Source organism: Glutamicibacter sp. B1 (genome assembly GCF_039602135.1).
Lineage (GTDB): Bacteria > Actinomycetota > Actinomycetes > Actinomycetales > Micrococcaceae > Glutamicibacter > Glutamicibacter ectropisis.
The window spans coordinates 574,666-1,036,038 of record NZ_CP125942.1 but is presented as its reverse complement, the minus strand read 5'-3'; the positions used below and the strand labels follow the sequence as shown (position 1 = coordinate 1,036,038).

At 55.8% G+C, this 461,373-nt stretch carries 409 protein-coding genes, 8 tRNA genes, 3 rRNA genes, 6 pseudogenes and 5 riboswitches (2 of these 431 cut by a window edge); of the genes and pseudogenes, 167 read left to right on the top strand and 259 right to left on the bottom strand.

What is annotated here, in order from left to right; genetic code table 11:
- Positions 1-60, top strand: the end of a protein-coding gene (locus tag QMQ05_RS04825; RefSeq protein ID WP_345473463.1) for a universal stress protein. It extends 342 nt beyond the left edge of the window; only the last 60 of its 402 coding nucleotides appear in the window; its start codon lies beyond the left edge, outside the window; the stop codon is at positions 58-60.
- Between the two features lie 78 nt (positions 61-138).
- On the opposite strand, the gene QMQ05_RS04820 is transcribed toward QMQ05_RS04825, so the two are convergent.
- Entirely contained in the window at positions 139-576 is a 438-nt protein-coding gene (locus QMQ05_RS04820) for a DUF4282 domain-containing protein (RefSeq protein ID WP_345473461.1), read from the bottom strand.
- Between the two features lie 528 nt (positions 577-1,104).
- On the opposite strand from QMQ05_RS04820, the gene QMQ05_RS04815 reads away from it, so the two are divergent.
- On the top strand, positions 1,105-1,830 hold the full coding sequence (locus QMQ05_RS04815; RefSeq protein WP_345473459.1) for a type 1 glutamine amidotransferase domain-containing protein: 726 nt from the start codon (positions 1,105-1,107) through the stop codon (positions 1,828-1,830).
- A 124-nt stretch (positions 1,831-1,954) separates the two neighbouring features.
- Here the strand turns inward: QMQ05_RS04815 and QMQ05_RS04810 are convergent, their stop codons facing one another.
- The 5 genes from QMQ05_RS04810 to QMQ05_RS04790 form a co-directional block, all read right to left on the bottom strand.
- Positions 1,955-3,283, bottom strand: coding sequence for an LLM class flavin-dependent oxidoreductase (locus QMQ05_RS04810; protein WP_345473457.1), 1,329 nt, complete (start codon positions 3,281-3,283; stop codon positions 1,955-1,957).
- A 31-nt stretch (positions 3,284-3,314) separates the two neighbouring features.
- Entirely contained in the window at positions 3,315-4,157 is an 843-nt protein-coding gene (locus tag QMQ05_RS04805) for an ABC transporter permease (protein WP_345473455.1), read from the bottom strand.
- Entirely contained in the window at positions 4,154-5,002 is an 849-nt protein-coding gene (locus QMQ05_RS04800; protein WP_345474639.1) for an ABC transporter ATP-binding protein, read from the bottom strand. Before QMQ05_RS04800 ends, QMQ05_RS04805 begins: the two co-directional genes overlap by 4 nt.
- Before the next feature lie 6 nt (positions 5,003-5,008).
- Entirely contained in the window at positions 5,009-6,043 is a 1,035-nt protein-coding gene (locus tag QMQ05_RS04795; protein ID WP_345473453.1) for an ABC transporter substrate-binding protein, read from the bottom strand.
- Between the two features lie 439 nt (positions 6,044-6,482).
- Positions 6,483-6,986, bottom strand: a complete 504-nt coding sequence (locus QMQ05_RS04790) for a DUF2127 domain-containing protein (protein ID WP_345473451.1) — start codon at positions 6,984-6,986, stop codon at positions 6,483-6,485.
- A 127-nt stretch (positions 6,987-7,113) separates the two neighbouring features.
- Between QMQ05_RS04790 and QMQ05_RS04785 the strand changes: the two genes are divergently transcribed.
- Both QMQ05_RS04785 and QMQ05_RS04780 read left to right on the top strand, forming a co-directional pair.
- A complete protein-coding gene (locus tag QMQ05_RS04785) occupies positions 7,114-7,659 on the top strand; it encodes a Chromate resistance protein ChrB (protein WP_345473449.1) in 546 nt (181 codons plus the stop codon).
- Positions 7,659-8,843, top strand: a complete 1,185-nt coding sequence (locus tag QMQ05_RS04780) for an MFS transporter (RefSeq protein WP_345473447.1) — start codon at positions 7,659-7,661, stop codon at positions 8,841-8,843. The genes QMQ05_RS04785 and QMQ05_RS04780 overlap by 1 nt, the downstream gene beginning before the upstream one ends.
- Positions 8,844-8,909: 66 nt before the next feature.
- On the opposite strand, the gene rpsO is transcribed toward QMQ05_RS04780, so the two are convergent.
- From rpsO to truB, 6 genes are all read right to left on the bottom strand, one after another.
- The gene (rpsO, locus tag QMQ05_RS04775; protein ID WP_013348393.1) at positions 8,910-9,179 is read right to left on the bottom strand and encodes a 30S ribosomal protein S15; all 270 of its coding nucleotides are present in this window, start codon (positions 9,177-9,179) and stop codon (positions 8,910-8,912) included.
- A gap of 107 nt (positions 9,180-9,286) precedes the next feature.
- Positions 9,287-10,072, bottom strand: a complete 786-nt coding sequence (locus QMQ05_RS04770) for a class I SAM-dependent methyltransferase (protein ID WP_345473445.1) — start codon at positions 10,070-10,072, stop codon at positions 9,287-9,289.
- Positions 10,073-10,075: 3 nt separating this feature from the next.
- Entirely contained in the window at positions 10,076-11,029 is a 954-nt protein-coding gene (locus QMQ05_RS04765) for a bifunctional riboflavin kinase/FAD synthetase (protein ID WP_345473442.1), read from the bottom strand.
- Between the two features lie 64 nt (positions 11,030-11,093).
- The gene (locus QMQ05_RS04760; RefSeq protein ID WP_334121711.1) at positions 11,094-11,561 is read right to left on the bottom strand and encodes a hypothetical protein; all 468 of its coding nucleotides are present in this window, start codon (positions 11,559-11,561) and stop codon (positions 11,094-11,096) included.
- Positions 11,562-11,573: 12 nt separating this feature from the next.
- Complete coding sequence (locus tag QMQ05_RS04755; RefSeq protein WP_345473440.1) at positions 11,574-11,936, bottom strand: hypothetical protein; 363 nt, start codon at positions 11,934-11,936, stop codon at positions 11,574-11,576.
- Between the two features lie 18 nt (positions 11,937-11,954).
- Positions 11,955-12,809: a tRNA pseudouridine(55) synthase TruB gene (truB, locus tag QMQ05_RS04750; protein WP_345474637.1), complete on the bottom strand. Its 855-nt coding sequence runs from the start codon at positions 12,807-12,809 to the stop codon at positions 11,955-11,957.
- A 372-nt stretch (positions 12,810-13,181) separates the two neighbouring features.
- On the opposite strand from truB, the gene QMQ05_RS04745 reads away from it, so the two are divergent.
- From QMQ05_RS04745 to QMQ05_RS04730, 4 genes are all read left to right on the top strand, one after another.
- Positions 13,182-13,844 carry a fasciclin domain-containing protein gene (locus QMQ05_RS04745; protein WP_038989659.1) on the top strand — a complete coding sequence of 221 codons (663 nt, stop codon included), beginning with the start codon at positions 13,182-13,184 and terminating at the stop codon, positions 13,842-13,844.
- A 170-nt stretch (positions 13,845-14,014) separates the two neighbouring features.
- The gene (sigK, locus tag QMQ05_RS04740; protein ID WP_239543236.1) at positions 14,015-14,596 is read left to right on the top strand and encodes an ECF RNA polymerase sigma factor SigK; all 582 of its coding nucleotides are present in this window, start codon (positions 14,015-14,017) and stop codon (positions 14,594-14,596) included.
- Positions 14,596-15,420, top strand: a complete 825-nt coding sequence (locus QMQ05_RS04735; protein WP_345473437.1) for an anti-sigma factor — start codon at positions 14,596-14,598, stop codon at positions 15,418-15,420. The genes sigK and QMQ05_RS04735 overlap by 1 nt, the downstream gene beginning before the upstream one ends.
- A 198-nt stretch (positions 15,421-15,618) precedes the next feature.
- Positions 15,619-17,103 (top strand): molybdopterin-dependent oxidoreductase, encoded by a 1,485-nt coding sequence (locus tag QMQ05_RS04730; RefSeq protein WP_345474636.1) that lies wholly within the window; start codon positions 15,619-15,621, stop codon positions 17,101-17,103.
- Between the two features lie 14 nt (positions 17,104-17,117).
- Here QMQ05_RS04730 and QMQ05_RS04725 read toward each other — a convergent pair whose 3' ends face one another.
- Together QMQ05_RS04725 and QMQ05_RS04720 are read right to left on the bottom strand one after the other, a co-directional pair.
- Complete coding sequence (locus tag QMQ05_RS04725; protein ID WP_334121706.1) at positions 17,118-17,564, bottom strand: YdeI/OmpD-associated family protein; 447 nt, start codon at positions 17,562-17,564, stop codon at positions 17,118-17,120.
- A gap of 97 nt (positions 17,565-17,661) precedes the next feature.
- Positions 17,662-18,321 (bottom strand): maleylpyruvate isomerase family mycothiol-dependent enzyme, encoded by a 660-nt coding sequence (locus QMQ05_RS04720; RefSeq protein ID WP_345473435.1) that lies wholly within the window; start codon positions 18,319-18,321, stop codon positions 17,662-17,664.
- A gap of 57 nt (positions 18,322-18,378) precedes the next feature.
- Here QMQ05_RS04720 and QMQ05_RS04715 point away from each other — a divergent pair, with 57 nt between their 5' ends.
- Positions 18,379-18,831 (top strand): MarR family winged helix-turn-helix transcriptional regulator, encoded by a 453-nt coding sequence (locus QMQ05_RS04715; RefSeq protein ID WP_334121704.1) that lies wholly within the window; start codon positions 18,379-18,381, stop codon positions 18,829-18,831.
- Between the two features lie 87 nt (positions 18,832-18,918).
- On the opposite strand, the gene rbfA is transcribed toward QMQ05_RS04715, so the two are convergent.
- The 5 genes from rbfA to rimP form a co-directional block, all read right to left on the bottom strand.
- Entirely contained in the window at positions 18,919-19,353 is a 435-nt protein-coding gene (gene rbfA, locus QMQ05_RS04710) for a 30S ribosome-binding factor RbfA (RefSeq protein ID WP_345473432.1), read from the bottom strand.
- Between the two features lie 101 nt (positions 19,354-19,454).
- Positions 19,455-22,397, bottom strand: coding sequence for a translation initiation factor IF-2 (gene infB, locus QMQ05_RS04705; RefSeq protein ID WP_345473430.1), 2,943 nt, complete (start codon positions 22,395-22,397; stop codon positions 19,455-19,457).
- 176 nt (positions 22,398-22,573) lie between these two features.
- Positions 22,574-22,894: a YlxR family protein gene (locus QMQ05_RS04700; protein ID WP_345473428.1), complete on the bottom strand. Its 321-nt coding sequence runs from the start codon at positions 22,892-22,894 to the stop codon at positions 22,574-22,576.
- 140 nt (positions 22,895-23,034) lie between these two features.
- On the bottom strand, positions 23,035-24,018 hold the full coding sequence (nusA, locus tag QMQ05_RS04695) for a transcription termination factor NusA (protein WP_345473426.1): 984 nt from the start codon (positions 24,016-24,018) through the stop codon (positions 23,035-23,037).
- 2 nt (positions 24,019-24,020) lie between these two features.
- Positions 24,021-24,587: a ribosome maturation factor RimP gene (gene rimP / locus QMQ05_RS04690; protein WP_058255237.1), complete on the bottom strand. Its 567-nt coding sequence runs from the start codon at positions 24,585-24,587 to the stop codon at positions 24,021-24,023.
- Between the two features lie 174 nt (positions 24,588-24,761).
- Here rimP and QMQ05_RS04685 point away from each other — a divergent pair, with 174 nt between their 5' ends.
- Together QMQ05_RS04685 and QMQ05_RS04680 are read left to right on the top strand one after the other, a co-directional pair.
- On the top strand, positions 24,762-25,832 hold the full coding sequence (locus QMQ05_RS04685; protein WP_345473423.1) for a hypothetical protein: 1,071 nt from the start codon (positions 24,762-24,764) through the stop codon (positions 25,830-25,832).
- Between the two features lie 470 nt (positions 25,833-26,302).
- On the top strand, positions 26,303-26,749 hold the full coding sequence (locus tag QMQ05_RS04680; protein ID WP_345473421.1) for a hypothetical protein: 447 nt from the start codon (positions 26,303-26,305) through the stop codon (positions 26,747-26,749).
- An 18-nt stretch (positions 26,750-26,767) separates the two neighbouring features.
- Here the strand turns inward: QMQ05_RS04680 and QMQ05_RS04675 are convergent, their stop codons facing one another.
- From QMQ05_RS04675 to QMQ05_RS04635, 10 genes are all read right to left on the bottom strand, one after another.
- The gene (locus QMQ05_RS04675) at positions 26,768-27,559 is read right to left on the bottom strand and encodes a sulfite exporter TauE/SafE family protein (RefSeq protein WP_434063191.1); all 792 of its coding nucleotides are present in this window, start codon (positions 27,557-27,559) and stop codon (positions 26,768-26,770) included.
- Between the two features lie 56 nt (positions 27,560-27,615).
- The gene (locus QMQ05_RS04670) at positions 27,616-29,403 is read right to left on the bottom strand and encodes a proline--tRNA ligase (protein ID WP_345473417.1); all 1,788 of its coding nucleotides are present in this window, start codon (positions 29,401-29,403) and stop codon (positions 27,616-27,618) included.
- Positions 29,404-29,655: 252 nt separating this feature from the next.
- Positions 29,656-31,446, bottom strand: coding sequence for a flavin-containing monooxygenase (locus QMQ05_RS04665; RefSeq protein WP_345473415.1), 1,791 nt, complete (start codon positions 31,444-31,446; stop codon positions 29,656-29,658).
- A gap of 129 nt (positions 31,447-31,575) precedes the next feature.
- A complete protein-coding gene (locus QMQ05_RS04660) occupies positions 31,576-32,748 on the bottom strand; it encodes a helix-turn-helix domain-containing protein (RefSeq protein ID WP_345473413.1) in 1,173 nt (390 codons plus the stop codon).
- A gap of 119 nt (positions 32,749-32,867) precedes the next feature.
- A complete protein-coding gene (locus QMQ05_RS04655; RefSeq protein WP_345473411.1) occupies positions 32,868-33,611 on the bottom strand; it encodes a hypothetical protein in 744 nt (247 codons plus the stop codon).
- Between the two features lie 77 nt (positions 33,612-33,688).
- Entirely contained in the window at positions 33,689-34,438 is a 750-nt protein-coding gene (locus QMQ05_RS04650; protein ID WP_345473409.1) for a hypothetical protein, read from the bottom strand.
- A gap of 53 nt (positions 34,439-34,491) precedes the next feature.
- Positions 34,492-35,181 (bottom strand): hypothetical protein, encoded by a 690-nt coding sequence (locus tag QMQ05_RS04645; protein ID WP_345473408.1) that lies wholly within the window; start codon positions 35,179-35,181, stop codon positions 34,492-34,494.
- Positions 35,182-35,333: 152 nt separating this feature from the next.
- On the bottom strand, positions 35,334-36,002 hold the full coding sequence (locus tag QMQ05_RS16940) for a siderophore-interacting protein (protein WP_350340393.1): 669 nt from the start codon (positions 36,000-36,002) through the stop codon (positions 35,334-35,336).
- Between the two features lie 79 nt (positions 36,003-36,081).
- Positions 36,082-37,074 carry a FecCD family ABC transporter permease gene (locus tag QMQ05_RS04640; protein ID WP_345473407.1) on the bottom strand — a complete coding sequence of 331 codons (993 nt, stop codon included), beginning with the start codon at positions 37,072-37,074 and terminating at the stop codon, positions 36,082-36,084.
- A complete protein-coding gene (locus QMQ05_RS04635; RefSeq protein WP_345473406.1) occupies positions 37,071-38,138 on the bottom strand; it encodes a FecCD family ABC transporter permease in 1,068 nt (355 codons plus the stop codon). Before QMQ05_RS04635 ends, QMQ05_RS04640 begins: the two co-directional genes overlap by 4 nt.
- Positions 38,139-38,199: 61 nt before the next feature.
- Here QMQ05_RS04635 and QMQ05_RS04630 point away from each other — a divergent pair, with 61 nt between their 5' ends.
- Entirely contained in the window at positions 38,200-39,150 is a 951-nt protein-coding gene (locus QMQ05_RS04630; protein ID WP_345473405.1) for an ABC transporter substrate-binding protein, read from the top strand.
- Positions 39,151-39,242: 92 nt separating this feature from the next.
- Here QMQ05_RS04630 and QMQ05_RS04625 read toward each other — a convergent pair whose 3' ends face one another.
- From QMQ05_RS04625 to QMQ05_RS04590, 8 genes are all read right to left on the bottom strand, one after another.
- Positions 39,243-40,055 carry a GNAT family N-acetyltransferase gene (locus QMQ05_RS04625; protein WP_345473404.1) on the bottom strand — a complete coding sequence of 271 codons (813 nt, stop codon included), beginning with the start codon at positions 40,053-40,055 and terminating at the stop codon, positions 39,243-39,245.
- A gap of 37 nt (positions 40,056-40,092) precedes the next feature.
- Entirely contained in the window at positions 40,093-41,259 is a 1,167-nt protein-coding gene (gene ispG, locus QMQ05_RS04620; RefSeq protein ID WP_058255251.1) for a flavodoxin-dependent (E)-4-hydroxy-3-methylbut-2-enyl-diphosphate synthase, read from the bottom strand.
- Between the two features lie 142 nt (positions 41,260-41,401).
- A complete protein-coding gene (locus QMQ05_RS04615) occupies positions 41,402-41,956 on the bottom strand; it encodes an NAD(P)H-dependent oxidoreductase (protein ID WP_345473401.1) in 555 nt (184 codons plus the stop codon).
- Positions 41,957-42,074: 118 nt separating this feature from the next.
- Positions 42,075-42,497 (bottom strand): alternative ribosome rescue aminoacyl-tRNA hydrolase ArfB, encoded by a 423-nt coding sequence (gene arfB / locus QMQ05_RS04610; protein WP_334121683.1) that lies wholly within the window; start codon positions 42,495-42,497, stop codon positions 42,075-42,077.
- A 109-nt stretch (positions 42,498-42,606) separates the two neighbouring features.
- Positions 42,607-42,906, bottom strand: a complete 300-nt coding sequence (locus tag QMQ05_RS04605) for a YciI family protein (RefSeq protein WP_334121682.1) — start codon at positions 42,904-42,906, stop codon at positions 42,607-42,609.
- Positions 42,907-42,929: 23 nt separating this feature from the next.
- Positions 42,930-44,279, bottom strand: a complete 1,350-nt coding sequence (locus QMQ05_RS04600; protein ID WP_345473399.1) for a M50 family metallopeptidase — start codon at positions 44,277-44,279, stop codon at positions 42,930-42,932.
- A complete protein-coding gene (gene dxr / locus QMQ05_RS04595) occupies positions 44,276-45,490 on the bottom strand; it encodes a 1-deoxy-D-xylulose-5-phosphate reductoisomerase (protein WP_345473397.1) in 1,215 nt (404 codons plus the stop codon). The genes QMQ05_RS04600 and dxr overlap by 4 nt, the downstream gene beginning before the upstream one ends.
- A gap of 83 nt (positions 45,491-45,573) precedes the next feature.
- Positions 45,574-46,728: an acyl-CoA dehydrogenase family protein gene (locus QMQ05_RS04590; protein ID WP_345473396.1), complete on the bottom strand. Its 1,155-nt coding sequence runs from the start codon at positions 46,726-46,728 to the stop codon at positions 45,574-45,576.
- A gap of 242 nt (positions 46,729-46,970) precedes the next feature.
- Between QMQ05_RS04590 and QMQ05_RS04585 the strand changes: the two genes are divergently transcribed.
- On the top strand, positions 46,971-47,588 hold the full coding sequence (locus QMQ05_RS04585; protein WP_231733526.1) for a TetR/AcrR family transcriptional regulator: 618 nt from the start codon (positions 46,971-46,973) through the stop codon (positions 47,586-47,588).
- Between the two features lie 69 nt (positions 47,589-47,657).
- Entirely contained in the window at positions 47,658-48,119 is a 462-nt protein-coding gene (locus QMQ05_RS04580; RefSeq protein ID WP_058255259.1) for a GNAT family N-acetyltransferase, read from the top strand.
- A gap of 69 nt (positions 48,120-48,188) precedes the next feature.
- Here QMQ05_RS04580 and QMQ05_RS04575 read toward each other — a convergent pair whose 3' ends face one another.
- The 12 genes from QMQ05_RS04575 to pdhA all read right to left on the bottom strand — a co-directional run bounded on the left by QMQ05_RS04575 (position 48,189) and on the right by pdhA (position 64,160).
- On the bottom strand, positions 48,189-48,383 hold the full coding sequence (locus QMQ05_RS04575) for a hypothetical protein (protein WP_058255260.1): 195 nt from the start codon (positions 48,381-48,383) through the stop codon (positions 48,189-48,191).
- A gap of 101 nt (positions 48,384-48,484) precedes the next feature.
- On the bottom strand, positions 48,485-50,176 hold the full coding sequence (locus QMQ05_RS04570; RefSeq protein WP_345473392.1) for an ABC transporter ATP-binding protein: 1,692 nt from the start codon (positions 50,174-50,176) through the stop codon (positions 48,485-48,487).
- On the bottom strand, positions 50,173-51,231 hold the full coding sequence (locus tag QMQ05_RS04565; RefSeq protein WP_345473390.1) for an ABC transporter permease: 1,059 nt from the start codon (positions 51,229-51,231) through the stop codon (positions 50,173-50,175). The genes QMQ05_RS04570 and QMQ05_RS04565 overlap by 4 nt, the downstream gene beginning before the upstream one ends.
- 17 nt (positions 51,232-51,248) lie before the next feature.
- Complete coding sequence (locus tag QMQ05_RS04560; RefSeq protein WP_345473388.1) at positions 51,249-52,766, bottom strand: ABC transporter permease; 1,518 nt, start codon at positions 52,764-52,766, stop codon at positions 51,249-51,251.
- Between the two features lie 139 nt (positions 52,767-52,905).
- A complete protein-coding gene (locus QMQ05_RS04555) occupies positions 52,906-54,705 on the bottom strand; it encodes an ABC transporter family substrate-binding protein (protein WP_345473386.1) in 1,800 nt (599 codons plus the stop codon).
- A 440-nt stretch (positions 54,706-55,145) separates the two neighbouring features.
- A complete protein-coding gene (locus tag QMQ05_RS04550; RefSeq protein WP_334121674.1) occupies positions 55,146-56,789 on the bottom strand; it encodes an ABC transporter ATP-binding protein in 1,644 nt (547 codons plus the stop codon).
- Between the two features lie 3 nt (positions 56,790-56,792).
- The gene (locus tag QMQ05_RS04545; protein WP_334121673.1) at positions 56,793-57,806 is read right to left on the bottom strand and encodes an ABC transporter permease; all 1,014 of its coding nucleotides are present in this window, start codon (positions 57,804-57,806) and stop codon (positions 56,793-56,795) included.
- The gene (locus QMQ05_RS04540; RefSeq protein WP_334121672.1) at positions 57,799-58,725 is read right to left on the bottom strand and encodes an ABC transporter permease; all 927 of its coding nucleotides are present in this window, start codon (positions 58,723-58,725) and stop codon (positions 57,799-57,801) included. Before QMQ05_RS04540 ends, QMQ05_RS04545 begins: the two co-directional genes overlap by 8 nt.
- Before the next feature lie 189 nt (positions 58,726-58,914).
- Positions 58,915-60,546, bottom strand: a complete 1,632-nt coding sequence (locus tag QMQ05_RS04535) for a peptide ABC transporter substrate-binding protein (protein ID WP_345473382.1) — start codon at positions 60,544-60,546, stop codon at positions 58,915-58,917.
- 196 nt (positions 60,547-60,742) lie between these two features.
- Entirely contained in the window at positions 60,743-62,041 is a 1,299-nt protein-coding gene (locus QMQ05_RS04530; protein WP_345473380.1) for a dihydrolipoamide acetyltransferase family protein, read from the bottom strand.
- Complete coding sequence (locus tag QMQ05_RS04525) at positions 62,041-63,030, bottom strand: alpha-ketoacid dehydrogenase subunit beta (protein ID WP_334121743.1); 990 nt, start codon at positions 63,028-63,030, stop codon at positions 62,041-62,043. Before QMQ05_RS04525 ends, QMQ05_RS04530 begins: the two co-directional genes overlap by 1 nt.
- Before the next feature lie 14 nt (positions 63,031-63,044).
- Entirely contained in the window at positions 63,045-64,160 is a 1,116-nt protein-coding gene (gene pdhA, locus QMQ05_RS04520) for a pyruvate dehydrogenase (acetyl-transferring) E1 component subunit alpha (protein ID WP_345474634.1), read from the bottom strand.
- Positions 64,161-64,324: 164 nt separating this feature from the next.
- Between pdhA and QMQ05_RS04515 the strand changes: the two genes are divergently transcribed.
- Positions 64,325-64,786 carry an Lrp/AsnC family transcriptional regulator gene (locus tag QMQ05_RS04515; RefSeq protein WP_334121670.1) on the top strand — a complete coding sequence of 154 codons (462 nt, stop codon included), beginning with the start codon at positions 64,325-64,327 and terminating at the stop codon, positions 64,784-64,786.
- A 91-nt stretch (positions 64,787-64,877) separates the two neighbouring features.
- Here the strand turns inward: QMQ05_RS04515 and QMQ05_RS04510 are convergent, their stop codons facing one another.
- A complete protein-coding gene (locus QMQ05_RS04510) occupies positions 64,878-66,503 on the bottom strand; it encodes a solute symporter family protein (RefSeq protein WP_345473378.1) in 1,626 nt (541 codons plus the stop codon).
- On the bottom strand, positions 66,504-66,848 hold the full coding sequence (locus QMQ05_RS04505; protein WP_345473376.1) for a DUF485 domain-containing protein: 345 nt from the start codon (positions 66,846-66,848) through the stop codon (positions 66,504-66,506).
- Positions 66,849-67,043: 195 nt separating this feature from the next.
- Here QMQ05_RS04505 and QMQ05_RS04500 point away from each other — a divergent pair, with 195 nt between their 5' ends.
- The 4 genes from QMQ05_RS04500 to QMQ05_RS04485 are packed head-to-tail and all read left to right on the top strand — an operon-like array spanning position 67,044 to position 70,868.
- On the top strand, positions 67,044-68,225 hold the full coding sequence (locus tag QMQ05_RS04500; RefSeq protein WP_345473374.1) for a sensor histidine kinase: 1,182 nt from the start codon (positions 67,044-67,046) through the stop codon (positions 68,223-68,225).
- A gap of 29 nt (positions 68,226-68,254) precedes the next feature.
- Positions 68,255-68,971 (top strand): LytR/AlgR family response regulator transcription factor, encoded by a 717-nt coding sequence (locus tag QMQ05_RS04495; protein WP_334121666.1) that lies wholly within the window; start codon positions 68,255-68,257, stop codon positions 68,969-68,971.
- A 15-nt stretch (positions 68,972-68,986) separates the two neighbouring features.
- The gene (locus QMQ05_RS04490; RefSeq protein WP_334121665.1) at positions 68,987-69,394 is read left to right on the top strand and encodes a hypothetical protein; all 408 of its coding nucleotides are present in this window, start codon (positions 68,987-68,989) and stop codon (positions 69,392-69,394) included.
- The gene (locus tag QMQ05_RS04485) at positions 69,387-70,868 is read left to right on the top strand and encodes a cation acetate symporter (protein WP_434063171.1); all 1,482 of its coding nucleotides are present in this window, start codon (positions 69,387-69,389) and stop codon (positions 70,866-70,868) included. The genes QMQ05_RS04490 and QMQ05_RS04485 overlap by 8 nt, the downstream gene beginning before the upstream one ends.
- Here QMQ05_RS04485 and QMQ05_RS04480 read toward each other — a convergent pair.
- Positions 70,819-71,745 (bottom strand): EamA family transporter, encoded by a 927-nt coding sequence (locus tag QMQ05_RS04480; RefSeq protein WP_345473371.1) that lies wholly within the window; start codon positions 71,743-71,745, stop codon positions 70,819-70,821. The genes QMQ05_RS04485 and QMQ05_RS04480 overlap by 50 nt on opposite strands.
- Positions 71,746-71,784: 39 nt before the next feature.
- Here QMQ05_RS04480 and QMQ05_RS04475 point away from each other — a divergent pair, with 39 nt between their 5' ends.
- A complete protein-coding gene (locus tag QMQ05_RS04475) occupies positions 71,785-72,288 on the top strand; it encodes a MarR family winged helix-turn-helix transcriptional regulator (protein WP_345473369.1) in 504 nt (167 codons plus the stop codon).
- 97 nt (positions 72,289-72,385) lie between these two features.
- On the opposite strand, the gene QMQ05_RS04470 is transcribed toward QMQ05_RS04475, so the two are convergent.
- From QMQ05_RS04470 to rpsB, 6 genes are all read right to left on the bottom strand, one after another.
- Positions 72,386-72,958, bottom strand: coding sequence for a DivIVA domain-containing protein (locus QMQ05_RS04470; protein ID WP_345473367.1), 573 nt, complete (start codon positions 72,956-72,958; stop codon positions 72,386-72,388).
- A 123-nt stretch (positions 72,959-73,081) separates the two neighbouring features.
- Positions 73,082-74,347 carry a phosphatidate cytidylyltransferase gene (locus QMQ05_RS04465; RefSeq protein WP_345473365.1) on the bottom strand — a complete coding sequence of 422 codons (1,266 nt, stop codon included), beginning with the start codon at positions 74,345-74,347 and terminating at the stop codon, positions 73,082-73,084.
- Positions 74,347-74,904 carry a ribosome recycling factor gene (frr, locus tag QMQ05_RS04460; RefSeq protein WP_334121660.1) on the bottom strand — a complete coding sequence of 186 codons (558 nt, stop codon included), beginning with the start codon at positions 74,902-74,904 and terminating at the stop codon, positions 74,347-74,349. Before frr ends, QMQ05_RS04465 begins: the two co-directional genes overlap by 1 nt.
- A gap of 77 nt (positions 74,905-74,981) precedes the next feature.
- Positions 74,982-75,704: a UMP kinase gene (gene pyrH, locus QMQ05_RS04455; RefSeq protein WP_013348327.1), complete on the bottom strand. Its 723-nt coding sequence runs from the start codon at positions 75,702-75,704 to the stop codon at positions 74,982-74,984.
- 203 nt (positions 75,705-75,907) lie between these two features.
- A complete protein-coding gene (gene tsf / locus QMQ05_RS04450) occupies positions 75,908-76,744 on the bottom strand; it encodes a translation elongation factor Ts (protein ID WP_058255614.1) in 837 nt (278 codons plus the stop codon).
- Between the two features lie 145 nt (positions 76,745-76,889).
- Positions 76,890-77,714 (bottom strand): 30S ribosomal protein S2, encoded by an 825-nt coding sequence (rpsB, locus tag QMQ05_RS04445; protein ID WP_013348325.1) that lies wholly within the window; start codon positions 77,712-77,714, stop codon positions 76,890-76,892.
- Between the two features lie 394 nt (positions 77,715-78,108).
- On the opposite strand from rpsB, the gene QMQ05_RS04440 reads away from it, so the two are divergent.
- Together QMQ05_RS04440 and QMQ05_RS04435 are read left to right on the top strand one after the other, a co-directional pair.
- Positions 78,109-78,651 (top strand): M23 family metallopeptidase, encoded by a 543-nt coding sequence (locus QMQ05_RS04440; RefSeq protein ID WP_345473360.1) that lies wholly within the window; start codon positions 78,109-78,111, stop codon positions 78,649-78,651.
- Positions 78,652-78,732: 81 nt separating this feature from the next.
- Positions 78,733-79,044, top strand: a complete 312-nt coding sequence (locus QMQ05_RS04435; protein ID WP_345473358.1) for a hypothetical protein — start codon at positions 78,733-78,735, stop codon at positions 79,042-79,044.
- Between the two features lie 52 nt (positions 79,045-79,096).
- Here the strand turns inward: QMQ05_RS04435 and QMQ05_RS04430 are convergent.
- The 4 genes from QMQ05_RS04430 to QMQ05_RS04415 form a co-directional block, all read right to left on the bottom strand.
- Positions 79,097-79,170 (bottom strand) — tRNA-Ile (locus QMQ05_RS04430).
- Positions 79,171-79,269: 99 nt separating this feature from the next.
- Positions 79,270-80,457 (bottom strand): glycosyltransferase, encoded by a 1,188-nt coding sequence (locus tag QMQ05_RS04425; protein WP_345473355.1) that lies wholly within the window; start codon positions 80,455-80,457, stop codon positions 79,270-79,272.
- 51 nt (positions 80,458-80,508) lie between these two features.
- Entirely contained in the window at positions 80,509-81,420 is a 912-nt protein-coding gene (locus QMQ05_RS04420; RefSeq protein WP_345473352.1) for a DMT family transporter, read from the bottom strand.
- 90 nt (positions 81,421-81,510) lie between these two features.
- Positions 81,511-82,350: a phage holin family protein gene (locus QMQ05_RS04415; protein WP_058255280.1), complete on the bottom strand. Its 840-nt coding sequence runs from the start codon at positions 82,348-82,350 to the stop codon at positions 81,511-81,513.
- Positions 82,351-82,693: 343 nt separating this feature from the next.
- Between QMQ05_RS04415 and QMQ05_RS04410 the strand changes: the two genes are divergently transcribed.
- Complete coding sequence (locus tag QMQ05_RS04410) at positions 82,694-83,656, top strand: methyltransferase family protein (RefSeq protein WP_345473349.1); 963 nt, start codon at positions 82,694-82,696, stop codon at positions 83,654-83,656.
- Between the two features lie 192 nt (positions 83,657-83,848).
- Here QMQ05_RS04410 and QMQ05_RS04405 read toward each other — a convergent pair.
- The 3 genes from QMQ05_RS04405 to QMQ05_RS04395 all read right to left on the bottom strand — a co-directional run bounded on the left by QMQ05_RS04405 (position 83,849) and on the right by QMQ05_RS04395 (position 86,425).
- A tRNA-Asn gene (locus QMQ05_RS04405) sits at positions 83,849-83,921 on the bottom strand.
- Positions 83,922-84,060: 139 nt separating this feature from the next.
- The gene (locus tag QMQ05_RS04400; RefSeq protein WP_345473347.1) at positions 84,061-85,134 is read right to left on the bottom strand and encodes a glycosyltransferase family 4 protein; all 1,074 of its coding nucleotides are present in this window, start codon (positions 85,132-85,134) and stop codon (positions 84,061-84,063) included.
- Between the two features lie 43 nt (positions 85,135-85,177).
- Positions 85,178-86,425, bottom strand: a complete 1,248-nt coding sequence (locus QMQ05_RS04395) for an MFS transporter (protein WP_345473345.1) — start codon at positions 86,423-86,425, stop codon at positions 85,178-85,180.
- A gap of 328 nt (positions 86,426-86,753) precedes the next feature.
- On the opposite strand from QMQ05_RS04395, the gene QMQ05_RS04390 reads away from it, so the two are divergent.
- The 4 genes from QMQ05_RS04390 (at position 86,754) to bioB (ending at position 93,375) form a co-directional block, all read left to right on the top strand.
- Positions 86,754-88,277 carry a pyridoxal phosphate-dependent decarboxylase family protein gene (locus QMQ05_RS04390; protein ID WP_345473342.1) on the top strand — a complete coding sequence of 508 codons (1,524 nt, stop codon included), beginning with the start codon at positions 86,754-86,756 and terminating at the stop codon, positions 88,275-88,277.
- Positions 88,277-89,620, top strand: a complete 1,344-nt coding sequence (locus QMQ05_RS04385) for a lysine N(6)-hydroxylase/L-ornithine N(5)-oxygenase family protein (RefSeq protein ID WP_345473340.1) — start codon at positions 88,277-88,279, stop codon at positions 89,618-89,620. Before QMQ05_RS04390 ends, QMQ05_RS04385 begins: the two co-directional genes overlap by 1 nt.
- Positions 89,621-89,631: 11 nt before the next feature.
- Positions 89,632-91,980 (top strand): GNAT family N-acetyltransferase, encoded by a 2,349-nt coding sequence (locus QMQ05_RS04380; RefSeq protein ID WP_345473338.1) that lies wholly within the window; start codon positions 89,632-89,634, stop codon positions 91,978-91,980.
- Between the two features lie 228 nt (positions 91,981-92,208).
- Positions 92,209-93,375 carry a biotin synthase BioB gene (gene bioB, locus QMQ05_RS04375; RefSeq protein ID WP_345473337.1) on the top strand — a complete coding sequence of 389 codons (1,167 nt, stop codon included), beginning with the start codon at positions 92,209-92,211 and terminating at the stop codon, positions 93,373-93,375.
- A gap of 5 nt (positions 93,376-93,380) precedes the next feature.
- Here the strand turns inward: bioB and map are convergent, their stop codons facing one another.
- Positions 93,381-94,154, bottom strand: a complete 774-nt coding sequence (gene map, locus QMQ05_RS04370) for a type I methionyl aminopeptidase (RefSeq protein ID WP_345474630.1) — start codon at positions 94,152-94,154, stop codon at positions 93,381-93,383.
- Positions 94,155-94,200: 46 nt separating this feature from the next.
- Between map and QMQ05_RS04365 the strand changes: the two genes are divergently transcribed.
- From QMQ05_RS04365 to QMQ05_RS04355, 3 genes are all read left to right on the top strand, one after another.
- Entirely contained in the window at positions 94,201-94,494 is a 294-nt protein-coding gene (locus tag QMQ05_RS04365) for a helix-turn-helix transcriptional regulator (protein WP_345473336.1), read from the top strand.
- 39 nt (positions 94,495-94,533) lie between these two features.
- Positions 94,534-95,556, top strand: coding sequence for an LLM class flavin-dependent oxidoreductase (locus tag QMQ05_RS04360; protein WP_345473334.1), 1,023 nt, complete (start codon positions 94,534-94,536; stop codon positions 95,554-95,556).
- A 109-nt stretch (positions 95,557-95,665) separates the two neighbouring features.
- Positions 95,666-96,103, top strand: a complete 438-nt coding sequence (locus tag QMQ05_RS04355; protein ID WP_345473332.1) for a 6,7-dimethyl-8-ribityllumazine synthase — start codon at positions 95,666-95,668, stop codon at positions 96,101-96,103.
- 93 nt (positions 96,104-96,196) lie between these two features.
- Here the strand turns inward: QMQ05_RS04355 and QMQ05_RS04350 are convergent, their stop codons facing one another.
- Positions 96,197-97,006 (bottom strand): DUF4352 domain-containing protein, encoded by an 810-nt coding sequence (locus QMQ05_RS04350; RefSeq protein ID WP_345473330.1) that lies wholly within the window; start codon positions 97,004-97,006, stop codon positions 96,197-96,199.
- A 287-nt stretch (positions 97,007-97,293) separates the two neighbouring features.
- On the opposite strand from QMQ05_RS04350, the gene QMQ05_RS04345 reads away from it, so the two are divergent.
- Complete coding sequence (locus QMQ05_RS04345) at positions 97,294-98,145, top strand: hypothetical protein (RefSeq protein WP_345473328.1); 852 nt, start codon at positions 97,294-97,296, stop codon at positions 98,143-98,145.
- Between the two features lie 57 nt (positions 98,146-98,202).
- Here QMQ05_RS04345 and QMQ05_RS04340 read toward each other — a convergent pair whose 3' ends face one another.
- From QMQ05_RS04340 to dusB, 5 genes are all read right to left on the bottom strand, one after another.
- Entirely contained in the window at positions 98,203-99,639 is a 1,437-nt protein-coding gene (locus QMQ05_RS04340; RefSeq protein WP_345473326.1) for a purine-cytosine permease family protein, read from the bottom strand.
- Between the two features lie 433 nt (positions 99,640-100,072).
- Positions 100,073-100,145: transfer RNA gene (locus QMQ05_RS04335), tRNA-Asn, on the bottom strand.
- A 53-nt stretch (positions 100,146-100,198) separates the two neighbouring features.
- Complete coding sequence (gene dnaG, locus QMQ05_RS04330) at positions 100,199-102,076, bottom strand: DNA primase (RefSeq protein ID WP_345473324.1); 1,878 nt, start codon at positions 102,074-102,076, stop codon at positions 100,199-100,201.
- A gap of 9 nt (positions 102,077-102,085) precedes the next feature.
- Positions 102,086-103,369 carry a deoxyguanosinetriphosphate triphosphohydrolase gene (locus QMQ05_RS04325; RefSeq protein ID WP_345473322.1) on the bottom strand — a complete coding sequence of 428 codons (1,284 nt, stop codon included), beginning with the start codon at positions 103,367-103,369 and terminating at the stop codon, positions 102,086-102,088.
- A 54-nt stretch (positions 103,370-103,423) separates the two neighbouring features.
- On the bottom strand, positions 103,424-104,608 hold the full coding sequence (gene dusB / locus QMQ05_RS04320; RefSeq protein ID WP_345473320.1) for a tRNA dihydrouridine synthase DusB: 1,185 nt from the start codon (positions 104,606-104,608) through the stop codon (positions 103,424-103,426).
- 103 nt (positions 104,609-104,711) lie between these two features.
- Between dusB and QMQ05_RS04315 the strand changes: the two genes are divergently transcribed.
- From QMQ05_RS04315 to QMQ05_RS04305, 3 genes are read left to right on the top strand one after another with little or no spacing between them, the layout of a single operon-like run.
- On the top strand, positions 104,712-105,179 hold the full coding sequence (locus QMQ05_RS04315; RefSeq protein ID WP_345473318.1) for a hypothetical protein: 468 nt from the start codon (positions 104,712-104,714) through the stop codon (positions 105,177-105,179).
- Positions 105,176-106,771, top strand: coding sequence for a DUF5671 domain-containing protein (locus QMQ05_RS04310; RefSeq protein ID WP_345473316.1), 1,596 nt, complete (start codon positions 105,176-105,178; stop codon positions 106,769-106,771). Before QMQ05_RS04315 ends, QMQ05_RS04310 begins: the two co-directional genes overlap by 4 nt.
- Before the next feature lie 56 nt (positions 106,772-106,827).
- Positions 106,828-107,334: an RDD family protein gene (locus QMQ05_RS04305; RefSeq protein ID WP_345473314.1), complete on the top strand. Its 507-nt coding sequence runs from the start codon at positions 106,828-106,830 to the stop codon at positions 107,332-107,334.
- Here the strand turns inward: QMQ05_RS04305 and chrA are convergent.
- From chrA to QMQ05_RS04290, 3 genes are all read right to left on the bottom strand, one after another.
- Entirely contained in the window at positions 107,312-108,535 is a 1,224-nt protein-coding gene (chrA, locus tag QMQ05_RS04300) for a chromate efflux transporter (protein WP_345473312.1), read from the bottom strand. The genes QMQ05_RS04305 and chrA overlap by 23 nt on opposite strands.
- Before the next feature lie 85 nt (positions 108,536-108,620).
- Positions 108,621-109,550, bottom strand: a complete 930-nt coding sequence (locus tag QMQ05_RS04295) for a GNAT family N-acetyltransferase (RefSeq protein WP_345473310.1) — start codon at positions 109,548-109,550, stop codon at positions 108,621-108,623.
- A gap of 6 nt (positions 109,551-109,556) precedes the next feature.
- Positions 109,557-110,942, bottom strand: a complete 1,386-nt coding sequence (locus QMQ05_RS04290; RefSeq protein WP_058255309.1) for a glycine--tRNA ligase — start codon at positions 110,940-110,942, stop codon at positions 109,557-109,559.
- A gap of 180 nt (positions 110,943-111,122) precedes the next feature.
- Between QMQ05_RS04290 and QMQ05_RS04285 the strand changes: the two genes are divergently transcribed.
- Positions 111,123-111,353: an RNA-binding S4 domain-containing protein gene (locus QMQ05_RS04285; protein ID WP_334121625.1), complete on the top strand. Its 231-nt coding sequence runs from the start codon at positions 111,123-111,125 to the stop codon at positions 111,351-111,353.
- On the opposite strand, the gene QMQ05_RS04280 is transcribed toward QMQ05_RS04285, so the two are convergent.
- From QMQ05_RS04280 to QMQ05_RS04265, 4 genes are all read right to left on the bottom strand, one after another.
- Entirely contained in the window at positions 111,354-112,004 is a 651-nt protein-coding gene (locus QMQ05_RS04280; RefSeq protein WP_345473307.1) for an alpha/beta hydrolase, read from the bottom strand.
- A 361-nt stretch (positions 112,005-112,365) separates the two neighbouring features.
- A complete protein-coding gene (locus tag QMQ05_RS04275; RefSeq protein ID WP_345473305.1) occupies positions 112,366-113,925 on the bottom strand; it encodes an HNH endonuclease signature motif containing protein in 1,560 nt (519 codons plus the stop codon).
- A gap of 86 nt (positions 113,926-114,011) precedes the next feature.
- Complete coding sequence (locus tag QMQ05_RS04270; RefSeq protein ID WP_345473303.1) at positions 114,012-114,389, bottom strand: GntR family transcriptional regulator; 378 nt, start codon at positions 114,387-114,389, stop codon at positions 114,012-114,014.
- Positions 114,386-115,450, bottom strand: coding sequence for a hypothetical protein (locus tag QMQ05_RS04265; protein WP_345473301.1), 1,065 nt, complete (start codon positions 115,448-115,450; stop codon positions 114,386-114,388). Before QMQ05_RS04265 ends, QMQ05_RS04270 begins: the two co-directional genes overlap by 4 nt.
- Before the next feature lie 268 nt (positions 115,451-115,718).
- Between QMQ05_RS04265 and QMQ05_RS04260 the strand changes: the two genes are divergently transcribed.
- Both QMQ05_RS04260 and QMQ05_RS04255 read left to right on the top strand, forming a co-directional pair.
- Complete coding sequence (locus QMQ05_RS04260; RefSeq protein WP_345473299.1) at positions 115,719-116,129, top strand: SHOCT domain-containing protein; 411 nt, start codon at positions 115,719-115,721, stop codon at positions 116,127-116,129.
- Positions 116,130-116,187: 58 nt separating this feature from the next.
- The gene (locus QMQ05_RS04255) at positions 116,188-117,045 is read left to right on the top strand and encodes an SGNH/GDSL hydrolase family protein (protein ID WP_345473297.1); all 858 of its coding nucleotides are present in this window, start codon (positions 116,188-116,190) and stop codon (positions 117,043-117,045) included.
- A gap of 95 nt (positions 117,046-117,140) precedes the next feature.
- Here the strand turns inward: QMQ05_RS04255 and metX are convergent, their stop codons facing one another.
- Entirely contained in the window at positions 117,141-118,274 is a 1,134-nt protein-coding gene (gene metX / locus QMQ05_RS04250) for a homoserine O-acetyltransferase MetX (protein ID WP_345473295.1), read from the bottom strand.
- 2 nt (positions 118,275-118,276) lie between these two features.
- Complete coding sequence (locus QMQ05_RS04245; protein WP_345473294.1) at positions 118,277-119,647, bottom strand: bifunctional o-acetylhomoserine/o-acetylserine sulfhydrylase; 1,371 nt, start codon at positions 119,645-119,647, stop codon at positions 118,277-118,279.
- An 88-nt stretch (positions 119,648-119,735) separates the two neighbouring features.
- Positions 119,736-119,856, bottom strand: a riboswitch (SAM riboswitch).
- 173 nt (positions 119,857-120,029) lie between these two features.
- On the opposite strand from QMQ05_RS04245, the gene QMQ05_RS04240 reads away from it, so the two are divergent.
- Complete coding sequence (locus tag QMQ05_RS04240; RefSeq protein WP_345473292.1) at positions 120,030-120,674, top strand: VOC family protein; 645 nt, start codon at positions 120,030-120,032, stop codon at positions 120,672-120,674.
- Between the two features lie 99 nt (positions 120,675-120,773).
- Here QMQ05_RS04240 and QMQ05_RS04235 read toward each other — a convergent pair whose 3' ends face one another.
- On the bottom strand, positions 120,774-121,529 hold the full coding sequence (locus QMQ05_RS04235; RefSeq protein ID WP_434063170.1) for a CPBP family intramembrane glutamic endopeptidase: 756 nt from the start codon (positions 121,527-121,529) through the stop codon (positions 120,774-120,776).
- A gap of 61 nt (positions 121,530-121,590) precedes the next feature.
- Here QMQ05_RS04235 and QMQ05_RS04230 point away from each other — a divergent pair, with 61 nt between their 5' ends.
- Positions 121,591-122,436, top strand: a complete 846-nt coding sequence (locus QMQ05_RS04230) for a phosphotransferase family protein (protein ID WP_345473290.1) — start codon at positions 121,591-121,593, stop codon at positions 122,434-122,436.
- A gap of 1 nt (position 122,437) precedes the next feature.
- Positions 122,438-122,857 (top strand): hypothetical protein, encoded by a 420-nt coding sequence (locus QMQ05_RS04225; protein ID WP_345473288.1) that lies wholly within the window; start codon positions 122,438-122,440, stop codon positions 122,855-122,857.
- A gap of 108 nt (positions 122,858-122,965) precedes the next feature.
- On the opposite strand, the gene tpx is transcribed toward QMQ05_RS04225, so the two are convergent.
- The 8 genes from tpx to tdh form a co-directional block, all read right to left on the bottom strand.
- Positions 122,966-123,463, bottom strand: coding sequence for a thiol peroxidase (gene tpx / locus QMQ05_RS04220; RefSeq protein ID WP_334123803.1), 498 nt, complete (start codon positions 123,461-123,463; stop codon positions 122,966-122,968).
- An 81-nt stretch (positions 123,464-123,544) separates the two neighbouring features.
- Entirely contained in the window at positions 123,545-124,735 is a 1,191-nt protein-coding gene (gene hutI, locus QMQ05_RS04215) for an imidazolonepropionase (RefSeq protein WP_345473285.1), read from the bottom strand.
- Positions 124,736-124,890: 155 nt separating this feature from the next.
- Complete coding sequence (locus tag QMQ05_RS04210) at positions 124,891-125,838, bottom strand: carbohydrate ABC transporter permease (RefSeq protein ID WP_345473283.1); 948 nt, start codon at positions 125,836-125,838, stop codon at positions 124,891-124,893.
- Positions 125,835-126,974 carry a carbohydrate ABC transporter permease gene (locus QMQ05_RS04205; RefSeq protein WP_345473281.1) on the bottom strand — a complete coding sequence of 380 codons (1,140 nt, stop codon included), beginning with the start codon at positions 126,972-126,974 and terminating at the stop codon, positions 125,835-125,837. Before QMQ05_RS04205 ends, QMQ05_RS04210 begins: the two co-directional genes overlap by 4 nt.
- Positions 126,975-127,042: 68 nt before the next feature.
- Positions 127,043-128,404, bottom strand: coding sequence for an ABC transporter substrate-binding protein (locus QMQ05_RS04200; RefSeq protein WP_345473279.1), 1,362 nt, complete (start codon positions 128,402-128,404; stop codon positions 127,043-127,045).
- A gap of 129 nt (positions 128,405-128,533) precedes the next feature.
- On the bottom strand, positions 128,534-129,553 hold the full coding sequence (locus QMQ05_RS04195) for a LacI family DNA-binding transcriptional regulator (protein ID WP_345473277.1): 1,020 nt from the start codon (positions 129,551-129,553) through the stop codon (positions 128,534-128,536).
- Positions 129,554-129,621: 68 nt separating this feature from the next.
- Positions 129,622-130,821: a glycine C-acetyltransferase gene (locus tag QMQ05_RS04190; RefSeq protein ID WP_345473274.1), complete on the bottom strand. Its 1,200-nt coding sequence runs from the start codon at positions 130,819-130,821 to the stop codon at positions 129,622-129,624.
- A 44-nt stretch (positions 130,822-130,865) separates the two neighbouring features.
- Positions 130,866-131,918, bottom strand: a complete 1,053-nt coding sequence (gene tdh / locus QMQ05_RS04185; protein WP_345473273.1) for an L-threonine 3-dehydrogenase — start codon at positions 131,916-131,918, stop codon at positions 130,866-130,868.
- Positions 131,919-132,051: 133 nt separating this feature from the next.
- Here tdh and QMQ05_RS04180 point away from each other — a divergent pair, with 133 nt between their 5' ends.
- The gene (locus QMQ05_RS04180; protein ID WP_345473271.1) at positions 132,052-132,957 is read left to right on the top strand and encodes a LysR family transcriptional regulator; all 906 of its coding nucleotides are present in this window, start codon (positions 132,052-132,054) and stop codon (positions 132,955-132,957) included.
- A 59-nt stretch (positions 132,958-133,016) separates the two neighbouring features.
- Here the strand turns inward: QMQ05_RS04180 and QMQ05_RS04175 are convergent, their stop codons facing one another.
- Complete coding sequence (locus QMQ05_RS04175; RefSeq protein WP_345473269.1) at positions 133,017-133,847, bottom strand: aldo/keto reductase; 831 nt, start codon at positions 133,845-133,847, stop codon at positions 133,017-133,019.
- A gap of 46 nt (positions 133,848-133,893) precedes the next feature.
- On the bottom strand, positions 133,894-135,072 hold the full coding sequence (locus QMQ05_RS04170) for an MFS transporter (RefSeq protein ID WP_345473267.1): 1,179 nt from the start codon (positions 135,070-135,072) through the stop codon (positions 133,894-133,896).
- 114 nt (positions 135,073-135,186) lie between these two features.
- On the opposite strand from QMQ05_RS04170, the gene QMQ05_RS04165 reads away from it, so the two are divergent.
- Together QMQ05_RS04165 and QMQ05_RS04160 are read left to right on the top strand one after the other, a co-directional pair.
- Complete coding sequence (locus tag QMQ05_RS04165) at positions 135,187-135,633, top strand: MarR family winged helix-turn-helix transcriptional regulator (protein WP_345473265.1); 447 nt, start codon at positions 135,187-135,189, stop codon at positions 135,631-135,633.
- Between the two features lie 31 nt (positions 135,634-135,664).
- Entirely contained in the window at positions 135,665-136,339 is a 675-nt protein-coding gene (locus QMQ05_RS04160; RefSeq protein ID WP_345473263.1) for an HAD family hydrolase, read from the top strand.
- A 2-nt stretch (positions 136,340-136,341) separates the two neighbouring features.
- On the opposite strand, the gene QMQ05_RS04155 is transcribed toward QMQ05_RS04160, so the two are convergent.
- Entirely contained in the window at positions 136,342-137,316 is a 975-nt protein-coding gene (locus tag QMQ05_RS04155; RefSeq protein ID WP_345473261.1) for an aminoglycoside phosphotransferase family protein, read from the bottom strand.
- Between the two features lie 73 nt (positions 137,317-137,389).
- Here QMQ05_RS04155 and QMQ05_RS04150 point away from each other — a divergent pair, with 73 nt between their 5' ends.
- Entirely contained in the window at positions 137,390-137,962 is a 573-nt protein-coding gene (locus tag QMQ05_RS04150) for a HutD family protein (protein ID WP_345473259.1), read from the top strand.
- Here the strand turns inward: QMQ05_RS04150 and QMQ05_RS04145 are convergent, their stop codons facing one another.
- Positions 137,963-138,580, bottom strand: coding sequence for a TetR/AcrR family transcriptional regulator (locus QMQ05_RS04145; RefSeq protein WP_345473257.1), 618 nt, complete (start codon positions 138,578-138,580; stop codon positions 137,963-137,965).
- 119 nt (positions 138,581-138,699) lie between these two features.
- Here QMQ05_RS04145 and QMQ05_RS04140 point away from each other — a divergent pair, with 119 nt between their 5' ends.
- Together QMQ05_RS04140 and QMQ05_RS04135 are read left to right on the top strand one after the other, a co-directional pair.
- Positions 138,700-139,764, top strand: a complete 1,065-nt coding sequence (locus QMQ05_RS04140) for a hypothetical protein (protein ID WP_345473255.1) — start codon at positions 138,700-138,702, stop codon at positions 139,762-139,764.
- 73 nt (positions 139,765-139,837) lie between these two features.
- A complete protein-coding gene (locus QMQ05_RS04135) occupies positions 139,838-140,311 on the top strand; it encodes a DUF664 domain-containing protein (RefSeq protein ID WP_345473253.1) in 474 nt (157 codons plus the stop codon).
- Between the two features lie 229 nt (positions 140,312-140,540).
- Here the strand turns inward: QMQ05_RS04135 and QMQ05_RS04130 are convergent, their stop codons facing one another.
- Positions 140,541-141,116 carry a cysteine hydrolase family protein gene (locus QMQ05_RS04130; RefSeq protein ID WP_345473251.1) on the bottom strand — a complete coding sequence of 192 codons (576 nt, stop codon included), beginning with the start codon at positions 141,114-141,116 and terminating at the stop codon, positions 140,541-140,543.
- A 70-nt stretch (positions 141,117-141,186) separates the two neighbouring features.
- On the opposite strand from QMQ05_RS04130, the gene QMQ05_RS04125 reads away from it, so the two are divergent.
- Positions 141,187-142,134 (top strand): GlxA family transcriptional regulator, encoded by a 948-nt coding sequence (locus tag QMQ05_RS04125; RefSeq protein WP_345473249.1) that lies wholly within the window; start codon positions 141,187-141,189, stop codon positions 142,132-142,134.
- Here the strand turns inward: QMQ05_RS04125 and QMQ05_RS04120 are convergent.
- Entirely contained in the window at positions 142,088-142,645 is a 558-nt protein-coding gene (locus QMQ05_RS04120; RefSeq protein ID WP_345474626.1) for a GrpB family protein, read from the bottom strand. The genes QMQ05_RS04125 and QMQ05_RS04120 overlap by 47 nt on opposite strands.
- Before the next feature lie 155 nt (positions 142,646-142,800).
- On the opposite strand from QMQ05_RS04120, the gene QMQ05_RS04115 reads away from it, so the two are divergent.
- Together QMQ05_RS04115 and QMQ05_RS04110 are read left to right on the top strand one after the other, a co-directional pair.
- Positions 142,801-143,049: a type II toxin-antitoxin system Phd/YefM family antitoxin gene (locus QMQ05_RS04115; RefSeq protein ID WP_345473247.1), complete on the top strand. Its 249-nt coding sequence runs from the start codon at positions 142,801-142,803 to the stop codon at positions 143,047-143,049.
- A complete protein-coding gene (locus QMQ05_RS04110; protein WP_345473245.1) occupies positions 143,046-143,453 on the top strand; it encodes a type II toxin-antitoxin system VapC family toxin in 408 nt (135 codons plus the stop codon). Before QMQ05_RS04115 ends, QMQ05_RS04110 begins: the two co-directional genes overlap by 4 nt.
- A 73-nt stretch (positions 143,454-143,526) precedes the next feature.
- On the opposite strand, the gene QMQ05_RS04105 is transcribed toward QMQ05_RS04110, so the two are convergent.
- Both QMQ05_RS04105 and QMQ05_RS04100 read right to left on the bottom strand, forming a co-directional pair.
- Positions 143,527-144,459: a hypothetical protein gene (locus tag QMQ05_RS04105; RefSeq protein ID WP_345473243.1), complete on the bottom strand. Its 933-nt coding sequence runs from the start codon at positions 144,457-144,459 to the stop codon at positions 143,527-143,529.
- A 223-nt stretch (positions 144,460-144,682) separates the two neighbouring features.
- Positions 144,683-145,210 (bottom strand): GNAT family N-acetyltransferase, encoded by a 528-nt coding sequence (locus tag QMQ05_RS04100; protein WP_345473241.1) that lies wholly within the window; start codon positions 145,208-145,210, stop codon positions 144,683-144,685.
- Between the two features lie 153 nt (positions 145,211-145,363).
- Here QMQ05_RS04100 and QMQ05_RS04095 point away from each other — a divergent pair, with 153 nt between their 5' ends.
- Complete coding sequence (locus tag QMQ05_RS04095) at positions 145,364-145,909, top strand: HutD family protein (protein ID WP_345473239.1); 546 nt, start codon at positions 145,364-145,366, stop codon at positions 145,907-145,909.
- 83 nt (positions 145,910-145,992) lie between these two features.
- Here QMQ05_RS04095 and QMQ05_RS04090 read toward each other — a convergent pair whose 3' ends face one another.
- Positions 145,993-146,163 carry a hypothetical protein gene (locus QMQ05_RS04090; RefSeq protein ID WP_345473237.1) on the bottom strand — a complete coding sequence of 57 codons (171 nt, stop codon included), beginning with the start codon at positions 146,161-146,163 and terminating at the stop codon, positions 145,993-145,995.
- A 357-nt stretch (positions 146,164-146,520) separates the two neighbouring features.
- Between QMQ05_RS04090 and QMQ05_RS04085 the strand changes: the two genes are divergently transcribed.
- Complete coding sequence (locus tag QMQ05_RS04085) at positions 146,521-147,060, top strand: RNA polymerase sigma factor (protein WP_345473235.1); 540 nt, start codon at positions 146,521-146,523, stop codon at positions 147,058-147,060.
- Positions 147,050-148,156 carry a hypothetical protein gene (locus QMQ05_RS04080; protein WP_345473233.1) on the top strand — a complete coding sequence of 369 codons (1,107 nt, stop codon included), beginning with the start codon at positions 147,050-147,052 and terminating at the stop codon, positions 148,154-148,156. The genes QMQ05_RS04085 and QMQ05_RS04080 overlap by 11 nt, the downstream gene beginning before the upstream one ends.
- A gap of 80 nt (positions 148,157-148,236) precedes the next feature.
- On the opposite strand, the gene gatB is transcribed toward QMQ05_RS04080, so the two are convergent.
- The 6 genes from gatB to QMQ05_RS04050 all read right to left on the bottom strand — a co-directional run bounded on the left by gatB (position 148,237) and on the right by QMQ05_RS04050 (position 154,816).
- Entirely contained in the window at positions 148,237-149,745 is a 1,509-nt protein-coding gene (gatB, locus tag QMQ05_RS04075; RefSeq protein WP_345473231.1) for an Asp-tRNA(Asn)/Glu-tRNA(Gln) amidotransferase subunit GatB, read from the bottom strand.
- A gap of 5 nt (positions 149,746-149,750) precedes the next feature.
- Positions 149,751-151,289, bottom strand: coding sequence for an Asp-tRNA(Asn)/Glu-tRNA(Gln) amidotransferase subunit GatA (gene gatA / locus QMQ05_RS04070; protein WP_345473229.1), 1,539 nt, complete (start codon positions 151,287-151,289; stop codon positions 149,751-149,753).
- Positions 151,290-151,293: 4 nt separating this feature from the next.
- A complete protein-coding gene (gene gatC, locus QMQ05_RS04065) occupies positions 151,294-151,590 on the bottom strand; it encodes an Asp-tRNA(Asn)/Glu-tRNA(Gln) amidotransferase subunit GatC (RefSeq protein ID WP_022875011.1) in 297 nt (98 codons plus the stop codon).
- Between the two features lie 86 nt (positions 151,591-151,676).
- Positions 151,677-152,228, bottom strand: coding sequence for a maltokinase N-terminal cap-like domain-containing protein (locus QMQ05_RS04060; protein WP_345473225.1), 552 nt, complete (start codon positions 152,226-152,228; stop codon positions 151,677-151,679).
- A 38-nt stretch (positions 152,229-152,266) separates the two neighbouring features.
- Entirely contained in the window at positions 152,267-154,180 is a 1,914-nt protein-coding gene (locus QMQ05_RS04055; RefSeq protein ID WP_345473223.1) for a penicillin-binding transpeptidase domain-containing protein, read from the bottom strand.
- Positions 154,181-154,285: 105 nt separating this feature from the next.
- On the bottom strand, positions 154,286-154,816 hold the full coding sequence (locus QMQ05_RS04050; protein ID WP_345473221.1) for a GNAT family N-acetyltransferase: 531 nt from the start codon (positions 154,814-154,816) through the stop codon (positions 154,286-154,288).
- A 134-nt stretch (positions 154,817-154,950) separates the two neighbouring features.
- Here QMQ05_RS04050 and QMQ05_RS04045 point away from each other — a divergent pair, with 134 nt between their 5' ends.
- From QMQ05_RS04045 to QMQ05_RS04030, 4 genes are read left to right on the top strand one after another with little or no spacing between them, the layout of a single operon-like run.
- Entirely contained in the window at positions 154,951-156,087 is a 1,137-nt protein-coding gene (locus tag QMQ05_RS04045) for an ROK family transcriptional regulator (protein ID WP_345473219.1), read from the top strand.
- 57 nt (positions 156,088-156,144) lie between these two features.
- On the top strand, positions 156,145-156,951 hold the full coding sequence (gene nagB, locus QMQ05_RS04040) for a glucosamine-6-phosphate deaminase (RefSeq protein WP_345473217.1): 807 nt from the start codon (positions 156,145-156,147) through the stop codon (positions 156,949-156,951).
- A gap of 38 nt (positions 156,952-156,989) precedes the next feature.
- Positions 156,990-157,442: an SRPBCC family protein gene (locus tag QMQ05_RS04035; protein ID WP_345473215.1), complete on the top strand. Its 453-nt coding sequence runs from the start codon at positions 156,990-156,992 to the stop codon at positions 157,440-157,442.
- Between the two features lie 19 nt (positions 157,443-157,461).
- Complete coding sequence (locus QMQ05_RS04030; RefSeq protein WP_345473213.1) at positions 157,462-158,073, top strand: hypothetical protein; 612 nt, start codon at positions 157,462-157,464, stop codon at positions 158,071-158,073.
- On the opposite strand, the gene QMQ05_RS04025 is transcribed toward QMQ05_RS04030, so the two are convergent.
- The 7 genes from QMQ05_RS04025 to QMQ05_RS03995 form a co-directional block, all read right to left on the bottom strand.
- Positions 158,070-158,870 (bottom strand): inositol monophosphatase family protein, encoded by an 801-nt coding sequence (locus QMQ05_RS04025; RefSeq protein WP_334122454.1) that lies wholly within the window; start codon positions 158,868-158,870, stop codon positions 158,070-158,072. The genes QMQ05_RS04030 and QMQ05_RS04025 overlap by 4 nt on opposite strands.
- A gap of 3 nt (positions 158,871-158,873) precedes the next feature.
- The gene (gene ligA / locus QMQ05_RS04020) at positions 158,874-161,180 is read right to left on the bottom strand and encodes an NAD-dependent DNA ligase LigA (protein ID WP_434063190.1); all 2,307 of its coding nucleotides are present in this window, start codon (positions 161,178-161,180) and stop codon (positions 158,874-158,876) included.
- An 18-nt stretch (positions 161,181-161,198) separates the two neighbouring features.
- A complete protein-coding gene (locus QMQ05_RS04015) occupies positions 161,199-162,155 on the bottom strand; it encodes a PP2C family protein-serine/threonine phosphatase (protein ID WP_345473208.1) in 957 nt (318 codons plus the stop codon).
- Positions 162,155-163,366, bottom strand: coding sequence for an adenylate/guanylate cyclase domain-containing protein (locus QMQ05_RS04010; RefSeq protein WP_345473206.1), 1,212 nt, complete (start codon positions 163,364-163,366; stop codon positions 162,155-162,157). Before QMQ05_RS04010 ends, QMQ05_RS04015 begins: the two co-directional genes overlap by 1 nt.
- Positions 163,363-163,911: a hypothetical protein gene (locus QMQ05_RS04005; protein WP_345473204.1), complete on the bottom strand. Its 549-nt coding sequence runs from the start codon at positions 163,909-163,911 to the stop codon at positions 163,363-163,365. Before QMQ05_RS04005 ends, QMQ05_RS04010 begins: the two co-directional genes overlap by 4 nt.
- A gap of 85 nt (positions 163,912-163,996) precedes the next feature.
- Complete coding sequence (locus tag QMQ05_RS04000; RefSeq protein ID WP_345473202.1) at positions 163,997-164,863, bottom strand: biotin--[acetyl-CoA-carboxylase] ligase; 867 nt, start codon at positions 164,861-164,863, stop codon at positions 163,997-163,999.
- 51 nt (positions 164,864-164,914) lie between these two features.
- Positions 164,915-165,772 carry an SDR family oxidoreductase gene (locus tag QMQ05_RS03995; protein WP_345473200.1) on the bottom strand — a complete coding sequence of 286 codons (858 nt, stop codon included), beginning with the start codon at positions 165,770-165,772 and terminating at the stop codon, positions 164,915-164,917.
- A gap of 195 nt (positions 165,773-165,967) precedes the next feature.
- Between QMQ05_RS03995 and QMQ05_RS03990 the strand changes: the two genes are divergently transcribed.
- The 3 genes from QMQ05_RS03990 to QMQ05_RS03980 all read left to right on the top strand — a co-directional run bounded on the left by QMQ05_RS03990 (position 165,968) and on the right by QMQ05_RS03980 (position 169,820).
- On the top strand, positions 165,968-167,578 hold the full coding sequence (locus tag QMQ05_RS03990; protein WP_345473198.1) for an acyl-CoA carboxylase subunit beta: 1,611 nt from the start codon (positions 165,968-165,970) through the stop codon (positions 167,576-167,578).
- Positions 167,579-167,627: 49 nt separating this feature from the next.
- Positions 167,628-167,849: an acyl-CoA carboxylase subunit epsilon gene (locus QMQ05_RS03985; protein WP_345473196.1), complete on the top strand. Its 222-nt coding sequence runs from the start codon at positions 167,628-167,630 to the stop codon at positions 167,847-167,849.
- A 303-nt stretch (positions 167,850-168,152) separates the two neighbouring features.
- Entirely contained in the window at positions 168,153-169,820 is a 1,668-nt protein-coding gene (locus QMQ05_RS03980; protein WP_345473194.1) for a DUF885 domain-containing protein, read from the top strand.
- Between the two features lie 57 nt (positions 169,821-169,877).
- Here QMQ05_RS03980 and QMQ05_RS03975 read toward each other — a convergent pair whose 3' ends face one another.
- Positions 169,878-170,267: a VOC family protein gene (locus QMQ05_RS03975; RefSeq protein ID WP_345474624.1), complete on the bottom strand. Its 390-nt coding sequence runs from the start codon at positions 170,265-170,267 to the stop codon at positions 169,878-169,880.
- A gap of 179 nt (positions 170,268-170,446) precedes the next feature.
- On the opposite strand from QMQ05_RS03975, the gene QMQ05_RS03970 reads away from it, so the two are divergent.
- From QMQ05_RS03970 to QMQ05_RS03950, 5 genes are all read left to right on the top strand, one after another.
- Positions 170,447-170,926 (top strand): DUF2975 domain-containing protein, encoded by a 480-nt coding sequence (locus tag QMQ05_RS03970; protein WP_345473192.1) that lies wholly within the window; start codon positions 170,447-170,449, stop codon positions 170,924-170,926.
- Between the two features lie 254 nt (positions 170,927-171,180).
- Entirely contained in the window at positions 171,181-172,557 is a 1,377-nt protein-coding gene (locus QMQ05_RS03965; protein WP_345473190.1) for a dicarboxylate/amino acid:cation symporter, read from the top strand.
- Between the two features lie 120 nt (positions 172,558-172,677).
- Positions 172,678-173,349 (top strand): TetR/AcrR family transcriptional regulator, encoded by a 672-nt coding sequence (locus tag QMQ05_RS03960; protein ID WP_345473188.1) that lies wholly within the window; start codon positions 172,678-172,680, stop codon positions 173,347-173,349.
- A gap of 4 nt (positions 173,350-173,353) precedes the next feature.
- The gene (locus QMQ05_RS03955) at positions 173,354-176,857 is read left to right on the top strand and encodes an MMPL family transporter (protein WP_345473186.1); all 3,504 of its coding nucleotides are present in this window, start codon (positions 173,354-173,356) and stop codon (positions 176,855-176,857) included.
- On the top strand, positions 176,854-177,495 hold the full coding sequence (locus QMQ05_RS03950) for a Maf family protein (protein WP_345473184.1): 642 nt from the start codon (positions 176,854-176,856) through the stop codon (positions 177,493-177,495). Before QMQ05_RS03955 ends, QMQ05_RS03950 begins: the two co-directional genes overlap by 4 nt.
- Positions 177,496-177,526: 31 nt before the next feature.
- On the opposite strand, the gene QMQ05_RS03945 is transcribed toward QMQ05_RS03950, so the two are convergent.
- On the bottom strand, positions 177,527-177,730 hold the full coding sequence (locus QMQ05_RS03945; protein WP_334122469.1) for a hypothetical protein: 204 nt from the start codon (positions 177,728-177,730) through the stop codon (positions 177,527-177,529).
- A gap of 25 nt (positions 177,731-177,755) precedes the next feature.
- On the opposite strand from QMQ05_RS03945, the gene QMQ05_RS03940 reads away from it, so the two are divergent.
- Positions 177,756-178,274 carry a CGNR zinc finger domain-containing protein gene (locus tag QMQ05_RS03940; protein ID WP_345473181.1) on the top strand — a complete coding sequence of 173 codons (519 nt, stop codon included), beginning with the start codon at positions 177,756-177,758 and terminating at the stop codon, positions 178,272-178,274.
- Between the two features lie 206 nt (positions 178,275-178,480).
- The gene (locus QMQ05_RS03935; protein WP_345473179.1) at positions 178,481-180,262 is read left to right on the top strand and encodes an acetyl/propionyl/methylcrotonyl-CoA carboxylase subunit alpha; all 1,782 of its coding nucleotides are present in this window, start codon (positions 178,481-178,483) and stop codon (positions 180,260-180,262) included.
- Between the two features lie 91 nt (positions 180,263-180,353).
- Here QMQ05_RS03935 and QMQ05_RS03930 read toward each other — a convergent pair whose 3' ends face one another.
- The 3 genes from QMQ05_RS03930 to QMQ05_RS03920 form a co-directional block, all read right to left on the bottom strand.
- On the bottom strand, positions 180,354-181,094 hold the full coding sequence (locus QMQ05_RS03930) for an SDR family oxidoreductase (RefSeq protein ID WP_345473177.1): 741 nt from the start codon (positions 181,092-181,094) through the stop codon (positions 180,354-180,356).
- 130 nt (positions 181,095-181,224) lie between these two features.
- Positions 181,225-182,613 (bottom strand): MFS transporter, encoded by a 1,389-nt coding sequence (locus QMQ05_RS03925; protein WP_345473175.1) that lies wholly within the window; start codon positions 182,611-182,613, stop codon positions 181,225-181,227.
- 333 nt (positions 182,614-182,946) lie between these two features.
- Entirely contained in the window at positions 182,947-184,350 is a 1,404-nt protein-coding gene (locus QMQ05_RS03920; protein WP_058255371.1) for an NAD(P)H-quinone dehydrogenase, read from the bottom strand.
- A gap of 132 nt (positions 184,351-184,482) precedes the next feature.
- Here QMQ05_RS03920 and QMQ05_RS03915 point away from each other — a divergent pair, with 132 nt between their 5' ends.
- The 5 genes from QMQ05_RS03915 (at position 184,483) to QMQ05_RS03895 (ending at position 188,698) form a co-directional block, all read left to right on the top strand.
- On the top strand, positions 184,483-185,283 hold the full coding sequence (locus tag QMQ05_RS03915; protein WP_058255372.1) for a purine-nucleoside phosphorylase: 801 nt from the start codon (positions 184,483-184,485) through the stop codon (positions 185,281-185,283).
- A gap of 50 nt (positions 185,284-185,333) precedes the next feature.
- Positions 185,334-187,064: a phospho-sugar mutase gene (locus QMQ05_RS03910; RefSeq protein ID WP_345473171.1), complete on the top strand. Its 1,731-nt coding sequence runs from the start codon at positions 185,334-185,336 to the stop codon at positions 187,062-187,064.
- 59 nt (positions 187,065-187,123) lie between these two features.
- Positions 187,124-187,810 (top strand): deoxyribose-phosphate aldolase, encoded by a 687-nt coding sequence (gene deoC, locus QMQ05_RS03905; RefSeq protein WP_345473169.1) that lies wholly within the window; start codon positions 187,124-187,126, stop codon positions 187,808-187,810.
- Positions 187,811-187,845: 35 nt separating this feature from the next.
- Complete coding sequence (locus QMQ05_RS03900; RefSeq protein WP_345473168.1) at positions 187,846-188,103, top strand: hypothetical protein; 258 nt, start codon at positions 187,846-187,848, stop codon at positions 188,101-188,103.
- A gap of 100 nt (positions 188,104-188,203) precedes the next feature.
- Entirely contained in the window at positions 188,204-188,698 is a 495-nt protein-coding gene (locus tag QMQ05_RS03895) for a tetratricopeptide repeat protein (protein WP_334122477.1), read from the top strand.
- A gap of 16 nt (positions 188,699-188,714) precedes the next feature.
- On the opposite strand, the gene mfd is transcribed toward QMQ05_RS03895, so the two are convergent.
- Positions 188,715-192,326, bottom strand: coding sequence for a transcription-repair coupling factor (gene mfd, locus QMQ05_RS03890; protein WP_345473165.1), 3,612 nt, complete (start codon positions 192,324-192,326; stop codon positions 188,715-188,717).
- A gap of 247 nt (positions 192,327-192,573) precedes the next feature.
- On the opposite strand from mfd, the gene QMQ05_RS03885 reads away from it, so the two are divergent.
- Both QMQ05_RS03885 and nhaA read left to right on the top strand, forming a co-directional pair.
- Positions 192,574-193,068, top strand: a complete 495-nt coding sequence (locus tag QMQ05_RS03885; RefSeq protein WP_345473164.1) for a DUF2505 domain-containing protein — start codon at positions 192,574-192,576, stop codon at positions 193,066-193,068.
- 172 nt (positions 193,069-193,240) lie between these two features.
- Positions 193,241-194,587 carry a Na+/H+ antiporter NhaA gene (gene nhaA / locus QMQ05_RS03880; RefSeq protein WP_345473162.1) on the top strand — a complete coding sequence of 449 codons (1,347 nt, stop codon included), beginning with the start codon at positions 193,241-193,243 and terminating at the stop codon, positions 194,585-194,587.
- 100 nt (positions 194,588-194,687) lie between these two features.
- Here the strand turns inward: nhaA and sufU are convergent, their stop codons facing one another.
- The 5 genes and pseudogenes from sufU to QMQ05_RS03855 all read right to left on the bottom strand — a co-directional run bounded on the left by sufU (position 194,688) and on the right by QMQ05_RS03855 (position 198,298).
- The gene (sufU, locus tag QMQ05_RS03875; RefSeq protein ID WP_334122481.1) at positions 194,688-195,140 is read right to left on the bottom strand and encodes a Fe-S cluster assembly sulfur transfer protein SufU; all 453 of its coding nucleotides are present in this window, start codon (positions 195,138-195,140) and stop codon (positions 194,688-194,690) included.
- On the bottom strand, positions 195,141-196,433 hold the full coding sequence (locus QMQ05_RS03870; RefSeq protein WP_345474621.1) for a SufS family cysteine desulfurase: 1,293 nt from the start codon (positions 196,431-196,433) through the stop codon (positions 195,141-195,143).
- 258 nt (positions 196,434-196,691) lie between these two features.
- Entirely contained in the window at positions 196,692-197,273 is a 582-nt protein-coding gene (gene pth, locus QMQ05_RS03865; RefSeq protein ID WP_345473160.1) for an aminoacyl-tRNA hydrolase, read from the bottom strand.
- Positions 197,274-197,315: 42 nt separating this feature from the next.
- A pseudogene (locus QMQ05_RS03860) lies at positions 197,316-197,588 on the bottom strand (50S ribosomal protein L25); the annotation flags it as partial.
- Between the two features lie 212 nt (positions 197,589-197,800).
- Positions 197,801-198,298: a hypothetical protein gene (locus QMQ05_RS03855; RefSeq protein ID WP_345473158.1), complete on the bottom strand. Its 498-nt coding sequence runs from the start codon at positions 198,296-198,298 to the stop codon at positions 197,801-197,803.
- A 50-nt stretch (positions 198,299-198,348) separates the two neighbouring features.
- On the opposite strand from QMQ05_RS03855, the gene QMQ05_RS03850 reads away from it, so the two are divergent.
- Complete coding sequence (locus QMQ05_RS03850) at positions 198,349-198,945, top strand: shikimate kinase (RefSeq protein ID WP_345473157.1); 597 nt, start codon at positions 198,349-198,351, stop codon at positions 198,943-198,945.
- 69 nt (positions 198,946-199,014) lie between these two features.
- Here the strand turns inward: QMQ05_RS03850 and QMQ05_RS03845 are convergent, their stop codons facing one another.
- The 3 genes from QMQ05_RS03845 to QMQ05_RS03835 form a co-directional block, all read right to left on the bottom strand.
- Positions 199,015-199,995, bottom strand: a complete 981-nt coding sequence (locus tag QMQ05_RS03845) for a ribose-phosphate diphosphokinase (RefSeq protein ID WP_058255387.1) — start codon at positions 199,993-199,995, stop codon at positions 199,015-199,017.
- A gap of 72 nt (positions 199,996-200,067) precedes the next feature.
- Positions 200,068-201,519: a bifunctional UDP-N-acetylglucosamine diphosphorylase/glucosamine-1-phosphate N-acetyltransferase GlmU gene (gene glmU, locus QMQ05_RS03840; protein WP_345473154.1), complete on the bottom strand. Its 1,452-nt coding sequence runs from the start codon at positions 201,517-201,519 to the stop codon at positions 200,068-200,070.
- Positions 201,520-201,651: 132 nt separating this feature from the next.
- A tRNA-Gln gene (locus QMQ05_RS03835) sits at positions 201,652-201,726 on the bottom strand.
- 164 nt (positions 201,727-201,890) lie between these two features.
- Between QMQ05_RS03835 and QMQ05_RS03830 the strand changes: the two genes are divergently transcribed.
- Positions 201,891-203,684, top strand: coding sequence for an ABC-F family ATP-binding cassette domain-containing protein (locus QMQ05_RS03830; RefSeq protein WP_345473152.1), 1,794 nt, complete (start codon positions 201,891-201,893; stop codon positions 203,682-203,684).
- Positions 203,685-203,799: 115 nt separating this feature from the next.
- Positions 203,800-204,078 (top strand): putative quinol monooxygenase, encoded by a 279-nt coding sequence (locus tag QMQ05_RS03825; protein WP_345473150.1) that lies wholly within the window; start codon positions 203,800-203,802, stop codon positions 204,076-204,078.
- A 25-nt stretch (positions 204,079-204,103) separates the two neighbouring features.
- Here QMQ05_RS03825 and QMQ05_RS03820 read toward each other — a convergent pair whose 3' ends face one another.
- From QMQ05_RS03820 to QMQ05_RS03800, 5 genes are all read right to left on the bottom strand, one after another.
- Positions 204,104-205,474, bottom strand: coding sequence for an NAD(P)/FAD-dependent oxidoreductase (locus tag QMQ05_RS03820; protein WP_345474619.1), 1,371 nt, complete (start codon positions 205,472-205,474; stop codon positions 204,104-204,106).
- 147 nt (positions 205,475-205,621) lie between these two features.
- Entirely contained in the window at positions 205,622-206,554 is a 933-nt protein-coding gene (locus tag QMQ05_RS03815) for a 4-(cytidine 5'-diphospho)-2-C-methyl-D-erythritol kinase (RefSeq protein WP_345473148.1), read from the bottom strand.
- A 2-nt stretch (positions 206,555-206,556) separates the two neighbouring features.
- On the bottom strand, positions 206,557-207,441 hold the full coding sequence (gene rsmA / locus QMQ05_RS03810) for a 16S rRNA (adenine(1518)-N(6)/adenine(1519)-N(6))-dimethyltransferase RsmA (protein WP_345473146.1): 885 nt from the start codon (positions 207,439-207,441) through the stop codon (positions 206,557-206,559).
- Between the two features lie 99 nt (positions 207,442-207,540).
- Positions 207,541-208,737 carry a transglycosylase family protein gene (locus QMQ05_RS03805; protein WP_345473144.1) on the bottom strand — a complete coding sequence of 399 codons (1,197 nt, stop codon included), beginning with the start codon at positions 208,735-208,737 and terminating at the stop codon, positions 207,541-207,543.
- 261 nt (positions 208,738-208,998) lie between these two features.
- Positions 208,999-209,958 carry a TatD family hydrolase gene (locus QMQ05_RS03800; RefSeq protein WP_345473142.1) on the bottom strand — a complete coding sequence of 320 codons (960 nt, stop codon included), beginning with the start codon at positions 209,956-209,958 and terminating at the stop codon, positions 208,999-209,001.
- 210 nt (positions 209,959-210,168) lie between these two features.
- On the opposite strand from QMQ05_RS03800, the gene QMQ05_RS03795 reads away from it, so the two are divergent.
- The 4 genes from QMQ05_RS03795 (at position 210,169) to QMQ05_RS03780 (ending at position 214,891) form a co-directional block, all read left to right on the top strand.
- On the top strand, positions 210,169-211,131 hold the full coding sequence (locus QMQ05_RS03795; RefSeq protein ID WP_345473140.1) for an AAA family ATPase: 963 nt from the start codon (positions 210,169-210,171) through the stop codon (positions 211,129-211,131).
- Positions 211,132-211,141: 10 nt separating this feature from the next.
- Positions 211,142-212,461 (top strand): DUF58 domain-containing protein, encoded by a 1,320-nt coding sequence (locus QMQ05_RS03790; protein WP_345473138.1) that lies wholly within the window; start codon positions 211,142-211,144, stop codon positions 212,459-212,461.
- A complete protein-coding gene (locus tag QMQ05_RS03785; RefSeq protein WP_345473136.1) occupies positions 212,461-213,144 on the top strand; it encodes a transglutaminaseTgpA domain-containing protein in 684 nt (227 codons plus the stop codon). Before QMQ05_RS03790 ends, QMQ05_RS03785 begins: the two co-directional genes overlap by 1 nt.
- Positions 213,145-213,217: 73 nt before the next feature.
- Positions 213,218-214,891: a transglutaminaseTgpA domain-containing protein gene (locus QMQ05_RS03780; RefSeq protein WP_434063169.1), complete on the top strand. Its 1,674-nt coding sequence runs from the start codon at positions 213,218-213,220 to the stop codon at positions 214,889-214,891.
- A gap of 75 nt (positions 214,892-214,966) precedes the next feature.
- Here QMQ05_RS03780 and QMQ05_RS03775 read toward each other — a convergent pair whose 3' ends face one another.
- On the bottom strand, positions 214,967-216,454 hold the full coding sequence (locus QMQ05_RS03775; protein WP_345473132.1) for an NAD-dependent succinate-semialdehyde dehydrogenase: 1,488 nt from the start codon (positions 216,452-216,454) through the stop codon (positions 214,967-214,969).
- A gap of 139 nt (positions 216,455-216,593) precedes the next feature.
- Positions 216,594-217,451, bottom strand: a complete 858-nt coding sequence (gene rsmI / locus QMQ05_RS03770; RefSeq protein ID WP_345473130.1) for a 16S rRNA (cytidine(1402)-2'-O)-methyltransferase — start codon at positions 217,449-217,451, stop codon at positions 216,594-216,596.
- A 68-nt stretch (positions 217,452-217,519) separates the two neighbouring features.
- Here rsmI and QMQ05_RS03765 point away from each other — a divergent pair, with 68 nt between their 5' ends.
- Together QMQ05_RS03765 and QMQ05_RS03760 are read left to right on the top strand one after the other, a co-directional pair.
- Entirely contained in the window at positions 217,520-219,130 is a 1,611-nt protein-coding gene (locus tag QMQ05_RS03765; RefSeq protein WP_345473128.1) for a dolichyl-phosphate-mannose--protein mannosyltransferase, read from the top strand.
- 77 nt (positions 219,131-219,207) lie between these two features.
- On the top strand, positions 219,208-221,049 hold the full coding sequence (locus QMQ05_RS03760) for an AMP-dependent synthetase/ligase (RefSeq protein WP_345473126.1): 1,842 nt from the start codon (positions 219,208-219,210) through the stop codon (positions 221,047-221,049).
- A gap of 88 nt (positions 221,050-221,137) precedes the next feature.
- On the opposite strand, the gene QMQ05_RS03755 is transcribed toward QMQ05_RS03760, so the two are convergent.
- Both QMQ05_RS03755 and QMQ05_RS03750 read right to left on the bottom strand, forming a co-directional pair.
- On the bottom strand, positions 221,138-222,658 hold the full coding sequence (locus tag QMQ05_RS03755; RefSeq protein WP_345473124.1) for a TIGR01906 family membrane protein: 1,521 nt from the start codon (positions 222,656-222,658) through the stop codon (positions 221,138-221,140).
- A gap of 181 nt (positions 222,659-222,839) precedes the next feature.
- Entirely contained in the window at positions 222,840-223,226 is a 387-nt protein-coding gene (locus QMQ05_RS03750) for a DUF3499 domain-containing protein (RefSeq protein WP_345473122.1), read from the bottom strand.
- Positions 223,227-223,326: 100 nt separating this feature from the next.
- Between QMQ05_RS03750 and QMQ05_RS03745 the strand changes: the two genes are divergently transcribed.
- Positions 223,327-223,788 (top strand): metallopeptidase family protein, encoded by a 462-nt coding sequence (locus tag QMQ05_RS03745; RefSeq protein WP_345473120.1) that lies wholly within the window; start codon positions 223,327-223,329, stop codon positions 223,786-223,788.
- Here the strand turns inward: QMQ05_RS03745 and QMQ05_RS03740 are convergent.
- Genes QMQ05_RS03740 through QMQ05_RS03725 form a run of 4 tightly spaced genes read right to left on the bottom strand, consistent with a single transcriptional unit; the run spans position 223,779 to position 231,242 of the window.
- Positions 223,779-224,711, bottom strand: coding sequence for a COX15/CtaA family protein (locus tag QMQ05_RS03740; protein ID WP_345473118.1), 933 nt, complete (start codon positions 224,709-224,711; stop codon positions 223,779-223,781). The two genes, QMQ05_RS03745 and QMQ05_RS03740, sit on opposite strands and share 10 nt — an antisense overlap.
- Positions 224,712-224,737: 26 nt before the next feature.
- Complete coding sequence (locus QMQ05_RS03735; RefSeq protein ID WP_345473116.1) at positions 224,738-227,242, bottom strand: DUF5719 family protein; 2,505 nt, start codon at positions 227,240-227,242, stop codon at positions 224,738-224,740.
- Positions 227,242-230,772: a glycosyltransferase family 2 protein gene (locus tag QMQ05_RS03730; protein WP_345473114.1), complete on the bottom strand. Its 3,531-nt coding sequence runs from the start codon at positions 230,770-230,772 to the stop codon at positions 227,242-227,244. Before QMQ05_RS03730 ends, QMQ05_RS03735 begins: the two co-directional genes overlap by 1 nt.
- Positions 230,718-231,242, bottom strand: coding sequence for a WhiB family transcriptional regulator (locus tag QMQ05_RS03725; protein ID WP_345474617.1), 525 nt, complete (start codon positions 231,240-231,242; stop codon positions 230,718-230,720). The genes QMQ05_RS03730 and QMQ05_RS03725 overlap by 55 nt, the downstream gene beginning before the upstream one ends.
- 288 nt (positions 231,243-231,530) lie before the next feature.
- Between QMQ05_RS03725 and QMQ05_RS03720 the strand changes: the two genes are divergently transcribed.
- A complete protein-coding gene (locus QMQ05_RS03720; RefSeq protein WP_345473112.1) occupies positions 231,531-232,259 on the top strand; it encodes a TIGR03089 family protein in 729 nt (242 codons plus the stop codon).
- Here QMQ05_RS03720 and QMQ05_RS03715 read toward each other — a convergent pair.
- Complete coding sequence (locus QMQ05_RS03715; RefSeq protein WP_345473110.1) at positions 232,256-232,825, bottom strand: GtrA family protein; 570 nt, start codon at positions 232,823-232,825, stop codon at positions 232,256-232,258. The genes QMQ05_RS03720 and QMQ05_RS03715 overlap by 4 nt on opposite strands.
- A 175-nt stretch (positions 232,826-233,000) precedes the next feature.
- Here QMQ05_RS03715 and QMQ05_RS03710 point away from each other — a divergent pair, with 175 nt between their 5' ends.
- The 4 genes from QMQ05_RS03710 to manA all read left to right on the top strand — a co-directional run bounded on the left by QMQ05_RS03710 (position 233,001) and on the right by manA (position 237,691).
- Positions 233,001-234,161 carry a 5-(carboxyamino)imidazole ribonucleotide synthase gene (locus QMQ05_RS03710; protein WP_345473108.1) on the top strand — a complete coding sequence of 387 codons (1,161 nt, stop codon included), beginning with the start codon at positions 233,001-233,003 and terminating at the stop codon, positions 234,159-234,161.
- A 75-nt stretch (positions 234,162-234,236) separates the two neighbouring features.
- Entirely contained in the window at positions 234,237-234,767 is a 531-nt protein-coding gene (gene purE, locus QMQ05_RS03705; protein WP_345473106.1) for a 5-(carboxyamino)imidazole ribonucleotide mutase, read from the top strand.
- Positions 234,768-234,785: 18 nt separating this feature from the next.
- Positions 234,786-236,417, top strand: coding sequence for an LCP family protein (locus tag QMQ05_RS03700; protein ID WP_345473104.1), 1,632 nt, complete (start codon positions 234,786-234,788; stop codon positions 236,415-236,417).
- A gap of 65 nt (positions 236,418-236,482) precedes the next feature.
- Positions 236,483-237,691, top strand: a complete 1,209-nt coding sequence (gene manA, locus QMQ05_RS03695) for a mannose-6-phosphate isomerase, class I (protein ID WP_345473102.1) — start codon at positions 236,483-236,485, stop codon at positions 237,689-237,691.
- 99 nt (positions 237,692-237,790) lie between these two features.
- On the opposite strand, the gene glpX is transcribed toward manA, so the two are convergent.
- Entirely contained in the window at positions 237,791-238,825 is a 1,035-nt protein-coding gene (gene glpX, locus QMQ05_RS03690; RefSeq protein WP_345473100.1) for a class II fructose-bisphosphatase, read from the bottom strand.
- Positions 238,826-238,970: 145 nt separating this feature from the next.
- Here glpX and QMQ05_RS03685 point away from each other — a divergent pair, with 145 nt between their 5' ends.
- The 3 genes from QMQ05_RS03685 (at position 238,971) to QMQ05_RS03675 (ending at position 241,895) form a co-directional block, all read left to right on the top strand.
- A complete protein-coding gene (locus tag QMQ05_RS03685; protein ID WP_345473098.1) occupies positions 238,971-239,654 on the top strand; it encodes a DUF4245 domain-containing protein in 684 nt (227 codons plus the stop codon).
- Between the two features lie 67 nt (positions 239,655-239,721).
- On the top strand, positions 239,722-240,351 hold the full coding sequence (locus QMQ05_RS03680; protein WP_345473096.1) for a carbonic anhydrase: 630 nt from the start codon (positions 239,722-239,724) through the stop codon (positions 240,349-240,351).
- A 131-nt stretch (positions 240,352-240,482) separates the two neighbouring features.
- The gene (locus QMQ05_RS03675; RefSeq protein ID WP_345473094.1) at positions 240,483-241,895 is read left to right on the top strand and encodes a class II fumarate hydratase; all 1,413 of its coding nucleotides are present in this window, start codon (positions 240,483-240,485) and stop codon (positions 241,893-241,895) included.
- 74 nt (positions 241,896-241,969) lie between these two features.
- On the opposite strand, the gene QMQ05_RS03670 is transcribed toward QMQ05_RS03675, so the two are convergent.
- Complete coding sequence (locus tag QMQ05_RS03670) at positions 241,970-242,542, bottom strand: GNAT family N-acetyltransferase (protein ID WP_345473093.1); 573 nt, start codon at positions 242,540-242,542, stop codon at positions 241,970-241,972.
- 173 nt (positions 242,543-242,715) lie between these two features.
- Here QMQ05_RS03670 and QMQ05_RS03665 point away from each other — a divergent pair, with 173 nt between their 5' ends.
- Together QMQ05_RS03665 and QMQ05_RS03660 are read left to right on the top strand one after the other, a co-directional pair.
- Entirely contained in the window at positions 242,716-243,321 is a 606-nt protein-coding gene (locus QMQ05_RS03665; protein WP_345473092.1) for a TetR/AcrR family transcriptional regulator, read from the top strand.
- A 33-nt stretch (positions 243,322-243,354) separates the two neighbouring features.
- Positions 243,355-245,070: an MDR family MFS transporter gene (locus QMQ05_RS03660; RefSeq protein WP_345473091.1), complete on the top strand. Its 1,716-nt coding sequence runs from the start codon at positions 243,355-243,357 to the stop codon at positions 245,068-245,070.
- An 86-nt stretch (positions 245,071-245,156) separates the two neighbouring features.
- On the opposite strand, the gene QMQ05_RS03655 is transcribed toward QMQ05_RS03660, so the two are convergent.
- Together QMQ05_RS03655 and QMQ05_RS03650 are read right to left on the bottom strand one after the other, a co-directional pair.
- The gene (locus QMQ05_RS03655; protein ID WP_345473089.1) at positions 245,157-245,621 is read right to left on the bottom strand and encodes an NUDIX hydrolase; all 465 of its coding nucleotides are present in this window, start codon (positions 245,619-245,621) and stop codon (positions 245,157-245,159) included.
- A 4-nt stretch (positions 245,622-245,625) separates the two neighbouring features.
- Positions 245,626-246,129 (bottom strand): A24 family peptidase, encoded by a 504-nt coding sequence (locus QMQ05_RS03650; RefSeq protein ID WP_345473087.1) that lies wholly within the window; start codon positions 246,127-246,129, stop codon positions 245,626-245,628.
- Between the two features lie 83 nt (positions 246,130-246,212).
- On the opposite strand from QMQ05_RS03650, the gene QMQ05_RS03645 reads away from it, so the two are divergent.
- Positions 246,213-246,998 (top strand): hypothetical protein, encoded by a 786-nt coding sequence (locus QMQ05_RS03645; protein WP_345473085.1) that lies wholly within the window; start codon positions 246,213-246,215, stop codon positions 246,996-246,998.
- A 125-nt stretch (positions 246,999-247,123) separates the two neighbouring features.
- Here the strand turns inward: QMQ05_RS03645 and QMQ05_RS03640 are convergent, their stop codons facing one another.
- The 5 genes from QMQ05_RS03640 to mca form a co-directional block, all read right to left on the bottom strand.
- Positions 247,124-248,440: a PhoH family protein gene (locus tag QMQ05_RS03640; RefSeq protein ID WP_345473083.1), complete on the bottom strand. Its 1,317-nt coding sequence runs from the start codon at positions 248,438-248,440 to the stop codon at positions 247,124-247,126.
- A 249-nt stretch (positions 248,441-248,689) separates the two neighbouring features.
- Positions 248,690-249,451 carry an isoprenyl transferase gene (locus QMQ05_RS03635; protein ID WP_345474615.1) on the bottom strand — a complete coding sequence of 254 codons (762 nt, stop codon included), beginning with the start codon at positions 249,449-249,451 and terminating at the stop codon, positions 248,690-248,692.
- A 116-nt stretch (positions 249,452-249,567) separates the two neighbouring features.
- On the bottom strand, positions 249,568-251,691 hold the full coding sequence (locus QMQ05_RS03630) for a thioredoxin domain-containing protein (protein WP_345473081.1): 2,124 nt from the start codon (positions 251,689-251,691) through the stop codon (positions 249,568-249,570).
- Positions 251,692-251,723: 32 nt separating this feature from the next.
- Positions 251,724-252,005 (bottom strand): hypothetical protein, encoded by a 282-nt coding sequence (locus QMQ05_RS03625; protein ID WP_058255423.1) that lies wholly within the window; start codon positions 252,003-252,005, stop codon positions 251,724-251,726.
- 43 nt (positions 252,006-252,048) lie between these two features.
- The gene (gene mca, locus QMQ05_RS03620; RefSeq protein ID WP_345474613.1) at positions 252,049-252,915 is read right to left on the bottom strand and encodes a mycothiol conjugate amidase Mca; all 867 of its coding nucleotides are present in this window, start codon (positions 252,913-252,915) and stop codon (positions 252,049-252,051) included.
- A 240-nt stretch (positions 252,916-253,155) separates the two neighbouring features.
- Here mca and QMQ05_RS03615 point away from each other — a divergent pair, with 240 nt between their 5' ends.
- Together QMQ05_RS03615 and greA are read left to right on the top strand one after the other, a co-directional pair.
- The gene (locus tag QMQ05_RS03615; RefSeq protein ID WP_334122202.1) at positions 253,156-253,575 is read left to right on the top strand and encodes a DUF4307 domain-containing protein; all 420 of its coding nucleotides are present in this window, start codon (positions 253,156-253,158) and stop codon (positions 253,573-253,575) included.
- Between the two features lie 291 nt (positions 253,576-253,866).
- Complete coding sequence (greA, locus tag QMQ05_RS03610) at positions 253,867-254,364, top strand: transcription elongation factor GreA (protein WP_058255425.1); 498 nt, start codon at positions 253,867-253,869, stop codon at positions 254,362-254,364.
- Positions 254,365-254,441: 77 nt separating this feature from the next.
- Here the strand turns inward: greA and ilvA are convergent, their stop codons facing one another.
- The 25 genes from ilvA to QMQ05_RS03485 all read right to left on the bottom strand — a co-directional run bounded on the left by ilvA (position 254,442) and on the right by QMQ05_RS03485 (position 286,300).
- On the bottom strand, positions 254,442-255,713 hold the full coding sequence (gene ilvA / locus QMQ05_RS03605) for a threonine ammonia-lyase (protein ID WP_334122201.1): 1,272 nt from the start codon (positions 255,711-255,713) through the stop codon (positions 254,442-254,444).
- Positions 255,714-255,716: 3 nt separating this feature from the next.
- Complete coding sequence (locus QMQ05_RS03600) at positions 255,717-257,024, bottom strand: AI-2E family transporter (protein ID WP_345473077.1); 1,308 nt, start codon at positions 257,022-257,024, stop codon at positions 255,717-255,719.
- Positions 257,025-257,139: 115 nt separating this feature from the next.
- Positions 257,140-257,952: a Bax inhibitor-1/YccA family protein gene (locus tag QMQ05_RS03595; protein WP_345473076.1), complete on the bottom strand. Its 813-nt coding sequence runs from the start codon at positions 257,950-257,952 to the stop codon at positions 257,140-257,142.
- Between the two features lie 504 nt (positions 257,953-258,456).
- A complete protein-coding gene (locus QMQ05_RS03590) occupies positions 258,457-259,389 on the bottom strand; it encodes an Abi family protein (protein ID WP_345473075.1) in 933 nt (310 codons plus the stop codon).
- Between the two features lie 1,200 nt (positions 259,390-260,589).
- Positions 260,590-260,671, bottom strand: a tRNA-Leu gene (locus QMQ05_RS03585).
- 117 nt (positions 260,672-260,788) lie between these two features.
- Positions 260,789-262,156: an NAD(P)/FAD-dependent oxidoreductase gene (locus QMQ05_RS03580; RefSeq protein WP_345473074.1), complete on the bottom strand. Its 1,368-nt coding sequence runs from the start codon at positions 262,154-262,156 to the stop codon at positions 260,789-260,791.
- Positions 262,157-262,362: 206 nt separating this feature from the next.
- Positions 262,363-263,895 (bottom strand): S8 family serine peptidase, encoded by a 1,533-nt coding sequence (locus tag QMQ05_RS03575; RefSeq protein ID WP_434063168.1) that lies wholly within the window; start codon positions 263,893-263,895, stop codon positions 262,363-262,365.
- A gap of 32 nt (positions 263,896-263,927) precedes the next feature.
- Entirely contained in the window at positions 263,928-264,866 is a 939-nt protein-coding gene (locus tag QMQ05_RS03570) for a Ppx/GppA phosphatase family protein (RefSeq protein ID WP_345473072.1), read from the bottom strand.
- The gene (locus QMQ05_RS03565; RefSeq protein ID WP_345473070.1) at positions 264,866-265,567 is read right to left on the bottom strand and encodes a DUF501 domain-containing protein; all 702 of its coding nucleotides are present in this window, start codon (positions 265,565-265,567) and stop codon (positions 264,866-264,868) included. Before QMQ05_RS03565 ends, QMQ05_RS03570 begins: the two co-directional genes overlap by 1 nt.
- A 30-nt stretch (positions 265,568-265,597) precedes the next feature.
- Positions 265,598-266,437: a septum formation initiator family protein gene (locus tag QMQ05_RS03560; RefSeq protein ID WP_334122195.1), complete on the bottom strand. Its 840-nt coding sequence runs from the start codon at positions 266,435-266,437 to the stop codon at positions 265,598-265,600.
- 124 nt (positions 266,438-266,561) lie between these two features.
- A complete protein-coding gene (eno, locus tag QMQ05_RS03555) occupies positions 266,562-267,842 on the bottom strand; it encodes a phosphopyruvate hydratase (protein ID WP_058255435.1) in 1,281 nt (426 codons plus the stop codon).
- A 91-nt stretch (positions 267,843-267,933) separates the two neighbouring features.
- Positions 267,934-268,632, bottom strand: coding sequence for a MazG nucleotide pyrophosphohydrolase domain-containing protein (locus tag QMQ05_RS03550; protein ID WP_345473066.1), 699 nt, complete (start codon positions 268,630-268,632; stop codon positions 267,934-267,936).
- Between the two features lie 104 nt (positions 268,633-268,736).
- The gene (locus QMQ05_RS03545; RefSeq protein ID WP_345473064.1) at positions 268,737-269,939 is read right to left on the bottom strand and encodes an adenosine deaminase; all 1,203 of its coding nucleotides are present in this window, start codon (positions 269,937-269,939) and stop codon (positions 268,737-268,739) included.
- Between the two features lie 91 nt (positions 269,940-270,030).
- A complete protein-coding gene (locus QMQ05_RS03540) occupies positions 270,031-270,705 on the bottom strand; it encodes a DedA family protein (protein ID WP_345473063.1) in 675 nt (224 codons plus the stop codon).
- 280 nt (positions 270,706-270,985) lie between these two features.
- Positions 270,986-272,299, bottom strand: a complete 1,314-nt coding sequence (locus tag QMQ05_RS03535; RefSeq protein WP_345473062.1) for a thymidine phosphorylase — start codon at positions 272,297-272,299, stop codon at positions 270,986-270,988.
- Positions 272,300-272,342: 43 nt separating this feature from the next.
- A complete protein-coding gene (locus QMQ05_RS03530) occupies positions 272,343-272,753 on the bottom strand; it encodes a cytidine deaminase (RefSeq protein WP_334122190.1) in 411 nt (136 codons plus the stop codon).
- A gap of 9 nt (positions 272,754-272,762) precedes the next feature.
- Entirely contained in the window at positions 272,763-274,034 is a 1,272-nt protein-coding gene (locus QMQ05_RS03525; protein ID WP_345473060.1) for an ABC transporter permease, read from the bottom strand.
- Entirely contained in the window at positions 274,031-275,239 is a 1,209-nt protein-coding gene (locus QMQ05_RS03520; protein WP_345473058.1) for an ABC transporter permease, read from the bottom strand. The genes QMQ05_RS03525 and QMQ05_RS03520 overlap by 4 nt, the downstream gene beginning before the upstream one ends.
- Positions 275,236-276,837, bottom strand: a complete 1,602-nt coding sequence (locus QMQ05_RS03515; RefSeq protein ID WP_345473056.1) for an ABC transporter ATP-binding protein — start codon at positions 276,835-276,837, stop codon at positions 275,236-275,238. Before QMQ05_RS03515 ends, QMQ05_RS03520 begins: the two co-directional genes overlap by 4 nt.
- A gap of 140 nt (positions 276,838-276,977) precedes the next feature.
- Entirely contained in the window at positions 276,978-278,066 is a 1,089-nt protein-coding gene (locus tag QMQ05_RS03510) for a BMP family lipoprotein (RefSeq protein WP_345473054.1), read from the bottom strand.
- Between the two features lie 287 nt (positions 278,067-278,353).
- Positions 278,354-279,550 carry an amidohydrolase gene (locus QMQ05_RS03505; protein ID WP_345473052.1) on the bottom strand — a complete coding sequence of 399 codons (1,197 nt, stop codon included), beginning with the start codon at positions 279,548-279,550 and terminating at the stop codon, positions 278,354-278,356.
- 141 nt (positions 279,551-279,691) lie between these two features.
- A complete protein-coding gene (locus QMQ05_RS03500) occupies positions 279,692-281,251 on the bottom strand; it encodes a GMC family oxidoreductase (protein ID WP_345473050.1) in 1,560 nt (519 codons plus the stop codon).
- A gap of 11 nt (positions 281,252-281,262) precedes the next feature.
- Entirely contained in the window at positions 281,263-282,777 is a 1,515-nt protein-coding gene (locus QMQ05_RS03495) for an aldehyde dehydrogenase family protein (protein WP_345473048.1), read from the bottom strand.
- A complete protein-coding gene (gene betT, locus QMQ05_RS03490; RefSeq protein WP_345473046.1) occupies positions 282,774-284,960 on the bottom strand; it encodes a choline BCCT transporter BetT in 2,187 nt (728 codons plus the stop codon). Before betT ends, QMQ05_RS03495 begins: the two co-directional genes overlap by 4 nt.
- A gap of 224 nt (positions 284,961-285,184) precedes the next feature.
- Entirely contained in the window at positions 285,185-286,300 is a 1,116-nt protein-coding gene (locus tag QMQ05_RS03485) for a mannose-1-phosphate guanylyltransferase (protein ID WP_345473044.1), read from the bottom strand.
- A 246-nt stretch (positions 286,301-286,546) separates the two neighbouring features.
- On the opposite strand from QMQ05_RS03485, the gene sdhC reads away from it, so the two are divergent.
- The 5 genes from sdhC to QMQ05_RS03460 all read left to right on the top strand — a co-directional run bounded on the left by sdhC (position 286,547) and on the right by QMQ05_RS03460 (position 291,619).
- On the top strand, positions 286,547-286,960 hold the full coding sequence (sdhC, locus tag QMQ05_RS03480; protein ID WP_370736825.1) for a succinate dehydrogenase, cytochrome b556 subunit: 414 nt from the start codon (positions 286,547-286,549) through the stop codon (positions 286,958-286,960).
- Positions 286,961-286,963: 3 nt separating this feature from the next.
- Complete coding sequence (locus QMQ05_RS03475; protein ID WP_345473040.1) at positions 286,964-287,410, top strand: succinate dehydrogenase hydrophobic membrane anchor subunit; 447 nt, start codon at positions 286,964-286,966, stop codon at positions 287,408-287,410.
- A 57-nt stretch (positions 287,411-287,467) separates the two neighbouring features.
- Entirely contained in the window at positions 287,468-289,255 is a 1,788-nt protein-coding gene (gene sdhA / locus QMQ05_RS03470) for a succinate dehydrogenase flavoprotein subunit (protein ID WP_058255449.1), read from the top strand.
- Positions 289,255-290,037: a succinate dehydrogenase iron-sulfur subunit gene (locus QMQ05_RS03465; protein ID WP_345473038.1), complete on the top strand. Its 783-nt coding sequence runs from the start codon at positions 289,255-289,257 to the stop codon at positions 290,035-290,037. The genes sdhA and QMQ05_RS03465 overlap by 1 nt, the downstream gene beginning before the upstream one ends.
- Before the next feature lie 127 nt (positions 290,038-290,164).
- A complete protein-coding gene (locus QMQ05_RS03460) occupies positions 290,165-291,619 on the top strand; it encodes a catalase (RefSeq protein WP_345473037.1) in 1,455 nt (484 codons plus the stop codon).
- A gap of 128 nt (positions 291,620-291,747) precedes the next feature.
- On the opposite strand, the gene QMQ05_RS03455 is transcribed toward QMQ05_RS03460, so the two are convergent.
- The 7 genes from QMQ05_RS03455 to QMQ05_RS03425 form a co-directional block, all read right to left on the bottom strand.
- A complete protein-coding gene (locus tag QMQ05_RS03455) occupies positions 291,748-292,344 on the bottom strand; it encodes a hypothetical protein (protein WP_345473036.1) in 597 nt (198 codons plus the stop codon).
- A 16-nt stretch (positions 292,345-292,360) separates the two neighbouring features.
- Complete coding sequence (locus tag QMQ05_RS03450; RefSeq protein WP_345473034.1) at positions 292,361-293,008, bottom strand: hypothetical protein; 648 nt, start codon at positions 293,006-293,008, stop codon at positions 292,361-292,363.
- Between the two features lie 757 nt (positions 293,009-293,765).
- Positions 293,766-294,284 (bottom strand): 2'-5' RNA ligase family protein, encoded by a 519-nt coding sequence (locus tag QMQ05_RS03445; RefSeq protein ID WP_345473032.1) that lies wholly within the window; start codon positions 294,282-294,284, stop codon positions 293,766-293,768.
- 1 nt (position 294,285) lies between these two features.
- The gene (gene trpS / locus QMQ05_RS03440; protein WP_345473030.1) at positions 294,286-295,293 is read right to left on the bottom strand and encodes a tryptophan--tRNA ligase; all 1,008 of its coding nucleotides are present in this window, start codon (positions 295,291-295,293) and stop codon (positions 294,286-294,288) included.
- A gap of 9 nt (positions 295,294-295,302) precedes the next feature.
- Positions 295,303-296,142: an exodeoxyribonuclease III gene (locus tag QMQ05_RS03435; RefSeq protein WP_345473028.1), complete on the bottom strand. Its 840-nt coding sequence runs from the start codon at positions 296,140-296,142 to the stop codon at positions 295,303-295,305.
- Between the two features lie 89 nt (positions 296,143-296,231).
- Positions 296,232-296,729, bottom strand: a complete 498-nt coding sequence (locus QMQ05_RS03430; RefSeq protein ID WP_334122172.1) for a hypothetical protein — start codon at positions 296,727-296,729, stop codon at positions 296,232-296,234.
- 80 nt (positions 296,730-296,809) lie between these two features.
- On the bottom strand, positions 296,810-297,571 hold the full coding sequence (locus QMQ05_RS03425; protein WP_345473027.1) for a GAP family protein: 762 nt from the start codon (positions 297,569-297,571) through the stop codon (positions 296,810-296,812).
- Positions 297,572-297,689: 118 nt separating this feature from the next.
- On the opposite strand from QMQ05_RS03425, the gene QMQ05_RS03420 reads away from it, so the two are divergent.
- Together QMQ05_RS03420 and QMQ05_RS03415 are read left to right on the top strand one after the other, a co-directional pair.
- Entirely contained in the window at positions 297,690-298,844 is a 1,155-nt protein-coding gene (locus QMQ05_RS03420) for a sensor histidine kinase (protein WP_345473025.1), read from the top strand.
- Positions 298,841-299,515, top strand: coding sequence for a response regulator transcription factor (locus tag QMQ05_RS03415; RefSeq protein WP_345473023.1), 675 nt, complete (start codon positions 298,841-298,843; stop codon positions 299,513-299,515). Before QMQ05_RS03420 ends, QMQ05_RS03415 begins: the two co-directional genes overlap by 4 nt.
- On the opposite strand, the gene QMQ05_RS03410 is transcribed toward QMQ05_RS03415, so the two are convergent.
- Both QMQ05_RS03410 and QMQ05_RS03405 read right to left on the bottom strand, forming a co-directional pair.
- The gene (locus tag QMQ05_RS03410; protein ID WP_345473022.1) at positions 299,463-299,819 is read right to left on the bottom strand and encodes a VOC family protein; all 357 of its coding nucleotides are present in this window, start codon (positions 299,817-299,819) and stop codon (positions 299,463-299,465) included. The genes QMQ05_RS03415 and QMQ05_RS03410 overlap by 53 nt on opposite strands.
- A 32-nt stretch (positions 299,820-299,851) precedes the next feature.
- Positions 299,852-300,724 carry a LysR substrate-binding domain-containing protein gene (locus QMQ05_RS03405; RefSeq protein ID WP_345473020.1) on the bottom strand — a complete coding sequence of 291 codons (873 nt, stop codon included), beginning with the start codon at positions 300,722-300,724 and terminating at the stop codon, positions 299,852-299,854.
- Positions 300,725-300,857: 133 nt separating this feature from the next.
- Here QMQ05_RS03405 and QMQ05_RS03400 point away from each other — a divergent pair, with 133 nt between their 5' ends.
- A complete protein-coding gene (locus QMQ05_RS03400; RefSeq protein ID WP_334122166.1) occupies positions 300,858-302,243 on the top strand; it encodes an MFS transporter in 1,386 nt (461 codons plus the stop codon).
- 60 nt (positions 302,244-302,303) lie between these two features.
- Here QMQ05_RS03400 and QMQ05_RS03395 read toward each other — a convergent pair whose 3' ends face one another.
- Both QMQ05_RS03395 and QMQ05_RS03390 read right to left on the bottom strand, forming a co-directional pair.
- A complete protein-coding gene (locus tag QMQ05_RS03395) occupies positions 302,304-302,621 on the bottom strand; it encodes a TM2 domain-containing protein (protein ID WP_058255460.1) in 318 nt (105 codons plus the stop codon).
- Between the two features lie 131 nt (positions 302,622-302,752).
- The gene (locus QMQ05_RS03390) at positions 302,753-303,616 is read right to left on the bottom strand and encodes a bifunctional methylenetetrahydrofolate dehydrogenase/methenyltetrahydrofolate cyclohydrolase (RefSeq protein WP_345473015.1); all 864 of its coding nucleotides are present in this window, start codon (positions 303,614-303,616) and stop codon (positions 302,753-302,755) included.
- 149 nt (positions 303,617-303,765) lie between these two features.
- On the opposite strand from QMQ05_RS03390, the gene QMQ05_RS03385 reads away from it, so the two are divergent.
- Positions 303,766-304,818: a flavin-containing monooxygenase gene (locus QMQ05_RS03385; protein WP_345473013.1), complete on the top strand. Its 1,053-nt coding sequence runs from the start codon at positions 303,766-303,768 to the stop codon at positions 304,816-304,818.
- Between the two features lie 444 nt (positions 304,819-305,262).
- Here the strand turns inward: QMQ05_RS03385 and QMQ05_RS03380 are convergent, their stop codons facing one another.
- Positions 305,263-305,436, bottom strand: coding sequence for a hypothetical protein (locus QMQ05_RS03380; protein ID WP_345473011.1), 174 nt, complete (start codon positions 305,434-305,436; stop codon positions 305,263-305,265).
- Between the two features lie 206 nt (positions 305,437-305,642).
- Here QMQ05_RS03380 and purU point away from each other — a divergent pair, with 206 nt between their 5' ends.
- Together purU and QMQ05_RS03370 are read left to right on the top strand one after the other, a co-directional pair.
- Positions 305,643-306,485 (top strand): formyltetrahydrofolate deformylase, encoded by an 843-nt coding sequence (gene purU, locus QMQ05_RS03375; RefSeq protein ID WP_345473008.1) that lies wholly within the window; start codon positions 305,643-305,645, stop codon positions 306,483-306,485.
- A 37-nt stretch (positions 306,486-306,522) separates the two neighbouring features.
- On the top strand, positions 306,523-307,041 hold the full coding sequence (locus tag QMQ05_RS03370; RefSeq protein WP_345473006.1) for a gamma carbonic anhydrase family protein: 519 nt from the start codon (positions 306,523-306,525) through the stop codon (positions 307,039-307,041).
- Here QMQ05_RS03370 and QMQ05_RS03365 read toward each other — a convergent pair.
- The 5 genes from QMQ05_RS03365 to QMQ05_RS03345 form a co-directional block, all read right to left on the bottom strand.
- Positions 307,038-308,693 (bottom strand): HNH endonuclease signature motif containing protein, encoded by a 1,656-nt coding sequence (locus tag QMQ05_RS03365; protein ID WP_345473004.1) that lies wholly within the window; start codon positions 308,691-308,693, stop codon positions 307,038-307,040. The genes QMQ05_RS03370 and QMQ05_RS03365 overlap by 4 nt on opposite strands.
- A gap of 63 nt (positions 308,694-308,756) precedes the next feature.
- On the bottom strand, positions 308,757-309,620 hold the full coding sequence (locus QMQ05_RS03360) for an AraC family transcriptional regulator (RefSeq protein ID WP_345473002.1): 864 nt from the start codon (positions 309,618-309,620) through the stop codon (positions 308,757-308,759).
- Between the two features lie 71 nt (positions 309,621-309,691).
- On the bottom strand, positions 309,692-310,921 hold the full coding sequence (locus QMQ05_RS03355; RefSeq protein ID WP_345473000.1) for a cystathionine gamma-synthase: 1,230 nt from the start codon (positions 310,919-310,921) through the stop codon (positions 309,692-309,694).
- A gap of 1 nt (position 310,922) precedes the next feature.
- Positions 310,923-312,218 carry an O-acetylhomoserine aminocarboxypropyltransferase/cysteine synthase family protein gene (locus QMQ05_RS03350; protein WP_345472999.1) on the bottom strand — a complete coding sequence of 432 codons (1,296 nt, stop codon included), beginning with the start codon at positions 312,216-312,218 and terminating at the stop codon, positions 310,923-310,925.
- 86 nt (positions 312,219-312,304) lie between these two features.
- Positions 312,305-312,395: riboswitch (SAM riboswitch) on the bottom strand.
- 228 nt (positions 312,396-312,623) lie between these two features.
- The gene (locus QMQ05_RS03345) at positions 312,624-313,565 is read right to left on the bottom strand and encodes a LysR family transcriptional regulator (RefSeq protein WP_345472998.1); all 942 of its coding nucleotides are present in this window, start codon (positions 313,563-313,565) and stop codon (positions 312,624-312,626) included.
- 122 nt (positions 313,566-313,687) lie between these two features.
- On the opposite strand from QMQ05_RS03345, the gene QMQ05_RS03340 reads away from it, so the two are divergent.
- The 3 genes from QMQ05_RS03340 to QMQ05_RS03330 are packed head-to-tail and all read left to right on the top strand — an operon-like array spanning position 313,688 to position 316,274.
- Positions 313,688-314,680: a DUF1852 domain-containing protein gene (locus QMQ05_RS03340; protein ID WP_345472997.1), complete on the top strand. Its 993-nt coding sequence runs from the start codon at positions 313,688-313,690 to the stop codon at positions 314,678-314,680.
- A gap of 18 nt (positions 314,681-314,698) precedes the next feature.
- Positions 314,699-315,739 carry a methionine synthase gene (locus QMQ05_RS03335; RefSeq protein ID WP_345472995.1) on the top strand — a complete coding sequence of 347 codons (1,041 nt, stop codon included), beginning with the start codon at positions 314,699-314,701 and terminating at the stop codon, positions 315,737-315,739.
- Complete coding sequence (locus QMQ05_RS03330; protein ID WP_345472994.1) at positions 315,726-316,274, top strand: flavin reductase family protein; 549 nt, start codon at positions 315,726-315,728, stop codon at positions 316,272-316,274. The genes QMQ05_RS03335 and QMQ05_RS03330 overlap by 14 nt, the downstream gene beginning before the upstream one ends.
- Positions 316,275-316,350: 76 nt before the next feature.
- On the opposite strand, the gene QMQ05_RS03325 is transcribed toward QMQ05_RS03330, so the two are convergent.
- The gene (locus QMQ05_RS03325; RefSeq protein WP_345472993.1) at positions 316,351-317,517 is read right to left on the bottom strand and encodes a hypothetical protein; all 1,167 of its coding nucleotides are present in this window, start codon (positions 317,515-317,517) and stop codon (positions 316,351-316,353) included.
- A 529-nt stretch (positions 317,518-318,046) separates the two neighbouring features.
- Between QMQ05_RS03325 and QMQ05_RS03320 the strand changes: the two are divergent.
- The 6 genes and pseudogenes from QMQ05_RS03320 to QMQ05_RS03295 all read left to right on the top strand — a co-directional run bounded on the left by QMQ05_RS03320 (position 318,047) and on the right by QMQ05_RS03295 (position 324,537).
- A pseudogene (locus QMQ05_RS03320) lies at positions 318,047-318,984 on the top strand (methionine synthase).
- A 35-nt stretch (positions 318,985-319,019) separates the two neighbouring features.
- Positions 319,020-319,268, top strand: coding sequence for a flavin reductase family protein (locus tag QMQ05_RS03315; protein ID WP_345472992.1), 249 nt, complete (start codon positions 319,020-319,022; stop codon positions 319,266-319,268).
- A gap of 402 nt (positions 319,269-319,670) precedes the next feature.
- On the top strand, positions 319,671-321,533 hold the full coding sequence (locus tag QMQ05_RS03310; RefSeq protein WP_345472990.1) for a hypothetical protein: 1,863 nt from the start codon (positions 319,671-319,673) through the stop codon (positions 321,531-321,533).
- Positions 321,534-322,332: 799 nt separating this feature from the next.
- Positions 322,333-322,672, top strand: a pseudogene (locus QMQ05_RS03305) (IS110 family transposase).
- Between the two features lie 343 nt (positions 322,673-323,015).
- Positions 323,016-323,417: a helix-turn-helix domain-containing protein gene (locus QMQ05_RS03300; protein ID WP_345472988.1), complete on the top strand. Its 402-nt coding sequence runs from the start codon at positions 323,016-323,018 to the stop codon at positions 323,415-323,417.
- 34 nt (positions 323,418-323,451) lie between these two features.
- Positions 323,452-324,537 (top strand): DUF3039 domain-containing protein, encoded by a 1,086-nt coding sequence (locus QMQ05_RS03295; protein WP_345472986.1) that lies wholly within the window; start codon positions 323,452-323,454, stop codon positions 324,535-324,537.
- A 1,214-nt stretch (positions 324,538-325,751) separates the two neighbouring features.
- Here the strand turns inward: QMQ05_RS03295 and QMQ05_RS03290 are convergent.
- Positions 325,752-326,794 (bottom strand): annotated as a pseudogene (locus QMQ05_RS03290) (IS3 family transposase); the annotation flags it as partial.
- 78 nt (positions 326,795-326,872) lie between these two features.
- Here QMQ05_RS03290 and QMQ05_RS03285 point away from each other — a divergent pair.
- Positions 326,873-328,011: pseudogene (locus QMQ05_RS03285) on the top strand (IS3 family transposase).
- A gap of 473 nt (positions 328,012-328,484) precedes the next feature.
- Here QMQ05_RS03285 and drt3b read toward each other — a convergent pair.
- From drt3b to QMQ05_RS03255, 6 genes are read right to left on the bottom strand one after another with little or no spacing between them, the layout of a single operon-like run.
- The gene (gene drt3b / locus QMQ05_RS03280; protein ID WP_345472984.1) at positions 328,485-330,461 is read right to left on the bottom strand and encodes an antiviral reverse transcriptase Drt3b; all 1,977 of its coding nucleotides are present in this window, start codon (positions 330,459-330,461) and stop codon (positions 328,485-328,487) included.
- A 57-nt stretch (positions 330,462-330,518) separates the two neighbouring features.
- Positions 330,519-331,907, bottom strand: a complete 1,389-nt coding sequence (gene drt3a / locus QMQ05_RS03275; protein WP_345472982.1) for an antiviral reverse transcriptase Drt3a — start codon at positions 331,905-331,907, stop codon at positions 330,519-330,521.
- Positions 331,907-334,951 carry a type I restriction endonuclease subunit R gene (locus tag QMQ05_RS03270; protein WP_345472980.1) on the bottom strand — a complete coding sequence of 1,015 codons (3,045 nt, stop codon included), beginning with the start codon at positions 334,949-334,951 and terminating at the stop codon, positions 331,907-331,909. Before QMQ05_RS03270 ends, drt3a begins: the two co-directional genes overlap by 1 nt.
- Positions 334,948-335,790, bottom strand: coding sequence for a GIY-YIG nuclease family protein (locus QMQ05_RS03265; protein WP_345472978.1), 843 nt, complete (start codon positions 335,788-335,790; stop codon positions 334,948-334,950). Before QMQ05_RS03265 ends, QMQ05_RS03270 begins: the two co-directional genes overlap by 4 nt.
- A complete protein-coding gene (locus tag QMQ05_RS03260; protein WP_345472976.1) occupies positions 335,787-336,971 on the bottom strand; it encodes a restriction endonuclease subunit S in 1,185 nt (394 codons plus the stop codon). The genes QMQ05_RS03265 and QMQ05_RS03260 overlap by 4 nt, the downstream gene beginning before the upstream one ends.
- A complete protein-coding gene (locus tag QMQ05_RS03255; RefSeq protein WP_345472974.1) occupies positions 336,968-338,536 on the bottom strand; it encodes a type I restriction-modification system subunit M in 1,569 nt (522 codons plus the stop codon). The genes QMQ05_RS03260 and QMQ05_RS03255 overlap by 4 nt, the downstream gene beginning before the upstream one ends.
- Before the next feature lie 292 nt (positions 338,537-338,828).
- Here QMQ05_RS03255 and QMQ05_RS03250 point away from each other — a divergent pair, with 292 nt between their 5' ends.
- Complete coding sequence (locus QMQ05_RS03250) at positions 338,829-339,395, top strand: YdeI/OmpD-associated family protein (protein ID WP_345472972.1); 567 nt, start codon at positions 338,829-338,831, stop codon at positions 339,393-339,395.
- 281 nt (positions 339,396-339,676) lie between these two features.
- Here QMQ05_RS03250 and QMQ05_RS03245 read toward each other — a convergent pair whose 3' ends face one another.
- Positions 339,677-339,907, bottom strand: a complete 231-nt coding sequence (locus QMQ05_RS03245) for a hypothetical protein (protein ID WP_345472970.1) — start codon at positions 339,905-339,907, stop codon at positions 339,677-339,679.
- Between the two features lie 132 nt (positions 339,908-340,039).
- Between QMQ05_RS03245 and QMQ05_RS03240 the strand changes: the two genes are divergently transcribed.
- Together QMQ05_RS03240 and QMQ05_RS03235 are read left to right on the top strand one after the other, a co-directional pair.
- Positions 340,040-340,960, top strand: coding sequence for a 2-hydroxyacid dehydrogenase (locus tag QMQ05_RS03240; RefSeq protein ID WP_345472968.1), 921 nt, complete (start codon positions 340,040-340,042; stop codon positions 340,958-340,960).
- A gap of 40 nt (positions 340,961-341,000) precedes the next feature.
- Positions 341,001-342,533: a deoxyguanosinetriphosphate triphosphohydrolase family protein gene (locus QMQ05_RS03235; protein ID WP_345472966.1), complete on the top strand. Its 1,533-nt coding sequence runs from the start codon at positions 341,001-341,003 to the stop codon at positions 342,531-342,533.
- 22 nt (positions 342,534-342,555) lie between these two features.
- On the opposite strand, the gene QMQ05_RS03230 is transcribed toward QMQ05_RS03235, so the two are convergent.
- On the bottom strand, positions 342,556-343,575 hold the full coding sequence (locus QMQ05_RS03230) for an RNase H family protein (protein WP_345472964.1): 1,020 nt from the start codon (positions 343,573-343,575) through the stop codon (positions 342,556-342,558).
- A 233-nt stretch (positions 343,576-343,808) separates the two neighbouring features.
- Here QMQ05_RS03230 and QMQ05_RS03225 point away from each other — a divergent pair, with 233 nt between their 5' ends.
- Positions 343,809-344,315, top strand: a complete 507-nt coding sequence (locus QMQ05_RS03225) for a hypothetical protein (protein ID WP_345472963.1) — start codon at positions 343,809-343,811, stop codon at positions 344,313-344,315.
- 214 nt (positions 344,316-344,529) lie between these two features.
- Positions 344,530-345,240 carry an esterase/lipase family protein gene (locus QMQ05_RS03220; protein WP_345472961.1) on the top strand — a complete coding sequence of 237 codons (711 nt, stop codon included), beginning with the start codon at positions 344,530-344,532 and terminating at the stop codon, positions 345,238-345,240.
- 78 nt (positions 345,241-345,318) lie between these two features.
- Here QMQ05_RS03220 and QMQ05_RS03215 read toward each other — a convergent pair.
- Positions 345,319-345,501: pseudogene (locus QMQ05_RS03215) on the bottom strand (NADP-dependent isocitrate dehydrogenase); the annotation flags it as partial.
- A gap of 259 nt (positions 345,502-345,760) precedes the next feature.
- On the opposite strand from QMQ05_RS03215, the gene QMQ05_RS03210 reads away from it, so the two are divergent.
- Complete coding sequence (locus QMQ05_RS03210; RefSeq protein ID WP_345472957.1) at positions 345,761-346,876, top strand: hypothetical protein; 1,116 nt, start codon at positions 345,761-345,763, stop codon at positions 346,874-346,876.
- A 236-nt stretch (positions 346,877-347,112) separates the two neighbouring features.
- On the opposite strand, the gene QMQ05_RS03205 is transcribed toward QMQ05_RS03210, so the two are convergent.
- The gene (locus QMQ05_RS03205) at positions 347,113-349,335 is read right to left on the bottom strand and encodes an NADP-dependent isocitrate dehydrogenase (protein WP_345472955.1); all 2,223 of its coding nucleotides are present in this window, start codon (positions 349,333-349,335) and stop codon (positions 347,113-347,115) included.
- A gap of 215 nt (positions 349,336-349,550) precedes the next feature.
- Entirely contained in the window at positions 349,551-350,153 is a 603-nt protein-coding gene (locus tag QMQ05_RS03200) for a TetR/AcrR family transcriptional regulator (RefSeq protein ID WP_345472953.1), read from the bottom strand.
- Between the two features lie 149 nt (positions 350,154-350,302).
- Between QMQ05_RS03200 and QMQ05_RS03195 the strand changes: the two genes are divergently transcribed.
- The 7 genes from QMQ05_RS03195 (at position 350,303) to QMQ05_RS03165 (ending at position 359,919) form a co-directional block, all read left to right on the top strand.
- On the top strand, positions 350,303-351,751 hold the full coding sequence (locus QMQ05_RS03195) for an MDR family MFS transporter (RefSeq protein WP_345472951.1): 1,449 nt from the start codon (positions 350,303-350,305) through the stop codon (positions 351,749-351,751).
- Between the two features lie 159 nt (positions 351,752-351,910).
- Positions 351,911-353,596: a formate--tetrahydrofolate ligase gene (locus QMQ05_RS03190; protein WP_345472949.1), complete on the top strand. Its 1,686-nt coding sequence runs from the start codon at positions 351,911-351,913 to the stop codon at positions 353,594-353,596.
- Positions 353,597-353,705: 109 nt separating this feature from the next.
- Complete coding sequence (locus QMQ05_RS03185; RefSeq protein ID WP_345472947.1) at positions 353,706-354,464, top strand: LamB/YcsF family protein; 759 nt, start codon at positions 353,706-353,708, stop codon at positions 354,462-354,464.
- Positions 354,461-356,059 carry a carboxyltransferase domain-containing protein gene (locus tag QMQ05_RS03180; protein ID WP_345472945.1) on the top strand — a complete coding sequence of 533 codons (1,599 nt, stop codon included), beginning with the start codon at positions 354,461-354,463 and terminating at the stop codon, positions 356,057-356,059. Before QMQ05_RS03185 ends, QMQ05_RS03180 begins: the two co-directional genes overlap by 4 nt.
- A gap of 15 nt (positions 356,060-356,074) precedes the next feature.
- Positions 356,075-357,814: an acetyl/propionyl/methylcrotonyl-CoA carboxylase subunit alpha gene (locus tag QMQ05_RS03175; protein WP_345472943.1), complete on the top strand. Its 1,740-nt coding sequence runs from the start codon at positions 356,075-356,077 to the stop codon at positions 357,812-357,814.
- Positions 357,815-357,866: 52 nt separating this feature from the next.
- Positions 357,867-358,544 carry a GntR family transcriptional regulator gene (locus QMQ05_RS03170; RefSeq protein ID WP_345472941.1) on the top strand — a complete coding sequence of 226 codons (678 nt, stop codon included), beginning with the start codon at positions 357,867-357,869 and terminating at the stop codon, positions 358,542-358,544.
- Positions 358,545-358,929: 385 nt separating this feature from the next.
- Positions 358,930-359,919 carry an adenosine deaminase gene (locus QMQ05_RS03165; protein WP_345472940.1) on the top strand — a complete coding sequence of 330 codons (990 nt, stop codon included), beginning with the start codon at positions 358,930-358,932 and terminating at the stop codon, positions 359,917-359,919.
- 70 nt (positions 359,920-359,989) lie between these two features.
- Here the strand turns inward: QMQ05_RS03165 and QMQ05_RS03160 are convergent, their stop codons facing one another.
- The 4 genes from QMQ05_RS03160 to QMQ05_RS03145 all read right to left on the bottom strand — a co-directional run bounded on the left by QMQ05_RS03160 (position 359,990) and on the right by QMQ05_RS03145 (position 364,873).
- Positions 359,990-360,799: a putative hydro-lyase gene (locus tag QMQ05_RS03160; RefSeq protein ID WP_345472938.1), complete on the bottom strand. Its 810-nt coding sequence runs from the start codon at positions 360,797-360,799 to the stop codon at positions 359,990-359,992.
- Between the two features lie 12 nt (positions 360,800-360,811).
- Positions 360,812-362,032 (bottom strand): NRAMP family divalent metal transporter, encoded by a 1,221-nt coding sequence (locus tag QMQ05_RS03155; protein WP_345472936.1) that lies wholly within the window; start codon positions 362,030-362,032, stop codon positions 360,812-360,814.
- Between the two features lie 293 nt (positions 362,033-362,325).
- Positions 362,326-363,996, bottom strand: a complete 1,671-nt coding sequence (purH, locus tag QMQ05_RS03150; RefSeq protein ID WP_345472934.1) for a bifunctional phosphoribosylaminoimidazolecarboxamide formyltransferase/IMP cyclohydrolase — start codon at positions 363,994-363,996, stop codon at positions 362,326-362,328.
- 97 nt (positions 363,997-364,093) lie between these two features.
- Positions 364,094-364,873 (bottom strand): hypothetical protein, encoded by a 780-nt coding sequence (locus QMQ05_RS03145; protein ID WP_345472932.1) that lies wholly within the window; start codon positions 364,871-364,873, stop codon positions 364,094-364,096.
- Between the two features lie 149 nt (positions 364,874-365,022).
- On the opposite strand from QMQ05_RS03145, the gene QMQ05_RS03140 reads away from it, so the two are divergent.
- Positions 365,023-366,360: an MFS transporter gene (locus QMQ05_RS03140; RefSeq protein WP_345472930.1), complete on the top strand. Its 1,338-nt coding sequence runs from the start codon at positions 365,023-365,025 to the stop codon at positions 366,358-366,360.
- Between the two features lie 150 nt (positions 366,361-366,510).
- Here QMQ05_RS03140 and QMQ05_RS03135 read toward each other — a convergent pair whose 3' ends face one another.
- Positions 366,511-367,083: a TetR/AcrR family transcriptional regulator gene (locus QMQ05_RS03135; RefSeq protein WP_345472928.1), complete on the bottom strand. Its 573-nt coding sequence runs from the start codon at positions 367,081-367,083 to the stop codon at positions 366,511-366,513.
- A gap of 267 nt (positions 367,084-367,350) precedes the next feature.
- Here QMQ05_RS03135 and QMQ05_RS03130 point away from each other — a divergent pair, with 267 nt between their 5' ends.
- Positions 367,351-370,371: an alpha-mannosidase gene (locus tag QMQ05_RS03130; RefSeq protein WP_345472926.1), complete on the top strand. Its 3,021-nt coding sequence runs from the start codon at positions 367,351-367,353 to the stop codon at positions 370,369-370,371.
- 18 nt (positions 370,372-370,389) lie between these two features.
- On the opposite strand, the gene QMQ05_RS03125 is transcribed toward QMQ05_RS03130, so the two are convergent.
- Together QMQ05_RS03125 and purN are read right to left on the bottom strand one after the other, a co-directional pair.
- The gene (locus QMQ05_RS03125) at positions 370,390-371,904 is read right to left on the bottom strand and encodes an SDR family NAD(P)-dependent oxidoreductase (RefSeq protein ID WP_345472924.1); all 1,515 of its coding nucleotides are present in this window, start codon (positions 371,902-371,904) and stop codon (positions 370,390-370,392) included.
- Between the two features lie 59 nt (positions 371,905-371,963).
- Positions 371,964-372,533: a phosphoribosylglycinamide formyltransferase gene (purN, locus tag QMQ05_RS03120; protein ID WP_345472923.1), complete on the bottom strand. Its 570-nt coding sequence runs from the start codon at positions 372,531-372,533 to the stop codon at positions 371,964-371,966.
- A 108-nt stretch (positions 372,534-372,641) separates the two neighbouring features.
- Between purN and QMQ05_RS03115 the strand changes: the two genes are divergently transcribed.
- Positions 372,642-373,172: a DinB family protein gene (locus tag QMQ05_RS03115; protein WP_345472921.1), complete on the top strand. Its 531-nt coding sequence runs from the start codon at positions 372,642-372,644 to the stop codon at positions 373,170-373,172.
- Here QMQ05_RS03115 and QMQ05_RS03110 read toward each other — a convergent pair.
- The 4 genes from QMQ05_RS03110 to QMQ05_RS03095 form a co-directional block, all read right to left on the bottom strand.
- Positions 373,169-374,497, bottom strand: coding sequence for a cell division protein PerM (locus QMQ05_RS03110; protein WP_345472919.1), 1,329 nt, complete (start codon positions 374,495-374,497; stop codon positions 373,169-373,171). The genes QMQ05_RS03115 and QMQ05_RS03110 overlap by 4 nt on opposite strands.
- Before the next feature lie 66 nt (positions 374,498-374,563).
- Positions 374,564-375,373, bottom strand: a complete 810-nt coding sequence (locus QMQ05_RS03105) for an aldolase/citrate lyase family protein (protein WP_345472916.1) — start codon at positions 375,371-375,373, stop codon at positions 374,564-374,566.
- On the bottom strand, positions 375,358-376,143 hold the full coding sequence (gene hpaH / locus QMQ05_RS03100; protein ID WP_334122328.1) for a 2-oxo-hept-4-ene-1,7-dioate hydratase: 786 nt from the start codon (positions 376,141-376,143) through the stop codon (positions 375,358-375,360). The genes QMQ05_RS03105 and hpaH overlap by 16 nt, the downstream gene beginning before the upstream one ends.
- 132 nt (positions 376,144-376,275) lie before the next feature.
- Entirely contained in the window at positions 376,276-376,962 is a 687-nt protein-coding gene (locus QMQ05_RS03095; protein WP_345472913.1) for a CE1759 family FMN reductase, read from the bottom strand.
- A 121-nt stretch (positions 376,963-377,083) separates the two neighbouring features.
- On the opposite strand from QMQ05_RS03095, the gene kynA reads away from it, so the two are divergent.
- Both kynA and QMQ05_RS03085 read left to right on the top strand, forming a co-directional pair.
- The gene (kynA, locus tag QMQ05_RS03090) at positions 377,084-377,950 is read left to right on the top strand and encodes a tryptophan 2,3-dioxygenase (RefSeq protein ID WP_345472911.1); all 867 of its coding nucleotides are present in this window, start codon (positions 377,084-377,086) and stop codon (positions 377,948-377,950) included.
- Positions 377,940-378,779 carry a PaaX family transcriptional regulator gene (locus QMQ05_RS03085; protein ID WP_345472910.1) on the top strand — a complete coding sequence of 280 codons (840 nt, stop codon included), beginning with the start codon at positions 377,940-377,942 and terminating at the stop codon, positions 378,777-378,779. Before kynA ends, QMQ05_RS03085 begins: the two co-directional genes overlap by 11 nt.
- On the opposite strand, the gene QMQ05_RS03080 is transcribed toward QMQ05_RS03085, so the two are convergent.
- Positions 378,776-380,146: a CoA transferase gene (locus QMQ05_RS03080; protein WP_345472909.1), complete on the bottom strand. Its 1,371-nt coding sequence runs from the start codon at positions 380,144-380,146 to the stop codon at positions 378,776-378,778. The two genes, QMQ05_RS03085 and QMQ05_RS03080, sit on opposite strands and share 4 nt — an antisense overlap.
- 112 nt (positions 380,147-380,258) lie before the next feature.
- Positions 380,259-381,047: a transglycosylase family protein gene (locus QMQ05_RS03075; protein WP_345472908.1), complete on the bottom strand. Its 789-nt coding sequence runs from the start codon at positions 381,045-381,047 to the stop codon at positions 380,259-380,261.
- A 639-nt stretch (positions 381,048-381,686) separates the two neighbouring features.
- Between QMQ05_RS03075 and QMQ05_RS03070 the strand changes: the two genes are divergently transcribed.
- The gene (locus QMQ05_RS03070; RefSeq protein ID WP_345472906.1) at positions 381,687-382,874 is read left to right on the top strand and encodes a YihY/virulence factor BrkB family protein; all 1,188 of its coding nucleotides are present in this window, start codon (positions 381,687-381,689) and stop codon (positions 382,872-382,874) included.
- Here QMQ05_RS03070 and QMQ05_RS03065 read toward each other — a convergent pair.
- A complete protein-coding gene (locus QMQ05_RS03065; RefSeq protein WP_345472904.1) occupies positions 382,857-383,576 on the bottom strand; it encodes a M50 family metallopeptidase in 720 nt (239 codons plus the stop codon). The two genes, QMQ05_RS03070 and QMQ05_RS03065, sit on opposite strands and share 18 nt — an antisense overlap.
- Positions 383,577-383,735: 159 nt before the next feature.
- Here QMQ05_RS03065 and QMQ05_RS03060 point away from each other — a divergent pair, with 159 nt between their 5' ends.
- The 3 genes from QMQ05_RS03060 to QMQ05_RS03050 all read left to right on the top strand — a co-directional run bounded on the left by QMQ05_RS03060 (position 383,736) and on the right by QMQ05_RS03050 (position 387,623).
- Entirely contained in the window at positions 383,736-384,056 is a 321-nt protein-coding gene (locus tag QMQ05_RS03060) for a hypothetical protein (protein ID WP_345472902.1), read from the top strand.
- Between the two features lie 110 nt (positions 384,057-384,166).
- Entirely contained in the window at positions 384,167-386,917 is a 2,751-nt protein-coding gene (locus QMQ05_RS03055; RefSeq protein ID WP_345472900.1) for a TM0106 family RecB-like putative nuclease, read from the top strand.
- The gene (locus QMQ05_RS03050) at positions 386,874-387,623 is read left to right on the top strand and encodes a DEAD/DEAH box helicase (protein WP_345472898.1); all 750 of its coding nucleotides are present in this window, start codon (positions 386,874-386,876) and stop codon (positions 387,621-387,623) included. Before QMQ05_RS03055 ends, QMQ05_RS03050 begins: the two co-directional genes overlap by 44 nt.
- A 21-nt stretch (positions 387,624-387,644) precedes the next feature.
- Here the strand turns inward: QMQ05_RS03050 and QMQ05_RS03045 are convergent, their stop codons facing one another.
- On the bottom strand, positions 387,645-388,901 hold the full coding sequence (locus QMQ05_RS03045; RefSeq protein ID WP_345472896.1) for a polysaccharide deacetylase: 1,257 nt from the start codon (positions 388,899-388,901) through the stop codon (positions 387,645-387,647).
- 224 nt (positions 388,902-389,125) lie between these two features.
- Between QMQ05_RS03045 and QMQ05_RS03040 the strand changes: the two genes are divergently transcribed.
- The 3 genes from QMQ05_RS03040 to QMQ05_RS03030 are packed head-to-tail and all read left to right on the top strand — an operon-like array spanning position 389,126 to position 394,599.
- Positions 389,126-390,586: a DUF3375 domain-containing protein gene (locus tag QMQ05_RS03040; protein WP_345472894.1), complete on the top strand. Its 1,461-nt coding sequence runs from the start codon at positions 389,126-389,128 to the stop codon at positions 390,584-390,586.
- Complete coding sequence (locus QMQ05_RS03035; protein ID WP_345472893.1) at positions 390,583-391,269, top strand: DUF4194 domain-containing protein; 687 nt, start codon at positions 390,583-390,585, stop codon at positions 391,267-391,269. The genes QMQ05_RS03040 and QMQ05_RS03035 overlap by 4 nt, the downstream gene beginning before the upstream one ends.
- Before the next feature lie 3 nt (positions 391,270-391,272).
- The gene (locus QMQ05_RS03030) at positions 391,273-394,599 is read left to right on the top strand and encodes an ATP-binding protein (protein WP_345472891.1); all 3,327 of its coding nucleotides are present in this window, start codon (positions 391,273-391,275) and stop codon (positions 394,597-394,599) included.
- Between the two features lie 92 nt (positions 394,600-394,691).
- Here the strand turns inward: QMQ05_RS03030 and QMQ05_RS03025 are convergent, their stop codons facing one another.
- The 4 genes from QMQ05_RS03025 to QMQ05_RS03010 form a co-directional block, all read right to left on the bottom strand.
- Complete coding sequence (locus QMQ05_RS03025) at positions 394,692-397,187, bottom strand: ABC transporter permease (protein ID WP_345472890.1); 2,496 nt, start codon at positions 397,185-397,187, stop codon at positions 394,692-394,694.
- Between the two features lie 3 nt (positions 397,188-397,190).
- On the bottom strand, positions 397,191-397,940 hold the full coding sequence (locus QMQ05_RS03020) for an ABC transporter ATP-binding protein (protein WP_345472889.1): 750 nt from the start codon (positions 397,938-397,940) through the stop codon (positions 397,191-397,193).
- Positions 397,941-398,084: 144 nt separating this feature from the next.
- Positions 398,085-399,011, bottom strand: a complete 927-nt coding sequence (locus tag QMQ05_RS03015) for a cation diffusion facilitator family transporter (protein ID WP_345472887.1) — start codon at positions 399,009-399,011, stop codon at positions 398,085-398,087.
- Between the two features lie 2 nt (positions 399,012-399,013).
- Positions 399,014-399,385 (bottom strand): ArsR/SmtB family transcription factor, encoded by a 372-nt coding sequence (locus tag QMQ05_RS03010; RefSeq protein ID WP_345472885.1) that lies wholly within the window; start codon positions 399,383-399,385, stop codon positions 399,014-399,016.
- Positions 399,386-399,704: 319 nt separating this feature from the next.
- Here QMQ05_RS03010 and QMQ05_RS03005 point away from each other — a divergent pair, with 319 nt between their 5' ends.
- Together QMQ05_RS03005 and QMQ05_RS03000 are read left to right on the top strand one after the other, a co-directional pair.
- On the top strand, positions 399,705-400,298 hold the full coding sequence (locus tag QMQ05_RS03005) for a DNA-3-methyladenine glycosylase I (RefSeq protein WP_058255545.1): 594 nt from the start codon (positions 399,705-399,707) through the stop codon (positions 400,296-400,298).
- Between the two features lie 6 nt (positions 400,299-400,304).
- On the top strand, positions 400,305-401,150 hold the full coding sequence (locus QMQ05_RS03000) for a DNA-3-methyladenine glycosylase family protein (protein ID WP_345472881.1): 846 nt from the start codon (positions 400,305-400,307) through the stop codon (positions 401,148-401,150).
- 337 nt (positions 401,151-401,487) lie between these two features.
- Here QMQ05_RS03000 and QMQ05_RS02995 read toward each other — a convergent pair whose 3' ends face one another.
- The 7 genes from QMQ05_RS02995 to QMQ05_RS02965 form a co-directional block, all read right to left on the bottom strand.
- Complete coding sequence (locus tag QMQ05_RS02995) at positions 401,488-402,342, bottom strand: siderophore-interacting protein (protein ID WP_345472879.1); 855 nt, start codon at positions 402,340-402,342, stop codon at positions 401,488-401,490.
- Positions 402,343-402,405: 63 nt separating this feature from the next.
- Positions 402,406-402,873 (bottom strand): acyl-CoA thioesterase, encoded by a 468-nt coding sequence (locus QMQ05_RS02990; RefSeq protein WP_345472877.1) that lies wholly within the window; start codon positions 402,871-402,873, stop codon positions 402,406-402,408.
- A gap of 14 nt (positions 402,874-402,887) precedes the next feature.
- Positions 402,888-403,961 carry an App1 family protein gene (locus tag QMQ05_RS02985; protein ID WP_345472875.1) on the bottom strand — a complete coding sequence of 358 codons (1,074 nt, stop codon included), beginning with the start codon at positions 403,959-403,961 and terminating at the stop codon, positions 402,888-402,890.
- 90 nt (positions 403,962-404,051) lie between these two features.
- Positions 404,052-404,909 (bottom strand): 3-hydroxyacyl-CoA dehydrogenase family protein, encoded by an 858-nt coding sequence (locus QMQ05_RS02980; protein WP_345472873.1) that lies wholly within the window; start codon positions 404,907-404,909, stop codon positions 404,052-404,054.
- Positions 404,910-405,113: 204 nt separating this feature from the next.
- Positions 405,114-406,292 (bottom strand): acyl-CoA dehydrogenase family protein, encoded by a 1,179-nt coding sequence (locus QMQ05_RS02975; RefSeq protein WP_345472871.1) that lies wholly within the window; start codon positions 406,290-406,292, stop codon positions 405,114-405,116.
- A 17-nt stretch (positions 406,293-406,309) separates the two neighbouring features.
- On the bottom strand, positions 406,310-407,455 hold the full coding sequence (locus QMQ05_RS02970; protein ID WP_345472869.1) for a CaiB/BaiF CoA transferase family protein: 1,146 nt from the start codon (positions 407,453-407,455) through the stop codon (positions 406,310-406,312).
- 103 nt (positions 407,456-407,558) lie between these two features.
- Positions 407,559-408,278 carry a GntR family transcriptional regulator gene (locus tag QMQ05_RS02965; protein WP_345472867.1) on the bottom strand — a complete coding sequence of 240 codons (720 nt, stop codon included), beginning with the start codon at positions 408,276-408,278 and terminating at the stop codon, positions 407,559-407,561.
- A 198-nt stretch (positions 408,279-408,476) separates the two neighbouring features.
- Here QMQ05_RS02965 and QMQ05_RS02960 point away from each other — a divergent pair, with 198 nt between their 5' ends.
- Both QMQ05_RS02960 and QMQ05_RS02955 read left to right on the top strand, forming a co-directional pair.
- Positions 408,477-409,352 (top strand): inositol monophosphatase family protein, encoded by an 876-nt coding sequence (locus tag QMQ05_RS02960; protein WP_345472866.1) that lies wholly within the window; start codon positions 408,477-408,479, stop codon positions 409,350-409,352.
- A gap of 61 nt (positions 409,353-409,413) precedes the next feature.
- Positions 409,414-409,626 (top strand): hypothetical protein, encoded by a 213-nt coding sequence (locus QMQ05_RS02955; RefSeq protein WP_141686298.1) that lies wholly within the window; start codon positions 409,414-409,416, stop codon positions 409,624-409,626.
- A gap of 92 nt (positions 409,627-409,718) precedes the next feature.
- Here the strand turns inward: QMQ05_RS02955 and QMQ05_RS02950 are convergent, their stop codons facing one another.
- The 4 genes from QMQ05_RS02950 to QMQ05_RS02935 all read right to left on the bottom strand — a co-directional run bounded on the left by QMQ05_RS02950 (position 409,719) and on the right by QMQ05_RS02935 (position 413,688).
- Positions 409,719-411,362 (bottom strand): thiamine pyrophosphate-binding protein, encoded by a 1,644-nt coding sequence (locus QMQ05_RS02950; RefSeq protein ID WP_345472865.1) that lies wholly within the window; start codon positions 411,360-411,362, stop codon positions 409,719-409,721.
- On the bottom strand, positions 411,362-412,348 hold the full coding sequence (gene speB, locus QMQ05_RS02945; protein ID WP_345472864.1) for an agmatinase: 987 nt from the start codon (positions 412,346-412,348) through the stop codon (positions 411,362-411,364). The genes QMQ05_RS02950 and speB overlap by 1 nt, the downstream gene beginning before the upstream one ends.
- A 254-nt stretch (positions 412,349-412,602) precedes the next feature.
- Positions 412,603-413,028, bottom strand: coding sequence for a hypothetical protein (locus QMQ05_RS02940; RefSeq protein ID WP_345472863.1), 426 nt, complete (start codon positions 413,026-413,028; stop codon positions 412,603-412,605).
- 96 nt (positions 413,029-413,124) lie between these two features.
- A complete protein-coding gene (locus tag QMQ05_RS02935; protein ID WP_345472862.1) occupies positions 413,125-413,688 on the bottom strand; it encodes a helix-turn-helix domain-containing protein in 564 nt (187 codons plus the stop codon).
- A 175-nt stretch (positions 413,689-413,863) separates the two neighbouring features.
- On the opposite strand from QMQ05_RS02935, the gene QMQ05_RS02930 reads away from it, so the two are divergent.
- The 3 genes from QMQ05_RS02930 (at position 413,864) to QMQ05_RS02920 (ending at position 416,073) form a co-directional block, all read left to right on the top strand.
- On the top strand, positions 413,864-414,448 hold the full coding sequence (locus QMQ05_RS02930) for a DinB family protein (protein ID WP_345472861.1): 585 nt from the start codon (positions 413,864-413,866) through the stop codon (positions 414,446-414,448).
- A gap of 73 nt (positions 414,449-414,521) precedes the next feature.
- Positions 414,522-414,634: riboswitch (SAM riboswitch) on the top strand.
- A 13-nt stretch (positions 414,635-414,647) separates the two neighbouring features.
- Positions 414,648-414,914: a hypothetical protein gene (locus QMQ05_RS02925; protein WP_345472860.1), complete on the top strand. Its 267-nt coding sequence runs from the start codon at positions 414,648-414,650 to the stop codon at positions 414,912-414,914.
- A gap of 55 nt (positions 414,915-414,969) precedes the next feature.
- A complete protein-coding gene (locus tag QMQ05_RS02920; RefSeq protein WP_345474607.1) occupies positions 414,970-416,073 on the top strand; it encodes a VIT1/CCC1 transporter family protein in 1,104 nt (367 codons plus the stop codon).
- Between the two features lie 74 nt (positions 416,074-416,147).
- Here the strand turns inward: QMQ05_RS02920 and QMQ05_RS02915 are convergent, their stop codons facing one another.
- Positions 416,148-417,326, bottom strand: a complete 1,179-nt coding sequence (locus tag QMQ05_RS02915; protein WP_345472859.1) for an LOG family protein — start codon at positions 417,324-417,326, stop codon at positions 416,148-416,150.
- An 86-nt stretch (positions 417,327-417,412) separates the two neighbouring features.
- Between QMQ05_RS02915 and QMQ05_RS02910 the strand changes: the two genes are divergently transcribed.
- The 3 genes from QMQ05_RS02910 to QMQ05_RS02900 all read left to right on the top strand — a co-directional run bounded on the left by QMQ05_RS02910 (position 417,413) and on the right by QMQ05_RS02900 (position 423,326).
- Entirely contained in the window at positions 417,413-420,760 is a 3,348-nt protein-coding gene (locus tag QMQ05_RS02910) for an SNF2-related protein (RefSeq protein ID WP_345472858.1), read from the top strand.
- A gap of 162 nt (positions 420,761-420,922) precedes the next feature.
- Positions 420,923-421,207 carry a hypothetical protein gene (locus QMQ05_RS02905; RefSeq protein ID WP_345472857.1) on the top strand — a complete coding sequence of 95 codons (285 nt, stop codon included), beginning with the start codon at positions 420,923-420,925 and terminating at the stop codon, positions 421,205-421,207.
- Positions 421,208-421,775: 568 nt separating this feature from the next.
- Entirely contained in the window at positions 421,776-423,326 is a 1,551-nt protein-coding gene (locus QMQ05_RS02900) for an MFS transporter (RefSeq protein ID WP_345472855.1), read from the top strand.
- 163 nt (positions 423,327-423,489) lie between these two features.
- Here the strand turns inward: QMQ05_RS02900 and sucD are convergent, their stop codons facing one another.
- The 3 genes from sucD to pcrA form a co-directional block, all read right to left on the bottom strand.
- A complete protein-coding gene (sucD, locus tag QMQ05_RS02895) occupies positions 423,490-424,392 on the bottom strand; it encodes a succinate--CoA ligase subunit alpha (protein ID WP_058255566.1) in 903 nt (300 codons plus the stop codon).
- Between the two features lie 16 nt (positions 424,393-424,408).
- Positions 424,409-425,581: an ADP-forming succinate--CoA ligase subunit beta gene (sucC, locus tag QMQ05_RS02890; protein WP_345472852.1), complete on the bottom strand. Its 1,173-nt coding sequence runs from the start codon at positions 425,579-425,581 to the stop codon at positions 424,409-424,411.
- Positions 425,582-425,822: 241 nt separating this feature from the next.
- Positions 425,823-428,198 (bottom strand): DNA helicase PcrA, encoded by a 2,376-nt coding sequence (gene pcrA, locus QMQ05_RS02885; RefSeq protein WP_345472850.1) that lies wholly within the window; start codon positions 428,196-428,198, stop codon positions 425,823-425,825.
- A gap of 218 nt (positions 428,199-428,416) precedes the next feature.
- Here pcrA and QMQ05_RS02880 point away from each other — a divergent pair, with 218 nt between their 5' ends.
- Together QMQ05_RS02880 and QMQ05_RS02875 are read left to right on the top strand one after the other, a co-directional pair.
- Positions 428,417-428,944, top strand: a complete 528-nt coding sequence (locus QMQ05_RS02880) for a hypothetical protein (protein ID WP_345472848.1) — start codon at positions 428,417-428,419, stop codon at positions 428,942-428,944.
- Positions 428,945-429,009: 65 nt separating this feature from the next.
- Positions 429,010-429,083, top strand: a tRNA-Arg gene (locus QMQ05_RS02875).
- 138 nt (positions 429,084-429,221) lie between these two features.
- Here QMQ05_RS02875 and QMQ05_RS02870 read toward each other — a convergent pair.
- On the bottom strand, positions 429,222-430,451 hold the full coding sequence (locus QMQ05_RS02870; RefSeq protein ID WP_345472846.1) for an ROK family transcriptional regulator: 1,230 nt from the start codon (positions 430,449-430,451) through the stop codon (positions 429,222-429,224).
- Positions 430,452-430,637: 186 nt separating this feature from the next.
- On the opposite strand from QMQ05_RS02870, the gene QMQ05_RS02865 reads away from it, so the two are divergent.
- Complete coding sequence (locus QMQ05_RS02865; RefSeq protein ID WP_345472845.1) at positions 430,638-431,048, top strand: NUDIX hydrolase; 411 nt, start codon at positions 430,638-430,640, stop codon at positions 431,046-431,048.
- 41 nt (positions 431,049-431,089) lie between these two features.
- On the opposite strand, the gene QMQ05_RS02860 is transcribed toward QMQ05_RS02865, so the two are convergent.
- The 4 genes from QMQ05_RS02860 to QMQ05_RS02845 all read right to left on the bottom strand — a co-directional run bounded on the left by QMQ05_RS02860 (position 431,090) and on the right by QMQ05_RS02845 (position 434,991).
- Positions 431,090-431,584: an HNH endonuclease gene (locus tag QMQ05_RS02860; protein ID WP_345472843.1), complete on the bottom strand. Its 495-nt coding sequence runs from the start codon at positions 431,582-431,584 to the stop codon at positions 431,090-431,092.
- Positions 431,585-431,815: 231 nt separating this feature from the next.
- Positions 431,816-432,682 (bottom strand): C40 family peptidase, encoded by an 867-nt coding sequence (locus QMQ05_RS02855; protein ID WP_345472841.1) that lies wholly within the window; start codon positions 432,680-432,682, stop codon positions 431,816-431,818.
- Positions 432,683-432,686: 4 nt separating this feature from the next.
- A riboswitch (cyclic di-AMP (ydaO/yuaA leader) is annotated at positions 432,687-432,857 on the bottom strand.
- Between the two features lie 123 nt (positions 432,858-432,980).
- Complete coding sequence (locus QMQ05_RS02850; RefSeq protein WP_345472840.1) at positions 432,981-434,030, bottom strand: M23 family metallopeptidase; 1,050 nt, start codon at positions 434,028-434,030, stop codon at positions 432,981-432,983.
- Positions 434,031-434,034: 4 nt separating this feature from the next.
- Positions 434,035-434,187: riboswitch (cyclic di-AMP (ydaO/yuaA leader) on the bottom strand.
- A gap of 105 nt (positions 434,188-434,292) precedes the next feature.
- The gene (locus QMQ05_RS02845) at positions 434,293-434,991 is read right to left on the bottom strand and encodes a metal-dependent transcriptional regulator (protein WP_345472838.1); all 699 of its coding nucleotides are present in this window, start codon (positions 434,989-434,991) and stop codon (positions 434,293-434,295) included.
- Between the two features lie 261 nt (positions 434,992-435,252).
- Between QMQ05_RS02845 and serC the strand changes: the two genes are divergently transcribed.
- Complete coding sequence (gene serC, locus QMQ05_RS02840; protein WP_345472836.1) at positions 435,253-436,374, top strand: phosphoserine transaminase; 1,122 nt, start codon at positions 435,253-435,255, stop codon at positions 436,372-436,374.
- Between the two features lie 81 nt (positions 436,375-436,455).
- On the opposite strand, the gene QMQ05_RS02835 is transcribed toward serC, so the two are convergent.
- Both QMQ05_RS02835 and QMQ05_RS02830 read right to left on the bottom strand, forming a co-directional pair.
- Positions 436,456-437,055 (bottom strand): DUF3027 domain-containing protein, encoded by a 600-nt coding sequence (locus QMQ05_RS02835; protein ID WP_345472834.1) that lies wholly within the window; start codon positions 437,053-437,055, stop codon positions 436,456-436,458.
- Positions 437,056-437,058: 3 nt separating this feature from the next.
- Positions 437,059-437,442, bottom strand: a complete 384-nt coding sequence (locus QMQ05_RS02830) for a cold-shock protein (protein WP_058255630.1) — start codon at positions 437,440-437,442, stop codon at positions 437,059-437,061.
- A gap of 251 nt (positions 437,443-437,693) precedes the next feature.
- Here QMQ05_RS02830 and QMQ05_RS02825 point away from each other — a divergent pair, with 251 nt between their 5' ends.
- The 5 genes from QMQ05_RS02825 to QMQ05_RS02805 all read left to right on the top strand — a co-directional run bounded on the left by QMQ05_RS02825 (position 437,694) and on the right by QMQ05_RS02805 (position 441,598).
- On the top strand, positions 437,694-437,912 hold the full coding sequence (locus QMQ05_RS02825) for a hypothetical protein (protein ID WP_345472831.1): 219 nt from the start codon (positions 437,694-437,696) through the stop codon (positions 437,910-437,912).
- 59 nt (positions 437,913-437,971) lie between these two features.
- Complete coding sequence (locus tag QMQ05_RS02820; protein WP_058255578.1) at positions 437,972-438,679, top strand: response regulator transcription factor; 708 nt, start codon at positions 437,972-437,974, stop codon at positions 438,677-438,679.
- Positions 438,680-438,756: 77 nt separating this feature from the next.
- Positions 438,757-440,250, top strand: coding sequence for a sensor histidine kinase (locus QMQ05_RS02815; RefSeq protein ID WP_345472829.1), 1,494 nt, complete (start codon positions 438,757-438,759; stop codon positions 440,248-440,250).
- A gap of 124 nt (positions 440,251-440,374) precedes the next feature.
- On the top strand, positions 440,375-440,665 hold the full coding sequence (locus QMQ05_RS02810; protein WP_022874761.1) for a WXG100 family type VII secretion target: 291 nt from the start codon (positions 440,375-440,377) through the stop codon (positions 440,663-440,665).
- A gap of 42 nt (positions 440,666-440,707) precedes the next feature.
- The gene (locus QMQ05_RS02805) at positions 440,708-441,598 is read left to right on the top strand and encodes a DUF4031 domain-containing protein (protein ID WP_334122785.1); all 891 of its coding nucleotides are present in this window, start codon (positions 440,708-440,710) and stop codon (positions 441,596-441,598) included.
- A 90-nt stretch (positions 441,599-441,688) separates the two neighbouring features.
- Here QMQ05_RS02805 and groL read toward each other — a convergent pair whose 3' ends face one another.
- The 3 genes from groL to QMQ05_RS02790 all read right to left on the bottom strand — a co-directional run bounded on the left by groL (position 441,689) and on the right by QMQ05_RS02790 (position 444,572).
- Positions 441,689-443,326 (bottom strand): chaperonin GroEL, encoded by a 1,638-nt coding sequence (groL, locus tag QMQ05_RS02800; protein WP_058255582.1) that lies wholly within the window; start codon positions 443,324-443,326, stop codon positions 441,689-441,691.
- Positions 443,327-443,621: 295 nt separating this feature from the next.
- Positions 443,622-444,239: a LytR C-terminal domain-containing protein gene (locus QMQ05_RS02795; RefSeq protein ID WP_058255583.1), complete on the bottom strand. Its 618-nt coding sequence runs from the start codon at positions 444,237-444,239 to the stop codon at positions 443,622-443,624.
- 42 nt (positions 444,240-444,281) lie between these two features.
- Positions 444,282-444,572, bottom strand: coding sequence for a DUF3263 domain-containing protein (locus QMQ05_RS02790; RefSeq protein WP_058255584.1), 291 nt, complete (start codon positions 444,570-444,572; stop codon positions 444,282-444,284).
- A gap of 164 nt (positions 444,573-444,736) precedes the next feature.
- Between QMQ05_RS02790 and QMQ05_RS02785 the strand changes: the two genes are divergently transcribed.
- A complete protein-coding gene (locus QMQ05_RS02785) occupies positions 444,737-445,501 on the top strand; it encodes a uracil-DNA glycosylase (RefSeq protein WP_345472826.1) in 765 nt (254 codons plus the stop codon).
- Here QMQ05_RS02785 and QMQ05_RS02780 read toward each other — a convergent pair.
- Complete coding sequence (locus QMQ05_RS02780; protein WP_345472824.1) at positions 445,498-447,168, bottom strand: threonine/serine ThrE exporter family protein; 1,671 nt, start codon at positions 447,166-447,168, stop codon at positions 445,498-445,500. The two genes, QMQ05_RS02785 and QMQ05_RS02780, sit on opposite strands and share 4 nt — an antisense overlap.
- 201 nt (positions 447,169-447,369) lie before the next feature.
- On the opposite strand from QMQ05_RS02780, the gene QMQ05_RS02775 reads away from it, so the two are divergent.
- Positions 447,370-448,422 (top strand): Atu2307/SP_0267 family LLM class monooxygenase, encoded by a 1,053-nt coding sequence (locus QMQ05_RS02775; RefSeq protein WP_345472822.1) that lies wholly within the window; start codon positions 447,370-447,372, stop codon positions 448,420-448,422.
- Positions 448,423-448,482: 60 nt separating this feature from the next.
- Here QMQ05_RS02775 and QMQ05_RS02770 read toward each other — a convergent pair.
- A tRNA-Val gene (locus QMQ05_RS02770) sits at positions 448,483-448,556 on the bottom strand.
- A gap of 412 nt (positions 448,557-448,968) precedes the next feature.
- Here QMQ05_RS02770 and QMQ05_RS02765 point away from each other — a divergent pair.
- Positions 448,969-449,586, top strand: a complete 618-nt coding sequence (locus QMQ05_RS02765; protein ID WP_345472820.1) for a GNAT family N-acetyltransferase — start codon at positions 448,969-448,971, stop codon at positions 449,584-449,586.
- A 3-nt stretch (positions 449,587-449,589) separates the two neighbouring features.
- On the opposite strand, the gene QMQ05_RS02760 is transcribed toward QMQ05_RS02765, so the two are convergent.
- The 6 genes from QMQ05_RS02760 to QMQ05_RS02735 form a co-directional block, all read right to left on the bottom strand.
- Complete coding sequence (locus tag QMQ05_RS02760) at positions 449,590-450,516, bottom strand: hypothetical protein (protein WP_334122790.1); 927 nt, start codon at positions 450,514-450,516, stop codon at positions 449,590-449,592.
- A gap of 2 nt (positions 450,517-450,518) precedes the next feature.
- Complete coding sequence (locus QMQ05_RS02755; RefSeq protein ID WP_345472817.1) at positions 450,519-452,168, bottom strand: HsdM family class I SAM-dependent methyltransferase; 1,650 nt, start codon at positions 452,166-452,168, stop codon at positions 450,519-450,521.
- Between the two features lie 106 nt (positions 452,169-452,274).
- Positions 452,275-453,225: a DUF808 domain-containing protein gene (locus QMQ05_RS02750; RefSeq protein ID WP_345472815.1), complete on the bottom strand. Its 951-nt coding sequence runs from the start codon at positions 453,223-453,225 to the stop codon at positions 452,275-452,277.
- A 237-nt stretch (positions 453,226-453,462) separates the two neighbouring features.
- On the bottom strand, positions 453,463-454,014 hold the full coding sequence (locus QMQ05_RS02745; RefSeq protein WP_345472813.1) for a hypothetical protein: 552 nt from the start codon (positions 454,012-454,014) through the stop codon (positions 453,463-453,465).
- Between the two features lie 226 nt (positions 454,015-454,240).
- Positions 454,241-454,317 (bottom strand) — tRNA-Thr (locus QMQ05_RS02740).
- Positions 454,318-454,488: 171 nt separating this feature from the next.
- Positions 454,489-455,355, bottom strand: coding sequence for a DsbA family protein (locus tag QMQ05_RS02735; RefSeq protein ID WP_345472811.1), 867 nt, complete (start codon positions 455,353-455,355; stop codon positions 454,489-454,491).
- 404 nt (positions 455,356-455,759) lie between these two features.
- Between QMQ05_RS02735 and QMQ05_RS02730 the strand changes: the two genes are divergently transcribed.
- From QMQ05_RS02730 to QMQ05_RS02720, 3 genes are all read left to right on the top strand, one after another.
- The gene (locus QMQ05_RS02730) at positions 455,760-457,223 is read left to right on the top strand and encodes an alpha,alpha-trehalose-phosphate synthase (UDP-forming) (protein ID WP_345472809.1); all 1,464 of its coding nucleotides are present in this window, start codon (positions 455,760-455,762) and stop codon (positions 457,221-457,223) included.
- A 36-nt stretch (positions 457,224-457,259) separates the two neighbouring features.
- Positions 457,260-458,039 (top strand): trehalose-phosphatase, encoded by a 780-nt coding sequence (otsB, locus tag QMQ05_RS02725; RefSeq protein WP_345472807.1) that lies wholly within the window; start codon positions 457,260-457,262, stop codon positions 458,037-458,039.
- A gap of 65 nt (positions 458,040-458,104) precedes the next feature.
- Positions 458,105-459,172, top strand: a complete 1,068-nt coding sequence (locus tag QMQ05_RS02720; RefSeq protein ID WP_345472805.1) for an ABC transporter ATP-binding protein — start codon at positions 458,105-458,107, stop codon at positions 459,170-459,172.
- A 113-nt stretch (positions 459,173-459,285) separates the two neighbouring features.
- Here QMQ05_RS02720 and rrf (QMQ05_RS02715) read toward each other — a convergent pair.
- From rrf (QMQ05_RS02715) to QMQ05_RS02705, 3 genes are all read right to left on the bottom strand, one after another.
- A 5S ribosomal RNA gene (rrf, locus tag QMQ05_RS02715) occupies positions 459,286-459,402 on the bottom strand.
- A 568-nt stretch (positions 459,403-459,970) separates the two neighbouring features.
- Positions 459,971-460,087 (bottom strand): 5S ribosomal RNA (rrf, locus tag QMQ05_RS02710).
- Positions 460,088-460,239: 152 nt separating this feature from the next.
- Positions 460,240-461,373 (bottom strand): 23S ribosomal RNA (locus tag QMQ05_RS02705) (it continues 1,992 nt past the right edge of the window).

Sequence of the window (461,373 nt, the reverse complement as noted above, 5' to 3'; positions counted from 1 at the left end):
CGGGTCCTGCTCCAAGCAGGATGTCCCGTGCTTTCGCTCAAGTCAAGCAACGACTGGTAAAGCACCGCTGTTTCTTCAGCGACAACGTAGAGCTGGCCCGCACCATTTGGTGCGGGCCAGCTCTACGTTGTCTACGTGTTACTTCTGGTAGGGGTTGGTTGGCGGAGTGTTACCGCCATCAGCTGGTCCGGTCTGCGGGCCACGCTGCGATGGGTACTGAGTGGTTGGGCTGGTGTAGCTCTGTGGCCCTGAAGGGTTTGAAGGGAACGGTCCGTTTCCAGCTTCAAATGGTGGGGTTCCACCTGCCAAACGCACCAATTCTGCAGTGTTTTCTGCAGTACGGATCGAAGCAATTAAGGATTCAAGCCCCGCACGGACTAATACCAGGTAAACCAGAACGAAGAGCGGGCCAATAATGATGAGTACCAGGAACCCGAGCATGGTGTCAGCGGCGAACGCGCTGACCACCATTCCGATATAACAAACAACCAGCATAACCATGATCAAGATGTAGACAATCTTGATGATGGATGGTGTCACAAACTTTCTGAAATCAAAATCGAATAGTGCTTTCATCCTGCAACCTACTTTCTGAAGAAGAAACGAATGACATAGCCGACACTATCGGACTGATCCTCCGAGCGAAAGAGGATCTAGATAATATTGCCTAATCGGTAGCCCGATTTAATCGAAAGTTAGGGTTTGTCTAGACTTGGCATGGTCCGTCTTTATCGTGGGAAGTAGAAGTGTTAACGATCCGGAGCCTACAGCGGTACGCATTCACTAGATCTCTCGGACAATGCTGATATACGCCCCAGCTCGCCGATATTTTCGTCCTCGACGCAATCAACCAGCTAACTTCGACCCTTACCAGCGCCAAAGTTTGTGTTCCGTTGAGGGCACCCAGGCACGTTAATCGGAGTCATCACTGCACGAGGCATTCAATGGGCAGGAATGCTCCCTTTGTTACTTGTGGCTTTGCCTTAACAATCCCTCATCCAAAACCGGGAGCCCTCGCAAAGAACCCTGAAAACGGTCTAGTTTCGGTTGATGATCAACGCATTTTGTATAAGGCTGAAAAGACAAATGCGAAAGGAGCACTCCGTGAAGAAAATCCTCATGGTCCTAACCAGCGTTTCAGAACTCGGTGCGGGAGGAGAACCCACCGGTTACAACGTCGCCGAAGCAGCTCATCCGTGGAAGGTCTTCCGAGATTCCGGGCACTTCGTCGACTTCGCCTCAATCAAGGGCGGACAGCCACCACGCGATACGGTCGATACCGACGACCCCATCCAAGTGCAATTCACGCAAGATGAAACAACCCGAGCTGGCCTCTACAACACCGCCAGAGTCGAAGTAGTTAATCCAGAACAGTACGATGCCCTCTATTTGGTGGGTGGCCACGGCACTATGTGGGACTTCCCTAACAACGAAGGCTTGCAAAAGCTCGTTGCGGAAATCTATAACAAGGGCGGCGTTGTTGGTGCCGTATGTCATGGGCCGGCAGGATTACTCGACGTGGAACTTCACCACGGCATCAAACTGCTCAGTGGCAAAAACGTCGCGGCATTTACCAATGATGAAGAAGTCGCCGTGGACAAAGACAAGATCATCCCTTTCTTCCTAGCGGACAAGCTGGTGGAACAGGGCGCCAACCATATCGCCGCAGACAATTTTGAGGAGAATGTGCAAGTCTCCGAACGATTGGTCACTGGTCAAAATCCAGCCTCGGCCGCTGGTGTCGCCAAGGAAATGGAAAAGCTGCTGGCCGAGGTGATCCATCAAGAAAAGGCTGAAGAACAGGCTGCTGAAGAAGTCGAAGCAGACTAAAGATCGGCTCAGCCAAAGTTGAAGCGATCAAAGAATTGGCTTGAATCCGTGCGCTGGCACGGGTTCAAGCCAATTCTTTTGTACTCCGCGTTAGTTCCTCCAGCCCGCACATGTGCACGGATCTCTATCGGACAACCCCGACCTGGTGATCTGTCGGTTCTTCCAGCCCGTAATGTCCCCGTAAGGTCCTCTGGTCATACTCAGTACGGAAGAGATTGCGTTGCTGTAGCAACGGAACAACGTGTTCAGTGAATGTTTCCAGACCCGACGGTAAAACCGGAGCCATAATATTGAACCCGTCGGCGGCACCGGCTTTGAACCAATATTCAATTCGGTCAGCTAATTGTTCGGGTGTTCCAGTAAATGTTTGGTGCCCACGCCCGGAGCCGAGTTCTCGAATAATTTGGCGGACCGTCAGATTTCTCCCGTACCCCAGTTTCAATATCAGATCACGCCGCGACGTTGACTTTTCCTTAGACGCCGCGCTCTCTAGCCCTTCGGGGAGCACCTCATCGAGTTCCAAGACTTCTGGATCCACATGTAACTGTTGGGCCAAGGTCTTCTTTGCATATTCAGGAAGAATCAGTTCGTCCAAAGTATCCGCAAGTTCTATCGCCTCGGATTCTGAAGACCCAAGGATAGGGACAATGCCGGGCAAGACCTTGACTGACTGTTCTGTTCGGCCGTAGGCGGTAGCCCGGTTTTTGATCTCTTGATAGAAATCCCGGGCTGATTCGAAGGACTGATGTGCGGTGAATATTGCTTCAGCCCATTGCGCAGCAAATTCTTTGCCCGCAGCTGAAGCGCCGGCCTGAATAATCACCGGGTGTCCCTGGTGTGAGCGTGGGACATTCAGTGCACCAGCAATCTGGAAGTGTTCGCCCACATGATCCGCTGGATGGACTCGACTCGGATCTGCCCACGTGCCGCTGTCCTTGTCAGCAATGATCGCGTCTGGATCCCACGAGTTCCACAATTTCTGTACCACGCTCAAGAATTCATGAGCTCGAAGATAACGTTGAGAACTATCAAGCTGCCCCAGCTGAGAAAAATTCTGTGCGGCGGCATCGCCAGCAGTAGTGACGACATTCCAGCCCGCTCGCCCATGACTGATGAGGTCCAGTGTTGCGAAGCGTCGTGCGAGGTTGTACGGATCGTTGTAGCTGGTAGAAGCCGTAGCGATCAGTCCAATATTTTTCGTCACCGGTGCAATGGCCGAAAGTAGAGTTATCGGGTCAAGGATTCCGGCTGGCCGTTGAGCCACGGATCCTTGAATGACCGGTGCATCAGCGAAGAAGATCGCGTCGAGTTTGGCCTTTTCCGCTAGTTGTGCCAAGCGAATATAGTGCTCAACTTCTGTCCCTGCGTGGGGATCACTCTCGGGCAGTCTCCACGACGATTCGTGGTGACCCGTAGTCATCAAGAAGGCGTTGAGTGTAAGTTTGCGCGTCATGTTAAAAATCCTTTGTAGGAGAAGATTAGGGTTAGGCGCGAGCCCAACGTGAGAAGTGCTGTTCCAACGCAACCAAGGCTGCGTTGACGACGAATCCGAGAACCGCGACCGTGAGGATGGCCGCGTACATTTTGGGGATCAAAAAACTTGCTTGAGAATTGGTGATCAGATATCCGAGACCGGCTTTTGCACCGATCATTTCAGCTGCTATCAGTACCAGCACGGCGGATGTTCCAGCCATTCGGATGCCAGTAAAAATAATGGGTACCGAGGCAGGTAAAACTACCTTTGAAAAGATCTCAAAGTTATTCAGTCCCAGGGTTTTTCCTGCACGAATCAGTAGTGGATCTACGCTGCGTGCTCCCAAAATAGTGTTGAGCAAAACTGGGAAAAATGCTGCATAGAGCACGATGGAGACCTTGGACAGTTCACCAATGCCGAGAAGCAAGGTGAACACCGGTAGTAAAGCCAAGGCGGCAGTGTTTCGGAAGACTTCCAAAAGAGGATTCAAGAAATCGCCGACTTTAGCGAACCAAGCCACCACTAGCCCTACTGGGACTCCGATGATCACAGCGAGAATGAAACCGATGGCTGAGCGTCCCAAACTTGCCACAATGTGAGTACCGAGGTCACCGCTGATAATCATCTTCCACAGTTGCTGCAGAACTTCATGTAATGGTGGCAAAAAGACTCTTGATGCCGGTTCTAGGACAAATTGTGGAACCAGTTCCCAGACCAGTAGAAAACCAATAATTGCTCCGGAACGGTACAGTGTTTTCCGCAGCGCTGCTCCGAAGCGTCGAGTTGGCCTAACGCGGCGAACCGTAGTGTTTTCTACTCGTACCTGCTGATCCGGTAATACTAGTGTGCTCATGCTGAAGCCCCTGAAGTAATCAGAGTTTTATCGATAGTCGCCTCTACACCCTGTCTGCCGTGGCGATGCAACAGAGTCCAGAGGTAATGCCGGTATTCGCCGAATTGACGTGTTGAACGAATGTCGTCTACGGCTTGGCGATCTTGAAGTTCGATATCCACGATCTCCGTGATTTTCCCTGGCTTTGCGGACATGACGGCAACTTTCTGCCCCAGATAGACTGCTTCTTCTATGCCGTGTGTAATGAAAACGATGGTGGTCTTCGTACGTTTCCAGATATCCAGTAGCAAATCTTGAAGCTGTTCGCGCGTTTGTGCATCAAGCGCGGCGAACGGCTCATCCATCAGGAGCACCTTTGGCTCATGGGCCAGTGCTCGGGCGATGGCCACTCGTTGCCGCATTCCGCCGGAGAGTTCATGTGGGTATTTATCTTCCACACCTTCTAATCCAACTAAGCGTAGGTATTCATGGGCTCGGGCTCGCCGATCGGCTTTGTTGAGCCCCTGCCCGTGCCGGGCTTGGCTTTCCAAGCCCACCAGAACATTCGCGGCTGCCGTAAGCCACGGGAATAGTGCGTATTGTTGGAAAACTACCGAGCGTTCCAAGCTGGGGCCGGAAATTGGCTCGCCATCTACCAGGACCTCGCCATGACTTGGTGTGCTCAGGCCAGCCAGGATGTCTAACAACGTGGATTTTCCGCATCCGCTCGGTCCCACCAGGGTGAAAAATTCTCCGTCCTCAATTCGAAGATCTAGTGACTCAATGGCGGTAACTGCAGTACTTTCGTTGGCACCGCTACGCAAGAATTTTTTAGTCAGATTCTTGATTTCGATCGTTGACATGATTGATGCTTATCCTTCGCTCGCGAGATCATTAAATTCATTGGTGTAGTAATCGCTGGGTGTTATCTCGCCGTCAATGATGCCGGTGTCCTTCAACCATTCGGACCATCGGCTGAAGTCCTCGTCTTTGATGGGCGCATTCTTGCCGACGCCATACCCGTTGAAATACTGCAGTGCTTCAACGTCCTCGCCACGACCCCTTGATTCAATGACGCAGGTCATTTTCTCGATGATTTCTTCGCGAGAATGCGATAGAACCCAGTTCGAAGCTTTCGCCGTACCAGTGGCCAGGGAATGTGCTGCTTCGGGATATTCAGCGATGAAGTCGTCACGTAAGACGTATTCACCCCCGTTGAAATTGTCAAAGACCTCGGTATCTCTAAATACTTCTGTCAGATCTCCTTGCTTCACTGCGTGGACTTGGGCAGCTCCTGAAAGTGCACCGACATCTACCTGATGAGTTCTGATCGCCTGCTCTGTATCGGTTGGTGGAAGAACTACCAGCTGGACCTGGTCAATTTCCTCCGGGCTTAGTCCTTCTGCCGTCAGATAAGTTCGGATCACTGCTTCAGAATGTGCGCCAAGGGTGTTGACCGCCACGGTTTTACCGATCAGGTCCCGAACATTTTTGATTCCGCTGTCTTTCCTGGAATAAAAACCAACAAAATAGTCATCGTTTGATCCGTAGTAGGAGACCACCGCCGTCACTGGGGATCCTGCTTCTTGTAGCTTGACCACTGCCCCGGCGAAAGCGCCGCCAATGTCGGTTTCGCCAGTCGCCGTATTTTGAATGGATAAGGGACCACTGGAATTGTTGCCGACCCACTCTAATTTGATGCCATCGAGGTAGCCGAGCGCTTCAGCCAGTTCGATCAGGGTCACGGTGTTGGCCGCGCCTTCGTAGCGAACGTTGATGGTGCCGTCAGGGTTCTTCAGATCGGTTCCATGTGCGGAGGCAGTGCAGGAAGCCAACAGCAGTGCCGGCGCCATGAGCAGGACCGCTGCGCCAAGTCGCCGTCGTCGTGTATGTACGTTCGTGGACATCTTCGGTTTCCATTTCCTTTGGTGGTGCGGGATGTTGCTAGCCATCCAAACACTTGGGGAAAGGGGTAGAAAAGGGGGTCTGCAACCTGATGAAACTGAAAGAAACCAGAAGTCAAAGTCTCTATAAGATGACTTGAAAAGTCGTGAATCACTACGTCTCGGGTAGCTAGAAGCAACGAAACGCCATGAAAATATCCCTAGGTTCAACTTCAGTTCAGAAGGCGCACGAGATAGCACTAAATGATCAGCGGTGCCGCGCTGGCAAGCTACCGATACTCGTCGCTAGATAAAAAGAGATACCCACCTGAATTCATTGCGCAGCCTGTCACCCGTCAGAGACCTCGACGTAGGCTGGTCGCCTGAGACTAGTGCTGATGGATGAATCGTTCAGGACCGAGAATCAAGCCCACAAGAATCTTCACGGCCTTGATTTTTAGATTTACCGTGCGGATTCTTGGCTGACTCGATGCCTATGGATCCGATACTCCCTGACGGTCAGCCACACGATGAATAGGTCAAAGAGAGTCAGCAACAACATTCCGAGGCTGAAGACGGTAATCAATTGGTAGCTCTGGTATCCGATGAAGATGAGTAGGAATGCGATCATCCAGGGGTAAGCCCACAGCTTGTCTTTGAGTACCGCCCACACCAGCACGACCTTCACCAAACCATGAAGCAGCAGGTAGGCGGCTGCGAACCAGGAAGAGGAAACGGTTAACGTTCCGCTGGCTTTGAGCAGAGCATTGGCAATGAAGTCTCCGGGGTCTTCGCTCAGTTCATGCTGAGTCAAGATTCTCACCAAGCTGTCCAATTGCTCGGGTCTAACTACGATAAAGAGCACTCCGCCGAGGATTTCAAGTAGCCCATCAAGTCCTTTGAGGACGAGGGATACGCGAAAGAGACGTTCGAGGGCCAAAGTTCTGCGACCTTGTTTTCCACTCATGACCTCTCCCCTCGACAGCCGATATCACCATCTGCTTCTTCGGATTCTTCCACAACTTTGCCCCGGTGATGGCCGAGGGTAAAACAGCAGGTTCCCTTAAACTGTAACAGCTGTTACTTTTAAAATTGTGACTAATCAGATCAACTGGCTCCTCATCCTCGTTCAGGTACCTTCGGAACCTTCGCGCCACCGGGTGGCGGTGTGGCGCCAACTTCGTAAGATCGGTGCTGTCCCCGTTATTTCTGGTGCCTGGGCTCTGGCCGAAGCGCCCCAATTTGCCGAGGGACTGGAAAAGGCCAAGGACTTGTGCCGTTCGGCCGGTGGCACTTTTGCCGTGCTCAAGGTCAAGGGCGAAGACGAACAATCTCAGATAGTGCTTGAACAGGCTTTTAGCGACGCACGCGCCGATGAATGGAAGGAATTCCTAGCCGACTGCGCAAAATTCGATGCCGAAATCGCCAAGGAAAGCTCCACAAAGAAGTTCACCTTCGCTGAACTGGAGGAAGAAGAACAGAGCTTGGACCGGTTGCGTCGCTGGTATCGCGATCTGAAGAAGCGTGACGTGCTTGGTCTTCAGTTAGCCGAAGACGCCGAATCAGCACTGAATGAGTGCATCACCAATCTCGATGCCTACGCCCAGCTGGTGTATGCAGCACACAATGGGGGCGCATAATGGCTCAACGAACTTCATCAGGCTCCGTGGCCCCGCTCTACGCAGCCGGGTTCACCACCGCATTCGGCGCCCACAGTATTGCCGCGGGTCTCGGCGCGGAGCAGTCTGCGCTGGGCGGAAGCCTACTTACCCTCGGCCTCCTACTCGCCGTCTATGACGTAGCCGAAGTAATCCTCAAACCAATCTTCGGAACCCTCAGCGACCGGATCGGCGCCAAACCCGTGATTATCGGTGGCCTGCTCGGCTTCTGCCTGTTTTCCGCCATCGGCATTTTCATGGCCACTCCCCTGGGATTGGGTCTCGTCCGATTAGGCCAAGGTGCGGCCGCCTCAGCATTTTCCCCAGCCTCGTCCGCGGCGGTAGCCCGGCTGGCCGGCTCCAAGAACACCGGTAAATTCTTCGGACGCTATGGATCGTGGAAAACTTTGGGATATGTTCTGGGCCCGCTACTGGGTGCAGCTCTGATTTGGGCTGGCGGATTTGCGGCCCTCTTTGCCACCATGAGCATTGTTTCAGCTGCCGCTGCTTTGTGGGTGGCGCGTGCAATGCCTCGCTTGCCGATCATGCCTAAGCAGCGTTATACGCTCAAGGACTTGGCGGCTCAAAGTACCCATCCATCTTTCTTGGTACCAACCCTTGCACTGGCCTGCGCCACCGGCGCGCTGGGCACCGCCATTGGGTTCATCCCCTTGGTTGCCACCGATATGCAACTGGACAGTTCGCAGGCCATGATCCTGGTTTCGGTCCTCGCCCTAGCTTCCGCGCTGATCCAGCCAAGGGTGGGAAAGCTGCGCGACCAAGGCAAAATATCAACTCGTCGGGGTATGAGCGTTGGCTTGCTGGCCTCCGCCTGTGGCCTGTTCGTGGTGGCACTATCCCCAGGTTTGCTGGTGCTGATCCTCGGCGCAATACTCATTGGTGTTGGCATCGGTATCACCACACCGCTGGGGTTTTCACACTTGGCCTCAACTACCCCGCAAGAGCGCATGGGTCGAACCATGGGATCAGCGGAGCTTGGCCGCGAAGCCGGTGATGCAGGCGGCCCGCTGCTCGTCGGTGCGGTGGCAACAGCCTTCGGTGTTGGCATGGGTTTGAGTGTCTTGGCTGTAGTTTTGGTTGTTGCGGCACTGATCAGTCTCATCTGGCTCAAGGCCCTGTCCTCGCAGCCCGTTGAGAACGTCTAAGCCCTGAACAGCACAAAACCCCGGTTCCTATGAAGGGAACCGGGGTTTTAGCTGAACTGCGAGAGACTACTTACGCAGACCCAGGCGCTCGATCAGCGAACGGTAACGCTCGATGTCGGTGTTCTTCAAGTAGCCGAGCATACGACGACGACGACCAACCAGAGCCATCAGGCCACGGCGGGTGTGGTGATCGTGCTTGTGCATCTTCAGGTGCTCGGTCAGGTCCGAAATACGGCGGGACATGACGGCAATCTGAACCTCAGGCGAACCGGTGTCACCCTCGTGGGTAGCGTAAGCCTTGATGATTTCGTTCTTGATAGTGGCATCCAATGCCATAACAAACTCCTAGAGTTGGACCGCGTTCATAAGTCAGTGCAAACGCCGAAGCGTCTGCGGTAGATGCTCGCAACCGCGGACTGCAGCGAGAACCATCGTCAATCATATCACCGACGGGTACGTCGGCGGGACCTCCAGGCATGGGTGAGATAGGGCACCTGCACCTTTTCTGCCGGTGCGTGTCCAAGGTGCTCGGTCCAGTACCATTCCAGATTGGCTTCAACTTTCGCCTGTGTCATGGCCGTTGCTTTACGGTAATAGCTGCGCGATTTTGTTAGCTCAATGATTTCTTCAAAATCTAGAGGCATCGCCCAGTGCCAGATCCCGTGCTCCGGTTTGCTGAATTCTGGACCCAAAGGTGGCTGCAGCTCGGGACGGTGCACATCACCAGCATGCATGATGCGGGCCAGGCGGTGTACCCAGGCGATGGAGACATCCAGTTGGTTCCATAAGAGGGTGAGCCAGCCCTGATCATGCAGTAGGCGCGCAGCCTCTGCACTGGCCTTGGGATGATCAACCCAATGCCAGGCTTGAGCGTAGGTCACCAGATCAAAACTATTTTCGGCCAGGCCGGTAGCTTCGCCGGCCGCACAGACAGTTCGCACTTCTGGCAAACGCTTCGCGAGTACCGACAGCATGTCTTGCGAAGGGTCCACCGCCGTGACTTCCTGACACCGGGCCGCAAGTTGCTCAGTAAAAATTCCCGACCCACACCCAATATCAACGGCAGTGCCCGGATGATGTTGCACGGTAAAGTCCAGGGCAGCATCGGGATAGGACGGGCGAATCTTGTCATAGCTTTCGGCTCCCGACTGGAATGCGGAAGCCAACTCATCACGCCGTTGTGCGCTCACCACGAAGGCACGCTGCGGTAGGGAAGGAATTTCTGCCATAACTCAATGACGTTCGGAGGCTAAAACAGTGCGAGCCTGTTCTACGTCTTCTCTCATTTGTTCAATCAGCGCTTCGATGCCGCGGTAGGCAACCATAGGACGCAGGTGAGCGATAAACTCCACGACGATCTGCTGACCATACAGGTCAAAATCTTCCACGCCTTCTTCAGGGCGATCAATGACGTGGGCCTCGACCACGCGTGACACCCCATCAAAGGTTGGGTTAGAACCCACAGAGATGGCTGCCGGCCACCGAACTTCAGCCTCGTCGATCACCCAACCGGCATACACGCCATCGGCAGGGATGATGCCCGTGGCTTCAGGATCCAAATTCGCCGTAGGGAATCCCAATTCACGTCCACGAGCATGCCCATGGACCACTTCACCGCGCATCCGGTGCGGACGACCGAGAATCTGGGCGGCGGCCTCGACATTGCCGGCAGCAAGTTCCTCACGAACCCAGGTGGATGACAGACGGCGCTTATCTCCCACGTCCTCCACACCAATCACATCAAAGTTGTATTTTTGGCCCAGCTCCTGCATGTAGCTGAAGTCGCCAGAATTGTTCCGACCGAAACGTACGTCGTGGCCTACGACGACCGCTACCGCGTGCAATTTCTCCACGATAATGGAGCGAACAAATTCCTCGGCGCTTTGATCAGCAAAGTCCAAGGTGTAGTGAATCATCAAGGTGGCGTCGAGACCAACACCAGCTAGGGTGTCGATTCGGTCGGCAAGTCCCATGATCAGTTCTGGGGCGTCATCCGGACGGTGCACCAAAGCCGGGTGCGGGTCAAAGGTGATGACCACGGATTGAGCAGAGCGCGCTTTAGCTTGTGTAACGGCGGCATCTAGCACTTCACAATGCCCTAAATGAACACCGTCAAAGTTGCCAATGGTCACGACAGTGGGAGCCATTTCCGCGGGGACGGCATCCAAGCCCTTCCAATAGTGCACTTTGCTCCTTCAAAAATTCTGCTGTGGCAAGTAGAAAACCCACCGAGGCAATTCTTACACGTCTTTAAGCGTGACGCTCACTGCGGTTACGGTAAAGCCACCACAAACCGATCAATGGCAGCACCAATGGAATGTATCCGTAGCCTTCGCCAAAACCACTCCATACCGAAGGGTGGGCAAAGATCTCGGGATGTGTCAGGGACAAGATGCCCACAACAATCACACCGACCAGCTCAATACTGACTGCCCACAACGACATCATCCAGGCCTTCGGCTTAGCCGAGGACAGTGAGAACGTCGCCAAAATATAGATCAAACCGGAGATCAAGGAGAGCGTGTAGGCCACTGGGGCTTCATCAAATTTGCTCAAGATCTGGTACACACCGCGCACCGTGGCGGCCAGGGCCAAGATGCCGTACACCGCGATGATCACTCGACCAAGGCCGGTAGACCGGCTCGGCTTGGGTCCTTTGTCCTTCGAGCGTGCTTGAGCCGCCTGAAGGATCCGTGAGTTCTGTGGATTTTCGCCCATGGCTTTAAACTCCTAGTGCCAGATCTGTTCCATGCGGAACAGCATGATAAAGGTGACCAACGCTGAAGCGGCCAGTACTGCATTGGACCAACGACTCTTTTCGCTGATCGCCCAGAAGAACGCTATCGGCGGCATGATCAATGCCGTAATAAGGTATCCCCAGAATTCCCAAGGGTCCCCCTGTACCGAGTTCCCGGAAGCCTGCCGGATCGCTGCAGCAATACCGTAGGCAACTAGAAAGGCTTCGGTGGCTGCGGCACCAATCAGCGCCCAGTCATCTGGGTGCTTGCGAATGATGGTCGCGATGACGGCCACCAGCAAGGCCACAGCACAAATCACTGTGCCGGCAATAAAAAATCCGTTCAAGGCAAACAACGCTGCGTCCTTTCGGGATTACTTCGCGGTGAAGACAAGGGCGGTGCGAGCTTTATCGCCCTTGTCTTCCAGCAAAGCAACCAGCACACCGTTAGGTGCGAATGCTGCCACGGTCTGCCCCGGTTCGATGTCCATGCTCAAATGCGATGCGGGAATTGTGCGACCGAAGGAAAGTTCAATGGCCTCATCAACGCTGACAGTTCGATTAGGGAACAGCGCTGCAGCGGCCTTCTCGATGGGCAACATGGTGAATTCTTCAGCCAGTTGCTCCAGCGTGCGGGTGAGATCAATCTTGTAGGGGCCGACCTCGGTGCGACGCAAGGCGGTCAGGTGACCGCCGACGTCCAGAGCTTCGCCGAGGTCGCGAGCTAAAGCACGGATATAGGTTCCTGAGGAGCAAGAAACGGTGACGTCCACGTCGAGAATCTTGCCACCGTTTTCGCGGCGAATTTCGTGAATCTCGAAGCGTGAAATGGTGACCGGGCGGGACTTGAGTTCTACCTGTTCGCCGGCACGGACTCGCGCATAGGAGCGTTTGCCGTCAACCTTGATCGCCGAGACCTGGCTGGGCACCTGTTCGATGTCTCCGCGGAGTTTGGCGACTTCACGCTCGATGTCTTCGTCCATGACGGCAGCGGCAATGCGCTCCGAAATGATTTCACCTTCGGCATCATCGGTGACGGTGTTCTGTCCTAGACGGATGGTCGCTGTGTAGGTCTTGTCGTGACCAACGATATAGGTGAGCAAGCGGGTGGCCTTATTAACCCCAACCACCAAAACACCGGTTGCCATAGGGTCAAGGGTTCCAGCGTGGCCCACTTTACGGGTGCCTGCCAGTCGGCGAATGCGCCCCACCACATCATGGGAGGTCATTCCCTGATCTTTGTCGACTAGTACCAGGCCCGAGGCCTGCTCTTGCGTGTTCTGCCCGGCTTTACTCACGCCTTCCAGTATATGGGCTGCGCAGAAAATTAGCCTGCCGCAGGTTCCAAGCGTGGCAGATCCCACGTACAGGCCAAGCCCCGTCCCGGCACTGATCCCGGTTCCGTGATCGTGGCCTGCGACTGCCCCGGCAGCGTGGCAGCCGTAGGCCCGCCAAGATGCCGCTTCGCGGCAGGCCTGGGAAAAATTCTGCTGGGTGTCCAATCCGTCGAGCTTTCGGCACCGAATGCTCCATGACAGCTTGCCTAACACGGGCAGGGCAGACACCGCTGGCACTAGCCACGGCGAAGCAAGGAGAAAATCATGAAGCGCACATACAGCAAAGCCGCTGGAGTCTTCGGGCTCATCGCAGTCGCCGCCATGGGACTGAGCGCCTGCTCGACAGGTTCGGAAACCATGGAATCGCCCACCGCTTCTGCTTCGGAAAGCAGCTCTCCGATGGCCAGCGAGTCGGCCATGGATCCAGCCGGAAATCTCGTTGGCCCAGGCTGCGCAGCCTACGCCGAAGCAGTCCCGACCGGTGATGGCTCGGTAGAAGGCATGGCGCAGGATCCAGTAGCCGTCGCCGCCTCGAATAACCCGCTGCTGACCACGCTGACCTCGGCAGTCTCCGGTGAGCTGAACCCGGACGTGGACCTGGTCGATACGCTCAACGGCGGCGAATTCACCGTCTTCGCACCGGTGGATGACGCCTTCGCCGAGATTCCGAAGGATGACTTGGCAGCAGTGGCCAAGGACGCCGACACCCTGACCAGCGTGCTGACCTACCATGTGGTTTCCGGCCAGATCGCACCGGCTGATCTTCCCGGAACCCACAAAACGGTCCAGGGCGAGGATCTTGAAGTCACCGGCAGCGGTGATGATCTGGAAGTCAACGGGGCCTCGGTCATCTGCGGCGGCGTGCAAACCGCCAACGCCACCGTGTACCTGGTGGACACCGTCCTGATGCCGCCGGCCAAGAAGTAGCACCCCCGGAAACAGCAGGTCCGCCGGAATCGAGGTGGTGCGTGGAATACCTTCCATGCACCACCTTCGCCGGTGATGCGAGAACGTGGTTCCCGCAGCCCAGCTATTCCCCGAACGCCACGCCACCGCAGTGCGCCGCTGAGGCACAAATGCATGAGACTCTAGGATTCATGAGTTCCAATAGACTCGACGCCATGGAAGACGATTCCGTGCAAACGCCAGACGACTTGTTGCGACAGGTCGCGCTGGGGGCCGAATCTGCCTTCGAATCGCTCTATGATGCCATGGCATCGCGGGTCTTCGGCCTCGTGCTGCGGGTGCTTCGCGACCAGGCGCAGAGCGAAGAGGTCACCCAGGAAGTATTCGTCGAAGCGTGGCAGCAGGCCAAGCGCTTCGATCCGTCCCGCGGAACCGCTGCATCCTGGCTGCTGACCATAGCCCACCGCCGAGCAGTGGACCGGGTGCGCTCCAGCCAAGCGAGCCAAGCCCGGGATCTGCGCATTGGAATCAAGGAATTCCAGGACAGCTACGAAGACGTGGAAGAGAACGCCATCTTGCACGACGAGACCGTACGCGTTGCCCGGGCACTGCAACAGCTCAGCGCACCGCAACGCGAAGCCATACAGCTGGCCTACTTCGGCGGATACACCCACCTGGAAGTCGCTGAGCTGCTGAAAGTACCGGTGGGAACCGCTAAAACGCGAATACGCGATGGCATGGGCAAGCTTCGAGAACTGATGGGAGTGGCGTAATGGAAAAGCATGAGAACGAGCGGACCGACAGCTTCGCCCTGGAAGCTCTGGGAGACGAGGACCGCGGCAAGCTCGCGCACCAGGACTCAGATGCCGCCCAGGCCCGCCACGAGCTGGATGCTTTGCAGGAAACTGCTGGACTGCTCGGCTTGGCAGCGCAGCCGGTTGCTCCCCCAGCACGGCTCAAGAACGATGTCATGGCAGCTATCCGCGCCACCGAGCAGCTGCCGCCCGTCCAAGACCAGGAGCCTGCCTCGGGCAGCTCCCCCGCCAGTGGCTCCACGGCTGGTGCGGAACGTGAATCCGATGCCCCGGCTACGCCCCCGGCGCCGCAGCCCGGGGCACCGCGCGGCAACCAGCGCTTCTTCGCCTTGGCCGCCGGCGTCCTGCTACTGGCAGCGGCGGCGTTGGGCGGCTTGGCCATCCAGCAGAATTCCGAGCAGCGCGAGCTGGAAAGCAAAATGGCAGCCATGGCCGAACATCAGGAAGAGCTCGCCCGGATCCTGGGGGCTCCCGATGCCAAGTCCAAGACGCAGACCTTGGATGACGGGGCAACGATCACGCTGTCCTATTCCGCGGCCGAAGGACTGATGGCGGTTTCCACCTCGGGCATGCCGGAGCTGTCCAGCGAGAAAGGGTACGAGCTGTGGCTGATTTCCGCCGACGGCGCAGTCCCGGCAGGAATGCTCACGGGCAGCGATGCCAACGGCATGATCATGCTTTCCGATCCGATGCAGGGGATCACTCATTTCGGGATCACCGTCGAGCCGGCCACCGGCTCCCCCGCCCCGACGACGGATCCCATCATGCTGCAGTCGCTATGAGATCGCAGAAAATCTTGTAGCCGGTTCCAATCTGCTGTGCGTCCCGTTCCGAAAACACTGTGAGTGGTTGTTCCCCCGCATTAGGGAGGGGAACATGGAACGAAACGCATGAGGTGAGTGGCAGTGGGCTTCAAGAACAAGCGCGGCAGCAGGGTTTACGTTTTCCACGCGGTAGCCGGAATATGTTCGGCAGCGCTCATGTTTGCCGTCGCCCAGTTGGCCTCGGCATTTTTCAATAGTGCTTCCTCGCCGTTTTTCGCACTGGGGTCTGCCATCATCGACTTGACGCCTCCATGGCTCAAGGACTTCGCCATCGCCACCTTCGGGACCAATGACAAGCTGGCGCTGTTCATTTCCATCGGCGTGGCGGCAGCGGTGCTCTCTGCCCTGATCGGCCTGCTGGCCAAGCGGAGTTTCGCGTTGGCCTGCACCGCCATCATTGCTTTGGCGCTGGTGCTTGCCAGCGCTGTGGCCGCCCGCGCGTCCACCAGCCTGCTGGATGTTGTCCCTACGGTGCTGGGTGCAGTCGCCGGAATCGGAGCTCTTCATTGGCTGGCCCGGCTGGCTACAGCCACCGTCGCCGAACCCGGCCAGGGCACGGCAGCTGCCGGCCCAAGCCGAAGAATATTCTTGCGCGGCGCGGTCCTGTCCTTCGCGGCCGCGGCACTGGCCACCGCGGTGTCGACCTCCGTCTCCGCTACACGCAATATGGCTGTCGCCGCCCGCAACGCCCTGCGCCTGCCAGCGGCCCGGACGAAGGCCAAGGCCCTGCCCGAAGGAGTGCAAATAGAGGAGGCGAATATGCCCCGCTTCGTTACTCCCAACCAGGATTTCTACCGCATCGACACCGCGCTGTCGGTGCCGCAGATCGACCCGAACCAGTGGTCCTTGCGCGTGCACGGCATGGTGGAGAATGAATTCACCATCGGCTTCGACGAGCTGCTGGGCGAGGAACTCGTGGAAACGTATTTGACCCTGACCTGCGTATCGAATCCTGTCGGAGGAGATCTGGTAGGCAACGCGAAGTGGCTGGGCTACCCGCTGCGCAAGGTGCTGGAGCGCGCGGTTCCCCAGGCCGGCGCCGATATGGTGCTTTCGACGTCTCATGACGGTTTCAGCGCTTCCACACCGCTACAAGCGCTGACCGATGACCGGATGGCCTTGCTGGCTATCGGCATGAACGGCGAGCCACTGCCCTTCGACCACGGATTCCCCGTGCGGATGGTGGTTCCCGGCCTCTACGGCTATGTCTCGGCCACCAAATGGGTGATTGATTTGGAGGTGACGCGTTTCGAGGACAAGGCCGCCTATTGGACTACCCGCGGCTGGTCTGAACGCGGTCCCATCAAGATGTCGTCCAGGATCGATACGCCTCGGCCTTTCGCCGAGGTCCCTGCAGGGGAAGTTGTCTTGGGCGGAACTGCTTGGGCGCAGACCCGGGGCATTTCACGCGTGCAGGTGCAGATCGATGACGGCCCCTGGGAGGATGCGCAGCTGGCCGCCGAAGCGTCGCTGGATACATGGCGGCAGTGGCGCTTCGTCTGGAAGGACGCGGCACCGGGCATGCATGCGGCGTCGGTGCGAGCCTATGATGCGCAGGGCAAGATGCAGACCCGCGAGAAAGCCAACCCTGTGCCCAATGGCGCCAGTGGTTGGCAGCGCCTGCAATTCACCGTGCAATAGGCACCGCCAGCTGCCTACTGGCTGCGCAACGCCCTAATCACTTTTTCAACCCGGCGAGCTCTGGTGTCCTCGCCCCGTGCAGCGATGATGGGTTCAGCGTGTCCGCGTTGTTTGCTGTAGGAGAGCTTGTTCCATGCCTCAAGCAACTCTGGTTCAGCCGAGAGCAGCACCGCTAGTGGCTCGGGGATCTCCACGGTTCGTGGTTCCTCATCCAGTTCAACCTTGACGGCGACTTCATCTCCGGCATCTTTTTTGGTCTCTGCCCGAGTCTGCGCATTAAATCCAATAAGAAACTGTCCACCCATAGATGCGATGCTGCTGTGGAAGGTGTAATCGCCATCAACCTGAACTGTTACTGGGACCCGTTTTCCACGCTCAAACCCGTACACGATGTCATCGGGCACAACTATGGCGACGTTTTTACCCGTGGTAGGAATCAGTGTGGTGGTGAATTCTGGCATTTTCTTGCACCTTCGTTCTTCAGCGTCCTTGGGGTTCACGCTAGCGCAAAAACTAGTCCGCGACTAGGGCGTTGTACCACGTGGAATGAAGTGAGACTCAGCTGGATTTTTTCGCTTCACGCCGTGTCAGCAAGGTTTGAACGACACCAACGCCGCTTCCTTCGAACAGCTCCCACTGCGGGCTTCTTCCGGCCCTGAGCATCGCCAGTTCGTCGATGGGGCCGATAAGGGGATCGCCTTTTCCTGATTCGAAGTCTGTGTCACTGGCAATCATCTTCACCGCTCGATTCACCTTATAACTGCCGAGCATCATGCCGGTGCCTTCCAGCCGGTGGGCTACTTCCACGGCTGCCTCTTGTGGCATCTTGTGCTTAATCCCTAGCGGCCGGGCGAGATCTTGGAAGTGTACGAGCGTGTCAGTCAGCGTCTCTTTGACATTCACTAGTGCCGGGCCACGCCTGCAAGTGGCAAATTGCTCGTATTGTTGAAGAATAGCCTTGGCGCCTGCCCTGCCACGTTGTTGCCCATCTCGCAGGGTCATGCCGTTATATCCGTGAATGATCATGGAGGGCATGAGTTTGAGCATTGCTCTGGCATCAAGTTGTGGGGCACTGATCAGGTGGGCGGCAACATCTTGGACGCTCCATCCTTGGCATAGTGATGGTGTGCTCCACTGTTGTGGGCTGAGCTCACGAAGTATGTTGCACAGTTTTAGACGTTCTTCGACGATGACATCCCACATTTTTTCGGTCAACATCTTCCCCACCCCAAGTAGTAAGAGTCTCTGACTAAATGGTGAGATATTCTGACTAACATGTCAATAGATCAGTCCGATGAAATGTCCATTGGGACTCTGCTATTTATCGCCCAGCGCGCTTTTGAAGAAGACATCGTCGCGGCCCTGCACGCTTCAGGCTTTGAATTCACGCTGGCGCAGGGGCGACTGGCCGCGCGCATCGCCGAGAACGGCAGTCGGCTCACCGACCTAGCAAGTGCTGCGGGGATCACCAAACAAAGTGCTGCGTATCTGGTCAATCAGTTGGAAACCGCAGGTCTGATATCCCGCCACGATGATCCGCACGATGCCAGAGCACAACTGGTGTTGCTCACCGAACACGGGATCCACGCGCAGCAGGCGGCAAGGAAAATCGAAGCAGACATCGAAGCTAGGTGGCAGAAATTCTTGGGCGAGCACGAATTTTCTGCCCTCAAAAAACAATTAGTCACCCTTCGTGAGCAGGTCGACCGCCATGATCCGACCCACTAGATCCGCGAAGAAAAAGAAACTCCCCGGAGGCCACCAACAGGTGATCTCCGGGGAATCAGGGGTCATCACCCCACGAGTCAAAGAAGCTTAGGCTTCTTCATCCTCTTCGTCCTTCTTATATGGATCCTGGTCTCCAGCGAATTCCTTGCCTTCGCGCAGAGCTGCAACCTCGGCATCCTTCTCGCGGGCCTTGGCCAACAATTCCTCCAGGTGCGAAGCACCCTCAGGGATTTCGTCGGCAACAAAAGCCAGCGTTGGAGTCAGACGAATGGTCAGGTTACGACCCAGTTCCTTGCGCAGTGCGCCACCGCGCTTTTCAAGTAGCTCGGCAACTTCCTGCTTCATCTGGTCATCGCCAAAGACGGTGTAGTACACGGTAGCGTGCTGCAGGTCGCTGGTGACGCGAGCATCGGTCACGGTGACATTATCGATGCGCTCGTCCTTGATGACATTACGCAGCGACTGGGCCATGAGGACCTGCACGCGCTTGGCTAGGCGTGCGGCGCGGGCTGAATCAGCCATGGTTTTCTCCTAATGGTTCAAAACTCGTGGGCGCTTGACCAAAGCTTATCGGTCAAACGCCCACGAATCAGTGAGTCACACTGCTAACTGCTGGGAAGCAATTAGTCGCGTGGCTTTTCGCGCATCTCGAAGGTCTCGATGATGTCGCCTTCCTTGATGTCGTTGAACGACCCCAGGCCGATACCACATTCGAAGCCCTCGCGGACCTCGGTGACATCGTCCTTTTCGCGGCGCAGCGAGTCAATGGACAGGTTGTCCCCGACCACGTTGCCATCGCGAACCAGGCGTGCCTTGGTGTTGCGCTTGATGGTGCCCGAGCGGATGATCGAACCGGCAATGTTGCCGAACTTCGAGGAACGGAAGACCATGCGGATCTCGGCGGTACCGAGGGCCACTTCTTCGTATTCCGGCTTGAGCATGCCCTTGAGCGCTGCTTCGATGTCGTCGATCGCGGAGTAAATGACCGAGTAGAAGCGCATATCCACGCCTTCTTTATCAGCCAGTTCAGACACGCGCTCGGCTGGGCGAACGTTGAAGCCAATGATGATGGCGTTGTCCACGGTAGCCAGGTTGACGTCGTTCTGGGTGATAGCACCCACGCCGCGGTGGATCACGCGCAGCTGAACATCGTCGCCAACCTCGATCTTCATCAGCGAGTCTTCCAGTGCTTCAACAGCACCCGAAGCGTCACCCTTCAGGATCAGGTTCAAGGTATCGATCTTGCCGTCTGCAACAGCCTTATCGAAGTCTTCCAGCGTGATGCGCTTACGACGCTTAGCCAGCATCGCGTTACGCTCTGCGGTTTCGCGCTTGTCAGCGATCTGACGGGCGGTGCGCTCGTCTTCGGTGATCAAGAATCCGTCACCGGCGCGAGGCACCGAGGACATACCCAAGACCTGAACCGGACGCGATGGCAGTGCCACGTCGAGGTTTTCGCCGTTTTCGTTGAACATTGCACGCACACGGCCGTGGGCGGTGCCCACAACCATGGTGTCGCCAACGCACAGGGTACCGGACTGAACCAGAACGGTAACCACGGAACCGCGACCCTTATCCAGGTTCGCTTCAATGGCTACACCACGAGCGGACTTGTCTGGGTTAGCCTTCAGTTCCAGCACGTCGGAGGTCAACAGAACAGCGTCGAGCAACTCGTCGATACCCTGCTTCTGCAGTGCGGATACCTTCACGAACATGGTGTCGCCACCGTATTCTTCAGGAACCAGGCCGTATTCGGTGAGCTGACCCATGACCTTGTCAGGGTTAGCGCCTTCCTTATCCACCTTGTTCACTGCGACGATGATCGGCACGCCAGCTGCCTGTGCGTGGTTCAATGCTTCCACGGTCTGCGGCATGACGCCGTCATCCGCTGCAACAACCAGCACGGCAACGTCGGTAACCTCGGCACCACGAGCACGCATGGCGGTGAACGCCTCGTGACCCGGGGTATCGATGAAGGTCATGGCACGATCGCGACCTTCGTGTGGGTGAACGATCTGGTAAGCACCGATGTGCTGGGTGATGCCACCGTGCTCGCCCTCAATCACGTTGGACTGACGGATCGCATCAAGCAGTCGAGTCTTACCGTGGTCAACGTGACCCATGATGGTGATCACTGGTGCACGTTCTTCGAGAACGTCTTCGCCTTCAGCCTCAAGCTCAGCATCCAGGTCAAGACCGAAGCCTTCGAGCAGCTCCTTGTCCTCATCCTCTGGGGAAACAACCAGAACCTTGTAGCCCAGCTCTTCGCCGAGTACTTCGAAGGTTGCCTCATCCAGTGACTGGGTGGCCGTAGCCATTTCGCCAAGGTGGAACAGTACGGTGACCAGTGCAGCTGGGTTTGCGCCAATCTTGTCGGCGAAGTCGGTGATCGAAGCACCACGACGCAGACGGATCTCGGTGTCGCCGGTACCGCGAGGTACGTTCACACCACCCAAGCTTGGAACACTCATCTGCTCCAATTCCTGGCGCTTTGCGCGCTTGGACTTGCGCTGCTTGCCGCGACCGGCGCCTCCCTTACCGAAAGCACCGCCAACGCCACCGCGACCGCGTGGTGCACCTGGGCGGAAGCCGCCACCGGTACCGCCACCGTTGCCGCCGCCTGGGCGACCGCGTCCGCCGCCACCGGCACCTGGACGTCCGCCACCTGCTGGGGCTGGACGATCGGTGCGGTTAGGCATCATGCGAGGAGTTGCAGTGGTTCCTGCACCGGCACCTGCGCCCGGGCGTGGACCGCCGGCGCCTGCACCAGCTGGGCGTGGACCACCCTGGCCGGCTGGGCGTGGGCCGCCCTGACCTGCTGGGCGTGGGCTACGCTGGCCGTCACGTGCTGGACGTGGACCGCCCTGACCGTCGCGTGGTGGACGCGGGCCACCCTGGCCTTGACCACCTGGGCGTGGACCGCGCTGGCCGTCACGTGGTGGACGTGGGCCACCCTGACCGCCTTCGCCGCGCATTCCCTGTTGGGAAGAGAACGGGTTGTTGCCCGGACGTGGGCCGCCTGGGCGTGGAGCGCCCGGACGTGGTGCACGGTTGCCGTCACGGTTCTGGCCGCCACGACGTTCGCCGGAGTCAGAAGAGCGCATGCCCTGCTGCGAGGAGAACGGGTTGTTGCCTGGACGTGGAGCACCTGGCTTTGGTGCTGGCTTGCTGCCTGGCTTTGGTGCTGCCCCTGGCAGTGGTGCACCCGGGGTTGCCTTTGGTGCTGGTGCTGCTGGAGTAGCTGGCGCGGCTGGCGCTGGGGTTGCGGCTGCTGGCTTTGGAGCAGGCTTGGCGCCTGGCTTTGGAGCAGCTTTGGCACCCGGGGTGGCAGCTGGCTTGGCAGCTGGCTTTGGTGCACCCGGGGTCGCTGGCTTAGCTGCAGCCGGCTTGGCGGCAGCAGCGTTGTTGGAACCTGGGAACGCATCGCGCAGCTTGCGCGCTACTGGAGGTTCAACGGTCGAGGATGCCGAGCGAACGAATTCGCCCATATCCTGCAATTTAGTTAGTGCTTCTTTTGAAGTGATTCCGAGCTCTTTAGCGAGCTCGTGAACGCGGGGTTTAGCCACATCTCTCCTGTATTGATGTGATTTGCTCAAACCCCAGCTTCAAAGAAAAAATCTTTAATCAGGAGGTCTGGCAAATCAGCTGTGTAATTCGTGAAATTCTTCCGTCGCACGGTGGATCACGCAGAACTGATTGGTCATCGTTGTGCGCTCAACATTGCCGACTCATCGGGTTGCCATCAGATTTCTGACCCGCTTTCATCATGTTTGCCAGATTGCTGGCTTGCTGCCAGCTGATCTTCGTATGCGGTAAATGCCTGTGCTACCTGCGAATCGTCCACTGCAGACCTGAAGGTCCGCGCGAACGCCTTACGCTGCACAGCTTGCCGCACACACTTTTGTGTTGCGTGGGTCCAGGTTCCACGCCCGAAGGCAGAACCTTCTAGATCCAGGCTCACCACTTTTAGCGGTGCACCATCGGTAAGGACCCATCGAAGTAACTCGTTTTTACTGGTGACAGTTCGACAGCCAATGCACGTTCGTTGCTGATGCAGCTTCATGCGAGCGCCGTCGCCACCTTCCCTAGTAAATACGAGCCAACTACTAGTCTAGCGCGTTTGGAAGCCATAGCGCGCATGAGTTGTGACTCACACAGCGTTAGGCGACCGCGTCACTAGCTAGTAGTTGGTGCACCACAGGCTTAGAGCTGTGGTTCCTTGCCGCCAGAAGCAGCCAAGATATCGATGCGCCAGCCGGTGAGCTTTGCTGCTAGACGGGCGTTCTGTCCTTCCTTGCCAATGGCCAGGGACAGCTGAGAATCGGGAACTACCACCCGAGCACGTCGTTCTTCTTCGTCCAAGATCTCGACCGAGACCACCTTGGATGGGGAGAGTGCGGCGGCAATGAACTTCGCTGGATCTTCGTTGTAGTCAACGATGTCGATCTTTTCGTCGTTCAGCTCGTTCATCACGGCGCGGACGCGAGTACCCATTTCACCGATGCATGCGCCCTTGGCATTAACGCCTGGCTTGGTGGCGCGTACAGCGATCTTGGTACGGTGACCGGCTTCGCGGGCCAACGCCTCAACAACTACGGTGCCGTCAGCAATTTCTGGTACTTCCATTCCGAACAGCAGGCGCACCATGCCCGGGTGCGAACGCGACAGGGTCACTGCTGGGCCCTTGTTGCCGCGCTCGGCCGAAACCACGTAGGCACGCAGACGGTTACCGTGAATGTATTTTTCGCCTGGGGACTGCTCAACTGGAGGCAAAAGTGCTTCCAGATCGCCGACCTTCACCTGGACCATATGTGCGGAGTAGCCCTGCTGGATGACACCGGAAATCAGGGTGCCAACACGAGCGGAGTACTCGCCAACAACCTGAGCATCCTCGGCTTCACGCAGACGCTGCATGATGACCTGACGAGCGGTCGAAGCGGCAATACGGCCGAAACCGTGTGGGGTGTCATCAAATTCGCCCAACAGCACGCCGGCATTGTCGCGGTCTTCAACCAAGATGGCCACGTGGCCGGTGCTGCGCTCAATGTGCGCGCGGGCGCCAGGCATGGCACCTTCGGTCTTGTTGTAGGCCAGCAGCAGGGCCGACTCGATGGTTGGGATCAGCACATCCATGGGGATGTCGCGGTCTTTTTCCAGAATACGCAGAGCGTTGAGATCGATATCCACGCTTAGCCCTCCAAATCTTCAGAATCAACGGTGTCTAATAGTGCGTCATCGAAGTTCAGTTCTGGATCGACAACAGCTTTACGGATATTTTCAAAAGCATGCAGTTCCGGTTCAAGAACCTTGGTCTTCATGCCTTTTTTGGCTGGCTCGCGGTGTTCGGCGACCAGGACGTCAGCGTCGTTGACTTCAAGCAGGCGTCCGCGCAGCTTGGTTCCGTCGCTGAGGGAGATTTTGACCATGCGGTTGAGCGCTCGCACCCAGTGGCGCTGAGCGGTCAGTGGTCGAGAAAGACCCGGTGAGCTGACCTCAAGTTCGTATGGATCAGCAGAGGCAAAAGCAACATCTTTATCCAGGGCGTTAGAGATCGTGGTGGTAACTTCACCAAGCTCATCAAGATTCACCGAATCGTGGCCGTCGGCTTTGTCGACAATGACCTGAACGATGATCTGCTTGCCGGACGGGCGTAAAGTCACTTCTTCTAAGAGAAGCCCGTGGGATTCTACTTCCTTGGAAAGCAATGCAGTCAGTCGCTGTGCTTCCTGTTCGGTATCGGCCGGCATTCCGGTCATGGATATCCTCCCACGCTATTCGATGTTGTCCTTTAAGCCTATAGTGCCTTTGGCTCGTTGAGAACTGCCAAACCGTCTCAGGTGAAAGAACTCACGCACTTTTTCTCGCTGAGGTGGCGCGCAACACGGCTATTGCCCGAAAACACCGGTAAATCATGGCATGATCGAATCGCTATGACTGAAAAATCTCCCCACTCCACCAACCGCAAAACGGCTCCCACACGCCGAGCACCAGGTTGGATTGCTCCTACACTGGCCGGGGTTCTTGCGGTGGCAGTGACGTGGGGAATCGGAAGTACCGTGTTTCATAACGTGCTGGTCGCTCACGGGCTTCCAGAAGAGGTCAAAGACGCTTCCGCAGACGAACGGGCCTTACTGGTTCACGGGGCCGAGCTGGCTGACTTGGCAGCGCGAGCCAACAAACTGGCCGGGCTGGCCCAGGGTGAGGAATCCGAAGCACTGGCGAACCTGGGCACCTCTTTGTCCCAAGGCGCCGCATTGTTGGGAGAACTGCAATTCGCTCAAGAGTCCGCACCGGCCGAACCTTCGGCCTACAACCCTGAGATCGTAAAATCTTTGTTGCAAGATGTCGCGACTTTTTCCGCTTCCACGCCTGCGCTAGAAAAACCGTCGCTGGAAAGCAACGAGTTGCTCTCGCAAATCGCGTTCCAAACAAACCTTGATGCCAATACTGCATTGGATGCCCTCAAGGAAAAATCATCGCCTGCACTTGCTCTGCCACTGAGTGCTTCAGCGGGCAATGAAAACACAGATCCTGTGAGCTGTTTACCGTCGACTGAACTGCTCGATCCGGCTTCGAAAGTCACCGATCCAAACGAACTTGAGGCTGTAACTGTAGCCCGTGCACTAGATCGTGGCTATGCCCTTGATTTCGTCCTCCAGCTCCAGGCTGCCCGCGGTGCGTCATCGCAGGCCGAAGGCATTGAAGCGCAACGTACGCAATTGGGAAAGCAGTTACAAACCCTCCGCGCAGTGGTTGATCCGCAGTGCGGGGATTTGCGACAACCCGCCTATGCTCTGCCCGATAAGGGTCTGGAAAATCTGAAGACAGTGGTCACTGATGCCTATTCAGACTTTGACGAGGCATTAGTTCTTGCCGCGGGGAACGCTCAAGGCGAGGCGAGGACGAAAGTTGCCGCCCTGGCATTTGACGTACTCAGCGACGATTCTGTTGCTAATCCAAATCATCGCGTATTGGAAACCGGAACCAGTGTGAACCAGTGATAAGCCGCGGAAGAAATTCACTCTCGAATATTCACCGCACCCGTATCACGAACTAATCACAACAGAATTTTTTGTTGCAATGATCAACAATTCCCTCACCTGAATTCTGCATCCACTTATCCATTTGCAGGATAACCAATTACACACATTTCAAGGCCCAGCATGAACCACGCCTGAGTTTAATTGTTCAGGTCAAACCGAGGTTTCTCGGACTCCTACTTGCGGATCAACTCAAGGGCAGCCTCATCCAGCCCATATTTATGCCAGTAGACTAAACGTTGCAATTACATTAGCGCCTATCTCCCTCTCGCTATTCACTGCCATAACGGCTATGGTGAGGGGAAGAGTCAACGATTAGTGATTAGATCTCAGAATTATCCGGCGCATTATCCGGAGAGAATCAGTCCGAATCATAGCGCTCACAGGGGATCCAGACACTCGTTACAACTTCGTACACAGGAGGATGGATAATGCCAGGTCGATTTGTCCGATCTAAAATAGCGGAACTAGTCAGCGAGATCATTAATTCCAGACAAGGCCGTGCCCAACTCAGCGCCCATGGGTGGACCCAAGGAATGCCCATCGTCATCGCCCAGCCAGATGAACGGCTCAGTGACGTCATGTCTCTGGTCGCTGCACATCAGCCTCCGGTACTTGTCACGACCATTGACCCAGTGCATGGTCACCTGTGGTTCATGCACGTTTCCATTGGTTGCACGGCCTTGCAAGTGGTTGAACCTTTGCCGCAGGAAACCAGTATCGGGGAACTGTACCGCTTGGCATCACGGACGAGTTTTCTCACCTTCCGTATTGACCAGATGTCCTCTAGCTCCGTAGTGCACGCTATTGCCCCACAACAGGTGAAGCACCACGCGGGCTACACAACAGTGGAGGCCTCCAGCGCAAAAACCTTTTAGGGTTGAAACTGCGAAAATTTACCGATCGGCCAAAATCATGTCTGCGCCGAGCTTGATGATGAGCGCGCTGACGACAACAACAAATACGATTCGGATGAAAGCGTTGCCCTTAGAGATGGCCATGCGCGCTCCAAGGTAGCCACCGATCATGTTCATAACGCCCATGGCCAGCCCTAGTCCGATGAGCACGTGGCCAGTAGGAACAAAAAGTAATAGTGCACCAAGGTTCGTGCACAGATTAACGATCTTAGCCTTCGCCGATGACTGCAAGAAGTTGTAACCAAGCACGGTGACCATGGCGATGATCAAGAATGATCCAGTGCCCGGGCCGACCATGCCGTCGTAGCCACCAATGATTAAACCGATCATGATGGCCCTGAGGTAATGCTGGTGGCCGGTGTAGCGCAGGCGGGAGAGCTCCCCTGCCTTGGGTTTAAAGATCGTAAAAAGCAATACTGCAATCAACGCTGCAATGATGATCGGCTTGATCGCTTCGGACGGTAACACAGTTGCTAGTGCTGCGCCGCTAAAGGCCCCGACTAGCGCCGTCAGCGCCATAGGTATGGCCGTCTTCAAGTCTGGGCTAGTTCGCCGATAATACGTGATGGCACTGGTAGTGGTGCCAAAAATTGACCCCAACTTATTGGTAGCCAGCGCTTGCACCGGCGTGATGCCAGGGAAAAGAAGTAGCGCGGGCAACTGAATCAGTCCTCCGCCGCCAACAACAGCATCGATCCATCCTGCGCCCAACGCTGCTAGCAACAGCAGGACCAAGGGCCAGATTGATACGGGTTCACCGTTGACGGACAGGAATTCCAGAATTTCTTGCACCGCGCTACTCCCCTATTTAGTTATTCTTGTTGCCCTTAGGCAGTCAGTTCAGCAACAACATCTTCGACCTTCACGTCACGACGTTCGCCAGTTGCCCGGTCCTTGACCTCAACTACGCCATCAGCCAAGCCACGGCCAACAACAACGATGGTTGGAATGCCAATCAGCTCAGCATCGGAGAACTTCACGCCAGCAGAGAGCTTTGGACGGTCATCCAGGATGACTTCCTGACCAGCTGCTTCAAGTTCTGAAGCCAGCTTCAGTGCGGCTTCAAGCATTTCTTCGCCCTTGCCGGTGACCACAATGTGTACGTCCGCAGGAGCGATCTGCTTAGGCCAAGCCAGACCGTTTTCGTCATGGTAGGCCTCTGCCAAAGCGGCCACGGCTCGGGTAACACCGATACCGTAGGAGCCCATGGTGACAACCTGCAGTTTGCCATTCTGGTCTAGGACCTTCAGATCCAGCGCCTCAGCGTATTTACGGCCGAGCTGGAAGATGTGACCCATTTCGATGCCGCGCTCGGTGCGCAATGGACCGGAGCCATCCGGTGCTGGATCACCTTCGAGAACGTTGACCGCTTCAATCGTGCCGTCAAAGGTGAAGTCGCGACCGGCGACCAGACCAAAGACGTGCTTGCCCTGTTCGTTTGCGCCGGTAATCCAAGTGCTTCCGGAAACGATCCGTGGATCAACCAGGTAGGTAATACCACCCTCGGTGTCCTTGCCCAGTAGCTGCTGGTCTAGGCCAAGAGCCGGGCCGAGGTATCCGGTCACAATCTCAGGGTGGCTCTTCAGGTCTTCCGCGGTAGCCTGCTCCACGGCAACTTCACCATTGATGCCCAGCGCAACACCGATGGTGGCTTCGAGACGCTTCTCATCTACCTGTCGGTCGCCTGGAACACCCAGGATCACCAGGTGGCGGTTGCCTTCTGGATCAATGATCGCCAGCACCACGTTTTTCAGGGTGTCCTTGGCTTCCCAAGCACGGTCCTGACGTGGACGCAGTTCGTTAGCGGCCGCAACCAGGGAATCGATGGTTGGGGTGTTCGGGGTTTCGACAACCTCGAAAGCCGGAGCATCGGTGTAATCGATGTCGTCCGGAACCACGGTGGTGACAGCTTCAACGTTGGCAGCGTACCCGCCTGGCGAACGAACGAAGGTGTCCTCACCAATGGCGGTAGGGTGCAAGAACTCTTCGGACTTCGAGCCACCCATGGCACCTGCCTGTGCGAATACCGGAACAACTTCCAGTCCCAGGCGCTCAAAGATCTTCAGGTAGGCACCGCGGTGAGCCATGTAGGCTTCGTCCAGGCCGGCGTCATCAATGTTGAAGGAGTAGGAATCCTTCATGATGAATTCGCGGCCACGTAGCAGGCCAGCGCGCGGGCGTGCTTCGTCACGGTACTTGTTCTGGATCTGGTAAAGGTAAACCGGTAGATCCTTGTACGAGTTGTACAAGTCCTTGACCAGAAGAGTGAACATTTCCTCGTGGGTCGGTGCCAAGAGGTAGTCGGCCTCTTTACGGTCCTTCAGACGGAACAGGCCTTCACCGTACTCAGTCCAACGGCCTGTCTGCTCATATGGTTCACGTGGCAGCAGCGCCGGGAAGTGCACTTCCTGACCACCGATGGCGTTCATTTCCTCACGCACAATAGCTTCAACGCGCGCAAGGACCTTCAAACCCAGCGGCAACCAAGTGTAAATACCTGGGGCTGCACGGCGGATGTAACCGGCGCGTACCAACAGCTTGTGGCTGGCGACTTCGGCGTCAACCGGATCTTCACGCAAGGTGCGCAAGAAGGTAGTGGAAAGCTTCAAAACCACTCGGGGGCGTCCTATTCCGTCCGTCGGACTCCGAAAGTGTTTTTCGGTGCCGACTAGCTATGCAAAATCAAAAGGGTTTTTGGCCGAAAAGTCGACCAATTCCAATGCTACCGCTTCGGGCCACTTCCCAATAAATTCAAGGGCTATGAGCTAGCCCGTGTTGCAAAATAGAGCAAATAAAATTCGGTCGGGAAGATCAGCATAATTGATCTTCCCGACCCGATGCGGATTGAAAGCTACACTACCGTGATTTTAGGACTGATGATAGGTCTCGGCGAGCGCGTACACCGGTGTCTCCAATCCTTCGTAACGAGCCTTGAGCTGCAGGCCCAGATACTTTGAGTAGTGCCGTGACTGGTGCAGGTTTCCACCATGGAACCAGAGGTTCTTCACCTTGGTCGGCTTCCACATGTTGCGCAGTTCGCCCTGCCATGGTCCTGGGTCTTTCGTAGTTTCAGAGCCAAGGCCCCAGCATTTACCCACAGCGTCAGCAACTTCTTGGGAGATGAGTTTGGCGGCCCAGCCATTCATCGATCCGTAGCCGGTAGCGTATACCACCGCATCGGCGGGAAGTTCAGTACCATCGGCCAAGACGACCGAATTCTTTGTCAGATGAGAAACTTCGCCTTTGGCCAGCGCGATAGAGCCATCGGCAACCAGTTCACTGGCGCCAATATTGATGTAGTAGCCAGAGCCGCGGCGTAGATACTTCAGGAACAGGCCGGAATCATCATCACCGAAGTCCAGGTCAAATCCCGCATCTTCTAAGGACTTGTAGAAGTCTGCATCAAGTTCTCGAATCTTGGCGAAGGCTGGTTTATGGAATTCGGGCAACACTTTGTATGGGATTGAAGCGAAAATCAGATCTGCCTTGTTATGGTCGATGCCTGCGGCCAAGGCTTCTTCTGAGTACAGCCCACCGAGCACGTGTTTCATTAGCGATTCTGACTTCACGATATGAGTGCTTGAACGCTGAATCATCGTTGGGTTGGCGCCATTTTGCACTAGGTCCGCGCAGATATCGTGGGCAGAGTTATTGGCGCCAATCACCACTACCTTTTTCCCGGCATAGTGTTCTCCGCCAGGGTGAGTCGACGAGTGGTTTTGTTCCCCCTCAAAAATGTCGGCACCTGGATACTTCGGAATGTTCGGAATACCTGACATTCCAGTGGCCAGCACTAATTGGGTCGGACGCAAAGTCAACGGCACGCCATCACGAACTACTTCAACAACCCACCCCTCACCGTCTGGGTCTTGGCGTGCGCTGGTGGCTTCGGTCAAGGACCAATAGTCCAGCTCCATGAGTTTGGTGTAGCTTTCCAGCCAGTCGCCCATTTTGTCTTTTGGTGTGAAAACTGGCCAGTGATCAGGGAAGTCGATATATGGCATGTGGTCGTACCAGACCGGGTCATGCAACGCTAGGGAGTGATAGCGTGAGCGCCATTGGTCTCCGGGACGGGGATGCTTGTCAATCACGAGCCCTGGCACGCCCATGCGCTTGAGCCGCGCAGCGAGTCCGATGCCACCCTGGCCTCCACCGATGATCAGGGTATACGGCTGTTCGGTGATGCCTAGGGACTGCTGCTGGGCCACGCGACGGTCCAACCAATTTTCTTTGCTCATTGATGAGCCGTGTTCAGCGCCCAGTTCACGCAGCCTTCCCGCCGGTTCAGGGAATTCACGCAGTGACTGTGCAGTGCTGAGTATTGTCCAGCACAGTCCGTCACGGAGGCGAAAGAGCCCCAGACCTTGAATCGCGTCGTTCTCGAAAGTGTACCAAGCCTCGATGACTCCGTCGACTTCATTGGCGCTGGTGACGTTGATGTTGCGTGGCCATGCTCCACGGTCCACACCAAGGAGCATGTTGCCAATGTCTTCCCGCCCCTCACTGGTGTGCAGGTTCCATGTCAGCGCGGTGAGGTCACGCCAGAAAGATTCTTCCCCAAACAGTTGCATGGCGCTTGGGATATCCCCTTCGCTCAGCGCCTGTTCTAGGGCCTGGCTCCATTGCTGGGCTTGAGTCAGTGCTTCATTGCTTGACATACTCATCACTTCATTTCATCGGAAGTCCTGAAAATGCGGTTCTGATGGCCGCCGTGAAACAAGAATATGACTTGGATCACAAAATGAAACCGTTGCAAAAGGTTGCATCGGTGAACGCTAGATCGCGGCCTAATTGCCCCGGAATACTGGGACGACGAGTCGATATGGTCGCGATGCAATCATTCCAGGTAACTTGGAACGCAGGCGTGAAAGTTCAGCGCGAATTGTCACCTGTGGAGTCATTGCTGGCCAAAGTGATCTCAGTTCATCGGTCGTTAGTCCCGCTGGATGCTCAACCAGTAACTCAAGAATCTGCCAATGCTTTTCGCTCAATGCGATCTGCGTGGTTTCGCCAGCCGAGTGCACCATGATCTGACGCAAGGAACCGGAGGTTACCTCCAATTTCAGGTGCTCATGAGTTCTCGTGAGTATCCAACCACCAGGGACTTGCCGAACATTAAAGGAACCGAAGCCACTAATCCATGAGCGACCTTCTTCTAGGCCCACAGGAAGGCTGATTCGCTCGCTCACGCTGAACCCTCGACTGGCAGCCACCGATCCTTGTGAATCCACTAAGATGAACTCTTCTTCTGGCAGTTGGTTCGTCAGTTCCAAGCGTTGCATCCTCAACGCATGATTAGCGCGTAGGTGTGTTTCGGCTTCACGGGCCACTGATGAGACCAGCGCAAGAGAATGAGGGTGGGCTGTTCTAAAGGAGCCGGCCAAAGTGATTGCCCCGATCAAGGAAGCTGTCGCCGGATTAATGACTGGAGCGGAGGTACATACCCACGAATGTTGTTCTTCACGAGCGTGTTCGGGGCCGAAGATTTGCACCGGGACTTTCTCAGCCATCGCCGCGCCAATTCCGTTAGTTCCAACGTCACTTTCTCGCCAGCGCGCGCCAGTCACGAAACCTATGCCATCGCTTCGACGTCGAACAGTTGAAGGTCCCAGAACCCACAAAACGTATCCTTGCGCATCAGATATGACTAACTGGTTCCCTGCTTGCGTTGCCAAGGACAACAGCCGATCCTTAAACAAATCAACGAGGTTGCTCAGTTCCTGATTCGACTCACGCAACTCTCGTATGGAGGACGCGTCAAGTGGGACGATATCTTTTTCCAAAGCACCTGCACGAGACCAAGACCGAGCTACAACAGGGCGGACCACGGTGGGAATACGAGTTCCTTGCGCCCAACTTTGATGTAGCGCTTTGAGACTACGCGCCTTGGCCGAGGGATCTTCCCCCGCGGTCAAAGCGGCCTGAATCAATGCCTCGGGGCCACGGTACTCCACAGTCATTTACTGAGGATGCCATGCTTCGTGTCGAGTTGGGAACCCTTCATCAAACTTTTAAATATTGATGGCTCTCCACCGGTCCGCAATTCGGGTCGGTGAAGAGCCAGCAACGCTGCCGGAATTTACTTGGCGGCAGACTTGACCTCAGCAACAGCCTTGTTCAGTTCTTCAATGAGCTGATCAATGACTTCGCCTTCAGCTTTTTCTTCAGTTCCACCGGTGTAGGCAACCACCACAGCGTTAGAACCTACCAGTCCCTGGACCTGGTACGACCCACCAGGAACATCAGTTCCGTTCACGGTCATGCTGGTCTGGGTAGCGACGGTCGAATCAGCGTCGGAGTTCGCGTCCAAGATCTTGGCTGATGCCGAGATTTCCTGCCCTGACATCGACATCGAGAATTTGTCGCAGCCCTGTAGGTCCTTCTTTTCGATCGCAGTTTTGGCCTTCTCAAGCTTTGCCGAATCTTCGTATCCGACAACCGAGTAGGTTGTCGTTTCTAGGCTGTCACCCGGCACGACTGCTACTGCCATGTTGGTACCGTCGAGGTCCTCAGTCCCCTGCTGCGTGACTAGCTCGGCGCACTTTTCAGGCTTGATTTCCATCTGCTCAAGCACCTTCTTCGATTCAGGCAGCGATGCCTTGATCGTGTCACCGTCGAGAACCTGCGCCTTGGAGTCATCGCCGACCAGCGACTTCACTACCGAAGCGGCCTGCTCCGCCGTGAGAGCCGGGGTTCCCGCGGACTGTTCTTGTGCAGCACCCGAATTCTCGGAAGCGCCAGTGGTTTCATTTCCGGAACTGCCACAACCGCTCAGGGCCAGTGCGGCTGCGATGGGCAGTACCCAAAAAGCTTGCTTCTTCATGATGTAATCCTCAGATCGGTGATGAAAGACTAATCTAGTATTACACAACACGTTCGAAATAAAAGCTCATACAAGAACTATTGCGCCGATTTGATTTCATCAAACGCTTTATCCGTAAGCTCCACAGCCTGAGCTGCCAATTCGGCAGGTTCCAGTGAGCCGGTCTGCAAGGTGACTAATACGAAGTTGTTTCCATCCAGGGCTTGCACCGCCACAGAGCTTAAGTTTTGTCCGCCGCCCGCGTCCATGATGGTGGACATAGTCAATGCCTTTTCGGCTTTGACGTCCAGTGGCAAGATCTGACGCTGCGCTTTAATGTCCGTATCACCTTGCTCTATGGTGACCGTCTCGCACCCTTCAAGGTCATCAAGTCCCAAGGCATCCTGAACTTTCTTTCGAGTGCCTTCATCAGTCAATGAGAAAATTTGCACGACTTTACCCATTTGGTCAGAACTACTCGTCGAGGTGGCAGCGACCGAGCCAGTCAGGTCAGAAACCGTGTACTTTTCGTTCAGTTCCGCACACTTCTCGGGCTTGATCCCTTGGGGCAACTGCGCATCTTTCGCAGCGGAAAGTTGAGGCTGCATCTGCTCATTGTTGATGACTTGCACTGAGGGTTCTCCCTCGAGCAAATTCGCAGCAATGCTTTCCACTTGTTCCGCCGAAAGAGTTTTTCCAGTGATTTGCTCGGCGGTGCCACTTTGGTTCTGTGACACGTTCTCAGACTCGGAAGAAGTTGGAACTGGATCGGTCGTTTGTGCAGAGCAGCCAGCTAGCGCCAGCGATGCCATCAACGGCAACGCCCAAAGAAGTGGACGCTTGGTCATGAAGGTTTCCTTAATTGTCGCTGAAGCAGATAGCCGAGAATCAGACCGCAAATCTAACCGTGCAACTTGTTGAATAGCTCATCGATCTTCGCTGTGGCCTCTTTGACTTGTTCCTGCGTTTGTCCGTTTGATGTGGTTCCTTGAACACTTACCAACACGTTTGAACTGGCGGATCGTGTCACAAGTTGTTGTTGTGTCGTTTTCCCATCACTACTAGTGACAACATAGCTTTCGTTCTTGTCAGCTACCGAGTCCATTGGCTGTTTGGCAAGGTGGTAAGCCCGTGATTCGTTGCCCGTAGTCACTGAATAACGGGAGCATTGGTCGTTGGCCGAAGCCTTGGCATCCCATTGTTTGTCTAAAAGTTGCGAGTCTTTGTATATAGCGACGGTGATGTAATTGTTCTGAGATTCAATGGCACCCATAGTGGAGTTTTGTAGCTGGTCCGCCACCGGTTCAGCAAAGGTAACTCCACATTTGCTCGGGTTGACCTTCGCATTTTCAAGCCATTCTTGAGCTTTCGGGATGGTGGAGCGCAGCTTCTTATCGCTGATGACCTTGGCGTTCGCATCCTCTTGTGAAAAATCTTCAAGAATTTTTTGCAGCTGGTCTGCTGAGATGTTCACCTGCGACGCTGACGTTGGTTCAGGTGCAGGTTCGTCAGCGCTGCAGCCTGCCAAACTCGCTGCGCCGAGGCAAAATACGGCAGCTAGATACAACCTGGAAGCATTGCCTTGAGCCACAAAATTTCCTATCCCGTTTGGCTTTACTCTCTTGAGTCTAAGAGATCAACGGAGCCAGCGATAAGATTACGACCTACGAGTTGCGGATAACTTGTCATGATCAGGTCGTTTAGTACCGACAGTTTCACTCGTACTTACGCTGAACGAAAAGGTTACCCAAACTTCCAATAGCCAGTGAACTGAATATTTTCTTTGTTCACTGCGTAGTCTTGAACCAGTGCTCTGCGTAGCCCAGAGACCCAATGGGCTTCGCCTGCAATCCAAATGAACGACGATTCAGGCTCAGACGAACCACCCAGCCCGCTGGCCTCAATCAGTCGATCCGCTGGCGTCTGAATGTCGAGGAAAGTAAGTCCCCTCCGAGGGGAGCTTTTCAAAGTTCCCTTTGCGAATTGAGCATCAACAAGGACAGTGTGTCCTGGAGTCTCACGGGCTTCACTATGAAATCTGCTTACCGCGGGCAGCGCACTTGGATCCGCAAACAAATATGTGGCTGATGCTTCTGCAAACCCTTTGCACATTCGCGGCGGTATACACCAAAGCCTTTGGTTTGGTCTCGCATTTTGTGCCCATCGTGTGGCCACCCCGTGTTGGTGTACCAAAAAATCGACAGTCACCAAATGATTTTTCGTATCCAGGCATTGAACAGAATACTCACGCGTCGCGTAGTCATGCACTCCGTCCGACTCAGTTGGTTTTGCTCCGGTGCTAAGAACTAAGGGAAAACATAAGACCAATACGTCATCGAATCCATGGGATTCGATCTCCTCAGATCCATAGTCAAATTCGATTCGAACAAACTGGTCATGGATTCTGCGCACCGAATGCACCCGAAGCTGTTGCCATCGTTTCTCGTGACGGTGCTGATCGCGCAACTTGGTCCGTCGTCGCTCTTGGATTTCAGACACTGACCCTCCCCTGCTTGAACAACATCCAGAGGAAGAAGCCACCACCAAAAACGATCGTCACCACGCCAACGGGCAGTACAACGGGCAGCAGGTATTGGGCTGCGAGATCACTGAGCATCAGTAAGATTCCTCCGCTCAGTGCACACACCAGTAGGTTTCGTGAGCCGGTCATCGATTGGCTGATATGCGGTGCTACCAAGGCAATAAAGCCAATAGGACCCGCACAGAGCACAGCTAGGGCTGCCAAAATGGCGGCAACGGCGAAGAGCAGTGCACGGACTTTCCCCACCGATACCCCAAGCGCTGAGGCAAGGTCATCGCCCATCTGAAGCATTCGAAGTTCTCTGTCGAAACCACAATGAACCACGATGAGAAGTACTACGCCGGCGCTCAGCCATGGAACTTCTTCCCAGCCTCGACCTTGCAAGGACCCGACCAACCACGTCTGTGCAATTTGTGCTGACGGGACAAAGACTTGAGTCAGCAGGTAGTTGATCAGTGCCGTCGACAAGGCCGCTAACCCAACACCCAACAGGATCAGTTTTGTTCCGCTCAAGCGAAAAACACGCACTGCCACCAGCAATGCTACCGAGACACAAGCAGCTCCGATGAGCGCGCCACCTGATGCATCAGCCAGCGATCCACCAAAAATGAGGATCACCAAGCAACCGCCTAGGGACGCACCATTGGTGATACCAATGATGTCAGGGCTTGCTAAGGGATTGCGTAGTAGTTGTTGCAAAAGGCTGCCACTGGCAGCCAGCATCATTCCTGCCAGTAATGCGACCAAGGCCCGCGGAATACGGCGTTGCATGATGAAAAATTCTGTTAGTGGTGCCGGCGGATTACCCAGCAAAGTGTTGCCGAAATCAGCCAGACTCACGCGATATTCCCCAAAGAACGCTGATCCAGCCACCAGAACCAACGAAACTGCACCAAGTAATGGCAGCCATTTGGCACTTTTGTCCACGCGACTATTTTTCATGAAAGCTTCTTCGTACTAGGGCGCAAGATCAGCACGATAAGCATGACCGAGCCGATGATTGCGGTCATGATCCCCACTTGAACTTCGGCACCATTGCCCACTAGACGGCCGGCAATATCGCATAGCAGTAGTAGCACAGGCGCGAGTAACGCAGAAAAACGTATGACCTGTTTCGTGTTGTTCCCATATACAAGTCTGACTAAGTGTGGGACCGCGAATCCGACAAACGCGACCGGTCCTGCCAGCGCTGTTGCAGGTCCGCACAGCAGTGCAACCACGATCAATGCACTAGCTCGGCTCCATGATGCTGATGCTCCTAGCGCGTTTGAGCTTTCATCGCCAAGGTCGAGAATGTTCAGTCGCTGCCCAATAAGCCATGCGAGCAAGGTTCCAAACAAAATTATTGGCCCCACCCACAGCGCTGCTTCAATTGGTCTGGCGGTCAAAGAACCTACCTGCCAAAAACGGAACTGATCTAGCAAATGTTCATCTGAGAGGATCAGCATCTGTGTGATTCCTGCAAGAACAGCGGAGAACGCGACACCACAGAGGGTGATGCGCACCGCAGAATCTCGGAAGCTAGGCATGGAAGCGCAAGCAAACAAGAACAAAGCCGCTATGGCTGCACCGCCCAATGAAAAAGCGATGCTTGCCAACATTCCTGCCGAGCCAAGCACAAGTATGCCAATGGCTACACCGAGCGCCGCACCTGCATTGATGCCTAAAATTCCTGGGTCAGCAATCGGGTTCCGGATCACGCTTTGCATGATTGCCCCGCTGGCTCCTAATGCCAGGCCAACGAGTACTCCGTTGATGCTGCGTGCCAAGCGAAGCCCGAAAACTATCTGTTGATCCCCCGTACTTGCTGTGCCGTTGATGACTTGCAACAGATCTGAAATCGATAGGGATTTAGACCCCAAACAAAGGCTCAGCAGGAAAACTACGGCCAAGGCGAGCACGGTGCACAGATAGCCTGCCGTCAACGAAAGCGTCTTAGGTTTCGCGGTGTTGGCCTTGCCTGCTTGGCTTACGTTCAATTGTGACGCTACTGCATCGTGATTCACTCGATGTGCATTTCTTGTATTAGGGTTGTCTTACTCACTCTCAAATAATAAGGGAACCTCCTTGATTACTAAAAGAATCCGCAATGTCGCGGCATTGACAGCTCTTTCGCTCGCCAGCATTGTTGCGCTCAGTGGTTGCGCTAGTTCCGCAACGACTGCGACCCCAACTTCTTCAGCCAACGACTCCGCCCCATACACGGTGGAACACGCCATGGGAACGACGAAGATCGATGGTAAACCCGAACGAATCGTGGTCATCGACTCCCCACATCTTGATGCACTGGCCGCCTTGGATATCGTCCCCGTTGGCGCCACAGAATCAGGAGCCTCGCAGGGCTTCCCTGAATACTTGGATCTGCCAGAAGGCGAGACTACTAGCGTTGGATTGACCATGGAACCTTCCATGGACGAGATCGCCAATCTGAAGCCCGACTTGATCATTGGCGCGAAAGTACGTCATGAAGCGATCTACGATGAACTCTCCAACATTGCCCCTACCGTGTTCTCTGAGGATTCAGGAACTAACTGGCAAGAGCAAGCTCGCATTACTGCTGCTGCCGTGGGTGAGAGCGAAAAAATGGAAGGCTTGATCAGCGCACTGGATGAGCGCGCTGCCAAAGTCGGAGAAGAAGTCGATGCAAAGAACACTAGTGTCTCCATCGTGCGCTTCCGCCCCGATAACTTCAGGCTTTACGGTCCGGACTCTTTCTCAGGTTCAATTTTGAAGAGCGTCGGTTTTGATTTGGGTTCCGAAGGCTGGAATGAGTATTCCATGAAGGAATTGAGTCCTGAACAATACGAACAGATCGATGGGGACCTTGTATTCTTCACCAATCCAGGCGGGGATCCAAAGGCAACAACGATGGAAAAAGTCACCGGACTCTGGACTTCCCTTGATTCCGTGAAGAACTCCAAAGTGCACGAAGTGGCCGATGAAACTTGGATGGTTGGCATTGGCGTAGTTGGTGCTAACAAGATCTTGGACGACGTAGAAACGATACTGTCGAACTAAAAGAGTGAAAAATACACGTGTGGGGGCGGGACCAAGTCATTTGGTCCCGCCCCACACTTGTATTCTGACTTCTTTTACTTAGAACATGATCTTTAGAACAGGATCGTCGCGAAAGTTCCGACCTGTTCAAAACCAATGCGCTCATAGGTCTTCACCGCGGCGACGTTAAAATCGTTTACGTACAAGCTGACAACCGGAGCGAATTGCAGGGCATAATCAACCGTGCTGCTCATGTATCCGGAGGCCAGTCCGAGGCCCCGGTACTTTGGGTTGACCCATACACCCTGAATCTGAACAACTTCTTCAGTCACAGTACCCAGATCAGCTTTGAAGATGACCTCGCCATTTTCATCGCAGTCGATCACAGTGTGTGCGTCACGGATCAATTGACGAACTCGACTACGGTAAAAACTTCCGCCATTTTCCAAAGGAGAGTATCCAAGCTCTTCTTCAAACATGGCCGCACTAGCTGGAAGTACCAAGTCGAATTCGTGAATTCGCGCCGGACGAAGTCTGTTGCGCGCAATGCCCGTTGGCTGGTGTGAAATCGTTAGCAGTGGCTGATTCCCACGCACGTCAAAAATCGCTTGTGGTCCCTCGCGCAGCACTTCATGCATGGCTAGGACCGACTGCGCTGGCCCAAAAACCGAGGCAAATCGTTGCCGAGATTCTAGGGCATGCTGCGCAAAATTCTTCGCTTCTTCCTCGGACATGAGGGTAGGCGCCACATTCGCGCCCACCCAGCATGCCGATTCGAGGCCAGCTTCACCGTCGATCCCCGCAATATGGGCAAACCCATCTGGCGCGGCCGATCGGTGCAGATTCACCTGAGAACGGGTGAAAATATTGGCGACAGGGTCACGGTCGAGCAACTCGATCAGAGCCGTCGTATCGCGACGACTCAAAGTCCGTGGCACCCCTTTGTCGCTTCGTCGGCTATCTTTAGCTGACGGAGACCACGGGAGAACCCGAGGCAGGATTCTCGTCATCGGTCAGTCCCATTTCCTCAGCCAAACGGTTAGCTTCTTCGATCAGCGTTTCAACAATCTGATCTTCTGGCACCGTCTTGATCACTTCGCCCTTGACGAAGATCTGTCCCTTGCCGTTACCCGAGGCCACGCCGAGATCAGCGTCGCGGGCCTCGCCTGGGCCATTAACAACACAGCCCATGACAGCCACACGCAGTGGAGCCTTCATTCCTTCAAGACCCTCGGTGACCTGTTCTGCCAAGGTGTAAACATCCACCTGTGCGCGACCACACGAAGGGCAAGAAACAATGTCCAGCTTACGCGGACGCAAGTTCAGCGATTCAAGAATCTGGTTGCCGACCTTGACCTCTTCAACTGGAGGTGCCGAAAGCGAGACACGAATGGTGTCGCCAATACCCTGCGAAAGTAGGGCACCAAAGGCGGTGGCAGACTTGATGGTTCCCTGGAAAGCTGGACCGGCTTCGGTGACACCCAGGTGCAATGGCCAGTCGCCACGTTCTGCCAGCAGTTCGTAGGCACGAACCATGACTACTGGGTCATTGTGCTTGACGGAAATCTTGAAGTCGTGGAAGCCGTGTTCTTCGAACAACGATGCTTCCCAGACAGCCGATTCAACCAAAGCCTCTGGCGTTGCCTTACCGTACTTCTTCAGCAAACGGCGGTCCAAGGATCCGGCATTCACACCGATGCGAATGGAGGTTCCGTGGTCCTTGGCGGCCTGGGCAATTTCCTTGACCTGGTCATCAAACTGACGGATGTTGCCCGGGTTCACACGAACCGCGCCACAACCGGCTTCGATGGCAGCAAAGACATACTTCGGCTGGAAATGAATATCTGCAATCACTGGGATCTGCGATTTCATCGCAATGATCTTCAGTGCATCCGCGTCCTTGTCGGTAGGGCAGGCGACGCGCACGATGTCACAACCAGCAGCGGTCAACTCAGCAATTTGCTGTAGCGTCGCGTTGATGTCGTGAGTTTTGGTGGTGGTCATCGACTGGACCGAAATCGGCGAATCAGAACCGACCCCGACAGACCCAACTTGGAATTGGCGGGTCTTACGACGTGGTGTGAGTACCGGCGGTGGACCTGCCGGCATACCTAGGCTGACCGAAGTCAATGGACGCCTCCGAGTAAATTGTGGGTAAATCTCTTAGTCCAAGTATGTCACCGTATCGCGGTGAGCGGGTACTCATGCGAGAAAGGCCACGGGGTCGCCGTGGCCTTTCTCGCAATTTCAAAGCTGTTGGGCTGATAACAGCTTAGTTAGCTTCAGCAATTTCCTTGATGCTGTTGAGCACCGAGGTAACCTGCTCAACAACCTCAGCGTCATCCTTTGGGTGCAATTCAGCGAAGCGAACAACGGAGTTAGGGATTGCGAGCTTGACGTTTTCCAGAACGTTAGCGCCAGCGATGTTCAGTGCCTTACGGGCTTCATCCTGAGCCCAAACGCCACCGTACTGTCCAAACGCGGTGCCAACGACCACGGTTGGCATGCCCGAGACAACGCCTGCGCCAAATGGGCGGGACAGCCAGTCAATGGCATTCTTCAGAACCGCTGGCATGGTGCCGTTGTATTCAGGGGTCACCAGCATCAGAGCGTCGGCATCTGCAGCTGCGTCGCGAAGTGCCTGAGCAGCCCCTGGAACACCGCCCTCAACGTCAGTGTCTTCGTTGTAGAAAGGAATGTTTTCCAGGCCGCTGAAAACAGCTACCTCCACACCTTCGGGTGCATTGTGCGAACTAGCTTCTGCCAGCTGCTGGTTTGTTGAACCATTACGCAGCGATCCAACGAGGGTGAGGACCTTGGTAGCCATGGGCAAACTCCTAAATTAGAAAATAAAAACAAGCTGACGCTTCATCTACTTTCAACTATCGACGATCATCGCCAATTCCCGGAAGATTTATGACTTGAATCACTTAACCTGAGTACATTTAATCTCGGGTAGGTTTTCTTCGAAGCTCTTTGGTCATGGACCTGTTGGATTTGGCGTTGAGCCGTCTTCGCTGTGATCCCTTTGTCGGCTTGGTGGCTTTTCGCCGCGGCGCATCGGGAGCCAACGCCTGATTGATCAGCCGCACCATCTTCTCCATGGCGAGTTGGCGATTCCTCCACTGGGATCGCTCTTCCGATGATCTCACCACCAGTGCACCTGAGATGAGGCGGGAACCTAACTTCTCTAACAACCGTTGTCGTTGCCAAGCAGATAGTGAGCGGGATGCGCTAACTGGCCACGAGAGTTCAGCCTTCGAGTCCGAGGTATTCACATGTTGACCACCGGGACCAGCGGATCGACTGAAGTTCCAAGTGAGCTCAGCTGAAGGGATGATCAGGCTCTCATTGACATGCAAATCCATAATTTCGCCTCCAACTCCTATGGTTTCAGGGTGTGCATCCACCGAACTGTTAAATTACTAAGCTCCCGCATTCTATGAAAGAAATGCGGGAGCTTATCTCGCTGTTGCTCTAGGCTGCGAATTCCTGCAGCAGTCCGATGACTGGGTTCCATTCGGAGATGGTGGTCTGGGCAATCGCACCAGCCTTTTTGAATGGGTCATTGGCCAGTACTTCGTTCAGTGCTGCCTCGGACTCAGCGGCCAGGATTAGTAACGCGCCGTCGGTGGCAGGGGTCGGTCCTGATGCCAAAACTCGCACTGGGCCCTCGTTTACAAAACCGATGAGGTACTCGCGGTGCGCCGGACGGTGTTCATTACGCAGTTCTACAGAGTCATCAGCGTAAACGTATTCAACAGCAAAAACAGTCATAGCTACAGCATATTTCTCTTGGCTCAGAACAACTGTATTGGCTTAAAAATGTCTGCGTATATTAAGAGACCACCCATTACCAACATGGCCACCACAACAACATAGGTCAGTGGCAACAATTTGACGGTGTCCACCGGCTTGATGTTTTTCAGGTTAAAGATTCGGGCGAACATTCGCTTGATGCCGTCATAAAGCGCGCCGACCACATGCCCACCGTCTAGTGGCAATAGCGGGATCAGGTTGAAGGCGAATAACGCGAGGTTCAGTCCACCAACCAAAGACAGCAAGGTTGCAAACTTATCGCTGACTGAAATTGAGTCTTCGGCGCTGATTTCACCAGCAATTCGCCCGACCCCGACAATAGACACTGGACCGTTTGGATCACGCTGACCGTCACCAAACGCTGCCTGGGCAACGTCCACCATGCGCTGCGGCAGATGCAAGATAACGTTTCCAATCGTGAGCAGCTGGTTTCCGATCACTCCCGGCACTGCGCTCAGTGGCTGGGTCAGATCCTCTTGCAAGGAGCTCATCCCCACAAAGCCAACCTTGGTCATGATGTAGTTGCCTTGGTCATCGGTAAGCACATAACCGTTGTCGTCGGTGGCCGGCCGATCGGTGAGATACGGGGTCAATGTGGTCGTGTGGTTTTGGCCGTCCCGCTGGTAATCGAGGGTGATCGATTGCCCTGGATTCACCCGAATAACATCGGTAAGTTTGTTCCACTCACCCTGTTCCACGGCGGCGCCATTAACTGCAGTAATGGTGTCACCGGGACGGAGCCCCGCTTCATAGGCTGGAGCGGGAACGTCTTTGTCGGTGCACTCTGTTTGATTAGCGTTCTCTGCGCTGGCGATGCACTGATACACCTCGGAGATCGTTGTTGTCGGCGTTGCTTGCCCAAAACTGGTCAGAACAATAGCAATGACAACAAAACCGATCACCAAGTTCATGAACGGGCCACCGAGCATGATGATCACGCGTTTGTAGACCGGCAGCTGGTAGAACAAGCGACCTTCGTCGCTCGGCAAAACATTTTCGTTTGCTTGAGACCGAGCATCATCAACCATCTGCCCAAACACTTTTTGGAACAGGCTAGGTTTCTTTGCTGGCTTGTCGTCTTCAGTTTCTGGTCGTGGCGGATACATGCCAACCATCGAGATGTAGCCGCCCAGAGGAAGCGCCTTGATTCCGTACTGAGTTTCTCCTCGTTTAAACGAAACAAGGGTTTTGCCGAAGCCGATCATGTATTGCGGCACGCGCAGCTTAAAAAGCTTCGCTGGTACGAGGTGACCTATTTCGTGCAGTGCAATAGATAGACCAACAGCAACAACCATAAAGAGGATGCCGGCAATGAAAAGGATGACGCTCATGCTTTGGCTCCCAGAATCTTCGCAGCGTGCGCTCTGGCCCAACGGTCCGTTTCCAGAACGGTTTCTACACTAAGTTCGGCGTTCACTGGCGTGTAGTCATCGAGTACGTGTTCGATGGTCTCGACGATGTCAGTGAATCGAATTTTTCCTTCGTGGAAAGCATCCACAGCGACTTCATTTGAGGCGTTGTAGACAGCCATGTGTGTCCCGGAAGAAGCTGCTGCTTGCTTCGCTAACTTCACTGCGAAGAACACTTCTTCATCCAATGGTTCAAAGGTCCAGCTGGCTGACTTTGAGAAATCACAGGCGTTGGCGGCACCTGCAACACGATGCGGCCAGTTGATTCCCAAGGCAATGGGCAATCGCATATCCGGCGGCGAGGCCTGAGCGATTACCGAACCATCAATGAACTCGACCATGGAGTGAATGATCGATTGGCGGTGCACCACAGGTTCGATTCTTTCCAATGGCACATCAAAAAGCAGATGAGCTTCGATGACTTCCAAAGCCTTGTTGACCATGGTTGCCGAGTTCGTCGTCACCATGCGCCCCATATCCCACGTGGGGTGCGCCAACGCCTGTGCTGGTGTCACTTCGCGCAACTGGTCATAGGTGTATCCAAAGAATGGGCCTCCCGAAGCAGTCACCAGCAACTTGGAAACTTCTTCTGGCGCGCCTGAACGCAAAGCCTGTGCCAAAGCAGAATGTTCAGAATCAACCGGGGAAATCTGTCCTGGTGCGGCAATCTGCTTGACTACCTGTCCACCGATAATCAGGGATTCTTTATTCGCCAGGGCCAACAGGTGCCCAGCTTCTAGAGCTGCAATGGTAGGAGCAAGCCCGATGGCGCCGGTAATGCCGTTAAGCACAACGTCCGCTTCGCCAAAGGCAGCAACCGCAGTTGCCGCGTGCTCCCCAGCGACGAGTTCAGGTTCGTATCCACTAACCGAAGCCTGGCTCGCAGCATCTTTGATCGCTGAAGCGAGTTCGTCGACAGAGTCTCCGGCGAATCCAACCAAAGCTGGGCGGTATTCAACAGCCTGCTGAGCAAGCAATTCCACGTTGTAGCCGCCTGAAAGAGCAGCCACCGAGAATTTGTCCGATGCCTTTGAAATGACGTCCAAGCCTTGGGTACCGATGGATCCGGTAGAACCAATCAGGGATACCCGGCGTGGGTGACCAGTTGGCGTAAAAGTTTTTTGGGAGCTCACCCATCCATTATGGTTCTTCTAACTGTGAGCACCCAAAGTGCGCCACGCCCTGTGCAAGCCGTGGCGCACCACCAAATCAATGACTACAGCCCAAGGCTGCGCGCAATCAACATCTGTTGCACCTGGGTAGTTCCTTCACCGATTTCCAGGATCTTCGAGTCGCGGTAGTGGCGGGCCACCAGCGATTCATTCATGAATCCGTAGCCACCAAAGATTTGCGTCGCGTCTCGGGCATTGTCCATGGCTGCCTCACTGGCAATCAGCTTCGCGTGGGCGGCTTCAATTTTGAAGTCTTTACCAGCCAGCATTTTTGCCGCAGCTGCGTAGTAGGCCAAGCGTGCTGTGTGCGCGCGTGAGGCCATGCGAGCGATCATAAATGAGACACCCTGATTCTTGCCGATGGCAGTGCCAAAGGTTGTACGAGTCTTGGCGTACTTAACCGCCTCGTCAAGGCAGCCTTGCGCGGCACCCGTGGCCAACGCAGCAATGGCGATGCGCCCTTCATCAAGGATTTCAAGGAAGTAAGCATAACCGCGCCCGCGCTCCCCCAAGAGGTTTTCTTCCGGCACCTGAACCGCGTTAAAGCTCAGCGGGTGAGTGTCGCTGGCTCGCCAACCCACCTTGTCGTAGGCTTTCTCGGCGGTAAACCCAGGAGTACCGGTAGGCACAATAATGGCCGAAATTTCTTTCTTCCCCGTTGCCTCGTCCGTGCCCGTCACCGCGGTGGCAGTGACATGTGAAGTGATGTCCGTTCCTGAGTTGGTGATGAATTCTTTCGCGCCGTCTATTATCCAATTCCCGTTTTCAAGCTTCGCCTTGGTCAACGCTGCTGAAGCATCGGAACCGGCTCCTGGCTCGGTTAACCCAAATCCGGCCAAACGTTCACCAGTTGCCAACGGTTCCAGCCACCGTTGCTTTTGGGCTTCGTTGCCGAAACGGTAAATGGGCATGGCACCGAGCGACACGCCAGCTTCGAGGGTGATGGCCACCGATTGATCAACCTTGCCCAATTCCTCCAGCGCCAAGGCTAGGTGGAAGTAGTCGCCCCCTGAACCGCCGTATTCCTCCGAAATTGGCAGACCAAACAGTCCCATCTGGCCCATTTGCTTGACGATGTCATATGGAAAAGAATGGTTGGCGTCATTGGCCGCGCTCTGCGGTGCTACAACTTCTTGGGCGAATTCTCGGACCATGTTGACCAGGTCTTGGTACTGTTCGTCGAGATCGAGGTTAATCATCAGTTTCTCTCTTCGTTGAGGGATGAACCGATATCGAGATACTGGATCGGCAGTATGTCGATATAGGTCTTTTTCTGCGATCGGCGTGTGAGCGTCTTGGAAGCAACGGTCACGACGCGTATGGTTAATTATTATTAACTGATTACCGCCTACTGATGGGTAAACAGCTTTATTTTTGACAGTAGTGGCACCGGTCACACTTGTCCAGAGTTCAGACTGGCCGTTGTAAGGAGATGATGGTGATGGCGAGCAGGTATCAGACCCTCAACGAACCAACTGACCGCGAACGCGCCAAAGCGGAACGGCGTGAGGCACTATTACGGGAAGCCACCAGGCTCTTCGCCCAGCACGGCTATGCCGGTGTGTCTTTGGAAGATCTCGGGGCTGCCTGCGGCATTTCTGGGCCCGCTGTCTACCGACACTTTGCGGGAAAACAAGCTGTACTCATCGCTTTGCTGGTCGACATGTCCAAGGATATTTACGCCGGCGGTCAAGAGGCTTGCCAAGAAGGCGGCTCGCCGCTGGAAGTCCTCTCGCGATTAGTTGACTTTCATACTGATTTTTCGCTCTCGCGCCCTGACATCCTGCAGGTGCAGGACCGGGATCTCAAGTCTTTGCCTAAGGCTGAACTAGCGTTGGTGCGAAAGCTTCAGAACTCATATATCGGCTTATGGACCCATGAATTAGAAAAATTGCACCCTTCAGGTAGCAAGCAGTCACATCGTTTCCGGGCCCACGCAGTCTTCGGTTTGCTTAACTCCACCGCCCATTCTGCGCACTCGCCTAGAACGAAAAAATCAGGCTTAAAACCACTATTGTCGAATATGGCTCTCGCAGCTCTAACTTCCCCGGTAGTGTAGTTCTCAAGCCAATGTTCCGCAGCGTTCCGAAAACGGCATGCTGACCCACCCGATTGAAAGGCCTTTATCGTGCAGCTACGTGAAGTCCGCCCTTCCGACTTGGACGCATTCTTTGCTCACCAGCAAGAACCCGAGGCGAACCTCATGGCCGCTTATCAGGCGCGTAACCCAGCCGATCGCGCGGTATTCGACCACCACTGGAACTCGATCCTGAATGATCCAAATGTTCTGGTTCGCACCATCGAACACGAGGGCGACGTGGTTGGTTCCATTCTGGTATTCGACGGTGAGACCCCAGAGATTAATTTCTGGACCTCCACCAAGTATTGGGGCAAGGGAATCACTACCAGCGCCGTGGATGCCTTCTTGGCCGAATACACTAAGCGTCCACTGACCGCACACGTCGTTCAAGACAACCTCGGTTCTATCAAGGTTTTGGAACGCCGTGGTTTCAAGACTGTAGGTACCGAGCAGATTTTCTCGAATGCTCGGGCACAGGTTGTCACCGAAAACGTCATGCAGCTGGACTAGGTTCCACGCTACAAACAGTCAAAGACCACAAGTGCTGGCCCCGGGCCGGCGCTCGTGGTCTTTCTGCCTTTACTGACGGGGGCCGTAATACCCCTTGCCCCGGTCAATATCTTTACGCGCTTTTCGCAGTGCTTTTGAAGTCTGGGGATCTAGGTTCTCTAACTCATCGGCTTTTCGATCCAGCCCCCTGAAGGCACCAATGACCAGCGGGAAAGCGCACAGCACGATAATTGCTGCGATGATAAATATCGATGCAAAGCCCATAGAGTCTCCCGAACTGCCTATAGAAGGTCCAAAAACGAATCTACTGGGGAAACAGACAAGGAGCCAGAAATAATTCCGGCTCCTTGTCTCTATACACGTAACTATTTGTTCTTATTCAGCAATCGCCACGCCTCGCGCCTAGTCGCCTGTTCATATGGATCCGGGACTGGGGCAGCTGCCAGCAATCGCTTGGTGTAGTCATGGGTTGGTGCGTGCAGGACGGTCTGAACCATTCCTTGTTCCACAGCCTTACCTGAGCGCATAACGACCACTGCGTCTGCCAGCATGTCCACCACGGCCAAGTCATGGCTAACAAACAAGCAGGCGAAATTGAAGTCACGCTGCAGGTCCTGAATCATTTCAAGCACGACCGCCTGGACCGAAACATCCAACGCACTGGTCGGCTCATCGGCGATCAGCAGCTCCGGATTCAACGTCAGGGCACGGGCGATACACACGCGCTGGCGCTGTCCGCCGGAGAGCTCATGCGGGTAGCGGTTGATGACGTTGCGCGGTAGCTTGACTGCATCCAACAATTCCTCGGCCCGCTTAATTCTCGAGGCCTTGGAACCCACTTTGTGTACCACCATGGGCTCGGTAATGCATTCACCAATCGGGAATCGCGGGTTGAGCGAAGCTGCCGGATCCTGGAAGATCACGCCGATTTGTTTGCGTACCGCGCGGGCTTCCTTGGGCGAGAGCTTAGGAAGGTTGTGTCCCTTGACCGACAAGCTTCCCTCGGCCACTGGCAAGAGCCCAATAACTGCCTTCGCGATAGTGGACTTGCCAGAACCGGACTCCCCCACGATGCCTAATACTTCACCCTTGGCCACATCGAAGCTGACGCCCTCCACCGCACGGAAGACCTTGCCTCGCATGTTGTATTCCAACACCAAGTCTTTGGCTTCGAGTACCAGCTCGCGGCCGGCAGGGGCAGTCCGTTCGCTATGTGGCGCATTTTCAGTGATCAACGCCGGAGCAGACAAACGTGGAACAGCGGCCAGCAAGCGTTGGGTGTATGCGTGCTGCGGGTGAAGCAACACCTGGTCCACCGAGCCGGTTTCAACCAAATTGCCTTGGAACATCACAGCAACTTGATCAGCCATATCCGCCACTACACCCATATTGTGGGTGATTAGCAAAATACCAGTGTTCAAGCGGTCTTTGAGCTCACGCAGCAGATCCAAGATCTCAGCCTGCACGGTGACATCCAATGCCGTGGTTGGTTCATCAGCGATGATCACCTTCGGGTCACAGGAAATCGCCATGGCAATGACGATGCGTTGACGCTGTCCTCCGGAGAACTGGTGAGGGTATTGCTTGATACGTTTGTCAGGCTCCGGAATGCCCACCATCGTGAGCAGCTCAATGGCACGGTCTGTCGCGGCCTTGCCATAAGCGATACCGTGTAGTTCCAAGGCCTCGGTCAACTGGCGTTCGATGGTGAGCACCGGGTTCAACGCGGTCATCGGTTCCTGGAAAACCATGGCGATGTCGGTGGCACGCATCTTGCGCATCTTGCCCTGTTCAAGGCCCACAACGTTGACGTTGCCAATCTTTGCTTCACCCGAGATGTTCGCGTTCTCCGGAAGCAAGCCCATGGCCGCGGTGGAGGTCACGGACTTACCAGATCCCGATTCGCCCACCAGTGCGACCACCTCACCGGGGCGTACCGCAAGGGATAATCCTTTGACTGCGTGAACCAGCGGGCCGGAGGTTTCGAAGGTGACCTTCAGGTCATTGAAGCTCAGCGCGTATTCACCGGAGGTATTTTCTGGTGCGAGATGGCTCATGGCTTCTCCTTACGGGTTGGCATGGCAAAGAGTCCGGCGCGAGGGCGGCGACGCTTGCCACTCTGGCGTGGGTCGAAGGCATCGCGCAGACCATCGCCGAGGAAGTTAATAGACAGTGCGAAGACCACGATGATCATGCCCGGCCACCAGAACAACCATGGTCGGGTCAGGAAGGCATTCTGGTACTGACTAATCAACAGGCCCAGCGAAGATTCTGGGGCCTGCACGCCGAAGCCCAGGAAGGATAGCGAGGATTCAAGCAGGATTGCACCGGCGATCGCGAAGGTTGCGTTCACGACGATCACGCCGACCGTGTTGGGCAGCAGGTGTTTGAAGATCACGCGGGACGTGCGTGACCCCATGGCCTGGGCTGCCGATACGTACTCGCGTTCGCGCAAGCTCAGAATCTCGCCACGCACCAGACGGGCCAGGCCTGTCCAGGTGACCAGGCCAAGAACTAGGGCCAGGGCAAAGATCGAGCTGGAACTGCGCCCGGCGATCTGTCCAAGTACTGCTGCCAGGACCAACAGTGGGATGACAATGAATAGGTCGGTGATGCGCATCAGAACTTCATCGACCCAGCCACGGAAGTATCCTGCAACTGCACCGATCACTGCGCCAAGGAAGGTCGCAACCAAACCGACGACCACACCGATCACGATGGACTTCTGTGCACCATTCATCACCAGTGCGAAGTAGTCCTTACCAACCGAGTCCTGACCGAAGGGATGCTCGCCGATGGCAAAGCCAGATCCGCCAAGCCAGGTGGGTAGCAGTGAGAGCGTTGGCTTGCCACCATCAATCACGGTGCCTGCATCCAGATAACTCTGCTTCCACCAGCCGGGCAGCGGGCCGAAACCGACGGAGGTAAAGGCGATGACCGTGATCAGCACCAGCAAGACCGAGGAAATCATGGCCGGCTTGTGCTTGAGAAAACGTTCAAAAACGATACGCGACTGGCTCTTCGACTGTTCTGTGGAAGCGGCAAGTTTCGCGTCTTCAACTTCAGCGATGGACGTCAGGTCCTGTGGAGTCTTTCCATTTATGTTACTCATCGAATGTCCTAAATTCCCTAGACCCGGATCCGTGGATCAAGCAGCGCGTAGACGATATCTGCCAGCAGATTGAAAAGAATTGCCGCGGTACCGGTGACCAAGAAGAAGGCCATCACCGGGGCTGGGTCTACTGCGTGCAGACCGGTGCTGAACATATCGCCCATGCCTTTCCAGCCGAAGACCGTTTCGGTGACCACGGCGCCGCCAATCAGACCGGCAAAGTCAAAGGCCGCAATGGTGGCGATGGGGATCAACGCGTTGCGGAAAGCGTGACGGAAGATCACCGTACGCTCGCTCAAACCCTTGGAGCGTGCAGTGCGAATGTAGTCTTGCTGCTGCACTTCGAGCATGGAGGAACGCGTGTAGCGCGAGTAGCTTGCCAAAGAAATGATGGCCAAAACGATCGTTGGCAATAACAGCTGGGTTGCGTTATCCAAGAAGTTGTCCCAGAAACCGCCACCGAGGTTTGCGGTGGAGGATCCGATGGTACCGATCGGACGGCCCTTGAGATCCAGGAAGCCAGGCCAGGCACGGAAGATATGATCCAGCACGGTCAGTCCTGCGCCGATGAAGCCGACGAGCGCGGCAACGCCGGACGCAAGCTTGGATAGGCGTCCACCCATGTACTTGCCGATGAGTCCCGGGATGGCCACGGAGAGGATTGCCCCGATGACCAGGATCCAGGCATTGGCATCCTTCAATAGCCAGAAGGTTGCGTAGTACATCACGAGTACCAGCACCACGGTGATCAGTGCCGGGTACAGTACTTTCTTCTCTTTAAGACCAACGCTCATGGCCGTGGCCGACAAGGCCAACAACAGGGTCAGCACGACAATGATTGCCGGACCCATTTGCGGGTAACGGTAGAAGTTTAGCCAGAGGCTGTACTGCAGTAACAGCGGGACAAAGATCGCGGTGATCAGGAAGGTAAGACCGCGGCGCTTGAGTGAACCGCCAAGCAACATCTGCAAAAGGAAACCGACGATGACACCGATCAGGATGCTGGTGCCGATAGATATTTGCGGATTTTCAAGCCAATCGTTGTACCCGATGGCCATGTATTCCTTGAGCAGCACTGCTGCCCAGAACACAGGGAGGGAGAAGAACAGGAAGGTCAGGAAGGTGACGAGGTAGTCTAGGCCGGAGTACTGGCGTACTGCGGTCAGCACCCCGATGGCGATACCCAGTACAGCGGCGATCACGGTGGCCAGGAGTACTAGGCGCAATGTCGAGGACGCGGCGTTAGCGAGTAGCCCACTGACCTCAACTCCATTGATGTTCTGGCCTAGATCACAGGATCCTACGAAGCATTTACCCACTCCACCAAGCCAGGTTAGGTATCTCAGGTACCAAGGCTGCTCTAGGTTCATGTAGTCGATGCGTTGCTGCATCAGGTATTCGCGATTTTCAGCGTTACTTTCGCGAAGGTCTCCTAGCGGATCGCCAGAGTTGATAACCAAGATATAGAGCAGCAGCGAAGCGGCAAATAGCACGCCGACGGCCGATCCTAATCTCTTGAGAATGAACTTCAACACGGTTTTAATGTCCTCTTTCTTCTCACCTCACGGTGTGCACGTCACCTGATACTGGTGGCGGACACACCGCGGGGCCCGATGATGATCGGGCCCCGCGGGCGCTCGCAGTTGGTGTTAGCGATTTGTTTGCCCTGAAGGCTTATTCAGCACGCTGCCACTGTTCGGCATTCCATACGATGCCGCTCTGGGTAGCGGTGTGACGGACATTCTGGATATCGGATCCCGAAGCGCTCAAGCCCGGGTGTGCGAACAGTGGGATACCATACAGGTCGTCCCACAGCAGCTTCTCGATGACCTTGGTCTGTTCGGCGTGAACCGCAGGATCAAGCGAGGTTGCCAACTTGGTCCAGGCCTCGTCGACGGCTTCGTTCGAGTACTTGCCGTAGTTCTGTGGCTTGCCCGTGGAGTAGATGTTCTGACCCGAAGTGATCTGGCCCGAACCTGCCCATGCGAACAGTGCTACTTCGTAGTCGCCACGTTCCTGAGTGCCGCCCGGTGCGAAGAACTTAGCGTCGCCGGCATCCTTGACCTTGAAGCCTGCCTTGTCGCATGAGGACTTGATGGCTGCAACTTCATTGGTGCGTCGCTCGTTTGGTGCTGAGTAACCGATGCGAATCTCGGTACCGACAGCATCCTGATCTTCCAGGATCTTCTTGGCGCCATCGATATCGACCTGATCGTAGCGACCGTCATAGGATGCATCGACGACTTCTTGGTAGTTATCTTGGAACGGGAAGACTTCGCGAGAGTTCATCACGGTAGCCTCAGGGTTCAACGGCTTGACCAAGTTGTCAACGATTTCTTGGCGAGGAACACACATGGCGAAGGCCTTACGCAGTTCAAGATTGTTCATCTCGTTGCCCTCGGCAAAGTTGAAGTCCAGGTGCTCCCAGGTCAAGGTGTCACCCTGCTGGATGCTGACGGCCTTACCCAAGCCTTCAAGCTGAGCGAGGGTATCAACGGTTGGCTGTGGAGCAATGACGTCGACGTCCTTGTTCTGCAGCGCCTGAACCATGCCGGTGTCAGCCAAGAAGCGGAAGTTCAAGTTCTTGGTGGCAGGAGCGGTGCCGTAGTAGTTTTCATTGGCGGTCAAGGTCACCGACTCGCCGGCCTTCCAGGACTCCAGCTTGTATGGACCGGAAACTGGCACATCGGCTTCATCAGGCAAGGTGCCTGGCTTGGTCATCCAGCCTTCGTTCCAGAACTTGGCGGCCTTCTCCAGTTTCTTAGAATCGCCATCGCGGATTGCCTGAACTAGTTCGTCAGTGCTCAAGCCGCCCTTCTTAGCGACAACGTGTGCTGGGTGCAGCATCCAGGTCTGAAGCTGCCAGTCTGGATCTGGATCCTTGAAGGTGACGGTGAATTCCTTACCGTCAGCAGCTCCTTCTGGGCCCTTGGGCACCGTGTCACCCAAGTCGGTGGACACTGAGTTGAACAGTGGCTTGTCCTTGTCACCGGAGTTCAAGTTCAAGTTCTGGGTAGCCCAGGCGAGGACTGAGTCAGCCACGGTGATCGGAGTTCCATCGGACCACTTGGCGTTCTCATTGATGGTGTATTTGATGGTCAGCGGATCGTCGCTGACCTTTTCGTAGGAGCCCAGATCCTTGTTCGGATAGATCGTACCGTCGGTGCCCATGTAGTAGAAGCCCGCGAACATGCGGTCTGTGATGGCCGAGTTGTACGTCGAATACGTCTGTGGGGTGAAGCCGTTGTAGCTGATGAACTCTGGAGCACCAACAGTCACCTTGATGGTGTCGTCCTTGGTGGTGACATCACCTAGATCAGCCAGGCCGGAGTTGGTAACCTCGGCGCCGCCATTCGACTCGGTGCTCTTGCTTGCTTCCGAAGAAGAATCGCTACCGCCTGGGGCACATGCAGAAAGTGCCAACGCCATGGCTGCGCCTACGACAACCGCTTTCGAAACGCGCTGAAACCGCATTTCGCCTCCTTGAATTCGTGATGATACGAGCTGTGAATCGTTGTGACTCACTGTGGAACAAGTCACATGACCGATCCATTGAGGAATACACTAACCTGAATTTTCTGGCTTGGATAGAGAAAGATTCGTTTCATATCTCCATGCTCGACGCACTCTTGCGAGCCATTTGCAACGAGCTTGTTACCGACCAGTTAGTGCGATGCACGCCACATCCGCGAGATTTCAAGGGTTTCTTTCAGATTGGGAAAATTCAATCAGAACACCCAAGTTACAAGTATGTTTCATGAATAGTTTTATAACAGTTTTGCAACGTTTGCTTCAGTTTGAAAAAATCTGAAATATTCGTTGAATATGACGGTTCGTGAATCCCTGCTTAACAGCAGAGGACCGCCAAAACCTTTCGGTTTTGACGGTCCTCTGTAGGCGTAGAACGAGTCTGCTTAGATCAAAGAAGCACCCGGAATCGCACCCAACAGGTTGCGGGTGTATTCGCTCTTCGGAGCATCGAAGATTTCGTCAGCAGTCCCCTGCTCAACGATCTTTCCATGCTCCATCACGCACACGTTGTCCGCGATCTGGCGGACCACAGCAAGGTCGTGGGTGATGAACAGGTAAGTCAATCCCATCTCCCGCTGAAGCTCGTCCAAGAGCTCAAGAACCTGAGCCTGAACCAAAACGTCCAACGCAGAAACTGCCTCATCACAGACGATCATTTCAGGCTGCAAGGCCAATGCACGCGCGATAGCAATACGCTGCCGCTGACCGCCGGAGAGCTCGTTCGGGAATCGGTGCATGGTCGAGGCCGGCATCGACACCTGTTCGAGCAATTCCTTGACCTTCTTCTGACGCGAGGCGGCATTGCCGATCCCGTGAATGCGCAAAGGTTCCTCGATGGTTCGGTAAATCGAAAACATCGGGTCGAGTGAGCCATAAGGATCCTGGAAAATCGGCTGAACGCGGCGTCGGTACTTGAACAGATTCTTCTCGCTCAAATTACCGATTTGTTCGCCGTCAAAGACGATCTCGCCTTCGGTCTTGTCCAAAAGGTTCAGCACCATCTGCGCAATCGTGGACTTACCAGAACCGGATTCGCCCACCACTGCAGTGGTGGTGCCCTTCGGAATCTCGAAGGAAACGTTGTCCACGGCAGTGAACTTTTCCTTCTTGCCGAAGCCCTTGCGGATGTCGTAAATCTTGGTCAGGTTTTTAACCTTGAGCAGTGGCTCAGCCTTACCTGGAACGATTTCATCAACGATAGCCTCATGCTTGTCACCACGCTGTGCCGACAAGGACGGAGCAGAGCTGATCAGTCGCTTCGTGTAAGGGTGCTGAGGGTTGCGCAAGATGTCCAGCGCAGGACCGTATTCAACAACACGACCCTTGTACATCACGACAACCTTTTCGGCACGTTCTGCTGCCAAACCTAGGTCGTGGGTGATCAACAAGACTGCGGTGCCCAGCTCGCTGGTCATCGTATCAAGGTGATCCAGGATCTGCTGCTGAACCGTCACGTCCAGGGCGCTGGTGGGCTCATCAGCGATGAGCAGACGCGGACGACAAGCCAAACCGATAGCAATCAGTGCACGCTGTCGCATACCGCCCGAGAATTCGTGAGGGTATTGACCAGCACGAACTTCCGGATTGGGCAGGCCCGCATCAGCAAGAATCTGAGCAACGCGTTCTTTGGGGTTATCCCCCGCCAGACCGTTTGCCTTCAGAGTTTCCTTAACCTGGAAGCCTATTTTCCACACTGGGTTCAAGTTGGACATGGGGTCCTGCGGAACCATACCAATGTGGTTACCGCGGAGCTCAACGAATCGTTTTTCGCTGGCATGCGCGATGTCTTCACCATCAAAAAGGATCTGTCCCGAAGAAACAGAACCATTACCAGCCAGCAGGCCAATGGCCGCCAATGCTGAAGTCGATTTACCGGACCCGGATTCACCCACGATCGCCACGGTCTCCCCGGGCATTACGGTGAAGTTTGCATCACGAACCGCATGTACTGGGCCATCAGGAGTGGAGAAGGTAATCGCCAAGTCCTTGATTTCCAGCAATGGCTTCGGAGTTGCAGTTTCAGTCATCGTCTAGGCTCCCTTCCGGGCCTTTGGATCCAGTGCGTCACGCACCGCATCGCCGAGCATGATGAAGCTCAAAACCGTCACCGAAAGGAACAGTGCAGGCCACATCAACATCATTGGGTTGCTACGAAGCTGCTGCTGGGCCAATGAAATATCATTTCCCCAACTCATGACGTCCGGTGGCAATCCAACGCCAAGGAAGGACAGCGTTGCTTCGGCCACGATGTACACGCCGAGGTTCACGGTCGCCACAACAATGATCGGTGCTAGCGAGTTTGGAATAACGTGCTTCACCAGTGAACGGAATCGGGACAGGCCCAAGGCTCGCGATGCCTTCACGTAGTCGGCATCTCGCGCTTCGATGACCGCACCACGCGTAATACGTGCAAGCTGAGGCCAACCGAAGATCGCCAGGGTGACAATGACTGTCCAGACACTTCGATTATCTCGGAATGCAGGAAGCTGCATCACGATGATGGCACCGAGGATCAGTGGCAGTGCGAAGAAGATATCGCCCAAACGTGCCAAGATGGCGTCGATCCAGCCGCCGTAGAATCCAGCCAGTGCACCCAATGCACCGCCGACGACAACAACAATCAAGGTCGTGAAAATACCAACCAAGAGCGATGCTCGCGTGCCGTAGATAACGCGCGCGTAGATATCGCAGCCCTGAAGATTGAAGCCCATAATGTGGCCGGCTCGGCCGGGCTCATTTGAGTTTTCCAGAGCGCAATAGGTTGGGTCCTGGGAGCTGAACAGCTGTGGGAACGCTGCAACCACGATGACCGCAAGAATCAGGATTGCGGAAATGATAAACAGTGGCTGCTTGCGCAGGGAACGCCAAGCCTCGGCCCACATGGACAGTGGCTTACCTGTTTCCTTCACGGAGTCGACAGCCTGAAGCGGGGTCTCATCCAAAGGAGCAACAAAGTGCTCAATCTTGTACTTGGAGACTTTGCCTGCGCGAACCTTACTAATTGGCAGGCCGTCTTCCGGATTAAAATTCTGGTTCTCAGGCATAACGAATCCTTGGGTCAAGCAGTGCGTACAGCATATCCACGATCAGGTTGGCGACAACGAAAATGATCACCAAAACACCGACGATAGCGACCACGGTCGGAGTCTCACCCTTTTGAATTGCCGAATACAGCAAGTGTCCAACACCTGGCACGTTGAAAATACCTTCGGTGACAATCGCGCCACCCATGAGCGAACCTAGGTCAGCGCCGAGGAAGGTCACAACCGGGATCAGGGAGTTACGAAGAATGTGTACAGAAACGACGCGGTTTCGGCTCAAGCCCTTGGCGGTGGCGGTACGCACAAAGTCAGCGGACTTGTTTTCAATCACCGAGGTACGGGTCAAACGGACCACATATGCCAGTGAGACCAGACCAAGCACGAGGGCCGGCAAGAAGAGTTCGCCCCAGGTTGCCGCGCCGGAAACAGTGGGTTTGACCCATTCAAGTTTCACACCAATTACGAACTGAAGTACGAAGCCAAGTACGAAGGTTGGCACAGCGATCACGATGAGGGATGCAACGAGAATGGTCGAATCGAACCACTTGCCCTTACGCATACCAGCGATGACACCAAAGATGACACCAAAAACGCCTTCAATAAGCAGAGCAAGAATCGCAAGGCGTGCGGTGACTGGGAAGGCGCGGCCTAAGAGGGCACTAACTTCCTGCCCGGAGAACGAGGTTCCCAAGTCGAAGGTCACCAGATTCTTCAGGTACAACCCGTATTGGACCCAGAAAGGCTTGTCCAAATTGTACTGAGCCTCTAGCGCCGCCCGCGTCGCGTCTGACATTGGCTTGCCGCCGGAAAGAGCATCAATCGGGTTACCGGGAGTTGCAAAAACCAAGAAGTACACCAGCAGTGTTGCACCGATAAAGACCGGGATCAGCTGGGCAATTCTTTTCAGCATGAAACTTAGCATGCGTGCATCTCACCTCGAGATGCAGGAGGGCACTTGGCCATAATTTCCCTCTTTCCGTCGATAAATATTTCGACGTTTATTTTTGGGAGGCAGATCAGACACGCCAAAGGGAGACCCCCATTTATTCGGGTCTCCCTTGACGCGTCCTTCAGCAATTTCCGGCCTATCTAGCCAGAACGCTGAAATTACTTACTTACCAGTGATTTCGTTGTAGATTGGAACACCGTTCCAACCAAACTCAACGTTGGATACGTTTTCGCTCCAACCACCCTGGACAGCCTGGTACCACAGTGGGATTGCTGGAAGATCCTTGAACAAGATCTCCTGTGCCTGGTTGAAGATCTTGGCACCCTCAGCGGCGTCGGTCGCAGCCAGGCCCTTGGCCAGTGCGTCGTCAAATTCCTTGCTGGAGTACTTGCCATCATTGGAACCTGCACCGGTACCGAATAGTGGGCCCAGGAAGTTGTACAGCGATGGGTAGTCAGCCTGCCAACCGGTACGGAAGCCACCGGTCATGGTGTAGGAGGTGACCTTAGCGCGAAGTTCCTTGAAGGAGCTGAACGACTTGGCAGTCGCGTTGATACCAAGGTTGTTCTTCAGCTGGTTAACAACTGCCTCGACGTATTCCTTGTTACCGGCACCATCAACGTTGTAGCCGATGGAGAATTCATCGCCGGAATCCCACTTGCTAATCTTGTCTGCTTCGGCCCAAAGCTTCTTAGCTTCGTCAGCATCAAAGGCGAGGACCTCGCTGCCAGGCAGGCTGTCGTCGTAGCCTTCGATCACTGGAGCGGTGAAGTCCTTAGCGATAACCTTGCCGCCCTGGTACACCTTGTCGATGATCAGCTGACGGTCGATAGCACGCGAGATCGCTGCACGGCGGAGGTTACCCTCTTCATCCTGCTTGAAGTGATCCAGGTAGCCAGGGATGGTGATGGTTGCGTTACCAGCGTATGGCGAGTTGACCGAACGGTCACCCAGGTCAGACTGGTAGGAAGCGAGCTGGCTTGGTGGGATCTGATCCAGTACGTCCAGGTTTCCGGAGACCAAATCCTGGTAGGCCGAATCGGTGGACTGGTAGACCTTGAAGTCGATGCCACCGTTAGCGGCCTTACGTGGACCGTCGTAGTTCTCGTTGACGTCCATCTTCAGGTTGACGTCGTGGTTCCACTCGGTCAGCTTGTATGGGCCGTTGCCAACAGGCTTTTCGCCGAAGGCCTTAGGATCCTCGAAGGCTGCTTCTGGCAATGGCATGAAAGCGGTGTAGCCAAGACGCAGTGGGAAGTCAGATTCTGGCTGGGAGAGCTCGACGGTGAAGGTGGTGTCATCGACAACCTTCAGACCTTCCATCTTGTCTTCCGTGGACTTTTCAGCGTTTACCTTGTCGAAGCCCTTGATGGATTCGAAGAAGTAGGAGTTCAGCTGAGCGTTCTTGGCTGCGGCACCGAAGTTCCAGGCATCCACGAACGAAGCAGCAGTAACAGGGGAACCATCGGAGAAAGTCTCACCGGACTTGATCTTGATGGTGTAGTTCTGGGAATCCGTGGTCTCAATGGACTCTGCGAGTTCATTGACCGGAGCACCCTTTGCGTCATAGCTGACCAAGCCCGTGAAGAGCAGGTCCATAACGCGACCGCCACCAACTTCGTTGGTGTTAGCCGGCAGTAGGCCATTTTGTGGTTCGGTGGTGTTTGCGGTGACGACGTACGAGCCGTCTCCTTCGCCGCCTGCGGAATCAGTTGAACCGCCGCCACAAGCCGACAGGGTCAGTGCCAAGGCTGCTGATAGAACGACAGCCTTAGATGCGTGCGAGTATCGCATCCTATTTCTCCTCAACATAAGGTTGCTGCTTCTGCGTTTCGCAGAGCCGTGCAGGCAAGCGTGAGCTGTAGCACGTAGTGAATGAGATTACATCAAAAATTGCGAAACAACCAATGAATATTCATGAAAGCAATGCTTGAAATCCCTTTTGTCACTCGGGCAAAAATATTATTCCCGAGTCAACTTTCGTTTGTTCTCAAATAAAAATATTCATCAATCCTGGGTCCTCCAAAACCGAGCCGACACCTGAGAGGAACTCACTTGCTTCTTTGCCGTCAACCACTCTGTGATCAAACGACAAAGCCAAAGTCATGGTATGGCGAAGCGCTACTTCATCTCGATACTCCCAAGGCCTGCGTTTCACTTGGCCTAGTGCCAAGATTCCCGCTTGCCCCGGAGGAAGAATTGGTGTCCCAGCATCTACGCCGAACACTCCAACGTTTGTAATTGAAAAAGTACCACCGGATAACTGCGCTGGCGAGAGGCTGCCAGCACGGCCTTGAGAAATAATCTCGCCCAAGGCAGCCGCCAACTCAGGTAGTGGCAAGTCTTGAGCGTTCTTCACCACAGGAACCAGCAACCCGCGGTCACTGGCCACCGCCATGCCCAAGTTCACCGAGCCGTACTCAATGATTTCGTCAGCCGCCTCATCCCACGACGAGTTCAACGCACGGTAGGTACGCAACAATCGGGTCACGACCAAGGCGGCCAATGTTGTGATGTTCAATTTGGCATCACTCATCAAAGGATGAGAACGCATCCGCTCGATAAGCGCCATTGATTCACTGACGTCGACGGTCAAGAATTCGGTGGCATGCGGAGCGGTAAACGCCGACTGCACCATCGCTTTGGCCGTTGCGCGGCGAACTGCCGTGATCTTTATATGCCGGTCTTCGGTTCCCACCGGCCGTTGCGACCCACTCTTGTCGACAGTATTTGCGCCCTCATTAGATCCATGTCTGGCATCAATCGCTTCTTGCACATCACGGCGCAGCACCAGGCCATCTTCACCGCTCCCGGCGAGCGCGGAGATGTCCACACCGTGGTCCCGGGCCAGCTTACGTACTGGCGGTGTACAACGAGTGACCGCAGATCGCTGTTCCTTGTGGTGCTCCACCGTGACAGGTTGTGCAGGTCGCACAGGCCGAGACTTACGTGCAGGTCGAGCCCCAGTAGACGCCGGCGCACCATAGCCCACCAGGGTTGGCGTCCGCTGCGCTTCTGAAGAGACGGATTCGGTGTCTTGCACCGATTCCTCGCCGCCGAAGGTGACTAGGGGGCCACCGACTTGGACAACTTCCCCCTGCTGTGCGTGAATCTCTTGCACTACCCCAGCAAAGGGGGAAGGCAATTCGACAACCGCCTTCGCGGTTTCCACCTCGGCAATCACCTGGTTCAGCGCCACATGCTCGCCAACCTTGATTTTCCAGTTCAGGACCTCAGATTCGGTGAGTCCTTCGCCAAGATCTGGAAGCTTAAAAGTTTGATCCGTCATCACTGGGCAGCTCCCTTGCTCGCCTCATGGTGTCGCATCACGGTATCCACTGCATGCATCACTCGATCCAGGTCGGGTAAGTGGTGGTTTTCTAACCTCGAGGGTGGATAGGGAACATCAAACCCGGTCACTCGCAAGGGAGCATGCTGTAAATAGTCGAAGCATCGCTCGGTAATTTCAGCACAGATTTCTGCACCTAAACCGCTGGTGCGGCTGGCTTCATGAACTACGACGAGTTTCCCGGTACGTTGTACCGATTGTGCGATGGTGTCCATATCCAGTGGGTCCAGGCTGCGCAGATCAATAATCTCCAGACTGGTGCCTTCATCTTCGGCAGCCATCCCCGCATCGATCAGCGTGTAGGTGGTTGGCCCATAACCGACGACCGTGACATCGCTTCCAGAACGAATAATCTTTGCCTTCGGTGATGCCTCCGGTTGGACTTCGCCCAGTTGTGCATCGCTCTTCTCGTGGTAGCGGCGCTTTGGTTCAAAGAAGATCACCGGATCATCGCAGGTGATTGCCTGACGAAGCATCGTATAAGCGTCTTCAACGCTAGATGGGGCAAAAACCCGCAGCCCTGCGGTATGTGCAAAGTACGCCTCGGGTGATTCAGAGTGGTGCTCCGGAGAACCGATGCCACCGCCATAGGGAATGCGGACGGTGACCGGCATCTTCACTCGGCCACGGGAGCGGTAGTGCAGTTTGGCCAGTTGTGAGACGAGCTGGTCAAAAGCGGGGTAGGTGAACCCATCAAACTGGATCTCGACCACCGGCCGATAACCTCGGTAGGCCAAGCCGATCGCGGTGCCAACAATTCCTGATTCGGCTAACGGGGTGTCAACAACACGGTGTTCGCCGAATTCTGCTTTCAGCCCATCGGTAACGCGGAAGACTCCACCGAGCGTGCCGATGTCTTCGCCGAGCAGAATCACTTTCTCGTCTTCGTCGAGCGCATCGTGCAATGACTTATTGAGTGCTTTGAGCATGGTGGTGGCCACGACTATTCACCACCCTCAAAGTCCGCCAAGTAATTCAGGTAGTTTCGCTCGGCCCGTTGGGTGGGTTCATGCGGTTCGGCATAGACATTAGAGAAGAGTTCCTCCACCTTGGGGTCTTCCATGCTGGTGATCGCAGCGCGTAGTTTCGCCGCCATCTCATCTGCAGCATTCTGGGCGCGCTGTTCATAGGACTGAACATCGGCACCCATTTCATGCAGGTACTTCACCAATCGATCAATGGGGTCTTTGGCCTTCCACTCTTCGAGTTGTTCGGCCTTACGGTAGCGGCTGGGGTCATCGGCTGTGGTGTGCGAACCCATGCGGTAGGTCACCGCTTCGATGAAAGTGGGACCCAGGCCATGTCGGGCGTGAGCCAAAGCAGCCTTGGTTGCTGCGTACACGGCAAGAATGTCATTACCGTCCACACGCCAAGTCTTAAGCCCAAAACCGTGAGCACGGTCAGCAATGTGGGTGCGGCTTTGCAGGGTGACCGGTTCCGAGATGGCCCACTGGTTGTTCTGACAGAAGAAGAGCACCGGGGCCTGATAGCTGGCCGCAAAGACCATGGCTTCACTTACGTCGCCCTGGCTGGTGGCACCATCGCCAAAGTATGCCACGGAGACTTGCTTTCCACCATCAAATTTAATGCCCATGCCATAACCGGCAGCATGCAAAGCCTGTGAACCAATAACAATCTGCTGGCAGGCAATGTTCACTTCATTCGGGTCCCAGCCGCTGGCTTGGGCTCCGCGCCAAACGCTGAGTAGATCTTCGGCTTGCACTCCCCTAGCCCAGGCCACTCCGTGTTCTCGATAGGAGGGGAAAATGAAATCGTCATCTTCGGTGGCTCGGACCGAACCAATTTGTGCTGCTTCCTGTCCAAGCAGAGGTGCCCAAAGACCTAGCTGTCCTTGACGTTGCAGGGCGGTGGCTTCATTATCCATCCGTCGAAGCACGACCATATCGCGCAGAAAATCTGCGAGGTCCGCCTCTTTGAGGTCCTTGAGATGGTGGTCAAGTTCTTCATCGGGGATTCGTTTCCCGTCGACGTTCAGCAGCTGATGCGTTGGTAAGCTTCCAGCGGCTACGTCCATGTGTTGTGTGGACACGATCGGCATCCTAACTCTCACGTAGTCGGTGGCGAGATTCTTCATCGAACCCCGCTTAATGTGATGCTACTCACGTAAGGCAGGACGCACAATGGCGATTCAGAAATTAACGCAAAACGCACTGTTTATCACTCAGATCCAGTGCTAACGTGCTCATTATGCACCCCTTGGACATGACAGATCGACGTATCCTGCTAGCGCTGGCCACAGCCAAAAAACGCACCGGCGCGGCTATTGCCACGGCATTGAACCTGGGGCGCAACACGGTGCAGTCACGGATGACTCGGCTTGAGAATGAAGTCTTAGAATCTCCCGACCGCCGGATTCCACCGGCGGCCCTTGGCTACGGATTACTCTCCTTTATCGAGCTTCACGTTGATCAGCGCTATCTCGAAGAGATAGCAACCAAGTTGGCCACCATCCCCGAAGTCTTAGAAGCCCACGGCTTGACCGGTACCGCCGACATCCTAGTGCGCGTGGCAGCCAAAGATGCCGAACAACTCTTTAGGGTGCACGGTCAACTGCTGCACATCGATGGGGTCAACCGCGCCGATTCGGCGCTGTCCATGGCCCAACTTGTTCCCTACCGCACCACGGCTTTACTACGCCATTCCATCAAGTCTTCCTCCCGCTAAAATCGACAAGCATGACTGTGGGGACCAGCCGCCTCGGTTGGTCCCCACAGTCATGCTTTTCTTTTTTACTTGCTCGTTTACCTACCCGAACTTAGTGGTTCACTGCCTTCTCGGCACCCACGCCAGTCAGTGAACGAACTTCCATTTCCGCCTGCTTGGTGACATCCTCGGTGCCCTTATCGGTCACCGACCCCAACCAGCCTAGGAAGAAGGCCAACGGAATCGAGATGATGCCAGGGTTAGCCAGCGGGAAGACTGACAGGTCGATACTTGGAATCATCGACGTCTCGGAACCGGAGAACACCGGCGAGAGGATGATCAAGATCAACGCCGAACCCAGGCCACCGTACATGGACCACAGTGCACCGCGGGTCTTGAATCCCTTCCAGAACAGCGAGTACAAGATGGTTGGCAGGTTGGCCGAAGCAGCCACCGCGAAGGCCAAGGCCACCAGGAAGGCCACGTTCTGACCCTGTGCACCAATGCCACCGGCGATAGCGAAGATACCGATGACCAAAACGGTGCGTCGAGCTACCTTCATTTCCTTCTCGGGGGTGGACTTGCCCTTGGCGATCACCGAGGCGTACACATCGTGAGCGAAGGAGGCAGCCGCGGTAATGGTCAGACCCGCGACCACCGCGAGGATGGTGGCGAAGGCTACGGCCGAGATCAGACCCAGCAGTACGGTGCCGCCCAATTCATAGGCCAACAGTGGAGCAGCCGAGTTCACGCCACCTGGAGCAGCCTTGATCCGATCCGGACCGATCAGCGCACCGGCACCGAAGCCCAGCACCAGGGTGAACAGGTAGAAAGCACCGATCAACCAGATCGCCCAGACCACCGACTTGCGAGCTTCCTTCGCTGTGGGCACCGTGTAGAAGCGCATCAGCACGTGCGGCAGACCAGCGGTACCAAGCACCAAGGCCAGCGCCAAGGAAATGAAGTCCAGCTTAGAAGCTTCAGACTTGCCGTACTGCAGACCCGGGTTCAACAGCTCAGGATTACCAGCCACCTCAGCGGCCTTACCCAGCAGCTCGGAGAAGTTGAAGCCGAACATCGCTAGGGTCCATACGGTCATGATCAATGCACCGGCGATCAACAGGCAGGCCTTGATGATCTGCACCCAGGTGGTGCCCTTCATGCCGCCAACCAGCACGTAGAGGATCATCAGCGCGCCGACGATCACGATCACCAGCGACTGGCCGAGCTTCTCGTCAATGCCGAGCAGCAAGGAGACCAGTGCACCAGCGCCAGCCATCTGTGCCAGTAGGTAGAACACGCACACCGCGAGGGTGGAGATGGCCGCGGCAATGCGTACCGGACGCTGCTTGAGACGGAAGGAGAGCACATCAGCCATGGTGAACTTACCGGTATTACGCAGCAGCTCGGCGACCAACAGCAGTGCTACCAGCCAGGCGACCAAGAAGCCGATGGAGTACAGGAAGCCGTCATAACCGTTGATAGCAATCGCACCAACAATGCCGAGGAACGAGGCCGCCGAAAGGTAGTCGCCGGCAATCGCTGTACCGTTTTGTGTTCCGGTAAAGGAGCGTCCACCAGCATAGTAGTCGGCGGCAGTCTTGTTGTTTTTCGAAGCACGCAGCACGATCACCAGGGTGATCCCCACGAAGGCAATAAAGATGCCGATGTTCACCAGTGGGTTGCCAACCTGTGTTGACTCGGCCGCGCCCTGGGCAAGAATTGAGAGCTGATCCATTTACTTCACTCCCTGATTTTCCAGGCGCTCGCGAATACGAGTTGCCTTGGGATCCAGCTTTTTATTCGAGAAGCTGACGTAGGCGGCGGTAATCGCGAAGGTTGAGACGAACTGCAACAGCCCAAGGAGGATACCCAAGTTGACGTTGCCAAAGACCTTGATTGACATGAAGTCATGGAAGTAGTCAGCCAGCAAGACGTAGGCGAAATACCAGACGAGGAAAAAGATAGCCATCGGGAAAACGAAACTGCGGTGAGTTTTGCGCAGTTCCTGAAATTCCTCGGATTGGCTCTCCGCAACAAAGTCGACGTCACCGGTGACGTCGTGTTCCGGGTTGGCACTCATTCGGGCCCTCCTTGAGCGAGTTAGTGATGTGACGAAAAGCACATCGTATGTGTGACTCAATTCACTATTGGCGAAGATTGTGTTGGCGACTAGGGGTATTTGGCCAGTAGTGGCTCAACGGGTCAGAATCTGCGCTCAACGGCATCAAAGCCGACGCTGAACGGTCGAAGAAAATCGGGGCCCTAAGATGGAACCATGTCTCCTGCGTTGCAAATCACCCTGATCGTGGTCATCGTGGTGCTTGGCATCAGCATCATCGGATACTTCGGTTTCAGGATTTCCCGTTCCACCAAGGAGATGGGTACCGACGCCGAGGAAGCCACCTACAAAACCCTGCACCACATGTCCGTTGCGGTCCCCCACTTAGAGCGCGGACTGACCGAAGAAGGCGCAGCCAAGAGCGCCAAGGCACTGCGCCGGCTCTTGAACTCTCAGGTACTGCTGATCAGTGACACCACACGCATCCTCGCCACGGATTCTGGGATCGAATTCACCGCGCAATTAGAGGAAGACTCGGCCAAAGCCTTCGCCAGTGCGCTGGCCACGAATAAAACTCAGGTGATGCATTCATCCTCCATGGATATCGTCGCTGCACCCATCACCGTGGGAGACCAAAGCGTGGGGACCGTGGTGGCACTCTCCGAGCGTGCCGGTGCCAGCTTTGTGCGGGCCGTCTCCGAGGTCGCGGTCTTTGTCTCCGCGCAGGTCTCCACGGCACAACTCGACGAGTCCAAAGCCATGCTGCTCGAAGCCCAAATGCGGGCCCTGCGCGCACAGATCTCCCCGCACTTCATCTATAACTCGCTGAACGCCATTGCCTCCTTCATCAATACGGATCCAGCACGCGCCCGTGAATTGGTGATCGAATTTGCCGACTTTACCCGCTACTCTTTTCGGCGACGCGGCGAGTTCACCACCCTGGCCGAAGAACTTGAAGCGATCGACCGTTACCTCTTATTGGAAAAGGCCCGCTTCGGGGACCGCATCAAGGTCTCATTGCAGATCGCTCCCGAAGTCTTACCTACCCAGATTCCTTTTTTGGCCTTACAACCACTGGTCGAAAATGCGGTACGCCACGGACTAGAAGCCCGCCCGGATGGCGGAGTCATCTCGATCACCGCCACCGAAGATGGCCTGCACGCGGTCATTAGCGTAGAAGATGACGGGATGGGCATGGACCCGGAACAACTAGCTGGTGTACTGGCCGGGACAACCACCACCATGCACGTCGGATTGCGTAACGTTGATTTACGCCTACGCCAGTTGTACGGAAATTCCAATGGGCTAGTCATCGAGACCGCCCCAGGGGCCGGAACACTGATCACCCTGCGCGTTCCTAAATTCCGTGCGCCTGACACCAGTGGCTCAGATGTTTAGAAAAACTCATAGAACGGTAGAATTTTTCCATGATTAACGTGGTGGTGGCCGACGATGAACTCCCTGCAGTAGAAGAGATCTCTTTTCTGCTGAGCCAAGATTCACGCATCGGCAAGATTCACCGGGCAACCTCCGGCGCCGCAGCCCTCAAGGCCCTAGAAGAGCACGAAGTTGATGCGCTCTTCCTTGATATCCATATGCCGGCGCTGTCCGGTCTTGATATTGCCCGGGTCATTTCTCGCTTTACCCATCCCCCGCTGATCGTTTTTGTCACCGCCGATGAAGATCAGGCCCTGCAGGCTTTTGAGCTGGCCGCGATCGACTACGTGCTAAAGCCCATTCGCCCGCAACGTCTGGCTGAATCTGTACGCCGCATCTGCGAATTGGTGGAAGAGACCCCGGTCAAGCCCGAAATGATCACCGTTGATCAAGGTGGCATCACCAAACTGATTCCCTTGGGTGATATCGCCTATGTGCAGGCCCAGGGCGATTATGCCCGGTTGCATACCAAGGATTCGAGCTACCTGATCCGCGTTCCGCTCAACGATCTGGAACAGCAGTGGGGCGATTCTGGCTTTGTGCGCATCCACCGTTCCTACCTGGTGTGCATGGACAAGATCGAAACGGTGCGTTTGCAAACCGGTAAGGCTGCCGTGATTGTGCACGGGGCGGAGTTGCCCATTTCTCGTCGCGCGCTACCGTATTTGCGCGAACGTTTGGCTGCCAATCGCGTTCGCCCACTCTAGGATTTTGGGAACCGCATGCAAGCCCCTGATTCTCCCCGGGATGACTCGCCACAGGTACCTGCCGGACGTTTTGCCCAACAGCGTCCGCAACGTGTTCGGGTCCAAGCGCCGCAGGACGCATCACTTTCGGTCACCTATCAACCCCCGGAACACACGGCTGAAGAATTCTACGTCCGACAGCTCATCCGCTCCCAACTGCGCTTGGCCTGTGCGGTGGCTGCCGGCCTGCTGATCCTGTTGGTGGGTATCTGCGCATTATTGGTCTTCTGGCCGGTACTTTCCACGATCCGGTTGGTGAGCATTCCGCTTCCCTGGTGGGTTTTAGGCATTGGCATGTACCCGCTCATTATTGTTGCCGGCATGCTTTTTAACCGGGCGGCCGCACGGAATGAACGACGGTATCGGAGCATCAGTCGTGACTAGTTTGCTCTCCGTCCTCGCCCTAATCGTGGTCTGTGTGACCACCATGCTGATCGCCTTTTTCGGGCTAAGAATTTCCCGTACCACCTCAGATTTTTATGTGGCTTCACGCACCGTGCGCCCGTGGTGGAATGCCTCGGCCATCGGCGGCGAATACCTATCGGCCGCATCCTTCCTCGGGGTGGCAGGGCTCATTGTGCTCTCCGGACAGTCTGGGCTGTGGTTCCCCATCGGATATACCGCGGGATACTTGATGCTACTGCTCTTTGTGGCCGCCCCGATGCGCCGCTCGCAGGCCTACACGATTCCTGATTTTGCGCAGATTCGCTTCGATACTTCGCCCGCTTTGCGAAAGCTGACCACTTATTTAGTGGTGGTGATCTGCTGGTTGTACATCGTGCCGCAAATGCACGGAGCGGCCCTGACGCTATCGATTGCTACCGGTCTTCCCAGTTGGGTTGGCCCAGTCGTGGTGGCCGCGGTGGTGTGCGTGACCGTGTTTTCTGGTGGCATGCGCTCGGTGACCTTTGTGCAAGCTTTTCAGTACTGGTTCAAGCTCGCGGCCTTGGTCATCCCCACGATTTTCCTGCTGATCCGCGCAATTCCCGAACAGGCCAGTAGCGAACGAGCTGCGCTACTGTACACGCAGCTCGAATCGGTGAATACGATGAATATCTACGAGACGGTGTCAATTATTCTGGCGCTACTCTTTGGCACCTTGGGGCTACCGCATGTGCTGGTGCGTTTTTATACAAACCCCACCGGCCAGGCTGCACGGTCCACTACGGTGATCGTGTTGTGCTTGCTTTCCGCCTTCTATCTCTTGCCCACCACGCTGGGCGTTCTAGGGATCTTGTACACTCCGGAACTTGGCGCCATCAATGAAACCGACGCGACCATTCTGCTGTTGCCAGCCAGGTTATTTGATGGTTTTCTCGCCGATGTCCTCACCGCCATTGTGGTCGGGGGTGCCTTTGCCGCATTCTTGTCTACGACCTCGGGCCTGGCGGTATCCTTGGCCGGTGCCATCTCGCAGGAGTTCTTCGCTGGAACGGTGCGCGGTTTTAGAATCTCTACCGTACTAGCCATTGCCCTGCCAGTACTCATTGCCGTACTCACCAGCTCCCTGGCCTTGGCTGGGGCCATTGGCAACGTGTTCGCTTTCACCGCATCGACCATCTGCCCACTATTGCTGTTGGGCATTTGGTGGCGTTCTTTGACTGCCAAGGGTGCCATTGCTGGATTGCTGGTGGGTTCCATTACCTGTGGTGCGTCGTTGATTGCCGGTATTTTCCTACCTGCTACCGACCAGTGGTGGATCCATTTACTGCGCCAGCCAGCGGCCTGGAGTGTGCCGTTGGCCTTCGTAGTGATGATTGTGGTTTCACACGGTACACGGCGTACGGTCCCGGGCAATGTAGACCGGGTTATGGCGTTGCTACATGTACCCGATCGCGATGCGAAGTTCCCCGCTTAATCCGCTGGGCCAACACCCCAATAAGTACTCCGGAAAGCACCATGGCCATGCCGGCAAGACTTTGGAACCCGAAGGTTTCGTTGGCCAATAAGGTTCCGAGGATCACGCCGGTCACTGGGTTCAGTAGCCCCAGTAGTCCAACCGTTGCCGAGGGCAGATGGCGCAGTCCGCTAAACCAGGCCAAAAATGCTGTGGCCGTGGCAATCAGACTCAGGTACCCAAAGCCCAGCACCGCACGAGTATCCAGAGCCGGCGGCGGTCCTTGGATCAGCCACGCAAAAGGTAACAGCAGCAGCCCACCGGCAAGTAACTGCCATGCGGTGGTATCCAAGATTCGCTGCCCGTCGGACCACTTTTTGGCGAGCACAAATCCAAGACTTGAGATGCTCATGGCGGTGAGGGATAACAAGATGCCGAGCATGTTGATCTGACTTTGGCCGTCAAAGACCATGATGGCCACACCAACAAAGCCCAAGGCTGCTCCAAGAAGTGGCCAGCGTGTCGGACGCTCTCCTAGTAGTGGCCATGCCACGAGCATGAGGACTCCAGCTGAAACTGCCATGGTCGTTGCAGCAATACTGGAGGGCAGGATCTGGGCTACCGCATACACCAGTGCGAAGAACGCGCCGATATTTAGGGTGCCGAGCACCAGGGATTTCCACCACCAACTACCGGTGGGCAGTCTGCGAGCGAACAACAGCAGGATCAATCCTGCCGGTAGTGCACGAAAGACAGCACCCCACAATGCGGCATCGCTGGGTAAATATTCTTTGGTGACGTAGTAGGTTGAGCCCCAGGCGATCGGCGCGATGGCGGTGACCGCCAGCCTGCCGAGGTGAAGGTTATGAGATCCGCCGATCCCTGAATTAGTTTCCATGGAAACTATATTAGCTTCCTTGGAAACTATAATAAAGACATGGAGCATCTAGATCACGTCGCCCGCATCCAACGACAATGGGCCAAGGAACGCCCGGACCTGGATCCACGCCCGCAGGGAATCATCGGCAGACTGCACCGTCTGGCGATCTTCCTGCGCGAAGAGGTCTGCGCCGTGTACGCGGAACATGGGCTCACCGAGGCCGAGTTTGACGTTCTCGCCACCCTTCGACGAACCGGAGAACCCTATTCCCTCGCTCCTAGCGAGCTCGCGGATCAAACCATGGTGACTTCTGGAGCTACCACCAAGCGTTTAGACCGACTCGTGGCGGCCGGATACGTCACCCGTCACAGCGATGAAGGCGATCAGCGTCGACGTCATATCTCGTTGACTGCCCAGGGCAAAGAAAAGATTGACGAGGTAATGACGGCGCACCTTCATAACGAGGCCCGACTGATCGCCCAACTGGGGAAGAAAGAACAGGCTGATTTAGAGGACGCGCTGAAAAGCTGGCTGACTCATTACGAACCCGCCGATCTCTGAGCACCACCGGTACTTGGGGATACGACAAAGCCGCCAAGGCGGGAAGGAATGATTCCTACTCGTCTTGACGGCTAAGGTTCAGCGTTATCGCTGAAAATTAGTCGATGGATGCCATCAGTTCGACCACACGGTCAAGGAAGGCATCAACCTGGGACTCTTCATATCCTTCGGTGCCCTGTGCAGAGCGGAATTCGACACGACGTACCGCATCCACGGCCATCGGCACATCATTTTCGAAGTAATCAATGAGCTGATCGCAGAGGCGATCCACGTCTTCAATGTTGTAGCTCGACGCATTGGACCGTGAGGGGCGGCGGAAGCGCTCCCCCTTGGAACGGTGCAAACGGCCACGCAGAATGGCTGCCAGGCGTCCGACCTGTTGCAACCAGACTTCCTCACCCTGATGGGCAATGAGATCATCGCGTTCCCGCTTGGCAAAAACATCTTCCAGTCGGTCCAGCGCACCATCGACTTCACGAGCCTGGTAACCGCCCTTTTGTGGGGCGAAGGTGGTTCGGCGGATCAGGTGGCTGGTGACCACGCTGTCGTCATTTCCCCCACCGTTAAAGGTGGCCCGGGCACGGCTGAGGAACGCATCAACCTGCTTTGCGTTGTAGCCGAATTCCGAATCCGGTACGCGGGAAAACGGAGCATCTTGCTGCTGCGACACGACAGTTCCTTTTTCTTTAGTCAGAGGTCAGTGGAATACCGTCCGAAGACGGCACCCACCCCATTCTATTTGGTTGAGCCACACTTAGCTCAATGGCCACACCAAGGCAGCTTCATCAACGGATCAGAAGACCGCAACGCTCCACGCCAGTAGGTGCGAAATCAGGTATCCCAGCGGGATCACAAAGAGCACCGAGTCCAGTCGGTCCATGATTCCGCCGTGGCCTGGCAAAAGATTACTCATGTCTTTAATACCCAGTTCGCGCTTCACCATCGACTCCGCGAAGTCTCCAGTGGTGGCAGCAATGGTGGTAAAGAAGGCCAGGATCACTCCGGTCCACCATGGCATATCGAGCCAGAAATACATGGCACAGGCACCAATGGCCATCGACCCGATCATCGACCCGCTAAAGCCCTCCCAGGACTTCTTGGGCGAAATTTTCGGCGCCATAGGATGCTTGCCGATCAAAACACCCACGATGTAGCCGAAGGTATCGTTGGCCACCGCCAACAACAAGATGGTAGCGATCAGCCACTGACCGTTATCCCCTTCAAGCATCAACAACGCGAAAGAGAGCAACAATGGCACCCAGGTGATGATAAAGACACTACTCATCACCGAGGCAACGGCACCCTTGAGCCCTTCCATGAGCCGGAAAAGCAAGGCGATGAGAATACAGGCGACAAAGCTGAACCCCAGCGCTTCAACTCCCCCAAGCACTGCACTGACCGGAAGCAATATCGAGGCCAGATACAACGGGATCTGGGGCACCGCAGTTTTTGCGTGGGTCGTGGCTCGCGCTACTTCCCAGCAACCAATGCCGCTCAGCACGATCACCGCGAAAACCAACAGCGGTTCGTAGAGGAACAGCCCCGCGAGCACGATGCCAAGTAGCACCACGCCCACACCAATGGCCGCGGGAAGGTTGCGTCCTGCCCGCGACTTTTTCGGCTCTGGGTTGCCGATCAGCAGTTCCGGCGGAATCGCTGCTTCCTGCGCATCGGGTTCCCCGGTCTCGGCCAGGTCCTCAGAATCGCTGTGCGGCGGTTCGGGCTGGACTGACACCGGTTGCTCCGATGCCGGTTGAGCCACCTTGTTCGGTTGCTCTTTATCGGCCTCAAAAACTATTTTTGCGCGCTGTTTAGCGTGAGCGGTCTTGGCCTTGTCCTGCGCCGATGGTGCGAGGTCAACAACAAGCTCCGCTTCGGAAGCCTGCGGCGCAGCAGCCTGTGCGGGCTCGCTACGTTTTTTGCCACCACGCTTCTCGGCTTTTTCCTGCGCTTCACGCAGGGCGCGGGCCTCACGGCGAGTCATCGGCTGGGCGTTACCGGATGCCACTGAGGGCACCGCCGAAGCGTTGCCCCCAGTGTTCTCTGTCGAGCCCGGCATTAGACTTCCAGCAGCTCGGCTTCTTTGTTCTTCAGAATCTCATCGACCGAATCGACGTGCTTCTTAGTCAATGCGTCCAGGTCCTTTTCTGCACGGGTACCCTCATCTTCACCAATTTCGCCATCCTTGACCAGCTTGTCAATGGTGTCCTTGGCCTTGCGACGGTGGTTACGCAGTGCAACACGAGCGTCTTCTCCCTTGGCCTTAGCCAGCTTGACGTATTCTTTACGACGCTCTTCGGTCAGTACTGGCAATACCACGCGGATCATCTTGCCATCCGATGAAGGGTTGGCACCAACTTCTGGGTCGCCCAGAGCCTTTTCGATATCGCGCATTGCGGTGACGTCGAATGGGGTGATGGTGATGGTGCGTGCCTCAGGTACAGCGAATGATGCCAGCTGCTGCAGTGGGGTTGGCGAACCGTAGTAGTCAACCATGACCTTCGAGTACATGCCTGGGTGCGCGCGACCGGTACGAATCGTCGCGAAGTCCTCCTTGGCAGCGTCAATGGTGCGTTCCATCTTTTCGGCGGTCTCCGCCAGCGTTTCCTCAATCACCGGTACTCCTCAAGTTCTTCATCTGTGTTTCCGCAACGGGAAATAAATCTACTTCAATCCTAGGCTACGATCACCAATTAAACGGTGACGGTGGTACCGATCCGCTCACCGCGGATAGCTGCAGCCACGTTTCCTTCGCCTTCCATACCAAAGACGAGCATATCCAGCTTGTTATCCTGGCACATGGTCATGGCGGTCTGGTCCATCACGCGAATGTTCTTCAGCAGTGCTTCGCTGTAGGTCAGGGTGTCCAGCTTCTGTGCGGTTGGATCCTTCTTCGGGTCAGCAGTGTATACGCCGTCAACGCCAGATTTAGCCATCAATACCTCGTCAGCATCCACTTCCAGCGCACGCTGAGCGGCGACGGTGTCGGTGGAGAAATATGGCAGACCTGCGCCCGCACCAAAGATGACGACGCGATCCTTTTCCATGTGGCGGATGGCGCGACGTGGAATGTAGTTCTCGGCGACCTGTGCCATGGCGATGGCGGACTGCACGCGAGTTTCCACACCGCACTGTTCTAGGAAGTCCTGCAGGGCCAGGCAGTTCATCACGGTGCCGAGCATGCCCATGTAGTCTGCACGGGAGCGGTCCATGCCTGCAGCCGAAAGTTCAGCGCCGCGGAAGAAGTTACCGCCACCAACGACGATGGCCACTTCTACTTCACCCACGGTTTCGGCGATTTGCCGAGCCACGCCACGAACGGTGTCTGGGTCAACGCCGACCTTGCCACCGCCGAACACCTCACCGGAAAGCTTTAGCAGGACGCGACGACGTTTGGTTGCTGGGGTGGTTGGCATAAGTTGTCTTACTCCTGGAGGTCGGAATCAAGCTGTGGGTAGTACTTCCCAGTTCCCAAGTTATCTTGTGATCCGGGCTCAAGAAAAGGGAGGCGAGTCACCGAGTTATTTCTCGGTGCTCACCTCCCTTTGATCTTGTGCACTCAGATTTCTCTGAATGCGAGTCGCTTAATGCGTGTTATGTAGTGCCTGAAGCTGAAAGCTTAGGCGCCAACACGGAAGCGTGCGAAAGCAACTGGCTTGGTGCCAGCTTCTTCGAAGACCTTGCCTACGGTCTTCTTTGCATCCTTAGCGAAAGCCTGATCAACCAGGACGATCTCCTTGAAGAAGCCGGTCAGACGGCCTTCAACGATCTTGGTCAATGCAGCTTCAGGCTTGCCCTCTGCGCGAGCGGTTTCGTCAGCGATACGGCGCTCATCGGCAACCTTATCTTCTGGAACCTCTTCGCGGGACAGGTAGGTAGGAGCCATTGCAGCGGTGTGCACAGCAACGTCGTGGGCAACGGTTGCAGCAGCTTCGCTGTCAGCATCCACAGCCATCAGAACGCCAACCTGAGCTGGCAGGTCCTTGCTGGTCTTGTGCAGGTACGAAGCAACCTTGGCACCTTCGATGCGGGCTACGCGACGAACAACAATCTTCTCACCGAGGATTGCGCCTTCTTCGATGACGGTGTCACCGATGGTCTTGCCGTCCAGCTCGAAAGCCAACAGTGCTTCGGCGTCAGCGGCACCGGATGCAACAGCGGCATTCAGAACCTTGTCAGCCAGTGCGATGAACTTATCGTTCTTTGCTACGAAGTCGGTCTCGCAGTTGATTTCAACCATAACGCCAACGTTGCCGTCGACCTTAGCTGCAACCAGACCTTCAGCGGTCGAGCGGCCTTCGCGCTTGGTAGCGCCCTTCAGACCCTTGACGCGAATGATCTCGATGGCCTTCTCGGCGTCGCCGTTAGCCTCGTCCAGAGCCTTCTTAACGTCCATCATGCCGGCGCCAGTGCGCTCGCGCAGTGCCTTGATATCAGCAGCGGTGTAGTTTGCCACGTGCAATCCCATTCAGCTAGGAGTTTCAAGTTTGATTTGCTTGTGGGACGGGTCGGTTCTCCGGCCCGTCCCACAAGACTTGGTAGAACTTGCCTCAATCAACACGCTAGTGTCTCAAGGCAAACTCTTAGAGTCACGCAGGTGACTACTTAGCTTCGTCAGCCTTGGTTGCAGCTTCCTCAGCAGGAGCTTCAGCCTTAGCCTTCTCACCCTCGAGCAGTTCCCGCTCCCACTCAGCCATTGGCTCAGCGGCACCCTCAGACTTGCCTGCAGCCTTGTTGTTCTTGGCGATGAGGCCTTCGGCCACAGCGTCAGCAACAACGCGGGTCAGCAGGTTGACGGAGCGGATAGCGTCGTCGTTGCCTGGGATTGGGTAGGTAACTTCGTCTGGGTCGCAGTTGGTGTCCAAGATGGCGACAACGGGGATGCCCAGCTTCTGAGCTTCGTCGATTGCCAGGTGTTCCTTCTTGGTGTCAACGATCCAGATCGCCGAAGGGGTGCGGGTCAGGTTGCGGATACCACCGAGGTTGTTCTGCAGCTTGGTCAGCTCGCGCTTGAGCAGCAGCAGTTCCTTCTTGGTGTGACCGGAGCCAGCAACGTCCTCGAAGTTGATCTCTTCCAGTTCCTTCATGCGCTGAACACGCTTGGAAACGGTCTGGAAGTTGGTCAGCATACCGCCGAGCCAGCGCTGGTTCACGTATGGCTGGCCAACGCGGTTAGCCTGCTCAGCAATTGCTTCCTGAGCCTGCTTCTTGGTACCAACGAACAGTACGGTGCCGCCGTGAGCAACAGTCTGCTTCACGAACTCGTAAGCGCGGTCGATGAACGACAGCGACTGCTGCAGGTCGATGATGTAGATGCCGTTGCGCTCGGTGAAGATGAAACGCTTCATCTTTGGGTTCCAGCGACGGGTCTGGTGGCCGAAGTGGACGCCGCTGTCAAGCAGCTCTCGCATGGTTACGACTGGCATGTCGCAACTCCTTTCAGCAGTGGCGGACCGGGCACACAAGCGCCCGCGGTAACTGCTCTTAGTTGTTCGGGTTGATGCAAATAGCCATTGTGGATATCTGCCCTAGTATGAGCCCCGAAGATGCTTGGCATCTCGCCGTCGGTCCACCGATTCTCTCGGACCACTGGAACCTCAGGCCACAGACATATTTGCCTGTGGAACCTCATACGCGAAGTCAGCTCCCTACCCGTTGCACCCGGTTTTGGACACAACTATGACAGGAAACTGCTGTTTCAAGTGTACTACACGCATCGCTTCTGAAGGCACTCAGTACCGTGATCTAGAGCCCATCGACTTACCCACAATTCGTACCGCTGGTTAAGCCTCACGCCTTGCATCTGTAGACGCTAAAAGAATGAAAACCAAAGTTGTTCTTTTGCGCATCACCAGACTCCTGCTGATCACCATCAGTGTTGCACTGACAACGGTTAGCACCGCCCCACCGAGCCAACCACAGCCACCGGTGCCGGCAGCGTTATCGACAAGTAACGGTTGGCGGTGGCCATTGGCCGGTGAACCTAAAATCGTCGAGCCCTTTGATAAGCCAGCGGAAAACTGGCTTCCTGGGCATCGAGGAGTCGACCTAGGTGCCAGTGAAGGAGACAAAGTCTTTGCTCCGCAGCGAGGGAAAGTCACGTTCGTTTCGAGAGTAGTGGACCGCCCTGTGCTGGTGATTGATCACGGCAATGGTTTCAAAACTAGCCTCGAACCTGTCATCGCCGAGGCGAAAGTCGGCGACTGGGTTCAGCCCGGAGCGCACGTGGGAAATGTGGGAACCGGAGCACACTGCTCTGCCCGATGTATCCATTGGGGCGTGCGACTAAATGGCGAATACATTGATCCGGTTCTGCTCATTCGTGATCTGCGACCGTCCATCTTGTTGCCGCTAAACCAATAAATAACACTGCCCCTACTGCTTTGTTCCTATGTTTCGATAGAATGAAAGTCATCAAGTCAGGCACAGAGAGACGGGCGGTCCATGAAAAAAGCACTGATCATTACCGCGTGCATCACTGCGTTAGTTCTTGGCATGATCTACGGTTTGTGGCAAGACGGAACGAAACCGGGTTTCGGCATCATACCCTTCATCTTGTTCGGCATGGCGTTAGTTGCAGGCTTCATTCGCAGACTTGTCGTGGCACGGCGTGCTGGAAACCTTCGCGAAGGTTTCCAGCCACTACGGGATGCCAGCACTGCTTTTGAGAATATGGCTGCAGGCCGCGACGCCGAGTTTCGCCCCGGGGTCATTCAGCACCATCCTCAGCATCCGGATAAAGATCCCCTGGCCTGACAAAAATCGCCCGGTAACTCGTTGACATGAGTTACCGGGCGATTTTCAATTGTAGGGAGTGACGGACTTGAACCGACGACCAAGGGATTATGAGTCCCCTGCTCTAACCAACTGAGCTAACTCCCCACATGTGTTCACGACTTGATGTCTGCAACCACACTCGAAATATTCTAGGGCATCACTAGCCAAAATACCGATTTGGCTCGCTGTTGGCCGTCACACGTATCAATGTGTTGAAACCACTTCGCCACGGTAGAGAGCTTCAAAGGAGTCCATCGTTTTCTTTTGCGCGTGGTTCAGGACCTTATGGTGGCCAGCTTCGCCAAACTTCTGCCGCTGTTCAGGATCCATAGACAAGATCTGATCCAGTTTCCGCGCGAGGTCTTCTCGGTCCCCCGGCTTAAACATGTACCCGTTAACACCTTCATCCACTAGGTGTGGCAGGGCCATGGCGTTCGCAAGCACAACAGGCTTCGACGCAGAAAGCGCTTCAAGGGTCACCAATGACTGCAGCTCAGCGGTACCTGGCTGGCAGAACACGTCACAACGCAAGTAGGCCAGGCGCAGTTCTTCGTCGCTGACATGTCCCAGGAAACGAACCCGGTCACGGATCTGAAGATCATCAGCAATCTTTTCAAGGTGGCTTCGCTGCTCGCCGCCACCAACAATTTCAATAATCGCGTCGGGCACTTGGCGCATCAACGGCAGCGCTTCGATCAGTTCGTTAATGTTCTTCTCGACTGCAAGTCGTCCGACAAAGAGGATTGTTGGGTAATCATTTTTGATGATTTGTTCCCCAGGTGCCAGTTCATAGTTGCCAGCTTCAATACCGTTGGACAGTGGCAATACATTCGCAAGCTTGGCTCGCTCGCGCATGGCTTTTGCTGCTAATGGGGTTGGGGTAGTCACAGCGTTAGCCCGGCCGAAAATCTTGCCCATATCTTTCCAAGAATTATGAGCAACGATTCGTTTGAACCATCGTGGGAAAGGCAGGAACGGATCAAGGTTTTCGGGCATGAAGTGATTCGTAGCCACGGAGCGAACCTTGTTTTTCTTGGCCCAGTCGATGGTCCGTTGACCGATCATGTAGTGACTTTGCGCGTGGACTACATCCGGCTTGATTTCGGAGAGCAGCTTGTCGATCTGCTTGTTAACTTCCCAGGGGAAGACAATCCGGAAATATTCATGGGTCGGCACAGAATGCGATTCCAGTCGGTGAACGATGGCTTCATCACGGATTTCGGTGAAGGTCTTGCCCTTATTGCCTCGTGCAGCCAGTACATGCACCCGGTGTCCTCGCGCGTGCATCTCGGTGGCGAGCCGGTAGCAAAACATCGCCGCGCCATTTACGTCAGGCGGGTAGGTGTCAGCTGCAATGACAATGGTCAGTGGTTTTTCCTTGGCCACGGGCATCCTTAGTCGTTCACACGAATTTTGATTTGAATAAAAGTCTGGATCTTTAGTCTATTTCGACTCTGGCCGTAGTTTTTCGGCCTCTGCCTGGTTACGGCGCTCGATAACGTCCGGGTGATGCCTAGACAACGCGGCGACACCTACGATGGCTAACGCAGCAGCCACGAGCATCAGCACCGTGACAACTAACGGAACATCCGGGCGCAGCTCACCGAGAATACTGGCTCCGATGATGATACCGATGATCGGATCAATGACGGTCAGACCGGCAATCACTAGCTCTGGAGGGCCTTTTGAGTAGGCCTTTTGCACAAAATACGACCCAAGCAGCCCCGCGATGACCACGGCCACGCCTGCGATCCACGGCAATTGCAGGAAGCTACTATTCCCAATACCAAGAACAGCGATAGCGATAGTCCGCACCAGGACTGCAACGAAACCAAAAAGTACGCCTGCACCAACGATAAAGAAGATGGCTCCAAGCTTTCGATGGAAGAGGATCGTGGCCAATCCCACGATTGCTACCACCCCAGCAAGGATTAGTTCGATCAGGTGTGATTGCTCTTCGGTGACGGCATGACTGCTGTTAGTTGCAGTCACCGCCAGCAAGACGAACCCTACCGAACCGACCATGCAACTAATGATCGCCATCACGGTTGGGCGATTCATCGTGATATCGGTTTCTTTGGCATTGACCATGGCTGTGATCACCAAGGCGATGGCACCGATGGGCTGAACCACCGTCAATGGCGCACTGGCCAAGGCGAAGACGTTCAGTGCCATGCCCAAGATCATCAATAGCAGGCCACCCATCCACCCTTTATTGGTGGCGAGTTTGCCCGCGTTCTTGAGCGTAAGCTCCAACCCATCAACGGAATTGCGCACCGCAATAGATTGGAAGTGGGCGCCAAAGGCAAGACAAAAGGCACTGCATAGTGCCGCTGCAATAGCGATCCAAACCATGTCAGTGCCTTTCTAACCTAAATTTTTCATACAAGACGGGGTTACTCAGTTCTCGTGGGCGCTACCACTTCGCCCCGTCAGTCAAAAAACTTAGGAGCGCTTGAATAGAGCGCGAATTACTGCGCCCAGTGCCAGCGTTGAACCAGCCATCACCAGATATGGACGTGCCTGGTCTATACGTTGTCCACTGGCTCTGTCAGCCTCCGATTGATCTTCGGAAGACGAAGACGAAGGTCGGACAAATCCACGAACCTTAGCAGCTGCCCCAGAAACTTTATCTCCGGCGTTCTGCGTAAATGAACGTACCTTATCGATCTTGGCAAGTGGTGCCTGAACACTCTCGCCTAGGTTGTCACGCAAGGCCTGAATCTGACGGCGACGACGACGGGTCCGGAGGATCAGCTCATCAGCACTTGGTGCCGGCGGCTTTGGTTCCTTCTTCTTGTCGTGCTCTTCGTCTGTTTCAGTCTTCTTCTTCAACGGTTCGTCGAGCGTGCTGACATCGAACTGGCTACCTTCCTTGAGCACGCCCAAGTCATGGCGGATACCTCTAATTGCTGCTTCTGGCTTCAGCGGTAGAGCCTTCTTGACCTTGGCGTATCCGACCAAGCCCAAGATCACGGCTACGAGCAGGAAGAAGCCTGCAACGATCAACGCTGCGGCCCATCCCGATAGCCAGATAGCCAGAACATTTACCAAGGTCACTACGACGGCAATCACAAAAAGCAGAACCACCAGGAGTGCGGCACCCGCAAACGCCGCAGCCATACCAAGGCTAATTCCCTTGCCTTTAAGCACGGTTGTCGCGAGCTTGATTTCATCCGAGAGCTGTTGGGGAACAAGCTCCTTGAGTCCATCAACCTGTGCCTTAGCACTCTTGACGCTCGACTTTAAACTTTCGTCAGCTTGCGTCGATTCAGCTTCAGTCACGGTTTCTCCATATTCTCGATCGCGCAGCAACCGGTGTATCTCACGCTAGCACCCCGGTTACCCCAAACGACTCAGTCTTCAGACGTAAAACCCATAGCTCAAACTCATGCTGTGGGTGTAACTGTTAACGATTCGAAAGTCTATCGTCTAATCACCTGAGGTTATAGGAGATCCAGCCGATGCCTACGAACCACTTCAAATTACTTAGCCACACTAGCCGTTTTCAAGTACCGCGGAACCGAAGTGTTGCACGGGATCTGCTCCCAACTTCACCGGCTTCTCTAGCGATGGATTTAGGCACGGCCACCGACCAGCTAGATCTGAATAACGTAATCTGAAGTTCATGCGGGATTCGTTCGAAAAGAGGCTGAACAAGCGCCGATCGCTGACAACAAGCTCGGGTCAGCTCGATTGGTCACGTTGCTACTTCTTGATTCAGTCGCTGGCCGGTGCCATGTGGTGGATCGGCGTTTTCACTATTCCAGGTATCCGCAACGCCACGCTCGGGACACTGCCGGCCCAGCTCATTGCGTGGTTCGACATCCCGCTGTTTATCTTGGGATCCTTACTCCTGGCTCTCGGGTGGCGTCAAGGCGCCTGGGTAGTACTTCCCTGGATCACTTTGGTCACCGCTGCGATGTTCATCTATTCACTAATCACCGCAACCGCTGGGTTGGGCACACTGATCATGATCGCTTCGTGGGTTTGCTCCCTACTCGCTGCTATCCAGATGTTCATAGGACGAATTCCCAGTGAGCATTTAATTCGTGGTCCATTTGCTTTTCGCACGGCCCCGCAGCGTAATGTCAAAGGACACTTTTGGCGTACGGCTAGCCAACTTCTGTGCTTTTGGGCTTTGTTCCTCTTCGTTATCCCGGCCATAATCCTCGTCATCGAGCGCCGATTGAACGTGATGCTTCAATTCCCTGTCGAGTTGCGCCTCTTCGGTGTCCTTGCACTCATTTCGGCTAGCTCGTTAGGTATTTGGTCAGCTGTCACCATGTCAACGCGAGGACAAGGCACTCCCCTACCTTCTTCCATGCCCCGCAGATTGGTCATTTCCGGCCCGTACCGCTTCGTCAGGAATCCGATGGCAGTTGCCGGAATCACGCAGGGAGTGGCAGTAGGGCTGATATCGAGTTCATGGCTCGTGGTAGTTTATGCCCTCGCCGGATCACTGCTCTGGAATTGGTTAATTCGCCCCCAGGAAGAGGCGAACCTGGAGGAGAACTTCGCCGAAGAATTTAGGAACTACAAGAACAACGTTTCGTGCTGGGTTCCCACTATCCACATCCGCCGAAACTGAGATTTACCTGTCCCAGAATCACTTCGCAGGAACTTGCGTTATACCGTTACATCAGAAACCCAGAGAAATAATTGCTCTGGTCTTCCTTGGTACGGTGCTGTGCTGGTTCAAGGAAAAATGAGTCGGCACTCAGCCGTGGTCTCAAAATGAAAAAACCTCGATCCACATAATGTGAACCGAGGTTTCAGTAAGCTCCTCCAACTGGACTTGAACCAGTAACCCTTCGATTAACAGTCGAATGCTCTGCCAATTGAGCTATGGAGGAATGCAACGAGTAATACTTTAGCACTGGCCAAGTCAGGTTTTCAAATCGGGAGGCCGTGGGTCCAGCGAACCTGATTTATCCCTAATTTCCCGCGATTTGTCGTTGTTCACCTCGCATATTCGACGAGTAAATAAGGTTCTTACTTTTTGTGATCTGACGCATATTTCGCTAGCTCCAGCAATTGCTGCGCTGAGCGTTCCCACGAGTAGTGCTCAGCACGCTGTACCGCGCGTTGAGAATATTCCGCCCAAGTATCCGGCCTATCCAAGGTACGAACTTGTTGCGCGAATCCGGCGGCATCATCGGCATCGGCATACAGGGCCGCTTCTTCGGCTACTTCTTTGAAGATTGGCATGTCCGTGACAACCACCGGAGTGCCCATGCTCATCGCTTCCACCAGCGGAAGCCCGTACCCCTCTTCTCTCGAAAGGGTAACCAACGCAGTGCATTCGCTGAGCAACTGTTCATACTCTTGATCGCTCACACCGTTGTGGAACACGACGGTTGCTCCGTGCGGAATCAGTCGCTCGAGCTCCTGACGACGTGGCTCTTTGATACCGCTGAGCAGGTGCAGCTCATAATCCGACAAATGCTCCATGGCGCAAATCAATGTCTCAACGTTTTTGTACTCCATGAAGGACCCCATATACAGCAGCGTCTTCTTGGGCGTAACTTTTGGATCACGCCGAGCAAAATCACCGGTCGGCGCATTAGAAACTATGCCGATGTGTTTGTTGGTCAAACGATGTTTGCGCATGAGACCGGCCGTTGTATGTGAAACTGTGGCCACAGCATCGGCACGATTCAGTAGCAACCTCTGAGGCCAGTAGACCTGATGGAAGAGAAACCATCCGAATCGAATAGGGGCCGGCAAGAACTTTGGTGCATGCGGATGCGCGTAGTAGATCAGATCGTGCAGCGTCAAGATGACCGGGAATTTCCTGCCCAAAGTTCCAATGGTTTGCATGGGAGAAAACACGACGTCGGAGTTGAGCTTATTGATCTGCAAAGCCACGAAGGGCTCAAGAACACTCGTTGGCGACGAAATCTTCAGATAGGGAACATCTGGCAACATGGCAAGCTGGCGAGTGTCATTAATCAGCATGACTACATTGGCCACTTTGCTGGTGGCAGCTATCAGGCCAGCGGTATATCGGCTAATTCCATCATGGTGGGTAATGCGGGTGTATCGTGCATCGATAACTAGTTTCACGTGCGCAGTTGCCTTAGGTTTCTCGGTTCCAATACGTTCCAGCCTAGCGCTTCGATGGTTCTTGCAGGATCACAAAACTGAGTACCGCGAGCATGCTGGCCGCCACCCATGCGACCAAGGCCGCTGGCGTTCCCATCACAGTGCCAAGCGCGCCACCGAATAGGCTGCCGACGGGAACCGCCCCGAAGGTGATGAGGCGACGAGCGCTGAGCACTCTTCCCAGTATGTTTTCCGGGGTGATCTCAACCAACCATGAAGAAGCGGAAATGTTAAAAATCAAGGTAATGCTTCCCCAGCCCAATGCCTGGGTACCCAACAAGACAATGCTCCACATCTCGTTGGTAAAAGCGGCGCCTAGCATCATCAGAGCCAGCAATATTTGAGTCGTTCCAGTCCATAGGAACAGCCTCGGTGATGAAAACTTGTCAACTATTTTGGTTGCCAGCAATGCCCCTACAAGTCCGCCGATCCCCGCAATTGAGGCATAAAGCCCAAACCCAAATTCGCCAAAGCCGAGATCATTAATGACAAGGATGGCTTCCACGGAAGATCCAATTGCTAGGCCCAGATTAGATAGCGCTACCGCTACGGTAGTGGCGGCAAGTTGCCGGTTAGTAAACAGATATTTTAGGCCAGCCAGCATCGAATCAGAGATGACGCTGTTAGCCCGATCTTCAGCAGCAATTTGCTCTTCGCGGTAGGTACGAACTCTCCAGGCCATCATGAAAGCCAAGACGCAAAGTGCTACGGCAACACTAAGCAACACAGGTGCGCCAAAGAGCGTAAAGCCTGTACCGGCGAGCGCCGGAATAATCACCGTCATGCTTTGATCTGCTGCTCCGAGCCGCGCGATGAGCTTGCTGATACGTGCAGTCCTCGATTCGGAGTCATCACCAATCAGCAGAGGCACCGCGGAGGTTTGTGCAGTTTCGGAAAAGACGTTGCAAATCCCTAGGAGTGTGCACAGCAACATTCCCATGGCGATGGTCAGCATTCCGCTACTAGCCAGGATGGTCAGGCACCCTAGAACGACTAGTTTTCCGCCCAGACCAATGCGCAACAACCGTAGGGCCGTGTATTTATCAACGAGATGACCGGCCGGAATGCTGGCAAAGACAAAGGCTAGGGAGCCAAGGGTGTTCAACAGGCCCATCTCAAATGCGTTTGCGCTCAAAGTGCCGACAAACAGCAAGTCGATCGTGATGTCCGTCAGCGTCCGACCGGCAGCATCAGTGGCGTTCGAACCTACTAGATGTCGCTGGCTTCGTTCATGCCGATCAGGCTCGCCCATCGGGCCCCGTTTCTCCCGAGGTCTAAAGAATTGAGCATATTGGATCATCATGAATTTGCAATCGAACGATTTGTGTTATTTCACAACTCACTAAATCTGAGGAAAATACTCCACTTCACACCTCGCCCTACTGAATAGATGAACCTTCAAACATCTAGTCAGACGGTAAGTTACCACAGGTTACTTCGAGGTGGGCGGAAAATGTCGAGAAAATCTCATCCTCTCAATATTTGAGTTACTCGGCTTGCATTAACTAATTGTCCTGTGTTGTTAATAGATTCTTGTTAGGTGAGCCTGACCAAATATCTATTGACACTATCTGAGGAGCATGCTCTTGGGTGCCTCACTACCTACCCTGCAAATCCCTGATGTCCCACTTCCGCTTTACGACGACGCACTGCTTTGCGCAGACACCGCCGAGGCTTTCGAAGAAGCTTCACATCGTGCGGTATCGCTCGTTGGAGAAAAGTTCGCAACCGTCAGCGCCCCCACTACTGGACCGACCCCGCAACAGATGGCGGACCGGATTAATCACGTAAATCTGCGTTCACCGTTGGGCACCATGGATCAGTCATTCAATGAACTCAACGATCTTTACGTCAAAGACGCCGTCTACTTCCACGACACGAAGTACGCCGCACATTTGAACTGCCCCGTGGCAATTCCAGCCGTCGTTGCTGAAAATTTTGTCACCACCATCAACACTTCAATGGACACCTTCGATCAAAGCGCCGGTGCCACTTTGATCGAACGCAAGCTGATTAGCTTCACTGCCGAACTCATTGGTTTTGACCCACAGAACGCTGACGGAATCTTCACTTCCGGCGGAACCCAATCAAACCTCCAAGCCATGCTCATCGCACGCAACACCGCGACGGCCAAACTTGAAGGTTCCCTGCCCGAGCGACTGGCTAAGCTCCGAATCTACTGCTCCGAAGACGCGCACTTCTCGATTCGTAATGCTGCAATGCTTCTGGGCTTGGGCTACGAAGCAGCCGTTGCAATACCGACCGACGCCCAGCACCGAATGGACGCACAGGCCTTGCGCAACCGCTTGTCCCAAGACGTCAATGAGGGCCTAGTCCCCATGGCAATTTCAGCCACGTCTGGCACCACCGACTTCGGCGCCATCGACCCATTGGTCCAGCTACGTGAAATCGCCAGCGAGGTCGGAGCCTGGTTCCACGTTGATGCGGCCTACGGCTGTGGATTGCTTGTCTCGAACCGCCACCGTCACCGTCTTGATGGAATTGAGCAGGCTGATTCAGTCACCGTGGACTACCACAAGTCCTTCTTCCAGCCCATCGGTTCCAGCGCGCTGATCGTCCGTGCATCATCGAGCTTCGAGTCCATTGCGCACTATGCCGAGTATCTGAACCCTGCTGCAGAAGCGGCAGAAACACCAAATCAAGTCTCCAAGTCGCTTCAGACCACACGACGCTTTGATGCACTGAAATTGTGGGTCACTCTTCGCACGCTCGGTGCCTCACGTTTAGGTGAGATGTTTGATCAGGTGATCGCCTTGGCCGAAGATGCGCAGCAGGAAGTAGCCATGCGCGCCCAACTGCATCTGGTAGCAGACGTTCAGCTAAGCACTTTGGTCTTCTCATTTGAGGATCCCGAGCATCCCCTGGAACTCGCCGAGCATAATGCTTTGGCTAATCAGATCCGTCAGCGCCTGTATTCCAGTGGCGAAGCGATGATCGCAGCCACCACGGTGGCCGGCAAGCGCCTGCTGAAACTCACCCTGCTGAACCCCAACACCACACTGGCCGACATTAGCGAAATTCTTGATGCCATTTGCCGCATCGGAACCGAGATCTTGGCCGAACGCACTACCGGAGATAAATAATGAATCAATCTAGCGAACACTTCGACGTTATCGCCATTGGAGCCGGACCTTTCAACCTAGGTTTTGCCGCCCTCACCGACGGTATTGCTGATTTGAAGGTCGCAGTACTCGACGCTGCTGAAAAGTTTGTCTGGCACCCGGGAATGATGCTTCCCGGAACGCATCTTCAGGTGCCATTCATGGCGGACCTGGTCACCATGGCTGACCCCACCAACAAGTATTCATTCCTGAACTATCTCAAGGGGCAGGACCGAATCTACCCGTTCTACATCCGTGAAGATTTCTATGCACTGCGCCAGGAATATTCCAACTACTTGGCCTGGGCAGCCCAGAGCATTCCCAGCGTACGTTTTGGGCACCGAGTGCTAGAGTCCACCTACCGCGACGGCCTCTATCATCTGTCGGTTGTCACCGAAGCAGGTTTAAACCACTTCACCGCACAAAAGCTGGTGCTAGGCACCGGCACCCAGCCATATCTGCCACCAGTCATTAGCGACAGTGCTTTAAGCAGCGGCAAGGTGGTCCATTCCAGCGACTACCTGTTCCAGCGTGATGCGCTGCTGGCACCGAATGACAATGCTCGGGCAAAGGTCACCTGCGTTTTGGGCAGTGGTCAAAGCGCAGCAGAAATCTTCCTTGATTTACTGCGCAGCCTTCGGCCCGAAGACCACCTGATTTGGGCTACTCGCTCCGAACGCTACTTCCCGCTGGAGTACACCAAACTCACCTTGGAAATGACCTCGCCCGAGTACATCGACCACTTCCATGCCCTGCCCATGGACAAGCGCGATGTGCTCTCCGCCGAGCAAAAGGGTCTATACAAGGGAATCAACGCCGATCTGATCAATGAGATCCATGAGGAACTCTACGAACGCAGCATCGAGAAGGCAACCAACGTTCACCTGCGTACCGGTTGCGCCGCCACCGCCATCACCGCTGAAGGGCAGAACATCTCAGTGCGTCTACGTCACGAACGCACCGAACAGGATCTTGACTTCGAAGTCGATCACCTCGTGATGGCTACCGGCTATCGAGCAGGTGTTCCAGACTTCCTCAGCGGAATCACCGAACGCGTCGACTACCTCGCCGACGGTCGTTTTAATGTGGACCGCGAATACTCGATCGGCCTCAAGCAAGACATCTTCGTGCAAAACGCCGAATTACACACGCACGGGTTCACCGCCCCAGATCTTGGTATGGGTGCGTACCGCAATTCGGTGATCATCAACCGACTTGTAGGTCGCGAAATCTACCACGTCGAAAAACGCATCGCTTTCCAAGAATTCGGAGCAGCAGCATTGACCGGACTGCCCACCGCCGCCACTGCCACCGCGCAAGCCTAAGGACTTACTTGATGACCACCTTTACTTTTCGATCCGTTCAGCTGCCACAAGATACCGCCTTGTTGCACTCCTGGATCGCCACCGAACACGCCACATTTTGGGGTATGCCCCAGGCCACCGAGGCAGAAATTGCCACCGAGTACGCTTCGCTGCTGGCCACCGAGGATTACGAGGTGCTGCTGGGAATCGATGATTCGGCACAACCCCGATTCCTCGTCGAACTGTACAACCCGGCAACCTCACCGTTAGCGCAGGCGTACAACTACGTACGCGGCGACCGGGGCTTGCATTTCCTTGCCCCCGCCAGCGAAAACCCACAACCTGGATTCACCCAGGAGGCGATGACTGCTGCGGTCAACCATGCGTTTGCCGCACCTGGTGTCGAGCGGATCATCGTTGAACCCGATGTGCGCAATAAGGCCATTCATGCGCTGAACGCCCGCGTCGGATTCCGTCCAGTACGCCCAATTAAACTTCTTGAGCACGATGGCACGATCAAACGGGCTTTGCTCTCCATCTGCACCCGTAATGATTTTGAAAAGGCAACTGGTCACAATCTTGGTTCATCGTTCCTGTCCCCCGAAAACTGGGAAAGGGCTAACCGTCACGTGCTGGCCAAGGCATTGGGCGAGTTTTCCCACGAACGATTGCTGGAACCGGCTGATCACGGTGACGGCACCTACTCGGTTCAGAAGGACGGACACCGTTATCTCTTCGCTGCACGTCAGTTCCAGCTCAATCACTGGTTGGTTCAACCCCAGAGCCTAGAACACCACGAATTCATCGATGGCACCTGGCAACCAGCAGAAATAGACGTCATTGACTTCGTGACTCGTTTCTACCGCGAGCTCACCCTCTCAGACGCTCAGCTACCGACCTACTTGGAAGAGCTCTCTTCCACCCTGTCCAGCCATTGCTACAAGCAGGTTCATAGCACGCACGATTCGGCCGCCTTAGCCCAGTTCCCGGGCACAGCGGCGCAGTCCTTCCAACTCGTCGAGTCCTCAATGACCGAGGGACACCCCTGCTTTATCGCGAACAACGGTCGCATGGGTGTGGGACGCAGCGACTACCTGCGCTACGCTCCAGAAACCGGGGCTGCACTGAACCTCGGCTGGGCAGCAGCGCACAAATCCCGTGCCCAGTTCGACGCCATTGACACCTTGGATTACGAATCCTTGCTCGCCACCGAGCTCAACATCGGTGAACGTGAACAGCTTGATGAGGCGCTGAATCGAGCACTATTCGGGACCGGCTACCGGGCCGAAGACTATATCTTCATCCCGGTCCATCCATGGCAGTGGGAAAATCGCCTGTCCATCACCTTCGCCAACGACATTGCCCGCAAGCAGCTCATCTGGCTTGGCACCAGCCAGGATGAGTACCAGGCGCAGCAGTCGATTCGCACGTTCTTTAACCTTTCAAACCCATCCCGTCACTACGTCAAGACTGCGATGTCCATCCTCAATATGGGGTTCATGCGTGGTTTGAGCGCAGAGTATATGAAGGTCACTCCCGCCATTAACCAGTGGCTCGGTGAGCTATTTGAGAACGATCCAGTGCTCTCACAGCAACCCGTGGCACTCCTGCGCGAAATTGCGGCCGTGGGTTACCGTAATCCGCAGTTCGAGGCAGCCACCGAGAAGAGCGCCGCCCAGCGCAAAATGTTGGCAGCGCTTTGGCGCGAGTCGCCCATTAATCTTCTTGAAGAGGGCCAAACTCTGGCCACCATGGCCAGCCTCCTGCACGTGGATGCCAACGGCAAGTCCTTTGCCGCAGCGCTGATCCGCCGCAGTGGTTTGGATCCAGAACAATGGCTCACCGAGTACTTCGATGCTTATCTGGTTCCCTTGGTTCACTGTCTCGCAGCTTATGATCTGGTCTTCATGCCACACGGTGAGAACGTCATCATGATTTTGGAGAATGGGGCGGTGAAGAAGGTCCTACTCAAGGATCTGGGCGAAGAAATTGCAGTCCTTTCGGATCGTGTCGCGTTACCTGAAGAAATCCGTCGAGTGCGTACCGGCGGCGATCCAGTGCTCTCGGTCTTCACCGACGTCTTTGACTCCTTCTTCAGATTCCTTGCGCCGCTACTTGATGTGGAAGGAATTCTGCCAGAGTCGGACTTCTGGAAGGTCGTGGTGGAACGATTGCTGGATTACCGGGCCGCGCACCCTGAGTTCGCTCAGCGCTTTGACGATTTAGGTCTCTTTGAACAGTCCTTCCCACTCTCCTGCCTGAACCGCTTGCAACTTCGCAATAACCAGCAGATGTTGGATCTGACCGACCAGTCCGGTGGTCTGCTCTACGCCGGTGACTTGCAGAATCCATTGGCATTCGCCGTGCTTGCCGCGAACTAAAACTCAATAATTTTGCATCGCGTCGCACAGTAATCGTGCGGCGCGATGTATTTTGCTCACCTACCGATGCGCACGGTGAGGCCACGAGCTGAAAGCGCCGACAAAAGACCTTGTCTTGAACAATGTTCAAGACAAGGTCTTTTTCGTGTACATTGGAGCCCATAGTTGAACACCGTTCAATACGACCTTGATTTACATTGCCATTCACGGCACGAGCTGAAGGAACGCATGAGCATCACAAACCAGCGCCTGGAATTTTCCACATTCGCCGAGTTATCCGACAGCATTCTCAAGGGCCATCGACTCACCGCAGACGAAGCACTCGCGCTACTGGAAACCAGCGATGCTGACACCCTCAAACTGGTCAGCGCTGCCGGAACACTGCGCCGTCAATTCTTCGGCAATACTGTCAAGGTCAATTACCTCGTCAATCTCAAGTCCGGCCTCTGTCCAGAAGATTGCACCTATTGTTCACAACGCTTGGGCTCCAAGGCAGAAATTCTCAAATACACGTGGCTCAAACCAGAAGAGGCTGTGCACCAAGCTGGACTGGGCATCGCCGGGGGCGCAACACGAGTCTGCATGGTGGCTTCCGGAAAAGGCCCCACCGATCGCGACGTCGATCGGGTGGCAACAATGATTGAAACCCTCAAGGACCAGCACCCCGACGTGGAGGTTTGCGCCTGCCTTGGCATCCTCAAAGACGGCCAAGCGCAACGTCTCAAGGAAGCTGGCGCCGACGCCTATAACCACAACCTCAATACCGCCGAGTCGCTGTACCCAGAAATCTGCAGCACCCACAGCTTTGATGAGCGAGTCTCAACGGTCCAGCAGGCTAAGAGCAGTGGCCTTTCGCCTTGCTCCGGGCTGATTGTGGGGATGGGAGAAACGCCAGAACAATTGGTGGAGGCTATCTTCGCCTTACGTGATCTCGGGGCAGATTCCATTCCGGTCAACTTCCTCATGCCCTTTGATGGCACACCACTTCAGGGCACCTGGAACCTCACTCCCCTAGCGTGCCTGCGCATCTTGGCCGTAGTTCGCATGGCCTGCCCTGAGACGGAACTTCGCATGGCCGGGGGCCGGGAAATGCATCTGCGATCCCTACAATCGACCGCACTCGAAGTAGCCAATTCTCTCTTCCTCGGCGATTACCTCACCAGCGAGGGCCAAGATGCCAAGGCCGATCTGGCAATGATCGCCGATGCCGGCTTTGTGGTGCTCGGTGCAGAAAATCGAGACACCACTGCGGCCCCGGATCAAGGAGAAACTGCTCCAGACACCGGATGTTCCGGCTCGTGTTGCTCCACCGCAAACACGGCCTGCTCGAGCCAGTCAGAAGAGCCGGCGCTACGCCGCCGAGGTGCAGGAACCCAAGAGACACCCAACGCCTAAAAATCTTAGGAACGGGGCAGGGTCAGAATTTCTGCGCCAGTCTCGGTAATAGCAATGGTATGTTCCGTGTGCGCAGTGCGGCATCCGGTGGCGCTTCGTAGTGTCCACCCGTCCTTGTCCATAATGAGCTTATTGGTGTCCGTCATGATCCACGGTTCCAGCGCCAGCAAGAGCCCCGGACGCAACTTATATCCGCGTCCGGGACGACCGTCATTGGATACATGTGGATCTTGGTGCATGGTTGACCCGATGCCGTGCCCGCCGAATTCCAGGTTGACCTTATAGCCAGCAGCTTTGATCACCGCACCCATCGCGTAGGACAGATCTCCGATTTTGGCGTTCGGACCAGCCGCCGCGATACCAGCTTCCAGGGCTTTCTGGGTCGTTTCGATCAGTTTCTGATCTTCGTTAGAACCTTCGGCTCCCACAACGAAACTGATAGCAGCATCGGCAGCAAACCCGCGCAACTTAATTGCTAGGTCCAAACTCAGCAGATCACCCTGCGCCAGGGCATAGTCACGAGGCAGTCCGTGAAGTACCGCATCGTTCACGCCGGTGCAGATATAGTGCCCAAAGGGTCCGTTGCCAAAGGATGGGGCGTAGTCGACGTAGCAGGATTCAGCTCCTGCCTCTAGAATCATTTCCTTGGTCCAGGCATCAATTTCCAGTAGATTCGTACCTACCGTGACGCGTTCTTTGAGCGTCGCCAGGATGGTTCCAACCAGTGCTCCGGTTTCACGGGCACGGTCAACTTCAGCTGGTGTGAGAATTTCAATCATGCCAATAACTATACCGGTCATATAGTACCGGTACTATAATTTTCTTATGGTCAGATTACCCCTCACTGCCAGAGAAATTGAGCAAGGAAAAGTCCTTGGTTCCATCCTGCGTCGCGCTCGTGCTGAACGCACCATCCTCGATGTAGCTCTGGAATCCGGAATTTCCCCTGAAACCCTGCGAAAAATCGAAACTGGACGAGTTGCAACACCGGCATTCTCCACGATCGCCGCCGTGGCCATGGTGCTCGATCTGTCGCTCGACCGCATCTGGTCCACAGTCAACGTTGAGACTCCGCTCGAAGATTCCACGCCCGTCCTCGCGCAACTTGCGCGTAGCTGAAACTGGAATAACTCCCCTTAGTTACTTGTTGGCTCAAGTATGAAGAACATCGGATTCTTGTCCTTCGGTCATTGGACCGACCATCCTCAATCCGGCACTCGCAGTGCTTCGGATGCGCTCCTGCAAGCAATCGACCTGTCGGTAGCTGCCGAAGAGCTCGGGGCAGATGGTGCCTACTTCCGGGTTCACCACTTCGCCCAGCAGTACGCTTCCCCATTCCCACTCTTGGCTGCCATCGGAGCGCGGACCAGCCGCGTTGAAATCGGCACCGGCGTCATTGATATGCGCTACGAGAATCCCTTGTACATGGCTGAAGACGCTGGCTCAGCGGACCTGATTTCTAATCGCCGACTACAGCTAGGCATCAGCCGCGGTTCACCCGAGCAGGTCATCGATGGATGGCGTCATTTCGGTTTCGAACCGCGTGATGGCGAATCCGATGCCGATATGGGCCGGCGGCATACCGAACGTTTACTTGAAGTACTCAGTGGCGAAGGATTCGCCCAGCCGAGCCCCAATCCAATGTTCCCTAACCCGCCTGGACTCTTGCGCGTCGAACCCCATTCGGAAACGTTGCGCGATCGTATCTGGTGGGGATCAGGTTCCAACGCCACAGCGATCTGGGCAGCCAAGCTAGGTATGAACTTGCAAAGCTCCACCCTCAAAGACGACGAATCGGGTAAACCATTCCATGTTCAGCAGGCCGAGCAGATTCAGCTCTACCGCGACGCCTGGAAAGAGGCAGGCCATCAACGCGAGCCACGTGTTTCGGTGAGCCGAAGCATCTTTGCCCTGACCGATGAACGCGACTGGCAGTACTTTGGCCGAGACCGCTATAGCTCGGATCAAGTCGGTAACATCGATGCGAAAACCCGTGCCATTTTCGGCAAATCCTACGCCGGCGAACCCGACGAGTTGGCCAAGAAGTTGGCCGAAGATGAGGCGATCGCCGCCGCTGATACCTTGTTATTGACCGTCCCTAACCAGCTGGGTGTTGACTACAACGCCCACGTCATCGAGTCAGTGCTTAAGTACGTGGCTCCCCAGCTAGGTTGGCGCTAAGTGAAGTAATACTTCTCGCCTACTGCCAAGTCATTAAGCCTCAAGATCGCAGGTCATTAGGCTAGGGCAGTAGCAGTTGTCATTACGAGAGAAGAATACGGAGAATCACATGGGTAGCCCACTACAGATTGCTTTTATCAAGGCCAGCTGGCATGCAGACATCGTCGATCAGGCGCTGGCTGGGTTTACTGCGGATATGGACACCTCAGGTACCCCGTACACCATCGATACGATCAGCGTTCCAGGCGCCTACGAGATGCCTCTGCAGGCACAGCGCCTTGCGAAAAGCGGTAAATTCGACGCGATCGTAGCTGCAGCACTGGTAGTGGACGGCGGCATCTACCGTCACGATTTTGTGGCTCAGGCAGTGGTCGACGGACTCATGCGCGTTCAACTGGATACCGATGTACCAACATTCTCGGTCAGCCTGACTCCGCATCATTTCCACTCAAACGATGAACACCAGAAGTTCTACTTCGAGCATTTCTTGAAGAAGGGTGCCGAAGCTGCGCGTGCTGTACGTGCCGTCGCGGCAATCGAGCTCTAGACTTCATGCGACCAAAATTCAGGCGTGCTGTTCTCGCCCCTTGTCGGGGCGAAATACAGCACGCCTGAGTTTTCTCGAGGTAACTAGCGTTCTTTATTTGGTTGCCCAGAGCTTCGAGTCATCACTAAATGACAGACTCTCACTCATCCTGATCTTGGCGTCACTCACGGCTTCCGCCGGAACGTCGAAGACCACTTGGTAACTGGCTTTACCACCCTTGGTCAGGGTTGGCGCATCCGTAACTGGCTTGGCCGTGACGACCATAGCCGTGCTGGTGTCATAGATACTCGCATCAGAACCAACAAGTTCTGGGCTCAGGTCCAACCAGGCATCACCTTCTTCATCGCCGTTGTAGACCACAGAAACATCAACCAGTACGTATTGTCCCTTCGCCTTTTCATTGAACTCGTTGACCTTGGCGATGGCTTTACCTGCATCCAAGTCGACGGAGCTCACGTTGACCGAGTATTCGCCGACTGTCGCTGCCGTACCTAGCGCCAGAACTTGGGTTTCATCAGCCGCCTGTTCTACGACTTCTGCAGGGGCCGCAACTTCTCCGTCTGCGGCATCCTGGACGCCTTCGGCGATCTCATCAATTGCCTTAACGTAGAACGCTTGCGTGAGGAAAACCAAAACAATTGCGACGACTGCAATAACGCTTGATGAAATCCCCAGTCCCTTACTGCCATTGCGCTTTAACGCGATGACCAGGGACACGATGCCCAACACGAGTGCGATTACGCCCAAGACTGCGGCAAGGTTGTTCACGATTGGGACCCAGCACAACACCAGCGCAACGATCGCGATAACCAGGGCAGCAACACCCAGTCCCTTGCCGGCGGTAGATTTAGGTACCGAAGTCGGAACCGGCGTTCCAGGATCCATCGGGGTATGAATGCTCATGAGGTTTCCCTTCGAGTGATGGCAGAAGACTAAATTCTGCGGTGAAGTTGACCTAAACGGACGACATTCCTAGGTTCAACCAGAGCCTTTATTGACTCTTCAACGATCATGGCAATGGGTACCGACAGTTTGGGTTATTGCTACATCAATTTCGGTTGATCACGACGCAGGTTCCGCATCATTTTGTGGCAAATGAGCTCGTCGCATTCCACACAAATCACTAGATATCGGCGCCGGCTGGGCAAGTCTCTTTCGCGAACCAGGGGTCTTCACTACAGAATGCTGATATGGCCTCCACTACACAACGCTTTCAAGGACTCGACACCTTACGCTACGTGCGCCTGATGCTGCTCGTGGTCCCCCTCCTCTTAGTGGTGGCCATCGTCATTTACGGAATCGTCAATCACCGCATCGAGGATTCCCTCAGTTCCTACTATTTAGGACCCGCCCGCGACCTGTTCGTCGCCATGCTGGTGACCACCGGGGCGTTGCTCGTGGTGTATAGCGGTGAAGCATTAGAAGACTACGCACTAAACTTGGCCGGGTTCTATGCCATGTTTGTTGCGCTGGTTCCGACAAAACTCGGCGAAACGTTATCCACTCTCCCACCGGATGACCAAAGCAAATTGATCCTCTCAGTACGCGTAGCCATCATTGCAGTCCTCGTAGTAAGCGCCGCATTTGTTTGGCTGGGTTTCAAAACCAGCCGCACTCCACATACTGCACTGATGCACAGCAAGTTGACCAAAATACTGGGATTGATCAGCACCGGTCTTCTCGTTGCATTTATCGTACTTCTGCTCTGGAGAGCGTTCGAAGGGAAAACTTTCGCTTGGGTCCATGCCAGTGCCGCATTCTTGCTGATCTTCTCCATGGGAATTGCCATCGCCAGCCATTTAGGTCATGTTCCGATGTGCCATGAGGACACCAGTGGCGGTAAGCCAAACCGGTACCGGATCATCCTTGGACTCATGGCCTTAGGGTTAATCGCCTGGCCGATTTTGCTTATCGCTGGCGTCGAAGAGGCTCTATTCATCGTCGAGTGGTTCCAGATCTCGCTCTTTGCCTACTTCTGGTACCTAGAATCTCGCAGACTTTGGGATCCCACTACGGGTCCCAATAGCCTCATCTCCCGGTAAATATTGAAGCTGCTCTTTCGTTCCCGTTCGGCGCAACGAACACCCTCGTAGTCCGGGCTAAGAAGTTGCTTGCTGAGTTTCGGAAGCCTGGGAGGGATAAATAGTCTGCGCTGGAGCCTTAGAAGTTGCGAGTGCCCACGGGTAATACACCAGGCCAGTGATCAAAATGCCAACGATCCACGAAATGTCAGCACCTCCGAGCCAATGGGTAATTGGCCCGGTATAGAGGGTTTGCGCGAGGAACGGGATTTGCGACAGCACGCCCAAGGCGTATGAGACCAATGCTGGGACATTCCACTTTCCATACCGTCCTGACGGATCATAAAGGGCTGGGATGTCTAACCTGTGGCGAGAGACTTTGTAGTAGTCGATCAGGTTGATGACCGACCACGGGGTGAAGACCATGAGCAGCATCAGTACAAAATTTTTGAAGAGATTCAGAAAGTCACTGCTTGCGAACAATGCTAAGAAGACGCTTGCTGCGATCACTAGCAGAATGAAAAAGATTCGCGTCAGTTTAGCGACGCTCTCACGCCCGGAAATTGCAGTACTAATGGTGACTGAACACATGAACGAACCATAGGCATTGAGGCAGTTGACCGTCAGTTTTCCGGTGACGATCATCAGGTAAATGGCCAGCGCGAGCAATCCACCCCCAGCAAGATCTCCCATATATCCAACCTGGTTGCTCAGAAAATCTCCACCCAGTCCTGCCGCTGAAAGTCCACCTGCGAGGGCTCCAATGGTCATAGCCCACTGTGCGCCACCGACAGAACCTGCGAAGGTGAACCAGAAAGTTTTGCGTTCACTGGTCTGCTGTGGGAGGTAGCGAGAGTAGTCGGCCACATAGGGACCGAAAGTCATCTGCCAGCCGGCACCAAGAGCGACGGAAGTCAGGAACGTTGGCCACGCGAAAGATTTGAGGAACAGGATCTGCGAGACGTCATACTTTGCGACGATCACAATACTCAAGAAGAGGAACCCGGCCAGCCCCAGCACCGTCGCCACGCGTCCGAGCGCATGGATAAATCGATAGCCCAGAATCGCTAAAACGGCGGTGATAGCCCCGAAAATTATGATGCCAACGGCGGGGATATCAACGCCAAGAATCAGATTGATCGCTTGCCCCGAGAGCACCGTTCCGGTCGTAGCGAAACCGATGTACATGAGGATCACCAGTACAAGCGGGATGATCGCTCCGTAAACACCGAATTGGGCCCTACTGGAAATCATCTGTGGCAGACCGAGCTTTGGTCCCTGAGCTGAATGCAGCGCCATGACTATGCCACCGAGAATGTTTCCAACAAACAATCCAAAGATTGCCCAGAAGACATCCGCTCCGAAAACTACCGCCAGGGCCCCATCAACGATCGCCGTGATCTGTGCGTTCGCACCGAACCACAGGGTGAACTGGCCAATGGGTTTACCATGACGTTCCGCAAATGGAACCATGTCAATGGATCGTGTTTCTACAGTGGCGCTAGGTGCAGCCATGACAACTCCTCGGTAAAAATAACTAGTTCGATGTCACTTCATAGAGTGATGTGGAACAACTTCCCAGAGCCGACACCTGTCCGGAATATCAGACTTACGCGTATTTGTGTTGAGATTTTCGCCAATTCGAGCACTGCAGGCCAAAGCCTTTCTACGATGACGGCGAATGCAAGATCCTCACAAAATAATGGAGGACGTAGCGGTTGCTGCCCTTCAGGCGACGCCCAGGCGCACCGAATATTCACCTGCGTCCGGTTGGACAGGCAAAAGTAGGAAAGAAAAGTCGGACAGGCAAAACCCGGACACGTCGAAGTGCTGGCAACAGACCATCGGGCTCAGCGGTGAAGGTCTGAATTTTCGACCCACGGACCCAAGAAACTGATTAAAATGAAAATCGCCCTGATCTGAAACCTCAGATCAGGGCGATAGTAAGCTCCTCCAACTGGACTTGAACCAGTAACCCTTCGATTAACAGTCGAATGCTCTGCCAATTGAGCTATGGAGGATTGCAACGAGATATAACTTTACCGAAGATTCTCGCTAATGCAAAATCGGCGCCCTAGGTGCCGCGCAAGATCCGTCGACGCATCTCTAATTCCATCAATTCCCTGTTGATTTGGGCGTATTCCTCACCTTCGGGCTCCATTTCGGCCCGTTGCAAACGCCCGATCAGCTCAGCTTTTCGGTGTGTGATTTGAAGCTCAATCAAACCATTGATGATGTCAGCACAATAACGATTCAGGCTGTGCTCATCCGAGGCCGGGATGCTGGTGACCGCCAACTCCGAAACGAAACTACGCAGCTGCTCGGGAACCTCATCACGGATCACTTCAACCCAGGAGGTGGCCGACGCTCCAGCACTGGACGCGGCAACAATTCCATCGTGCACCGCCGAATGAGCCGGGGCCATAAACCGAGCCTCATAAAAGGCTTGCCACTGCTCATCCTGTAGACGCTGAGGCTGCTGGATCACCACTTCGAGGGCCTGGCGCTCCAAACGCATCACCGGGTCACGATGATCCGGGCGCTCAAAGGTTGGTGCAGCCACCTGCTGCTGCGCGCCCTGCGCCGGAACGGGCACCTGTTGTTCCGCATTTTTAGGTAGCCGGGCACGCTTAATGGACGCCCCCACCGAACGGTTGACATCCTCATTATTCATTCCGAGCCAGCCAGCTAATTCACGCGCGTAGGCCGGCCTAATGGCAGAGTCCTTGATCTGGGCGACGATGGGTGCGGTTTGGCGCAAGGCCTGCACACGTCCCTCGACCGTGTTCAGGTTGAACTTTTTCAGCTCGGCACGAATCGCAAATTCGAACAAAGGGCGCTTCAGTTCAATCAGCTCTCGCACCGCCTCATCGCCACGATGTAAGCGCAGATCGCAGGGGTCGGCGCCGGTCGGTTCAACGCAGACATAGGTCTGTGCGATGAAACGCTGGTCTTCCTCAAAGGCGCGCAGTGCGGCCTTCTGACCGGCAGCATCACCATCGAAGGTGAAGATCACTTCTCCACCGGTGCCATCGTCTTGCAACAGCCGGCGGGCAATCTTGATGTGGTCGGTACCAAAGGCGGTACCGCAGGTGGCCACCGCGGTAGTGATACCGGCCAGGTGGCAGGCCATCACATCCGTGTAGCCTTCCACCACCACAATTTGCCGGCTCTTGGAGATGTGCTTTTTCGCTAGGTCCAGGCCGTAGAGCACCTGGGACTTCTTGTACAGGGAAGTCTCCGGAGTGTTCAGGTACTTCGGTCCCTGGTCATCCTCATAGAGTTTGCGCGCACCAAAGCCGATGGTGGCCCCGGACAGATCACGGATGGGCCACATCACTCGGCCGCGGAAACGATCGTAAATCCCGCGATTACCCTCGGAGAACATCCCGGTGAGCTTCAGCTCGTCATCGCTAAACCCCTTGGAGCGTAGGTGCTTGAGTAGCGAGTCCCAGCCCTTGGGCGCGTACCCCACCGAGAATTCGGTGGCTACCTGGGCATCAAAACCACGCCCGGCAAGGAATTCTCGTCCAGCAGCGCCTTCCTCGGTGGCCAGCTGTGCGCGGAAGAACTCCTCAGCGATTTTATGTGCGTCCACCAGGCGCTGACGCTTGCCGTAATCCTCGCGTCGCGGCCCCGGTCCCCCATCCTCATAGTGCAACTCATAGTTGATCCGGGCGGCGAGCAGTTCCACGGTCTCGGTGAACGACGAGTGGTCCATTTTCTGGATGAAGGCGATCACGTCGCCCGATTCGCCGCAGCCGAAGCAGTGGAAGGTGCCTAGCTGCGGGCGGATGTGGAAGGAAGGGCTGCGTTCGTCGTGGAAAGGGCACAGGCCTTTATACGAGCCGATGCCCGCGGATTTGAGCGTGACATAGGATTCGACGACCTCGCGCAGGTCGGTGCGGTTGCGCACCTCGTCGATATCTTCACGCTTGATCAGCCCTGCCATGATTCCTTTCTAGAACAGTTGTGCTTCAGGGGCTACGCCCTTGACCAGATATGAATGCCACTCGGTGGCCGACACGTCGGTGAGCGAGGCGACCTGGTCGATCACCACGCGCAGCTGGGCGGCCTCATCGGCCGCGTCTTCCCAGTCCGCCGCGAAGATCGGCTCCAGATTATCCTTGCCGGTCTCCACCAGCAGCTCCACCAGCTCGCTGAGCAAGGTGCGCTGGTCCAGGTACAGCGGCTGGCGCACCTCGGAGGTCATCACATAGCTGGCAGCAATACCCTTCATGACCGCAATTTCGTGTTCGGTGTCTTCCGGCACGATCAAACTCGCGTTGTAGCGGGTCAGGTGGCCTTCACCGTAGCGGGCGCGGGTGGCATCCATCGCGGCCGCAGCAAAACGACCGATGAACTGGCTGGTCATATCCTTCAGGCCCGCCATGGAACGCCGCGACCCATCAAAGTGCGAAACCCACTCATCGCTGTCTTCCAACCGGCGTAGGGCCGCTTCAATCTGTGCCTCATCGGTGGTGGGCAGGTACCAGTCCTTGGTGACCTGCAGGGCGCGTTCGCGTTGCAAATCCTGCTTGAGCCAACGCAGCTGCAGTTGGCCACCGACGATCGCATCCTCTACGTCGTGCACCGAGTAGGAAATGTCATCGGCCAGATCCATGACCTGGCCCTCCATGCAGACCACCGAGGCCTGTGCCTCGGGGACATTGCGCAACCAGTTGAAGATCTGCGCGTCATCTTCATACACGCCGAACTTCTTGGTCTTTTTGCCGTTGATTTCGGGAGCGTCGGCCTTCAACCACGGATACTTGCAGGCTGCATCCAATGAGGCGCGGGAAAGATTCAGTCCCGCCGAATGCCCGTTGTGCCTAAAAGTTTTAGTCTCCAACCGGGTGAGCAGGCGCAATGTTTGGGCGTTGCCTTCAAAACCACCAATATCCGCTGCGAGCTTGTCCAAGGCCTTCTCGCCGTTGTGCCCGAAGGGTGGGTGGCCTAAATCATGCGCCAAACACGCGGTATCAACAACGTCCGGATCACAGCCCAGCGCAGCGCCTAATTCGCGGCCGACTTGGGCCACTTCGAGTGAATGGGTGAGCCGATTGCGGACAAAGTCGTTCTGGTTGGGCGCCACCACCTGAGTTTTGGCGCTCAGTCGGCGCAGGGCCGAGGAATGCAACACCCGAGCACGATCGCGCTCAAAAGCGGTGCGGTAAGACTTCTTAGCTGGCTCGGGCACCCACCGTTGCGCATCGGCTTCGGTGTATCCGGGGATCTGAGTCATGATACCTAGTCTAGTGACATATTGGGGCGCTCTGCGGTTATCCACTACGGGCGATTAACCGCCGGAAATATCCAGTTCCGCCGCTTTAATCATTTCGCGGTGCGCATCGGACATCACCCGGTTATCCAACCAGCCATCTGGCACGTGGGTTTTTTTCGGGTGACCGGCCCGGCCACGGGTGCCTTCAGCGGCCTCCCCAGGGTAGGGCAGATCCAAATCTAGTTGGTCTAGCAGTTCGCGCAGCACTGCCAAGGATGGCACCTGGGCTAATTGCGAGCGGATTTCGCCGCCGACCGGGTAGCCCTTGAAGTACCAGGCGATGTGCTTGCGGATATCGCGCATGCCCTTGCCCTCGTCCTCGAAGAACTCAGTGAGCAGCTGGCCGTGGCGGTACACGGTGTCAGCCACCTTGCGCACGCCCGGGCGGAAGCGGTCTGCCCGGCCTTCAAACGCGGCCTGCAGGTCGCCGAAAATCCAGGGGCGGCCCTGGCAGCCGCGTCCCACCATCACGCCGGCGGCGCCGGTCTGCTCGACCATGTTGATCGCATCCTCGGCGCTGAAGATATCGCCATTGCCCAGAACCGGCAGGTCGTCCATGGCCTCGCGCAGGGTGGTGATGGCGTCCCAGTCCGAATGCCCGGCGTAGTACTGGCCGGCGGTGCGTGCGTGCAGGGTCACGGCGGCGGCCCCGTGATCGCGGGCGATCTTGGCGGACTCCAGATAGGTCAGGTGGTCCTTGTCGATGCCGGTGCGGATCTTTACGGTCAGCGGGATATCGCCCTTGGCGGCCTCGGAGGTCGCGGCTTCGATGATCGAGGTGAACAGGTCGGTCTTCCATGGCAGGGCCGAACCGCCGCCCTTGCGGGTCACCTTGGGGACCGGGCAGCCGAAGTTCAAATCCACGTGATCGGCCAGGTTCTCGTCAACGACCATGCGCACCGCGGCGCGCACGGTGCCCGGGTCCACGCCGTAGATCTGGATGGAGCGGATCTCTTCGTCCGGGTCGTGCGAGATGATGCGCAAGGATTCCGGGTTGCGTTCCACCAGGGCGCGTGCCGTGACCATTTCGGTGACGAACAGCCCGCCGCCGTACTCGCGGCACAGCCGGCGGAAGGCGCGGTTGGTCACCCCGGCCATGGGTGCAAGAACCACCGGGGTATCGATGGTGAGCTTGCCCAGCTGCAGGGGTGGCAGCTTCAAGGTCGGGGTGTAATTTGGCGCATCAGTCAGGGTCGTCACCTATCCATTATTGCCGATGGCAGCAAATTCCGCGCTGAGATCTTGATCAAACCGCAATCTCGCACCACTGGTTTATCCATCAGCAATATCAGAAAATTATGCTATGACCAGTATTTCCGTGCCGGCCAAGGGTGCTTTGATCACCTTGGTGGCGGTGAGTGTGGGCTTGATAATACTCGCGGCGATCGTAGTTTCACTGCGCCCGGCCCCACCGCTGCGTGACGCGGACACCCCGGTGGGCGTCGTCCAGCGTTATGTCTTGGCCTATCAATCCGCGGATTTGGCCACGGCGCAGGGGCTTGTCGAGAACGGAAAAGACAAGCAGGACTGCAATTACTACGAGCCTCAGAAGGCCAGTGCTCAGGTGAATTTGCTGCGCGAAGTGACCACGAATCGCAGCGCCACCATCACCGTATCCATCACCTACGCCACCGACGGCGCGCTGCTTATCGATCCCTTCGAGGCGCAGGAGAACTTCGAATTGGCGATAATCGACGGCGCCTGGCTGATCACCACCGCCCCGTGGCAAATGAGCCTGTGCACCAAAGAGGAATTGGGGCTCACACCATGAGCACACGCACCGCCAGCGCCCTGCGCGCCCTGATTATGCACGGTTTGCTCATGCTCCTGCTGCTACTTTTGGGCACCGGGCTGTCATTACTGATCAGCATGGGTTTGAGTGCTCCAGCGGTGAATGATGACCGCCAGCTGCTGTTGGCCACCGCGCTGGCATTCACTATCATCCCCGGACCGTTAGTGGGGGCGCTGTGGTTATGGATCCGCAAGAAGCTTTTGAACGCCGAGCCCACCGAGGCGGCGATCTGGTCCCTGCAGGGCTCGACGCTCTATCTGATTGCCCTGGTGATCTCTTCCACCGCTGTGTTGCAACTGCTCGGTAACCTGATCGGCGGTGGCGCATCACAGAGCTGGCAAGATCAGGTTGGTCTGGTCCTTGGCTGGGGTGCGATCGGGCTCTGGCAGTTCAAGATGCTCACCACGCCAAAGTATGCGCCAAGCGAACTCCCCCACCTGGCTGTGACCCTCGGCAACGCCTACGCCCTGGTGCTGGCAGGATATTCGCTGGTGGTCGCACTACGCACCGCACTTGAGCTGGTCTTTGTTCCACAGGCCATTTTGGTCGGTCAAGGACCGCTTCCTCGCCTGCTGGGCGCGATCGTGTGGGCTCTGGGCGCGGCCGTGTTGTGGCTCTGGCATTGGAAAATGCTACAAGTCCAGAAACTGCGCGATACCTTCAGCTCTATGGTGGTGATGTTGCTCGGTGTCTGTTTGGCGGCGCTGAGCACGCTCTTGGCGGCCGCAGCGACCTTGAACATTCTCATCCCGTTGCCCTGGGATTTCACCGCCATGGGTGAACGTTTCGCGAGTTTCGGCCCGCTGGCCATCTCCGCGCTACTGACGGGCGCGATTTTCTGGATGTATCACCACGGGCAACTTGCCGGCCGGTCACCACTAGTTACCGGCGTATCCCAGCAGATTATCAGCGGTATCTCGCTGGCGTTGCTGGCCAGTGGCCTGGGCATGGTCGTCAACGCACTGCTGGCTTCCATCAGCTCCCCGCTGAATACCGACACCGCACCGGCGGTATTACGCACCGGCATTGCGTTGGTCTTGGTGGGCACCGTGTTCTGGGTGACGTACTTCCAGCCTGGTTCCCAGCCCGAACCTGAATCTCGTCGCCTGTATTTGGTGCTGTTCTTCGGCGTCAGTGCCGTTGTTGCCTTGGTGGCACTGCTAATTGTCGGCTACCGGGTCTTCGAAATGCTGGTGGGCGCAACCAGCCCTGCGTTGAATATGCTGGACTATATCCGCGGCCCACTGGGCTGGTTGCTGGCGACCGTGGGCGTTTCGGCCTATCACTTCGCACTGTGGAAATCGGACCGGGAGAAGCTCACTCCGCTAGAACCTGAAGCGCGCCGAAGGCTGATCCTCGTAGCACCGCAGGGCAGTGAGCAGTTGTTATCCGCCCTACAGCTCACCGAAGGTTTGGAAGTACGGTGGATCGTCTCAAGCCATCCACCGTTGCCCGAAGAATGGGGTGACGAACTGACCAATCGCCTCTTAGAAGCGCTGGCCACCCATTCCGGATCGCTCTTAGCCGTGGCCGACGAAAAAGGCCAGTTCAACTTCACACCGCTGGCATGATGACAAAGCAACGCGCAACGAGACCGAGTTTTGTCAGCCGGGTACTTGCTTCGCTCGTGGACTACTTGGTGATCCTCGGGTGGATGTTGGTGCTCGCGGTGATCACCACGTTGCTGTGGCTAGTGACCGGTGAGTTCTACAACTGGCTCCAGCTAGGCGTGGCCGGGGCACAACTTTTGGGTTTCCTCGTACTGGTATTACCCGTGGGGATCTACCTGTTCCTCAGTGAAGCTTCCCCAGCTGCCGCCACGCTCGGCAAACGCCGAATGCGCCTACACGTTGTTAACCGGCGCACCGGCGGCCGAGCATCTACGGCGCAGATTTTGCTACGCACCGTGATCAAGTTGCTGCCCTGGGAGATCGCCCACTTTAGTGTCTGGAACTTCGTGGCCATTGCGTCCACCGGCAGCACCGAATTCCCGTCTTGGCTTTATGCGGTGGCTATTTTTGCTGACCTCTTACCGGTGCTCTACCTGCTGCTGGTTGCCTTTGAAGCTGAGGGTCGCGCACCGCACGATCTGATCGCCGGCACCACGGTGGTTAGACTCCAACCAGCTCCATAAGCACCCCGCCCAGCGCCCCAATCACCACCACGCTCCACGGCGGAAGCTTCCAAGACACCATCAACACAAAGCACAGCAGACCCAATGCGAACTGCCCCGGCCCGGTCACCGCACTGGTGAACACCGGCGAGTACAACGCGGCCGCCAGAATTCCCACCACCGCGGCATTCGCTCCACGCATCAAGGCCTGCACCCGGCGATGACCCGCCACGAGATTCCAGAAGGGCAAGACCCCTACCAGCAGCAAGAAGCCGGGAAGGAAGATCGCACACAGCGCGATCGAGGCACCCAACACCCCACCGGGTCCCACCGTGCTGATCGCCCCCAAATAAGCAGCGATGGTAAACAACGGTCCCGGCACAGCCTGCGCCACTCCATAGCCGGCCAAGAAATCCTGGTTCGGCACCCAACCGGTGTCCACTACGGCCCCTTGCAACAGGGGTAGCACCACATGCCCGCCACCAAAAACCAGGGCACCGGAGCGGTAGAACGCGTCGAAGAGCGCTAGGGAGTCCCACCCTGCCACCGATACCACTATCGGGGTACCCACCAGCAATAAGAACAGGGCGAGCAAAGACAAAATTCCGGTACGTCGACTCACCGCAAATCGCAGTGGCACCACAGGCTTCGTTGCCGGCGCCGCTGGCGGGACCCGGCACAAGAAGTAGCCGGCGATCAGGCCCAGCACGATCGCCAGCACCTGTCCCAGACTCCCACCCAACAGCAGTGCGGCCAGCGCTGCCACCACCGCGATTGACGCCCGGGTAGCATCCGGTGTCAGACTTTTGGCCATGCCCAGTACCGCCTGCGCGATGATCGCCACCGCGACAATCTTCAGCCCAGAGAGCATCCCGTGCCCGATCGTTCCGGAGAACAGTGTGGCGCCGTAAGCAAAGAGTGTCAGTAGCGCCGCCGATGGCAATGTAAAGGCGAGAAAGGCGGCCAGTGCGCCACGCAGTCCGGCACGATACAGGCCCAAGGCAAACCCAACTTGGCTAGAGGCCGGGCCAGGAAGAAATTGGCACAGGGCCACCAACTGGGCATACTGCTCGTCGCTCACCCATCGGCGGCGTTCGCTCAACTCGGTGCGGAAGTAGCCCAAATGCGCGATGGGGCCACCAAAAGAAGTTAACCCCAGCTTCAAGAAGACGCGAAAAACTTCCCCCGCCGAGCCATGCGTGGCCTGTTGCTTACTGCTCATGGATTCACCCTAGTCGTGCAAGAATAACTGCAGGTAAACAACAACGGGACCTGCCCATGGCAGGTCCCGTTGTGAGACTTACTGGTTAGCGAGCTGCGTCGCTGGCCAGAATATGCGTTGTCGAAATGACCGTGGCTTGTTCAACACCAGCCAAGGCATCAATCAGCGAAGCCAGGATGAACATCGAGGAGTCCACTTCCAACTTCACTGGGTACTGATAGATCAGCATCGCGACCATATCGCGAACAGCCTCGGCTACTTCTTCTTCGGAGAAGGCGGGATTGTGGCCCACCAAAACATCCGAGGGAGCATCCTCACGGGCAGGGACATAACTGACCGCAAAGGCCAGCGGAACCCCACCCTCACGCTTGGGCTTATCCCGAAGCACCAGGGCAGCCTGGGCCCCAGTGTGTTCGTCAAGCAACATACGCTGAGCCGAGCCCACCGTCATATTGGCCGGATCCCACTGCTCATGGACCTTGTTATAAAAGTTCATGACCAGCTGGGTCAGCTCAACACTGCCGGTGGACAGTTCCTCAATGACCCGATCGTTGGTATCAAAGACCGGTTCGGCCAGCGCACCAGGTTCCAAGATGACATCGCGCGAAACCTGAATTTCGCCCAAACCCAATGCCTTGCAGAACCCTGCGGCGGCGGTCGCCGGATCGCCCGGAGTCACCGTGTAACGAGCCTTGAGTTCTTGAACCTGGTCGGCAGGGATCTGCTGGCGCAACTGCGCAACCAGTGCGGTACCGACACCGGATCGGCGTTGCTCGGCAGCTACCTCGACATACAACCACAGGCGCTGCGGATGCAACGACGAGGCAAAAACTACGCCTGCACCGATCGCTACACCATCAACGCTGGCCACCAGGGTACGGGAGAACGGCGCGTCACTGTTCTCCCGCAACATGGTGCGGTCCTGATGGGCCTGCGGCGAACGCGGGTCACCAAAAACCTGAAGCAGTTCAAGGTCATCCCCTGAGCGCCAGGGGCGGAATTCCAGTTCGTTCATCGGGCTCTAGGCTCCGTTCAGACGCTCGGAAAGGTAGGCGGTGACCTGGTCTAGCGATACGCGTTCCTGTGCCATGGTGTCACGCTCGCGAATGGTCACGGCCTGATCATCCAAGGTATCAAAGTCCACGGTGATGCAGAACGGGGTACCGATCTCATCCTGGCGACGGTAACGACGGCCGATAGCACCGGCATCATCAAAGTCAATGTTCCAACGCTTGCGCAGCTCGTTGGCCAGTTCCTTGGCCTTTGGCGAAAGGTTCTCGTTGCGGCTCAGTGGCAGCACCGCAGCCTTGACCGGAGCCAGACGTGGATCCAGCTTCAGCACGGTGCGCTTATCCACGCCACCCTTGGTGTTTGGAGCTTCGTCCTCGGTGTAAGCATCAACCAGGAAGGCCATCATGGAACGGGTCAGACCGAAGGAAGGCTCGATCACATAAGGGGTGTAGCGCTCGCCGGTGGCCTGGTTGAAGTAGGTCAGTTCGGCGCCCGAAGCCTTGGCGTGCGAAGACAGGTCGTAGTCGGTGCGGTTAGCAACGCCCATGAGCTCGCCCCACTCCGAACCCTGGAAGCCGAAGCGGTACTCGAAGTCGATGGTGCCAGCCGAGTAGTGTGCACGCTCGTCTTCTGGCACGTCGAACTGGCGCAGGTTCTCTTCCTTGATGCCCAGATCCAGGAACCATGCCCAGCAGTCCTTAACCCACTGGTCGAAGTACTTCGGTGCATCTTCCGGAGCGGTGAAGAACTCGATTTCCATCTGTTCGAACTCGCGGGTACGGAAGATGAAGTTGCCCGGGGTAATTTCGTTACGGAAGGCCTTACCGACCTGGCCGATACCAAATGGCGGCTTCTTACGGCTTGCGGTGAGCACATTGGCGAAGTTCACGAAGATGCCCTGTGCGGTTTCTGGACGCATGAAGGCCAGGCCTGCTTCGGAATCCACTGGACCTAGGAAGGTCTTCATCAGACCGGAGAACATCTGAGGCTCGGTGAACTGACCCTTGGTGCCACAATCTGGGCAAGCGATTTCGCTCATGCCGTCCTTGGCAGGACGACCCTTCTTGGCTTCGAAGGCCTCGATCAGGTGATCCTGACGGTGACGCTTGTGGCACTGGATGCACTCGACCAGTGGATCGGTGAAGGTTGCAACGTGTCCGGATGCTTCCCAGACGGCCTTTGGCAAGATGATCGACGAGTCCAAGCCAACCATGTCTTCGCGGCCGCGAACGAAGTTCTGCCACCACTCGCGCTTGATGTTTTCCTTCAGCTCGGTGCCTAGGGGTCCGTAATCCCATGCGGAACGGGAACCACCGTAAATTTCACCAGCCTGGAAAACGAAGCCTCGACGCTTTGCGAGGGAAATTACCTGATCTAGCTTGGACTGTGGCGCCATATCAACTCCAATGGAAATTACGAGGCCGCTGGTTGCGGTCCGTAGAAAAATACATACTATTCAAGGGTATCGTTTCCACGCTCGTGACACTAAGCGGATGCGGGTAACGCGAAAGTGAACTTCCCCGCTCTTGGCGAGATCGGGGTATTATCTGCGCCGGAATAGGGAAGAATAGACGTTATGAGTGCCAACGAAGCTTTCGACTTAGAAATCCGCGACGAATCCATCCGCTTGGGCCAGCTGCTTAAGCTAGCTTCCCTCGCCGAAGACGGCATCCACGCTAAGGAACTCATTTCCGAAGGTATCGTGACCGTTAATGGTGAAGTGGACACCCGCCGTGGAGCACAAATCCGCCCGGGCGACGTTGTCTGTGTCAACGGCGAGTGTGTCAAGGTCACTTCGCAGCAGTAGCTATTCCCGGCCCAGAACTACCTTCTTGAGGAAAGCGTCGACGTCTTCCAGTTCTTCCATGCTGACCGAGTGCCCAATTTGTGGATAGGTTTCGCTGGTCAGTTCAGTATATTGCGACACCCATTTGAGCGTGTACTCGATCTTGTCGCGGGTAATGACTGGATCGGCCAGGTCTCTTCCCCAGAACAAAGGAATCGGGTTTTGCAGAACTTTTTCGTCGTCAAAAATTTCCAGATCTCGCGGCTCAACGGCAAATCCCGATAGACCTACAACTGCGGCGATAGCGTCACGTTGGTAGCGGGCCAGTGAAGTTGCCATGGCCATGCCTTGAGAGAATCCTAATAACGTGATTGAAGAGTGCTGCTTACTCAGCGGTTCGAGCAGTTCCCACAAGGTCTCTACACTCTGCCCCACTGATTCAATCGAATAATCGATTTCTTGAGTCAGCGGAAACCAACTGAATCCTGGTCCTGCCTGTAACGGCGCCCGCACGGATAGATAGGTGAATTCCTCCGGGAGGTACCGTGAGAGTCCCATCAGGTCTTGTTCATTTGATCCATAACCATGGAGAAACACCAGAAGTGGTGTTCCAAGACGGGAATCGTCATTGCGGGAAATAATGGCCACCGGCGCGGTCTCGGATGAAGTCATGTGCTCAAGATTAGCGAATCCTGCAGTCGATGTTCAGCTGAGGACACGGCGCTTCACTGCCAATGAAAGAATTTTTCTGTCATCCGTCGGGCCCATAGATACTTCCAAGAACTGCGCACACGGAGCATCCCCACTCTGAGTGACTGAAAATTCTTTTCATTCTCAAGCTGTGCTGACTGAAAAAAATTTCAGTCATTCAGAGGCATAGGGAGCATCTGCAGCTCTGAAAGAGAATTGAAGCCATAAAAGGCTAAGGCAACCAGCGTCGTCGCTGTCACCGTTGGTGGTTATTGGTGGTTTGAAGTTCCTTTAGTGAAAGAATTTTTCTGTCACTCAATCATTCACGGATGAGCCGGGGTCATCAGTCGGGATCAATTGATGGTTCCGGCTCAACCGGATACCCAAGGACCCTTCTCGTGTCCTCGTTCATCAGAACTTCAAGACGTGAGCTCGTATCCGGCCGCTGTGGGCAATGATCGTTCATGTGGTCTAAGTTCTCCACAACATCAACGCTCTCTGGTGTGACAATGACGTGTAATCCATTGGGTGTGAGCCATGATCTAGTGCCATCTGGCCGTGCATGGATTTTCCATCCCAAAGCATGCTTGAACATCTGGTGTTGTTTGCACAGCAGGTGCATATTCTCACGGTCAGTAGCGCCACCATGGCCCCAATCGTCAATGTGATCCATCTCTGATCGGTCAGCACTTCGGCGACATCCTGGGAAACAGCAATGCACATCCCTGTGTCGCAGCAAATCCTTCAGGCCCTGGCTAGGCCTGTAATTCTTGCGTTCAACATCAATAACTGCACCGGTCCAAGGGTCGGTGAGTACCCGCTGAAAAGACGGTGCATCCTTGGCCAGCTGTAAAGCTAGTCCTGCAGGGATGGGGCCAACACCTTCCAAGTCGGCAAGTGCCCTGCTAGGATCCGCCAACATCTCTAGGGCAGGTATGGTGATCGACAAGCGAGGCTTAAGTGGTGTTCCGCTACTGCCAGGCCAGCCGTTGATCAATGCATCCGCATATAGATCTGCCGTCATCTGGTCACTGGTTCTCTCGTCGTCTGGGTCGTTATTCTGTCCCACACCCCAACGAATCGTGCTCTGAATAGATTTAATGACGTCTGCGCGGTGGAACAACTTGATTGTCCCCATGCCGCTGTCTTCGTCAAACCAAAATGACACTTTGCGTGCGGCTTCCGACTTCTTCTGCCGTTGTTCGGCAGACTCTGGGTTCATCCGATCATGGAGGCGCCGCGCCCGCTGATAAACCGTCGCGTCACTGGCAGTTCTCGCGAGGGGCAACAAGACGTGCTCCATAACCTTTATTTGTTCCTCAGTAAGATCTTGCGAGTATTTCACAATGTAGTGAGCTGATTTGGCGGTAATCTCCCCGGCAGCCAACGCCAGAAGGGTGTCTTTGCAGACGTACCGCAAGCCTTTCGCATTGAACATTCGCTTACTCACCATCTCCGGAGTTTCCCTCAGGGCAATGGCTGCTTCAGCAACAAAGTTTGAGTTGATTGTCCGATCGTCGCTAGGGTCAACACGATAAAATTCGGCACTGCGCTCAGATTCGCGAACCTCCTCTGGCGCCTTTTCTCTCAGCTCGGCAAGCGTGTCAGTAAACCCTTCGCCGATCTGCTCGACGGTGTCTGCCAGCAAAGTGGACGTCACCGCTTCAAGGCCACTGTGCATGCGCTGGATTTTCTTGAGTCGATCCAGCGCATCGGCGGTACTAGTAACCGGTCCGGCATCAAAGAGTTCGGCAGCCCACTTCATCAGTGATTCATTAAAAATCTGATGCTCAACTTGGCTCGCAAAAAAGGAATCTGGGTGAGATTCCTTGCGCTCGCCCGGTGGGCGCAACGGTAGACGATGTTCGTCGTCATAATCTTCGGAATATTCTGGATTGCTCATGTCTAATTTTCGCATCAGACACCGACATTTTGTACTAATAGTTACCAGCTTGTGGATACAGATTCGTATTTATATACGATCACAATTCACAGTGCTTTAGGCACTCCAGGAAGAGATGAATTCCAAGCCGTCTCAACCATTTTTTGCAGTTCCTCTAGCCCAAGCCCATCAGCGCGTGCCCTTTGGGCAAGTAGCCGAACGTCCGCAAGAAGTTCCGTCTTAAGCACCTGCCCCGGATTGACCCGTGTGCCATTGGCGCGGCCAGTTCGGACCAAACCGGCGCCTTCCAATTCCTTATAGGCCTTGGCAACAGTACCCGCGGCGACACGAAGGTCGCCGGCAAGTTGGCGGACAGGGGGTAGCTTCGCATCTGCAGCCAGTTCACCGCTACGAATCATTGCTGCAAGTTGTGCCCGAATCTGTTCGGACGGACCAATAAGATTCGCCGGGTCGATCGTGATCATGTATGCGATCCCAACCGCGCGTTACTGTTTTTCGCCTCAGCGCTATACGCGGACACAACCCATGAAATCAAATATCCCAGGAGTACGATCCCGACGATCAACAGCAAGACACCCAGCCCACCCAGAGACCAGGAGAACGCTACCTGCCACGGGTCATAGGACACGTCGGCACCCGCCCCCTCATCCACCTTTTGCCCCACAACGTAGGCAGTGCGTTGAGACATGTTGTAGACGGCCGCGGCCGCCATCCACAGCAATGGCACCGCTTGCAGACAAAGGAATGCGCTAAATCCCGAACTGAGGACGTAGCCGTTATGGGTTCGTACGGCAGCATCAAACTCAACGAGGGATTCACCGCGCAGGCTTGGGCGACGGGTATTTTTGTTCAGCGCCAACAGGGTCAGCAGCAGACCAAGCACTAGCAAAATGGCCACAGGCAGACCGTAATACCATCCTGGGAACGGTCCGGTGGAGCTTACTCCCATAATGTTTTGCGTAACGACCATATTTTCGTCGACCATTGCTTCACTGGCCGACTGGAAACTGATTTGACGGTATAGGCCACGATCATCAGCCGATGAAAGGATTCCGGCAACCACAATCCCCAAAATTGATACCGTGAAGAGGACGAGCGGCAAAACTATTCCCCACGCTGGACCAAACATCCTCGTAGTTCGTGGAATCAGTCCGGCACTGACGCGCGTACCGTTACTTACCGACCCGGCCTTGGGTTCATAGGGAATTGGCCAACAAATCAGGACCAGGACAACGAGTACCCAAATTGCTGCTGGAGCAGCTACCAGCGTGAGCCCGCCAGACTTGATGAATGCCTGATGCAACACCAGCGCGGCGACACCGCCCAACACCGCAACAATCACGGCAGCCACGTTGCGACGGCGTAGCGTTTGCACAATGCGTTCCGCCTGTTGCCGATCATTTCCGGCGCCAAGCATGGAGTTGGTGAGGCTCTTTCGGCTTTGCGGCAAGAGGTCGCGCCGAAGCACAACGATCAGCACTACAGCGAAGCCAACGATCGCAAAGATCGGAATCAAATTACCCATCGCCATGCCTCCATCCGGTAGCGCAAACGCGCTCATTCTTGTACCAACAGGACAATACAAGCAAGCGCGTGATCTTGTGTCAATAGACTGATACAAGATAGCCGATCATGCCGCCCGAAAAATATTTCATTGCAATTTGGTAAAACCAATAATTGGCGCAGTGAATTCTTGGAGAACCGTGGTTCACTAGCAAGAAGGCAGGACATAGTGCGTGAGCGTAGCGCCTAGCTGCTCTAACAATGTCAGCTCGTACAGAATGGTTGGTGCCATGGAAGCAAGCTCAGTGATTTTTGCGGAAGCGATTCCGGATACCGGGGACAACACCAGCTTCGGCTACATCGACAGTACCCCGTCGACTGGCTCTACTTTTATGGATGCAATGTTCTCGGCAATGCCGATCATTATGGGTGTGGTCGTGGTGCTCTTCATTGCTGTAGTTGCGTTCATCATCTACGCCCAGGTGCGCAACTACCGCAAAATCAAGAGTGCCGGCATGGATCCGATGACCCTTGAATCGGAGCTGAAAGCCAAGTTGGTTCAATCCAATTTGCTGGCACCCAAAGAATCCTTGGAAGCAAAGTTAACGGAGCTTTCCGGCCTATTGAGCCGCGGTGTGATTACGAACGAGGAATACACGCAGGCGCGCCAGGATTTGCTCAAGGCGTGGCGCCAGGGGTGAAACAGATCATCCCTGAGGCTGATTGACCAGACGTTACCATAGGGTAACAATGTAGATTGTGGCTAAAGATTTTAATGCAGATGCTCCCGTTCCCGTAGAAGAAAATCTCCATCCTTGGCGGCGCTATGTAGCCTTGGGTGACTCATTCACCGAAGGAATCGGCGATCCCGATCCATCAAACCCCGGCCGGCATTTGGGTTGGGCCGATCGTCTGGCTCAGGAACTGAGCAGCACGGTTCCAGATTTCGCCTACGCAAACCTGGCGATCCGTGGCCGGTTAATCGGGCAAATTGTGGACGAACAGGTGGCCCCGGCCATCGATTTAAAGCCAGATCTCATTTCTCTGTGCGCCGGCGGAAATGATGTGCTGCGCCCCGGCGGGGATCCAGATAAGATCGCCGACATTCTCGACAAGGCGGTCGCCAAGCTCAGTGCGACCGGTGCGACCCTGCTGATCGTCACCGGACCGGATATTCGCGATACCCCGGTGCTTGGTAGCATCCGCGGCAAGGTAGCGATCTACAACGAAAATATTCGCACCGTGGCCGCACGCTACGACGCGGTCGTGGGCGACATGTGGGCCTTGCGTGAACTGCACCAGTCGCAAATGTGGGCGCCGGATCGCCTGCACTTCTCCCCCATGGGTCACCAGCGCATCGCAGCCATGGCCCTAGACGCCCTCAATGTCCCACACTCGATCAATACCGAGGTGGAGCCGGTCATCGATGAGCGTAGCTGGCGCGAGGCACGCATCGAGGACCTGCAGTGGGCGCGCGAGCACCTGGCCCCGTGGGTATTGCGCCGACTGCGCCACCAGTCCTCCGGTGATGGGATCACCGCGAAACGCCCTTCGGCGACGCCGTTTACCGCGCCTAAGCCCAACGATTCTTTGGGTGCCGGCGACAGCGCGCAGTAGGTAGCGCGCGGTAGGTTGCGCGCATCAGGTTATTGAATAGCAAAAAGGGCAGTGACCACCGAAAACTGGTGGTTACTGCCCCTTTTGCTGTGCTATTAGTGGCTAAAGACCAGGGTGCGCAACACCGAGTCGAGCTGGCTGGCGTCGGTGAGAAAACCGTCGTGGCCGATCGGCGAATCGATGTAGTGCACCGGTGACTTGGTGGGCAAACTGGCGGCTAATTTCTCGGACTGCTCCGGGAAATACAGCCGGTCAGAACTCACCGCAGCCACCACCACATTCACCTGCTGCAACCGGGCCAGGGCCGCGCTCAACGATTCATGACCGCGTGCCACGTCGTGGCTCATCAACGCTTCGGTAAGCAACAGGTAGCTGTTAGCATCAAAACGGTTAGCCAATTTGGTGGCCTGGTGATCCAGGTAGCTTTCGACCTGGTAACGACCACGCGGGCCATCCAATTGTCCGGTAGGTTGCTCCCCTGGCTGTGGCTTGCGACCAAAGCGGGTCTCAAGTTCGGCCTCGGAACGGTAGGTGATGTGGGCCAGGCGCCGCGCCAAGCCCAGCCCGGCGTCAGGTCGTGCATCCTGGGTGTAGTAATCGCCACCGTGGAAGTGCGGATCAAGCCGGATGGCCTGGGTCTGTACCTGAGCGAAGGCGATCTGTTCGGCTGTGGCCTGCGCGCAGGAGGCCATCACCACCAGGTTCTTGACCTGCTCGGGAAACTCGACCGCGTATTCCAGGGCCCGCGCCCCACCCATCGAGCCACCAATTACCGCATGCCAGGTGCTAATTCCTAACTGCTTGGCCAAGCGCGCTTCGAGGCGCACCGAGTCCTTGATGGTCACGAAGGGGAAGCGTGAACCGTAGGGCACACCATGCTCATCCAGCGAGGACGGTCCGGTGGACCCATTGCAACCGCCGACCATATTCACCGCGAGCACAAAGTACTTGTTGGTATCGATGGTCGCCCCGGGGCCAACAAAGCCGTCCCACCAGCCGGCGGTGTGTGCATCGCCCTGGGCGACGTGGGCGTCGCCGGTCAGCGCGTGCATCACCAGGACCGCGTTGGTCCCGGCCGCGTCGAGGGTACCCCAGGTTTCGTAGGCCAGTTCCACTTCTGGCAGGTAGCCGCCAAATTCGAAGTGGTGCTCGCCGACGGCGCTTCGGCGCATCATGCCGTGCTGACCTTCGGCGAGCTGTGGTGTTGCGGTGGTCGCAATGGATGCCATGCTTAGAGAGTTTCCTGCAATTCCTTGTTTGGTTCTTCGTTCGATTCCTCGCCCTGGCCAAGGGCCGCAACAGCGTTGAAGCCTAGTTCCAGGTCGGCCAAGATGTCCTTGATGTTTTCCAGTCCGACGCTCAGGCGCACCAGGGACGGGCTCACGCCAGCGGCGATCTGCTCGGCCTCGGAGAGCTGGGCGTGGGTGGTGGAGGCCGGGTGGATGACCAGCGAGCGGACATCGCCGATATTGGCGACATTGGAGTGCAACTCCAGGGCGTCAACAAACGCCTGACCTGCCGCGGAGCCACCATCAAGTTCAAAGGCGATGACCGATCCGGCACCGTGCTGCGAGTACTTCTTGGCACGCTCAAACCACGGTGAGGATTCCAGGCCTGCATAGGCGACCTTTTGCACTTCGGCGCGAGCTTCCAGCCACTTGGCTACCGCCAGCGCATTTTCGCCGTGACGCTCAACGCGCAGGGACAGGGTTTCAAGTCCTTGGGCGATCAGGAAGGCGTTGAAGGGGGCGACCGCGGAGCCCAGATCGCGCAAAAGCTGCACCCTAGCCTTGAGGATGTAGGCGAGGTTGGCGCCGAGGATGCCGTTGACACCCAAGTCACGGGCGAAGACTAGGCCGTTGTAGGACTCGTCCGGGGTGTTGAAGCTTTCGAAGCGCTGCGGATCCTTGGCGAAGTCGAAGTTGCCCGAGTCCACGATCACTCCGGCGATCGCATTGCCGTGCCCACCGAGGAACTTGGTGGCCGAGTGGATCACGATGTCCGCACCAAACTCGATCGGGCGGATCAGGTAGGGTGTGGCCAGGGTGTTATCCACCAGCAGTGGCACACCATTTTCGTGGGCGATCGCGGAGATCGCTTCAATATCCAGCACGTCCTGACGTGGGTTGGAAATGGTTTCGCCGAAGAACGCCTTGGTGTTCTCGCGCACCGCATCACGCCAGTGATCCAGGTTATCCGGGTCGGCCACAAAGGTGACCTCAATGCCCAGGCGCTTCAGGGTGTGCTTGAGCAGGTTCTGAGTTCCGCCGTACAAGCTGGGGCTGGCCACAATGTGATCGCCGGCCTCGGCAAGGTTCAGGATCGCGAAGGTCGTGGCGGCCTGCCCCGAGGAGAGTAGTAGTGCACCCACGCCACCTTCCAGATCGGCGATCCGGGTTTCGACCGCATCGGTGGTGGGGTTACCGATGCGGGTGTAGATCGGCTCCAGTTCGGACAGCGCAAAACGGGCTGCGGCGCTTTCGGCGCTCGGGAAGACGAAGGATGTGGTCTGGAAAATCGGCAAGGCTCGGGCGCCGGTGGTGGGATCTGGGGTTTGGCCGGAGTGGATCTGACGGGTTTCAAATGACCAGTTGTTGCTCATGGTTTCCTCCAAAATAGTTGTATGACTTTGGGGGTAGACCACTGAGAAGACACCGATGGAAGTACCTCATCAAGAAGCCTTCCAGGGTTACCCGCGCTTGTCCTTAGCCGCCTTGCGCGTCTAAGGGCCAGGTCTTCACCCGGGGCACCCCACCGCGGCTGGAGGGTTGCCGCCCAGTAAGCCGGGGCTTGTTACTGGGACTCATGACCTGCCTCCAGTGTGCCTGAAAACCGAAGATCTTTGCAATGCGAGCGCCCCAAAATGGTCGTAATCGGTCATATTTCACACGGTGGGCCATTTTGTCGCAGAGAATTCGATGGCGGAAATTCGGATTAGGGTCGCCTAAGTAGAGACTGCGGTCACATATTGCCATGATTGGCACATGATGAGGCTAGATCACGTAAGTTATGCCTGTGGCCCAGATGGGCTGCTGCCAACCGCGCAAAGAATCTCCGAGTCACTCGGTTTGGAGTTCGTCAAGGGAGGCGTGCATCCCCGCTTCGGGACGCGCAATGTCATCTTCCCACTCAAGCATGGACAGTACCTCGAAGTGGTCGAGGTCCTGAATCACCCCGCCAGCGATAAGGCCCCCTTCGGCCAAGCAGTCAGGGCCCGTTCGGAGCTGGGCGGTGGCTGGATGGGCTGGTGCGTTTCGGTGGACGACCTGTCCAGCGCCGAAGACCGCCTGGGCCGCAAGGCTGTGCCGGGAAACCGCAAGTTCCCCGACGGCCGGGAGCTGACCTGGCAGCAGATCGGCATCAAGGGTTTGATCGCCGACCCACAGTGCCCGTACCTGATTTCTTGGGACGATGAAGCCAAGGACCTGCACCCATCCAAGGCGTTGGAACCAACCGGGGCGATCAGCGAAATCACCATCGCCGGTTCGCGAGATCGTGTGCTGGAATGGCTGGGTCAGCCAGAAAATGTTCACCTCGGCGCGGTGACCATGGCCTATCAGGCGCCCAATGGCACCCCGGGCATCATGTCGGTGACCTTTGAAACTGACAACGGGTCTGTTGTCTTGTAGTAGACTCGCAGCTGGCTCATGGTAGGCGGGGACAATGGCGTCCCCACCTACCAATTTTTTTATGCGCGTCTTTTGTTGCGCTATCTATCTTTTGTTGCGCTAGCCGCCAATGCCAATGGCCGGGCCGATCAGTGCATACCCGACAAAACCGATGGCGTCGAGCAAGAAGTGCGCGATCACCAGCGGCATCACCCGGCCATACTTGTGATAAACCCAACCGAAGACCACGCCCATGAGCATGTTCCCGATCATCGGCCCCACCCCCTGATAAAGGTGGTAGCTGCCGCGAATGAGGGCCGAGCAAATGATCGTGGTCCACAACCGAAGGTTCAGCTTTTTGGCATAGGTGAACAGGAAGCCAAGCATCAGCACTTCTTCGAGCACCGCGTGGCGTACGGCCGAAAGCAACAGCACCGGCACGCTCCACCAATAGTCCCCCAGATTGGCTGCGGACAGCGCCGTAGTCACGCCCAGCGCCCGGCCGGCCGCATACACCCCGAGGGTGCCAAGGCCCATGGCCAAGAAAAGCCCTGCGCCCAGCAGTGCGTCCTTGCCCCCAGAACGCAGGTCAAAACCTATCTCGCGCAGTCCTCGTCCGGTACTGCGTTTCATCAGGTAGACGGCCAGCACTACCGGCACCAGGGCAAAAAAGATGTCCAGCAGCTGGTAGGTGAAGTCGAAAAATTCGCGGGTGCTCAGCTGGTTATTCAGCGAGGTCGTTTGCTCGCGCAAGGGACCACGCGTGAGTTTGTCAGCAAAGCTCAGGATCGAATAGATCGCACTCTGCCCCAAAGACAGCGCTAAGACCAGAACAATCTCAACTTTTAGGATCTTCGAATTCACGTTCTCGATCATAGGCTGATTATGCTGTGTGCCAGCTGAGGTAGCCTGAAGATAGCGAACTAAAGGAGTATTTGTGAGCCGTCCCGCCACCGACGAAGAATTGCGCATCGCCCACCAATTACGCCCCGACCTTTCTTGGGAAGATGCCTCGGTGAACGAGGGTGGACAGTTCCACAAGGTGGTGATCGCCAATCCTCATTCGGTGATCCGCATGGCCCGCACCGTCCAAGCCACCGCAGACATGCCTCGTACGGTGAAATTACAGCAGCTGTTGGCCGATCAGCTGGACTACCAGATCCCGGTGGCGACCTCGCAGATTTTGCACGTGGATTCGCTGGCTTCCGTAGCAATGTCCTTCATCCCCGGTAGCGCCCATGAACCACATTTCGGGGATCCGAAAATCTTGGGCCAGGTGGTCAGGCATCTGGCCGATATTCCGCTGGAACCGATCAGTGATCATTTGACTGCGCCCTTTTCTTTCCGTGGCCCGTGGACCGAAGATCGCACGCAACAGTGCTTTGATGTCTTGCCCGATCAGCTGCGTGGCGCTGCAACCAGTCTGTGGGCCCAACTTGATGAGTTGGCTCAGGTACCACCGGGGCTGGTCCATGGTGATTTGGCCGGACACAATATGCACTGGGTGGATGAAGAACTAGTCGGCATCCTGGACTGGGATCTGGCCGCCGCTTGGGATCCTGCGCTGAACACCGCGTATTTGAGCCTGTGGCACGGTCTGGAAATGGCCGATCAGATCGCTCCGAACCCCGATGAAGCCCGTCGAGCGAAGATCTGGTTGGGCCTGATGAGTCTGGAGCGGCTCTCCGATACCCTTTCGCGCACCGACAATCCGAAGATCAATAAGCTGATGCGAAAAATTGGGCCGCGGATTTTGAATGCTGCGCAGGCGGTGAGGAGCTGACATGCGAACTACAACTATATTCTCAGGTGCCGGGCTGGCCATCTTGTCCCTAGTGCTGAGCGGATGCTCCGCCAATGAAGCTCCGGTATCGGCGGACGCCGTGCACCAAGAAAACGAGCTAGCTTCCATCTCAAGCGTCGTGACACAACAGAATCAGGAACTGTCCTTGGGTTTCCCGCTGGATGGCGGACAATATTCTTTGGCGCTGCAGTGTTCTGGCAAGCACAGCTCTTCCACCGTCACGTGGAGCAGTAGTCATGGCTCGGATCAAGGAACAGTCGATCTGACCTGCGCACCCGAGGCGAGAGTAGTCCACCAAGAAATGACCCTGGACGGGTATTCAGCGTCGCTCAGTTTTATTGCTCACGACCTGCAAGGCCAGACTTTGCATGTCTCGGTCGCGGCGGTCGCTGACGCATAACTACTTGGCTGACAGTTAGCTGTCATCATTCGTCGGGACAGCAAAAGGCCCATCCAAGCGCGACGCTCGGATGGGCCTTCATACGCATCAGTGCTGATGCAAGTTTGCTTAGCTCAGGGCTGCAACAGCTGCATCGTAGTCTGGCTCGGTGCCGATCTCTGGAACGATCTGGTTGTAGATAACCTTGCCGTCCTCGTCTAAGACAACTACCGAACGAGCGAGCAGACCAGCCAGAGGTCCGTCGATCTGGGTTACACCGTACTGCGAACCGAAGTCCGAACGGAACACCGAAGCAGCGGTGACGTTCTCGATGTTTTCTGCTCCGCAGAAGCGGCCCAGAGCGAATGGCAGGTCGGCGGAAACGCACACGACGGTGGTGTTTTCCAGGCCGGCAGCCAGTTCGTTGAAGCGACGAACGCTGGCAGCGCAGACGCCGGTATCAACCGATGGGAAGATGTTCAGCACAACACGACGGCCAGCCAGCGACTCGCTGGTCACATCCGCAAGGTCGGTGTCGGTGAGGGTGAATGATGGAGCCTGCGAGCCTACGGCTGGCAGTTCACCAATGGTCTGTACGGGAGTTCCCCTAAAAGCAGTATTAGCCATGGTTCTTGTCTATCACGAATGGCTATTTGACTGCCAGATTTTCGCCGAACCGACCGGAAGAAGTCGCTGTGTAAAGTGCCATCAGTTCATTAGCTGGCCAGCGCGATAAACACTATGGGTCAGATTCATTCCTGGGCGGTAGGCCAAGTGCGCAGCCACCGGAGCGTCAAGAACGTGCAGATCCGCGCGTTTGCCCACTTCGATGGAGCCCACCAGATCCTGCACTCCCAAGGCCAGCGCTCCCCCATAGGTGGCGGCCTCAATGGCTTCGGACAGGGACAGATTCATCTGTAGCACCGCGGTGGCCACACAGAAGTTCATGTTGCTGGTGTAGCTGGTGCCCGGATTGCAGTTACTCGCCAGAGCGATGGGTACCCCGGCATCGAGCAGTTCGCGCCCTGGCGCTAGTGGCTGCCTGGTAGATAAGTCGCATGCCGGCAGACAGGTAGCCACGGTTCCCACTTGGCCGGTGCGTGTCTGAGGATCCCACGTGCCCCAACTACCGGCGAGCGCCTGGATGTCCGAGTCTTCAAGGTAGTTCACGTGGTCTACCGAGTGGCTGCCAAATTCAACGGCAAGCTTCACGCCAGGACCAGGGCCGAGCTGGTTTCCGTGGACCTTGGTTGCCAGATTTTTTTCTTGTGCAGCTTGCAGAACCCGGCGGGTCTGCTCCTGTGTGAAGGCTCCGCGTTCGCAGAAGACATCGACAAAATCTACGTATTGGGCCACCGCATCCAGCATGGGGCCAGCGACCAGATCGGTGTACTCGTCGGCATCGATTCCGGCGGGAACCAGGTGGGCGCCCAAGAACGTCAAGGTATCAACCAGTGAGCGGCCTAGCTGTGCGTGGCGGGTCTCCTCCATAAGTTCCAGTCCGTAACCGGTCTTGGTTTCCATCCAGGTGGTTCCCATGGACAGTGCTTCAGCCCGGCGGGCAGTAACGAGGTTCGTGAGTTGTTCATCGCTGAGGCTTCTGGTGGCAGAGGTGGTCACCGCGATGCCGCCAGCGGCATAGGATTCGCCGGCCATGCGGGCGACGAACTCTTCTGCGCGGTCTCCGCCAAAGATCAGGTGGCTATGTGAGTCGACCCAGCCGGGCAACACGGTCTTGCCTTTAAGGTCGTGTACGGTGTCGGCTGCTGGAGCGTCATTTGCGGCACCTACCCATTGGATTTTGTCCTCAGCGATGAGCACCGCGGCGTTCTCCATTACGGTGCCAGCGGCATCTACCGTCACCAATTGCGCGATATTCGTCAGCAAAGTTGTAGCCATCTGGCGACCTTTCTTTCCCTAGCCTGGTCCTTGTCCTGAGCCTACTTGTCTGGCTTGTACTTGTGGGGCCACGCCAAGGATTCAGATCCGGGATTTCAGACAGCAAGAGGGCCCCGGAACAATTCCGAGGCCCTGAATACTGCGGTAAGTTGTGGCTACCCTTTGGTAGCACCGGCAAGCAGGCCACGAACGAAGTAGCGCTGCAAGGCGAAGAACACTACCAGTGGAATGATCATCGAAATGAACGCACCCGCAGTGAGCAGCTCCCAAGATTGCCCGTAGGTTCCTGAAAGGTCCTGAAGTGCTTTGGTGATCGGCAGCCCACCACCGGAGGTGAACACCGTGGCCACCAAAAGGTCATTCCACACCCAGAGGAACTGGAAAATACCGAAGGAAGCGATCGCCGGCATCGATAGTGGCAGAACAATGCGTGAGAAGATCTTCCCGTGCCCAGCACCGTCGACACGAGCCGCTTCGATCACTTCGTCCGGGATCTGTGAGATGAAGTTGTGCAACATGAAAATCGCCAAGGGAAGTGCAAAGATCGTGTGCGCGATCCATACCTTCGCATAGGCGCCATCCAGTCCATTGACCCCGAGCCCCGGCAGGATATACAGCCCACCAATCTTCACCCCATCGGAGAAGAGCTGGAGTAGCGGCACCAACGCCATCTGGATCGGAACAATCTGTAGGGCGAACACCAAAACGAAGAGGGTATTTCGTCCCTTAAAGTTGATCCAAGCAAAGGCGTAGGCAGCCAGGCTGGCAAGAATAATCGGCACGATTGCCGCCGGAATAGTGATGACCAGCGAGTTCACAAAGGCCTTGGACAGCGGCAGGCTATCGCCCGAAGAAAAGGCCTGCACATAGTTATCCAGCGTGAATGAGGGATTAGATAGAGCCGTCCACCAACCCGTGGTCTTGATGTCATCCGCCTGCCTGAAGGATGAGACAAACAGCCCAAAGGTGGGGATGGTCCACACCAATGCAATGATGAACGCTGCCACGGTGGCCCCACGCGAGGTGGTTGCTCGACGCAGCTTTCCACTGGTTTTTTCGGTGGCCCTAAAAAGCCGTTGGGAGGATTCGCGCATGCTGCTCATCGGATTCCCCCTTGCTTTTTATGCTGACGAACGTTGTAGGTGATGATCGGCAACACCAGAATGAACAAGATTACTGCCAAGGCCGAGCTGTAACCGGTGCGAGCACCGAGCTGGAACTGACGTACCATCTCGAAGGCCAAAACCGTGGTGTCTGAACGACCGCCGGTCATCGATGAAACGATGTCGAAGACCTTGAGGGATGCAATGGAAATGGTGGTGAGTACGACAATCACCGAGGAACGAATTCCTGGCAGAGTGACATTGGCAAAGCGTTGCCACGCCGTGGCCCCATCCAGCTCGGCAGCTTCGAGTTGTTCGGCCGGGATGCCCTTGATGGCCGCGGAGAGAATGACCATGGCAAACCCCGCCTGGGTCCAGATCAGAATGATGACCAGGAACAGGGTATTCCACGGTTCAAGGCCCAGCCAGTCCACTGGTTTGGCGCCGAAAGCGGTGATGATCGCGTTGAGCACACCGATCTGCTCGCCCTGTCGAACGTCGTAGAAAAATTTGAAGATGATCGATGCGCCGACGAAAGAAATTGCCATGGGCATGAACACCAGAAGTTTGAAGAACTTCTCGCCGCGAGACCTGTCAATAAACACCGCGTAGGCCAGGCCAATGATGGTGGATACTGCCGGCGCCACCAAGACCCAAACCAAGGTATTGAGCAGAGCGGTCACCCCGTCGGGGCTAGTGAAGACCCAGATAAAGTTCCCCAGACCGACAAAACCGGACCCATCGTTGGCCATGAAGGCGCTGACCGCGGTTCTCAGGGAGGGATAGATCAGGCCGATCGCCAGCAGTAGCAGCGCGGGGGCCAAAAATCCGGTGAGCTGCAGTAGCGAGCCGGCGCCGTCACGGGAACGGCGATCGACAAGAAACACTATGCCCCCGAGCACAGCAGCGATCACTGCCACCCACATCACCGAGTTATACAGTCCGAGGAACAACAGGATGACTACCGGGACTAGTACCGCGCTGAGAAGCCGCAGGATGGTATATCCACGACCGCCCTTGGTTGCCACTTCGACAAAGCCTAAGATCATGGCGATCAATAGTGCGAAGGCCATCAGGACCAGTGGTATTTGGATCAACGGTGGCACAGAGGCCAGCCACTGGAATAATTCAGACATAAACTCGGGCTCCTACCATCACGTCAACGGCCGGGAATCCCGGCCGTTGACGATGCACTTCGTGATGACTAGGAGTCATAACCGGACTGAATATTTTCAAGCACTTCCTTGGTGGACTTGCCATCGATCCAATCGACCAGACCCTTCCAGAACGAGTCCGAACCGACGCTCTTTGGCATCAGGTCAGAGCCGTCAAAGCGGAAGGTGGTATTTGGGTCCTGCAAGATTTCAACGGCGGAACGTAGCAGGTCGCTACTGGCGTTCTTGGGATCCAGTCCGGAGTTGGCCGAGATGACTCCGCCGAGTCCCACGCGGCTGTTGGCCCAATCTGCACTGGCTAGGTATTCCTGCACCTTGGCGGTGTCTTCATCATTGGAGAAGGCAGCGACAAATTCGCCACCGCCAACGACGGAGACAGGATCATCGGCCTTGGCTGGCGGGGCGATGAAGGCCCAAACATCGCCGTCGGGAGCCACGGTAGCCTTGTCGCCATCGGCGTTCTTCGCATCAAGCACATATCCTTCGAGGAAGGATGCCTGATGGGTCAGTGGGCAACTGCCCTTGGCAACAGCGGTTCCTACGTCACCGAAGGCGGTAGCGTTGATGGACTTCACATCACCATATCCGGCATTGACTTGCTTGGGATCGAGCAAGATTTTTCCAACGGAGTCAAAGGCGCTGGTGATTTCTGGGGAGGTGAACTCTAGATCACCGGCCACCCACTTGTCGTACGCTTCGGTGCCTGACTGGCGCAGGACAGCATCTTCAATCCAGTCGGTGCCCGGCCAGCCGGAGGCTTCACCGGAAGCAAACCCGGCGCACCATGCAGGCTCATTAGTCTTTTCGGAAATTTCGGTGCCGAGGTTGATCATTTCATCCCAGGTTTTCGGGACACTCACGCCCCATTCTTCGAACTGCTTGGGCGAGTACCAGATGTACCCCTTGACGCTGGCCATCAATGGCACGCCATACTGCACGCCGTCAACCTTGCCGTAGTTCTGCCAGTCTTCGGACCAGTTGTTCTGCAATTGGGTTTGTACAGCGTCGGGGAGTTTTTGTACCTTGCCCTGAGCGACGGTGGCCTGCAGGAGTCCAGGCTGTGGGAAGACTGCTAGGTCTGGGGTGTCACCACCTTGAACCTTGATGCCGATCTGCGATTCAAAGTTCTTGTCTCCGGTGTAACGGATCTTGATGTCATTGTCTTCAGACCACTGGGCCCAAGATTTCTCAAGAAGATCTGCCTCAATGCCGGTGACCGGACCGTAAATGTCCACGACGCCGTCGGCCTGGCCTACCTGAGCTTCGCTTCCGCCACCGGAGGCGTTGGGATCATTGGGGTCGGCCCCTCCGGAACAGCCAGCTAACAGCATGCTGATGGCTGCTAGTGAAATAACGGGTGCGAGCTTGCGACCGCGTTTGATTTTCTTCATGATGCCCTCCACGTTGAGAAGTACCCGACCGGCATATGGTGCCCGGCGCGAATGATCCCCTCAATAGTGACGCAGATCATCGACGCGCGTCAACAGTTGAGGGAGATCCGACTGATAAATTACTCAGGCTCAACATGCTGGCGCTGCCCCCGAGCTATCACGAACCGTCATCACCGGTGTAATCAGTTCTTGAATTAATTGCTCAGATCGGCCTTCAATTCTTTCGACCAGGGCATCCACCGCAGCGTGGGAAATCCGCTCCCCCGAAGGAGCCACCGTGGTTAATGCTGGAGCGACCATTTCGGCAGATCGATCGCCAACACCCAGTGCTATGACCGAGAGGTCCTGCGGAATTTTTAGTGAAGCCATGCCCGCAGCATTAACAAACCCGGCGGTGGCAAATTCCTTCAGGGCGAGCACCGCGGTCGGACGTGGATCCATTTTCAGATACACCTCCAACGCTTCACGCCCACCCCGTGCATTATTTTCCACGGGCACTTCCTGTATCGACATCCCGCTTAGTTCCACCGCCTCGCAGATCGCCCGAACGGTGCGAATGCCCGGACCATTTCCTGCCTGCTGCTCCTCACGTGACACGTTGATGTACATGAGTGAGCGGTGTCCGAGGCTGGCCAAATAATCTACGGCGAGGCGCCCGGCTTCAGCAAAGTCATTGTCGATATAGGACAAGTCATCACTGTCATCGGGACGGCCAATGGACACAAAAGGAACGTTGGCCCGGCGCAGAACATCAAAGCGCAGGTCATTGATCGACACTTCCATCAACAACACGCCGGCCACGAGCTTTTGACCAACAAGGCTCTCTAAACCCATCACATCGGTCATCGGATTTGACCACAACAGCATGTGATAGCCCAGCGCCCGGGCACGCTCCATCGCTGCGGTGACATACTCAAATTCTGTAGAGGAATAGCCATCAACGTTGGTGGGAAAATGCAGGGCAAGGATTCCTCGGCGTGCTCCAGCCAGGCCCTGTGCGAAGGCGTTCGGGGTGTAATTCAGCTCCCGCATGGCAGCCATGACTTTAGTCTTGGTCGCCTCCGAAATGGTGCGTCGACCACTGATCACGTAGGACACGGTGCTTGGAGATACGCCCGCCAAACGGGCCACATCATCCCTTGTCGCCATGAGTCCCCCGCCTTTGGTTCGCCAACTCGTAGTTCCTATTGAAACACGGGTCCTGACTTCGCCTTCGCTCAGCGACTAGCGACGAATGCCTGGACGCAGGCCTCGATATCTTCAGCCGAATGCGCCGCGGATAGCTGCACGCGGATACGGGCAGCTCCCTGGGGCACCACGGGGTAGCTGAAGGCGGTGACAAAAACTCCACGATCAAGCATTTTTGCAGCAACTTCCGCGGCCTTGATGGCATCGGCGAACATGACCGGAATGATGGCGTGTTCACCGTCAAGCAGTTCAAAACCTTCTTCGCTCATCCGGCGACGGAAATGAGCAGCGTTTTCGAAGAGCTTTTCGCGCAGGTCATTGGAGTCCACCACAAGATCAAGGGCCTTGAGCGTGGCCGCGACGATTGATGGAGCCAAGGAGTTAGAGAACAGGTAGGGACGTGCCTTCTGGCGTAGCATCGCCACAATCTCGCCGCGACCTGAAACATAACCACCGGAGGCTCCGCCCAAGGCCTTGCCGAAGGTTCCGGTGTAGATATCTACACGGTCCGAGACGCCTGCGTGTTCCGGGGTGCCTGCGCCGGTCGCCCCCATGAAGCCCACGGCGTGAGAGTCATCAACCATGACCAGCGCTTTGTATTTGTCCGCCAGATCGCAGATGGCTTCCAATGGTGCAAGGTAGCCGTCCATGGAGAAGACACCGTCGGTGACGATGATGGTTCGGCGAGCGCCCGCCCCATCATTAAGCTGCGCGGCAGCCTGCAGCTGAGTCTCCAAGTCATCCATATCCTGGTTGGCGTAGCGGAAGCGCGCTGCCTTGGACAGACGGATGCCATCGATGATTGAGGCGTGGTTCAGCGCATCAGAAATGATGGCGTCTTCCTTGCCAAAAAGGGATTCGAAAACGCCACCGTTGGCGTCAAAACAGCTGGAGAACAGGATGGTATCTTCGGTGCCAAGGAACTTGGAAAGCTTGGATTCGAGCTCAAGGTGCAGGTCCTGGGTTCCGCAGATGAAACGCACCGAAGCCATACCAAAGCCACGCTCATCCATCGCAGCTTTGGCAGCGTCGATGATCTGCTCGTTATCGGCTAGACCCAGGTAGTTGTTCGCGCAGAAGTTCAGTACCGGGCGGGCTTCGGTGCCTAGTGAACCGGCCATGATGGAGGCGGATTGTGCTGAGTCAATATGGCGTTCGGCTTTGAATAGGCCGGAGGTCTTCAGCTGATCGAGTTCGACGGCCAGTTGGTCTTTAAGATCGGTGTACATGAGGGCTACTCCTTGTGGGTGCGAGAAGTGAAGGCGAGAAATTCTTAGCTTGCGAAAACGCTCCAGTCGAGCACGACCTTGCCGCCGTGACCGCCGCGGGCAGCCTCAAAGCCCTGCTTCCATTCGGTGGCTGGGACAAAGTCGGTGACGACCGAAGAGATCCGTTCACGCATCACATCTGAGCTGGTGAGCATGGCGCTCATGGCGTACCAAGTTTCAAACATTTCGCGGCCGTAGATGCCCTTGAGGGTGAGCATGTGGGTGACAACTTTGCCCCAGTTGATATCGATGGAGGAGTTTGGCAGGCCGAGCATGCAGATCTTGCCGCCATGATTCATGTTTTCAATCATTTCGGGCAATGCGCTGGAGTGTCCGGACATTTCCATGCCGTAGTCAAAGCCTTCAACCATTCCCAGATCACGCTGTGCCTGATTGATTCGTGTGGCGCCGACGTTCACCGTCAGGTCCACACCCATGGATTGTGCTAGTTCGAGTCGTTGATCTGAAATATCGGTGATAGCAATCTTGCGGGCCCCGATGTGGCGGGCCACCGCAGCGGCCATCAAACCGATGGGTCCAGCACCGGTGATCAGGACATCTTCACCGATCATCGGGAACTGTAATGCGGTGTGTACCGCGTTGCCGAAGGGATCAAAAATGGCTCCGAGCAGTGGGGTGATGCGTTCATCGCGGTGGATGTACACGTTACTTTCCGGGATCACCACGTATTCCGCGAAAGCGCCATCGCGTTGCACGCCGACAGAATCAACGTTGATGCACATTTGTTTGCGTCCGGCGCGGCAGTTGCGGCACATACCGCACACCACGTGGCCTTCACCGGAAACACGATCGCCAACCTTAACGCCGTGAACAAAAGAACCAGTCTCCACCACTTCACCGTAGAACTCGTGCCCGGGAACCAGTGGCGTGTTAATCATGGCTTTGGCGGCATCATCATAGGCTTCGATATGTAGATCAGTCCCGCAAATACCGGTGGTCATGACGCGAATTTTGACGTCGTGCACACCGACTTCTGGTTCTGGTCGGTCCACGAGTTCCAGTCCTGCATGCGGTCCAGATTTGTACAGTGCTTTCATACGTGTTCCTTTTCAGAGGGCCGCCGAGTACCCACACGACGGACTGTGTTGCTTCCAGTGTCGCACCCCACAGAGCAGGAAAACATATTAGAAGATCCATGATTTACTGATTTGTTGATTTAGCATTTACTTCATGGAATTACATCAGCTGAGGATCCTGCGTGAACTGGCGGATCTTGGTAGCGTCAACGCGGTAGCCAAAGCACTTTTCGTCTCACCCTCGGCTGTTTCCCAACACCTGACCCAGCTCCAACGCGGATTCTCCGTTCCATTGACCCAGAAGGACGGTCGGCGCCTAGTCCTCACGTCCGAGGGGAAGTTGCTGGCCTCCGCGGCAGCATCCGTGGCCTCCACCCTTGCTGAGGCGTCGGCGCAAATTCGCACAGCCGAGCAAGATCGTGACGTGCCCATTCATATCGCAGGTTTCCATTCCATTGGGCAAACCGTGTTCGCGCAGCTGCTGGCCCTGCCTACCGGCTCCCTACCGCCGCTGCGTTTTTCCGATGAGGATGTTTCCCAGCAAGATTTTCCAGCGCTAACTTCTTCCTATGATCTTGTTCTCGCACACCGCATGCCACACACGGCGCCCTGGCCCAAAGACCGCATCACCGTCATTCCACTAGCCTTCGAACCTTTGGACATCGCCATCCACAAGGAGAATCCGTTGGCCGAGTTTGAACAGCTCACTCCCGAACAGGTCATCGATGAACGTTGGGTGGTGTCTCGTTCGGGGTACTCCCCCGCCGATGTTCTGGAAACCATTGCCGCTTTGGCAGGTAAGGCACCAACAATTGAGCATCGGGTCAACGACTACGCCACCGCCGGCGCTCTCGTGGCAGCCAGTAACTGCCTTGGTATTTTGCCTCGATATACGGCACGAAACACCCTGGACGACTCGGTGACTTTACGACCAATTAAGGGGTTAAACTCCGGTCGACAAATCGACCTCTTACTCAGGGCAGAACACCTGCACAGAAGTGCGATAAACGATGTCATTGAGGCAATCCGGACGCAGGTTCAACGGCTCATCACCGTTTAACCTAATAAACGCCTGCGGTCCACCCTCACTGAGGGTGGACCGCAGGCGTTTAGAAGCAATTAGCCATTGAAGGTGTCCGGGTTTGGACCGGTACGACCATCACGGTCAAGAGCGTCAATGCTGGCCAGCTCGTCGCCGCTCAGTTCAAAACCGAACAGGTCAAGGTTGGCAATGATGCGCGATTCGGTGACCGACTTAGGGATGATCACTCGTCCCTGCTGCAGGTGCCAGCGCAGGATTACCTGAGCTGCGCTCACCTTGTGGGCCTCGGCAATCGCGAGAATCGTTTCGTCGGTGAGCATCGCGCCCTGAGCCAATGGGCTCCATGCTTCGGTGACAACGCCATGCTTGGCATTGACGGCAATGACTTCACGGTTCTGCAGTGCTGGGTGAAGCTCAACCTGATTCACAGCCGGAACCACGGTTCCCTCAGCAATCAGCTTGTTCAGGTGCTCTGGCTGGAAGTTCGACACGCCAATGGCGCGGATCTTCTTCTCTGAATACAGTTTCTCCAGAGCCTTCCACGTTTCAACATAGAGATCCTTTTCAGGAGCTGGCCAGTGAATGAGGAACAGGTCCAAGTAATCCAGGCCTAGGCGCTGAAGACTTGCGTCAAAAGCCTCAAGGGTTGCCTCGTAGCCCATGTCTGCGATCCAGATCTTGGAGGTGATGAACAGTTCCTCGCGAGCAATGCCGGACTGAGCCAAGGCCTTGCCAACACCCTCTTCATTACCGTAGATCGCGGCGGTATCGATGCTGCGGTAACCTGCCTTCAGTGCAGATGACACGGCTGCAGTAGTTTCCTCGTTGGGAACCTGAAAGACACCAAAACCAACCTGAGGCATTTCAACGCCATTGTTCAGGGTGATCGTCGGGATTGTGGTAGTCATATCTAACTCCTTGATTGGTTGAGATGGATTGCTGAAAACTTGTGAATTAGCTAGCTGTGACTAGCTCGGGTGCGGTCACTGCCTTCTTAGCCAAGCCCATGGCTACGAGCACGAGGATCAAGGCAGCGAAGGTAATAACGGCGCCGATCCAGATTGGCGAGGTGTAACCCAGTCCTGCAGCGATGCCCAGGCCTCCGGCCCAAGCACCCAGTGCGTTACCTGCGTTGAAGGCACCGATGTTTGCCCCTGATGCCAAGGTTGGCGCATTGCCTGCGTACTGCATGATGCGGCTTTGCAAACCGGGAACAGTACCGAAGCCAAAGCCGCCCATGAGCAGCAGAGCAACGATGGTTGCGATCTGATTGTTCGCCACGAAACCGAAGACTACAAGCACTACTAGTAGCGCTGCGATGAAGAAGAGCAGGGTGCGGTCAATGCTCTTGTCGGCCATACGACCACCGATCCAGTTACCCACGAAGAGGCCGACGCCGAAGAGCATCAGTAGCCATGGCACGGTGGTTGCGTTGAAGCCGGTGATTTCGGTCAAGGTGTAGGCAATGTAGGTGAAGGCACCGAACATGCCACCGTATCCCAGGATGGTCAGACCCAGTGACAGCCAAACCTGAAGGGACTTGAAGGCACCAAGCTCTTCACGCAGAGAAATTCCTTCGGCAACGTGCTTGATAGCTGGAACCAGCACGAGAATGCCAATCAATGCGAGGACACCAATACCGGAGATTGCCCAGAATGTAGAGCGCCAGCCCGAGTACTGGCCAAGAAGGGTACCGAATGGCACACCCAGAACATTAGCGGCCGTCAAGCCGGTAAACATGATGGCAATAGCGCCAGCCTTCTTGTTGGCCGGAACCATATCGGATGCGACCACCGAGCCGATGCCAAAGAATGCACCGTGACACAGGGCGGCGATGACGCGGCCAATCATGGCCACTTCGTAGGTTGAGGCAAGGGCGGTGAGCGAGTTGCCAACGACGAATAGGACCAGCAAACCAACGAGCACTGGTTTGCGTGGCAGTCGGACGGTGGCTGCGGTGAGACCCAACGCTCCAACCACTACGCTCAGTGCATATCCGGAAATGAGCCAGCCAGCAGCAGCCTCGCTGACAGCGAAGTCGTTGGCCACGTCTGGCAACAGGCCCATGATGACAAATTCAGTAAGCCCGATACCAAAGGCACCGATAGCCAACGCAATAAGGCCGAGCGGCATAGCGTTACTCCTGATAGACTAGATAAATTAGTTGCACACGCTTGTTATTGCGTGATAGATACTATCGTTGCACACGCAACTAACCAGCGCAAGCAAGTATTTTTGGAGGAACCCATGGGAATCGCAGATGACGCTGTTGAAATCCGGGCCCGCGGATGGCGTACTTTGGCGTCATTACACGGATTAATCGATGCTGCACTAGAAAAAGACCTGACCGCTCAGGTCGGTCTTTCTGTGGTCGAGTACACACTTTTGGATGCCCTGAACCGACAGGACGGTTGGCATATGCGCATGGCGCAGCTAGCCCGTGCTACCGCTTTGAGCCCCAGCGCGACGACGCGTTTGGTCACCCGATTAGAAGACCGCAACCTGCTTTCCCGCGTGTTGTGTGCCGATGATCGTCGTGGAATTTATACGGAGCTGACCCCGGTTGGCCACGAGCTCTATCAAAAGGCGAAGCCCATTCACGACGCCACCTTAGAGCGCGTGCTGAAGCAAGCCGAAGAGCAACCAGAGCTTGCCCCTCTGGCCCGCATTCTTCACGAGTTCTCTGCCGCCTAATAGATCTGCAGTTCTGCAGGAAGGGTCCATCTTGTCGCGTCCAAAATTCTCCGCCGTACTCTTTGACTGTGATGGCGTACTGGTCGATTCAGAGTCCATTACTAACGCGGTATTGCGCGGAATGCTCGTTGAATTGGGATGGAATATTAGCCCTGAAGAGTGCATCCGCATCTTTATCGGCAAGGCACTGAAAGATCAGTGGGAACCTATCCTCGCACACACCGGAGTTCGGATTGATGAGCAGTGGATTGCCAGCTTCAGAGGGCGTCGCGATGTGGCTTTACGCGAAAATTTGCAGGCGATACCGGGAGCTGTGGATGCGGTAACGCAGATTTCTGCCGTGTATGACGGAAAGATCGCCTGTGCCACCGGGGCCGATCGTGGCAAGGTCGAAATGCAGCTTGAGATTACTCAATTGGCACCATTCTTCGGCAACCAGGTCTACAGCGGCATGGAGTATGCGAAGAGCAAACCTGCTCCGGATGTCTATCTAGCAGCGGCTTCCGGACTAGGAATTGATCCAGTTCAAGCTGCGGTGGTTGAGGACACCGTCACGGGCGTGAGTGCTGGGGTTGCCGCCGGGGCCACGGTCTTCGGTTACTGCCCAGGCGGACCTATTAGCAGCACTCCTGAGAAACTCTTGGCTGCCGGCGCTACAGAAATCTTCACGAATATGACCCAGTTGCCGGGGCTGCTCTCGCAATGATCTCAGCTGGATTCCTCAAGCAGTAGCTGCAGCGTTTCCCGTCCGACGACACCCAGTAGGTCGTCGTCATCAAGTTTTGCCATGAGCATGGCAAAACGCAGTCCCCAGCCGCGGGCCCGAAGCCATGTTGAACTGCCAGATTTGATGCCGTAATTCTCAAAAGCTTGATCGATACCTTCAGCACTGAAATGCATCCAGATCATGCCAAGGTCCGAGGCCGGATCCCCAACACACAGGTCCCCAAAATCAATCAGGGAGACAGAGCTGTGCGCCTGTTGGCTGTCAACGATGGTGTTATGCGGATGAGGATCACCATGGAGCCACACCGGATGCCCGCCAAAAGGCTTCGCGTCTACCGCTTCTTGCCAAACCTCTAACGCTCGTGCTTGGAGTGAGGGATCCAAAACTGCAATCTGTTCGCGAGTACGTTGGTCAACCGCGCTCAGCGGACACCCGCGAAAGTCACTTTTCGGCTCGGTTGAGTTCGAAGGCTGGTGCAGGGCTCGCAGGAGACTGGAAAACTCGGCGACGTACCTGTCACGTTCTTGGCGTGCCAGCTGGGCAGCACTGTTTCCAGAAACGTAGCGACATATTGAAAAGGTAAAGGGATAGTCCGTCGTTGGATGCCCTTCAAAAATGACGGAGCCAACATCCACCCCGGTAGCTTCCACCAGATGCGGAAGCCAGCGCCGCTCCTTGACTCCGATATCCTCGCCCAGTTGCCTTCTAGGCAGACGAACAATCAAAGACTCCCCGAGACGATAGATTTCATTGTCCCAGCCAGTTGCTAGGTATCGCAGGTCCTCATCGGCCCACTGCTCAGCTTGTGTGGCAACCAATCTGCGAACCATTTCCAGATCAATAATCACTTCAGCCTCGGGCATGGCGGGCTTATTAGCTGGTGACAGGCTCATCGCTCCATAGTAGTTGGCTACATCCTCGACAATGCCCACGCCACGAAGGAAAACAGCTGTCATCAATTCAATGAGTGAACCCGGCAGATGGAAAGATGTTTTCAAAGCCGAACGAATGTTGAGGATGAAATAGCCCATGTCTGTCGCATCACTAGTTCGGTATGCAAGTCTTCCGGCTCAGCCATGGAAAAACGGTAAGGGAGTTTCGCGCACGCTTTTCAGCGATTCGGATACCCAGGGTGCTTGGACCTGGAAAGTCAGCGTGGCTGAGATTTCTCAGCCTCAGCCCTACAGCCAATACCCCGAAATTCGAAGGATCCAAGTGGCTCTGGGCCCAGGTGCAATCGACCTGACAATTAGTGGCCACCAGCGCCGCCTACACACCGGGGAACATGTTGCTTTTGACGGCGACGAGGAAGTAACAGTGATCCCGCGTAGCCCTGGGTTTCTAGCCCTGAATCTGATGTTTCTCGGCGATCGATGGGACGCTCATGTGGAGGCGCTCAGTGGAACATCCCATATTTCTACGGGCAGCGAGATAAATATCCTCGTGGCGCTAGATGAGGATTGCACCACCGACGACGAAAAGCTTTCGCGGTTGGACAGCTATTTAATTCCGTCCCATGCACGCGTGGATGTCCGTGGAAGCTTCCACTTATTGACCTTCACACCTCTGGGTGAAACACACCATCAATCCACAGCGCTCTAGTTAGCGATGCGTCCCGGTCAAATACCGTTGAATGGCAGGCCCGACTTCACTCACAATTTCTTCGTGCGTCCGGGTCGAGACCTCGGGCAACTTGAGAATGTATCGGGTGAACCCGATTCCCAACATATGCGAGGCCGCCAAGACAATTCTCTGGCTTTGATCTGAGTCGCCATCGTGTACCTGCGGCACACCACGCATCCGTGACCCAAGCACCGTTTTGAGCATGTCCGCGGCTTTTTCCGAGGTTGCCGCGGAACGGACCAGCGCCATCATCATGTTGCGAGTCTCCTCCTCTTCCCACAGCCGAAGATACGCATCAACGACGCGAAATCCAAGGTGTTGAGGATCACCTTCAAAGGCCGATTGCAGTCGTTCGGGTATCACCTTATGTTCCGCCACGGTGGCCGCGAAGAGCGTCGCTTTGTCACCAAAGAAATGACGTATCAGTGCAGGGTCAACGCCTGCTGACGTGGCAATGGTGCGAATCGATGCCGCCTCATATCCCATCTGCGCGAACAGCTGTTGCGCTGATTCAAGGATTGCTTGACGCGTGCCACTATCCCCCGCGCGGCGCCCGCTGGGACGCTTTGGCGCGGAGAGGTGTTCTTGATTGCTCATAAATTCAGTATACTTCCACAGGTGAGGAATTCCTCAGCTGTAGAGTTATGTTTGAGAGTTACCACGCGCCAGATCCACCGCATAGTTTCGCTCGCCGAATTTTCCTAAGGAGTCAGAGAATGACATCCCCAGTAAGCACGCCAACCCCACATACCAAGTGGCCCGTCGCCGTGGTCATCGGTGTTGCAGCATCGATCGCACTTGCCATCATCGTCCTTGCTTTCCTCTGGCCAGGAAAGACCGCCGAAGCGCGAAACCTTCCGGTCAGTATTTCCGGCGATCAGGCCAAAGTATCCGCGCTGGAGAATGCGACGGGAACCAATGAAACCTTTGATTTCATCCCAGCCGCAGACCGTGACGAGGCCATTGATCAAATTGAGTCCCAGGAAACCTATGGCGCTATCGTTCTAGGTTCAGGCACCGAGGTTCCTGAAGTTTTGACCGCTCCAGCGGCCAGCGCCGTATCGGCCCAGATGCTCACGGGAGTAGCCACCCAATTGCAGGCCCAAGTTTCGCAACAAGTCGCTCAAGCCGGTGGTGATCCTACAGCGGTGAAGGTTGCAGTCACCCCTGTCGTCTCATACTCCGAGCACGATTCAAATGGTTCCGGACTGGCTTCAGCATCCTTCCCTATGGCCATCGGCGGCATGATCGGCGGTGTGCTTATTTCATTGCTCATCACCGGACCGGTACGACGCTTGGCAGCAGTGGCCAGCTTTGCGGTTGCCGCTGGAGTCGTTGTCGCATTCATCATGCAGACCTGGTTCCAGTACCTTCAGGGCGACTTCTGGATTAATGCTCTGGCCATGGGACTGACCATGATGGCTACCGCTTCCTTTATTGTTGGCTGCACCTCACTTGTCGGCAGAGCCGGCATTGGAATTGGAGCAGTGCTGACCATGTTTGTTGGTAATCCACTCTCAGGTGCCACCATGCCTTGGCAGTTCTTGGCAGCACCTTGGGGTGTGATTGGGCAGTACATGGTTCCCGGCGCTTCAGGATCACTGATCCGATCGCTGAGTTACTTCCCTGAAGCTTCGACGGCCCAGCAGTGGTGGACTCTGGGTGCATGGGCCTTGGTAGGTATTGTTCTGACCTTGATCGGCCACTTCCGTGCCAAAGAATCAATGCACGTTCCAGAAAGCACGCTGGAGACGCCCCATGCAGGGAAGCATGCTTCCTAGACTTGCTCTGCTTCTCTACGGCTTGCCGACCCGCGTCAGTGATGACGCACCGGATCTTGCTTAGAATCGTGCCATGAATCCTGAGACAGTCAACGAGCAAATCCTCGTCAAACTTTTGTTGGAAAAGTTCGACCAGCTCGTCGATACCGTCAACGCCATCCCAGCGGAGTTGGTGAACAGTTATTTGCCGGTGTCAGGTAGCAATTCTCCGGTGCAGATTCTGGTGCACTGCTGTGGAATGATGCGTCGCTGGTCCTCTACGGTGAATCTCGGCATCGCGGTCCCTCGTGATCGGGATGCCGAGTTCAGCGCAGAAATGAGCAAGCACGATGCGTTGAACCTAGCTACTGATACTAGGGACGCTTTCGTTGCGGATCTTTTACGCACCGTGATGCCAGAGGCTCCGGCCGACTTGCCATCTGGTCGCGAAGTCGACCATTGGATGGCAACCTGTGGCGGTGTCCTCCTGCACGTCTACGAAGAACTTTGTCAGCACTTGGGGCATCTAGAAATCACTCGCGACTTCTTGTGCCGGCCCCGCACATAAATCCTCAACAATAAAATTTGGACTACTAAGTCGTACGTCGAGACTGGTTGCTTCACTGCTTTCCGTGCCGTGACTGAGCAGTGCATGGGATATCGAGTCCAGCAATCTGTCATCGCCCAAGCGCCAGAACATAAGGCTCTCGTTGTTCTTTACTTCCACTATCAATCGCTACTCTTGGCACCAGCACCGTACAGATTCGTCAGCAAGAAAAGTAAATATCGAAGATGAGTTATATCGCCCTCACTGAGTCCAAAACATCTTGCGTTGAAACCACTTGAGCAAACCCATCTCCGTGAAGATTTGTGGCAGTAACCTGCATCAAGGTGCTCGCTGAAATGACAGTTCCGTCTGGGCCAGCCAGATCAAAGGTTCGAGTTGCGTCGAGCGGCACAAAAACTTCAAATCCGAGATTTCCGCCCATGCGTGCGGTCGTTTCAACACATAAATTGGTTTGGATTCCACAAATCACAATCTGAGAAATCGCCCTGTCCCTAAGCCACTGCGCCAGATCTGGTGAACCGTAAAAGGAAGAGTTCACCGTTTTCGTGACGAGAAGATCCGTAGCTGCGTTCTGAATATTTTCAAGGAGATCATTGCCGTCCCCTTCCGTGAACAATGGCGAAGTTGGATTACGGCTATCATGTCTGACGACCACTACCGGCATCCGGCGTGTGGACCACTCGGCTACAAGTCGGTCCACGTTATTTTCGCATTCAGGATAGTTAGTCGTCGGACCCCATGTAGCATCGTAGAAACCTTGCTGCATATCGATCACGATAAGTGCCACGTTGTCATTGGTAATCATGTTTCTACTTCATCAGGGATGAGGAGACCAAAACAGTGGCATGAATGACAAGGTTCGATAAAATTGTGCCATGACAATCGTGGGAATTCTTATTGGCCCGGGACGCCGTGCATTTGATATTGCGGTGATTCGCGAAGTCTTTGACGACCGTTCAGACCGCGGACTCCCCCAACCGACGATTCGCCTCATTGCCGCCAATCGCATCACGGATCTCGACCCGTTCCAGTCCATACGTAGCACCCACGACTTCACCTCAGTCGAGGAACTAGACGTCTTAATCGTCCCTGGAAGTGAAGATCCGCTGGCCGAACCGCACTGTCAGGAAGTTGCCGCAGTCGCACGAGCCGCATCCGCAGGCGTAGTCGTGGCTTCGTTGTGCACCGGCGCATTCACTCTAGCTGCGGCAGGCTTACTCGATGGACGCACGGCTACTACCCACTGGCGATTCGCTGATGAACTAGCCAGTCGATACCCAAAAATTCACGTCAAGGCTAGGGACTTGTATTGTGGCGAGGACAAAATCTGGACATCAGCTGGAGTCACCGCCGGCATTGATCTCTTATTGCAGCTAGTCCGACAGCGCTGGGGGGCAAGCGCCGCTCAGTCCATTGCCAAGGCCATGGTCACACCAGTTTTCAGGCCAGGTACGCAGGCCCAATATGCAGATACGACCATCCCTGCTAGGCCGGTACCGTCCGTCGAACACTTACATTTGCAGGTAGCTAACAACCTTCAACGCCAGTGGAGCATCAAGGAACTCTCGGCAGCCTGCGCAATGTCGCCCCGATCTTTTCACCGATGGTTCTCTACGAATCTCGGAACCACACCAGTTAAATGGCTAAATGATCTTCGAGTACGCGAGGCACAACAGCTCCTTGAACAAACAGACTTGTCGATTGGTGCCATTGCGCGCGAAGTAGGTTTTACTTCGGATGATCTACTGCGCAAGCATTTCATAGCCCGTTTAGGAGTCACTCCGACAAGTCATGCGGCAGCGTTCCGTCAACAACATCCTTGATGAACTGAGATTTGCCGTTCGTATAAGCAAGCCGATCATGCCCAACGCTCTTGGCTAATCCTAGTTTCAATCTGGCATAGGCGCGGACTAACGCTGGATCTGCTCTCAGTCGATCACGAAACACCAAATGCTCTCGTTCCCAGATCGAGCCTACTTCGCACACATGAACATGTACTGTTCGCAGTTCGCCTGCAGGTGGACGAAAGAATCGGTGATCGGATTCTCGTTGTCGCAGTATGAGCCCCAGAGTTTCAAGACCACTGCGGTAGGCAGACTCATCGGAGATATCCAAAACAGCGACCTGAATGTCGAGAACAGGCTTGGAAATGAGACCGGGAACCGCGGTCGACCCGATGTGCGCTACAGATTCGACAGTCGAGCCAAGGGCAAGGTTGATCCGATGCGACCAATCAGCGGCTTGCCCGGCCCATGATGAATCGTGCTCAACAAGATGAACAGGCTCACCGCCCGGCCTATCGAACCATCCATTCTTCACCAGTCCATTATGCATCGATGGTGACTGACAAAAAATGCCTGTACGGACAAGGAACTGCCTATGGGCTATTGAAGGCATGGCGGGGTTTACGAACAGGAAGCGGGTGGGGCTGTTGCCCCTTGCCCCTTCGTCGTATAGTACCTACTATAGGCACAAAGGATGTGGGCAGGATGAGCAAGACCATTACCAGCCGAGAATTCAATCAAGACGTCTCAGCAGCAAAACGAGCTGCGTTGGAAGGCCCGGTCGTAATTACGGACCATGGACGTAGATCGCATGTTTTGATGAGCGCCGAGGAATACGATCGAATTACAAAGGCAGACCGATTTGTTGGCGATTTCCTGTGGGCAGGAGAAGAAGTTGACTACGAACTGGAGCTCCCCATCAGAACGCTTCATGAACGAGACATTGATCTATGAAATTCTTGATAGATACGAATATCATCAGTGATTCGCGAAAGACAGCCACATCCCCTGCACGTCGCTGGTTATCCGCGCAGCGGGAATCGGACATTCAGATAAGTGTGATTACGCTTTTTGAACTTGAAGTTGGCGTCCAAAGGGCAGAACGCAAAGATCCGCGTCAAGGCTTCAGATTGCGAACCTGGCTAGATCAGAACTTCAAACCGAACTTCAAGGATGCTTTCATCCCTGTTGACGATCAAATTGCGCAGGTTGCAGCAAACCTACATGTCCCCAACCCGATGCCGCATTTGGATGGGCTCATTGCCGCTACCGCTTTGGTTCATGGTTTGATTCTTGTGACGAGAAACGTGAAAGATTTTGAAAGAACTGAAGTCCCACTTTTGAATCCATGGGCATGAGATAGGCAGCATCTGCCGCCATCGCTAAGTTTCATTTCCCGCAAGTGGCTTTCTACGAAGCAGGCTGAATGCGCTAGCCAGCGAGCTGCCCGTTATTACCTGACACCGCTTCCCCCTCGGTGTATAGCGGATTTTTTGCCGTTGGCATCCACGCACAACGCGTCTGCATACCGGTCTCCGACTTGTCGTCGCTAATCAACACGGTACCAAGCATCCATTGCCCGTCTTCGGTGGTTTCACCAGCAGCATCCGGACCGGCCAGGTAGCCCATCATTGCCTGACGCTCCAAAGGCATCTTGCTTTTGGCATTTGGCGCCGAATAGACAGGGATCGAAACAGCGATCGTGTCACCTTTCCCTTCCGGGTGGCAGTAACCTCCGTAGCCTCCAAGAGTGTCCTTGCGAACCAGATAATACTGGTCGTCGTCGGCATATTGCTCCACACCCACAGTTCGAACTTGCTTCAGCGGACCGTTCTCCGAACAAGCTGTATTTTGAAAGTCACTGCGGAGGTATTCGGTGATCTTGATGCCATCCGTGGCTGGTTCAACATTCGTCACAGTTGAACCACAATTGTGAGTGTAGGCAAACTCCCCCGGAACTTGCACTGGGTCATCATCGGTGGCAACCCACGCAACATAGTGTTCCCAGTAGGCATTACCTGAGGTGGATTTTAGTTCCGCAACGGCATCCTCCACCCCATCGCCATTCAGATCCGAGTAGACGATCTTGCCAAGCTCGTAGCTGCTAAATTCGTCGTTGCCCTTTGAGTCCTTCAGATGAATTTTCGAGGTTTTTCCGTCGAATAACATCGGATCAATCCATATTGCGTTCCCGAGGTCCACATCTCGTAGCGACTTGATCTCAGGTTGTTCTTCACTGGGTGTAGGAACTACCGTCGGCGTCAAAGTCTTGAGCTCGGTTTTCGGTTCGCTACAGCCCGCGGCCAGTAGACCTACCGTGGCCACCATGCTGAAAATCTTTACTCCACGAGATGCGTTGATCATATTTCGAGACTAACCGAATATCCAAACGTCTCATAAAAGTTTGCGTCATCAACTACGAATCATTACCTCAACAGTTAGAAGCGGCAGATTCAAACTTCCCACTAAGATGCCTGAGGCCAACGGTTCAGATATGAAAAGTACGGTCTAGAGTCCCAGCTTCTCCATTACAATTTCACGAATGCGGCCTTCATCGTTCTGACCGCTCGCAGCTCACAAACGACTATCAAGACAAATCGTCCCAAATAAATTCAGTAGTTTTTCCGGATTTCCAATCGGGACGAATCATCGAATAAGCCACAGATGACACAAACTGACCATCGCCCATAGGCCAACCCATCCGATAGTGTGCCTCTTTCAGAAACCCTGCCTTCACAAACGTTCTACGCATCGGAAGATTATCTTCCCTCGTTTGTCCTTCGAACCTCACAACATCGGTCATCTCGGTGAATACCTTATCCGTTAGGGCTTCCAAGATCTTAACGCCATAACCGAGACCCCGTTTTTCTTCGGATAGCCTCAAATCAAACATGGGTACATCGTCTTCCAAGCTGACTATTCCCAAACGTTTTTGACCGTCAACAATCCAGTATCCCTGTGAGGAATCATTCCAGAATCGGCCGTTTCTCACCGTCATGGCGGCTTGTTCTTCCGTCCACTCACTGCGCACGTGATACGGGAACCGATTCGCTGTCAGAAATTCAATTACGTCCTGTATATCTGAGCTGCCCATCGGAATGAATTGCATCGTCATGTTGTCACCCTACACGTGGCTGATGCAGTTTGGGACCTGGTCAACTTCGCAATTATGCCCGTCCAGACAGCGCTTGAAATTCCAGGGCCGCACAAAGGGTTGAGAATGCAAGCATTGAATTATCTCGCCAAGAAACGAAGGAACTCCGACCTCATGCCAAGACCGCTTATCGTTCGATACACCGAATTGCCACCCCAAACTTGGAAAAACGGTAAGGGCATCACTCGCACCCTTTTCAGCGATGCCACCAAGGCAGCTGGCGAGTGGACATGGAAAATTAGTATTGCCGAGATTACTGGAACTCAGCCATACAGCCCCTACCCCGGCGTTCGACGCGGTCAGGTAGCTTTGGGGCCTGGATCGGTGGAACTGGTCATCAACGACCAACAGTTGTTGCTCCCGGTGGAGGGAACTGTCGTCTTTGACGGTGAGGACGATGTTTCAGCGACGCCGGAAAGTGCAGGGTTCCTTGACCTGAATGTCATGGGGTTGCGCGACATGTGGGAACCATCGGTAGAGATTGTGCAGTCGCCGGTCCTGGGGTTTGTTGAATCGAGTATTCAGTTGCTGATCGCTCTGGAAAATACCTGCGCAGGAAACGGCCAAACCTTTTCCCGATTGGATTCTCTCCTGCTCACGAACCCCATGGAACAGCCGTTTTCGGGACGGTTCGTACTAGCCACCCTCACCAAGCGTTAACCCAAAGACGTGCGTTGCCCTTCAACGAGTACCGCGGTTGCAGTGCAATAAATTCGGCCGAACGCACTAATTGACGGCCCTCATTATTCTTTTTGATCTGCTGATTTCTGAGTCAAAAATTTGTCGACGTTCATAGCCAGGCAGGACGAATCAAGAATTCTTCGGAAATTGAACTGGTCTCCTACCGGAAATATCTCATTCGTCGCTGCGATGGCTGGCCCCTTGGAGATCAGTTCAAAGTCGATACCGCTCATTGAGATTCTTTTGTCTACATTGGACAACCGTTACTCCATGCTTAGCAAACAATTATTCGCACTGTTATCGCTGTGCCTTCTGACTCCAATGCAGTAGAAGCCACTTCAATAGGGCTCAATTCGCTGTAAGCGCGCAAGTTACCGGCCGTCGTCTTCATGTTGGTTGTCCTTTGTGGAGAGATTAGATTCAGGAAGCAACAAGTCGTAGCGGGGTTCGTCTCACCAGCACCGAAACTATTCAGGCATTCGACCTTGTCCAGCTAATCTAGGGAATAGTGAAAACTTTTTCTGTTCAAGTGTCAGGTTTCGTCCGTGAGTGGGAATAAAGAAGTAAAGACACTCACACCAAAGGACAGAATGATTACACAGACCGAGGATCCGCCAGAGGTGAGCCGCAGTTCTCCCAACCGCCAAGAACTCTTCGAAAAATTCTTTCATCAGCATCATGAGCAGGCGATTCGTTTCGGTATTCGGCGCGGCCTCTCCGACTGTGATGCCCGCGAAGTCGCAGCTGACGCGATGAGGATTGTTTGGCAAAAGTGTGAACTACTTGATGACTCCGCAATACCCTTTCTCTACAAGACCTGCTGGCACCTTGTGCAGCATGCATACCGAGACCGACTGCGGCGATTTGACGCAGAAGTCCGAGCCAGACGGCAACATGAATTCAGCAGTACTCGTGAAAGGGCCGACGAGGACATGCAGGCCCTTCGGGATGCGGTCATGAGTCTGGGGGAACCAGGCTCCGAAATCATCAGGTTGCTCTATTGGGACGGGTTGACCGCGGCACAGGTCGCGGCCGTCACCAACCACACCGAACAAGCTGTGTGGGCACAGGCCAGCAGGTCCAGACGCAAACTAGCAAAGATCCTGAAAGGCACCCGTCGTGGAAACTAATCTTGAATCGCTGTTGCGCAGCGCAGACCCTGCCCGCGACATAACGTTCTCTTCGAACGGGGCCGAGGTGCTAGCCAACATCTTGTCAGATGACAGCAAAAAGCAAGAATCAGAACCCACAGTCAAGGTCGTGCCATTGTCCAGCGTCAGGTCACAACGAAAGCTACTGTCTCCGCGCGTTGTATGGGGTGTTGCTGCGGCATTTGTCGTCGGAGTTCTAGCCGTGGGACTGACGTGGTTCAACACACCGCAGGCCACCGCGGGATTGGTCCCCGCTCTGATCACAACGCCCACAGGCCAGGACCGTGAGGAAGCTCTGGATGCCCTCCTGGCGAAAGCCCGGGAAACCAAGGACCCGACAGGCTTTGATGAACAGGCGTATCAAATGAAGAACCTGCGCGAGAGTTCCTTGCCCAAGCGTGTAGCGAGCATAGAAGAAACCGAAGCGTTCAGCCCCGTCAGCGAATACGAATATGTATCCGTCCGTCGGCCAGATGGCCTACATCAACGCTACACGACGAGTTTAGGCATCGTTTCAGCTCGAACCGGTGAGCGGATACCTGATCAGGATGTCGAGACCGGCAAACGAATTCCGCTGGGGACAACCACTAAAACAATTGAGCTCACTGATACCGAGCTCGCAGAACTGAAGAAAACGGAGCCTGTGTGGGAACGCCCCCAAATTCCTGACATTGCCAAGGATTTGGATGCCCAAGTGCGAAGCACCTCTGAAAACGGATTGGCCATGTACTCGGGCAACCCCGACACTGCGCTCTTCGAAGTGCTCGGTTTTCACCTGCAGGACTGGAATCCGAGCCAGGCACAGAGCGCCGCGGTTCTTCAGCTGCTCCAGGGGCGCACCGATATCACCTTCGATGGGGAAACGACCGATCGGATGGGCCGTGCCGGACTCGTGTTTTCCATTGATCAGAATTATGTCCCGGGATATGACCCCAACAATGTCGATGCTCTGCGCTATTCGTTCATCTTTGATACGGCCACGGGGCATTTGAACGCCTTCGAAGAGGTCGCGGTCGATGTCGACGGATTCGTTCAGGGCGGTACTCGCAACAGCGTCACCGTAGCGCCGCTCTGATCGATTTCAAAAAGAGACGAGGCTCCCGTTGTCCGTCAATGACGGACAACGGGAGCCTCGTTGTGTTTGAGCAGCTGCGTCTAGAGGCCCAGCTTCTCCATCACGATTTCACGAACGCGACCGGCATCGGCCTGTCCGCGGGTAGCCTTCATAACAGGGCCCATCAGTGCACCGATGGCCTGCATCTTGCCGCCCTTGATCTTCTCGACTACATCCGGCATGGCAGCCATGGCATCATCCACGGCCTTGCCCAGTGCGTCGTCGTCGTTCACCACAGCCAGGCTGCGCTTCTCAACGATCTCGCTTGGGGTACCTTCGCCGGCGATGACGTACTCGAGGACCTGACGAGCGATCTTGTCGTTGATCTTCTTGCCCTCGATTAGCGAGTTCAACTCAACGATGGTCGCAGGGGTGACGCCCAGATCGGCGATGTCCTTATCCGCAGCCTTAGCCAGGCGAGCGATCTCGCCCATCCACCACTTACGTGCCACCGCAGCGGTAGCACCAGCGGCAACGGTCTGCTCAATCTCATCGAGCACACCAGCGTTGACCACGTCGCGGAATTCCTTGTCCGCATAGCCCCACTCAGCCTTCAGGCGCTTGCGACGCTCGGCAGGTGGTTCCGGCAGACGGGCGCGCAACTCGTCGATCCACTCTGCGGTGGTAACGATCGGCACCAGGTCTGGCTCTGGGAAGTAGCGGTAGTCATCGGCATCCGACTTTGGACGGCCCGAGGTGGTGCTACGGGTATCCTCATGCCAGTGGCGGGTTTCCTGAACGATCTTGGCTCCGGAATCCAGCACTGCAGCGTGGCGCTCAATTTCGAAACGCACCGCGTGCTCGACTGCGCGCAGGGAGTTCACGTTCTTGGTTTCGGTACGGGTACCGAACTTGTCCGCGTCCTTTGGCATCAGCGAAACGTTGGCATCGCAACGCACGTTGCCGCGTTCCATCCTGGCATCCGAAACACCCAGGTTCTTCACGATTTCGCGGATCGCAGCCACGTAGGCCTTGGCCAGTTCTGGGGCACGCTTGCCAGCGCCCACAATTGGCTTGGTCACGATCTCCACCAGTGGCACACCGGCACGGTTGTAGTCCACCAGCGAGTAGTCCGCACCCTGGATACGACCGGCAGCGCCACCCATGTGAGTCAGCTTGCCGGCGTCCTCTTCCATGTGGGCGCGTTCGATCTCCACGCGGAAGACTTCGCCATCTTCCAGCTCGATGTCCAGGTAACCGTCATAGGCGATTGGATCGTCGTACTGGGAGGTCTGGAAGTTCTTCGGGGTATCCGGGTAGAAGTAGTTCTTCCGGGCGAAGCCGCACTTCTCAGCGATCTGGCAGTTCAGTGCCAGACCGATCAGGATGGAGTACTCCACGGCGGTCTTGTTGACCACTGGCAGTACGCCGGGCAGGCCCAGATCAACCGGGGTGACGTTGGTGTTCGGGTCATCGCCAAATGCGTTCGGCGCGTCCGAGAACATCTTGGTCTTGGTGTTCAGCTCAACGTGGACCTCAAAGCCCAGTACTGGGTCGTAACGATCCAGGGCTTCGTCGAAGTCGACCAATTCATCGGTGTAGTTGCTCATGATCTTTAGGCCTCCTGCGCGATCGAAGCGGTGTCAATGGCTGGTGCCTGCGAGATCAGCGACTGGCCCCATTGCTTTTCCAACAGGGTTTCCAGTGCTGCACCGGCACGGTACAGGCGGGCGTCCTCGAAGGCCGGAGCCAAGAACTGGATACCTACCGGCAGGTTCTCGCTCAGACCACCAGGCACGGTGATGCCTGGGATACCCGCGAGGTTAGCCGGGATGGTGGCCACGTCGTTGAGGTACATGGCCAGTGGGTCGTTGTCGTTCGCGCCCAGCTCGAAAGCTACGGTGGGTGCCGTAGGGGAAACGAGCACGTCGGCCTGCTCGAACGCGGCGTCGAAGTCGCGCTGGATCAGGGTGCGGACCTTCTGCGCCGAACCGTAGTAGGCGTCGTAGTAGCCTGCGGACAGTGCGTAGGTACCCAAGATGATGCGGCGCTTAACCTCATCACCGAAGCCGGCGGCACGGGTGGCAGCCATGACGCGCTCGATGGTCAGTGGACCCTCTTCTGGAAGCACGCGGTTGCCGTAACGCACGCCGTCGAACTTGGCCAGGTTGGAGGAAACTTCCGAAGGCATGATCAGGTAGTAGGCGCCCAGCGCGTACTTGAAGTTCGGGCAGGAAACCTCAACGATTTCAGCCCCAGCAGCCTTGAGCAGTTCCAGGGACTCGTTGAAGCGTGCCTGAACACCCTCCTGGTAGCCCTCGCCCTGCAGCTCCTTGATGACACCAACGCGCAGACCTGACAGGTCACCGGTGGCGCCAGCCTCAGCGGCAGCAACCAGACCTTCAAGGTCCTTAGGCAATGAGGTGGAATCCTTCGGATCGTGCCCGCCGATCAGTTCCTGCAGGTAGGCCGAGTCCAGCACGGTACGGGAGACCGGACCGATCTGGTCCAGCGAGGAGGCCATGGCGATCGCGCCGTAGCGCGAGACAGCACCGTAGGTCGGCTTCACGCCCACGGTGCCGGTGACGGCGCCTGGCTGGCGGATGGAGCCGCCGGTGTCGGTGCCCAGGGCCAGCGGTGCCTCGAAGGAGGCCACGGCTGCGGCCGAGCCGCCGCCGGAACCGCCCGGAATGCGGTTCAGGTCCCACGGGTTGCGGGTCACGCCGTAGGCGGAGTGCTCGGTGGAGGAACCCATGGCGAACTCGTCCAGGTTGGTCTTGCCCAGCATTGGCAGCTTGGCAGCACGGATCTTCTCGATCACGGTGGCGTCGTAGGGGCTCATCCAGCCTTCGAGCATCTTGGATGCTGCGGTGGTTGGCTGACCCTTGGTGACGATCAGGTCCTTGATGGCAATCGGCACACCGGCCAGTGGGTGCAGTGCTTCGGCCTCGGCGCCACCGGCGGCACGAATCGCGTCAACTTCTGCGGCTACGGCCAGTGCTTCTTCGGCGTTCACGTGCAAGAAGGCGTTCAGTGCGCCATCAACTTCGGCAATGCGGTCCAGGTGTGCCTGGACTGCCTGCACGCTGGTTACTTCACCGGCACGGAGCTTGGCGGCCAGTTCGGCGCCGGAAAGCTTAATGAGTTCGTTCATGAAATTATTCACCGTCCAGAATTGCTGGGACCTTAAAGCGGTCCGAATCCGAATCTGGGGCGTTGAGCAGTACTTCGTCAATGCTCAGCGTCTGCCCCACCGTATCTTCGCGCAACACATTGGTCAGCGGAATTGGGTGGCTGGTGGCTGGGACGTCGGAGGAGGCGACTTCGCTGACGGACGCGATGGCACCGACGATAGCGTCGAGTTCACCGGTCATTTTGTCCAGCTCTGCGCCGCTCATCTCGATGTGGGCTAGGTGTGCCAGATGCACAACGTCCTCACGGCTGATGGCAGACATGTATCTCCCTAATCAATGGCGGTTGGGTTTCATAGATAAGTCTATCCCTTGCACGCCTGCCAGCAGACCTTTATGTGGCGCAGTAGTTATGCTGTGCGCAATACCAAACCGGTCAGTTCTTGGCCCAGCGCGTTTTCCCAGTAGCCGATGACCCCGTTGGCGTTGGACGCCCCGGAAACCGGTTTACGGATGATGACCGCCTCTTTGTCAGACACCTGGCCCTTGACTTTGATGCGCGGATCGTCGGTGAAGGACTGCGAATGGTGCTGGGCTGTGGCCTTGCCAGCCAGTAATTCGCGGGCTTGGGCTCTAAAGACCGGGTCTCCTGCAGCATCGTAAATGTAGCGTTCACCCAAGATGGCATGCTCGCTGGTACCGATCAGGTACTTTTCACCGCCGTGCAAGGGAGCCTCACGGTAGCTCAGCGGCACGTGGTACACCACGTCGGAGGTGTCCGAATGATCGGCATAGATGCGCAGTTCCACCCCGACCTTCCCCTGCGGGTCTTCGAGCCGGAAGCCTCCGATGTGCTGAAGCTTTGGGGTGCCTTGACCGGTATAAAAGTCCTGCTGGGGCAGCCAGCCAGAAACCAATTCGTCCTTGCTTGGCGACATACTGGTGTTGTAGACAATTCCCATGAGCTTAGTCTGTCAATTGTGCCATTGACGCACAAGCCCTACTTGGCTGCGGCCTCAAGCATTGCCTTGACCAGTGGTCCTGCGCTCTGTGCCCCGCCCTCGCCATCTTCAACAAAGGCCGCCACAGCGATATCACCTTGGGCGACGATGGCCCAGGCGTGCGCATTGCGTTCGCTGTCATATTCTGCGGTGCCGCTCTTGCCAATAATCTTCGATCCCGAAAGGGTATTCAGATCCTTGAGGGTTCCGTGATCGATCACTTCACCCATCATCGTGGCGAGGTCTTCAGCTTCTTTTTCGGTCAGTTCAGAGGCTGGCTTTGCCGGTTCTTTGGGCTCCGGGGAAACCACCAGCTTGGGTTGCACGGTGGATTTGGCTTGGACCGAGGCAACCACGGTGGCCATGCCCAAGGGGGACGCTTCCACCACGCCTTGACCAATCATGTTTGCCGCCTGGGTGGTTCCTTCCGAATCATCAGGAACCGAACCGAGAACGGCACCGACGCCGGTGCCATCTTCACCGGTCAACCCTAGGGCGGCAGCAGCTTCGGCGAGCTTCTTGCCACCGATTTCTGATCCTTGGTTCACAAAGACGGTGTTGCAGGACTGGGCGATGGCTTCCGAAAGTGCAATGGTGCCAAGCTTCGCTGCTGGGTATCCGTCGTAGTTCTTGAAGGTTTTGCCATCAACCACGGTGCTGGCCGGGCACTGGACTTTCGAAGTGGGGGTGGAACCTTCGCGGAGCATAGACAGGGCGCTGATGACCTTGAAGGAAGAACCTGGTGCATAGGAACCCTGCAAAGCGGTGTTCAGCCCTGAGGAGACGGGACCCGAGGAAGCCGCCAGCACGCTGCCATCTGAGGGACGGATCGCGACGATGGCCGAGTTGGAGTCAGCATCTTCGATCAGTTCATCAGCGGTTTGTTGCAGGTCCATGTCGAGGGTGGTTTCCACGTCCTTGCCGTCCACCGGTTCGGCGGTAAACAGCTCGGCCTGGGACTCATCGTCCTTGTTGTAGCGAGACACCGTGATGCCGTCGGTTCCGGAGAGAGTGTCGTTGTAGGAGGCCTGCAATCCCGACATGCCGACCTGATCGCCGCTCTTGATCTTGCCATCGGATTTCTTGATGATTTCTTCGGTGGCTTCACCCACGGTTCCCAGTAGTGGTCGGGCGAAGGACCGGGTGGGTGCCAGTGGGATTTCATCTTCTTGGAAGGTGGCGCCTGGAATCTCGTTGATTTCAGCGTCGGTGACGTCGCGGCTGGAATCATCGCGTAAGACGATGGCCTGGACCCAGGCTTTGTCCCCGGCGGCGAGCACGGTTTTGACGTACTGGTCTTCATCGATGTCCACCAGTTTGGCCAGCTTGGTCGCTGATTCTTCCCAGTTGGCTTCTTCGGTGTGGGTCTTGTCGATGCCTACACGAATTACCGGGCGGTTGGTGACGATTTTTTCGCCGCCGGCGGCGGTGATACTGCCTCGCTCAGCGACCTGATTACTTGCCTTAAGGTAACCGTCGGCTTCAAGATCCGGGGCAAGAACCGTGGGGTCAAAACGCAGTTTCCAGGCCTCGGAGTCCTGATCGAATTCCCAAACGGCCTTGGTGGTGTAGCTCAGGTCGTTATCTGAATCATCAAGATCCCATACGGTGGTGATGTCGGCCGTAGCGGTTTTAACACCGTCGGTTTCTTCTTCATCCTTGGCCACGGAGCTCACGGTGCTGGTGTGCTTCACCTCGCCCATGGGACCAAAAGCTGTTTCCTGGGTTTTCGCTGCAGCTGCGGCATCGGAGCTGGCGAATTGAATGGTGCTGAAGTCCCCCGAGTTGATCGCTGAGACAAGATCCGCGGCGGAAGGAGCAGGATCCGGGGTGTTGGCGCTGCAGGCGCTCAGCGAAGCTAGGACTAAGGCGGCAACGGAGAGGGAAACAGCAGAACGGCGAAGGGCACTCATAGCGTCATTCTATTCACGCCATACGGACAGTTTGCAAAAACTTCCTTGGCAACCGCGCTTTATTTCCTAGATTAAGGTTTTTGGGTTGAGGTTTGTGAGCGTGATTTAGAGCGTCAGTGTGTAGACCACGAGTTTGATATCGGTTCCGGGCACGGTCCAGTCGCGCTGTTCAACATGCTCAAAATTCATCGACTCATACAGTGCCCGGGCCGAGTGCCAAGAGCTTCCGGTGGTCAAACTGATGGCGCTGATGCCAGGAAGTCGGCGAGCGCGTTCGATGGTGGCTGTGATCATGGCTCGGCCGATGCCTCCGCGCTGGGCGGTGGGGTCAACACTGAGCATGCGGATTTCTAGTTCGCCGGGCAGGGCAATATCGGCGTAGTCGCTACCGACCTGAATCAAGGTCATCGACCCGACGATCGCTCCTTGCCTGCGCACTACGTAGATCTCTGTTTGCTCGGCACGCTCCCCTACCTTGCGAACAAATTGCAGATAGTCGTCGTCGGGACTCTCAAAGTGGCCCGCGGCAAAGTATGACTGCGCCGTCAGTTCTCCTACCTGCTCATAGTCCGCCGGTGTAGCCAATTCGATCACAAGCTCTGCGGTGCGGAAGGTGAGATTCTCTGCCTGATTCATGATGTTCCCAGTGTGCCAGATTCCTTGTCAGATCCAATAGTGATAGTTGCGCAGCGGAGAACGCGTGCCGAAACCTTGAAGGTTTTTTGTTGTAGGGCTTGCAGAAAAGTTTGTTAGTAGAGTTAACTAACTTCATGACTGCTCTGCACCGAGAATGGAACCTGCTATCACATGGCAGCGCCATCCTCCCCTCCCACGGCAGAGAACATAACCTCTCGCTGGTGCTGCAAACCCTACTAACCCAGGGCGCCCTCTCCCGCGCAGCACTCTCCCGCGCCACCGGACTAACGCGGGTGACAGTTTCGGAACTCGTGGCTGAACTTCTACACCGCTCCCACGTCATCGAAGTTGGCCAACAAGTTGGCAAGCGTCCGGGAAAACCCGCCACCCTAGTCGATTTAAACCGTCCGGGTCTGCGCATTATCGGCGTGGACCTCTCAGGTATCCTGCCGAGCAAAGCCGCCATTATGGACTTGGACGGCACCCTGATCGAAACTTTCACGCTCACAGGGCACAACCCTGAAGCCACCGGTGAGCAGGCGACCAAACAGCTTCTGGAACTGCTGGACCTCGCGCTGAGTAATTGCTCCGACCCCGTGCTGGGCATCGGCATTGGCACCCCGGGGATCGTCACGGATCAAGGCATCGTGCTCAACGCCGAAAAGTTCGATTGGCAAGATTTTGACCTACGCACCACCATCCAAGTGGCCACCAATATCCCCACCCACGTGCTCAACGACGCCGACTGCGCAATTCTGGCCGAGCACACCTTTGGTGCCGGTAGCGAGCATATGATCCTGCTCAGCCTCGGGCGCGGTGTGGGATGTGGCGTCATCACGCACAATACGCTGGTACGCGGATCTGGTTTTGCGGCCGGAGAACTAGGGCATGTGCGCTATGACCTGACAGATCAAACACCGTGCAGATGCGGCAACGTCGGATGCCTGCAAGCTCGGGCTTCGGTTCCGGCCATACGTCAAGCCATCGCCCAAGGCCTGTCCCGGGAACAAGCCGGACAGCAAGCTGCGGCAGCCCTGGCCTCGGCCATCGCACCACTGATCTCAGTGCTCGACATTCGTAATGTTCTCTTCACCGGAGAACCGGAAGTGGTTCATCACGACATGGCCCACTGGTTATTAGAAGCGCTCAAAGAGCGTACGGCAACAGCTATGGCCGATAACTTCACTCTGAATATCAGCGAGAATCCCGAAAACCTGGTCTTACGTGGCACCGCGGTCAACGTGCTCTTCCAACAGCTCGGCATCTCGTAAACAACGCCTCCTGTCACCCAAAAACCCAAAAAAACTGCAGAACGGAACGTATAAATCATGCGAGTACTCATTGCTCAGACCGCGCAAGACGTCGCGAAAATTGCCGCGGATAATGTCCTTGAAGGACTTGTTGCCCACGGCGCTGGCACCACCCCGGTCCTAGGACTAGCCACCGGTTCTTCTCCCCTAGGTCTCTATGGCGAATTAGCCCGCGCAGTGAAAGAAGGGCGTGCAGATTTTTCTCGCGCCCAAGGCTTCGCCCTCGATGAGTACATCGGCATTCCCGACACTCACGAACTCTCCTACCGGCAAACACTGATTAATGAGGTGTGCCAAGTGATCGGCTTGCCTGAGCAGGACCTGCATACTCCGCAGGGAATCGCCGATTCGGTTCAGGCCATTGAAGCTGCGGCGCGCGACTACGATCAGGCCATTGCGACAGCCGGTGGCATTCACGTTCAAATTCTGGGCATCGGGTCCAATGGTCACCTCGGCTTTAATGAGCCAGGAAGTGCCCTACGCAGCCGCACCCGAATCAAGCGCCTGGCAGCAAAAACCCGTCAGGACAATGCCCGTTTCTTTGACGGCATCGAGCACGTTCCCACCCACTGCGTCACCCAGGGCCTGGGGACCATTCTTGAAGCTGGCCGGTTGGTGTTGGTAGCGACTGGTGCGGGCAAGGCCGAGGCTGTCACAGCCTGCGTTGAAGGACCTCTAACTGCCTCCTGCCCGGCTTCGGTGTTGCAATTACACCCAGACGCCGTCCTTGTTTTGGATGAGGAGGCTGCGGCGGGACTGAAACTACGCGAATACTACGATGATGCGGCCGCAGGGCTCTCCGATATGCAACTACGCGTCCAGTAATCCGCTGGTGACCTGTGCTCCCATGACAGAATGAGCGCATGGCCGTCTATTTTGAGTGTTTTACTAAAGCGCAGTTGCCTCGGCGAGAACTCTTCGAGAAATCACTAAGCATTGATGCCCACACCGGATCGATGGCTCGTTCTGCTGAACAAGCCATCGCTGGGGTCACCAGCGGTCAGATTTCTCTTGGAGAACAGGTGACCTGGCGTGCGAAGCATTTTGGTATACCTTTTCGGTTGACCTCTGAAATCAGTGAGTTAGATGCTTTTCACTCATTCACCGACCAGCAGGTACGCGGTCCGTTTAAGAAGTTTCACCATGTTCACGAATTCTTTGGCCATGAGCATGGCACGCTGATGGTGGACAAGATCCATTTTGAAGCGCCCTTCGGTCCTCTCGGTTGGTTGGCCGAACGATTGGTGCTTAGCTGGTACATGCCGCGCCTGATCCGGATGCGCAATACGTATCTGGTGAACACTTCAGCACTCTAAGCAGGACTTCTGGACACTCATGATGGTTATTTCTTCCGCAACCGAATCTTCGCCCGTGCAACGACTAGCTCTGGGTGTCTCGCATGTACTCTCGCCCATTATCGTGGCGACCCTGTTGCTAGTACTCTCGCCGCTACGTGATGCTTCCATTAGCTGGGCAGAGTCCATGGTGGCAGCACTCTTCACCACCATCATCCCCTGGATATTACTTGCGGTGGCTAAGTTAAGGGGCAAGGTCAGTGACCTCCACGTAACGGTGCGCCACCAGCGCCACCGTATCTACGCGATGACCGCTGCACTGATCATCGGTGGCTTATTTGTTCTGTGGCTGATGGACGCCAGTGCGGGGATTTTCCGCGAAGTTTATTGCATACTCTTGGGACTGTTGGTGGTTGGCATCATCAACTTCTGGTGGAAAGTCTCGGTGCACATGGCCGTTGGTACCTACGTTATTTTGCAGGTTGCCGGGCAGAACACGACGCTAATGCCATGGGTGGTGTTTTTTATTGCGGTGCTTTCCTGGTCCCGTATTCGTAGCTTCCAGCACACCGCCACACAGGTGTGTGGCGGTGTCATGGTTGGCATAGCTATCCACTACGCGCATGAGGCCATGGCGCTGGTACTGAATTAGTTGTCCGGTTCGCTCAACTTAGCGGTATCCACGAGACCGGCATACTGCCACCCAGGGTTGGTTGTGGGACGGCCAACCAGGCATCCAGCTTCTTCGGCAATCAGTGCGCCGGCTGCCCAGTCATACTCTTGCGTTCCGTATTCGGCATAGGCATCCAAGGCACCTTCAGCGACCAGGCACAGATCCAACGCAGCAGAGCCGATACGCCGAACATTAACGTAGTCCTCAAGCATGCCCTCTAACACGCGGGCTTGAAACTGGCGACGCTGGGCATCGTAGCCAAATCCGGTGCCAAGAATTTTGGCTTCTGATGGCGTGGGGCCGGTCAGCTGAGTCATCTTTCCGGTACGCAAATCATGTTTCCACGCGCCCAAGGCCTTGCCCGCAAAATATTCCACCTGTAGGGCCGGGGCAACGATCGCGGCAGCTACCCAGGTTTCGGTGCCGTCTTCTTCGAGTTGGCAAGCACCTACCGAAGAACAGTAGTAGGCAATGTTGCGTACGAAGTTCGTTGTACCGTCCAGTGGGTCGATGCTCCAACGCACCCCGCTCGGGTGAGCTGGTTTCGCGCTAGGAAATTCTTCCCCGGTCAATTCATCGCTGGGACGCGAGGTCAAGATGGTAGCTCGGATGGCTTCTTCCGAAGCACGATCAAAATCGGTGACCCAGTCGCCGGCGGCGGACTTATCACTGAGGTTAAACTGCGATTCGTCGCGTCGAGCAAGAATTTCGGCCCCAGCAGCGGCGGCGCGTCGTGCCACCATCACCAATGGGTCGTGACTGATTGCCTTGTCCATGTATTAGCCTTCCGTAGGTGCGGCGAGGGCAACCTCGCGTGCGGCGTCTGGTCCTTGGTCTAAGAGCACCCCGAAGCCAGCTTCATCAAGTACTGGCACTCCCAGTGATTGTGCTTTGTCCAGTTTTGATCCGGCAGATTCGCCGGCGACAAGGAAGTCTGTTTTCTTCGAAACGCTTCCGGTGGCTTTTCCGCCGCGCACGATAATGGCTTCCTTGGCGGTATCTCGTGAGTAATTCTCCAACGTTCCGGTGACAACGATGGCAAGGTTTTCGAGATTTTTCGTGATGTTCTCGTCTTGCTCATCTTTCATCTTCACACCAGCGGCCTGCCAGGCGGAGACAATCTCACGATGCCAATCAACCTTGAACCAGTCCACCAAAGCTTCAGCGATGATCGATCCGACGGAATCAATTTCGCTCAGCTCTGCCACGGCGCTACCGGAATCAAGAACCTCCAGCAGCGCATCCATGGAGCCATAACGGGTGGCGATTGCACGCGAAGCGTTGGGGCCAACATGGCGGATGGACAGGGCCACCAGTACACGCCACAGTGGGTTGTCCTTCGCCTTTTCTAGCTCGTCGAGCAGTTTGAGGGTGCTACGGGTTGGCGCAGAAGGCTTTTTAGCGGTGGCCTTGGAGTAGAAGTAAGGGACCAGTTCGAACTTTCCGGTACCTTCACCCTTGACGCGTTTTTCGCGCCAAACTTTAACCTCTCCGAGCTCTTCGAGCTTGTCCTTGAGGTTGAAGAGCTGGGACTCATTATGCAGTGGACCCGGGCCTGCCGGAAGGATCACTCCCCCTTGGGTGGCGGGGTCTTCGCCGGGGCCGCTGGTCAACGCGGCCGCAGCTTCATAGCCCAAGGCTTCAATATCCAGTGCGCTACGGCCGCCTAGGTACGCGACGCGTTCGGTCAGCTGGGCTGGGCAGGATTCGGCATTCAGGCAGCGAATATCTACGTCGCCTTCCTTGGCCGGCGCCAGTGGTTGGCCACAGGAGGGACATTCGGTAGGCATGACAAAATCACGCAGCTCGGTGTTGCCTTCACGCAGGGGCAGGACCGGGCCAACGATCTCTGGGATCACGTCCCCTGCCTTACGCAGGATAATGGTGTCGCCAATTTTGACGTTCTTCGCCTTGACCACTTCTTGGTTGTGCAAGGTTGCTCGCGCAACGGTTGAGCCAGCAACCAGTACCGGTTCCATCACTCCGAAAGGAGTCACGCGTCCGGTGCGGCCCACCTGAACCTGAATGTCCAACAGCTTGGTGTGAACTTCTTCGGGTGGGTACTTGTAGGCCACGGCCCAGCGCGGGACACGGGAGGTATAACCTAGTTGTTCTTGGGTCGCCAGATCGTTGACCTTGATGACGATGCCGTCGATATCGTGGATCAGATCGTGGCGCTTTTCGCCGTGTTCGGCAATGTAATCTTTGGCTTCTGCGATCGTGTCAACGACTCGACCGTAGGGAGAAACAGGTAGACCCCAGTCGCGCATCAGCTCATAGGCTTCTGACTGCTCGGTCATTTCGAAGTCACGGCTACGACCTAAGCCGTGGACAAACATCCGCAAGGGGCGCTTAGCCGTTTGTTCGGGATCCTTTTGGCGAAGGCTTCCAGCGGCGGCATTGCGCGGGTTGGCTAACGGTGCCTTACCTTGAGCAATGAGCGTCTCGTTATAAGCGTTGAAGTCATCGGTGGCGATGAACACTTCACCACGAACCTCAAATTCTGCAGGCCAACCCGACCCGGAGAGCTCTTGCGGAATATCGCTAATGGTCAGGGCATTGTGGGTGACATCTTCACCGGTGGTGCCATCGCCTCGGGTGGCCGCGCGCACCAATTTGCCCTCACGGTAGGTCAGGTTCAGTGCAAGGCCATCAATTTTGACTTCGCACAACCATTTGACCGGGGTTTGTGGGTGTAAGCGTTGAGCATTAACTTGTGCTCTTTCAAGCCACGCGTTCAGCTCGTCGAGTGAAAAAACGTCTTCCAGCGAGTACATGCGGCTCGCATGAGTGACCGAGGCGAAGGCTGCCGAAACTTCGCCACCGACCTCTTGGGTGGGCGAATCCTGTCCGGCCAAAATGGGATATTGTGCCTCGAGGCGCTGCAGCTCATGGAACAGCGCATCATATTCCACGTCGGAAATCAGCGGTGCGTCTTCTTGGTAGTACGCGTCGCGGTGACTGCGGATCTGTTCGACCAGCTGATCATAGCGGGCCTTGTCTGCTTCCGGCGGAGCATTAGTGGTCTCAACTGGGGTTACGGCATTTTCACTCACGTATCCAATTGTGCCCCATCCAACCGACAGAATCGCAGACTTGAAAGCTTAGTTCTCTGCTGCCTCTGGCAACGGGCTTTCAGCGGCCAATACGTCAATCACGATCACCGCAATATTGTCTCGTCCACCGGCTTCCAAAGCAGCACCGGTCAAGACCCGAACGGCTTCGGTACGGTCTTTGAAGTTCACCAAAATGGTTTGCAGGATGTCCTCGGTGAGCTCACCGGATAGTCCATCACTGCAAAGCAGGTAGCGGTCACCAACACGTGGTTGTAACACGGTGAGATCGGGGTGGCTTGCTGCCCCAGCTCCCAAGGCTCGGGTGATCAGGTTGCGATGCGGGTGGTTGCGGGCCTCGGCTTCGGTGATTTGTCCGGCATCCACCATCTCTTGGACCGCTGAGTGGTCCCGAGTCAGCTGTTGTAGGGCGCCATCACGCAGGCGATAGCCGCGCGAGTCCCCCACGTTCACGAGTAATAAGTTAGGTATTTCTTCGTTGAGCACCGGCAGGGGTGCGGTACTTGGGGTAGTTGACTCACGGTGCTCAGCCAACATTTCCGGAGTGACCTTCGAGATCACGTCGGTGTTGACCTTCACGGCAAAACTGGAGGTCCACGGTGGTACCGCGGTGATCGGGGCAGTGACGTTGTCCCGGCCCTGATCGGGAGCCTTGATCTGCAAAAGCGCACACAGTGTCGTTCCGCCACGAGCTTCTAGGGCTTCACGGATCCGGTCATCGGCTAATTGAACCTGACGTTGGACTTCAGCCGCGGTGGGTAGCTTGCGCACCGAGGTTTTATTGGCGAAAGTGCAGATTTCTTGCATGGTTTCAACTGCCAGCTGGCTGGCAACTTCCCCGGCTTCATGCCCGCCCATGCCATCGGCGACCGCATAGACGATGTCATGCATCAAGATACGGTCTTGGTTTTCGGTACGCTTCAGGCCCACGTCCGTCATTCCGGCTGCGGCGAGGGTGAATGGTACAGGTGTGGGTTCGTCAGTCATTAGTCAATCACCAGTCCTGCTCCCTCGCCGGGCGAGAGTTCATAAGGTTGGATGTCGCCGAAGCCGCGCACTGCCGTGATCTCTTGGGCCGTGAGGACAAAGCGCGCATCGTTGCGCAAAGTATTTGCGGTCAACGCATCGGTGAGCACCGCTCCGGGTTCCGCCAGCGAAGTCAGCCGAGCTGCCATGTTGACCGTCGGCCCGTAGATGTCTCCGAGTCGGGACAATACCCGGCCCCAGACCACTGCACCACGGGTTTGTGGGAACAGTTCATCCTTGGCCAATTCGCGTGAGAGCGATAGCGCAATCTGTGCCCCGGCCTGTGGGGTTTCTGCCACGTAGAGCACCTCATCACCAATGGTTTTCACCAGTCGTCCGCCACCCACGGAAATGATTTCGGCGCATTTGGCTTCGAAGCGTTGCACCAGCTGGGCCAGGGTGCGTTCGTTCATGCGGCGTGAGAGTGAGGTGTAGGAGACCAAATCTGCGAAGCCCACCGCGCGAGCCAGGGGCAAGGGGGTACCGCCGTCGGCTTCGGGACTGTCCTGTTTATAGGCAGCGACACCGGTCTCAACACGAAGTGCCATACGGTGCACGGCCGAATTCAGCTGGCGGCGCCAAGAATAGATCAGGAGGTCTTCAATGGCCGGAATGATCTCTGGCAGCATGCCAAAGAGTTGGCGGCGGGCTTGGCGATCGGACATGTTCTGGTTGGCGATCATGTCTTCGACCAACGCTTCGATTTGCCAGACCACCATGCGGTCGGTCATTTGCCCGACCGAGCGCATCAAGGAGATCGCGGTTTCTTCGGTGAGCTTGCCTTCACGCACCATGCCCACCATGGTGCCCAGGGCGGCTTTGTCCGCTTTGGTGAAGAACACCTCGTCGTCGCTGAGCTCTGGGAAGCCGATGGCACGCCAGAGTTTGCGGGCAGAGTGCAGGGAGATCCCTGCCTCGGCAGCGACTTCACGGCGACGGAATTCACGCTGCCCACCGATCAGTCGGTGCTCCAGCTCGGCGACATTGTCGCGCACCGCATCAGGGGTGCGGGCGGGAATCTGCAGGGGGCCTTCCATGGCTTGGGCAAGCTCGAGGATGGGATCGGCTTCGTCAAGGCTTTCGAGTGCTGGATGCTCGCGGGCATCACGGGCGGCCTGCGCGGCGGACTGTGGGGAGTCGGCCCGGGATGAATTGCCGTGCTCGGTGCTCATGAGCCCATCTCCTCACTGCTGTTCGTTTCGGTGTGCGCCACACTGTGGTTGCTGCGCAAGTTCGTCATTGCTTCCATGGCCAGCGATCGGAAATACGGGACGGATGGAACGTGCGCAATTCTCACAAATCCTTGGTTCATGACGATGTCCAAGGTTCCGGCACGCGTGAGCACATTGTTTTGCTTAGCGTAGGCGACGAGGTCACGAACCGTAAATAATCCTACAGATTGCAGTTGCCCTTGACTGTAGGTCGACCGAAACATGATCCGTTCGTTGGTCAGCACGATCAAAGAGCGCATCCAACGCACCCAAGGAACAATGCTCCAGATTATTACCAGGACCGCCCAGAGCACCAGCGTCACGATCATCCATACATCTGCGTTATTGGCCAACCAGTCGGAGAGATCATCGCGGGAGAGGTAACCAATGCTGAAGGTGCACAGCGCGGTGAGGATGAGGAAGGCACCGATCGGCTGTCGCAGTACTCGGGAGTGCTCACGAGATTTGATAATCACTCGTTCCCGTTCATGTAGCGGCAGCTTCATCGTTTAGGTCCTCGCCCCTCCCATCTGGATACAGATCTTCGCTCTGCATATTCAATAATAGTCCCGGCGCTAGGCACGATGCCGGTTAGGCATACTTTCCGTCGGCGCGCCGCACGTGGTGCACATCCCCAGCCAGCACTTGTCTGCGTTGGCCCATTGGGTCCTGCAAAACTAAGGCGCCGTCATCGGCCAGATCCACGGCGGTTGCTTCTAGGGTTGATCCGTCGGGGAATTCCACCCGGACTTCTTGGCCCAAGGTCGCTAGTTTCTCGCTGACCATGTCACGCAGCGATTGACCATCAAATCCCGGCAGAGGCATTTGTACTGCACCGGAGACCTGGCGGAATGAGCGGTCGAGGTTCACCAATTCTTTGAGGTACTCGGCGAGTAATTCGGTGCGATCGATGGTGCGGGAGCTGGCTACCCGTAGTGAGGTGGCGGTGGCAACGGGAAGCTCGTCACGGCTTTGGTCGACGTTCATTCCGGTGCCGACCACGACGCCGAAGCCTGAGCCGACCGGTACCATTTGGGCCAAGATGCCGCAGATCTTGAACTCGCCGGCCAACAAATCATTGGGCCACTTAATACGTACTGGGACTTGGGCTACGCGTTCTGCTGCTCGGCTCCAGGCCAGGGCAGCCAACATGGTGTACCAAGACAGGGCTTCAACACTCAGACTGTCGTCGGGAACCATCAGTACGCTGACGGTGATCGATGAGCCAAGGGGTGTCACCCAAGCTCTGCCGAGTCGGCCCTTTCCGGCCTGTTGATGCTCCGTATAGAACACGCTCAGGTGCCCGGCGCTGCCTTGGGTGGCTAGTTCGGCTAGCTCCGTGTTAGTTGACCCGGAGCTGTCTCGAAACTCCACCGTCCCGAGTGGCAGGTGCTCGGTGAGCTGAGCAAAACGGGTGCGGTCAATGGCGGCGCGGGCGGTGCCATGAGAAGTGTCCATATCTAGAACCCTATGACACCGCCGCACTGTTCTACCGCCGCGAACTAGTCTTTACAGGAAAATGTCTTCAACTAGAGGCACCTCTGGATTCAGTGTGTACTTCTCCAAATCCGTCTCGCCTGCCAATGTCAGCACCTGTGCATCGGTAAAGAAGTTGCCGCTGAGGTTTTTGGGATCACTGCTGAGGATCGCCATCGCGGCGTCGGCAACGATCTGGGCATCGCGGGCTCCCTGGATCATTTTCTGCCCACCGGGCAGGTTACGGATCGCGGCAGTATCAATCAGGGTTTCTGGCCACAGCGAGTTCACGCCGACGCCTTCATCCTTGAGTTCTTCTGCTAGCCCAAGGGTGGTCATCGACATGCCGTACTTGGCCATGGTGTACGCCAAGTGCTCCCCTGCCCAGCGTGGGTCGAGGTTCAGCGGTGGTGAGAGGGTAAGAATATGCGCATGCTGCGAGGCACGTAGATGTGGCAGGGCAGTTTTAGAGAGCAGGAATGTTCCGCGTACGTTGATGTCTTGCATCAAGTCATAGCGTTTCATATCTACTTGCTCGGTTTTGGCGAGGTTAATGGCCGAGGCGTTGTTCACCACGATGTCGATGCCGCCAAAGGTGGCCACCGCCTCAGCGACGGCGCGCTGTACATCTTCGTCGATGCGTACGTCCCCGACGACCGCTAGGCCACGGCCACCTGCCTGGTTAATTTCTTCCACGGCGGTGTGAATGGTGCCTTCGAGGCTGGGGTGTGGGTCGGCGGTTTTGGAAAGTAGGACGATATTGGCTCCAAGGGCTCCTGCGGCCTTGGCGATGGCCAATCCGATGCCGCGGCTGCCGCCGCTCATCAAGATGGTGCGATTCTTGAGGCTCGCCGAGACTGGGGCGAGTTCGGTGCGGGGTTCACTAGTCATGTGATCTAGGTTACGCGAAGTTTTTCAACTAAGCTACTGTTCAGTAACTTATTCTGGCGAGCGACGCACTGGATGTCTGCCCAATTTGTAAGTTTCCTACAACCAGAAGTCCTGTTTCCCCAGCTAGACTGACCTAGATGGCATTTTTCTTGTGCCATTCCTACACATTCAAGACAACTCGAGGGAGTCGAAGGCATGACGCAGGGCAGAACCGAGGCAGACGAAGCAATCGACCTGTCCACCACCGCCGGAAAGCTTGCTGAATTCCGCCGTCGCCAGAAGCTCTCCGAAGCACCCAGTGGCCAGGCAGCAATCGAAAAGCAGCACTCCCGCGGAAAGCATACCGCCCGTGAGCGCATCGAGATGCTCATGGACGAGGACTCCTTTGTAGAATTTGATGCCTTAGCTGTTCACCGTTCCACCGCTTTCGGCATGGAAAAGAAGAAGCCGATGGGTGACGGCCTTGTCTCCGGCTACGGCACCGTTGATGGTCGCCTCGTCGCCGTCTACTCCCAGGACTTCACCGTCTATGGTGGTTCCCTCTCGCAGGTTAACGGCGAAAAGATCGTCAAGGTTCAAGAATTTGCACTGCGCAATGGTTGCCCAGTGGTTGGCATCTTGGACGGCGGTGGCGCCCGCATCCAGGAAGGCGTCGCTTCTTTGGCCATGTTCGCCGATATCTTCCGCAACAACGTTCACGCCTCAGGTGTTGTTCCGCAGATCTCCCTGATCATGGGCCCTTCTGCTGGTGGCGCCGCCTACTCCCCTGCGCTGACCGACTACGTCATCATGGTCGATAAGACCAGTCACATGTTCATCACCGGACCAGACGTCATCAAGACCGTCACGGGCGAAGAAATTGACATGGAAGCCCTCGGTGGAGCGCGTCAGCATAACGCGAACACCGGTACCGCCACCTACTTGGCCAGCGACGAAGAAGACGCAGTGGAGTTCTGCAAGGAACTGCTGGACTTCCTGCCATCCTCCAATCTTTCGGACCCTTTGATCGCCGAGTTCGATGAAGAGTTGGAAATCACCGAGGAAGATCTGGCATTGGATACCCTGATTCCAGACTCCGCTAACCAGCCTTATGACATGCGCAAGGTCATCGAGTCCGTGGTTGATGACGCACACTTCTTTGAAATGCAGTCGCTGTACGCACCGAATGTCATGATCGGCTACGCCCGCGTTGAGGGCCGGACCGTAGGTATCGTTGCTAACCAGCCAATGCAGTTTGCTGGCACCTTGGATATCGCTGCCTCCGAAAAGGCAGCCCGCTTTGTGCGCAACTGCGACGCCTTTAATATTCCTATCCTCACCTTTGTGGATGTCCCCGGCTTCCTGCCCGGCAAGGACCAGGAATTCCAGGGCATCATCCGTCGTGGCGCCAAGCTGCTCTACGCTTACGCCGAGGCCACCGTGCCCAAGCTGACCGTGATCACCCGAAAGGCTTACGGTGGAGCGTACATCGTGATGGGGTCCAAGAAGCTTGGTGCTGATTTGAACTTGGCTTGGCCTACTGCGCAGATCGGCGTAATGGGTGCGCAAGGTGCAGTGAACATCCTTTACCGTCGCGACCTAGCTGCCGTGGAAGCTGAAGGTGGAGACGTCGAGGCCCGTCGCAAGCAGATCATCGACGACTACGAGGCTGAATTGCTCAACCCATACCAGGCAGCCGAGCTTGGTTACGTGGACGCGGTGGTCGCCCCGAGCGATACCCGCGTGCAGCTGGTCCGTGGATTGCGTGCACTGCGTGAAAAGCATGCCGTACTGCCTCCAAAGAAGCACGGCAACATCCCGCTATAAGCATCCACTGCACCCCGTCTCATCGAGCACTCATCAAGGAGCAAAGCTAATGGAACAAGAGATCCAGACGCCTATCGCACCACAGATCCGCGTGACTAAGGGCAATCCCAGCGCCGAGGAACTGGCAGCAGTCACCGCTCTGCTCTGCGCCATGAGCAACTCCCCTGCCCAGCAGCCCGAAGAGAATGCCCCGGCCAAGAAGCGCGTGGCTCGCCTGCGCAAGCGTCGTGCCCTGACCCCACGTCTCGGCTGGACCATCGGGCGCCGCTAAGGCACCTTGTTGAAATAACCACCACGAAGTGACGGCTTGCTCTCCCCTCCGCGGGGACAACAAGCCGTCACTTTTTGCTTATTAAACTATGCGCTCCCGCACCAGCTCGCTGACCCTGGGCGAGCTCGGAATGAAAAGTAGCATTCAGGAAAGCCCAACACTTCACGTGCCGGAGTCCGACGACCGCTTGCCCAGGCCGCCAAGCCGGGGAGAATTTCAGATTTAGCGCAGGCTAGATATTCAGGTTTGACGTTCTCCCGTAAACTCTTCAACAAATCTTTCATATCAACTACTCTTAGCTACATGACATCCTCCGCACCGCACCGCGAACCTTCAGCGATCGACAAAATCGCCGAAGAGTTTTACAACAAAAGCCTTGAGCTCACCCCGGAATGGGGCGTCGAGCTGGGCCTACCCGGCTACGAATCCGCCTATGGCGATTACTCCCCCACTGGCACCACGGGACAAATCAGCCTCTTACGTCACACCCTCAGCGCGCTGGCTAACACCAACACCGTTGACGCCATCGACGAAGTGACACTCGATGCGATGACCGAACGCCTGAGTTTGGAATTGGAAATTCTCTTCACCGGGCGCACTGAATTAAATAACATTGCCAGCCCAGCTCAAGAAATCCGCTCCATCATCGACTTGATGCCACAAGAAAGTGCCGATGATTTCGCTTTCATTGCGCAGCGTCTCGAAAATCTGCCCGCTGCCATCGATGGATATATAGCATCTTTGCGTGATTCAGCAGCTAACTCGATGTTCCCTGCCAAACGCCAGGTTCGAATTGTTGCGGGCCAGTGCACGGACTACGCCAAAGACGGCGGCTTCTTCGACCAACTGGCCACTTCAGGCAGCGCCGTTGATTCCACTTTGAGCCAACGCCTAGAACGTGGCGCCGAAGACTCGAAGCTTGCTTACCGTCGCCTAGCTGGCTACTTGGAAACTGAGCTACTGCCCCAAGCGCCAGAACAGGATGCCGTGGGTCGTGAATACTATTCGTTGATGTCCCGCCGCTTCTTGGGCGCAAGCATCGATCTAGAAGAAACTTACGCGTGGGGAGTTGAACAGCTCGACGCGATCATCGCTGAACAGCAACGGGTCGCGCAACTAATCAAGCCGGGATCAACCATTGAGGAGGCAAAACGCGTCCTCAATGCAGATCCCGCTCGAAAGCTCAACGGCACCGAGGCTTTACGCGAGTGGATGCAGGGTAAAGCCGATCAGGCCATCGCTGACTTGTCAGGCAAGCACTTTGATATCCCTGCACCCATGGACCGTATTGAGTGCATGATTGCTCCCACTCAGGATGGCGGGGTGTACTACACCGGACCATCTGAAGACTTCAGCCGTCCCGGTCGCATGTGGTGGTCAGTACCGCCGGGTGAGGATCAGTTCACCACTTGGGCCGAGTTAACCACCGTGTATCACGAGGGTGTTCCCGGACATCACCTGCAGATTGGAACGGCACACCTTCAGGCGTCAACCCTCAATAGCTGGCGCCGGCTGATGTGCTGGGTCTCGGGTCAGGGTGAAGGCTGGGCACTGTATTCAGAAAGACTCATGCACCAGCTCGGATACCTCGATGACCCCGGCGACTATATGGGCATGCTTGATGCGCAACGTCTACGCGCCGCTCGTGTTGTCTTCGACATCGGCGTGCATCTTGGACTGCCGGTACCACCTCAGTGGGGTAAGGGCACGTGGGATGCCGAGAAGGGTTATGAATTCCTGGAACGGAATCTGGACCTCTCGAAGGGACAGTTGGACTTCGAATACAACCGTTACCTTGGCTGGCCAGGTCAGGCACCTTCGTACAAGATTGGCCAGCGGCTGTGGGAACAAATCCGAGATGAATACGCAGCTGCTGAAGGCGAAGCGTTCTCATTGAAAGACTTCCATACCAAGGCTTTGCAGCTGGGTTCCGTTGGCCTCGATACTCTCAAGCGCGCACTGCTTAAATAGGTAAACGCTAAAAGAGTCAGAATGAGTAGCTGGGCATCCTAGGGATGACCCAGCTACTTATCGTTGATAGCTGGAAATCTGAATCAGATTGCCACACGTATCGTCAAAGGTTGCAACAGTCACCGGACCAGCATCAGTAGGGTCCTGAGTGAATTTCACCCCAAGGCCAGTCAGTCGTTCATACTCAGCTTGAACATCATCTACGGCGAATGACGCAGCTGGGATTCCATCTGCTTTCAGCGCTTCACGATACGGTCCCACCGCTCGGTGCGCCGCCGGTTCAAGTAGCAATTCCGTTCCGTTCTCGTCTTCTGATGAAACAAGTGTCAACCAACTAAATTCACCGACGGGAACGTCGTTCTTAACTTTGAAACCTAGAACCTTGGTGTAGAAATCTTTGGCTTTGTTCTGATCAGAGACAAAAACACTGGTGATGTAAATACGCATTGATAGCGGCCCTTCAAGATAATTGGCGTTCAAATATGTGCGAGCAGCTCAAGGATTCAGGCACCTTGCTAACTCTTCCACATCACCGATACGGGTCAAGATCCAAACAAAAATAGATCCTTAGCGACTCAAGCACGTAACCTATTGATTAACGATAGATACTGATTGATAATCGATCTATGACAAGTTTTACCACCACGCTATTGCGCATCACGTTAGCTATAATCTTCTGCGGCTCTGTACTCGTTCAGCTTTTTGTACTTCCACTGTTTATCAGCGAGGTCCTCACGCAATATCCGGAAGTCGCACAGCTAGCAACACCCTACAAATGGGTGGTCATTCTCGGGATCCTTTGCCTGCAAATCTGCCTGGTCACCATCTGGGCCCTGCTCAACAAGGTCGAGCATCAAGAAATCTTCTCCCCTAACGCGTTGCCATGGATTGATACGTTCATTAGCGCCTGCGTAATCGCTGGTTTCCTGGTTCTCGCTTTGGGCTTCCATTTGTTGGTTATCGTGAACGTTGGTGGCCCGGGAGTTCTGCTGGCAGTTGCAGGAGGTGTCGTCATACCGGCTGGCTTAGCATTACTCATGAAAGTCATGCGACAACTTCTTAACTCGGCAATCACCATGAACAGACAGCTATCGGCATCGCTTTAACTGCGAACATCGAGTCGCAGGACGCAAGCCATAGATATGATCCAGAATCCACTTGAGTACTAAAACGGAGAGTTATTCACTGGCAATCCGCGCGTATTGGATGTGAGCTCCTGTGACAATTCTTTGCTGAATATCACTGATATTTAGACTCAACCCGTCGAAATTCGGTGGCCTAAAACACAATCCCCACATATTTGTCACACGACGTAACATTGACTGCATTCCTCAGTGAAAATCCCCCTAGCCTTGAATGCATGTCAAACGTCGCACCGTCATCAAAACTCCCCCGCTGGATGACCAGCTTCGGGCCGCAGATCATTGCTGCCCTGATCGCCGGTCTCATCTTGGGACTCGTAGCTAAATACACTGGCAGCACCGCCGACGAACCAAATGGTCTTGGACGAGCCTTGTCGATCATCGGTTCCAGCTACGTTTCACTGCTGCGCACCGCGGTTATCCCGCTGATCTTCTTTGCAGTGGTCGCTTCCATCGCTAACCTGTCGAGGGTCACCAACGCAGCTCGACTCGCATGGCAGACCTTGCTGTGGTTTGGCATCACCGCCCTGGTCTCGGTAACCATTGGCATGATCCTAGGTGTCGTATTCCAGCCCGGAGCAAACACGGGGCAGGAAGCACCTGCGGGCTATGACGGTAAGACTGGCGACTGGCTCGGTTTCTTGACCGGGCTCATTCCATCCAACTTCCTTGGACTTGGTGCGAGCACTTCCGTAAGCGATGGCTCGGCAACGACCTCGGTGAGCTTCAACGTATTGCAGATCCTCGTAGTTGCTATTGCCGTCGGCGTCGCAGCCCTGAAGGTTGGCAAAGCTGCTGAACCATTCTTGGATTTCTCCGCCTCAGCATTGGCGATTATCCAAAAGGTCCTATGGTGGATTATTCGTGTAGCTCCTATCGGTACTGTGGGCCTGATCGGTAATGCCGTGGCAACTTACGGTTGGGACACCATCGGCGCACTGGGCAAGTTCACGGTGGCGATCTACATTGGTCTAGCTCTGGTTCTTTTCGGTCTGTATCCGGTCTTGGTCCGTAGCCACGGACTGTCGATCAAGCAGTACTTCTCAGGAGTTTGGCCAGCAGTACAGCTCGGCTTCGTATCCCGCTCATCCATCGGCACCCTGCCATTGACCCAGCGCGTGACCGAACGAAACCTCGGCGTGCCTTCGGGCTATGCTTCGTTCGCCGTTCCCCTGGGCGCCACCACCAAGATGGATGGTTGCGCAGCAATTTATCCTGCGGTAGCTGCCGTCTTCGTCGCTCAGTTCTTCAACATTGATCTGAGCCTCACCGACTACATCTTGATTGCTATCGTTTCGGTACTCGGTTCTGCAGCCACCGCAGGCACCACCGGTGCAGTAGTCATGTTGACCCTGACGCTCTCCACGCTTGGTCTTCCACTTGCTGGTGTCGGCCTGTTGATGGCTGTTGATCCGATCATCGACATGGGTCGCACCGCCGTGAACGTTGCCGGTCAGGCATTGGTTCCAGCCATTGTTGCCAAGCGTGAAGGCATCCTCGATCTGGAGATGTACAACGCACCGCGCAATGGCAACCCCTTCGCTGACGAGTCTGTCGCTGAAGAAACCGCCACAGAACCAGTCACTGCAAAGTAGCCAGGTTCAAACAGGTGAGCGCCCGAGCATTATGCTGGGGCGCTCACCTGTTTAACCACTAAGTGGATTCCACATTCCCCCAACTTGCACAGTGTGCAAGTTTGCACGTAGTGTAAATATGTGACATTTTTAGGTACCAGCACACGTCGCGAACAGAACAAGCAGGCCACTAAGCAGGCCATTGTTGACGCGGTCGCGCAACTTTTACGCCAGGGCACTGGTTCGGCGCCCACTGCTAATCAAATCGCCGATGCGGCAGGCATATCACGACGGACATTGTTCAATTACTTCCCGAGCGTGGACGCCATCTACTCCTATCCCCTTCATCAGGTCTTGGACACGATGGTCGAGTCCATGGAAGAAGATGTCGATTCACTGCCGCTCCTTGAATCGATCATTCAAGGCCTAAAATCTGACGAAGTAGCAGCGCAATTAGGGCAAGTGGCGCACTTCGGTGCCTATATCACTGAGAATGAATCCAATGGCTGCATGACGGCAAACATCAATGAATGGCAGCAGGCGACGTCAGATGTGCTCGAAAAGATCGGACGCCGCTACCCTAACGCCGACCGCTTTTCCATCCGAGTTCTAACTCACGCACTCTTAGGCGCTGGCCAAGCCGCATTTGATGAATGGCTTGAACACATCCCCGCTGATCAAAAACAGAGCACGGACATTACACCAGAGCTCATCGCCACGTTCCATACGCTGGTCACCAATGCAATGCAGACTCTGGAACAAGGCATCACCCACTTTTCGCTAAACAGTACTAGCACCTCGAAGGACCTCTAAGCTCATGGCCTCACTTCTTTATCGCCTGGCACAATGGGCGCACCGTCACCGCATGCGCGTCATTTCGATGTGGCTCGCGGCCTTCATCTTCATCGGTGTTTGCGCCAGCCTGTTCATGGGACAGTTGTCGAATACCTTCACTATCCCGGGCACTGAAACCCAGCGCACCCTCGACCGGATGAAGGAAGAACTCCCGGATCTAGCCGGCGGATCTGGCTCGATCGTGTTCCGTGAAAGCACCGGTAAGGCGTTGAGTGAGGGGCAGAAGAAATCCGTTGCCGAAGCTCTGGAGCAGCTCTCCTTGCAACCTGAGGTTATCGATGCGATGAGCCCCTTCGAACTGCAGGAGAAGCTTGACGAAGCCCAACCAGAAATCGATAAAAACGAAAAGAAACTGGTTGACTCTCAAAAGAAACTCGACGATGCCACCAAGCAGATTGCTGACGGCAAAGTCCAGCTCGAAGATGGCCGCAAAGAACTGACCACCGGTTGGGCTCAGTACTTTGACGGCGAAAAGAAGATCAACGACGCGGAGCCACAAATCGCGGCTGGCGAAAAGAAGCTCAACGACAGCCGTGCACAGTTAGAAGCGGGCCAAAAGGAACTAGATTCTGGTGCCGCACAGCTGGCAGCTGGTGAAGCCAAGTACAAAAAGGGGCTCTCCGAATATAACTCCGGTAAGAGCACCTATGATTCTGGCCTGGCCCAGTACAACGCCGGCGAAAAGAAGCTCGACGCCGCGCAAAAAGAAATTACCGCCGGTGAAAAAGAGTACAAGTCCGGCATGCAGCAGCTCTTGGGTGACTCCTCACGGTCTGAATTCGAGTCCACCTTGGCCGAGGGCAAGAAAACTGCAACTGCTGGCTTGAAAGAAGCCGAAGACGGTCTAGCCAAAGCCAAGGCTGGGCTGGCCGAGGCTGAAGCTGCTATTACCAAGTTGAACTCACAAATCCAGTCCACCGAGCAAGGACTTGAACAGGCAAAAGCCGACGGCGATGACGTCGCTGTAGCCACTTACACCGAGACGTTGAAGCAGCTCAAGGCAGGTCTGAAGCAGGCACAAGAAGGTAAGGCCACGGCCGAAACTGGAATTTCGCAGGCACAGGCCGGTAAAGAACAGGCCACGGCCGCCCTAACGAAAATCTCCCAGGGAGAAGCTGGCCTCAAGCAGCTTGATGCTGCCCGCAAGAAGCTTGATGACGGCCAAGCCCAGGTTGATGTTGGTCGTAAGGAATTGAAGGCAAACAGCAGTAAGCTCAGTGCGGCGAAAACACAGCTTGCCGATGCCAAAAAGCAACTGGATCAAGCAAAGTCTGAAATTGATACCAACAAGGCAAAGCTGGCCCAAGGCCAAAGCAAGTTGGATGCCGGATGGGCTCAGCTCAATGCTGGCCAGAAGGAATTCGATCAGAAGAAGGCTGAATTCCTCAAGGGTAAGGCAGATCTGGTCCAAGCCAAGGCGAAGCTTGATGAGGGCGAAAAGACCATCAAGGAAAAAACTGCTGAGCTAGAGCAAGCCGAAAAGGACGTAGAACAGGGTCAGAAGGACCTTGAGTCCGGACGCGCAGAACTGCAGTTTGCCGCTCGCCAGGTTGGCGCCAATTCCGACATGCGATTCGTCTCTGAAGATCAGAGCACGGCTGTTTCGCAAGTCAGCTTCAAAATTCAGACGGATGCGCTGACCCCAGCTGACCGAGAGCAGATCAAGGCCATTGCCGCCGGGCCGCAGGCCAATGGTGTTGAGGTCCTCTTCTCTAAAGAGATCATGCAGGACATGTCTCAGGTCTTTGGATCATCCGAAATTATCGGTGTAGTGATCGCAGCCATCGTGCTGGTGATCATGCTCGGTACCCTGATCGCTGCCGGCCTGCCACTGCTCTTGGCAGTGCTCGGGGTGGGCGCCGGTGTCGGAACTACGATGGCTTTCTCCTCGGTCATCGACATGGCTTCGATTACCCCTGCGCTAGCGCTCATGCTTGGCCTTGCGGTGGGTATCGACTACGCACTGTTTATCATTCATCGACACCGCACCCAATTGCTGGCCGGAATGGAAGTGGGCGAATCCATCGCACGTGCGGTGGGAACCAGTGGCAACGCCGTAGTTTTCGCCGGCTTGACGGTGATCATCGCTCTGGCAGCACTGGCAGTTCCTGGGCTTCCATTCCTGACCGTGTTGGGCTTATCGGCAGCTTTCACCGTGTTCTGCTCGGTGCTGCTGAACATCACCCTCTTGCCTGCATTGCTCTCACTGGCCGGGAACCGTCTGGTCTCTAAGCGTGCGCGTCGCAAGGCAGCGGCTCAGGCAGAGAATCCTGAAATCAAGGAACCACTTTCTGCTCGCTGGGTTCGTATGGTGACCAAGGTGGCCGTTCCCGCCACGTTGCTTGTCGTGATCGTCCTTGGTGCCATCGCATTGCCAGCAACGCAGATGCGCACTGCACTGCCTGATGGCAGCGCAGAACCTGCCGATTCGCAGGCCTTCCAGGCCTTCGAACAGACCAGTGACAAGTTCGGCGCTGGCTACAACGGTCCGTTGTTGGTCCTGGCTGATCTTCCTGAGAACCTGACTGAGCGTCAGGCACAGTCCAAGGCATTGGACGTGGCGGACATGTTGCGTGAGTACGACGGTGTAGTGGCTGCTATTCCAGTGGCGCTGACCGACAATCACCAGCTCTCGGCCATTCAGGTCATTCCAACGGATGGCCCGTCCTCAGAACAGACCGAAGCACTGGTCCACCAGTTACGAAATGATCATTCGAAATTTGCCGAAGCTACCGGCGTCGACATCGCGGTGACCGGACAGGTTGCTGCCCAGATTGACGTGTCGGAGAAGGTCACCGAGGCGCTGGTTCCGTACCTGAGCATTGTGGTTGGCCTGTCGCTGATCTTGTTGCTCTTGGTCTTCCGCTCAGTCGTGGTTCCATTGCTTGCTACCGGCGGATTCCTACTGTCTTTGGCTGCAGCCTTCGGCGCCAGTGTCATGGTGTACCAATTCGGTTGGTTCTCCAGCTTCTTCGATGTCAATGTCCCCGGACCATTGCTCAGCTTCTTGCCAATTCTGCTCACCGGAATCCTCTTCGGTTTGGCCATGGACTACCAGGTGTTCCTGGTCTCAGCGATGCGTGAACGCTATGCCCATGGCGAGCGAGCTAAGGACGCGGTCCGCTCCGGATTCTCCATGGCTGCCCCTGTGGTCACCGCAGCTGCACTGATCATGATTTCGGTCTTTGCCGGTTTCGTCTTCTCGCACCTTGCGATGATCCGTCCACTGGGCTTCGCCTTGGCCTTCGGTGTGCTCTTTGATGCCTTCATTATCCGTATGACGCTCATCCCAGCGGTGATGCATCTACTCGGAGATAAGGCCTGGTACCTACCGAAGTGGCTGGATAAGATTCTTCCGGATGTTGATGTGGAAGGATCTAAGTTAAATGAGTTGCTGGATTCAGAAGAATCAAGCACTGATGATGACTTTGATCAGGATTACACCAAGGAGAATGCCCCGGTATGAGCACACAGACTCAACCTTCTACGCGACTAGTTCTGGCTTCGGCATCGTGGGGGCGAAAGAAAGTGCTCACCGATGCAGGCCTGGAATTCACTACCCAAGTCTCGAAGGTTGATGAAGATGCGGTGCTCGCAGCGGCAGTAACCCAGCACGGGCCACAGTCCCCAGCACAAACAGCTCAGCTACTGGCTCGCGCTAAGGCTGAGGATGTCGCTGGGGGCGGTCATGCCGAAGGTACGGTAGTCCTCGGATGTGATTCGGTCTTCGAACTCGATGGAGTCGCTTACGGCAAGCCACATACCGAACAGGTGGCCCGTGAACGCTGGCAACAGTTAAGTGGCGCGACCGGCGTATTGCATTCGGGACATTGGCTCGTTGACCCACAGCATCCAGAGAAATCTGTAGGTCGAGTCTCTTCGACAGTAGTTCACTTTTCGACGGTCAGCGATAATGAAATCGAAGCCTACGTCGCTAGCGGTGAGCCATTGCCGTGCGCCGGAGCATTCACCATCGATGGGTTGGCTGCTTCCTTCATTGAATCTATTGAGGGAAACTTCCAGAACGTCGTGGGTGTGGATGTGTTTGTTCTCCGTGAGCTTCTTGCTCAACTAGGAATCAGCATCGTTGATCTCTGGAAATAACTTCTGAATTACGTGTCTGGGACCATTGGTCCTAGGCACGTATTTCTTTGCTATCCAGCGTTGATTCTTTGTTGTAGCCCAACTGACGCATTTGATGGGTATGGCAGTGCCTGCATTGCAGGTATTGGACGATTCCATCCGAGGTGTGATGGGTCGATTGAGTTTCCCAGGAGTGTTCGTGTTCTTCGGCTAGAACGGTGCGGTTGGCAGTTGCGGTGGTACTTATGGTGGTCATGAATTCAGCATGATGTAATGTCCTTATGCAACTCAACCCTTACGGAGAATATGCGGTGCTCCTAGCCGCATCCTTGGCCAACAACTGGCCTGAGAATCGCGACGAAATTGAGCAACGCACCCGGGAGGTCGGCATGACCATGCCTTTCCCAGTACGCCGCAACGACCACCAAGAAACTCGTCAGGTCATTGATGACTGGCTACGCATCGTGGACGCCGACTCGGATCACCAACGTGCGGAATTATTGAATCAGCAAATGTCCCAGGCATCGGCCTATCCCCGCATGGTGGATCACGACGGGGAAGGATGGCATCTGCACTATCGCGATGATGGACAGAGTATGCCTCAAGTGCTCCGTTCCGTGATCGCCGTGGGCACTGCCCTGCACATAACAACTCGCGGAATGCATCGCCTGCGTCGTTGCGAAGCTGAACCCTGCACACAGGTGGTCGTAGACATTACCCGCAATGGACGCCAGCGTTACTGTTCAGTGCGCTGTTCCAACCGCGCAGCGGTCCGTAGGCATCGGAATCGACAGTCATAGCGGTATCGATCAAAATCACGCATTAACAATTCGGTGCGCTCTCAGGCGAGCGTCGCTGGTCCGCGGCACACCAAACTCAATATTTTGTAGGATTCCTCCAAAGTTTTCGGACAAACACCCGGGTTTGACCGTTTAACTACATATAGTTCCCACAAAAACGATAGGCTCCTAGGTAAGAAACCCTAATTTTGAAGACAAGGTTCAAGATGAATCAATTGACGAAGGTGCTAATCGCCAACCGCGGCGAGATTGCAGTGCGTATTATCCGTGCCGCACGCGATGAAGGAATCGAGTCTGTAGCGGTCTATGCAGATTCCGACCGTGATGCACTGCATGTGCGTTTGGCTGACGAAGCCTACGCGCTAGGTGGCACCACCGCCGCTGAGTCGTACCTTCGCATTGAGAAAATCCTAGATGCCGCTGAACGCTCCGGCGCTGACGCCATTCACCCGGGCTACGGTTTCCTTTCCGAAAACGCCGAATTTGCTCAGGCTGTCATCGACGCGGGACTGACCTGGATCGGCCCTTCGCCTGATTCCATTGATCAGCTTGGCGACAAGGTCAAGGCCCGCCACATTGCTGAAAAGGTTGGCGCCCCGTTAGTCCCAGGTACCAAGGACCCAGTAGCTTCGGCTGACGAGGTTTATGCCTTCGCCGATGAGCATGGTCTTCCACTGGCTATCAAGGCTGCCTACGGCGGTGGCGGACGCGGTATCAAGGTCGTGCGCAACCGTGAAGAAATCGGTGAGCTCTACGACTCCGCAGTCCGTGAAGCAGTGGCCGCCTTCGGCCGCGGTGAATGCTTCATTGAACGCTTCCTTGACGCACCACGCCACGTAGAGACCCAGTGCCTGGCCGATGCCCACGGCAATGTAGTTGTGGTTTCCACCCGCGACTGCTCCTTGCAGCGTCGCAACCAGAAACTGGTGGAAGAAGCTCCAGCACCATTCTTGAGCGAAGAGCAGACCACTCGCCTGTATGAGGCTTCCAAAGCGATCCTGCGTGAAGCCAAATACACCGGAGCCGGTACCTGCGAATTCTTGGTGGGCCAGGACGGCGTGATCTCCTTCCTCGAGGTCAACACCCGTTTGCAGGTAGAGCACCCAGTTTCTGAAGAAGTGACCGGACTAGATCTGGTGCGCGAGCAGTTCCGCATCGCCCGTGGCGAAGAACTTGGCTACACCGACCCAGAAGTGCGCGGCCACTCCTTCGAATTCCGCATCAACGGCGAAGACGCCGGCCGTAACTTCATGCCAACCCCAGGCACCATCACCAAGATGAACCTGCCATCAGGTCCGGGCGTCCGCGTTGATTCCGGCATTGAGCAGGGCGAGAGCGTTTCGGGGAACTTCGACTCGATGATCTCCAAGCTGATTGTCACCGGAAGCACCCGTGAAGTTGCGGCAGCTCGTGCCCGCCGCGCGCTGGAAGAATTCCAGATTGAAGGCATGGCGACCGTGTTGCCATTCCACCGTGCCGTCATGAGCGACCCAGCCTTTGTTCCTGCTGAAGGTCCTTTCAAGGTTCATACCCGCTGGATTGAAACCGAATTCAGCACGGTAATCGAACCACACCCAATGCCGGGAGCAGAAGCTGAAACCGAAGAGGGCGAGCGCACCAGCGTCACCGTCGAGGTCGGCGGTAAGCGTTTGGAAGTGACGCTTCCTTCCTCCCTGGGCTCGATCTCTGCCAATGGCGCAGACCGCGCCGCAGGTAAGAAGAAGCGCAAGCCTAGCCGCAAGAGTGCAGCAGGAGCTAGCGCCAACTCTGCTGAGCTACGTTCGCCGATGCAGGGCACCATTGTGAAGGTCGCTGTCGAAAACGGCACCGAAGTAGCTCAGGGTGATCTCATCGTTGTACTTGAAGCCATGAAGATGGAACAACCCATCACCGCGCACCGCGATGGTGTGGTCAACGGTCTTCAGGTTGCCGCCGGTGAGACCTTGTCCTCCGGCGCTGTCATCGCGACGATTGACGATGCTAGCTAAGAAAATTTCGTAGCAAAGTTGTGGGGTTCGAACGTGTTGTACGCGTTCGGACCCCACAACTTTTTGTTTGCATCACACCTTGAGCTGTCAGTTACTGACGAGCGAGCCATTCCGTAAAAGTCTGTTGACCCAAACGGGCTGAGCCACCTGGCAGGATGCCACCATTTCTGAGGGCTTTACCCATGGCCCCGGGGACCGGAACCTCAATAATCTTGGAGTTCTTGCCCTGATGCTTCAGATACTGGGCAAAGAGTTCTGGCATGTCTTCTTCCTTAGGACCTGCAAGGTCTTGCACGAGTCCCTGTGCGGGTTGTAGAGCCAGCTCAATAAGTGCGGCGGCCACTTCAACCCCAGCGATGGGTTGCAGCCGCATTTTCGGTGCCATCTGTACCGGGCCAGCACCAAGACGATCAATGTTCTGCCCGACGAATTCGTGGAATTGAGTGCTGCGCAAGATGGTGCAGCCACCGTCGAGAATTTGCAGCATGCGCTCTTGGGCCGCCTTACCGGCGTAGTACCCCGAATCGATCTCAGCGGCTCCCACAATGGAGAGCGCTACGTGATTTTTTACTCCAGCCTCACGCCCTACCCGGATGAGGTTCGAAGTTGATTGCGTGAAGTAACGCATGGCCGTTGACGCGCTGGTGGTTGATGCTCCTGAGACATCAATGACCGCTCGGCAATCGACCAACCACTGTTTCACTGAGTGCAGGTTCGTCAGGTCGCATCCGGCCGATCTGGAGAGCACCAGAGGCTCGTGACCTTGAGTTTTGAGTTCTTCTACGACTAACCGGCCGATAGCTCCGGTTCCACCAGCAACTGCAATACGCATGGGCTCTTCCCCTTCGATAAGCATCGATGACAAAGCCATACTTGCACATAAATATTTCGGGCATCAACGAAGAAAGCCTGGCAGTTCACCATTGGTGATCTGCCAGGCCCTAGCTCGTGAAAACTTCTAGTTATTCAACGAACTCTTCCATGTCGATGTCCGTGGTGTCACGTGACAAGAACAGTGCAACCAAGGTGAGTACCGCACCCAAAGCCAGGTACAGGCCAACGCCGACAGTGTTGCCAGATCCGGCCTTCCACAGTGCCACTGCCACGAAGGAAGCAGGAGCTGCACCAATTACCGAGGACAGGTTGTAGGCAACCGCAGAGCCGGTGTAGCGGACGTTCGAGGGGAATAGCTCCGGCAGGTAGGCAGCCATCGGACCAAAGGTCAGACCCATCAGGGTGAAGCCAACGATCAGGCCGGCCATCGCCGCACCCTGACCAGGGCCGAAGAACAGGGTCCAGGCTAGGCCGAAGACCAAAATACCGGCCGAAACCCAAATCAGGAACTTACGGCGACCAAACTTCTCAGCCAGCGGGCCAGAGACCACGGTGAAGATACCGAAGAAGACAACGCCGATGATCAGCATGGTCAAGAAGGTCGGGCGATCGATGCCCAGACCTGGAACAAATCCAGCAGGGTCAAAGGTCTTACCCTTCGCTGCGGCCGCAGCGGCTGCCTGCTCAACAGTGGCTGGCTGGGTGCCGTAGGTCAGGGTGAAGGAAGTCATCAGGTAGAACAACACGTAGGTGGCCAACATGATGAAGGTACCTGCCAAAGTTGGGCGCCAGTGCTTCTTCATGGTCACCGCGAATGGCGACTTAACAACCTTCTTTTCATCCAGAACCTTCTGGAATGAGGCGGATTCAACCAGTTTCAGACGAACCCACAGTCCAATGACCACCATGACGGCTGAGAAGAAGAACGGAATACGCCAGCCCCAGGCTTGGAACTGTTCAGGGGTGCTCCAAGTTTGCAGGGCAACAAAGATCAGGTTCGCAATGATGAAACCGATTGGTGCACCCAGCTGTGGGAATGTGCCGTAGATGGCTCGCTTGTTCTTCGGTGCATTCTCGGTGGCCAGCAGGGCCGCGCCGGACCATTCGCCACCCAGTGCCAAGCCCTGAGCAAAACGCAGGATCACCAAGGCCAAGGGAGCCAGCACGGTCCAGTGGCCGGCAGCAGGCGGCAAGAAGCCGATGAGGAAGGTAGCAATACCCATCAAGAGCAGCGAAGCAACCAGGGTACCCTTGCGACCGAGCTTGTCCCCGTAGTGGCCGAACACAATCGAACCCAGCGGGCGGGCGACAAATGCGACACCGAAAATCGCGAACGATGAGAGGATCGCGTTAATGGCGGTAGCGTTCGGGAAGAACAGTGCCGGGAATACGAGTACCGACGCGGTGGCGTAGGCGTAGAAATCGAAGAATTCGACCGTGGTGCCGATCATGCTGGCAAACAACACGCGTCCGCGAGAGTTTTCCTTTGGCACCACCGTCTGGTTAGCCTGCGACATTGAGGCTGCTCCTTAGGGTGAAAATACGAGTAAATCGTTCATTTACGAATGTCACAATCTTAAACCTCTTTGCCCAGTATTCGGATATTGATGTCCACTATTTGGACGTCACTGGGCGATAAAAGCAGCGCTCCGACCCCATTCACCGCCTAACTAGCGGGAATGCGAGGGTTCACATATTGAGACGTGACTAGTTCAAAGACGAATCCTACTTATACCAAAAGACAAACCCAAAGTGAATAGCATCACCGTATTTCAAAAATACCCAGTTAACACAGCAACGGCGGTATCTTGCGTAAAAAACGCAGATACCGCCGTTGCGGAATGCAGAAATTAGCTGTGTCGGTGCAGACGGCGTGCGGCCTCTGCCAACGAACCAGACAGCGATGGGTAGACGGTGAAGGTCTCAGCAACGTCATCGACGTGCAGTCCATTCTGAACTGCCAGTGCCAGGGAGTAGATCAGCTCACTGGCTCGTGGTGCGACAACGACGCCGCCAATGACCGTACCCGAACCCTTGCGCGAAACGATCTTCACGAAACCGTGTTCCACGTTCATCATCTTTGCGCGCGCGTTGGCGTTCAGGTCCACCTTGATGATGTTGGCCTGGTACTTGCCCTCCGCGACCGCACGCTGGGTGACACCAACGGTAGCGATTTCAGGAGAGGTAAAGACGTTGGAAGCCACTCGGTCAAGGTTCAAAGGCTTCACCGAATCACCCAGCAAGTGAGCGACGGCAATTCGCCCCTGCATCGCAGCCACAGAAGCTAGGGCGAAAACGCCGGTGCAGTCACCGGTGGCGTAAATGTTGGTGGCGGTGGTGCGCGAAACACCATCAACCTTGATATGTCCCGAGTCGCTGAGCTGGACACCAGCTTCTTCCAAACCGATGTTCGCAGTGTTGGGAATGCCGCCCACTGCGACCAGGCAATGGCTACCTTCCAGCACACGCCCATCGGCCAGGGTAACGAAGACCTTATCGCCCTTGCGTTCCACCCCTTCTGCGCGAGCCTGTGCCACAACATTGACGCCGTTCTCCTTGAACGCGTCTTCCAGCACGCCAGCTGCGTCAGCGTCCTCGCCTGGCAATACGCGATCACGTGACGAAACCAGGGTGACCTTGGCGCCAAGCAGGTTGTAGGCCGAAGCGAACTCAGCACCGGTGACACCGGAACCAACAACGATCAGGTGCTCTGGCACCTCGTTCATGTTGTAAATCTGAGTCCAGTTAAAAATGCGTTCGCCATCCGGCTTAGCCGAAGGAAGTTCACGAGGGTGAGCGCCAACCGCGAGGAGGATCGCGTCGGCTTCGAGGGTCTGTTCCGAGCCGTCCGGGTGGGCCACGGCCACGGTGTTCCGGTCAATTAGACGACCTTCACCAATAACGATGCGAACCCCGTTGCGTTCCAGACCTGTGCGAATATCTGAGGACTGCTCCTTGGCAAGGTCCAACAGTCGGTGGTTGACCACCGAAAAATCTGTCACTGCGGTGTCGAGTCCATCAACATGGACACCAAAAGCCTCAGCCTGCTTCACGCGACGCACGGCGTCGGCGGTAGCGATCAGGGTCTTGGACGGTACGACATCGGTCAGCACTGCTGAACCGCCCATACCGGCACGTTCTACAACGGTGACATTGGCGCCCAGCTGGGCTGCCCCCATGGCAGCTTCATAGCCGCCTGGACCGCCACCGAGAATGACTAAACGGGTTGCTTTATTCGTACGATCTGCGCTCACAAAATCTATTGTTCCCCATGTCCGTTCAATGCGCACATCGAAAGGCCATTTTTGGACGTGATATTGATTCTGAAGCACTAGTTTCACCTGACAAAGCGCCCCGCTACCGGTAGCGTATTGCCCGTGACTGATATGCATAATGACCCACAGGCTCTAGCAGCCCAGGCTGCACAGGTAATCGCCGAGCAGACCAACGTTGAGAAACACGATATTGCGCTAGTGCTGGGCTCCGGATGGGGCCAGGCCGCCGAACTGATCGGTGAAACGACCCACACCCTGGATGCCACCACTATCCCCGGCTTCCACGCCTCCGCCGTTCCAGGCCACAAGGGCAGCATCTCCTCGATCCTGACCTCCACCGGCAAGCGCGTGCTCGTGCTCGGTGCCCGCACCCACTACTACGAAGGCCACGGCGTACGCGCGGTGGTCCACGGCATCCGCACCGCTGCGGCTGCCGGCTGCGAACAACTGGTACTGACCAACGGTTGCGGCGGCTTGAACGAAAACTGGGCGCCCGGCACCCCAGTAATGATCTCCGATCACATCAACCTCACTGCCACTTCCCCACTAGAGGGCGCAACCTTCGTTGATCTGACTGACCTGTACTCCTCGCGCATCCGTGAGATCGCTCGTGAAGTGGACTCCAGCCTTGATGAAGGTGTCTACGCACAGTTCACCGGACCGCATTACGAAACTCCAGCCGAGGTTCAGTACGCCAAGAGAATCGGTGCAGATCTTGTGGGTATGTCCACCGCGCTCGAAGCCATCGCCGCACGCCACGCAGGCATGGAAATCTTCGGCATGTCATTGGTGACTAACCTGGCTGCCGGTATCAGCCCGGTCCCACTAAGCCACCAGGAAGTCATCGAGGCCGGTCAGGCTGCTGGGCCTCGCATCTCCAAGTTGCTGGCACAGATTATCGCCAAGCTCTAAGAGACCTTGTAGTACTGGGAATCAACGGCGTTCTTCTCAAAGGGAAAACAGTGAATCACACACAAAAGATCCAGCTTCTCACCGAAGCTGGCAACTGGGCGGCTCAGGATCCAGATCCGGAAACCCAAGCCGAACTGCAGCAACTGATCGAACGAGTCAACAACGGGGATGCACCAGCATTTGATGACCTCGCTGACCGTTTTAGTGGAGTGCTGGAATTCGGTACGGCGGGCCTGCGTGCCGAACTAGGCGCCGGTCCAATGCGCATGAACACTGTCGTGGTCATGCGTACCGCCGCTGGAATCGCTCGTTTCCTCACTGAGAAGGCCGCCGGCCAGTACACACCCAAGGTGGTCATCGGTTTTGATGCCCGCTTCAACTCGGACGTTTTCGCCCAAGCCTCCGCAGGGATTTTTGTGGCTGCTGGCTTCGACGTGCTGCTGATGCCAGCACCACTGCCCACCCCGGTACTGGCCTGGGCTGTCCGCGAATTCTCTGCCGAAGCCGGCATCATGGTCACCGCCAGCCATAACCCGCCACGAGATAACGGGTACAAGGTTTATGTTGGTGGACGCGTCACCGACGATGCGGGACGCGGAGCACAGATCGTCTCCCCTATCGACGCACAAATCGCTGAACTGATCGACCATGAACAACCGGTAGCCCAGATCCAGCGGGCCACCTCCGGCTGGGAGGTGCTCCCCGCAACCGGGGCCGAAGGCGATATTGAAGCTGCCTATCTGGCAGCTATCGCCCCAGTCATCCCCGCTGCCAAGAGTGATGATGAGGTCCGCAAGAACCTGCGCGTTGTCGTCTCGGCCATGCATGGCGTGGGCGGGCATACGATGAAGCAGGCACTGCTTGATGCAGGGTTCAGTGATGTCCATATGGTTGCCGAACAAGAACAACCAGATCCGCTGTTCCCCACGGTCAGCTTCCCTAACCCTGAAGAACCAGGGGCCATCGACCTGTCACTTGATTTAGCACGCAAGGTTCAAGCAGACCTGGTCATCGCCAATGACCCAGATGCTGACCGTTGTGCCGCTGCGATCCTCGACGGTGATTCTTGGCGGATGCTGCGCGGCGACGAAGTGGGATGGTTGCTGGGAGACCAGGTTTCCAAGAGCCTGCCAGAGGGTAAGAAGCTGGCTAACTCGATCGTTTCTTCTCGCATGCTGGCCGCCATCGCCAAAGACGCGGGCCGCGAACACGAAGAGACCTTGACCGGATTCAAATGGATTTCCCGCGTTGAAAACTTGGGCTTCGGCTACGAGGAAGCCCTGGGTTATTGTGTCGCCCCAGACCTGGTTCGCGACAAGGACGGCATCTCGGCTGGAATTGTCTTGGCCGATTTGGCTGCCGGGCTCAAGGCTAACAACAGCTCATTGGCCACGCGCCTCGATGAGCTGGCAGCCAAGTACGGGGTACACGTCACCGACCAGCTCTCCCTGCGTTTCACTGACCTGGCGCAGATTCCCGTATTGATGGATCGTTTCCGCGATCAGGCCCCTGAAACCCTAGGTGGTTCTGAAGTTTCCGAGGTCACCGATCTGTCCAAGGGGACCGAAAAGTTGCCGGCCACCAATGCGATCATTTTGCATACCTTCTCGGGTGCACGGGTGATCGTTCGCCCTTCGGGCACCGAACCCAAGCTCAAATGCTACTTGGAAACAATTGAGCCGGTTGATGATCTCTCCGGGGTACCGGAAGCCCGCCAACGAGCTACCGAACAGGTGCAGGCAATCAAGAAGGAATTGGCAGCCTACCTGAATGCCAATTAGGCTTGCCCTTTCGAGACTTTCATTTGAATCACTTGAGATCTTAATTGTTAGAGGAAAAGATGACTGAACTTAGCGCCCGCGAGATCGCTGGATACATTGACCACACCCTGCTGGCACCGAATGCCTCCCGGGAACAGATTGTCCAGATCTGCGATGAAGCCAAGAAGTACGAATTCAAGTCGGTGTGTGTGAACCCATTGTGGGTCTCCACGGTGGCTCGGGAGCTGGAAGGCTCAGACGTTTTGACCTGCTCGGTGATTGGTTTCCCTCTGGGAGCCTCGGCGACTGACACCAAGGTTTTTGAGACCAAGCATGCGGTGGCCGATGGTGCCAACGAAATCGACATGGTCATTGACATCGCCGCAGCGTTGCGTGGGGACCGTGACGCGTTGGTCAACGAGATCTTCGCGATTGCTCAGGCTGCTCATGAAGGTGGCGCGATCCTGAAGGTGATTATCGAAACCTGCCTGCTCACCGAGGAAGCTAAGGTTCTGGCCTGCGAGGCTGCCAAGGCTGCTGGTGCGGACTTTGTGAAGACGTCCACCGGGTTCTCCACCGGCGGCGCCACCGTTGAAGATGTGGCTTTGATGCGTCAAACCGTGGGCGCTGACATGGGCGTTAAGGCGTCCGGCGGGGTGCGTAGCGTAGAAACTGCGCGTGCCATGATCGCTGCTGGCGCTACCCGACTAGGTTCTAGCTCAGGAGTTGCTATCCTAGAAGGAGAGCAAAGCGGTTCCGGTTACTAGGACATCGCATCTATCTGTTTCCTCAAGGAGAAAAAGTGTACTCGAACGGCAAGAACACTGCCCATTCCGGTGAAGGCCGCCTTGTCGGCAACATCATCAATTTTGTAATCTTCTTCGTGATGTTCGCAGCCGGTGTCTACACCCTGGGCTACTGGGAATTGCACAACGCGTGGGTACCAACTCTGGTCGCTTTCGCACTGATGTTCCTAGCCTTCGCTATTCCGATGCACCTGATGGGTCGCGCAGATAAAGCTGAAGACTTGATTGCAGCCAGCGCTGCAGAACAGAAGTAACTAGAACTTCTTAGAGTTGGGGAGGCCCGTTGGGGCCTCCCCAACTCTGTGTTTAACCATGATTGCCACCCCGACTGCTGAGTACACATAAACTGAGCTCATGGACGAATTCTGGGAATCGCAGGTCGAGGCCTTCTGGAAAAACGGCGAAGGCAAAGATGCCGAGCAGCTTCGTAAAGAACTTGAGCAACTACTAGCTGGCATGGATCCCAAAGATCCTAGGGTGCTCTTTGAAATCGCTTCTCTTCACGATTTTTTGGGTGAGGAAGAGCAGGCAGTTGTGCCCTACCAACAAGCCTTGGATTCAGGATTGTCCGGGCAAAAACGAGAAGAAGCGCTCATCCAGCTGGCCAGCACCCAACGCAATCTAGGACAGTTCCATCAAGCCATTGGCCTGTTGCAGCAAATCCCCTCAACTTCTGAACTTCATGCCGATGCCCAAGGATTTCTCGCGTTGGCATTGCTGGACGCCGGTCACAGCACCGAAGCCGTACGCACGGCCGTCACCGCTTTGGCACCGCATACCCGGCTCTACGCACGAGCATTGACTGCCTACGCCCAGGACTTGTCCGTCCCGGGCGTAGCGCAGGCCTAATACAACACCAGCACAGTTACTGCGCGGCCGGGGCAGGTGTGGGTTCGAAGATGGCGTAGAGCAACTTCTCGGCCCACTCAAGAATCTCTTCATCCGCCAAGTCTCGTCCACCAATTGGCGAGGTCTTTGGCTTAGGCAGGAAGATCGAATTCAACGCCGGCTTGTTCGCTGCTCCCGGATAGAGACGTTCCAGACGTACCTGACGTGATGCCGGAAGGTCTTCAATCTTCGCTGGCGAGAGCTTGATGTTGTTACCAATCTGCTGGATGTCGTGCAGTCCCACGGCGCGGGCACGAATGCGTAGTGCTGCCACCCGTAAGAGGTTCTCTACTGGCTGTGGCAGCTTGCCATAACGGTCCACCAGTTCTTCTCGCACCTCGGCGAGCGCCTCATTGGTTTCTGCCGAAGCAATGTTACGGTAGGCCTCCAGACGCAGTCGCTCGCCGGGAACATAGTCATGCGGAAGATGAGCATTAACCGGCAGGTCAATTTTCATCTCAGTGGCTTCCTCTTCGCCTTCACCCTTGTAGTCGGCTACGGCTTCACCCACCAGTCGCAGGTACAAATCAAAACCCACGCCTGCGATGTGACCGGACTGTTCGCCGCCCAGTAGGTTACCGGCCCCTCGCAGTTCCAAGTCCTTCATCGCCAACTGGTATCCGGATCCGAGTTCATTGTGCGCTGCCACAGCTTTCAAGCGCTCCAAGGCGACTTCGCCCAAAGGCTTTTCAACGTCCCAGAGGAAGTAGGCGTAGGCGCGTTCACGTCCACGCCCTACTCGACCGCGCAACTGATGTAGCTGGGAGAGACCATAGTTATTGGCGCGGTCCACAATCAGCGTATTGGCGTTGGAGATATCCAGGCCAGTTTCAATAATGGTGGTGGAGACCAGAACATCGAACTTCTTTTCCCAGAAGTCTTGGATGATTCTTTCCAGCCGTGACTCACTCATCTTGCCGTGCGCCACTTCCACGCGAGCTTCCGGAACGAGTTCACGCAATTCAGCAGCCACACGTTCAATTGAGCTGACGCGGTTGTGCACGAAGAACACCTGCCCATCGCGCATTAGTTCTCGTTTGATCGCTGCGGAAATCTGCTTATCACTGCGCGGGCCAACGTAGGTCAGCACCGGGTGACGCTCTTCCGGTGGCGTGGCCAGGGTTGAGGTTTCACGGATGCCAGTCAGAGACATCTCCAAGGTACGCGGAATCGGGGTAGCACTCATGGCCAGCACGTCCACGTTGGTGCGCATCTTCTTGAGCTCTTCCTTATGCTCCACACCGAAGCGCTGTTCCTCGTCAATGATGACTAGACCCAAGTTTTTGAACTCAACGTTTTTTGAGAGCAGTCGGTGGGTACCGATGACAATGTCGACGCTGCCGTCTTTCAGCCCCGCCAGGATTTCCTTTGATTCCTTGGCAGTTTGGAAACGCGAAAGAGTCTTCACTCGCACCGGGAAGCCTGAATAACGTTCGGTGAAGGTCTGATAGTGCTGGGAGGCCAGCAGCGTGGTGGGCACCAGGACGGCGACCTGCTTGGAGTCTTGGACGGCTTTGAACGCGGCACGCACCGCGATTTCAGTCTTGCCGAAGCCGACGTCACCGGAAATCAGCCGGTCCATCGGAATTTCCTTCTCCATATCGGACTTCACCTCATTGATAGCGGTGAGCTGATCCGGAGTTTCAATGAACGCAAATGCTTCTTCAAGTTCGTTCTGCCATGGGGTGTCCTGACCGAAGGCATGTCCTCGGCTCGCCATGCGGGCCGAGTACAGCTTGATCAAATCCCCAGCAATTTCCTTGACCGCTTTGCGGGCCTTGGATTTGGTGCTGGCCCAATCCGAGCCGCCCATCTTGGAGAGAGTCGGAGCTTCGCCACCAACGTATCGGGTGACCATGTGCAGCTGATCCATGGGCACGAAGAGCCGGTCCCCCGGTGCCCCGCGTTTTGAGGACGCGTACTCCACGACAAGGTATTCGCGCTTGGCATCCTTGCCGGACCCATTGACCTTGCGCGCCATTAGTTCCACGAACTTACCGATGCCATGCTGCTCATGAACGATGAAGTCCCCTGCTTGAAGGCTCAAGGGGTCCACGGCATTACGCTTGCGCTTGACCGTGAGCTTGCGGCCCTTGCGGTTTGGGTAGGCGCTGGAGCGTCCCAGTAGATCAGCTTCGGTGAGCAACCCGAATTTGAGATCTTCAAAGACGAAGCCACGTCCGGCGGTGGCCTGAGTGATTTCAATCAGACCCGCAGTAGGCTCATGATCAATATTCTCTACACGGTGTGCAGGGATGCTAAATTCTGCGAACAACTCCGAGAGTCGCTGGGCCGGACCAGGCCCCTCGGTGGCCACAACAAATCGCCATTGATCTTTAACTCGTCCGGCGATGAATTCCATCATCGCTTCAATATCGCCTTGATATCCGTGAGGTTCTCTAGCCGGGATACGGATGGTTGAGGCACCTAGATCTAGCTCTTCATCCGCGCCCATGGCGGTGAGCGCCCACCAGGAGACCTTGGCTTCTTTAGCGTGCTCTAGGGTTTCGGCCAGTGAGGCGAAGTCGCCAGTGGCGAGTTTGCGTTCGGAGGTGGCGGTGTTCAAATCCAGTGGTGCGCTGGCTCCGTCTGAGGCTGAGGCCCAGGCTGCTGCCAAGAATTCTGCGTTGGTTGCATTGAGGTCTTGGGCCCGGGCACGCACCCGCTCAGGCTCCATGATCAGGGCAATGGATGACTCTGGCAACAGCGAGAGCAACGGAACCATCTTGTCGACCAGCAATGGTGCCAGCGATTCCATGCCTTCTACCGCGATACCACCAGCAATTTTGGTGAGCATTTCTTCGGCGGCCGGGAAATGGTTCTTCAGGTTTGCAGCCCGGCTCATGACCTGCGGGGTGATCAGCATTTCACGGCAAGGAGTGGCGATGATCTTTTGTGGCCCAGCATCATCGGTGGAACGCTGGTCTGCGATGGCGAAGTACCGCATGGAATCAATCTGGTCGCCAAAGAAATCGATACGCACCGGGTGATCAAGAGTTGGTGGGAACACGTCAATAATTCCGCCACGCACCGCGAATTCTCCGCGGTGCGTCACCATGTCGACGCGGGCGTACGCTGCCGCGGCAAGATCCTTGATGACTTGGTCGAAGCCAGGCTCTGCATCTAGTTCTAAGGTCACTGGACGGAGTTCACCCAGGCCGGCGACGAGGGGCTGAAGTACAGCACGAATAGGGGCAATGATGACGTTGAGGTTTTCGTCGCGGTTGTGAAGCCTACGCAAGACTTCCAGGCGGCGCCCTACGGTGTCACTGCGTGGTGAGAGGCGCTCGTGTGGCAGGGTTTCCCAAGAAGGGAATTCTGCAATCTGTTCTGCAGGAAGATAGGCGCCCAGTGAGCTGGAGACTTCCTCGGCTTCGCGTCCGGTCGCGGTGACAATGAGCGTCACCGAATCGTTGGTGCTTTCCTTGAGCGCTTGGCTGATATGCGCCGAGAGGATCGCGCGCATTCCTTGTGGTGCCGCGATCTCCAGCTCTTCGCTTCGTGTGGAGAAGCTGTTGGCTGCACTTTGACGGATTCGGCGGAAGGATGACTCCTCGCGCAGGAAGTCATGAAGTCCGTTCAGGCTCATGGGGATTTCGTATCCTCTCGGGCAGGCGCTTGGGGCAGTAGGCTCAGTGCTCAATGCGAGCCGAAACGACACCACGAACACCGACCGCAAATTTTTTCCGCGGCCGGCTCAACGCCAATATGTTGTTTTTGGGTGCAGTCCTAGCCTACCTAATACATCCCACCGGATAGGGTTAATACTGTCCGTCTCCGGGCAAGCAATTACTGCCTGCCCGGCCAGCAAAATTTCCAGATTGGGATAAGCTTTCATGGCATTGAATGCAAGCACTCAGATCGGCCACCCTGCCCAGCAGGTCATCGCTACCTTGAGCGATCGTGGCTTCGCCGATCACCTGACCAAGGTTGCCAACGGCACTTTGACTGAATTCACCGTAGATGGCGATATCGCTGGTGCCTTCACCCTCACCACGGTCCGTTCGGTGCCTACCGATCGTGTCCCCGACATTGCCCGCAAGTTTGTTGGGTCGTCCATCGAGGTCACCCAGGTAGAAAAGTGGAGCGCCCCGGATGCTGCCGGTAGCCGTACTGCCAACGTACAGATCACCGTTGGCGGTGTCCCAGTGACGGTGAGCGGAACCGAGCAGTTGACCGCTCAGGGTGACGTCTCCGAATTCGCCGTAGACGCCAAGGTTTCCTCGTCGATTCCTTTCATCGGTGGCAAGTTGGCTTCCGCCGCTGAGCCATACATTGGCAAGGCTCTGAACCTGCAGGCAGCTCAGGTCAACGCTTGGCTTTCAAAGTAAGCTTGTTGATCTTCAAAGCTTGAGCTACCCCAAGTCCCCGGATGTGCGATTCTTCGCAATAATTCCGGGGATTTGTGGTCCACAGCACGAATCGCGATAGGGTGGACACTGGTGTGCCGGGAAGTCTGGTCGGCGTGAATTGTTCATTTAACGAAGTAAGCGAGTTCCACGCATGACCCACACTCCTCCTTCCGGTTCTGGAAAGAACCTGTTTTCACGCCCAAGCTACAAAGAATCGGTGCGCATCGGTGACATCCTGCGCAAAGAAACCGTCGGTGGCATGGTGCTTATCGCCGGTGCATTGTTAGCCCTTGTTTGGGCCAATACTCCCCTGCGCGATTCATATTTTGCGTTGCGTGATTTTCACTTTGGCCCCACCCTATTCGGGGTTGATCTGAATCTGTCCATTGGTCACTGGGCCGCAGACGCACTGCTGGCGGTGTTCTTCTTCCTCACCGGTCTCGAGCTGAAAAAAGAATTTGTCATCGGCGACCTGCACAACATCAAAACTGCTGCCGTACCGGTGACGGCTGCCTTTGGTGGGGTGCTGGTACCGGCCCTAATTTTCACCGGCGTTGCTGCCAGCTCCGGAGGCGGCGAGCTTCTGCGTGGCTGGGCCATTCCGACAGCGACCGACATCGCCTTTGCGGTGGCGGTCCTCGCGGTGATTGGTTCCGCGCTTCCCACTGCGTTGCGCATCTTCCTGCTGACGTTGGCAGTTGTCGATGACCTGATCGCCATCGTCATCATTGCTGTTGTTTTCACTGATGAACTCAAGTTTGCCTACTTGGGTCTGGCGCTAATCCCCATCATTCTCTTTACTGTTCTGGCACGTTACTGTGGAAAGTTCTTCGCAAAGTACGCCTGGGCCGCTTGGATCATCCTGTTGCCACTGGGCATCATTACATGGATCTTTGTCTTCGGTTCGGGTATCCACGCCACCATCGCCGGTGTCGTTCTGGGCTTCTGTGTTCCGGTGAAGCGCACCGATGGACGTGAAGGTATCGGCCTGGCCGAACAGTTTGAACACCGTTTCCGCCCGCTGTCATCAGGGATCTGCATCCCAATCTTTGCATTCTTTGCCGCCGGGGTGACGGTGGTTTCTTCGGATCCCAACAGCGGAAATGTCCTAACTGATCCGGTCTTCTGGGGCATTGTGATCGGATTGGTCGCCGGTAAACCCATCGGCATCATGGGCTCCACCTGGCTGTTGACCAAGTTCACTAAGGCTTCACTGGATAAGGATGCCCGTTGGGGCGATCTTCTGGGCGTCACTTTGCTGGCAGGCATCGGGTTCACCGTTTCATTGCTGGTCTCCGAGCTGTCTTTCGGTCTGGAATCCCCGCACTACGAGCATGCCAAGGTGGCCATTCTCAGTGGTTCCTTTATAGCTGCCATCCTCGGTGCTCTCTGGCTGGTACCGCGCAACCGCCGCTACAAGGCGATCAACGAGCGTGAGACTCGCGATGAGGACCATGACGGAATTCCTGACGTCTATCAGCAGGACAACAACAGCTAGGTTTCAGGGACAGCTAACTGACCGTAAATAAGAGTCCCTAAACGGCTGTGGCGCTTGCCTTCCAGATGGAAGGCAAGCGCCACAGTTCTATGTCAGTCAGTTACTTGTTCGCACCAAGCATCGCTGCTTCAGCGGCGACCCAAGCCAACATTGCGCACTTGACGCGTGCAGGGAACTTGGAGACGCCCACGAAGGCTGCAGCGTCTTCTAGTACTTCTTCGTCTGGTTCGAAGGTTCCCTTCGAACGCATCATCTCGCGGAAGATCTCCAACTTGTCCAAGAATTCACTCTTGGTCATCTCTGGAAGCATTTCGCTGAGCACGGAGGCTGAAGCCATGGAGATGGAACAGCCATCACCTTCCCAGCTCATCGCCTCGAAATGATCATTGTCATCCAACGCGACTCGTACGCGAATCTGGTCACCACAAATAGGGTTGTGCTGGTGGGATTCACCGTGCAAAACTCCTGGGCCAACCTCTACGAGTGGCGATCCAATACGACGCTTGGAATGATCCAAGATAACTTGCTGATACAGCTGATCTAATTCGTTCATTTAGACTCCAAAGTATTCACGCACGGAGCCCAAAGCATCTAGCAATGCCTTGATGTCTTCTTCCGTGTTGTATAGATAAGTGCTGGCACGCGTGGTGGCGGTAACGCCCAGGGCGCGGTGCAATGGCTGAGCGCAGTGGTGGCCTACGCGCACGGCGATACCGCGCGAATCCAAGTACTGTCCCACATCGTGCGGGTGTACGCCGATGACTTCGAAAGGTACAGTGCCGATGCGTCGGATATCCTTGGGACCGAAGACGCGGATGCCTTCAATCTGGGACAGGCCCTCATACAAGAGGGCACCGAGGTGTTCTTCCCACTGAGCAATGCGCTCCATGCCAATTTCTTGCAGGTAACTCACCGCAGTGGCCAGAGCATGGGTCTGGGAGATGCGCTGGGTTCCGGCTTCGAAGCGCTGCGGAGCGGGAAGGAATTCTGCGTGTTCCATATCGACAACGGTGATCATTGATCCGCCGGTGAGGAATGGTGGCATGGCGTTGAGTAGTTCTTCGCGCCCGTAAAGTGCGCCGATACCGGTTGGTCCGAGCATCTTGTGCCCGGAGAAAGCCATGAAATCAACGTCTAGTGCTTTGACGTCTACCGGTAGGTGCGGAACAGACTGGCACCCGTCCAAGACGGTCAGTGCGCCCACCTTGCGGGCTGCGTCAACGAAGCGCTGTGTATCGGTGATGGTCCCCAACACGTTCGAGACGTGGGTGAAAGCGACCAGCTTGGTCTTTTCGGTGACCAACTCATCAAGCAGGTCATAACGCAGCGCTCCCTCATCGTCCACTGGAACATAGCGCAGGGTCGCGCCGGTGCGGAAAGCTAGTTCCTGCCAAGGGATGAGGTTAGCGTGGTGCTCAATTTCGGTCGTGAGAATTTCATCGCCCGGACCAATGCGGAAGCGTGCTGCCTCATCTCCCCCGCGCCCCAAAGAGGCATTGGAGATTGAGTAGCTGATCAGGTTCAGCGCTTCGGTAGCGTTAGAGGTCCACACCAGCTCATTGGTTCGAGCGCCAATGAATTTAGCTACGGTCTCGCGGGCTTCCTCATAAAGTTCGGTAGCTTCTACGGCGAGGGTGTGAGCACCACGGTGAACAGCTGCGTTGGCGTTCTCATAGAAGTGTTGTTCTGCCTCGTAAACGCAGCGAGGCTTCTGACTGGTGGCTCCTGAGTCCAAGTACACGACGTCGGTACCGTTGACTTGGTGCTCCAGAATCTCAAAATCTGCCTTGATGCGCTGAACCTCAACGGCACTGAGCGATACCTGAGCTTCTGGCTGACCGGTCATCGTCTGCACGTGGTCCTCCGAATAATTGTCATGAGTTGCCTAGTAAGCGACGCAATCAAGCGATGCCACTGGATTAGGCAAGGTGTACATTGGGTAATTATTCCACTACTGGCCAAGAAGCACATCTAAGTTTGGCCTTAGTAAGTAACGCCTCAACCCGGACGTATTTAACGAGCCAAGGACCACGGAGAGCTAACCAGCCCATCCCGTGATCCTTGAGAACTTATTCTTCGCACGTTGCAGTCAACGTGTGAGGAGTCAGCTTGTATGAAATTTAGTTTGTGCAGCTTCGAGGCCCGAGCTCATTACTAGCTCTACCGCGTCGGCACAGTTATCAATCAAGAACGGAAGCTCCTGCTTCTCGGTCTTGGAGAAATCTTGCAAGACCCATTTGGCCGTGTCCATGCGCCCAGGTGGGCGCCCAACACCGGCACGAACCCGAAGATAGTCTTTGGAGCCCATCGCCTTGGAGATATCGCGCAGGCCGTTGTGGCCGCCTTCTCCGCCACCACGTTTGAGCTTGATGGTGTCAAAAGGAATATCGATCTCATCGTGCACCACGATCAGATTCTCGACTCCGATTCCGAAGAACTTTGCAGCGTTCGCTACCGGGCCACCGGAAAGGTTCATGTAAACCATCGGTTTGGCCAACACGACTCGTGGACCGCCAATGCCCATGCGTCCTTCAACGATCTGTGATCGCGAAGAGTGGGTTTTGAATTTCGAGCCGATCCGGTTGGCCAGCTCATCGAGCACCATCTGCCCGATATTGTGTCTATTGCCAGCGTAGCCGGACCCGGGATTCCCGAGTCCGGCTACGAGCCAAGTGCCATCACTCATGATGCTTAGCTAAAACCTAGTTCGCTGGAATTAGGCAGCGACCAACAGGTCCAGGTGATCAACGGTGCGGTTCAGCGCGTGGATCTGGATGTCCTTGATGGTGGTCTTTACGGTCTTGCCTTCGATGTTCAGAACCAGTTCAACACCGCGGTCACGAACGGCCAGGGTGGTTTCGCGAGCTGGAAGCAGAACGTGCTGTGGCTCGGAGCCTGCACCGTAAACTACTGCTGGGATCTGGCCGTCGCGGCGAGCCTGACGAGCAGCGCCCTTACCGAAATCGCTACGTACAACGGCGTCAAGGTTGACAGATGCCATGATAATTCTCCTTAGGAAATGAATGCTTCGTTAAGGCCCTTGCGTGGACTCGGGAAGCATCCAACATCTAAGAGATGAAAGAGCTTGTCCGGCCTTGTCGATAACGGTCCCACCATCGCTGGTGTTTCCCTCGCCTGGGCACAGTCAACAATTCTACCAGTTGAACTCCCCAGCGAGAAAACCTGTAGCGAACACCACTTCTGTCTTCATCGTCATGCTGGTTGTTGGAAAATGAACGTGTCTCTTGGGGCAAACTCATATCTTTCGTCGCAACGATATCCCCTCAGCCACGGAACCGAGTCAACGACTCTCAAATAGAATCCCTTGGGGTAATCGTCATCCCCAAGAATTGGCGAGGCAATGGTCAGTGAATCTGCCGGTTTCATGCCGGCGCTCAGCGTGGAATTCCCCGACGATTCCTGGTCGAGGTGGACCAGACGTAGGTATGGGCCGGTGATTATAGGACAAAGGTCTAGGCCCACGTGCCGGGCTCTAGCGTAAATCTGCGGCAAGGTTCCGCCATCGGGCAGCCCTAGGGCTTTGACACTGCAGCTGAGCAAATTTATTTTCATCGGTACACAAGCCTGTGCAAAGTCCGAATGCAGCAATAGCTGCTGAGCGTGGGCATTGAGTTCTACGCCGGAGGCATCCAACCGCAGCATAATTTCTTCACGGTCTAGACTGCCAATTTCTATTGTCAGCGGATCCACGTGAACCTTCTTTGCGAGCCCGGACTACTTCTTCGTGCAAGACTCACTCTATGACATCTGACACGAACCTGATTCTCATCGGCCCGGCGGCCAGCGGAAAGTCGACTCTCGGCGCGATCCTGGCTAATGAACTTCAAATGCAGTTCGTAGACCTCGACGAGGTCAGTACGCCGTATTACGAGGAAGTCGGCTGGAGCATCACGCGCCTGGTGGAGCACATTGAAAAGGTAGGGCGTGTAGCAGCCGAACGTGACTGGGAAATTGCACGAGCGCATGCTGTCTCGCGGGCCATGGCCGACTTTCCCAAAGCAGTTATTGCGTTTGGCGCCGGCCACGCTTCCTACTGTGAAGCACAGCTCGCCCAGCAAGTCGCTCAAGCCCTGAAGTCAGTCGAGCATGTAGTTTTTGTCGAACCCTGCTCAGATCGCACCACATCGCTGCAGATCCTTCGCGAACGTTCGATTGCTTCCAAAAACACCGACTGGATTCGAGAGTCCCATGATTTTCTGGCGCAGTGGCTCGATGACCCGTTCACCAGAATGCTTGCTACCACCACGCTGTACACCGAGGGAGAATCACCACAGCAGTCCGCGCAGCGGCTACTTGCAGAGCTTCACCTAGCACCGGTATCACCTACCGATTTTTGAGCCGTTAATGACCAAGAGGCCGGAACCATTGCTGGTACCGGCCTCTCGGCGATTGCGAAACGAGGGCTGCTAGGCGCGGCCGTCAAACAGGTTCGTGACCGAACCGTCGTGGAACACTTCCGAGATCGCCCGAGCGATCGTTGGAGCAATCGAAAGAACGGTCAGGTTCTCAAAACGCTTCTCTTCTGGGATTGGCAGGGTGTTGGTAACAACAACCTCGCGAGCACCACATTCTGCCAAACGCTGGGCAGCTGGATCCGAGAAGACCGCGTGGGTCGCGGCGATGATGACATCCTTGGCGCCAGCTTCCTTCAGCACGCGCACTGCGCCTGCGATGGTTCCGCCGGTGTCAATCATGTCGTCAATCAGGATCGCGGTGCGGCCTTCAACCTGGCCAACCACGGTCTTGGACTCAGCCTGGTTCGGCACGGTCAAGTCGCGGGACTTGTGTACGAAGGCCAGTGGTGCGCCACCCAAGCGATCTGCCCACTGCTCAGCCACGCGAACGCGACCGGTGTCAGGGGACACCACGGTGACTTCGTTGACGTCTACCTTCGACTTGATGTAGTCAGCCAGCAGCGGGAAGCCGAAGAGGTGGTCAACCGGGCCATCGAAGAAGCCCTGGATCTGCGCGGTGTGCAGATCACAGGAGATCACACGGTCAGCACCTGCGGTCTTGAACAGGTCAGCGACCAGGCGTGCCGAGATGGGCTCGCGGCCACGGCCCTTCTTGTCCTGACGTGCGTATGGGTAGAACGGTGCCACCACGGTGATGCGACGGGCCGAAGCACGCTTCATCGAGTCGATCATGATCAGCTGTTCCATCAGCCAGTTGTTCAGCGGCGCTGGGTAGGACTGCAGCAGGAAGACATCCTTGCCGCGTACCGACTCATCCGAGCGAACGTAGATCTCGCCGTTGGCGAAGTCATAGGCGTTCAGCGGCAGCAGGTCGGTGCCCAGTTCCTTGGCGACCTCGGCTGCTAGTTCCGGGTGGGCGCGACCGCTGGCCAGCACCAGCTCTTTGTCGACGTTATGGCGGATTTCACTCATGGGGTATGCTTTCTCGCTCGCTTCGCTATCACGTATGAGGTTGTTGTCGAGGAAATTAAGTCCGGGGCCGGATTACTCGGTGCCCGAGGAATTCAGGGAGGACTTGAATGCGGCGTCAGCCGAAGGGGTACCTGGGCGCTTTTCAAGCGTCCAACCCTCAGTATTGCGCTGCGGAGCCACAGACAGTGCCAGAGCACCGGCCGGGACGTTCTTGCGGACGACGGCGCCTGCACCAGTGTATGCGCCATCCCCGATTTCAACTGGGGCGATAAACACAGTGTTGGAGCTGGTGCGCACATGCGAACCGATCTTGGTCCGGTGCTTCTTTTCACCATCGTAATTCGCGGTGATATTGCCACACCCGATGTTGGTGAATTCACCGATTTCAGCATCCCCGGCGTAGCCGAGGTGCGAGAGCTTGGAGCCACGACCAATCGTGACATTTTTGGTTTCGTAGAAGGCACCGATCTTGCCGTCGGTGCCCAGTTCGGTACCTGGACGCAGGTAAGCGAATGGACCCACCGAGGCACCCTCAGAAATCCGAGAGTCCGTGGCGTCGGTGCGCTTGACGGTGGCACGCTGGCCGACCACAACATTGGTCAGGGTGGTGTCTGGGCCAACAACAGCATTGTCACCAATGATGGTGGTACCGTGCAGCTGGGTTCCTGGCTTGAGCGTCGCGTCACGGCCAATGATGACTTCGGCGTCAATCCAGGTGGTGGCTGGATCAACGATGGTCACGCCTTCGCGCATCCAGAATTCGGTCTTGCGCTGGTTGTAGATGCGGGCCAAGTTAGAAACCTGAACGCGGTCATTCGCGCCCTCAATCTGCCAGCGGTCAGCAATCTGTGAAGAAGCAACTCGTCCGTCGCGTGCACGGGCGATAGCCAGCACGTCGGTCAGGTACATTTCGCCCTGGGCGTTCTCGGTGGTGACTTCGGTCAGCGCCGAACGCAGCATCTTGGCGTCAAAAGCGTAGATCCCGGAGTTGATTTCCTTGATCAGCAGTTCTTCTGCCGAAGCGTCCTTCTGCTCGCGAATGCCAGCGACATCGCCGTTCTCATCACGCAGAATTCGGCCGTAGCCATTAGGGTCATCCAGCGAGGTGGTCAAGACGGTGACCGAGTTGCCGTTGGCCTCGTGGGTGGTGACCAAATCCTGCAGGACTTCGCTGGTGAGCAATGGCACATCGCCATAGGTCACCACGACGGTACCTTCAAGGCTTGGATCCAGTGCGTCCAGCCCCTGTTGGACCGCGCGGCCGGTGCCTGGGATCTCATCCTGATCGGCAATGGTGATGGATGGGAACTGGCTAAGAATGTGCTCGGCAACCAGATCACGCTGGTGGCGAACCACGGCCACAAGATTCTTTGGCTGCAGGGCCGAGGCAGCATGAAGTGCGTGAGCAATCATGGAGCGACCTGCGATTTCATGCATGATCTTCGGTTTAGCCGACTTCATCCGAGTACCAGCCCCGGCGGCGAGGACGATGACAGCTACTGGTGCATTGACCTGATCGCTCAAGTGCGTTCTCCTGCAGTTTAGATTCAAGGTTTTGGGCAGAGAAGAAAAACCCTTAGACAAGTCTAACGTGCACAACGCACAAGGCTGAACTGCTTAAAGAATAAAAGCGCCACTTGCGTGGCGCTCTATCGATGGTTCCGCCCCTAGGATTCGAACCTAGAATGCACAGCTCCAAAGGCTGGCGTGTTGCCATTACACCAGGGCGGAAAATGGCTTATGCAGGTCATCCCCCACAAGCACGCTAATTATTCTGCCATGTTCGGCCCCCTTGAGTGAAATCGAAAACACCTCAACTTATAAAGTGCTGTTCATTGACCCCACGACGACCCATGATCCACCTCGATTTGCACCCGGAACGTAAAATGGAAATCGTGGCTCATTTACTCGGGGGCGAAGCCCTACATCTGGAATATCCCACCCATACCGTCTTCGACTCGGTGACCATCGGCATCTCCGATGGAGACCGTATCGGCCTGGTGGGACGCAATGGCGAAGGAAAATCCTCGCTTCTCGGCATGCTCTCGGGCAAGATCGAGCCCAATTCCGGACGGGTCACCCTGCGTAATGGCCTGCGCGTAGGCGTACTAGACCAGTCCGACACCTTGGACCCAGAAGCCACCGTGCATTACAGCGTGGTGGGCGAGATGGAAGACCATGAATGGGCGGGCGAAGCGAGAATTCGCGACATTATTTCTGGCCTGGTTGCTGACCTCGATTGGGAAGCCACCGTTGGCACCCTTTCCGGTGGGCAGCGCCGCCGTGTCGCATTGGCAGCCCTTTTGGTTCAGGACTGGGACGTCATCATCCTTGACGAGCCCACCAACCATTTAGATGTTGAGGGTATCTCTTGGCTGGCAGAACACATTAATAAGCGTTGGTCCAAAAACGCTGGCGGTCTGATGGTTGTCACTCACGACCGTTGGTTCCTTGACGCGGTCTGCACCACCACCTGGGAAGTACACGACCGTATCGTTGAGCCTTTTGAAGGTGGCTACGCCGCCTATGTTCTGCAACGTGTGGAGCGTGACCGCATCGCCGCAGTGACTGAAAACAAACGTCAAAACATGATGAAGAAGGAACTGGCATGGTTGCGCCGTGGCGCTCCGGCACGTACCTCAAAGCCTAAGTTCCGTATTGAAGCTGCCAATCAGCTCATCGCCGATGTACCACCAGCCCGCAATCCGCTGGAACTGCAGAAGATGGCAACGAGCCGATTGGGCAAGGATGTCATCGACCTGTTGGATACCGAGGTGTCATTTGGCTCCAAACAGGTACTCAAGCCTTTTACCTGGCGCATCGGTCCTGGCGAACGCACCGGTCTGCTCGGCGCCAATGGTGCCGGCAAATCCACCCTGCTCGGATTGATTGCCGGAACTGTTGAACCCACGGGTGGCAAGATCAAGCGCGGCCAGACCGTAAAGCTGGCGGTGCTTGATCAGCAGTTCCGTGAGCTGGAAACGATTGGTCAGGACAAGGTTCGTGAAGTCCTGGCCCGTTATCGCACCACCTTCAATGTTGATGGTAAGGATCTGACCCCTGCCCAGCTGTTGGAACGTTTGGGCTTCTCATCGGCACACCTGTCCACCAAGGTCAGTGAGCTTTCCGGCGGTCAACGCCGGCGTCTTCAGCTACTGATGATCTTGATGGATGAACCGAATGTCATGATCCTTGACGAGCCGACCAACGATGTTGATACCGACATGTTGGCAGCTCTCGAAGACCTCTTAGATTCATGGCCGGGCACGCTCATTGTTGTTTCCCACGACCGTTATCTCCTTGAACGCGTCACCGACCAGCAATACGCAATCCTTGGTGGACACTTCCGCCATGTACCAGGCGGCGTGGATGAGTACCTCAAGCTGCGTGCCGCTCAGGGTTCCACCGGTGGCTCGAACCCTTCGCAGTCGCAAAGTGATACGGCTACGGCCAAGCCTGCAGGTCCGTCGGGGGCCGAGCTTCGAGCAGCCCAAAAAGAGTTGAACGCCAATGAGCGCAAGGTGTCGCAGCTGAACGAAAAGATCGCTAAGGTCCACGCCAAAATGGCCGATCACGACCAAAGTGATTATGAGGGTTTGGGCAAGTTCACCGCGGAAATCGATGAATATCAGGCTCAGATCGATGAGCTGGAAGAACGTTGGCTAGAGCTCACGGAATTACTTGAGTAACCCACGTTCGAAGTGCACGACTTCTTAGTAGGCCCGGAACCAACATGGTTCCGGGCCTACGTCGCATTTAGCCGGCAGTGCCATAAATAACCTCGCTACATGGCACACTCAATTCATGGGAATTGTGAGCCTGAGCGGACATCTTATCTGCGCCAATCAATCCGAAGCAGATGCCGTCGTTGAGTTGTTGCCAGAGCATATTCGGCTCACTCGACAGGAGCCTGGTTGCCTGTCATTTCAGGTGACACCTGCACAGGATCCTTGGACGTGGATCGTTGCTGAAGAGTTCACTGATGCACAAGCTTTCGAAGCCCATCAACAGCGCGTCAGAACAAGCTACTGGGGACAAGGCACCGCCGGTATCAAGCGCGAATACCGCATCGAAGGCCTCTAGCGCGGTGCCACGCTAACCATCTGAACTAAGGTTTCCCGGTGATCTTATCGGCGATACGCGCCAACGGGGATGAGCCCTCGCGGCCTTTGAGCTCACTACGATCGGCTTGAGAATAGGCAGCGTAGAGCCCCTTGGTTGCCAACCAGCGTAAGGGTTCTGGCTCCCATTTGCGCACCTGATGGTTGACCCACGGCAGCTGAGTCAAGGCGGTGTCGTGCCCCAAAATGAGGTCTCTTAAAGTGCGTCCAGAAAGATTGGTCGTCGCCACACCAGTGCCAACGTAACCACCGGCCCAACCAATTCCGGTGTCTGGATCGAGCCCGACAGTTGCAGCCCAGTCGCGCGGAACGCCGAGCACCCCAGACCACGCATGAGCAATTTTGGCGTGTTGGGTTTGGGGGAACATGCGATGCAGAACTTCGCTCAGACCGGTAACGGTGCTCTGGGGTGTGATCCCGTCTAGGTCTGTTCGCGAACCGTATTTGTAGGGGACTCCACGTCCGCCGATCGCGATGCGATCATCGGCGGTTCGCTGCGCGTACATGTAAACGTGAGCGTAATCCCCCAACACTTCCCCGGCGCTCCAATTCAGCTCATCCCAGACTGATTCGGCCAACGGTTCAGTCACGATCATGGAAGAGTTCATGGGCAACCAAAGTCGGTGATGTCCGGCCAATTGGGCAGTAAACCCTTCGGTAGCCCGAACTATGTACTGCGTGTTGACCGTTCCCCCGTCGAATTCCAGTTGCCTGGGGCGGATCGTTTTCACTCGGGTATTTTCAAAGATTTTCACCCCAAGACGTTCGGCCGCCTCAGCTAACCCTCGCACGAGTTTCGCTGGATGAATTCTGGCTGCATGAGGATGCCACAGGGCAGCCCGTGTTCCTGCGACGTTGATCTTATTTCGAGCTTCTTCGGCCTCTAAAACCTTGCTATCTGTATGTTGCCAAGAACTAGTGGCACGGGCATGCTCGCGCAGACGCTGTTCTTGAGCCGGCGTGTAGGCCACCTCAAATTCGCCACCGCGCAGAATATCAGCGTCAATATTTTCTTCAGCACAGATATTGATAACTTCCTCAACGGTCTGGTTCATCGCCAACTGGAAGTCGTTGATCTCCTGAATGGAGTGCGTGGTGCGGTAATGATCGGGGCCAGCGGTAATGGTGTTGGTCAGCCAGCCGCCGTTGCGTCCCGAAGCGCCATAACCCACATGGCGTGCTTCAAGCACCGCGATGTTCAAGTCTGGTTTTGCTTTGGCCAGATAATAGGCAGTCCATAACCCAGTAAATCCGGCACCAATGATGGCCACGTCGACGGTGCTATGCCCACGAAGTTCGGGGCGCGGCTCCGGGACACCTATTTGTTCCCACCAATGCGATACCTGGCCATTGAGCATGCGCGGATCACCCAAATTTCCTAAATGAATTGCTTTCACCCAGCGTTGTGAAATCAGCCTATGACCAGTTTCATTGCACGACAAGAGCAATCAAGGAATTTAACTTTGTGGTGACACCGACGACATGCAGTTCAGCAAAGTCGCGGCTTATTCACTCAAGGAAATATGTGCACCGGCGGCCGGTGCAGTGACAGGAATGGTCGCTACGCCCACCTCGTCACCTAGTTGAGCCATAACCTCTTCGGCGTGCTCGTCATCGCTGACCAAGAGTGCCAGAGTGGGACCCGAACCGGAAACCATAGCTCGTAGCGCACCGGCTCCCTCAGCAAGATCTCGCATGGTGCCCAGTTCTGGCGCCAAGGCCAAGGAAGCCTGAGTCAGATCATTGGCAAGTACTTGCGCCAATGCTTTCGCATCCGAAGCCATCAACGCTTCAATGACGGCCGGGTCGATTTCTTGTGGAACCTCGATATCCATGCCGGCGCGCAGTCGGTCCAGCATGCCATAAACTCGCGGAGTGGACAGTCCATAACTGGCAGGGATCAACACCCAATGAGTCTTAGCCCGGGTAAGCAAAGGCGCCAGCTGGTCCCCCACACCAAGGCCAATGGCGGCCCCTCCCATGAGGGCGAATGGAACATCTGCACCAAGTCGCGCTCCTAAACGTCCCAGCTCTTCGCGATCAAGGTGGGTTTCCCACAGCTCATTGCAGGCAACGAGGGTTGCTGCAGCATCGGCCGAGCCACCACCCATGCCCCCGGCGATGGGCACACGCTTGGTAATGTGCAGGTCGGCACCCAAGGTGGTGCCAGTGTGCTCGCGCAAAAGCTGAGCGGCCTGATAGACAAGGTTTCCTTCGCCCAGAGGAAAGTTCTCCGGGTCGTGTACCACTGGCGAATCTGGTTCCAGACTCAGTTGCAGTTCCCCATCGGTGCGCAGGGTGGCTTCAATTTGTTCGGTCAAAGACACCGCCACATACAGGCTTGCCACTTCGTGGTAGCCGTCCTCGCGAGGCGGTCCAACCCGAAAATAGCAGTTGATCTTTCCCGGAGCTGTGGCAATAACGCGTTGCTTGGCCATGCTTAGCTCTCGCTAGCCGGCGCGTCTACCGGTACGTCTTCTGCGGCTCGAGCGATCGCAATGTACTGCTCAATATCGAGCTTTTCGCCGCGTTCCTTCGGATCGATGCCGGCAGCAACCAGAATCTTTTCGGCGCGCACGCCAGAGCCAGCCCAACCCGAGAGCGCTGCACGCAGGGTCTTACGGCGCTGAGCAAAAGCGGCGTCGACAATAGCGAAGACTTCCTTACGATCCGGGGCGTCGCTACGGTCCTTGTCACGCGTGAATGAGACGAGGCCTGAATGAATCTTTGGTGCTGGCCAGAAGACATTCATGCCGATCACTCCGGCTTTGCGCATGGTTCCGTACCAAGCACCCTTGACCGATGGGATGCCGTAAATCTTGGTGCCCGGTGTTGCACTCATGCGATCGGCAACTTCGTCTTGGACCATGACCAAACCATTGCGGATGCTTGGGAAGTGTTCCAGCAGGTGCAGCACGACCGGCACGGCCACGTTATAGGGCAGGTTGGCTACCAACGAGGTCGGGTTATCTGGTAGTTCGGTGACTTTCATGGCATCACTGAGAATGACGGTCAGGTCCTCTTCGCGTCCTGGACGGAATTCGGCCATGGTCTGAGGCAAACGTTGTGCCAGTGGTGGATCAATTTCCACGGCAACAACTTTCGCGGCTGCGTCCATGATGCCAAGGGTCAATGAACCAAGCCCTGGCCCGACCTCTAGGACGGTCTCCGAGGGGTCAACGTTAGCGGAGGCGACAATGCGACGGATGGTGTTTCCATCAATCACAAAGTTCTGCCCCAACGTCTTGGTAGGGCGGATTCCCAGCTCTTCGGCCAGACGACGGATTTCGGTGGCCCCAAGTAGCGGCAAAGATTCCTTAGACATCACAGATCCAATTCTAGTTCAGCCAGATAGTTCCAAACATAACAACGCGACGCGTCCACCGTGATGGTGAACGCGTCGCGTCGTTAGGTTTCTTGCTTTTTAGCGCAGGCCCAGCTTTGCCGAGCAAGCTGGCCAGTGTCCCCAGCCGCCGGAAGCGCGAAGCTTTTCAGCCGCTGCGATCTGCTCTTGTGGGGTGGCCTGGTGTGGCAGAGGTGCGTACTTGGTACCGCCAACTGCTCGCCACGACGAAGCCGAGAACTGCAAACCACCGTAGTATCCGTTACCGGAGTTAATGGACCAGTTACCACCGGATTCACACTTGGCCAATGCTTTCCACGTTGCCGAAATGTTGCTGGTGTCAGCCGATTTCTTAGAAGAGGATTCAGAGTTTTTCTCGTCGTCCTGCTTCTCTTCTTTCTTTTCTTCTACCTTGGTGCCCACCTTGATGACTTCTGCCACTGGTTCCTTGGTCACCTTGGACTTGAGGACTTCTTCCTCGCCCTTCTTGCCATTGCGGGTTTCCTGGCGGAGGGTGAGTTCGCGCTCGCCCTTTTCACCTTCGGTCTTCACTTCGGTGTCACCCTTAGCCAAAGTTTTGTCATTGACCTTTTTGGTGTCGAAGTCGATGTCGCGAGTCTCGTCCCACGTCTTAACGTTGACCTCGATGACCTCTACTTCTACGCCGGCTTTGATGGCGGTGCTGTCTTTGACGTTCTTGTCAGTCTCATCATCCGCTTTGACGTTGACTTCATCATTGTCATCAACCTTGATGTTCTGCTCAGCTAGCAGCTCCTTGACGGTTGATGCGGTGGTGGAAACGGTCTTCTTCTTGTCATCCACAATTAAGGTGAGATCTTGCGGAGTGATCACTTCGAGCTGGTCGCTCAACGCGCTCAGTTCCATGTTTTCATCGAGGGAAACTTCGGAACCCTTTTTAAGGTCTAGCTGGTCGATCACATCTGCCACGGTCATTCCCGTGGTGTGCACTACGCGCTCGGTGCCATCAACGGTCACCTCAACGGATTTGTTGCGCTTGATATCGATCTTCTGATCATCGGAAAGACTGGAATCTAGGGACGCTGAGATTTCGTCTCGTTGATCCAGCGAGATTTCCTGCTGGTCCAGCAGGGCGCTGACAGTTGCGGCTCGGGTAGTGACTTCTTGTTCATCCCCGTCGACGGAGATAATGACCGACTTTTGGCCAGCAACATAAAAGACGGCGCCGGCGATAACCACGGCCACGGCGAGCGCCTGGGCCAGGTATTTCACCCAGCTTTTCTTGAGCAAGTGAGTCACGGTAGTGAGATCCCCATCGTTTATTGGCTCACGCCCTGAAAACTATTTCAGTCATTCTCGTCGAGCCCAGCAGCCCTCGCTGCCCATTTATCAATCTGTCTATGCCGTCTTTCCCGGATGCAACAAGGTGCGAGGATCAGGCTGCCTAGACCCGCCACTACCCTCAAAGAAGGCAGGAAAGATCTCAAACATCTCATCCACCGTAACCGAATTGTTATATTCGTGGCAAGTGTCCTGTAAGGAGAGGCACAGCTTGCGGGTCTAAAATTCCCCGTACACCTCGCGAGTATTCGCATCAATTTGTGTGCAGAACTCGGCGAGATCAACACCCTTAGTTTGCGCCATGAACCGAGCCGTATACGGAATCATGTAGCTGGCATTGGGGCGTCCACGGTAAGGGTGTGGGGTCAAGAATGGGGCATCGGTTTCCACAAGTAGTAGCTGTGGGTCAGCCACTTCTAGTGCGGCCCGCAAACCGTGCGAGTTTTTGAAGGTCACTGTTCCGGAGAATGACATGTACCAGCCATTGTCGTTGCAGATTTTTGCCAAGTCTTCATCGCCAGAGAAGCAATGGAACACGACTTTTGACGGTAATTGTGAGCTCTTGAGTACTCGGACAACGTCCTCGTGCGCATCGCGATCATGAATCTGGACAGCTTTATCCTGTTCGACGGCAATGCGCAGATGTTCACGGAAAGAATGTTCTTGAGCATCGCGACCATCTTCTGCGGTGCGGAAGTAGTCGAGTCCGGTCTCGCCCAGTGCACGAACGCGAGGGTTTGATGCGAGTTCTTCGATGCTCTTGATGGCGTTGCCCAGTTCGCCACGCTCAGCTAGACGGGCCGCATCGTTGGGGTGAATCGCGACCGCCGCCAAGATATTTGAGTACTCGTTGGCTACTTCCACCGCATATTGGGAAGAAGGCACATCGCATCCCACCTGAATAAGTCCTTTAATCCCGACAGCGTTGGCTGCGGCCAGTGCGTCCGGTACAGATACTTTCACGGTGCCGTCGAGAAAATCTAAATGGGTGTGGTTGTCGACTACAGCCACAGGAAGTGCTTCTGGCGCCTCGGGGTACTGCAAGTTTCCCTTGCTCCCACCCTTTTCATTGTTGGCATTGCGCGCACGGCCCGCTTGCTCTGCCAGTTCCTCAGATTCACTAGGGCGGTATGCCTCGGGAACTCGAGTGATGTCGGTGTCCGACTTCTTCTTTGACACGGTAATCCTTTGCGCTGATATAACTGCTACCCACTGCTCGTTTTATTGTGTCACCAACACAGAGTTCTGCTCCAATCAATCTCCGGCACGGGCCAGATAAGCCTCTTCTGTTGGATAAAAGATGCCCATATGATAATCATCAAGAGTCTGTTGAACGCCTCAAGATGCGAAGTATCTCGCGGCTGAACCATTGCGCAGGAGGAACTTCGAATGAGTGCGAACCCGACGATGCCATCGCTGGATTCTACGTTCCAATCAAATTGCCAACGTATCTTTGACGCAGTACAGCAAGTCATCACGGGAAAACCCGAGGCCATCACTAATGCTCTTACGGTACTTCTAGCCCAAGGACACTTGCTGCTAGAAGATGTTCCGGGCGTCGGAAAGACCATGTTGGCCAAATCGTTGGCCAAGAGCGTGAATGGTTCGGTGCACCGCATCCAGTTCACGCCTGATTTGCTACCCAGTGATGTGACCGGCGTTTCTGTCTATTCGCCACAAACTCACGAGTTCACCTTTCATCCCGGCCCGATTTTCGCCAACATCGTCATTGCCGATGAAATCAACCGTGCCAACGCCAAAACACAATCTGCCTTGCTTGAGTGTATGGAAGAGACTCAGGTTACCGTTGATTCCATCACGCACCCTTTGGAACAACCGTTTATGGTCGTGGCTACCCAGAACCCAGTAGATTCCGAAGGAACCTTTGCTCTGCCCGAGGCGCAACGCGACCGTTTCATGGGACGTATCTCTTTGGGATACCCGCAGCGGGAGGCCGAAATATCGATGATCACCGGCCACCACCATCACGAGCCGCTGGAAACCCTATCCCCCGTTTTACAGCTGTCTGATCTGCAGCAGATGATCGAACAGGTCAGCTCGGTCACCGTCACCGAACGCTTGAGTTCCTATGTTGTGGATTTGGGGCGAGCTTCCAGAAACCATCCACACATCCAGCTCGGTGCTTCACCGCGCGCACTGATCCAGTGGGTTCGGGCTGCCAAAGCGCGCGCGGCCATTAATGGCCGGGACCACGTGCTGCCAGAAGACGTGCGCAGCGTGGCACAGATGGTGCTCAATCATCGTCTGATCCTCACTCGACGTGCTGTTGCCGATGGGGTGGATACCCAAGACCTCATTCAGGAGCTGCTCGCCAGCACACCGGTGAGCTAGCTGACCTCTGATGGAGAAGATTCCTCGTTTCGACTCGCGCAATGCTTTGTCGTGGGTTCGTTCTCAAAGCTCTAGCCCAGCAGTACTACGGCGCTTACGTCTTGAGCTACTGACCGTACGTGGATGGTGCACGCTGGGTGCCGGAGTCCTCCTAGTATTTTTGGCCCACCTTTTAGGCCGCCATGAACTCATGGCGTTGGGTATCAGCCTGATTGTCTTAGCGGTAGTCAGCTGGTTTTTCACCCTGAGCCTGCGTGGACGCACTAGAGTCCAGCGACGCTTACTCTCCACGAATCCCAGCGTCGGGGAAGTCTGTAAAGTTCAATTGCACTGTTCAGAACAGGCCATGATCCAAGAACAACTTCCAGAAAGTTTCGGGCCTGGCCCGGTCCTAGACTCTCCCGGCGATCTGGAATATGAGCTCATCTTTGGTACACGAGGAATTCACCAACTAGGACCTGCCCAACAGGTTGTCTCCGACTCTTTAGGACTGGTCAAGGGACTGGTCAACACCGGCGAAACTTTGGACGTCCCTGTCCGGTCCGAACTCATTGACCTGCACCGTTTCGCATCTCTTGGTGAGCAGTTACTCACCGGAGACGCCCGACATTCACGGAGCACTACCGCAGACTATTACGACGTCGCCATCCGCGACTACCAACAGGGTGACTCCATTCGGCAGGTCCATTGGAAAGCCAGCGCCCGTCAAGGCAAACTCATGGTCCGACAAGAAAACAACGTCGCCACGGCTCAAGCACTGCTGATCTTGGACACTACTTTTGAGCATTGGTGCCACAGCGGTGTTGATCTTAGGCTTTCCATCCCGGGCAGGAACGAAGACTTCCCGAGCAGTCGCCGCTTTGAAACTGCGCTGTGCCTAGCAAGCAGTATTGGTTCACGCTATGCCAGCAGCGGCTATCAGCTCTCGTTCCGTGATCTCAGTGGAACCCCACTGATTGAACAGCATCAGCAAGCGACATCAGATGTCATCGCCCAATCAAACTTCGATTTGTTCCATGCTGCCACTGCTGACTTATCCCTGAATAATGACGGGATTGATGCTACTTCCTCAGAGCTGTTCAGCGACCAACTGCATAAGGAGCTATTAGCGTTCCGCGACGAACCAGTCATCATGATCCTTGGAGAGCTCACCGTTGGCCAGGCGCGAAGGCTCGCTACTTTGGCTCGCACGGTACGTCATGCTGAGATCTTCCTACTTGTAGCACATCCGGAAAGATACGATGCGGTGCATCAAGAACTCGCCGGTACCGGGTGGAAAGTTCATTTGCTCTCTGGATCTCTCGGTGCGGAACAGATGTGGGGCGCATAATGACTACGCAGATAACGGACACCCCAACACCACAACGCGCCGATGATCAAGAGAGTCGAAAGATGCCTCAGACTCCGGTGATAGCAAATCTCCTCCCACGGGTATTGGCCGCAGTGTGTCTGGCATTGGCCGTCTTGGCCGGGACTGCATCTCTTACCGGGGTCGTTGAGGGATTCTCATGGTTCCCCTACTTACTCCTACCGGTTTTTACCATTCATCTGCTCGGCGCTCTCATCCGAAGCGTTCGTGTCATTCGTTGGCTGGCGCTGCCTGCTACGGTTTTGGCCGCCATCGTTGCCATCGCTAACCACGATGCGATGACCGCAAATACCTATGGTTTCTCGGCTACACAATGGTTCTTCTCCGCTCTGTCAGAGGCGGGGATCCAATTAGCTACACAAGTTCCTCCGGTAGCCAGCTCCATTTACGTAGACTTCGCCGTTCTTGTCCTAGCGATGTGCGTCAGTCTCATCGTGGAACTCTTGGCTACTTTCCGCCGTACCGCCTTGTTATCCATCATTGTGTTGTCTTTCGCCCCGATAGTTGCTTCCTTATTCAAACAAGAGGGAGCGGGAATCGGTTACCTCGCGCTTCTGCTTATCGGGATCTTGGGTTTTGTGGCCTTGTTACCCCACATCTTCAAACACAACTCCAGGTCATCAAGTTGGACGGACTATCGCTGAGCCGAAGACGCTGGGAATCTTTGGTATCACGGTGCTGGCCTGTGTTGGATCATTAGTCGCCGCAAGTGCCTGGATGCCCGGTTTCCGCACCGGAATGTTCCCCGAAGGCCAACGCCCTTCCGGGGACTTACTAGCCAACAATGTTGACCCACTAATCAATTTGGGCCGAGACCTTCGGTCCAATGGATCCGACCCGTTCTTGACCTATTACACGACGGCAGATCAGGCGCCTTACCTACGCACGCAGGTCATCAGGAACCTCACCGGTGAACGCTGGGAGCCGAGCGAAGGACTCTTTCATTCCGACTACTATGGCGACGTTGCGGTAAACAACAATTTCTCAACGTTCAGTAGCACCGAAGAAGTTCTGCAGATGACCTGGCCCAAAGGTAATAGAAATCCGCTGTTGCCCCTGCCTGACCGCAGTTACCTGGTCAACGGCATTGTCGGCGATTGGACGTGGACCCACGAAACCTCCACCGCCCGCCTCAGCGGCGACGCTCTAAGCGCAACGAATGACGTTTCAGTCGCCTACTCACAACTGAACGTCACCCCACAAGTCGTTGAATACCTTAATCAGCTGGTCGAAGGCCAAGATACTTTCATCGCTGATGATTACACCCAGCTTCCCCAAGATCCTGACAATACGTTGCAATCCCTGCTAGACGAAACTCTTCAGGAAGCTTACAAACAGGGCAGTTCCCCCAGAACTGATCTGGAAAAAGCAGTCGCCCTCCAAGATTTCTTCCGCTCAGGGAATTTCGTATACTCCGAACGCACTCCCCTTCGGGAAGGATACGACGGAGCCAACGCCGAAGTAGTCAAAGCCTTCCTTGCTCGCCGTCAGGGGTATTGCGTGCATTTCGCATCGGCTATGGCCTTACTAGCCCGTGAAGCCGGAATCCCATCACGTATTGCCGTGGGCTATGCCCCAGGTGTTGCCACCGGCGAATCCATCACGACTGACAGTTCTGAGGCGGCCAGTGCGCTGACCAACAGCCTTGAAACGGGAACCGAGCTCAAAGGCTATACCGTCAGTGGGCAGCAGGCTCATGCGTGGCCAGAGTTGTACTTGGACGGTATTGGCTGGGTTCCTTTCGAGCCAACTCCAGGGCGTGGCTACACGCCAACTTACGCGCCGGAACCTACACGAGCCGTCACTGAACAGGAAAGTACTGCACCTGAAGTACCCACTACGCGTAGCACCCCATCAAGTTCCGAATCGCCGTCCGAAACGCCACAAGCTACGGCGGGGACACAGAGTAGCGATGACAGTACCGCGATCTGGCTTGCCCAACTGATTATTCTGTTGGTCATTGCAGGATTATGTATCGCACCATGGCGCCGGCATCGGGCAAGACAAAAACGCTTAGAGGTGATCCGGGCAGGAAATCAGGAATCTGCGCAGGCGCTGTGGAACGAACTGCTCAGCGTCGGAATGGATGCTTCAGTTCCGTGTGGAGTCCACGAATCGGTGGGAGACTACCTTGTGCGACTGGCCGATGACCATCCTGGACTCACCAAAGAATTGAGTATGCTCCAACGAGCTATCGAGCTCAGTTTCTATGCCTCACACCATGTGCAAGAGCAGGATGCCCCAGGACTTTTGGACGCCTTACATGAGGTCCAAAATCAGCTTCGACGCCAGCTGCCGTTGGGCCGTCGAATCCTCAGTTTCCTTTTCCCTAAGTCCGTGAATTCGGCACCGGGTGACAGGAGAAAAGTTCAGCAGTCCACTGGTAAATAATGTCTTTAAGACAGTTCAGGCCCAGCCAAATGGCTGGGCCTGAACTGTCTATGAGCATCGTTTGATGCTTAGTAATTACTTCTTGGCTGCGTATGGATCCGCGATACCGATGTACTGCACGGTGGTGTATTCAGCCAAACCTTCGGCGCCGCCTTCACGACCCAGGCCGGACTGCTTCACGCCACCAAATGGTGCTGCAGCGTTGGAGATGACACCGGCGTTGAATCCGACCAGGCCGAATTCAATCTGCTCCGAAACGCGGAACATGCGGTTGAAATCCTGCGAGTAGATGTAGGACGCCAAACCGTACTCGGTGGAGTTAGCCAGCTTGATGGCTTCTTCTTCCGAGGTGAAGGTGGTTACTGGGGCCACTGGGCCGAAGATTTCCTGGGTCAGGATCTTGGCATCGTTAGCAACATTAGCCAGCACGGTTGGCTGGTAGAAGTAGCCTGGGCCTTCTACTGGTGCGCCACCGGTAATAGCGGTTGCGCCAGCGCTGACGGCGGCTTCCACCAAGGCGTGAACCTCGTCCCGAGCCTTCTCTTCAACTAGTGGGCCTACCGTGGTGTCGGCTTCGGTGCCGCGACCTGGCTTCAGCGCCTTCATCGCTGCAGCAAACTTCGCGGTGAACTCTTCGGCAACATCGGCGTGAACCAAGAAACGGTTCGCTGCGGTGCAAGCCTCACCCATGTTGCGCATCTTCGCTGCCATGGCGCCTTCAACCGCTGCATCCAGGTCAGCATCTTCGAAGACGATGAATGGAGCGTTACCACCCAGTTCCATCGAGGTGCGCAGTACCTTGTCTGCAGCATCCTTCATCAGCTGCTTGCCCACTGGGGTGGAGCCGGTAAATGAGACCTTGCGTAGGCGGTCATCCTGCATCAATGGGCCGGAGATCTTCGAGGCTGAAGCACCGGAAACCACGTTCAGCACACCTGCTGGCAGGCCAGCTTCCATCATGGTGGCGGCGAACAGCTGGGAAGTCAGTGGGGTCAGCTTGGCTGGCTTGAGCACCATGGTGCAACCTGCGGCTACTGCTGGGCCAACCTTGCGGGTAGCCATTGCCAGCGGGAAGTTCCATGGGGTGATCAGCAGGCATGGGCCTACTGGCTTGTGGTGAACGAGAACCTTGTTCTTGCCCTCAGGGGTGGTGACGTAGCGGCCATAGTGGCGCACGGTCTCTTCGGAGAACCAGCGCAGGAACTCTGCACCATAGGTCACTTCGCCGTAGGCCTCAGCCAGTGGCTTGCCCATTTCTAGGCTCATCAGCAGGGCAAAGTCATCTTTGCGTTCGGTGACCAGGTCAAAGGCGCGGCGCAAGATTTCAGCACGCTCGCGTGGTGCGGTCAAAGCCCATTCAGCCTGAACTGCATCAGCTGCGTCCAAGGCGGCCAGAGCATCTTCGCTCGTAGCGCTGGCCAGGGTCAGCAATTTTTCTCCGGTGGCTGGATCCAGCACGTCAAACGTGCCGCCATCCGAGGCATCGCGCCATTCGCCATTGATCAAAAGACCGGTTGGAACCTTTGCAAGCAGTTCTGCTTCGCGCTGGGCAGTGATCGACATACGCGCATCTCCTGAAACTCTAAATGAAACTAATCGTCGTTGATGCCTACGCTATTCTCGGCACAAGCGAACTGTAAATCGCCCTGTGCACTATAAAAGCGCAGATTCATTGTGCAATCAGCCTATGCGAATTTCGCTATTAATCCGCTTCGTGACGTTGCGCCAAAACAGCTTCATAAAGATCGCGCTTTTTCACACCGAACTTCTCAGCGATTTCACCAACAGCTTGCTTCATTCGAGTACCTTGCTCCACCAGTTCAGCGACCTTGGGCAAGAGCTCTTCAACCGTGGCAGGCTCTGCTGCTTGCGCACCATGGACCACCACAACAATCTCGCCCCGGACCCCTTCTTCAGCCCATTGTTTCAGCGCACCGAGAGAGTCGCGACGGACCTCTTCAAACTTCTTGGTCAATTCTCTGGCGACCGCTGCCTGGCGGTCTTCACCGAAGGCTTCGATGGCTGCTTCTAGGAAATCGCTGAGGCGGTGTGGGGCTTCAAAAAACACCATCGTGCGTTCTTCACTCAGCAAAGAATCCAGTCGCTTGCGTCGTTCCCCTGCCTTGCGTGGCAAGAACCCTTCAAAGGTGAAACGTCCGGTGGGAAGCCCCGATAGTGACAGTGCGGTGAGAACAGCCGATGGCCCCGGCACCGCAGTCACCCGAATACCGGCACTCAGTGCGGCAGCCACCAGCGGGTAGCCGGGATCAGATACGGCGGGCATTCCGGCGTCGGAGACAACCAGTACGGTGGCCCCTTGGGCGGCGAGGTCGATGACTTCTGAAAGTTTGTGTGCTTCGTTGTGCTCATGAAGACTCATGACCTTGGCAGTGATCTTGATTCCCAGCGCTTGGGCCAGGTGATGGAAGTTCCTCGTATCCTCGGCCGCGATAATATCCGCGCTGGCCATTATCTCTCGTAGACGAGGCGAAGCATCGGATAGATTGCCAATTGGGGTAGCACCGAGGACGATAACGCCCTCATTCTCTGAGATCTGCACAATCTTAAGCCTACGCGAAGTACGAAAAGACCACATTCCTCCGCTTACGCCGGTAGCATGATTTGGTGATGGGCATCTCGACTCTTAACTCCGCGGATACTGGCCACGTTCGCTCCATGCGACAGGCCTTCACTTTCGAGAGCCTGAAACAGCGGCTTCTCCCTACCGTTACGCTCAGCGGACCACTGCTGTGGATCATCCCGCTAGCGGTAACGTTGCTGGCCGGCCTCCTGCGTTTTGTTAATCTTGCGCATCCGCACATGCTGATCTTTGACGAGACCTATTACGTTAAAGACGCGTTCTCACTGTTGCAAAGTGGTTATGAACGCGAATGGGCTGACGATAGCGACGCACAGTTCATCGCCGGTGATCCGCAGCTGACGAACGACCCATCTTTTGTCGTACATCCGCCCTTAGGCAAGTGGCTCATCGGCCTGGGGATGTTGCTCTTCGGTGACTTCAACGGCTTCGGTTGGAGATTCAGTACTGCTCTCTTCGGCACCCTTTCGGTACTGCTTGTCACCCTGTGCGCTCGATTGCTTTTCGGTTCACATACCTTGGGCGGTATCGCAGGGCTCTTGATGGCCATCGACGGTCACTCCATCGTGATGTCGCGTTCCGCGCTCTTGGATATTTTCCTGATGTTCTTCGTGATCGCAGCGTTTTATGCGTTGCTCAAGGACCGAGTTCACGGGCGCACCCAATTAGCTAAAAAACTTTCCGTGCCTGCTGGTAATAGGCCCGATGACTTCCTGCTCGCCCAAGGCCCGATGATCTGGTGGCGCCCCTGGCGACTAGTTGCCGCGGTGATGCTCGGTGGCGCTGTGGGTATCAAATGGTCAGCATTGTCCTTTGTTGCTGTTTTCTGCATTATGGCAGTGCTGTGGGACTTTGCTGCACGGCGCACCGCGGGGATCCACCACTGGCAGCGGGCAGCTTTCACCCGCGATGGAATCTACTCGTTCTTCACGATGATTCCGCTGATGCTCATCACTTACCTGTCGACCTGGACTGGTTGGTTAATCACTTCCGGTGGACGCTATCGACAGTGGGCGAAAGAGCACCCCGGTGAAGGGGTCAGTTGGCTGCCCGCACCGTTGCGGTCGCTGTGGCACTATCACCAGGCAGGCTATGAATTCCATACTGGACTGACCTCAGAACACGGCTGGCAGTCCTCGCCATGGACTTGGCCTTTTGCCGGCCGCCCAGTGCTGTTCTACTTTGAAGGTTACGACCAGGGCGTGAACGGTTGCGATCTGAAGCGTTGCACCGAAGTCATTACAGACCTACCCAACCCTCTGTTGTGGTGGGCTTGCTCCATCAGTATGTTCTTGTTGATCCTGTGGTGGATCGGCGCCCGCGATTGGCGTGCCGGTGCGATCTTGTCTTCGGCTGTGGCTGGCTTCCTGCCGTGGCTGATGTATCCAGAACGTACGATGTTCTTCTTCTACACCCTGCCGTTGGTTCCGTTCATGATTCTTTCGTTGACGTATATGATTGGCAGGTTCATTCCGCGTGAGCCAAACAGTGGTCCCGTCTACCGAGCACGCATTATCGTAGTCACCCTCGTGATGGTGTTGTTCCTACTCACTTCGGCTTTCTTCTGGTCAATTTGGTCGGGACAAATGATTGCAGATGACCTGTGGCGAATGCACGTGTGGATCCCTAGCTGGGGCTAAACAACACTACACACTGGTGCTTATGCCATGAATTAGGCCACTTTGACCGTTTCGATTCCCAAAGGATTTTGTCTTCCATGCAAGAAGTATCAGTCGAGCTACTTACTGAGTTAGCGCCAGAGGTTAATACGACGAATCTTCTCCTCGATCGGGTCGCAGCAGGTGCAGACCAACCGTTGTTTCGTGTGCAGCGTGAGGACACCTGGCATGATGTGAATGCAAGAGACTTCCTGAGGGATGTGAAACGACTGGCCACCACCCTGATCAACGACGGGCTTCAGCCAGGAGACAAGGTCGCGATCGTCTCGCGCACGCGCTACGAGTGGGCCTTGGCAGAAGAAGCGATCTGGTTTGCTGGTGGCGTCTCAGTGCCCATCTACGAAACGTCTAGCCCTTTTCAGATCGAATGGATCCTGCGCGATTCTTCAGCCCGCGTCGTCTTCGCTGAAGATCATGACTTGCGCGCCAATGTGCGTCAGGCCGTGGCGCAATTGGGCGAAGAAGTTCGCGTCCATATTTTTGAAGGATCAGACCGGGACGATAAGTCACTGATCCCTTCGGCCGGTTTACATCACTTATTGGTAGATCCCCAAGAAGTTGATGAGCAGCTCATCGAATCCCGTCGTTCCTCGATGAAACTCGATGATGTAGCCACCATGGTCTACACCTCTGGCACCACAGGACGCCCCAAGGGATGCAATATGTCCCACTCTAACTTCGCGATGGTTGCCCATAACCTGGCCGGGCACATGCTCGATATCCTTGGCGATCACCGTCCTACTTTGATGTTCTTGCCGCTGGCCCACGTGCTAGCCCGTGCCGTACAGCAGACCTGTATTCACGGTGGCTCGATCATTGCTCACTCCAGCTCCATGGCCAACCTCGTTCAAGATATGGCAGCCGTGAAGCCTGGATTCTTGCTGGCAGTACCGCGCGTGTTCGAAAAGATTCGCACCACCGCACTGGCCTCGGCCGAGAGCAGCGGCAAAGCAGAGCTATTTTTGAAGGCAGAGAAGACCGCCATCGAGGTCTCCAAAATCCGTGATGCCCGAACCCGCGGGCTCAAAACACGCATGCCACTGTCGCTTCGTGCCCGCCATGCACTCTTCAACAAGGTGCTGTATCCAAAGCTACGCGGCGTCTTTGGCGGAGAGTGTGGCTACGCGATTTCTGGTGCCAGTGCCCTGAACGAAGACCTGGCGCACTTCTTCCGTGGCGCCGGTATTCAGCTGGTCGAAGGTTATGGGCTGACCGAGACCACCGCACCTGCCACGGTGAATCAGGCCTCCCGCACCCGAGTCGGCACGGTAGGACGCCCTATCCCCGGAACCAGTGTCAGGATTGCCGAGGACGGCGAGATCCTGATCAAGGGAATTGGTGTCTTCTCCAGCTACCACAACAATCCCAAGGCCACAGCAGAAGTCTTTGACGCTGAAGGATACTTCAAAACCGGTGACACCGGTTTCCTAGATGATGACGGGTACCTCAAGGTCACCGGACGCAAGAAGGAACTCATTGTCACTGCCGGTGGCAAAAACGTCTCCCCCGGCCCCCTAGAGGAAATGGTCCGTGCAGGACGTATCGTGGCCCAGTGCGTGCTCGTGGGTGAGCAACGTCCGTTCATCACCGCCATGGTGACCTTAGATCGTGAAGAACTGGTTCTTTGGGGCAAAGCCAAGGGGCTTGGAAAACTGACTTTGGAGCAGGCTGCCGTGCACCCCGAGGTCATTGCCGAGGTTCAAAGCTACGTGAACACCGCAAATCTTACGGTGTCTAAGGCAGAATCTATCCGTAAGTTTGTGGTCCTCGATGAGGAATTCACCGAGGCTTCCGGTCACCTGACCAATTCGTTGAAGCTCAAACGCCAGCGCGTCCTCGATGAATTCGATGATCAGATCCAAGCGCTCTACACTAAGTAGACCGCTGCTGATGAGACACAGCTCAGGCACGTCTTAAACAGTTCAGGCGCCGCGGATGCGGCGCCTGAACTGTTTAATGCGCTATTTACTAGTTGCCGAGGCCAAAGGCTCGGGCTTCCTGACGCAGTCGGGAGGCTTCACGTCGACGGCCCGTTGGCCAGCAACTGATCAATACGACAAGCACCGTGACCACGATGATTACCGCGATGCCGATGGCGCTGTCCATCCAGAACTGTTCTGGGTACAGCCGGATGAGCGTATCGCTGACGCTGAAGGTCCAGGTCCCTTGGGAGAAGAACAGTGCGTGGAACTGGGTGAAGAAGGTTTCCCAACCCATCAGTGCGGACACCGCAAGTGCGGCAATCATGACCAGGGTCAAAATCGCCCCGGAGAACAGTGAACGACGCACACCCCCGGCATAACGCTTTGTCAGGTACCACAAGCCGATAATCAGCAGAATCGCCAAGACGACGCCGAGGATGTAGGCGAAGCCAATCAAGTTCTTCACGTCGACCATGTGTTGCACCTCGCCGTCGGTGAACATGGTTGATCCGGTCGGCAGCTTCAGTCCGGCCAAGTACTCCGGGCCAGCAAAGTTGTTCAGATAGTCCACGCCGTAGCTACCGTAGGTCAGTCGTTGGCCATCGGTGAAGCCAAAACTGTCGCTGGGGAATCCTGGGCGGGCGTAGGACATCGCCAAGAACGCTGGAGTTGCGATCAATCGAATCGCGGCGATCAGCGTGAGGATCGGGAAGATCAGGGCCACAATCACCTGAACGGTGCGGCCTAGTGGTGGCTTGGAGTTCAGGGCACGCTCTCGGGCGACGCGTCGCTTCACCGCGGCTTCCGAGCGTTCAGGTTCTGGCTCATAACTACCAAAGACGCGGTTGCGGGCCTGTGCCACAGCGGCTTTGGTGGTCGGAAGTGACCCGGTTTTTGGAGCCACCGATACCGGCGGAACCTGCTGTTCGGCAGTGGTGCTTTGCTCTTCAACCCGTGGCTGAACGCTGGTTGCTGGTGCTGCGTTCTGAGTCTTGGCCTGCTTTTCGGCCTCGATCTCATGAGGAAGCTTGATGGCGCGAATAACGTCTTCCACTGGTTCTTTGGCCTGCGGCTTAGCAGCTGGCTTTGCGGGCGCAGGCTTGGCGGCTGGTTTTGTGGCAGCTGGCTTGGCTTCTGCGGGTTTGGCGGGTGCTGCTTTACCTGCCGTGGCCTTGGCCGCAGGTTTGGCTGCGGCAGGCTTTGGAGTCGCAGCCGGCGCTGCAGATTTTGCCGGAGTTGCTGGTTTGGCCGGTGCACCCTTAGCTGGCTCTGGCTTTTTTGCCGGCTCGGGCTTCGTGGCAGCAGCCTTGGCATCATCGGGCTTCGCCGAAGGTTGTGCCTTGCCCGACATGGCCCGTCGCACTGCTTCCCTGCGTGCTTCTCGTTCCGCTGCTTCGCTAGCAGCTTCTGCTTGGGCCTGATTCTTGTGGGCTTCTAATCGCGCAGCAAGTTCTTCAGCTTTTTGGCTCAGAGACGCCTTCGGTTTTGGCGCACCTTCAGGGCTATTAGATACGGGCTCGCCCGCATTTCCTTGCCCTCCGGTAGGGTTTTTCGCCGCCTCAGCCATGAGCAGACCTCCTGCAATTCGCGCGATGGTGTGATGTTTTAGGGTAATTGGCAAACCGCTGAGGGCCTACGCGCCTTCAGCATATCCACCTGACAGGCCGTTACGACGGATTACCACACCTAAAACATGTTTCGGCTAAGACACAAGCACAAACGCAGGTGAAAAATTCTGTAAAAGAAACTTACTGATCTTTATCCGGTAGGACGGCCAGACGCACTCGCGAGTCAAAGCGTTGATTGCGGTTTTCTCGGGTCCGGATTGAGTCGGCCGGAGAGCTGGCGGCATGACGGGGTTCGCGGGACTGTGGCTGCCGATCGCGCACCGCATCAACTAACGCGTTCAGTTCATCCTCTGGTTCCAAAACCTCAGGCAGGGCCCCGCGGATCAGATTCCAACCGCTAGGCACGGTGAGGCGATTGGCGTGCCGGGCACACAGGTCATAGCAGTGCGGTTCTGGATAGGTCGCCAGTGGACCTAATACAGCCGTTGAATCTGCATAAACGTAAGTGAGGGTGGCATAAGCTGCTTCACGGCAAGCCGGGCGAGAACAAAGACGATGACCTTCCACGCTGTCCATTCTACTCGTGGCAGGCTCACTAGCTGGGATCTAGGCGTGCATTTGCGGGGCGATACGCTGCCAATCTCTGAGCAAGGGATAGGCTGAGGTGATGAACTCCAAGTTGCCGAATCAACCCAGCGGCCCACGGCGCAATCGTCATGGCCGGGGGCGTCGGGGGCCATTGATTCCGATGCATCTTCCTGCCTACCGCTCACGACAGGAACGATTTGATGACGCAGTCATGGCCAGTGCACAGCGGCTCTCCGAACGCTGGCCGCAAAGAATTGAACTCATTGACTTCTTGATTGAACCGGTTCCTAGCGACAAGCTGATTGATCAGGCGCAGGCCATTGGTGATCGGATCCCCTTGGCATCGTGCGTTCCAGCCTCGGCTCATGAGCGAGCGAAGATCATCATCTTTCGGTTGCCCATCGAACAAATTGCCGATACCCCTGGAGAATTATTGGACATGGTTCACCAGTGCATCGTGCATGAGGTGGCACAGCTCTGGGTCAAACCGATTAGCGAGATTGACCCTTCTTATTTCCCGGATGACCCCGACTACGAGTGAGCCGTGGCGGTCACCGATGGTTGTGGTGCGTGGCTGGCCAGCATCAACCTGACTGCGCCAATCCATACCAACGCTGAACCCACCAGGTGGCAGACCACCAATAGTTCTGGAAGGTGCGTCAGTGCCTGAATAATCCCAATCAGGCCCTGTCCGGCAAAGACCAATACGTACATTTTTGCTTTGCGTACGACCCCAGGAACTTGTTGTGCTTCCGCGGTACGCCAGATGACCATGACGACTACCAGGGCCAGAACTGCGATCACGGCGTGGATCACGGTAATGCTCTGCCAATCAAATCCCATGCGGGGCACGTCAGCTGAGTCTCCGGCATGTGGTCCAGAACCGGTCACCGCAGTGCCAACAATGACCAACACTGCGTTGAGCGCCAGCATGATGGTGCCCAGGGATTTCAGCTTCTCGGTGCTGGTCGGTTGTTCGTTAACCATCAAGTTCTGCGTTTTATCCCAGGTGATGGCTGCCGCCGTCAATAGCAAGGTAGCTGCCAAGAAGTGCGCGGCCACCATGAAGGGATTGAGCTTGACCCACACGGTGACTCCGCCGATCACGGCGTTGAGTACTACCAGCCAGAACTGAACCCAGGCCCAGCGGGTGATGCCCGGTACCGGCTCACGCTGCAGTCGGGCCGCAATAATCACCCAACCTACCGCGGCGCAGAGCACCGTGGTCAACAAGCGGTTCGCGAACTCGATGGTGGCGTGAATGCCCATCTGAGCTGTAGGGGCCAAAGACCCCTGCGTGCACGCGGGCCAGTCGGGACAGCCCAGACCTGAACCAGTCACACGGACAACGCCACCACCAACGATGATCAAGATGGCAGCAATCATTGCGGTCAGGCTCGCAGCGCGCAGGGAACGGCGCTGCAAAGTGATTCGGCTAGCTAGCCAGCCGAAGGGGGTAACCATAAAACTTATTCCTTGGTGACGGGAAGCTACCCGCCGATATTCACCACAATGCCGTCGCGACCGGCATTAGCCTGGGGCATGGCAGCCCAAGCGATAGTCCGTTCGGAGCTGAGAGTCAGCTGTCCAATGTAGGTATTCGCGTCGGTCGAGAAAATCACTGCCTGCGCGTCATCCGCTACGGACTTAGGGTCAAACACAATGCTTGAACCTGCGTTAATCTCCAGCTTAGTGCTCTTATTGAGCTTACCGTCTTTACTCACGACGGTGGCTTCAACCGAAGAGTCAGAGTCAACGGCCGCCAAGGCGAACTTTCCGGTGCCATTGGCTGGGAGCGGCATTGCCTGCGTTCCGGCAAGCACATTGGAACTTGCTGCCCATGCGGTATCCGAGGAGTCCTTCGGATCACTACCACGGACCATACGTACCGATGCGGTGACCGGGGCATCGGACTCCACCACGATGGTGTAGTAGCCGCCGGCAAGTTGTTTCAGGCTTTGGATATCGGTGGCGTTGGAGGCCACTGCCAGATTGTCATCAAAGCTGGCCGCGACTTCACCGTCCTTACCCAGAACCTTGACCTTGTACCCAGCTCCAGAAGAACCAGTGGCCGAGACGTGCAACTGTGGCACGAGCGAACTATCGTCCTTGCTCAGCGCGTCAACATTTGATTTCTCATCAATCCATACGCCCGGGATGACCTGAGTATTAGATGCCGAAGCGTTAGCAGCGACCATATCAACACCCGAAGGGGTCAAGCCACGCAATGCTGCCTGCTGTACCGACGCGGTGATCTTGCCACCAATGCTGGTGACCTCTGCAGAGACCGAATCCATATTCTGGGCATAACCGCCGAGCACCAAGGTGCGGCTCTCCCCCGGAGCAAGCACGATGCTCTGCAAGGTCGGAGTATCAATCAGGCCCTCAGGTCCACGCAAGCGCACGGAAATCTGTGCAGTGGTATGCGTTGGATTCGAAAGGTTCATCAGGCTGGTAGAACCGGTGCTGGTTTGCAGCCCGGTAAATCGCCAGTTAGATGCTGGTGCCTGACAGGTTGAGGTGGCCAGGCCCGCCAGGTCTCCATCCTTGGCTTGGTAGCTACGCAGTGCACTACCTTCAGAGGCCAAACCGCCTAGTGGCTGCAGCGAGTACATCTGGGCTTTATCAAGATCATTCACCGTGGAGATCTTGCTGCTTCGCCCCGTCTGCCCGGCATCGTCAGATCCGCGCGCTTCAGCTGCGTCGGCTTCTGCGATGCGATCGGTCAGTGAACGCTGCGAGCTACCATCAAGATTGGCGAATGAAGAACCCGGGATGCGCTTGGCCAAATCTGAGACAGCAACGCTGCGCAGGTTGCTGGCCACGTCCTTGGCACCGGCAGTAAACTGCGGATCCGTTCCGTCAACGCCCTTAAGTAGTTGCGGTGTTGGCGCGCAGATGCTGATGGCGTCACCGGCTGGCAGATTGGTCACTGCCGCCGGTAGGGTCTTTTCCGCAGCCTTGGGAGCAATGAGCGACCCGCCACCCACGACGGCACCGGCAGCGAGTACTGCAGCAAGACTCAAAAGTAATGCACCGGTTTTCTTGCGCGTGGACGCGGTAGCCGCGTCCTTACTCGCAGCGGCGCGTGCCTTATCTAGTTTTTTGCGTCGAGCACTGACTTGTTTGTCGGTGGCCTTGCTGTCGGTGTTAGCTTCGGTGGCCTGGGCTTTTGATGCCTGCTCTTCCTTAGCTGCCTCGGCTGCTCGAATCTTTTCTAGTTTGCGGCGACGCTTTGCTGCCTTAGCGTTCTCTGGTTCCTGATCGGTGGATGCAGTTTCCTTTGAAGCCGAGGTACTGGTGGCCGGTGCTGAAGCATCCTTGGAGGCTGCTGCAGCGGTTACAGCCACGGCAGGAGCTACGGCCGGCGAACCACTTTGCGAAGACTCACTGGCTTCGGTGGCCTTCTCAGCGTTGTCATCCGCCGGTGTAGCCGACTTTTTCTCTTCTACAGGCTTTTTAGGCTCGGCCTGAGAACTGGAGTTCACCGGCTCATCTGTTGAAATGACGCCGGCTGAATCTTGTGCAGGAACAACATCAGATTGATCCTTCTCCTCAGCCTTAGCTTCGGATGGAGCATCGGTTTTTGCATCAGTTTTTGCAGCGGTTTTCAATGCATCACTGTTGCTGTTCGAAGGATCCGATTCCTTGGTTGGCTCTGTCTTTGCCTCTGGGGTCGAAGCAACGGCAGGCTTGGCAGAGTCCTTCGAGGTAGGGTCCTGCTTGTCTTGCGTGTCCTGCTGCGCAGCCTTGGCAGCAGTTTTAGCTTCGGCCTTGGCGCGCTGCTGTGCTTCCTTGGCGCGAGCCTTTTCCAGCTTGGCATCCACCTTGGCTTTGGCTTTGATGGCCTTTTGCTCAGCCCTGGACAGCGCGGCAGAAACCGGCTGTGGACTTTGAGCGCCGTCTTCGGACTTAGCCACTGGTTTTGGCGCAGGAACTTGTTCGACTGGCTTGTCAGCAGAATCCGCTGAGTTCACGTTCTTTTCGTCGCTCACTACTTCTTCTCCTGCTCGGCTTCATCGTCCGAAATTCGGTCGTTGAGCTTCGGGGTCAAGTTTTCTCTGATCTCGTTGGCACGTTCGCGGGCTTCACGGCGACTACGTGGCAAAGTACCAGTTGCTGTGGAAGGGCCCTGAACTTCTGCCGCGGCAAGAACTTCGGAACCGTCCGCTAGTTCCTCATTCTCGGCACGTGGCTCACGGAATCGATAGTCACTATTGCGATAGTTCGCAAAGCGACGCGAGCTAGGCACTGGAATGGCCAGCAATACCGTGATCAGTAAGATCACGCCACCAAGGATCAACATTGGGGTCGTCATGGTTTCCTTGTGCGACAACGTCAGTTCGCCACCGGTAGCCGGAATTTCAAAGGCCTGTGCCCAGCGGGTCTCAGAATCTTCTGGATAAGCCACCGAGCGTAGTGACTCACCGTCAAGGCTGGCGCGCAACTTTGGATCAGCTGCGGTAGCCAGCACCAAAGTACGTTCCGAATCAGAAGCCGGGACCTGAACCTTATTGATCCGTCCATGATCGCTTGGCAGTACCGTTACGGCACCGTCCTTGTCGATGATGCGTGCGAAACCAGTACCTTCGGTGTCGGCTGAGGTGCCGTAATCCACACGCCAGAGCCAGCCACTATCAGTCTGGCCTACCGAGGCCAAGCCGGTGGCAGCATCCAGGGTGCGCACAGTGGCGGGCACCGATTCGCCGGTTTCGTTCAACACGATGTAGCCAATACCCAATTCGCGCAAGGAATCACGAGAATCCAGCGCAGATTCGGATAGGAGCATGGCAACAGCCTTGCTTTGTACCGAAGCGGTAATGGATCCTTCATTGCGTTCCGGGTTCAGCAGACTACCGGTGAGTTGCTTCACCTGTGAATACCGGCTGATGCTGTCCAAGGTTTCGCCGGAGCCGGAAACCAGCTGGCTATCTATTTCACCGGAAGAACGTGGGCTGAGCACCAGGGTGCGTTCTTGAAACTCCGAACGACCAGCATCAGCAGCCGTGGCCGGCAAGGTCCGTGGTTGCGAAGAGCTCACCTGTTGGGTGTTCACCAGCTTGGTCAATGATTCTGAAGACGCAGTGGGGTTCAGTTGGGTCGCCAAGAGTACCGAGCCGGATGCCAGAACTGCCACGACTACAAGGACAGCCATTGAACCAAGAACCGCACGAGAAGCACCGGCGCGAAGAGCGCGTGGCTTATCTTCTTGTCGCAACGCTGCTAGAGCGTTGGCTGCTGATGCCATGAAGGCGAAGGCTACGAAAGAAACAAAAGGTCCGGTGTAGGCGGTGACCGTGGTGTGCGAATCCATGGTGACCGGAATAAAGCCAACACCCCAGCCTGCTGCCAATGCCAGGACTGCGCCGAAGAGCAAGCGGCGCGAATTACGACGCATGATCACGCTGTTACTGAACGCTGAGCTCAGCGTTCCCACGACGGCCAAGACGATCACCGGCGCACCGATCAATAGTGCTGCCACCAGTGCCCACGGACCAGTTGGGAGCATGTCCCAGCCCACCAGACCGGCCTGCGGATCAAATGCTTCTGGGAAGCCCAGCAACATCTGCCATGGGGACGCAGGTGAAAACGCGGTACCTGCACCTGGTTCGGTAAATAGCAAACGCGATTCGCTCAACGCAGCAATCAACAGTGGAAGGTTCCAGACCAACGCTGGCAAAGGAATCCACCACAGGCTACGAGCTCGTTGCAGCGCGCTGAGGGCCAGGACATAGATCAGCACCGTCAGGGTCAGGAAGAACGCCATGGAACCTGCGGAAATTGCCCACAATAAGAGGGCTGCTGAAGCCGAGGCAGTCCATGCGGAAACGGAACGTTGTTTAGGTGTTTTAGGTTTGGCCCCTTCAACACCCACGTGTGCGTTCATAGAACGCAGTACTGCGAGAACAAACAGTGGCAAAAGAATATGCACGAGGGCTGAGCCAACTCGACCCGAGGCCAATGAGGAGGTCAAGGACGGAAGTAGTGCCCAGATCAGTGCGGCGAAGAATCGTACGGCGCGTGAACGGCTCACGGCTCCGATCCCCCACCAAGCGGTGAACGCGGCCAGTGGCATCGCAGCCAGGAACAGGAACGCGGAAGCCTGGTTGGCATGGCCAAAGGTCACCAGTGAGAACAGCCAGAACAACATATCCGAGTTATCTGGCGGTGCGCTTAGACCGGTGGTGATGTTCTGCCACCACGACAGCGCGTTGGCGCCGATTTCTTGTGTGCTCTGCGAGAACGGACGCAGGGCACCACCGGAGAGTGCTGAAGCGCCAATGACGTTTCGCCAGGCAATCATGGAGGCCGCTACGGAGAGCAGAAGTGCCAGGATCAAAGAAAGCACCGCGGTGGTACGCGGTGGACGGGCGATGCGCACAAAATCCGAGAAGTTATCGCCACTGGGTTCAACCGTGGCATCTGCACCGCTACCGTCACCGTAAACATCTGCGTCGTCGCGGCCAGTATTGAGGTTGCGACGGTATTCGCGGACCTGGGACGCAGACGTCATCAGCTTGCGCACCTGTCGGCGCGGAATCTGACGAATATCGGCGACGTTTCGGCGTGAGCTAGCGAGCTTGCCCGGGGTGAACAGGCCTCGTAGCGTTGCGCCGAGGTGGCTGAATCCATGACCGGGGTCCTTGGCCAGCAGCGCCACCAGTAAGTGGCCGATGCCGCTCAATAGCAGACCAATCCATAGGAATGGCAATACCAACGGGGAAGCAAACTTCAGGCGTTGGAAGACTTCTGATCGTTTGGCTTCGCGTGGTCCAGCCAGGGAGTTAACAACCTCAACCTGGTGGTACATCTTTGCGGCCGGGACCACCACCACGCGGTGTCCAGCCAGGCGGTTTCGCCAGCACAAATCGACATCATCACCACGGCCGGGAATGGCCGGGTCAAATCCGCCGAGGTCTTCAAAGACCTCACGGCGGATGAACATGCCAGCCGAGGATACTGCGAAGTAGTCGCTGCGGCCGTCGTACTGTCCCTGATCGACTTCGTCGGTATCGATCATGGTCAGGCGCTGAGCTTTACGGTCAACGCTCAACCCCACCTCAACGAGGTGACGTGGGTTATCGATGTCCAACAACTTACAACCGGCAATGGACACGGACTCAGAAGCTTCAACCGTCCGTGTGAGGTGCTCGAGCGCATCTGGTGCTGGCATCGAGTCATCGTGGATGATCCACAGCCATTCGTCGCGGTCTTGGCGTGCTTCAGGCAATTGCGAGACGGCAACTTCCAGCGAGAGGCCCAAGGACCCCTCGTCCGCGACTAGTAGAGCCGCGTTGGAAGGCAGGTTGGCCCGCAGTACCTCCAGTGAAGCGTCGGAGGACGAAGCGTCCACTCCGACAAAGCGTTCAATGGGCCGCGACTGGTTGCGAAGTGCGGCTAAAGTGCGTGGTAAAAAGTCAGCGCCATCGTGCGAGGCAACGATGGCGGTGACGTGAATTGGCGGACGAATTAGATTGCTCGTTTCCGTAGACGGCGACGTTCGCGCTCTGAGAGCCCTCCCCATATGCCGAAGCGCTCGTCATTGCTTAAGGCATATTCTAGACATTCGGAACGTACAACACATGCGCCGCAGACACGTTTCGCGTCGCGAGTTGAACCACCCTTTTCAGGGAAAAACGCTTCCGGGTCTGTTTGCGCACACAGTGCGCGGGCCTGCCAGCCCAGTTCGCCCTCATCAACTTCGCCGCCAACACCAAGCCATACGGCTTTGATGGTGTCGCGTACTTCATCGTCCTCGTCAAGCTCAGGCGCCCAGGAGCCAACTGAAGGTATTTCTTCAGCATCTGGTGCCGTGTCGTGTTCTTTAAGAAAGTTATCTGCTGCTGTCTCAAGATCAGCTGCTACTGCGACACGTGCGGATTCACCGGCTTGAGGGTCGACAAACCAGTCTGACGGTGCGTCTTCGAGCCCGTATTGAGCGGACGCCACAGCCGAGGTCGAAAATTCGGAGTACCCCTGCTCCAGATTCGCCATGGTGATGTTGACCTTTCGATTGGTTTGAGTGGGTAGGGTCATCTATGATCCCTAACCATCCGGCAGCATTTATTCCATCAATCTAGAGAATGTGATGGATCCCGCCGGACTCACCCTCTAATTACATCGGTGTAACTCCGCTAGAGTCAAGTGGGGAGGTCATTCTAAGAAGACTTCTCAGGAAACTCTCGGCACAACACGCCGTTAAAACAGGCAGATGAGACGGGCGAGTCTCCACTTCCCTGAATTCTCGGTGAATTCTCAGTATCTAGTTTTAAAGGACGTTCAATGAGCAGCAATCAACGACAAGGAACTTTCGTCGAGGAACTACTTGCACCGCGCCGAGCCCTAGCTACGCCGTGGCTCACTTGGCATTCATTGAGCGGAGAACGCATCGAGCTTTCGGGCCGAGTGTTTGACAATTGGGTAGCCAAAAGCGCCAATTTGCTCAGCGACCTTTTTGACCTCGACGAAGACAGTACCGTCGTAATTGATCTCACCGCGAACTGGAAGTCCCTCGTCCTGGCATTAGCCGCGTTGCACCACGGAGCCACCCTGGTTGATGCCGAGCATCAAGATGCCGCCCAAGCAACACTGTGGATCACTGCCACACCACAAGATGAGCACATCCCTGCAAGCAGTGAGATCCTCGCCGTGAACCCGGCAGCTCTCGCGCTGTCCTTCGGCTCAGATCTCGGTGCCGTTGCAGAGGACTTTAATGCTTCGGTGCGTTCGTATGGTGACCAGTTTTATCCCTCAGCGCTCTCTTCAACCACGATGGCACTGAAGAGCAATGTCGGGATTGCGATGACACTCGACGAACTTTTTGGGCAGTCCGTGGAAGCTCGCGGCACGATCTTGGTGCGCGCCCAACAGCCTGTACTGACCCTCTTGCCGTACTTAGTTAGCCAGTGGTCTGCCGGTGACGCTGTAGTGCTCGTTGAGGATGGTCTAGAAGTTACTGATCGTTTGCGCGAGGGCGAACGGATCAGCTTCGACTACGAACCTGCCCGCTAGCGCAGAGCCCTAGGCATGGAACCGGTATCGGTTGATTCAGCGGAACCATCGGCTGAAGCACCGGTATCGGTTTTAGGCAGCCCAAGAATTTCGTGATCGTGGGCGAATTCTTCTTCCTGATCCATTTCCTTGCCAAAGACCCAGAAGCGGTAGGCGAAGAAACGGAAGATGGTACCCAAGATCAAACCAACAACCGAACCAGCAATGAACACTGACGTCGGATCGGTCAGACCCAGCCAGTACTTGGTGACCCACACACAGGCGGCGGCGATACCCAAGCCGATGGCGTTCATGATGATGAACATCACCAGTTCGCGCACCACGTTGGCCTGGCGGCGATGCCGGAAGGTCCAGTAGCGGTTGGCTACCCACGAGAAGATGGTTGCCACGACACCGGCAACAATCTTCGCCTTAACCTGCGAGTCGCTCATTGAGCCATGAAGTAGCCAGACATAGATGCCCGAGTCAATGACGAACGCGACGCCACCAACGACGCCGAACTTCGCAACTTCACGCCAGAACAGCGAGATGAGTCCGGCAATTTTTGATTTGATGCGTTCGAGCAAGGGTCCTCCAGGGAAAAATTTCCCGTCTGGCTAACAGTTACAGGGCGCGCAAACTACAACTCGGCGCACGCGATTTAGTTATTTTATCGGTAATTTCTGGGGATTGACCGAATTGTGAGAGTAATCAGACATCTCGCATGCGAATCTACACCCTGCTTTCGATACCCTTGATAACGTGAGCTTTCCAAAAATTGGTGTGATTGGTGGCGGGCAGCTAGCCCGAATGATGGCCCCTGAGGCCCTGAACCTAGGATTTGAACTTCATATTCTGGCCGAAGGGCCTGACGTTTCGGCTGCCCGGAGTGTGCCGGACGCACCGGTAGGTGACTACAAAGATTTAGAGACCTTGCGCGCTTTTGCCAAGGATAAAGATGTTGTCACCTTTGACCATGAGCACGTCCCCAATGAATTTTTGACCACCCTGATCAATGAGGGGGTCAACATCCAGCCGCGCCCGGCCGCATTGATCCACGCGCAGGACAAGTTGGTCATGCGCCAGGCCATTGAGCGTCTAGGCCTGCCCAACCCTGCCTGGGCCAAAGTAGAAAACGTCGAAGAGCTCATCAGTTTTGGTGAAGCAACCGGCTGGCCCATTGTGCTCAAGACCCCACGCGGTGGCTATGACGGCAAGGGTGTACGCATGCTGGATAACGTTCAGGATGCCAAGGACTCCGCCGACTGGTTTGCCAACGGCCCACTACTGGCTGAAGACAAAGTCGATTTCTCCCGCGAACTTTCCGCATTGGTGGCCCGCACGCCTTCAGGCGAAGCCAAGGCATGGCCAGTAGTTCACACCATCCAGGTTGATGGTGTGTGCGACGAAGTCATTGCCCCGGCTCAAGACCTCGATCCTGCCATCGCTCGTAGCGCCGCTGAGGCAGCCCTGCGTATTGCTGAAGAATTTGGTGTCACCGGTGTTATGGCTGCGGAGCTCTTCGAAACTCCGGGCCACGGCGCAGGCTTTGTGATCAATGAGTTGGCGATGCGTCCGCACAACACCGGGCACTGGAGCATGAACGGATCAGTCACCAGCCAGTTCGAGCAGCACCTGCGTGCAGTGCTGGATCTGCCTTTGGGTGAGACCCGTGAACTGGGGGTCACCGTGATGAAGAACTATCTCGGTGGTGCCAACCAAGATCTCTTCTCAGCTTTCAGCGCTGCACTGGCCGCGGCCCCAGAGGTGAAAGTTCATGCCTACGGCAAGTCCGTTCGCCCAGGTCGCAAGATTGGGCACGTGAACGTGGTGGCAAACGCTGGGCAAACGGTGGATGAACTTCGCGTGCAAGCTAACAAAGTTGCCGCGCTGATCCGCGACGGCGTGGATTCTAAAAACTAACCTCTATTTCAGTAAGAGTCGCTGTTCACATCTGAACAGCGACTCTTATCAACGACACACACAAGGATATTTCTGATGACCGAAACACCTCTTGTCGGCCTAGTTATGGGTTCGGATTCTGATTGGCCTGTCATGCGACTGGCAGCCCAGGCCCTTGCCGAGTTTGGAATTCCTTTTGAAGCCGACGTGGTTTCTGCTCATCGGATGCCTACCGAAATGATCGAGTACGGCAAAAAAGCTCACGAACGTGGACTGCGCGTGATCATCGCCGGCGCCGGTGGCGCTGCGCATCTGCCGGGAATGCTCGCAGCTGTTACCCCGCTTCCTGTCATCGGAGTTCCAGTTCCACTAGCTAAACTTGATGGAATGGATTCTCTGTTGTCCATCGTTCAGATGCCAGCAGGAGTCCCCGTCGCAACCGTATCCATCGGTGGAGCACGTAACGCTGGCCTGTTGGCTGTGCGCACTCTTGCCGCCGGAACTGACGAGCTTGCACAGTCGTTACAGGTAAAGTTGCTTCAGTTCGCAGATTCTCTGCGCGAGTCAGCCTACGCTAAGGGCGCTGCACTGCGCGAAGAAGTTGCCAACGAGAATTTCGCCTCCTAGGGAAAGTCACACAAGTACATGGGTTCTGCCAGTCACCGCGCACCAAGTCCGTTGCGCCAGCCGGAGACGATTAGCGCTCCGCAACGCAGCAAACGTGCGCTGATCTTGGTCCTTCTGACCATCTTCTTCCCCGGCAGCGCTCAGCTGATCGCCGGTAATCGGAAGCTCGGAAGGCTTGCGGTCTCCATTACGATGCTGTGCTGGGTTGCCATCCTTGGCATCGTGGCCATCTACTTCATCGATCGCTCGATCCTCTTGGGTTGGGTCGCGCATCCGAATTTCCAGATGTTCTTGATCATCGTGCTCGGCACGCTGGCCGTTGGCTGGTTCATCATGTTCATCAACACCCTGGTGATCATTCGGCCCAAAATGCTTGCTCCTGGCATGCGCGCCATCGTCACCGTTTTCACCCTGGCTGCGGTCGTGGCCACCAGTGGCGTGTTTATTTATAGTGCGTCCATCTTGAACACGGGTCGCGAGACCATTGTTTCGGTCTTCGACGAAGGACCAGCCTTCGACCCAGTTGACGGTCGCTACAACATCGCCGTGTTTGGTGCCGACTCCGGCTCAAACCGTGACGGTGTGCGTACCGACTCAGTGGCACTACTTTCGGTGGATGCCAAGACCGGTAAGACCCTGCTGATCTCGATCCCCCGTAACTTCCAGAATGCGCGTTTCTCCGATGACTCACCGATGAAGCAGTTCTGGCCAAATGGCTATAACTGTGGTGATGAGTGCATCTTCAACGCGATCTACCGAAATGCTGTCGACCAGCATGCCGATGCTTTCCCTTCAACTGTGAAGAACGTGGGCGCGCAGGCTGCGATGGATGCGCTGGAAGGCACCACCGGACTGTCTGTACAGGGTTACGTCATGGTGGATATGGCTGGCTTTGAGCAGTTCGTGGATGCGCTGGGTGGAGTGACCATCAATTCCGGTGGTTGGGTTCCTTACAACGGTAAGCGTTATGAAAACAGCACCGTGCGCACCCACTGGTTTGCCCCGGGCACCCAGACCTTCACTGGCAAGCAGGCCCTGTGGTTTGCTCGTTCGCGTGACTTCACCGACGACTACCACCGCATTAAGCGTCAGCAGTGCCTGCAGCAGGCCATTATCAAGCAGTTCACGCCACAGACCATTCTGACGAACTTCACCAGCATCATGTCTGCCGGTGAGCAGTTGGTGGAAACAAACATTCCTGCTGGCCAGCTTGGCTCCTTCGTGTCCCTGGCTGAAAAGGTTTCTTCACAGCCGATGGCCCGACTGACGTTGGGCGCGCCCGACTTTGCCCGAAATTTCTCTACCTACCCAGACTTTGATGAACTTCAAGAACGTATTCAATCCGTGATTGCTAAGCAGTCCCAGAGCGATACGAAGAAGACTGAGAAGTCTGAGTCCACTAAGAAGAGTGAAGACTCTTCGAAGTCTGCAGAGTCTTCCGAGTCAGCTACGAGCTCGGCAAGTGAAGAAAGCGACGATTCTAGCGATATCAATAACGCTCCGAAGCTTTCCAACGGTAGCGAACAAGAATTCACGCAGCCTGATGGTAGCCCCATCACTGAGGAATATTTGGTACAGCTGGAAATGGCTGGGTACACCACCCGCATTTCACAGATTGCCGCTAATAACGACGAATGCTCTGTTCCGTAAACGGTTAAGCCCCCCGACCGCAACGCAACCCAATCACAGTTCTTGAAAGGCTATGGTCAAACAACGTGTTCGAGTTGAAAAACGCGATAAGGGATTACCACTGGGGTTCTGAGTCTCAGATCTCGGATTTGCTGAATCTGCCTGCGGAAACCTCCCCGCAGGCAGAGATGTGGCTAGGCGCGCACCCAGGTTGCCCTAGCCGACTGGCTGATGAAGACATTGCACTGCATGACTTCATTGCCCAAGATCCAGAACAAGTACTAGGTGCAACAGCTGCGCAACGATTTGGCCGCCTGCCCTATTTGTTCAAGGTTCTCTCGGCAACCCAGCCACTGTCGATTCAAACGCATCCAACCCTCAAGCAAGCCCAAGAACGTTTTGCCTTGGAAAATGAGAGCGGCAAGCCGCTCGACGCGGCTGACCGCAACTATCGGGATGATAACCACAAGCCAGAAATGCTTTATGCACTCACTGACTTTGTGGCACTGTCTGGCTTCCGCCAGCCCAACCAGATCATCAATGATTTGCGCGTGCTTGCTGCACAGCTTCCTGCGGATAAGACCGGTGAAATCGAAACCATCATCGGTTGCTTGCAAGATCAAGACCCGCTGACTGCCACCTTTAAGCACGTGCTAACCGCCGGAGAACCTATCGCCGAGACTGTACAGGCAATTTGTGGTGCCATCGAAGACTCGGCGCAGTTGCAGGCTAACGTGCACTTCGCCGAGCTGGTGTCGATCAACAAGATTTACCCTTCAGACCCAGGAGTGCTTGTCGCACTGCTGTTAAATCTGGTCTTCCTGGAGCCTGGCCAGGCCATTAGTTTAGGCGCTGGCAACGTTCATGCGTACCTGCGTGGTTTGGGCATCGAGGTCATGGCGAACTCGGATAATGTGCTTCGCGGTGGATTGACCAGCAAGCACATTGATGTCCCTGAGCTGTTGGATGTCACCATTTCCCAGCCCTCCCCTGCACCGATTCTTGAACCGATTTCATTGGATAACCATGATCGTCTGTTCAAGCCGGAATTCGAAGAGTTCCAGTTGCAGGTGTTGGATCCTCAGGATGCTGGCCTCGCATCGGCTCTTCAGCTGCACGGTGCCGCTGTCATCCTTTGCACCTCCGGCGAGTTCTTGATCAAGACCCAAGAGGGAGAGCGAAGCATCACTCGTGGGCAGTCGCTATTCGTTACCGCTGCTGAGCTTCCGGCGACAGCAACGCTTCAAGGTGAGGACAGCGGACAGCTCTTCGCTGCCAGCGCGCAGATCGATTAGAGCAGTGCTCGGTTCTGCAGCAGGACCGAATTGAACCAAAAAACGACGATGGCCATGAACCTTTGAAAGGTTCATGGCCATCGTCGTTATCAGCAAGATTTAGCGGGTGTAAGCTTCCCACTTGTCCTGGTGGTGCTCGCCCTCAACAAAACGAATCGTTCCGGACTTCGCACGCATCACGATCGACTGGGTGCTGATGCGGTTGCCCTTGTAACGCACGCCACGCAGCAGATCGCCATCGGTGATGCCGGTGGCTGCGAAGTAGCAGTTATCCGAGGTCACCAGGTCGTTGGTGGTCAGAACGCGGTCCAGCTGGTGGCCGGCGTCCAGGGCCTTCTGCTTTTCGTCATCATCCGTAGGCCACAGGCGACCCTGGATGACACCGCCCAGTGCCTTGATAGCGCAGGCGGTCACGATGCCTTCTGGGGTTCCACCGATACCCATCAACGCGTCAACACCAGTTCCCTCGCGGGTGGCCGCGATGGCGCCGGCTACGTCGCCGTCCATGATCAGCTTGGTGCGGGCACCTGCTTCACGGATTTCTTCGATCAGCCCAGCATGACGTGGACGGTCCAAGATGGTGACGGTGATCTGGCTGATCTTCTTGCCCTTAGCCTTGGCAATCAAATGCAGGTTCTGCTTGACCGGCAGTCGCAGATCAACGAGGTCTGCGGCTTCAGGGCCGGTAACAAGCTTTTCCATGTAGAACACTGCCGAAGGGTCAAACATGGAGCCACGGTCGGCCACAGCCAACACGGACAGTGCGTTGTTCAAACCCAGTGCGGTCAAACGGGTTCCGTCGATCGGGTCTACGGCTACGTCGCATTCTGCGCCGCTACCGTTGCCAACCTGTTCCCCGTTGAAAAGCATCGGGGCTTCGTCTTTTTCACCTTCACCAATGACAACAACGCCATTAAAGTTCACGGTGGAAAGTAGACCGCGCATTGCATCCACTGCAGCACCGTCAGCTGCGTTCTTGTCGCCGAATCCAACCCACGGTGTGGATGCGATAGCGGCAGCTTCGGTAGCTCGCACCAGCTCCAGTGCTAGGTTGCGGTCCGGTTCCGCGTCGGTCACCGACAGTCGCGGAGAAAGGTGGGCATAATTGTTCTTTTCGGTCACGAAAGATCCCATCACTGAGTCGTAGTCATTGCGCCTATGCAAACATCCCTATTCTATCCCCTTAGAAATTCCGTTGACAGTTCGTGTCGTCATTCCATGATGAAGACAACGTGGGATGTGGCACGCTGGTTCGAATTACACAGAATATTCGGGGAGAATGGAAGACGTGCAACTTGAGAACAACAGTGGAAACGCCGTGCCAGGAAACGAGCCATCGGAGAAGACTTCCGAAGCAGAGCCTTCGTCACGCCGTGATCTAAATGATCCAGAAGCAACCTTTGACGATTTGCCGTTTAAGCCACAGCTCACCGAGAAGCAGGCCAAGCGAGCTAATCAAACGTTCAAGGGCATGGTGCTCTCGGTCGGTTTTACCCTCGCTGTTGTTATCCCTTTGGTGCTGCTCAACCCAGCTCCCAAGGACGAGGCCTTCGAGAGCAAGGTAAACCTGCAACAAACGGCCGAGCAAACGGAACAAATCGCTGACTTTGATGTCTTCGCTCCAGATCTGAGAGACGGACAGTACGCCAATTTTGCTCGTTGGCAGGCAAACACCGCTCAGGGCGTGCCGTATTGGGAGTTCGGCATCGTTTCGAACAATAAGGATTTTGTTTGGGTGCGTCAGGCTGCTGAAGCAAACCAAACATGGATCGCTTTGACTACAGACACCGCTACTCCCACCGGCACCAAGACCATCGGCGATTGGGAATGGGAAGTTCGCGCCAAGGACGAAACCACTTACCTGATTTCCGAGCAAAAAGATTCAACCCTGATCCTCTCGACTGACACCTCTGAAGAAGAGCTTGAGAATGTTGCAAAGCTGGCCGAATCAACATTGAGCTAATCAGTTTATGACAACATTCTGACACCGAATATTCGATAGTCGAACATCTTCCCGTAGAATTTTGACTATGCCAACTGAATCAACCGCCCGGACCCTCTCGCCAAACGAGGCCTGGGAAAAGCTCCACGCTGGAAATCTCCGTTTCGTCAACGACGATACTGAACACCCTAACCAGGACAGCGCCCGACGCCAGTCACTGCTTAACGGCCAAGAACCTTATGCAGTGATTTTCGGTTGCTCCGATTCGCGCCTCGCTGCCGAAATCATCTTCGATGCCGGACTGGGCGACATGTTTGTCGTACGTACAGCAGGGCACGTCATCGATCCCGCCAGCTTGGGTTCACTGGAGTTCGCCGTTGACAAACTCAACGTTCCATTGATCGTGATCTTGGGCCACAACAACTGTGGTGCCATCACTAGTGCCATCACGGTTAAAGAAACCGGCGAAATGCCCAAGGGATTCGTCCGCGACCTAGTCGAGCACATCACCCCATCGGTACTCGCGGCCGAGCGTAAGGGAATCACCGATATTAACGGCACCGGGGTAGAGCACGTCAAGCAGACCACGGACCGCCTCGTTGATCTGTCCACCATCATTGCGCAGGCTATCGAAGAGGGACGCACCGCGGTTGCTGGCGTGACCTATCACCTTCACGATGGTCGGGCACAGCTGGTTTCAAGCTTGGGGCTGGACTAAGGAACATCCACTGGGTGAGAACCACCTTGTAGATCGCTCTTTTATTCCCATTTAGTCGTACTTCACCCATGAATGTGACATTTACGTCAGGCTTCTGTCCTTTAATTGCATTCAAGGCGTAATCTGGGCACATGACTAACAGTGACGAATTCCGCATTGAACATGACACCATGGGTGAAGTCCGAGTTCCAGCTCAGGCTTTGTACCGCGCTCAAACCCAGCGCGCGGTCGAGAATTTTCCAATCTCAGGAAAGACGCTAGAGTCATCACACATCAAGGCTCTGGCTCAGGTCAAAAAGGCTGCCGCACAGGCAAACCTGGCCTTGGGCGTACTGGATGCTGAACGCGCCGAAGCGATCAGCAATGCCGCTCAAGAGGTCGCCAGCGGTAAGTATGACGACCAATTCCCTATTGATGTTTTCCAAACTGGTTCGGGAACCAGTTCAAATATGAACACCAATGAGGTTCTGGCCGAACTGGCCACCCGAGCACTGAAGACGAAAGGCAGCGACACCGAGGTCCACCCCAACGACCATGTCAACGCTTCCCAGTCCTCCAACGATGTTTTTCCAACCTCGGTCCATGTGGCTGCCACCGGTGCACTGATCAACGATCTGATCCCCGCACTGTCCCAGCTAGCTACCGCGTTGGAAGCAAAGTCCGCTGAATTCAAGGATGTTGTTAAGTCCGGTCGTACGCACCTGATGGACGCCACCCCGGTCACGCTGGGCCAGGAATTTGGTGGCTACGCCGCTCAGATGCGCTACGGCATCGAGCGAGTCGAAGCAGCCCTACCTCGCGTTGCTGAAGTACCCTTAGGTGGCACTGCAGTAGGCACGGGCATCAACACCCCCGAAGGCTTCCCACAGAAGGTCTTGGAATTCCTTCGTGAAGATACCGGGCTGCCCATTACCGAAGCCCGCAATCACTTTGAAGCACAGGCCAACCGTGATGGCCTCATCGAGGCGTCAGCCGCCCTGCGCACCATCGCCATCTCGCTGATCAAGATCGCTAATGACCTGCGCTGGATGGGTTCTGGTCCAAACACCGGTCTCGGAGAAATCTCCATACCGGATCTGCAGCCAGGTTCTTCGATCATGCCAGGTAAGGTCAACCCGGTGATTTCTGAGGCCACCATTCAGGTCGCTGCCCAAGTGATTGGCAATGACACCGCGATCTCGTGGGCTGGCACCAATGGAGCCTTTGAGTTGAATGTTGGCATCCCTGTGATGGCGTCGAACCTATTGGAGTCGATCCGTCTGCTGACTAACACCAGTACCGTGATGGCCGAGAAGATGATTGATGGCATCAAGGCCAATGTTGAACGTGCCCGCTTCCTGGCTGAAGCTTCGCCATCTATCGTGACGCCGTTGAATAAGCTCATCGGCTACGAGAACGCGGCGAAGATTGCCAAGAAGGCTGTGGCCGAGGGTCTCACCGTTCGCGAAGCAACAGTTGCTCTGGGCTTCGTTGAGCGCGGTGAGGTCACCGAGGCCCAGCTTGATGAACTACTTGATGTCTCCACCATGGTGGGCAAGCACTAACGCTTCTGCCATAGCAACAATGGCCCGTCGCTATTCGGATCAATGATCTCGGATAGCGACGGGCCATACTTCGTTCACTTCAGCGTGATCCAATAACGACGCACATCGCCTTGCACACCAAAGAGCGGGCCAACCTCGTTATGGGGCCTAATGCCTTCAAGTACTCCTGCGCAGGATTCAATGGTGCGCGCCGATCCAATGTTGGAGTCATTGCAGGTAATCAGAACTCGTGGCAAGCCAAGGTCACGTGCCTGCTCTAACGCTCCGGCGAGCGCCAGCTTGGCTAGGCCCCTGCGCCTGGCACTTGGCCGGATGCCGTAGCCAATATGGCCGCCGACTTCCTTGAGATAGTCGTTGCCTAGTTCATGTCGCAAACTCACTGCGCCTAAGTACTGCTCGTTTTCCACGACCCACAGGGTGCTCTGTGAAACGAATCCCGGCAGGGGTGCGAAATCTGGATTGGCTAAATCTTTGAGCAGTTGCACCCACAAGCCAAAGTCTCTGGGGTTGGCCAGGTCCCAGCCGTATTTCTCGGCGAAGAACATCGAGGCACCGTCTTGGTCTACACCGTTCCATTCGGCTGTGCATTGCATAAATGAATCATGCAGGTCAGCGGATGGTTCTTGGAGGCGTATCTGATTCATCATGCCAGCTTAATACCGATCGATCTGGCATCTCGTATTTAGAGGCGCGAAGAAGAAAATGTTCCACATCACTTAAGTTGCACTCTACATAGCAGAGTGCAATACTGCACTATATGAAAGATAGTGCAAAACGCGAAGTGAGTGTGCCTTGCAAGGCACCGACCTTGAGCGGGCGCATGCAAAAAACTCGAACCTCCATCACGCGCCATAGCCGTGATCTCACAGCGGAGTTCGGCTTTAGCGGATTCACCATTGAGCAGGTCTGCGAACGAGTGGGCATTTCACGCCGCACATTCTTCAACTACTTCCCCAGCAAGGTCGATGCCGTCTTTGGTCATGACTCCGATGCCATGCCAGAAGGCTTCATCGAACGCTTCATGGAAGCTCGACCGAAAGGCATCACCGGAGTTTCTCCAACCCTGCTGGCTGATTTAGTGGAGATGTCCGTCGAGCGACTGAACTTTGATGAGGCAGAAATCGTGAGCATTCACGGGTTCTTCACCATCGCTCATCGTGAGCCAGAACTGCTACAACACATGATCCAGTCTGGGCCTAAAAAAGAAGCAGAGTTTCGTGAGCTCATCGCCTCGCGAGAGGGAATCGATCCACAAGATCCGCTGCTCTCAAGTCTTTTGCACCTCCTGAAACACACCACCCACCAAGCCATCGAAGCTTATGTCGCAGGTTCCGGTCAGCGTCCGCTGGCTGAGGAGTTCTTGGAGCTCATGGGGCGGATGCAGAGCATCATGGGCCAGCCACTTCGCCGCAACAACAACGACTAACTACCTTTTCCACCACATCTCGCAAGGATCTTAATGACTACCACCAGCTCCCGGAAAACCCCGGGTGATGCGCCACTGGTACTAACCCAGCGGCGCATCTGGATTATCTTTTCCGCACTGATCGCGGGCATGCTCCTGTCATCCCTGGATCAGACCATCGTCTCTACCGCGATGCCAACCATCGTTGGCAAGCTTGGTGGCGTTGAGCACCAGGCTTGGATCACCACGGCGTACCTCTTGGCCACGACCATTGTGATGCCAATTTACGGCAAGTTCGGTGACGTTCTCGGACGTCGAAACCTGTTCATGATCGCCATTGCCTTATTCACCTTGGCTTCCCTCGGTGCGGCGTTCTCCACCACGTTCTGGATGTTTGTGGTTTTCCGTGCCATCCAGGGTCTAGGTGGCGGTGGTCTGATGATTCTCTCGCAGGCCATCATCGCTGATATCGTCCCAGCTTCCGAGCGCGGTAAGTACATGGGTCCACTGGGCGGCATCTTCGGTTTGTCGGCCGTCGCCGGTCCACTGCTCGGTGGCTTCTTCGTTGACCACCTGACTTGGGAATGGGCTTTCTACATCAACATCCCAGTGGGTATCGCAGCGTTTGCCATTGCCTGGTTCGCTCTGACCCTGCCTAACAAGAAGGCAGAAAAGAAGATCGACATCCTCGGCGTGCTCTTGCTGTCGATTGCCACGACCTGCCTGATTTTCTTCACCGACTTCGGCGGCTCGTCGGCTCACGGTTGGTCAGCTATGGAAACCTGGGCATGGGGCGCAGGTCTGATCATTGCAGCATCGCTCTTTGTCCTGGTTGAGGCTAAGGCCGAAGACCCAATCATTCCGTTGAGCCTGTTCAAGAACAAGGTCTTCATCAACGCCACCGCCATCGGTTTCACCCTTGGTATCGGCATGTTCTCGGCCATCGCTTTCGTGCCAACCTTCTTGCAGATGTCTTCGGGCACCTCGGCGGCCGTTTCTGGCCTGCTGATGGTTCCCATGATGGTCGGCATGATGGGTACTTCCATCTACTCCGGTATCGCGATCTCCAAGTCCGGACGCTATAAGGGCTACCCGATCGCCGGAACCATCGTCACCATCGCAGCCATGCTGGCATTCACTACCCTGACCGCACAGACCCCACTATGGCTCATCTGCGTATACCTGTTCGTCCTCGGCGCAGGCATGGGCTTGATCATGCAGGTCGTTGTCTTGGTCGTTCAGAATGCTGTCGGCCCAGAGATGGTCGGTACGGCGACCTCCACCAACAACTACTTCCGTGAAGTAGGCGCTTCCCTGGGTGTAGCCATCTTCGGTGCCTTGTTCACCAACCGTCTCTCCGAGAAGCTCCTTGAGGTCTTCTCCAGTGCGGGAGCCAGCGCAGCTGATGCTGGTCAGGCGACCTCTACCTTGGATCCGCAGACCCTGTCTTCACTGCCAGACGCCTTGCGTGATGGCATCGTGGATGCCTATGCCAGCTCCTTGGCACCAGTCTTCTGGTACCTGATTCCGTTCTTGGTTGTGGCGTTTGCTTTGGCACTGCTCCTCAAGCAGGTACCTCTGTCGGATACCGCAGGCATGGTGGCTCGTGGCGAAGCTATCGGCGGCGAAGAAGCTATCGCCTTCGAGGAAGCCCAGCGCTCGGGACAGGCTGACACTGCAGATATTGCCGATACCGCAATGGAGTCTGAAGGTAATCTCCTAGTTGCCGAACGAACTAGAGAAGACGGCGACCTACCGGAAACGAAATAACGTTCAGGTACATTACCGGCGCTAGTCGCTAGAAAGCCTCGGGGCACGAACTGTTCAGTTCGTGCCCCGAGGCTTTTACGGTTTTGCTAGGCGAAGTAGCCGCCTGGACGAGGATCAAGAGCCCAGGACAACGCACGCTCATGAAGCGGTGGAAGCTGCGGACGATCCTGCAAATCGAAGTAGCCCACTTCCAAGTTTTCGTCGTCGTTGATTGTCGCTTGGCCAGAGAGGTGGCGGGCTTTGAAGACGACATCAAGATATTGAGCGTGATCTCCATTGGGGTAGACAGTTGGGGCTGTCACTCCTACTCCAATCAGGTCCGTCACCTCGCACTTCACCCCGGTCTCTTCAAGGACTTCACGCTGGGCGGTGTGCGAGGGTTCTTCTCCCGGATCAATGATGCCAGCTGGCAATGTCCATAGACCGTTATCAGCTCGGCGTACCAACAACACTTGATCGCCTTGGAACACGACGACTTTCACCCCTGAAAGCCAGAGCATCTCATGACCTATATGCGTGCGAAGGTTACTGATGAATTCGGGAGTTGCCATATTTTCATCGTGCCACAAGCAGCACCGCAAATGCTCCAAGGATCATGAACGGCCCGAACGGTACCGCCGATTTGAGGGTCAATTTACGCACAATCACTCCCCCAATCACCCAGAGCGTCGCCGCGACAAAAGTTAGCAACGTGGCCAGGAAGAGTGCGGATAAGGAATAGATTCCTAGATTCAAGCCGAGGACTCCGGCCAGCTTTACATCACCTATTCCCATAGCTCCGGCACTGATCAGACTCATCAACAGGTACCCGCCGCCGAGGAACAGCATGCCTAAGAATCCTTGCAGAATCCCCGGAAGGCCAAAGTGGCTAGCGCCCAAACTTAAAATCAGAACCACGCTGGCGAGGAACCAATAGCCTACGAGTCGATTCGGCAAACGATGGCTAGAAATATCTTCCTTGGACAACAAAAATCCAAAGACAATAAAGCAGAGCAATTGGAGCGCCACGACGACGCCTTCAACCGGCCCACTCTGGGCAACGCTCCAAATCTCTGACATGTATAGAGCATAGGCATCATTCGAAAGTGACGGGATAACTTGCTCGCCCTTGTGAATAATTCAGGCGCTTCTACAATTGAAGTATGGACGTACCTTCAGCCCAGTTGTACTTCCCCGGTTCGCCGGCACCAGATTCGAACGCGCGCAGAAGGTTTCGCGCGCTAGCCCGATCTGCACCATGGTTGAGCACCTCACTCAAATTCGAGATTGATATTCCCGAGGAATACAGTCAGCCTCAGCGAAACTTGACCGGTTCGGTCACCGTCAAAATTCGTCAGCGTGAAGCCATCGCGGTTCACAATGAATCAGGCGAGCTCGTTTTTCAGAAGGAAACCTTCAGCGCTCAGCGCAGTCGTGATTACCTCGCTGCAACCAGCGCATCATGGAAATTACCCTCCACCTTGCTCACGCCCGTCTATACCAGCGACCAGTTAATTCTTCGCCGCCCCGAAATCGCCGGCTTCGACGGTTTGCTACCCCTGGACTATTGGGCAACAGTCTTAGATCCCGTAGAAATTGCCGGCACTGAGCCCGCAGCCTTAGACCTGGCTTTTGACCATCCCACCTATATCCATGAGCTCAGCGACATCGTGCATGAGGGCCGACAGGCAATTGCGGCTGTACTGAGCGCTGGATATTCATATCAGGCTTCACAGGCCAACTTCAGGCTCGTCCCCGCCGATACCCGCACGTTGGTAGTCCTGGATCTGAGCACCGGGGTCTGTCTGCTGCGACAGGCGCTCTCCGGTGCTAGCTCCGTGCTTGCCGCTCCTGACCTCAGACTGCGGATCTTGGCTCAAGATGAGTACTACATCAATTCACACTTCCAGCGAGAACACTGGTTAGACCAGCCTGTAGTTCGCTCATAGTCCGCACGAGCAATTCCCCCGGATGAGATGTTCTGCTTCCTTGGCTCTAATCCTTAAAATTTCTGGCTGCTGTGGTTTCGGCGATGGGGCGCCGAGACCACAGCAGCCAGTTCTGCTTGAGACGGTTAGCGCAGCGTCGGTGAATCAAGCATTTCGGTCACCAATGCGGCGATGGCTGAACGCTCGGAACGTGTCAGCGTCACATGGCCAAACAGTGAGTGGCCCTTGAGCTGCTCCACTACCGCGGCAATGCCGTCATGGCGGCCCACGTGCAGGTTATCTCGCTGGGCCACGTCGTGGGTGAGCACGACCTTGGAGTTCTGACCGATACGCGAAAGCACGGTGAGCAGGACATTGCGTTCCAGGGACTGAGCCTCATCAACGATGACAAACGAGTCATGCAGGGAGCGTCCACGAATGTGGGTCAATGGTAAGACTTCCAGCATTCCGCGTTCAAGCACTTCATCGATGGCGTTCTTCGACACGATGGATCCCAACGTATCGAAAACTGCCTGCGCCCAGGGACCCATCTTTTCACCTTCAGAACCTGGCAGGTAGCCAAGCTCTTGGCCACCCACTGCGTACAACGGGCGGAACACGGTGATCTTACGGTGCTCACGGCGCTCTAGCACCGCCTCCATACCGGCACACAAGGCCAGCGCAGACTTACCGGTACCGGCGTTGCCACCGAGCGAAACGATGCCTACCGAAGGATCCATCAAAAGGTCCAAGGCAATTCGCTGCTCCGCGCTACGACCGTGCAAGCCAAAGGCTTGCTGATCTCCACGCACCAACTTCAACGTCGTGTCATCGGTTTTTCTCGCTAGTGCACTGCCGCGCGGTGAGGTGATCACAAAGCCGGTGTTGATGGGAGCCTCGGCCGCTGCTGGCAAGTTTGAGAGGTGTTCACGCTCGTACAGCGTTGACATTGCTTCCTCATCAAGTTCCAGCTGCTGGATTCCGGTCCAGCCGGTGGAGGTGATCAACTCGTTGCGATAGACCTCGGCATGGATTCCCATTGCCGACGCCTTGATACGCATGGGAAGATCCTTGGTCACCAGCGCGACGTCCAGTCCGGAGTCCAGCAAATGTTTAGCGACGGCGAGGATTCGAGCGTCATTATCTCCCGAGCGCATGCCCACTGGAAGGACTTCAGGAGCAATGTTGTTCAGTTCAATGCGTAGTGTGCCACCCACTGATGAAACCGGAACGGCTTGGGCTAGTCCTCCGTGACTAGCGATCAGGTCATCTAACAGTCGCAGTGCCTGACGGGCAAAATACCCGAGATCAGGATCCTTACGTTTGTATTCCAGCTCGGTGACCACGGTCAGTGGAATCACCACATGATGCTCTTCAAAGTGGAACATCGCTTTCGGATCTGAAAGCAATACCGAGGTATCAATGACGTAGGTTCGTACGTCCTGTTCGGCAGTTCGGCTCATGGCAGCGCACCCAATCTCGAATCCGGCGTGGGGACTCTCCCCACGCGTTTGTGGGGAAGCCCAACACCGGATGTCCAAGGCGTGTCCGGTAGCTGTACCGGCCGGCGCTGCTTTTGGTCATCTAGTGCGGAACCCTTCGATCAGCTGGGGCTTGTTGCCCCGGCCTTATGATCACCATAGACCTTGCAAGGTCACCAGTAAGCAACGTCTGGGTAACGATTATTTAAACTCTGTTCGTCGTCGCAGAATCTAGGCACCAAACCGGCGTTGACGATCCGCGAAGTCACGCAAGGCACGTAAAAAATCTACGCGGCGGAAGTCAGGCCATAGCGCTTCGCAGAAATAAAACTCCGAATAGGCACTCTGCCAGGTCAAGAACCCGCTCAGGCGCTGCTCACCGCTGGTACGGATGACCAAGTCGGGGTCAGGCTGTCCTTTGGTGTACAGCGCCGATTCAATGTCATCGGTGGAAAGATTCTGCGCGAGCTCTTCGATGGTTCGCCCATCCTGAGCCGCCTGTCCCAAAAGAGCTTTAAAAGCATCCAGAATTTCCCGGCGACCACCATAACCAATGGCCACGTTGACGTGCACACCGGTACGGTTCTTGGTCACGGCTTCCAAGGTTGCTAATTTCTGAGCTAGCTCCTCTGGGAGCAGATCCTTGGCGCCAACCTGTTGGACCTTCACCCGGTTGGTTTCGCCCAAGCGGTCTAGAGTTCCGCCGATGACTTCTAAAAGATCGCGCAGCTCGCTGGCCTCACGGTTGAGGTTATCGGTGGAGAGCATATAGAGCGTGACCATCTTGATGTTCAGGTCTTCACACCAGTCCAAGAAGTCGAGAATCTTGTCTGCCCCGGCTTGATGTCCGGCCATGGTTGGAGAGCCAGCAAGTTTGGCCCAGCGACGATTACCATCAACCATCACTCCGATATGGTGCGGAAGCTTATCGGCAGGAAGTGACTTCGCCAAGCGCCGTTCGTAGTAACGGTACGCGAGGTTGGGAAGCTGCACTGCGGCACTGCCTTTCAATCGGATCCAAAAAGTCTAGGATCTAAATCTATCGCGAATCCCCCGGCCCTTTGCTGATCTAACGGCCCCGCAACGAAAATACTGGGCTATTCTCAGTTTCATTCTCCGCTTGAGATGTCATTTTTCTGAAGTAGCTCCAGTAAGTTCTCGATACCTTTAACGGGCATCTGGCACAGTTCTTCGCGGCATGGCTGAATTTTTAGCGTCTCTGCGTCGCCAGATAACTCCGGCGAATACTTAACGTTCATTCCCAGCGCCCAGCCGAGTTTGCGAACACGTTGAGCTTCGGAGGAATCCCAAGAACTCAATGATAGATAATGCACCGCAGAGGAAATCATGACCTGCACTTCCAAGGCTGTGGCCACCTGAGTCGCAGCTTCGGAAGCTAGCGCCACCGCATGGGACGAAAGCTTTCGCGCAGTTTCGAGCTCTTGAGCATGAGACTCACCGTAATTACCTTCAGCCATGCCCGCCATCGCACGCATGGCTAAGGCCTTGGCGTACAGTGCCCCAGCCGCCGGCAGGGCATCGTCGAGCACGCTGACCGCCGCCACATCACTGCGCTGGGCAGAAATCCGCGCATCAACTTCAACCGCATCTCGCGGCGCTCCCGTAACTGGATCGATGAAATCTTTGGCTCGTTCAAGCAATAAGCTCGCGCGTTGTTCCCAGATCGTCTCACCGGTGGCTTGCTTCAAGGACAAGAAAGCTACGGCCAAAGCAGCATAATCCTGCAATGTGCCTTCATTACCGGTGGCCGGCTGGCCGGCAAAACTCACCCGCCCCAGGCGGTTCTTGGTTTCATCCCAATGGCTGTCCCACAAAGAAGTCGCCACGCTTGTTGCTAGTTCCAGTGCACTTGGTTCGTCCAACAACATCGCTGCATCACACAGTGCTTCGATTGCTAATCCATTCCACCCGGCGATGACCTTTTCATCACGGGTTGGACGGATGCGTGAACTGCGCTGCTTGCGCAGGTTCGCCAGCAATTCATCAACCACCACTTGTTCCTGTGGATCTGGCATCCGGGCCAGGGAGAAGCAGTAGCATTCCGGGTCTTCGGCAATCGGTGCGAAACGGAGCAACCCTTCGGGCATCTTGGCCGTGAGTGAGCCCATAGCTTGAGCGATGTCATCACGGTTATAGCTGTAGTAGGCACCTTCAACCTGCACGCCGTCTCGAGTTGAATCTGCGTCGAGGGACGCAGCAAAAGCTTGCTGGGTGCCAGTTTCAACCAATAGTTCTTCACGCAGGAAGCTGATGATGCCACGGGCGCTGCGTGAACTTAGATCCGCCAGTTGCTGAGCACGCTGCGCCGATTCCCTTTCAGGGTGGCTGGCAATTTCACTGGCTAAGACACTGCTGCGCGCTGCCAAGGAAAGTAGCCCAGCGTTGTCATAGAGCATCTTTTCGAAATGCGGTACCGCCCAGTGTTCGTCAACGCAGTACCGCGCGAAACCACCATCGATGTGGTCATGCAACCCGCCGAGGAACATGGCTTCCACGGTAGTTGCCAGGGCGTCGAAGGCGTCCTGGGCCGTGTTTGGGAGGGTGAACACCGAGTGCCAGAGTGTCTCCAGCGCCCATGTGGGAGGGAATTTCGGAGCGGGGGTCAGTCCGCCCTCGTCTTTGGTACTAGCGATCCAATGCTTGGTGGCCGCGGCTAGCGCCGTGTGTGCCGGTTGTGTGGAGTCCAAGGTGAGCAGAGCGCTTTGCCTACCACCAAGTTCTGCCATATGGTCAGCAAGCATTTTTGCCTGCTCTTCAAGGCCTGCGCGTCGCGTTTCCCACGCTTCGTGGACTGCTTGCAGCACTTGGCTAAATCCTGGGGTGCGTCCCCGAGGTTCTTTAGGGTAGTACGTTCCCGCGTGGATGGTGCGCCCATCAGGCAAGGTAAAGATGGTCATGGGCCACCCACCGGTACCGGTCAAGGCTTGGGTGGCCATCATGTAGGTGTCATCCACCAAGGGTTGTTCTTCGCGGTCCACTTTGATGGCCACAAAATTCTCATTGAGCATCTGCGCGATCTGCGGATCGTCAAATGACTCGTGGCTCATGACATGGCACCAGTGGCAGGCGGCATATCCGATGGATAGCATCACCGGAACATCCCGCAGCCGAGCCTGTTCAAAGGCCTCGTCCCCATAGGGGAACCAGTCGACTAGTTGATGCGCATGTTGTCTGAGGTATTGGCTGGCAGCGCCAGCAAGTCGTTGAGCCACGCCTTCATGCTATCGCGTGGCTCACACGAAACTTACCGAGTCTCGTCGGTCTTCGGGTCTACTGGCCCTTCAGGTTCTTGCAGCTTGCGCTGTTCACCCTTAGTGACCATGTCCTGCTGTTTGGCTTCTGCTTCCGAGGTGTAGCGCACGCGGCGCACACGACGGACCATGTCACGGATCAGGAAAATCACGGCAACAACCATGGCCGCGGTGAAAATGAAGCCAAGGAATCCGGGACCGTAATCACTACTGGTCTCCGTGCCCAACTTGGTGGTCTGAGAAACTACGGCCAAGGACGCGAAGATCGTACTCACGATGTACAGACAACTCTTTTCTAGAACGAGGAAGTGCTTTTAACTATCTTAGTCCGGCAAAGAGGTCCGACTCGGGCAGATCGGTAGCTACCTTGGAGGAGATCAAGGTGTAATCCTCCCAAGGCCAGTGTTCTGCGTAGACGTGCTCGGGCACGGCAAAGAAGAAACCTTCCGGGTCAATCTGGGTTCGGTGAGCCAGCAATGCCTGATCACGCTGCGAAAAAAAGTCCGCGCAGTGAATCTGGGTGGTGGTGGTATGTGGCGAAACCCACTTGAACATCTGGTTATCTTCATCGGCTTCCCACTGCGCTACGCGCTCGGCATACGGTGAATCGTAGCCAGCTTCAATCATGGCGTAGTGCAGGGCGCGGAAGCGATCAGGGGCAAAAGCTCGGTCATAGTACAGCTTGCCCACCGACCATGGCTGTCCCAGTTCGGGGTACATCTGTGGGTTGTCAGCGTGCTCAAAAGCGAAGGTCGCCACCTTGTGGCTGTGGATATGATCCGGGTGTGGGTAGCCACCATTCTCGTCGTAGGTCGTAATGACGTGCGGACGGAATTCACGGATCAGTTTGATCAGGCCAGCTGCGGCAACTTCGACCGGCTGCAGGGCGAAGGCGCCGAAAGGCAGGTCAGGAAGTGGGTCACCTTCTGGGAGTCCCGAATCTACATAGCCCAACCAACGGTGCTTGATGCCCAGCACCGCAGCTGCTTCAGCCATTTCGGTACGACGCACCCCGGCCAGATCGCGGTGTGCGTGGGCCAGCTCGCCGGCTGCCGCGTTGAGAATGTCTCCACGCTCACCACCGGTGCAGGATACAACCATCACTTCTGCGCCAGCGTCGACGTAGGCAGCCATGGTGGCGGCACCCTTTGAAGATTCATCATCTGGGTGCGCGTGAATAGCCATGAGCCGAAGACCCTGCGAGGGGGCAATTTTCTTCACGTCGTGAATCTCCACTTATCTACTTTCCTTCGCCACGATGTTGAACGGTCGATCTTGAGAAAACCGTTCACCATTGTTATTAACTGCTACCCCACTGCCGGTTATTCCCATGTGTGCTCAAGCGCTAAACTTGTTGAAGGAACCAACGTACGGCATTCCCAGTTCAACTGCCGCCCAGGCATAGAGAGTGGTGCAAGACAAATAATGTCTGATCCAAGCTTAACGGCTCGCTACAACAACCCCAAGAAACGTAGCCTGACTAAATCCACACGCAATTGGCTCATCGCTTCAGCCATCACCCTTGGCGTGGCCGGTGCCGCCTACATTGGGTTTAACAACTACAGCGCTATTACCGCTCAGGATCTACATTATGAGGTCGTGTCGCCGACCTTGACCAAGACGAAAATTGCGGTGGAGTACAACGCCAAGGATCGTGTCCAGTGCGATATTCGTGCAATGAACGAGTCCAAGGCCGTGGTTGGGTACAAGACCATCTTGCTTGATCCGGGAGAGGCCACCGGGCTGATCAAACAGCAGATCGATGTTGACCTTCACACCGATAACCTTGCGGTCACTTCTGGCGTGGAATCCTGCTACGAAGTTCCACAGGACTATAAAGGGTAATATTTCAGCCCGTTCATTCCCTATTAGCTGAATCTATTGGGCTTAAAGCGTTTTGGCGACTACTATCGTTGAAAAGATACGTTTCGCCCCGCATCCGCGATTGGTTCAGGTTTGCTCCGGACCATGACGCTGGCGGGGTCTTTGCTTGCACCAACAGAACAGCGTAAGCCCCTAGATCCGTACCGAATCCGACTTCGTCGACGCCACCGTTCAGGTGGCGTTCGGCTTTGAGGGACTCTTTGCAGTTCTTCAGGCTACGACGTAGTCCCAATTGACCAAAGGAAGTACAACGTGAGCACCAACAGCAACGAACCTGTCGTTTGGCTGACTCAGGAAGCCTACGACCGGCTCCAGAACGAATTGACCTTCCTCTCAGGCCCCGGACGCGCCGAGATCGTTGCCCGTATCGAGCAGGCCCGTTCCGAAGGTGACTTGAAGGAGAACGGTGGCTACCACGCCGCCCGTGAAGAGCAGGGCAAGGCAGAAGCCCGCATCCTTTACTTGAAGGACCTGCTGCGTCGAGCCGACGTTGGCGAAGCTCCAGCCGATGATGGAGTGGTAGAACCAGGCATGCTGGTGACCGCAAACATCGCTGGTGACAAGACCACTTTCCTCTTCGGTTCCCGCGAAGTTGCTGGCGACACCGATTTGGAAGTTTACTCGGAGCAGTCACCTATTGGCGTCGCCGTGCACGGTGCCAAGGTGGGCGACAAGCTTTCCTATGTGGCCCCAAATGGCCGCGACATCAAGGTTGAAATCATTTCAGCTAAGCCATACGAAGCTTCCTAATACAGCTTTAAGGCATAAAGTCCTCGCCGGTACCAACCCAAAAAGTTGGTACCGGCGAGGACTTTTTTCATGCTTTTTTAGGCGACGGACCCGCCAGCGTTATTGGTGATCTGTGGGTCAAAGCCTTCAGCTCGAAGGTTGTTAAGCACCGTCTTGGAGTGCTCGTGTCCCTTAGTTTCCAGATCGATGGTGATGGCCACATCCCCCATGGACAGGGAGCCACCGATGCGTGTGTGATCCAAACGGGTCACGTTCGCATCTGAATCGGCGATGATCCGTGAAATCTGTGCCAGAGCACCAGGACGGTCAGGAAGCATCATGCGAACGGTCAAGAATCGTCCGGCAGCAGATAGACCACGCTGGATAACCTTGAGCATCAGCAGTGGATCAATGTTTCCACCTGAAAGGATGACCGCGGTGGTCGCTGGGTTGATCCCATGCTCTTCGAGACGGTTTTCCAAGAGGGCAGCGACGCCCACGGCACCGGCTGGTTCAACAACTAGTTTGTTGCGTTCCAAGAGCACCACCAGCGCACGTGCCAGTGCATCTTCAGACACGGTCACCACATCGTCAACCAGTTCCTTGATGATGGTGAAAGGAAGCTGACCTGGCTTACCAACAGCGATGCCATCGGCAATGGTGTGTACGGTGTCCAAGGGTACCAAGGCGTCGGCTGCTAGGGACGGTGGGTAGGCGGCAGCGTTTTCAGCCTGCACACCAATGACCTTGATCTCGCGGCCCATTTGGCGGGCTTTTTCTTTCAGCGCGATAGCGACACCGGCGAGCAGTCCGCCACCGCCCACACCCATGAGCACCGTGTCGACTTCGGGGAGCTGTTCTAGCAGTTCCAGGCCGATGGTTCCCTGGCCCGCGATGATGTCGGGGTGATCGAAGGGGTGCACAAAGACTGCGCCGGTTTCATCGGCGTAGCGCTGGGCTTCAGCCAGTGCCTCGTCAACGGTGTCACCAAAGAGCACTACTTCTGCACCGTGATCACGGGTCGCGGTGAGCTTAGGAAGAGCAACGCCGCGTGGCATATAGATGCGTGCCTTGATGCCGAGCTGACTGGAGGCTTGGGCGACGCCTTGGGCGTGGTTACCGGCCGAGGCTGCGACTACTCCCCGAGCTTTTTCTTCCGCACTGAGTTTGGACATGCGCACGTAGGCGCCACGGACTTTGAAGGATCCGGCACGCTGCATGTTTTCGCATTTGAGGAAGACTTCAGAACCCAGATGACGTGAGAGGACCCGCGAATGTTCAACGGGAGTCAATGCAATGACGGGTTTCAGGACCTGTGCAGCTGACTCGATATCTGCCAAGGTGACTGGCAACGTAGTTTCTGTGGTCATGGGTTAGTCCTCATCTGCTGTTTTCTCCGGTTGCCGGTTCTCCGGCGAAGTGTGTGGTTCTGGGTCGCTTGGGGTGGCTGGAGACGGCTGCGGTGGACCCGTTGTGGTTCCCGGTGGGGAAGTTTGAATGCCGTAGTGTTGGAGCACAAATTCGTCGGTTTCCCAAGCCCTGCCGGAGAGGTATTTAGCCACTGAGTTCAGTACTGCCAGCATTGGTACCGCGAAGAGTGCGCCAGGGATTCCAGCGAGCATGGTGCCTCCGGCGACGGCAAGGACGACGGCCAGCGGATGCAGGCTGACGGCTTTACCCATGATCAGCGGTTGAAGAATATTGGATTCTGCCTGCTGGACGATGAGCACTACTGCCAGCATGATCAACGCGTTGACCCAGCCATTGGCAACCAGTGCAAGCAATACGGCCAGGGCGCCGGTAATCAGCGCACCGACCACTGGGATAAATGATCCAAGGAATACCAATACGCCCAAGGGCATGGCCAGCGGGACCCCGAGGAAGAATGCGCCCAGTCCAATGCCGATGGCGTCGATAAAGGCCACGAGCATCTGGACCCTGACGTAGCTGACCAGGGAGGCCCATCCACGAGTTAGCGCACCATCCATGGCCGGACGGGCACGGCGTGGCAGCAGGTTGACCAAAAACAGTCCGATTTTGCGGCCATCAAGCAGGAGGAAGATCAAGACGAAGAGGGCAAGCAGTGTTCCGGTGAGGAACTGTCCAATGAAGGACGTCCAACTGATTGCTTCGCTCAGAATGCTGGTAGCGTTGCCGCGCAGTTGTACCAGAGCATCGTCTAGTACCCCTTGCAGGTCATCGTTGGTTAGTTTCAGTGGACCGTTGAACAGCCAGTCTTGGACCTGTTGAATACCAAAGAGAGCTTGGCTCCAAAGAGCTGTGAACCCGGCGGATAAGCGTTGTCCGGCCAGGGAGAGACCGGCAATGACTAACACTAGGAATCCGATGAGCGTAATGCCTACTGCGAGTCCTCTGGGGACGGCAAGCTTGCGGTTCAACGCATTGACCACCGGTGAGAGCAGTCCGGAAAGTAGGGCCGCGACAAGGACCGGGATTACCAAGAGGGACACCTTGGACAGTGCCCAAACCAGCACTCCCAACGCCGCGACGATAATCAGGAATCGCCATGCCCAGCTGGCCGCAAGACGTACGGCGTAGGGCATATCTTCCGCGCTCTTGAAGTCTAGGGCTTCGGTGCGAGCAGCGGCAGGCTTTTCTTCCGTCCTGCCCGGAAGGGAGACGCGAATACGTCGCAAACGATCCAACCGGCTGTTCTTCATGCAACTACGCTATCGCGTTTGATTCCCCACGACTGGATCCATGTCGGAATTGTGACAAAAAACAAGGAGCAGTGCCCGATTTGGGCACTGCTCCTAATTTTCTACTTCAATATGTTTAGTCGTCGCCACGCAAGATGGCCAGAATGCGCAGGATCTCGGTGTACAACCAGATCAGGGTTACCGTGAGGCCGAAGGCACCGCGCCAAGCCATGATCGCCGGAGCACCCTGGTTGGAGAGTTCTTCGATCATGGTGAAGTCAGAAACCAGTGCGTAGGTGGCCAGCAAGACGGCCACAACACCGATAACTAGGCCAAGTACGCCGTCACGCATACCGAACATTCCGCCGATGACACCGGTCATCATCAGGACCATGTTCAGCAGAGAGAAGACAACTAGACCGATCATGCCGACCATGAAGATCTTGTTCAGCTTTGGAGTCATACGGTACTTACCCGAGCGGTATAGCGCCAGGGTTACGCCGGCGACACAGAAGGTAGCCAGAACTGCCTGGATGGCGATGCCCTGCATTCCTTCGCGCGATTCCAAGAAACCGGAAAGTCCGCCAAGGAAAAGACCCTGCGCTGCGGAGTACAGCAGAATCAGCACTGGCGATGGGCGCTTCTTGAAGACGTTGACCAAACCGAGAACAAAACCGACCAGCGCTCCTGGAAGCATCAGTGCTGGAATATTCCAACCTACCGCTGCACCAATAACCACAAGGGCGAGGCAGAAGACGGTCTTATTGATCGTGTCACCGATGGTCATGCGGCCCATGTCGGCACCGGTAGCAGCAGGCTGCTGGTACATGTCCTGCAGCTGGTCGGCGCTCATATTGGCATTGTCACGGAAGCCGACTGGGCTTCCGGGCTTGGTTCCCCAAGCCTCGGATTGGCTACTTGAACCAAATACCGGGTTGCTCAACGTCATTCCCCCATAGGTTGCGATTGTGCAGCTCGCGGTGTGCGAGAGTTCGTTGCTGTTAATCCTATTGAGCCATACTGTGAATTCACTCAGTCGGAAGGATGATATTGGCTGAATTATCGGGGAAAAACTACTCTCTGAGCGATATTCTTGAAACTTTTGCCAAGCCGACACTTCGCGCGCCATCGGATGTGGTCTTTTCGTTCCCCCACTTGTTGTGGAGTACTGCTTTTAGTAACGCTGAAAGCATCTGAGATCCGTACTTCCCCGGAAGTTGGAGAAAGCAAGAAACAAAGTATCGGTGCTTGCAATGGGACTCGAACTTGTTGCGACTATACGTTTAGCCCGAATTCTAGGGTTCTTAGCTACCATGGTCGGCAATGCCTCACCGGAATTCAGTCGCGAATAAGCCCACTTCGTTCCATGAACTATATTCGAAATCGGACGTAGCCGAAGGCTGCATGCCACATCTTTTGATTCTGGAGCCAGGTTAAGCAGATGCTCCGAAATTTAAGACTTACTCTCAATAAACACTTGCCTAATGCCGTGGCTAAAGGCGGAGCTCGTCGACAATAACTCGTCAACCCTATCCTTGAAGTCTTTCCCACCGGGAACCTTCAAGAGGCAGATGCTCAAGCTGAGTATCATGACATACATTGATTTCGGATGAGCATTTCGCTTCTCACGCTTATAAGTGTTTGGAAACTTTGGAGTATTAGTGGTCGGCCGCATCCAGAGCCTCGAATGGTGCGCAACTAAGTTACGTAGGGTATGCGCTGCCACCAGATATTCATGAATCATTTGGTGTGGGGTCTCGATCGCCGAGCTCACGAGTTTCCACATGAATTCGTCTTCTTCCGAAACTCGGCGAGCGTGGCGAATCATTCGGACCAAAGTTCCGAACGAAATTGAGTCAATGACGGACCAGATAGGCAACCCACTAACAAGCTCGTCAATCTTTGCCATCGAATCCCCCGACGCATACTCCCCTCTGCCAGATATATGTTCTACGATGTAAGGCTCTTTGCTCCGTATTACCTGGCGCAGAACTGCTTCATGTATCGGCTGGTCCAACTCGTCACGAGCATATGTAGATGCAACATGATAGCTATTGACCGATTCGTGCGTAGCGCAATAACTATCCACGAACGCCGCCCTCAAGCGCCATTCCAGCATGCGGAGGCCCTCGAATAGTAAGCAAGACAACTCTTGATCGAGACGTACAACTTCGATCAATTCACTGATAGATGCAGATGAGAAGCCTTTGACTTCGCGTCGCATCTTCCGAAAATTTCGAGCGTAGCCCAGGAAGTAATGGAAGTTGATGGATTCCAGGAAGGCTTGCTCATCGCGAGCCAAAGCCACCTCATCGAAGTATTCCCGCTCGATCAAATACCTCACACGTTGAGGGAAATCCAGATAAGGGATTGAGTCGCCAGTCACAGAGTAATTCTAAGCTTAAAAAGAGGACCCCCTCTGATGCGCGGTACTCAAGTAATTTTAGAGCCCTAAGCGGAGGGGGGACTGTTGATAAAAACTATAGACACTTGCCCATCTGCTATGCAAATCACGATTGATCACACCGATTCGATCGCTAACCGCAATAACACAAAGTCAGAGCTAATAAAGACTCCCCTGCAACAACATTTCCTATTGCAAGAATTACAGTCACTTAATTCGCTTTAACTCACGTATCTCTGGAATCTCAGTTTTCTAACGAAACTCTCGACTGCCTTTCCACAATGAACTTCATCAATTCATGTATCACCGGGAAATCTAAGGCAGTGACACCCAAAAGTAGGCGTCATCACTATATTGCTCATTGATGAATTCCAGCTTTGTCCAAGAACCATTCGAACCTGCCACCCAGTGAATTGGGGCTGAAGAAGTTCTGTCCCGTCTCACTAAAAGGCAGGTAGTCCATTCCAATCTGCTGGATCCGCCCGCCTCGCCAACGACCTACAACATGGGCCAAAAACGGTTGACCGTGAACCCGGGAACGATTGCGTCGTAATCTTGAGGGCGCCTAAAAGCTGGGATATGCCGTGCCTTGGCAACCTGCCAGTTACTCATCTAAAACTACGATCTTGCCGAGGATGCGCCTCATCTCAGTAGTCAGCTCGACCTGATTCCTCTTGATGGATTTCCCGAACCTGCCGCACTGACGCCATGCCCTCGTAGATTTTGGTCGCATAACAGTCACGACGACAGCCGCCGGAATAGAGCAGGCCGCCCGATGCGTAGTCTGCAGAGCGAGATCCCCGCAAGATCTTCCAATGTTTCCATTTCTTCGTACCTGTTTACGTCGGTTTGGAAGCACTGCGTTCCAGTTCATACTGGGTCAAGCTCGATGGCCATAGATGCCGACGTTCCTAGGATGGTTCTACTCCATTTACGGCATACGGCAGTGAGCGACGACGTAAACGTGAATGCGGTTCAAAGTTTTCTGGAACATAGCACGGAGTCAGTAACTTTCAACGTCTTCGCCGAGCTGTTTGATGTCAATCTGGTCGGCGTGGCGATGGATTTTTGACTCTTCATCGCGGTCGAATATGCTCGAATTCTGGGCAAACGGCTAATTCCGCAAACAGCAAAGGCCGCTACTTCCTTGTGTTTACAAGGAAGTAGCGGCCTCGGCATCTGTGCCCCCAGTGGGACTCGAACCCACAAGCCTTTCGGCAGCTGATTTTAAGTCAGCCGTGTATGCCAATTCCACCATGGGGGCAAGACTCTCAAATCTTACGTGATCGGGAAAGCAAATAAGAAATCCGCTATCAACAAGTGTACGAGGGGCCGAAAAATTCGGCCCCTCGACACCTAGTCGATCATCGAAGTCTTGCGCCTACTTCTTTGGCTTTGCAGACTCTTCGAAAGCAGTGCGTGGTGCTTCAAGGTTGTTCAGCTGCAGACCATCGCGCTTGAAGAACAGCGCAACCAGCCAGTCGCCAACAACGCGGAACTTGCGCTCGAAGGTTGGCATGGCCATACCGTGGTAACCGCGGTGTGCCATCCATGCTGGCCAGCCCTTGAGCTTGATGCCAACAACCTTGGCAACACCCTTGTTGCGGCCAAAACCAGCAACTGCGCCGAGGTTCTTGTGCTTGTATTCCTTGATGGTGCCAACGCCGTAGCGGGCAGCGTAAAGGTTCTTTGCCAAGAGCTTTGCCTGGCGAACAGCGTGCTGTGCGTTAGGAACGCAGGTACCGTCTGGCAAGCCACCGGTAACGTCCTTGACAGCCGAGATATCGCCGGCTGCCCAGGCGCCCTCGAGGGCATCGCCATTGGCATCCTTGACGCGAAGGTCGGTGCGGGTCTCAATACGACCGCGGGCCTCGATTGGGAAGTCGGTGGAGCGAACCATTGGGTTAGCCATAACACCGGCACACCAGATCAGGGTGTCTGCGCCGAATTCGCCGGCTGGGGACTTGTCAGCCATGTTGATCAGTTCGAGGTTGCCATCCACTGCGCTGTTCAGCGAGGTGTTCAGCAGTACCTCTACGCCACGGCTACGCAGGTGCTCAACAACCCACTCGGCCTGTTCCTCGGTAACTTCTGGCATGATGCGGCCCATAGCCTCAACGAGAACGAAGCGAGCTTCCTTCTCATCAATGCGGTCATTGAGCTTGATCAGGTCACGAGCCATGTCTTCGAGCTCGGCGATGGTTTCGATGCCGGCGAAGCCGCCACCAACAACCACGAAGGTCAGTGCGCGCTTGCGAGCCACTGGGTCAGTCATGTTCGAAGCGGACTCGATGCGCTCGGCAACCTTGTTGCGCAGGGCGACGGCCTCTTCGATGGTCTTCAGGCCAATGCCGGTTTCTGCAAGACCGGTGATTGGGAAGGTACGGGTGATCGCACCAGCCGACATAACAACGTCGGTGTATTCCAGCTCGAACTGCTCGCCATTGTTCGGAGCAATTACAGCCTTCTTGTTGGCGTGATCGATGCTCAGCACACGGCCGTTAACAAGCTCGGAGTGCTTCAGGTGCTGGCGGTGGGAAACCACTACGTGGCGTGGTTCAATCTGGCCACCTGCAACTTCTGGCAAGAATGGCTGGTAAGTCATGTAAGGGTTTGGGTCAACAACGGTGACGATGCCACCGTGAGCCTTGACCTTCTTCTGCAACTTCATCGCGACGTAAAGGCCAACATAGCCACCGCCAACGATAAGAATGCGCGGACGCTTCTGGGAGGATTCAATGATCGACATACTCTTGATTCTACGCGGATTTTCCGAGTTAGTGAAAACATTCACTAACTATTTACGTCAGGTATGTCACGCAGAGCTCACCGCCAAGAATATGACTGTGAATTTAGGAGATAACACCCCGTATCGCTGACAGGTTGGAAAACCAAAAACAAGGGCGAAACCCGTAGGTTTCGCCCTTGTCTCATCTTGAATTATTGAACTTGGAATTATTGCTCTTCTTCAGGAATGTCGTCGAAGAGATCATGATCGCCGGCACTCTTGCCAACCTTCAATGAGCTCAACGAAGCTGACGCCGCGCTGGCTGCCAGTCGTTCGCGTCGACGACGCAACAGGGTCTGTGTGCTGCCCAAAACAATCACCAACACCAACAGCACCCCTGACCCAATAATCAGCAGTGGCTGAAGGGCCGGCGTTGATTGGTCTGGTGCAATAGGCTCAGGAGCCGTCACTTGTTTGAGGTCCGACTTTTCCATCGATACACCCGGTGCTGGGGCTTCGGTGGACTTGGTGGTGTTCCGCCGGTGGACCCGAATCCATTCTTCAATGGTTCCTAGCGGGTTTTCTGACACCGACGGTACGTCGTTGTTCACGGCTGCTTCGGCATTGATGATGCCGTAGCCGTAGAGGTTGTCGACTCCCGTAGCTCCAGTGTCACGCGCAGTCTTTAAGATCCGGTTGATGACGTCCGGTGCTTTGAGATCCGGATACTTCGAACGAATCAACGCAGCTACACCAGCTACCAATGGAGCGGCACCGGAGGTACCAGACCAGCGGGCATAACCGTCATCAGGCAGGCCACCGACCAACTGTTCGGCTGGGGCAGCAACACCGATGGAAATGCCTTCCGTAGATGAATCCTGCGAGGCTTTTCCGCTTTCATCAACGCCGGCCACGGTCAGAACACCTGGGATGGTCGCTGGAGCGCCCACCTGGCTCATGCCACCGGAGCGGTTACCGGCCGCAGCCACAATCACCACGTCATGGTCCTCTGCGTACTTGAACGCCTCGTCCCAACTCTCAGGCCAGGCTGGGCTGGTAGAACCCAGAGACATGTTGATGACCTTGGCGCCTGAATCGACGGCCCACTTCACGGCACGAGGAATCTGGTCTTCCACCGGAATGTTCGCTGGGTTTCCCTCACCCATCCACAGTGAGACAGACAGCAGCTGAGCAGCCGGAGCTACGCCGAGCACGCCGTCACTTCCACCGGTGAGTTTTGGAACGTCCTCGTACTCGGGTTCTTTAGGAATCTCGACGTCTTCTTCGTCGTCTTTTTTCTCTTCGTTCTTCTTCTCGGCTTCGGCTTTAGCTTTTTCCCAAGCAGCCTTGAGACGCTCATTCTCAGACTTAACCCGGTTAATCTCGCCCTTATTGTTGCCACGTCCCGCGAGCAAAGTTGCGACCAACGTGCCGTGTTCACTCATGACACCAATGGGCTTATTGCCGCCAGATTCACCGGCACCGGACATGTCAGCTCCGCCAACCACGGCCCCCTTGAGGTCCGGGTGAGAGGTATCGATACCGGTGTCAATGATCGCTACTTTTACGCCTTCACCCTTGGTGCTCTGTTGAGCTTGGGTGACGCCGAGAGAGTCTAACCAGTACTCCGACTCACGCATGGTGTCTGCATGAGCCGGGGTGACGACATTGAGCATGGCCAATGCGAGTATCGCAACGACAAACAATGAGCCGTATCGTTTCAGGCCCATCGCTTTCTTAGCGCGCAGAGCTGTGCTCAAAGAATCTCCTTGGTCGGTTCCGAATAAACGGACTAGGCGTTAACAGCTGCAGTAGCAGCGATTCCGTCGAGAATATCGTGTTCCGATGCAATTAGTCGCATCGGGCGATGTCCGCTAGAAGTCTCCAAGTAATGAAGGATGCGCTGAACGATTGCTGCACCGGCACGGATGACATCCACTCGGCCTGGGTGCATGAAGCCTAAAGCTGCGCGTTCATCACGCGAATAGGAGAGCATGGCGTCAGTTGCTTCTCGCATTTGATCAAAGCTCAACTGCGCACCATGAATCTTTTCAGATTCATATTTCTCCAAGCCCAAGGCCTGGGCGGTCAACGTGGTGAAAGTTCCTGCCACCATGACTACCGCGTCAACGTCAGCGACGTCGACAACTCCATTCAAAGACTGCAGTGCATCATCCATGAACGCCACGGCTTCCGGTGAGTCCAAACCCTGCTCGTGGAACCGTTCGGTGACTCGCACGCAACCCATATCGAGGCTCTTTGCTGCCACCGGACCTGACGCATTGCCCAGAACAAACTCGGTGGAGCCTCCCCCGAGATCAATGACCAGGCTGTAGCCCGGCTGACCAGCCCGGACCGAAGCCGCACCGTTGAAGGACAGCGATGCTTCTTCATCTCCGCTGATCACTTCCGGCGCAACACCGATGATCTTGGTGATTTCTTCGGCAAAAACATCACGGTTGGACACATCGCGCGCTGCGGATGTTGCCACAAAACGGATGGCCTGCACCTGGTGGTCATCGCACAAGGCACGGTACTCGCGAGCTGCCGCAAAGGTACGTTCCAAGGCTTCTGGGGCGAAGGCGCCCGTTGCGTCGACACCTTGGCCAAGTCGGACCACGCGCATGGTGCGCAGCACGTCAACAAGGTGGGTTCCATTCTCATCCTGCTGCACATCGGCAATCAGAAGACGAATGGAGTTTGTTCCGCAATCAATTCCAGCGACGCGCATTAGGCATCATCCTGGGCGGAACGTTCTTCTGCTTCGCGCGCTGCACGCTTGGCTGCACGTTCGGCACGCTTGGCTGCAGGATCCTGCATTTCCTGGGTCTTGACGTGACGGGAACGATCACGGCTCGGGGCCTCAGATTCGGTATCCCACGCACCAACGCAGTAGCACTTGTCCTTGGTCCACCACTCAGAAATAGCATCCACCGCTTCATCACCCAATGGATTAACACCCTCACCGGCGGCCAGCGAGTGACCCACCAGAACGTGCAGGCACTTCACACGAGTCGGCATACCGCCAGCGGAGACACCAGCAATTTCAGGGACCGCTCCGGTGCCGGAGCGCTGCCCGATCGCATCGCGGTTTGCTAGGTAGGCTTCGTGGGCAGCCACATAGGCCCCAGCCAGCTCGGAGTCTTCACCCAAACGCTCGTTCATCTCGTTCATCAGTCCGGCAGCTTCCAGACGCGAGACAGCTGCAGTGATGACCGGATGGGTCAGGTAGTAGGTGGTTGGGAAGGGAATTCCCGAGGAAAGTCGTGGCGCGGTAGTGGCAACCAAAGGATTTCCGCAAACGCAGCGAGCGCCGATTTCCACCACGTCGCGTGCGGGTCGGTTCAGCTGTCGGGACAGGGTGTCCAAGTCGGCTTCACTAGGTACTCGTCCGGCAGCGTCAAGGGCTTCGCGGATTGGCTGTTCAGTCACGGGTATTAGATCTCTTCATGTTCAATGTGGTTAGTCAGTGGCGGAACGTTTCACCGAGTCAAGCAACGCATCGACCCATGGAAGTTCTTGGCGCACTTCAAAAGTACTGCCATTACCTTCGGTGTCGGTATCGCTATCTTTCGGCCGGTCCCCCACGACCATGTAAAGTTTTTCGCCAGGCATGACCAAGTTTATCCGCTCACGGGCTTGCTGTTTGATGTACAGCGGGTCATCCCAACGGGCAATCTCAGCTTTCAGATCGTCTCGTCTGGCTTCCAAAGAATCAATGGAAGCGTTGAGCTCATTAATCTCAATCATCTGAGTTCGGTAGTAATTCACCGTTGGCACCAGCATCACGGCGAAGAACGCGAGCACCACGATCAACGCGGCGATACGACCGGAAAAACGGTGTGCTGCTACCGGTTCACCCTCGGGTGTTGGTTTCTGGTCGACCGGCTTTTCCCCGGGCTTGCGGCGTACCGCTGCCGAGAACTTTAGGCGGTCATCGCGACGGCGTTCGTTTTGTTTTTCCTTAGCTCGTTCACGCAGTGGTGTCTTTGGTTTAGAAGCATAATTGCCGGCAAATTTTTTCGGCTCGCGTGACGTATCTGACGCTGAGGAATTCTGTGCTGCAGGCTTGGGAGTTGGGCTGGAAGTGCTCTTTTTCGTGGCGCCAGCAGACTTAGGGCGCGGAACAGCGGGAGCCTTTTTAGCTGGGGGTTGCGGTGCCACTACATGCAATGCATCGGTGGGTGGTTCTACAACTGAACCAGTCTCCTGATATTCGGACTGGTCAACAGGATTATTCTGCGACTGCTCTTCCGGATTCGGAGTATTACGCCGAGGCATGCGTGGTGGTCGCTGTGCCATACTCCCCCAATTCCCCATAGTGCTCTGCGTGCCGTACTGCCGTGGAAACGGCGCATATCTCCATTAAATAACGAAAAGCTCGCCGGTATCCACTACCGACGAGCTTATTCGCTATAACTGGAAATTAGCTGTTGAAACGCGGGAAAGCGTTGCGACCAGCGTAAACTGCCGAAGCACCCAGGTCTTCTTCGATACGCAGCAGCTGGTTGTACTTAGCTACGCGCTCGGAGCGGGCTGGAGCACCGGTCTTGATCTGACCAGCGTTGGTGGCCACGCAGATGTCAGCAATGGTGACGTCTTCGGTTTCACCCGAACGGTGCGAGGTGATGGTGGTGTAGCCAGCGCGCTGAGCCATGGTCACAGCGTCGATGGTCTCGGTCAGCGAACCAATCTGGTTGACCTTCACCAGCAGCGAGTTAGCGGTGCCCTTGGCAATGCCGTCAGCCAGGCGCTCAGGGTTGGTCACGAACAGGTCGTCACCGACCAGCTGAACCTTGTCGCCAATGGCGTCGGTCAGGGTCTTCCAGCCATCCCAGTCGTTCTCGTCCAGTGGATCCTCGATGGATACCAGTGGGAAGTCAGCAACCAGGTCAGCGTAGTAGTCGCTCATTTCCTTGGCGGACAGTGCCTTACCTTCGAACTGGTAAGCACCGTTCTCGAAGAACTCCGAGGACGCAACGTCCAGTGCCAAAGCGATGTCTTCGCCTGGGGTGTAGCCAGCGCGCTTGATAGCTTCGGTGATCAGTTCCAGAGCTGCACGGTTGCTTGGCAGGTTTGGAGCGAAGCCACCCTCGTCGCCAAGACCGGTGGACAGGCCCTTTTCCTTCAGTACGGACTTGAGGTTGTGGTACACCTCAACGCCCCAGCGCAGGCCCTCGGAGAAGGTGTCTGCACCCAGTGGAACAATCATGAATTCCTGGATGTCAACGTCGGAGTCAGCGTGGGAGCCGCCGTTGAGGATGTTCATCAGTGGCACCGGCAGTACGTGAGCGTTCGGGCCGCCGAGGTACTTGTACAGTGGCAGGTTGGAGCTCACAGCAGCAGCGTTAGCCACAGCCAGGGAGACACCGAGGATAGCGTTTGCGCCCAGCTTGGACTTGTTGCTGGTGCCGTCCAGGTCAAGCATGGCCTGATCGATAGCGCGCTGGTCGGTAGCGTCCAGGCCTTCGAGCTCGTCAGCGATCTCCTCGATCACAGACTCAACTGCGCCAAGTACACCCTTACCAAGGTAACGATCCTTGTCACCGTCGCGACGCTCTACCGCTTCGAACTGACCGGTGGAGGCACCGGATGGAACTGCTGCACGGCCGTGCGATCCGTCAGAGAGCAGGACCTCAACCTCAACGGTTGGGTTACCACGGGAATCAAGAATTTCGCGCGCGTGAATGGCGTCAATCAATGCCATGAGTATGGACTCCTTGTAGAAAAGGGGTGGTCTAGGGGAAGGTCCGCCAGCGGTGCTGAAAAGACCGTCGGCGCCTTTGCCAGTCTCTAGCCTATCGCTTCGAAGGTGATTTAGGCGATATCGTTGCGTCGAATTCCGCCTCGTACTGTTTCGACAATGTTGCGCGCAAAACAGATTCTGCATCTAAGCCGAGTTCTTCTGCCCGCGCAGAGACCTCTAAGAGCGCGGCAGCCAACGACTGCTCATCAGTAATTTTCTGACGCATTACCTCGGAAACCTGATGGCTCTCGGCCTTATCAGAGCCGGCTCGGGTGTGACGGTCTAACAGTTTCTGGGCCAAGGTCAACGATGGCAATCCGGCGGGTAATCCAGCATTTTTTCGCACCTTGGGTTTGCCCTCACGCTCGGCTTGTTTGGCCGCGTCCCAGAGTCGAATAATTTCATCTACATCCGTGGTGATCTCATCACGGATGTGACCTTGATCGTCAAAGACGTGCCGGTTGCGGCGCAACAATTTTTCATTCAGCGTCTGGGAGACGTCTTCAATATCAAATTGCTCCTGCTCCGCAGCGATCTGCGCATGCAACAGGACTTGGAAGTACAAGTCCCCGAGTTCTTCCTTCAGCAGTTCGGGGTTCTGCTCAGAGATCGCGTCCAGGACCTCATAGCTTTCTTCGATCAGATAGGTCCGCAAGGATTCGTGGGTGAGCGCTTGGGTCCACGCGCACTTTTCCCGCAGGATCTTTACCGTGGTGCTCAATTGCTGCGTGGGTGTTGGGTTCTGAGCCATGCTCCCATGCTAGCGAAGCGAGCCACTAGCCCGTACAAGCATTGAAGACCGGATCCCATTGAGGGATCCGGCCTTCAGGAGCGAAGGTTTAGCGACGCTGGGTACTAGTCGGCGACGTTTTCGTATTCGTCTTCTTCGTAGTCCTCGTCATCCTCATCGTCGAGCAGGCTGTCGTAGTAATCATTGATGTACTCAACAAGTAGCTCACGCATTTCCAAAGGAACGAAGGCAGCTTCCGCAGCGTTCAGCGTCAGGTCCAGCAGGTCTTCGAGGTCATAGTCGAAAGCCTCGACCAGCAACTCGAATTCATCGGACAGGCTGGTACCGGACATCAGACGGTTATCTGGCGAAATCGTCACGTTGAACCCGGTCTGAACCAACAGGTCAATCGGGTGGTTGCGGATACCTTGGCCAAACTTGGCGGTGGCGCCGGTCTGCAGGTTGGACGATGGGCATACTTCCAACGGGATACCGCGTTCGCGAACCCAGTTGGCCACTGGGCCTAGGGATACTAATCCGGTATCTTCGCTGAGTTCTTCGCCATTTTCATCAATGGCACCGAACTCAATCTCGATGTCTTCAGCAACTCGTACGCCGTGACCCAAACGCTGGGCACGGCCCACCAGCAGTGCGTCCTTGATGGAATCCAGACCGGCTGCTTCACCGGCGTGGACGGTGGTTGGGAAGAGGTTTTCGGCCAGCAGGTCGAATGCTTCCTTCATGTTCGAGGCTGGGAAGCCCTCTTCAGGTCCGGCGATGTCGAAACCGACAACACCGTGACCGCGGTGACGCAAGGCCAGTTTGGCGATTTCTACGCCTTGGTCGGATTGACGCATGGCACTAAGTACCTGGCCGACCTGCATTGGGTGGCCTTCGCTGTTGAGCAGTTCGCAAGCCTGGTCTAGGCCTTCCTGAACGGCGTCAACTACGTCATCCAGGCTCAGACCTTCGCGAAGGTGCTGTTCTGGCGCGTAGCGGACTTCACCGTAGATCACACCGTCTTCTGCGAGGTCTTCAACAAACTCACGGGCCACGCGGATCAGCGCGTCACGGGTCTGCATCACCGCGATGGTGTGTTCAAAGGTTTCTAGGTAGCGTGGCAAAGAGCCGGAGTCGGCGGATTCTTGGAACCAGTCGCCCAAAGCTTCAGCTTCGGTCTCGGGCAGCTTGTGGCCAATTTCGGCTGCCAGTTCGATGATCGTTTGGGGACGCAAACCACCATCAAGGTGGTCATGGAGCGAAACTTTAGGCAGATCTCGGAAGTCGAATTCGGGATCGTAATCAGGATGAATCAATTCTTCAGTCACACCACTGAGCCTAGTCGCATTTTGGGCGAACGGACAGCTTCAGCAGGTAAAGATCTGCGAGCCACAATGTGACCCTGCTCAATACTGCAGGTTAACCCTCGTCGATGCTTGGTGGTACCGTCTCGCGTTCTAATTCTTCGGTGGGTTTGGCCGCTGATTCAACGCGCCGGTGGTAACGGTTTAGCGCCCAACTGACGATGCGGTCAATGACAAATCCGAGCACCACCGCAATGACGATGGATAGGCCAATCCCTAAGAGTTTGTTGTCGTGCATCCAATTACCGGCCAAGGCACCAATACTCACCGAATAGATAGCCCAGGTGAGCACGCCGATGGTGTCAAAGAGCGTGAATCTTTTGTGGCTGAAACCGGTGGCGCCTGCGGTCAGATTCACGGCGACACGTCCCACCGGGATGTAGCGTGCCGTGAAAATCAGTAGCGCTCCAGAAGTTTCTAACTTCTTTTCGGCATAGTGCAGCACTCTCTGTGCTCGTCTTCCGCGCATCCACTTAAATCCGTGCGCGCCAATTTTCCGGCCTATGGCGTAGGTAATCTGATCACCCAGCAACGCGCCCGCTGCACCCAGGGCACCGACAAGGAAGAGGTTGGGACTTCCTGAGTGAATGCCCACGGCTGCCAACGAAACCAGGAAAGATTCACTGGGCACGATAGGGAAAAACGCGTCCATCAGGCAAAACAAGAACAAGAGGGGCAGTACCCACCATGCGCTGGCAGCCTGCGTAATTGCCTCGTTAACTAGTTCCATACGGACTTACAACTTCTTTCCCAAAAGAGCGCGTGCTGCGCTACCTGTCCAACCATTTTCACTCGAGATCAAGTGATGGCGCATCATACTGATGTGGCAATGTGGACTTCTACTGACCCCGACCTAGGTAGGAGCTAGTAATCCAACGAGTGGACCCGGTCCGATGGTTCCCGAAGCAGTACATGAATTTATTCTTGCGCTCATGGGCATGGTTTGAACTGGGAATACGAAGAACCGGAACACATCAATGATATGTCCCGGCTCTTCACTAGTCATGCACTTAGGAAGCAGCAATCCGATCCAGGATCAGACGCATGTCTGGGCGATCATTCTCGGAGCCAATCATGATGGCCCGTTCTACCAGTTCGATAGCACGCCACATCTTTTCTGGGGTATCGGTCAGCAGGGTGGCAATAGGTTCACCGCGTCGCAATAAGGCTCCGGGCTTTACGTGCATGCGTACGCCAGCGCCAGCCTGAACGCTATCTTCCTTGCGGGCACGACCTGCCCCCAAGGTCCAGGCAGCCAAACCAATATCCATGGCGTCCAACTTGATCAACACGCCTTCGGCCGGCGCCACCACGGTGTGTGATTCCTTAGCTACCGGCAGTTTGGCGTCAGGGTCGCCGCCCTGAGCCGAAATCATGGCACGCCAGCTATCCATCGCCTGGCCGTTCTTCAGTGCTTCACGCACATCAACGTCGTGGATTCCGGCACCGGCCAGCATTTCAACGGCCAGGGCCACGGTCAGTTCAACCACGTCTTCGGGACCGCCACCGGCAAGGACTTCTACCGACTCTTCAACTTCAATGGCGTTGCCCGCGGTCAACCCCAGTGGGGTTTCCATGTTGGTCAGCAGGGCCACGGTGTTCACCCCGGCATCGGTGCCCAGGTTCACCATGGTCTCGGCCAGTTCCCTGGCCATGGCTTCATCCTTCATGAACGCGCCGGAACCGACCTTCACATCCAGCACCAGGCTGCCGGTGCCTTCGGCGATCTTTTTACTCATGATCGAGGAGGCAATCAATGGGATTGCTTCCACGGTGGCGGTGACATCGCGCAGGGCGTAGAGCTTCTTATCGGCAGGGGCCAACCCGGCACCGGCGGCACAAATAACAGCACCGACGTTGGAGAGCTGGGAGAAGAGTTCTTCGTTGGACAAATTGGCGCGCCAGCCTGGGATGGCTTCGAGCTTATCCAGGGTTCCACCGGTGTGCCCTAGCCCGCGGCCCGAAAGCTGTGGAACAGCAACACCGAAACTAGCCACCAGTGGGGCCAGTGGCAAGGTGATCTTATCCCCCACCCCTCCGGTGGAATGTTTATCGGTGGTCGCCAGCTTTTTACCCGAGGCGTTGGTGAGTGTGGAGAAGTCCATGCGTTCACCGGAATTGATCATCGCGGTGGTCCAGCGGGAGATTTCGTTGCGGTTCATGCCCTGGAAGTAGATCGCCATATTCAGTGCGGACATTTGCTCCTCAGCAATGACCCCACGGGTATAGGCGTCGATGGTCCAGTCGATCATCTGATTGCTCAGCTCAGCGCCATCACGCTTAGCACGAATCACTTCAACAGCACTGAATTGTTCGGTCGCCATCTTTGGCACCATCCGTTCTACTTTGAGCCGGTGAATACCGGCATTACACGTTGAGGTTTTGTGGCCCGAACGCATCAGGCAAAAGATCGTCGATGCCCACGATGGCACGTGCGGTCTTGATTCGCAGGTCGGCTCCGCGGTGTTCAAAGAGTAATTGTCGGCAGCGTCCGCACGGGGTGATCAGTTCTAATTCCCCGTCCTCCAGCTGTCCAAAGCACACGAAGTACTCCAGGGTTCCGCCGCCGGTGGCGAAGAGCTGTCCGACCATCGAGCATTCTGCGCAGAGGGTGACGCCATAGGCGGCATTTTCGATATTGCAGCCGGAGATCATGCGGCCGTCGCTGGTCATCGCTGCTGAACCCACCCGATATTTTGAGTAGGGTGCATACGCCTGAGACAGCGCGGCCGCAGCCGCAGCTTCAAGCTGCGACCACGGCGCGGTGTTGGTAGTCATCTGTACCGGTTATTCCTTCACATAGGGTTCGCCGGCAGCTGCTGGGCCACGAGAGCGGCCCACCAGTCCCGCCACGGCGAAGATGGTGACGAGGTAAGGCATCATGGCCATGAACTGGCTTGGTACCGGGGTGCCGATGATCGTGAGGATCACCTGCAGGTTGTCGGCAAAGCCGAAGAGTAGTGCTGCTAGGAAGGCACCGATCGGGTTCCAACGTCCGAAGATCACTGCGGCCAGGGCGATGAAGCCGCGACCACCGGAGATCTCCTTGGTGAAGGAGTCGATGGCGACCAGGGTGAAGAAGGAGCCACCGATACCTGCCACAATGCCGCCGAGGGTGACATTGAAGAAGCGGGTGCGGTTGACCTTGATACCCAGGGTGTCAGCGGCCTTAGGGTGTTCGCCCACGGCGCGCACGCGCAGGCCCCACTTGGTTTTGAACAGACCGAACCACACGATGAACACTGCCAGGTACATCAGGTAGCCGATCACCGACTGCTTGAACAGGATCGGACCGATCACCGGAATGGCCGAGAGCAGTGGAATATCGATCACCGGCAGGTGCACCGGCGAGTTGTACAGTTCCGGATCCTGCTGCATCACGGTGGTGAACAGGAACCCGGTGATACCGGAGACCAGAACGTTGAGCACCACACCCACGATGATCTGGTTGACCACGTACTTGATGGAGAACAGTGCCAGGACCAGGGACACCAGTGCACCGGCGATACCGGCGGCAATCAGGCCCAGGAACGCATTCTTGGTCAGCGAGGAGACCAGTGCTGCGGTGAATGCGCCACCGAGCAGCTGACCTTCGATGGCGATGTTGACCACGCCGGCTCGTTCGCAGAGCACGCCTGAAAGCGAACCGAAGACCAGTGGGACAGCCAGGACCACGGCACCGGCCAGCAGGCTGGCCAGGGAGATGGTGCTGATGTCTGCTCCGGAGACCACCCAGATCAAGAAGGAGAGCACAAAGAGGATTGCGGCAATGGCCACGATCCAGGTCGCCATGAGCTGACCCTTGGTGCGCTGCATCCACGAGTACGCAGCGATGCCCAAAAGCAGCACACCGATCACGATGTTGCTGGCTTTACCCGGGAAGACCAATTCTGGCAGCGTAAACGCATCTCCGGCACTGTTGAGCTGGAAGTGTGCGCTTTCGCTGTTGCCCAACAGGCCAAAGCACAAGAAGACGATCACAGCGATCACCGAAAGGATGATCGGGGTCTTCTTACTTGGCAATACGCTGATTGCCGGTTGCAAGGTGGAGGAGGTCACTTGGCACCTGCCTGGGTAGTTTCGAGCTGAGGAGTGCGCTTCTTCTTGCGGTTCATGCCGAAGATCGCCTTGACCAGTGGTGGAGCGGCGATGAACAGAACGATCAGCGACTGGACCACGGAGACAATGTCGATTGGGGTACCGGTGGTGATCTGCATGTTCACCGCGCCGGCCTGGAATGCACCAAAGAGCAAGCCTGCGAAGAAGGTGCCCCACGGGGTGGAGCGACCCAGCAGGGCCACGGTGATCGCGTCGAAGCCCAGGGAGCCAGCGATGCCGCTGGTCAGTACCTTCTCGGTACCGGCCACCTGAGCCACACCGGCGGCACCGGCCAGGGCACCAGCTAAGGCCATGGCGATGATGGTGCTTCGAGCCACGTTGATACCTGCGGTCTGTGCAGCATCGGGGTTATGTCCCACGGCACGGAATTCAAAACCTACGGTGGAACGCTTGAACATCCAAGAGACCAGGATGACCAGCAACACAGCCATCACGAAGCCCAGGTGCAGTCGGGACCCGGGGATGGCTGGGAAAACTGCTGTGGAATCCAGAATCGGGGAAATCGGGTTGGTGCCACCTGGGCGACGGAAGGCTTCGGTGTTCATCAGGTAGTCGATGAAGTACACGGCCACATAGTTGAACATGATGGTCAAGATGACTTCGTGCGCCCCGGTTTTAGCCTTGAGCAAACCGACCAGGCCGCCCCAAATGGCGCCGCCGATCAGACCGAAGACGATGACCAGCAGCAGGTGCAGGCCCAGTGGCAGGTGCCAGGCGAAACCAACGTAGGCGGCCAGTACCGAACCGATGATGATCTGGCCCTGCGCACCAATGTTGAACAGGCCGGCACGGAAGGCTACGGCCACGCCGAGACCTGCACAGATCAGCGGGGTGGAAACTGTCAGGGTTTCTAGGAACGGCTTAAAGCCTTGGGCCGAGTTGTAGATGGCGCCGTTGAACAGGGCCACATAGCTTTCGGTGGCTGCACGCCACAGCTCGGTCAGGAAGTCGGTAGGACGGGCAAAGAAGTACCCGGCGGTTTGTGCGACCTTTTCATCGGTGATGGCAATCAGCAAACCGCCGATGATCAGTGCCACGATCACGCCGAGGACCGAGATTAGGCCCGGACCTTGGGTGATTTGCTTGAGCAGGTCGTTGCCCGGTTTCTCGGAATCGGGAACAACCGGTGCTTTAGTCTCGCTCACTGGTCTTCTCCTTCCTGGTTCTCGCTTCGCTCGCCAGCCGGTGCTGCTTCCACGGGCTCATTATCTGACTTGGTAAATTCTGCTTGTTCCGCGGCTTCTTCAGCCGAGACGCCGGCCATCATCAACCCGAGGACTTCGCGTGAAGTATTGCCCGGGACGATGCCGTTGATCTTGCCCTTGTACAGCACTGCGATGCGGTCAGCCAGTTCCATGACCTCGTCAAGTTCGGTGGAGACGATCATCACTGGGGTGCCCTTGTCGCGTTCGGCGACGATGCGGCGGTGCAGGAATTCGATGGAACCCACATCCACACCGCGGGTGGGCTGCGAGGCGATGAACAGCTTCAGATGGCGGGAGAGCTCGCGAGCCATCACGACCTTCTGCTGGTTACCACCGGAAAGGCTGGAGGCCGGGTTCAGCGGGTTATCGGTACGCACGTCAAAGTCTTTGATCTGCGTGGTGGCGTTCTTCTTGATCGCATCAAGGTTCATCGAGATGCCCTTGCCGAAAGGTGCCCGGTCATAAAGGTCCAGTACCAGGTTCTCTTCAATGGAGAATTCGGTGACCAGCCCGTGGACTGAACGGTCCTCGGGAACAAAGCCGACACCGGAGCGCAGGACCTGCTTGACGGATTTGCCAACCAGTTCTTGTCCAGCAAGCTTGACCGAGCCGCCGGTGACCGGTTGGGTCCCCAAAATGGCTTCGGTGAGTTCGGTTTGGCCGTTGCCCTGCACGCCGGCCACTGCCAGGATCTCACCTTCGTGGATGTCGAAGGTGACCGAGTCCAGCGTGGTGGTGCCTGCCGGGTTGACCACTGACAGGTCTTTGACCTGCAGCACTGCTTCACCCGGGGTGGCTTCAGCCTTGTTCAGGTTCAGTTCCACGGCACGGCCCACCATCAGGTTGGCTAGCTCGGTGGTGGATGATTCTGGGGAGACCGAGTCGATGACTTCACCGCGACGGATCACGGTAATGACATCCGAGACGGCACGAACTTCACGCAGTTTGTGTGAAATGAAAACGATGGAGGTGCCGTTGGCCTTGAGCTGGCGCATAATTTCGAGCAGCTCGTCGGTTTCTTGTGGGGTCAGCACCGCGGTGGGCTCATCAAGGATGAGGATCTTGGCCTCGCGTACCAAGGCCTTGATGATTTCTACACGCTGCTGCACACCGACAGGCAGGTCCTCAACCACAGCGTCCGGGTCAACATCAAAACCGTAACGGTCAGAGATTTCGCGGATCTTCTTGCGGGTGACCTGCAGGTCCAGCATTCCGCCTGCCTTGGTGGTTTCGGCACCGAGGGCAATATTTTCTGCCACGGTGAACACCGGGACGAGCATGAAGTGCTGGTGCACCATGCCGATTCCGGCGGCCATGGCGTCGCCAGGTCCAGAGAACTCAACGGGGTTTCCATCAAGCAGGATTTCGCCCTCGGTCGGTTGGTATAGACCGTAGAGCACGTTCATAAGCGTGGATTTTCCAGCACCATTTTCGCCGAGCAGACAGTGAATCTGCGCGTCATCAACCATCAGGTCAATATTTTTGTTGGCGTAGAAAGAACCGAAGGCTTTCGAGATTCCCCGTAGTTCGAGTTTCACGATTCCACCATCTTCATTGTTCGTTGTGCGAGGTAGTTTAGCCCGTGGGCCGCGTTGGGCTCTAGGCATTCATAAAGCGCGTCACCGACTCGCCGGGCAACGGCGAGCAGTGACGCGCTAAATGGTTGAGGTGTCAAAGCCTACTTAGGGCTTGCAGCCGATTCGACCTTCAGGTCACCGGAGATGATCTGGGCCTTGAGGGCTTCGATCTCCTTCTTGGTGTCCTCGCCGATGCTCGAATCGAAATCGTGGAATGGTGCCAGTGCGACACCTTCGTTTTCCAAGGTGCCGATGTATGGGGTGGCGTCGAATTTACCTTCGGCGTCAGCCTTGATGACATCTTCCACTGCGGCGTCCATGGTCTTCACGACCGAGGTCAGCATGTAGTCCTTGTAATCAGGTGCGGTCAGGTAGCCATCGGAGTCAACCCAGATGAGCTTGGCCTTATCGCCGCCCTTGTTGGCTTCAGCTACGGCAGCGCCAGCGCCCTTGCCCACTGGACCAGCAACAGGCATGATCACGTCTGCACCGGCAGAGATGAAGTTCTTGGTGATCTGCTTGCCCTTATCCTGCTTTTCGAAGTCGCCGGAGAAGGTACCGTTCTGCTTCTTCTTGTCCCAGCCCAGCAGCTTGACGTTTTCGCCCTTGTCTTCGTTGAACTTGGCGACGCCGTCAGCAAAGCCGTCCATGAAGATGGTCACGGTAGGGATCTGGATACCACCGAAGGTGGCTACGGTGCCGGTCTCCGAAGCAGCAGCTGCTGCGTAGCCTGCGAGGAAGGCAGCCTGAGCCGTGTCGTAAATGATTGGCTTGACGTTATCGATGTTCTTTTCGTACTGGTTATCAACGATAGCGAAGTGCGAATCTGGGTTCTTCGCTGCAGCATCTGCCGTCGCGTCGGCCAGCAAGAAGCCCACGGTGATGGTCAGGTTGCAGTTAGCGCCCATCATGCCCTGAAGGTTCGTCGCGAAGTCTGCGTTGGACTTCGATTCTGCTTCACGGATCTTGATGCCAAGGTCCTTTTCGGCGTTCTTCAGGCCGCGGTATGAGGACTCATTGAAGGACTGATCGTCGAATCCGCCGGAGTCCGAAACGATGCAACCGATGTAGTCCGGGTATTGACCAGCCGAGCTGGACTCTTCCGGTGCTGCGCCACAGGCGCTCAAAGCCAATGCCGAGATGCCGAGCATGGCCGTAGCCACACCGGTCTTGCGCGATACGAAGCGCATCTATTCCTCCAAAAGTCGTGCGAGATCATGTGGGAGTTCAGACACCAGCCACCCTTTGTAAGGCATCTTTGCCTGGGCCTTACGCGGGCACATCTAAAGTCGTAGATTCCCCATCGTTTCCATAGCCTATCGGAGATACGTCACAGGTAAAGACGATAAAGATTACAAACAGATAACTAAGAGGCATCAAAACGGCAAGCGCTTAACGTCAATGCCCAAGTCACTCAAACAATTCAGAAAGTGTCAAAGACTAGTTAAAAAGTTTTGAGTTTACTGTGACCAACACGCTATTTCGTGCGATGTTCACCCACGGCTTGCATTGCAGCCGCTGTCATGATCCGTACACCGATACCAATACACGATTCATCAGGCACGTAATCCCCACGATGCAGATCGTAGGTCTTTCCACCGGGAGTCCTCGTTCCCAGGCGCAACATTGCTCCTGGGATCTTCTGGGTCATCCACGCGAAATCTTCCCCACCCATGGACTGCGGGGTCAGTTCAATCGCGTCCGCACCAAATTCACGCCGGGCAGCATCCTCAATCAATGCCGTCTCAGCTGGGGCGTTCACCACCGGTGGGACACCACGAGTGTGCTGGAGCTTAATTTCCACGCCGTAGGGAGCGGCAATTTGGCGCACCGCGTTATCCAACAGTTCACCGGCCTCATACCAAATATCACCGTCAAGGCAGCGCATGGTTCCAGCCAAGTAACCGGTGGCAGGGATAGCGTTCGGCGCGCTTCCGGCATGGATCTGACCCCACACCACAGAAACTGCAGAACGCACATCGACCTTACGTCCGAGTACCGCAGGAACCTGGGTGGCGATCTGGCTCATCGCAAAAACGATGTCTTCAGTCAGGTGTGGGCGCGAGGTGTGCCCGCCACGCCCATTGACCTCAATGCGGATGGTGTCGCTGGCCGAGGTGATGGCCCCAATACGGGTGCCAATATGTCCCGCATCGATTCGAGGATCGCAGTGCAGGGCGAGGACACGTGGTACTTCATCGAGCAGCCCTTGCTCAATCACCGAAAGCGCCCCGCCGGGCAATTTCTCCTCGGCAGGCTGGAAGATCACGCGCACCCGCCCAGCAAGCAGGCCTGCCTCATTGAGGTTATTAAGCGCCAGGGCGACACCGAGCATCACGGTGGTGTGAATGTCGTGGCCACAAGCGTGCGCCACGCCCTCAACCAAAGAGCTGTACTCTAAATCGGTTTCTTCTAAGACTGGTAGCGCATCAATATCGGCGCGGAAGCCAATACGGATTGGGCCCTGACCAATGTCAACAAAGGCTCCGGTATCGCTCATCTTCTGCGGCGAGAGTCCAGCGGTCTGCAGGGTTTCCATGATGCGTTGAGTTGTTTGGTGCTCCGCAAAGGACAGTTCTGGGTTCCGGTGCAGCTCACGCCGAAAGTCGATCAACTGATCGATTAACGGCTCGGTGAAGGCGCTGACGGAGGCAACATTGTCATAATCATTCACGGTGGACACCTTTCGAAGATACTCGTCTATGCGCTACAGATGACAGTTCTTCGTAATGTTTGGCTTCTGCACGAAACAGTTGACCCAAGACAAAGATGGTGGCCACCGGCTTCCCGATGACCACCACCATTGTTTTGATCCCTAGTTTTCGCGGATCAGTTCAGCGCAACGCTCACCAATCATCATCACGGTGATGTTTGGGTTCACGGTGACCAGTTCTGGCATAACCGACGCATCGGCTACACGCAAACCGCTAACACCCTTGACCCGCAGTTCTGGATCCAAAGGGCTGAGCTCATCATCGACGGCACCCATACGCACGGTACCTGCCGGGTGGTACACGGTGTTGTGGGTGCGCTTGATGTAGTCGAAGATTTCCTCATCACTCTGGGTCGCCTGCCCCGGGAACTGCTCTTCCCCGGCCCAATCCCCCAGTGATGACTGCGAAACAATTTCACGGGCCTTGCGAATACCGGCAATCATCACGCGAGCATCATGGCCTTCAGCATCGGTGAAGTAGCGTGGGTCAACCTTGGGCTTGTCACGGAAGTCGCAGCTACGCAGGCGTACGGTACCCCGGGACTTAGCGTGGGTGACATTCGGGGTGAGGCAGAAGGTGTTTTCACCCGTTGGGTAGCCCTGACGCAGGGTGTGCATGTCAAAAGGCACCGAACCGTAGTGCATCATCAGATCTGGACGATCCAAGCCTTCTTCGGTCGGGGTGAAGATCCCGATTTCCCACCACTGGGTGGAAGTTTCAGGCATCGGCTTCTTCGCCTCCCACTGGATCACCGCTTCTGGGTGATCCTGCAGGTGCTCGCCCACACCAGGAGCGTCAACCAGCACCTGGACACCGACCGATTCGAGGTGCTCTGCTGGGCCAATACCCGAAAGCATCAGCAGCTTCGGCGAGTCAATCGCACCGGCACTGACCACCACTTCGCGTCGCGCGTTCAGGGTCTTGGTGCGCCCGAAGGCACCGTCAACCACGTCAACACCGGTACAGCGCTTGTCCTGATCGAAGTTCAGCTTTCGCGCCTGCAACCCGGTGAGCAAGGTGAAGTTCTCACGCTCAAGGATCGGGTGAATGTAGGAGACCGACGAGGAAGAACGCACGCCATCGGCACGGCGATTGATCTGGAAGAAGTTCGCTCCGTTGATGACCGTCTTGTTGTTGTTGAACTTGGCGCGTGGAATGCCCGCTTCTTCACAAGCGTCCAGCAGTGCAACACCGCAAGGATCATTGGCTGGAACATTCATCAGCTTCACCGGACCACTATCGCCGTGGTGTGGCGCGTCCGGGCCGGCATCCTCGTTCGTTTCCAGCTTCTTGTACAAGCGGTAGGCGGTCTCGGCGTTCCAGCCGGTGGCACCAAACTTGGATTCCCACTCGTTTAGGTCTTCCCGAGGAGCCCAGAACGCAATGCACGAGTTGTGGCTCGAGCAGCCGCCCATCACCTTGGCGCGTGCGTGGCGCATGAAGGAGTTGCCGTTTTCCTGCTCTTCAATCGGGTAGTCCCAGTCCAGGCCAGATTCGAGCAGTTCCATCCAGCGCTCGAGCTGGAGCACCTCATCATAGTCGCGGTCATCGGGGCCGGCCTCCACGAGGGCGACCTGTACCGAGGGATCTTCACTCAGTCGTGCAGCTACTGCAGCTCCGGCGGAACCGCCGCCGATAACGATGTAGTCGAATTCCTGCATTGTTTCTCTCCTTACTTGAACCAGCCGGTGACCTGTGGGTCCAGGTTTTGGTAGATATGCTTTGCTTCTTGGTACTCGCCCAAGCCCGTCGGGCCGAGCTCGCGGCCCACACCTGACTGGCCGAAGCCACCCCATTCAGCCTGTGGCAGGTATGGGTGGAAGTCGTTGATCCAGATGGTGCCGTGGCGAAGTCGACCGGCAACACGCTGGGTCTTGGAAGCATCCTGGCTCCAGACCGCGCCGGCCAGGCCGTAGTCGGTATCGTTGGCGATCGTTACTGCTTCGTCCTCGGTGCTGAAGGTTTCTACGGTCACCACAGGGCCGAAGGCTTCATCAACAACGACCGACATGCCGCGGGAGACCTGATCCAATACGGTTGGGAGGTAGAAGCTGCCGTCCTCTAATCCGGCGCCGTCTTGCGCGGTAGCGCGGCGGCCACCGCAACGCACGCGTGCGCCTTCGGCGATCCCGGCCTGGACATAAGCGTCCACCTTGGCCAGGTGGTCTTCGGAAATCAGCGCACCGGTTTCGGCCTTCTCATCAAAGGGGCCACCGACGACGATGTTCTGCGTGCGACGCACCAACTCGTCAACGAACTTTTCGGCGATCGATTCTTCAACCACCAAACGGGCACCGGCCGAGCAGACCTGACCGGAGTGCACGAAAGCAGCGTTCAGTGCGTTGTCCACGGCAGCGTCAAAGTCAGCATCGGCAAAGATGACGTTCGGGTTCTTGCCACCCAATTCCAGCGCTACCTTCTTCACGGTGCCGGCAGCCGCAGCGGCGACCTTACGCCCGGTGACCAGTCCGCCGGTGAAGGAGACCAAGTCCACGTCGCGGTGTTCGCTCAGGATCGCACCGGCTTCGGCACCGGTACCGGTGACCAGGTTCGCGACGCCTGCTGGCAGTCCCAGCTCGGCGAGGATTTCCATGGTCAAAATGGAGGTAGAGGGGCTCAGCTCGGCAGGCTTGAGCACGAAGGAACAACCAGCTGCCAGCGCAGGAGCAATCTTCCATGCTGCTTGCAGTAGTGGGTAGTTCCATGGGGTGATCATCGCGGCCACACCCACCGGTTCGTAGCTGATGCGGCTGAGCACATTGATATCCCCGGCATCCACCAGGCGACCCATGTCCTGGCCGGCCAGCTTGCCGAAGTAGCGGAAGCAAGCGGCAATATCATCCATGTCGATTTCGGATTCCACCAGGCGCTTGCCGGTGTCCAGGGTTTCTGCCAGTGCGAACTCGGCCTTGCGCTCGATGAGGCGATCGGCCACCTTCAGCAGGAAGTCTCCGCGTTCACCGGCTGGTACCTGCGACCATACGCCGGAGTCAAAGCTCTGACGTGCCGCGGCGATGGCACGCTCGGAGTCAGCTTGGCCGGCCTCGGAGACCTTGGCGACCTCTACTCCGTTAGCTGGGCACTTGATGGTGCGGGTGGCACCAGTACTAGCAGCTTCAAAGACGCCGTTGATAAAGAGTGTTTCCCCGCTGTGTAGGCGTGGATTTTGATTGCTTGGAAAACTCATGCTTCCTCTTCTTTCGGGGTCGGTTCAAAATCTGATTCCCATTGGGTTTTGAAGGCGCCGTCCGAGTTGATCTGGCTCGGTGCAGCAGCTTCGGTCTGGGCTTCGAGGAACACCAGGTGTGCTTCGTACTGGTCCAGTACGTCGCAGATCAGTTGTTCCTTGGTCAGTCCCATCAGGTCGTAGCCGTGGCTACCTTCCTGTGAGAAAACTTCAATGCGGAAGTAGTCATCGGCACCGGCGGAGACCCGGGCGAAACTTGGTACCTGGATTTGCACCGGATAGATCTGGTACTTGAAGGGGCGTTCGGCGCCATTGGCCACCACCAGGTCCAAGGAGTTCATTTCTAGGTGTTCAACCGGAGCAATATCGAGGTTGACTTCAGCACCGCGCACGGTGAATTCTTCGCTGACTTCTTGCAAGGCCGGCAGGGCGACTTCGGCGAGGAATTTCTTGGCCGAGCGTCGACCCGGGTAGGTCATGGCTCGGGTCATGCGCTGCTTCCAATTACGCCGGTCCGAGTTCGCGCCCATACGGCTGGAGAGCACCTTGTGCATGTTGTTCTGATAACTATCGGCCAGGGCCCCTTCCATGCGCAGGGATTTGAACAGCCCCAGCATGATGAACACCAGCACGAAGGAGAACGGCAGCCCCATAATCACGGTGGCGCCCTGCAGGGTGGGGACCCCGTCGACAAAGAGCATGCCCAGGGTCAATAGGCCGGTGGCCACGGACCAGAACAGTCGTACCGGCTTGGAGCCGTCAGCCTGCGCGTCCTTCAGATGCGAGGTGAAGTTCGCCATCACCAGGGCACCAGAGTCGGCGCTGGTGACATAGAAGAGCAACCCGGTGAAGGTGGCTACCGCGGCGGTAATGGGAGCCCCGGGTAGCTGTTCGAGCAGCGAGTAGAAGGCCCGCTCGGGAGTGTTCATGGCTACTTCACCAAAGGCGGTATTGCCCGAACGCACCAGCTCCAGGGCACTATTGCCGAAGATGGAGATCCACAGCAGGATGAAAGCGAACGGTACTACCAGCACGGCAACAACAAACTGGCGGATGGTGCGGCCACGGGAGATGCGGGCCAAGAACAGGCCAACAAATGGTGCCCAGGCGATCCACCAGGCCCAGAAGAACAGCGTCCAACCGTTCAACCACTCATCGGGACGTTCGTAGGCGAAGGTGTCGAGGGCCATTGAGGGGAACATCGAGATGCTGTCACCGATGTTGTTCACGATGCCGTCAAAGAGGTAGGCGGTGGAGCCAGCGATCAGCACAAAGAGCATCAGCGCGATGCATAGCACCACGTTCAGTTCGGAGAGTCGGCGGATGCCCTTCTCCACACCGGAGAGCACCGAAACGGTCGCCATGATGACTGCGATGACGATCAGGATGATCTGCCAGGAGCGGTTTTCGGGGATGCCGAACATGAAGTTCAGCCCGTAGTTCAGCTGTGCGACACCGATGCCCAGTGAGGTGGCGATGCCAAAGATCGTGCCGAGCATGGCGGCAATGTCGACGGTGTGCCCGATCCATCCTTCGGTGCGCTTGCCCAAGATCGGGTAGAGCGCGGAACGAATAGACAGTGGCAGGTTGTGTCGGTAGGCGAAGTAGCCTAGCGCCAGGCCGATCAAGGCGTAGAGTCCCCAACCGAGCAGGCCGTAGTGAAAGAGTGTCCAGGCCATGGCCTGGCGGGCGGCTTGTACCGTGGATCCTTCGATCGCTGGTGGCGCCAAATACTGGGTGACCGGTTCGGAGACCGAGAAGAACATCAGGTCAATACCGATACCGGCGGCGAAGAGCATGGCCGCCCAGGTGAACATGTTGAAGGTGGGCCGCGAGTGATCCGGGCCTAGTCGGGTTTTGCCGACTTTAGAAACTGCGATCCCGACCACGAAGATCAGGACCGTCACGACGATCAGCGTGTAGTACCAGCCAAAGTTTTTGCCGATCCAGGTCACGGTGCTGGTGATGACCGTGCTGGCCGAGTCGCGATCGATCATCGCCCACAGAGCAATGGCCAGCACTAAAAGTGCTGATCCATAAAATACGACCTTGTTGATTCGGGTTTTTTCATTGCCCGGTTGGGCTCCAGGTGGCCCTTGCGGTGAATTGGTTTCTGTCTGTTTACTATTGGTCTCGATATTTTCGGGTAGGGATGATCCGGAACCCATCTTGGCCGTAGTCATATCTTCCAACCTATCAAGCTCTATCAGCGCGTGTCCTGCCTGCGAGAAAACCTCGCGTTATTTATCCTTAAGGACAAACAAATAAATATGACTTAAAGTGCTTGTCAAGCCCTGATTAGGTGAATTGGCAATTAAACTTTCACGAACAGGTCACAAAAGGAAAAGCCGAGACACGCCACTGATCCCAGTGATGCATCTCGGCTCTTACCGAAGTTATTTGTGCCTTAGAGCACTTCCGTTGCCCCGTCGGCCTTCAGCGCCTCAACGGTCTGCTTGACCTTCTGCGCATGCTCTTTGGTGGTCACCAACAGCGCGTCGGCGGTATCAACAACCACCACGTCTTCGATCCCCACCAGGGCGATCACGCGCGGGCGATCCGAGTAGACCACACCGGTGGCATTATCGGCGTAAACGCGCACTTCCCTATCCCCGAGGTTGATGATCCCTTCCTCGGCGCTGGCCTTATTCAAGCGGCCAATCGCCGCAAAGTCCCCCACGTCATCCCAGTTGAAGACACCAGGAATCACTGCCACGTCGCCGGCTTCGGCGGCAGGCTCGGCCACGGCATAGTCAATGGCGATTTTTGGCAGACCTGGCCAGACCTCACGCATCACCCGATCACGGTTTTCGCTCTCCCACGCGTCGGCGATCTTCATCAACCCGGCATGAAGTTCTGGCTCATTGGCTTCAAGGTGCTGCAACATCAGGCTGACCGGCGCGACAAACATGCCGGCATTCCAGAAGAAACCACCGGAGGCTAGGTATTTGCGGGCGGTGTCCTCGTCCGGCTTCTCCACGAACTCCACCACGCCACGTGCGGTCGGCGCATTGGGCACCGAAAGCGGTTCACCGGTGCGAATATAACCGAACCCGGTGGATGGGTGGGTGGGGTGAATTCCGATGGTCACAATTTTGCCGGTGGCGGCAGTGTGAATTGCCTCACTTAAGGCGGCCTGGAAGACCTCGACCGGTTCGATCACCTGGTCGGCAGCAAAAGACCCCATGATGATATTAGGGTCACGGCGGTAGAGGATGGCAGCAGCCAACCCGATGGCAGCAGCCGAGTCGCGTGGCTCCGGCTCAAGTACCAAGTCCTCATCGCACAGCTCAGGTAGCTGGCTGACCACCGCACCACGGTGCGCCCGCCCGGTAACGACCATAATCCGCTCGCCAGCCAAAGGCACTAGTCGATCGTAGGTTGCACGGATCAGGGTTGAGCCCGACCCGGTGAGATCGTGCAAAAACTTAGGAGCGGAGGCCCGGGAGAGGGGCCACAATCGGGTACCGACACCTCCGGCGGGGATCACGCCGTGGAATCTGGATAATAGGTCTGCATTCACGCATTCCAGACTAATTCATTCGGTGGATAATCCGGTCCACCGACATTTGCTAAAACACTTAAATACGAAAAGCATCTATGCGGTATTACGTGCGGGAATTCAGCCTTTTAGCGCATTTTCATGGCTATTCGGTGAACATGCTCACAGGAACTCGACACGAAATAGATTGGAGCGCATCAAGTGGTTTAGACTCGCACAAGGAACGCTCGCACAAGTGCGTCAAATCTCATTGTGTGCAATATACACATGCGCCGTTGCGAGCCTTGGAGGTTTAGTTCAGTGTCGAAGACTTCGTCAGGCACCCTATACCGCGGCCATGAAGGCATGTGGTCCTGGGTGGGACACCGAGTCACCGGTGTCGTTATTTTTCTCTATCTACTGGTTCACGTGCTGGACACGGCGATGGTCCGCGTTGACGCCAACGCTTACGACGCAATCATCAGCACCTATCAGACCCCGTGGATGGCTTTGGGTGAAACCGGTCTGGTTGCAGCAATCCTCTTCCACGCATTCAACGGTCTGCGTTTGATCCTGGTTGACTTCTGGAAGCAGGGCACCAAGTACCAGCGCCAGATGCTCTGGGGCGTTCTGATCCTCTGGGTTATCGTCTTCGCAGGCTTCGCAATCCGCCACCTGTCGATCGCATTTGGGAGCCACTAAGCCATGAGCGTTACTATTCCTGCTCCGCGCAGCCAGCGCATTGACCCTAAGTACAAGCGTGGACCAAAGTCCCGTGGCAGCTTCGAAATGCTGGCATGGCTGTTCATGCGCCTCTCCGGTGTTGTACTGATCGTCCTGATCTTCGGCCACCTCTTCGCAAACCTCATGGTCGGAGAAGGCATCTCCGGTATCGGCTTCGGCTTCGTCGCCGGCAAGTGGGCCTCCCCTGTATGGCAGTTCTGGGACCTGGCTTTGCTGTGGCTGGCCATGCTGCACGGTACCAACGGTGTGCGCACCATCATCAACGACTACGCAGAAAAGCACGCCACCCGTGCATGGCTCAAGGGCATTCTGTACGTCGCAACGATCTTCATCATCGTGCTCGGTTCCCTGGTGATCTTCACCTTCGATCCTTGCGTAGCTGGTAGCCAGCTGCAGCAGTGCTTGTGAAACTCCCCTAGTTTCAGCCGATAGCCACATAGATTTTTAGAAAAGAGAGCATCAAGAATGCAGGTACATAAGTACGACGTAGTCATCGTCGGTGCCGGTGGTGCAGGTATGCGTGCAGCGATCGAATCCGGTCAGCGCGCACGCACCGCAGTACTAACCAAGCTTTACCCAACCCGCTCGCACACCGGTGCAGCCCAGGGCGGCATGTGTGCAGCACTTGCCAACGTCGAAGAAGACAACTGGGAATGGCACACCTTCGACACCATCAAGGGTGGCGACTACCTGGTTGACCAGGACGCAGCAGAAGTTATGGCGAAGGAAGCCATCGACGCCGTGCTGGACCTGGAAAAGATGGGTCTGCCGTTCAACCGCACCCCAGAGGGCAAGATTGACCAGCGTCGTTTCGGTGGCCACACCCGCGACCACGGCAAAGCCGCCGTACGTCGCGCCTGCTACGCAGCAGACCGCACCGGCCACATGATTCTGCAGACCCTGTACCAAAACTGCGTCAAGCACAACGTTGAGTTCTACAACGAGTACTACGTGCTCGACCTGTTGATGGTTGAAGAAGAAGCTTTCCGCGAAGACGGAACCGCTTACAAGCAGAAGCGCGTTGCTGGCGTCGTCTCCTACGACCTGGCCACCGGCGAACTGCACGTCTTCCAGGCTAAGTCCGTGGTCTTCGCCTCCGGCGGTGCCGGCAAGGTCTTCAAGACCACCTCGAATGCACACACCTTGACCGGCGACGGCATGTCCATTGCCTTCCGCACCGGTCTGCCACTGGAAGACATGGAGTTCTTCCAGTTCCACCCAACGGGCCTTGCAGGCTTGGGCATCCTTCTGACTGAGGGTGCACGTGGTGAAGGCGCGATCCTGCGTAACTCGGATGGTGAACGCTTCATGGAGCGTTACGCACCAACCATTAAGGACCTTGCACCTCGTGACATCGTGGCTCGCGCCATGGCCAACGAAGTGCGTGAAGGCCGCGGTTGCGGTCCTAACAAGGACTATGTGCTGCTGGATCTGACCCACCTGGAACCAGAGCACATCGAATCCAAGCTGCCTGACATCACCGAATTCGCCCGCACCTACCTGGGTGTGGAACCATTCACCGATCCAGTGCCTGTATACCCCACCGCGCACTACGCCATGGGTGGTGTTCCAACGAACATCAACACCGAGGTACTGCAGGACAACGACACCGTCGTTCCAGGCCTCTTTGCTGCAGGTGAAGTTGCCTGTGTATCGGTGCACGGTTCGAACCGTCTGGGCACCAACTCGCTGCTGGATATCAACGTCTTCGGTAAGCGCGCCGGTGTGGCTGCAGCTGAGTACTCCAAGACCGCCGACTTCGTCGAGCTGCCAGAGAACCCAGAAGCATTTGTCACCGCACAGATCGAGGGCGTGCTCTCCGGTACCGGCACCGAGCGTGTGGCCGATCTGCGTGCGACCCTGCAGGAAACCATGGATGCTAATGTCCAGGTATTCCGCGACGAGCGTTCGTTGAAGGAAGCACGCGACGTGATCGAAGATCTGCGCCGCCGCTACAAGAACATCAGCGTCCAGGATAAGGGCAAGCGCTTCAACCTGGATCTGCTCGAAGCAATCGAGCTGGGCTTCCTGCTCGACTTGGCCGAGGTCATCACCGTTGCAGCTCTGCACCGCAAGGAATCCCGTGGCGGCCACTACCGCGAAGACTTCCCGAACCGCGACGACGAGAACTTCATGAAGCACTCGATGTCCTACCGTGACGCAGAAGCTGTCACCGAGGACATCAAGGGCATCCGCATGGAGACCAAGCCAGTGGTCTTTACCCGTTACCAGCCAATGGAGCGTAAGTACTAATGAGCACCGAACTGCCAGAACCAGCATCAAAGATCGAGCTGAAGCCAGGTGTTGGTGGCGGCGGAGAAATCCCAAGCTTCGACATCACCCTGCGCGTTCGCCGCTACCTGCCTGAGGCTACCGCGGACGCTTATTGGGAAGACTTCAAGCTGACCATGTACGGCACCGACCGCGTGCTCGACGCCCTGCACAAGGTCAAGTGGGAACAGGACGGCACGCTGTCCTTCCGCCGCTCCTGCGCGCACGGTGTGTGTGGCTCGGATGCAATGCGCATCAACGGCCGCAACCGCCTGGCCTGCAAGACCCTGCTCAAGGACCTGGACACCTCCAAGCCGATCACCGTTGAAGCCATCAAGGGCCTGCCCCTTGAAAAGGACCTCATCGTCGACATGGAACCGTTCTTCCAGTCCTACCGAGAGATCATGCCATTCTTGATCTCCAAGGGCCATGAGCCAACCAAGGAACGCTACCAGTCCGCTGAGGACCGTGAGCGCTTCGACGACACCACCAAGTGCATCCTGTGCGCTGCGTGCACCAGCTCTTGCCCAGTGTTCTGGACCGATGGCCAGTACTTCGGCCCAGCTGCGATCGTGAACGCACACCGCTTCATCTTCGACTCCCGCGACGATGCCGGCGATATGCGTCTGGAGATCCTGAACGACAAGGAAGGCGTGTGGCGCTGCCGCACCACCTTCAACTGCTCCGAAGCATGCCCACGTGGCATCCAGGTGACCAAGGCTATCGCCGAGGTCAAGCAGGCAATCCTCACGCGCACCATCTAAGTACGCGAGCAAAAGCCCGGACCAATCCTGTGAGTTTGGTCCGGGCTTTTTGCGTGCCTTTAGTTCTTTCGCCACTCGTGGCACGATGGGTACTACCAGCCCTTGTCCTGTGAGCTAAGGAGTACTAATGGTCAGTAATCAACCAGATTCAACTACTCAAGCGGGAATTCCTGCGGCAAGCGACCGCAACTCCCTCACCGTGGGCCCCAACGGGCCGATCGTGCTGCACGACCACCACCTGATCGAGACCCTGCAGCATTTCAACCGGATGAACGTGCCCGAACGCCGCCCGCATGCCAAGGGCGCCGGCGCCTTCGGCGAATTCGAAACCACCGAGGACGTCTCGGCATACACCAAGGCAGCCCTGTTCCAGCCCGGGGTGAAAACCGAGATGCTGGCCCGCTTCTCCACCGTCGCCGGCGAGCTCGGCTCCCCCGACACCTGGCGCGATGTGCGCGGCTTCGCGCTGAAGTTCTACACCACCGAAGGCAATTTCGACCTGGTCGGCAACAACACCCCGGTGTTCTTCGTGCGCGACCCGATGAAGTTCCCGCACTTCATCCGCTCGCAGAAGCGGCTTCCCGATTCCGGGCTGCGCGATGGCACCATGCAGTGGGACTTCTGGACGCAGAACCCCGAATCCGCCCACCAGGTCACCTACATCATGGGCCAGCGCGGCTTGCCCAAGACCTGGCGCGAGATGAACGGCTACGGCTCGCACACCTACATGTGGGTCAACGCGGCCGGCGAGAAATTCTGGGTCAAGTACCACTTCCTGAACAAGCAGTCCGAGAAGTTCGAGACCATGGGCGGTGCGCAGGCCGAGGAACTGGCCGGGGCCGACGCCGACTTCCACCGCCGCGACCTGTTCGAAGCGATCAAGGCCGGCAACTTCCCGCAATGGGACCTGTACGTGCAGGTCATGCCCTACGAGGAAGCGAAGACCTACCGGTTCAACCCCTTCGATCTGACCAAGGTCTGGTCCAAGAAGGACTACCCGCGAATCAAGGTCGGCACCATGACGCTGAATAAGAACCCGGAGAATTTCTTCGCGCAGATCGAGCAGGCAGCCTTCTCGCCGGGGAACATGGTCCCGGGCATGGGGATGAGCCCGGACAAGATGCTTCTGGGACGCAATTTCGCCTATGCTGACGCACAGCGCTACCGCATCGGCACCAATTTCCAGCAGCTGCCGGTGAACAAGCCCAAGTGCCCGGTGCACTCGTACAACTTCGAAGGGAATATGACCTACGAGCACACCGGCGATCGCAGCGTCTACGCGCCGAACTCCTTCGGGGACTCGTGGAGCGATGAAACCGGTCCGGCGGAGACTTCCTTCGAGTCCGACGGCGAGCTGGTCCGCGAGGCCTACACGCTGCGCAAGGACGACGGGGACTTCGTCCAGCCCGGCATTCTGGTCCGCGAGGTGATGGATGATGCCCAGCGCGCCGAACTGGTCCAAACTGTCACCGGGGCGCTGGACGGGGTCATCGAGCCGGTGCTGTCCAACGCGATCGCGTACTGGAAGAACATCGATGCGGACACCGGAGCAAAGATCGAAGCGAACGTGCGTCAAAAGTAACGAAAAAACGCCAGCCACTTGTGCGGGTTCTAACGGTCGTCGCAACTTCTGATTGTTCAGGGTGTTGCAACGACCGCTAGAACCCGTCAGGGCAGTCCCCGCTTTGTTTAACTATGAGGAATTTAGACCTAAGATTCCTGGCAATACGCGCCATATGCTTCGTTTGCCACTTTGGGAGCGTCTTTGTCTAACTTCAAGTTGCAGTCGATAATCCCTAAATCAGAATCAGTCCAAGTAGAAAAGCTCAACTGATACCAATTGTCCTGATCATTCTGGCACTGAACGCTGAATTCATAAGTCAGAGGCGTTGCTGCGTAGTATCCAAGAAACCCAGGGGACTGATCAGAGTTCTCGAGCATACTTTCAATGCTCTCGGCAAAGGGGAAAGACTGCGCCTTGACGGGATCCGGCGAGACCTCATCGACAGCTTTCAGCACTTCGTCCCGGTTGTCCCACTCGGGCTGCGGATCCCACTGGATGGATGAGGTAACCTTCTTGTCAAGCAAAGTTTTACTCATATCCTGATCGTAGAACTTGTCGACTCGAATGAATTCCGGCTTTCCTATGGACTCACCGTCACTGACCACATACGGACGATCGCATGAAGCGACAGTGGCTAATCTAGGCTCCGCAGTTTCCCCGCTTTGAGAATTCCCCTGGTTCGTACATGAAGTAATCACCAGAACTAGGCCAAGAGCAAATGCTGCGAGGGCATTTCGCTTCATCTAGTTACTCCTTGTTCTAGCAGTACCTAGACTTAGCTAATCCTGCGAGCGATCCTGATGGCTGCGATAGATCGCATTGCACTGCAGCGGTTTCACGGATGGTATGGGATTTACCGGTTCCACTGGCTTTAACAACAACCCCCGAGTTTCCAGAAGCGCAATAGTTCTTCTTCCACTTACCAGTGACTTGAGTATTTCCAGCTGCTACGACGAGGTACTTCTTTGGCTTGATCGTGGCAGATATCGAGAGGGTACTTCCACTAGTTTTGGATCCTGAAGCTGCCAGATCTAGGCGGGTATTGGCTTCAAGTTTGGCGGCAACTGCTTTAAAATCAACAGTTGCTCCTGTGGATGCTCCTACAGAATAAGTCAGTCCGGCGGTCAAGGTTAGTTGCTTCTCGGAAGAGTATGTTGCCTTTGCATTGCTGCTCGTACCATTGTAGTACTTACTGGCATGAGTTACTTTCTTGACTTTTGATATGTTGGTGACAGTGTAGTAACTCCCCGCGAAACCACCGCAGCTAATTGCGGCCGGAGTACCTACTATCCCTCCTGAAATCAGCTCATCACCGGCTGCGAGAGCTGGCGTTGCCACCATTGCGGCTCCCGATGCCAAACTGACAGCACTTATAAATGCTGCGATCCGCCGCTTGCTTTTCTTCATACTTCCCCTCGGAATGATGTGAGTGATTCATCAAGTCAGCCTCATAATTTTGAGTGCCTTCTATGCCTCGCTAGCATGCGATCTGACCTACACGTGTAGCCTATTCCGTTCCTCTTGCAAATTATTCCGATTTTTCGAAAAACCAGTGTTTCGTTATCAGTTTGTTGCAAATGATGAAATAGGTTGTTCTTGAGAAGTAGCGAACTTATGCGGTTTTTTAGGAAGACTTCTCGAATTTATCCTGCAATAGGCGTAACGCTCGTTGAATCGTAGAAGTACCAGCCCGTAGGATCTTGGCAATTTGTGGATAGCTCTTGCTGGCGAGTCGTTAGCTCTCCGCTGTTTCTATGTGCTCAGTTGTCATGACAGTTGTACGGCCGCCTAATTTCCCTTGGGCGCGCGTGTTCCGATTCCCTGCGGGTGTTCTTGCGGATTGTAGAGACGCGCAATTGCGCCAAGACAGCCATGATTCCTTTGATAGCTTCGACCATCGGCGTGCTCGCGTCATGTCCAAGAATGGCTCTAGGACTCCATGGAGTTTGAAGTCCCGATCCTGGCTCGCTGATCATATCGATGGCCGTTCGCTCAATTCCAACTAACCGGTCCAGCGAGCGCACTCACCATCGTCGCAAGGCTCTATGCTTCCACGCGATCAGGGCATCGATCACAGTCACGAAGCTCAATGAGCCTGATAGAAGTGCACTCGCCCAACAACAAGAAAGCGCCGCCCTTTAAGGACGACGCTTTAGTGCAAACTTTAGGACTGCAGGGAGATCCTCTCGCTGAAGTTCCACTGTCCGCTGCGCGTATCAAAAAGCTCGATGCTTTCTACCTCGAATGTGATCTGCACATCTTTCAAATCTGCTTGAGCCGCGTCCAACTGCGCAGCTGGCACGTTCTGAGCAATAGTCAGGTGCGGATGGTAGGCGAAGTCAGATTCGTGGCGCAGGGCGTCGCCGAGCAGTTGCTGATGCAGCGCCCAGCATTCATCGGCCCCCCTTTCCAGGGGCAAGAACACCACGTCACTTTTCGGGCGGAAACTTTGTGCCGGCCCCAAGCGGATCTCGAAGGGTTTAGACGCGGCCGCCACTCTGCGAACCTGGGTGGCGGCTTTCTCCCAGGTGTTCAGGTAGGACCCGGAAATCAGGGTGATGTGCGGGGCAATCGGCTCCGTGGCTTCTCCCCCGTACTCCCGCCGCCAGGTACGCAGAGTCTCCCGGTGCGGTGCCGGCACCGGGATCACCACGCCCAAGGTGAAGCGGGATTCGATGCTCATACTAGACACCCAGCGGCGGCAGGAAGCCGACCTTCTCGTACACTTCTGCCACGGTCTTCGATGCCACTTCGCGAGCCTTAGCAGCGCCGGCCAGCAACAGACGGTCCAGCTCTGCCGGATCATCGAGCAGTTCCAAGGTGCGTTCGCGGATCGGGGTCAAGCGTTCGACCACGGCATCTGCCACGGCGACCTTCAGGTGGCCGTACATCTTGCCGTCGAACTCTTCGACCAGCTCTGGTACTTGGCGTTCGGTCACCGCGGCCAGGATGTCTAGCAGGTTGGAGACGCCCGGCTTTTCCTTCTTGTCATAAGCGATCACGGTACCGGCATCGGTCACTGCAGACTTGATGCGCTTGGCGATCTGCTTCGGCTCATCCAACACGTTGATCAAGCCAGCCGGCGACTCGGCCGACTTGGACATCTTCGAGGTAGGGTTCTGCAGGTCGTAGATGCGTGCGCCCTCCTTTGGGATGAATGCTTCGGGCACGGTGAAGGTCTCACCAAAGCGGTGGTTGAAGCGCTTGGCCAGGTCACGGGCCAGCTCCACGTGCTGACGCTGGTCATCGCCCACCGGCACGCCGTGCGGCTGGTAGAGCAGGATGTCCGCGGCCATCAGAATCGGGTAGGTGAACAGGCCCACGCTGGCGGAGTCCGCACCGCCCTTGGCCGACTTGTCCTTGAACTGGGTCATGCGGCTGGCCTCGCCAAAACCGGTCAGGCAGTTGAAGACCCACGCCAGCTGGGCGTGCTCCGGCACCTGGGACTGGACAAAGAGTGTGGACTTGTCCAGGTCGATGCCGCCGGCAATGAACTGTGCAGCGGTCTTGCGGGTGCGGGCGCGCAGCTCGGCAGGATCCTGTTGCACGGTGATCGCGTGCATGTCAGGGATGAAGAAGAACGCGTCGTACTCGTCCTGGGTTTTGACCCAGTTGACCAGTGCGCCGAGGTAGTTGCCCAAATGTAGTGAGTCGCCCGAAGGCTGCATGCCCGAAAGTACGCGGGATTTCATGGTGTTTCCTTAAAACTGGTAGTCGACGACCAGCGGTGCGTGGTCGGAGAAGCGCAGGTCATAGGCCGAGGCGCGGTCAACATGGGACTTGATGGCCTTCTCGGCTAAGCCCGGGGTAGCCATGTGGTAGTCGATGCGCCAACCGGCGTCGTTGTCGAAGGCCTGCCCACGGTAGGACCACCAGGTGTAAGGGCCCTGAGCGTCGCCAGCCAGCTGACGGGCCACATCCACGTAGCCCACCGCGCCGAAGAAACCGTCGAAGTAGGCGATCTCCTCATCCATCACGCCGGCGCGCTTATTGTGGTTCGGCTTCCAGTTCTTAATGTCCTTTTCGGTGTGCACGACGTTTAGGTCCCCCACTACCAGCACGTGATCCTTCTGCGCTGCCAATGCGGGCAGGTGTTCGGTCATGCGCTGCAAGAAACGGTACTTGTCATCCTGCTTTTGGGTGCCCAGTTCACCGGAGTGCACGTAGGCGGAGACCACGGTGAAGATTTCCCCGTTGAGATCGAAGTCGGCTTCTACCCAGCGTCCGGAGTCGGCGAAGTACTCATCGCCAATGTTTTCGCGTACTGCCACTGGCTCAACGCGGGAGAGGATCGCTACTCCGGCGCGGCCCTTATCCTTGGCTTCGGCATGCAAAATATGCCAACCATCGCCGATCAATTCACGCATCACCTTATCCGGTGCGCGTACCTCCTGCAGGCACAGGATGTCGACGTCACGATCCGCGACCCATGCGGCCATGTCCTTGCGGTAGGCGGCGCGAATGCCGTTGACGTTGACCGAGGCGACGCGCAGGGCGCCGGCGTTCTTGCTCAGAATTTCCACGCTGGTTGGTATCACCATTCCAGCTTACAAAACTCTGCGCCCGAAAACGTGCTGATCACCCCTGAGCCGAAAACAAAAGGGCAACGCGTGTGCGTTGCCCGTCTGCCTTAGTCGATAATTTCGCCGTCCATTGGTTTGGCCGGCTTGATCATGTCCCGCGCATTGGCGGCGGTCATCTGGATCGTCTCTAGTGCCCTGTCGATCATGCCCTCAGATTCGGCGGTGGCCGCCTCACGCTGTTCGGAAATCACCCGGGCCTGAACCTGGACGATCTTGAAGGAATGATCCAGCTTCATATCGCGCTGGCTGGTGGATTCGTCCACGATCACCGAACCGGACTGTGCCCGTGGGGTGGCCGCAGCGGTGGCTTCACGCAGCGAGTTGTTGATCTTGTCGGCCCCGCGCTTGAGGCCAAACATCATGAAGGCGGCCAGCAGCAGCCAACCGGCGGAGATCACGACGACAAACCAGCCGACGATCTGGTTGGAGTTGGCGGCAAAAACGACTGCCACCAGAAGAACGATGACCATGACGGACATTGCCAAAGTTGAGGCGTTGAGGGTGACTTTTTTGCCCTGCTTCGCGCTGCTGCCTAGAGGTTCCATAACATCAATTCTCGCACCCGTGCCCGTTGCAAGCCAATTGACAGGCCGCGCTTTCGCCCACAGCGTGGCTCGCTGAACGCCTAGCTGAACAAGCTCTGCAGGTCTTGCCCGGAAAGGCAGGCGCGAATCAACAGGTATCCGCCGATGCCTACCACCCAGCCGAGGGTTTCTTGAGCGTAGCGGGAGGCCTTCTCCCCCAGTTTGCGCATCCAGTTTTCGATCCGTTCACCGGCGAGCGCGCGGGCAACAACCAGCACCAGGGCCGGGACGATCATCACCAGGCAGTATCCGATCAGTGCGAGTAGCTGCACCCCGGTGCTCCACCGGGTACTTTGCATCACGCCCACCGCCGCTAAGTACGGAAGCATGGTGGGAAGTTCTAAGAGTCCGGCGAATAGGGCCAGCGCGATCAGTCCCGTGCGGGTGTCCAATGCGGTTGCTAAACGGCTGTGTAGGCGTCGCGGGAGCTGTTCGGTGGCGATAGGTGCCTGACTCACTTCGACGTTGTTCCTCGTACCGGCTTTCTTCCGAGCGTCGGCTTCCTTTTGCGCATCGGTACGGTAGGTCAACGCCCAAATGATCATCAGCACCCCGAGCACCATGCCTGAGATTCTGAAGAAACGATGCTCAAAAATGCTGGGATCAATCAGCAATAGCCCACTACGTAGTAGCACCCCGATGATCCAGTAGAACCCGGCAATCACCAACAGGTAGATGATGACCTTGGCGATCACCTCACGGCGCCCGCGTAGCAGGAGCAGTAGCGGGATGATCAGGGTGCCGATGCTGGTCGAGTCGATGAGTGCCAGGATGACCAGGGAGAGTTCGGGATTGCTCGTCATGATGTCCATGACTTCCACTGTTCTACGCTGCGCGGGCTTGCGGTATCGGCCAGTGGTCTGTGCCTTCTCCTCCTTAAGGGGGATACCTGATCACCGACAGTTCGGGGATGCTGGAAGCATGAACTTCATTCGACGGATCGGCAGCGGCGATAAGGAGCCCGAGGTCATCGGCACTTACCTGGTGCTCACCGTCATCTTGCACCTCTCCGGGATCGTCAATTCCCCGTCTGTCGCAATCCGCGGCTACGAGTGGATTCCCCTATTACTCATCGGTTTGGCTGCGATCCTGATTCGTCGCCGTGTGCTTCTTACAGCCACGGTAATCATGTTCCTCGCTGGCATCGGGTTGCTGATCGTGGGAAGTTTGGGCGGTTACTTTCTGATCTTTGAATGCGTCTTCGGCCTGTTCCTGCTCGGTTCTGCCCGGCTTCGAACCTTCGGGCTAGTGCTGTTGTGTTTGGGTTCCCTCGCGCTGGGGATCGCCACGTGGCTTAACACTCAGAACGCGCAGGATGTAGTCCTGAGCCTGTTCATGGCCGGTTTTATTCTTTTCACCCCGATGCTCTGGGCGGAAAATGTGCGCACAGCCAAGGAGCTGGCGAAAACCGAAGCGCAAAGAACACAGGCGGTGCAGTTAGCTGCGGTGGCACGTGAAGACCAGCTGGTGGCGGAGCATGATTTTTCGCGGGTCCAGGAGCGCACCGCCTTGGCCCGCGAGATGCACGATGTGCTCTCGGCCCGGTTCTCGTCCATCGCTTTGCTCTCTGGCGCCTTACTTCCCTCCGCGCCGGATTCCGTGCGTGAACCCTTGCAGTGCATCCGCGATGAGTCCGTATCTGGTTTGGAGGACATGGTTGCGATGGTGCGGATGTTGCATGAGGGTGGCCCGGCATTGCAGGCACGGATCGAGGATTTACCCGAACTGGTGGCAAATTTCGGCAGCCAGGTACGTTGGGAGTATCAGGTCGCCGAGCCTCAAGACTTTAGCCCGGCGGTGCATACCGCAGCGCACCGCACAGTGTCTGAATTACTGGTCAACCACGCCAAGCATGCTGCCGAGACCGCCTTGGAGCTGAGCGTGACCCAGGACGGAGACTTGACCATCACGGCGCGTAACCCGGTGGTGGCCGCGGCGAGTACCGCGACGGGGGCCAGGATCGGGCTAGAAAATATTCGCACCCGTGCGCAGGCGCTGAACGGGTCCTTCAAGGTACACAGTGGCACAGATTTTGAGGTCACGATCCGCTTCCCTGCAGTATCGGAGAAAGCATGAAAGTACTGATTGTTGATGACCACGCCACCGTGCGCATGGGCATCAGGCTCGTCTTGCAGGCGGCGGTGGATGTGGAAGTTGTCGGGGAAGCCGGCGACGGGCGTAGCGCAATTTCCATGGCTCGGGCGCTGAACCCGGATGTCATTTTGATGGATCTGCGCATGCCGCGGCTCGACGGTATTGAGGCCACCAAGGTGCTGCATGAGAGTTATCGGGTGGTGGTGCTGACGACTTTTGACGATGACCAGTACCTTTTTGGGGCGTTACAGGCCGGGGCGCACGGTTTTTTGCTCAAGAGCGCTGAACCAGAGGCAATCATTATGGGCGTGCGGGCCGCCGCCCGGGGCGAATCGGTCCTCGACCCGCAGGTGACCTCGCGGATTGTGTCCCGGGCGCTGGCCTCGGAAACGCTGGCCTCGGAAAATGAGAATACGTTGCCCGATGATTTGACCGGCCGGGAGCGCGAGGTGCTCGACGGGCTAGCGCAGGGCTTGAGCAACCCACAGTTGGCGCAGCTTTTGGGCATTGGGCAGAGTACTGTGAAGTCCCATGTCTCACAGGTGCTGGCCAAACTCGGGGTCTCCACCCGATGGCAGGCGGCGAAGATCGCCTACGCGGCTACCAGCTCACCAGGCAAAAAGGATGGTCCTGCGGGTCCAGGTACACCCTGAAGGTTTCACTGCCTTCACCGGTGGCGCGGGCGCCTAAGTGCAGGACCTGTTCTTCGGCGAGGTCCAGATCGGCGACTTTCACATCCAGGTGGGATTGTTGCGGGTGGATGTGCCCGGGCCACTGCGGGGCAACGTACGGGCTGACCGCTTGGAAGGCCAGGCCCGGCCGGTCCGGGGCGTCGCCGATCGATACCCAGTCCGGCTCGTTATCGATCCGGACCATGCCTAAGAGCTGTTCGTAGAATGTGGCCAGTGCATCGGGGTCTTCACAATCGATGACCGTGGCCTGCCAGGTGCCAATCATGGCCCCATTATGCGCGTGTGGCTGCCCGCCGTCTACCAGGATTCAGCCATTGCACAGCGACAGTGCTCGATCAGTGCCTGCACGCGGGCGGGGATGCGCACCGAGTGCGGGGTGATGGCCACGACCGCGTTGGGGAAGTTCGGGGTTTTCAGCTCGCGGAAGGCCAGCGGTCGACCCTCCACGGAGACCTGGGCGTTGTTCGGTCGACGCATGAGTAACCCGTAACCCAGCCCGCGGCCGACCATGGCGGAGACCAGGATCATCTGCGGGACGGAGGCGACAATTTTTGGGGTCAGGCCTTGAGAGGCGAAGAGCTGGAGCTGGTGGTCGGTGCTCGGTTCGGACTCGTACATGATCAGTGGTTCTGCTGCCAGGTCCGCTAGTTCTAGCGGGCGTTCCAGCGAAGCGAGCCGGTGCTCGGGGTGAAGGACGACCTGCATTTCGGTGCGGTAGATTTCCTGTTTGTCCATATCCGCCGGTAGTGCCAGGTCGTAGACGAAGGCGACGTCCAGTTCGCCGTTGCGCAGTGCGGGCATTAGTTCATCGTGGGTGCCCACGCGCACTTCTAACTGCACTTCGGGGTGGGCGAAGTCTTCAAGGGTGGCCGGGATCAGGTGCGGGGAAAGCGAAGCGAAGCACCCAAAGCGGACCGGTCCGCGCAGTTTGCCTTCGCGCTGTGGGAAGGTTGCGGATAACTCTTGGGCGTCAACCAGGATCTTTTTGGCCATGGCGGCGAAGTGGTGCCCGGAGGCGGTGAGCGTGATGCCGTGGGCTTTGCGGCGCAGGCACAGGCTCTCCCCGGCGAGCCTTTCGATCGCGGTGATGGCCTGCGACAAGGCCGATTCGGAGATTTTCAGTTCACTAGCGGCCGAGCCGAGGGTGGTATGCCCGGGCAATTCGGCCATGATCTCCAAATGCCGCATCGAATACATAAGTTCACCTTCAGAAGTACTGCAGATATTTGAAGTTTACCTTACCTGTATCGGCTGTCACACTGAAGTGATCCGCAACGCACGGCCTCACTGTCAAGGAACCACAATGGCAACAGCACCCACCGCGAAGACGAACCAACGACGCGTCGCCTTCGCAACAGTCATCGGCACCACCGTGGAGTGGTATGACTTCTTCATCTACGCCACCGCCGCCGGCCTAGTCTTCTCCAAACTCTTCTTCGAACCGGCCGGCGCGGAGATCGCACTACTGATCTCCTTCGCTTCGGTGGGCCTGTCCTTCCTCTTCCGCCCACTGGGCGCATTCTTGGCCGGACACTTTGGCGATAAGATCGGCCGCCGAGCCATGCTGGTGCTCACCTTGGCACTGATGGGTGCCTCCACCACACTGATCGGCATACTGCCGACCTATGACACGGCAGGATTATGGGCACCGGTACTACTCTTGCTGCTGCGCATCCTGCAGGGCATTTCCGCCGGCGGCGAATGGGGCGGCGCGGTATTGATGGCCGTGGAGCACGCCCCCGAAGGCCACCGCGGCCGCGCCGGATCCTACCCACAGGTCGGCGTGCCCCTGGGCATGCTGCTCGCCTCGGGCACCATGGCGCTGATGACCGGCGTGATCTCCCCCGGCGAGGCCTTCATGGCCTGGGGCTGGCGCGTGCCGTTCCTCGTTTCGATCGTGCTGATCTTGGTGGGCTACTTTGTGCGCCGTTCGGTGGATGAATCCCCGGTCTTTGAAGAGATCGCCGAACATAAGGCACAGACCAATGTGCCGATCCTGGTGCTCTTCAAAAAGCACTGGCCACTGGTGATCATCGCCGCGCTGGTGTTCGCCGGCAACAATGCTGCCGGGTACATGACCACCGGCGGATTCTTCCAGTCCTACACCACCAACCCCGACGGCCCGGTGGGTCTAGAGCGCACCGACGTGCTGGTGGCAGTGGCCTTCGGCGCAGCGGTGTGGCTGATCATGACCCTAGTGGCAGGGTTCCTTGCCGATAAGATCGGGCGCAAGCGCACCTACCAGTTGGGCTTCATCATCCTTGCCATCAGCCTGTTCCCGGTCTTCGCCTTGGTCAATTCCGGGTCGCTGGCACTGCTGTACCTGGCGTTCGGTCTATTCTCTATCGGGCTGGGTCTGACCTATGGCCCGCAGGCGGCTTTGTACTCCGAGCTCTTCCCCGCTTCGGTTCGCTTCTCTGGGGTGTCGATTTCCTACGCGATCGGCGCGATCGTTGGTGGCGCCTTTGCCCCGACTATTGCTCAGGCACTGGTGCAGGCTACCGGTGGCACTACTGCCGTGGCGGTGTACCTGCTGATTGTTGTTGCGATTTCCTTTACCGCGGTTTCACTGATTCGCGACCGCGCGGGGATCGATTTGTCCTTCCGCAACCAGGCTGAGCAGGAAGTGGGCGCGCTGATTACTGATAAGCGCACCGTTGAGTCAGTGAAAACTGCTCAAGAGGTTTAACAAGGTTAAGACACAGCAGGGGTTCGCTCGGTGAGCGGACCCCTGCTGTGTCTTAAGAGGTTATTGGAACGAGCGAGTCGCCCGCTGGTTGATCCGCTGCACGGTGCCCGGGATCGTGAACAGGTCGATAATCAGCAAGATCCACAGCACACCCAATGGCACCCAGCCGATCAGGATGAAGGTTGTCGCCCAGCCGATAATGCCCAGCGCCAGGTAAACAACACCGGCCACTACCTGACCGAGGTAGAACTTGTGGATGCCTAGCTGGCCCAGGAAGAACCACAGTACGTATGCCAGCAGGGTGCTCTTCTGGTTGACCACCACGATGTGGTTGTTGATCTGGATGGGGCGTTCGTTCTGCTCGTAATTCTGTGTCATGTGTCCCTTTAGTGATGATGCGATGGCCGAAAGCCCGGCTCACTTCACTTTATCCGACGAGTGGAACATCCACTAGGAAGTTTACTTTGGGTACACAAAAGCCCGCACCGTGAAGTGCGGGCTAAGGGTGCTTAGCGAGCGTTACGCTCGGCAGCTTCCACCACGTTGTTCAGCAGCATGGCACGGGTCATCGGACCCACACCGCCCGGGTTCGGGCTGATCCAGCTGGCCACCTCAGCGGCAGCTGGGTCAACGTCGCCGGTGACCTTGCCATCCACGCGAGAGACACCAACGTCCAGCACGATTGCGCCGGGCTTGATCGCGTCGGCCTTCACAATGTGAGGCACACCAGCGGCGGCGATGATGACATCGGCCTGAGCGAGCAGTTCCGGCAGGTTAGTGGTGCCGGTGTGGGCCAGGGTGACGGTGGCGTTCACATTACGGCGCGTGAGCAACAGGCCAACCGGGCGGCCGATGGTCACACCGCGACCGAGCACCAACACGTGCTTACCGTTCAAATCAATATCGTGACGGGCCAGCAGATCAACACAGCCCAGCGGGGTGCATGGCAATGGCGAATTCATTGGGCGATTCACGTTGGCCACCAGACGGCCAAGGTTCATCGGGTGCAGACCGTCGGCATCCTTGGCCGGGTCCATGGCCTCCAAGATGACATCCTGATCGATGTGCTTTGGCAGGGGCAACTGCACGATGTAACCGGTGCAGGCCGGGTTTTCGTTCAGTTCTTTCACCTTGGCGAGCAGTTCGTCCTGGGTGGTTTCTTCGGGCAGGTCCACGCGAATGGACTCGATGCCCACCTCGGCGCAGTCCTTATGCTTGCCACCGACGTACCAGGCGGAGCCCGGATCGTTGCCGACCAAAATGGTACCTAGTCCGGTGCTATGACCCTCGGCCTTCAGCTTGGCCACGCGTTCAGCAAGTTCCTGCTTGATGGTGGCCGCGGTGGCCTTTCCGTCGAGAATGCGTGCGCTCACGCGTATCCTTCCGTAGGTGCCTCGTTGCCAAGGCGGGTGGTGTGCGGACCCAGGCGCGCGACTCGCACAATTAGCTCCCCGGTGGTTACCCACCTAACGCCAGTCACGGGTTCCAGTGTAGCGAAAAACGGTGCGGGAATGAGAGTGCGGTGTTCCCGGTTACCTTGTATGTGTACTCAACTATTGTGATCGGTGCCGGGCAGGCCGGGCTTTCGGCTGCCTACCATTTAGCCAAGCGTGGTGTGGACTTTTTAGTGCTTGATGCCAACCCTGAACCGGGCGGGGCGTGGCAGAACCGGTGGGATACGCTCACTCTGGGTGCCACGCATCATATTCATCCGTTGCCGGATTTCCCTTTGGAGGTGCAGGACTCCAGTCGACCTGCGTCTCAGGTTGTTAAGGAGTACTACGGCGAGTATGAGCGAAAGTTCGCACTGCCGGTACGACATTCGGTTACGGTCAGCTCCGTGCAACGGGTAGATGATCACTTCGAGGTGTACGCCGATCAGCGTTACACGGCGCGCACCATTATTAACGCCACCGGGACGTGGACCAATCCGTTCTGGCCGGTCTACCCGGGACATTTTGATGGGCTGCAGGTGCATACCAACGGCTTTGTTTCTCCCGCGCAGTTTGCTGGCAAGCGAGTGCTGGTGGTCGGCGGCGGGGCCAGCGCTACGCAGTTCATCGTGCAGTTACGCGAGGCCGGGATCGATACCCTCTGGTCTACTCGGCAAGCACCGGATTGGCGAGAGGTCACCGGGACAGAATGGGGCTTGGAGGTAGAACGCCAGGTCAACGAGCGCACTCGGGCCGGGTTGCCACCCAAATCGGTGGTGGGTACCACCGGACTGTTACTTAACGAGAGGATGCGCGCGGGGATTGAGTCCGGCGCGCTAGTCTCACGAGGCAAGATCGCCCGCCTAGAATCTGACGCGGTTCTCTTCACCGATGGTTCGCGGGAGCACATCGACGCGATCCTCTGGGCCACCGGATTCCGTCATGCTCACCGTCATTTACGTGAGCTGAAACTACATACCGCAGCCGGTGGCATCGTGATGGCTGACGACGGGGTGAGCACCACGATGCCCGGGATCTTTTTTGTTGGCTATGGGGCGTCGGCTTCCACGTTGGGTGCTACCAGGGCTGGGCGTAAAGCTGCGTTGGCCGCGAGTAAGTACCTCGCGTCGGTTCCGACGTAGACCGGCCTACTGGCGGGGATCAACTAAAAATCCGCAGTAAAGAATCCACGTGGCCTACTAACAAATACAATGATGGAGCTCTTGGTAGCCACCCCAAACGCTCTATTACGAAAAGCATATCGAGGTTTATCGACGCATCAACGCGTCGCAGCACCAACATGAAATCGCCTTATGCCTTACCCCAATATGCTTATGGTCTGCATGATGGCAGCCACGAGGAATAAGATTGCGGCGATAAACAATCCCCAGTTCATAGCATCAAATGAAGCGAATAGGCGCGAGATCCGCTTGCCAAGGGATGCTTTCTCGCTTCGATCGTGGCCCGCCACGCGGGCCGACTGAGTTTTCCATGCAGGATAGAAAACGACCACAGACAACAACAAGAATATTGCCCAAGTCACTAGTAAGTTCAAAACATCACTTCCTCGAAATAGCATTTCATTGTCACGACGCTTCCCTGAGGATGTCAAAACGGGAACCCAAGCCGAATACGCCAGCGACTTCCTTGATAAATGTCAATGAAGCAACCGCTTTCGTGCTTTTTCGATGCGTGGCGAATGCCGAAGAGCCATCAACCTTTACCACCAGTTTTGCAAAGCTTTTGAGTTGCCTAATCATCTCATTGAACCTTGAAGAGTTCGGTGTTCATAACTTCTACCAAGCAACATAATCATTGGCGGAAGCCACACCTCAGCACGCCAAGAACAGATTTTAGTTACGGTGCGGATGAATCCGGCAAGAAAGATCGCGACAAAATACCTCTCAAACGCAACGTAGCTCACTGAATTGGTAGAAATTCGCTGGCGGGCGCTAACTTAGAATCCATGAACCAGTACATCCTCACCCTGTCTTGCATCGACCGCCCCGGCATTGTCCACGCCATTTCCGGAGGTCTCTTGGGTGCCGGTTGTAATATCACCGAGTCGCAGCAGTTCCTCTCCCCCGAGACCGGAACCTTCTTTATGCGCATTGAGGTTGAAACGGAGCAGTCACTCGAACAAACGCGTGCTGCTCTGGCACCGATCAAAGATGAGTTCGCGATGTCACTGAAGGTGGCCGACGCGAGCGATAAGGTACGCACCATGATCATGTGCTCTAAGGCCGGACATGCGCTCAACGACCTGCTCTTTGCTCAGCGTGCCGGGACCTTGGCCATCGAGGTACCGGTGATCGTCTCCAATCACCTCGATTTGAAGCCGATGGCAGATTTTTACGGCGTGGACTTTATCCACCTGCCGGTGACCAAGGAGAACAAGGCACAGGCCGAGGCGGAACTGCTCAAGCTCGCCGAAGATTACGACATTGAACTGGTCGTGCTCGCCCGCTACATGCAGATCCTCTCCGACTCACTGTGTGAGCGCATGCAGGGGCGCGTCATTAATATTCACCACTCGTTCTTGCCATCCTTTAAGGGTGCCAAGCCTTACCACCAGGCTTATGCCCGTGGGGTGAAGCTGATCGGTGCCACCGCGCACTATGTGACGGCGGATTTGGACGAGGGTCCGATCATTGATCAGGAAGTCACCCATGTTTCGCATACCCGTACCGCGCAGCAGTTAGTGGAACTGGGTCGCAGTGTGGAAGGTCGTACGCTGAACCGTGCGGTGCAGTGGCATTCGGAACATCGAGTGATGCTCGACGGTCAGCGGACCATCGTTTTCTCCTAACTCGCACCGTGCTCCGGCTCCAACTAGAGTAGGTGTCATGAGCCACATTATTACTATTGATGGGTCGACCCCGCAGGTCGGCGAGAACGTATTTGTTGCACCCACCGCCGTGTTGAGCGGGGATGTGGCCTTGGCTGATCGGTCCAGCGCCTTCTACGGGGTGTCCGTACGCGGGGATTCGGCTCCGATTCGCGTGGGCGAGGGCACCAATTTGCAGGACAACGTCGTCCTTCACGCCGATGAAGGCTACCCATGCACCTTGGGTGCCGGGATTTCGGTGGGTCACTCGGCGGTAGTGCACGGTGCCACCGTGGGTGATGGATGTCTGGTCGGCATGAGTGCCACCATCATGAATGGTGCGGTGATTGGTGAGCAGTCGCTGGTGGCTGCCGGCGCACTGGTGCTGGAGGGCACGCAGGTTCCACCACGATCGCTCGTTGCCGGTGTACCTGCCAAGGTGCGTCGTGAGCTCAGCGATGAAGAGGTTGCCGGGTTGAACGTCAACGCCGAGCATTACCTCGAATTGGCGGCCAAGCATTTGGCTGCGAACTCTTAAGCCGCGGCGAACTCTAGGACCAGTTGCCCCGAACGCCACTGGGTTGTCGTCCGTTCAGCCCGGGCTTCGGCGGCCAGCGCTTCAGCCGGGGTCATGAAATAGGTATTGATCCTTAGACGTTGTTCCGGGTCGAGCTCACTGGATAGTAGTACCAGGGGCCGACTTCCCGGGATCTTGACGGTCCTAAAGAGTCCGCAGTGCCGACTGATGTGGTGGATCGGGCAGTTCAGATCCGCTGAGGCGATGTCGGTGCGGCCGCCCTTTTCCCAGGGATCGAGGTGGTCCAGTTCGCAACGTTCGGCGGGCATGGAGCAGCCCGGGTAGGAGCAGCCTCGGTAGGCGGCGCGGATGGCTCGACCTTGGGCCTTGGAGAAAAGCCGTTGGGTTCGGCCAAGGTCCAAGGGCAGAGAAGTGCCATTGAGTACCAGCGGGTAGATGCCGGCGGTACATAGTGCGGCTCGCGCTTCACCGGGGCTGAGCGACAATCCGCTGGAAGTGACGGCATAGTCCTTGACCTGCTGTTGCATCTTTTCCCAGTTCAACACGATGCTGACCTGCGCTGCGGGTGGTGCTACACCGGAACCGGTGGGAGAGCTTCCCATCAACAGGGTTAGTAGTCCTAGTAGCCGGCGGCGTTCGGGCTTCATCTCTTCCCACGGTTTGTGCTCGGTCGGTTTCGGTGAGCTTTGCGAAGTTTCCGGTGGTGCTGATTCGGATGGATCGGCCGGCTCGGCGGGTCCAGAACGGTTCCCGCCCTTAGCCCAGTCTGGCATCGACTCCTCGTCGTCCCAGTCGCTGCCCGGTTCCCCGGTGAACTGAGCTTCGGTGTCCTTCAGATGTTCGCGGTTACCGGCCACGGTGGCCGGATTGTCCATCTTGGCGAGGTAGGCCTCGATAAAAGCCGCCTGCGAAGGCAGTAAACGAAGCACATATTCGACCAGGCCTTGGCGCATGCCACGTCGAAAAATACCGATACAGTCCAGTAGGGCCTTGATCGGGCGTTCACCGGATTTCACCTCGGCGATGAGCGCGTTAATGTGTTTGCGTGCGGACTTCGGTTCGGTGCGCAGGAAAGCCAGTGCGTCGGCTTGCAGCTGTTCTTTCTTTTTACGTCCGGCTTTGCCCTCGCCCAGATCCTTGCGGGCGGAATGCAGTTTCGTGGCCGTGGCGGCGACCGGGCGTGGGTCGACGTCCGGGTCCATGAATTGTTCGGCAAGCTGGGGCAACCACGGGGCGATGGGTTGGCCTGCCTCATTCACCCCACCAATCAAGCAGTCGGCTTGGATCAGGCGGGCCGATGCGGTGGCCCGTGGAATATCTAACCAGTCCTGCATGAGCCCGGAGGCACTATTAAAGTGGGTGCGTCCGGAGGTGGTGTGCCCTTCGGCGGCTTCAATCTGTTCCAGGGTGGGGATGGTTCCGGCGTCGGTGATGGCCTGGAAGGATTCGCGGTCAAGTTTGTGGGCGCCGGTGCGGCGTACCGCGTGCGCGGCCTGGATTTGAGCGCGCGTTAGTTGTTGGGCCAGATGCTCGGTGAGAAATGCGAAATAGGCGGCGTGCCCGGCGGGAATCTCCTGGGAAAACACGGCAGTGGCCGAGACGATCAGTTCGCTCGCCTGAGCCAAATTCTTGAGAGCTTGTGCCGTGTTCATAGCTACGAGCATGCCCCGCGACAAGGATTCCGCGGGGCAGGTGAAGACGGCGTGTGGATAGGCCTAGCTGTCAGCCTCTACCGGTAGCCAGAGCTCGCAGGTCGCGGTACTGAAATCGGCGGCCCGATCGAGCACGGCAACTAGGGATGGTCCGGGGCGCAGGCGCCAGGGGTTCGACGGGAACCATGAGGTGGCGGTGGCGGCCCAAAGTTCTTGCAGTGCCGCCGGGTAATTACCAGTGACACTGAAAACCACCCAGTGGCCGGCGGACACCTGAATGGAATCCAGGTCCTCGGGCACCGGTCCGGCTGGCACCGCGACCCCGTGCAGATAGGTGAGTTCGGATCCTTCTTGGTAATCGACATCGACCTGGTCGCTGACCTGCAATAGCCCTGCGGGGTCGGTGGCTGACAATGCCTTGAGCCGGGCATGTTCGGCCATCGGGATCGAAGCGATGTGCTCTTGGATCTGCGGGTTGACCCCATGGTGAATCAACGGCACTTGGGTTGCGTACCCAATGAGCTGGAAATTCTCTCGTTCTACTATTCGTGCGTCCATGGTGTTCCCTTCGACGTGCAGGCTGAACCTGATGATTGCTTGGCTTCGAAGGGGTCCGCCGTGTTGGCGGACTTCGCTCACGGACGCACCATGCACCGAGGTGAAGGCGCGACTGAAGGCTTCGGCCGATCCATACCCGTATCGGATCGCAATACTTAACAGGTCCTCACCGGCCAGCAGGTCCGCGGCAGCCACGTTCATGCGGAGCCGGCGAATGTACTCGGAGACCGGCATGCCGGCCAAGGAGGAGAACATCCGGCGCAGGTGATATTCGGTGGTGCCTTCGCTGCGCGTCAGTTCGGCGAGGTTGATCTCGGCACACAGGTTTGCCTCGATGTGCTCGATGAGCCGATTAAGAATTCCGATCATGATTCCACCCTTCCCCAACTACTATCCTTTGGGGAAGGGGTACGCCGCCCGATGATTGCGGACCGAAATTATCAGGCGTTTTCCAACGTCTTTTCGCGCACCGTGCGCGCGGAAGCGGTGTCACGAGTGGTGGCCGGAACGGTGGCACGGGCGGCAGCCAGGCCGCGTTCCAGATCGGCAATGAGATCTTCGACCTCTTCGATCCCCACCGACAGGCGCACCAGGTTGGCCGGGATTTCCAGTTCGGTACCGATCAGCGAGGCGTGGGTCATTTCGCGCGGATAACAGACCAGGGATTCCACCCCGCCTAAGGAGACCGAGAGTTGGAAGTACTCCATGGACTGGGCGAAGGCGCGGGCGGCGGCTTCATCTTTTAACGCGACCGAGACGATGCCACCAAATCCGCGCTGCTGGCGGGCGGCCAGTTCGTGCCCGGGGTGGGAGGTGAGACCGGGATAGTAGACACGGGTGACCTCGGGGCGGGCATCAAGCCAGTGGGCCAGTGCTTGGGCTGAAGCGCAGTGGCGTTCCATGCGCAGGCCCAGGGTTTTGAGCCCCCTCGCGGCCAGATAGGAATCCTGCGGGCCGGCCACCGCTCCCCCGGCGAACTGCTGATAGCCCACCGCTTCGGCCAGGGATTGGCCGCGGAAGTGATGATCGGCGAGAATCACCGCACCACCGAGCACATCGGAGTGCCCGCCAATGTATTTGGTGGTGGAGTGAACCACCGCGTGCGCACCAAAATCCAGTGGGCGCTGTAGATAAGGAGTGGCGAAGGTATTATCCACCACCAGCAGGGCACCGTTCTCGCGGGCAATGGTGGCCCACCCGGAAAGATCGGCGATGCCCAGTAGTGGGTTGGAGGGAGTCTCCACCCAGAGCAGTGCGGTGTTCGGCTGTACCGCGGCGCGCACCGAATCCAGGTTGGTGATGTCTACCGCAGAAGAGGTGATGCCCCATTTGCTGTGTAGTTTGGAGATCAACCGGTTGGTGCCACCGTAGCCGTCGGCGCCGAGGATGATGTGATCGCCCGGTTCAAGCACGGCACGCAAGAGGGCGTCTTCGGCGGCGATGCCCGAAGCGAAGGCGAACCCGGCTGCACCACCTTCAAGTGCGGTGAGCTGTTCTTGGAAGCCATCACGGGTGGGGTTGGAGCCTCGGGAGTATTCGTGCCCGGAACGCAGCACGTTAATACCGTCTTGGATGAAGGTGCTGGTTTGGTAGATCGGTGGGACCACGGCCCCGGTATGTGGGTCTTTGTGCTGGCCGGCGTGTACGGCCTGAGTGTTGAAGCCAGTCATCTCATGCTCCTTGAGTTTGTGGGGCTAGGACCAATGCCAGATCCAGGGCCTGGGTAAGATCTGCCAACAGGTCGGCCGGGTCTTCGAGCCCTACCGACAGGCGCAGGGTGGAGGTGTTTAGTCCGGCGGCGACCAATTGTTCTTCGGTGAGCCGGCAGTGCGTCATGGTGGCCGGATGCGAAATCATGGTGCGGGTATCGCCCACGTTCGCGGCCAGGGAGATCAGGCTCAGCCCGTCGATCACCGGGGAGACCAGTGAGGGGTCGGCCAGTTCAATGGCAAGTACACAGCCGGTGCCGTTCGGGGTGATCGTTGCCGCCAGTTCAAAACTTGGGTGACTGGATAAGGACGGGTGGTGGATGGCCGCAATGCCCGGGTGGGAAGAGAGCTTGTCGATCAGGGTGGTGATGCTGCGATGCACGTGGGCGGCGCGCACCGGCAGGGTTTCGATTCCGGTGAGGATGCTCTGGGCGCTGGCCGGGGCCAGGGTTGGGCCCAGATCGTGCAGGAATTTGGAACGCACCAGCATCGTATAGGCGCCGGCACCGTGGCGTTCGAGCAGTGAGGTGTTGTTCAGGCGTGCTCGTGGGGCGGAGATTTGTGGCCAGCGCACCGTATTGGAGAAGTCGAAGGTGCCGGAGTCCACCACCACACCGCCGAGGACCGAACCGTGTCCGGCTAATCCCTTGGTGGCTGAGTGCACCACAATGTCGGCGCCGAAATCTAGCGGCTTGACGTTCACTGGGGTGGCCAGGGTGTTATCCACGACTACCGGGATGTTGTGTTCGTGGGCGATGGCGGCAATGGCTGGTAGGTCAGCCACGGTACACAGTGGGTTGGACACGGATTCGAGGAAGAACGCGCGGGTGTCTTCCTGAATAGCGTTACCCCAAGCGGCATGATCGGCCTGGTCAACAAAGGTGACGCGGATACCGAAGTCGGCGAAGGTGTCGGTGAACAGATCAACGGTGCCACCGTAGAGCGAGGAGGAAGCCACAATGTGTTTGGGTCCCTGGGTCAGGGCCAGTAGGGACAGGGCCACCGCGGATTGGCCGGTGGCGGTGGCGACCGCGTGGGCTCCGCCTTCCAGTGCGGCTACTCGTTGTTCGAGGATGGAAACGGTGGGGTTGCCGGTGCGTGAGTAGGTGAAGCCGGATTGGCGCAGCGCGAACTTTTCGATGGCTTCGCCGTGGGATTCAAATTGGTACGCTGCGGAATTGTGCAGTGGAGGTAGCATCGGGCGGAACTCTCCGCTCGGGCGATATCCTGCGTGGACCGCGTCGGTTCCTTGGCTCATAGCTCCTTCTCGTTTCTTGATCACGAGGGAGGACCGAAGTGCATCGTGTTTGGCACAAGGCCCACGCTGATGCGGGGTTCGGAACTGCTCCATCGTTCCTGGCTTTAGCACCTTTCGGTTTCCCGATGGTTGCTGCGACGTCAACGAGCCAGATCTCTTAGTCGCTCTTGATGGGTTGTTCTTCCATGGTTGGGCATGGGCCTCACAGCGTGCAAGCGCTATCGGCGCTGACGCTTCATACAAGGTCGTGACGCTTCATATGTCGTCTACTTGTCATCATGACGCGGACACTAACGACCCTTTATGACGCGTGATCAAGATGAGAATTCCCGAGATTCCAAGGATCTTCCTCAACTTTGTGACAACTAAGCACCCAGCGGTGACACACTGTTACAGATTTGGGGCCTAGCCGAGTACCTGAACTCCGAAGCTTTGAACCACCGCACGGACCTCTTGCAGGTAGCGCTGGGCCTGATCGGTCAGCGGAATGGCGGCGTGGTTGATCCAACCGATCTCGATGCGCTCGTCGATGGCCAGCGGGATGGCCACGATGGAGGGATCCAGCTCGTCGCTGATGATGCCGGTGGAGATCGTGTACCCGCCCAAACCGATCATGAGGTTGAAGATCGTGGCACGGTCCGAGACCTGAATTTCGCGCTGGCTTGAGCGGGTGGAGAGGACCTCTTCGGCGAAGTAAAAAGAGTTACTTGCCCCCTGGTCGAAGGTCAGTCGGGGTAGATCTTCGAGGTCTTCGAGGGTGACCTGATCGCGGGCGGCCAGTGGGTTGCTGCGCGAGATGAAAATATGCGGATCGGCCAAGAACAGCGGGTGGAAGACCAGCCGAGATTCGCGCAGCAGCTTGTCGATGACCTTCCGGTTGAAGTCGTTGCGGTAGAGAATCCCGATGTCACTGCGCAGGGTGCGCACATCCTCGATGATCTCTTCGGTGCGGGTCTCACGCAGCGAAAATTGGTATTCCGCGGCACCACTGGCCTGGACCATACGCACAAAGGCGTCCACCGAAAAGGAGTAGTGCTGGGTTGAGACACCCAGCAGCCGCCGCGCGGCGGGGCGGCCGAGGTAGCGGTGCTCAAGAAGCTCCACCTGCTCGAGCACCTGCCGGGCGTAGCCGAGGAATTCTGCGCCTTCAGCAGTGAGCGTCACTCCCCTGGCCGAGCGCACCAGCAAGGTGCGCCCCACCCGGGATTCGAGTTCCTTCATCGCCGCCGACATGCTGGGCTGCGCGACGTAAATCAGGTCGGCGGCAGCCGAAATCGACCCCTCGGAAGCTACCGCCACAAAATAGCGAAGCTGCTGCAGTGTCAATCCATTCGAAACCTGAACCATAGTTTGAGTCTATATTAATCCATAGTTATATCGAGTTACCTGATATCAAGAATCACCCTGCATGATTGACGCAACGACTTCCCCTCGGCCTGTCCAGGCCTCCCAAATACAGATTGGCTATCATGGCAGACGCATTAAATTTCAGCATTAGCACCACAAGATTCGACGAGAATTACTCCCCTTCTGCGAATTCTCGAACCACGACAAACTTCGCCAATTTGGCGCGCGGAGAGCGCCGCGAAGAGAACCTTCGCAATGCCCTGACGATGATCAACCGCCGCTTCAATTCCCTGGCTCACTGGGACAATCCCCAAGGTGACCGCTATGAGCTGGAATTGGAAATCATTTCAGCAAATGTGCATTATTCCGCCGATAATACCGATCAGGAATTCCCGCTTTTAGAAGTGCTTGAAACCACGATCGTGGATAAACTCACCGGCACTCGGTCCCAGGGCATGGTCGGCAATAATTTTTCTTCTTATGTCCGCGATTACGACTTCAGCGTGGTGCTTCCAGCATCGTGCAATGAAAGCGGAGCTCCGGTGCTTCCAGAAGATTTTGGCGATCTCCATGGGCAGCTCTTCCAACATTTCTTGAACTCACAGGCATACCGTGAGCGTTTTGCCCAGCTGCCGGTGGTCTGCATCAGCGTCTCGACTTCCAAGACCTATTTCCGCACCGGCAACAGCCATCCAGTGCTCGGTTTGGAATACCAGCAGGACGAAAATTCATTGACCGACGCGTACTTCCGAAAAATGGGTTTGAGCGTCCGCTACTTCATGCCACCAGGCGCTGTTGCCCCGCTGGCGTTCTACTTCCGCGGCGACCTACTCAACGATTACACGAATCTGCAGTTGATCAGCCTCATCAGCACGATGGAAACGTTCCAGAAGATTTATCGCCCGGAAATCTATAACGCCAATTCGGCCGCTCCTTCTGTGTACCACCCGAGCCTGGGCGCCGAAGACTTCTCCCCCACTCGCGTCTTTTATGACCGCGAAGAACGAACTCAGTTGGGCAAGATCCAAGGCAAGTTCACCGAAGAGCATTTCATCATCCCGAATCGCCAACTGCTAGATCAGTGGTCTTCCTCCTACCCGACTCCAGTCGCCTAAGATTCCGAAAGATAACTCATGACTTCCCCGCTTATCCCCACGTCGATTGTCGGTAGCCTGCCCAAGCCTTCATGGCTTGCCGAACCTGAAAAGCTTTGGTCCCCTTGGAAGCTTGAAGGCGAGCAATTGCGCGAAGGCAAGCAAGACGCCATGCGCGCTGCGGTCCTCGAACAGGCCCAGCGCGGCATCGACATCATTGCCGATGGTGAACAGACCCGTCAGCACTTTGTCACCACCTTCATTGAGCACCTGAGCGGTGTTGACTTCGAAAAGCGTGAGACCGTGCGCATCCGCAACCGCTACGACGCCAGTGTTCCCACCGTCGTCGGCGCAGTAGAGCGCGAAAAGCCGGTATTCGTTCAGGACGCGAAATTCCTGCGCTCCTGTACTGACAAGCAGATCAAATGGACCCTTCCTGGTCCTATGACCATGGTCGACACCTTGTACGATGCGCACTACCGCAGCCGCGAGAAGCTGGCCTGGGAATTCGCGACCATCCTGAACCAGGAAGCCCGTGAGCTTGAGGCAGCCGGGGTGGATGTCATCCAGTTCGACGAGCCTGCCTTCAACGTCTTTTTTGATGAGGTGGCCGACTGGGGCATCGCTGCGCTGGAGCGCGCCTGCGAGGGACTCAAAGCCGAGACCGTAGTCCACATCTGCTTTGGCTACGGTATCAAGGCGAACAACGATTGGAAAGCGACTCTGGGCGCTCAGTGGCGTCACTACGAGAAGTCTTTCCCGCTGTTGCAGGCTTCCTCCATCGACACCGTTTCGCTGGAATCCCACCATTCGAATGTCCCGCTGGAGGTTGTCGAATTGGTGCGCGGCAAGCGAGTGATGCTCGGAGCTATCGACGTGGCCAATGACGCTGTGGAGACTCCCGAGGAAGTCGCGCAGACTCTGCGCAACGCACTCGAATTTGTCGATGCCGACAAGCTGATTGCCAGCACCAACTGCGGCATGGCCCCGTTCCGCCGCGATGTGGCCCTAGCCAAGCTCAGCGCGCTCAGCGCAGGGGCTGGCATCCTGCGCGAGGAGCTTATTGGTGCCCGCGTCTGAAGTGACAGAATCGGCGACACCATCGTTGCCCGCGGAATACTTCAAAGCGATCTTCCGCGGGCACCCTGGTGGCGTCAGCCTGATAACCGCCGATGCCGGCGACGGACCAGTTGCCCTCACGGCAACGTCCGTGGCTTCGATCAGCGTTGATCCGCCATTGCTCGTTTTCTCGATTTCTGCGCTGTCCTCGGCGGCCAAAGTGCTTACCCGCGCAACTTCTCTTGTCGTTCACAGCTTGGATGCGCATGACATCGAGGTGGCTAAATTAGGGGCAACCAGTGGGATCGACCGCTTCGCACAGAAGCAAACGTGGTCAAGGCTGAGCAGCGGCGAACCGGTATTTGATGACGTCCGGGCCTGGGTTCGTTGTGCGGTCATCGAGCGGGTTCAGGCAGGAACGTCCACAGTTTTTGTGGCGCGCGCCCTTGAGTCGGACATTGAACGAGATAGCGAACCCGGCCAGCCCAGCAACGGATTGGTCTACCATAACCGCGCCTGGCATCGGCTGGATGAAAACTCGCAGTTTTCCAATTGAGGCTGTTCGGCCGCTGTCCCTTGGGACAGCGGCCGAACAGCCTCAGATTGCACTAGTGGTCTTGTGCCACAGCGAGTTAGTGCTTGGCGGACTTCCTGCGTTCACAGGCCACAACGACCGCACCAACAAGGGCCATGAGAAGTCCTAGCCCTGCAGCTGAAAAACCGTCAAGGCCGGTGTTTGCCAGTACTGGCGCGGTGGAACCGGCAGCCTTCGTGATGGACTGTTTCTCGACTGCAGGAGCCTTGCTAATTTCACCTACTGGCTTGATTTCGGCGCTAGCCGTTGGAGACTCGCTCTGAGACGGAACCACTTCTTCTTCAGTTACGGTTCCGTCAGAACCGTTATCCTCGGGAGCTGCCTCGATGCCGAAGTACAGCTCAAGGTAGTACGCTCGCAGTTCGGGATCATGGGCAAATACTTCTTCGAGGAACGCCTGGAACTCAGCGGCGTCTTCATCGCTTTCGATGCTTTCGGCGATGAATGGCAGCATCAGGTCAAGTAGTTCGAGGCCTTGGTCGGTGCTGAAGTAAGCTTCCCACTGCGCTTCATCCCAGTCGAAGCTTTCCTCGGGAAGAAGTTCGGTAATAGACTCCCAGAAAGCCAGTTCTTCATCCGAAAGCTCGAATTCTTCGTCCCAGCTGTCATCTTCAGCAAGCAATTCATCAAGAAGCCGGTTCATCTCCTGCCCGGCTTCAGTTTGCTCGAAAGCTTCCCACTGGGCTTCGTCCCAATTCTCGCTGCCCTCAGGCATCAGCGCATCGATTTGGGCCCAGCGAGGGTCTTCATCCTGGTCTGCAACGTCCGTTGATGGTTCGGTGGCCTTGGCCGACTCACTAACTTCAGCAGTGAGCTCAGATGCAGCGTCAGATTCTATCGAAGCAGCTGATTCCGTCACCGCTGGTTCTGATTCCTCGTCCACATCGGAAACAGCAATTGGAGCAGCCGAGGACTCGGTTACCGGGTCGATGGCAGGTTCCGACGTTTCTGCCTCATTGGACTCGTCGGCATCGAGCATCGTCTCTGGCTCCGCTGGAAGGCTGCTTTCCTCGGATTCAACGACGTCTGCTACAGGAGACTGAGATGCTACTGACCCTGTCTGCACGTCCGATGACGTTGACGATTCCGTCGGGGTAGAGACGACCTCATCCGAAATCACTTCTGCATTTGCGGCCGGGCCACTAAGCACCAATCCCGTGATCAGTGCCGTCGACATTGCCACCGAGCTTAATTTAGTTTTCAATTATCCTGCTTCGAAGAGTGCGAATCGGTGCAAGAACCTCACAACAGAATCAATTAGCAAGGATTGCTAAAGCCGCTCTGTCCTGTACCGATGAAATGATGATTAGACTCAATTTAACTCATTACCCGAAAATTCACCAAGTAATTTTTCTCCTAAAACTCGATTCCTGTGAGCCTAGTCAACCACAGAATATTCGAATCTACTCCCGTCGCAAGCCATTGCTTAGTACGCGTCAAGTAAGGACTATTCTACCGACTCAGAATCTGTTGGAACATGAGCATCGATAGTCACCCATTCCTCATTGATCGTCACACGCGAAGCCCACAAGGCCTCCAAATGCTTGATCGACGATCTCAAAAGAAGACGCGTCATTTCCTGCATATGCCTGCCATTAGCCGTCGCAGCAAACAACAGAGTCAAATGAGCATCAATGACATTCTTTTCTAGGTGGATGATCGGCCTGAACCATAGGTCTAACTTTGTCGTCCCGAACGACGCTTCAACCTGCAGCAGATCATGATGTGCACGGATCGCCAGGACAGTGCAGTCTCCATGGAAGACGGAAAGGCGCGACGTAGGCTGAAGGCAATCAGAACGCGGGGCGCAGCGGTACTGGAGCAGGCCCGCCGCAGTATCGACATCGTTTCCGACGGCGAGCAGACCCGGCAGCACTTCGAGAACAAGCAGACCGTGCTGATCCGTGACCGCTACGAGGCCAGCGTGCCCAGCGTTGTCGGCGCAGTAGAGCGCAAGGCCCCGGTCTTCGTAGAGGATGCGAAATTCCTGCGTACACTGACCGACCGGCAGATCAAGTGGACCCTGCCCGGCCCAATGACCATGGTGGATACCCTGCATGATGGCTACTACGGCAGCCGCGAGAAACTAGCATGGGAGTTCGCGACCATCCTGAACCAGAAGGCCAGGGAGCTGGAAGCCGCCGGGGTGGATGTCATCCAATTCGACGAGCCGGCGTTCAACGTCTTCTTTGACGAGGTGGCCGACTGGGGCGTGGCCACGCTGGAGCGCGCCTGCGAAGGGTTGAAGGCTGAGACCGTTGCGCATATTTGCTTCGGTTACGGCATCAAGGCAAACAATGACTGGAAGGCGACCCTGGGCACCCAGCGGCGGCACTATGAGAAATCCTTCCCGCTGCTGCAGCGTTCGTCCATTGACACCATTTCGCTGGAATCACACCACTCGAATGTCCCACTGGAGGTCGTGGAGTTGGTGCGCGGCAAACGAGTCATGCTTGGCGCCATCGACGTGGCCAACCAGCAGATTGAAACCTCTGAAGAGGTCGCAGAAACCCTGCGCAAGGCGCTGGAGTATGTGGATGCCGACAAACTGATTCCGAGCACCAACTGCGGAATGGCGCCATTCCCCCGCAACGTCGCGCTGGCCAAGCTGAACGCGTTGAGCGCCGGTGCCGCCGTTCTGCGCGAGGAGCTTGTCGGTGCCCAAGTCTAAAATGAGGTGATCTTCGACGCCTTCGTTGCCCGCAGATGAGTCTCAAAGCGATCTTCCTCGGGTATCCTGGCGGCATCAGCCCGACTACCGCAGATGATGGAAACGGGCCAGTTGCCCTCACCACGACATCAGTGGCGTCGATTAGCATTGATACGCCATTGCGCGTTTTCTCGATTTCCGAGCTGTCTTCGGCAGCAGAAGTACTGACCAAGGCATCAACACTGGTCGTTCATAGCCTTGATGTGCACGACATCGAGGTGGCGAAATTGGGAGGTGCGTCGTAACTACCGCTCCTGCTTAGACCAAGTCCGGTTTCTGGACAAGAGCTCGCATGATCGGTGCGAGCATCGTCGATGCGGCTACCATCGTCGGTGCGGTAATTGCGGTGATTCAGTACCCATTCAGGTCCAACCGTATGCCAAAAGACGAGCATCGTTCGAACACGACAACTTCAACATCATCGACTGAGCACCTACCGCTCTGGAGACCGCCAGTGGCCGTGATCTATTTCTGGCTGCTGAGAGCTAATTCTGTGCGAAACATCCGAAATTCCTACTAGACGCCCGATTTATAATGGCCGATGAGGATATGAAGATGACCGACTCACCCTGGAACTGCGAGCGAGGCCGCCGATGATGATCGACTACAACGTCAGTAACCACTGGGCACAGAACACACCTGCTTGGGTGAAGTCGCTGGTATCGTCACTAGATCTGCGCCATCCATCGACAACGATCTTGCCGCTTACTGCGGTAGCCGAAGAGATCCTACGTTGGGTGGAGTTAGCGAGCGGGGTGGATGCATGGAAGAAGACAGCCAACCGTAACTCGCTAGACCAGGACATCGCGCAGTCGGCTGGCGCGCTCGGTGTGCACCTCGGCTCGCACATCGCGAACGAGCTGGCAGCATTCCAAGCCAGCTTTGCCGCGTTATCTCTTAGTGGCACTGCAGTGCTTTCGCAACCACCCGGAGCCTCGCGTGTTGCACCCCAATGGGTAGCCATGCTGACGGCGACTCAAAATCTTCTCACCGCGCTCAAGTCCGACGATGCTGTGATCGCAAGTTGGGATGACTTAGTAGCCGTCGCGCAGAACCGCGCGCTGGAAGGCCGGGAATACAGGCCGATCGCCGATCTTCTCACAGATCAGCTACGACACCGAGGACTAGAGGCCGAGTCAATGGTCCGAGGACTCGTGTCGATCATGGCGTTCGGTCGGGATCCAGAGGAGATGTCCTTTGACGGAGCGGACACCTCATACACTGACCGCCTCGAACAGGCGCGGGCCTATGTCGTGACGCCTGCGACTATCGAACCGGTCACGGTCTGGCTTGGGTACAAGGGTCGTGTAGGCGTAGAAATGACGGCTGGGCGAGTGTCGTTCTACGAGCCGCTCTGGGCAATCCCAAATGCACAACCGGGACGGCAGGAGTTCGACCACAAGGAAGAACTCTGGGATATCGTCAAAGACGGCTTCAGTTTCCGTGTCCCGGAGCTGGCAGACGAGAAGGGCGACGTCGAGACCCTAGTGCGCGTCGATCTTGGTAGCACCACGGCTGCCGGAGCAGTTGAACGCGCGAGTGCCATCGTGGACATCATCATCAACGTAGCACTGCACCGCTCCGGAGGCATCCGCCCGCAGCTCACCGAGCATGTAGTCGTGCGATCCGGCGTTCCCTCCAGCTTTGGACACAGCGCCGTCTGGGATCGCACTGGCTTCCCCGACGACACCTACGGTGCGGGCATGACGTCGGATGCGATTAATGCACACGGCCCCCGGATTGCCAACGCCCTCGCTCAACAGCAGTTGCCGCGCTTTCTCGCGGCAGCGATTGAGGTGCAGACAACGCTTGACCTTCCGTTCAGCCGGGACATGGCACTTCGCAAACCATCAGAAGCCGACATCAGCAGCGTAATTCCGCTTTCTGACAGGATCGTGCAACACATTGCCGCTCACGCGGCAATGGATCCGAACGACCTCTTCCAGTTACTCGGGGAGAAGTGGGCACATGCGCGCTGGTTGAGCGACCTTGAGGTGGCAGCCAGGATGTGCCTCCTTGGTGGCGGGGTGGACCACGCACTGCATCATAGTCTGACCGTGGAGTGGCATTCGAGTCATCCCAAGCAGCCATGGATCCTGTTCCTCGACGATCGGCGGGACGACTTTCTTTCCCTATGTCGCCTCGAGCACGAACGCGCTTGGATTCAGCGCATGTTCGACAGCATCAGCAATCACGCAAAATACAGCGCTCTCATTTCAGAGTACGAGGATGAAGGCGCCGTGCTCGAGGCACGTCGACGTCGTCTCCGTAACGCACTCGTACATGGCAACCCGGCAGCCTTCACTGTGGTGGAGTCCGTCCGTTCCTTCGCAGAGTTCACAAGCGGGACGGCCCTGTACATTGCACTGGAGTCCTTCGTGGAAATGACCGACCCTCAAAACGCGCTCGCTGAGCGGACTGATGAGTTCATCGCTTTGCAAGGCGGAACAACTGCGGCTATTTACTGGCGCGAACGGGTCAAGAATGAGGGCTGGCCGTTCCCAGCCTAGTCCTCGGAGCACACTACTTTCATTACAAAGACCCCGGCCAGTCTCGGTGAGGCCCTCCAATAGAGCTGTGGACTCATAGGCGATCAGTTACTCCACGAACTTGCGCTGAGATGTTTGGTCACAGTCGGTGGACTCGATCATCTTCCGTGCGCATCAGCACGCACGGCGAACACGGCTCATATCCCGGTGTGCTGGGTGGAACTACAGAAATCCGCGCATGGAGCCACCTAATCACGGCCTCCGTCAATCCAAGGCGGGTTGTCGATGGGAACAGGCTGCCGCTGATCGCGCTGGGACAGGATTGGGACTCCCCGAGGTTCTTGTCATTGACGGCGCAACTTCGCGTCCGCCGCAACTTCGATCTCGCACGGACTCGACCGGATGCGGTCAGTGCTGACAAGGCATAATCCTCCCTCAACGTTCACGGCGACATCCGCTCCCGCGGGATCAAGGCAGTGGCCCGTTATCTTGTTGACAGCCCCCCTAAAGGGTCATAGGGACTGTCGTCCGACCAGCCTCTGCATGGTGTCTTGCCCCTGATTAACCAATCAGTCGGGGAGTATGGCCACCGAGGCTGGAATGGCAGTACAGTGATTGCCGGTTAGGTGCGCGGCGCCAAAAACGGACGCCTGCCATAAAGTGGATGTAAGACTTTGCTACCGACGGTTGGTCGACCCTGAACAAGAACTAGTTCAAAGGAAAACTATCCATGATCACCTCAGACGTGGACATTTTCCTCTGACTCGACGTCGGGAAAACAGACCACTGGGCTTGCGCCGTCACCAATGACGGAACCAAAATCTGGAACAAAACTCTGCCCAACGACGAAGCCAAACTGGTCGCGATCTATCAAACTCATAGCTCAAGGCACCGCGCTGGTCGTCGTGGACCAACCAACAACCATCGGAGCCCTCGCTGTTGCAGTCGCTCAGCACCTAGGAATCAGCGCAGCTTACCTGCTCGGATTGACCATGCGCCGCATCGCAGACTTGTATCCAGGGACAGCGAAAACCGATGACAAAGATGCGTTCATCCTCTCTGACGCGGCCCGCACGATGCCGCACACGCTGCGCAATATTATGGTCTCTGACGAGGATGAAACCACGCCTGGCATGCTCACCGGATTTGATCTTGAGTAGCTTTTGATGCGCGCCTCAAGAGATACTGGCATGGGGAGATTCCTGTTTTTGGTTGGACTAAAAACTCAACTTCTAACAGGAATTTTCTACATTAACGACTCGACCCCACAGTTCTTTAGGGGCTTGTCAGAGAGACTTCATGGTTAGTACTCAATGGCCCGACGGACTGAGGGCGCACACTTTGAAGGTGATAATCCTGACTTCAGCTTGACTTTACCCCACCCCACGCGTGACACTTATGACACATAGAGCTCTTGGGGGAGCTGAACAATAAATTAAATAATGAATTTTTTGCGTAATGAAAAAATTCAAATAAAAGTCTTGACCTTGCAAAGGTTTATAAATGACAACCACAACTTTATCTTCGACTAATGTGACCAACTCTGAAATTAATGAGTTGGAAAAATTGCAGAATCATCTACCTGCTAATTCTGAACTTGGCAAGGTTTTGAGCAAGATGACCGAAGGATTACGTGACGGCGTTGACGTCACCTTGACTCGTGACGACGACGAATTGACCACTTCAGATGTGGCTTCCATCCTTGGAATCAGCCGTGCGCATCTTTATAAGGTATTGGATGCTGGACTGATCCCATTCCACATTGTTGGCGAACGGACTCGTCGCATGCTCATGTCTGACGTAAAGAACTACCTGTTCCGGACCCAACAGTTCCGCGCTGGTGACGCTCAGTCGATTGCTAAACGCGAACAGCTGGAAGACATGGTTTTTGACTCTATGGATTGATATTTCCTGCTCTAAAGCAAGCTAGGATACATTAATGACCATGGAGCCACGTGTAACGCTTAGATGCTTGATTGAGGATTTGACCTCTGGTTGGACCAATGCGGATCACCAGAGGGCTGCCTCATCACTCGGGAACCTCGTCAGCAAACACTTTGCAGATGAAATTTCTAAATCTCAACTTGCGCGTCACGTTCGAGTGTTTCCACGACTAAATGCGCTATCGCACCCTCTACTCCGGCACTTCAGCAATCACTTCACTTCTGAATACGATCCCTCGAAGCTAGAAAGCATTTCAGGTCTTTCGAATCCGCATTGGTGGAAGCAGAAAACCCAGCAATGGAGAGGCGCCGTAACAGATCATTCTAGTGTCTCTTCAGATTCAGCCTGGCTATGCGCGGCAGGGATTCGCCGGGATGGCGACAATAGCGATTTCTATAAAAGCTTCATGTACCAAGTGAGCAACAATGGCCCGAGCTCGTTTTTACCAGCAAAGGCCGACAAGCTTCTGCTGGAAATCGATGAAAAGATTACAGCTCAGGATGCATGGTATTTGCAAATACACTGTTCCACTTTGGCATTACTAGCCGAAGCTAGGCGTCATGTAGGAAAAACCGTAACAATGGAGTTTACTAAGCCGTCAAGATTTTCTGAGAGTGAGCCTATCGGCAGCCTCTCTGTATCAATAATCGGACGAATCAAAGAAGGCGCTACGGAGTTAGACGAAGTCTTTCTTGCCGCAACAATTCTCAACGAAGCCGAGGTTGCTTCCGTGGACTTGGCTGGTCAGTACGCTCGGGCCGCAATAGACGACGATGCTGAGGCGTGGACTTCTACGACGTACGTAGAGAATTCATATGCCTTCTCTGCCATCGTTCCTCCGAGCGCAATCGACAATGCTGAACTGCTTGAAACCAATCATGAACTTCCCCTTGATTTCCAACCACTAGGCCTTCGAATCGGGCTCAGATCGCACTATACCTATAAAGATGGAATAGTGAACGCTCAAGTCGAAGGCTCTGCTATCAAAAGTTTGTGCGGATATTGGTTTGTCCCCATTACAGACCATGAAAATGTTGAAAAGTGCCCCAGATGTGTACAACGGCATAAGCAATTAATGTAGGAAAACTGCGACAAACAGACAAAAGCATTTGAAGTCTTGGGATAGGGGCGTTCTCGCTACCCAGTATCTGCTCGCCCCTTGAGACACAGCAGGAAAGTTCTCTGAAAGTTACCCCGGAGAAACCATATGGAACTTCATCTTCATGCAGGAGCGTTGCGTTCTAAGCATGTGATCTACACCAACTTCACAACCTCAGGAATTGGCCTATGCTGGGCATGAAACGCTTCCGTACTCGAACGGATCTTCACCAGTCCAAAACGACGAAACGCCGTGAGCACCGCATTCGTCAACGCAGCAATATTCCGTGACGCGTAACCCAGTACGCGCTTGATTATGATCCTATCCAATCGCTGTATCTCGAACGTGATGGATGTTGTTCTCAAATGACCAATACGGCTTGGTTCATTTATCGGCTACTTGGAGGCCGAGTTACCTTGGGAGTGCAGTACGGACATTTGCATAGCTGTACAGCCGACGGCTACGGCTCCCGGGGGCTCAGCAGGGTTGCGAGATCTGTTCTTCCATCGGAAATTTTTCAAGTCAAGTGAGGCCATCTGCTCTTAGACGGCCATTTTCTTTCCTTCTTCCTGCATGTTTGGTTCATTAATCCACGCCGCTTGAGGCAACATCATTTTCTTCGGTAACCGGTTCCTCCCAAACCGTTCAGGATGCTCAGCCCACGCTGCCTCCAACGCAGTGCAGAATAATCCTTGAAGGTACTGCCATTCTTACAATGTGAAACCACTGTTCTTCCAACCTGGTACTGTTCGCCACTGTCGCTGCTCCAAGGCGGATCCTTCAACCAGCTTTCGGCCTCAAATCTGTCAACGGGAACTTCACTTGCTGAAAAAAAGAAGGCCGTGGCACACCCGGTTTATTTGTCAGCGTGGCAGCTCGTTGCCATTCCGAAAGCGCCGCGGAGATGCTACCCAAGTTTCAATCGACGGATGACCCGATGATTCCCTGATTCCCAGGTTGTGCGGACACGAGGATTCGCCGTCCTTCAGCAGCGACGAAACTACCGCATTGTGTGCGACGCCCGACTGCTAGATGGCCACGTGGTTGGGTTGGTCGGATGCGATCCTCATGGACTCCTAACGCACCAAAGTTCACATCATCAGCGGTACCTTCTAGCAGGAATTGAAATACCAGGTCCTAAGAATCGCTCGGTACCCGGTCGCCGGAACGGGCGTACCATTTCGCCCTATTCGGCACGCAGCTAAACGCTGATCATCCATGTGCCCAGTCATCCCGAAATGCACGTCCGCAGGCGTATGAAAACCCAACCCAGAATGACGATGCTCAGTGTTATACGCCTGGACAAACCTGCCCATGAAATCCCGTGCGTGCTCCAACGAACCAAACCGTTCAGGAAACACCGGCATATACTTCAAGGTCTTAAACCACGATTCGGAATAAGGGTTGTCATTACTGACTTTCGGCCGTGAATGCGACCGCAATACATCCAAATCAGAAAGCAACGACGCTACTGGTTTCGAAGTCATGCTCGTGCCTCGGTCAGCATGGACGATCTGCGGCACTTGATGCTGGATAAAGACGTTTTTCATGAACGATTCAGCCAACAATCCCGACTCCCTGGCGTGCACTTCGCAGTCAACAATGTAGCGGGAGTAAATATCAATCATCACGTACGCATCAAAATAGGTTCCCTTAGCCGGACCAGCGAGTTTCGTAATGTCCCAAGAAAACACTTCACCCGGCTGATACGCCACCAGCTCAGGGACTTTTCGGGCAGGATGACGTGCTTGACGCCGGCTCTCTTGAACTTGCTTCTCCCGGCGCAACAACCGATACATCGTGGACACTGAACACAAATACGTTCCTTCACTCAGCAGTACCGCATAGATCTGCTCCGGGGCCTGATCCACGAACCGATCTTTGTTCAACGCTTCAAGAATCGTTGTTTCCTCAGCGGCGGTGAGTTTGTTCGGTGGTGCTGGACGAGGCGCGTCCACTGATCTTGTTGGGAATCGTTGCGCACGAGTGTGGCGGGCCATCGTGGCGCCGCTAACTGCCTTTTGAGCTGTGCGATTTCAGCTTGTTCTTTGCTGATCTTACTCTTGGCGCTCCGGGAGGACTGGCCGGTGATTGTGGTGGAATTTTCGTCCAGGATGCCTGCGTCGCGTAGCTTGCGCCATTCAGCGATCTGTGAGGAGTAGATCCCGTTGGAGCGCAGGTAGCTGCCAATTTCACCATGTTGGATGGCTTGTTCGTAACCGTCGAGGTACGCGAGTTTCGGGTCTGCTGTAGGTTTGGTTGACACTTCGACCGCATAACCCGTCTATGGTTATGCTCAAACGGAGGAACAAAAACCATGCCAAGAATCTTCACCGAAGAATTCAAGAAGGACGCCGTCGCTCTCGTCGAATCGGGGATATCCCAGAAGCAAGCCGCTGCGGATCTGGGAGTCTCAAAGACCGCGCTGTAAACGTGGGTCCGCGATGCCCGCTACCAATCCCACGGAATGACCCCATCCTCTGATGCTGACGAACGCAAAGAAATGTCTCAAGCGCTCAAACGCATCCGGGAGCTCGAAATGGAGAACGAGGTGCTGCGCAAGGCCGCGGCCTACCTTTCCCAGTCGCATATTCGTTCCCCAAAGTAATGGGCCCGCATCAATCAAGAATTAGCCGCTAGAACAGGCAGGAAACATATTCGAAGTGGCAGTGGCAGTGGCGTGTCGGGTCTTGGGATTCAGCACCCAGGCGTATTACAAGTGGTTGAAGAGCCCTGTCTCTGCCCGGGAAATCGAAGAGCTGGAGTTGATTGGCAAGCTGCATGAGCTTCACGAGGAAGATCCCGAGGGCGGGTACCGTGTGCTGGCTGATGACTTGGAAGACGCCGGCTACCAAATTTCCGAGCGCCGGGGTCTGGCGGTTATGCCGCAAGGCAGGGATCCGCTCGGTGATCAGCCAACGCCAACGTAAGCACGTTCCGGCCGGTCCGCCGGTGCATGATGACTTGGTGCGGCGGAATTTCACCGCTGATCAGCCTAACCAGTTGTGGCTGACCGATATTACCGAGCACCACACGGGCGAAGGAAAGCTGTACCTGTGCGCGATTAGGGACGTGTTCAGCAACAGAATCGTGGGGTATTCAATGGATTCGAGGATGAAGGCCCACCTGGCGGTCAATGCTCTGGAGATGGCTGTAGCGCACCGTGGCCACCCGAGCGGAGTTAGGGTCCACAGTGACCGTGGCAGCCAGTTCCGGTCAAAGAGCTTCACTCAAGCCTTGGAGCGTCACGGGCTAGTCGGTTCGATGGGCAGGGTCGGGGCAGCCGGTGACAATGCAGCCATGGAGTCGTTCTTCAGCCTGCCGCAGAAGAACGTGCTGGACCGCCGTTGGTGGTCCTCCCGCCAACAACTTCGCCTGGCCATTATTGGATGGCTGGAGGGGAAGTATCACCGCTAGCGCAAGCAACGAGGTTTGGGGAAAATGACCCCGATCTAATTCGAGGCTAGAATGATCGAGTCTGTCGCTCTGGCAGCGTAAATCTTGGTGTCGACCAAACCTTCAGCAGACCCATTCATTCACTACCGAAAGTTTCTGCTAGACATCGTTAGGCTGACAGTCCCAGGCCAGAACCCATCGGGCCGCAATTTACGACCAGAATTTAAATTGAAATGACGGAAATGGAGTCCGAAAAGGGTGGGGCGGGCGTCGATGAGCCCAGTTCGGCGCGTCACCTATACACTTTTTTAGCACTTATACCCTCAATTGCTCACGCTTAGAACCTCAGCACACTTAAGGATAGAAGGGCTAGTTTGAGTTTGACTGATAATGTCGGCAAAAATGCAATTACCCAGCCGAGGCTGGGTAATTGCAAGGGATTCGACGATGCTCGTCCCTCTCGCGCCAGTGTGTGAGCCTACCCACCAAGATTGTTCCGTGTGAGTAAACTTAGGTGCATCGTGGCTGCATGCCTAATATACCATTTGAGAGGATTTCAATTGAAGCCTCTCGTAATAGTGGTCGCTTGCGTTCCATGCAAAGAGCATATTTGGCCCATTTGAATTTCGGAGCGCTTTAATTTCGGAAACAGTCAAACCCGTCACCTCACCGACTTCTTCCGGAGAAGCAGTAGGACAGTCCGGAAGAGCGAGCAGGAGAATTGCCCGTTCAGTCTCAAAATCAGGATCAGTCTTACCTGCCTCCACAATAACTTTAGCTCTAGAGAGAAGTTCGGCTTTCAGACCCTTAGTAGATTCACGATCGCCACAGCACCGCAACATAGTAAGCAAAGCGAATGCATCGAGGGAATCCGTTGTAGCACCACGTTGTTTGAGAATCTGTCGCAATGTTGCGCCATTGGTCTCTGGGTCGAGATAGAAAAGACAGTCCACCAGATTCAATGTGTGCGGTCCAAAACTTGTCTGGTCACGTACGGCAGACAACTGAGCAATTATCTCCCTACGAACCTTACTCCTGAAAATCTGCATCTCAATGTGGCCAACGCTCCGGGCTTCAAGTTCTCTTAAGCTTGTTGCGATGAGTCTTGATAGCTTTAGGCTATGTGAGACCGACGGAGAGCCCGAGTAGACAAACACAGCCACGTCTAGGACCGCGACCAAGTAACTAATTAGTGCACTGTGCGCTGACTTGATCTTTCGCAAGTCGCCCTCTTCAACGAGAGCATCCAGATGCTCTCCATAAGTGCACAACGTCTTTTCTGCTCGCCTACTCAGTTCATACAGATAAGAGTTTGCCAGCTCGCCGTGTTGTCTTTCTGTATCTGTCAAGATCGCCTTGTAATCAATGATGGCTTTATGGGCAGAGAAGAATAGGTCTGCCTTATTATCCGGCTCCGTCTCGATCTCGCACTTTGTTCTCGCGCTAAGGCCTTCACGTACTGAGAGCTTTGCAATTGACATGTGCGATTTCAGAGGAGTTTCGAGACTCTCTTGTTTTTGATCATTAAGGTGCAATTTGAAATGTGCTAGGTGCCTCGAAAGGACATTCTCTACTCGCTCACTGTTCGATGAGTCAGCGAGGAACACGAAGTAGTCATCAACGTAGCGCATGATCTCATAATCTTGACCGTGCTTGAGATCTCCCTTTTCAAGTTCACACTCAACTCGTACATCAACTTCCTGAAGGATGATCTCTGCGAATATGCGTGAGAACTCGGGACCGATCACGATCCCACTTGTTTCCGCATAGTTCAAGTACTGCATGTAGCGGTCAAAAGAGCCGCCGAAGGTAGCGTTGGTAGACTCACGTTTCTCTATTTTGCTGGCAGTTCGACCATTCGAAACCCATGCAACTGTATGCGTGTAGATGCTATCGAAGCACTTTGATATGTCCGCACGCATTAACAATGGGTACTTACGTTCGCAAGCCCGAAACTCGGGTGACGAGTAGAACCGATTGATGTTGTTATAACGCTTATAGGCAAAATATGACGTGACTATGTCGTATTCAAGGCCAAACTGTTCGAGTCCGTAGTCCTCCGAATCTAGCTCGCGTAGAAACGCTTTATCACGGCGTGCTTGAACTCGCGCTGTCCGATGGGGATGTCGTATTGAGTAACTGCTTCGGTTCGTGAAGTAAAGGATACTGTCTCGATACTTATCAATGAAATAGGCCATGCCGAGCATGGACTGGGGGTGCGGAACCGTGATTTCACGAAGCTTCCCGTTGTTTCGTCGAGCACGGAACTTGTATGGGTGCAAAAGTCGCCTCGTGAGACTCTGCTTTGCTCGACCAAATCGTATCCGACCATCATCCAGAACAACTTCATCAAGTTCGACACCATCAAAGATCAATCTCAGCCATACTCGCTCCGCTTCACCCAAGCGTCTAGCGTTGACCGTGAATTGTTCTTCCCGAAATCCACTCAAATTTAAGACGTTTGAGAAAACGGTACAGGCCTGCTGCACTGAAAGGTAATGGGACTTCATGCGGGAGCATCTCTGAGGTCAGTGCACGGAGCGGGTCGCGTTTTGCACGCTGGTATTTCACGATTGTTCCGCCTTCCAGCACTGGACGACTTGTTCCAGGCGCTTCTGCCTAAAACGAATAAAAGTACGTTCGCGGAATGAACGAACAAATGATACTGCACGAAGCCGCTTCAGAAGCAGGGGTGACATTCGTGATCTATTGGTTTTAATCAAGTTTGATAGTAACTCGTCGAGATCTTTAAGCTCTTGGGCATCCGAATCCAGTGAGCTGTTCGAAAAGTAGATGCCGACAGCGACATTGTCTTTTGAGTTCTTAAGCGACGTGTTGCCTGCAAGGAATCTGACACGATCGACAAGGATTCCCTCATCGCCCGAATTTGCAGTCTTTCGGGTTGGGTTTTTGGAGAGCCAATGTTCAAAGGCAGTATTTAACCGATTCTTACGTCTTTTCGATCGCCTGTCTGTCAAGCCAATGACAAGCCGGCCGTTAGATCGTATAAATTTGTACCCCAGGTATTCGACAGACTCATCTTCTAAATAGTCCCCATTACTGTCGGCAACAATCTTCGCAAACTTGTCGTCTGACTTATTAACTTCAAGATCCAGTTCGGAAAGAAGAAGATCGATCTTACTAGCGACCTGATTGCAGGCTTCTTCTCCCTCTAAAACTACGATTATGTCGTCAACATAACGCGCATAAAAAAGTACGCCCGGAAATGACCGTATGGCGCGATCAAAATCGCTCAAATAAAGTTCTGCCAGCGGAGAGCTGACCCCTACTCCTTGAGGGATGCCTATCGGTTCGCCCTTCAATAACTGATATTCATGCAGGAGTCGCTCAACAAGTTCGCCCGTGATTCGATCAAGGCTCCGAACTTCAGCGATTCTGTTCAGGAGCTTCTTGTGCGGGATGGAATCAAAGAAACTCCTGATATCGAGACGATAGACAGCATGGGCATATCGCTTCATCAATGAATGTTTTAGGGCACGAACAATGCTGTTTCTGCCTACCATGTGGGTTCCACTAGCCTCACGTAGTATTGTGGCAGCTTCTCGGCCCGGAAACACTACATCAAGGCTGGAACTTATCCGATACGTTTGGCGCTCGCCGAGTAGCACTCCATTTTCTAGCCCCCATTCGAAAGAACGGTTGGATAATGCAGATTGGAAATGGTTCAGAGCGTTCTGAAGGGATTCTTCGAGAACGCTGTCGAGACTTTTTCGCAGGTCAAGTCTTTTTTCTTGATACCTCTCGCGGGCGGCAAGTCTCTCCGGGCTGTCTAAAGTCAGATCCTTAATCTCGAGTTTGTATGCTTCACGGAGTTCGCGGAGGGCTGCTACTGTGCGCTTAGTAGACGGAACCACGTGGGAAATATCTTTTCCACGCCGAGATTCTCGTTCTGCAAGTGCAGTAAAGTTGCGGAGCGAATACGGATATTTGCTCATCAGTCGTTTTTACCTCTTGTCGCTAGGCCGAAAAAGCGTTCAAAGAACACCGTCAGCTTCTCGATCACGCGGCGCTTCTTTTCGCTATGATTCATATCTTTCGAGAACCGTGACACGGGCGGCAAGATCTTGGTGACTTCAGTTCCAGACGTTCGCAGGAGCCCGTCAGCAAACGCCAGGTCTACAAATCCCAGCGTCTGCTCACGCTTCAGATTCTCCGAAGCAATAATCTCCTCAAGCTCGCACTCACGCTGCTTGTACACATACGCCGTCCATTCATCCTGTACCGAGCCATTCACGGACACGGAGTCGACGAAGTTCTCGATCAGGTCTTTCTTGTTACGCAGGGAAGGACTGGAATCAATCGCGCGAGAGATCCCAGCGCGCAGCTCCTTATCGTCGCCATCGCCTCGTTCTTCACGGTACTGCTGAACAAGCAGCAAGATGTAATCAACATTGATCTCAACCTGCTTGATCAGCTCAATCTCGAACACCAGATCGGCGGTGATTTGCTCCTTCTCGCCAGTTTCGCGCTTCTTGCGGTCATTCCACAGATCCAGATACACCGACTGGTAATCCTGGGATTGGCGCTCCGTGAGCACCTCGTTTCCGGCAAACTCATCGAACGAGGTCAAGATGTTCTTCAGTCGAAGGATCTCGCCATAGAGTTTGATGAACTCATTCTGCCCGGATTCGCTCTCGATCACCTGACCGGGAACAAATTTCTCCAACAAGTCAGAGACCTTCTGCGCATACTCGCCGTAGTACTCTCGGTACGGTTTGAGTAGCACGATCCCGGCAGCGTCCTTGTTGCCGAACAGGGCAATCGCGTCGTTCGTGGCTTCTTCCAGGTCACGGAAGTTTACGATATTCCCGTAGGTCTTCACCGAGTTCAAAATACGGTTCGTGCGTGAATACGCCTGAATCAGCCCGTGGGAGCGCAGGTTCTTATCCACCCACAAGGTATTCATCGTGGTCGCATCAAAACCAGTCAGGAACATATTCACCACAATGGCCATGTCCAAGTCCCGGTTCTTCAGCCGCAGCGACAAGTCCTTGTAATAGTTCTGGAAGCTGTCTGAACTCGTATCGTAGCTGGTGCCGAACATCTGGTTATAGTCAGCAATCGCCGACTCCAGGAACGAACGGGCATCACCGGAAAGGTTCTCGGTTTCAAAGCCTTCTTCTTCCAGCACACCGTCTTCGGAGTCTGGATTCGGAGCGTAGGAGAAGATCGTGGCGATCTTCAGCCGGCGATCAGGTGTGAGCTCCGCTTGCTGGCGTTTGAACTCGTTGTAATACGTCCTGGCTGCCGTAATCGAGGCGGTGGCAAACAGGGAGTTGAACCCGCGAACACGTTTCTCGCCCAGGGCGTAGCCCACGGCCCGCTTCGTCTTCTGATCGAAGTGCTCCAAAATATACGAAACCACTTGAGACACCCGCACAGGTGACAGCAAGGCGTTCTCAGTGTCGATTGCCGACACCTGCTTGTCGATGACCGAACCGACCTTCATCGTATTCACATAATCAATACGGAAGGGAAGAACATTCTGATCGGTAATCGCGTCCTTGATCGTGTAGGTGTGTAGCTTCTCGCCGAATGCTTGGGCGGTGGTCTTCAACTGCGGGTTGCCACCGCTACCGGAGTTCTCTGCGAAAATCGGGGTACCGGTAAAACCGAACAGGTTGTAGCGCTTGAACGCCTTCGTAATGGCCGTGTGCATGTCACCGAACTGGGAACGGTGGCACTCATCAAAAATCAGCACGATATGGCCTGAGTAGATCTCATGACCCTTGTTCTTTGCGATAAAGGTAGAGAGCTTCTGGATCGTCGTGATGATGATTTTCTTCGACGGATCTTCTAGCTGGCGCTTCAGTACCGCTGTTGATGTGTTGGAGTTCGCCGAGCCCTTTTCGAACCGGTCGTACTCTTTCATCGTCTGGTAGTCCAGATCCTTGCGGTCAACGACGAACAGCACCTTGTTCACATTCTCCAGACGGGAAGCCAGCTGTGCTGTCTTGAAACTGGTCAGCGTCTTGCCAGAGCCAGTCGTGTGCCAGACGTAACCGCCCGCATCAACGGCGCCCAGCTTCTTGTAGTTTGTCGAGATATCGATCTTCTGCAAGATCTTCTCGGTCGCCACAATCTGATACGGACGCATCACCAACAGCAGGCGGTCACTGGTCAGGACGCAGTAGCGGGTCAGGATGTTTAGTAGCGTGTGCTTGGCGAAGAATGTCTTGCCGAAGGCTGTCAGATCGAGAATCGGCATGTTCTGCGCATCTGCCCACCACGACGTGAACTCGAAACTATTGGACGTCTTCGACTTCTTCTTGGCGCCCGTAGCATCGGCAACATGCTGGCGTCGAGTGGTGTTCGAATAATACTTCGTCTGCGTACCGTTGCTGATCACGAACAGCTGCACGTATTCGAACAGACCAGAGCCAGCCCAGAAGCTATCGCGCTGGTATCGGTCGATCTGATTGAACGCTTCACGAATCGGTACACCGCGGCGCTTCAACTCGATATGCACCATCGGCAAGCCATTGACCAGAACGGTCACGTCGTATCGGTTCGAGAAGCTTGCGCCGCCCTCGCCACAATCCACCGCATACTGGTTGATCACTTGTAAACGGTTGTTGTGAATATTCTGCTTATCTAGCAGGGTAATGTTCTTCGTCGTGCCGTCATCACGAGTCAGCAGCTGGACGTGATCTTCCTGGATGCGCACCGTCTTGTCGACGATTCCGTCACCGGTACTGGCGATCCGTTCTTTGAAGAACCTCTGCCATTCCTCATCCGAGAAGGTGAAACGGTTCAGGGCTTCGAGCTGGGCGCGAAGATTAGCGACGAGGTGTTCTTCACTCGTCAGCTCCACATACTCGTAAGCCTGGCCTTCGAGTCGGTGAATAAATTCACGTTCCAGCTGTGATTCCGACTGGTACGAAGTTTCTTTGGATGGATCGGCATCATAGACCGAGACAACAGTGCTCTCGTTGCTTACGGCGATCGGCTCATATTTACGTGCCTGTGCTTCGATCATTTTTCTGCCTCCTCCGTTTGTTGTATTAGCCATTGTTGTCGCAACATATCGAGCGGCGGACCGGACTGGCTGCCGACCTTCCATGCCATCCAACCGTTAGAGGATTGCAGCTCAAGGGCTTTTGCGGCTGCGGTACTCGGAGATTTATAGGAAACGCCGCGAACGATAATCTCTCCGTCCGCGGTGACGCTGCCTTCGGCCTCTTTACCAGCTTGGCTCAGGAATAGTGCCTGGCCTGCTTGGAGTAGACCGCTGGAAACCAAGTCAGCAACGGTCACGGTTTTATTCGGCTTGTTAGATGGCACTGGCGCAGATGTAGGTTGCTCGTCTTCGGTCAGCGTTTGAGGATTGCTCCGGCTGATATCCAGCCCAGCCAGACGCAGAGCACCGAGGATACTCTTCACGAACGCATCCAAGGAGATCATCATGTGCTTGGGCAGCGTCTCGTCACCGCTCGTCTGGCCTTCGATGACCGTGATCTGGTGCAGCGCATTTAGCTCTGCCGCGATACGGCCTTCCAGGTACCCGATTTCGGCAGTGTTGAACCCGGCGGTGGTATCGCGCTTCACCGCAAGAGCCCGTCGCCAAGGAAGCTTTTCCTTGTTGTTGTGCTGCTGCAAGCGGCCACGTAGTTTGCGTGCTTGCCCTACATACACTCGACTCGATCCGTCGGCTGTCATCAGGATATACACGCCAGGCGCGTCCCAATCGCTCGAAGGTAGAGAAGCCCAATGCTGACGATCAAAATAAGCAACACGTAAAGCATGCTCGACAAAGTCAGCAATGATCGGCGCTTCAGTATCCGAAGGTATCTGCACATTCACCGGGGTGGTACTCATGATGCGGGCTCCAGCTCCTTGAAGGTCAGAAGTCGGTCCCGGTAGTACTCGTACTGCTGGCGACGCGCAGCCAACTCCGCAGGCAAACCAACGCTCAGGTCGTTTACGAGCGCGTCGAACTTATCGAGGATCTCGACGATGCGGCGTTGTTCCTTGATCTTAGGAAGAGAAATAACTATTTTTTTGATGCGACCAACGGCGAGACCAGGTTGAGCAGATTTGGTCTTATACTGGTTCAGATCCATCTCAGTCAGCTTGTGGAATGCCCACGACATGTCGACTTCTGCTTTCGGGGTAACGACCACGGCATGCTCTGTTGCATAAATCTTGCCTTGCGCACGATGAACATTGCCGCAAAGCGCGCCTTGCCTGCCAATGAACGCTACGTCTTCGTCGTAGTTATACCCACTGACGTATCCGCGTACGCCATTTCCGCCAAAACAGCGGTAAGGATGCGTTTCCGACTGGTCATCAGAAATTTCGGATGCCTTCACATGGGTGCCAGCACGCATTTCAAAGATCTCGCCCAAGGGCGTAGAAACGCCGTCCGTATTCTCGCTCAAGAGCTCAGCTCGATAGTGCTCATACTGCTGCTTCCGAGCTTCCAGCTCCGCTTCCAGCTCCGCTTCCAGCTCCGCTTCCATTTTACTAAAAGTATCAAGAATATCCGCGATATGACGCTGAATTTCAAGCGGCGGAACGGGGATAATTAGCTTGGCCAACGATGAGCCAGAAATTCGTCGTACCTTTGTTCCTGAGACGTGTCGCTGCTTCTGATCTTGAAACTGACGGCTCTGGAAATAGTAGGAAACATAACGAGGTTCCAGCTCATGGCGATAGATAAATGCGTCGCCACTCAAGACCACTTCAGTATCACCCAGCCATGCGGTAGCTTTGGCCACGGCTTCATCGTCTTCGCTGGTAGTTGCAATCAACAAATCGCCGTGGCGCGCATGACGTAGTTTCGAGGCGAGTTCAGGAGTGGTAAAAGAGTATGTCCCACTCGCCGAGACGCCATAAAGGGTATGGAGCTGACCGTAATGGATTGCCGGAAAGCCTTCGTGGAAAAGGTCTTTCTTCTGCAGCCCATTACCACGAATAAACTGGCCTACGTCGCCTAAGGTTTTATGTTTAACGCCCGCCGGACAGTGCTCCGCTATCAATTCATCGATACGGCTCACTTCACGCCCTCCAGGTCAGCAACGATCGAATCAATCGACGTGCGCAGCTCAGTCTGGCGAGTTACGATCTGCTCGATTCTGGTATTCAGCTCGATAATGTCGATGACTTCGCGAGTGTCTTCAGCCTCAACGTACGATGACACGGCAATGTTGTAGTCATTCGTAGCGATATCGCTGTTGTCAACGAGTCTTGTGAAGTATTCCGTAGATTCACGATTCGTGAACGCATCAAGCAGAGCCTGCTGGTTGGCTTCGCTCAGTTTGTTCTTGTTGCCTCCGCGCACGAACTCAGCCGAACCGTCAATAAATAGCACGTCGTTGGTCTTCTTCGACTTCTTCAGCACGATGATGCAGGTACCTATCGTGGTACCAAAGAATAGATCAGAAGGAAGCTGAATCACCGTATCAACGTAGTTGTTGTCGATCAGGTACTTACGGATCTTCTGTTCAGCCCCACCACGGTACAGCACGCCAGGGAACTCAACAATCGCTGCCGTACCGTTGGTCGCCAACCAGTGCAGCATATGCATCGTGAAAGCGAGGTCTGCCTTTGACTTAGGAGCCAACACGCCAGCCGGCGCATAGCGTGGATCGTTGATCAAGATTGGGTTAGCATCGCCCTCCCACTTGATCGAGTAGGGAGGGTTAGAGACAATCGCTTCAAACGGCTCATCATCCCAGTGGTGCGGTTCAAGTAGCGTGTCACCCAGAGCCAGGTCAAAGTTCTCGTAGTTCACATCGTGCAGGAACATGTTGATACGAGCCAGGTTGTAGGTGGTGAGGTTGATTTCCTGACCATAGAACCCGCCCACATTCTCTTTGCCTAGCACCTTTGCAAACTTGAGCAGGAGTGAACCCGAACCAGCGGCGGGGTCATATACCTTGTTCACTCGCGTCTTACCGACCGTGGTGATCTTTGCTAGCAGTTCAGAGACTTCCTGCGGGGTGTAATATTCACCGCCAGATTTTCCGGCACTAGATGCGTACATCTGCATCAGGTACTCGTAGGCGTCACCAAACAGGTCAATGGTGCTATCCGAGAATTTGCCGCCCAGAGGAAGGTCACCGATCGCGTCGAGTAACTTGACCAATTTGGCGTTACGCTTCGCGACATTGTTACCGAGCTTGGTACTGTTGACGTTCAGATCATCAAACAAGCCTTTGAGATCGGCCTCGCTGTTAGTACCGGTCGCCGAGCCTTCAATACCTTTGAAAATACCTTGGAGGGTCTGGTTTAGGTTTTCATCTTTTGCAGCGCTTTGACGCACGTTTTCGAAAAGTTCCGAAGGGCGAATAAAGAAGCCCTTTTCGCTGACAATGTCTTCACGAGCGAATTCGGCTTCTTCGTCGTTCATCTTGGCGAAATCAAAGTCAGTCGAGCCCGCATCTCGCTCGCCATCGTTGATGTAATTGGTGAGGTTTTCAGAGATGAACCGATAGAACAGCATGCCCAGCACATATGACTTGAAGTCCCAGCCGTCCACCGAACCGCGAAGGTCATTGGCCACTTGCCAGATTGTTTTGTGCAGTTCCGCTCGTTGCTGTTCCTTCACGCTACTTGCCATCAACTTTCTCCTGTGCCTTCGCAGGCACTAATTAGCATTTGATTACTTGTAACGTTACCCCAGCAACCCCACAAGATAGCGCGAGTGAGCCGTTCTCCACAATTTGTGGCGTTCGCCTACGTCTATAAACCCAAGATCAATCAATCAGACGCCCAAAAATGACAGCAGTAGTGTCCTGGAATGCAATTTCGAATATAAAGTACTGGTGATTCCGTATCGCACTTCTAATGTTCCGTTCCCCTAATCCATTCGTTACTTTCGAGCCAAGAAGTCATAGCGCACAATAGATGCCATGGACTACGACAACCCGCTGATCATCAAAGACGTCAATGCATGGCGCACCTGGCTGAATGAAAACGAAGACACTAGCGATGGAGTGTGGTTGCTCGTAGCCAAAAAGGGCACTACCGAACCGACATCTCTGATGGTTGCCGATGCACTACAGGAAGCCTTATGCAGCGGATGGATCGATGGTCAACGTCGCAGTCGAGACGAAACTACTTTCCTACAGCGTTACACACCGCGACGCAAAGCATCTGTCTGGTCTGAAAAGAATACGCAGTTCGTCCAGGAACTAATCGAGCAGGGCAGGATGCGCCCACGTGGACAAGCAGAAATCGATAAGGCGAAAGCCGATGGCAGGTGGGACCGCGCCTACCAAGGACAGGCCACCGCCCAGGTTCCTGAAGACCTGCGGCGCGCTCTAGATGCGAACCCAGCTGCCAAAGCGGTTTTCGAAGCATTGAAGTCCCAACCGCGCTATCACATTCTGCACCAGCTAATGATTGCCAAGACCGAGAAGACTCGGTCGGCGAGACTTGAGAAATTTCTTCGGCAGCTGTCCGAAGCACCAGACTGAAGCGAACAAACAGGATTCTGCTGAGTACTTTCTTGCCATCAAAAACCCGAATAATCAGGCAATACGAAACAAACGTAAAATTGTCGCCCCAACTGTTTCGCATACAGAGGCCAAGGTCTCGCGCACAAGGGAGCGACGGACTTCTCCACTAGTCAGAAGGTAGTAGCTGGCCCCGTTGCCCCGACATCGTAAGCCGGCAACATCTATCCTGCGATATGCCAACCTGCCATATACCACTGACGTGACCATTCTCGGAGGAGCTAAAGAGTGGAGAGCAACTACTAATCAACTGCAGGCATTTCTTTTTCAATGCTGTTTTGCAGTTCTGCGGACGCCTCACGCTTCCTATTCAACGCTTCGGTGATCATGCCGCCACTGACTTGTACCGCGCCGGCGATTGCCAACAGACCGCCGACCAGCGGGTCGAAGAATAACGCGACGAGGCCAAGGACAAACACCGTCCAACCAAGTGCCATCAGTATGGTGGTTCCGACAATCCCTTTATGAGTCATAGCTTCAGTCTAATGGTTATTTGATCCTCAATCTGGAATAACAGACGCGAAGTAATGACCTTGTCACCAGATTCTTCATCCCTGAGATCCAACGGACACAATGGTCGTAGCACTCGAAAGGACATTCTTCGCATGGCACTACGTGTACTACTCCCCTGGCAGGATCTCGTCGACCGACTGCAGCTTCCGGGTATTGAACCGATACTCTGGCACATCAATGATGATCCGAATGATGCACCACCTGCCGACGTGCTGGTGACCGAACGTCCGAGCAACCCTCAGCTGCGTTCAAGGGTCTCCCGCATCAAGGGACTCAAGCACGTCCACCTGTTGTCCATCGGCTACGAGTGGGTGCTGGAGCATCTGCCAGAGCAGGTGACTTTAACAAACTCCAAAGGCGCCGTGGAAGATGCCACTGCGGAGCACTGCCTCGCACTGATTCTGGCTTCGCTTCGGCAGCTGACACTGGCAGGCCAGCAGCAGCGCGAGCAGAACTGGACTCGTACATGGACCAGCTCACTACACGGGTCAAAAGTCGTGATTCTCGGGGCTGGTGGAGTCGGCAGCGAAATCCGCTCGCGATTGCTGCCTTTCAAACCTTCCGAGCTAACTTCTTTTGCCCGTACCGAACGGATGCATGAGCAGGGCTACCCGATTTATTCTCTCGACAGACTCTGGGATTTTCTACCCTCCGCGGACGTAGTGATTGTTGCTCTGCCACATACCCGAGAAACTGAGCAACTCATCGATACCCAATTCCTCTCTGCAATGAAGGACGGCTCCCTACTGGTCAATGTGGGACGCGGACCCATCGTCGATACTGAAGCCCTACTATTGGAGCTGCAAGCCGGCAGACTGCGTGCTGCCTTGGACGTCACAGATCCCGAGCCACTGCCGGCAGGCCATGCGCTGTGGAGCGCACCTAATTGCATCATCACTCCACACATGGCCGGAGACACTGAACAGTTCATCGCGTTGGTCTCCGAGCTGGCGGTTAACCAAGTCATCAACTTTGTGAACGGTGAAGAACTCACGAATCAAATCATCAATTGACTCGGCGTTTAGCTGTTGATCACCTAGGCTAGTTCCTACGATGAATACTAGAGTTAAAACGCATCAGTCCGGTGGCCGCGAACGCGCTATCGTCGAGCCTAATCGTGCTGGCGACGATGAATTTCGCGTCGATGTGGAACGCATTCGTTTCTCTCCCTATTTCTCCCGACTATCCTCGGTGACTCAGGTGATTCCGCAGGGCGGTTCTGGCACGCTCGTTCACAACCGCCTGACGCATTCATTGAAAGTCTCGGCAGTAGCTCGTTCCATCGCGATCAATCTCAGATCAACCGATGAATCTACTAGGCGACTAATCTCCGACTTAGGTGGTTGTGATCCCGTAGTTGTTCAGGCAGCAGCAGCTGCCCACGACTTGGGTCACCCACCATTTGGGCATCTTGGCGAACAGGAACTCGACCGAGTCGCTCGCAACATGCTCGGTCTACCCGATGGATTCGAAGGCAACGCCCAAAGCTTCAGAATCCTCACGGCCCTGGACAGCTGTGCGGCAACTCCACGCGGAATGAACCTCACCCGAGCCGTACGAGCAGCCGTACTGAAATACCCATGGACCCGTAACGCTTGGCGCTCCAAAGGACCCATCGCTCCGGAACTACTCCCCCGCGGGGTCGGCACCGACCCAGCAGCTGGAGCCATGAAGTACTCTGCCTACGATATTGAAGCGGCAGAGATGGCTGATGTTCTCTCGGTATTCCCTGGCATTGCTCAAAACCAGCAAACGCTGGAATGCTCGGTCATGGATATTGCCGATGACATCGCCTATGCGGTGCATGACCTCGACGACTTCTACCGTGCCGGAATCTTGCAGTACACCAGCGTGTCAGCTGAACTGCGCGCATGGCTGGAGAACGCCACCAGTTTCCAAGCACTCAAAACCTCGGAACTGGATCAGCGCCACCCCGGCCATGCACTGGAACTGACCTGGCGTCGTCTGGTCGCAAAAGACCCATGGATCGCTAATGCTGACGCATTCCGTGACTCGGTGCAGCGTGTGGGCCACGATTTAGTTGATGGGCTGTTAGCGGTTCCCTATGACGGTGGCCTTCAAGCCGACCGCGCGGTCACCTCGTTCACACGCCGCTGGATCGATCGACTTCAAGAATCGGTCACCGTAGACCGCACACCCATCGTTCGCAGTGGCCATATCCGCCTGAGCGATGAAGCCTGGCATGACGTTGTGGTGCTCAAATTTGTGCACTCACGTTTCGTCTTGGACCGTTCAGACTTAGCGGTGTACCAACGCGGCCAAACGAGGATTATTCGTTCACTCGCCGAGGGCTTTAGTACCTGGTTGAATGATCCTGATGATGCAGGGCGTGCTCCTCGACGCCTCTTAGATTCCGTTGAAGCTACCACGGAGGAATACCGTCAGTTGCGTGAGTCTAACCCTGAACTGTTCTCGCAGGCTGGCCCCAATGAGATCAATCGATTAGGGCAGGCACGGGCAATTGTCGACTACATCGCATCTTTCACAGACGCGCAAGCAGTGTCACTGAATTCCTTGCTCACCGGCACCTCCGACAGCCTTTGGGAGGCAGGACGAGGCCTCTAAGTGGACTAGGCTCGCATTCGACTCAACCAGCCAGTGCCAGCCCAGCAAGTTCCTCTTCAAGGATCTTTTGCATCAATGAGTGCGTCTGCGTCGGATCGATTCTCGCGTTGTAGTGTCTTGCCATGAGTACAGCCATGCGGTCAGCGGCCTCGTTGTAACGATTTCCGGCATGGCCCCTGACCCATACGGCTCTTGTCCGCCCGCTACGCCGCACAATGGAAAGCTCCAGTGCGTTATGGTGCGATTGCCTTGTCTGAATTTCTCCGCTGACGATGTTATTGATGGCGTTCACTATGGCTCGACTGTCGCTGTAAATGACTAGGTCAAAATCCGCCGGGGCATAACGCAAAGCCAACAAAGCCCCAGTAGTCTCCGCCATCAAAGAACTACGAGAAAAATTCTTTGGAGCAATCCGCGTGGCCCAATGCCCTTGCAACGTCACCATAGCTCCTGCCCCACGGTCATTTCCATGGTGTGGCAGTGAGCCGTCAGTGTACGCAATGACGGTTGCTCGTGAACGACTTGCTGCCAGAGCGTCCCGGTTTGCTTGGACTGCGGATTCTAGGTTGGCTCCGAAAAGCCATGAAGGGTTCAAACAGAAAACAGGATTGTTCAATAAATCTGTGAATCCAAGTCCATCAGAATTCGCAATAACAATATCGATGGCGGCGGCACTGGCGATACGGCATGTGCCAGTAAATTCAGCAATTGAGTCCAGAATCGCTGTTCCTAATTCACCGCTTTTACATGTTCCTGAAAGCGTGACTACCGGACGATGATGGCTATCGCATAGCGTCACGGCGAAGTCGAAGTGCAGGCCTCGTTCACTGCGTTGAGCCAAATGCCCGTCACTACCTATGGCGGAAGAAAACGGGACATAGGCATGCTTAGTACCGGAGGGATCACGTGTGTAAGGCACACGATCCACGACGGCGAGAATGCGTGATGGCTGGGACTGACGCTCCGAGGAAGCAAACCGACGCACCCCATCGGGGTCCAGAACAATGGAGATCTGAGATCCTGGGAAAGGTACAGACATCATTCCTCCTCGTTCAGCTGAGAGACTTGAGAATGATAATACTGAGCGTTCTCCGCATTTTGGTTTCACAACTGTTAAATACAGGGCACTTTTATCAAATAGTTACTTTTGACGATTCTTGTGGCAGTCGAGAACTACTGCAGGAAATCGATTACTCCTCAGGTATTTTGTCCTAGGCCCGTGAGAATATTGAACTGTTAAACTCCGGGCAATCGTTAAGGAACAAAACCCGAATCATGGCTTCGCAATTGGCTGTCAGGATCATTGAAGCAGTCCGACTCCTGCACCGCATGGGCTATGCCGGAGTGAGAGTACTGCCTGGTATGAATGCGTCCGGTACGGCGTGGAGGATCGTCATCTTCAACGTGACCGAGTGGGACAACGCCAGCCAGTTCGGAGCGCCGTTTGAACCGCGTGAGTCATGCTCATATTCCACCGCAGCCAATGACGTCTTCAACAATCATATTCAGTTCCCTAGCGATGTCAGCTATGTAACGGTGGCCGAAGCGATACTCTCCGAGATGCCTTCAATTCAACGCACTGCCCTGAGCGCAACCGGTAATGAAGAATACGTTTGCTGGTACGCGCAGTTGGCCTCGCAGGTTCATGGGCTCTCAGACTTGCCGATAGCCTACGCCGACTACTTTGACGATACTGACGGCTGGGCAATTGGTTGGGGTAGTCGACAACGAATCCCTCATCCTCCTACCTACATTGCCGTGGCTGAAGAAGCATCAAAATAGTCCTCACGCCCCGAAAACCAAGCATCCGAGCCGAGCTGATCGATTCTGGCGTCTGTGTCGTTTCAAGGCTTAGCCGCAACCACGTCAGGCAAAGTTTGAGTGGTGGTGTGCAAGGAAACAGCGAGGCTCAGTTCAGCCCCTACTGGTTTCTAGCACTTTTAGAAGATTCTTCATCTTCGAATTACACTGTGTCATCGGTGGATACGATGAAGGTGTGAAAATTCGTGTAACTCCTGATCGACCATTGCCACTGGTACGCGCTTGGTCCTGGGTCCAAGACAGCCGCTGGGCACTGTATTCGATTGGGCACGGAATTTTTCGTTCACGACTTCCCGCGGCCTACGCCACCGGAAAACGAGAACCGGTGCTGATCATCCCCGGCGTCTTCGAAAACTGGACCATGATGCGCAGACTGTGCGACCGGATCAATGCGGCCGGACACCCGGTGCACGTACTGCTGGGGTTGAGCCGCAATACGATGCCGATGGCCCAAGCCGCTGCCGTCACTGCGGCTTACCTCCGGGAGAACTCGCTAGATCAGGTCATTGTGCTCGCACATAGCAAGGGTGGGTTGATTGGCAAATATTTGTTGGTCAAAGATCCATCGGTATCGATCAAGCATCTGATCGCCATCGCATCTCCCTTCGCCGGCTCACCCTATGCTCGGCTGGTACGACACCCTGTCATCTCAGGATTCAGGGAAGACGACGCACTACTTTTGGAGCTCGGCGCACAGGTGACGTGCAATACACGGATTACCACCATCACGCCCGCCTTTGATCCTTATATCCCTGCCGGATCAGCCTTAGAAGGAGCCCAAAATTATCGGGTGGCTTCCTCAGGGCACTTCCGAGTGTTGGGTGACCCCGCCGTCGCGGATCTGGTGCTGCGTACCATCGCTCAGGCATCAAGTCCCAAGATGTAATTCACGATTCTGCCTTCAAAGGCAAAAATGCCGTTTGGCTCTTTTTAAGAGCCAAACGGCATTTTGTTCAGGAACTAACTACTTGCTCAGCAGTTCCAGAGCCTTGTTCAGAGTTGCGCTTGGGCGCATGACAGCCGAAGTCTTGACTTCGTCTGGACGGTAGTAACCGGCCAGATCCACAGCCTGACCCTGGACTGCTGCGAGCTCGGAAACAATTGCTTCCTCGTTCTCGCCCAGTGCCTTAGCTACGGCAGAGAATGCGGAATCTTCTCGACACCTTACATATCGACACAGTCGACAAACTGGGCGTGGCAGGCCGGGGCATTCCCGACTACTTCCCATAGTGTCCGTGACGTATGACAATATCAGGCCCATGAATGGCAGAGTTCAAATCCATGGATATCGCAGTTCGTCAAGGAAGCGACGAGCGCCAAACATATGGGATCAGGAACCCGAGAAGACACTGCCCAATCAGCTGGGCGAATGGACCGGCATCCAGATCCTGGGGGTCGTCTTATGCGTGGCGTTCGTGATCCTTTCCTACATTTTAGGGTCTCTGGTTCATCTGGAACTGGTCGAGATCACTCCGGCAATTGTTCTCGATGCCGTGCAGATCCGAAAAGACACAGTCATTGCCGCGTTGGCGATCTTGGCAACATTGATAGTTGCCTTGGCCCTGAGCACGCGCTCATTGGCCGCCTCCACACATGATGCGCGGGAAAAGACTCGCAGACGTGAACAACTGCGCCTATCCACCGAGATCTGCGGGGGCCTGTCAGTTATGTTCGGTTTGCTCTACCTTGCTAGGTTCTTGACCGTGAGCTCTTCCGTCCCCCAAGACGCGACCGACACCTTGATCATTGTGTGCCTTTCGCAGGCCCTGGCCTACGTCGCATCTACCTTCCGTTTGTCAGCAAGTGAGCATCTTTCGGCGATCCAAGACCGGCAGCCGGAAATGCTATCTAAGCATCTTCGAGCGACGAACGTATCATTTCGCCGATGGTATTTCACTCCACGTGATTCAGTTCAGTTGCCGCGCCTGGTGCTATCACTGTCTGCCGCCGTCCTGATACTGATCACGTTTATGGTGATCATGCTCGTTACGCCCCGTAACGTGTTAGACGCAGACCAAGCCCAATATGTTGAGATCATTGTTGATCTCTGGATCTTGCTCTTGTTGCTGGTACTTTTTCCTTGCCTCATCGGCGTCCTGTGGTTGTTGCCGCAGAATCGTTCTCTGCTGGCAGCCGTAGTGATGCTCGTGCCGCTGGGCGCAAGCATTCTGTTCCTGCTGATCCTCAGTGTCGCGATGCTGAACAGTGGTGAATACGCAGGAACCGAAAAGACGTCGGCAATGATCATCACGGTCTTGGTCGCCTCGTCGCTGTGCAGCTGCCTGCTGGTGATACCTTTGGCATTGACTCGCTATCCACGGTCACCGAAGCTCAGATCAGCCTACGTCAGGTTATGCTACCCCGCACATATTGTCCGCTATGCGATATTGGCTAATGAGCGGGATAGACGTCGGCAAGAAATCCACAATGCGCAGCGCCGAATACGGGCGCTAGAACCGCTCGCGCTACCCGACCAGCGTGACGACCATCAGACCGCTAAAAGTGGCGCAAGCCCGCAGTAGCTTGTGGGCAACTTCCTGCGGCCTGTACACCGTCAAAGCGGCGCCGGAGCTTGGACGGTTTCCCCGATGACATCTTCATGAACGATGGCCGCGAGTGCTTTCACTCAAGATAGCGCATTCGACGCGGTCTCATCAGCGGGTGTCGGAGCGTGCGAGTCACGAGCAATTGCGTCGCCCATTAAAGCAGGCAGGTGCCGCCCCACTGGGACGGCACCTGCCTGCTCAGCTCGAAAGAACTACTTGCTCAGCAGTTCCAGAGCCTTGTTCAGGGTTGCGCTTGGGCGCATGACAGCCGAAGTCTTGGCTTCGTCTGGGCGGTAGTAACCGGCCAGATCCACAGCCTGACCCTGGACTGCTGCAAGCTCAGAAACAATTGCTTCCTCGTTCTCGCCCAGTGCCTTAGCTACGGCCGCGAATGCCTCAGCCAGTTCTGCGTCCTTGTCCTGCTTGGAGAGCTCTTCAGCCCAGAACTTAGCCAGGTAGAAGTGGCTACCGCGGTTATCCAGCTCGCCAACCTTACGCTTTGGCGACTTGTCTTCCATCAGGAAGGTGCCGGTAGCAGCGTCGAGGGTGTCAGCCAGAACCTGAGCGCGGGCGTTGCCGGTAGTTTCTGCCAGGTGCTCGAAGGAAGCACCCAGAGCCATGAACTCACCCAGGGAATCCCAGCGCAGGTGGTTTTCGTTCACCAGCTGCTGCACGTGCTTTGGAGCCGAACCACCGGCACCGGTCTCGAACAGTCCGCCGCCAGCCAGCAATGGAACGATGGAGAGCATCTTGGCCGAGGTACCCAGTTCCAGGATTGGGAACAGGTCGGTGAGGTAGTCACGCAGTACGTTACCGGTCACCGAAATGGTGTCCTCGCCCTTACGGATGCGGTCGATGGTGTACTTGGTAGCCTCAACTGGGGACAGGATCTCGATGGTCAAACCCTCGGTATCGTGTTCCTTGAGGTACTCGGTGACCTTGGTGATCAGTACGGCATCGTGGGCACGCTGTGGGTCCAGCCAGAACACCGCAGGGGTCTGGGAGGCACGGGAGCGATTCACGGCCAGCTTGACCCAGTCGCGAATGGCCACGTCCTTGGTCTGGCAAGCGCGCCAGATATCCCCTGCGAAGACCTGGTGTTCGATGAGTACGGTGTCGTTCTCATCAACAATCTGAACGTGACCGTTAGCAGCCAGTTCGAAGGTCTTGTCGTGGGAACCGTACTCTTCAGCCTTCTGAGCCATCAGACCAACGTTTGGCACGGTACCCATGGTGGTTGGGTCGTAGGCGCCATTGGCACGGCAGTCATCGATAACAACCTGGTAGACACCTGCGTAGGAGGAGTCTGGCAACACTGCCAGGGTGTCTGCGGTGTTGCCCTTGGCATCCCACATCTTGCCGCCCAGGCGGATCATTGCTGGCATGGAGGCGTCAACGATGACGTCCGATGGGACGTGCAGGTTGGTGATGCCCTTGTCGGAATCGACCATGGCAACCTGTGGGCCGTCTTCAAAGCCCTTGGCGATGAGCTTCTCAACTCCGGCGCGAACCTCGTCAGACAGTTCGTCCAGGCCGTTCAGGATTGCGGCCAGGCCGTTGTTTGGGTTCAAACCGGCAGCTGCCAGTTCATCGCCGTAGGTGTCGAACAGTTCTGCGAAGTATGCCTTGACCACGTGGCCGAAGATGATTGGGTCGGAGACCTTCATCATGGTGGCCTTCAGGTGAGCGGAGAACAGGACGTTCTCTTCCTTGGCGCGGGCTACAGCCTTCTTCAGGAACTCAGAAAGTGCAGCTACGTGCAGTACGGTGCCATCGATGACTTCGTCCTTGAGAACGTCGAATGGCTTCTTCAGAACCTTAACTTCGCCGTCTTCGCCAACGAAGCGGATGGAGATCTTCTTGTCTGCATCGATGACTACGGACTTCTCGTTGGAAGCGAAGTCGTCAACGCCCATGGTGGCGACGTTGGTCTTCGAGTCTGCGGACCATGCACCCATGGAGTGTGGGTACTTGCGTGCGTAGTTCTTGACGCTCAGTGGTGCGCGGCGGTCAGAGTTACCTTCACGCAGTACTGGGTTAACAGCCGAGCCCTTGATCTTGTCGTAGCGGGCGCGGACGTCGGTTTCTTCATCCGAAGATGGGTTGTCCGGGTAGTCAGGCAGTGCGTAACCGGCAGCTTGAAGTTCAGCGATAGCTGCCTTGAGCTGTGGGATGGATGCCGAGATGTTTGGCAGCTTGATGATGTTAGCTTCTGGGGTCTTGGCCAGATCGCCAAGTTCGGCCAGAGCATCGCCGATACGCTGTTCTTCGGTGACATAGTCCGGGAAGGTAGCGATGATGCGGCCTGCAAGCGAGATGTCGCGGGTCTCAAGTTCCACGCCTGCGGTCGACGCGAAGGCCTCCACGATTGGCAGGAACGAGTGAGTCGCCAACATTGGCGCTTCGTCGGTGTGGGTGTAAATAATCTTGGCCATAGGTGTGGCGTCTCCCTGAACGTCGTGCGGAAGCGGGGTTAACCGCCCTGAACTCAACGTTCCAAATCTACCTGATTTTGCCCTGCACCACACTTTCATGCCAGATGAATCACGCTGAAGAAACGCAAAATTTCCGCTAAAAGCCGGGATGAATAGCGTGGGAGCACTTCGTCACATTTAAGTTAATCTGCCATAACTCAATGACCAGAAGTGGGTTACTGCGCACCGCCAGCGAACCCCGAAGAAATTTGCGTCATTTCCTTGACCGTGATTTCGAAGTAGTCCGCTGGAGTCAACTTGCTCCCAGCAGCTTTAGCGTGCGTGTAGTTCTGCCAGGTAACGCGCCACATCGATGCGATGAGCTCAGCAATCAACACACCCTGCATCCCGGTGACCAAATCTCGCTCACGCAAGGAATCGCTGAGCTCAACCACCAGCTCTTGTTCACGACGTGTAGCGACCAGCAGAAGCTTTGGCTCGTTAATCATGATCCGGGCAAGCCGACTGGAGGAGTCAACATCAACCTCAAAGAGAATATGTTTCCGGCAGCTACCGATCAGCTGCTGAAAAATTTCCGCCGGCGTGGCTCCCTCAGCAATTTCCACACCCGTCAAGGCATCAATGATTTCTCCCTGGCCGGGAACAATGGCCGCTTCTTTGGAGTCGAAGTAGCGAAAGAACGTGCGCTCCGAAATGCCGACTTTTTCGGCGATTCGCGCAACAGTGGTCGCCTCAAGACCGAACTCTTCAACGAGGTCTAAAGCCACCGCTTGAATCTTTCGAGATGTTTCCATCTTGCGTTGATCTCGGATTCCCATGCGCCCTCCTTAAGCCATTTCGTCCAAGTGATCGTCTCACAATGACGAGCAAAAAGTTGATTCGTGTCACTCACTGACACTTTCTCTTGAAAAATTCTGTCAGTCTATGACACTATTTTTCTGTTGAACATTCTACAGAAAGCGAAACGATGATCTCTGAACAGGCAAAAGGTGAACCTTTAGCCCCACCACAGCTGAGCACCAAACAACTCACCGGCATCATTGCAGCCCTAGCCTTGGCCGCCTTCACCATGATCTTGAACGAGACCGTGTTGACCGTGGCATTGCCAGGAATCATGGCCGATATGAACATCACTGCCGCAACTGGCCAGTGGCTCACTACCGGCTTCTTGCTGACCATGTCGGTAGTCATTCCAACCACCGGATTCTTGCTGCAGCGATTCAACCATCGCTCGCTGTTCATGTTCGCGATCATTAGCTTTTTGGTGGGCACGGTCATCGCCGTGATTGCTCCGAGCTTCATCTTCTTGCTTCTGGCCCGCATCATTCAGGCGCTAGGAACGGCAATCATCCTGCCGCTGCTTATGACCACCACCCTGACCTTGGTACCAGCGCACAAGCGCGGCACCATCATGGGTCTGAACTCCATCGTGATTGGTGTCGGTCCTGCCATTGGCCCAACGGTCTCCGGCGCCGTGGTCCACGCTTTGGGATGGCACTACATCTTTGCGCTAATGCTCCCCATCGCTGTGGCAGTGCTGATCTTGGGCGCGATCTTCTTCAAGGTCCCAGCCAACGCACGCCAGATGCGCGTGGACGGTGTTTCGGTAGTGCTTTCCGCACTGGCTTTTGGATTCTTGGTGTACGGAATTTCCAGCATCGAGCACGCCTCAACCAACCCGATCCCAACTATCCTCAGCTTTGTTATTGGCCTGGTATCCCTGGCAATTTTCATCAAGCGCCAGCTGCGACTCTCTGGCCAGGGACGCGAATTGCTGAACCTCTCGGCCTTCAAATCCCGTGGATTCACCCTGGCGATCATCATGATCATGATTGCCTTCGGCACCATGCTTGGCTCACTCATGATCGTTCCGTTGCTCTTGGAATCAGGCAAGGGAATCGATTCTCTGAAGATCGGCATTATGTTGCTTCCCGGTGGTGTTGCTCAGGCGATCGTTTCACCAATCTTTGGACGCATCTACGACAAGCGTGGTCCTCGTCCGGTACTGATTCCAGGGGCCATCATGTTGGCCGCTGGGCAGTGGCTGTACACCACGGTCAACGCCGAGACCGGACTGTTGGTATTCATGCTCATCCACATCGTCTTCTCCATCGGTCTCGCCCTACTGATGACCGGGTTGATGTCTTCGGCCATGGCCTCAGTGGATCCGCGGCTCTTTGGACACGGTTCTGCCATCTTCAACACCGGACAGCAGCTCGGCGGAGCCATCGGCACCACCATCTTCGTCACCGTGATGTCGGTGGTTGCAAACTCGAAGGCCGAGGCTGGCCTTGACGCGACCAATGCCCAGTTTGCCGGCGCTCACTACGCGTTCTTGATCGGCGCGGTACTGGCCACCATCGCAGTCTTCATTGCGTTAGGGATCAAGGGTTCAGCTGCCGCGAAACGTTCCTAGGTTCCACCGAGCTTGAGCACTGTTCTGGGTATGGCCACGGCCATTGCTCTTAGGCATTTGCCCTTCTGGTGATAGCTTGAAGGCAAGCCGAGGAACACCTGATGCCTAGGTCTTCCTTTACCGTCCTCGGATTCATAAGATCCGAAGAGAGGAAGAGTCATGGCAACGACGCCAGGAACCCACTTGAGCGATCTAGAGATCGCTGCACGGACAGTGCTCAAGCCTATTGCTGAGATTGCCGCGAGTGCCGGCATCCCCGAGGATGCGCTTGAACCCTATGGGCGCTACAAAGCCAAGGTGGATCCGGCACTATTGTCAGCCAAGAACACTAAGCGTGGACGAGTGGTTTTGGTCAGCGGAATGTCGCCCACTCCCGCCGGTGAAGGCAAGACGACCATGGTGGTGGGCCTCGCTGATGCACTGGCCGCCAGTGGCACAAAAACCATGATCGCTTTACGCGAGCCCTCCGTTGGCCCCAGTTTTGGCATGAAGGGCGGGGCCACCGGCGGTGGCCAATCTCAAGTGTTGCCCATGGATGACATCAATCTGCATTTCACCGGGGATTTTCACGCCATTACCAGCGCCAACAATCTACTCATGGCGATGGTGGACAACCATCTGCACCACGGAAATAAGCTAGGCATTGATCCACGGCGTATCACTTTTAAACGCGTCATGGATATGAATGATCGCTCCTTGCGCACGGTGGTTATCGGATTGGGTGGGCCCACCGACGGTGTGCCCCGCGAGACCGGATTCGAGATCACCGCAGCCTCAGAAGTCATGGCTGTTTTTTGTCTTGCCACGGACCTAGCGGATCTACGCAAACGACTAGGCAAGATGACCATCGGCTACTCGTATACCAAAGAGCCGGTGACGGTCGATGATTTAGGCGCGGCGGGAGCCTTGACCCTGTTGCTCAAAGGCGCCATCAAACCTAACCTCGTCCAGAGCATCGCTGGAACCCCGGCCTTCATCCATGGTGGCCCTTTTGCCAATATTGCCCACGGCTGCAATTCAGCCATCGCAACCAACACCGCACGCTCATTAGCAGATGTGGTGGTGACCGAGGCAGGTTTTGGTGCGGATCTCGGGGCCGAAAAATTTATGGATATCAAGGCACGCTTTGCCGACTGCGCTCCGAACGCTGTGGTTATCACGACCACGATTCGTGCACTGAAGATGCACGGTGGGGTATCTCTAGAAGATCTGGGTGAAGAGAATCTTGAAGCGGTGCGGGTCGGACTGCCCAACCTGGCGCGTCACGTGGAGATCATCAAGAAGTTTGGCATCCCACCGGTCATCGGCATTAACCAGTTCACCTTGGACACCGCTAACGAGCTGAAGATTGTCACCGATTGGGCAGCAGAGAACGGCATTGAGTGCGCCACGGCGGATGTCTGGGGTCAGGGAGGGGCGGGCGCAGGCGAATTGGCTACCGCAGTATTGCGCGCATTGGATTCCCCCACCAACTTCACTCACCTCTACGACCTTGAGCAAAGTATCGAAGAGAAACTTTTATCTCTGGTGCGTGATGTCTATGGCGGTGAAGGTGTTGACTACTCCCCCAAGGCACTGCGGATGCTGGAACAGATTCACTCCAACGGGTGGGATCATCTTCCGGTATGCGTCGCCAAAACTCAGTACTCTTTCTCTGATGATCCTCAGTCACTCGGTGCTCCTACTGGCTTCCGGCTACAGATCCGTGAATTGATCCCTAAAACCGGCGCCGGCTTCATCGTTGCCATTACCGGTGTGCTGACCACCATGCCTGGCTTGCCCCAAGTTCCGGCCGCGCTGCGCATGGATGTTGATCAGGCTGGAAAGGCAGTGGGACTGTCCTAGGCAATGCAATGGTGTGACGGAAGTTAAGAAAACCTTCCCCAGATTGTTGAACAATTATCAAAAGTAGGGCATTCTTTTACCAAGAGTTGTTCACGAGACGGGGATCACAATGCCATTCATAGACCTAAATTCTGACGTCGGCGAGTCTTTCGGCAACTGGAAAATGGGCGACGACGCAGCCATTTTCACCTCGGTCTCTTCTGCCAATATTGCCTGCGGTTTCCACGCCGGTGACCCCAGCACCATCGCACAGACCTGCCGTGACGCCGTAAGCGCCAACGTCACCATCGGCGCCCACGTAGGCTACCGAGACCTCGCAGGATTCGGCCGCCGATTCCTCGACTGCTCAGCCACCGAACTCGCCGATGACGTCCTCTACCAGCTCGGCGCCCTACAAGCCCTGGCTCGCAGTGCCGGCGGCGAAATCAAATACGTCAAGCCCCACGGGGCCCTGTACAACACCATCGTGCACCACGAGATCCACGCCCAAGCGGTCATCGATGCCATTAAGGCCTTCGGCACCGACCTGCCCGTTCTGCTTCTTCCAGGATCTGTAGCCCTGCAAAAAGCTGAAGCCGCAGGCTTGCGCGCCGTCGCCGAAGCCTTTGCCGACCGCAACTACACTCCCGAGGGCACCTTGGTATCCCGCCGCGAAGCCAATGCGGTACTGCATGATCCCGAGGCAGTCACCAACAATATGATCCGTCTGGCCACCGAAGGCACCATCATTGCCGTTGATGGCAGCACCATCACCATGCCCGCGGAAAGCATCTGCCTACACGGAGATACCGCGGGAGCCGTGGCCATGGCTCGTGCCGTACGCAGCGGATTAGAAAACGCCGGAGTGCAGATCCGGAGCTTCGCGTGAGCATCCGCGCCATACACCGGGCCGGTTCTCATGATCTGCTCATTGACCTCGACTCGCTTGATGCGGTGCTGGCGCTCAATGCCGCGTTGGAAGCTTCTCCACTACCCGGTCAACGTGACCTACTCGCTGCTGCGCAGACAGTTTTCCTGAAATTCAGCTCATCACAAGAAGCTAAAGCAGCCATGGCCACGCTGCCAGATCTCGAAGTTGCTTCTGCAGATCGCAGCGCGGGCAAGCTGGTGGAAATTCCGGTGCACTACGACGGTGAAGACCTAGAGGCCTTAGCAAAGCTCACCGGGCTAAGCGTCGAAGCCGTCATCAACGTGCACACGTCCCAAACATGGCGAGCAGTGTTCGGCGGGTTCGCCCCAGGCTTCGCCTACCTACTGGGCGAGAACCAGAAACTGAACGTCCCCCGTCGAGATACCCCACGAACCAAGGTGCCCTCAGGTGCCGTGGCATTAGCTGGCGACTACTCTGCGGTTTATCCCCGCCAGTCCCCTGGTGGCTGGCAGCTGATTGGCCACACCGATCTGCAGATGTGGGATCTAGACCGCGAGAATCCGGCACTGATCCGCCCACAGGATACTGTCCAGTTCATTGCGACCACGCAGAAGCTGAGCGTTAGTCAGCAAGCCGATGCACCAGTAGACACCGGCATCACTGAACCAACCAGCGGCCTCAAAGTGATCGATGCTGGCCTGCAATCCCTATTACAAGATGCCGGACGCATTGGCTACGGAAACCTTGGGGTTGGGGCCGCCGGAGCAGCGGATCCAAAAGCATACCGTCAAGCTAATTCATTGGTAGGCAATGCTTTAGACCACGCGGTCATTGAAAACCTGGGCAGTATCATCACCCTGGAAGCCAGTGAAGACCAAGTACTGGCGCATTCAGGGGCACAGGCCAAACTCTTCATTACCCCGGCCAAGGATGATCCGGTGCGCACCACCCGACAGGTTCTGAGCAATACGCCCTTTGCCCTGCTTAACGGCGAGCGCTTGAGTGTAGAGCCCGATGGCCAAGGGATGCGCAGTTATCTCGCTGTTCGTGGCGAGATCGCTCTGCCACCGGTACTGGGTTCACTGTCGACAGATACCCTATCCTCGGTGGGGCCGGATCCGCTGACCTCGGGGTCTTTCATTCCGGTCAAATCCCCAAAGATCGGGCACATTGTGGGTAACCCGCAGCCCAGCACACTGGTGGTTCCCGATGATGACGGCGTGTATCAGCTCAGGGTGATTGCCGGTCCGCGCACCGAATGGTTCGGCCAGCAAGGCCTAGACCACCTGACCGGTCAGCTCTGGGATGTCACCAGTGAGTCGAATCGTGTGGGTATCCGCTTAGCAACCGAGGGAACACCACTAGAACGTGTGCTCACCGGGGAGCTGGCCAGTGAGGGCGTCGCGAGAGGCTCCTTGCAGGTTCCACCTTCTGGCTTACCGGTACTCTTCCTTGCGGATCATCCGGTCACCGGTGGTTATCCGGTGATTGCCACAGTTCTCGCTGAAGATCTCAGCGTCGCAGCCCAGCTTCCGCCGGGGAGCAGGATCCGTTTTGTTCTCCAGTCCCCCGCCGCTTTGACGGCCAAGTAACTTCTTAGGATTGTCATGAAAAAGGTACTCATCGCCAACCGTGGCGAAATCGCAGTCCGTATTGCTCGGGCCGCCACTGATGCAAACATTTCTTCGGTAGCTATTTACTCTGACCCGGATGCCGATGCACTGCATGTGCGCCGTGCCGACGAGGCTTACCCACTGCACGGGTCCACCGGTGCGGACACCTATCTGAATATTGAAAAGATCATTGAGATCGCCCAACGCTCTGGGGCGGATGCAGTTCACCCGGGTTATGGTTTCCTCTCGGAGAACGCCAACTTCGCCCAGGCGGTCATTGATGCGGGCATGAAGTGGATTGGCCCTTCGCCGCAGGCCATTGAAGATTTGGGTAATAAGGTCACTGCGCGGCAGATTGCGGTGCGCGCTGGTGCACCGTTGGCTCCGGGCACCGATGGTCCGGCTGAAAATGCTGCCGAGGTTCGTGCCTTCGCTGAAGAGTACGGTGTACCCGTCGCCATTAAGGCTGCCTTTGGTGGTGGCGGCCGAGGCATCAAGATCGCGTATTCATTAGATGAGATCACCGAGGCCTTCGAATCGGCCACTCGTGAAGCCACCGTGGCCTTTGGCCGTGGTGAATGCTTTGTGGAGCGTTTCCTCTCCAAGCCACGACACGTCGAAGCTCAGGTACTGGCCGATAGCCACGGCAACGTGATCGTTGTTGGCACCCGTGATTGCTCTCTGCAGCGTCGACACCAGAAACTGGTGGAAGAAGCCCCGGCGCCTTTCCTCAGCGATGAACAGCGGACCCGCATTCATGAGTCGGCCAAGGCAATCTGCAAAGAGGCAGGTTACGTGGGGGCTGGCACCGTCGAGTACCTGGTGGCCCAGGATGGACTGATTTCCTTCTTGGAGGTCAATACCCGGTTGCAGGTGGAACACCCGATCACCGAAGAGACTGCCGGCGTGGATCTGGTCGCTGAACAGTTCCGCATCGCAGATGGACTGCCACTGTCGTTGACAGAAGACCCAGCACCGCAGGGGCACGCCTTTGAATTCCGTATCAATGCTGAAGACCCAGCCCGTGGCTTCCTTCCTTCTCCGGGAACGGTAGAACGCTTCGAGGCTCCTACCGGTGCCGGGGTGCGTATTGATTCTGGCGTTCGAAGCGGTTCGGTCATCCCGCCGTTCTACGATTCAATGATTGCCAAGCTAATTGTGCACGGGGCTGACCGTGCCCAAGCCCTGCGTCGTGCACGCTTGGCCTTGGACGAAATCACCATCGCTGGTGTCCCCACCGTCCTACCCTTCCACCGTGCGGTCCTGGAAAACGAAGACTTTAACGGTGAAGAGTTGAAGGTCTACACCACGTGGATTGAAGATGAGTTCCTCAACGAGGTTCAGGCCAGTGATCAGATTGATCTTGACCAGCCTGATACCAGTCGGGAAACCATCACCATTGAACTTGATGGCAAGGCCGTGCAGCTTGGATTGCCAGCTGCCCTGACCAATGCTTTGCGCAACCCCTCGGGTGCAGGCGCGGCCACTTCAGCTCAAGCCGACGAAGCGGCAGATACGGATGAGGCTGCGGTGCTCAGCCCCATGGATGGCAACCTTGTCCGGTTTGCTGTTGAAGATGGCGAGCAAGTATCCAAGGGACAGACTGTCGCTGTAGTTGAAGCCATGAAGATGGAGTCTGCTGTGGTGGCTCATCGCGATGGTGTTTTCACGAAGGCAGAACTTGAGGTTGGGGCCACGGTTCGTCGTTCCGATACATTGGGTAGCATCCAGTAACGCGGTGGCCGCCTGTTCCTTTTTGGGCAACGAGTTGGGATAAGTTGGACTAATGAACTCCAGCAGCAGCTTTTCGGCACTTCCGAGCAGAGCACCCCATGCGCATACCAGCGTGTGGGCTGCGGATCTTTTGCGTTCTCGCATTGCCGAAGGTGAACTGTTGCCTGGAGACAAGCTCTCAGAGCAGTCCCTAGCGGAGTCGTTAGGGCTTTCGCGCAATACCTTGCGCGAAAGCTTCACCCTGTTGGACAGTGAACTGATCATCACGAGAATCCCCAACCGTGGGGTTTTTGTCGCGTCACCGGATGCTGATGATGTGCGTGAAATTTATGCGGTGAGACGCACGATTGAGCCTGCTTGTTTGGCTTGGGGCCCGGAACTGGACCTGGCGGAACTGGGCAAAATCATCGTTGAAGCTCGCGCTGCCCTTGAGGATGCAGATATCCCCCGGATGGCCAGCGCTAATCAGGCGTTCCATCAACAGCTGGTTCGTTCTTCTGATAGCACTTTGGTTCAAGAACTTATGGGACGAGTGCTGGCTCGCATGCGCTTGGTCTTCCACGCGATGAGTGATGCCCCAGATTTTCACTCTCACTATGTGGAGCAAAATGCCCAGCTGGTTCAGTTGCTGAGCGAAGGTAAGCGGGATGAAGCAGCCGCTGCCTTGCGTGGCTATTTGGATACCGCGGAGGCTGAGCTGTTGGAGCACATTAAGGCAGCCGCGGAATAACGGCATCCGCGGCTTTGAACAACGGATGTCTTGCGACTTCTGTCTCATCAGTGGCTCGACGGTCTGCTCATCCACTACCTTGAATTCTTTGATTCATCTTCGCCGTTTTCTACTCACCCGTTTAGTTCCTTTCGGATGTTCTTCCTTGCCTCAAAGTCTAGATTTCCGCGGTATCTAGCCTCATCGAGGCCTCCCAAACGTACCCGTGCGCCGAAGTCCAGACGAAGTTAAGCTCCACTGGCAATTGTCGTGATAGTCGTTTCCACAATGGGCCTATCGCCCAGCCGGTGCTTAGTTACTCAGCGTAAGGTTTAAGGAAATCTTGCGAGTCCCCACCTGGGCCGGTGAGATCGAGTCCGCTAGCCGTTGCTGAAAGGTTCCGCCCGTGAAGTTGCCCGTTGCCGAATTACATATCCATCTCGAAGGAACCTTGGAACCCGAGATGATTATGGCGTTGGCTGCCAAGCACTCCATCGAGCTGCCATACAGCTCAATTGACGGGCTTCGAGCACAGTACGAGTTCAGTAGCTTACAGTCCTTCCTTGACCTGTTCTACGCCAACATGATGGTGCTACGCACTCGCGAAGACTTCCACGAAATCACCATGGCCTACCTTCAACGTGCCAACGACTGCGGTGTTCGCCATGTTGAGCTGTTCTTTGATCCCCAGGCGCATGTTGAGCGTGGCATGGACCTGCGTGACGTCATTTCCGGAATTCGTGAGGCATTGAACGAAGCCGAAGAAAACTGGGGAATCTCGCACAAGCTCATCGCTTGCTTCTGGCGACATGCCCCAGCGAGCGAGGCATTGGACCTATTACGCTTGATGATCACCGAGAAGCACGAAATCGACGGTATCGGTCTAGATTCCTCCGAGCTAGGTTTCCCACCGGAACTCTTTATCGAGGTATTCGACCTCGCCCGAGCCAATGGCCTGCATGTTGTCGCCCACGCCGGCGAAGAAGGTCCAGCTGACTACATTTGGCAAGCGCTAGATCTGCTGAAAGTTGAACGAGTAGATCATGGCATCCGTTGCTTGGATGATGAAAAGCTGGTGCAACGACTTGTTGCAGAACAGATGCCACTGACGGTCTGCCCGCTATCAAATATCCGTCTGCGCGCTGTCGATACGATGGCAGATCACCCATTGCCGTCCATGCTCGAAGCAGGCCTGAAAGTTTCAGTCCATTCAGATGATCCCGCCTACTTCGGTGGCTACATGGATGCCAACTTTGCTTCCCTCATGGAGTCGTTCAATTTCAGCACCGAGCAACTGACCCAATTGGCTCGAAACTCTTTTGAATCTTCATTCATTGACGACGCTGCAAAGCAAGAACGTCTGGCCGAAGTAGAAGCTTGGGCTAACCAGCACTAACTAAGAATCGTGTCTTAAACAAGTACTGCGGTGTTCTTCCCGAAGCGGAAGAACACCGCAGTACTTTTGGTTATGGCACTTGGTATTGAGAATCTTTGATATCAGTAATCAGCATGTGCCCCGGCGCATGTCCGATAGCTAAGGTTGGCTTCGACTCCATGACGGCCGCTTGTGGTGTGACCCCACAGGCCCAGAACACTGGAACAGCGCCTTCCTGGATGTCAACGGCATCACCAAAATCTGGTTTTGAAAGATCCGTGATGCCTAGTTCTTCGGGGTTACCAATATGTACCGGTGCTCCGTGCACTGCAGGATATCTGGAGGTAATCCGGACTGCATCAGCAACTTGTGAAGCCGGAATAGGTCGCATTGAAACAACCATAGGTCCAGACATTTTCCCGGCAGTTTTGGACCTAAGGGTCGTCTTATACATGGGTACGTTCACACCCTGCTCAATGTGGGCGACGGAGATCCCACTATCGATCAAGGCCGACTCAAAAGTGAACGAACAGCCGATGATGAAGGTGACCAGGTCATCGCGCCAGTACTCGCTCAGGTCAGTCGGTTCAGCAACTTTCACGCCGTTTTCGTAAACCATGTACTGTGGCACATCGGTTCGGATATCTCCACCGGCAAATAGCTCACTGGATACTTCCCCGGCTTCGAGCACGCCCAACACCGGACAAGACTTGGGGTTACGCTGCGCAAATAGCAAGACGTCGAAAGCCAGCTCTTGTGGCACGATCATCAAATTTGCTTGCGCGTATCCAGCGCTAATACCGGCGGTTGGAAGCACCTGGCCTTTACGGAAGTACTCTCGTGCTTCCTTCGGGGATAATGCGGCGCGCTGGTCTAGGTTCAGATCTTTGAGGTTGTTCATTTCTTGATCGCCTTAGGCCTGCCAGAGTGCAGCGAGACCGGTCAATGAGTTCCATCCGAGGAACACGCTGAGCAACCATGCCAGTACACCGACAGTGAGGAGGAACTTCGGGTACTTGTAACCGCCCATGAGGTCACGTCGACGCCAAGCTACCCACAGCAGGACCGCGAAGCCAACTGGCAGAATCAGGCCGTTGAATGCGCCAGCGAAAATCAGCAGAGTGGCTGGTGCCTTGCCGAGTAGCAGGTAGATAACACCGCAGACCGCGATGAAAGCAACGGTAATGAGATTGCGGGTACGTTCAGAGGTGGTCTGCTTGGTGATAAAGGAAACCGAGGTGTAGGCGGCACCGATAACGCTGGTCAATGCAGCAGCCCAGAGAATGATGCCAAAGGCACGGATTCCAATGTCTCCTGCTGCATGTCCGAAGGCTTCGGCAGCTTTATTATCACTGGCCAAAACTACGCCGCCGGCCACAACGCCGAGGATCGCCAAGAACAAAAGCACGCGCATCACGCCGGTGACAATGATGGCCAAGACCGAGGTGTTGGAAATTGATTTGATGTGCTCGATGCCGCTGGTGCCCGAATCGATCATGCGGTGTGCGCCAGCGTAGGTGATGTAGCCACCCACGGTGCCACCGATCAGGGTGGTAATGATCAGGAAGTCAATCTTCTCGGGCAGGACAACATTGCGCAACGCGTCACCTACTGGCGGTGCTGCGACGATGGCTACGTAGAGCATCAGCAGGATCATGATGGCACCAAGCAGGACCACAATGCGGTCTAGGGCCATTCCGGCTTTCTTGGACAAGAAGATTAAGATCGCAATCACGGCGGAGATCGCTCCGCCGATCTTGGCGTCCGCACCGAGCATGGCGTTCACGCCAAGTCCGGTACCGGCGATGTTGCCGATGTTGAAGACCATGCCGCCGATGAAGACGAGGACCGCGAGGAACCATCCAACGCCGGGCAGAACTTTATTTCCTAGTTCTTGGGCACGCATTCCCGTGACACCGATAACGCGCCAAACATTGAGCTGTACTGCGATATCAACCAGGATCGAAACGACAATGGCAAAAGCGAAAGCCGCACCGATTTGTACGGTGAACTCAGTGGTCTGGGTAATGAACCCGGGACCGATGGCGCTGGTGGCCATCAGGAACATGGCCCCTAACAGGGCCGCGCGCCGAGCCTTGGGGCTCATTTCAGTCTTTGACTCAGGAAGTGCCATGGTGACGTTCCAATGCGATAGTGGTGACAGCCGTCACAGAATCAATGTAACGCACACGACATTACAGGTTGTTGAACAACCTTGGCAAGATGTTGTTGAACAATTTTATGTTTCGTAGATTTCACGCCACTACCATCGACTACTGAAAACAGATTAGCGCCTTACCGGTTCCAATGGTGATTCGACAAAATCCCGCCTGATACTTGAGATATCGTCGATAAATCCGCAATGCAAAAGCCACGATTCACACGATAGAAATCGTGTGAATCGTGGCTTTTTGAAGCGATTATTTATTAGTGGAAGAAGTGGCGTGCACCAGTGAAGTACATGGTGATACCAGCTTCGTTCGCAGCCGCAATAACTTCCTCATCGCGGACCGAACCACCTGGCTGCACAACAGCCTTTACGCCAGCGTCGATCAGGATCTGCAGACCATCAGCGAACGGGAAGAACGCATCCGAAGCAGCCACGGAGCCCACTGCACGCTGCTCGGAAGCAGCGCCGTCAGCATTCTCGGCTCCACCGGCAGCATCTGCACCGGAGTCAACCTTCACACCCAAGGTGTTGGCACGCTCAACAGCTAGCTTGCAGGAGTCGAGGCGGTTGACCTGACCCATACCAATACCGGTGGCAGCACCGTTCTTGGCCAGCAAGATGGCGTTGGACTTCGCTGCACGGACCGCGCTCCAAGCGAATTCAAGATCAGCCAGGGTTGCAGCATCGGCTGCCTCACCGGCGGCCAAGGTCCAGTTTTCTGGATTGTCCCCGTCAGCATCAATCTTGTCGCCGGCCTGAACCAGCATGCCACCGGAAACCTGACGGAATTCATTCTTGTTCCGGCTGTAGCCCTCTGGCAGTGCCAGCAAGCGAATGTTCTTCTTCGCGGAAAGGATCTCTACGGCTTCGGCTTCGAAGTCAGGGGCAATGACTACCTCGGTGAAGATACCTTTGACGGTCTCGGCCATTTCCTTGGTCACCGTACGGTTAGCGGCAATCACGCCACCAAAAGCGGACACTGGGTCGGTGGCGTGTGCCTTGCGGTGTGCATCAGCAATTGGATCAGCTGCATCATCGGAAGCAACAGCAACACCACATGGGTTAGCGTGCTTGACCACAGCCACGGCTGGCTTCTCGAAGTCAAAGGCTGCGCGCAGTGCGGCATCAGCATCAACGTAGTTGTTGTAGCTCATTGGCTTACCGTGCAGCTGATCAGCCTGGGCGATACCGGCTGGGGCAGCTTCGTCCACGTAGAGTGCTGCCTGCTGGTGTGGGTTCTCGCCATAGCGCAGTACTGCCGAGCGCTGCAGTGCAACACCTGCGTAGGCTGGCCAGTCGATAACGCCGTCGCCATCTTCATCCAGGAACTGGCTGGCGGTCCACGAAGCAACTGCCGTGTCATAGGCTGCGGTGTGTGCGTAAGCCTTAGCTGCTAGACGCTGGCGGGTCTTCAGATCGAAGCCACCGTCGGCCGCTGCCGAGATCACCTGTGGGTAGAAAGCTGGGTCAACCACAATGGAGACTGCAGCATGGTTCTTAGCGGCCGAACGAACCATGGCTGGACCGCCAATGTCGATCTGCTCAACCACTTCATCCTGGGCTGCACCCGAGGCAACAGTCTGCACGAAGGGGTACAGGTTCACGACCACCAGGTCGATCTGCTCGATGTCCATGGAGGACAGGGTGTCCATGTGCTCAGCAACGCGACGGTCTGCAAGGATGCCACCGTGGATCCGTGGGTGCAAGGTCTTCACACGACCATCAAGCATTTCAGGGGAACCGGTCACCTGCTCAACTTCGGTCACAGGGATACCTGCCGCTGCGATCTTCTTGGCGGTGGATCCGGTGGAGACCAGCTGAACGCCTGCAGCGTGCAGTCCGGCGGCCAACTCCTCCAAGCCGGTCTTGTCGTAGACGGAAATCAGTGCGCGGCGGATAGCGACTTTGTCCAGGACGGTCTTACTCACGAAATTTTTCTCCCGGCGGTGAGAATGAATGGGGCGGGCAGCGCATAGGCCACCGCAGCCATTCTATCGAAGGGCTTGCTGGATTATTTAGTTCGTGTCACTCCCCTTCAACCAACTCGGTCAGTTGCGGGAAATACTTGGAAAGTTGCTGGTCAGTCAGGCATAACTTGAGGAGTTTTTCAGCGTGCTCTTCATCGGCCACATAACAAACCAGATCCGCGGTAGTGCGTTGTTGCAGCTCTTCTCGTAGTGAGTTAGCCACGGCCACCAGCGTGCCGTAGTAGCGTCTAATGGTCGGTTCCCAACCCTCATGCGAGGCTAAATCAGTCATTGCATCAGACCAGATACCCGCTGCGGGATCCTCACATAAATCAATGGATGACCAGTGCCAATCACTGGGTTCCCACTTATCCGAATAGAAACTCTCGGAGTCGTCCTGATCTAAACCTTCTTCGAGTGAAGCAAGAACCTGATCAAGGTCTTCGTCATCATCGAACTCTTGATCCTCACCCTCGAATTCATCGTCATCTTCCGCGTCAGAAATCACAACAGAGTCTTCTTCCAATGTGACATCTTCGGCTTCTACTGGATCCTCCAACTGAGCATCGGAACGGTCCTCATAATCGGCTGGTTCATCGGCGTCTTCGCCACGTTCCACCAATTCTTCTCGCGACGCCGTCACACGGTCTCTTTCAAGAGCCTGGACCGAGTTCAACGCGAGCAACGGCATGGCGATGCTTTCGCTTTCCTCGGTGCTCACCCCGTGCAGGGCAATGGCATAGAAGTCTTGGTCCGGGTGTCCTGTTATCACTTCCGCCGCGTGCCGAAGGGCGGTCACCCGTATCGCCTCTTCGAGAGCGGCCCAATCTACTCCCATGCCCAGAGATTACCCCTAGACTCGCCTAGACAACAGGCCTTGACGTGGCAAGCAAAGAAGCGTAGAGAGCTGGGGGCTTGGACGGGTTTTCGGTTATGCTTCGACGCGGTACACACAATTTTTGCTCGCACTGAGAAAGGCGTCGCACCGTGTCTTCTGCACTCCCGACCTCGGGCACGACCATCGTGCAAGAACTTCCGTTTAAGTGGAAAGTTCAAGGCGCCATCTTCATCATCGGTGGACTGGGGTTCATGTTTGATGCCTGGGATGTGACCCTCAATGGGGCTTTGATCCCGCTAGTCGCCGAAGAATGGGGACTAGATCGCCCCACCGCAGCACTACTTGGCACCTCAAACTTGGTCGGCATGGCCCTGGGCGCTTTCCTCTGGGGTGGCATTGCCGATCGCTTCGGACGTAAGAACGCCTTTAGCCTGACCCTGCTGATGTTCGCAGTTTTCACCGTTTTGGGTGCGCTATCGCCCAACTTCGGATTCTTTGTTGCTTTCCGTTTTCTTGCCGGTGTCGGCTTGGGCGGATGCATTCCGGTGGACTATGCACTGGTCGGTGAATTTACCCCGGCGAAACTCCGTGGCCGGGTCCTGACCGCCATGGACGGATGGTGGCCCGTTGGCGCTGCGCTGTCCTTCTTCGTTTCGGGCTGGGTGATGGCCACAGCCGATAACTGGCGGCTGATCCTGGCTGTGATGATCCTGCCAGCATTGATGGTGTTTTTAATCCGTCGCAACGTTCCCGAGTCCCCTTTGTATTTAGCGGCCAAGGGTCGAGAAACCGAAGCGCGAGCCGTCATAGATCAGCTGGTGGAACGCACCGGTGCCCCGGTACGGGACTATGTCATTGAACAGCCCACCGCTGAACGCCCTGCACGCTGGTGGGAACAGGTGGTGGCACTGGGGCGCTACTCATGGAAGATCACCGCGACAAGCTGGCTGCTATTTGTCACCGTCTTGCTGGTGTACTACCTGGCGCTCACGTGGCTCCCATCCATCCTGACCGAGGCCGGCATGGCCCAATCGGCATCCTTCTTTGCCACTGCAGTCATGGCCTTGATGGGGCTGGTGGGAGTGGTACTGGCTGCGTTATTGGTAGAACGAGTTGGACGCAAATGGCTGTTGGCGATTTCCGCCCCACTTTCAGGAATTGTGTTGATCCTGGTAGCCCTGAATCTGCAGATTCCATCGGCAGCCGTGGGCTGGGTCTTGGTGTTCGGCGTGATCGTTCAGGTGGCAATCCCAGTGTTGTACGCCTACGTCTCAGAGTTGTACCCGACCGAATTACGCGCCAGCGGATTCGGGTGGGCCTCCACCATGTCGCGGTTCGCCGCCGGCTTTGGACCACTACTCTTCGCCGCGCTGTGGCCAGTGGTTGGCCTCCCAGCACTGTTTACCGGGGCTACGATTCTGGTGATCATAGCCATGATCTTCATGGCTAAATTTGCTCCTGAAACCAAGGGTCAGGAACTGGGCTAGATGAATCTCTGGCAAGAACTGTGAAACGTTCGCGACCCAAGAAGCGCCGTAGTTGGTTTCGTGAACACTGGGCTGAATTACTCTCAATTGTTGCTGACCTTTTACGCGCCTGACCTTAAGACCAACAGAGCGTTCAAACTACCGCAACTACTAGGCACTGACCGCCATGGCATGAGGCTTGAACCCGTCCAGCATCAGTTGCACCAACCGTGATTGAAGATGCGGAGCTTGGTCTCTAAAGGCACGGGGCAAGGGACGAGTGACAGCTCCAATAGCGGTCACCAGCTCAACACCGTTCAGGTCTTCACGTACCAGTTCGTGGAGTTTGGCCAATTCGAGAACTCGGCTCACCGCTTGGGCACATTCACGTTGAATGCCCAGCACCCGATCGCTCAGCGTCATGGGTAAAGCAGCGCCCAGCGCTTCACTCAGCGCTCCGATGTTTAAACCGACGAGGTTCTCCAGATACTCGGTCCATGCATCATGGTCTTCGTTCAACCGAGCTTCAGCTGCCGTTGATGCGTTCAAGATTTCTTGCAAGGTCGAGACGGTCACTTCTTCAACCAGCTCCGTGCGGGAAGCGAAGTTACGGTACAGGGTTCCGATACCTACATTGCTTCGCTCTGCAATAAGATCCATCGCAATGTTGGCACCATGCTGTGCGAAGAGTTCGCGCGCTGTACACAGAATCGTCTCACGTCGTCGCAATGCATCTGAGCGCATAGAACGTTATATGCCTTTCAATCGGAAGCTAAGACGGCTAGTTCGCCATCTTCTACCGGCGGGTAGAGAACTTGGAAAAATAGCTCAATGGCTGAATCCAAGCTCCAGTGATTTTTCCAGAAACTCTGTGCATCGGCCACTATCTCAAGCCATTTGCCAGAAAACTTTCTTCAGCAATCGAATAAATAGCTGTTCATCAGTGATTTTCGGTACTCTGGCAGAGAACCACCCCGGTGTTTTCGGGGGACCGCCCTTCGAAAGGCAACAATGCACGACGACACCTCACTGACCACCGGTCGAGTCAATCGAGTACTGCAGGAGCGCATTCGCCCCGCGATTTACTCTGAGTCGACTCCCCTAGATGTGTCGTGGCATGAACTTCCCAGTGAACCGGTCACCCCCACCGAAGGTCTGGCTCTTGAATACTCGCCAACCCAGGTAGGCACCGCCTGGGGTGCTGCATGGGGCACCACCTGGTTCCACCTGCAGGGCAAAGTTCCTGCACACTGGGCCGGGCGACGCGTCGAAGCGGTCATCGATCTTGGTTTTGACGTGAACATGACCGGTTTCCAGTGCGAAGGGCTGATCTATCGTCCAGATGGCATCACCATCAAGGCACTGAACCCACGCAACCAATGGGTACCGATCGCCGAAGCGGCTAAGGGCGATGAACTGGTCGATCTCTACCTTGAAGCGGCATCAAACCCGGTGCTCTTGGACCACCACCCATTCCTGCCTACCGAACAGGGCGATATCCTCACCTCGTCCAGCAACAGGCTTTACACCACCCGTCGCATGGATCTTGCCGTCTTTGAACCAGTGGTCCACGATCTTGCCCTGGATCTCGAAGTCTTACTTGAGCTCCAAGAACAATTACCGCAGAGCCCACGCAAGATGCAGATCTTACAAGCCATGGACAACGCCTTAGACGTCCTGGACCTGCAAAACATCACCGCGACCGCGCAACAGGCCCGCGATGAACTCGCAGGCGTCCTTTCCGCCCCAGCAGAACACAGCGCCCATCAGATTTCCGCCATCGGCCACTCACATATTGATTCGGCCTGGCTCTGGCCATTGCGTGAAACCATCCGCAAAGTCTCGCGCACCTGCTCGTCCATGGTTGAACTGCTCGGTGATGAACCCGAGTTCCTCTACGGCATGTCCAGCGCCCAGCAGTACAAGTGGCTCAAGACCCACCGCCCCGAGGTGTGGGACCGGGTCAAACAGGCAGTTGCCGATGAACGCTTCCTGCCCCTGGGCGGAATGTGGGTTGAATCCGACACCGTGATGCCCTCGGGCGAATCGCTGGTCCGCCAGTTCCTCTACGGCCAGAAATTCTTCCGCGACGAATTCGGCGTGAGTTCCAAGGGCGTCTGGCTGCCCGACTCTTTCGGTTACTCCCCTGCCCTGCCACAGCTGATGCGTCGAGCTGGATTTGAGTGGTTCTTCACCCAGAAAATCTCTTGGAACCAACAAAACAAGTTCCCGCATCACTCTTTTGATTGGGAAGGCATTGATGGCTCTCGTATCTTCAGCCACTTCCCGTCAATGGATACCTACAATTCGCAACTCTCCGGTGAGGAAGTAGCCAAGGCGTCACGCCAGTTCCGCGAAGCACGTCTGACCAATAACTCCATTGCCCCGGTGGGCTGGGGTGATGGTGGTGGCGGTACCACCCGTGAAATGACCGGCAAGGCTAAGCGTCTGGCTAATCTCGAAGGTAGTGCGCAGGTGCGTTGGGAACACCCCAACAACTTCTTCCAGCGCGCCAAGGCAGAACTTGAGCAACCACCTGTGTGGGTCGGTGAGCTGTACCTAGAATTGCACCGTGCCACGCTGACCAGTCAGCACCAGACGAAACAAAGTAACCGTCGCACCGAGCAATTGCTGGTGGAGGCCGAGTTGTGGGCTGCGACCGCTACCGCGTACACCGGGGCTCACTACCCTTATGAGCAGCTCGACGAGCTTTGGGAAACCGTATTGCTCCACCAATTCCATGACATCTTGCCCGGCACGTCCATCGCGTGGGTGCATCGTGAAGTGGTGGCACGCTACGCCCAAGTCATCGAACAGGCCGAGGCACTGATCAGTACTGCCCAGCAGCGCCTCGCAGGTGTTGGCTCCACGCCCATTACCTTCAACGCTGCTGGTTTCACCCGCAATGCGTTGGCCTTCGGTGAAGCTGGTGAAGTGCAACCGGTCGACGCAGCTTCGGTCCAGGCAACCAGTGCTGCCGGTGGCTATGTTCTTGATAACGGTGTTATCCGGGTCGTGGTTAATGCTCAGGGCCTGATTACTTCGGCCGTTGATCTGGCCAGTGGGCGTGAGGCGATCGCGCCAGGCCAGGAAGCTAACCTCTTGCAATTGCACCAGGACTTCCCGAATATGTGGGATGCCTGGGACGTGGACAAGTACTATCGCAACCAGGTCACCGACCTGCGCGAACTGGACTCCTTGGAGCTTTCCTCGACTGCAGACGGCAGGCAGGTCATCACCGTGCGCCGCAGCTTCTCCAAATCCACGGTGGTTCAGGAAGTATCGCTGGCTCCCGGCGAGCGCATCGTACAGATCAGCCAGAGCACCGATTGGCATGAGGCCGAGAAGTTCCTCAAGGTGGCGTTCCCGCTGGATGTGCGTTCCGAACACATTATTGCCGAGACCCAATTTGGTTATCACAAGCGGGTGACCCATGTGAATACCAGTTGGGAAGCAGCGAAGTTTGAGACGTCCATGCACCGCTTTGCTTTGGCCCAAGAGCCTGGCTTTGGTGTCGGGCTGATCAATGACTCGATCTATGGTTTTGATGTCACCCGCGACGTGAAGGACACCCAGGTCGCCACGACCATGCGTCTGTCGTTGTTGCGGGCTCCGCGCTTCCCGGATCCACAAACAGATCAGGGGCTACAAACCCACCGTTATGGTCTGGTTGTGGGTGCGGATATTGCCACGGTCACTGAGGCCGGGGCGTTCCTGAACAGTGCCGAGCGCACGGTGAATGGTGCCAACCCTGTGGCACCGTTGGCGAGCGTTGTTGGTGAAGGTCTGGTGATTTCCAGCGTGAAGCTGGCTGCTGACCGTTCTGGTGACCTGTTGGTCCGTGTTTATGAGTCGCTGGGTCGTCGGGCCCGTGGCAGCTTGCAGGTTAATATCCCAGTGTCTTCCGTGAGCACGGCAAGCCTGTTGGAGGATCCGCTAGATGACGGGCAGCTCGAGCTTTCCGAAGGCTCGCTGCCCTTAGTGATGGGTCCTTTTGAAGTGCGTACCCTGCGCTTCACGCTGGCCAAATAACTACCGGGCCTTCGCCGTTTACCACGGCGAAGGTTCGTAGTCCTTCAGGAAGCACCCGTAGAGGTCAATGCCTCGCTCCCCATCAACAATCGGCTGGTAGACCCTCGCGGCCCCATCGATCAGATCCAAGGGTGCGTGCCAACCTTCGGCCACCATCCGCACCTTCGAATCGTGTGGACGTTCATCGGTGATCCACCCGGTATCCACCGCGGTCATCAAGATGCGGTCCGTGCTGAGCATTTCTTGCGCACTGGTTCGGGTGAGCATATTCAGCGAGGCCTTAGCCATGTTGGTGTGTGGGTGGCCCGAGCCCTTATAGCGTCGGGAGAACTGGCCCTCCATCGCAGAGACATTCACGATGTACTTGCGCCGCGCCTCGCTCGCAGCCAACGCTGGGCGCAGTCGTGATGCCAAGAGGAAGGGCGCGGTGACATTACACAACTGCACTTCCAGCATTTCTAGGGCGTCAACATCTCCGAGGATCTGGGTCCACGAGTTTTCGGTGACCACGTCCGGGACTAAACCGCCGGCGTCGATGGCGGTGCCTTCGCTGATTCGTGCCAGAGAGGCCGAGCCGGCTTTCATGGCAAGTTCGGCCAACTGCTGTGCATCGTACGTGCCTGCCGAGACAGGGGCCAGGAGCGCGGAGTCATCCAGCCGGAAGGCACTGGCCAAAGCTTTGGGGTGCTCAGCTGGTGGATTAGCTTCACCCCACAGCTCTGGGCCACCATTTTCGGCGAGTAGTCCTGGGGCCAGGGGTTGCTGTTCTGATTCGATCAGGTGCTGGTAGGAGTTGGTGGTTCGGCGTACGGTCTGTGCAGCATTGTTGATCAGGATATCCAGTGGTCCTTCGGCGGCCACGCGGTCGGCTAAGGAAATCACCTGGGCTGGGTCGCGCAGGTCAATTCCGACAATGCGCAGTCGATGCAGCCATTGGTCGCTATCCTCGATGGCGGCAAAGCGTCGTGCGGCGTCCTTGGGGAAGCGGGTGGTGATGGTGGTGTGTGCTCCATCGCGTAAGAGTCGCAGGGCAATGTGCATACCAATTTTTGCGCGTCCACCGGTCAGTAGTGCGCGCTTGCCGCTTAGGTCTGCGCGGGCGTCGCGTCGTTCCCGTCCGGCTGCTGCACAGTCAGGGCAGAGGTAGTGGTGGAAGGCATCCACGGTGGTGTAGCGCTGTTTACAGATGTAGCAGCCACGGGGTTTGCGGAACTCCCCTGCGCTGGCTCCTTGAGTTGGTGTGCTCAGGTCAAGGCCCAGGGTTTCATCATCCAGGCGTTGCGGTGATCCGGTGGCGGTGCTTTCAATGAGCGCACGGTCAGCGGCACTGATCTCGGCACGCTTCTGCGACTTGCGGTAGCGCTTGGCTGCTTTGAACATATTGCTGGTGGCACGACGTACGGCGATATGGCGTTCGTCGGTGGAATCCAGTTGGTGCACCACCGAGAGTACTTTTAGTGCGGTCGCTAGTTCCGCATCGGTAAATAGTTCGGTGGGTTCAGCCGCTTCGGGGCGGGGAGTTTGCTCAGTCATCTCCCCACCAATTTTACGGCCTCGCAGGTTTGCTTTGAGGCCTGCTTATAGGTGGTGAGCTATTTGCCCTGGGCTAGGTCGGCCAGGGTGGCAATCAGCAAGCGACGCTCAACCACCTTGATGCGCTCATGCAGGCTCTCTTCGGTGTCATCCTCTTCAATGACTACCGCTTCTTGGCGCAGGATGGGGCCGGTGTCCACTCCGGTGTCGGCGATGTGTACGGTGCATCCAGTGACCTTCACGCCATAGGCCAGCGCATCGCGCACGCCATGGGCTCCGGGGAAGGAAGGCAAGAGGGCCGGATGGGTGTTGATGTAGGTGCCATCAAAGGCGTTGATGAACTCTTCACCGACAATGCGCATGAAGCCCGAGGAAACAACGTAATCAGGTTGGTAGGACAGGCACTTTTCGGTCAGTGCGTGGTTCCAGTCCTTGCGGTCCTCATAGTCTTTGAAATTGACCACGAAGGTTTCGATTCCGGCTTGGGCCGAACGTTCCACACCATAGGTTCCGTGTTTGTCGGCGCCCACAGCTGCGATGTCGACGTTGGCTAGGTCACCGGCCTGTACTGCGTCGATGACTGCCTGAAGATTTGAACCGGTACCTGAAACCAAAACCACAATGCGCATGAACTTAATTCTACGGTTCATGACCACCAGTTATTGATTCGGCCCAAGATTATTGCTTCTTCTAGTCGCAAACTAGCAAGGCTCACTTCCAGGGTGGAAGATGGGCTTATGAGCGAAATTGTGCCAGATCAGAAGAATTGGACCTTCGTCTTGGAGTCCATCTGCCCCGAATGCCAGTACGACGTGCGTACGGTGAGCGTGAGTGATGTCATCGAGCAACTACCCGATGCCATCCAGCGTTATGAAGCAGCTCTTGCCGGGCCTAAGGTGCGCGTACGTACCAACCCTGCACGGTGGAGCGTTCAGGAGTATGTCACGCATGTGGCGCACATGCTGGTGGTGATGAATCACCGACTAGATCTGATGCTTGAACAGGATGACCCGACCTTCCCCAACTGGGATCAGGATCAGGCAGCCAACGAGGGCAACTACAACGCCCTGGACACTGATGAGGTGATCCGTCAGCTGCACCAGGCGTCAACCGGATATACCGACAAGTTGGGCAGCATCGATGAAGCTTCCTACTCGCGGCGCGGGCTTCGTTCCAATGGTGCGGCGTTTACCATAGAAACTTTGAACCAGTATGCCTGGCATGACGTGGTGCATCATCTCTGGGATTTAGAGTCCGTGGACGCCTAGCCTTCGAGCACTGGGTCAGTTTCAAATAGTGGCGCGATCAGGTAACCAATTGCGGTACCCACACCCACCTGCAAGACCAGTGCGCCCGCGGTGAGCCACATATTTGGTCCGATATCTACCAAGCGGCCAATGGCCAAGGAGCCCGAGGACAGCCAGGATCCGATCAGGCTCAGGGCTCCGGCCACAATGCCAGTGAACAGTGACAGGCACGCGGTGGAAAGACCCAAAGACAGCATGTTGAACGGGATGCGGCGCGCGAACCAATCTTCCAGGTGGTTCTCTCCGCCACGCAGGAAGTACCATCCGGCCATGATGCCAGCAACCACCGGCAAGAGCAGGAACAACCATTGATGGGCCATCTCGCCGGTTGGCAGGGAGGCGAGCATCGGGATGGATGGCAACGGGCCAACCGTGGTTTCCAAGGTCGACAGGGTACTGCCGGTGCCCAGGGTGAATCCGCCACCGCTGATCCAGGACAGCACCCAGAAGACCGAGTTAGGGATCAGGGACAACTGCACCAGGGTCAGTGCGGCAGAGCCGATGGGCCCAGGACGTAGTTCCTGGTAAACGTTGGCGACTTCGGTCCAGTGCAGGGCCAAGTTCACGGTCAGCAGCAGGCCACTGATCCCCACGGCGGCAACATAGCCGAGGAAACCTGCGACGACCACGTGCCAGACATAGGATCCTGCCCACCGACGGTGCGGGGAAATCCGCTGAATATAGGCGGCAATGTCCACCCCGAACAGCCGGGCCCAGGACCCCGCCTCACGACGTGCACCGATAATCAGTCCTACGGCCGCAATGATCAAGGGGATGAAGGTCGCGGCGAACACGTTGACTCGCCCATAGCTGTTATTGGATAGTGAACCCACGGCAGCGCCAATGGCCCCATAGGCCATGAAGGCCCCGAGTAGCCCCTGCCACAGTTGGTCAGTGTAGGAGGCGCGGGCGATGCGTCGACCTGCGCGCAGGCTGAAGGCAAAAGGCAAAAGGGATAGCCCCAGTGGGATGAGTGTGAGCCATCCAGAGACGGACCCCGGATCAGCTTCCGGCCCCAGATTGAGCACCTCGATGGGAACTCCGTGAATCAGTAGCCACACAAATCCAGCGAACTGCAAGATGACGTTGAAGGAATCCTCCAGGAACCCGCCACTGAAGTACACAGCGACCAAGGGCAGCATGATCAGGGCCAGGCAAAACACGACAGATTGCAGGATTTCGAATACACCCTGCAACGCCAGGGGCATTGGCCAACCGTTGCGCAGACGCAACATCACGGCCTTCATGGGTTTCTTTTCGCGACTCATCACTTTCAATGTTGCCACCAAACGCCCTGCCCTGCGCCCTTCGACGCGCAACCTTGGGCTGGGCGCTTGCTCAGAGCTGGCGCTCTAGTAGCTCTTTGGTGCTGGCGTCTGTGATTCGTTGCTAAAGCTTGCTGCCAAAGCCTCTGTGGCACGGGCCAATAAGGCTACATCTGCGCCGACTCCCACGAAGTCCGCTCCGGCGTCCATGTATTTGCGGGCGGTGTCGTGATCAAAAGCATTCACGCCAGCGTATTTGCCCGCTGCCTTCGCCGCCTTAATGGACTTGAGCACGGCGTCCACCACATCGGGGTGGTTCTGCTGGCCGATGACACCCATCGAGGCTGCCAGGTCAGAAGGTCCAATAAAAATGCCGTCCAGGCCATCGGTGTCGAGAATTTCTTGAACATTCTCCACCGCTTCCGCAGCTTCAATTTGCACCATCACGGTGATGGTTTCATCGGCGCGGGTCAGATACTCCGGAATACGATTCCAGCGTGCCGAGCGGGCCAGGGCTGAGCCCACACCGCGCACACCCTTGGGTGGATACTGGCACGCTGCCACGGCTGCGGCGGCCTGTTGTGCATCGTTGACCATCGGGATGATCAACGACTGCACGCCCAGATCCAAGAACTGTTTGATGATGACCGGGTCATTAACTGCCGGACGCACCACGGGCACTACCGGATAGCTGCGCACCGCTTGGAGTTGGGCCAAGATGTTTTGCAGATCATTCGGGGAGTGCTCGGCGTCGATGAAGACCCAGTCAAACCCGGCGCCAGCGCAAATCTCGGCGATGAGTGGCGAAGCGGAGCACACCCAAATTCCGGCCAGTGAATGATCGGCTGCTTTGAGTGCATCCTTGAGTGACGGATCAGGTTCTACTCGAAATGACATGTCACCGTTCCCAACGCTCCGTAATCAGCAAAGACCGTGTCATTCGCGTCCACCCACATAGGACGGGTGAAGGAACCGGCGAGGATCAGTTCGCCGGCCTTGAGCTTGTCCCCGTGGGCGGCAATCTTATTGGCTAACCAGTACACGCCGGCGGCGGGATGGTTCAGCACGCCGGCAGCCACGCCGGTTTCTTCTACGGTCTGATTCTTGAACAGGATGCCCGAGACCCAACGCAGGTCTACCGCGTCTGGCTTGACCGGGTTCCCGCCGATGACCATAGCGCCCATGGCAGCGTTGTCGCTGATCGTGTCAACGATGGTGCGCCCTTCCATCTCGACACGGGCGTCAAGGATTTCAAGGGCTGGGATCACGTATTCGGTGGCTTCCAAGACGTCAAAGATATTGGCGCGAGGGCCTTCAATATCCTTATTGAGTTTGAAGGCCAACTCCATTTCCACGCGGGCACCGGTGAACTCAGAGAAGTTGAAGGTGGCCCCGGAGTCATGAACCATGTCATCAAAAATGATTCCGTAGTCAGGTTCGGTGATTCCGGTGGCCATCTGCATCGCGCGGGAGGTGAGCCCGATCTTGCGCCCTACGAGCACTCGTCCGGCCGCCTCGGAGCGCTGACGCCAGAGGTTTTGCACGCGATAGGAATCTTCGACGGTCATCTGCGGGTAGCGTGCGGTCAGGCGCGGTACTGGCGTACGCGTTTGGCCGGCCTGGACCAGCTCATCGGCAATAGCCGTGATTGTTTCCTCGGATAGCATCGGCGCTACACCTTTCACTTCAGTCAAAACCAAGGCGAGCCCCACCGACCTAGTCGATGAGTTGGCTCACGTTTCTTGATCGTACCGAGCTTCGGTGCGCATGGCACATCGTACTAACATTTCTGGCCCGTTTTAGTTGTTGGACGCTTTCACATTGGCCAGCAGTGCTTCGAAGGGAAGTGAGGTCATCTCATCATTGGGATCCGCGAACTCACTGACCGAAGGAGCAATTGAACGGGTGTCACCCAAATCGGTATCGGCATCGAGTCGCCCGTTGGTGGCGCCAAGGGACAAGAGGACTTCACCCGCAACTCGGCGCGTTCGTTCGGCCAGAGTTCCTGCGATGCCTTGCCCACCAAAGTCCTCTGAGGCAGCAAAGACCGTGGTTGGCATGATGGTGGCGCGCAGGTAACTGAATATTGGACGCATGGCGTAATCGATCGCTAGCTGGTGGCGCTGCGTTCCTGCTGTTGCGGCGAGCACGACCGGTTTTCCATTCAGTGATTTCGGATCAAGGATGTCAAGGAATGATTTGAACAGCCCAGAGATTGAGGCTGTGAATACTGGGGTGACTGCGACCAGTACATCCGCCGCGGTCACCGTATCGATCACTCGTTGCAGTTTGGGAGCTGCAAACCCGGTGAGCATGTTGTTGGTAATTTCGCTGGCGTACTCACGAAGTTCAATGTTGCTCACGTCAGCTTGCACGCCTGCCGAAGTCAGTTTTTCTGCAATGCTGTCGCCAATTTGTCGGCCTAGCAAAGAGGAGCTGGACGGTGTGCCTAGGCCACCGCTGATGATGACCACAGACTTGCTCATTGTTGTTACCTTCCACGATTTATATGCGTATGCATGTAACAACACAAGGTCTGCGCACTCTATTCCCGCTACGCTATTTTCACTACTGTGACGATCGTAAAGATATTGATACACTCGATTCATGAGCACCCAGAAGCCACAGACCGAAAACCAGCGCGACATCGAAGAAGGCGTACGCACCGACTTCAGAAACACCATGTCCTACGGCAGTTACCTGGATCTGGATCGCGTACTATCCGCGCAACACCCGGTGAGCGTGCCTGAGCACCACGACGAAATGCTGTTCATCATCCAGCACCAGACCAGCGAACTGTGGCTCAAGCTCATGCTCCATGAACTCGTGGAAGCTCGCCGACTCTTGGGCGTGGATGAGATTGGTAAAGCCCTGAAATGCTTGGCCCGCGTGAAGCACATCCAGAAAACCCTGACCGAGCAATGGTCAGTTCTCGCCACCTTGACCCCGCGAGAGTACGCACAATTCCGAGGCTTCCTCGGCTCATCCTCCGGGTTCCAGTCCTTCCAATACCGCGCCATTGAATTCATCCTTGGCAACAAACATCCAGGCATGCTCAAGGTTCACGAAGCTGACCCCAAAGCCCATGAACTACTGACCAACTTGCTGAATGAGCCAGGTCTTTATGACGTCTTCTTAGCTGCCTTGGCCCGTCATGGATATCAGATCCCTGAGGAAGTCCTGTCTCGAGACGTCACCAAGCCATGGAGTTTCCAAGAAGCACTGGTTCCAGTGTTCAAGGAAATCTACGAATCCGAAGAAACCAAGTGGAGCCTTTACCAAGCCTGCGAAGACTTGGTTGACGTAGAAGATAACTTCCAAGCCTGGCGCTTCCGCCACCTACGCGTTGTTCAGCGCACCATTGGTTTCAAACGCGGCACCGGTGGCTCTTCAGGCGTTGACTTCCTCAAGCGCGCCTTGGACTTAACGTTCTTCCCCGAACTCTTTGCGGTGCGCACCGAAATTGGTAACTAACACTAAAATTTCTGCCTTTAGCCTCGATGATTTTGAGGCTCGAACCGGTAGCGCCACGTCCATCATCCGCACCATTACTGGTCTCTACCTTCGACACCAATCAGCGTCGGTCCCCCGCACGCAGGTGGTGGAGCTGGCTACCGCGGCGGGGGTACCTGCTACAACAGCACAGACCGCCATTTCACGGTTGATCGATAAGCAGGTGTTAGACAGCGATTCGCCGTCTACCTTGTGTGTGCCATCGCCGGCCCAGGCAATGTTTGAACGCGGAAGTCGCAGAATTTTCACTCCACGACAAATGTCTCAGGCGAGCCAATGGTGTTTGGTGGCTTATTCCCTACCCGAAGCGCTACGCCCATTACGACACCAGATCCGCAAACATTTCCAACAGCTCGGCGGTGGCCTAGTCGCTGCCGGACTGTGGATTTTTCCTGAGTACCTGCATGAAGAAGTTGAAGCAGTGTTAGTGGCCTTACAAGCTCGCGCGCAAGCCACAATCTTCACCGTACAAGAGCCGCACTTCCCAACCACCGCTAAAGAAGCGGCTTCCCAGTGGTGGGATCTGGATCATTTGAATTCATTGCACCGGCAGTTTCTGGAGGCCACCGCGGATCTCGCTGAGGATCAGACGCAGCCCGCTGAAGCCTACCGTGGTTATGTCAGCATGATTGATGCGTGGCGGGCCCTGCCCTACCTTGATCCAGGATTGCCTGAATCGATGTTGCCAGATTCGTGGTCTGGCCGACAGAGCAGGGACCGGTTCTTGGCGTTGTCGCAGGTTTTTAAGGATCCAGCCCAGCAATTCGTTACTTCAGTGCTAGGCTCCTAAAGCCAAATCGGCTCATCCTCCCCGTAAGGCGGCGGGGCAGAAGCGAAATCAAGGCCCTGCCCCTCGCAGATGAATGGTGATTGCGCGTAGTTCAACGTTCCATAGGAGCTGTCCATCTGGCCCATGCGCGGAGCATCGAGATTTTCTGTGGGCAGGGCAGGCGTCCCAAAATCAAAGAGTGCTTGCGCTGTTCGAGCCAAAGAAAATCGAACGCTGCCAACTGCCTGACGTTCTGCGCGGGCCCGGACCATTGCGATGATGGCCGCGGCCAGCCCGTACCCGGTAGCATGATCCAATGCTTGCACGGGTAGGGCTCCGGGCACGCCGTCCTCGGTGCCATAGGCATCAGCGATTCCGCAGGCAGCTTGAACGATGCTGTCGAATCCCCGCCGGTTGGCCCACGGTCCGGTATACCCCCAGGCATCGAGCTCGGCAATGATGAGGTTTGGATATTTCTCGCTAAGGCTTTGTCGACCAAGACCAAATGAGCTCAACGCTCCGTGGCGATATCCGATGATCACAACGTCAGCCTGTTCCAGCAAGCCCGTCATGCGCTGAGCGTCAGTGGCAGAGGAGAAATCGAGTAAGGCGCTGCGTTTACCGAACCCGGTATCGATGTGTTGTTCTCGTAGCTCGGGCAATTGTGGAGCATCTATCCGCAGTACTTGAGCACCAAATGCCGCAAGTGTTTTTGTCGCGGTAGGGCCGGCAATAACGCGTGTTAAGTCCAGAACCCGTAATCCTTCTAATGCACGGGGGGCTCGTGGATTGAAGTTCCATACGCGCCCTTCGCCCGGGGCGCGCAGCGAGAACTGTGCCCATTCACCGCGCTGCGCAGCTTGGCCGGCCTCTGATTGAAGCCATTGCTCCCGAGTCTGTACTGCAGTGGCAATACCGCCGGCGTCCACGATAATTTCTTGGGCTTGAACCACTGTGTACTGCTTCAGCTCCTTTGCGAGATCGGCGCCCGGTGTGGTACCTGTCGCCTGCAATAGTGCGCGTTCATGATGCGGATAGTTTGCGTGAGTCCTGATCCAACCGTCACTGGTGCGATAAAAGCCTGAGTGCTCAGCGAATCCTGCGGACTTTTCACCGTTGATCTCAAGAAGACTCGACGAATTGAACGCGGCTGCGACCTGACTAGAATCGATCTCCACATCGATACTGCCGTCACTGAGCTCGTGAAGTGCGGTAGCTACGAGACCTACCGAGCCCAACGCAAGTTGCTCAACAGCCAATGGGCCACCCCACCATGACTGCGGGCCTCGAATGCGCGGAGCCTGAGAAAGTTCCAACACTCCAGATTGTGTAAAACCGGTGCCGAGAGTTCTTTTCACTATTTCGTTAGCGGATTCAGCGATTCCCATGGAACTACACTACTGCGCGGAATTGCTCCCTATATATAGGTACGTTAAATGCAATTAGATCCGTAGTGCGCCAGGTGGCACGCTACGGATCTAATTAGCTAACGATGCGAAATTAGTTCGCTGGAACGTTCAGGGTCTGTCCAACCATGATCAGGTCTGGGTTGGTCAGCTGATCGTCGTTCAGTACGAACAGGCCGCGCCAGTCGTCAACACCGAGCTGGTCAGCAATCTTGGCCAGGGTGTCGCCGGACTTGACGGTGTAGTTCTTGCCCGAATCCTTGACGTCAATGTTGAAGGTGGTTGCCTGCGTAGTCGAGGCTGCACGCTTGCCCGAGGTGCTTGGAGCAACCTGCTTGGTGGACTTCACCGAGTTGTTGGTTGAAGTCTTGGTGCTGGTGGAAGCCTTTGGAGTAGCCTGCTGAGTCTGGGTGCTTTTCTTGGCCGAGGTGGTCGACTTGGTCGAGGTAGTCGACTTGCTCTGGGTGGTCGACTTCTGAGTGGTCGACTTGGTCTGGGTGCTCGACGAGGAGTCGCTCGAGGAGCTGCCGGTTGGGGTACCGCTGATGCCTAGCTTTGCGGTACATGCTGGCCATGCGCCCCAGCCCTGGGAAGCCTGAACCTTGGTTGCGATACGGATCTGCTCAGCCTTCGAAGCCTGGTTTGGCATGCCGGAACCGCCGAATGCCTTCCAAGTCGACAGCGAGAACTGCAGGCCACCGTAGTAGCCGTTACCGGTGTTGATGGACCAGTTTCCGCCGGACTCACACTGAGCCAGCTTGTCCCAGGTGCTCGCAGCGTTAGCTGGTGCGGTCGTGGCAACGATTGCGCCACCGGCTACTGCTACAGCTGCCAGCGATGCTCCGCCGCGACGGATCAATTTTTTAGTCTTCTGCTGGATCATGATTCTCCAGTGCTCTTCCCGCGCTCAGGTCTTCCGAGACCATCTTCGTGCACCGCTCAGCGTCGCATTTCGACGTTGTATGAAGCACTGCCCTGGTGAGCGGTTTGGAAGTCCCGGCAGTACCTGTTTCCCCAATAACACAGCGAGTGTTATCGAAACGTTATAAAGACACTAACCCAGACCCCTACCCTCTTGGCAAGTCAGGAAACGTCCAGATTCCGCGTAATTACAGGTCACGATCTTCGGAAAAAATTAGATTCTAACGGGATTTGAGCCCTTAAACTCCTTGTGAACCGCCAAGAATGTTACAAAACGGAACTGGATATCAAACAAGTTTCTGTGATATAGCTTTCAATCTGCTGAAGGGGCCTTAAAAGCTGCAGATTCGTCGTCCACAACATCACGTTCGGCGCTGCAGATCTCAGCCATTTTCACTCAGTATTTACACTTTTCAGTGCAGTGAGCGAACGCAGTTTTTCTTCGCTCCCCAACACCATCAGCGAGAAACCGGATCATCACGGACGCCGAAGACACGGCGCAAAACTAAAATACCTAGTCACTGAAGTGGCATTTAGGTAATGTGATGTGCGAAACCGGATCATCACAATGCCGAATTCAATGGCCAGACAGGGGAACCCGATGCCAATTCAAGAGAGATTCACCAAAGAACGCATGCAAGAATCTCTAACTTGCTTCCCCCGCGCGCTGCGTGAATTTTTCAGAAGTGGTGGCCTAGACGTTGCTGCGTCGCTTTCATACTTCATGGTCTTGGCCATGTTCCCGGGACTTCTGGCCTTGATTTCGTTACTTTCGTTGGCCGGGGCCAGCGAAAGCGGCACCGATTGGATCATGGAGATCCTTAGACAGGGTCTAGCACCTAATGGTCAGCCCAATGGTGACTCACAACAGCTGCTAGACACCGCCGAGCAATTACTTGACGGACTGGCCTCGCAAGCCAGTGGAACTTTCTGGGCAATACTCATTGGTTCTCTCGGCGCCCTGTGGAGTACTTCTGGCTATGTCACAGCCTTTGGCCGAAGTTTGAACCGACTCTACGGAGTGCCCGAGGGGCGCCCGCAATGGAAACGTCGCCCTCAGATGTTCCTGATCACCGTGCTGATCATGCTGGTTGCGGTGGTCACGCTTGTCCTTCTAGTAGCCTCCGGTTCCGTGGCCCGCGGTATCGGTAACGTGTTCGGTCTAGGCGATAGCTTCGTGCTCATGTTGAACATCGCAAAGCCACCCATCATGCTGGCGATGATCCTGCTCGTGCTCGCACTGCTGTACTACTTCACGCCGAACGTTAAACGCTCACGATTCCGCTGGTTCTCGGCCGGGACGTGGACTGCATTGGTCATCTTGGGACTGTCACTGATTGGCTTTGCCATTTACCTCTCGCAGTTCGCCAGCTACTCCGCCACCTACGGAACTATCGGTGGCGTGATCATTCTGGTCCTGGCCTGCTGGATCAGTAATATCGCACTGCTGCTCGGGGCACTGGTGGACATCGAGTTCATTCGACTACGTCAATTGCGCACAGGCCTGCCCGCGGCTGAAGAGGTCCTGCTCCCGCTGCGTGATGACTCCTTGGTTGCCAAACAGGAACTGGCCACTTACAAAGATCTTGTTCAAGCGCAAGATATCCGTATCGCGCACGGAGGCGACCCACTTCAAGACATGGAGATTGATCCGCCGCACCGTACCAAACGCAAGATGAAACTCCTGCCCATCGGAGTAGCGGCAACTGCCGCCTGGGTCATTTCCCGGGCGACGATGAGTAGCTCGCCACGCAAAGAGGCAAAAGACGGATCAGAACAGCGTCAGTAAGCTGTTGGCAGCCCACCACAGGGCGCCGGCGCCTAGAAGGATGATCACCAAAAGCCACAGGCCAGCAAAGGTATGCGTCGATCGGGCGATCAAATAAGCATCGGATTGCCCGATGTCCCGACGGCGCCAGGTATGCACTGAAATCAGCTTCACGTAGTCGCGTATTCCCGCGATGAGCAAGAAACCTGCGATGAGTAGTGCGAGATAAAGGTAGGCAGCTGCTGGTGCGAAAAAGACCACGGCGAGCGCAAAGAAGGCACTAACCGTGCACACCACAAAGGCTGGCCAATTGCGGACGAAGATCAGTGCGAGCAAAAAGAGGATCGCGTAGATCCCTAGGGCTTGACCGGCGTATCCAATAGAAATGGCCCACAGCATCAACGCTGAGACCCATGATGGCGCCGGATATCCGAATATCCCCGAAATGATCACCGACAGTTTTCCACGCCCACGGCTCACTACTTCGCCAGAGTGATCCCAACCCAATCGAAGCCCGGTAACAAATCTGCCGGTAAATAGCGCCGAGACGATGTGCCCAAGTTCGTGTACCAATGTTGAGTACAGTCCGGTAATTCGCCATGCCGGCGCAGGAATGACCATCGCCAACACCACGGCAGTAATAATCACCCACTGCCACGCGTTCAGGTCAACAATGACTGGTTGCGCCAGGCGATGCCAAGCTTCAGCAATATCAAAGTTCATTCAAGCTCCTCATTCACGCACCGCTACTGCCTATTCTTACAAGGACTGCCCCATCGCGTCTGCCACGGCTCAACCCTTCACCCACGTTCTAGGAAACATCACAGGTGCACGGCATAGTCTGCATAGCGAGATACTGTGCAAAATATTTGGAGGATCTTCATGTCTCGCTTAGCTTCAACTGCATTAGCCGCCACTGGATTGGCTGGTGGTTACGCTACCGGTCGAGCTACCAAGAAACGCCCGCTTGCGGCTGTGGTGCTTGGTGCTGCTGGTGTTGGCTCTTTCCTGATCTGGAAGAAAGACGCAGGTACCGGCAAGGCCGTCGCACTCATTAGCGCCTATGTCGGTGGCTTCGGCGCCTCCCACCCACTGGCCAAGAAGATCGGTGCTTGGCCAGCAGTCAACAGTGTCACCGCCGGTGTTGCCCTGTTGTCGCTGATCATCGGTGGATCAAAGAAGTCGAAGGGTGATCTGTCCTAAGGATCTCTCGCTATTCAATAACGTTAGTGACGATGCAGAACAATGATTCTGTCGGGGTCCGGTGCTACGTTGACTAGGTAGATATCAGTCAGCGAAAGGCACCGGCCCCCGTGTTCTTTTTAGAGGATCAGTTCATCTTTTCCGCCAGCGACCTTGCTGTGTCTGTCGACTGCAACTATCAGTCGCTGTTCCTCTTGGACGTCAAACTTGGCCGCCGTCCGGCCACCGAAAAAACCCGCGACGAAATGCTCGAACGCACCGCAGTCTTAGGGGATGTTCATGAGCACAATGTCTTAGAGCAGCTCATCGAAACTTATGGCGATTACGATCCGATTGCGGGCACCGGTGTTAAGCAGTTTCATGACCGTCCGACAATGACGCCTGAAGGCCTTCGCGAAGCACACGAGCAAACGATGCACGTCTTGCGTAGTGGTGCTGACGTTATTTTCCAGGCCACTTTCTTCGATGGGTCGTTCATCGGTTTTGCTGACTTCCTCGTTCGCCAGTCAGATGGTTCGTGGGCTGTCTGGGATACCAAGCTAGCCCGGCATGCTCGCGTGAGCGCCCTGCTGCAGGTGGCCGCCTACGCAGATCAGATGATCACAGAGGGTATCAGCGTCTCCAGTAAAACTACTCTCGTGCTCGGCGACGGCACGCACTCGGTGCATCGGGTGGATGAGGTACTGCCGGTGTTCCGGGCTCAGCGCGCACGATTCTTGACGATGATTCAGAATCATCGCGATTCTTCACAGCCAGTGGCTTGGGATTCAGATCAGCTTCGACTCTGTGGCCGTTGCGATTACTGCTCCGAGCAAGTTCAAGCAACCAGAGATGTTTTGCTCGTCGCAGGAATGTCGATGGTGCAGCGCGAAAAGCTGCGCAAACGCCAGATCTTTACCATTGACCAATTAGCTGCGTTGAAGGCCGCACCCGAAACTTCTCTGGCCCGTTTTATCGACCAAGCCCAAATGCAATTGGGGTTGGGACGTAAAGACGGAGAAGTGCAGGGGGTAAGTTACCGGGTCAAGTCCAGTCAAACGATTTCTCATCTTCCTGCCCCTGATGCAGGCGATATTTTCTTTGATTTTGAAGGCGACCCGTTATACCAAGAAAGCACTGATGGGTCATGGGGACTGGAGTACCTCTTCGGAGTTATTGAATATGACACTCAAGAACCAGTGTTCAAGCCTTTCTGGGCGCACAGCCGGGCAGAGGAGCGCCAAGCGTTCTTAGATTTCATCGCTTATGTGCAGCAACGGCGTGAGCGCTTCCCCAATATGAAGATTTACCACTACGCAGCCTATGAAAAGAGCGCTTTGCGCAAGCTCTCTCAGGTGCATATTGCCGGTGAAGAAATCATTGATAGCTGGTTGCGGGAAAACTTGCTAGTGGATCTATACGAGACCGTACGCAATTCACTAGTAGTCTCCACTCGCTCCTACTCGATCAAAAAACTTGAACCCCTATATATGGGGCAACATCTTCGAGGTGGCGACGTCACCGATGCCGGCGCCTCTGTCGTGGCGTATGCCCAGTACATGCAGGCCCGGGATGCTCACGACACCGCCACAGCTAATGAAGTCTTGGCTTCGATTGCCGATTACAACGAATACGATTGCCTCTCCACCCTTCGCTTGCGTGATTGGCTGCTGTCATTAGAGGAACATCATCCTCAGACTCTTCCTGCCATGCCATTGGCCGAAGATACCAAAGAAGCATATGAGCCCAGCGCCGAAGAGCTGCGTTTGCAGGACTACCTCGCGATTCTTCCACAGGGTCAGGCACTGAGTGATGATGACCGCGCCATTGCCATGGTCGCTGCAGCGACCGGCTACAACCGCCGTGAGAAGAAACAGTTTTGGTGGGAGCACTTCGATCGTCTCTCGGCACCAGTAGATGATTGGAGCGATGTCCGGGGCGTTTTCATTGTTGACGGTGCCGAAGTGCTTGAGGATTGGCACAAACCCACCGAACGAGCCCGGACCTTTACTAGGGTGACCAGGCTCAACGGTACTCTGGCCGAAGGTTCGTTGCTCTCCCCCGGCGCCTCCGTCTTTGCCATGTTCGCTGCCCCTTTGCCTGAAGGCATGGAAGTGGACGAATCACTGCGAGGCGGTGCGTTTAACACGACTGTCGTGGAACTTGGCGAGGGGTGGATTACCGTTGCTGAAAAATCCAGTGCCAAAATCCCTCCCTACGGTTCGATGCCCATGGCGTTGACCCCGGATAAGCCTTTGATGACCAAGAGCATCGATGACGCGTTGTTGGAGATCGCCCAAAAGGTCGGTTCTACGGTTCCTGTGCTGCCGAAGCAGCCGGGGATCGATATTCTGCGCCGCATCTCACCACGATTCACAACGTTGCCGGCCCCAGCGCAGCCAGAGGTCGTCAACGGCCAACCGCAGACCTACCAAGCGGTCGTTGAGTCCCTGAAGGATCTTGATCAGTCCTATCTTGCCGTCCAAGGCCCTCCCGGCACGGGCAAAACCTTCGTGGCCTCGCACGTGATCCGTGAACTGATCAATGATGGATGGAAAATCGGTGTCGTGGCTCAATCCCACGCAGTGGTTGAAAATGTACTGCGCAAGGCTATCCAAGCCGGCGTCGACCCATCAGTAGTTGCTAAGGAAGTTAAGCACAAGGATCCAGTACCTTGGACCGAAACGTCTAAGGATTCCATAACAAACGTCCTGAACTCGGCTGAAGGCGCGTTGATTGGTGGGACGGCCTGGACCCTGACCGGTTCTAAGGTCCCTGCGCAGAGCCTGGACCTGTTGGTGATTGACGAGGCCGGACAGTTCCTCTTTGGCCAATACCTTGGCGGTATCTCGTGCTGCCCGCAACCTGTTGTTGCTCGGTGATCCGCAACAGTTGCCACAGGTTACCCAGGGTTCTCATCCGCAGCCTGTTGATGAATCAGCCTTGGGGTGGCTTTCAGCCGGAGAACCCGTGCTGCCCTCACAACTTGGGTATTTTTTGGCGGCATCATGGCGCATGCACCCAGAGCTGTGCGCCAAGGTGTCTGCCTTGAGCTATGACCATCAGCTGTTTTCGGCGCCGGCTGCCGGGGAGCGAGTCCTTGATGGAACACCCGCAGGAGTGAGCACGAGCTTCGTTGAGCACCGAGGGAACACCGTCAGTTCGGTTGAGGAAGCCGAAGCAATCGCGCAACTTGTCCGTGAACATCTTGGCATGTTGTGGACTCCCGGTCCCGGTAAGACAGCTCGCGGGTTAGAAGCCACTGACATCTTAGTCGTCGCGGCCTATAACGCCCAAGTCAATCTGGTTCGTGAGGTCCTGGCCTCGCAGGGGTTGGACGCGGTCAAGGTTGGAACCGTCGACAAATTCCAAGGCCAAGAAGCCCCAGTGGTTTTGATGACCATGGCCTGCTCCAGCGCCGATGATGCCTCCCGCGGCATCGAGTTCCTCTTGAATCGAAACCGCATCAACGTTGCCATCTCCCGCGGACAGTGGAAGGCCATCATCGTGCGCAGCGAGCGGCTCACAGATTATTTGCCGTCCTCCCCGCGGGGACTGTCAGAATTGGGCGCGTTTATGGCGTTATAGTCGGGCGGGCTGTCGGTCCGGTCATTTTCTGGCCGGATCGATAACCTTTTCAACGTCGAAGAACGCGCCTAAGACTGGGCGGTCACCTTTTTCTTCCTTGGCGAATTGCAGTCCGTCAACGTTGATACGCATTTGACGTTGATACTCTGGGCGTTGCTGCATCCAGGCTTCAGTGGTGCCATCCACACCGTAGAAGTATCTAAATCCTTGGCTTTTCAGGTACTCGTAGCGCGGACCCGAATAAGCGCTGGTATGGGCGATGTCGGCGCCAAAAGGATATATGTATTGATCGGTCGCGCCGACGATCGGTTCAACCTCTTTTTCCCAAAGTTTGGTATCACGCTTCAGGCGCCCCATGCTCACCGAATCGGTTTGGATATGACCCCACGAGTGCGAGGCAAAGACCCAACCGGTGTCTTTCATGGCCGTTGCAATCGCTGTAGCTTTTTCCTGATCCTGCTTGATGTTCCTATCATCCGGGTACTGACTTTCCGAAGTGCGGTAGCCAAATTCACCGTTATAACCAGTCATCGCCACCAACCCACGTGCGCCACGATAAGTGAAATCCGGGTGCTCGCTGATGAAGTCATCAACCATCGTGGTCACGTCGTAAGCGCCGATGTGTTTTTTGCCGTCGGCATCAACATACTCGTTGCGGACCTTGCCGTTGTCGTCGAGCACCAGTTTGCTGGCGAAACCGTCGCCGTCCATATATTCGTAGTAACTGAGATCATCCACGGATAAGACGAGAGGCTTTTTGCCCTTGGGGAGCATGATCTTTCGATACTCCATCTGCTTCTTATCGTTCAGACCGGCAAAATCTTCTGGGTTAACCAGCACATAGTCTTTGGCGTAGAGCGATGAAAGAATCGCCGCAAATTCCTTCTGGGTCACCATGTAGTCTTCGTACCCGGCAGAGCGGCTGTCCTTATCGAAGGCACGATCGGTGTCCACGATCAGTGAGTGGAAAAACAGGTGCGGAATCTTATCCGGTTCGGCCCATGCTGTTGTGTGCTCTTTTTCGTCTTCCAGTCCGCCAACCATTGACGACAATTCTGTGTTGCTATCCTCTTTCGCAAGTTTTATCGCAGCATCGTAGTCATAGCCATCAGCAAGCCTATTAATTTCGGCTTTAACGCTGTCGACTCGTTCTTGCTCCTGCTGTGCTTGTGCGTCTTGGGAAGACTCGGTGCTCGGGTTTTCGGTTGGAGTTTGAGTGCTACACGCTGCCAGGGCCATAACCAGGCCAACAGCTACTACTAATCGCAAGGGCTTCATTGATCGCCACCTCAGGGCCTTCTGCTTTGGCTCATCGCCAGCAGAAAACAGGTTGTCCTCTTCTTATTTCGACCCTACACAGAATGAGGTTTTGACAACACCCCAGCACGCCGATTCTCCGAGAAGACTCGGGAATCACGGGACTATGCGAAAAACTCACACTTAGCGTTGAGTCCGATGATCTAGAATTGCTTAGTTAGGCGACCTAAAGATCAAGGAAGTACATGCAGCCCTCGCACCGCGCGAATAGTTTGTGGCTACAGGCTCAACAGTTCAAAGGATCGGCAGCATTTCGTCTTCTGACGGCCCAGCCCTGGGCAGTTGCCTTCATTCGAGCCGAGTTCACCGCAGATCGCTCCCGCGTCGCGCTGGAACTATTCCATGCCTCGTTAGATTCATTCTTAAAGCAGGCACGTAAAAGCGACGAACAGATTCCCCAGTCCTACTCTGCCCAAGATTTTGCGGAGAGCTGGGTGAAACAAGGCATTCTGGCCCGTCCGCTCATCGATGGCCGCTTCGTTTATGAGCCAAGTGCGCAGACTCTGCGCACCTTGCGTTTCCTCGCTGATTTTTCCACCGATGACTCCCACTTGAACTCTTCGCGCTTGAACACGCTGCTTTCATCCTTGGAGTCGTTGGTACACGAAACTGACCCTGATCCTGAAGCACGAATCAGGGCTTTGGAATCTCAGATCGCCCAACGCCAGGCTCAGATTGAACAGCTTCGTAGTGGGGATGACCCTGCGGTGCTTTCACGCACTACGGCCTTGTCTGCCACCCGTTCGCTCTTGGATCTTGCTTCGAGTCTGCCAGCAGATTTCCGTCGCATGCGAGATGGCGTTCAGGATATGTTGCATTCGCTGCGTGAAGGCATCCTTGATGCTTCCACAGCGAAGGGTGTGGCTGTGGGCCAGGTCCTCGAAGCTGACCGCCAGCTGCGTTCAACGGCCGAAGGTGAAACCTTTAGCGGGTTTACCGAGTTCCTTAATTCTCCCGAGGCCCAGCAGCGTTTCCGCTCGGCGTTGGCTGAAGTTCTCGAACGCGACTTTGTTGATGATCTTGATGCCACCGAGCGTCAGATCCTGACAAATCTGTTGCGTGAGCTTAGACGTCAGGCTGCTGAAGTTCACGCATCGTACGGCAAGCTTTCCGAATCTTTGCACGCTTTTGTTCAGTCAGAGGATTACAAACAAGCCGAGCTTCTACGACAGGCTGTCCGCGAAGCCGAACTGGCCATCAGCAAGTCATCAGCGCTCAAACCGCGTACTGGACTGACCCCCATGGATTTGTACACCCCGCAGCTGATGACCCTTTCCGGTTTGGGGATCTACGATCCTTCCGAACATGTGGCGCCTCCCCCACTGGCTCAGGCACCTGAATACAGTGAAGCGGACATCGTTCGTAACCCAACAACGCCACAAGCCAATATGGCGTTATTGCGGGAATCAATCACTACACAGCTGAAAAATTCATCAACCGCGGCAGTAGGCATGGATGAAGTATTTGCTGCCCTAGATGATGAGCACCGACATTTGAATACCATCCGTGCCCTCGTTGAGATAGGCCGCACCAACGGTGAGTCCCTCAACGACGCCGAATTGATCAACATTGAATTCCAACAGCTTGATGGTTCGATGAGAACCGCGATCTTGCCCGCCCTGAGCTTTACGAAGGAGCCGCTATGACCACGAGCGATGCCTACGCAGCACCCATCGCAGAACCGTTGTTCGAAGGTGATACCGGAAAATACTCCCTGCCTTTGCGCCAGTTGCTGGTCCGTCTTCTGCGCGGACCGTACCTGGATGGCTCGCTCGACGCTGCCGCATGGCAACTCTTGCTTGATCAGCAACAGAGCATCAGTGATTACTTCTCAGAGATTTTCTTGGCATTGACCCTGGACATGGATCGCAAAATTGCGATGCTCGCCCCAGTACAAATTGAACAAGTACATACTGCACCGATTGCTCCTCGTCGCCCGCTTAAGCGCGATGAAACCCTGTTGGCTCTACGCCTGCGACTGTTGTTGGAACAACAGTCAGGCAGTGGGAATGATGCCGTCATTTCACGCTCCGCCATGCATGAAATCTTGTCCGAACACCGTCAGGCCAGCGACCGTGATGACAAGCGTTTTGCTGAATCTTGTGAGGCCGGTATCGCTCGTTTGCAGTCGCTGCGACTACTGACCAGCACCGAACTGGAGAACGAATTCCGGATCTCCCCAGCACTCGCGATGGCCCTACCACTGAAAAATATTGCGGACATCCCGCGCTACATCGCAGCGATTGATGCCAACGAACCGGCTTTTAACCTGTCGGCCGACGAGAACGATGAACTTACAGAACAAACACCCGAGTTGGTGCAGGAGTAACCCATGAGTATTGAAATGACGCTTCCGCTGGGCGGCGCAGTCAACCCGGGCCAGCATCGCCTCAGCCGAGTACAGATTGTTAACTGGGGAACCTTCCACGGGCTTCACGATCTGGCCGTGGACCGAGCTGGAACACTGGTGACTGGACACCCTGGCGTGGGCAAATCAACCCTTTTTGATGCCATGGGTCACGTCTTTTTTGCTACCCCGCGACTGAACGAATCGGCCAATGACGCGGCCACCCGCGAAGACCGCCGCACCACGTTCTCCTATATGCGTGGCCGCCAGTTCAAGACCACCGAGGGTACCGTCTATCAACGCCCTGGGGCTACGTGGAGCGCCATCATCCTCAGCTATGACGATGGCATGGGCAATACCGTAAGTGCCGGAGCTGTCTTTGATCTGCCCGATGCCGGCCTAGAAGGCCAAGTTTCCAAGCACTATCTCTTGTGTGAGGGGAAGGTCGAGATTGCTGAGCTGGAAAATCATGGTCCGCGCCGTTTCACTGTCTCTTCACTGTCCAAGGCTCTAGCGCCGAGTGAAGCCTTCGACACCCACAAGGCCTTCATTGAGCGTCTTCGTCGCCGGCTCGGGGTCGAAAGCGATAAGGCTTTCGCTCTGTTACGCACCCTGCAAAATGGTAAGGGCTTAGCCAAGGGCGTTAACCAGTTCTTCCGTCACGAAGTACTCGAAGAACCTGCAACGCTCAAAGCTGCGGCAGCTGCGGTTGAAGACTTCGCCCACCTGCGTGGCATTTACCGTCAGCTGGATACTGCCCGGGCCCAACGAGATGCGCTGGCCGAAGTTCCACACCAGGATCAGGCCTACCGTCAGCTGGCCCAGCAGATTACCGAAACCCGGCAGCTGCTCGAAAGTGATGTGCAGGATCTGGAAGCCCAGGTCCGCCAGTTAGTCCTACGCAATGATCTGCAATCGCATCAAAGCGAACTGGCAACCTTGCAGTCTGAAGAAGAAGAGCTACGTACACGCAAAGAACAGCTCGATGATCAGCTGCAGTCCTTAGAGGCTGCCCACGATTCTGCAGGTTCTGCCTCGCTGATGCTGTTGGAACGCGAAGCAGATGTTGCCCGCAAGGCGTTGAGCGAAAAAGAAAACACCATCCGCGCCTTGCAGCAGCAAGCCTCGGATGCGGGGTTGAGCTTTGAATTCTCTGCCACGGGTCTAGATGAGTTGCGTGCCAATGCTGCCCGAACTTTGCAACAGCTGGCTTCCATCACCCAGGACGCTCAAACCGTGGAATATGAGGCCATGGCGTCCTTGGTTAACCTACGCAAGCGAGCCGAGACCCTGGCTGAACAGATCCGTTCCTACCAGCGTCGTGCCAGCAACATTGACGATCGATCTATCGCCGCACGCCGCGCCATCGCCTCTGCCTGCTCGTTGCAGGAAGAGCAGTTGCCTTTCGCCGGCGAGCTCATGGACGTTTCGGCAGATGCTTCGACCTGGCGATTGGCCGCCGAGAAGGCCTTGCATTCTTTGGCCCGCACCCTATTGGTCCCCGGTGAACTCATCTCTCAGGTCACCCACGCTATCGACCAGCTTGATGGTCTGGGACGGGTGCGTTGGACCGATATCTCCCAGCAACCCAAGGATGCTGAAGCAGGCCCAGCTGACCTAGTCACCAAACTCGACTTCGCTCCCGGCGAGGCCGGTACTTGGCTCAAAGCAAAGATCACCGCAGACTATCCACTGGCCTGCGTCGACACCGATGCCGCGATGCATGTGCATCCCAAGGCCATCACTCCAGCTGGCACGATGAAGACCGGTAACGGAACCTTCGAACGAGACACTCGTGGGCTTCCCGCCTCAGAGTACTTGCTCGGATTCACCAACGAATCAAAGATCGCTGAGCTTGAGTCCAAGGCTGCCCGCCTTGAAGAGAAAATAACGAAGGCCCAAGCCTCTGCCGATGAGCGCAGCGCTGCCAAGAACAAGGTCGTCGCCAAATCACAGTTGCTGAAGGCCATCATTGCCGATGAACGTAGCTTCACCCAGCTAGATTCTTCACCGGCGTTGGAAGCTCTGCGTCGTGGCGAACAGAAACTCGGTGACGCCCTCTCGCTCTCGGGCGATTCCTCGCGCGTACGTCAGCAAATTGAAGCAGCTAAGGCAGAAGCAGAAAAGCTCGTCGGGGACCTGGCACTGGTCCGCTCCCGTATTCAAGACCTACAGTTGCAGGTCCAGCGAGCCGAGCAAGTTTTGTCCACTGCGCAAGCTCCAGGTGTTGATTGGGAGCAATCGATCCCACTCTCGCTACGCCAGCATCAGTTACTGGGACCGGTGCTCGATCAAGTCATTTCCGGGAACTGCCCCTCGAGTGAAAACATCAGTGAGGCGTTCGCCGAGGTCAAACTGCAGCTCGGTAGCCAGATGAATTCGCTGAACAGCCAGCGCCAAGAAATTGGTAGCACGCTCAGTGAAACTTTCCGCCGCTTTGCCCGCGACTTTGGCACCTCGCACGCCCAAACTCACGGTACCTCTGCCGAGGCTGCTGAACACTACACCCAGCTGCACGATCAGATTGTTGCTGACGGTTTGCCACACCACGAAGCGCAGTTCCGCGAATACTTCGCGAATCGCTCCTACGAGCGCTTCAGTGACCTGTTGCAGCTGCTTGATGAAGAACGCCGGATGATCTCTGAACGCATCAAACCTCTGAACCAGATTCTGGCTGAGGTGACGTTTGAGCATGGATCCATTCTGCGTTTGGAAGTGCAGAATGCTATTCCTGTGGAGGCTGGAAACTTCCGCAAGGAACTGAAAGATGCTTTGCAGGAGGCTTACACCACCAAGGATGAAACGACCTTGGCGACGTCGTATCAGGCATTGGAAGCTCTCGTGACGGCATTGAGCGATCCGGCACTTAATGCGTGGCGTTCCACCGTATTAGATGTTCGCCAACACGTGATCATTAGCTGTAACGAGCATAAGACCAATGGCGAAATCGAAACTGGCTTGGAGCCAGGCACCCTCTCCGGTGGTGAGGGTCAACGTTTCACTTCCTTCATCATGGGTGCTGCTTTGGCGTACCAGTTGGGCTTCGCATCGGCAGGGTTCACCTCCTTTGGCACCGTGATGATCGATGAAGCGTTCATTCAGGCAAACTCTGAATATGCTGCTGCCGGCATCCGTGCCTTGCAAGAATTCGGTTTCCACCTGGTGCTTGCTGCCCCCGAGGACAAGATTGATCTGAGCCGACATCTTGGGTCGATTACCGACATCATCAAACACCCTGGATCTAATATCTCGGGCTTCGTGACCACCGGACGTTCACCGGCAATGGCCACCACGATCACGCTACGTAACTAGCGCGCTAAGCACGAGAAAAGGTCGGGTTCGGAAATCAGAGACTGATTTCCGAACCCGACCTTAGTCGTTGAAACTACTACCACCGTTGACTTTTACTCGGTGGCCAAGCCTTCAACGGGTGAAAGCTTCGCTGCCCGACGCCCTGGCGTAATCGATGCCAGCAGGGCTGCGATCACGCTGATGGCAAGAACCGCTGCCAACTGCCACCAAGGGATCGAGTAGGTCATCGTTCCCATAGATGACAACGCCGACTGCGCACCCAACAAACCGTAAATCACGCCGAGGATCATGCCCAGCAATGCTGCTACGCCACCGATCAGTACCGCTTCGGTAGCCAGCATGCTGCGTAGCTGCTTCTTCTTCAGGCCCAGCGCCCGCAGCAGTGAATTCTCCCGGGTGCGTTCAAGCACCGAGAGGCTGAGCGTGTTAGCGACACCAATCAAGGCGATCAGCACAGCCACTGCAAGCAGCGCCGAAACAATGGTCAGCAGCACGTCAATGATCTGAGTGAACATTGACTTCATCACCACACCACCGTCAATCATCGAAGAATCCACACCGGTGATGTCTGAAATTTCAGTGACTAGCTCATTGATCTGCGAGCCAGCGACACCGGAATCTACCTTGACGATAATGCCTGGGTACGACTCTGGATCCTTAATGTCCAAGGTCTTGAACGTTTGGCTAGTCACCGGGTTTCCTGAGAGCAACGCACCCGACTTCTTGATCTTCAGCGTTTTACCGCCGATCTCTACAGATTTCAGGTCGGTATTCCACTGCGACAAGACGAGTTCGCCATTTTCTGGCACAACGCTCTGGTCCAGAACCGTCTTGGAATATTCTTGTGGATCAACCGCAAGCAGTTGCAAGGACACCGGGTCGCCTTCAGTCAGGTTCACTTCGGCATAGGAACTGGTGAACGTCGACGTCGCGCTGACTCCATCCACGGAGTCGATCTTCTTGGCCAGTTCATCAGCCTTAGCCTTACTGGTCGTCCCGTCGTAGAACGACACCATCATGTCCACGGGATATTCCGCTGCCACCGAATTATTCAGGCTGGCTTTAGCGGTCTGCCCACCAACCATAATCATCGATACCAAGGTCACGCCGATGAGCAATGCGGTTGCCGTAGCGGTGGTGCGCCCTGGATTACGTACTGCGTTCAGTGCTGCCAAACGACGGGAAGTCGAGTTACCGGCAACCAGCTTGCCAATTCCTGCGACACTGCTCGGTACGAACAGTGAGGCGAGCATCAAGATACCAGGGAATGACACCAAACCTCCGAGGAAGGCGATGATCAGATCGCCCTGGATTGCACCGTAGATCAACAGGGCTGCACCGATCAGGGCGAGCAGGGCACCAATGACGATGCGCACGATGCCTGCACGGTTCTTCATGCTGGCTGAGTCAAAGGGACGCAGCGCTGCCAACGGTGCCAGTTTCATGGCTCGGCGGGCAGGCAGGCTAGCGGCAATGACCGTCATCAAGATACCGACAGCGATCGGAACGATGAGACCCACAGGAGTCAGCGCCAAGGTGGCATAGGACATGGCCGGCACCAGGGCGTGCAATAGCTGGATGAGTCCGCTCATCAAGGCGATGGCTAGCAGGACGCCAATCACCGAAGCGACAATGCCGATGACCAATGCTTCGAGCAGTACCGAGCTGCGGATCTGTTTGCGCTTGGCTCCAAGGGTACGGAGCAATGCCAATTCGCGGGTACGCTGGGCAATCACCACGGAGAAGGTGTTGACCACAACGAGGCCCGTGACGACCAGTGCAATCAAGGCGAAGATGATCAGGATGACGCTCAGCTGGTCCGTGCCATCGGTCATTTGTGCGACTTCGTCAATGACCTTTTGATCCGCGGTGACCACAGCCATGTCACTCATCTTCTGCTGTGCAAAGTAGTCTTTGAGTTCCTGTGCGACAGCGTCGGTTGAGCCTTCACTGTTGATCACGATGTCACTGAACATGGCACCGTCACCGGCGAAATGGCTCCAAGCTTTTTCGCTCATGCCGCCCAAGGCGTAGGCAGAAGTCTGCGGGTTAGTCGAGGAACGCTGAATACCGACGATGGTCATGTTTTGGCTCTTGCCCTGGTCATCGCTCAAGGCCACAACATCACCGATGGAGATGCCCATATCCTGCGCATGTGAGGCGTCGATAATCATCTCGTTATTGGATAGTGGAGCACGGCCTTCGAGCAGTTCCATGCCACCCAACCCCTGCTTTGGGTCCACTGGCTGAAGCTGTACGGTGTAGCCGTTATCAGCGGTATGCAGCTGACCGTAGGCGTATCCCAGCCCATAGGCGGTGGATACTCCGGGCAGTTCTCGGACACCGGTGATGTCTTTAGCAGTCAGGTCTACGGTCTGGCCCTCATCTGCGCTCGGGTCCGGGTTCCAGTAGGCCACCAAGTCAGCGTGCTTGTAAGAATCCCCCAAGGAATTCTTCAAGGTTGCCTGAGTTGATGAGTTCACGGCTAGGGTGGCCGCAAGGAATGCGGTACCGATGGCCACGGCCAGCACGACGGCGATATAGCGTCGCGCATAGGTTTTGATATTTGAAAGAGCTACGTGCAACATCGATTACTCCGCCAATGAGGCAAGTGCCTCGGACACGGTAGCCACGGTGGGCTCCTCGATGGTGCCAACGATGGAACCATCCTTCATGAGCAGGACAGTGTCAGCGTAGGATGCTGCCACCGGATCATGGGTGACCATGATGATGGTCTGACCCATTTCGCGGGTCGAGGTACGCATCAAGGACAACACCTCGGCGCCGGTTCGCGAATCTAGGTTACCCGTTGGCTCGTCACCAAAAACAACTTCAGGGCGGGTGAGCAGTGCACGGGCCACGGCTACACGCTGTTGCTGGCCGCCGGAGAGTTCATGTGGCTTGTGGGTGAGGCGATCACGCAGTCCTAAGGCATTGATGACGGTGTTGAACCATTCTCGGTCATGTTTTTTGCCGGCCAGGGACAGTGGCAACAAGATGTTCTCTCGTGCGTTGATGGTGGGCACCAAGTTGAATGACTGGAACACGAAACCGATTTGTTCGCGTCGCATTTCGGTGAGCTGATCGTCGCTGAGCGAGAGCAGGTTCTTGCCACCGATGATGATTTCTCCGCCGTCTGCTGAGTCCAATCCAGCAAGGCAGTGCATCAGGGTTGATTTGCCGGATCCGGAGGGACCCATGATGGCGGTGAAGCGAGAACGGGCGAAAGAAACGTCGACTCCTCGAAGGGCTTCGACTCGGGTGGTGTCGTGTCCGTAGGTTTTGGTCAGCCCACGCGCGGCGACCGCAAAGTCAGTTTTTGGCAGTGTTTCAGAAGTCATATCAAAAGAATATAAATTTCCTAGCCAGAGGGGCATCAACCAACAGGCTTGACTTGCTTGGACAGTGCATCATACTCAGGTATGACCCAGCCACAACAAAACTAGGTCACAGGTTATTGGACCGGGTTCTTTCGGTGTTTCCGCCTAACAACCGTGCTGATGTTCGGTACTTTGATGCGATGCGGGTTCAATCTGAAATGTCGAATGTTCAATACTGATCGTGAAGTGGTCAGCCACGCATTTTTGTAAGTTTTTCAAAAGATCTCCAGCCACTCCGGCAGAGAACATCGAGTCTTCAACGACCACATGGGCAGTGAGTACAGGTAAGTTCGAAGCAATTTGGCTGGCGTGCAAATCATGGACTGCAATGACACCTGGTTGATTCTCTAGATGCTCCCGCACAGCCAGTAGGTCCAGTCCTCGCGGCGTGGATTCCAAAAGAATGTGGGTTGTTTCGCCCAGGAGTTTCATGGCTCGCGGAACTATCAGGGCACTAATCACGAGAGCCGCAATCGAGTCTGCGCGCATCCACCCCGTAGTAGCGATAACGATGGCCGCAACGATCACGGCAACTGATCCCAGAGCATCATTAACAACTTCAAGGAATGCAGCGCGCATGTTCAAGTTGTTCTTTCGGCCAGCAGAAATGATCCACATGGAAATGACATTTCCGAGCAAACCGATCACACCAAACCACAACAGACCCGTTGGGTGAATTTCTGCCGGGGCAAACAAGCGGCGCACTGCATCGATGGCAGCGTAGATTCCTACGGCCAGCAGCAGTGCTGACTGAACCGTTGCCGAGAGAACTTCGGCGCGACGAAAACCCCAAGTTCGTTTAGTGGTGGGCTTGCGCGCAATCAAATTCGCTGCCGTAAGGGCAAGGAGCAATCCGAGCGTATCGGTGAGCATGTGAGCAGCATCGACAAGCAACGCTAGCGAACTAGTGACGATTGCCCCGATCACTTCGGCAACGAGGATGCTCGCCGTGATTGCGAAGGCCCAGGCCAGTCGTGTCCGGTTCGCGTCCGTATGGTCGTGGGAGTGACCATGTGAGTGATCATGCCCCATGCTTAAACACCTGCTGTCCGTTGTGCGTGCGCTTCTTGCCAGTGATGCTCTGATGCTTGCCCGGGAATGAGCTGCACCGCAACAGAGAGTAATTCGTCCAGAGACTCCGGCTGTCCCAGCGAATAGATGCTCGATCGCCCTTGAGCGCGGACGGTGACCAAATCTGTGTCGCGCAGGCAGGCTAGATGTGCGCTGACAGTGCTTTGAGCCAGTCCAAGATGCTCGGTAAGTTCGCGGACTTTGTGTTCACCGGTTTTCAGGTGTTCAAGGATCAGCAAACGCGTCGGATCAGCGAGGGCATGGAACAAAGCTGCTTGTCGTGTCTTTCCGTTACGATCGATCGCCTTATCGCCCTTGGACTCTATTATCGCCATATAACGATGATAGTTGTTTGTTGGGAAAAGCTAAACCCCTTCACGCGGTCAATCAGCAATACGGGATCGTCGCCACTGAAGTGATAGTTGCAAGGACTTCGGAATGTTACGGCAGCGCAGGCACGAGAGGTACTTTTGCCAACCGAGGTAGCGTATCTTCTTAATCAGTTCTTAGTTTTGATTCATAGCGAAACGCAAGGACACAGGTCTTGGAATCATCACAAACACCCGCTGCCATCCGCCACCAAAAACACTTACCAAACACTGAAGATTCTCTTCCGTTTACGCCCTTGACCTCACTCAATGCGAAGATAGAACCATGAACGAAGATCTTGTTATCGGTGACGATGGTCTTGCCCGCCCGCAATGGGCAGCAACCAGCGACATGCTCCGCGCCTACTATGACACTGAGTGGGGCATGCCGGTGCGCACCGAGTCCGGGGTATTCGAACGTCTAAGCCTAGAGTGCTTCCAGTCTGGGCTATCGTGGGCCATCATCCTTTCTAAGCGCGAAGCTTTCCGAGAAGCGTTCGCAAACTTTGACCCCGAAAAAGTCGCACTATTCACCGAAAACGACTTTGAAAGCCTCATGGACAACCCCGCGATTGTGCGCAACAAGCTGAAAATCCGCGCCACGATCGCCAACGCGGAAGCCACACTCATGATGCGAGAGGAAGGTGGGCTGGCTGATTTCATCTGGTCATTCAAACCAGAAGAAACTCCTGCCCCGCGCACGCTGGCGGAGATCCCAACTCAAAGCGTCGAGTCGAAAGAACTCGCCAAAGCGTTGAAAAAACGCGGATTCAAATTTGTTGGCCCAACCACGATGTTCGCACTGATGGAAGCTATTGGAATGGTGGATACGCATCTCGTTGGTTCGCATCGCCGGAACAGTTCAGGAATTTGGGCCTAATCCCGCATGGAACTACGCCTCAAATCCGTGGGGACTCTGGATATCGCTCACACGCTATCCGTGCTGAGCATCCATTCCTTACCGGCTCAAGAAGAGATTGATACAAGAACTGCTGAAGTCCACCGGATTCTGCGCATTAAAGACACCCTTGTTGATGTCTACCTGAGATTGGATGATTCAGGAATCTCTGTCATTCACGATGCGCCCGCGAGTCTTGTGCCTCGTTTGCAAGCGACTATTGACCATTGGTTCGGCCTGACGCAAGACACCGCAACTGCTTATGCATCATTCTCGGACCTCGCCGGCTTCAAGGAATTGTCCGAGGCATATCCGAATCTACGACTCATCAGTTACCCGGACCCATTTGAGGCACTTGCCACCACGGTCATCGGTCAACAGGTATCTTTAGCTGCGGCTCGTACACTCGCCGGAAGGTATGTAGAACATCTTGGCGAGGAACACCCTTCAGGACTGCGCGCCTTCCCCACTGCCAGAGCCACCGCGAGTCTTAGCCGAGGTGAAATTCAGTCCATCATTCGGTGTCCGTTGGCACGAGCTACAACTTTGCATACCGTATCCACCTGGTCTCAAGACTGCGGACAAGACCTTGTTCACCAGCCGACAGAATTCCTCAGCCAACTCCTGTCTTTACGCGGAGTAGGTCCGTGGACTAGAGACTATATGGCGCTACGTGGGTTACGTGATCCACAGATTTTCTTGGATTCTGACTTAGTGGTCAGACGCGCACTCAAAAATCTGGCTATGCCCGACTTCAGCAGCTCTTCACTGCCGGCCGATTCAAAATATCTCGCCACGTTACTGCTATGGGCCTACGACGCCGAAAAGCGTTAACAATGAAAAAGGAACCTACCAAGGTGTGCAATCTTGGTAAGTTCCCTTTTCTGCGACTCGGGCGACTGAGCAGGTCACCCGATTCCCTATTCCCCTTATTCAAGCCGGCTGAGCCGACCACTAGGTCGAGGTGAGCAGCCCCGAACCGTAGCGAACTGGCCGATGATATCGGTCAAGTTTGTCGCTTCTCCCGACCACACACGGGAGAAGCTCTGGAATAAGCATAACCTAACTGACCCCAATAACGTCAACCCCAGATCACCTAATTTTGATAATTTTCTATTAGGCACGTCTAACTTCACCAAGTGACGCTAGATCTGTGGCTTCAGACAGCCCTCTAGTCGGCGAAAATCTTGCCAACCTCGGTGCGCTTTTCAGCTTGGAAAGCGTCTTCGGCTCGGCCAAAGGCCCAGTAGGCAGATAGCGACATATCGCGACGGTCAACACCACGCTCATCATAGAAGTAAAGACGAAGCCTCTTCATGACTTCACGCTCACCGTGGGCAAAAACCTGAACACGCCCCTCCGGCCAGGGGTACTCACGCACAACATTTTCCAGAATGGTGCTCTGTGGGGTAAACGGAGCGTCACGATGCAACCACCGAACTTCCACGCCCACGGGTCGAACAAGTTCCATCTCGTCGGCGGCGTTCTCCACCTCGATAACAGCCAGCCCCTTCATCTGAGGTGCCATGGCTTCCAGAGCCGCAGAAATAGCGGGAATCGCCGTCTCATCACCAGCAAAGAAGTGGAAATCGAACTCATCGTTAGGCACAAAAAGCCCTCCGGGACCGACGAAACAGATGGAAGAACCAATCTCAGTGTCGCGAGCCCACTGGCCAGCAAGCCCCTCTTCACCATGAACGACGAAATCAACCTCAATGGTTCGCGCTTCATGGTCACTACGACGCACGGTGTAGGTGCGACGCACCGGCATGTCTTCCGGTGCTAGTTGACCGCGTAACTCATCCATGTCGTAGGGCATCTGCAGGCCCAGTTCTGGCTTGGCAAACAAGAACTTGACGTAACGATCCGTCGCCTCTTTGTCGACGAAGTTCTCAAACCCAGGTCCACCAAGGGTCAGACGGACCAAATGTGGTGCAACCTGTTCTCGTTTAAGTACCTGCAAAACAACCTGAGGACGTGCAGGTCGAGCTTCGGTTCGTGGACGTCCGCCAGCTGGCTGTGACATTTCATCACTTCCTGTCTTAATAAGAGTAGATAGATCAATCCTAATTGACAGGAGCGTCAGTGGTTACTTCGGGAAGGTCGATGCACCTTCAAAAGCGCTCAGACCCGCACGTTCTTCAGGGCTCAACCGCTGAACTCTCGAAGTAGATGGGTCAAAGTAGGCCAGCGTCGTTGCAGCTTTGACACATAGGTAATCCTCAATTGGGTCCCGGAACTCGTAGCAAATATCAAAGCTGGCAGGTTTGATGTTGGCTACCCACAGATCTACGTTGACGGGAACATTGCGGTATTCCAACGGTTTGGAGTACCGCACGCGATGCTCAACAACCAAGATTTGTATACCTTCGGGAACCGCAGAGAAAATATCCGCCTGAGGTTCAACACCAGGTGCCCCAGTGCCTCCCGGTACTCCAAACCCTGCGATACGTGCTTCTTCCATCAGCCTAATGAGGTTGACGTTATTTACGTGCCCATACGCATCCATATCGCCCCAACGCATGGGTACCTGCACACGAAGCATCGGTCCAGCCATAAGCATTCTTCCTTCTACAATTTCTTCGTATCAGCCTCAACCAGACCTTGCTTCACCAGCTGGTCCAGTATCCGCGCGCCATCTGGTTCATAAATCCAACGCACACCTGGGGTGGTGCGTCGCAATTCATTTGAACGACCACCAGCTAATACTGCTTCGGAAGGTGTCAGCTGACGAATCACGATCGCGCGAACAAGTTCGGGATAGCGACGGGCAAATTCAGCATAAATGGCTGGGTCGTGCTGCCCATCATCGCCAATCAAGACCCACGAGATATGCGGAAATTCCTGAGCCAAACGCCGCAACTGGTCAACCTTATGCTGCATGCCGCTACGGAACCACGAACGATCTGTCGGCCCCCAATCGGTCAGCAGTAAGGGGCCTTCAGGATAGAGATTGCGAGAGATGAAGCGTTCCAAGGTTTGGGCAACGTTCCATGCTCCGGTGGAGAGATAAATCATTGGTCCGCCAGGATGTTCTTGACGCACCTTTTGAAGCATGACAGCCATCCCGGGCGTGGCAACGCGAGCATGCTCAGAGAGCACAAATGAGTTCCAGGCAGCAAGCAACGGGCGTGGCAGGGCCGTGACGACGACGGTGTCGTCGACGTCGCTGATCACGCCAAATTTCTGCGCCTGATCAATGACCATAATGCGGGCTGTGGCCTCATCACCATCATGGGCCTGAAGATGTACTTCATTCCACCCTGCTGGCAGGTCGACCGATAGTTTCACATCAATGACGCCACCACGGTCTGCTTGCACTTCGAAGCGCTGCTCACCGACCATGATGCTGACTTTGCCGAAGGGCAGGATTGGCGAGATGAAATTTCGAAAGCCTCGGATCCCGTCGGCAATGACTTGGGCTCGATGTTGCCCAAATTCGAAAGCGCCGGGACCGGCAAGAACTACGCGTGCCAGAACACGAATCCAACCACCGTCATTGCCGGTTGATCCATATCCGGTATAGGGCAGAATAACCGCCCCTTGCCCCTTAGCCAGCGCTCGTTTTGCACGCCAATTGTGAAAACTGTCTTCCACACGCGAGGCAACGTGACGAGCTCGTTGATCAGTCGAAATGTGACTCATGTTCACAGTCTTTCATGTTCTCGCCAAACCTTGGAAAACGACAAACCGCTGGAGCAAACTTCGCTCTTTACCTAGTTCAGAGTCGACTGTCTAGGAATACGAGTAGAACCCTTCACCGCTCTTGCGCCCCAAGTGACCAGCCTGAACTTTTTGGGTGATCAGCGGATGAGGCTTATCCGATTCTTCTCCCGTTTCAGCGAACGTCGCCTGCGCGATGAAATCAATGACGTCCAGGCCCACCATGTCCATCAATTCAAAAGGACCCATGGGGTGACCAAGCGCCGTTTTGGCAGTGGTATCGATATCTTCAATGCTGGCAATTCCTGCGTGGGCCAGGTTTAGGGCTTCAGCGTTGATGGCGCCCATCATGCGGTTGGCGATAAAGCCCGGGATTTCCTTATTTACTAGGACAGGTTGTTTGCCAAGCTGAGTAGCCACCTCGGTAACGGCTTTTATGGTTTCATCGCTGGTCTGCTCGTTGCGCACTACCTCAACGCATTTCATCACCAATGCAGGGTTGAAGAAGTGCATATTGCAAACCTGCTCCGGACGCCCGCTGGCTTCGGCCACGCGCGAAGATGGCAAGGTCGAAGAGTTCGTCGCAAGGATGGCGTGATCTGGCGCGTGTTCTCCCAACGTCGCAAAGATCTGTTCCTTGATATCAAGCCGCTCCACGGCAGCTTCAATCACGAGATCTGCACTGCTGGCGCTGTCTACGAGATCGGTACTCTGGCTCAGGCGAGTCAGCGCTGCGTCGACGTCAGCTGACTCAAGCTTGCCCTTCGCGATCCTCGACGCGGCCCATGACTCTAGCTGATTGCGGGCAGCTGTTAGAGCGTCGTCAGAAATGTCCTGCAAGATCGTCGAGTAGCCACCCAAGGCGCAACTCATGGCGATTTGCCGGCCCATAGTTCCTGCACCAATAACCAAAATACGTTCAATCTTCATTGATTTTTCTTCCCTTACCTGTGGGTTACAGTAGGCAGATGCTTTGACACACTTTGAGCAGACAGAGATGAATTACTACCTGCTGATTCTGAATCTACCTGCATTATGTCCGCATCCGCTGTTTTTGAACTCTTCACGCGAATGATCTAAGGCAAGTGCATCGCACCCAGCCCCAACCACTTTCGAAAACAGCTGTGGCGTGGGCTAGCGGAACGCCGGTACGCCGGTGAGCTTGTTGCCCAGAATCAGTGTGTGCACTTCATCGGTGCCCTCGTAGGTACGTACCGATTCCAAATTGTTGGCGTGGCGTAGTGGAGAGTAATCCAAGGTGATGCCATTGCCGCCTAGGATCGTGCGGGCTTCGCGACAAATTTTGATCGCCTCCCGGCAGTTGTTCAGCTTACCGACCGAGATCATGTGCAAATCTAGGTTCCCGGCGTCCTTCAACCGGCCGATGTGCAGGGCCAGCAAGAACCCCTTATTGATTTCCAATGCCATGTCGACCAGCTTCTGCTGGGTCATTTGGTACCCAGCAAGCGGCTTATCAAACTGAAGACGCTGCTGCGAGTAGGCAAGAGCATCTTCAAAAGCATCACGAGCTGCACCCATGGAACCCCAAAGAATTCCGTAACGGGCTTCGTTCAGACAGGAGAATGGGCCTTTTAGGCCTGTGACATTAGGTAAGACCGCGGTACCTGGCAGTCGCACATCAACGAGGTCGATTTCGCACTGGATTGAAGCTCGCATGGAGAGTTTCTGTTCGATTGGGGTCGCGGTGAACCCTGCGGTATTTGTTGGTACGACAAATCCGCGGATTCCTTCGTCGGTCTGTGCCCAGATGACTGCTACCTGCGCCACGTTGGCCAGGCCGATCCAGCGCTTGGAGCCGTTGATCACCCAGTCATCGCCGTCGCGGCGGGCGAAGGTCTTCATGCTTGATGGGTCCGAACCTGCGGTGGGTTCGGTCAGGCCGAAGCAGCCGATGGCTTCGCCGGCTGCCATCTTTGGCAACCATTCTTGCTTCTGTTCTTCGGAGCCGTGCTTGTAGATAGCGCTCATAGCTAGCGAGCCCTGGACCGAAACGAAGGTGCGCAGTCCCGAATCGCCTGCTTCCAATTCTGCTCCTGCGATGCCGTATTCCACGGCAGAGCGACCGGCGCAGCCATAGCCGTTCAAGTGCATGCCCAACAGGCCCAGCTTGGCCATTTCCGGAACGATGTCCAGCGGGAAGACCGCGTCGTTGTACCACTGGGCGATATTCGGCTTAATGTGCTCTTTCACGAAACCACGCACGGTCTCACGCAAGGCGATCTCTTCACTGCTTAGCAAGGAATCGAAGTTGATCAGATCGGAGGGATCAAGGGCGTGTTCAGTGTTGTTCATTGTCGCTCCTTAGCGATTTAGCGATAAGTCTTGAGTTCGAAAAGTTCTTGGTGCTGACCATGGGCCGGTGGTGGGGTCCGATATTGCGCGGCTGTGCGTGATAGTCCGATGGGACTGGCAATATGTGTTGTTGGTTCTCCCGTTTCGGGATCTTTCATCTCCGCCACCGGTTCCAGCCCCAAGTCTTGTGCGAACTGTAAAGCTTCAGCGATGGTATTGACCTTGCCCGCTGGCACCCCGGCCGACATCAACTGCTCGGCCCAGGTTGCTGCGCTGCGTTGAGTAGTCACATTTTCAATCAATATCTTCAGCTCTACGCGGTGTGCAACCCGATCAGCGTTGGTGAGGAATCGAGGATCATCGGCGAGCGCCGGGGCGCCAAGTTGATGGCACAGGGCAGAGAACTGCCGGTCATTGCCCACGGCGATGGCAACAACTCCATCGCTGGCCCTGAAAGTTTCATAGGGTGCAATGCTTGGGTGGGCATTACCCATGCGGGCTGGTGATTGTCCGGTAGCTAGCGTGCTACTGGTTTGGTTGGTCATCCCGGCTAGTACCGAGCTAAGCAGATTAATACTGACGCGTTGCCCTTGACCGCTGCTTTCTCTTTCCCGCAGGGCTAGCAGTATTCCGGCGACAGCATTTTGTGCAGCTAGCACGTCAACCAGGGCGACCCCCACCTTGCTAGGGGTGCCTTCTGGTTCCCCGGTGATACTCATCAGTCCGCCGACGGCCTGAACGAGGAGATCAAAACCGGGCAGCTCGGCTCCTTGCTGTTCCCCAAATCCGGAAATCGAGCAATAGATGAGCCGCGGGTTCTGTCTTTTGAGGCTTTCGTAGTCCATCCCAAATTTACTCAGAACTCCGGGGCGGAAATTTTCCACGAGGACGTCAGCGTCTTGGATGAGTTCTTGGAGTCGTGTCAGGTGGTCTGCATTGGTGAAGTCAGCGATGATCGATTCTTTGTTGCGGTTCACCGACCAGTAATAGGTGCTGACGCCGTGGGCTGTTACCGGTGGAATCCATCCGCGAGTTTCATCCCCTGCCGGGCTTTCAACCTTGAGTACCTGTGCACCGAAGTCACCCAGAGTCATGGTGCATAGTGGTCCGGCGAGAATGCGTGAGAGATCAATGACTTTGATCCCCTCTAATGGTTGGCCCAACCTGTCACCTCAATGTCGTCCACAGCAAAGTAGTTACATGTTGCATGTAACTCTATGTTGCGTAGTTCACTTTTAGCAAGAGGTGTCAGAAGAGGACGTGTTGCTAGGAAATCAAGTCATTCAGGCGATCTAGGAATGGTTGCGCTTCCATTCCTTCGGTCCGCGAGCAAATGGAACGGATCAGCATCTGCGCAGTTCGCATAATGTGCTCTCGTACCGCAGTGGCAGCAGCCGGTGCATCTTGCGCAAGAATTGCTGCCATGATTTCTTCACGATCACCGGCGAGCTCCTGGGCGCTACGAGCATAGGGGATCGTGGTCTGCCCATGCGCCAGGACCAGGTTCCGCAACTCCCCCACCACGCCGTCCAACTTTTTGTTGTTGGCCAGCCCTAGCAGGTAGAGGTGGAATTCTCGGTCGGCTTCGAGAGTCGCGCGGCCATCTCCGGTGTGTCCGACCTGCAATAGTTGTTTATGAAGTTGAGCCAGCCGTGCACGGTCATCATCGGTGGCATTGATGACTCCGCGGGCCGCCGCGGGTGGTTCGATGGCCAATCGCAGTTGGAAGACTTCAACGATATCTTCTAAAGAAATCTGGTTGACCCGAACACCGCGGTTTTTGGCGACGGTGACAATTCCTTCTTTTTCCAACAGCTGTAAGGCTTCACGCACCGGAGTGCGTGAGACACCGAGTTTCTCGGAAATGCCGATGGCTGAATAGTGCTGACCGGGAGCCATCTCCCCTGCAACGATGGCCGCTCGAATCATCGTGGTGACCTGCTCGGTCAGCGAGGCTTTGGGCGCGATCGGTTGCATGCTACTCATGTGCAGAAGCTTATCGTGATTCACCTTTGCGACAAGGATGCGCCCTGCAAACATCGCGATGCCAAGGCCGTATACACCTCGCGTGACTATGCCATTGGTGCTTTTGAATGCTGAACTAGGGACGTTGCAGGTTTCGTTTCACTGTTGTCGACGCGACCCGAGGTTCGAGTGCAACCGGTGGCACGATAAGCTGACACGGTGAGTGAGCAACCAGCAATCTGCGAACATTCCTACGCCGAAGAACTACGTGTCGCCGCGCTACACGCGGCTCGAAGTGCAGCTGATCTACTGCGCTCTACCTTCCGCACTTCGGTAAATGCCGAACATAAAACCAATACTCATGACTTGGTCACCGAGATTGATCGGCGCAGCCAACAGATCATTACCGAATCTTTGCTCACGACGGTGCCTAGCTCTTGGGTCCTAGGAGAAGAAAAGATCTCTGCCCACTCCGGTCAGCAGACTCCTGGAAGTGTGCAATGGATAGTTGACCCCATTGATGGGACCAGCAACTTTGTCCACGGCATTGCCTTCTTTTGTATTTCTATCGCAGCCGCAATAGACGGACAGCTAGTTGCCGCGGTAATTATTGATCCGATTTCAGGTGACGAATTCACCGCTAACCTCGACACGGCGCTGCTCAACGATGTTCAGCTCAACCCAGCGATGCGTCCAGCACAGTCCCAAGCCAATCTCATGACCGACTATCCAGGGGCCGAGTCATTAGAGCGAGACGGTGAGCTGGCACTACAGCTCTTTGGCCAGTGGATACAGGACTTCGCCACGGTGCGGCGCAAGGTCAGCGCCGCCCTAGCTCTAGCCCATGTGGCTGCCGGCTGGTGCGATGCCACCATAGGTTTTGATACCAAGGTGTGGGATGTGGCCGCCGGAGCCCACCTGGTACGCATGGCTCATGGTACTTTCCGAGGATTGTCTTTCGGGCATGCGGATCTAGCTGATCACGAGTGTCCAGGATTTATCGCTCAAGGTCCAGGAGCAGACTATCCATCGCTGGATCGCGCCGCGCAACATATCCACCAGTTGCGCACTCGTGGCACGGCTGAAGAAGTCTGACAATAGCTAAGTTCCGCCTCGACCCCTCGGCTTAATACCGATTCGGACGTATCATAGCGACATGGAACCACTATTCCACCGGACCGCACACTCCGCCGTGCGGCACCATGGAGGCGGAGGAGTGATCCTGGGAGGCCTCGGAGCAATAGCTCTCTTCGGCGCCTTCGCAGTGATGTTGGCTATGCAGTCTTCGGACTGGGAGCCACTGCTCATCGGTATTAGCATGGGCGTTTCCGCAGTACTCTTTGGCGTGGTGTATCACTTCACGCATTAGAGACTGACGCTAAAAGATAAGACTGTGGCCCCGGACGCTAAGCATTCTTAACGTTCCGAGGCCACCATACTGTCCGCTACTCTTTGCTCCCTTTACAGGTGCGTTGGGGCAAACATCTTCAGCAGAGTCTTGACCACAATGACATTCGGTCCCTGCTCAGCCAACGCTTCTGTGAGCGCTGCACCGATTTGATCCACCGCTACCTCGCGAGCTGGTACTCCAAAGGACTGAGCCAGCGCCACGAAGTCAGGTCGTGCCAACTCGGTGGCGGTTGCTTTGCCAAAGGCACCTTCCATATATTCGCGCAGGATGCCGTATCCACCGTCATCAACAATCAGCCAGGTCACCGGAGCTTGATGTTGCTTGGCCGTGGCCAGCTCAGCAATCGAATACATCGAGGAGCCATCACCGCTGACCGCGAGTACACGCTGCCCGGTGCCAATGGCCCCGCCAATAGCCGCAGGGAAACCATAGCCTAGCCCGCCGGCACCCTGGGCCGAATGGAACTGCCCATCTTTGGCGTCCCAGCAGCTCCAACCCCAGTAGGCGGCAATGGTCATATCCCAGAAGGTCTGCATCGACGCTGGTATCGCTTCACGGATATCGGCCATGAACTTTCGTTCCTTGGCCAAATCTTGCCCGTCAAGACGCTCCTGAATTTTCTCCAGAGTGTCAGCTACCACCTGCTGGGGGCTGCGGCCATGCCACGAGGCCCGGGAAGTGAAACCAGCGGCTTTCAGATCCCGGTCGAGGAACTTCAGTGCCTCGCGAGCATCGGCACGGATACCCAGTGCCGGAGTATTAGATTCCAGCACCCGCGGTTCAGCATCAATCTGAATCATTTTGCCGCGCGGTTCCATGGTGAAGTAATTACTGGTCACTTCTCCCAATGCAGAGCCGATCACCAGCAGTACGTCGGCATCTTCCATGACCTCGGTGGCGTGGCGATCTTCAACCCATGACTGCAAAGACAGCTCATGGTTCCAGGGGAAGGCTCCATTGCCGCCGGGGCTGGAAAGTACCGGTGCCTGCAGGGTTTCGGCCACCGCGAGTAGTTCTGCCTGTGCCCCGGCACGGCGTACACCGCCACCGGCGATAATCGCCGGGCGCTGAGCATCCGAAAGCCAGTTGATCGCTTCGCGAACCAGTTCTTCACGGGGTGGGTGCTCATAGGCTTCAGCTAAAGCATCCTGTACCGGTGGAACCATCACCTGTGCGAGGAGAACATCCTGTGGCACTTCCACCCAGACCGGTCCCATAGGCACGGTGATGGCCCGAGCCCATGCATCCTGAATAGCCGAGGGGATGCCCGAAGCATGGTGGACGGTTTGCTGGAACTTGGTGACGTTGGCAGCCGAAGCCTTCTGGTCATCAAGCTGGTGCAGCATGCCTTTGCGTCGTGCACCCAATCCATCTAGTGGAATCTGGCTGGCCACGACGACCATGGGCACACCGGTGGCGTACGCTTCCTGCAACCCGGCCAGGGAAGTCAGTGCGCCTGGTCCGGTGGAGAGGAAGAGTACGCCCACTTCGCCGGTGGCACGGGAGTAACCATCGGCGGCGAAGGCGGAGTTGTTTTCTACGCGCGAGGAAACGAATTCCAAGTTGGAACGCGACAGCGCGTCGAACAGCCCCAAGGCGTGCTGTCCGGGGATGCCGAACACAGTTTTGGCGCCCAGCGCGCTCAGGGTCTCAATGACCAGGTCGCCACCATTGCGTTGGGGCTGTTCGCTCATTACTTGTTCAGCCCCTTGTTGGAACGGAAGTCGCTGATCAGGGAGATCAGGTCGTAGGTGACGTGGCTGGCGGCGACGCCGGTCAGTTCTGCGTGGTCGTAGGCTGGCGACACCTCAACGATGTCGGCGCCCACGATGTTCAGTCCGCGCAGGCCACGCAGGATTTCGAGTAGTTCACGGCTGGTGATGCCGCCGGCTTCTGGAGTTCCGGTGCCCGGTGCGTGGGCAGGGTCCAGCACGTCAATGTCCACCGAGATGTACAGCGGACGGTTGCCAATGCGATCACGCAGCTTGTCAACGATTTCGCGTACACCCTGGTAGTAGACGTCCGAGCTGGTCACGATACCGAAGCCGAAACGCTTGTCGTCTTCCAGGTCTTTCTTGCCGTAGAGCGGGCCGCGGGTACCTACGTGGCAGATCGCCTCGGTATCCAGGATGCCTTCTTCGACCGCACGGCGGAATGGAGTGCCGTGGGTGTATTCGGCACCGAAGTAGGTGTCCCAGGTATCCAAGTGGGCATCGAAGTGCAGCATGGCCACCGGGGCACCGGCGCGCTGCGAAGCTGCACGCAGCAGTGGCAGTGCGATGGTGTGGTCGCCACCGATGGTGACCAGGCTTGAACCATCTGCGGTCAGTTCCAGAGCTTCGTCCTGGATGGTTTCAATAGCCTCGTTGATGTTGAACGGGTTAACTGCGAGGTCACCGGCGTCCACTACCTGGCTCTGCGCAAATGGTGAGGTATCGGTGGCTGGGTTGTAAGGACGGATCAGGCGCGAGGATTCACGTACGTGGTTGGCGCCGAAGCGGGCTCCTGGGCGGTAGGAAACGCCGGTGTCAAAAGGTACACCGATGATCTTGATGTCGGCGTTTTCAACCTGGTCAAGGCGTGGCAGGCGGGCGTAGGTTCCAGCGCCTGCATAGCGTGGAATAACCGCTGCGTTGATTGGCCCTAGGTGGCCGTTTTCCTCAATGCGGACTTCTTTCATGTTCTTGCCCTCCCGGCGCTTGACGACATTAATCGCAGTTGCCTAATACGAAACTTCAGTTTCCTATTATGCTATTTTGTTATCGAAGTCACGTCAAGATACACGCACCCAAATCTGAGACTATTACCCATAAACCCGCTTAATGCATTAGATGCCGTGACCCTATAAGGGTCACGGCATCTAACAAGGTGCAATCGGTGCAAAACCTGCCTTCAAAGATCCGTCCTGCATTTCTGCTGCGCAGGAATCCGGACTTAAGACAAGGGTGGTTCGCGGTAGTTTTTGATACTGGCCTTAACAAGTGAACGGTCGAGCTCATGGATGGCCACCGCAAATCCAGCAGAAAGTACCAAGGACTTCAGCATGAGTTCCGAAAGGTCATCGGCCACATAGACCAACTGAATGGGGCCCACAAGGATGAGTAAGATGATCATCCACAGGCCATAGGACCAGGAAACATGAGATTGAGCCATTTGCGGGAAGCGGGCGCGACGTCGAATCGTGCGTAGCCCGATGACCACAATCACCACCGCGATAATGACTGCGCCAATGAAAAAGAAATTACGTTGCGTGCGAATCCACGTCAGGGTGGTGCCGGCAAGAACGCCAACAAGCACCGAAGCCCACCAGCCGATGCAACGGAGCTGATCCCGTGCACCAGTTTCCTCGCTTGTCCTCACGCCACTCCTATCAATCACCGCACTCAGTGCGCACGATGAGCACACCTTTTTAGAATACGCGCTTGGCAACACCACACCGAATAGGTGCCGAACAGATCAGAGGATCAAAGTCCACGTCACCAAAGCGACTTCATCGGACTCGTTTTCCCAGCTATGCGGTTCCCGCCCGGAAAAAGTCATGGTGTCACCGGCCTCAAGTTCAACGCGCTGCTCAGGCAGAACGAGGGTGAACCTTCCGGCAATCACATGCAGCACTTCTAATTCGCAATCCACCGAATACAGTTCTGCTTCACCGACACCTTTGGGTGCAATTTCAGCTCGGATCATCTGTACCCGTTTTTCACCGCGCGGAGTCACCAGCTGTTCGGTAATCCCATCACCGCCCAAGGACACCCGCGGTGCTTCGTGAAGCCGAACCAACATGGTTTCGGGCACTTCGAATAGCGTCCCCACCTCAATACCCAGCACCTCGCACAGCTTCAGCAGTGTTGACACCGAAGGGCTCGTCAAATCTCGCTCCACCCGCGAAAGAAACCCCTTGGTTAATCCGGAAAGCTCGGCCACCTGGTCGATAGTCATGCGCTGTCGCTGACGTACCCCACGTAACCGAGAACCAATATTGATTGCAGCTCCGCTTGATTCCACGGGCAGGGTTTTCATGCATTCACTCCATCGGGTCGTTCGTTAGGGCACACCAGGCAACGATTGAGTGATTCAAGGGTTCACCGCGGCGAGTTTACTAATAGTAAACAGAGCATAGCGCCCAGCCTGCAAATATGCTGTGTCTCACACGCTTCATACTCAAGGCACGTACATACTTACTTAGACTCTGTGCATGGATCACAGCAAAGAACTCCTGCAGGAATATCTCTCCGATGCCCGCGAAGCCATCGTCTACAAGGCCCAAGACCTGAACGATCGCCTGGCCCGCAAACCACTAACCCCCACAGGAACGCATATCCTTGGTGTAATCCATCATCTGGCCATTACGGAATACGGATACTTCGGACAGTGCCTGAACCGCACCATTGATGATCCCTATATCCAAAACCTCTTGGACATCGATGATCCACAAACCGATTTCCTACCACCGGCCCAGCTCAGCGCTGACAAAATTATCACGCTCTACCAAGAATCGACTGCTTTCGCCGACGCAGGGATCCGGGCCTTGCCTCTGAACGCGCCGGCGGAAGTTCCGTGGTGGATTCGCCGACGGCACACCACACTCGAACATCTCATGGTGCACATGATCGCAGAAACCTCTCGGCATGCTGGCCATCTTGATATCGTGCGCGAACAGCTTGATGGTTTCGTCGGTTTACGTGCGGCAGCCCCAAACCTCCCCGACTATTCAGCGGCACAATGGGCCGAGCAATACGAAGCGATCGACCGCCTCGCCACCACCAAAACTCAAGAGTGAGCACCAGAACAAGTCACATAACGGAACAGATCTTCATTCTGCGTAGCACCGGCGGGTAGCATCACAAGTGTTGCTTCACGAGACACGGCGTTAAGCTCCGACTAGCCGTGCACCAACCCCAGATTCATGGGTGGTTCGGATGAAGAAGCGGTCCGTTCACTCACTGTGTTCGGGCAAGAACTCAGCGAGAGCGCATCACATGGCATATTCTGTTCTGCCCATCCTCGACCGCCAAACCGGTCAAGTGCAATTTAAGTTCCAGGGCCAATGGCTGATCCGCTACGTTGATGACCCCGGGCAACTAGAACACTTACTAGCCCGCTGCGCACGTCGTCCGCTCTTCAACCCTGATTCCTCTGAACTGGTCCTGGGTGTGGCCACGGTCGGGCAATCACAGGGGCGCAGCATTGCTTTTAGCCTTGCCAAATTCCCAAGCCTGAAGCCCCTCACTAAACTTGGTAGCTGACCCGTTCACCGAGTTTCGCTAAGAAATTCGACCTGCCAAGAGAGCTGTTTTCGTGATGTCGAACCCCTCAACAACCGAACCGACTCGTGCCCAAATCCAACGATGGCGAAAGTACCTCGCCGATGAAGTCGCCGAAGGCGCTATCTACCGAACCCTCGCCCAGAAGAAAACCGGGCAGGAAAAACAGATCCTATTAGGTCTGGCCGAAGCCGAAGCCCGGCATGAGGAACACTGGCGGTCCAAGCTTGGAGAGCATTTCAAGCCAGTGCGCCCCTCATTGCGCCGTACCATCCTGCGTTTCCTCGCTCGCAACTTCGGCTCAGTCTTCGTGCTGGCTATGGCACAACGCTCAGAGAGCAGCTCGCCTTACCGTAATGACAAAGACGCGACCGCACAAATGGCCGCCGACGAACAGGTCCACGAAGAAGTAGTGCGTGCGTTGGCCACCGCCGGCCGCGCTCAGCTCTCAGGCAACTTCCGTGCAGCAGTCTTTGGCGCCAATGACGGGTTGGTCTCCAACTTGGCACTGATCATGGGTATCGGGGCCACCGGCGTTTCTTCCACCTTTGTACTCTTCTCCGGTATCGCAGGGCTCTTGGCCGGTGCGCTGTCCATGGCAGCTGGCGAGTTCGTCTCCGTGCGTTCCCAGCGTGAGCTACTGACCGCCTCTCGACCCACCCAGGTCACGCTCACCGCGGCCCCCAACCTCGACTTGGATTCCAACGAGTTGGTGCTGATCTATAAGGCCCGCGGTATGAACGATGAGGATGCAGAACACCGCGCCGCCGAACGCATGGGGTTGTTCACCTGTGACTGCAACCCATCATTCTCGTTGAACCCTGAGGAACGTTCAGAGGAATTGGAAAGCGAACACGAGGAGCTTGGCTCCGCCACGGGCGCCGCTTTCACGTCGTTCTGCCTCTTTGCTTCCGGTGCGGTCATTCCAATCCTGCCGTACATCTTCGGACTCAGCGGTTTGACGGCCATCATCATCTCCGTCGTTTTGGTGGGCATTGCACTGATGATCACCGGCGCGATCGTCGGATTGCTCTCGGGCGCTTCCCCGCTCAAGCGTGGTCTGCGCCAGTTGGCCATCGGTTGGGGTGCCGCCGCAGTGACATACTGCCTGGGTCTACTCTTCGACGTACAGGTCGCCTAACCAGATCATTACTCGCAGCAATAAGAACAACCTCGCTTCCCATCTCGGGGAGCGAGGTTGTTCGTTTCTCAGCGCTACCAGCGTGTACGACGGCGCAACGTACCCATAGAGTTAATGAACTCCATGGCCTCGGCCGCGGTATCCACGAGCGCTATTCTCTCTTCCATCACTCGCTCGGCAGCCAACGCCTTCAGCAATGGCCACGCGGGCATGGTCTTGGTCCAATACTCACGCCCGAGTAGAACCATAGGCACCACGCGTGCACCGGTGGCGTAGTAGTTTTCGCAAGCATCCTGGAAGATTTCTTGCACCGTACCGGCTGCCCCGGGCAGGACCACCAACCCACCCGTGGACTGTTCCAAGAGCACCGCTTCGCGGATGGAATTGGTGAAGAACTTTGCGATCTTCGTTGCAAAAAGATTGGGTGGTTCATGCCCGTAAAACCATGTCGGTACGCCCAGAGATTCTCGGGTACTGGGGAATTTTTCTTTGACGGCGAGCGCGGTGCGGGCCCAACTGGTGCGCTGGTGAATGGCATCCGGCTGTGAAGCTAGCATCTGGAGAGCAAGTTCAATCTCTTGTGGCTTGTAGTCTGCCAACCACGCTCCAGCATTGGCTGCTTCCATGGCTCCCGGTCCCCCACCGGTGGCCACCGCATAACCGTTCTGGGTAATCATTTGCCCAAGCTGTACCGTCTGCGCGTATTGATCTGAACCGCGGAGCATGGCGTGCCCACCCATGACACCGATCAAGGGCGTCTCTTTGAATACTCCCTCATACACTTGAGCAACGAGGGCCTGCCCCACATGGTGATCGTGCAAGGTTCGAGCCATGGCATCATCAGAATTCAACGCAGCAGGCGCAGTGTGCTGTTGCGAATAGGCGTAAATCTTCGCGTCCGGCACCTGCTCGTAGTTGGATGTCTTGATGCCGGCATAGAGTTCATCCGGGGTGTACAAATCCCGCGCCGTAGTTTCAAAAGGCAGTTCCTTGCCAGAACTCATACACAGTCCGCCAGTGGCTTGCACTAGTTCCCGCCCTTGGGCTGAATACTGACAGTCGATAAAGATCGCTTCGGATAGGTCTAAAGCCCGAAGGACGGAGTCCCTCTCGCGCAGATCGACACGATGCACGCGCCAGCTAAATCCACGGGTGTGACGGGAGGCTAATGCTTCGGCGGCCAACCGATCAAACTCGTTGAGCGAGGTAATATTGACCGCTCTTGCCGGTAGATAGGGCCAGATATGGGACATGTGTCAACGCTACGTCACAGCTAGTGATTATTCACAGACATGCCCTTCAACTTTCACCACGGGCCGGAACGTGAAACGATGAGAGGATGAGTGATTCTGTTCCACCAACCATCGACGCCCGCCACTTGCTGCGCTACCTGGGCGACGTCCCTTTCTTTTACGGAAAGAACATTGCTGCTGAAGAAAATTCAGTAGTTGACGTGGAGTTTGATGAATCGACTCGGCAAATCGAGGGCACTGTCCGTGCCAACGACGAAGAATTCTCGCCGATGATCCAGGTTCATCAGGTCGACGACGAGTGGAAAATCGAACTGTGCGAATGCACCTGTGACAAGCCGGGCATCTGCCCACACATTGCAGCCTTGGCGATTGTCTCGAACAAGATTGCTTCTTTGCCCCGCGCCGTCGCCGTGGCAGAAGAAAAAACTTCAGCCGCCTGGGCCCAGCAAATTGACTCGTGGTTTGAACCATCTGAGCCTGGACCTGCCGATGGTTTGCTCGGTTCGCAGAATGACCCGGTAGTAGCCATGGGTCTGCAGTTCATGCTCTTTGATGCGAAGAACGCCACTCAGCAACAGCAGTGGATGCCCACCGGCAGCATTCCACACCCCACACGTAATAAGCGCTTCCGTCTCGGTGTTCGCCCGATGGTCCGTAATTCTGAGGGTCGTTGGGTTCGCGGACAGCTACGCTGGACCACCCTAGGTTTCAAGACCTACGGCTGGAACTTGTTGCGCGCGCAGCATCACTGGTTCACCCGTTTTGCGTCCATGGCGCGTAGTGATACCCAATTGCAGTTCAAAGTCGACGAAGACTGGCTATTCATGGATGAGTACGCCTCAGAACTGCTGTGGCCACTGCTTGAACAGGCACAAGAACTGGGCATTGCGCTCATTTCTACTCGCACCGAACAGCGTATTCGCATCATTGATCACGCCAGCTTCAGCATGCAGGCAGCCCTGAATGACGAGAACCTGCAACTGGGCGGCATCCTGCATATCGATGGTCAAGACCTGGCGCTAGACTCTGACTCCCCTAGCGGCGTTATCGCCGATCACGGTTTCTATGCACAGCTCGGTTCACCCGATGAAATCTGGTTGGCTCCTAGCCAGGAACCGATCGCAGAGGCCCATCGTCGCTGGTACATTGACCGCCGGTCGGTGACTATTCCAGTGGCTGAAATCGATAGCTTCTTTGAATCTACCTACCCACGCTTGGCCCGTCGCTTTGAGCTTCACAGCACCAGCGAGGACCTGGTGCTACCCGACCTTAAGCCTCCTTACGTGCAGGCCAATGTCACCTACAAGCGCGACCTCAATGACAAGGGCGAGCCCAATGACTCCGCAACCTTGGAATTCCAGATTCGCTATCCCGGCGTTCCAGATCAGCAAGCTGTCTACGATTTTGAAGCTGAACAGCAGCTTCGCGCAGCTATTGATGAGGTCTTCCAGCAGACCACAGAAACCGGAAACCCCGATCTATCCCCCAAGTTCTATTCGGGCGAAAGCGTCATTTCCTTTGTTTCTGAAATCTTGCCTGCCATCGAAGCGTTGCCTATCGTCAAGCTGAACGAAAAGGGCACCCGTCCAGTCTTCCGGCAGTTGCGCGAGCTTCCGCAGTTGAAGATCAACGCGGTCAATCATGAGCGTACGGACTGGTTGGACTTGGGGTTGCTGATCTCCGTGGGTGACCACGAAGTGCCTTTTTCTCAGATTGTTGAAGCCATGAGCAACGGTCAGATGAAGATCAAGCTGCCGGACAATACGTGGTTCTCACTGAACCAGCCGCTGTTCGCCAAGCTCAAGGCTCTGGTGGATGAAGCCCAGGCGCTGAATGACAAGCCGAAGGAAGGCGATCTGAAGCTCACTGTCTTCCAGATTTCCCTCTTTGAAGAACTCGATGAACTCGCCGAAGGGGTCGACGGCGCAGATTTGTTCATCGGGCGTATGCGTTCCTTGCTCAAGGTTGCCGAGGGCGAGCAGGCGATGGTCCCTGAGACCCTCAATGCCCAATTGCGCCCCTATCAGGTTGAAGGCTTTCGCTGGCTAAGCCGCCTCTATGAGGGTGGTTTTGGCGGAATCCTGGCCGACGATATGGGCCTGGGTAAAACCTTGCAGACAATTGCACTGATCCTGCACGCTCACGGGATGTGGAGCGATAGCGAGGCCTGCGCCAAGCTTCCAGCAGGTCAGCGAACTCCGGCTCCGTTCCTGGTCGTTGCGCCAAGCTCAGTCGTATCTAACTGGGAAACCGAAGTTAAGCGATTCGCCCCGAGCCTTCGCGTGACCAGCATCGAGGGCACGATGAGTTCGCCGCATCAGCTCAGTGATCTGGCGGAGAACTACGACGTCATCCTCACCACGTATACCCTGTTGCGTTTGAATGACGAGATTTACGAGTCCCAGCGCTTTGCCGGGTTGATTCTGGATGAAGCACAGTTCGTGAAGAACCGCTCCACCAAGGCTCACCGAACGGCCGTGAACTTGCAGACCAACTTCAAGCTGGCGGTTACCGGTACTCCAATGGAGAATAACCTCTCCGAGCTCGGTGCACTGCTGTCATTGGTGGCACCTGCGCTGTTCTTGAATACGAGTCGCTTCAACCGTCAGTTCGCCCGGCCCATCGAGGTCTTGGGTGATAAGGACACACTGGCCTTGCTGCAGCGACGGATCAAACCGTTTATGTTGCGACGTACTAAAGAATCAGTAGTCCTCGACTTGCCTGCCAAGCAGGAGCAACAGCTGTTGGTTCGTCTTTCCGATGAGCACCAGCATGTTTACGACACTCACCTGAACCGCGAACGTCAGAAGATCCTGCACTTGGTTGAGGATCTGGACCGTAACCGTTTCACGATTTTCCAGTCGCTGACCCATCTGCGCATGCTCGCGTTGGAACCTTCACTGGTTGATCCTGAACTTGCCGATGTCCCTGGTTCGAAGCTGGAGGCGTTATTTGACCAGCTCGATGATGTTTTGGGTGAAGGCCACCGTGCGCTGATCTTCAGCCAGTTCACTTCGTACCTGAAGGTATTGGCCGACAAGCTGACCGAACGCGGCGTGAATTTTGTGTATCTTGATGGAAATACACGAAATCGTTCTAAGGTCATTGAGCAGTTTAAGGATGGCGAAGCTCCGCTGTTCTTGATCTCGCTCAAGGCCGGTGGTTTCGGTTTGAACCTGACCGAAGCGGACTACTGCTTCCTGTTAGATCCTTGGTGGAACCCTGCAGTAGAAGCGCAGGCCATTGACCGTACTCACCGTATTGGTCAGACTCGTCAGGTGATGGTCTATCGGATGATCTCGCAGGGCACCATCGAGGAGAAGGTGGTGGCCTTGCAGGAGAGCAAGCGTAAGTTGATCTCTACCGTCATGGATGAGGCCGATGGGTTCTCTAAGGCATTGACCGCACAAGATATTAGGGGCCTGCTCGAGTAACAGGTTGATTAATTCTCTGGGAATAAGAGGCGTCTACCGGCCGGACGCGATATATTCAGTATGTCAGTTGGTATGCGCTAAGCCACACATAGTGCGCCCATCGGTCAGTGGCTTAAGCGGATCCTCGCTGGAGCGAAACGAACGATAAAGGCGGTAATAACCGTGTCCCTGATTAAGTCGGAGACTATCAGTACACCGGATGACGACTGGATGCGTGCATCGGTAAGCACCGAAAAGGATCGTGTGGTCATTGAAACTGATCAGCAACGCCTGTCCCTGGAAAACGACAGGCTGCTAGAAAAGGTTCATCGGGTCCTAGCATCACCACTCGAAGAGATTTTTTACAACCCTAAGCACAGGATGCTTCTGATCCCAGGTGCTTTCGCCTTTATAGGTTCGTCTTTCCTGCGGATCGATGATGATGCGACCGTTGGCTTGCGAAGCTAAGAACAATCCTGCTCGTGCCCCAAGGCGCCCACTCGGCGCTCTTGGGGCATTTTCAGCTTTAGATCGCTTCAGGGATCTGGGCGGTCCATCCCACCATGGGCTAGGTTCAGCAAGCCAAAATTCTCCCCAATATAACGTTGCCGCAATCAAAATTGGTGATTTTATACAGTTTTCTCAGCGTGTCGCAACGAGGTCTTTGTCACATTTTCTTCGACGTTTTAGACCCTTAAAATTCCACGCCCAATTCTCTTGGATGCCCTATAGCTTCTACGGTGTAGCCGAGTTCACCTCCCCTGCAGGGAACTTTTCAGCACCACCACCTTTGAGACCCAGGACACGTTTCGACTGGGGGTACGAAGCTACTTTTTGGTAGGGTTGATAACTATCCGCTCAAGCGTTTCATCGCTCGAACCCCGTCTTTTGGCGGTTTTTCGAGTAGAAATCTATCGATTTCGAAGAGTCGCCCGGCGTCCAAATATGACTGTAGAGAGTAATTTTCGACTCCCTTGTCGTGGCAGTAGGACGTCGGAACCACGACAAGATCAAGAAAGATATGAGGAGTGAAACTATGGAAGCAGCTAATCCGCGTAAGCAAAGGTTTTTTAGAAAGCGTCGACTGAAAGTAGAAGACGTCACCGTCGTTGACGACTCAATGCTTAAGAAGGCCATCGGGGGAACCGTAGTCGGTAACCTCATGGAATGGTACGACGTAGGTGTCTATGGCTACCTAGCCGTCATTATCGGCAAACTGTTCATGCCAGACACCGTTGATCCAGCAATTCAGACTTTATTCAGCCTCGGTGTTTTCGCCGTGACCTTCGTTGCCCGTCCGATGGGTGGCGTGATCCTTGGTCAGCTCGGTGACCGCGTCGGCCGACAGAAAATCCTCGTCTTTACCCTGCTGATGATGGCTCTGGCCACCTTCGGTATCGGTATTCTTCCGGATTACTCGGTATGGGGCGTAGCAGCACCAATTCTGCTCGTAGTTTTGAAGCTGATTCAGGGCTTCTCCACCGGCGGTGAGTACGCCGGTGCTACTACGTTCATTACCGAGTACGCTCCGGACAAGCGACGCGGTTTCTACGCCTCGTTGCTGGACTTGGGCTCGTACATGGGCTTTGCCTTGGGTGCGGCTTTCGTATCCATCTTGCAGCTGACCTTGACCGAAGACGTCATGGAAGGCTTCGCATGGCGTATTCCATTCCTGGTGGCCCTGCCATTGGGTGTTATCGCACTGTGGTTCCGTTCAAAGATTGAAGATACGCCGGCCTTCAAGGAAGCTCAGGAAGCTGCCCACAAGGCCAGCGATGAAGCTAAGAACTCGGCTGATGCCCCTAAGGGTGTCATCGCCTTGGTCAAGGCCTACTGGCGTGAACTGCTGACCGGCTTCATTCTGGTCTCGGCGGCGAATACCGCTGGCTATGCTCTGACCAGTTACATGCCGACGTACCTGACCGAGACCCTGCATTACGATCCGGTCCACGGTAACCTGCTGACGCTGCCGATCCTGGTGGGTATGTCTTTGTGCATCCCGCTGACCGGTAAGCTCTCAGATAGCATTGGCCGCCGTAAGGTACTGTTTGTTGGTTCGGTCTCGGCTATCGTTCTGGCAATTCCTGCATTCTTGTTCATGATGCACGGAGCAATCTGGTCCACCTTGGTTGGTTTGGCGCTGTTGGCGTTCCCAGTGACTTTCTACGTGGCCAACCTTGCCTCTTCGCTTCCTGCGTTGTTCCCTACCGCGTCACGTTATGGTGGCATGGGTATTTCCTATAACTTCGCCGTAGCCATCTTTGGTGGCTTCGCACCGTTCATTATGCAGGCACTGGTGACCATGACCTCCTCGTCACTGGCTCCAGCATTCTGGGTGATGGGTACGTCGATTGCTGGTTTCATCGCGATCTGCTTCTTGAAGGAATCGGCACGTAAGCCATTGCCAGGTTCCCTGCCATCGGTTGCTACCGAGGAGGAAGCCATCGAGCTGGTCAAGACTCAGGAAGAGAACCCCGACCTTGATGTGGAAGAGCTCTTCGAGCAGGTTCCTGCTCTTGAGGAGAGCTACCAGCAGGAGCTAGGCGATCAGGGCAAGTCCGGTAAGGATATGACCCCGCAGGCCTAAGCGCGGCTCTTAATAACTAAATAGTTCAGGGGAAGGCCACCAAGTTTTTGGTGGCCTTCCCCTTGTGCACCACTGCCCTGCCTGTGGTTGACCGGCCATGCAGTGGATAAAGTAATACCCCGGATCAAAGACCCGGGGTATTACTTATGCGCTCAGCGTGAGCTTAGAGAGCAGCGAAGACTTCGCGCAGCAGTACTGCGGTCTCCGATGGAGTCTTGCCGACCTTCACGCCAGCTGCTTCCAGTGCTTCCTTCTTGGCCTGGGCGGTGCCGGCCGAGCCGGAAACGATGGCGCCTGCGTGGCCCATGGTCTTACCCTCAGGAGCGGTGAAGCCAGCCACGTAGCCAACAACTGGCTTGGTAACGTTGGCCTTGATGAATTCAGCTGCGCGCTCTTCAGCGTCGCCACCGATTTCACCGATCATGACGATGGCCTTGGTCTCTGGGTCAGCTTCGAAAGCAGCCAGTGCGTCGATGTGGGTGGTACCGATGACTGGGTCACCGCCGATGCCGATGGCGGTGGAGAAGCCCAGATCGCGCAGTTCGTACATCATCTGGTAGGTCAAGGTACCGGACTTGGAAACCAAGCCGATTGGGCCCTTGCCGGTGATGTTGTTCGGGGTAATGCCGACCAGTGCTTCACCTGGGGTGATGATACCTGGGCAGTTAGGGCCGATGATGCGGGTGATCTGGTTGCCGTCGGCGTCAACCTTCGACTGTGCCAGAGCCCAGAACTCAGCGGAGTCCTGTACTGGAACACCTTCGGTGATCACTACGACAAGACCGATTTCAGCCTCGATAGCTTCAACGACTGCGTCCTTGGTGAACTTTGGTGGCACGAAGACGATGGATACGTCAGCGCCGGTCTCGGCCTTAGCTTCAGCTACGGTGCCGAATACCTTGATGTCCTGGTCGCCGTGGGTGACGGTGGTGCCAGCCTTGCGGGCGTTGACGCCGCCAACAATGTTGGTGCCAGCCTTGAGCATCAGGGCGGTGTGCTTGGTGCCTTCGCCGCCGGTGATGCCCTGGACGATGACCTTGGAGTCCTTGTTCAGGTAAATGCTCATTGTTCGCTTATCCCTCTTACTTCGCTGCGTTGGCGAGCTCGGCGGCCTTGTCGGCGCCCTCATCCATGGTTGCTGCCAGGGTGACCAACGGGTGGTTGGCCTGGGCCAAGATGGCACGACCCTCTTCAACGTTGTTGCCGTCCAGGCGGACAACCAGTGGCTTGTTCGCTGCGTCACCCAGGGTGTTCAGCGCGCCAACGATGCCGTTTGCGACAGCGTCACATGCGGTGATACCACCGAAGACGTTGACGAAGACCGACTTGACCTGTGGGTCGTTCAGGATGACGTCAAGGCCGTTAGCCATGACCTCAGCCGAAGCGCCACCACCGATGTCAAGGAAGTTAGCTGGCTTCACGTCGCCGTGGTTCTCGCCAGCGTAGGCAACAACGTCCAGGGTGGACATAACCAGGCCAGCACCGTTACCGATGATGCCGATTTCGCCGTCCAGCTTGACGTAGTTCAGGCCCAGGTCCTTAGCCTTGGATTCCAGTGGATCGGCTGCGCCCTTGTCTTCCAGCTCTTCGTGAGCTGGGTGGCGAACCTCAGAAGCGTTGTCATCCAGGGAAACCTTGCCGTCCAGTGCGACGATGTCGCCGGCGCCGGTCTTCACCAGTGGGTTGACCTCAACGAGGGTTGCGTCTTCTTCCTTGAAAACAACCCAGAGCTTCTGGATGGTTTCTGCTACCTTGGCACGCAGTTCTTCTGGGAAGTTTGCTGCCTCAACGATTTCGGCGGCCTTCGCGGCGTCAATGCCGACGATTGGGTCTACAGCGACCTTAGCCAGAGCCTCTGGGCGCTCAACTGCGAGCACCTCGATCTCCATGCCACCTTCTACCGAGCACATGGCCAGGTAGTTACGGTTTGCACGGTCCAGCAGTACCGAGAAGTAGAACTCCTCAGCGATGTCGGCGCCCTGAGCGATCATGACCTTGTTCACGGTGTGGCCCTTGATGTCCATACCGATAATGGCCGATGCGTGCTCAAATGCCTCATCAGCGGTCTTAGCGACCTTTACGCCGCCAGCCTTACCACGGCCACCGACCTTGACCTGTGCCTTTACTACAACTACGCCGCCGATCTTCTCAGCTGCGGCCTTGGCTTCTTCCGGGGTGTAAGCGACGATACCGGCAAGCACGGGAACGCCGTGTGCCTCGAATAGATCGCGCGCCTGGTACTCATACAGGTCCACGGGTTTGTGTCCTTCGTTCGAAGTTCATGCTGACTCGCGGCATGGCCATAGACCGAAATCTATGCCATACCTAAGAGAGCGCACCGCAACAAACGGACGTCATAAGGCGCCGTAGCCCGTGCGCACCTCTCAGACTATCCCGACTTTCGTAAAGTTCCCACTTTTACAACACGTAGAGAAACTGTGAAATTACGCCGAGAACCAAGTAAATGTGACGAAGAAAACTCGAGCTTTCGGTTGACTATTCCACGATCTCAAGCGGTGCATATCTGAGCAATAACCGCTTTTCAGAATCTGGGAACTGCACCTTGGCCACGGTCTTGTCGCCGGCGCCTTCCAGAGCAATAACAGTTCCCAAGCCAAAGGCCGAATGCTTGACCGTTTGGCCAACCTTTGGAATGGTAATGTCCTTGTTCTGCACCACACGCTGTTTAGAAACCGGTGCGGCGTTCAGTCCACGTTGCGGCGTACTGCTTGAAGTTCCCGCGCCCCAATGGCTTCCACGCTCATATCTGCTCGTGGCGAAATTCACCGCAGAGTTACCAAATCCGAAGCCCGAAGAGCCAGAACCTTCGCGTTTCCAGTCAATGAGCTGCCCGGGAATCTCTTCCAAGAACTGGCTCGCCGGGTTGTATTGGGCTTGGCCCCACAGGCTGCGCTGTTCGGCTCGCGTCAGGTACAAGCGCTCACGTGCACGGGTCAAACCAACATATGCCAGGCGTCGTTCTTCAGCTAGCTCCTTGTCATCGGTCATGGAACGCTGGTGTGGGAAGACACCGTGTTCCATACCGGTAAGGAAGACGACGGGAAATTCCAGCCCCTTAGCTGTATGCAAGGTCATCAACGTGACCATGCCTTCTTGGGCTGCCATGGCTGCCCCTTCGTCGTCGCTGGGCGCTTCAGGAATCTGATCGGCGTCAGCCACCAGCGCAACTCGCTCCAAGAAGCCGGCGAGTCCACCGTCGGGATCCTCAGTGACAAAGTCCCGGACCACAGCAACCAACTCGGCCAGGTTCTCGACCCGAGATTCATCCTGCGGATCCGTCGACAGTCGCAGGTTCTCCAGGTAACCAGTCTGTTCAAGTACTGCTTCGAGTGCTTCAGCCGGTCCCGAGCCTTCGGCGACCGTTTGCAGGTCATCGATCAACGAAACAAAAGCAGCAGTCATCTTGATACCGCGGGTACCCAGACCTGGGGCCTCATCGGACCGTCGCAGGGCCTCCATGAAGGAAATACGTTCGCGGTCAGCCAGTGCTGCAACAGCTCCCTCGGCGCGGTCGCCGATGCCGCGCTTCGGCTCGTTGAGGATTCGCCGGACGTTGATGTCATCCTCAGGGTTCACCAGCACGCGGAGGTATGCCAAGGCGTCCTTGATTTCCTTGCGGTCGTAGAACCTAGTGCCACCCACCACGCGGTATTTTAGGTCGACGCGCATCAGCTGTTCTTCTAGTGCACGCGATTGAGCGTTAGTGCGATAGAAGATTGCTACATCGCCGGGACGGACATCATGTTCGTCGTTCAGTCGCAGGATCTCTTCGGCAATCCATCGTGCCTCGTCGGATTCCGATTCACCGGCGTACCCGGTGATGAGTTCACCGTCGCCGCTTGCCGTCCATAGTCGCTTGTCATTGCGGTCAGGATTGCGTTTGATAACTTCGTTGGCTGCAGAAAGGATCGTCTGAGTCGAACGATAGTTCTGCTCAAGTTTGATCGTTGCGGCGTTGGGATAGTCTTTTTCGAATTCAATGATGTTACGAATATCCGCGCCACGGAATGCGTAAATTGACTGGTCAGAGTCACCCACCACGGTGAGTTCACCAGGAGCGGTGTCTCCCTCGATTCCGGTCAGCTCACGAATCAATGAGTACTGAGCGTGGTTAGTATCCTGATACTCGTCAATCAGCACATGACGGAAACGACGGCGGTAATTATCGGCAACGCGTGGGAATGCGCGGAACATGTAGACAACCTGACCGATCAGATCGTCAAAGTCCAAGGCATTGGCCGAACGCATCCTTAGGGTGTATCCGCGGTAGACCTCGGCAACAGCCCGAGAAAATGGGTCGTTGGTGTTGATCGTCGCTGCATAGTCCTCATCATCGATGAGTTCGTTCTTCAGCGAAGAGATTTTGTTCGCGATGGCCTTGGGTGTGAATCGCTTAGGATCAATCTCCAAGGACTTCGCGACCAAGGTAATCAACCGTAGTGAATCGGTTGAATCATAGATGGAGAAGTTCGATTTGAGCCCAATGGTCGCAGCCTCGCGACGCAGGATTCGAACGCACGAAGAGTGGAAGGTGGAGATCCACATTTTTTTGGCTTGCTCTTCACCGATCAGTTCGCCGGCACGCTCACGCATTTCTGCTGCAGCCTTGTTGGTGAAGGTAATGGCAAGGATCTCGTGTGGACGTGCACGCCCTGTAGCCAACAGATATGCAATGCGATGTGTCAGGACACGAGTTTTTCCTGATCCGGCGCCCGCCACAATCAGCAAGGGTCCGCCGGCATAGCGAACAGCTTCCTCCTGCTGCGGGTTCATCCCCTGCAGCAAATCCTCTGCGCTTGGCATGACCTGTGGTGTAGTTTCGGCGGCAAAATCATCAAAAAGAAAATCCATGATGTAGCCAGTCTACGTGGGGCTGCGGACACTTTCAGTGCCTGTAGAAAAGTACCGGGCATGGCACAGGCATAATGGACTACATGGCAAAGCAGGTCAAGAAATCCAAAGAGTATCGTAAGCCAAATCAATTTAGGGAGCAGCAACTCCCAACATCAGATTCAGCTGCAGGTCGCCCGGCAGGAAAAACAGTTCCGCAAGAAAACAAATCAAATCCAATGATTCTGATATCGGTTGGTTTGATTGTCTGCCTGGCGCTCTTCGCTTACTACCATCTGCTGACCATGGTTCAGATGAAGGATCTGAGCGATTCACTGTCTATGCCAGATCAGCGCATCTTTGGCTACACCATGGCGGACATCGAGGCCTTGCGTGCCACGATGGATTCAGATGCCGTAGGACAGCTGAATTACCTGCACAAGACCGCTGGCTTCCTCTTCCCCATGTTCACCGCGGTCTTCACCATGTTGCTCTTCATCCGTTGGATCCCTAATCGTCGAACCCGTTGGTTGGCATGGTTGGCTCCGATAGGTTTTGCGGTGACTGATATTTGGGAGAACTTTGCCATCGATGCTTTGTTTACCCACGATCTCAGTGCAGGCGCGGTTCTGTTAGCGTCCATTCTGACTACCATCCGTTGGGCGCTACTGCTCATAACCGGTGGTTTGGTTATCGGATTGGGTGTCTTCCGCGCCAATCGCGGCCTGAAGAGTAAGTTGCTAGCGATTCGTGAGGGCACTGACTAGTGGTCCGGGTGAAATTTACCCTCAGCACCCTTGTAAGATAGTGTTGTTGGTGTTTTCACGCCCATGCCTCTGTAGCTCAGTAGGATAGAGCGACCCTCTCCTAAAGGGTAGGCCGTCGGTTCGATTCCGGCCAGGGGCACAACGAGAGCTTTGCTCCCAGAAGTATTCTGGAGGCAAAGCTCTTTTCGTATCTCACTACTTATTATTTAGCATTCGTGGGCACACATAAGGGTACGTCCTTAATGGACGTACCCTTATTTGACTTAGGCTAAGTGTTTTAGCGCAGCAGCAACGCGGTGGCCTTAGGCGACAGCGATGCATCCATAACTACGCAAGCACCACCGATGGCGCCAACATTCGAGCCAAGTTCCGAAGTGCGAGTCTCAATTTCATGCACACCGCGCAGGGCGAAGCGACGTTCGATGGCCTCGCGGACTTCGCCCTCGACCAATTCGCGAACCTTGTCCCACTGTGGTCCGCCGAAAACAACTTCGCGAACGTCCAGCGAGTTAGCCAGCTGCCCGGCTACTTCGCCAACCATGGTCATGGTCTCGGTGATCAGTTCCTTGGCGACCTTGTTGCCTTCGTTGGCCAACTCGTACAGACGGTTCATGCCTTCGGCACGCTGTTCCGGACCAACGATTTCGTAGGTTGGCAGCTCCAGTCCGCGTTCCTTGGCCTGTGCCGAGATGTACTCGTAGGAGGTACCTGCTGCCAGGCAGTCATCGGCGCCGCAGTCTTCACAGGTGAAGGACTTGTGGCCAGTGGAGTAGTGTCCAATTTCGCCGGCGTTGTTGCTGGCGCCGTGGTGTACGTCGTTGTTCAGGACAAGACCTGCGCCAAAGCCATGGCCACAGTAGATGAAGACGAAGTCGTTGTTCTTCTCTTCCTTGGACTGCCACAGCTCCCCAACGGCTGAAGCAATCGTGTCCTTTTCGATGATGACCTGCAAACGCAATAGCTTGCGCAATGGGTTGACCAGTTCAACATCAGCCCATCCATCCAACAGTGGTGGGTTCAGAACTACGCCATCTTCGACGTTGACTGGACCAGGTACCGCAATGCCGACACCGACGATGTGCTTCTTTGGAATGCGGATTTCAGCGATGAGTTCCTTGACCGTGGTGGCCATCAGTTGGATGGTCTCGGTAGCAACTTCCAAGTTAGGAAGTTCGATGCGGCGTTCGCGCAATACTTCACCGCGAAGGTTCATTGCGACGAAGCTCAGTACGCTGGGGTCAAGGTGGATACCAATGGAGACCAGACGGTTGCCTTCAAGCTCCAAAACGGTGCGAGGCTTACCTGGGCCCGATACAATCGTGCGGTCTTCTCGAACGATCCCATCGTCCAACAAACGTCGAACGACATTTGAAATGGTCTGCGGAGACAGACCGGTCGATCCTGCAAGCTCTACTCGGCTGATGCCTTCAGGTGCGCGTCGAATTGATTCGAGAATAACTGCTTGGTTGAAGTCTCCCAAACGGCCTAAATTTGTACCCCGTCGCATTATTGCTCCATTGTTCTGTAAATTAGATGGATCGATCTTCCTGTTCCAAAATTTTCGTAGCCACGTGTAGATGATCTGATTACTGCGAGTAAGACAACCATTCACGGTGTACAACTAAAAACGTTGGAGATCCAATTAAGCACGTTACCATCTCTAACGCATGGATACACGCGATATTGTGTTTTCGTGAAGAAAAATTTGACGATATCAGCAGTATGTTTAATCAACAACCAAGGAGAAATCCTCTTGGTGCGAAAGCGTGGGACCACAAAATTCATGCAGCCCGGCGGAAAACCCGAATTCGGGGAATCGCCGTTACAAACTGTTATTCGAGAAATTCACGAGGAACTTGGCATTGAGTTCTCACCCGAAGAGCTGAAGTTCAACGGCGAATGGATCGGTCCTGCCGCCAATGAGGATGAGACATCCATCCATGCTTCCCTATTTACCGCGCACTTTAATGGCACGTTGGAGCCTCTGGCAGAGCTCGAAGAGCTGCTGTGGATCGCACCGGTTGAAGCCATGAAGCGTGAGGATTTGGCACCATTACTTCGTGAATATGTGCTGCCCGAGCTTATCGCTCGTTCACAGCCTTGAGTGCCGACTAGTGCCGTGAGCCTAGGCTTGATACGAAGGCTCTAGCTTGCTTGCAGGAACTCATCCCAAGCCGCGTCGATATGTTGGAGACCTGAAACCAGGTGGCCTCCCATCCGTGGGCGATGTGGGGTGATGCGAAGCTGCCAGCCTAGCTGTGAGAGCATCTTGTCAGCTTTTCGGCTATTGCAGTGCAGGCAGGCCGCAACCAGGTTCTCCCAGGTGTTCTTGCCTCCCCTGCTGCGCGGAATTACATGATCGATGGTGTTTGCTGATTTTCCGCAGTATGCACAGGTATAAGCGTCGCGACGCAAAACGCCCCTACGCGTGACATGAAGCATGTCGCGGTAGGGGCGTCGTACATAACGTTTTAAAACGATGACAGTTGGTCTGGGTAACTGTCCATGGGAACTACGAACCGGAGAGTCATCATCTTGGAGAACAATGGTCGCTTTATCGGCCATCACCATCACCAGTGCACGTCGAAAAGTCACGACGGCTAAGGGCTCGTATCCTGCGTTTAATACCAATGTTCTCATTTGTCGTACTACCTTCTTGAACCGATAGCTGCCATCTGGCATTGATGGAGCTCGCGTTCTGATCGGAGTGTCTCTAACCGCTAGCCTATTCGATGATGCGGCTGGTTAGTGAGTATCCGAGAAAGAAATCAAGTGTTTTTCACTATTTTGATGCGTACAGTTAACTTGTTTAAACGAACATAGGCCATCGAACGAATGATTCGTCCGATGGCCTATGAAAAGCTGTGTAGCTTAGCCAGCTAGGGTGTAGTAACCGTACAGCGGGTTGCGCGATACGGAGTGAACCAGCGTACCAACGCTTGGGTTCTGAGCACCGATCATCTGGCCGTTGCCTAGGTAGATGCCAACGTGGCCGCCACCGTTCTGGAATACCAAGTCGCCTGGCTTAGGGTTGCTGGTGCGCTTGAACTGACCCGAACCAAGGATGGCCGAGGTGCCACGAGCAATGTTGATGCCATGTTGTGCGTAGACGTACTTGACGAAGCCGGAGCAATCCCAGCCACTTGGGGTGTTGCCGCCCCAAACGTATGGAACGCCTGCGTACTTTGCAGCGGTAGCTGCAATGCCGGACAGGCTGGAAGTCTCAACCGAGGATTCGGTCTTGGTCTCAGTCTTGGTAGTAGTCTGAGTCTGCTGGCTACCGTTGTTCTGGCGAGTCGTTGGAGCAAGTGAGTCCGAAGAATCGCTGCTGCTCGACTGGCTGCTGGTCGACTGAGTCGAGGTGCCCGACTGGGTGCTACGAGTGGTTGGCTCGATGCTGTCAGCTACGGCAACAACTACTGGCTTTGGCTTTTCCTGAGCGGTAAAGCTTGCGCGTTCGATGTCTACGGAAGAGTCCTTGTCGGCAGCAACGCTAACCGACTTAACTGCAACGCGCTCTGGGGTGATGGTGTCAACCGGAGCGGCCGAAACATCACGTGGGGCTGAAGCCTGACCTGGTACACCCAGAGCAACGATCAAACCTGATGCTGCAGCTACTACAGCTGCCTGGCGTCCTACCGAACCTGCGTTCGAAGATACTGCCTGCGAAATCGCTTCTAGCGAGTTAGTGCGTGGAACGTCAGCACGGCGACGTCCATGGGTATGACTCTTGGTCACTATTAATGCCTCTCCTTGATACCTACGAGGTAAGCTGTCGGGTTCGAAGTGGAGTTACCTCGGTGGATTTGAAGTTGCCTTCTCTATCCACTTCACCCCTAGGGTTATTAGCCAAAGCTAACGACCCGATATTGGTTCCCCCGCCACTGCCGTACGAGTTGTGTATAACTGCTCATTGCGTGTTGGCAGTGCTCGGTTCTCACGCAAAGTTGCCCAGGGTTTCCCATGGCACGGATATAAGCCTATAGGATGATTTTTGAAATGTCACGTTTTGATCACGGAATAGTGACGAACGTCGTTACAACCATCCAGCAGGGTCTTTAAATTGACCATCCACGATCACTTCAAAGTGCACGTGAGGCCCGGTTGAGTTACCAGTAGTGCCTGATAACGCGATGACATCGCCACGCTTTACGTGGTCGCCAACCTTCACCAAAACCTTACTGTTGTGGCTGTAACCGGTTTCCAGTCCACTTCCGTGATCCAGGGTGACGCGGTTACCTGAGTGTCCGGCCCAGCCGGCGACTTCAACAACACCGTCAGCTGCTGCGTAGACCTTGGTTCCGCTTGGAACGCCGTAGTCGGTGCCACTGTGGATCATGTATCCGGCGCCGGTTGGATTCTTACGGTGCCCGAAAGTAGAAGTAATACGTTGGCTGGTCACCGGTGCAGACAGCAAACCAGCGGTTTCCTTAATGCTGGTGATGTCACCACCCGAGGCAGTCATGATGTCCGAGAACTTCTCTTCGCTCTTAACCTGTGGGTTGAGCTTTGACGAGAGAGCAGCACGTTCTACAGACAGTTCTGCTGCATTTCCCGGAGCCTTGACGTCAACCACTGCCGAGGTAGCGGTGCGCTCTGCGGCAGCTGCAACGGCCTTGTCTTCTTCGATGGTATTGCCCGATAGCTGTGGTGCTGCGACGGCCAAGGCTAGGCCCGACACTGCAGCGACAGCAGCAACCTTATGCGCAAATCCGAGGCGACTAGGCTTTCGAGCGTTCGACTTAACGTTGGCGATGAATTCAACGTTGCTCGCTACCTGGCTCGGAGCTTGGCTAGTGGCCTGAACCTCGATGGCGCTTGGGAACGCGACAACATTACTGTCGGCAGTCTTAGGTGCCAGATCTGCTTGCGTTGGGGCAACACCGTAGCGCTGCATTGAGTCGAAGCGTCGACCCACAAAGTTTGCGTTGACCGGCTTTACCGGGGCAATAGTTGGGACGGTGGCGGCGGCGCGTGATGCGCGGCGTCCACTGGTACGCTGAGTCGCCGAAGCAGCGATCTCGGTGATCGCATCCACTTCAGTATCAGCAGCGCGACGTCGTCCCGCAGTCTTGGTTTCTACCAAAACATTCCTCTCACTGTTGCGCCTACGAAGTTAGCTGTCGGGTTCGGTTCTGGAGAATGAACCGGCCTGCACTAAGCAGAGCTTCACCCCGAGACGCTTTCACGCCGTAAGAAGTGGGTCCCCCGTTGTTGCCCATAAACTTCGGTTACCGATTTCCGGCGCAGGGCAACACTAGGCGGTCGCGACGGAGACGAGTGATGCCAGTCAGATCGACGGCACCACACTTCAACGTTACCGGTCATCCGGTAAAGTTACAATTTCGTTATCTTTTTTGAGCCCGAACAAATACGTGTCCACTAACCTCAACCGGCAGCTCCAAGGCGCCTTCAATACCCTGTACTCGGACCACGACATAGTCATCGGCTCGCTCCAAGGTGACAATTGCGCCGGGGCGAATTCCGCCTTCATTCAGTTGTCCGAGCAAGATTGGGTCAGTTTGGATCGGCTCCGCCAGGCGCTCGATTGCCACCGGGCCATCGTTTCCGGCCAGCAATGCCTCGTCCAGATTCTCGACTTCATATGAGATTTCAGCCACGTTAGGTCCGCCAAGCACCTCTAGGCCCGGAATTGGGTTGCCGTAAGGAGACACAGTTGGCTTGCCCAGCAAGTCATAAAGTCGACGCTCAACGCGTTCACTCATGACGTGCTCCCAGCGGCAAGCCTCGTCATGAACGTATTCCCAATCCAGGCCGATCATGTCCGAGAGCAGGCGCTCTGCCAAGCGGTGCTTGCGCATGACGCTCGTTGCCAATTCGTGACCTTTTTCGGTCAGAGCAAGGTGGCGGTCGGAAGAAACAACGACTAAACCATCGCGTTCCATGCGAGCAACTGTCTGTGACACGGTGGGCCCGGAGTGACCAAGACGTTCTGCAATTCGCGCGCGCAGGGCCACGATCTCCTCTTCTTGAAGCTCAAGAATGGTACGCAGATACATTTCAGTTGTATCAATAAGATCAGACACAGCAGCCGCTCCTGGAAGTCACAACAGTTAAGTTCGCTCGAATAATACGTGGCGTCGATACCCCACTCTACTTGGTTTGTCGGACAGAAAGCGGATGTAACCCGCCCATCTGTCTTCGTAACCGACGGTAGCGTTTTTCTCACGAGCCCCCGCTATTTGCGAAGATATCTATTGAAACGCCACGGCCATCCTTCAATATTCCGACTTATGGGTATAGGTGGCCTGTCAGGCACTTCAAACTATCGCTACAAGAGGAGCGCGATGAGCACGGACATCCAAATTCCACAAGACCTTCTGCCTGCCGACGGACGATTCGGCGCAGGACCTTCCAAGGTACGCGCAGAACAGGTTCAGGCCATCGCCGATGCAGGCTCCAAGTTGCTGGGTACTTCCCACCGCCAAGCACCGGTCAAGAACCTAGTTGCCTCAGTTCAAGACGGACTGAAAGAAATGTTCAACGCGCCGGAAGGCTACGAAGTTCTTTTGGGCGTTGGTGGATCCACCGCGTTCTGGGATGCAGCAGCTTTCAGCCTGGTTCGTTCCAAGGCGCAGCACCTGTCTTTCGGTGAGTTTGGTTCCAAGTTTGCCAAGGCTACCGATAAGGCCCCATTCCTTGAGGCATCCTCGATCATTGTTGGCGAGCCAGGTACCGTGCCAGAACCGGTAGCAGAAGCCGACGTTGATCTGTACGCATGGCCACACAACGAGACTTCGACCGGCGCAGCGGCACCGATTAAGCGTGTTGCCGGCGCCAACGAAGACGCTCTCATTGTCATTGACGCCACCAGCGCGGCCGGTGGCCTCGACGTGGATCTGGCCGAGACCGACGTGTACTACTTCGCTCCACAGAAGAACTTCGCTTCCGATGGTGGCCTGTGGCTGGCCTTCGTTTCGCCAGCAGCCATCGCCCGCATTGAGGAAATCGCGGCAACCGACCGCTGGATCCCGGACTTCTTGAACTTGAAGACCGCACTGGATAACTCGCTGAAGAACCAGACTTACAACACTCCATCGCTGACGACTCTGGTTGGCTTGGACTCGCAGATCAAGTGGATCAACGCCAACGGTGGCCTGAAGTGGGCTGCTGCCCGCACCGCCGAATCGGCTGGTCTCATTCAGGCGTGGGCAGAAGCATCAGCTGTCGCTTCGCCTTATGTTGCGAATCCAGCTCACCGCTCTAACGTCATTTCCACGGTGGACTTCGATGACTCGGTAGATGCCGCAGCCATTGCTAAGGCACTGCGTGCCAATGGTGTGGTTGACGTTGAACCGTACCGCAAGCTGGGACGCAACCAGTTGCGCATCGCGACGTTCGTAGCCATCGATCCAAGTGATGTTGCAGCACTGCTCAAGTGCATCGACTTTGTGATCGAGCAGCTCTAACTCACCAAAAGCGGGGGGTTTCGAAGAACTGATGTTCTTCGAAACCCCGCCCGTTTTTCTAACTTCTACGATTTTGAACTGCTAGTTTTCCTTGCGCGTGCGATTACGTTGCGCTGCCCGACGACGGGCTGCGGTGCGCTGCGCGGTGCGACGACGTCGAACCTGACGACGTGCCGGTGATTTATGCGTAGCTGCCTCAGGCTCAGTTTCTTCCGATTCTTCGGTTTCTGTGCCCGCAGTCTTCGCAGCGTCATCTGAAGAACCATTGTGTTCTTCATTGACCGCGGAATCCTCAGCCTGTGCATCATCGTTTTCGGTTGCACCGTCCGATTCAGCATTTTCTTCGGCTTGGGCAGCTTCGATCTCTTCCTTGGCAAGGCGGTCAGCCCATGGAACCCAGGCAGGAGCCAGCAGCGAATCTTCGCCAGCGACGATACCGACTTCACAAACAGTGAGGTCTTTAACCTTGGCCCGCGGTACCCGCGCAAGAGTAGCGAACCATGTCCATCCCTGGTACCCCTTTTTCTGGGAGACAAAACGATGGGTGACAAGTCGCTCACCTTCAGCGAAAACCCCGAGGTGCTCGCCGACTTCTTGTGCACCGGCAATTTCGGCGAGCGCGTCGCGCGCCACGTCCACTGCGTCTGCGAGGATGGTGTCCAACTTGGGTTTACGGGCCATTATTTATGCGTCCAGATCGTCGGCTACCGCACGAAGCACGGTAGCAACCTTCTTACCATATGCCTGTTCAGGATAACGCCCCTTGCGCAGGCTATTAGAAACGTTGTCCAGTAGCGTGATGAGATCTTCAATGAGAACTGCCTCAGCTTCAGGCTTCTTGCGTTTGGCGCGGGCCACCGATGGCGCCTGCTCCAAGAGACGCAAACTCAGCGCCTGGGGTCCACGGCGACCCTCAGCAACACCAAACTCGAGCCGAGTCCCCGGGCGCAAGTCATGAACACCTTCCGGCAACGCTGCAGCGTTGACGTAGATTTCCTTGCCATCTTCTGCGGTAATAAAACCGAAGCCCTTGGACTTTTCGTACCACTTAACCTTGCCGCTAGGCATGATCATTTACCTCGTTCGTTCTGTAACTAAATGCATGGCCGAGGCCTGCTCAGCACCATGCATATTTATATGTACAATTCCGCGGAGTCACAGCCGGGGTTCTTCTTAGCTTCTTGCCGGGTACTCAACGTACGGAATCGTTTCAAGTCGTCTATCTAGATTATGTCATCCCTTATGCACTGAATTCATCTTTGCGCTTCAGGATCCGTAAGTCGTCCTGCACAAGGTGGCACGGGGCTAAGCTAGAACTTGTGAGCACAGCATCAAAAACCTTAACAATTATTTCCCGTTTGGCCATCATCGTTGCCGTAATTTCGGCTCTTGCTCTGATCGGCACCCTCGTGCTCTACTTCCAGCACATCGCCATTCCGCCGGTGATTATGGCTTTTGCCGTGTGGGGCCTGCCCGTTGCCTTCGTTCTCGCGGCAGTTGTCGTCATTAGTAACATCCTCAAGCGCCGCAACCTCTAGAGAAGCCGAATCAGCAATCATTCAGCAGACTCCCAGACTTCTTGTGCAGACTGGGGTTCATGAGTGCAAAAACCACTGAAGCAAAACTTCTCGTTGTTGATGACGAACCAAATATTCGCGAACTACTCTCCACGTCGCTGCGTTTCGCCGGCTTCGAGGTTGTTGCAGCTGCCAACGGACGCGAGGCCCTAGCCGCCGTTGAAGCAGACGAACCAGATCTTGCAGTACTCGATGTCATGCTTCCGGACATGGATGGTTTCACCATCACCCGCAAGCTACGTGCAGCCGGACGTCACTTCCCGGTACTGTTCCTCACCGCACGTGATGACACCAGCGACAAGGTCACTGGCCTCACCGTCGGTGGCGATGACTACGTCACCAAACCATTCAGCCTGGACGAGGTCGTGGCACGCATCCGCGCCGTCCTGCGTCGTACCGCCAGCGGAGAAGAAGAAAACGCCACTATCATCGTCGCTGATCTTGAGCTCGATGATGACGCCCATGAGGTGCGTCGCGCCGGAGAAATCATTGACCTCTCCCCTACCGAGTTCAAGCTGCTGCGCTACCTGATGATGAACCCCAACCGCGTACTGTCCAAGTCACAGATCCTCGACCATGTTTGGGAGTACGACTTCAACGGAGACGCTTCGATCGTCGAGTCCTACATCTCTTACTTGCGCCGCAAGGTGGATCGACCTGAATGGCCGGCCCTGATCCAGACCAAGCGCGGTGTTGGTTACCTTATGCGCACGCCGGATCGCCGCTAATAATTCACGAAGGAACACAGTAGGCCTTGTAAAGTCTGTATATGAAGTCGATTCGAGCCAAATGGCGCCGTACCTCCATGAGGACAAAGCTCGTCACCGTCATGCTCGGGCTGATGATCATCGCGATCTTCGCGACCGCGCTCAGTTCATCGCATACCTTGAAGATCTCGATGACCAATCAGATCGATGATCAGCTCAACGCTTCGTGGCCCACGATGGCCTATGGGTTGAACAAGGCCTACGTGAATTCCCTGAATAACAACAGCAGTACCGACGGGTCCGGGGACTTTGACCCCACCCTCTTGGGGCTGAACAGCTCGTACGCTGATATTCGTGATGAAGACGGCAAGATCGTCTACATCATGCCACGCTCACGGGTCAGCCCCAGCAACGCTTCTGACCTACCGTTGCTTAATCCTGCTCAAATCGAACAGTTGGCCACCACTCCCCTGGTCCCCTCCACTGTTCCCGGTAGCTTCCCGACCTCTTCAGGCTGGCGAACCATGATGGTGCCCCTGGAGAGCAGTAACCTCAACCTCTTCCTGGCCCTGCCACTAGATACCGTGGACACCACGGTTCGCCAGACCGCGGTGCTGGTGCTTTCCACCGGATTACTGGCAGCTCTGGTGATGTCGATGATCGCTTATGCGCTGACCGGACGATCGCTACAACCCTTGAACAATGTGGAACGCACCGCCTCCATGATTGCCGCTGGCGACCTCTCCCAGCGTGTGACGGATTATCCTTCCGAGACTGAGGTTGGCCGCTTATCAAGGTCGCTGAACGCCATGTTGGCTCAAATCGAGAAGGCCTTCCACGATCGGCAGGCCTCAGAACGCAAGATGCGTCGTTTCATCCAGGATGCTTCGCATGAGCTGCGCACCCCTTTGGTCACCATTCAGGGATACTCCGAGTTTTACCGTTATGGGGGTCTGACTGATCCCGAAGCGTTGGATTCAGCCATGCGCCGCATTGAAGCTGAATCCAAGCGCATGGCCCGCCTGGTAGAAGACCTACTCATGCTTGCTCGTCTTGACGAACAGCGCCCCATGGAGAAGCAACCGGTAGACCTGCTTGTTCTAGGCCAGGACGCGGTGGAAGATACCAAGGTGCGCGCCCCGGATCGTACGGTCAAGCTCGTGGGGCTCACCTCCGAGAGGCCCAGCCCAGCAAGTACCGTGGGCGATGACGCGCGAATCCGTCAGGTCATCGCGAACCTGCTCACCAATGCGCTGCGCTATACCCCTGAAGGCACTCCCATCGAAATCGCTGTCGGGGTTCGTTCTCTGGTTGCCGGGGCGATGGATGCGGTCATTGAGATCAGAGATCACGGTCCCGGTATCCCCGCCGAAGACGCCAAACGAATCTTTGAGCGCTTCTACCGTGCCGACAGTTCGCGCCAACGAGAAACTGGTGGCTCAGGACTAGGACTGGCCATTGTTGCAGCTATCGTTCAGCAGCATGGTGGCTCGGTTGCTTTGGCTGATACCGCCGGTGGTGGCGCCACGATGTCTATTTCCTTGCCTTACGTGCCATTGGTCGAACGCCCGGAACCAGAGATCGAAGACTAAGCTTCGCTCTTCGCGCGGAGGTGTTATCCACATCCGGTCTCCGGATCTCATTTCAGGCCTAACCAACTTTCTACTGTGGTGGCATCGAGTATTCGATATAGCCATCTAGGAAAGGACCAGGTCCATGAGTACGTTCTCCACTAATACCGGTGAAATGCAGGTCAAGTCTCAGGCAGTCATGAATACCATTGATCGACTCCGTCACGAGGTTTCGACAATGCAAATGAATCTTGACCAGTTGCAAAGCACCTGGCAGGGATCAGCTGCCGCTTCATTCCAGTCCATCGTCGCCGAATGGCGTTCCACGCACGTGCAAATCGAGGAGGCACTGAGCAGCATCGCCAGCGCCCTGAATCATGCTTCCATGCAGTACGAAGAAGTCGAACAAGTCAACACCTCACTGTTTCGGTACTAACCAAGAACTGTGCACCGGCAGGTTGATCAGTAGTCTTAGCATATGAGTATTCTGATCGACCCGCCGCGTTGGCCGGCCCACGGCACCCTCTTCGCCCATTTGGTCTCGGATGCTTCCCTTGAAGAACTGCATCAGTTTGCCGCGCAGCAAGAAATTTCTCCTCGTGCTTTTGATAAGGACCACTACGATGTTCCTCAAGAACGCTATGAGCAGTTAGTTCAGGCCGGGGCGAAGGAAGTTTCGGGCAGTGAGCTGGTCCGTGCACTGGTAGCCTCGGGGCTGCGCATCCCGGCGAAATATCGTCCCGAAAAGCTGGACACCATCTTGCGTCGCCGGTGGGCGCGCACCTTACCCACCGAGCCACAGTTGGGCAAGGAGCTGCTCAAGCTCTGGTCTCAGAAGCACCGTTTCTACCATGATCGGGTGCATCTACTCTCAGTTCTTGAAGCGATAGATCTCCTCGGCGAAAAACTCAGTGCTGAAGAGCGTATGTTGCTACAGCTGGCGGCATGGTTCCATGATGCAGTTTACGAAGGCACCAGCGAAGATGAGTTCAAGTCCGCCGTACTGGCCAGGGAACGGCTAGACACGGTCCTTTCTGCCAAAGCGGTGGGGACGGTCAGTGACCTGGTGTTGTTGACGGCCGGGCACAGCCCGAGCGCAACGGATCATCTAGGGCAGATCTTGTGCGACGCAGATTTGGAAGTCTTGGCTCGCCCAGAGCCGGCCTATCAACGTTATGCTGAGGCGATCTATCAGGAGTATGCGCATCTTCCGCGGCCTGTTTTGGCGCAGGGGCGGAGCAAGATTCTTTCGGCTTTACTTGCCAAGGACACGATTTACACCACGCCGGCGGGGCGAGATCGTTGGGAGTCAGCTGCCCGGAACAATCTGAGTAGAGAACTAGAACACTTGCGTACCTGGATGCCCTAGTTCTCGAAGATCGGCGTTAACTACTGATGGCCTGGTACCCGAAGGTACCAGGCCATCAGCCTAGGTGCTGTGCTAGATCAGCGGTGGGGCTTAGAAGCCGCCCATTCCGCCCATGCCACCCATGTCATCGCCACCGGCTGGTGCAGCGCCAGCAGGAGCCGGCTTATCTGCAACAACAGCTTCGGTGGTCAAGAACAGGCCAGCGATCGACGCAGCGTTCTGCAGTGCCGAACGGGTCACCTTCACTGGGTCATTCACCCCAGCTTCCAGCAGGTCAACGTATTCACCGGTGGCAGCGTTCAGGCCGTGGCCAGCGGCCAGACCCTTGACCTTGTCGGCAACAACGCCTGGTTCCAAGCCAGCGTTCAGTGCGATCTGCTTCAGTGGTGCTTCGATACCAACACGAACGATGTTCGCACCGGTTGCCTCGTCGCCATCCAGCTCAAGCTTGGCAAATGCTGCAGCGCCAGCCTGGATCAGTGCAACGCCACCACCGGCGACGATGCCTTCTTCAACGGCAGCCTTAGCGTTACGCACGGCGTCTTCGATGCGGTGCTTGCGCTCCTTGAGCTCCACCTCGGTAGCAGCGCCGGCCTTGAGCACAGCGACACCACCGGAGAGCTTTGCGTGGCGCTCCTGCAGCTTCTCGCGGTCGTAGTCCGAATCGGTGTTCTTGATCTCGGCTGCGATCTGAGCCTTGCGACCTTCGATAGCGTCGGCTTCGCCGCCACCTTCAACGATGGTGGTCTCGTCCTTGGTGATAACGACCTTGCGGGCGGTACCCAGAACTTCGAGGCCTACGTTGTCCAGGGACAGGCCGATTTCCTCGGAAACAACCTGGCCACCGGTCAGGATAGCGATGTCGGTCAGCATAGCCTTGCGACGGTCACCGAAGCCTGGAGCCTTGACGGCAACGGACTTGAACAGGCCACGGATCTTGTTCAGGATCAGGGTAGCCAGGGCTTCGCCCTCAACGTCTTCGGCGATGATCAGCAGCGACTTGTTCGACTGCATGACCTTCTCCAGCAGGGTCACCATGTCCTTGACCGAGGAGATCTTGGAGTTCACGATGAGGATGTATGGATCCTCCAGAACGGTTTCCTGGCGCTCGGTGTCGGTGACGAAGTAAGCGGAGATGTAGCCCTTGTCGAAGCGCATGCCCTCAGCCAGCTCCAGCTCAAGGCCGAAGGTGTTGGACTCTTCAACGGTGATAACGCCCTGCTCGCCGACCTTGTCGAGAGCTTCAGCGATCAGGCCACCGATTTCCTTGTCGCCTGCGGAGATCGAAGCGGTAGCAGCAATCTGCTCCTTGGATTCGATCTTCTTAGCAGCGTCGAACAGTTCTGCGGTGACGGCTTCTACAGCCTTGTCGATACCGCGGCGCAGTGCGATTGGGTCGGCGCCTGCAGCAACGTTGCGCAGACCTTCCTTGACCAGTGCCTGTGCGAGCACGGTTGCGGTGGTGGTACCGTCACCGGCAACGTCGTCAGTCTTCTTAGCAACTTCCTTGACCAGCTCTGCGCCGATCTTCTCGTAAGGATCTTCGAGATCGATTTCCTTAGCGATGGACACACCGTCGTTGGTGATAGTAGGAGCGCCCCACTTCTTCTCCAGAACGACGTTGCGGCCGCGTGGGCCTAGGGTCACCTTTACCGCGTCAGCGAGGGTGTTTAGTCCGCGCTCGAGTCCGCGGCGTGCTTCCTCGTCAAATGCAATCATCTTGGCCATAGTGGCTTACGGTCCTTTCGGGACGATTTTGCGAAAATGCAACCGACAGACAGCGCCCGCGACGGACGAGTGCTCCGGAGCGGCATCGGGCCAGCAACCGTTTCAGCTCTCGCTATCTGAGGTATTTTCCACGCTCCATCCGCCAGCGAGCTATCCGGGACCATTTTGTTCCCTAGGGAACGCAAAGGCCGACCGGCGTTAGCAGTCGCTGCGTAAGAGTGCTAATACAAATATTGGCACTCTCGCATGGCGAGTGCAAGCCGATCGGCTCAGAGCGAAGCGAATTATGAACGAATTATTCGTTCAGGCCCAGCGGGTCATCGGTGCCCAACACCACGGTGACTCGGTTAGGGATGTTACTGGTCTGCAGAACTTCTTCGATATTAAGGACCTCAGCTGCTTTTTCGGCAGTAACGCGGTAGGCCTCCGAGGTGTAGTACACGGCGGAAACGCCCGCTGGCTTAGTCCAGTTATCGGCAACAATGTTGGTGAATCCAGCTTCGGTCATCGCTTCTTCACCAGCACTAGCGACTCCGGCAACACTGGCACCGTTGTAAACACCGATCTTTTGACCAAAGAGAACCTCGGCGTCATCAATCGTGCTTGACGGGGATGCTGACTCACTCGGTGATGCTTCCAGCGAGCTTTCGACCGATTCACTCGGCGATGCTTCTTGGGACTGAGTACTCTCATTAGTGCTCGATCCTGCAAGGCTTTCTTTAAGCTGGGGACCAAAGATGAAGGACGCTGCACCGATGACCAGCACGATCACGGCGGTCAGCACTACCCACAGCAGTTTGCCGCCGGTCGACTTTGAGGCCGCGGACTGCGCCCATCCGTGCGCGTGGTGTGAACCCACACGGGTGTTGAACTCCGGTACGCGATCAAATTCGTCACGCGGGTAGTTGGTCATTCTTGTCCTTGCTCGAGGTCTGACTGGTCACGGCAGGCTGGGTTATCGTCCCGAGCCGACCTTACCGCCCACACGACGTTTTGTTGAACGTGTTCTGCGCAGTCGCTTAACCAGCATCGGGTCGTAGGCCATGGCCGCATCCGTCTCAATCAGTTGGTTCAGCAACTGATAATAGTTGGTTGGCGACATAGAGAACTGCTTGCTGATCGCTTGTTCCTTGGCTCCGGCATACTTCCACCACAATTTTTCTAAGCTCAGGATCTGTTGTGAACGTTCGTCAAGTTCCGAATCTGGGTTCATCACAAAATCAACCAATAACTCGTTCTCAGCCATCCGTTCTCACCTCAGTCCTAGGCTCAGTTCTTGCGCATTTGGGTCATGCAGGTACTCCACCGTTGGTAGACATACCATCGATATTCTAACCAATACGTTTAGCTATCGTCGTGTGGTCGGGCACAGGCACGCCAAAAAACGGCACAATTGCTTCTATGGATGAAATGCAAGACGCCTTGTTTGATGCCCCGCCACCACCTGTTGCCCCCATATATGAGCCAACGGACTTTCCATTTTTCCACGGTGCGCAATCCATGGCCGACCACGGTTTTATCGCACAGGATTGGGTTCCGGCACTGGTAAAGCAAGATCAGAATCTTCGTCAGCTTGCCCTCAAACTTGCCGAGCGCTCTTCCCTGGGTGAAGTTCTACTTCCCGAGCCTAAGGTGATGTTCCGCGCACTTACCTTGCCTTTAGCTAAGGTCAAGGTCCTGATCATCGGTCAAGACCCTTATCCGACACCTGGACATCCCAATGGGTTGGCTTTCGCGGCCAATCCTCAGGTCCGACCGCTGCCACGCTCACTGAGGAACATCTACAAAGAACTCGAAACCGATCTGGGCGTTGTACCGGCGGCACATCCTGACCTGAGCCCTTGGCAAGAACGTGGGGTGCTCTTGCTGAACCAGGCTCTCTCCGTAACTGCAGGAAAAGCCGGCTCTCATCAAAAGCTTGGATGGGAAGCGATACTTGTAGCTGTCCTGGAGGCAATAAACCTACGCGAAGTTCCTCCCGTTGCCATTCTGTGGGGAAAGCACGCCCAGAAGTTCTCCCCCGCGCTCAATAATCTGCCGCAATTGTGCAGCGCCCACCCATCACCGCTGTCAGCCTCGCGTGGATTCTTCGGTTCAAAACCCTTTTCCGAAAGCAATCGGCTGCTATCCGTCAGTGGACAGGAGCCGATTGATTGGTCATTACCGTTGGCCTAGCGGCGACGAATCCGACGCCGTTCTCGACGTGCGTTGGAGGTCAGCGGGCGGCACAACGTTTCGCCGAAGACAACACCGCCGGCGATGGAAAGCATAATTGCCATCGCGTTAAACATCTCAACAAGACCGGTGGACATATCATCAACGTTGATAACGATGCCGTACATGGCGCGGAAGATCATCAGACCTGGAAGCAGGAACATCACTGCTGGTGCTGCCAAAACCAACTGCGGTGAATGCAGTTTGTCCGCGGCAAAACGAGCGGCAAAGCCGATGATGGTGGCAACGAGCGCGGGCAAGGCTCGTTCTCCGAGACCCAAGTTTTGCGCCAGCAACATGATCAGGTATCCACCCACGGCAATTCCGGCGGTGGGCAGCAACAGGCGAACCGAACTCTGCTCGCTTACCGCACCGGCGATGATGGCAACAGCAACCAAAACTACCAACAACCATGCTGGATACTGCGTGGTCACGATCTGATGCACATCAACTTCCTCACCACCGAGCACATCAGAGATGACCAACGCGGCGGCAATTCCACTCAGGATCGCACCATAGATCAGGCTCGCGGAAAACAATCGTCCCACCGCAGTCACCGGGAACCCGTTGATCGCATCTTGCAAGGCTGAAACGAATCGGCCTGAAGGTAGCAGGAGCAAGATACCGCCAGAAACCACGAGCGCCGGATCCAATGGAGCATGAAATTGATGCCCCAGCAGCGCAATCCCGGTAATCACCAGCGTTGAGGCGGCAATGGTGAAGAATTCTGGCACCCGCCACCGCGAACCATAGCGACCAATCTGCGTCACCAGGCTCGATGAGAACATGGCCACCAGTGCTCCGGCCCAAGAACCGCCAATAAAGAGAACAAAGGCTGCTGCGAACAGGGCTCGTCCACTCGCGACCACCCAGCGCGGGAAGGGTTTTGGACGGCGCGTAATTTCCTTCAAGCGCTTCGCCGAGGCCGTACGTGAGACTCCACCGGCGATGATGTCCGACACCAGTTCGTGTACGAGTACAAGCCCCGCGTAGTTGGAGGTATAGGAACGCACCACGCGCAATACCGAGTAGCTTTCGGCATCAGGTGGGCTGTAGTTCAAATGCAGCGACTGGTTGGTGATGTCCACATCGAGGTGACTTAGACCCAGGGCAGCGGTTACCGCGATAATGCTGGTTTCTACTTCCAACGCACCGGCGCCATAACGGATCAAGGTCTCGCCTAAGTCCAAGGCGAATTCCATGGTGCGTCGCGATGACGCGTCCTGTTGATCGTTGACCTTGGGATTGGCGTACGGGGTACCTTGCAGTCGCTCAACGATGTTCAAGGCCTGCGTCGGAGGGGTGTCCGAGATCCACATTTTTGCCAGCAGTGAACGTGCCACTGGGTTGGCACGGGTTGGCATCAGGGTGATACCGTCGTCGGTGGTGTGAACCTGGCCGGTACGCCACTCAATATCGGAGGCGTCGGCCGCCGCGACGTTGGCACTGACCGCGGTGTTCAGCGGCAGCTCAGATGCCATCGGTGGCTCTTCAACGGGGTCTTCCGGGTGGAAGCCCATGTTGATTTCACTAGTAGAAATGCGCGGCAGTACGCCTGCGGATGGCGCCGGGTCTTCGCCGATCTGCGGTGACATTGCACCGTGTTCTTCCTCAGATCGATGCGCCACTAATCTTGCCCCCTCAACCAATGTTTTCCCATGCAATTTACGATACAACCCATGGGTTAGAAGATGGTGTGAACGGGCGTAAATCACGTGGTAGCGCCGAACACATTTTGGGCATTTGAGGCCCTACGGAATATTGGCGGGCGGTTGGTGGTTCCAAGGAAGAGAACTTAGATGCTTTTGCATACAAATTGGAGATCTTCAATGAGTAATATTCCTCTTCTACCCCAGATCGGCGCCGAGACTTTTGGCGACATCAGCCAGGACGCCGAAGGCAACCTACTTTCCCATGCGCAGGTGATTCGTAATGTGATTGCTGAGGGCCAGGCTGCCGAAGCAGCCAATCTGGATTTCTTTGGTGTCGGCGAACATCACCGCGACGATTATGCCGTCTCCGCACCAGAAATGATCTTGGCTGCACTGGCAAGCACCACGCAACGGATCAAACTCGGTACCGCAGTCACCGTTCTCTCTAGTGATGACCCGGTTCGGCTGTATCAGCGCTTCGCGACCTTAGATGCCATCTCACGAGGCCGCGCCGAAATCGTTGCCGGGCGCGGATCCTTTGTTGAATCATTCCCACTGTTCGGATTCGAACTTGATGACTACGAAGAACTCTTTGAACAGAAACTGGACCTGCTGGCGAAACTACGTCACGGTGAACCGGTGATCTGGCACAGCAATCACCGCGCCGCCTTACGCAACCAACAGGTCTACCCACTATTAGAAGATCAGCCGCTGACCACGTGGGTAGGTGTGGGTGGCAGTCCGCAATCTGTCGTTCGCGCAGCCCGTCACGGTCTGCCCCTCTTCCTGGCGATCATCGGCGGCCAGCCTTCAGGCTTTGAAGGACTGGTGTCTTTGTACCACCGCGCACTCAAGGAATTCGGCCACGAACAGCAGCCAGTGGCCGCCCACTTCCACGGCTTGGTCGCGGACAGCGATGAAGAAGCGCTAGAAACTCTCTGGCCCCACTACCAACGAACCATGAACCGCCTGGGCGCCGAACGTGGTTGGCCATCAGCAAGCAAAATGCGTTTGCAGGCAGCGATGGGACCGGAGGGAGCGATGATGGCCGGAAGCCCACAGACCGTGGCCGCTAAGCTCGCCTCGGTCACCCAGAAGTTGGGACTCTCACGAGCCGACATCAAGTACTCCGCTGGAACCTTGCCTCATGAGGCCATGATGCACTCCATCAAGCTGCTTGGAGAAGAAGTGAAACCTCGGGTCCATCAGTTGCTGACGGCCCAAAAGTAGCCTCCGCACGACAGCAGAATATTAACGCAAAAATGCCACCAGCGATGGTGGCATTTTTTGTGGATCTTACTGGACTCGAACCAGCGACCTTTCGCGTGTGAGGCGAACGCTCTAACCAACTGAGCTAAAGATCCAAACTTCGGCTTTGACCACAGGGTCAAGCACCTAAACGATCTTAGCCGGTGATATCTCTTGCACCAAATCGGTCAGCCGCTCCTCGTGGCAAAACATCGACTGAGCGACGCGCTTAAACCAACATTCACGGCAACCTCTCAGCAACAGTATTTGCCACATGATTAGCCCTGAAAAACCGCGCCAAATAGTTTATCTTTGATTCACTCAAAAGTACCTGTTTCCACTTGTCAAAACGGGACTTCAGACTCCATAATTTTTCTAGCTCATCGAGCTCAAACTGGACCCTACAAGGAAGTTGCCGGAAGCCACCGGCATCGGTCCCCTCAAGGCCAACGAAACCGCACCGCAGGTGATGACCTGTGGTGCAAAGCCTCATTTTTCGTTCGTTCTTTTTCTCTAGGACCGTACCCAGTGTTTGAAAATCTCAACTTTTCTTTGTCATCCCTCTGCGTTCTACCAGAGCAGCGCGAAGAATTGGCACAGCTCTACCCAGTCATCGACCAGCGTTGGCACCAGAAATTGGATCGTCTGAGCCTGTTGGTCACGGTCCGTGATCGTGGCACGCTGGTGGCTGCTGGTTTGGTTCACGACTCGATCGTGGCACCCACCGATTCCATGAACGCAGTGGAGCTCGGTTCCATGGCGGTACGTCCTGAATATCGCCGGTTAGGAATCCGCCAACATGTGACCTCCCTGCGCCTGGAGCATGCGGTGCGCTCGGGCAAAACACCGATCATTGTCATTGACGCACAAAACCCCGCCTCGTGGGCCTTCTACGAACGCTCCGACTTGTGGGAACGCGAGCGTAGCTTTGAACGTGATGGGCAGCTGAAGTTCATTTACCGTGCCACTCAGGCTGCAAAAGATTGGGTGGCGAACTTGCCACAGGCCGCCCAACACTGTGGGGAAATCATCACCCCGGTCACCGCAGCTCCTACACCTGCGTACGAGCTGGCTCCAACTTTGCAACCATCACTGGCTGTTACTTTGCCTTTCGGTGATCAGTCGCCGGCGATCCCGGTGATCTAATCCCTAGAAGAGAGAGTCCTGTTGCTCGTCCACCCATTCGTGGCCGGGCAGCGGGGCCACTTCACCGGCTCGGCGAGCGCGAGCTGCTTCATGTAGGTCGATCGGCGTGACTTTGAGAACGGCATCAACCATTGCATTCAGGAACTGTGCGGTGGCAATATCTTCGGGTACCGGCGGGTGCACACAACGCACTTGCGGATCATCCGAGTCATCATCCCAGTCAACCAGCAACAGCCCGGTCGCGGTATACCCAAAGCCATCGCCAAAGTCCCGCAGCTTGCGGATCATGTCTACGGTACGGCGGAAGGCGGCCGGCTCAGTTTCAAGGATGGTGGCCCGCTGCACGAAGAAGAACCCGACTGCTGCCAGCGGATAACGTGCCCGAAGATTCGCTGCGTCACCGTAGGCTTCCTCATAACGGTTGGCCAGGTTCTTGCCGAAGGATGAGGTCATGGCTTTGGTGCTCAGCAATAATTCTGGACCGGTTGACCAGTGGGTCATCACCACATCGGTCTGTTTCATATAGGCCCGACCCAGGATCCTGGCATCGGTGCTCCCGGCTTTGCCGGACATGATTGATTCATGAACCTCGTCGGCGAGGCGTTCTGGCAGTCTACGTAAGAGGTCCAAGATATCGCTGGAAAGCACCCTTGGGGCCTCCGGTCGTGGCCAGACCAGATCCGCATCAAAACCGGCACGACGCAATTCGTGGGCTAACCAAGCGTCAACGCCCTGGGCAAAACGTCCGGAGCGGGTAACCGCCTTGTTGCGCACCGGGATGCTCAGCAGCTGCTCCAAGACCTGATAGGACGGGTTGAATTCCTCGGTGACCGCACCGTTATTCAGCCACGGTGAGTCTTTGGCCGCCGACATCAAAGTGGTATCAAATTCCGCAAATGCCAGGGTCTTCTCAACCACAGGATTAGCCACGTTTATCCCTTCACCGCTTTACTTCTCGCCGCTCGTCGTTCCAGCATGTTCGTCCGTGCCGCCCGGATGGTCGCTACCGCTGCCTTATCCAATGAGAGCATTTGCTCTAGGACGATCTCGTCGACCATTTCGGTCGCCTCTTGTTTTGCCCCGGCAACCAATAGTGCGCGTACCTCAGACTTGATGGCGCGCAATGGTGTTGCATAGTGCTGCACCATCGCAATGGACGGTACCGGAAGCGCATCGGCTTCGCGGGGTTCAACCTTCAAAATTCCCCCACCATAGGAACGCCCGACCATCTCGGCACCCAACATGGTCAAAGTATTCAACGACGCCAACGGCAGCAGTTCCCTGCCCAATTCGCGCACATCTGCACCCAAGTACACACCGTGGATGGAGTTGATATGGTGTACCCCCGCCTCGTTAGAGGTCAGCCGTGGGGTATCGGCATTCATATAGGTCATGAACAGATCCGGCACCGACAATATCGGGACTCGCCACCACGGCGAGCGCACCCGACACTTATAGGCTTGGTCAACATTGGCCAATTCGCCGCTGGCCACCAGATGCTCTCCTGCCGGGCTTGGTGCACCGGCGGGCCTGAACAGGTAGGTTGCTGCGCCCTGATCGCGCAGGTGCTCCCACCCATGCGAATCAAGTTCCAGCCCCCGCAGGTGTCGAGAGCCCGGAGGTGAAATACGAATGACTTCCGTTTCCTCCAGCCCCAGCTCCTGAACCTTGTCGGCGTTGAGCGTGAACCACTTGTTATTTCCGGTGACCGCACCCAGTGAGGTTTCGCCCCAAGAATTGAGCGTCGCGAACTGGCCCTGCGCAGTGGCTGAAGCCAGGATCCCTTGGGCTTCCAGCCCGACCAGCGAGCCGGTCCAACGGTCCGCAGCGCGTTGTGGGACGTGGCGGGTGCCCGATCCCAGCTGTGCAAGGTCGTGGGCATTGCGGAACTGATGCAATCTGAAATGGTCGCTCGGGCCCTGGCCATAGCCCTCGGCCAGCAATAACACGACTTCTTCTTGAGCATCGGCAAACAGGCGCTCTTCAAAGACTGCCAGGTGAACTGTGGCAAAGCGTTCGAGCAGCATGGCTCGTACTACCCCGGCGTAGTTAACGAACATCAGCTCGGCAGGCAGCACCAAAGCCATCCGGCCACCGTTGGCTAGGAAGCTGGTGGCATGAACCACGAAGGCGGCCCAAATGCTGGCTAGTTCGTTCAGTTCCACCCCGGCATTTTTTGCTGCCAGGCGCGAACGTTGACGGTCAGCCCCGCGATGAAGTTGATAACGCACATAGGGAGGGTTACCGATCACCACATCCATGTCGGCGTTGCCGGCGATATCAAAAAAGTTGGCCTGGTTTATCTGCGCGTTGATTCCCTGGCTGCTCAAGCGGTCATGGGCCTGAGCTACCGTAGGTGCGTGTAATTCATAACCATGTAAATGCACCTGCCCTTGGCGCTCCCCCAGTTCACGATGCACTGCTTCAAGAAATTGAGCATCACCACAGGAGGGCTCCAGAACCCTAGCCGGCTGGCCTTCTAGGGCCCATTGCGCCATGAAGGTTGCTACCGGTTCCGGGGTGAAATAGGCGCCCCGCGCATGGCGGGCACTGGCCTGCTCTTTTTGTTCTTTACTCAACACGCATCGATCTTTCCATGGCGGCCAGACAGTTTGGCTGGACGCAAATGACCGAGCCTGGGCGGCAACTTATCCATTGTACTCGGCTCGCCGCTAGAACTTTAGGTCCCTAGTGGGTGGGTTTAGCTTTGCCCTTGTGACGGAGCTTCTGGATCCCCACCACAATCACCGTAATGATCGCGCCCATGATAAATCCTGCGACACAGGAAAAAGCGGTATTCACGCACCAGCCCAGGACTGCGCCGGCTGAACCGGTGGCGTGTGCTACCAGCTCTTCGACGTGGTGCACAAAACCGTACGGCGCGTGCCAGCCCAGCTCATCCATGCCCACCAGCAGTAGGTGTCCACCGACCCACAGCATGGCCACAACGCCAACCTTGCTGAGTACCGACATCACGATCGGCATGGCTTTGACCAGGCCTCGCCCAACTTTCTGCGAGAGCTTGCGCGGTTTGGTGGCCATGTGCAGGCCAATATCGTCCATTTTCACGATCAGCGCCACCGCGCCGTAGACCACCACGGTCATCAGTAGGGCCACAACAATGAGGATCAGGGCTCGGGTAATGATTGGTTCGTGCGCGACCTCGTTGAGTGAGATCACCAAGATTTCTGCAGAGAGCACCAGGTCGGTGCGTACCGCAGAGTTGATGATGGACTTTTCATCACGCTCTTTGCCTTCTTCCCCGGATCCGTGGTGCTTGATCCAGCCAAAAGCTTCGAGCAGTTTTTCCGCGCCTTCAAAAACCAGGTACGCGCCGCCGAGCATCAGGATCGGGGTCAACGCCCACGGGGCAAAGTAAGAGAGCAGTAGGGCGACGGGGAGGATGAAGATCAATTTATTGCGGATGGACCCCAACGCAATTTTCCAAATGATCGGAAGTTCGCGCTTGGGCGAGATCCCCTCAACGTACTGTGGCGTGACCGCAGCATCGTCAACCACTACGCCCATCGCTTTCGTACTCGCTTTAGCCGCACCCATGGCGACATCGTCGAGGGACGCCGCAGTGACTTTCACCAGGGCGGCTACGTCGTCCAAAAGTGCTACAAGGCCTCCGGCCATGGTCAGCTCCTCAAATTGGTGATGAACGTCGGGCCTTTTCTGCCTCTGGCTCAAAGATGATGGTGTCCTAAGAAATTCTACCGGGGGTCGTGTTTATCCTGTTCGAAAGGCACGACTTCTGCGCCGTGATGGTGAGGGGTAAAAGCCGGATACCGTGTGGATTCTTACGGTCGTTGGCTAGGGGGCTCTGTTGTTTTCGACCACGTGATAGCTCAAGTAACTCTCGTCAAACAACGTTCACTCGCAGCTTTGAGCTCTCCACTCATAGCGGATATTTCCGACAACTGAGAAGCTTTTTGATGATTTCAAATCTGTCTTATAGATAACCCGAAGCTGCGAAACTTCAGCATTCTCAGCATCATTCTTTACAGCACCTTCGAGCCCCAACTGCACATTTTCACCGGCAGGGACTTCAATGGGGGCATCTAATGGTGTTAGCCTCTTCGCGGATTCGTTGAAGTCTGCCTCTGTGAGGCTCTCATTAGTCCACGCCATCAAGCTAGCCTCACCTTCAGGTAGCGGTGCTGCCATAGACCGCTTTGATTCCCAACCTTTAGCCTCTACAGCCTGCACGTCTGCGATCCATAGCGGAGCATCTGAAGTGTTAGCTGCTACATCCCCGACAAAATTTTGCTCGTGGAATACTCCGCACCAAGTGTTTTCAACGTCGCCTTCAGGAACGCCTAGGTCCAGTGCGCCCGTCTGAGTGGCTTGGACCCCACCACAAGCGGAAAGAGTGCAGATAGCTGTTGCAGCAAGGCAGCCTGAATAGATCTTGCGTATCATCATTTGAACTTAATGCTACCGGGATTCTGCGCCGATCCATCCCGATGACTGCACAGTTTCCACTCATTTTGGGCTCTTCAATCTTAAGATGCTTCCCGAAAATAAGGGGCTAAAAGCCAAAAGGGGGGTAGGCTCTTTTGGGCCCATTACCCGTACCTTTGGCATTGCGGTTGGGCACGAAAAAATCCCCGGAATCACGCGGGTAAATGCGTGTCCTCCGAGGATTTAGTGGAGCCCCCTACCGGATTCGAACCGGTGACCTTCAGTTTACAAGACAGACGCTCTGGCCAGCTGAGCTAAGGGGGCGTACCGAATAAGAATATCGGAAAACCCCACTAGTCTGCGAATCGACAGGGCACAGCGGGAAATACCAAAGGGGAAGAAAACCACGGATGGCTTTCTTCCCCTTTATCTTGGTGCGAGATCAATATGGAATACTACCTGATCGCCCCAAGTTGTCCAGAGCTACTTCTGGAATTACTTATTAGCCTTGATCGCTTCTTCAACCTTGGTTGGGAAGTCATCGGTGCCCAGAGCAAGTTCCTTGCCCTGGATGAAGATTGAAGGGGTTCCCTTCACTCCGTCGTACTGACCAGCAGTGGTCGCGTACTGAACGAATGGGCGGAACTTATCACTGGTGATGCAGTCTTTCACCGATGCGTCAGCACCGTTGTCGATGGCCATCTGCGCGAGTTCAGCATTCTTCATTTCGCCCTCTGGGTAGTGACCCCACAGAGCCTTCACGAACTTCATGTACGCAGTTGGGCTGACGTCGGCCACGCAAGCCAGAGCATTAGCGCCACGCGATGAGTAGTTAGTTGCCGAACCACCATCAAGGTAGCCAACGTTGCGGTATTCAACGGTCACGTCGCCGCTGGCCAGCCAATTATCGATCTGATCGCCGTAGGTGGCTTCGAAGTCTGCACAGTGCACACAGTTAGCATCCACGTACATGGTGATGTTGATCGGGTCGCCCTTATCGGCAACGATCAGGTCACGTGGCTTAGCAGCATCCAACTGTTCGGTTGGAGCGGTTAGGCTCGTTACATCCACACTGTCAACGGTTTTCGTCCCGACCGAGTCAGGGGAAGTCACCAGAATGCCACCGGCGGCAGTTGCGCCCTGAGGAGTGGCACCAGTGTCTGAGATCTTCGTTGCGTTATTGCGAACGATCAGGGTCACGACCAGTGCAATAACAACTACGACAGCGACGAGAACGCCGATTTTCACCATCAGTGACTTACGTTTCTGAGCGGCTTCTTGACTTGCCCGAAGCTGAGCAGCCTTTTCGCGGGCGCTCGCGTTGCGCTGCGCCTTCGTTGGGCGCGGGTTATTCGTAGACATAAATTTGGGGGTTCCTCAGTCAGCGGAGAACGGTCATCTGGCTCCAGCTTAGCCAATTCTTCGCGCAAATATCCCTGAATACCCCAGATTCACCCCGCTTCACAGGAGTCACATATCTTGCACATACAGCGCCCAAAGGGCACCGACAGCATCTAGTTGAGCATTCAACCAAGTCATCAGGCGAAGGGGCCTTGCAACCTCGACCGGAACCTCGGAAGCATGACCTAGAGTGCAATGCCTCACAATGAAAGATGAAAAATTCAGTATGATTTCAATAAGAGAGAGATCACGCTTCGACTACTGGCCCAATGAGCCAGCCAAAAATCAAATACCAAGCCATTCACTCAGAACCGACGATTCAGCACCCCGCCGGTGCATAGCTTGATCAAACCAGGAGGTTTAAAGTGGGTACCCCAGCACCAAGTCAAGACACCGAGCAGTCCTACGATTTTGTGGTCGTAGCAAACAGACTGCCTGTCGACCGGATTACGAACCCTGACGGCTCCCAAGGCTTTAGGCGTTCCCCCGGAGGCCTGGTGACCGCGCTCGCTCCGATCATGGCAGCATCAGAAGGTGCTTGGGTTGGCTGGCACGGAGGCATCGACGAGGAGCTGGAAAGCTTCGATAAAGATGACATCCACTTGGTGCCAGTTCCACTGAATGAAACCGATCTGGAGTTGTACTACGAGGGCTTCTCAAACTCCACCCTGTGGCCTTTGTATCACGATGTGATCGTGCCACCGGAGTACCACCGTACGTGGTGGGACCGCTACAAGAAGATCAACCAACGCTTTGCGGATGCAGTCCTAAAAATTGCCGCCCCGAATGCCACCGTATGGGTTCACGATTATCAATTACAGCTCGTGCCACAGATGATCCGTCTGGCACGTCCCGATCTAAAAATTGGCTTCTTCCTGCACATCCCCTTCCCAGCAGCCAGCCTTTTCTCTCAGCTGCCGTGGCGGACGCAAATCTTACAGGGCCTTGCCGGCGCCGATCTTGTCGGTTTCCAACGAGAAACCGACGCGTCCAACTTCCTACGCTGCCTACGCCGCTTTACGGATTACTCCACCAAGGGCGATGTAGCTACTCCCTCGGCCGAGAACCAGATGCAAAACCTCTGCCGAGCCAAAGCTCATCCGATCTCGATCGACACCGAGCAGATCGCTAAGCTATCGCGTGACCCACAGATCATTGCCCGGGCGGCACAGATCCGTAATGAGCTGGGCAACCCTAAGACCGTGATCCTTGGCGTGGACCGCCTGGACTACACCAAGGGCATCCGTCACCGGCTCAAGGCCTACGGAGAATTACTCGCCGACGGGCAATTGCGCGCAGGAGACGTCTGCCTGATTCAGGTAGCAAGCCCAAGCCGTGAAAACGTCGACACCTACATGGAACTGCGTGACCAAGTGGAACTGATGGTCGGACAAATTACCGGCCAGCATGACACTCTGAGTCATACCACGTTGCGCTACCTGCACCAGTCCTATCCGTTGCGCGAAATGATCGCACTATATCTGGCAGCCGATGTCTTGTTGGTAACAGCCCTGCGTGATGGCATGAATTTGGTCGCCAAGGAATACGTTGCCGCCCACCAGGACGGACGTGGCGTGCTGGTGCTCTCCGAATATACCGGCGCCGCCGATCAACTCACCCAGGCCGTACTGGTCAACCCGCATGATATCGACGGAATGAAAGACAAGATCATTCAAGCCGTGAATATGGCCGAACCTGATCAGGAAAAACGCATGCGTCGAATGAACCGGCACTTGAAAATTAATACGGTCGCCCGTTGGTCGGATGTTTTCCTCGCGGAACTTGCCGAGATCAGCGCCGCGTCCTCAGCAGAAGCCACCATTCGCTAGGCCCTCCTTCCCACCCACACACAAAGGGATACGACCTTGTCTGAGCTTGACCCACAATTGCAAGAGGCCCTGAGCAGCTTTGCGGCTCAACAGAAGATTCTTGTCGCTTTGGACTTTGATGGGACGATGTCCCCTCTGGTTGATCGCCCCGAAGATGCCCGGCCACTTCCTGAATCGGCTGAGCTTCTCGAAAAGTTAGGAGAGCTACCCGGCGTTTTTACCGCACTGATTTCCGGGCGCAATCTAGCTTCACTGGCCCAGGTTTACCCGCATGCTATGCCTGAATTTTGTATCGGTTCCCACGGCGCCGAACGAAAAGTTCCTCGGGCCTACCAAGAGCAATGGACCGATAAACCGTTGAACGATGAACAACGGGACTCCCTGGAACGGATCACCCAGGAACTAACCAAAGTGGCTGACTCCTACGAGAACGTTTCCTTGGAGTACAAGCCATCAGCAACAGTTCTCCACGTACGCCAGGCAGCACCGCAGGAAGCAGACGCTGCTCTAAGCGATGCCAAGAACTCTCTGGCTGGCCTTACAGGGGCCAAACTTCTTGAAGGCAAGGCAGTTCTTGAAGCGTCCGTGCATCACGGTGATAAGGGCGAAAGCCTCACCTGGCTTCGGAATTTGCTACACGTTGATGCTGTGCTTTTTGTCGGAGATGACGTCACCGATGAAAACGGGTTTAAGGTCTTGAAGCCCGTGGATCTTGGAGTGAAAGTAGGTAGCGGACCGACTGCGGCGAGTCACTATATCGCTTCTCCGCAAGACTTGCCAGTGCTTTTGCAAAATCTGATTTCCATGCGAGACTAAAGTGTCCTATTTCACTTTCACTATGGATCGTCGGGCACGTACCTGCCCGTGAAAGGATTGTCGTCATGGCAACTGTGACCTTTGATAAGGCTACCCGCATCTATCCAGGCGCTCTTGTGCCCTCAGTGGATGCAATTGATCTGGAAATTCAAGACGGAGAATTCCTCGTACTTGTTGGGCCCTCCGGTTGTGGCAAGTCCACCACCTTGCGCATGCTCGCAGGTTTGGAAGAAGTCAACTCCGGCCGAATCCTCATTGGCGATAAGGACGTTACCAACGTTCCGCCCAAGGATCGCGATATCGCGATGGTCTTCCAGAACTACGCTCTGTACCCACACATGACCGTGGCCGAGAACATGGGCTTCGCGTTGAAGATCGCCGGCGTAGACAAGGAAGAACGAAACCGTCGCGTCCAGGAAGCCGCCAAGCTGCTTGATCTGGAACAGTATCTGAACCGTAAGCCAAAGGCGCTTTCCGGTGGTCAGCGTCAGCGTGTGGCGATGGGACGTGCAATTGTGCGTTCGCCTCAGGTCTTCCTGATGGATGAGCCGCTGTCCAATCTGGACGCGAAACTACGTGTACAGACGCGTACTCAGATCGCTTCCTTGACCCGACGCCTCGGCGTCACCACTGTCTACGTGACGCACGACCAGGTTGAAGCATTGACCATGGGCGATCGAGTTGCCGTGCTCAAGGATGGCGAGTTGCAGCAAGTTGGCACTCCTCGTGAACTCTATGACCGCCCACGCAATGTCTTTGTTGCTGGTTTCATCGGCTCCCCCGCCATGAACTTGGTCAAGTTGCAATCGTCTAATGAGCAGGTGGCCTTTGGGTCTACTCTGATTCAGGCCCCAGGTTCACAGGGTGGCACCACGCTAGGATTCCGCCCTGAGGACATCGACATTGTGGGTGCTGGCGAAGGCGCAGAGATCATCGTTGACGTTGTCGAAGAGCTGGGTGCGGACGCCTACATCTACGGCTCTGCTGAGCTCGGTGGAGAAACGCAGGTCATTGTGGTTCGCGTTGATGGCCGTACACCACCGGCACGGGGCCAGAAGCTGAACATCGCGCCTCACCTACAGCACGTTCACCTGTTTGATACAGAAAGCGGTCTGCGTCTCAACGACGCGTAAAGCCCGTGAAGCTCGGAGACCAAGAAGCGATTCTCGGTCTCCGAGCTTTTTGCTTTAGCAGTAGTTAAACATCGAAGGCCCTGAACTCTCGTTTAGGGCCTTCGGCAAATTATGCCCGGCGATGACCTACTCTCCCACACCCTCCCGAGTGCAGTACCATCGGCGCTGTGGGTCTTAGCTTCCGGGTTCGGTATGGGACCGGGCGTTTCCCCCACGCTATGATCGCCGTAACTCTATACCTCATGGCTAACCATGGGAAATCTACGATGTCATTCGCAATTGCGATAACTCAATAAGTCTATCAGTCCCAACGGATACGTGCCAATCCAGGATGCCCGACTAAAGGGTGTCCTTCGCCATATTTGAAGATAAGCAGTCGCCGAATAACTGAGGTCCAAAGGCAAATTGAGCGCTGCATTAGAGTTCGCCGGCGCAGGCGCTGAAGCGCGTCCTGCCGTGCATGGATCAAGTGTTGGCCTGCTGAGCTCTCCATACGCCATACATCGCCTTGTGTAAGCCTATGAGGCAAGTGCAGCGGTGAACTATTCGACGGAGTCGCAGCAGTCGAAGCTGTCGAAGCTGTCGAAGGCGACACTAGCTAGACGCGCGGCCTCTCCCGTACAGCCGGCCCCATACGATTTAATTTGGCAGCCCTGGGCAAAGTGCCAGCCAGCGGTTCCAAAAACTGTCATCAAGAGATGACGAACGAATCAACGCCGTGGGTGCGCGGACGGCTTAAACAGGTGAGGCCCTGAACACCATAGTGTCCAGGGCCTCAAACCATATTCTTTAGGTTAAGTCCGGCGGTGACCTACTCTCCCACACCCTCACGAGTGCAGTACCATCGGCGCAATGGGCCTTAGCTTCCGGGTTCGGTATGGGACCGGGCGTTTCCCCCACGCTATGACCGCCGTAACAATCACGAAGCACACAAACCATTACTCTTGGTCATGTTTCCGGTGTTAAAACTTATCTCATGTTTTTATGGTTCGAGGTTGTTGTCTCGTAACCGCATAGTGAACGCGAACAGCATACTAACTTTGCTAGCAAATTATTGTTTTATAGTTGTGTTGAAAGTCATCGGCCTATTAGTACAGGTCAGCTACACAAGTCTTCAGTCCTTGCTTCCACATCCTGCCTATCAACCCAGTGGTCTAGCTGGGGGCCTCACACACAATAGTGCATGGAAATCTCATCTCGAAGCAGGCTTCCCGCTTAGATGCTTTCAGCGGTTATCCCTTCCCAACGTAGCTAATCAGCGATGCACTTGGCAGTACAACTGACACACCAGAGGTTAGTCCGTCCCGGTCCTCTCGTACTAAGGACAGCCCTTCTCAAATTTCCAACGCGCGCAGCGGATAGGGACCGAACTGTCTCACGACGTTCTAAACCCAGCTCGCGTACCGCTTTAATGGGCGAACAGCCCAACCCTTGGGACCTACTCCAGCCCCAGGATGCGACGAGCCGACATCGAGGTGCCAAACCATGCCGTCGATATGGACTCTTGGGCAAGATCAGCCTGTTATCCCCGAGGTACCTTTTATCCGTTGAGCGACGGCCCTTCCACGAGGTGCCGCCGGATCACTAGTCCCGACTTTCGTCCCTGCTCGAGCTGTCACTCTCACAGTCAAGCTCCCTTGTGCACTTACACTCAACACCTGATTGCCAACCAGGCTGAGGGAACCTTTGGGCGCCTCCGTTACATTTTAGGAGGCAACCGCCCCAGTTAAACTACCCATCAGGCACTGTCCCTGAACCAGATCATGGTCCGAAGTTAGGTGACCGATACAGCCAGAGTGGTATTTCAACGATGACTCCACCTGAACTAGCGTCCAAGCTTCAAAGTCTCCCACCTATCCTACACAAGCTGCACCGAACACCAATACCAAACTATAGTAAAGGTCTCGGGGTCTTTCCGTCCTGCTGCGCGTAACGAGCATCTTTACTCGTACTGCAATTTCGCCGAGTTCATGGTTGAGACAGCGGGGAAGTCGTTACTCCATTCGTGCAGGTCGGAACTTACCCGACAAGGAATTTCGCTACCTTAGGATGGTTATAGTTACCACCGCCGTTTACTGGGGCTTAAATTCTCAGCTTCGCATTACTGCTAACCAGTCCTCTTAACCTTCCAGCACCGGGCAGGAGTCAGTCCGTATACATCGTCTTGCGACTTCGCACGGACCTGTGTTTTTAGTAAACAG

Bases quoted from the DNA above. Each gene is read 5' to 3' on its own strand.
- tdh (WP_345473273.1), bottom strand. From the start codon at position 131,918: ATGAAAGCACTGTACAAATCTGGACCGCATGCAGGACTGGAACTCGTG.
- QMQ05_RS02950 (WP_345472865.1), bottom strand. From the start codon at position 411,362: ATGAGCGAACAGCCCCAACGCAATGGTGGCGACCTGGTCATTGAGACC.
- QMQ05_RS02835 (WP_345472834.1), bottom strand. From the start codon at position 437,055: ATGGCCCGTAAACCCAAGTTGGACACCATCCTCGCAGACGCAGTGGAC.
- QMQ05_RS04685 (WP_345473423.1), top strand. From the start codon at position 24,762: ATGACTGAAAAATCTCCCCACTCCACCAACCGCAAAACGGCTCCCACA.
- QMQ05_RS04210 (WP_345473283.1), bottom strand. From the start codon at position 125,838: ATGAGCAGCATGCGCGAATCCTCCCAACGGCTTTTTAGGGCCACCGAA.
- QMQ05_RS02915 (WP_345472859.1), bottom strand. From the start codon at position 417,326: ATGTCCCATATCTGGCCCTATCTACCGGCAAGAGCGGTCAATATTACC.
- QMQ05_RS04780 (WP_345473447.1), top strand. From the start codon at position 7,659: ATGGCTCAACGAACTTCATCAGGCTCCGTGGCCCCGCTCTACGCAGCC.
- purU (WP_345473008.1), top strand. From the start codon at position 305,643: ATGAACCAGTACATCCTCACCCTGTCTTGCATCGACCGCCCCGGCATT.
- nhaA (WP_345473162.1), top strand. From the start codon at position 193,241: ATGACCCACACTCCTCCTTCCGGTTCTGGAAAGAACCTGTTTTCACGC.
- hpaH (WP_334122328.1), bottom strand. From the start codon at position 376,143: ATGCTATCCGAGGAAACAATCACGGCTATTGCCGATGAGCTGGTCCAG.
- QMQ05_RS04605 (WP_334121682.1), bottom strand. From the start codon at position 42,906: ATGACTGTTTTTGCTGTTGAATACGTTTACGCTGATGACTCTGTAGAA.
- QMQ05_RS03265 (WP_345472978.1), bottom strand. From the start codon at position 335,790: ATGAGTACCACCCCGGTGAATGTGCAGATACCTTCGGATACTGAAGCG.
- QMQ05_RS03465 (WP_345473038.1), top strand. From the start codon at position 289,255: ATGAGCACCGAACTGCCAGAACCAGCATCAAAGATCGAGCTGAAGCCA.
- arfB (WP_334121683.1), bottom strand. From the start codon at position 42,497: ATGGATTTGCATGTCAATGAGAGCCTGATCATCCCTTCAGCTGAGCTC.
- QMQ05_RS02990 (WP_345472877.1), bottom strand. From the start codon at position 402,873: ATGGCTGGACCGATGCTTCGTGTGCAGGTACCCATGCGTTGGGGCGAT.
- rsmA (WP_345473146.1), bottom strand. From the start codon at position 207,441: ATGTCTAAGGAATCTTTGCCGCTACTTGGGGCCACCGAAATCCGTCGT.
- QMQ05_RS03955 (WP_345473186.1), top strand. From the start codon at position 173,354: ATGGCCTCACTTCTTTATCGCCTGGCACAATGGGCGCACCGTCACCGC.
- QMQ05_RS03045 (WP_345472896.1), bottom strand. From the start codon at position 388,901: ATGAAGCCCTTGCGATTAGTAGTAGCTGTTGGCCTGGTTATGGCCCTG.
- QMQ05_RS04590 (WP_345473396.1), bottom strand. From the start codon at position 46,728: ATGATTAACCTCGATCTCGACGAACAGTACCAAGACCTGGTCAACATG.
- QMQ05_RS03995 (WP_345473200.1), bottom strand. From the start codon at position 165,772: ATGACTAGTGAACCCCGCACCGAACTCGCCCCAGTCTCGGCGAGCCTC.
- QMQ05_RS03060 (WP_345472902.1), top strand. From the start codon at position 383,736: ATGTCTCGCTTAGCTTCAACTGCATTAGCCGCCACTGGATTGGCTGGT.
- QMQ05_RS04555 (WP_345473386.1), bottom strand. From the start codon at position 54,705: ATGCGGTTTCAGCGCGTTTCGAAAGCGGTTGTCGTAGGCGCAGCCATG.
- QMQ05_RS03645 (WP_345473085.1), top strand. From the start codon at position 246,213: ATGGACGTACCTTCAGCCCAGTTGTACTTCCCCGGTTCGCCGGCACCA.
- QMQ05_RS03135 (WP_345472928.1), bottom strand. From the start codon at position 367,083: ATGCGCTCAGATGCATTGCGACGACGTGAGACGATTCTGTGTACAGCG.
- QMQ05_RS02870 (WP_345472846.1), bottom strand. From the start codon at position 430,451: ATGCGACGGGGTACAAATTTAGGCCGTTTGGGAGACTTCAACCAAGCA.
- QMQ05_RS04515 (WP_334121670.1), top strand. From the start codon at position 64,325: ATGACAGATCGACGTATCCTGCTAGCGCTGGCCACAGCCAAAAAACGC.
- QMQ05_RS04345 (WP_345473328.1), top strand. From the start codon at position 97,294: ATGGCCTCCACTACACAACGCTTTCAAGGACTCGACACCTTACGCTAC.
- QMQ05_RS04650 (WP_345473409.1), bottom strand. From the start codon at position 34,438: ATGACCAAGCGTCCACTTCTTTGGGCGTTGCCGTTGATGGCATCGCTG.
- QMQ05_RS03550 (WP_345473066.1), bottom strand. From the start codon at position 268,632: ATGGCTCAGAACCCAACACCCACGCAGCAATTGAGCACCACGGTAAAG.
- QMQ05_RS03965 (WP_345473190.1), top strand. From the start codon at position 171,181: ATGTCAAACGTCGCACCGTCATCAAAACTCCCCCGCTGGATGACCAGC.
- QMQ05_RS03850 (WP_345473157.1), top strand. From the start codon at position 198,349: ATGACATCTGACACGAACCTGATTCTCATCGGCCCGGCGGCCAGCGGA.
- QMQ05_RS03730 (WP_345473114.1), bottom strand. From the start codon at position 230,772: ATGGGGAGGGCTCTCAGAGCGCGAACGTCGCCGTCTACGGAAACGAGC.
- QMQ05_RS04720 (WP_345473435.1), bottom strand. From the start codon at position 18,321: ATGTTGACCGAAAAAATGTGGGATGTCATCGTCGAAGAACGTCTAAAA.
- QMQ05_RS03970 (WP_345473192.1), top strand. From the start codon at position 170,447: ATGACAAGTTTTACCACCACGCTATTGCGCATCACGTTAGCTATAATC.
- QMQ05_RS03560 (WP_334122195.1), bottom strand. From the start codon at position 266,437: ATGGCACAGCGACCACCACGCATGCCTCGGCGTAATACTCCGAATCCG.
- QMQ05_RS03495 (WP_345473048.1), bottom strand. From the start codon at position 282,777: ATGAGTTTTCCAAGCAATCAAAATCCACGCCTACACAGCGGGGAAACA.
- QMQ05_RS04055 (WP_345473223.1), bottom strand. From the start codon at position 154,180: ATGAGTGCCCTTCGCCGTTCTGCTGTTTCCCTCTCCGTTGCCGCCTTA.
- QMQ05_RS04680 (WP_345473421.1), top strand. From the start codon at position 26,303: ATGCCAGGTCGATTTGTCCGATCTAAAATAGCGGAACTAGTCAGCGAG.
- QMQ05_RS03240 (WP_345472968.1), top strand. From the start codon at position 340,040: ATGGCACTACGTGTACTACTCCCCTGGCAGGATCTCGTCGACCGACTG.
- QMQ05_RS02935 (WP_345472862.1), bottom strand. From the start codon at position 413,688: ATGAAAACCCTGCCCGTGGAATCAAGCGGAGCTGCAATCAATATTGGT.
- truB (WP_345474637.1), bottom strand. From the start codon at position 12,809: ATGACCTCCCATGATGTGGTGGGGCGCATTCGCCGACTGGCAGGCACC.
- QMQ05_RS03660 (WP_345473091.1), top strand. From the start codon at position 243,355: ATGACTACCACCAGCTCCCGGAAAACCCCGGGTGATGCGCCACTGGTA.
- QMQ05_RS04475 (WP_345473369.1), top strand. From the start codon at position 71,785: ATGGAGCATCTAGATCACGTCGCCCGCATCCAACGACAATGGGCCAAG.
- QMQ05_RS04360 (WP_345473334.1), top strand. From the start codon at position 94,534: ATGAAGAACATCGGATTCTTGTCCTTCGGTCATTGGACCGACCATCCT.
- QMQ05_RS03200 (WP_345472953.1), bottom strand. From the start codon at position 350,153: ATGGGAATCCGAGATCAACGCAAGATGGAAACATCTCGAAAGATTCAA.
- QMQ05_RS04550 (WP_334121674.1), bottom strand. From the start codon at position 56,789: ATGACTGAAACTGCAACTCCGAAGCCATTGCTGGAAATCAAGGACTTG.
- QMQ05_RS03815 (WP_345473148.1), bottom strand. From the start codon at position 206,554: ATGGCCAAGCAACGCGTTATTGCCACAGCTCCGGGAAAGATCAACTGC.
- QMQ05_RS02775 (WP_345472822.1), top strand. From the start codon at position 447,370: ATGAGTAATATTCCTCTTCTACCCCAGATCGGCGCCGAGACTTTTGGC.
- QMQ05_RS02975 (WP_345472871.1), bottom strand. From the start codon at position 406,292: ATGAACAACACTGAACACGCCCTTGATCCCTCCGATCTGATCAACTTC.
- QMQ05_RS04725 (WP_334121706.1), bottom strand. From the start codon at position 17,564: ATGCCAGAATTCACCACCACACTGATTCCTACCACGGGTAAAAACGTC.
- QMQ05_RS03990 (WP_345473198.1), top strand. From the start codon at position 165,968: ATGACGCAGGGCAGAACCGAGGCAGACGAAGCAATCGACCTGTCCACC.
- QMQ05_RS04180 (WP_345473271.1), top strand. From the start codon at position 132,052: ATGGAATTACATCAGCTGAGGATCCTGCGTGAACTGGCGGATCTTGGT.
- QMQ05_RS04480 (WP_345473371.1), bottom strand. From the start codon at position 71,745: ATGGAAACTAATTCAGGGATCGGCGGATCTCATAACCTTCACCTCGGC.
- deoC (WP_345473169.1), top strand. From the start codon at position 187,124: ATGACTGAACTTAGCGCCCGCGAGATCGCTGGATACATTGACCACACC.
- QMQ05_RS03535 (WP_345473062.1), bottom strand. From the start codon at position 272,299: ATGGCGACCGAACAATTCAGTGCTGTTGAAGTGATTCGTGCTAAGCGT.
- serC (WP_345472836.1), top strand. From the start codon at position 435,253: ATGAGCACGGACATCCAAATTCCACAAGACCTTCTGCCTGCCGACGGA.
- QMQ05_RS03410 (WP_345473022.1), bottom strand. From the start codon at position 299,819: ATGATTGGCACCTGGCAGGCCACGGTCATCGATTGTGAAGACCCCGAT.
- QMQ05_RS04575 (WP_058255260.1), bottom strand. From the start codon at position 48,383: ATGGGCTTTGCATCGATATTTATCATCGCAGCAATTATCGTGCTGTGC.
- QMQ05_RS03615 (WP_334122202.1), top strand. From the start codon at position 253,156: ATGTCTGATCCAAGCTTAACGGCTCGCTACAACAACCCCAAGAAACGT.
- QMQ05_RS03075 (WP_345472908.1), bottom strand. From the start codon at position 381,047: ATGATCCAGCAGAAGACTAAAAAATTGATCCGTCGCGGCGGAGCATCG.
- pyrH (WP_013348327.1), bottom strand. From the start codon at position 75,704: ATGCCAACCACCCCAGCAACCAAACGTCGTCGCGTCCTGCTAAAGCTT.
- QMQ05_RS03950 (WP_345473184.1), top strand. From the start codon at position 176,854: ATGAGCACACAGACTCAACCTTCTACGCGACTAGTTCTGGCTTCGGCA.
- purE (WP_345473106.1), top strand. From the start codon at position 234,237: ATGACCGAAACACCTCTTGTCGGCCTAGTTATGGGTTCGGATTCTGAT.
- QMQ05_RS03570 (WP_345473072.1), bottom strand. From the start codon at position 264,866: ATGCGCGTCGCTGGAATTGATTGCGGAACAAACTCCATTCGTCTTCTG.
- QMQ05_RS03795 (WP_345473140.1), top strand. From the start codon at position 210,169: ATGAGTGCGAACCCGACGATGCCATCGCTGGATTCTACGTTCCAATCA.
- glpX (WP_345473100.1), bottom strand. From the start codon at position 238,825: ATGGGATCTTTCGTGACCGAAAAGAACAATTATGCCCACCTTTCTCCG.
- QMQ05_RS02830 (WP_058255630.1), bottom strand. From the start codon at position 437,442: ATGCCTAGCGGCAAGGTTAAGTGGTACGAAAAGTCCAAGGGCTTCGGT.
- QMQ05_RS03155 (WP_345472936.1), bottom strand. From the start codon at position 362,032: ATGGCACTTCCTGAGTCAAAGACTGAAATGAGCCCCAAGGCTCGGCGC.
- QMQ05_RS03665 (WP_345473092.1), top strand. From the start codon at position 242,716: ATGCAAAAAACTCGAACCTCCATCACGCGCCATAGCCGTGATCTCACA.
- QMQ05_RS03415 (WP_345473023.1), top strand. From the start codon at position 298,841: ATGAAAGTACTGATTGTTGATGACCACGCCACCGTGCGCATGGGCATC.
- sdhA (WP_058255449.1), top strand. From the start codon at position 287,468: ATGCAGGTACATAAGTACGACGTAGTCATCGTCGGTGCCGGTGGTGCA.
- QMQ05_RS03820 (WP_345474619.1), bottom strand. From the start codon at position 205,474: ATGCTCAATGGCCAGGTATCGCATTGGTGGGAACAAATAGGTGTCCCG.
- QMQ05_RS02750 (WP_345472815.1), bottom strand. From the start codon at position 453,225: ATGGCCGGAGGCCTTGTAGCACTTTTGGACGACGTAGCCGCCCTGGTG.
- purN (WP_345472923.1), bottom strand. From the start codon at position 372,533: ATGCGCATTGTGGTTTTGGTTTCAGGTACCGGTTCAAATCTTCAGGCA.
- sdhC (WP_370736825.1), top strand. From the start codon at position 286,547: ATGCGCCGTTGCGAGCCTTGGAGGTTTAGTTCAGTGTCGAAGACTTCG.
- QMQ05_RS04235 (WP_434063170.1), bottom strand. From the start codon at position 121,529: ATGATCGAGAACGTGAATTCGAAGATCCTAAAAGTTGAGATTGTTCTG.
- drt3b (WP_345472984.1), bottom strand. From the start codon at position 330,461: ATGAAGTCCCATTACCTTTCAGTGCAGCAGGCCTGTACCGTTTTCTCA.
- QMQ05_RS04790 (WP_345473451.1), bottom strand. From the start codon at position 6,986: ATGAGTGGAAAACAAGGTCGCAGAACTTTGGCCCTCGAACGTCTCTTT.
- QMQ05_RS04505 (WP_345473376.1), bottom strand. From the start codon at position 66,848: ATGAGTGCCAACCCGGAACACGACGTCACCGGTGACGTCGACTTTGTT.
- QMQ05_RS04150 (WP_345473259.1), top strand. From the start codon at position 137,390: ATGTCTGTCGCATCACTAGTTCGGTATGCAAGTCTTCCGGCTCAGCCA.
- QMQ05_RS03360 (WP_345473002.1), bottom strand. From the start codon at position 309,620: ATGATCGGAATTCTTAATCGGCTCATCGAGCACATCGAGGCAAACCTG.
- QMQ05_RS04760 (WP_334121711.1), bottom strand. From the start codon at position 11,561: ATGGGCGAAAATCCACAGAACTCACGGATCCTTCAGGCGGCTCAAGCA.
- QMQ05_RS04585 (WP_231733526.1), top strand. From the start codon at position 46,971: ATGGCGAGCAGGTATCAGACCCTCAACGAACCAACTGACCGCGAACGC.
- QMQ05_RS03170 (WP_345472941.1), top strand. From the start codon at position 357,867: ATGAACTCCAGCAGCAGCTTTTCGGCACTTCCGAGCAGAGCACCCCAT.
- gatB (WP_345473231.1), bottom strand. From the start codon at position 149,745: ATGAGCAACTACACCGATGAATTGGTCGACTTCGACGAAGCCCTGGAT.
- QMQ05_RS04030 (WP_345473213.1), top strand. From the start codon at position 157,462: ATGATGGTTATTTCTTCCGCAACCGAATCTTCGCCCGTGCAACGACTA.
- QMQ05_RS03595 (WP_345473076.1), bottom strand. From the start codon at position 257,952: ATGACGTTGAGCAACCCGGTATTTGGTTCAAGTAGCCAATCCGAGGCT.
- hutI (WP_345473285.1), bottom strand. From the start codon at position 124,735: ATGGCTACAACTTTGCTGACGAATATCGCGCAATTGGTGACGGTAGAT.
- QMQ05_RS02955 (WP_141686298.1), top strand. From the start codon at position 409,414: ATGGAACCACTATTCCACCGGACCGCACACTCCGCCGTGCGGCACCAT.
- QMQ05_RS04340 (WP_345473326.1), bottom strand. From the start codon at position 99,639: ATGGCTGCACCTAGCGCCACTGTAGAAACACGATCCATTGACATGGTT.
- QMQ05_RS04380 (WP_345473338.1), top strand. From the start codon at position 89,632: ATGACCACCTTTACTTTTCGATCCGTTCAGCTGCCACAAGATACCGCC.
- QMQ05_RS04745 (WP_038989659.1), top strand. From the start codon at position 13,182: ATGAAGCGCACATACAGCAAAGCCGCTGGAGTCTTCGGGCTCATCGCA.
- QMQ05_RS04385 (WP_345473340.1), top strand. From the start codon at position 88,277: ATGAATCAATCTAGCGAACACTTCGACGTTATCGCCATTGGAGCCGGA.
- QMQ05_RS04260 (WP_345473299.1), top strand. From the start codon at position 115,719: ATGGAAGCAAGCTCAGTGATTTTTGCGGAAGCGATTCCGGATACCGGG.
- QMQ05_RS03350 (WP_345472999.1), bottom strand. From the start codon at position 312,218: ATGAGCCAAGGAACCGACGCGGTCCACGCAGGATATCGCCCGAGCGGA.
- QMQ05_RS04435 (WP_345473358.1), top strand. From the start codon at position 78,733: ATGAAAAAAGCACTGATCATTACCGCGTGCATCACTGCGTTAGTTCTT.
- QMQ05_RS03670 (WP_345473093.1), bottom strand. From the start codon at position 242,542: ATGATGAATCAGATACGCCTCCAAGAACCATCCGCTGACCTGCATGAT.
- QMQ05_RS03675 (WP_345473094.1), top strand. From the start codon at position 240,483: ATGACTAACAGTGACGAATTCCGCATTGAACATGACACCATGGGTGAA.
- QMQ05_RS04315 (WP_345473318.1), top strand. From the start codon at position 104,712: ATGACCAGTATTTCCGTGCCGGCCAAGGGTGCTTTGATCACCTTGGTG.
- QMQ05_RS04495 (WP_334121666.1), top strand. From the start codon at position 68,255: ATGATTAACGTGGTGGTGGCCGACGATGAACTCCCTGCAGTAGAAGAG.
- QMQ05_RS03435 (WP_345473028.1), bottom strand. From the start codon at position 296,142: ATGGTGATACCAACCAGCGTGGAAATTCTGAGCAAGAACGCCGGCGCC.
- QMQ05_RS03295 (WP_345472986.1), top strand. From the start codon at position 323,452: ATGACCATGGAGCCACGTGTAACGCTTAGATGCTTGATTGAGGATTTG.
- QMQ05_RS03160 (WP_345472938.1), bottom strand. From the start codon at position 360,799: ATGAACAACCTCAAAGATCTGAACCTAGACCAGCGCGCCGCATTATCC.
- QMQ05_RS04420 (WP_345473352.1), bottom strand. From the start codon at position 81,420: ATGGTTTGGATCGCTATTGCAGCGGCACTATGCAGTGCCTTTTGTCTT.
- QMQ05_RS04270 (WP_345473303.1), bottom strand. From the start codon at position 114,389: ATGATCACGATCGACCCGGCGAATCTTATTGGTCCGTCCGAACAGATT.
- QMQ05_RS04085 (WP_345473235.1), top strand. From the start codon at position 146,521: ATGATTACACAGACCGAGGATCCGCCAGAGGTGAGCCGCAGTTCTCCC.
- QMQ05_RS04240 (WP_345473292.1), top strand. From the start codon at position 120,030: ATGATGAGGCTAGATCACGTAAGTTATGCCTGTGGCCCAGATGGGCTG.
- QMQ05_RS04175 (WP_345473269.1), bottom strand. From the start codon at position 133,847: ATGACTACCACAATCCCGACGATCACCCTGAACAATGGCGTTGAAATG.
- QMQ05_RS04570 (WP_345473392.1), bottom strand. From the start codon at position 50,176: ATGAGCCATCTCGCACCAGAAAATACCTCCGGTGAATACGCGCTGAGC.
- QMQ05_RS03600 (WP_345473077.1), bottom strand. From the start codon at position 257,024: ATGAAGAACAGCCGGTTGGATCGTTTGCGACGTATTCGCGTCTCCCTT.
- QMQ05_RS03065 (WP_345472904.1), bottom strand. From the start codon at position 383,576: ATGAACTTTGATATTGCTGAAGCTTGGCATCGCCTGGCGCAACCAGTC.
- QMQ05_RS04565 (WP_345473390.1), bottom strand. From the start codon at position 51,231: ATGAGTAACATAAATGGAAAGACTCCACAGGACCTGACGTCCATCGCT.
- QMQ05_RS03655 (WP_345473089.1), bottom strand. From the start codon at position 245,621: ATGGCAACTCCCGAATTCATCAGTAACCTTCGCACGCATATAGGTCAT.
- speB (WP_345472864.1), bottom strand. From the start codon at position 412,348: ATGAAAGAAGTCCGCATTGAGGAAAACGGCCACCTAGGGCCAATCAAC.
- QMQ05_RS04290 (WP_058255309.1), bottom strand. From the start codon at position 110,942: ATGGCGCCACAGTCCAAGCTAGATCAGGTAATTTCCCTCGCAAAGCGT.
- QMQ05_RS03025 (WP_345472890.1), bottom strand. From the start codon at position 397,187: ATGTTGCACGTAGCTCTTTCAAATATCAAAACCTATGCGCGACGCTAT.
- QMQ05_RS03145 (WP_345472932.1), bottom strand. From the start codon at position 364,873: ATGGGAGTAGATTGGGCCGCTCTCGAAGAGGCGATACGGGTGACCGCC.
- QMQ05_RS03530 (WP_334122190.1), bottom strand. From the start codon at position 272,753: ATGACTACCAACACCGCGCCGTGGTCGCAGCTTGAAGCTGCGGCTGCG.
- QMQ05_RS03780 (WP_434063169.1), top strand. From the start codon at position 213,218: ATGCCCGGTTTCCGCACCGGAATGTTCCCCGAAGGCCAACGCCCTTCC.
- QMQ05_RS03765 (WP_345473128.1), top strand. From the start codon at position 217,520: ATGGGCATCTCGACTCTTAACTCCGCGGATACTGGCCACGTTCGCTCC.
- QMQ05_RS03720 (WP_345473112.1), top strand. From the start codon at position 231,531: ATGAGCAGCAATCAACGACAAGGAACTTTCGTCGAGGAACTACTTGCA.
- QMQ05_RS04060 (WP_345473225.1), bottom strand. From the start codon at position 152,228: ATGGGAATTGTCTACAACACCAGTATGTCGCCAAGCAAGGACGAATTG.
- QMQ05_RS03420 (WP_345473025.1), top strand. From the start codon at position 297,690: ATGAACTTCATTCGACGGATCGGCAGCGGCGATAAGGAGCCCGAGGTC.
- QMQ05_RS03130 (WP_345472926.1), top strand. From the start codon at position 367,351: ATGCACGACGACACCTCACTGACCACCGGTCGAGTCAATCGAGTACTG.
- QMQ05_RS04125 (WP_345473249.1), top strand. From the start codon at position 141,187: ATGACAATCGTGGGAATTCTTATTGGCCCGGGACGCCGTGCATTTGAT.
- QMQ05_RS02805 (WP_334122785.1), top strand. From the start codon at position 440,708: ATGAGTATTCTGATCGACCCGCCGCGTTGGCCGGCCCACGGCACCCTC.
- QMQ05_RS02720 (WP_345472805.1), top strand. From the start codon at position 458,105: ATGGCAACTGTGACCTTTGATAAGGCTACCCGCATCTATCCAGGCGCT.
- QMQ05_RS04795 (WP_345473453.1), bottom strand. From the start codon at position 6,043: ATGTCCACGAACGTACATACACGACGACGGCGACTTGGCGCAGCGGTC.
- kynA (WP_345472911.1), top strand. From the start codon at position 377,084: ATGAGCACCCAGAAGCCACAGACCGAAAACCAGCGCGACATCGAAGAA.
- QMQ05_RS04395 (WP_345473345.1), bottom strand. From the start codon at position 86,425: ATGGGCGAGCCTGATCGGCATGAACGAAGCCAGCGACATCTAGTAGGT.
- QMQ05_RS03230 (WP_345472964.1), bottom strand. From the start codon at position 343,575: ATGATGTCTGTACCTTTCCCAGGATCTCAGATCTCCATTGTTCTGGAC.
- QMQ05_RS03685 (WP_345473098.1), top strand. From the start codon at position 238,971: ATGGAAGACGTGCAACTTGAGAACAACAGTGGAAACGCCGTGCCAGGA.
- QMQ05_RS04200 (WP_345473279.1), bottom strand. From the start codon at position 128,404: ATGAAGAAAATCAAACGCGGTCGCAAGCTCGCACCCGTTATTTCACTA.
- pth (WP_345473160.1), bottom strand. From the start codon at position 197,273: ATGAGTGATGGCACTTGGCTCGTAGCCGGACTCGGGAATCCCGGGTCC.
- QMQ05_RS04005 (WP_345473204.1), bottom strand. From the start codon at position 163,911: ATGAAGCTGCCGCTACATGAACGGGAACGAGTGATTATCAAATCTCGT.
- QMQ05_RS03125 (WP_345472924.1), bottom strand. From the start codon at position 371,904: ATGACTGAGCAAACTCCCCGCCCCGAAGCGGCTGAACCCACCGAACTA.
- QMQ05_RS03175 (WP_345472943.1), top strand. From the start codon at position 356,075: ATGAAAAAGGTACTCATCGCCAACCGTGGCGAAATCGCAGTCCGTATT.
- QMQ05_RS03760 (WP_345473126.1), top strand. From the start codon at position 219,208: ATGCAAGAAGTATCAGTCGAGCTACTTACTGAGTTAGCGCCAGAGGTT.
- QMQ05_RS03775 (WP_345473132.1), bottom strand. From the start codon at position 216,454: ATGTCGATCACTGCCCAGCGCGAAGCAGAACTGCTTGCAAAGGTTCCA.
- QMQ05_RS02920 (WP_345474607.1), top strand. From the start codon at position 414,970: ATGTCGAACCCCTCAACAACCGAACCGACTCGTGCCCAAATCCAACGA.
- QMQ05_RS03845 (WP_058255387.1), bottom strand. From the start codon at position 199,995: ATGAGTGAAATCCGCCATAACGTCGACAAAGAGCTGGTGCTGGCCAGC.
- QMQ05_RS04190 (WP_345473274.1), bottom strand. From the start codon at position 130,821: ATGTACACCGATCTTAAAGACCAACTGGCCGTCGAACTCGATCAGCTG.
- QMQ05_RS04245 (WP_345473294.1), bottom strand. From the start codon at position 119,647: ATGAGCAACAACTGGTCATTTGAAACCCGTCAGATCCACTCCGGCCAA.
- QMQ05_RS03335 (WP_345472995.1), top strand. From the start codon at position 314,699: ATGACTTCCCCGCTTATCCCCACGTCGATTGTCGGTAGCCTGCCCAAG.
- QMQ05_RS03650 (WP_345473087.1), bottom strand. From the start codon at position 246,129: ATGTCAGAGATTTGGAGCGTTGCCCAGAGTGGGCCGGTTGAAGGCGTC.
- QMQ05_RS04490 (WP_334121665.1), top strand. From the start codon at position 68,987: ATGCAAGCCCCTGATTCTCCCCGGGATGACTCGCCACAGGTACCTGCC.
- QMQ05_RS03010 (WP_345472885.1), bottom strand. From the start codon at position 399,385: ATGGCGATAATAGAGTCCAAGGGCGATAAGGCGATCGATCGTAACGGA.
- QMQ05_RS04120 (WP_345474626.1), bottom strand. From the start codon at position 142,645: ATGCATAATGGACTGGTGAAGAATGGATGGTTCGATAGGCCGGGCGGT.
- QMQ05_RS04140 (WP_345473255.1), top strand. From the start codon at position 138,700: ATGACATCCCCAGTAAGCACGCCAACCCCACATACCAAGTGGCCCGTC.
- eno (WP_058255435.1), bottom strand. From the start codon at position 267,842: ATGGCATTGATTGACGCCATTCACGCGCGCGAAATTCTTGATTCCCGT.
- QMQ05_RS03700 (WP_345473104.1), top strand. From the start codon at position 234,786: ATGGGTTCTGCCAGTCACCGCGCACCAAGTCCGTTGCGCCAGCCGGAG.
- QMQ05_RS03365 (WP_345473004.1), bottom strand. From the start codon at position 308,693: ATGAACACGGCACAAGCTCTCAAGAATTTGGCTCAGGCGAGCGAACTG.
- QMQ05_RS03345 (WP_345472998.1), bottom strand. From the start codon at position 313,565: ATGGTTCAGGTTTCGAATGGATTGACACTGCAGCAGCTTCGCTATTTT.
- QMQ05_RS03270 (WP_345472980.1), bottom strand. From the start codon at position 334,951: ATGATCGAAGCACAGGCACGTAAATATGAGCCGATCGCCGTAAGCAAC.
- QMQ05_RS03380 (WP_345473011.1), bottom strand. From the start codon at position 305,436: ATGATTAGGCAACTCAAAAGCTTTGCAAAACTGGTGGTAAAGGTTGAT.
- chrA (WP_345473312.1), bottom strand. From the start codon at position 108,535: ATGAGCAGTAAGCAACAGGCCACGCATGGCTCGGCGGGGGAAGTTTTT.
- QMQ05_RS03640 (WP_345473083.1), bottom strand. From the start codon at position 248,440: ATGAGCCGAACTGCCGAACAGGACGTACGAACCTACGTCATTGATACC.
- mfd (WP_345473165.1), bottom strand. From the start codon at position 192,326: ATGAGCCTGAACGGACTTCATGACTTCCTGCGCGAGGAGTCATCCTTC.
- QMQ05_RS03080 (WP_345472909.1), bottom strand. From the start codon at position 380,146: ATGGGAATCGCTGAATCCGCTAACGAAATAGTGAAAAGAACTCTCGGC.
- mca (WP_345474613.1), bottom strand. From the start codon at position 252,915: ATGGCTATTCACGCGCACCCAGATGATGAATCTTCAAAGGGTGCCGCC.
- QMQ05_RS04810 (WP_345473457.1), bottom strand. From the start codon at position 3,283: ATGACGCGCAAACTTACACTCAACGCCTTCTTGATGACTACGGGTCAC.
- QMQ05_RS04105 (WP_345473243.1), bottom strand. From the start codon at position 144,459: ATGATCAACGCATCTCGTGGAGTAAAGATTTTCAGCATGGTGGCCACG.
- sigK (WP_239543236.1), top strand. From the start codon at position 14,015: ATGAGTTCCAATAGACTCGACGCCATGGAAGACGATTCCGTGCAAACG.
- QMQ05_RS04535 (WP_345473382.1), bottom strand. From the start codon at position 60,546: ATGCGATACTCGCACGCATCTAAGGCTGTCGTTCTATCAGCAGCCTTG.
- QMQ05_RS04285 (WP_334121625.1), top strand. From the start codon at position 111,123: ATGAGTGCCAACGAAGCTTTCGACTTAGAAATCCGCGACGAATCCATC.
- nagB (WP_345473217.1), top strand. From the start codon at position 156,145: ATGCGAGTACTCATTGCTCAGACCGCGCAAGACGTCGCGAAAATTGCC.
- QMQ05_RS03980 (WP_345473194.1), top strand. From the start codon at position 168,153: ATGACATCCTCCGCACCGCACCGCGAACCTTCAGCGATCGACAAAATC.
- QMQ05_RS04655 (WP_345473411.1), bottom strand. From the start codon at position 33,611: ATGAAGAAGCAAGCTTTTTGGGTACTGCCCATCGCAGCCGCACTGGCC.
- QMQ05_RS03340 (WP_345472997.1), top strand. From the start codon at position 313,688: ATGGCAGACGCATTAAATTTCAGCATTAGCACCACAAGATTCGACGAG.
- QMQ05_RS03680 (WP_345473096.1), top strand. From the start codon at position 239,722: ATGCCAACTGAATCAACCGCCCGGACCCTCTCGCCAAACGAGGCCTGG.
- QMQ05_RS02785 (WP_345472826.1), top strand. From the start codon at position 444,737: ATGCAAGACGCCTTGTTTGATGCCCCGCCACCACCTGTTGCCCCCATA.
- QMQ05_RS04350 (WP_345473330.1), bottom strand. From the start codon at position 97,006: ATGAGCATTCATACCCCGATGGATCCTGGAACGCCGGTTCCGACTTCG.
- QMQ05_RS03225 (WP_345472963.1), top strand. From the start codon at position 343,809: ATGGCTTCGCAATTGGCTGTCAGGATCATTGAAGCAGTCCGACTCCTG.
- dnaG (WP_345473324.1), bottom strand. From the start codon at position 102,076: ATGGCAGGGCTGATCAAGCGTGAAGATATCGACGAGGTGCGCAACCGC.
- QMQ05_RS03000 (WP_345472881.1), top strand. From the start codon at position 400,305: ATGGAACTACGCCTCAAATCCGTGGGGACTCTGGATATCGCTCACACG.
- QMQ05_RS04110 (WP_345473245.1), top strand. From the start codon at position 143,046: ATGAAATTCTTGATAGATACGAATATCATCAGTGATTCGCGAAAGACA.
- QMQ05_RS03005 (WP_058255545.1), top strand. From the start codon at position 399,705: ATGAACGAAGATCTTGTTATCGGTGACGATGGTCTTGCCCGCCCGCAA.
- QMQ05_RS04730 (WP_345474636.1), top strand. From the start codon at position 15,619: ATGTTTGCCGTCGCCCAGTTGGCCTCGGCATTTTTCAATAGTGCTTCC.
- QMQ05_RS03430 (WP_334122172.1), bottom strand. From the start codon at position 296,729: ATGGAACCTCTAGGCAGCAGCGCGAAGCAGGGCAAAAAAGTCACCCTC.
- QMQ05_RS04390 (WP_345473342.1), top strand. From the start codon at position 86,754: ATGCTCTTGGGTGCCTCACTACCTACCCTGCAAATCCCTGATGTCCCA.
- QMQ05_RS04035 (WP_345473215.1), top strand. From the start codon at position 156,990: ATGGCCGTCTATTTTGAGTGTTTTACTAAAGCGCAGTTGCCTCGGCGA.
- QMQ05_RS04145 (WP_345473257.1), bottom strand. From the start codon at position 138,580: ATGAGCAATCAAGAACACCTCTCCGCGCCAAAGCGTCCCAGCGGGCGC.
- trpS (WP_345473030.1), bottom strand. From the start codon at position 295,293: ATGAAATCCCGCGTACTTTCGGGCATGCAGCCTTCGGGCGACTCACTA.
- QMQ05_RS04015 (WP_345473208.1), bottom strand. From the start codon at position 162,155: ATGACTGACGAACCCACACCTGTACCATTCACCCTCGCCGCAGCCGGA.
- QMQ05_RS04275 (WP_345473305.1), bottom strand. From the start codon at position 113,925: ATGAGCAATCCAGAATATTCCGAAGATTATGACGACGAACATCGTCTA.
- QMQ05_RS03015 (WP_345472887.1), bottom strand. From the start codon at position 399,011: ATGGGGCATGATCACTCACATGGTCACTCCCACGACCATACGGACGCG.
- QMQ05_RS04095 (WP_345473239.1), top strand. From the start codon at position 145,364: ATGCCAAGACCGCTTATCGTTCGATACACCGAATTGCCACCCCAAACT.
- QMQ05_RS04100 (WP_345473241.1), bottom strand. From the start codon at position 145,210: ATGACGATGCAATTCATTCCGATGGGCAGCTCAGATATACAGGACGTA.
- QMQ05_RS04820 (WP_345473461.1), bottom strand. From the start codon at position 576: ATGAAAGCACTATTCGATTTTGATTTCAGAAAGTTTGTGACACCATCC.
- QMQ05_RS02900 (WP_345472855.1), top strand. From the start codon at position 421,776: ATGGAAGCAGCTAATCCGCGTAAGCAAAGGTTTTTTAGAAAGCGTCGA.
- rpsO (WP_013348393.1), bottom strand. From the start codon at position 9,179: ATGGCATTGGATGCCACTATCAAGAACGAAATCATCAAGGCTTACGCT.
- QMQ05_RS02795 (WP_058255583.1), bottom strand. From the start codon at position 444,239: ATGACCAACTACCCGCGTGACGAATTTGATCGCGTACCGGAGTTCAAC.
- QMQ05_RS04165 (WP_345473265.1), top strand. From the start codon at position 135,187: ATGGGAATCGCAGATGACGCTGTTGAAATCCGGGCCCGCGGATGGCGT.
- QMQ05_RS03020 (WP_345472889.1), bottom strand. From the start codon at position 397,940: ATGACTTCTGAAACACTGCCAAAAACTGACTTTGCGGTCGCCGCGCGT.
- QMQ05_RS04205 (WP_345473281.1), bottom strand. From the start codon at position 126,974: ATGTCTGAATTATTCCAGTGGCTGGCCTCTGTGCCACCGTTGATCCAA.
- metX (WP_345473295.1), bottom strand. From the start codon at position 118,274: ATGGCATCCATTGCGACCACCGCAACACCACAGCTCGCCGAAGGTCAG.
- QMQ05_RS03250 (WP_345472972.1), top strand. From the start codon at position 338,829: ATGGACTACGACAACCCGCTGATCATCAAAGACGTCAATGCATGGCGC.
- QMQ05_RS04440 (WP_345473360.1), top strand. From the start codon at position 78,109: ATGAAAACCAAAGTTGTTCTTTTGCGCATCACCAGACTCCTGCTGATC.
- QMQ05_RS02985 (WP_345472875.1), bottom strand. From the start codon at position 403,961: ATGAGTCACATTTCGACTGATCAACGAGCTCGTCACGTTGCCTCGCGT.
- QMQ05_RS04735 (WP_345473437.1), top strand. From the start codon at position 14,596: ATGGAAAAGCATGAGAACGAGCGGACCGACAGCTTCGCCCTGGAAGCT.
- groL (WP_058255582.1), bottom strand. From the start codon at position 443,326: ATGGCCAAGATGATTGCATTTGACGAGGAAGCACGCCGCGGACTCGAG.
- QMQ05_RS03185 (WP_345472947.1), top strand. From the start codon at position 353,706: ATGCCATTCATAGACCTAAATTCTGACGTCGGCGAGTCTTTCGGCAAC.
- QMQ05_RS04170 (WP_345473267.1), bottom strand. From the start codon at position 135,072: ATGCCGCTCGGCCTTATTGCGTTGGCTATCGGTGCCTTTGGTATCGGG.
- QMQ05_RS04010 (WP_345473206.1), bottom strand. From the start codon at position 163,366: ATGAGCACCGAGCACGGCAATTCATCCCGGGCCGACTCCCCACAGTCC.
- QMQ05_RS04770 (WP_345473445.1), bottom strand. From the start codon at position 10,072: ATGGCAGAAATTCCTTCCCTACCGCAGCGTGCCTTCGTGGTGAGCGCA.
- QMQ05_RS04050 (WP_345473221.1), bottom strand. From the start codon at position 154,816: ATGAATCAGGCAGAGAATCTCACCTTCCGCACCGCAGAGCTTGTGATC.
- QMQ05_RS03725 (WP_345474617.1), bottom strand. From the start codon at position 231,242: ATGGCGAATCTGGAGCAGGGGTACTCCGAATTTTCGACCTCGGCTGTG.
- QMQ05_RS03940 (WP_345473181.1), top strand. From the start codon at position 177,756: ATGCAACTCAACCCTTACGGAGAATATGCGGTGCTCCTAGCCGCATCC.
- QMQ05_RS04540 (WP_334121672.1), bottom strand. From the start codon at position 58,725: ATGCTAAGTTTCATGCTGAAAAGAATTGCCCAGCTGATCCCGGTCTTT.
- pcrA (WP_345472850.1), bottom strand. From the start codon at position 428,198: ATGGATTTTCTTTTTGATGATTTTGCCGCCGAAACTACACCACAGGTC.
- betT (WP_345473046.1), bottom strand. From the start codon at position 284,960: ATGACTACGGCCAAGATGGGTTCCGGATCATCCCTACCCGAAAATATC.
- QMQ05_RS02745 (WP_345472813.1), bottom strand. From the start codon at position 454,014: ATGATGATACGCAAGATCTATTCAGGCTGCCTTGCTGCAACAGCTATC.
- QMQ05_RS02735 (WP_345472811.1), bottom strand. From the start codon at position 455,355: ATGTCTACGAATAACCCGCGCCCAACGAAGGCGCAGCGCAACGCGAGC.
- QMQ05_RS04615 (WP_345473401.1), bottom strand. From the start codon at position 41,956: ATGGCTACCAAGGTCCTCACCCTCGTTGGATCGCTGCGTAATGGTTCA.
- QMQ05_RS03105 (WP_345472916.1), bottom strand. From the start codon at position 375,373: ATGTCATTTCGAGTAGAACCTGATCCGTCACTCAAGGATGCACTCAAA.
- QMQ05_RS03445 (WP_345473032.1), bottom strand. From the start codon at position 294,284: ATGAGCATCGAATCCCGCTTCACCTTGGGCGTGGTGATCCCGGTGCCG.
- QMQ05_RS03425 (WP_345473027.1), bottom strand. From the start codon at position 297,571: ATGACGAGCAATCCCGAACTCTCCCTGGTCATCCTGGCACTCATCGAC.
- QMQ05_RS03205 (WP_345472955.1), bottom strand. From the start codon at position 349,335: ATGGCCAAGATTATTTACACCCACACCGACGAAGCGCCAATGTTGGCG.
- QMQ05_RS04640 (WP_345473407.1), bottom strand. From the start codon at position 37,074: ATGAAAAATAGTCGCGTGGACAAAAGTGCCAAATGGCTGCCATTACTT.
- QMQ05_RS04355 (WP_345473332.1), top strand. From the start codon at position 95,666: ATGGGTAGCCCACTACAGATTGCTTTTATCAAGGCCAGCTGGCATGCA.
- QMQ05_RS03475 (WP_345473040.1), top strand. From the start codon at position 286,964: ATGAGCGTTACTATTCCTGCTCCGCGCAGCCAGCGCATTGACCCTAAG.
- QMQ05_RS03945 (WP_334122469.1), bottom strand. From the start codon at position 177,730: ATGACCACCATAAGTACCACCGCAACTGCCAACCGCACCGTTCTAGCC.
- QMQ05_RS04090 (WP_345473237.1), bottom strand. From the start codon at position 146,163: ATGAGCGGTATCGACTTTGAACTGATCTCCAAGGGGCCAGCCATCGCA.
- QMQ05_RS02930 (WP_345472861.1), top strand. From the start codon at position 413,864: ATGGATCACAGCAAAGAACTCCTGCAGGAATATCTCTCCGATGCCCGC.
- QMQ05_RS04510 (WP_345473378.1), bottom strand. From the start codon at position 66,503: ATGGATCAGCTCTCAATTCTTGCCCAGGGCGCGGCCGAGTCAACACAG.
- QMQ05_RS03540 (WP_345473063.1), bottom strand. From the start codon at position 270,705: ATGGAACTAGTTAACGAGGCAATTACGCAGGCTGCCAGCGCATGGTGG.
- rpsB (WP_013348325.1), bottom strand. From the start codon at position 77,714: ATGCCAGTCGTAACCATGCGAGAGCTGCTTGACAGCGGCGTCCACTTC.
- QMQ05_RS03895 (WP_334122477.1), top strand. From the start codon at position 188,204: ATGGACGAATTCTGGGAATCGCAGGTCGAGGCCTTCTGGAAAAACGGC.
- QMQ05_RS04465 (WP_345473365.1), bottom strand. From the start codon at position 74,347: ATGCCGGGCTCGACAGAGAACACTGGGGGCAACGCTTCGGCGGTGCCC.
- QMQ05_RS03030 (WP_345472891.1), top strand. From the start codon at position 391,273: ATGAGTATTGAAATGACGCTTCCGCTGGGCGGCGCAGTCAACCCGGGC.
- QMQ05_RS04715 (WP_334121704.1), top strand. From the start codon at position 18,379: ATGTCAATAGATCAGTCCGATGAAATGTCCATTGGGACTCTGCTATTT.
- QMQ05_RS04000 (WP_345473202.1), bottom strand. From the start codon at position 164,863: ATGGACACTTCTCATGGCACCGCCCGCGCCGCCATTGACCGCACCCGT.
- QMQ05_RS04155 (WP_345473261.1), bottom strand. From the start codon at position 137,316: ATGACAGCTGTTTTCCTTCGTGGCGTGGGCATTGTCGAGGATGTAGCC.
- QMQ05_RS04310 (WP_345473316.1), top strand. From the start codon at position 105,176: ATGAGCACACGCACCGCCAGCGCCCTGCGCGCCCTGATTATGCACGGT.
- QMQ05_RS03870 (WP_345474621.1), bottom strand. From the start codon at position 196,433: ATGACCGGTCAGCCAGAAGCTCAGGTATCGCTCAGTGCCGTTGAGGTT.
- QMQ05_RS03510 (WP_345473054.1), bottom strand. From the start codon at position 278,066: ATGCGCTTCGTATCGCGCAAGACCGGTGTGGCTACGGCCATGCTCGGC.
- QMQ05_RS02980 (WP_345472873.1), bottom strand. From the start codon at position 404,909: ATGAAGATTGAACGTATTTTGGTTATTGGTGCAGGAACTATGGGCCGG.
- ilvA (WP_334122201.1), bottom strand. From the start codon at position 255,713: ATGACCACAGAAACTACGTTGCCAGTCACCTTGGCAGATATCGAGTCA.
- QMQ05_RS02995 (WP_345472879.1), bottom strand. From the start codon at position 402,342: ATGTCACAGCCAGCTGGCGGACGTCCACGAACCGAAGCTCGACCTGCA.
- QMQ05_RS03300 (WP_345472988.1), top strand. From the start codon at position 323,016: ATGACAACCACAACTTTATCTTCGACTAATGTGACCAACTCTGAAATT.
- QMQ05_RS04700 (WP_345473428.1), bottom strand. From the start codon at position 22,894: ATGAAGCTGCATCAGCAACGAACGTGCATTGGCTGTCGAACTGTCACC.
- QMQ05_RS03370 (WP_345473006.1), top strand. From the start codon at position 306,523: ATGAGCCACATTATTACTATTGATGGGTCGACCCCGCAGGTCGGCGAG.
- QMQ05_RS04225 (WP_345473288.1), top strand. From the start codon at position 122,438: ATGCGAACTACAACTATATTCTCAGGTGCCGGGCTGGCCATCTTGTCC.
- QMQ05_RS02925 (WP_345472860.1), top strand. From the start codon at position 414,648: ATGGCATATTCTGTTCTGCCCATCCTCGACCGCCAAACCGGTCAAGTG.
- QMQ05_RS03935 (WP_345473179.1), top strand. From the start codon at position 178,481: ATGAATCAATTGACGAAGGTGCTAATCGCCAACCGCGGCGAGATTGCA.
- pdhA (WP_345474634.1), bottom strand. From the start codon at position 64,160: ATGCCGATCGTGTCCACACAACACATGGACGTAGCCGCTGGAAGCTTA.
- QMQ05_RS02790 (WP_058255584.1), bottom strand. From the start codon at position 444,572: ATGGCTGAGAACGAGTTATTGGTTGATTTTGTGATGAACCCAGATTCG.
- QMQ05_RS03040 (WP_345472894.1), top strand. From the start codon at position 389,126: ATGCAGCCCTCGCACCGCGCGAATAGTTTGTGGCTACAGGCTCAACAG.
- QMQ05_RS03975 (WP_345474624.1), bottom strand. From the start codon at position 170,267: ATGCGTATTTACATCACCAGTGTTTTTGTCTCTGATCAGAACAAAGCC.
- QMQ05_RS02810 (WP_022874761.1), top strand. From the start codon at position 440,375: ATGAGTACGTTCTCCACTAATACCGGTGAAATGCAGGTCAAGTCTCAG.
- QMQ05_RS04545 (WP_334121673.1), bottom strand. From the start codon at position 57,806: ATGCCTGAGAACCAGAATTTTAATCCGGAAGACGGCCTGCCAATTAGT.
- QMQ05_RS03885 (WP_345473164.1), top strand. From the start codon at position 192,574: ATGGCATTGAATGCAAGCACTCAGATCGGCCACCCTGCCCAGCAGGTC.
- QMQ05_RS03255 (WP_345472974.1), bottom strand. From the start codon at position 338,536: ATGGCAAGTAGCGTGAAGGAACAGCAACGAGCGGAACTGCACAAAACA.
- QMQ05_RS03400 (WP_334122166.1), top strand. From the start codon at position 300,858: ATGGCAACAGCACCCACCGCGAAGACGAACCAACGACGCGTCGCCTTC.
- QMQ05_RS03115 (WP_345472921.1), top strand. From the start codon at position 372,642: ATGAGCGAAATTGTGCCAGATCAGAAGAATTGGACCTTCGTCTTGGAG.
- QMQ05_RS03930 (WP_345473177.1), bottom strand. From the start codon at position 181,094: ATGCGTATTGCAGTTGCTGGTGGAACCGGAGCTATCGGCCGGTTAGTC.
- QMQ05_RS04135 (WP_345473253.1), top strand. From the start codon at position 139,838: ATGAATCCTGAGACAGTCAACGAGCAAATCCTCGTCAAACTTTTGTTG.
- QMQ05_RS03450 (WP_345473034.1), bottom strand. From the start codon at position 293,008: ATGAAGAAAAGCAAGCGGCGGATCGCAGCATTTATAAGTGCTGTCAGT.
- sufU (WP_334122481.1), bottom strand. From the start codon at position 195,140: ATGAACGAATTAGATCAGCTGTATCAGCAAGTTATCTTGGATCATTCC.
- QMQ05_RS04045 (WP_345473219.1), top strand. From the start codon at position 154,951: ATGACTGCTCTGCACCGAGAATGGAACCTGCTATCACATGGCAGCGCC.
- QMQ05_RS03070 (WP_345472906.1), top strand. From the start codon at position 381,687: ATGCCAATTCAAGAGAGATTCACCAAAGAACGCATGCAAGAATCTCTA.
- QMQ05_RS03740 (WP_345473118.1), bottom strand. From the start codon at position 224,711: ATGGTTACCCCCTTCGGCTGGCTAGCTAGCCGAATCACTTTGCAGCGC.
- QMQ05_RS04265 (WP_345473301.1), bottom strand. From the start codon at position 115,450: ATGGGTAATTTGATTCCGATCTTTGCGATCGTTGGCTTCGCTGTAGTG.
- QMQ05_RS03395 (WP_058255460.1), bottom strand. From the start codon at position 302,621: ATGACACAGAATTACGAGCAGAACGAACGCCCCATCCAGATCAACAAC.
- QMQ05_RS04500 (WP_345473374.1), top strand. From the start codon at position 67,044: ATGTCTCCTGCGTTGCAAATCACCCTGATCGTGGTCATCGTGGTGCTT.
- QMQ05_RS04195 (WP_345473277.1), bottom strand. From the start codon at position 129,553: ATGGCGACAAGGGATGATGTGGCCCGTTTGGCGGGCGTATCTCCAAGC.
- QMQ05_RS04295 (WP_345473310.1), bottom strand. From the start codon at position 109,550: ATGAACGAACTGGAATTCCGCCCCTGGCGCTCAGGGGATGACCTTGAA.
- QMQ05_RS04660 (WP_345473413.1), bottom strand. From the start codon at position 32,748: ATGACTGTGGAGTACCGTGGCCCCGAGGCATTGATTCAGGCCGCTTTG.
- QMQ05_RS03460 (WP_345473037.1), top strand. From the start codon at position 290,165: ATGGTCAGTAATCAACCAGATTCAACTACTCAAGCGGGAATTCCTGCG.
- QMQ05_RS04280 (WP_345473307.1), bottom strand. From the start codon at position 112,004: ATGACTTCATCCGAGACCGCGCCGGTGGCCATTATTTCCCGCAATGAC.
- QMQ05_RS04025 (WP_334122454.1), bottom strand. From the start codon at position 158,870: ATGGACAAGGCAATCAGTCACGACCCATTGGTGATGGTGGCACGACGC.
- QMQ05_RS04325 (WP_345473322.1), bottom strand. From the start codon at position 103,369: ATGACTCAGATCCCCGGATACACCGAAGCCGATGCGCAACGGTGGGTG.
- QMQ05_RS03405 (WP_345473020.1), bottom strand. From the start codon at position 300,724: ATGGCCGAATTGCCCGGGCATACCACCCTCGGCTCGGCCGCTAGTGAA.
- QMQ05_RS03095 (WP_345472913.1), bottom strand. From the start codon at position 376,962: ATGAGCAAGTCTGTGGTCATCATCAGCGGTGGCCTAGGCACACCGTCC.
- QMQ05_RS03355 (WP_345473000.1), bottom strand. From the start codon at position 310,921: ATGACTGGCTTCAACACTCAGGCCGTACACGCCGGCCAGCACAAAGAC.
- bioB (WP_345473337.1), top strand. From the start codon at position 92,209: ATGAGCATCACAAACCAGCGCCTGGAATTTTCCACATTCGCCGAGTTA.
- rimP (WP_058255237.1), bottom strand. From the start codon at position 24,587: ATGACCGGAATGCCGGCCGATACCGAACAGGAAGCACAGCGACTGACT.
- QMQ05_RS03825 (WP_345473150.1), top strand. From the start codon at position 203,800: ATGGGAATTGTGAGCCTGAGCGGACATCTTATCTGCGCCAATCAATCC.
- QMQ05_RS03035 (WP_345472893.1), top strand. From the start codon at position 390,583: ATGACCACGAGCGATGCCTACGCAGCACCCATCGCAGAACCGTTGTTC.
- QMQ05_RS03190 (WP_345472949.1), top strand. From the start codon at position 351,911: ATGGCAACGACGCCAGGAACCCACTTGAGCGATCTAGAGATCGCTGCA.
- rbfA (WP_345473432.1), bottom strand. From the start codon at position 19,353: ATGGCTGATTCAGCCCGCGCCGCACGCCTAGCCAAGCGCGTGCAGGTC.
- QMQ05_RS03245 (WP_345472970.1), bottom strand. From the start codon at position 339,907: ATGACTCATAAAGGGATTGTCGGAACCACCATACTGATGGCACTTGGT.
- QMQ05_RS04665 (WP_345473415.1), bottom strand. From the start codon at position 31,446: ATGTCAAGCAATGAAGCACTGACTCAAGCCCAGCAATGGAGCCAGGCC.
- QMQ05_RS03925 (WP_345473175.1), bottom strand. From the start codon at position 182,613: ATGTCGCAGGCTAACCAGACGGTGGTGCCAAAGGAAAACTCTCGCGGA.
- drt3a (WP_345472982.1), bottom strand. From the start codon at position 331,907: ATGAGCAAATATCCGTATTCGCTCCGCAACTTTACTGCACTTGCAGAA.
- tpx (WP_334123803.1), bottom strand. From the start codon at position 123,463: ATGGCTAATACTGCTTTTAGGGGAACTCCCGTACAGACCATTGGTGAA.
- QMQ05_RS02910 (WP_345472858.1), top strand. From the start codon at position 417,413: ATGAGTGATTCTGTTCCACCAACCATCGACGCCCGCCACTTGCTGCGC.
- QMQ05_RS03455 (WP_345473036.1), bottom strand. From the start codon at position 292,344: ATGAAGCGAAATGCCCTCGCAGCATTTGCTCTTGGCCTAGTTCTGGTG.
- QMQ05_RS03580 (WP_345473074.1), bottom strand. From the start codon at position 262,156: ATGTCGATCATTGAATCCTCCCAGAAGCGTCCGCGCATTCTTATCGTT.
- QMQ05_RS03785 (WP_345473136.1), top strand. From the start codon at position 212,461: ATGACTACGCAGATAACGGACACCCCAACACCACAACGCGCCGATGAT.
- QMQ05_RS04530 (WP_345473380.1), bottom strand. From the start codon at position 62,041: ATGACGGATCAAACTTTTAAGCTTCCAGATCTTGGCGAAGGACTCACC.
- gatC (WP_022875011.1), bottom strand. From the start codon at position 151,590: ATGTCTGCCATCAGCCGTGAGGACGTTGTGCATCTGGCACACCTAGCC.
- QMQ05_RS04425 (WP_345473355.1), bottom strand. From the start codon at position 80,457: ATGCCCGTGGCCAAGGAAAAACCACTGACCATTGTCATTGCAGCTGAC.
- QMQ05_RS04130 (WP_345473251.1), bottom strand. From the start codon at position 141,116: ATGATTACCAATGACAACGTGGCACTTATCGTGATCGATATGCAGCAA.
- QMQ05_RS04365 (WP_345473336.1), top strand. From the start codon at position 94,201: ATGGTCAGATTACCCCTCACTGCCAGAGAAATTGAGCAAGGAAAAGTC.
- QMQ05_RS02860 (WP_345472843.1), bottom strand. From the start codon at position 431,584: ATGAGAACATTGGTATTAAACGCAGGATACGAGCCCTTAGCCGTCGTG.
- QMQ05_RS03195 (WP_345472951.1), top strand. From the start codon at position 350,303: ATGATCTCTGAACAGGCAAAAGGTGAACCTTTAGCCCCACCACAGCTG.
- QMQ05_RS04805 (WP_345473455.1), bottom strand. From the start codon at position 4,157: ATGAGCACACTAGTATTACCGGATCAGCAGGTACGAGTAGAAAACACT.
- QMQ05_RS04115 (WP_345473247.1), top strand. From the start codon at position 142,801: ATGAGCAAGACCATTACCAGCCGAGAATTCAATCAAGACGTCTCAGCA.
- QMQ05_RS03915 (WP_058255372.1), top strand. From the start codon at position 184,483: ATGCATAATGACCCACAGGCTCTAGCAGCCCAGGCTGCACAGGTAATC.
- QMQ05_RS02965 (WP_345472867.1), bottom strand. From the start codon at position 408,278: ATGAGTAGCATGCAACCGATCGCGCCCAAAGCCTCGCTGACCGAGCAG.
- QMQ05_RS03315 (WP_345472992.1), top strand. From the start codon at position 319,020: ATGAGTCTCAAAGCGATCTTCCTCGGGTATCCTGGCGGCATCAGCCCG.
- QMQ05_RS04600 (WP_345473399.1), bottom strand. From the start codon at position 44,279: ATGAGCGTCATCCTTTTCATTGCCGGCATCCTCTTTATGGTTGTTGCT.
- QMQ05_RS03235 (WP_345472966.1), top strand. From the start codon at position 341,001: ATGAATACTAGAGTTAAAACGCATCAGTCCGGTGGCCGCGAACGCGCT.
- sucD (WP_058255566.1), bottom strand. From the start codon at position 424,392: ATGAGCATTTACCTGAACAAGGACTCCAAGGTCATCGTCCAGGGCATC.
- QMQ05_RS03790 (WP_345473138.1), top strand. From the start codon at position 211,142: ATGGAGAAGATTCCTCGTTTCGACTCGCGCAATGCTTTGTCGTGGGTT.
- QMQ05_RS04410 (WP_345473349.1), top strand. From the start codon at position 82,694: ATGCGGGATTCGTTCGAAAAGAGGCTGAACAAGCGCCGATCGCTGACA.
- QMQ05_RS02820 (WP_058255578.1), top strand. From the start codon at position 437,972: ATGAGTGCAAAAACCACTGAAGCAAAACTTCTCGTTGTTGATGACGAA.
- QMQ05_RS02815 (WP_345472829.1), top strand. From the start codon at position 438,757: ATGAGGACAAAGCTCGTCACCGTCATGCTCGGGCTGATGATCATCGCG.
- QMQ05_RS03755 (WP_345473124.1), bottom strand. From the start codon at position 222,658: ATGGCTGAGGCGGCGAAAAACCCTACCGGAGGGCAAGGAAATGCGGGC.
- QMQ05_RS03985 (WP_345473196.1), top strand. From the start codon at position 167,628: ATGGAACAAGAGATCCAGACGCCTATCGCACCACAGATCCGCGTGACT.
- QMQ05_RS04525 (WP_334121743.1), bottom strand. From the start codon at position 63,030: ATGCTCAAAGCACTCAATAAGTCATTGCACGATGCGCTCGACGAAGAC.
- QMQ05_RS03745 (WP_345473120.1), top strand. From the start codon at position 223,327: ATGAACTCCAAGTTGCCGAATCAACCCAGCGGCCCACGGCGCAATCGT.
- QMQ05_RS02880 (WP_345472848.1), top strand. From the start codon at position 428,417: ATGATTCTGATATCGGTTGGTTTGATTGTCTGCCTGGCGCTCTTCGCT.
- gatA (WP_345473229.1), bottom strand. From the start codon at position 151,289: ATGAACGAACTCATTAAGCTTTCCGGCGCCGAACTGGCCGCCAAGCTC.
- QMQ05_RS03500 (WP_345473050.1), bottom strand. From the start codon at position 281,251: ATGCAGGAATTCGACTACATCGTTATCGGCGGCGGTTCCGCCGGAGCT.
- map (WP_345474630.1), bottom strand. From the start codon at position 94,154: ATGATTGAAATTCTCACACCAGCTGAAGTTGACCGTGCCCGTGAAACC.